We start from the raw sequence: 461,373 nt of genomic DNA on the forward strand, positions 1-461,373 counted from the left end.
CCGTGGCGCATCGCCGTCTTCTACGTCGGCGCCCTCATCATGATCCTCTCGGTCGTGCCCTGGACCGAGTTCTCGCCGGACGTCTCCCCGTTCGTCGAAGCCTTCAAGAAGATGGGCCTCGGCGTCGGCGCGGGCATCGTCAACTTCGTCGTCCTGACCGCCGCACTCTCCTCCTGCAACTCCGGCATGTACTCCACCGGCCGCATGCTGCGCGACCTCGCGCTCAACGGCCAGGGCCCGAAGTTCTTCACCAAGCTGACCAGGAGCGGCACCCCGCTGGTCGGCACCACGTTCTCCGCCGCCCTCATGCTCGTCGGCGTCTGGATCAACTACCAGTGGCCCGGTGACGCCTTCACCTACGTCGTCTCCTTCGCCACCATCTCCGGCATGTGGGCCTGGATCATGATCCTGATCAGCCAGCTCCGCTACCGCCGCCTCGCCGACCGCGGAGAGCTCCCGCAGTCCACCTTCCGGGCCCCCGGAGCCCCGTACACCAGCGTCTTCGCCCTCGCCTTCATCGGCGTCGTCATCGTCATGATGGGCATCGACAAGGACACCAGGATCTCGCTCTACTGCGCCCCGCTGTGGGCCCTGATCCTCGGCGTCTCCTACCTGGTCCTCAAGGCCCGCAACCCCGGGAACAAGGCCTTCGCCGGCCGCTGAACCCCGGGCCTCGCAGAGGTCGAGTCCACGATGCGGGCCCCCGCGTACCACTCCTCGGTACGCGGGGGCCCGTCGTCCTATCCTGGGCGCCATGCTGACCATCACCCAGGCGCTGTACGACCAGATCGTCGCGCACTCCCGCGCCGACCACCCCGACGAGGCGTGCGGCGTGGTCGCCGGGCCCGCCGGAACCGGCCGCCCCGAACGCTTCATCCCCATGCTCAACGCGGCCCGCTCACCCACGTTCTACGAATTCGACTCGGCCGACCTCCTCAAGCTCTACCGCGACATGGACGACCGCGACGAGGAACCCGTGATCGTCTACCACTCGCACACCGCGACCGAGGCCTACCCCTCCCGCACCGACGTCACGTACGCCAACGAACCCGGCGCCCACTACGTCCTCGTCTCCACCGCCGACACCGACGAGGCAGGGCCCTTCCAGTTCCGCTCGTACCGCATCGTGGACGGCGAGATCACCGAGGAGGACGTCGAGGTCGTCGAGGCGTACACCGCCCCCTGACCACGCCCCCGACCCCGCCCCGCAGCGCCCGGACAGGGCCGCCCACCCGGCCCTGTCCACCTGTCGAACACCAACCATCCATCAGGTGAGATCACATTCCGGATCCCGGACCGGGAATCGATACGATGAGCCCATGGTTCCCCATGACGTGAGCGACAAGACGCCGGGCACGCTGCTCGTGGCGCGCCTGCACGTCGACCTGTGCCGGCTCGCCAGCGCGATCTGTACGAACCACCGGACCGCCGGCCGCGAGGCCTGACCCGGGCCGAGGCCCGGCGCCGCCCCACCGGACGCCACCCTTCACGCACCACCCCCTGCGCGGGGGCAGAGCCGCGCGCCCCACGCCCACCGCCACCACTCCGCTTCGACAGGAGCCCACGCCATGGCCATCGAGGTCCGCATCCCGACCATCCTCCGCACCTACACCGACGGCGCCAAGGCCGTCGAAGGCAACGGGGACACCCTCGCCGACCTCTTCACGGACCTGGAAAGCCGCCACACCGGCATCCGTGAGCGCATCGTCGACGGCGAGCAGCTCCGCCGCTTCGTGAACGTCTACCTCAACGACGAGGACGTCCGCTTCCTCGACGGCATCTCCACCAAGCTCAGCGACGGCGACAACATCACCATCCTCCCGGCCGTCGCCGGCGGCATGAACTGATGCGCTATGACAGCCCGCTCGCCGCAGTGGGCAACACCCCGCTCGTCCGCCTGCCGCGGCTGTCACCGGCGGACGACGTTCGCATCTGGGCCAAACTGGAGGACCGCAACCCCACCGGCTCGATCAAGGACCGCCCCGCGCTCCACATGGTCGAGCAGGCCGAGAAGGACGGCCGGCTCACCCCCGGCTGCACCATTCTCGAACCCACCAGCGGCAACACCGGCATCTCCCTCGCCATGGCGGCCAAGCTCAAGGGCTACCGCATCGTCTGCGTGATGCCGGAGAACACCTCCCAGGAGCGGCGCGACCTGCTCGCCATGTGGGGCGCCGAGATCATCTCCTCCCCGGCGGCGGGCGGCTCCAACACCGCCGTACGCGTCGCCAAGGAGCTGTCGGCCGAGCACCCCGACTGGGTGATGCTCTACCAGTACGGCAACCCCGACAACGCGGGCGCCCACTACGCCACCACCGGCCCCGAGATCCTCGCCGACCTCCCCTCGATCACCCACTTCGTCGCGGGCCTCGGCACCACCGGCACCCTCATGGGCGTCGGCCGCTACCTGCGCGAACACGTCGAAGGCATCAAGATCGTCGCCGCCGAACCGCGCTACGACGACCTCGTCTACGGCCTGCGCAACCTCGACGAGGGCTTCGTCCCCGAGCTCTACGACGCCTCCGTCCTCACCACCCGCTTCTCCGTCGGCTCCGCCGACGCCGTCACCCGCACCCGCGAACTCCTCCAGCAGGAGGGCATCTTCGCGGGCGTCTCCACCGGCGCCGCACTCCACGCGGCGATCGGCGTCGGCAACAAGGCGGTCAAGGCCGGCGAGAGCGCCGACATCGTCTTCGTCGTCGCCGACGGCGGCTGGAAGTACCTGTCGACGGGCGTCTACACCGCGCCGACGACGGAAGCGGCGATCGAAACGCTGCAGGGCCAGCTCTGGGCGTAGCCGCCCACGCTTTGCCGCCCGCCCCGGACGCCGGGGGCCAGGACCACAACGGTCCGGGCCCCCGGCGTCCGCCGTTTCGGGGGCTCCGCCCCCGCACCCCCGCTCCTCAATCGCCGGAGGGGCTTGATTTTGCTTCCGCCGGCGGGAAACCCACCCCCACCGGCGTGAACCCAGCCCCTCCGGCATGAACTCAGCCCCTCCGGCGTTCGAGGAGCGGGGTCCGGGGCGGAGCCCCGGTTACGGGAAGGGGCGGGCAGGGGAACAGGCCCGCCGCGGGCGCACCCCAGGCGCACCCACCCCAAGCGCACCCCAGAGGCGCCCCGCTTCCATCGAACCGGTGACAGCACAGGTGAGTTCCCCCACAACGGCACACTCCGAAGGAGCGACCACCTCTTTCGCGCCTTACGCTCAACAAACGCTCAAAGAACCGCACGGACCCTCCCCGTTCCCACGTCTCGGAGGTTCACGCTCCATGAAGCTCACCGTCGTCGGCTGCTCCGGCTCGTTCCCGTCCGCGGGATCGGCATGCTCGAGCTACCTCGTAGAGGCCGACGGCTTCAGGCTGCTCCTCGACATGGGCAACGGCGCCCTCGGCGAGCTGCAGCGCTACATCGGTCTCTACGACCTCGACGCCATCTTCCTCAGCCACCTCCACGCCGATCACTGCATCGACATGTGCGCGTACTTCGTCGTCCGGTACTACCCGCACGACGGCGGACGCCCGGCCCGCATCCCGGTGTACGGCCCGGACGGCACGGAGCAGCGGCTCACCACCGCGCACGCCGACACCCCGTCCGACCACGCGATGAGCGAGGTCTTCGACTTCCACACCCTGAAGCCCGGCTCGTTCGAGATCGGCCCCTTCTCGGTCCGTACGGAGAAGCTCTGCCACCCCGTCGACACCTTCGGCATCCGCATCGAGCACGGTGGCAGCTCACTCACGTACTCCGGCGACACCGGCACCTGCGAGGCCCTGGACGAGCTGGCCGAGGGCGCCGACCTCTTCCTCTGCGAGGCGTCGTTCGTCCACGGCAAGGAGGACATCCCGGACCTCCACCTCAACGGCCGCGAGGCGGGCGAGCTCGCCGCCCGCGCGGAGGTGGGCCGCCTGGTCCTCACGCACATCCCGCCGTGGACCGACGCCGACCGCAACCTCGCCGACGCCCGCGAGGTCTTCGACGGCCCGACGGAACTGGCGGTCCCGGGCGCGGTCTACGAGATCTAGCGCGCAGGCGCCCCACGCACGACGAAGCCCTCACCTTCCGCCGGGAAGGTGAGGGCTTCGAGCTGTGGTGGTACGGACTACTTGGCTTCGGCCTTGAGGAGCTCCGCGAGCTCCTCGTCGGACTCACGGCCCGGCGTCGGCAGGTTGAACTTGGTGATCGCGAAGCGGAAGACCACGTAGTAGATCGCCGCGAAGCAGAGACCGACCAGCGCGAGCAGCCAGGGCTTCTCCGCGATACCGAGGTTCAGGAAGTAGTCGACCGCACCGGCGGAGAAGCCGAAGCCGTCCTTCATGCCGAGGGCCCAGGTGAGCGCCATCGAGACACCGGTCAGCACCGCGTGGATCGCGTAGAGCACCGGGGCGATGAACATGAACGTGAACTCGATCGGCTCGGTCACACCGGTGACGAACGCGGTGGCGGCGAGCGAGAACATCATGCCGCCGACGACCTTGCGGCGCTCGGGGCGGGCGCAGTGGGTGATCGCGAGGCAGGCCGCCGGGAGGGCGAACATCATGATCGGGAAGAAGCCGGTCATGAACTGGCCCGCGGTCGGGTCTCCGTGCAGGAAGCGGGCGATGTCGCCGTGGTAGTCCACGCCGCCGTCGTTGTACGTACCGGCCTGGAACCACGGGAACGAGTTCAGGAGGTGGTGCATGCCGATCGGGATCAGCGCACGGTTGGCGACACCGAAGATGCCCGCGCCGACGGCACCGGATCCGACGAGCCACTCACTGAGGTTGTGCAGACCGGCACCGAGGACCGGCCAGATCAGACCGAAGATGATGCCGACGACCAGGCCCGCGAAGGCGGAGAGGATCGGGACCAGACGGCGGCCACCGAAGAAGCCCGCCCAGTCAGGCAGCTTGGTCCGGTAGAACTTCTGGTACAGCAGGGCGACGATTATGCCCATGACGACGCCGCCGAGCACACCGGCGTTGACCGGCGCCTCGTTCATGACGATCTTGCCGTCGACCACCGCCGCGACCTTGGGCAGGTTGCTGTCGGTGAAGGTGGCGAGCACCTTCTGGAAGACCAGGTAACCGGTGACGGCCGCGAGGGCGGTCGAACCGTCCGACTTCTTGGCGAAGCCGATCGCGATACCGACGCAGAACAGCAGCGGCATGTTGTCGAGCAGCGCGCCGCCGCCCGCCGCCATGTAACCGGCGATCTTGTTGATGAAGTCCGGGAAGGACTCCTTGCCGAGCATGTCGCCCTGTCCGAAGCGGACGAGCAGGGCGGCTGCGGGCAGCACCGCGACCGGCAGCATGAGGCTGCGGCCGATGCGCTGCATGACAGCCATCGCGCCGGCGCCCTTCTTCTTGGTGACCGCGGGAGCGGTGCCAGCCGTGGACATCAACTTCCTCCATTGGACAAGGCGCCGCCAGGGACAGGGTGTTCTGGGGTGGGCGGCGACTCGAGAAACGTGCCGCTGCGCGGCACGTGGTCTGGACCACTGAGTGGTGTAGACCAGTTGTAGCACGGTGAGGGTTAGATAAGGAACCTGCAATTTCCGACTACTTCGCAGTAGCCACCACGTACGCACAGTGACATGCCGAAGGCCCCCGGACCGGAGGTCCGAGGGCCTTGGATGACCAGTGCATAAACCCTGGTCAGGGGTAAGAACTGCTACTTCGTGAGGTTCTCCTCGATCTCCTCCTCCACCTCGTCGGGCTCACGGCCCGGCGTCTGGAGGTTGAACTTGGTGATCGCGAACCGGAAGATCGCGTAATACAGCGCGGCGAACGCCAGGCCGATCGGGATGATCAGCCACGGTTTCGTCGCGAGACTCCAGTTGATGGCGTAGTCGATCAGACCCGCCGAGAAGCTGAAACCGTCCTTCACCCCGAGTGCCCACGTCACCGCCATCGACACGCCCGTGAGCACCGCGTGGATCGCGTACAGCAGAGGTGCGACGAAGAGGAACGAGTACTCGATCGGCTCCGTGATTCCCGTCACGAACGAGGTCAGACCGACCGAGGCCATCATGCCGCCCACCGCCTTGCGGCGATGCGGCTTCGCGCAGTGGTAGATCGCCAGCGCCGCCGCGGGCAGCGCGAACATCATGATCGGGAAGAAGCCCGTCGTGAACTGACCGGCCGTCGGGTCACCCGCCAGGAACCGGTTGATGTCACCGTGCACGACCGTCCCGTCCGGTTTGGTGTAGTCACCGAACTGGAACCAGACGAACGTGTTCAGGAACTGGTGCAGACCGATCACCAGCAACGCACGGTTGGCCACACCGAAGACGCCCGAACCCGCCCAGTCCAGGTCCACCAGCCACTTCGAGAAGCTCGTCAGCCCGTCACCGATCGGCTGCCACAGCCACGCACACAGCGCCGCGAAGAGCAGACCCACGAACGCCATGATGATCGGGACCAGCCGGCGACCGTTGAAGAAGCCCAGCCAGTCCACCAGCTTCACCCGGTGGTACCGCTGCCAGAACCAGGCCGACATCAGACCCATCACGATCCCGCCGAACACCCCCGGGTTCTGGTACTCGGCCGCCGTCACCTGCGCGTCATCCGTGACACACGTACCGAACCAGGTACCGCCCGTCACGAACGTCGAACCCTCGTCACAGTCCACCGGGAACGCGTGCAGCACCGCGTAATACACGAGGAAGCCCGTCACCGCGGCCAGCGCCGTCGACCCGTCCGACTTCTTCGCCATGCCGATCGCGACACCCACGCAGAACAGCAGCGGCAGACCCAGACCCGAGTCCAGCAGCGCACCACCGGCAGCCGCGAACACCTTGGCGAGATTGTCCCAGCCGAGACCCTCGTCACCGAACACGTCCGGCTGGCCGAGCCGGTTGAGAATTCCCGCCGCCGGAAGAACGGCGATCGGGAGCTGAAGGCTGCGCCCCATCTTCTGCAGGCCCTGGAAGAGGCCGTTCCACCACTTTTTCTGTGGGATCGCTGCGCTGCTTGAGCTCATCGGCGTCCTCCCGGAACAGGCCACGTTTGGCGGGTGTTGCAGACTGGTGTAGACCAGTTGCGGTACGGTGCGGAGCCCGCCCGGAAGACAGGGCGCCGGTGATCGTCATCTTTGGTGATGGATCGGCTACTCGCTCGCGAAGTTGGGCCAACCGTGCGTTACCGTGACGAAACGGACCCAGGGTGGGCCGTCGCATGTACGTGAAGAACCAGGGAGAAGGCCATGGCCAGCAAGGCTGAGAAGATCGTCGCCGGGCTCGGCGGAATCGAGAACATCGAAGAGGTCGAAGGCTGCATCACCCGCCTCCGCACCGAGGTCATCGACCCGAGCAAGGTCGACGAAGCCGCGCTCAAGGCCGCCGGCGCCCACGGCGTCGTCAAGATGGGCACCGCGATCCAGGTCGTCATCGGCACCGACGCGGACCCCATCGCCGCCGACATCGAAGACATGATGTGACCCACCGCTGAACCCGACCGGGCCAACCACCCGGCCACACCGCAGGCCCCGCCCACCCGGACGGGGCCTGCGGCCGTTCCCCCGGCAAACCCGCCCGGGACCCACCCTCAACGCACCCGCACCGCCAGGATCGCCACATCGTCCGACGCCTCGCCGTCCCCCAGACACGCCTCCACCAGATACGCGCACAGATCACCCACATCCGAAGGCGCCGCCAACGCCGCCGCACGCAGACGCTCCAACCCCACCCCCAACTCCTCCCCGCGCCGCTCCACCAAGCCGTCCGTGTACAGCACCAACAACGCCCCCGCCGGCAGCTCGAACTCGTCCGCCTCCGCATCCCACTCATCCACCACACCCAGCGGCACCCCCTGACCCGCACGCAGGAACCGCGCCCCCGAATGGTCCACCAGCAACGGCGGACAATGACCGGCCGACGCCACCACCGCCCGCCGCTCCTGCGGATCCACCGTCATGTACAACACCGTCGCCAGATCCGTCAGCGCCATGTCCTGACTCAGCGCGTTCAGATCCGACAGCACCGCCACCGGATCCTCACCCTCCACCAGCGCATAACTGCGCAACGCCGTCCGCAACTGCCCCATCGCCGTCGCCGCACGCAACCCCTTGCCCATCACGTCACCCAGCGCCAGCCCCGCCTTCCCGCCCGGCAACGCCATCACGTCGTACCAGTCACCCCCGGCCTGCATCCCCCGCGCCCCCGGCAGACTGCACGCCGCGACCTGCACCCCCGCGATCTCCGGCAGCTCCTGCGCCAACATCGACTGCTGAAGCGTCCCCGCGATCCGCCGCTCACGCTCGTACAACAGATTGTTCTCGACCATCTGCCCCGCGAACCGGCAGTACGTCCCCACCAACTGCCGCTGCCGCAGCGTCGGCCGCCCCGGCTCCCGCCACGCCCAGGCCACCACGCCCAGCCGACGGCCCGACGTGGTGCTCAGCGCCAGCGCGTACACCCGACGGAACCCCGCCGCACGCCCCAGCTCACGCATGCTCGCCGAACACGACGGATCGGTCTCCACGTCCTCCACGATCAGCGCCCCGCCCGCCGCCTCCGCCTCATCGACCAGGAACCGCCCCGGCGGCAAGGCCTCCACCGCCTCACGCACCGACCGCACATCAGCCGGCATCCCGTACAGCGCACGCGTCCGCATCGAGGAACCGTCCTCGTCCCGCAGCCGCGCCACCCCCATGTCCGCCCGCAACAGCCGCGCGCCCTCACCCAGGACCTGATGCAGCGTGCCGTCCACGCTGTCGTGATCCGTCAGCCGCTCCGCCAGACCATGCACCCAGGTCGCGTCCTCCAGCTGCTCGGCCAGCCTGCGGTTCACCTCGTCCAGATCATCGGCCGCCCGCCGCTGCTGAGAAACGTCATGGATGAACGCGACGGCCAGCGGCAGCTCACCGGGACCGGAGTCCAGCGGAACAGCACTGATGTCCAGCCACAGCGCCCGCGCACCCTCCGGCATGTACCGCACCTCCGCCCGCGCCGGACGACGCAGCCCCAGCGCCACCCCCAGCGGCGACTCCGCGAACCGCAACGGCTCCCCGTTGCGGTCACTGAACGACGTGGCCGCCCGAGCCAGCCCGCCCGGCTCCGACGGCACCTGCGCCCCGAACAACTCCGCCAGCCGACCGTTCGCGAACACCGTCGTCGCCCCCCGCTCGGCGGAAGCGATGACGATCCCATGCGGCGCACCCTCCAGAACCTGGACGGACGCGAGGTGGTCCGCCAGGGGCAGACGCGGTGCGGCAAGCTGCGGCCGGATTGTCTGACTCGAAGGGAGGGACATCAGGAACTTCCTGTGAGGAGACTTAGACACTAAAAGCTTAAGCAACATCACAGTAAAGAGGGAAAGGCTGAACGTCCCCGGACAGCAGGACAAAGGTCCCACCACCCGCCGGATAGGCTTCCGCCCATGTCTCGTATCGACGGCCGCACCCCCGACCAGCTCCGCCCCGTCACCATCGAACGCGGATGGAGCAAGCACGCCGAAGGATCCGTACTCATCTCCTTCGGCGACACCAAAGTCTTCTGCACCGCCTCCGTCACCGAAGGCGTCCCCCGCTGGCGCAAGGGCAGCGGCGAAGGCTGGGTCACCGCCGAATACTCCATGCTGCCCCGCTCCACCAACACCCGCGGCGACCGCGAATCCGTACGCGGCAAGATCGGCGGCCGCACCCACGAGATCAGCCGCCTCATCGGCCGCTCCCTGCGCGCAGTCATCGACTACAAGGCCCTCGGCGAAAACACCATCGTCCTCGACTGCGACGTCCTCCAGGCCGACGGCGGCACCCGCACCGCCGCCATCACCGGCGCCTACGTCGCCCTCGCCGACGCCATCACCTGGGCCCAGGGCAAGAAGATCATCAAGCACGGCCGCAAGCCGCTCACCGGCACCGTCTCCGCCATCAGCGTCGGCATCGTCGACGGCACCCCCCTCCTCGACCTCTGCTACGAGGAAGACGTCCGCGCCGAAACCGACATGAACGTCGTCTGCACCGGCGACGGCCGCTTCGTCGAGGTCCAGGGCACCGCCGAGGCCGAACCCTTCAACCGCGAGGAACTCAACGCCCTCCTCGACCTCGCCACCGCAGGCTGCGTCGACCTCACCGCCTTCCAGAACGACGCCCTCACCCGCACCCTCGGCGAGTAAAGAAGCAACCAAGTCCCCCCGCACAGCGTCGATACGAATACGGGCGCACGGGTCGAACCGTGCGCCCGTCCACGTATCCGCACCCGGGGAGGACCACACCATGGCCACGCGCCACCGACGTCACCGCCGCACCGCACTGGCCATCACCGCCGCACTGCTCACCGTCACCGCGGCAGCCGGCTGCGGAGCCCTCGACAAGACCCTCGACTGCGTCCGCACCGCCGACGCCATCGCCACCAGCGTCGACAACCTCCAGCAGGCCGTCGCCAACGCCTCCAGCGACCCCACCCAGGCCTCCGAATCACTCGACGAGATCCAGAAGGAACTCGGCAACCTCGGCGACAAGACCGACAACGCCGACCTCGGCAAGGCCGTCGACGACCTCCAGGCCGGCATCGGCAACGTCCGCGACTCCATCGACAAGGGTGACGCCACCCCCGACATCACCCCCGTCACCGACGCGGCAACGGAGATCGGCAAGGTCTGCACCCCGTAACGCCCTGACCCCGGCGCGGCGATAATCGACCCATGACCCGCCTCATCCTCGCCACCCGCAACGCCGGGAAGATCACCGAACTCCACGCGATCCTCGCCGACGCAGGCCTCACCCACGAACTCGTCGGCGCGGACGCGTACCCGGAGATCCCCGACGTCAAGGAAACCGGCGTCACCTTCGCCGAGAACGCCCTCCTCAAGGCCCACGCCCTCGCCCGGGCCACCGGCCACCCCGCCATCGCCGACGACTCCGGCCTCTGCGTCGACGTACTCGGCGGCGCCCCCGGCATCTTCTCGGCCCGCTGGTCCGGCACCCACGGCAACGACAAGGCCAACCTGGACCTGCTCCTGGCCCAGCTCTCCGACATCGACGACACCCACCGCGCGGCCCACTTCGCCTGCGCCGCCGCGCTCGCCCTCCCCGACGGCACGGAACGCGTGGTCGAAGGCCGCCTGCTCGGCACCCTGCGCCACACCCCGTCCGGCACGGGCGGCTTCGGCTACGACCCGATCCTCCAGCCGGAGGGCGAGACCCGGACGTGCGCGGAGCTGACCGCGGCGGAGAAGAACGCGATCAGCCATCGGGGGAAGGCGTTCCGGGGGCTGGTGCCGGTGGTGCGGGAGTTGGTGGGGTGACGCAGAGATGCCCGGCCCTGTGAAGGGGCCGGGCATCTTACTGTCGGGTGCGCCCGGTCGGATTCGAACCGACATACACAGCCACCTAAAGACTGCCGCTCAAACCAGTTGGCGTGCGGGCGCATGCCGCCAGCAAGCTTACCGCCTCGGCGTAGCTGGGCGGGTGCGATTGGAGAATGTAGCTGTTTGGCTGTGACATGAAGGGCAGAGGTACCGAAGGTTCTGGAGGCGGTTGTCCAATCTGTCGCCACTGATGTGATCGATCTCTAGGACGAGCCGGTTTCCCCGCCATGTCTCGTCAGTTCCGCATCCCGCGCACTCCCGAGAGACTCCGACATCGTCGAGCGCTCGTCTCAGGAGGGCTGTGCGCGTTCGGCGTGTCCCGCCTTCAAGGCGCACGAGGATATCGGCGGCGGGTTTGCGGTGCGAGGAGCGACTGCCAGCCGAATGACCTTGGCCGGTGAAATGGCTGGTCGACAGGCGATACGCCTCAATGTCCCGTTTCAGGCGGGCGCGAGCGCCGCCATTGTCGACCTGCCCCAGCGCATTCAGCACGCCGGCGAGACTTCGTGACTCGGCCACTGCGGCGGCCAGTTCGTGGCGCGGTGTGGAAGGAGACCCGTACCTGCGCCCACTGGTGAAGTGGGACGTATCTATCCCGAGTCGATCGAGCTTGCTGCGAACGTATCCGTACGGGCTGTCGCCTGGATGGAGGCCCATGTACTCGAACATCTCTCGGATGCTGCATGAATGGGCTGCCGCCTCGCCAAGTAGCTCCTGCGGGTAGGCGTAGTGCGCTCGAACCGGCAGGGCCTCGTCGGCGAAGTGGGACGTGTCGATGTCGTAGTGCTTGAGTCGTTCGCCCACATATCGGCAAGTTCTGCTGCCCAGCGGTGCGCCGAGTCGGCGCAGGACGTCGACCAGGCTGGTCGCAGTCGCTGCGGTTCGTTCGAGCAGGTCGCGAGGATACTTGCCGCTCATAGCGCCCTGCCGCGCTTACGCCCGCGATAAGTGTCGGTCGCTGCATGGCAGTTGGGGCACAGGATGCGGAGGTTCTCCGGGCGGTTGTCCCACCAGTTGCCATTGACGTGATCGACTTCGAGTCGAAGCGGCTGATCCTGCCACTCGCCCCTGTTGCCGCATTCGACACATGCATTCTCGACGCCGTTGCGAGTGAGCTCTCGGCGCAGCCGTTCGCCGGGGACCCTGCCGTCCGTCGGGCTGCCGAGAACCAGTCGGTTCCCCAGCGCTCCTTTGGGGCGGTGTGGTGGTGTGCGCACGAAGTGCGATGTGTCGATCCGGAGACTGCTGATGCGGCGGCTGATATGGGCGTGATTTCCGCCCACAGGATTGATACCCAGACGGCGGACGACCTCGGTCACGCTCGTGGAGTGGGCGACCAGATCGCGCAGCTTCTCTTCGGTGTGGCGCACCCTCGTGTCGACGAAGTGTGAGATGTCCACACCCCACTCCGTCATCTTCTTCCGCAGGTAGCTCCGGCTCCCCGGCGTAGGCGTCCCCCCACACCACCGCACAGCATCATTGGCGTTCGTCGTCTCGCGCGCCGCTTCTTCAAGCAACTCGCGCGTATACCGAGCAGGCACGTTCCCCTCCGCATCCGGCCGCCCGTTCGCGGCCTCGTACGGAGTAACGAACCGTTTATCGGAGAGTCACGTCCGATATCCGACAAGATGCGGAATGGCCCGCCCCGCTTCGGCGACAACCGAAGCGTGGCGGGCCATTCCGCATGCAGGACGGGACGGGTCAGAACTTCGGGTCCGGCGTCTGCGCCGCCACCAGTTCCTCCGCCTCCGCGGTCGTCTCCACCGACGGGGGCGAGCCGGCCAGCGGCTTGTTGGCGGTCTCCTTCATGCAGGCCACCGCGATCACGCCCACCAGCGCCGCCGCCATCGCGTAGTACGCCGGCATCAGGTTGCTGCCCGACCAGCTGATCAGGGCCGTGATGACCAGCGGAGTCGTACCGCCGAAGATCGACGCGCTCAGGTTGTAGCCCACCGACAGGGACCCGTAGCGGACGTTCGTCGGGAACAGGGCAGGGAGGGCCGCGGACATCGTGCCGAGCATGCAGACGAGGGAGAGGCCCAGCATCAGCATGCCGATCGTGATCGCCGGGATGCTGCCCTCGCGGATCAGGAGGAAGGCCGGGAGGGAGAGGACCAGGAAGCCGACCATGCCCGTCATGAGCAGCGGCTTGCGGCCGAAGCGGTCGGAGAGTTTGCCGACCTGGCTGATGATCACCATCAGGAACACCATGACCGCGAGCAGGATCAGCAGGCCGTGGGTCTCGCTGTAGCCGAGTTCGTCGGAGAGGTACGTCGGCATGTACGACAGCAGCATGTAGTCGGTGATGTTGTACGCGCCGACCAGGCAGATGCAGAGGATCAGCGTCGGCCAGTAGTTGCGGAAGATCTTGGCGAGGTCGCCCTTGGCGGTGGTCTCGACGCCGTCCGCGGCCTCGGTGGCGTGTGCGGTGCCGCCCTCCAGCTTCTGGAAGGCCGGGGTCTCGTCCAGGCGCAGTCGCAGGTAGAGGCCGACGAGGCCGAGGGGGCCGGCGACGAGGAAGGGGATGCGCCAGCCCCAGGCTTCCATCTGGGTGTCGTTGAGCAGGGCGTAGAGCGCGGTGACCAGGCCCGCGGCTCCGACGTATCCCGCGAGGGTGCCGAATTCGAGGAAGCTGCCGAAGTAGCCGCGTCGTTTGTCGGGGGCGTACTCGGCGATGAATGTGGAGGCGCCGCCGTATTCGCCGCCGGTGGAGAAGCCCTGGAGCATCCGGAAGAGGATGAGGAGGATGGGGGCGCCGACGCCGATGGTGTCGTGGGAGGGGATGACGCCGATGGCGAAGGTGCCGACCGCCATCAGGATCATGGTGAGGGCGAGGACCTTCTTGCGGCCGATCTTGTCGCCCATGGGGCCGAAGAACATGCCGCCGAGCGGTCGTACGAGGAAGGCGACGGCGAAGGTGGCGAAGGAGGAGAGGAGCTGGGTGGTGTCGTTCCCGGACGGGAAGAAGACATGGCCCAGGGTGGCGGCCAGGTAGGAGTAGATGCCGAAGTCGAACCACTCCATGGCGTTACCTAGCGACGCCGCCTTGACCGCGCGCTTGACCGCCTGGTCGTCCGTGACGGTGATGTCCGTCCGGCGCAGCTTGGGGTTCTGGCGTTTTCGGATGGCGCGGAAGAGGGCGGGGTGGCGTTTGACCGCTTCGGGGTCGGCCGCCTGATGGGGGTCGGAGGCCGCCATGGCCGGGTCCTTTCCTCGGTGGGTGTTCCAGGAAAGGCTTCTGCGCGGTCATGGCGGTTGCAAACCGATTCGCCCGTGGATTGGGATGTCCATCACATGTTTCGGCCGTTCGGCCTAATCCGTGGGGGGTTTTTGAGTGGTTTGGTCGGCTGGTCAGATGCCGAGGTCCTTGATGATCTTGGCGACGTGGCCGGTGGCGCGCACGTTGTAGAAGGCGTGTTCGACCTTGCCGTTCTCGTCGACGACGATCGTGGAGCGGATGACGCCCATCACCGTTTTGCCGTAGTTCTTCTTCTCTCCGAAGGCGCCGTAGGCCTCCAGGGTCTCCTTGGCGGGGTCGCCGACCAGGGTGACCTTGAGGTTTTCCTCGTCGCGGAACTTTGCGAGCTTCTCCGGCTTGTCGGGGGAGATGCCGATGACGTCGTAGCCGGCGGCGGTCAGGAGGTCGAGGTTGTCGGTGAAGTCGCAGGCCTGCTTGGTGCAGCCGGGGGTGAGGGCGCGCGGGTAGAAGTAGACGATGACCTTGCGGCCCTTGTGGTCCGCGAGCGAGACGTCGTTCCCGTCGGCGTCGGGGAGGGTGAAGGCGGGGGCGGTGTCGCCGGGCGTGAGTCGCTCGCTCATGGTTCTCCTCTTTGGTGCGTGGGGTGTACGGGACCGAGAGTAATAGGGGTGCCGTCGGGTGCGGGGGCGGTCGAGCTGACAGACTGTCGATGAAGGTTTACCGGACGAGGACCACGGAGGCGGCGCAGTGTCGGATGCCAGGAGCCCTGCGCAGATCGAGGCGGACATCATCAGCAGGCGCGAGCAGCTCGCGGTGGTGCTCGATGAGATCGGGGTGCGGGTGCACCCGAAGACGATCATCGGTGACGCGAAGGCCAAGGCGGCCGAGGCTGTGGACCGGACGGCGGGGCGGGCGTTCGTCGCGGTGAACCGGACGGTGTCGGATGTGAAGGCGCAGTTCGTGTCGGAGGAGGGTGCGCCGCGTCTGGAGCGGGTGATTCCGGCGGCGTTGCTCGTGGTGGGTGTGGTGGGTCTGCTGGCTGTGTCCAGGCGGCGGAAGTAGCACTGACCCCGAGGGCGCGCGCTCGCCTCGCGGCCAGGTAGGTTGCGGGGCGTGAGCGAGAACAGCGACGACAAGCTGCCCATCCGGATGCTGCACGATCGTGTGCTGGTCCGGTCCGATTCGCCTGAGGGCGAGCGGCGTTCCGGCGGCGGGATTCTGATTCCGGCGACGGCTGCGGTCGGGCGCCGGCTGGGCTGGGCTGTGGTGGTCGCGGTGGGGCAGAACGTGCGGACGGTGGAGCCGGGGGACCGGGTGCTGTACGACCCCGAGGACCGTGCCGAGGTCGAGGTGCGGGGCGTGGCGTATGTGCTGATGCGGGAGCGGGATCTGCATGCGGTGGCTGCGGACCGGTTCGAGGGTTCGGTGGATTCGACCGGCCTGTATCTGTAGTCCCCGATCTGTAGTCGTGATGGTGGTGTGCGAGGCCTGGTGACCGTTGTCACCAGGCCTTTTGCCTGTTCTTTGCTAGGGTGGTGGGACCCCGACGAGACGCGCCGTACCGGGTTTCCGTAAAGACGACGCACCCGTTTTGTTCGTGTGTTCTGTGTCGTCGGAGGTGCCGTCATGGCGTGGGTTCTGTTGGTGGTCGCGGGTCTGCTGGAAGTGGCCTGGTCGATCGGGATGAAGTACACCGAGGGGTTCACCCGTCTGTGGCCGAGTGTGTTCACGGGGCTGGGGATTGTCGCGAGCATGCTGTTGCTGTCGCATGCGGCGCGGACTCTGCCGATCGGTACGGCGTACGGGGTGTGGGTCGGTATCGGTGCGGCGGGTGCGGCGGTGCTGGGCATGGTGGTGCTGCATGAGCCGGTGACCGCGGCGCGGATCTTCTTTGTGTGTCTGTTGCTGGTGGCCGTGGTGGGGCTGAAGGCGACTTCGGGTCACTGACGGGCGGGGGCGGCGGCGGGAGCTCGGGTGCCGCGGGCGCCTTCGAAGAAGCCTCCGCCGCCGTTGTCTCCGCCTCCGTTGTCGCCTCCGCCGTTGTTCCCACCGCCGTTGTCGCCTCCGCCCGTGCCGCCGCCCGTGTCCGCGCCGCCGTTCGTGATGCCGCCGATGGGGGTGTCGGAGGTGCCGGGGGTGGTCTGCGGTGCGGACGGGGTGGTGGTGGGCGGGGTGCTGGACGGGGTGGTCGGGGGTGTGCTGGAGGGGGTCCGGGAGGGCTGTCCGGTGGTGCCGGGTGCGGTGTTCTCCTGGGTGGGGAGTGCGGTTTCGTCGGTGCCGCTCTCCAGGTCGAGGTGGAAGTTCTCGACGGGGGTGCCGCGCAGGGCGGTCCGGGTGTACTGGGCCCAGGTCAGGGCGGGGGCGCCGCCGCCGTTGATGCGGGCCAGGCCGAGTGCTCCGTAGAGGGGCTTCTGGGCGCCGGTGTCGGGGTTCTGGCCCATGACGGCGATGACGGTGGCGAGGTCGGGGGTGTAGCCGGCGAACCAGGCGGCCTTGTCCTCCTCGGCGGTGCCGGTCTTTCCGGCGGAGGGGCGGCCGGAGCCCTGGGCCGCGGTGCCGGTGCCGCCGTCGACGACGCTCTGGAGGATGGACGTCGTGGTGTCGGCGGCTTCGCGGGTGACGGCCTGCTGGGTGGTGCGGTCGGGGAGTTTGACGCTCTCGCCGTCCTTGGTGACGTTGTCGACGAGGACGTGGGCGCCGTGTTTGCCGTGGTTGGCGAGGGTGGCGTAGGCCTCGGTCATGTCGAGGACGCTGGCGGTGGCGGGGCCCAGCGCGATCGAGGGGGAGGCGGTGAGGTCGGGGGTGTCCTTGGGGATGCCGAGGTCGGTGGCGGTCTGGAGGACCTTGGAGGGGCCGACGTCCTCGGCCATCTGGGCGTAGACGGCGTTGACGGATTTGTCGGTGGCGGTGCGGACGGTGATGGGGCCGTAGCTGCGGTCGTCCTCGTTGGCCGGGTCGTATCCGGTGGGTCCGTCGGGTCCCTGGACCATGCGTTTGTTGGTGCCGTCGTAGATGGTGCTGGGGGTGATGCGGCGGCCGTCCTGGGTGGTGGAGCGGTTGGCGACGGCGGAGGTGAAGACGAAGGGCTTGAAGGTGGAGCCGACCTGGTAGTCGCGGCGGGTGGCGTTGTTGACGTACTGCTTGGTGTAGTCGATGCCGCCGTACATGGCGAGGACGCGGCCGGTGGCGGGGTCGATGGAGGCGCCGCCGACGCGGACGTTGCGGTCGGCCTTGTTCTTCTTGCTGGTCTTGGACATGACGTTGTCGTCGACGGCTTTGACGAGGGCGTCCTGTTTCTTCTTCTCCAGCGTGGTGGTGATGCGGTAGCCGCGGGTGGCGAGGGTCTTCTCGTCGAGGATGTCGTTCTGGATGAGGTAGTCCTCGACGGCCTGGACGATGTAGCCGCGTTGTCCGGAGAGGCTGTTGGTGGGCTTGACGGCGCCGGGTTTGGGGAAGGTGAGGGCGGCGCGTTCGTCGGCGCCGAGCCATTCCTCCTTGACCATGCCGTCGAGTACGTAGTTCCAGCGGGCGAGGGCGGCGGGTTTGTTCTCGGGGTGGGTGACGACGTCGTAGGCGCTGGGGGCGTTGAGCAGGGAGGCGAGGTAGGCGCCTTCGGCGGTGGTGATGTCGCCGATGTCCTTGCTGTAGTAGGCCTGGGCGGCGGCCTGGATGCCGTAGGCGTTGCGGCCGAAGTAGCTGGTGTTGAGGTAGCCCTCGAAGATCTGGTCCTTGGATTCTTCGCGGTTGAGTTTGATCGCGATGAAGAATTCCTTGACCTTGCGGACGACGGTCTGTTCCTGGCCGAGGTAGTAGTTCTTGACGTACTGCTGGGTGATGGTGGAGCCGCCCTGTTTGCCCTTGCCGGTGAGGGTGTTCCAGCCGGCCCGGATCATCGCCTTGATGTCGACGGCGCGTTCGGAGTAGAAGTCGCGGTCCTCGGCGGCGAGGACGGCGTGCTGGACGTTGAGCGGGACCTGGGCGAGTTTGACGTTCTCCCGGTTCACCTCGCCGTCGCGGGCGATGACGCTGCCGTCCTTGTAGAGGTAGACGTTGGACTGGGCGGTGGCGCTGGCGTTGGCGGGCGGGATGTCGACGAGTTGGTAGCCGGCGATGAAGCCGCCGATCAGGACCAGTGCGATGAGGAGGAGTCCGCCGAGGACCATGCGCCAGGTGGGGATGGCGCGGCGCCAGCCGGTGCGTTTGGGGCGTTTGGGCTTCCTCTGCTTCGTCCGGTTCTTGGCGCCGGTGGTGTCGGCGTCGGCCGGGGTGCCCTGTCCTGTGGGGGCGGCAGCGTCGGCAGGCAGGTCTCTGGGGGTCCAGCCCGGGTCGCCCGGGTCCCCGTTCTGCTGCTGTGGCTCGTCGCTCATGTCGGTGCAGACTCCTCGGCCGCGGTCAGTTCCCCCATAGTGCACTTTTCTGCGGAATAACTACCGGATCGACCTTCGTAAAGCGGTCGCGGCGGTTGCCCCGGCTGGGCTAGGCTCCTGCGCTTTGGTGTCCACGCGTGGTGGGGCACCCCGATTGCGGGGGGTGGTTGCTGTGCGGCTCTACGCGGTGGTGGCGGCGGGCGGGTTCCGGCGCTATGCCACGTACCGGATCGAGACGGCCGCGGGGGTGTTCACCAACACCGTCTTCGGCTTCATCCTGGCGTACACGTATGCGGCGCTGTGGGACGAGCGTCCGCAGCTCGGCGGATACGACATGTCGCAGGCGCTCACGTATGTGTGGCTGGGCCAGGCGCTTCTGATGACGTGCGTGATGATGGGCGGCGGTTTCGAGAACGAGCTGATCGAGCGGATCCGTACGGGTGATATCGCGGTCGATCTCTACCGGCCTGTTGACCTTCAACTGTGGTGGCTGGCGGGTGACTTGGGTCGGGCGGCGTTTCATCTGCTGGGGCGCGGCATCGTGCCGATGGTCCTCGGTTCGCTCGCGTTCGATCTGGTGATGCCCGCGTCGCCGGGGACCTGGGTGGCGTTCCTGGTCGCGGTGGCGCTGGGTGTCGTGGTGAGTTTCGCGCTCCGCTATCTGGTCGCGCTGTCGGCGTTCTGGCTGATGGACGGGGCGGGGGTGGCGCAGATGTCGTTCCTGGCGGGGATGTTCTTCTCGGGGATGCTGCTGCCGCTGAATCTGTTCCCGGGGCTGCTGGGTGAGGTGGCGCGGGCGCTGCCGTGGTCGGCGCTGCTCCAGGTGCCGGCCGATGTGTTCCTCGGCAAGCACACGGGCTGGGGTCTGGTGCGGGTGTACGCGTTCCAGGCGGGCTGGGCGCTGGTGCTGCTGCTGGCGGGGCGGTTGGTTCAGTCGGTGGCGACGCGGAGGGTGGTGGTCCAGGGTGGCTGAGGTGGTGGACGCGGTCGTGGGGGACGCGCCCGATGCGGTGTTCGTTCCCCGGTCGCGGGTGGTCGAGGGGGTCCGGGCGTACGGGCTGATCGTCGCGATGTGGCTGCGCTCGACGATGGCGTACCGGGCGTCGTTCGTGATGATGGCGCTCGGGAACTTCGCGGCGACGGCGTTCGACTTTGTCACGATCGTGCTGATGTTCTCGCACGTGGATGTGCTGGGCGGGTTCACGCTGCCGGAGATCGCCCTGTTGTATGGGTCGGCGGGTATGGCGTTCGGGCTGGCGGATCTGCTGATGGGGTCGATGGACCGGCTGGGCCAGCGGGTGCGGGACGGCACGCTGGACACGTTGCTGGTGCGGCCGGTCCCGGTGATCGCGCAGGTGGCGGCGGACCGGTTCGCGCTGCGCAGGCTGGGGCGGGTGTCCCAGGGGCTGCTGGTGTTCGGCTATGCGCTGGTGACGCTGGACATCGGGTGGACCGTGGCGAAGGTGGTGCTGGTGCCGCTGATGGTGCTGAGCGGGGCGGCGATCTTCTCGGCGGTGTTCGTGGCCGGCGGGGCGTTCCAGTTCGTCGCGCAGGATGCCTCGCAGGTGCAGAACTCCTTTACGTACGGAGGGGCGACGCTGCTCCAGTACCCGCCGTCGGTGTTCGCGACGGATCTGGTGCGCGGGGTGACGTTCGTCGTGCCGCTGGCTTTCGTGAACTGGCTGCCTTGTCTGTATGTGCTGGGCCGGGACTATCCGCTGGGGCTGCCGGACTGGGTGGCGTTCCTGCCACCGCTGGTGGCGGGCGTGTGCTGGGTGGGTGCGGGTCTGGCGTGGCGGGCGGGGCTGAGGGCGTACCGGAGCACGGGAAGTTGACGGAGTGACGGGCGAGAAGGGGCGTGAAGGGGTGTGAAGGGTATGGATACGGACTTCATCGAGCTCGACGGTGTCGAGAAGGTCTTCGACGTCCGCCGCAGGACGGGTTTCCTGCGCAGCGAACGTCGTGAGGTGCGGGCCGTGGACGGGATCAGTTTTCGCGTGGCGCGCGGTGAGATGGTCGGTTACATCGGCCCGAACGGGGCGGGGAAGTCGACGACGATCAAGATGCTGACCGGGATCCTCACCCCGAGTGGGGGTTCGCTGCGGGTGGCGGGCATCGATCCGTCCCGGGAGCGTACGAGGCTGGCGCAGCGGATCGGTGTGGTCTTCGGGCAGCGCACCACGCTGTGGTGGGACCTGCCGTTGCGTGACTCGTACCGGCTGATGCACCGGATGTACCGGATTCCCGATGACCGCTTCCGCGTCAACATGGACCGCTGCATCGAACTCCTCGACCTGGCCGAGCTGTTGGACGTGCCGGTGCGGCAGTTGTCGCTGGGGCAGCGGATGCGTGGCGACATCGCGGCGGCGCTGTTGCACGATCCGGAGGTGTTGTATCTGGACGAGCCGACGATCGGCCTCGATGTGGTGTCGAAGGCCAAGGTCCGTGGATTTCTGCGGGACTTGAACGTGGAGCGGGGTACGACGGTGCTGCTCACCACGCACGATCTGACCGATATCGAGCAGTTGTGCAAGCGGGTGATGGTGATCGATCACGGCCGTCTGATGTACGACGGTGCGCTCGCGGGGCTGCATGAGGTGGGCGAGAGCGAGCGGATGCTCGTGGTGGATCTGGAGCGTGAACTCCCGCCGATCAGGCTGGAGTCGGAGCCGTCGGTGCGTACGGTGAAGGTGGAGGGGGTGCGGCAGTGGCTGGCGTTCCCGGCGTCCGCTTCGGCGGCGCCGCTGGTGGCGCGGATCGCCGCCGAGTACCCGTTGATGGACCTGTCGGTGCGGGAGCCGGACATCGAGGCCGTGATCGCGAAGATGTACGCGTCGGCTACCTGTCTGTAGATCGGTGACGGGAGCGGGCGCGTTCAATAGGCTGCACGGTATGACAAGCGAACTTCCGGATATGCGCGCCTCCGATACCGAACGTGAACGGATCGCCGAGATTCTGCGTGAGGCGATGGCCGAGGGGCGGCTGGAGATGGAGGAGTTCGAGACCCGTCTCGACGCCGCCTACAAGGCCCGCACGCATGGTGAGCTGGAACCGCTCGTCCGCGATCTGCCGGGCCCCGGGGCCGCGGTGGCGCCGGTGGCCGGGGGGCAGCCGCGGACGGGTTCGATGGCCCGTTGGTCGGAGCGCGTCGGGAAGCCGGCGACGTCCGGCGGCGGCTTCGCGCTCTGGGGCGGGTTCCGGCGTCAGGGGAACTGGACCATCGGCCGGGTGTTCACAGCGTTCGCGATGTGGGGCGGTGGCCGCATCGATCTGCGTGAGGCGAATTTCGAGACCCCCGAGGTGGTCATCCGCTGCTTCACGATCATGGGTGGCATTCATGTGACGGTTCCCCCGGACCTGAACGTGGACGTCCGTGGCATCGGCATCATGGGCGGCTTCCGGGAACGCTCGAAGGACGCCGGGATCCCCGCGCCGGATGCTCCCCGGGTGCGGATCACCGGCTTCGCGCTGATGGGCGGGGTCGGTGTGGAGCACAAGCGGAGCAGGGCGGAGAAGCAGCGCCTGCGGGATGCGGAGACGCAGCGCCTGCGGGATGCGCAGACGCGGCGTCCGCGGCTGGAGAAGGGCGACGACGGCCGGTAGGGCGGGGCGATTTCGGCAGCCCTGCCGGTGAACCCCGCCGCCCCTCCCCGTTACAGCGCGTCCGACGAGGGCCGGGTCCGCAGCAGTTCGGCCACGTCGGGCAGGGAGCCCAGGCGCTGGTAGCCGGCGTTGTTCAGGTGGACGTGGTCGCCGGAGTCGTAGGCGGGCAGCAGCCGGTCCGGGTGCGAGGGGTCGCGTACCGCGCTCTCGAAGTCGAGGACCTCGTCGAAGATCCCGCCGGCCCGGATCGTCGCGTTGACCTGGCCGTGTACGACGTTCTGGGCGGGGGTCCAGTCGCGGTAGCCCTTGTACGGCATCAGGGTCGTGCCGATGACCCGCAGTCCGCGGGCGTGCGCACGCTCGGTCAGGGTGCGCAGGGCGTCCGTGATCCGTGCGGGGCTCGTCTCCCGGGGAAGGGCCTGGATGTCGTTGATGCCGAGGGCGATGACGACGGTCTTCGCCCCGGTGATGCTCAGGACGTCGCGATCGAAGCGGTCGAGGGCGCGCTGCCCGATCCCGTTGAGCAGGAGGCGGTTGCCGCCGATGCCCTGGTTGACCACCGCGTACCGGCCGTGCAGCCGGTCGGCGAGGACGTCGGGCCAGCGGTGGTTCGTGTCGGTGGTGGAGCCGCTGCCCGCGGTGAGCGAGTCGCCGAATGCCACGAGGGTCCCGGTGGCGTTCTCGGCCCGCACGTCGACGGCGGTGAGGTAGCGCCAGTCCGTGGTGCGCCGCACGCCCTGCGGTTCATCGGTGAAGGACGTCTGGTGGCTGTTGGGGTGGACGGTGACCGGGCCCCGGGCCTTGGGGGTGCGCAGGGTGACGACGAGATCGGAGTCGGCGGCGACCGGGACGACGACGGGGTCGCTGATGATCTGCCCGCCGGCGGCGACCGTCGCGGAGGCTGCCCCGCGGAACGTGACCGGGAGGGCGTTCACGGTGACGCGGTCGATGAGCAGCGGATGCGTACCGAAGAGGTTGGACAGGGTGACGCGGGCCGCGTCGCCGCCGATGCTGGTGTGCACGACGTTACGGATGGTGCGCAGGGCCGGGTCTGTGCCCCGGTCCTGGTCGATCGCCCCGTTCACGGGGGCCGCCGCCCAGGTGGCGAGCCAGTGGCCGGTGGAGTGGGCCCGTGCGGCGGGGGTCCTGGCCACGCCCTGCGGGCCGGAGGCGGCGACCGTCTTCGGCGGCCCGGAGAACAGCAGGGAGCCCGCGAACGCCACGACGGCGGCGAGCGCGGCGGTGCCCGCCATGAGGGCTATGAAGAGGGCGTACTCGCGGCGCCTGGGCATGGACGGTGTGTCTCCTTGTTCGTTTGTGGGTCTGAACCATGATGCGGCAGGGCTCGGGGAACTCGACATGCGGCCCGGGAGTAGGTCAGGCAGGACGCGTTGAGGACAATGCGTACGGGGCGCCGGGGACGACGGGTACGCGGACGGGTGGAGCGGATGGAACGGATCGAAGGCACGGCCGAGGACGCGGTGGCCGGAGCGGCGGACACCGGCACGGGCGCGGGCGGTCCGGGGGAGGGGCCGGGGCGGCGGGCGGGTCCCCGTCCGTCGGCGTCCCTCGCCTCGTTCGCGTACACCGCGGCGGACGAGGAGAAGCGTCGTGGCGTACGCCGTATGAAGACCACGGCCACCGGCCTCCTTCTGCTGGTCGCGCTGGTGTACGTCCTCGCCACCTGGGCGAAGAACGAGGGTGTGGGCGGCTGGCCGGGCTTCGTCGCAGCGGCCGCCGAGGCGGGCATGGTGGGTGCGCTGGCAGACTGGTTCGCCGTCACGGCCCTCTTCAAGCGTCCGCTCGGACTGCTGATTCCGCACACCGCCATCATTCCCACGAAGAAGGACCAGCTGGGGGCCTCACTCGGTTCCTTCGTCGGCGAGAACTTTCTGTCGGGCGGCGTCGTCCGCGACCGGATCCACTCGCTCTCCATCGGTGGCCGGCTGGGTGCCTGGCTCGCGGAGCCGGAGCACGCGGACCGGGTCACGGCCGAGCTGTCGACCGCGTTGCGGGGTGCGCTGACCGTGCTTCGGGATGCGGATGTGCAGGCAGTGGTCGGTGAGGCGATCACCCGGCGGGCGAACGCGGCGGAGGTCGGTCCCGGCCTCGGGAAGATGCTGGAGAAGGTCGTCGCGGACGGCGGCCACCGCAAGGTGGTGGACCTGATCTGTGTGCGGGCGCACGACTGGCTGGTGGAGCACAACGACTCGGTGATGGACGCGGTGCAGGGCGGTGCGCCGGGCTGGACCCCGCGGTTCGTCGACAAGCGGGTGGGCGAGCGTGTCTACAAGGAACTGCTGCGGTTCATCACGGAGATGCGCGACATGCCGGGGCATCCGGCGCGCGGCTCGATTGACACGTTCCTCACGGACTTCGCGGCGGATCTCCAGACGGATTCGGAGACCAGGGCCCGGGTGGAGCGGCTGAAGTCGGAGATCCTGGGCCGCGGCGAGGTCCAGGACGTCATCGCCTCGGCCTGGTCGTCCGTGCGCACGATGGTGATCGCGGCGGCGGAGGACGAGCGGAGCGAGCTGCGGCTGCGGGCCCGTGCCTCACTGATGGCGCTGGGCGCCAGGCTGGCGACGGACGGGCGGCTCCAGGCGAAGCTGGAGGGCTGGGTGGAGGACGCGGCGGTGTATGTCGTGACGACGTACCGGGCGGAGATCACCTCGCTGATCAGCGACACGGTGGCCGGCTGGGACGCGGACCAGACGTCGAAGAAGATCGAGGCCCACATCGGCCGTGACCTGCAGTTCATCCGGATCAACGGCACGGTGGTGGGTGCGCTGGCGGGGCTGGTGATCTATTCGGTGTCGCGGGCGTTCGGGGCCTGACGACGGCCGGATCAAGCCCGTCGAGGGGGTCGCCCCCCCATGCCCTTCAGGCCATGGGGGAGATTGAGGACAACGGCCCCCCGGCATGGACCCGGGCTCGCCTGTACCGCCCCGCCCCGCCCGGGCCCCGCCGCGCCCTCCTTGGAGGGCCCCGCTCAGGCGGCGCGACGCGTGACGGCCCACGACGTGGCGGCCACCGTGCCCGCCACGGTGAACACCGCGGGCCAGGCGCCGACCTTCTTCGCCAGCGGGTGCGATCCCGCGAAGGCGGCCACATAGGCGGTGGTCAGGGCGACGGCGGCGCGCGGCCCGGCCTGCCGGTTCCACTCGTACGCCGCGACGCCGCCCGCCGCCGCGAGGGCGACCCCGCCCAGCGGACGCTTCCTGGTCCACCGTGCGACGGCGTAGCCGCCGACCAGTCCGCCCGCCGCCACCGCCGCTGCCGGAACCTTCGCCATCGCAGCCACCTCAGCCTTCTCGTAGATCGTCGCCGTACGCGCGGCGCACCCGCCCGTACCGGCTCTCGGCTCCGAGGCTAACGCGGCGTTCCGGCATTGCGTCGGCGAGGGGGTGCACAAGCGTTTACCCTGGGGGTGAACAGATGTGCACCCCTATGCCTTCCGGCAGCCGAGCACCGTACGGAGACACATGCCCGCGGACATACCGGTCCCAGCCGCCCCCGTGACCCCCGACGTCCGGGCCCCGCACCCCCGCTTCGCCGTCGGCGTGCTGGCCTTCTGCGGGGTCGTCGTCGCCGTCATGCAGACGATCGTCGTACCGCTGCTCCCGCACATCCCCGAACTGACCGGCGCCACGCCGACCGCCGCGAGCTGGCTGGTGACCGTCACCTTGCTCACCGGCGCGGTCTTCACCCCGGTCCTCGGCCGGGTCGGCGACATGTACGGCAAACGCCGGGTGCTGGTGGCCTCGCTCGGGGTGCTGGTCGTGGGCTCGGTGCTGTGCGCGGTCAGCTCCCACATCGGGGTACTGATCACCGGCCGCGCCCTGCAGGGCGCCGCGATCGCCGTCGTACCGCTGGGCATCAGCATCCTGCGCGACGAACTGCCGCCCGAGCGGGTCCTGTCCGCCGTCGCGCTGATGAGCTCGACGCTCGGGATCGGCGCGGCCATCGGCCTGCCCGTCGCAGCCCTCGTCGTGGAGAACTTCGACTGGCACACCATGTTCTGGGTCTCCGGCGTGATCGGCCTCATCGACATCGCGCTGGTGCTGCGCTGCGTACCGGAATCCCCGCTGCGCAGCCGCGGCCGTTTCGACGCGGTCGGTGCGCTGGGCCTGACCGCCGCGCTCGTCTGCCTGCTGCTCGCCGTCACCCAGGGCGCCGACTGGGGCTGGGGCTCGGTCCGCACGGTCGGCCTGCTCGCGACGGCCGTGGTCGTGGCCCTGTTCTGGGGTGCGTACGAGCTGCGCGTGCAGACGCCCATGGTCGACCTGAGGGTCTCGGCGCGTCCGGCCGTCCTGCTCACGAACATCGCCGCGCTGCTGATCGGCTTCGCGTTCTACGCGAACTCGCTGGTCACCGCCCAGATGGTGCAGGAGCCGAAGGCCACGGGTTACGGGCTCGGCGCCTCGCTCGTCGTCAGCGGACTGTGCCTGCTGCCGGGCGGGGTGGCGATGGTGGCGCTGTCGCCCGTCTCGGCCCGGATATCCGCCAAGCACGGCCCGAAGGTCAGCCTCGCGCTCGCCGCCGGGATCATCGCAGTCGGCTACGGGGTGCGGTACTTCACCAGCCACAGCCTGTGGCTGATCATCGCGGGCGCCACGGTCGTCGCCTCGGGCACGGCCATCGCGTACTCGGCCCTGCCCGCCCTCGTGATGCGCGGAGTCCCGGTCAGTGAGACCGGCGCGGCCAACGGTCTGAACACCCTCATGCGGTCGATCGGACAGGCCTTCTGCAGCGCGACGGTCGCCGCCGTCCTGGCCGGAATCACCTTCCGGGCGGGCGGCAGGACCGCCCCGACGCTCCACGCGTACCAGCTGGTCTTCGTCATCGCGGCGGGCGCGGCACTCGCGGCCCTGGCCGTCACGCTGTTCCTGCCGGGCCGGAAGCCGGCCGGGGCGGGTACGGTCGAGGAGAGCCGCAAGGCACCGGACACCCGCAAGGAGGGTGTGCGGACGGCAGAACTCCAGGAGGGCGCATGACCGGCGGCCAGGCCATCGCGACGGCCCCCGTCCCCGCGGAGGCGGGCAGTGGCCGGGACGCGATCCTGCGCGCCGCACGACGGGCGTTCACCCAGCGCCCGTACGCCGAGGTGACGATCCGCAAGATCGCCGCGGACGCCGGCGTGAGCCCGTCCCTCGTGGTCAAGCACTTCGGCCGCAAGGAAGAACTCTTCAACACCGTCGCCGACTTCGGCCCGGCGGCCGCGGAACTCTTCGACGCCCCGCTCGACGCCCTGGGCCGCCACATGGTCATCACGGTGGTGACGCACCGCCGCGAGCTCAAGTCCGACCCGCTCCTGCGCGTCGTGTTCTCCCTCGGCAACCAGGACGAACGCTCCCTTCTCCGCGACCGCTTCCACGAACAGGTCACCGACGCCCTGACCGCCCGGCTCCCCGGCCGCGACCGCGCCCTGCGCGCCGAACTCCTGGCCGGCCTCCTCCTTGGCCTGGGCGCGACGCTCGGCCTCCACCGCGAGGGCGCGGGGGCGGCCGCGACGCCGGAGCGCATCGCGGATCTCTACGCGCCCGCGTTGCAGCGGCTGATCACGGGGTGAGGCTTCCGGGGGCGGTGCCCCCGGGGGTTCGGGGATCGTCGATGTCGACGGCGAGATCGAACTCGGCGGTCGAGCGGAACGTAGCGACGTATCCCCCTCCCACAGCCGTTCGATCGTGGTCATTTCTTTTTGCGCTTTCCGTTGCGCACGTGCTGCGGCCTTTCGTTCAGTCCGTTCGGGGGGACCGGGGCCACCACCCCGGTTCACCGTGTGGCCCGGCCGGCTCCCGGCCCCTGAGAGTTCACGGACCGGGAGCGGAACGTACGCGGAGCGGTCATTGTGTCCGTCATGAACGGCGGCGGGCCCGGCTGCCCGGAATCCGCCCCCGCCCCGCAGGCGCCGCGTCAGCCCTTGGCGTTGGGCCAGACGGTCACGTCCACCGTGATGTACGTGCTGGGTGAGTCGTCGGGAGAGTGGCCCTGGTAGGTCAGCAGTGCCATGTGCCCGGACCCCGTGGTGATGCAGACCTGACGGTCCTTGCCGAGCTGGTTCACGTAGATGCTGCCGGTGAACCGGGTCTCGGCGCGGCAGACGGCGAGCGACCCTTCCTGGCCCGGATCGAGCCGCACCAGGGTCCCGTCGGTCCCGGCGTCGAGGTGTCCGCCGGTGCTGTAGTAGATCAGCTCGGATTCCGCGTCCTCACCGTCCCTCGGCTTGAGCTCGTCGTCCTCGAGCGTCAGGTTGTAGCCGGAGGTCAGGTTGATGCCCGTGAACACCTTGGGCTCGGGGTCCGGCCTGGTGGAAGGCGCTGGATCCGCCGTGGTGCCCGCGCCCGGGTCCTCCCCTTCCCCCTCGGCATCGGCGCTCGGTGACGAATCGGCCTGCTGCGGGGTGCTGCCGCCCTTGGGGGAATCGCTGCTCTGCGACGACTTGCCGTCGTCCTTGAGCATGACGTACGCCGTCCCGCCGCCGGCGATGCCGACGATGAGCGCCACCGCGATGGCGATGGCGGCGACCCGGCCGCCGCGGCGCTTCGGGGGCTGGGGCGCAGCAGGCCCCTGGGGCGGCAGGTGTCCGGGTTGCGTCTGGGACTGCGCCGGGTACGCGTTCGGGAACGGGGCCGGGGTGTGCGCCTGCGACGGCGGATACGGCTCCGTGGCCTGCCCCTGGACCGGATACGCGGCCTGCGGGTACGGGGTCTGGGGAACGGGCGTCTGCGGGGCCGGGCTCTGCGGAGCCTGCGGCGACTGGCCGGGCGGCGGAGTGACCGGCGGTCCGAACCCCGGTGGCGGGGTGCTCGGGGCCGCCGGAGACGTGGGCGAATAGCCGACCGACGGAGCGACGGCCGGGGCGGCGGCCGGAGGCGGCGGGGTCTGGACCGGGGCCGGCGCGGCCGCCCGTACGGTGATGTCGGCGGCCACCGGGCTCGGCAGCCAGTCCTCGGGGCGACGCAGCACCGTCTCCGCGTTCGCGGTCTGGCACAGCGCGATGACCTCGGCGACCGAGGGCCTGGCCTCCGCGTCCTTGGCCAGACAGCGGCTGACGAGCTCCATCAGCCGTTCCGGTACGCCGGTCAGGTCCGGCTCCTCGTGGACGATCCGGTAGAGCACTCCGTGCGAGGTCCCCTCACCGAAGGCCGGCGACCCCGTGGCCGCGTACGCCGCGACCTGGCCGAGCGCGAAGATGTCGGTGGCCGGAGTGACCCGGCGCCCCGCGGCCTGCTCGGGGGCCATGAACGACGGCGTGCCGATGGTGACGCCGCTGCCGGTGAGCGAGGTCGCGTCGGCCGCGTACGCGATACCGAAGTCGATGACGCGCGGCCCGTCGGCCGCGAGCAGCACGTTCGACGGCTTGAGGTCGCGGTGCACGATGCCCGCCCCGTGGATGACGTGCAGCGCCTCCGCCATGCCGGCGATCAGCAGCAGCACGGCCTCGACCGGCAGCGCCCCGTGTGCGATGACCGCGTCGGCGAGGGAGGGCCCCGGCACGTACGCGGTGGCGAGCCACGGCTGCGCACCGTTGGTGTCGGCGTCGATGACAGGCGCGGTGAACAGCCCCTGCACGCGCTGTGCGGACTGCACCTCCTGCGTGAACCGCCGCCGGAATTCCGGATCCTCGCCGAACTCGGGCCGGATCACCTTGATGGCGACGGGCCGGCCGCCGGGCGTGTACGACAGATACACCTTGCCCATACCGCCCGCACCGAGCTTGGCGGCGAGACGGTATCCGGCGATGGTGACCGGGTCGTCGCCCGACAGTGGCTGGAAGACCTGGGAGGCGCTGCCCCGGTGTGGCTGCTGACCGCTCATGAACTCGTAACTCCCCCGAAGAACGCTGTTGTCGACAGGGCACCCTATCCAAATCCGGGCGTGCAGCCGCCGTTCGCGTTGCGCGAGCTTTCCTGATCTCAGGCAGCCTCGGACAACCTCAGGTCAGCCTCAGGGGACTTGAGGAGCTCTCGGAGATGTTCGACGTGCGCCTGAATGTCGCGGGTGAGGGGCGGCGGTTCGGCGGGGGGCGGAGCCGGAGGGGGGCCCGGCACGGACGGCAGAGGCCGTCGACGAGTGCTCCGGTGGGCCCGGGTGAGCGGCATTCGGTGCACTCCACCATTGGGCAGCGTCGAATCCCGGTTCTCGGTTCTCGGATCTTGGATCTCGGGGTTCGAGTTCCGGGCCCCGCGTATCAGGTATCGCGCGGAAGGTGCCGTTCCCGTTGCGCGGAGTGAACGCCTCAATGATCATGACCCGACGGCCGCAGACACAGACGCAGCGGCGGCCGGTCAACGGACGGAAGGCCCTTCGTGCGCAAGCTCGTGTACTACATCGCTTCCAGCCTCGACGGCTTCATTGCCGGGCCGGACGGCGCCGACCCCACCGGACCGGACGGATTCTGGCCGATCCCGGAGGACTACGTCGGGCACCTGATCGCCGAGTACCCGGAAACCCTCCCCGGCCCGGCGCGCGCCGCGCTTTCGATCACGGCGGAGGGCACGCACTTCGACACGGTCGTCGAGGGGCGCCGCTCGTACGAGATCGGCCTCAAGGCCGGCGTCACCGACGCCTACCCGCACCTGCGGCACCTCGTGTTCTCCCGCACGCTGGGCGAGAGCCCCGACTCCGCCGTGGAGGTCGTCGCCACCGATCCGGTCGCGCGGGTGCGGGCGTTGAAGGAGGAGGACGGCAAGGACATCTGGCTGGTCGGCGGCGGCGAGCTGGCCGGTTCCCTGTACTCCGAGATCGACACACTCATCGTCAAGCTCAGCCCGATGACCATCGGTGCGGGCATTCCGCTCTTCTCCCACAAGGCCACGTTCGACCCGACCGCCTGGACGCTGACGGATCACACCGTCCTCGGCAGCGGGGCGGCGTTCCTCACGTACGAGCGCGCCACGACCAGCGTGGGGCTCACGGTCACCGACGACTGACCGGCCGGCGGAGGCGATGGCCCCACCGGCCGGCATCGCATCGCCACGACGTCACGACGTCACGGCATTACGCAGCCGAGCTCCGATTCACGCGGCGGCGCAGGTGGCGCCGCTGAGGGTGAACGCGGCCGGGGCCGCGTTCGTACCGCTCTGGCTGCCGGTGAAGCCGACGGTGACCGAGCCGTTCGCGGCGATCGTGGAGGTGTACGACGCGGGGGCGACGCTCACCGAACCGCCGGTCTGCGTGGGGGTTCCGCCCCACATGTTGGTGACGGTCTGGCCGTTGGCGAAGGCGAAGCCCAGCGTCCAGCCGTCGATGGTGGTGGTGCCGGTGTTGCGGATGGTGATCTCACCCTGGAAGCCGCCCGACCACTGGCCGACGACGCGGTAGCCGACGGAGCAGCCGACGCCCGGCGTGGTGCCGCCCTCGTCGGTGGTGACGCTCGCCGTGGCCGACCGCGCCGAACGGTTTCCTGCCGCGTCGCGCGCGTACACGGCGAACGAGTACGCGGTGTCGGCGGTCAGACCGGTGACGGCGACGGTGTTGGTGGCGGAGGAGGCGACGGCCGTCTCCGTGGTGCCGCTGACGCGGACGACGTCGTAACCGGCTACGGCAACGTTGTCGGACGACGCGGTCCAGGTCAGGGTGGCGGAGGTGTCCGTCACCGCGGAGGCGGCCGGGGCGCCCGGTGCGGTCGGGGCCTCGGTGTCCTCGGAGGTGCCGCCGCCGTAGACGGTGGCCTCGCGGGAGGTCTGGGCGATGCCGTTGGCGCCGTGGAAGATGCGCTCACCCCAGGAGCTGAGCTGCGTGGGGTCGAAGCCGATGGTCAGGTCGAGGATCGGGTCGGTGTTGCCGCTCCAGGACCAGGCGATGTAACCGAGCTTCAGCTGCTCGGCGGTGGCCATCATGGTGTCCTCGTCCGGGTCCCCGTACTGGTCGGCCGGTCCTCCGAACTCACCGATGACCAAGGGCAGTCCGGCATCCACGAAGGCGTTCAGGTAGTCGGTGACCTTCTGCGCGGTGTTGTAGACGCTGTACATGTGGATCGAGAAGATCAGGTTGCCGGTGGTGTCGGCGTCGTAGACGGCCTGGGCGTTGTCCCGCATGACGCCCTGCCAGTCCTGGCCCCAGTTGGGTGCGTCCACCATGATCGTGTGCGCGAACCCGGCGGCGCGCAGCTTCTGGATCGCGGCGGTCGTGGGCGCGGTCCAGCCGGCGGGATCGGTGTTGCCCCAGGGCTCGTTGCCGATGTTGATGATGACGTAGTCCTCCTGGCCGGCGAGGACGTCCTTCAGGCTGATCCAGTAGTCGGCGGCGTGATCGAGCGTGCCGGCGGCGGCGTCCTCCCCGTAACCCGTGGTGTCGTGCACCTCGAGTACGCAGATGAGCCGGTTGGCCTTGCACTGGGCGATGACGGCGGCCACGTCTTCGGGGCTGTTCTTGCTCCAGCGGAAGCCGTCGGAGAGAACGACGCGGACGGTGTTGGCGCCCGTCGCCTTGATGTCGGCCAGCGACTGGGTCTCGCCGGGGTACCAGGTGTGGGCGTGGTTGACCCCGCGCATGACGAAGTCGTTGCCGTTGCCCTCGACCAGTCGGCCGTCGCTGATGTGCAGCCCGGTCGCGGCGGCGGTGGCGGCCTGCGCCGGGGCGAGGCCGCCGAGGGCGAGGAGCCCGAGGACGGTGGCCAGGACGGTCAGGAGGACGGTGACGGGACTCTTGTGCCTTGCGCTTCTCGCTGTGCTCCGTGCTGTTCTCACTGCGGCTCCAGGGGGTGGACGGATCAGGAACTGGGCATCGACAGAGGTTCCTTGGCGTCGTGGGAGCGCTCCCACATTTGTGCGCTCCCATGAAGCCATTCAGTCAGGAGCACGTCAAGAGATCGGACAGGTTCGGATGCGGGGGAGCCGGATCCGTGGTGCCAGCCGTGCAGCGCGACGGGAACCAGATGACCAACACGTACGGGGCCTCCGCCTGGGCCGACACCTGGCGCACGATGCTTGCCCGCTTGCCCGCTTGTCTGCCCGCCGGCCTCACGCCCGCCGGCCTCACGCCCGCCGGCCTGCGCTGCTGAGCGCGGAGGGGCTGAGGGAGTGGCGTGCGGCGCGGCCGGTCCGCACGCCGGCCCGGGTTCAGGGAACGAGGACCAACCGCCCCCGCAGTCCGCCCTCGGCCAGCCGACGATGGGCCCGGCCCGCCTCCTGGAGGGGCATCGTCCCGGCCACACGCAGGGTGAGCTGCCCGGTGCCGGCCAGCGAGGAGAGCCGGCCGAGGGCGGCACTGTCGGCCGCGACCCACTGCTCGTACACGCGGATCCCCCGGAGCGGGAGGGGCGCGGCACCGGCGACGACGGAGACGAAGGCGCCGCGGTTGCGTACGGCTCCGAGCGCGGGCAGTCCGACGACGGCGGCATCCAGGGCGGCGTCCACGCCACCGGGAACCAGGTCGCGTACGGCGTCGGCGAGGTCGGCCGACCGTGGAACGAACCACCGGGCGCCCACACTTCGGACGAACGCCTCGTCCTCCGCCGCGGCACTCGCCACCACCCGCACCCCGCGCAGGGCGGCCAGCTCCACCGCGTACCCGCCCACTGCCCCCGCCGCGCCCGTCACGAGGAGGGTCGCGCCCGGCTCCGGATCGAGTTGGTCCAGGGCCTGGAGGGCGGTGAGGCCGTTCAGGGGCAGGGTCGCCGCCTCGGCGGCGGACAGCCGGTCGGGGGCAGGTGCGACGGCGGCCGCGTCCAGCACGACGAACTCGGCATAGGTGCCCAGCGCGACGTCCAGCCTGTCCCGCACCCCGATCACGCGGTCCCCGGGTGCGAACGCCACCACCCCCGCGCCCACTTCATCGATCAGCCCGGCGGTGTCCCACCCCACGCCGATGACCTCACGCGGCGCCATCAGCCCGGCGGAGACGAGGGCCCCGGAGCGTGTCGCGGCATCAACCGGGTTCACGGCCGCGGCCTCGACACGTACACGCACCTGACCGGCACCGGGCACCGGTACCGGCACCTCCACCACCTCCAGGGCTTCCGGTCCGCCCACTGCTCGCACCACGACCGCGCGCATGCGCGTCTCCTTCCGTTCGGCTCCCTTGATGTCCACGACCTTATGGAGAGCTACTCTCCATAAGGAAGAAGGCACTTCAAGGTGCCCAACGCACGGGAAGGTGCGCCATGACGACGACGACCACCCGCTCCGAGGCCGCTGCGGCGTACGACGCCTACCTCGCTCAGTGCCCCGCCCGGAACCTGCTCGACCGGATCAGTAACAAGTGGGTCAGCCTGGTCATCAACGCGCTGGGGGAAGGGCCGCAGCGCTACTCGGACCTGGCGCGGACCCTCGTGAGCGTCAGCCAGAAGATGCTCACCCAGACCCTGCGCGCTCTCGAACGAGACGGCCTGGTCACCCGCACCGTCATCCCGTCGGTGCCGGTCCGTGTGGACTACGCCCTGACCCCGCTCGGCGAGAGCCTGGTCCCGGTGATGCGGACGATCAAGGCGTGGGCGGAGCAGAACATGGACGAGGTCCTGGCAGCCCGGGCGGGTTACGACGCGACGCCCTGACAGCTCGTTCGAACCGGCACCGGCCCCAACACCGGTCTCAACACCGGCACCGGCCCCAACACCGGCACCGACGCCGGTCTCCGCGTCGGAGGCCGGCGTCGGCGGAGACGCTGTGGTGACTAGAACGGAGGGTTGTAGCACATGACGAAGTCGATGTCCCCGTTGTCGGGGTCGCGATAGTAGTCCGGCCACAGCATGGCCTTACGGGTTTCCGGCCCGTAGACGCCGTCGGCGCTCACACCGAGCCGGTTGGCCTGGAGCCAGCGGATCGCATCCACCGTGCCGGTGCCGTAGACCCCGTCCGCCCCGCCGGTGGCGCGGATGCGGTTTGCGGCGTACGTGCCGCTGTAGCAGCGGATGACGGCCGTCTGCAGTGCCTTCACGGCGTTCGTGCTGCCTGTCTGCCATTTCATGTTGCAGCTCAGGCCGTTCCCGGTGCGTGCGGGAACCGTGTAGTAGTTGTTGATGGCCAACCCGTCGGTGCGCTTCAGCGTCGTGTTGCACGAGCCGTACGCGGCGTGGGCCGGCGCAGTCGTCATCGGGGCGGCTGTCAGGCCTGCGGCGAAGATGAGGGACAGGGCCCCCAGCACCCCGATCCGCTTGCGGAGTGTCGTGGATACTCGTTGCACGATGCGATCCTTCTGGTCGGTGATGTCCTCTCAGGGACTGCTGCGCTCATAGAACTTAGGGTCATCGAGGGCTACGGAATGCGTCATCCGTGCAGAAGGCATTGTCAGTAGTGCACAGCTTCATGGCTCCACAGCTCCACAACTTCAAGCCGGTGCCGTATCGGGCAAGGGGGACTTGTGAGGGGACGGATCGACGCGCGGCCCGGCCGGCGCGATGACGGACACGGGCGAAGGCATGTCTCATGAGTCCGGTCCTGGACACCACGTACATCGCCCCGCAGGACCGGGAGGAGGTGGTCCGGGGCGCGGTGTGGGATTCCGTCGTCGCGGTCGACATCGACCACGGTCCTCCGGCCGAGGACATCTCCGTTCGTATCGGGCTCGGTGCCGTAGGGCCTCTCAGGATCTGTTCGGCACGGGCGACCGCGGTCACGATCCACCGGACGGAGCGACTGGCCAGGAAGGACGAGGAGCCGGCCGTCTTCCTCGGCCTGCAGGTGACGGGCACCAGCCTGGTGGCGCAGAACGGGCGCGAATGCGTGCTGAGGGCGGGGGAGTTCGCCCTCTACGAATCGATCGCTCCCTACACGCTCCTCTTCGACGAGGGAGTCGACCACCACTTCCTGCGCTTCCCCCGCGAGGCACTCGCGCTCCCTGACCGGCTGCTACGGGACACCGGCACGGTCACCATGGGGTCCGACAACCCGGTCGCCCGCCTCGCCTTCTCCTACTTCTCCCAACTGGCCGACGACGACGAGCTGCACCAGGGCGTGCACGGCGACGCCGTCGTCGGGCCCAGTATCGAGCTCCTCCGTGCCGTCCTGACATCCCAGTACGACAACTCCGGCCTCGCGAAAGCGCCGTTGGAGGCGACACTCGGCCTGCGCGTCACTCAGTACATCCGGCAGCACCTGGCTGACCCCGATCTGTCGGCGACACGGATCGCTGCCGCACACGACATCTCCGTCCGCCACCTCTACGCCGTGCTCTCCCGGTCTGGCATCAGCCTCGGAGACTGGATCCGTACGCGCCGTCTGGCCGAATGCAGGCGCGAGCTCGCCGACCCGAACGGGCGGCTGCGGACCATCGCGGCGACAGGGCGGAGGTGGGGCTTCGTGAACGCGACCCACTTCAGCAAGGTGTTCAAGCAGGCGTACGGAATCTCGCCCCGGGCCTGGCGTGACGAGAACGGCCCCGGCGGTGGGGGCACGGGCGCGATCGGGAGCCCCTCTCGCGTGGGGCGCCCATTCCTACAGGCTGCGGGCGGTGATGTCGACGTGGGCGGTGGTGGCGTGGATGTTCAGGCCGGCCACGCCGTCGGTGTTCCTGAGCGCGTTGTGGATCCGGCCGTAGGTGGTGCCGGCGTCCAGTGAGGCGGAGACTCCGCGGGCGGCGCCGACCGAGATCTCGCCCTGCGTGGTGCGCAGTGTGACCGTGCCGTGCACGGCCTCGGTGATGCGGAGATCGTCCTTGAGGGTGTTGATCTCGGCGGGGCCGCCCAGGCGGCCGACCGAGGTGTCGCCGGACTGGAGGTGCGCGGGAGCGGGGCCGCCGCTGTGGGTGAAACCGCGGCGGCGGCCTCCTCCGAACCGCCCCGCCGTCCTGCCGCGACCGCCCTGTCCCGCCCCCTCAGATACGGAGGTCGGGCGGAAAGCAGGCCGAGCGAAGCTCTGTGGGCAGATGCCCGGTGTCGTTGTAGAGGAGTACGGCAGCGGGCCGGCCGGGCGTGTACTCGATGACGGTCAGGGCGGCGTTGGCGTGGTACAGACCCATCCATCGCCACTTCGGAGCGTCGAGGGCGGCCCGGAGGAGCCAGCCGGTGAGGAAGTTGTGCGTGACGACGAGTTCGTGGCGCGGCTGGTCACCGTCCACGGGGCCCGTGAAGCGGGCGAGGGCCTCGCGGGCCAGACCCGGCCCCTGCTCGCGCTCCTCCGCCGGGAACTCGGCCAGGCGAGCGAGCATGCGGTCGGCCGATTCCGGGGGCAGTTCGTGCCGTTGCGGCAGATAGGGGAGGTAGTCGCCGGCCGGCTCGGACACATGCAGGGGTACGTCGTCGAGCTGGTCGCGGATCAGCTGCGCTGTCTGAGCAGCGCGGCGGAGCGGACCGTGGTGGATGGCCGTGAGGGGACTGCGCCGGAGCCGCTCACCCAGAAGTACGGCCTGCCGGCGGCCGTTCTCCGACAGTTCGCTCTCGTCCGGTGACGCCTCACCGTGCCGGGTGAGATAGAGGTAGCGGGTGGCTGTTCCAGTCATGGGGGCGCGATCCTTCGGCAGCTTCGGTGATCTTACGAGTGCCTGAACGGACGCTGCCGGGCGTCCGAGTGGTTCCTGCCGCGGACCAGGGCATTGCGCAGGGGCAGCCGCCATGAGCGTGCCGGTATGCCCTCGTCCGGCAGGGGCTTGACGTTGCCCCCGGGGGACGGGTTTACGTTCGTCGCATCATGAGGATCAGTGAGGTCGCGCGGCGCGCGGGTGTGACGACGAAGACGGTTCGCTACTACGAGTCGTTGGGGCTGATCGCGCCTGCCCGGCTCGCCAACGGCTACCGGGACTACTCCGAGCACGATGCCCGCCTGGTGTGCGAAGCCCGGGAGCTGAACCGCCTGGGCATTCCGGTCGAGCGAACCCGTCCCTTCCTCGAATGCCTGACCAACGGTCGGGACCACGTGGACGACTGCCCGTCCTCCCTGGCCGGCTACCGCGACGCCATCGACGATCTGACCCTGCGCATCGAGGAACTCACCGCCCGCCGGTCCGTACTGGCCCGTCATCTGCATGAGGCCGCCCATCGCAACAGCCGCGTCGACACATCCGGCATCGAAGGGAACGCCGCCGGCGCTGCGAGGCACCTCACCGAACTTCCCGCGGACCTGCCCGTCCCCGAGGACGACGGAGCAGCCGCACACCTCCCCGGCCGGGCGGTGCCGGAGCTCGAACTGCCCGACACCGCAGGCGGCACCGTCTCGCTGCACGCGCTGGGGGAGGGCCGGTCGGTCCTCTACTGCTACCCGCTCACCGGACGCCCCGACACCGACCTTCCCGAAGGCTGGAACAGCATCCCCGGAGCCCGGGGGTGCACCAGCGAGGCCTGTGACTTCCGCGACCACCACGACGACCTCGAGGCCGCCGGCGCGACCCACGTGTTCGGCCTGTCCTGCCAGGACACGGCATACCAGCAGGAGGTCGTGGAGCGGCTGCGACTGCCGTTCCTGATGCTTTCGGACACGGGCTTCCGCCTGTCCGCCATGCTCGGTCTGCCCACGTTCGAGGCCGACGGGGTTTCCCTCTACAAGCGGATCACCCTCGTCATCCGTGACGGCGTGATCGAGCACGTCTTCTATCCGGTCTTCCCGCCGAACACGCACGCCCAACAGGTAGGCGCATGGCTCCGGGACAACCCGGAGACGTAACCAGGCACACGCCCGACCGTGCCCGGACCGACCGACAACACGGCCGCCACACAGCGGATGTGCCCCCGGATGAGTCCCCGGACACGCCCGGGACGTGGCCCGGCAGCCGGGCGCCGAGCGCCTTCTGAGGTGTCGTATCCCGACGTTAGGGTGTGGATCATGCCGGACGACTCCCCTCTCATACAGAGCCTGCGGACCGCGGTCGCCGCCGCGCCCGCCGACGTACCCCTGAGGCTGCACCTGGCCCAGCTCCTGCTGGATGCGGACCGGTCCGACGACGCCGTAGCCGAGGCGGCGGTGGCCCTCCAGCACGCGCCCGGCGACGCCCAGGCCCGAGACCTGATGGTGCGGGCGATGGGCGCCCCGGCCCCGGCCCCCACCCAGCTCCCACTCCCCTCGCCGGCCCAACCCCCGCGCCCGCGCGGCAGGTTCGACTGGAAGGCCGCCGAGGAGCAGGTCGGGGACGCCGTGCCGCCGCGGTTCGTCGAGCCGCCGGTCCGCGCGGACGGACAGGACGACTCCGCGGCCGCCGATGCCGACGCGTGGGACGTGGAGGAGCCGGGCACCGTACGCCTGGCCGACGTCGGCGGCATGCAGGACGTGAAGGACCGCATGGAGGCCGCATTTCTCGCGCCTCTGCGCAACCCCGAGCTGCGCAAGCTGTACGGAAAGAGTCTTCGCGGCGGGCTGTTGCTGTACGGGCCGCCCGGCTGCGGCAAGACGTTCATCGCGCGGGCGGTGGCCGGTGAACTCGGCGCCGCGTTCCTGTCCGTGTCCGTGAACGACGTGCTCGACATGTGGATCGGCAACTCCGAGCGCAACATGCACGAGGTCTTCGAGACCGCCCGCCGCCAGGCGCCCTGCGTCGTCTTCCTGGACGAGCTGGACGCCCTCGGCGCCAAGCGGAGCCGTACCGGACACAGCGGCATGCGCAACGTGGTCAACCAGCTGCTCAGCGAGTTGGACGGTATCGACTCGGCGGCGAACGAGGGCGTGTTCGTCCTGGCCGCCACCAACGTGCCCTGGGACGTGGACAACGCCCTGCGCCGCCCCGGCCGCCTCGACAGGACGATCCTCGTCCTCCCGCCCGACGGCCCCGCCCGGGAGGCCATTCTCCGCTACCACCTTCGCGACCGGCCCATCGAGAACGTCGACGTGGCCAAGCTGGTCAAGATCACCGAGGGGCTTTCCGGCGCGGACCTGGCCCATGTCTGCGAGTCGGGCGCCGAGCGGGCACTGCTGGACTCGGCCCGCTCCGGAAACGTACGGATGATCAACATGAAGGACCTGCTGGCCGCCGCGAAGGATGTCGTGCCGTCCGCCGAACCGTGGTTCGCTTCCGCGCGCAACGTGGCGATGTTCGCCAACGAGGGCGGGATGTACGACGACCTGGTGACGTACCTGAAGAAGAGGCGCAAGCTGTGACCACGACCCTGCACCCCGCCGTGGAACGGGCCGACCTGCTCATCGACATCAAGCGGTACGAGGAGGCCAGGGAGCTGCTGGCCCAGCGCCTCGCGGAGGACCCGGAGGACATCAGGGCCTGGGTCGAACTCGCCCGCAGCCATGTCGAGGACAAGGAGGACGGCGCCAAGGCGCTGGAGGCGACCGAGCAGGCGCTGGCCCTGAACTCTCAGGACATCGGGGCGCTCCTCATGCATGCGCGCGCCCTGCGCGTGGGGGGCCGCTTCCCGGAGACCGAGGGCGTGCTGCGCGAGGTGATCCGGCTGGTCCCCGACTACTGGTTCGGCTACGCCCGGCTCGCCGACTGGCTGTGGCGCATCAGGATGATCCGGTCCGGGCAGGACAACGGCGGCGAGATCCGGCGCGAGGACCTTCAGGCCGCCCTGCGGGAGGCCGACCTCATCGCCCAGGAGGCCATCCGGCTGGGCCCCGAGCAGGTGTACGCGTACGAGGTGGCGTGGCTCATCGCCGACATGTCGGCCGACCGGAGCGCCGCCGACCGGATGGACGAGGCCATCCTCCGGCTCGACCCGCAGCACGAGCTTGCCCTGGCCCGGCGGACGAAGAAGGCGGCGACCGCCCCCGGCGTCAAGGCGAAGGAGGCCGCCACCCTCTACGCCGACGCGCTGGCCTCCGCCCCCGGCTCCGCGCCGATGCGGCAGGGCCTGGACGTGGCCTCGTACCGCCTGCTGCGCGGCGTCCGCTGGCTGGCCCTGCTCTGTCTGGCCCTCGCCGCCGCCGGCATCGACCTGTTCGCGACGGACGGGGAGACCCAGCGGGAGCTGCCGCTGGTCCTCGGCCAGCGGCTGTGGGACCTCGTCCCCATGGCGGTCGTCTGGGTCCTGGGCGCCCTGCTGCGATACCGCCGCCTGCGCGCCGGGATCCGGGTCAACCTGCACTCGCTCATCCGGCGTTTCACCTGGTCCCGCGTCGTCCTGGGGCAAGCGGCGTGGGCCATGTTCTGTGCGCTGCTGATCACCCAGATCCCCTGGACGGAACGCACGGTCCCGCTGGTGCTCTTCTGGGCGGGGCTGGTGCCGGCGGTGGCGACGATGTGTTTCGACCGGCCGAAGACCCGCTGAGCCGGGATCCGCACAAGCGACGGGAGTCCGAGAAATGTCAGTGACCGCAGCAGCCTGCGTCATCTTCGATATCGGCGGCGTACTGGAGCTCACACCGGAGACGGGGTGGGTGCAACAGTGGGAAGCGCGCATGGAGTTGCCGCCGGGCACGGTGCACGAGCGCATGCGCGACGTATGGCAGGCGGGGAGCCTCGGGACCATCGGCGAACGAGACGTTCACGAGCAACTGGCAGCCCGCCTGAGCCTCGACGCACCCCAGGTCGACGCCTTCATGGCCGGCCTCTGGACGGAGTACCTGGGCACGCCGAACGAGGAGCTCATCGCGTATCTGCGCGGCCTCCGCGGGAAGTGCAGGCTGGGCATCCTGAGCAACAGCTTCGTCGGCGCCCGGGAGCGGGAGACGGAGCTGTACCACTTCGACGAACTGGTCGAGCAGATCGTCTACTCCCACGAACTCGGCATCGAGAAGCCGGACCCACGCGCCTTCGAGGCCGCCTGCACCGCCTTGGGGGTGGAGCCGGAGACCTGCCTCTTCATCGACGACTTCGCGGTCAACGTGGAGGCCGCCGAGGCGGCGGGCATGCGGGCGCACCTGTTCGAGGACAATGCCCGGACGATCGCGCGCATCGCGGCGCATGTGGGGGCGGGGCCGCGCTGACGCCCCGCGCGGGGCGGGATGATCGAGCTGTACGTCCCTGATGTTCGTGATGGATGCTCCTGCCGAGGGGGCGCGGCATGACTGACCACGGCTGGTACGACGACAGCAGCGAATACGACGAGGCAGTCCGCCGGGCCGAGCGCGCCACGCGGTCCGGCTGGGCGGCGATCGCGGGGACGGCGGGAGCGCTCGGCTGTGCGCTGATCGCCCTGGCCGTGGTCTGCGTGGGTACGTTCGCCGCATGCCTGTACGTCGTGATGGCGGCGGACTACTAGGGCGCGCCCGCCCCCCCCACAGCCGACGGCGCCCGCGCCGCGTACGCCGCGCACGGCCGACAGTGCCTGCGGCCGCCTGCGCCGGTGATCGACAGTGCCGACGACCGACAAGGAACGGGAAGGTGTCATGGGAGGCATTGACATGTGGACGGGCGAGAAGGTACGCCTGCGAGGCGTCGAGCCCGAAGACTGGGAGGGCTTTCGCGACCTGGCCCAGGACACCGTGGACACCCGCAACGCCGACCTGGTCACCCCTCCGAGATCCGCCGAGAGCTTCCGTTCGTGGACCGCGGAGCGGGCAGGGCGGCCGCCGGGGGGCGAGGCATTCCGCCTGGTGGTCGAGGGGCTGGCCGACCGGGCGTTCGCAGGGTCGGTGACGGTCGGAGAAACCGACACCCGCGCGGGACGATTCCGTACGGGCATCGACATCGCCCGCGATCACCGTCGCAGGGGATACGCGGCCGAGGCGATCGAACTCGTCCTCAGGTACATGTTCGCCGAGCAGCGCTACAACAAGTGCGAGGTGGAGATCTACGCCTTCAACGACGCCTCGCTCGCCCTCCACCGAAGGCTGGGCTTCGTCGAGGAGGGGCGGCTTCGCCAGCACGAGTTCTTCGCCGGCGGCTACCACGACGTGGTGCTCCTCGGCGTCACCGCAGACGAATACTGGGCGAGCCACCAGCGACCGCCGGTGCACTGACCCCCTCGCCCCTGTCGTGTGAACGGAGGTTGGGAGAGGAATGGGCGCGGAGCACGCGCCTGGGACGGCCCCGGGCACGCGTGCGGGCGCCCATATCTCTCCCAACTCCCCTTCACCCGACGGGGTGGGGGTGCGCGACGGTGTAGGGGCTGCGGGCGGGGGCCACTCGCCGTTCCGTGACCGAATCGGTCGTCGTTCGTGCTCCCCGCGAGGGGCGCGCTCGTACAAGGTGGTGCAGGGGGGTTCATGCGACGCAGACTGCTTGCTCTTCTGGCACTTCTTCTTCCGCTGCTCGCCGGCTGCTACTCCGAACCGTCGCCGCCGAGCGTGGTGGCGTACGAGGATCCCGAGGACGCGTTCCGTGTGCCGTTGCCCGTGCCGACGGATGCATCGGGCGGCTGGGCGCTGGTGAGCCGTCGCTCGGGGATCATCGGGCAGGGCGGAGTGGTGGCGAGGATCGATGAGGACGGGAAGGTTCTCTGGCGTACGACACTGCCGGCCGAGTTCGCGCTGACCGGACGGCCGGGTCAGACGCATGCCGCCGTGACGCCGTCCGACAGCATGGTGACACTCGTCGGCGAAGCCGCGTCCGGCCGGTTGCCGCGCATGGCGACACTCGATTCCGTCACAGGCCGCTTCACGATGCTTGCCGCGTCCCCGGCCCGTACCCCCGGGGAGTTGCGGATCGTCACGGTCTCGTCGACGACAGGAATTCCCCGTCAGGCGGTGGCCGCGACGTGCCTGCCCGGGTCCTCCTGCACGCTGACAGCCTGGGACACCGCCACCGGCAAGGTCCGGTGGACGCACCGAACCCGCGGCCCGGCCGTCTTCGCCGCCCCCTGCAACCAGGACGGGGAGCGGGACGGTGTGGCCTTCCACCAGGAGTGCGATCCGCTGGCCTTCGTCGCGGACGGCCACCTCGTGACCCTCCGGCCCGGTGAGGACCGGCTCCACTCAAGGCCCGTCGAGCTGCCCCGGGGTGACATCGCGCAGGTGATCCCCACTCTCTACCGCGTCCTCGTGATGACGGCCCCGCACGGACCCGGCTGCCGCGCACAGGCGGCGGCGTACGACCGCACGGCCGAGCCGCCCACCCCGCTCTGGCAGCGCACCTTCACATGGGACCAGCCCCAGGCGGCCGTCCACGAGGGCTGCCGCAGGGATCCGTCGATCCCGCTCCTCATGGCCTACCGAGTGACCCTGCCGGACGCGGCGGGCGCCTTGATCGGGAACGACTTCGACGGCAAGTTCCCGCTGCGCCTGAAGCCCGGCGAGTATCCCGTCGCCCACGGGAGCGACATACTCGCCTATCGCGCGGACGGCGGTTACCGCGATCCGTATCCCGCCCCGTCCGACGTGGCCCGTACCCGCCCCGCAGAGCTGAAGCCCACCGCACAGGAACTGGGGCAGGGCGCCTGGTACCTCCCGGGGAGGGGCCGGAAGGGCGAGATCATCGCCGTCGACGTCTACGGGAAGATCACCTGGCGGCGGAACACCAGCGGCCCACCGTTCTTCCTCACGTCCAACCGCCTGGTGTACGCGCACGGTTCGAGCCTGGCCGGGATCCGCGCAGTCGGCTGAGCAGCCCGCTCCCGGAACCCGGGGATGTCCGCGGCTGCTTACGGGAGCACGACGCGGTAGTGGGTGGTCAGCCGCCGTTCGTCGTCCAGGACGTGGAACGCGAGGCCGGGCGGCTGGTCCCGGTCCGCGGCCCGGTCGCCCTCCCAGGGCATGCGCAGCGTCCAGGTGATGGCCGGTCCGACGATCACCGGACGCCCGCCGAAGGTCGAGGCGGCCGCGGTGTGGGCGTGGCCCGTGAGGACGGCGGTGACCCGCGGGTGCGCGTCGAGCAGGTCGGCCAGGTGCCCGGGCTCCTGGAGCATGCCGGCGTCGGGCAGGGGGTGATGGAGTGCGACCGGCGGCTGGTGGAAGGCGATCAGGGCCGGGGTGTCCTGCGGCAGCGCGGTGAGGGTGGAGTCGATCCAGGCGAGCGTTTCGGCGTCGAGGCGCCCCTCGTCGCGGCCCGGGATGGTGGAGTCGCACATGAGGACCGCGGTGCCGGAGACGTGGTGGAGCCGGTTGATCGGGCCGCCCTCGGGCGCCACTCCGAGCAGGGCCTTGCGATACGCCGGTCGGGCGTCGTGGTTCCCGGGGCAGGTGAGTACGGGGAAGGGGGCGGCCAGGATCCGGGCCGCTTCCTCGTACTCGGCCTCCTCGCCGTGATCGGCGATGTCCCCGGTGACCAGGAGCGCGTCCACCGGGTGCGGCATGGCCCGCAGGTAGTCCATGACGAGGGTGGCGCGCCGGGTCGCCCTCTCGCTCCCGTCCAGGTGCAGGTCGCTGATCTGTGCAAGCAGCGTCATTCTGCAGTCTCCTTCAGTGGCGGTTCAGTCGACGTCCCGTGTCGGGGCAGGTGCCCCGTCCTGTGCCGGGGCAGGTACCTCCACCCACCCCACCTCTAACGGAAGTTATCAAGTTTTCCGTTAGAGACGCTAGGGTGTGTGCAGGGACGTGATCAAGTGGCCGACGACCGGCGCCGAGACGGAAGGGGATGTCCTGTGGAGCGCTGGCTGCCATTGGAACTGGCGAGCACGGTTCGCCACGACGGCGACGGCGGCGTCGCCGATGACCTCGCGACGGTTCAGGGAACGACGCACTGGATCCAGCAGCAGGCGGATCTGCCGACCACCCACGTCCCGGCCGCAGAGCTCACCGTGGACGAAGAACTCAGGCTCCGCCTCATCGAGCTTCGACAGGCGGTCCGCGCCCTGTTCGCCCAGGCGGTCAGCCCGGCCCCGCCCAGCCCCGCGGACGCCCATCGTCTGATGCCCGCCGACCGGGCCATGACCCACCTCAACACGGTCGCCGCGCGCGAACCGGTCGCCCCGCAACTGGACTGGCCGACCGGTGGAGTTCCCGGCACCCGACTGCTGTCCGCGGAGAGCGATCCGTACGTACGGCTCCTCGCGGCCCTGGCCCGCTCCGCCATCGACTTCCTCAGCGGCCCGCAGCGCGAGCAGCTGCGCTCCTGCACCGCGCCCCGCTGCGTGCGCTACTTCGTGAAGAGCCATGGGCGCCAGGAGTGGTGCAAGCCGTCCTGCGGGAACCGCGCCCGGGCGGCCCGTCACTACAGCCGCCGGCGCACGGCGCCGGAGGGCGGCTCCGTCCCGTCCTGATCGCCCTGAGGCGAGCCGGGATACGGCGGCCTCGGCCACCCGCATCCTGCCGCGGGGGAGGTCACTGGATCGCGCGGAGTGGGAGATCGAGTGCTACCACGCCCCCGCACGTCGCGTCTGACCTGCCGGCCGACGAACGCCAGGAGACCCGACAAGACAGGGGAGACCGGGGCCACTCGTGTTGCTGCGGCTCACAGCCCGGTGCCCGGGCGCTGTCCGGGAGGCACATCAGGTGTTGGGGCTCGATCATCACTGCCGGCATACGGATTGCTCGGATCGTCGGGCATGCCAGGCTCGTTCGAAGGTGCGCCCGCGTCTGCGAGCGGCAGGGTGATGCGGAACGTCGCCCCTGCCCCGGGCGAGCTGTGCACGCTTACGGTCCCTTGGTGGGCGGCGGCCAGCGAGGCCACGATGGCGAGGCCGAGTCCGGAGCCACCGGTGCGGCGGGTGCGTGAGGTGTCGGTGCGGTAGAAGCGTTCGAAGACGTGCTCTGCCTGTTCAAGTGTGAGACCGGGGCCGTGGTCGGCGACGTCCAGCACCAGGGCGGGTGCCCCGTCGAGGTGACCGGGTCCGAGCGTGAGCGCCACGGATGTGCCGGGTGGGGTGTGGGTGAGGGCGTTGCTGGTCAGATTCGACAGCATCTGGCGCAGTCGGAGTTCGTCCCCAGTGACGACGGGGGCCGCACGGGCGTCTGTCGTGAGCCGGATGTCACGCTCGGGGGCGAGCAGCCGGGCATCGCGTACGGCGTCGACGGCCAGCGCGAGCATATCGACGGGGTGCCGCTCCAAGGGACGCTGCTGGTCCAGCCGGGCGAGCAGCAGCAGGTCTTCCACCAGCGTGCTCATCCGGGCGGCTTCCGTACCCACGATGGTCAGGGTCCGTTCGAGGTCGGCGCGATCCCGGCGGGGCCCGTGGTGGGCGTAATCGGCCCAGGCGCGGATGACTGCCAGCGGCGTGCGCAGGTCGTGGCCGGCGTCGGAGACGAATCTGCGCATCCGCTCCTCCGATCTCCGGGCCGTCGACTCCGACTGGGCCCTCGCTTCGAACGCCTCCTCGATCTGAGTGAGCATGCCGTTGAGCGCGCGGCCGAGCCGGCCCAGCTCGGTCTGCGGTGGATGTTCCGGGACGCGCTGGGACAGGTCACCCGCGGCGATGGCGGCTGCTGTCTTCTCCACCTTGACAAGCGGTCGCAGGGTTGCCCGTACGAGTACGACGCTGACGACGGCCACGATGAACAGGCCGATTACGCCCACGGTCAGGTCGGCCGTCACCAGCTTGGAGATCGTGTTGTCCAGCTCGCCCAGAGGCATCGCGACCACGACCCATCCCGACGCGTCCGCCTGCGGCCGCACCAGGACACGCCAGTTGTCGCCCCCCGAGCTCGCCGACACGGTCAACGGGTGCCCCGCGTGCTCGTCGAGCCAGGCTGCGCCCTCGGGCACGACGGGGCCCCCCGGACCCGGTCGTGCATCTGGGGTCGGCCGGCCGTCATTCACCGGTTTCCCGTCGGCGTTGCGCTGCTGGATCCGGAAGAAGCTCGAAGCGCCGCCGGTGTCTCCACTCGCCGGCCGCTCCCGCGACCCGCCGGCCGGCAGCGCCGGATTGCTGTCGGCCACCATCCTGAGTTGGGAGTCCATGCGGTCGAGCAGCTGTCCGTGCAGGATCACCACACCAGCCGCGCTGAGGGCCGTGAGCGCCGCGGTGACAAGCAGGACGACGGCGGCGACCAGCCGGATGCGCAGCGGCATCCGGGCGAGCGGCTGCCGGGTCACGAGGGCAGCCGCAGTATGTAGCCGATCCCGCGCAGGTTGTGGATCAGCCGCGCCTGAGGCTCGCCGATCTTGCGGCGCAACGCATGGATGTAGGTCTCCACGATCCCGCTGTCACCACGGAAGTCGTAATCCCATACGTGATCGAGGATCTGCGCCTTCGACAGCACCCGGCCGGGGTTGGCCATGAAGTAGCGCAGCAGCTTGAACTCGGTGGGCGACAGGGCGACTCGCTCGCCGGCCCGCCGCACTTCGTACGTCTCCTGATCCAGCTCGAGATCGGCGAAGGACAGCCGGGCGGCCGGGGCAGCGCCGGAGCCATGCTGCCGGCGGAGTACGACGTGGATCCGGGCGATCACCTCATCGAGGCTGAACGGCTTGGTGATGTAGTCGTCACCGCCGATGGTCAGACCGCGGATCTTGTCCTCGGTGGCGTCCCTGGCGGTGAGGAACAGGACGGGCACCGGCGCTCCGGCGCGCAGCCGGCGCAGGACCTCGAAGCCATCCATGTCGGGCAGCATCACATCCAGTACGACAGCGTCGGGGCGGCTGCGCCGGGCCTCGGCCAGTGCCTCCTGCCCGGTCGCCGCGGTGATCACGTCGAACCCTGCATAGCGCAGGCTCCCGGCCAGCACCTCCAGGAGGTTCGGCTCGTCCTCGACCACCAACAGCCGTGCCGTGGGCCCGCACCCGCGTCCGTCTCTCGCCTCGCTCATATCCGCCCCCGCGTTCGCGCCGCCGATTCGATGCCGCGTCCACATGGTGACCCGCCAGTCTGAGCGCCGGCTGAGAGTTTGCTCAGGAGTTGCTGAGCGCGGTGATCGGGCCCAGCCGCTCAGGAAGCTCTGAGATTCGGCTGAAGGCCTGCTGATTCCGGTCCAGCACGATCGCTACTCGTACGACTGCACGGCGCAACCGCCGCCGGCGGCGTAGCGAGCAGAGGAGCGGCAGGAATGCGACAAACACTGGATCGGACGGTCGGTTCACGAGACGGCGCCCCGGGCGCAGCGGGGACGCACAGGCGTGGGTGGGTCAGGGCGCTGCATTGCGTCCCGCTGCTGCTCCTGGGCGTGCTGATGACGGCCTGCTCGGGCGGTTCATCGGGGGCGGCGGACTCGGGCGGAGCCAAGCCCACCGGTTCGGCGGACCGTGCCCTGGCATACGCCAAGTGCATGCGGGAGAACGGCGTGACGAAGTTCCCCGACCCGAAGGGCGACGGCAGCGGCGTGATCGGGAAGGACTCCGGCATCGACCCGGAGTCGCCGACGTTCAAGAAGGCCATGGAGGCCTGCAAGGACCTCACCCCGCAGGGCGCGGGGCCGGCCGGCGGCAAGCCGATCGACGCGGCAAAGGGCCGCGCGTGGGCGGAGTGTGTCCGCGACAACGGCGTGAAGGATTTCCCCGACCCCGACAGCGATACGGGGCGCGTGGACATGACGGGTGTGGGCACCGGCGGTGAGGATCCGACGCTGGACAAGGCCCTGGAGACCTGTGCGGACAAGAAGCCGGCCGGCACCTCGATGACGGGGAACGGTGGCGGCCGGTGACTCGCCCGGATCCCCCGGACGCCCCGCAGGCGCCGGACGGTGCCCTGTTCGATGGCAGCGAGGGCGAGGGCGTCCCGGCCGCGCCGCCGCGCCGCCGTCGGCATCCGGTACGCAGCTCGCTCATTGTCCTGGTCGCTCTCGCGGTGGCAGCCGCGGGCGGGATCGCCGCGACCGGCGCGCTGGGCGGTGGTGGTGGGAACACCCCGGCGGCCGCGCCCTCAGGTCCCGCTCGAACCGCGCAGGTGGAGCAGACCACCCTGACCCGCAGCGAAACCGTGGCCGGCACCCTCGGCTACGGCGCCGCGAGCTCCGTACAGGCGAGGAGCGGCGAAAGCGAGCAGTCCGCTCAGGACGACGGCAATGCCGCCGGCGACAGCGGCAAGGACGGCGCCGACAGCGGTAGCGGTGGCGGTGGGACACTCACCTGGCTGCCGGCCGAGGGCGACGTGATCACACGTGGCGAAGCCGTTTACAGCGCGGACGCAGGCAAGGTGCCGCTGCTGTACGGCTCCGAGCCGCTCTACCGCACCCTGGACATCGACGCCGAGGGCGCGGACGTACAACTGCTGGAGAAGAACCTCGCCGGCCTGGGCTACACCGGCTTCACCGTGGATCAGGAGTACACCTCCGGCACGGCCGCAGCCGTGAAGCGATGGCAGGAGTATCTCGGCCGTGCGGAGACCGGCAAGGTCGCGCGCGGCGATGCGGTCGTGGCCTCCGGCGCCAAACGCGTTGCCGAGGTCAAGGCCGCCCGGGGCGCCGACGCCTCCGGCGAGATCCTCACCTGGACCGGCACCCAGCGGCTGATCACCGTCGACCTGGAAACGCAGTACGAGGACCTGGTCAAGGAGGGCACCAACGCGGCCGTGAAGCTCCCCGACGGCACCGAGGCCGACGCCACCGTCACCGACATCGGCAACGCCGCCACCGCCAAGCCCGCAGGTGACGGCGGCAGCGGCACCGCCACGTTGCCGGTCACGCTGAAGGTGAAGGAGCAGAAGAAGCTCGGCCGCTACCAGGCCGCCCCGGTCGACGTGACCCTGGCCGCGGAGAGCCGCAAGGACATCCTGGCCGTTCCCGTCAACGCCCTGGTCGCCCGCAAGGGCGGCGGCTACGCGGTGCAGGCCGTCACCGCCGGCGGGGTGGAGAACCACCCGGTGAAACTCGGCCTGTTCGCGAACGGCCTCGTCGAGATATCCGGCGACGGCATCACCAAGGGCATGAAGGTGGGGATCCCGCAGTGAATTCCCTCAGATCGCCCGTCCTCGAGCTGTCCGGGGTGTCGAAAACCTACGGCGACGTGACCGCCCTCACCGACGCGGACCTGGTGGTCCGGCGCGGGGAGATGCTGGCGCTCGTGGGCCCGTCCGGGTCAGGCAAGTCCACCATGCTCAACATCATGGGCACCCTGGCCCGACCCACCGCCGGCACGATCCGCCTCGACGGGCACGCCGTCGACGACCTGTCCGACCGCGAGCTGTCCGCGCTACGCGCCCGAAGCATCGGCTTCGTCTTCCAGTCCTTCCACCTGGCGGGCGGCGTCCCGGCTCTGGACGCAGTGGCGGACGGAATGCTCTACGGCGGCCGGCCGCTGCGCGAGCGCCGCCGACTGGCGCTCCAGGCGCTGCACCGGGTGGGACTGGGGCACCGCCTGTACCACGAGCCGCACCAGCTCTCCGGCGGGGAGAAGCAGCGCGTGGCGATCGCGCGCGCGGTGCTGGGCGACCCGCCGCTGCTGCTCGCCGACGAGCCGACCGGCGCTCTGGACTCGCGCTCCGGAGCAGTGGTGATGGCACTGCTGCACGAGCTGCACCGGGCCGGCACCACGGTGGTCGTGATCACGCACGACCGGGACATCGCCGGCTCACTGCCGCGCGAAGTCCACATCAAGGACGGCCGCATCGAGAACGACTCGGGCACCCTGGAACAGGTGGACGCATGACGACGCTGACCCCGCCCCGGCCCAAGCCGGCCCGGCTCAGCCCGGCGGACGTGATCCGCACCGGAGGCTCCGGGCTGCGTTCACGCCCGATGCGCGTGTTTCTCTCCGCCCTCGGAATCGCGATCGGTATCGCCGCGATGATCGGCGTGGTCGGGATCTCCACCTCCAGCACGGAGGAGCTGAACCGCGAACTGGCCACGCTCGGCACCAACCTGCTCACCGCGACCCCCGGGCAGACCCTCGACGGCGGCAACGCCCATCTGCCGCGCGAGGCAGTGGACATGGTGCGCGGCATCGATGCCGTCGAGTCGGTCTCGGCCATCGGCAAGACCGAGGCGAAGGTCTACCGCAACGACCACATACCCGTGGCGGAGACCGGCGGCATCTCGGTCTGCGCGGCCCGCACCGACCTGCCCGGAACGGTCGGCATCGAGGTGGTCGACGGCAGCTGGCTCAACCCCGCCACCGACCGCTACCCGGCCGTCGTTCTCGGCGCGAAGGCGGCCCGGCAGCTGGGGGTGTACGAGGCGGGTCCCGACGTGCAGGTGTGGCTCGGCGGCCGTTGGTTCACCGTGCTCGGCCTGCTGGCCGCCAACGAGCTCGCCCCCGAACTGGACTCGGCCGCGCTGATCGGCTGGCCGGCCGCGGAGAAGGAGCTGGGCTTCGACGGCTATGCCACGATCATCTACACCCGCGCCGCGGAGGCCTCCGTCGCCGACGTTCAGGAGCTGCTCGGCGCCACCATCAGCCCGCAATACCCCAACGAGGTGAACGTCTCCCGGCCCTCGGATGCCCTGGCGGCCAAGCAGGCCACCGACGACGCGCTGTCCGGGCTGCTACTCGGCCTGGGCGCGGTGGCGCTGCTGGTCGGCGGAGTCGGGGTGGCCAACACCATGGTCATCTCCGTGCTGGAGCGCCGCGCCGAGATCGGCCTGCGCCGCTCGCTGGGCGCCACCCGGGGCCAGATCCGTACCCAGTTCCTGTGCGAGTCACTGCTGCTGTCGGCCCTCGGCGGCCTCGGTGGCGTCGCGCTCGGCATCGCGGTGACCGCCGGATACGCCGGCTACCAGGGCTGGCCGACCGTCGTCCCGCTCTGGGCGATGGCCGGCGGCGTCGGCGCCACACTCGCCATCGGCGGCCTGGCCGGCTTCTACCCGGCGGTCCGCGCCGCCCGCCTCCCCCCGACCGAGGCGCTGGCGGCCGCCTGACGCCCGCTCGGTACGCCCCCTCGAAACACGGCGCCCCCGCCCGCCTCGCCACCATGCGGCGGGGGCGCCCCCTCATTGCGCGCCCGGCTTCCTTGCTGACGGCCTCACGGGGCAATACACCTAGCTCTCCGCAGGCAGCCCGAGCCGCTCCCGCTCGGTGTAGTAGAGCCGCCTGTGCTCGTCTTCCGGGGCGGGATCGGCGGGCAGTTCGCCGAGGCCCTCACGGGACCCGGCGGAAACGGAGACATGCAGCTTCGCGAGCGCTGCGGCCACCTCCGCGAACAGCTCGTCATCGTCGAACGCGATGTCGTACAGACAGGCTTCGGCGAAGGTGCGCCCGCCCAGTTCCCAGTACGTCAACTCCGTGTCGACCTTGACGACCGGAGGCGGGTTCGGGTCCACGCGTTGCAGCGGGTGCAGCCAGTACCCGTAGAAGCTGCCGTCCTCGTCCTGGGCCACGGCCTGCAGGTACGTGGCCATCTGCGCGGAGGCCGCGCAGTTGGCCATGATGTCGGGATCGGCGCGCTGCTTCTCGCCGAGATAGCTGAAGTCGGTCAGCGGGTGCGGGGCGCTCGGCTCCAGGATGGCGATGCCGAACTGCTCGAAGGGGTGCCCGCGTCCCTCCCACTGCGCTGTCGCCAGGAGTCGTACGTCCTCCGGCACGGGACGTCCGCCGAGCCGCTGCCGGGAGAACTCCTTCAACCGCTCGTCATACACAGATGAATCCTCTCGCCGGCCGGGATGACACCTCAAAGGTTAGGAGGCGCCTCCGGGAGGGCGATCCGTGTGTGATGAAGGCTTTGCTGACGTTGTTGAAGCGGGCGTGGGTCGACTGGGCCGTCTGCGTCCTCATGGCCGTGACTGCTGTCAGCTGCAAGAGCCCGTTCTTGGTCGTCCCCTTCGCCGTGGTGCGGTCGCAACAACAGTTTTCGGTGCCCACAAAACGTGGCAGGCGGCGAAGGCGGGCCCGAAGCCGCAACGATCCGTAGCCACCACGGGGCAACCATAGAAGTTGTGCCAGAACCCGAGATGGGGCTCTGGCACAGCTCTTGTGGCCCGCTACCGTGAGCGGCAATCAGGGGTCGACCCGTCAGAGAGTGAGGAAGCCCGATGATGCCGCCGTCCTGCGATATATGCCGTGTTCCGCCCGGGCATTCAGTATTCGAGTATGGGGACTTCACCCTGGTGAGCTTCCGGCCTACAAGGACGTATCCGGATGACTGGGCTGGTCACCCGGCTCACTGCGTGTGGTTCTGCCCCTCCCATCTGCCCCTCTCGGAGGGCCTGACGCATCTGCCGGCCATGGAAGCCCTGGCACGCATCCAGGCGACCCTGCGCGAGACGGCAGACGAGGAAAACTAGGGGCGGCCCAGAGGCGGGACCGATCGAAGGCTCAGGGCATCACTCCAAGTGACCGCATCACAGAAGTGTTGAGTCAGAGCCCGAGATGGAACAGCGGCTGTTCAGCACGTCGGACAGCCCTCAGCCCTGTCGCGGTTCGATGACGTGGTCAGGGCAGCCGGTGCGCCAGTCGCGAATTCCCGCCGCGCGGAGTCTGTTGTGCACGTCGTCCCGATCCGGGGCGATCGCCCCGGATCGGCTGAGGCCGAGCCTGCGAGACCGACCGGGAGTCGGTGCGGTGTCACGACGCATCTGTTTCACCGCCTTGCCCAACCGCCTGAAGCGCGCTTGACCGCGTAGCCGCACAGACGGGTGCCGTAGAGGTCCAGGGCGTCGTCGGGATCCGTGGCGTAGTGCTCGGCGATCTCCGCCCATCGGTCCCAGCCGTAGAGGCGGGCGTGGCGACGGTCGTCGTCGGTGCGCTGCGGTTCGGGGAACTCCATTGCCGTGGCACGTTGCCGTAGCCATTCCTGCCATGCAGGATTACCGGTGGGCCCGGCGATGTGCGAGTGGGCATCGGCCGACAGGTCTTCGCGCGGAGTGTCGGCAGTCCGGTCCCGGAGCTGTGCGGTGATGTACGCGGCGGGCCGCACAGGGCGCCAGTTGATCCACCAGGAGGTCAGCTCGGCGGCGATGTCGTGGGCGTCGAGGCCCTGGTCGATCAACGGTCGCAGGGCGTAGGCGAGCCGACGTAACCCCTCGCTCTGGGTCCAAGGGACGTGCGGTCGGACCTGAGCGGCGATCCGGATGTCGGCGGCGACCTGGAGCGGGCCTCTCGGCGTCGAGTTTCCGGGCCGGGGAGGAATTTGGGGCCTTGCGCGCCTGCGCGGGGTGTCTTTAATCGTCCCGTCTACCTCGACTACAGGTTTGCGGGGGCGGGCAGCGAGAGATTGGGGCTCACGCACCCGACAGCCAGAACTGTCCGCCACTGAGGTGCGCACGGGCTGCACCGACACCCCGACCACCCGGGCCCCGAACCCCTGACCGGCGATGCGGTTGCCGTGCGCCCGGTCGTAGACGTACGGAATGGTGGACGCGTAGATCGTTGCCGTACCCGCGTACGGACGCCCGGGAAGCCGCAGGTTGCGTCGCGACCCGTGCCGCACCCAGGCCAGTGCGCCCAACTCCCGCAGATATCCCACGTGACGCTTGACCGTCGCTCTCGACAGAGCGCAGCGGGCTGCCGTCCCGTCGAGGTCGTACAGCACGGTGCCCGCGGTGTAGTCCATCCGCCCGGCCAGGTCCCGCGCGATGCGTAACGTCGCCTCCCCGGCCCTCGGATGGAGCCCGGCCTCCTCGACCAGCCACATCACAGCACGCAACCACGCCCGGGGCTGGGCATGCCGGGCGGCGGTCGTGGACATCTCCTGGAACGGGCCAGGGACGGGTTGCCAGTCGGGGTCCGGGCATGGCTGAGAGACGCGGCACGGGGCCGCGCCGAGAACAAGACGCATCACGGTCCAGGGAAGAGAGGTAGGGCAGGGCGGGGCGGAAGCGCCAGGCGCATCACGGGAGGTGCGGCAGAGACTCGGGGCGCGGGCAGCTTCCGGATAAAAATGATCCCATGGTGGGGTCAAACAGGGAGATGCGACAGAGGTGGCGCTTCTGCCGGCCGTCGACCCCTCGGTATCTTTTCCTCCACGACGCGGAGGCAAAGGAGAGGCATGGAAAGCCCACCCGAGCGACTGCTCGACACCGGGGGAGTCGCGGAGGTCGCAGGGATCACGGCAGCCACCGTCCGCCTGTATCTCAAGCGCACCCGCAGGCGCGTGAGCGACGAACTCCGCGTCAGGCCGGCAGACTTCCCTCTCCCCGACGATCAGTTCGGCCGCTCGCCCGCCTGGCGGGAGAGCACCATCAGGGCTTGGCTCGCCGTTCGGCCCGGGCGGGGGCGCGCTACTCCGGGCGTGTAGGCGATGCGCGGCGGACTACTGCTTGACCGGTTCGCTGGTCAGGCTGAACGTCCCGAACGCATGCTCGCTCGGAGGCTGTGATCCGAGAGATCGAGGACTCACGCCGCCCCTTCCGCATCGGACTCAACCTCGAAGAGGAATTGCGCACGGTCAAGGGCCTCGTCAGCGTCGCAGCCATGCGCCTTCAGCCAGAGCAGAAGGTCTGCGATCAAGCCGGTGGCCACTTCCGCAGCTTCCTTAATGCTCATCGGTCTGAGCTGCGAGGACTCTCGGCGCTCCCCCAACCCGCAGAGGCCCAGGAGTGCTTCTGCCTTGGCTACCTGTTCATCGGCGACGTGACCGTCGGCCGACTGCAAACCCGTGGCGAGTTCACACCATGTCGTCTTGGAGGCACCACGCACGATCACTCCCCACCGGGCAGACGCTCCTTCCACCAGCTGCATGCCCCGCCCCCGCTCATCCAGGCCGGCTGCTCGGATAAGCGTCGGAAGTCGCTGCCCGTCGTCGCTCACCTCAATACGCAGGCAACCCCCATGCATGCTCACCGCCAGGCAGGCCGAGGTTCCCGCGCCCACGTGCTTGATGACGTTGCTCGTGAGCTCAGTTACGCAGACCTGAGCCGCATCGACCATCGATGAGAGACCCCAAAGCTCAAGGTGGAGGCGCATCACTCGCCGCAGCCCGGCAAGCTCCTCCGCCTCAGCCAGGAATGGGAGTTCCCACCTCTTACGCTCGACGCCAAAGCGGCACCCACTCATGCCGGTCACCCTTCGCACTGGCTCGGCGGTCACCCAACGCTCCCGCCTCTCTCCATAAGGTGACAGTGGAACTCTCAAAATGGAACTCTCAGAGTCACCTGCCGGAAGCGCGCTCCAGTGGCGCACGCCCCCGGCGTGCGCCACCTTGCCTGCAAGACTCGCCCCATGCACCCTCTTCGATACCGACTTGAAGGGCCGATGACATGCCAGTTGGACCGACCACGCGCAGGCGTCAATTGGGAGCCGATCTGCGCCGACTCCGCGAGGCGAACGGCCTCACATTGGAGGAGGCAGGCGCCCGCGTGGGCATCTCGAAGGCCACTCTGAGTCGGTATGAGACGAAGGAGGGAACAGTTAAGTGGCCAGCCGTGGACGCCCTGTGCCGCGAGTACGGCGCCTCCGACCCTGAGCGAGAGTCACTGGTCGTCCTGGCTAAGGGTGCTCGCATTCAAGGATGGTGGCGCTCCCTCGCTGACCCCATCCCTGAGTCCATGAATCTCATGCTCACCCTCGAAGACGAGGTGGTGAGTGAGGGGCACTACGCCTGCATGTATGTTCCTGGGCTGCTTCAGACGCGCGCGTACGCAGAGGCAGTTCACCGCGCTTCAGAGATGAGATGCACTGACCAAGAGATCAATCACATGGTCGACATCCGGATGAAGCGGCAGGAGCTACTTACGCGCGACGAACCTCCGCACCTGTGGGCAGTGATCGATGAGGCCGTCATCCGGCGGATGGTCGGAGGGCTCTCCGTCATGCGCGATCAGTTGCAGCACCTACTCGCCGCCTCGGCCGACCCCAACGTCACGCTTCAAATCATGCCGTTCGCGGCAGGTGCGCACGCCGCGGCAGTTGGCAGCTTCGTCATCCTGGGGGGAGCAACTCCGGAACTTGACGTGGTCTACGTGGACATCATCGGCGGTGGGCTGTTCATGGAAAAGCCGCAGGAACTCGAACGCTATAAGTTGGCGTTCGAGTACTTGCGCGCGCAGGCGCTGGACCCCCAGTCTTCTGCCGCGCTCCTGACCCAGGTTTGCGAGGAGCTGTGATGGATCACGAAGGTGCCCGGTGGTTCAAGTCGTCCTACAGCGGTGGTAGCGGCACGGAGTGCGTCGAGGCTGCCTTCACTACCGTCGGCACCTTCGTGCGCGACAGCGAGCGTCCGAGTAGCGGGCACTTCCACGTCGGCCGAGGGGCGTGGGCGCACTTCGTCGGATCGGTGCGCGAAGGCGAGTTGCACTGATGTAGAGCCCCGTACGGCGGGTGGCCGGGCAGTCGCAGCCGCTACATCAGTGCCGCCCTACGCGATGTCCGACACCAAAGTCGAAGTCCGGGCCGGGGGAATCTTCCCAGTGATGCAAGGGGGATTTGGCTCGGAGGTTACCCAGCAGCAATTGCTGAGTACGTCCAAACGTCTGCTGTCATTTCGTGACGCAGCTTCCAAGTGATTGCCATGGGCTTGCTGCCCTTGTGCGTGACGTAATCAGCCGGTCCAAGCAGCATCCAAGGCTGTGGGCCACCGATATCTGTCTTCTTATAGCGTCGGACGAAGAGGAGTACCTGAGTGCCCTTCTCTTTGTGTGTCCGGTAGCGCAGGCCTGTCGGTGACGTCTCTGATGTTTGGTTCTGAGACTCCCAATGAAACTCGGACTCGTTCAGCGCATAGTCCTTGTATCGAGTTTCGGGCGAGAAGTCTTTCTCATCCTTTTCTAGGGTGATGAGAAGGGCGTCAGTCTGGATTCCCTCGCACCACTTCACACCCTCCCGGAAGTGCCCAGGCATGAAGCCGTCCACGGTGGACTGGCCGAGAGCAGGGAGGATCTCCTCGCGGCTGTACGAGGCGTGAACTGCCAAGGGGAGATCCGCGTGCGTGTCGAGCAGGGGAAGCGGCAGGTGGTCGGCTAGGTCGAGGACCTGGGCCAGGACCTGGCGGAGCTCGTCGCGGAATGCGTGCTGGGCGCGCAAGGTGTCGAAGCCCGCTTGGTAGCTCGTGAAATCGCCGCCCAAGGGCCAGAGAGAGAAGAAGAACATGCGGGCGTAAGCCTGTTCCTGAGCGGTGAGCTGGTCATACGTGGGGGCGTCGTCGATGAGGAGCTTCGTATACGCCGAGACGCGTGCCGGATCGTCGACATGGAGGAAGGCGGAAGCGCGCTTCAGGAGCGCTGCCTCGCCGTCGGGGGCAGTGGGATTGAGGAGCTTGGCACGGCGGAGAAGGCCGGTCCAGGAGTTTCCGTTGCCGCGGTAGAGCTCTTTGAGCTCTCGGCCGCTCTCCTTGAGGTAGCCCGCGAGCCGAGGCTCGGCGTAGGCGGCAACCTCGCGAGCGAGCTGAGTGACGTTGACGCCTATCTGATTGCGGATGTTATCGAGGATAAGGGTCTTGGCCTTCGTCTCAAGGATGATCTGGCAGCCAGACGGCAACTGAGGGAAGTCGTCCTCAACGTTGGTGAGGAGACGGTTTCGCGTCAGGTTGGTCAGGGCGCGGAACTGCTCTTCGAACCTGAACTCCTTGCGGTGCTGACCAATGAAGTCGAGAACGGTGAGAACGGCCTTGCTCTCGGTACGGCGCAGCCCACGTCCCAACTGCTGAAGGAATACGGTGGCGCTTGAGGTCGGACGGAGAAGAAGCAGAGTGTCGACATCGGGGATATCGAGTCCTTCGTTGAACAGGTCCACCGAGAAGATGACTTGCAGTGTTCCTGCACGGAGCTCTTCCAGCGCCGCCTTGCGTTCATGCTTGGGGGTATCGCCGGAGAGTGCGACGGCGTTGAGGCCAGCACGCCGGAAGAATTCGGCCATGAACTGCGCGTGTGCCACCGAGACACAGAAGCCCAGAGCGCGCATGGTCCCGGGGTCGGTGACCTTGCCCTTCACCGCCTTGACGACGAGCCTGGCCCGGGCGTCGTTACCTGTGAAGAGGTTGCTCAGCGCACTTGAGTCGTACGCTCCCCGCTTCCACGCGAGGGTGCTGAGGTCAGTGTTGTCGGTAACACCGAAGTAGTGGAACGGGCTCAGCAGATCGTTCTCAAGTGCTTCCCAGAGCCGCATCTCGGCCGCGATTCGGCCGTCAAAGTACTCATCCTGGACGTTCAGCCCGTCCATGCGCTCTGGGGTGGCGGTGAGGCCGAGCAACTCCTGGGGGGTGAAATGGTCCACGATCCTTCGGTAGGTCGGCGAAGTGCCGTGGTGGAACTCGTCGATCACGATGACGTCGAAGTGATCTGGAGCGAGGCGTTCCAGGGTGCGCGCGTTGAGTGACTGAACACTTGCGAATACGTGGTTCCAGTTCTCGGGCACCTCGCCACCGAGGAAGAGCTCACCGAAGTTCGCGTCGACCAGGACGTTCTGGTACACCCGCAGGGACTGCTCCAGGATCTCCTTCCGGTGTGCCACGAAGAGCAGTCGGAGATCCCTGCCGAGCTTGTGCCGCAGGTGCTTGTAGTCCAGGGCTGCCATCACCGTCTTCCCTGTGCCCGTGGCGGCGACGAGTAGATTGCGGTTCCGCTCGTGAACGGTGCGCTCGACTTCAAGGCGTTCCAGCATGTCGCGCTGGTGTGGGTAGGGGTGGACCTCCAGTCCGGAGAGCGTGATGACGTTGCGGCCCTGTTGGCCAGCTGGGCCGCCAGCGTGGGAGAGCGCCTCGTCCAATCGTTGTGCGTCGTTGTCGGGGTCGTACGACTCGAAGGAGCGCTCGCTCCAATAGGCGTCGAAGGTCGCCTCGAACTTGCGCAGGACTGAAGGCGTGGCAATCGACGAAAGCCGTACATTCCATTCGAGACCATCGAGGAGTGCAGCCTTCGAGAGGTTGGAGCTGCCGACGTACGCGGTGTCGAAGCCGCTGTCCCGGCGGAAGAGCCAAGCCTTGGCGTGCAGGCGCGTCGAGCGGAGCTCGTAATTCACCTTCACCTCGGCGCCGAACTCGCGAACAAGTCGGTCGAGGGCGCGACGCTCTGTGGCACCGATGTACGTGGTCGTGAGGACCCTGATGGGCACGCCACGATCCCGGGCAGACGTCAGCGACTGCTCAAGTACTCGTAGGCCGTGCCATTTTACGAACGCGCAGAGCAGGTCCACACGGTCAGCTGTTGCCAGTTCCTTCCGGATTTCAAAGCCCAGGCTTGGGTCCTCGGGCGAGTTGGTGATGAGCGCAGTTTCGGAGAGGGGAGTGGCAGGTCGGATGGCGTAGACGCCGGGCGCTTCCTGCTCTGCAACGGCGAGAAGCTGTCGCGGCCCGTCGATGACCGCATCGGCCCACTCGGCGGCGCCTTCAATAGTGTTGAGGGATTCAAGGATGTGGTTTGCGGCCACGACTTGTTCCGCCGGTTTGAGGCCTTGAAGCACCTGCCGCACGGTGCTGGCGATGTGGCGGGACAGAACATGAGGCGTGGACTCAATTCCCACGACGTCATCGATCGCGTGCCAACCCGCGGCGCTCAGCTGCTTCATCTGTTCTTCGAGCCGCCGGGTGATCAGCGTCTCGTGTAGCCCGGCAACAGGCGCCGCTGCCTTTGAAGCATGGCTGGTCATGGCCGAGTCCCCCTCATTGCGACACCTATGTACGCAGTTGTATCAAGGGAGACTGACACAACCTGGTCACACGGGGAGGGCCAGAGGCACTATCCCCCGAACCAGGCCCGGCACTCCGGCTGGTTCGGCCGGACCGTGAGCAGGATCGCCAGGATGAGCACGATCACGCCGAGGATCGGCGCCACCTGGAACGCGGCCAGGGCGAAGGGCAGGCCCGTCCAGCTGTAGACCATGGCCGAATTGCGCAGGCCGGGCTGGCGCGTCGGGAACTTGAGCGCTGTGAGGATGCCCCAGGCGGCCACCGCCATGATGAGCACGCCGACGAAGACCACCGTGCCCGAGTGCGCCTCACCGGGCGTCCGACAGCAGGGCGTCGACGCGTCGGCCTCGCCCCAGATCTCGGTGGCGACGGCGACGCTGTTGGTGACGAGGGCCAGTCCGAGGACGGCCTGGAGACCGCCGAGGATCATCATCATGACGCGCAGGCTGCTGACCGGGGCGGGCATCCGACCACCGGCGGGAGGCGGGTGGCCGGTGGGTCCGCCGGTGCCGGGCGGGGTGGGCGGATGGGGTGGCCGGGGCGGGTTGCCCGGGCCCGGGTTCCCGCGGTTCCAGGGGCGTGGGGGTGACCGGTCGCCGTCCGGCGTACCCGGGTCGTCCGTGCTCATGCGGTGGCCTTCCCCCGACGTGGTCCACGCTCCAGGAGGCCATGGTCGGGGGAGGGCGTGCGTGTGGACAGAGGTAAGTCGGCCACATCCGGCATGGAAGGGCGGGGTGTGGACCGTTACCGGATACGGGCCGGAGAGCGCTTCGACGTAGGTCCTCGACCCCGGCCCTCCGGGTGTCGGGCGCCTTGCGCCCCATGTCCTGGGAGGACTCGCACAGTTCGTCCGGCATCAGCTGCTCGGTCATGCCCATGCCGGAGCAACGAACTCCGCCCCAACACGGCACCGCATTGCCCAAGTGCGCGTGCCCTACCGGTCTTCTACCCTGTGCCGACGCGCTTGAGCTGGAGGAACCGCTGTGAGCATGTACTTCGATATCGGTGACGAGACGCTGTGGAACCCGTCGAACGGTGCCGGCCGCCTCTTCCTGCGGCAGGTCGAGGTCTTCGAGGCGGAACTCAAGTTGCCCTCGGGAATCGGCCAGGGCAAGTACGGGGGCGATCCCGACACACTTGAGGTCGATCCGGTCGCGTACGAGGAGTTCATACGGAGCCTGGTCGCCTGGCACTGCCGCACGGTCCACTCCGTGATCGTCGCCCTCTCCGAAGGCTTCGTGGCGACGGCGCTCGCGCTCGCGTGGCGCGCGGGAATTGAGCTGGAGATGCCCGAACCCGGAGCCGGACGTGTACCTGCTGGCGTCCAGTACGACCCGCGGGGGCCCGGCAATCCCGAGACCGGGTCAGCCGCCGTCGTCACCGCGCTGGACGCGCGAGCGCGGGAGATGGCCCGCTGTATGGCGCCCTGAGTGGCGCCTCCGCGACAGGCAGCTAGGCTCCGCCCATGTCTGAGTCCGCCCCCGATCCTCGCCTCCAGTCCCTGATCAACAGTCTTCGGCCCGGACCCGTCAGGAGGGTGAGAGTCGTGGAGTTCGATGGAGAGGACGTGCTGGTTCTCGTCGGGGAGCCGGACGGGGAGGGCGGTGAAGTCGGCCGCATCCCCCGGGGCGAAGTGTCGATCAGGCCGGTTGACGACCCGTCCCGGATCTTCACGGTCGGCCAGGAGATCGAAGCCGAGGAGATCGGGCGATGGCAGGGGCAGTTGAGGCTCTCGGCCCGGGCCTGCGAGAACCCGGCGCTACGTGCCTTCCTGGTGGCCGTTCAGCCTGGACAGATCGTCTCGGGAACCGTTTCATCGGTCCATGATTTCGGGGTCTTCGTCCATCTCGACGGTGAACCCGTCGGTCTCTGCACCGGGTTCGTCCGTGGTCCGGAATTGACATGGCTCCACATCGATCACCCCTCGGAAGCGGCCGAGGCCGGCCAACGGGTCACCGGTGAGGTGCTCATGTCCGAGACGCGCTACGGCCAGGTGTCGATCTCCTTGAAGGCTCTGCTGGACGACCCCTTCGTGCCGTTCGCCGAGCAAGAAGGGCACGTCCTCTCCGGGACTGTCACGAAGATCCTCCCGTTCGGTGCGTTCGTGCGCGTTGCCCCCGGCATCGAGGGGCTCCTCCACCTCTCCGAGATGTCCGACTCGGTGCCCGGAAGCCCGGACCGTCTGCTCGCTGTGGGTGATCGGATCGCGGTGCGGGTTGCGGAAGTGGACCTTCAGCGGCACCGGGTCAGGCTCTGCGCCCCCGCTTCCTGAGTCAGGGGACCGGCCGGCTTCGGCGGACGTCGGACCCGACGTGGGCCCTCATCGGCCGGACCGGTCCGCCGCCAACTCCCGTACGTACCAGACCCCGCGCTTTCCGCTCAGCATCACTTCCTCGCCCGTGAGGACGAATCCCGTCCTCGTGAGGACCGACCGTGAGGCGGCGTTGGTGAGCGTGGCCGCCGCGCGCAGCGTCGTCAGGGTGTACGTCGTTGTGCACAGCGTGAAGAGGTCGCGGACCGCCTCCGTCGCCAGGCCGCGGCCCGTGGCCTTCTCGGCCAGGCGGAAGCCCAGTTCGGCCGAGCCGTCCGCCACGTCCACCACGTTGAACCGGCCCATGATCTCGTCGCCGTCGTCCGCCACCAGCACGTGGAAGTGGCAGGCGCCGGTTGCCTGTTCGGCGAGGAGTGCCGCGTGGCGCGCGGCGAAGTGGGTGAAGTAGTCGTCGCCGCGGTCCGGCACCGAGGCCGCGAAGAAGGCGCGGTTCTCCCGCTCGAACGCGAGGATGGCGGGGGCGTGGTCGGGGCGCAGGCGTTGGAGTTCGGGCATGGCGGCAGGGTATGCGGGCGGGGCGTCCGAGGGCATCGGGGATATTCGGTGGAGGCGGAGGGCTTCTGACATCACGCATCACGTGGGATCCGCCCGGCGGTCGGTCCTGTCTGCGCCGATCGGTCCGTCGCCGCGCCGTCGTAGGGCGGCGTTCAGCAAGGTGTCGAGCGCCTGTTGGGACGACTGGAGCTGTGCGATCGCCTCGGTGGTTCGACGGCTCTCTCGTTGCAGCTGCGTGATCATGCCGGGGCAGGCCGACGGTATGAGTCGCTCGCCCTCGTCGTGGACGCAGTGCAGTAGCTGGGCGATGACCGTGGTGGGCAGCCCGGCGGCCAGCAAGGTGCGGATGTGGCGCACAGCGGCGACGTCCGAATCGGAGTACTCGCGATAGCCGTTGCTCAGTCGCACCGGCTGGAGCAGCCCCTGCTCCTCGTAGTAGCGCAGTAACCGTGGGCTGACCCCTGTGGTGTCAGCCAGGGCACCGATTCGCATGCGGATCCCCCCGCTTCGAGGTTGACCTTCACATCGATGTCACACCTTAGCGTTCCGGTTGCCAGCCACTGTTTCAGCGAAGGAGCCGGTCATGCCGGGAGTCGTAATCATCGGAGCGGGCCCGGGGATCGGCCGTTCGGTCGCCCGGCGATTCGCGCGGGAAGGTATGCCTGTCGCGCTCGTCGCACGGACCGCCGGAACACTCACCGCCGCAGCCGAAGCGGTTTCCCCCTTTGGTGTGCCCGTCATTTCCCTGACCGCCGACACCGTCGACGAGGCGGCGCTGCGTGCCGCCCTCGACGCTGCGGCCGATGAGTTCGGCCTTCCGGACGTCGTGGTCTACAACGCGGCGATCGTCCAGTCCGACACGCCCGGACAGCTGCCCGCCCGCGCACAACTGGACGCCTGGGCGGTCAACGTGGTCGGAGCGCTCACCGCCGCCGCCCACGTCGCGCCCGGGATGGCGCGGCGCGGGAGCGGTTCGTTCGTCATCACCGGCGGAATGCCCGAACCGAAGCCGCACTACGTGAGCCTTTCGCTCGGCAAGGCCGGGGTGCGGACCCTGGTGGCCCTGCTCGACCAGGAGTACGGGCCGTCGGGCGTCCACGTGGCCAGTGTCACCGTGGACGGTCCTGTGGCTCCGGGTACGGCTTTCGACCCGGACCACATCGCCGAACACTACTGGCGGCTGCACACCCAGCCGCGGCACGCGTGGCAGCAGGAAATCGTCCACAGCGGCCTCACCAACGGGACCTGAACCGTCGTGGCACCCGCCCCGCCCCGTACCCCCGCCCGTTCCGCACGACGCGGCTAAGCCCCCCCGTGGCAGTCCCGATACGACCGCCCCGAGCCGCACCAGCACGCCGCGCTCCTCGCCGGTGGCCACGGGACCGCCCGGCCGCGGGCCGCCAGGGTCGTCGCGTACTGGGGCAGCAGGTCCGGGTCGGACGGGGAGGCGGCCTCCGAGGCGGCGAACGCCTCGTACGACGGGACCGTGCCCGTCACGATGCCGAGGTTCGGGGTCCCCGCCGCATGGAGGTCGCGCAGGGCCGCCTCCAGGAGGGCCAAGTGGTCCGGGTGCGAGGCGTACTCGCTGCCGAGGCCGGGGTACGCGGTGAGGAGCTCGCGCAGTTCGGGCTCCGGCCAGTGGAGCACCGCCACCGGGAACGGGCGGGACAGGGCCGTGCGGTACGTGCCCAGTTCGGCGCGGAGGCGGGTGATCTCGGCCCGGAGCTCGCGCGGGTCCGAGGAGCCGAGCGCCCACAGCCGTTTCGGGTCGTGGAGCTCGTCCAGCGGGACGGCCGCGGTGTGGAGGGCGTCGGCCAGCTCGTCCCAGGCGTCGTGCGTGACGCCCATCAGCCGGCGGACCCGGTGGCGGCCGGTCAGCAGTGACTGGGTGGCGTACGGGACCTCCTCGCCCGGGGCGATGAGCAGGGTCAGGGCCGTGGAGAAGTAGTCGTGGGCCGACTCCAGCTCGTCGTGGGCCTCCAGGGTCTCGGCCGCGATCTCCCAGGGGGCCGCCTCCAGCGGGCCGGCCGCGCGGATCCCGTCGATGATCGCGCGGGCCTCGGCCTCGTGGCCGTACTCCCACAGGTTGGCGGCGTTGAGCGCCTTGACCAGGTGGGGGTGTTCGGTGTCGGGGTCGCTGAGCAGGGTGTCGTAGAGCGTGGTGGCGCGGGCGCGGTCGCCGGCGAGTTCCAGGTGGGCCGCCGCCTGGAGGAGTAGCGGTTCGTGGTCCTCGGGGTACTGCGCCGCGGTGCGCAGCAGGCGCTCGGCTTCGGTGGTGTGGTCGGCAGGCGTGTCGGGGCGCATGAACCACACGGTACTGCCGTACGGGCGCGGGCCGGAGGGATGTTCCGGCTCCGGAAGGCGGTGCCGGTGGGTGAGCCTTGTTACGGCTCTGGAGAGTTGCGGGTCTTGGCCCTATCGTGCGGGCCGTGCGTGAGCGGATGCGTGAGCGGATACCTGTGGTGGTGCAGCGCGATGTGCGCGGGAGGCGGCTGGCCGCGCGCGGGCTGTGGACGGGCGCGGAGCTGGTGGTGACGCTCGGTGTCGTCCTGCTGCTGCTCGTCGCCCATCAGCTGTGGTGGACCAACCGGCAGGCCCGCGCCGAGGCCGCCGACACCGTGCACGCCCTTCAGCGGGGCTGGGGGGAGCCCGAGGGGGCCGCCGATCCGCCGGTGGCGGAGGAGTCGCAGGAGCCGGCGGACGGTGACAGTCCCGTCGTCGGGGAGAAGGACGGGGGCGGAGGAGGGGGAGAGGGGGCCGGTGCCTCGTCCGCGCCCCGGCGGTCCCAGGCGTACGCCGTCATCCGCATCCCGCGCATCGGGCTGACCGCGCCCGTCGCCCAGGGCATCAGCAAGCGGGGCGTTCTGGACAAGGGGTACGTAGGCCACTACCCGCGCACCGCGCAGCCCGGCGGCTCCGGGAACTTCGCGCTCGCCGGGCACCGCAACACCCACGGTGAGCCCTTCCGCTACATCAACCGCCTGCGGTCCGGGGACCGGATCACCGTCGAGACCCGGGACGCCGTCTACACGTACACCGTCGACAAGACCCTCGCCCGGACCCAGCCGGGCGACGGCGGGGTCGTCGCGGCCGTGCCGCGCAGCAACATCAAGCCGTACGTGGGCTACCGGGCGGCCGGGTCCTATCTGACCCTGACGACGTGCACGCCCGAATTCACCTCCCGGTACCGGCTCGTGGTGTGGGGGAAGCTGACCGGCGTACGGGAACGCTGAGCACACGGCCGTGAGGTCGTAAGGTTCTCCGACGTGTTGAGACGACGTCCGCAGTTGTTGTGGTTGCTGGTTCCCTACGTGCTCTATCTGGGGGCGCTGCCGTTCGTGAACCGGGTCCGTCCCGTCGTGTTCGGGCTGCCGTTCCTCTTCGTCTGGCTGCTCGGGGCGACCCTGCTCACCCCCGTCGCCGTATGGCTGACCCGGCGGGGTGACCGCCGGTGAACGCCGCCGTCGCGACCTCCGTCTTCGGGGTCTTCATGGTTGCCACCGTCGCGCTCGGACTGTTCGCCGTGCGCGGCCGGCGCGGGGCGAAGGGCGGTGGTCTCGCCGAGTGGTCGGTGGGCGGGCGCAGCCTCGGGACCGTCTTCATCTGGGTACTCATGGCAGGTGAGGGCTACACCAGCTTCAGCTACCTCGGCGCCGCCGGCTGGGGCTACAACTACGGGGCGCCCGTCCTGTACGTGGTGGCGTACATGTCCTGCGGTTACGCCATCGGCTACGTCGTCGGGCCCATGCTCTGGGCGTACGCCCGCAAACACGGACTCGTCGGGATCACCGACATGGTGGCGCACCGCTTCGGCCGGCCCTGGCTCGGCGCGCTCGTCGCCGTCCTCGCGACCGTCTTCCTGCTCCCGTACATCCAGCTCCAGATCACCGGCATGGGCGTCGTCGTCTCGACGATCTCCTACGGCGCCATCAGCCTGAACTGGGCCTACTTCATCGCCTTCGCCGTCACCACCGGCTTCGTCGTGGTGAGCGGGCTGCGCGGCAGCGCGTGGGTGTCCGTGCTGAAGGACGTGATGGTGATCGCCACGCTCGGCTTCCTCGCCATCTACGTACCGCTGCACTACTTCGACGGTTACGGGCCCTTCCTCGACCGGCTCGTCACCGAGAAGAGCGAGTGGCTGACCTTCCCCGGGCACGGGGACAGCGGCCTCGGACAGGCCTGGTTCATCACCACCTCCTTCCTCAACTCCCTCACCGTCGTGATCTTCCCGACGACCGTCGCGGGCTACCTCGGCGCGAAGAACGCCGATGTACTCCGGCGCAACGCGATGTGGCTGCCCGCCTACAACGTGCTGTTGTTCGTGCCCATGCTGCTCGGCATGGCGGCGCTCTTCGTCGTGCCGGGGCTCGTCGGGGCCGAGTCCAATCTGGCGCTCTTCAAGCTGGTCGTGGACTCGCTGCCGGCCTGGTCGGTCGGGATCATCGGCGTCGCCGCCGCGCTCTCCTCGATCGTGCCGATGGCCGTCTTCATGCTGGTCATCGGCACGATGTGGGGGCGCAGCGTGCTCTCGCTCGTGCCGCGCTGGGAACAGCGGCAGAAGGGCGCGGCCCAGGTCGTCGTCGTGGTCGCGGGGAGCCTGGCGCTGCTGCTCACGTACACCGCGCCGAACACCCTCGTACGGCTCTCGCTGATCTCGTACGAGGGCATGGCGCAGCTGCTCCCCATGGTGCTGCTGGGGCTGATGTGGCGGCGGCTGACCCTGCTCGGGGCGATGAGCGGGCTGGTCGTCGGGGTGGGTGTGGTGTGCGGGTTCGTGTTCACGGAGAACGATCCGGTGTGGGGGGTGAACGCCGGCATCGTCGCACTGGGCGCCAATCTGGCCGTCGCGCTGGTGGTGACGTACGTCGGTCCGCGCGAGCGCGACGAGCGGCCGGACGAGGAGGTGCTCGCGCGGGACGAGATCGAGGACGAGATCGAGGCCGAGGGGTGTGCGGTGGCGGCGGGGTGAGGGCCGGTGCGGATGATCAGTGGCGTTCCCGCAGGAGCGCGACGCTGACCGCCGCCAGCAGGGCCAGCCCCACCGACAGCAGCAGTGCGCCGTTCGCACCCGCGCCCGTCGTGGCGATCGCGATCGTCACGGCCACACCTGCCGACGAGCCGATGTAGCGGGCCGTGTTGTTCGCGCCCGAACCCATCGCCGCCCGCTCCGGCGGCACCGACTCGACCGCCAGCCGGGGCAGCGCCGCGTTCAGCAGACCGCTGCCGATGCCCGAGACGATCAGTGCCGGGACCAGCCGCAGCCACACCGCCGGGCCCGGGTGCGCGGTGACTTCCAGGGTGCCGAGCAGGGACAGCACGGCCACCGCGTGCAGCGCGAAGCCCGCGGCCAGCTGGTGGCGGGCCGTGACCCGGCCCGTCAGCCGGCGCGCCTGCAGCGCCACCAGGAACGCCGTACCGGACCAGAGCAGGAACAGCCACGCCGAGCCGAGCGCCGACAGGCCCAGCGCCTGCTGGAGGAGCGTCGGCAGATAGCTGAACAGGCCGATCACCGCGAGGCCCGTGAACAGCCCGCCGGCCGCCGAGGCCAGGAACGAGCGGCTGCGCAGCAGGGACAGGTCGATCAGCGGGGCCGCCGCCCCGCGCTCCACCGCCAGGAACACGAGGGTCAGGGCGAGCGCGGCGAGCAGCAGCAGGACGACGGGGGCGCGCAGCCATCCGTCCCGGCCGAGCGTCAGCGCGGTCAGCAGCGCCGCCATGGCCGGCCCCAGCACCGCGGCGCCGGCCCAGTCCGGGCGGCCGCCGCGCGGGGCCCGGGACTCGTCGAGCGTACGGAACGCGAAGGCGGTCGTGACGAGTGCGGCGAGGCCCAGCACGGCGTAGGGCAGCCGCCAGTCGACGGACCCGAGCGAACCCGCCAGCAGCGGGCCGAGCGCGATCCCCGCGCTCACGAACGCGCCCCAGATCCCCGTTGCCCTGTTCCTTGCCGCACCGGCCGGGAACGCCCCGACCAGCAGCCCCAGGCCGGTGGCCAGGATCGCGGCGCTCGCCGCCCCCTGGGCGACCCGGGCCAGTGTGAACGTGAGGGTGTCGGTCGCGAGCGCGCCGAGTCCGGTGGTGAGGCCGAGGGCGAGCGTGCCGATCAGGAAGAGTCTGCGGCGGCCGTAGTCGTCGGCGAGGCTGCCCGCGACCAGCAGGACGGCGGCGAGTCCGAGCGGGGTGCCGTTGAGCAGCCAGGCCTGGCCGGACGGCGGGGTGCCCAGGGCGGCGGAGATGCCGGGGACCGTCGTCATCGGCGAGGTGTAGTTCATCAGCGCCACGGCGGTGGCGGCAGCGGTGACCGCGAGAGTCGGCCCGGGGCGCGGACGAGCGGGCGGTGGTGGCGGGGGGACGGTCGCTGGTGCGGCGTGGGGGCGTACGGACTGGGCCATGGCATCGCTCCGGGGCTCGCAGGGGTTCGCACGGTCGTCGCGCGACCGGTCCGCGAGGGATCGCGGCACTCTCGCAGTGAGTTCGGTGAATGAACTCGTGTCGACGGCGCCGACGCTAGCACGGTCGGTTCATTCATCGAACCCATAAGGAGTAAAGTGAGCCCATGGCTCTCGGCAAGGACTACGCGAACCAGCAGTGCTCCATGGCCCGCGCACTCGAAGTGATCGGCGAGCGCTGGACCCTCCTGGTGGTGCGCGACGCCTTCTACGGCGTACGCCGGTACAACGACTTCCTCGTCCACCTCGGGATCCCCCGCGCCGTCCTGGCCACCCGGCTCCACTCCCTCATCGAGGCGGGGGTGCTGGACAAGCGCCGGTACCAGGAGTCGCCGCCTCGCGAGGAGTACGTCCTGACCGACAGCGGCAAGGCGCTCTGGCAGGTCATCCGCACCCTCGGGGCGTGGGGGCGCGACCACCTCCCCGGCACCCTTCCCATGCGTGTCTTCGTCCACGCCGACTGCGGTACGGAACTGGGCGTGTACGGGGAATGTCCGGCCTGCTCCGTCCCCGTACCGCCCGAGGACGTCGAGATGAGGCCCGGCGACGGGCTCGACACGGACACCGACAATCCGGTCAGCCGCGCACTGCTCACGCCCCGTCGACTCCTGACGCCCCTGGAAGTCGATCGTGTATAACGGTTAACGGTTGAAGTGCCGCGCGACCACGCGGCCGCCGGAGACGCGGAAGGGGGAGGGATCATGGACGCACGCGCCATGAACCGCATGCGCGGCGCCCTCGCCCGGGTCCTGAGGCCCGCCGGGCTCCTGCTCTTCTTCCTCACCGAGGTCCTGCTCGCCGAGGGCGGCAGCCTCTCCGCCGCCGTCGCGCTCGCCGCCACCGCGGCCGCCGGCACGGCGCTCGTCGCCTGCTCGGTCATCAGCGCGCGCTGCGCCGCCCCGGTGCCCCGCACCCGGGTCCGTACCGCCATGCGCGACCGGGAGAAACGCACCGCGTTCCTGCCGCAACGCGACCCCGACGCCAAGGGGCGCCGACGCCCCCGAGCCCCCGGCCGCGCCCTCCTGACGGCCGCGTAGGGCTCTCTCCTTCCTCTTTCTGTCCGGTACGTACGCCAGGTGTGCGTGTGTACCGGCGCCCCGCGCGGATCGTCATGCCGAAGCTGATCCACTTCCCGGCACGACGAGACCCACGGAGGGTCATCCATGTCCGCCTTCATGTCCGCATTCGCCAGCCTGGTCGGCGCCCTCGCCGACGCGCTCCACCCCCTCTTCCAGGGCGCGTCCACCGCCGCCGCGATCGTCCTTTTCACCGCGCTCGTGCGGCTCGCCGTGCACCCTCTGTCCCGGGCCGCGGCGCGTGGGCAGAAGGCGCAGCGCCGGCTCCAGCCGCAGATCGCCGAACTGCGCAAGAAGCACAAGAAGAACCCCGAGCGGATGCAGAAGGCGCTCATGGAGCTGCACAAGGAGGAGAAGGTCTCCCCGCTCTCCGGCTGCCTGCCGAGCCTCCTGCAGATGCCGGCCTTCTTCCTGCTCTACCACCTCTTCTCCAGTACGAAGATCGGCGACGACGCCAACGAACTCCTCGGCCACCAGCTCCTCGGCGCCCCGCTCGGCGAGCGCTGGCGTGACGCGCTCGCGGACGGCGGGATGTTCGGGGCGCAGGGCCTCGTGTACGTGGGGCTGTTCGTGATCGTCGCCGCCGTCGCCACGTTCAACTACGGGCGGACCAAGCGCCAGATGGCCGCCAACCCCGTCACCCCGGCCACCGGTCCCGACGGACAGCCGGTCCCGGGCATGGGTGCCATGGCGAAGGTGATGCCGCTGATGTCCTTCTTCACCCTCTTCACCGTGGCCTTCGTGCCGCTGGCCGCCGCGCTGTACGTCGTCACGAGCACCACCTGGACCGCGATCGAGCGGGCCTACCTGTACCGCGACATGCCGGCCGCCGGGGCCGCCATGGCCACCGCGGCGTAATCGATATCGCGAGTGCGCCGGTCCAGTGTGTGAACAGGGTCTTGCGGAGTGATCGGATGTCTTGGAGGATCGGACAAGCCTGCGATGGCCGCAACCCATCCGACGGGCCCGATCTCGACCGAGGGAGACAGACCGTTGAAGTTGCTTCGTGTGGGTACGGCGGGTGCGGAACGTCCGGCGCTGCTGGACGAGGACGGAACCGTGCGTGACCTGTCGGGGATCGTCACCGACATCGACAGCGCGCTGCTCGCCGACGAGGACGCGCTCGCCCGGGTGCGGGCCGCCGCGGCCGCGCCCGGGGAGCTGCCCGCGCTCGACGCCGAGGGGCTGCGGGTGGGTCCGCCGCTCGGCCGGATCGGCAAGATCGTGTGCATCGGGCTGAACTACCACGACCACGCCACGGAGACCGGTGCCCAGATACCGGGTGAGCCGATCCTGTTCTTCAAGGCGCCGGACACGGTCGTCGGTCCTGAGGACACCGTGCTCGTGCCGCGCGGCAGCGAGAAGACCGACTGGGAGGTCGAGCTCGCCGTCGTCATCGGGCGCACCGCCCGGTACCTGGACTCCGCGGAGGACGGGCTCGCGCACGTCGCCGGGTACGCGGTCGCGCACGACGTCTCCGAGCGCGCGTTCCAGATCGAGCGCGGCGGCACGTGGGACAAGGGCAAGAACTGCGAGACGTTCAACCCGCTGGGGCCCTGGCTGGTGACCGCCGACGAGGTCGCCGACCCGCAGGCCCTGCCGCTGAAGCTCTGGGTCAACGGTGAGCTGAAGCAGAACGGCACGACGGCCGACCAGATCTTCCCGGTCGGCGAGGTCGTGCGCTACCTGAGTCACTTCATGACGCTCTACCCGGGCGACGTCATCAACACCGGCACGCCCGCCGGAGTGGCGATGGGGCAGCCCGATCCGAAGCCGTATCTGCGGGCCGGGGATGTCGTGGAGCTGGAGATCGCGGGCCTGGGGCGGCAGCGCCAGGAACTCAAGGACGCTTAAAGATCGGAGGGGTGGGTGCTGTCCGGCGGCGGCGCCCACCCCACGCGCACCTCAGTCGCTGATCTTCGTCGCGAACTGCTCCAGCGCCTCGACCACCAGCGCGTGGTCCTCCGCCTGCGGCAGCCCCGACACCGTGACCGAGCCGATGACGCCCGCGCCCTCGACCGCGATCGGGAACGAACCGCCGTGCGCGGCGTAGGTGTCCGGATCCAGGCGCGAGGCCTCGTCGAACGTCGTCCCCTTGGCCCTGAACCGTGTCCCGACCAGGTACGAGCTCTCGCCGTACCGCTCGACGACCTTGCGCTTGCGGTCGATCCACGCGTCGTTGTCCGCGCTCGAACCCGGCAGTGCGGCATGGAACAGCTGCTGGGCGCCGCGCCGGATGTCGATCGCGACGGGGGCGTGCCGCTCCCGGGCCAGGGCGACGAGCAGGCCGCCGAGCGCGTACGCGTCGTCGTAGCCGAAGTGCGGCAGCGTCAGCCGGCGCTCCTGGGCGATCAGCTCGGAGATGGTCGGAGCGGTGGGGTTCATGCGGACTGCTCCTCGGTGGCGTGAGAGGCGGGGGATGCGGAGGCGGATGCCGTGGGCAGACTGACCGTGACGCCGTCGCGGGCCGAGCGGCGGGCGGCCTCCAGGACGTCCAGCGCCGCGGCGGCCTGGAGCGCGGTCACCGGATTCTCGCCCTTCCCACGCAACGCGTCGGCGACCGCCGCGTAGTACGCGGGGTAGTCGCCCGGCAGCGTACGGACCGGGGTGCCGCCGCCCGTGAGCGGGGACTCGCCCGCACCGAGCCGGCCCCACAGCGCCTCGTCCTCCACACCCCACGGCTCGTCCGCCGTCGGGCGCGCACCCTCGCGCAGGGCGGCCTCCTGGGGGTCGAGGCCGTACTTCACATAGCCGGCGGTCGAGCCGAGCACCCGGAAACGCGGGCCGAGCTGGGCCGTCGTCGCGCTGACGTAGAGATGCGAGCGGACCCCGTTCGCATGGGTGATGGCCACGAACGTGTCGTCGTCGGCCGCCGCGCCCGGCCGGCGTACGTCCGACTCCGCGTACACCCGCACCGCCGGGCCGAACAGGGCCAGGGCCTGGTCGACGACATGGCTGCCCAGGTCGTACAGCAGCCCGCCGATCTCCTGCGGATCGCCCGACTCGCGCCAGCCGCCCTTCGGCTGCGGGCGCCACCGCTCGAAGCGGGACTCGAAGCGCTGCACCTCGCCCAGCTCGCCGTCCGCGATCAGCGAGCGCAGGGTGAGGAAGTCGTTGTCCCAGCGGCGGTTCTGGAAGACCGAGAGCAGCAGCCCGCGCTCCTCGGCCAGGGCCGCCAGCTCCCGGGCCTCGGCGGCCGTACCGGCGACCGGCTTGTCCACGACCACCGGCAGGCCGGCCTTCAGCGCCGCCGTCGCGATCGGGACATGGGTCTTGTTCGGCGACGCGATCACGATCAGGTCGAGCTCGTCCGCGCGCGGCCACAGCTCGTCCGGCGAGGCGGCGAACCGTACGGCGGGGAACTCGGCACGGGCCTGCTCCCGGCGCTCCTCGTTCGATGTGACGACCGTGTCCAGGACGAGGCCCTCGGTCGCGGAGATCAGCGGGGCGTGGAAGACGGAACCCGCCAGGCCGTAGCCGACGAGCCCGACGCGCAGGGGGGTCCCGGACGTGCCGGAGGTCTCGTGAGTCGCGTGTTCAGTCATGCGTTCCACTTTGGCAACGCTGTTGCCAAAGTGCAAGCGCGGGAGACAATGGGTCGGTGAACAGGAGTAACAGCGGCGCGAACCTGCCGACACTGCGCAGCCACAACGCGGCGCTCGTGCTGGACCTGCTGCGGGCGGCGGGCGAGCGCGGCATCAGCAGAATCGAACTCGCCGGGCGGACCGGGCTCACCCCGCAGGCCGTCAGCAAGATCACCGCCCGGCTGCGGGGCGAGGGACTGGCCGCCGAGGCGGGCCACCGCGCCTCGACGGGCGGCAAACCGAGGACCGTGCTGCGGCTGGTGCCGGACGCCGGTCACGCGGTGGGCCTGCACCTGGACCGCGACGAGCTGAGCGTGGTGCTCGTCGACCTCGCGGGCACGGTGGCCGCGAGCCGTACGGCCCCGCTGGACTTCGGCGCCCCGGCGGACGAGGTGCTCGGGGCGGCGGCCGGGGCGGTCGCCGCGGTGCGGGGCGACGGGGCGCTGCCGGTGCTCGGGGTGGGGGTCGCCGTGCCGGGGCCGCTCGACCACCGGGGCGGGGTGCTGCACCGCGTCACCGGGTTCCCGCAGTGGGACGGCTACCCGCTCCGGGACGCGCTCGCCGCGCGGACCGGGCTGCCCGTCGTCATCGACAAGGACACCAACGCCGCCGCGCTCGGCCTCGCTCTCCAGGCGCCCGGCCCCGCCGACTTCGCCTACCTCCATCTGGGCACCGGCCTCGGCTCCGGGCTGGTGCTCGGCGGGGCGCTGCACCGCGGGGCCCGTACCGGAGCGGGGGAGTTCGGCCACCAGACCGTTCAGCTGGACGGGGTCCTGTGCAGCTGCGGCGGACGCGGCTGCATCGAGGCGCTCTGCCTGGCCGCCGTCGGCCGGGGCGACATCGCCGAGGCCGCGCGGGTGCTCGGGACCGGCGCCGCCAACCTGGTCGGGCTGCTCGACATCGACCGGGTGGTGCTGGGCGGCCGTACCGTCGCCGCCGACCCCGACGCGTACGTCCGGGGGGTACGCGCGGTGCTCGACGAACGGGCCCGGCGCGACGGGGCGGACGGGGTCCCGGTACCGGTCGTCGCCGCAGGCGGAGGCGACCGGCCGGTCGCCGAAGGGGCGGCGCAGCTGATCCTCGCCCCGCTGTTCGGCCGCGCCCGCGGCGCGGAAGGAGAAGGGGAAGAGGGAGGAGAAAGGGAAGGGGCAGAGGCAGGGGACGGGGCAGGGGGCGGGTCGCGGGCAGATGTCCCTGCCGGATCGCTTGCCGGGCGCACGGAACTGGGCTGATCGAGGGGTTCCGGGCCACCGGTCGGGCGGCCCGACGGCGTGTCTGCGGCGAGCGGCCCCCGCCCCCGTGGCAGCGTCGCGCTCCAAACCGGTGAACTCCGGGGCCCGGGGCGAGCCGACCGTTTCCGCGAGAAGTCGAGAAGTGAAGGCTGCCCCACGATGCCCCCCACACCGCCCCCGGCGAACCCTTCCCCCGAACCCTCCGTCCCGCCGCGCCCGCCGTCGCCGCCCCCTGCGGGCAGCCGGCCCCGGCACGGGCTCGTGCTCGGGCTGGCCGCGGCGAGCGTCATGCCCGCCGTCGTGCTCGGCGGCCCCGCGACCGCGTCCGCCGCCCCGCAACGCAACACGGCCGCCACCCCGGCCTCCGGCCTGGCGCCCGCCTCCGCGCAGGGCTCCGCGCAGGGCTCCGCGCCCGCCTCCGCGCAGGGCTCCGCGCCCGCTTCCGCGCAGGGCTCCGCACAGGGCCCCGCACCCGCCCTCGTACCGGCCTCCGTCACCGCCGATCAGCGGCCCGCCTGTGGTGACCCGGGAGCCGCCGACTTCCCGATCGACACCCGTATCCACGGCGGTCCGGACACCTATGCCTCGGGCGGCGGCTACGGCACCTGGTTCCTGGACCTGACCAACACCACCGCCGAGCCCTGCCGCGCCATCCATCCGGTCCTGGTCCTTACCGACGAGGACCGCACCCTGACCTCCGACCAGATCCAGCTGGAGTTCTCCGAACGCGCCCACCCCGGCGTCGAACACCGCGTCAGCTGGGAGACGACCGACCGCGACGAGCACATCGGCGTCTTCGGCGGCGAGGGCGACGACTCCTTCCCCGGCTTCACCGTGCCGGCCGGCCGGACCGTCACCGTCCAGGTCAGGCTGGCGTTCACCTCCGACACCAGCCCCGGCCGGATCACCGCGAACGCCGCGATCGTCCAGCGGCAGCGCACCGACAACGACTCCACCGGCCAGAGCCTCGACGGGGAGTGGGTCGGCGAGTCCGAGGACTACCCGTTCACCGTGGTCGAGGACGACGGCAGCGGGACCGGGGCGGACGACGTGCCGGAGGAGACCGGCGAGGACGACAGCGGCGGCCTCACCGGCCGGCCCGATGCCAACCCCACCACCGGCACCACCGGCACCCCCCGCCCCTTCGCCCCCGGCCGTGACCCGGCCGGAGTCCCGGAACTCGCCAGGACCGGGATCTCCGTACCGGTCCCGCTCTCCGCCCTCACCGTCTCCGGCCTCCTGATCGGTGGCGGAGCCGTCGTCATCAGGGCCCGCCGGACGCGCCGCGCCCCACGCTGAGCCACCCCGGTGGCGGCTTCCGGCCGTCGATCACCGCCGCGACCACCGGTGTTCACATCCGTCTGCCACCATCGGTCCGTGGACTACCCGCACGACCAGGCACCTGGCGCACCGATCCGCTCCGGCATCCCGGAGCACGGCCGTATCCCCAAGTACTACGCGGTCAAGGCTCATGTCTCCGCCCTCATCGACGAGCTGGGCGAGGGCGGCACGCTGCCGCCGGAACGCGATCTCGCCCTGCGCTACGAGGTGTCGCGCGAGACCGTGCGCCAGGCGCTGCGCGAACTGCTCCTGGAGGGACGGCTGGCCCGGCAGGGGCGCGGCACGGTGGTCGCGGGACCCAAGCTGGAACAGCCGCTTTCCCTCGCGAGCTACACGGAGGGCGTCCGCCGTCAGGGCCGCACCCCGGGCCGCCGTCTCATCGGTCTGGAGCGGTTCCCCTGCCCCGAGGCGCTCGCCCCCGAGATCGGGACGGAGCGCGGCGAGCCGGTCTGGCACATGGAGCGGGTGCTGCTCGCCGATGACGACCGGGTCGGACTGGAGAGCACGTACATCAGCGTCGCCCGGGTGCCGGACCTGGAGGAGAAGTTCGACCCCGACTCCTCGTTCTACGCCTATCTGCACGACCGGCTCGGGATCTCCTTCGGTGACGCGGACGAGCGGATCGAGACCGTGCTCGCCACCCCGCGCGAGGCGCTGCTCATCGGTACGCCGCCCGCTCTGCCGATGCTGCTGATCCACCGGATCTCGCGGGACACGGGCGGACAGCCGCTGGAGCGCGTGCGGACCCTGTTCCGCGGTGACCGGTTCTCCTTCACGGCCCACCTCGGCGGACGGGGCTGAACCCGCACGGGCGCGGACCGACCGTACGGATGGACTGCACGGATCGACTCACGACGATAACGAGAACGTAACGGGTCTAGTCCAAGCTTGGGGCCCAGTTCACCCTCCCGTTGCCGTACCGATCCGTTCAGGCCACCCGTGCCGAGGAGCGTTGCCGTCGTGAGAGTCATCGTCGTAGGAGCCGGCGTGGTGGGAACCATGCACGCCTGGCACGCAGTGGAACGCGGCCACGAGGTCGTACAGATCGAGCGCGAAAGCGAGGCTCGCGGGGCATCGCTCCGCAATTTCGGACAGATTTGGGTCAGCGGCCGGGCCGGCGGCGAGGAGCTGGAGACCGCGCTCCGCGCCCGCGAGCTGTGGGAGTCCCTCGGTGAGCGGGTGCCGGGACTCGGCTTCCGGGCCTGCGGCTCGCTCACCCCGGTGCGCACCGCACGGGAGACCGCCGTCGCCGAAGCGGCCGTCGCCCGTCCCGACGCGGCGGCCCGCGGCTACAAGCTGCTCACCGCCGGTGAGGCCAGGGCGGTCAACCCCGCCCTGCGCGGCGACTTCACCGCCGCGCTGTGGTGCGAGCGGGACGCGGCCGTCGAACCGCGCACCGCCCAACGTGCCCTGAAGCAGGAGCTGCTGGCCTCCGGCCGCTACACCTACCTCGGCGGCCGCGAGGTGCGCGAGGTCGTCGGCACCGCATCCGTCCGTGACGACCACGGCGACGTCCACACCGGCGACGCCGTCGTCCTCGCCACCGGCGCCTGGCTCGGCGGCCTCGTCCGCGAACTGGCCGGACCGGATCTGCCCGTGCGCCGGGTCCGCCTCCAGATGATGCAGACCGACCCGCTCGGCGAACCGCTCACCACCTCCGTCGCCGACGCCGACAGCTTCCGCTACTACCCGGCCTACCGCGGCGAGGCGCTCGACGCGCTCAACACCGGCCAGGCCCAGACCCCCACCGCCGCCGAGCACCGGATGCAGCTCCTGATGGTGCAGCGCCGCGACGGCGGACTGACCATCGGCGACACCCACGAGTACGAACACCCCTTCTCCTTCGACACCGTCGAGGAGCCCTACGAGCACCTCACCGCGGTCGTCGAGTCCTTCCTCGGCCGCCCGCTGCCGAGGATCCGCCGCCGCTGGGCCGGGGTCTACGCCCAGTGCACCGACACCACCCGCGTCGTCCACCGCCAGCAGGTGCGGGACGGCGTCTGGCTCGTCACCGGGCCCGGCGGACGCGGCATGACCTGCTCGCCCGCCATCGCCGAAACAACCGCCAACGAACTGGGCTGGTGAAGACGTTGAACCACGACTCCAAGCTGAATCTGATCGTCCTCGACATGGCGGGCACCACCGTCGCCGACGGCGGCCTCGTCGAGCAGGCCTTCTCCGCCGCTGCCGCACGCCTCGGCGTGGAGCCCGGCTCCGCCGACCACGCCGGGAAGCTCGACTACGTACGCGCCACCATGGGCGAGTCCAAGATCACCGTCTTCCGCCACCTGTTCGGCGAGGAGGCCCTGGCCCAGCGGGCCAACGCCGCCTTCGAGGAGGCGTACGGAGAACTGGTCGACGGCGGCCGCATCGCCCCCGTCCCCGGTGCCCGCGAGGCCATCGAGGAGCTCACGTCCGAGGGCCGGACCGTGGCCCTGTCCACCGGCTTCGCCCGCGCCACCCAGGACGCGATCCTCGCCGCACTCGGCTGGCAGGACCTGGTCGCCCTGACCCTCTGCCCCGCCGACGCGGGCGGCCGCGGCCGCCCCTACCCGGACATGGTCCTCGCCGCGTTCCTGCGCACCGGGGCGGTGGATGACGTCCGCCGGACCGTCGTCGCGGGGGACACCTCGTACGACATGCTCAGCGGCGTACGCGCCGGCGCCGGCATCGTCGCGGGCGTCCTCACCGGCGCCCACGACAAGGACCAGCTGACCCGCAGCGGAGCCACCCACGTCCTCGGCTCCGTCGCCGAACTGCCCGGCCTGATCGCGCGGGCCGAGGCATGACGGGCGGGGCCGAAGCCGTCCGCAGCGGCATCAGGTTCGACGGGGTCAGCGTCGCCTACGGCGGCAACGTCGTCCTCGACCGGCTCGACCTGACCGTCGAACCCGGCGAGGTCATGGCCCTCCTCGGCCCCTCCGGATCCGGCAAGACGACCGCCCTGCGCGCCGTCGCCGGATTCGTCCGGCCCGCGGCCGGGCGGGTGTTCATCGGCGACCGCGATGTCACCGCCCTGCCGCCGCACAAGCGCGGCATCGGCATGGTCGTCCAGCAGTACGCCCTCTTCCCGCACCTGCGGGTCCAGGACAACGTCGCCTTCGGCCTGAAGGCGCAGAAGGCAGACAAGGCCGGGATCCCGGGACGGGTCGCCGAGGCACTCGAACTCGTCGGCATGGGGGACTACGCCAGGCGCTACCCGCGCGAGCTCTCCGGCGGCCAGCAGCAGCGCGTCGCCATCGCCCGCGCCCTCGCCATCCGCCCCGGCGTCCTGCTGCTCGACGAGCCGCTCTCCGCGCTCGACGCCCAGCTGCGCTCCGGGATGCTGACCGAACTGGCCCGGTTGCACCGTGAACTCCCGGACGTCTCCATCCTGTACGTCACCCACGACCAGGTCGAGGCGCTGACCCTCGCCGACCGGATCGCCGTCATGGACAAGGCCCGGCTCCAGGACTGCGGCACCCCGCAGGAGCTGTACCGGCGTCCCCGTACGGAGTTCACCGCCTCGTTCGTCGGCAACGCGAACCTGCTCCCGGTCACCGTCGCCGAGGCCGCCGACACCGTCGACTTCGCCGGGCACGCGCTTGCCGTGCCGACGGGTTCGGTGGCCGGCGGTGTCACCGCGACGCTCTGCGTCCGGCCGCATCTGGTCGGGCTCGGGGACGGGCCCAACGCGCTGACCGGGACGATCTCGGAGGTCCAGTGGCGGGGGTCCACGCACCGGCTGTACGTCGACGTCGACGGGCACCGCATCAAGGCGGACCTGCGCGAACTGCGGGAGACGCCCGCGCTGGGGGACAAGGCGACGCTGCACTTCGCGGCGGACGACGGGGTGCTGCTGCCCGCGGGGGCGGGGGTGTCCCATGGCTAGCGTGGTGACCGGGGACGTACGCCCGGCCGCGTCCGCCGGCAGGCCCGTCCTCAAACGCCGGACGGGCTGGAAAGGTCCGGCCTGGGCGCTGCCCCCCGTGGCCGTGCTCGCCGTCGTGTTCCTCTACCCCCTCCTCCTCGTCGTCCAACAGTCCTTCAGCCCCGACGAGGGCGGTACCTCGCTCGCGCCGTACGCCGACGTCTTCGCCTCCGCGTCCTTCCGGTCGGCCCTCACCACCACCGTGTGGCTCGCCGCCGGTTCGACCGTGGGATGTCTCGTCCTCGGATTCGTCCTCGCCCTGGTCATTGCCTTCGTGCCGTTCCCCGGCGCCAAGGCCGTCGCCCGGTTCGTCGACGTCTTCCTCTCCTTCCCCTCCTTCCTGATCACGCTCGCGCTGCTGTTCATCTACGGCAACGCGGGCATGGCCAACGGCGTCTGGACCGGCGTCACGGGAGCGGCCGACGGGCCCTTCCACTTCCTCACCACCCCGTGGGGCGTACTCCTCGCCGAGATCACCTACTTCACCCCGTTCGTGATGCGCCCCCTGCTCGCCGCCTTCTCCCAGCTCGACACCGCACAGCTGGAGGTGGCGTCCTCGCTCGGCGCCGGACCCGCCCGGATCGTGCGGCAGGTGATCCTCCCCGAGGCGCTCCCGGCGCTTCTCGCGGGCGGCAGCCTCGTCCTCGTGATGTGCCTCAACGAGTTCGGCATCGTGCTCTTCACCGGTGCGAAAGGGGTTACCACCCTGCCGATGCTCGTCTACAGCAAGGCGATCCTGGAGTCCGACTACCCGGCCGCCTGCGTCGTCGCCGTCGTCAACATCGCGATCTCCGTCGGTCTCTACAGCCTGTACCGGGCGGTGAGCCGCCGTGCTGGTGCATAGCCGTACCGGGAAGTGGGCCACCTGGGCCGTCTTCCTCCTGCTCTTCGTCCCGCTGTTCGCGGTGCCGCTGATGGTCGTCCTCGCGGCCTCGTTCGCCACGAACTGGTCCGGCGCCTTCCCCTCCGGACCCACCCTCGACCACTACGACGCGGCCACCGCGGGCGATTCCCTCCAGGCCCTCACCACGAGCCTGGTCACCGCCGTCACCGCGAGCCTGGCCGCCCTCACCCTCGGCACCTGGGCCGCGCTCGCCGCGGCCTCGCTGGGGCGCCGCGGCAAACGGCTCCTCGACGCACTGTTCATGCTGCCGGTCGCCGTGCCGTCCGTCGTCGTCGGACTCGCCGTACTCGTCGCGTTCAGCCGGCCGCCGGTGCTGCTCAACGGGACGCGCTGGATCGTGATCCTCGCGCACACCGTCCTTGTCACGGCGTTCGCCTACACGTCGGTCTCGGCCGCGGCAGTTCGTCTCGACCCGATGTACGCACAGGCGGCCGCCAGTCTCGGCGCCCGGCCCTCGTACGTGCTGCTGCGCGTCAGGCTGCCGCTCCTGCTGCCGTCTCTCACGGCGGCCGCAGGGCTCTGCTTCGCCCTGTCGATGGGTGAGTTGAGCGCCACGATGATGCTCTACCCGCCGGACTGGACACCCCTCCCCGTGCAGATCTTCGCGGCCACCGACCGCGGCTCGCTCTTCACCGGAGCGGCCGTCGCGGTGGTCCTGATGGCGGCGACGCTGCTCGTGCTGTTCGCGGTCTCCCGCATCCGCACCCGAGCCTCCTACCGCTGACCTCCCGCAACGCCACGCCCTTCCAGGAGATACGACTGCCATGCGCAAGAACCACCTCAGGCCCCTAGCCGCCGTCACCGGCGCGCTCGCCCTCGCCGCCACCCTCTCCGCCTGCGGCGGCTCCTCGGCCGCGTCCGACGAGAAGGTCGTCACCGTCTACAGCGCCGACGGCCTCAAGGGCGAGAACGGCGACGGCTGGTACGACAAGGTCTTCAAGGACTTCGAGAAGGAGACCGGCATCAAGGTCGAGTACGTGGAGGGCGGCTCCGGCGAGATGGTGCAGCGCGCCGTCCGCGAGACGTCCAACACCCAGGCCGATGTGCTCGTCACCCTCCCGCCGTTCATCCAGCAGGCCGACACCAAAGGACTCCTCCAGGCGTACGAGCCGGCCGGCTCCGACCAGGTGGAGAGCGCCGGCAAGGCGTCCGACGGGAAGTGGACCTCCGTCGTCAACAACTACTTCGGCTTCGTCTACAACAAGAAGGAGCTGACCACCCCGCCCGCCACCTGGGAGGAGCTCCTCGACGGGAAGTACGACGAGAAGGTCCAGTACTCCACCCCGGGCATCGCCGGTGACGGTACGGCCGTGCTCATCAAGGCCATGCACGACTTCGGCGGCAAGGAGCCGGCGATGGCCTACCTGAAGAAGCTCCAGTCCAACAACGTCGGCCCGTCCGCCTCCACCGGCAAGCTCGCCCCCAAGGTCGACAAGGGTGAACTCCTCGCCGCCAACGGCGATGTCCAGATGAACTACGCCCAGTCCAAGGACATGCCGAACCTCGGCATCTGGTTCCCCGCGAAGGCCGGCGGCAAGCCCACCACCTTCGCGCTGCCGTACGCCGCCGGGCTGGTCACCAAGGCCCCGCACAGCGCCAACGGCAAGAAGCTGCTCGACTTCATGCTCGCCGAGCAGGCCCAGAAGGACGTCAGCGAGATCGGCGGCGGGTTCGCCGCCCGCAAGGACATCGAGGCGACCGACGCCAACGCGGCAGCGCTCACCAAGCTGATGGACGGGGTCGAGGTCTTCGAGCCGGACTGGTCCGACATCGGGACCAACCTGGACACGTACGTGGACGCCTGGAAGTCGGCCACCGGAAGCTGACCGTTGCCGGACGATTCACCGCAGGGGTCTGGACCTCCGACGGATCATCGCGAAAGGATAACGGGTCTAGGCCCAAGCTCAACTCCCCTGTGGCCAACAGGGATGTGAGCACGTTCCCCGTGCGCCCCCACCACTCCGACGGAGAATCTCGTGACCTCAGGCATGTCCCGCCGCGCTCTTCTCATGAGCGCGGCCGCCCTCGCCGCCGCAGGACCCCTCGCCACCGCCACGGCCGCCCGCGCCGCCGCCCGTACGCCCAAGGTCCTGGTCATCGGTCTGGACGGCGCCCTGCTGAACAGGATCAAGGACGCGGACGCACCCCACCTCGACGCACTGATGTCGGCCGGACTCACCTCGGTCAGCCCGCTCTACGCCGATCCGATGGCACCCACCCTGTCCGGTCCGGGCTGGTCCACGATCATCACCGGCGTCTGGCCCGACAAGCATCACGTCAAGGACAACGCCTTCACCGGCAACGCCTTCGCGCAGTACCCCGACTTCCTCACCCGGATCGAGACGGCGAAGCCCTCGCTCTCGACGTACGCCGTCGCCTCCTGGAACCCGGTCACCGACACGATCTTCTCCGCGAAGGTCGACACCCGGGTCTCCACCCCGGACGCCGAGTACGACACCGGCACCACGAGCAGGGCCGCCGCCGAGCTGGCCGGCGGCAACCGCGACGCGGTCTTCGTCCACCTCGACAACGTCGACCACGCGGGGCACAGTTACGGCGCCGCGAGCAGCCAGTACCTGGACGCCATCCACGGCGTCGACACCCAGGTCGGCCAACTGGTCGCGGCGGTACGGGGCCGGTCCACGTACGGCTCCGAGGACTGGCTCATCATGGTCACCGCCGACCACGGGCACACCGACGCGGGCGGCCACGGCGGCTCCAGCGCGGCCGAGCGGCAGACCTTCCTGCTGGCGAGCGGCGGCTCCATCACCCCGGGCTCCACCCGGTACGACATCAAGATGCCGGACGTCGCGGCCTCCGCCCTCGCCCACCTGGGCATAGCCGTGAACCCGGCCTGGGGACTCGACGGCCGGCCGCTCCAGCAGCCCACCCCCGACGCCTTCGACGCCCTGCGCCCGCAGTTGCAGACCAGGGCCGACGAGACGGGCATCGGCAGCGCGGTCGTCGGCTTCACCCACACCCCGCCCGCCGGATGGGCCGTCGACAACAGCGCGATGGGCACCGGCGGCGTCACCGAATGGCGCGGCTGGACCTTCACCACCGATGAGTTCTGGACCTCCGCCGAACGCGGCCAGTGGCGCGAGACCAATGTCCGGGCCCGGAACGTCTTCGCGGTCGCCGACGGCGACGAGTGGGTCGACAAGGACTACACGGGCACCTTCGACTCCACCCTGATCAGCCCCGCCTGGCAGGTCCGGGGCGGTCGCACCGCCACCCTCGCCTACACCAGCCACTACCGTCAGGAGGACCCGCAGAAGGGCGAGGTCCTGGTCTCCTACGACGGAGGCACGCCCGTCACGGTGAGGACGTACACCGCGGACACCGTCTCGAAGGCCGAATCGATCAGCCTTCAGGTCCCGGCCGGAGTCACCACCGCCCAGGTCCGGTTCCGGTACACCGGGGGCAACAACTGGTTCTGGGTCGTCGACGGTGTGCGGATCACCTCCGGCTGATCAGGGGCCGGGGCTGACCCTCTAAAATCGGGGGCGTCGGCGCTGCACAACGCGGTGCCGCCGGCGTCCCCGCATTTGGCGTACGGCAACTGGAGTCCCACATGGCAGAGCGCAAGCCGATCTCGTCCTGGCTCACCGACATGGACGGAGTCCTCATCCACGAGGGGACGCCGATCCCGGGCGCGGATGCCTTCATCAAGCGGCTGCGGGAATCCGGGCTGCCCTTCCTGGTCCTCACCAACAACTCGATCTACACCGCGCGCGACCTGCACGCCCGGCTGAAGCGCATGGGCCTCGACGTGCCCGTCGAGAACATCTGGACCTCCGCGCTCGCCACCGCCCAGTTCCTGGACGACCAGCGGCCCGGCGGCACGGCGTATGTCATCGGCGAGGCCGGGCTCACCACCGCGCTGCACGACATCGGCTACGTCCTCACCGACCACGAGCCCGACTACGTGGTGCTCGGCGAGACGCGTACGTACTCCTTCGAGGCGCTCACCAAGGCGATCCGGCTGATCAACGGCGGCGCCCGCTTCATCTGCACCAATCCGGACGAGACCGGCCCCTCCGCCGAGGGCCCGCTGCCCGCGACCGGCTCCGTCGCCGCCCTCATCACCAAGGCGACCGGTAAGGCCCCGTACTTCGCGGGCAAGCCCAACCCGCTGATGATGCGCACCGGGCTCAACGCGATCGGCGCCCACTCCGAGTCCAGCGCCATGATCGGCGACCGGATGGACACCGATGTGCTCGCCGGTCTTGAGGCGGGCATGCAGACCTTCCTGGTGCTGACCGGGCTCACCACGGTGGCGGACATCGACAAGTACCCGTTCCGGCCGTCCACGGTCGTCGAATCCATCGCCGACCTGGTCGAGCTCATCGACGTGAGCTGACGCCGGACCCGGACCCGGGGGGCGGGGCAGCGGCCCGTACGGCCGCTGCCCCCACACTCCACCGGCCCAGTGCCCGGCCCCTGCGGATGCGGAAAGCCGGTGGCCGCGTGAACCTTCCATAAGGAGGTTCACGATGCGTTCAATACCCCTCACGTTCTGTGCCGCCGCGGTGGTCGCGGCGACCCTGATGCCCGCTTCCGTCGCCCTGGCCAATTCCGACTCCGACCACGAGGACTCACGGTCCCGGGCCACCCTCACCGTCTCCCCGTCCTCCGTCTCCCCGGGCGGTGAGGTCGACCTGGAGGTCGCCGGCTGCAAGGGCAAGGAGGCCAAGGGGAGCTCCGACGCCTTCGTCTCCGAGGCGCGCTTCTCGCCCGGTGACGACCGGACGCTCTTCGCCGAGGCCCGGGTCCGCTCGGACGCCGAGCCCGGCGACTACGACGTCCAGGCCGTCTGCAAGGACGACAAGCACACCAAGGTGTCCGCCGTCCTGACCGTCGTCCACCGCAACCGGCCCATGCCCGTCGCCCCGGTCCGCGCGGGTGGCGGAGGCACCGCCGTACTCGCCGACCAGGCCGCCCAGCAGGACGGACCCGGCACCGTTCACGCGGTGATCGGCCTCGCCCTGGCCGCCGTCGCGGCCGTCGCCGTCGCCTTCCGCAGCGTGCGACGCCGCCGCCCGGCCGCCGACTGACGTGTCCGCCTCGGACCGCCCGGCGGGGCACGGCAGGCTGCTCACCGGAGTGGCCTGGGCCGTGCTGCTGCTGGGCCTGTGGCTCTGGGGCCGCGGCATCACCGGCGGCTCCGGCGCCAGTTCCGCCCCGACCACCGGCGATGTCGCCGCGGTCGGGCGACCCCTCGGCGTGCCGCTGCCCCCGGCCCATGACCCGATCGAGGGCGTCGCGCCGCGGAGCGTCGAGATCCCGTCGATCGGGATCTCGGCCCCCGTGGTCCCGCGGGGCCTGGACGCGGAGGGGGCGATCACACCGCCGTCCTTCGACACACCCCAGACGGTGGGCTGGTACGGCAGCGGCACCGAGCCCGGCGCCAAGGGCCCGGCCCTCTTCGTCGGCCACGTCGACACCGAGACCAAGCCGGCCGTCTTCTACGGGCTCAGCGCGGCCCGCCCCGGCGCCAAGGTCGAGGTGACCCGGACCGACGGCACCGTCGCCGAGTTCACCATCGACGACGTCCAGGTCTTCACCCGCGAACGCTTCAACGCCCAGAAGGCGTACGGCCCCCGCCAGGACGGCCGGGCCGAGCTCCGGCTGATCACCTGCGGCGGCACGTACGACCGTGCGTCGAAGTCGTACACGGCGAACGTCGTCGTCTCGGCCTATCTGACGGGCGAGAAGTCGCGGGAGAAGGTTCAGGAGGCGGCGCAGAAGGAGGCGGGCGCGCCGGCCGGCGGCTGACCTCTTCGGTACCCGGCCCGGCCGGCTGCCCGGTTCTCCGGGCGCCGGCCGGGCCGGTCCTCGACCGCGGGGCGCGGGCCGCGGGAGTGGCCCGGCGCGGACACGGGAGGTCGGTGGCGTCCGGGTCCGCCGCACGTCCCACTGTAGGGGGCGCGAACTCCCGGCGCACAGAGCATTTCTGACGGTACGTCGATAACCGGTCACCCTCCGCACGCGGACAGGCCGGGCAGAGGGTGGTGAACCCGCCGTAACAGCTCTTCGACGATGTCGTGAGGGGCCGGGCCGGTCCCGGCCCCTGTGCCAGGATGGGCGGCGATGCGACAGGGCCCGCCGTCGCACCCGAGGGGGAGTGGATGTACGGCAGCCACAACGGCCGGTTCGGCATGCGGGGGATGTGCGCGGCCGTGGCCGGCGCCGCCCTCCTGCTCGCGGGATGCACCTCTTCCGGCGACGGCGACGGTGGCGGCGGCGGTGGCGGCGGCAGTGACGGTGGCTCCGGCGGCGGGAAGAACCCGGCGGCCATCGGGCAGCAGCCCAAGGGCTCCGATCCGTACTGGGTCAACCCCGACGGGAACGCCGCCCGGCAGGTCGCCCGCTACACCGAGGACGGCAACGAGAAGGACGCCGCCCTGATCCGAAGGATCGCCCGGCAGCCGGTCGGCGAGTGGATCGGCACGGACAATCCGGAGGCCGAGGCGAAGGGCTTCACGGAGGCGGCCGAGAAGGCCGACCGGGAGGCGCTGCTGGTCCTCTACAACATCCCGCACCGCGACTGCGGGCAGTTCTCCAAGGGCGGCGCCGCCGACGGCGACGCGTACCGGGCCTGGCTGGAGAGTGTCGCCAAGGGCATCGGCGACCGCGGCGCGACCGTGATCCTGGAGCCGGACGCGGTGCTGCACCTGGTCGACGGGTGCACCCCGCAGGAGTTCCACGAGGAGCGCTACGACCTGCTCAGGGGTGCGGTGGAGCGGCTCAAGCAGCTGCCGGACACCCGTGTCTACCTGGACGCGGGCAACGCGGGCTGGCACACCCCGGACGCGCTGTTCCAGCCCTTGCAGCAGGCGGGCATCGGCGCGGCCGACGGGTTCGCGGTCAACGTCTCCAACTTCCGGACCACCGCGGTCAGCAAGGACTTCGGCAAGCAGCTGTCGGCGAAGGTCGGCAACAAGCCGTTCGTGATCGACACCAGCCGCAACGGCAACGGCCCGTACACCGGCGGCGACCCCGCGCAGACCTGGTGCAACCCGCCGGGGCGGGCCCTCGGCGAGACGCCGACGACGTCCACGGGCGACGAGCTGGTCGACGCGTACCTCTGGATCAAGCGGCCGGGCGAGTCCGACGGCGACTGCCGGGGCGGCCCGAAGGCGGGCGCGTGGTGGCCCGCGTACGCGCTGGGCCTGGCCCGCGGCACCGCATAGGAGAGGTCCTGTCCGGTGCCACGGGACCTGCGCCTACGGCACCTCCACCCACGTCCCCTCGGACGGTGTGCCCCTGCCGTCGGTGACGAACAGCATGTACCAGCCCGACGGCACCAGCGCCCGGTTCTTCGGCACCGTCACCGAGATCCCGCCGTCGGTCTGCTTCAGGTCCAGCGCCACCGAGCGCTGGTCGGTGTCCGTGACATGGGTGACCGCGCTCGGCCGCATCAGCTTCGCCGACTTGATGGACGAGGCCTGGTTGGTGGTGAACACCGCCGTGTCGCCGCGCTCGATCCTCTCCGGTCCTGCGGTCAGCTCGGGCCGTGAGCCGCGGTACAGGTACGGCGGGGTGTAGATCTCGATGCGCTGCTCGAAGACCCCGGGCCGGGTGTTGGCCTTGTCGGAGTAGAGCGAGTCGGATCCGAAGATCATGACCCGGCCGTCGGGCAGGAGCACGGACCCCGAGTGGTAGTTGCGGCCCACGGCGGGGTCGGCGACCCGCTTGTACGTGTCCGACTTCGCGTCGTACAGCCGGGCCTGGAGCACATCGGAGCCGCCGCGGCCGCGGTAGTCGTTGGATCCGCCGGTGACCAGCAGGGAGTCGTCGGGCAGCAGGGACGCGCTCGGATAGCGGGTGCCCTCGTCCAGGGAGGCGCCGTCCTTGAACTTCGGGTCGGCGTCCTTCAGGTCCACCAGCCGGGACTTCTCGCTGGACCGGTCGGACTCGCCGACGCCGCCCCCGCCGATCACCATGAACTTCTCGTCCTGGGCCGGGGGCAGCCGTACGGTCGCCGAGGTCTCCATCTTGTCCGGGTCGCTCAGGCCGGGGATCTTGGTGAACCTGTTCGTCGCCAGGTCCCAGACGCCGGGGGTGCGGCCGACGGTGGCGGGGCCGTAGCCCGCGTTCGAGCCGGAGTAGAAGAGCTTGCCGTCGTTCAGCAGGAAGACCGCCGGGTAGGTGGGGAACTTCCGGACGATGCCGGTGTACTCCCACTTCCCGGTCTCCGGGTCGTAGATCTCGTCCTTGCCGGGGACGATCTGCCCGATCTCGTCCAGGCCGGACAGGGCGAGGACCTTGCCGTCCTTCAGCGTGGTGAGCGTCGGGTACCAGCGGGCCTCGTTCATCGGGTCGACGGTGATGTACTTCTCCGCCACCGGGTCGAACTCGAAGGCCTCACGGATGCCCTGGAAGTCCTTCTTGTCGAGGGCCAGCTTCTGGGCGATCCCGTAGACGTTGCGGGTGTCGGAGCCGGACAGACCCGCTATTCGGTAGTTGTCCTCGGTGCCCGTCTCGTACTTCGTGCCGGACTGCCGCGCCTCGACGTAGATCCGGCCGAGCCCGGGGTCGTTGCGCAGGAAGGCGCCGGTCTTCTTGTCGAAGACCTTGGTGGCCTTCTCCACCAGCACGGGGTCCTTGGTGACGAAGGTCCTGCCGTTGGCCTTGCCGGTGAACCGGGTGCCCGCAGGCAGCGTGATCGGCTTGTCCGGGTCCTCGTTGTGCACGATCATCAGGCCGCCGGCCTTGGTGACGTCACCTTCGAGCTTCTCGTACCGCTTGGTGCCGCCGGCTATGAGCAGTCTGCCGTCGGGCAGTTGGGTGTGACCGGCGCAGAACATGTCCTCGGGTGTGGGGATGTTCTTGAAGGCGTTGGTCTCCGGATCCCACAGCACCGACCGGAAGCTCTTCGCGTCGAAGTTCTTCTGGTTGTTGCCCGAGCCCGCGACGAGCAGCACCTTGCCGGTGTGCAGCAGCGCCGCGTGGATCGTGTTGATCCGGAAATCGGAGGGGACATCCAGAAAGTCCCAGTGGCCGTTGGCCGTCTTGTACTCCGGCTGGTTGATCTTGTACGCGTGGTAGCGCTCGGTGCTGAAGCGGTACAGCCACGGCCCGTTCGCCCCCGCGAGCGCGAGAACCACCGCCGTACTGATCGCCATGCGGCGGGTACGGCGGCTCGGACGGTACTTCATGGTTTACGTCCCCCAAGGGCGATCTGCATGGTCTGTTCGTTGCCGTCCCAGCGGGGCTCGGCCCGCTGGGCGTGGGCGGGTGGTCCGCTCGCGGGCGGCGGGCCCGCGCGGCGCTTCTTCTTCTCGGCCCGCACGGTGTACCGCCAGCCGAAGATCGGCGCCGCGGTGATCAGCAGCGCCAGGGCGGCCCAGGTGAGCATCGCCGGGTGGCTGTGGCCGAGGACGAAGGACGCCACGATGGAGCCGGCGAAGACCAGGATGAAGAAGAGGTGGATGCGGAAGGTCCCGAAGAGGGTGTCCGGACTGGAGGAGTCACCCTTGGGCGTCACGACGAACGAGCTCTTGCGGCGCAGTACGGCGTCCATCAGCGAGCGTGCGTAGATCGGCGCCGAGAGCGCGGACATCATCATGCCGGCGAGACCGCCGGAGCCCTCGGGCTCGTGCGGCGAGACGTTGTGCCGGCGGTTCCAGATGTACAGGCCGATCTGGAGCGCCGAGGCGTTGCCGTACAGCATCATCCAGACGGTCGGGTCGATCTGCACACCCGAGGCGCCCATCCCCAGGAACAGCGCGCAACTCAGCGCCGCGAGGATCCAGTTCATGGCGGACATCGGGTAGAAGATGATCATCATCGTGTAGTTGAAGAGCTTGCCCACGGGCAGGGAGGAGAAGCCCTTCCAGTACTGCTTGAGGATCGTCTCGTACGTCCCGCGCGACCAGCGCAGCTGCTGGGTGAAGAAGTCCGTCCACGCGGTCGGGCCCTCGCCCACGGCCAGCACGTCCGGGGTGTAGACCGAGCGCCACTTGCGGCCGGTGCGCGGATTGCGGGCGCGGTGCATCTCGAAGCCGGTCGCCATGTCCTCGGTGATCGAGTCGTACAGACCGCCGATCTGCTTGAGGGCGCTGATCCGCACCGCGTTGCTGGTGCCGACGAACATCGGGGCGCCGTAGCGGTTGCCCGCGCGCTGGATCAGCGCGTGGAAGAGGAACTGCTGGGACTCGGCGGCCTTGGTGACGAAGGAGTCGTAGTTGCCGTAGACCTGCGGTCCGATGACGAAGCCGACGTCCGGGTCGCGGAAGTAGCCGAGCATCCGCTCCAGATAGTTGGGCATCGGGACGTGGTCGGTGTCGACCGAGGCGAAGAAGTCGTACGTGTCACCGTGGGCGTCGAGCCAGGCGTTGTAGTTGCCGTGCTTGGTCTTCGCCCGGTGCGGGCCCTTGGCCTGGTTCCAGTGCGCCACGCCCTTGCGGGAGAAGTGGTGCACATTGAGCCGCCGGCAGACCTCCTTCACCGCCGGGTCGTCGCCCTCGTCGAGGAGCCAGACGTGCATCAGCCCGCGATGGCGGATGCGGACGGCGGCCTCCAGGGTCTTCGTCACCATCTCCAGGGGCTCCTTGCCCGGGACGAAGGAGGTGAGGAAGGCGACCCGGGTGCCGGTCTCCGGCACGACGGGGACGGGGTCGCGCGCCACCAGTGTGGCGTGCGCGTTGGAGAGGACGTTCAGGGTGCGGAAGAGCTCGATCAGGCCGATCGAGACCAGCATCACGATGTCGAGGACCAACAGCGTGTCGTTCTTGAGGTTCGGGTCGCGCTGGGTCCAGTGCTCGGGCTGCATCAGCCAGGCGAAGAGGCCGAGCGAGACGAGCGGGGCGGCGCCCAGCAGAAGGGCCGCCCGGATCCGGTGGGGCTCCTGGGAGAGGAGCGAGCGGTACTTCACGGTGTACGGCTTGGTGGGGTCGGGCTGGGTCAGAGGCCCGGCGAGCCGGCTGTAGTGCTCGTAGTCGTACCGCGGCAGCTCTTTCCTCTGCCGTCGCCGCTGGCCCCCGGTCCGCAGCTGCGGGGGTATCCGAAGCTGTGTGGTCCGGGAAGGGTCGTCGTCCTGCCGGGCGCCTGGCGGCGTCGACGTCATGGGTCATCCCCCTGCACGCAGGCGGGGCTGCGTGGTCGGTCGGTCGTTTCGTCCGTCGCGTGTCCCCCTGGAACGCGACCGACGGTTCAGTGACGGGTCGCCTTTCCCGGGACAGGGAACGGCGTCCTTCCGGTTGCATGATGCCTGCTCGGCGTTTGCTGGTGCACTACGCCTTCCCCTCGCATCGGACACAACCGGAATATTCCCATCCGTTTCTCTCAACTAGGGGTCCCACCGGCGTGGTTGGCGCCGAAGACCCCCAGACAGACTGGCCGACCCCGGGCGCGATCGCAAGGGTGAAAGGGGTTAGTACCCGCTCAAATGCACGATTTGTGGGGCTGTTGTGGAGAGGTGGTGTGGAGGCGTATGCGGGGGTGTGTGGGGGGCCGTCGCGCCGTCGGCCGGCCGACCGGTGGCTGTCCGTCAGGCGTGAGTGAACTGTGCGTGAGCAAATCGCTCACCCGGTGACACCCGTGCGGGGCGGTGGGGCGCACGGGAACGAACAAGGCCCCCTCACGCGTGGTGAGGGGGCCTTGACTCTGCGTGCGCCGCCAGGGACTCGAACCCCGGACCCGCTGATTAAGAGTCAGCTGCTCTAACCAACTGAGCTAGCGGCGCCTGCTGACCTGGAAAACTCTACCCGATCTCCGGCCGTGCTCCTGACCATTTCCTCTCCATCCCGGCCTGTCGGATGGTCGTTTTTTCTCTTCTGTCCGTCAAAATGCGATATGTCAGCAGAGTTGAGACACTGACGCCCGTACAGATGCGCCTAAAGATCTTGACGAGTGCGGAGGGGAATCGCATGACTGTGCCGGCCTTCAAGGAGTACGTACCTGCTATCGACTGCACCTGTGCGGGATGCGCCGCGCAACGGCGCACCGCAGCCGCGGGACTGCCGACGCGATACGGAGGACATCCGGCCGCGCACGGCGCACGGCGCGCGATGGTGCTGGTCACCGCGGCCGGAGTGGTGCTCAGCGCCGGTCTCGCCGAGGCGTCGGGCGCGGCGGCCGACCCGGCCCCGGTGACGGACCCGGGGCAGGCGGTCGACGCCGCGGCGGCGCCCGACCCGGCCGCGGTGACCGGCGTGGCGGCCGACGACGTGGAGGCCGGTCCGGTCGAGCCGGGGCCGGACAGTCCGCAGGGCGGACCGGGCCCGTTGCAGGGGGCGGGGGCCTCGGGACCACCGGCGTCCCAGGCGGGTGCGCCCGCGCTGCGCAAGACCACCCGGGCCGACATCATCAACCGCGCGAAGACGTGGGTCGCCGCGCAGGTCCCGTACAGCATGGAGAAGTACTGGTCGGACGGATACCGCCAGGACTGCTCGGGCTATGTGTCGATGGCCTGGAACCTGCCCGGCAACGAGTGGACCGGCAGCCTCGCCACGTACGGAACGCGCATCGCCCGGGAGGATCTCCAGCCCGGCGACATCCTGCTCTTCCACAACCCGGCCGACCCCGGGAAGGGCTCGCACGTCACGATCTTCGGCGGCTGGACCGACTACACGCACACCCATTACACGGCGTACGAGCAGACCAAGCCGCACACCCGCAAGCAGACGACGCCCATGGCGTACTGGACCAACTCGGGCAGCTACGTCGCCTACCGGTACAAGGGGCTGACGAGCGGTAGCGGTGGCAGCGGCTCGACGACGACGCCGTTCCCGGGTACCGCGAAGTTCGGCGCGGGCAAGAAGAACGACTCCGTCACCCGGCTCGGCAAGATGCTCGCCGACCGGGGCGGCAAGCGCTTCTACAAGGTCGGGCCCGGCCCCGCCTGGGGCAGCGCCGACCGGAAGGCGACCCAGGCGTTCCAGAAGGCCCAGGGCTGGACGGGCAGGGAGGCCGACGGCCTCCCCGGCCCCGACACCTGGCGCCTGCTGGCGAACGGAACCGGCCACGACATCCCTGCCGCGGGCGGCACCACCGGGCGGGACGGCGCCACATCGGTCCCGGCCTTCCCCGGGCGGGGCTATTTCCGGCCGGGTCAGTCCAACAGCCATGTCGACAAGCTCGGCAAACAGTTGGTGAAGAAGGGATACGGCAAGTACTACCTGTCGGGCCCCAGCTCTCGGTGGACCGAGGCGGACCGACGCAACGTCGAGGCCTTCCAGAAGGCCCAGGGCTGGCGAGGCACGGAGGCCGACGGCTATCCGGGTCCGGAGACCTGGCGGCGACTCTTCGCGTGACACGACGCACATGACGGAGGCGGGAATGCGATCCACGGTGTCGGACAGCTCCGGGAACCCGGAGAACCGGGAGGACCCGGAGTACGGGGAGGAGAGGTACGGGGCGGTCCCGGTACGGGAATGGGTGGGGCCGGACGGAGCGGGCCGGGTCACGGACGCCTGGGCCGCGGCGGGGGAGCGGGCTGCCGCCCGGGAGGCCCCGGGGGTGTCGACGCCTTCGGAGGTTTCGGAGCTGTCGGAGCTGTCGGCGGGGTTCGGCGGGGCTGCCGGGTCCGACGGGTCCGACGGCTTCGGCTGGTCGGCCAGGTCGCGGGTGACGGACGGGTCTGGTTTGTCTGCCTCGTCTGCCTCGTCTGCCTCGTCCGCCTCGTCCGCCTCGTCGGTCGGCGCGGTCGCGCCGGACGGTTCGGGCGCTTCGGACGGTGCGGACGTCCTGTACGCGGCCGGCCCGTCCGCCGTGCCCGCATCCGGGCCGGACTCCGTCGTCGACCTGGTGCTCGACCTGGTGCCGGGGGAGGACGAACGCGCGGGCTCCTCCTTCGGTGCGACCTCGGCCTCGGTGTCGGTTCCGGCGGCGGACCCGGCCCCTGTGCCGAAGGCCGTCCCGGCTGTGGACGCGGCGGAGAGCGCCCCGGTGCCGAAGGCCGCGGACCTGCTGCCCGCTCCCGCGCCGGAGGCCGGCGTGTCGGCCGGCGGCGATCCGGCGGACGGCGAAACGGCCTCAGCCGCCGAGACCGGTGTACTCGTCATGGCGGGGGCCGGATCCGCGACGTACGGGCCGGGAGCCGTTGCCCCCGACGCCGCCGCGCCCGCTCCCGGCCGGGGCGACGCACCGCACGCCGCGGCCGCGCCTGAGCTCGCCCCCGCCTCCCTCTCCCTGATGCTCACCGGCGAGGACACCGGCGAATTCCGCACCGACGCCCGGGTGGACACCGGCCGGCACCAGGCGGTCATCGCCAACGAGCGCACCGCCTCCATCCCCGTGCACCTGCTCTTCCGCGAGGAGGCCGAGGCAGGGGCCGATGCCACGGCGGTGCCCGCCACCGTCGTACGAAAGGCGCCCGGGGGCGAGCAGACGGCCGGTGTCCGGCGGCCGCCGGTGCCGAGGACCCCGCAGGTGCGGCCCTCGACCAGGCCCGCGCCGGTCGCCGACCCCCGGCTCCACGAGCGGCCCGGACCGGCGCTGCCCGGCTGGGTCGCGGTGCTCACCGCAGCCGGCGGGATCGCCGCCATCGGTGGAGTCCTGTGGTGGGCCGGGGCGTTGCCGGCCCGGGTGCTGTCGCGGATCGGGGTCGGCCCGCGACCGTACGAAGGACTCGCCATCAGCGCCTGGGCGGCGCTCGCGGTGCTGGTGACCGTGGTGCTCTTCGCGCTCGGTGGTCTGAGCCGGGGCCGGGTCGGGTACACGTGGGTGCTCACGCTCTTCGGCCGGTACCGGGGCACCGTGCGGCGGACCGGGCTGATGTGGGTCAGCCCGCTGCTGCTGCGGCGCCGGGTCGACGTACGGCTGCGGCACTGGCGCAGTGAGCCGCTGCCCGCGATGGACGCCAACGGCACCGCGCTGCGGGTCGTCGTCCTCGTCGTGTGGCGGGTCGAGGACACGGTGCGGGCGACGCTGGGGGTGGAGGACCACGAGGAGTATCTGCGTGAGCAGGTCGAGGCTGCCATGGCGCGGGTCCTGTCCCAGCTGCCCGCCGACGCCTTCCACGAGGACGCGCACACCCTGCGCAACGCCGAGGCGGTCGGCGACGCGCTGACCCGGATGCTGAAGGCGGACTGCGAACCGGTCGGCATCGAGGTGTACTCGGCACAGCCGACCGGAATCGAGTACGCGCCGGAGGTGGCGGCGGCCATGCAGCGACGTCGGATCGCCGCCATCGACGCCAAACACCGCGACAGCGTGCTGACTTCGGTGGTGGACGCAGTGGACGACACCGTCAACCGGCTGACCGCCCGGGGCCTCGTGGAGCTCGACGACTACGAACGTAAGTCCCTGGTCAAGGACTTGACGGTGGCGTTCTACACCGGCCGCAGTGGTGGGGACAGCGCCTGAACCCTTCTGCCCGGCGCCTCGGAGGCAACCGGAATCCAGCTCTCATTGGTCTGGACATGTTCATGCTGCGTCAATAATCTAGGTCTTGGTCTAGACCGCACGACACGCGCGTAGCAGTGCTCATGGAACCTCCCCCACGTCTCCGAGGAGCGGCAGCATGCGTAAGAAGACAGGCGCGGCCCTGGTCGGCCTTGCGGTAGCGAGCGTTTCGATGTTCGCGACCAGCAGTGCCAGCAGCCACGGCTACACGGACAACCCCATCAGCCGTCAGAAGCTGTGCGCCAACGGCACGGTGACGGGCTGCGGCAACATTCAGTGGGAACCGCAGAGCGTCGAGGGCCCCAAGGGCTTCCCGGCGGCCGGTCCCGCCGACGGTGCGATCTGTTCCGCCGGGCACGGCGAGTTCGCCCAGCTCGACGACCCGCGCGGCGGCAACTGGCCCGCCACGAAGGTCACCGCGGGCCAGGGCTTCAGCTTCCGCTGGCAGTTCACCGCCCGGCACGCCACGTCGGACTTCCGTTACTACATCACCAAGAACGGCTGGGACCCCACCAAGCCGCTCAAGCGCTCCGACCTGGAAGCGCAGCCGTTCATGACGGTGCCGTACAACAACCAGCAGCCCCCGGCGACCCTGACCCAGCAGGGCACCATCCCCACCCAGAAGACCGGCAAGCACATCATCCTCAGTGTGTGGAACGTCGCCGACACGGCCAACGCGTTCTACTCGTGCTCGGATGTTCAGTTCTGACGCCTGGTCGGTTACCGTGCGGCGCCATGGGGAGCGCAGGCACCGTCGCGGAGCTCGTACAGCGCCAATGGGGCGACCACCGGCCAGGGTTGAGACATGAGGACACCGTCCTCAGTCATCACCAGGTCGCCTCGGGCGCTGCCGCACGGGCCGCGCTCCTGGTGGATCTGCTGCCGGCGGGCAGCGAACCGCACCTCGGGGTGCTGCTGGACAACACCCCTGAATTCCCGCTGTGGTTGAGCGCGGCGGCCCTGGCCGGGGCCGCCGTCGCGGGCATCAACCCCACGCGTCGCGGCGCCGAACTGGCCCGCGACATCCTGCACACCGAATGCCGGGTGCTGATCACCGAGCGCGCCCATCTGCCGCTGCTCGACGGCCTCGCGCTGCCGGGCGTACGGGTACTGGTCACCGACACCGACGCGTACGCCGCACTCCTCGCCCCCTACGCCGGGGCCCGGCCGGGTGACACGGTCCTGAACCGGCCCGCTCCCGCGACCCGGATGCTGCTGTACTTCACCTCGGGGTCCACCGGTGCGCCCAAGGCCGCGATCTGCACCCAGGGGCGGCTGGCGGCGGCCGGGGGCTCGCTCGTCGACCACTTCGGGATCCGCGGCGAGGACGTCCACTACATCTGCATGCCGATGTTCCACGGCAACGCGGTGATCGCCGACTGGGCCCCCGCCCTCTCCGCCGGTGCCGCCGTCGCCCTGCGCCGCCGCTTCTCGGCCTCGGGCTTCCTGGACGACGTACGCGCGCACGGCGCCACGTACTTCACCTATGTCGGCCGGGCCGTGCAGTATCTGCTGGCCACCCCCGAACGCCCCGACGACCACGAGCACCCGCTGCGCCTCGGATTCGGCACCGAGGCCGGAGCGGTGGACGCGGCCCGCTTCCGGGAGCGGTTCGGGGTGCGGCTGGTCGAGGGGTACGGCTCCTCGGAGGGCGGCGCCGCGATCCAGCGGACCCCCGACACCCCGCCGGGTGCGATCGGCCGGGCGTCGGACCGCGACGACCTTGCGGTCGTCGACCCGTCCAGCGGCCGGGAGCGGGTGGCCGCGGTCTTCGACTCGGCCGGCACCCTCCTGAACGGGGGCTCCGCGATAGGCGAGTTGGTCAACCGCGGCCGGACCCCCTTCGAGGGGTACTGGCGCAACGAGGCGGCGGACGCCGCCCGGTTGCGCGACGGCTGGTACTGGACCGGGGACCTCTTCTTCCGCGACGCCGACGGCTTCCTGTACTTCGCGGGCCGTACGGAGGACCGGCTGCGCGTCGACAGCGAGAACCTGGCCGCCGCGATGATCGAGAACATCCTGGCCCGCTGGGCCGACGCGGCGGGCGTGGCGGTCTACGCGGTGCCCGACCCGGTCGCGGGGGACCAGGTCATGGCGGCGCTGGCCCTGCGCGACGGGGTGCGGTTCGATCCGGAGGCGTTCGCCGCCTTCCTCCGGGACCAGCCCGACCTGGGGACGAAGATGGCCCCCCGGTTCCTGCGCATCGTCGAGTCGATGCCGGTGACCGCGACGAACAAGGTGCACCGGGTCGGACTGCGACGCGAGGGCTTCTGGTCCGGGGGGCCGCTGTGGTGGAACGGGGGCGACGGAGCGTACGCGCCTTTCGGTGACGTACAACTCACGCCGCTGGTACGGGAGTACGAGGAGCACGGGCGCCATGGCCTGCTGTCCTCACACGGCGGAGGGTTCTGAGGCCGAGGCCCGTCGCAGATGCGTCACCGCCAGCACCGCCCCCACCAGCAGGAGCAGCCCGCCGGCCACCGAGGCGTACTGCATGCTGTGCACGAAGGCGTCCCGCCCGACCGCGATCAGTGAGCCGTCACCGGTGGACAGCGCCCCCGGCAGTGTCTTGCGGGCCACCTCCGGGGCCGAGGCCGGCATGTCCGCGGAGTAGACCGCGGTCGCCACCGCACCCAGCAGCGCCATCCCCATCGCGCCGCCGAACTCCTGTCCCGTCTCCAGCAGCGAGGCCGCCGATCCGGCCTTCTCCGGCGGGCTGGTGGACATGGCCAGGTCCGAGACGAGCGCCATCACGGTGACGATCCCGCTGCTCATCACGGCCGAGCCGATGAGCAGGACGGCGAGGGAGTCCGTACCCGACAGGGCGAGAACACCGAATCCGGCGGCGGCGATGACGAAGCCGGCACAGATCACCCGGGCGCGCTCGGTCCGCTGGGCGATCGCGGCGGCCGCCGGTGCGGCCGCGCCGACCGCCAGGGACGGGGCCAGGCTCCACAGCGCGGCCTCCATCGTGCTCATCCCGAGCACCGACTGCAGATACTGCGTGGTGAAGAAGGACGAGCCCATCATGGCGAAGGCGGCCAGTGCGTTCAGCCCGATCCCGGCGGCGAAGTTCCGGTCGCGGAAGAGGTCCCGGCTGATCAGGGCGTCGGTGCGGGTGCGCTGACGCCGGACGAAGAACAGGCCGACGACGAGCCCGGCGACGATGATCAGGCCGTTGCGCAGGTCCATCCCCTCGGCGGCCGTCTCCTTGATCCCGTAGACGACCGGGAGCACGGCGCCCATGGACAGGGGCACGCTCAGGAAGTCGAAGCGTCCCGGATTGGGGTCTTTGAACTCCGGCACCAGGACGGGCACCAGGATCAGCAGCAGCACCATCGCCGGCACGTTGATCAGGAAGACGGACCCCCACCAGAAGTGCTCCAGCATGATGCCGCTGAGCACCGAGCCGAGCGCGATCCCGCCCGCCATGGCACCGGACCAGATGCCGATGGCCCGGCCGCGCTGCTTCTCGTCACGGAACATGTTCCGCACCAGGCCCATGGTCGAGGGCATCAGGGTCGCGCCGCCGATCCCGAGCAGTGCGCGGGCCGCGATGAGCATCTCCGGGCTGGTGGCGTAGGCGGCGCCGACCGACGCGGTGCTGAAGGCGACCGCGCCGAACAGCAGGAGCTTGCGGCGCCCGATCCGGTCGCCGAGCGAGCCCATCGTGATGAGGAGACCGGCCAGCGCGAAGGCGTACACATCGAAGATCCAGAGCTGCTGGGTGGCGCTGGGTGCGAGGTCCCGGTCGATGGACGGGATCGCGAAGAAGAGGACGGACACGTCCATCGAGACCAGGAGGAGAGGGAGGAGCAGGACCACGAAGGCGGTCCACTCCCGACGGCCGGCGAGCTCGCCCGGGGCGGTGGTGGTGTGCGAAGAGGTTGGCATGCCAGGAAATATACGAGCGTGTAAAACAGTTGTCTAGTACGTCTGTGTAAAACATCCGTACATCATCGCGGGCAGCACAAAACACACGAGGCGGTCTCCGTTGAACGGAGACCGCCTCGTGTGTTGTCTGTGCGCCGCCAGGGACTCGAACCCCGGACCCGCTGATTAAGAGTCAGCTGCTCTAACCAACTGAGCTAGCGGCGCCTGCTGACTCGAAAATAATACCTGGTCCTCCGGGGTGCTGATGACACGTGCCTCCAGCACCCCTCCCGACACCCCCCCCGGGCGGGCCGGGACGGGCTAGAGGGCCAGTGACAGCAGCACCGGCGCGGCCCGCCGGTTCAGCGTGTCCGCCGCCGCGCGCAGCCGGTGGGCGTGCTCGACCGGCAGGGACAGGGCCAGGCATCCGGCCGACGACCCCGCCGTCAGCGGCACCGCGGCGCACACCGTGCCGACCGCGTACTCCTGGAGGTCGAGCACCGGGACCGTCGCCGGCTGGCTGTCCAGCTTGGAGAAGAGGATCTTCTCGCTCGTGATCGTCCGCGAGGTCAGCCGGGCTATCTTGTGCCGCGAGAGGTGGTCGCGCCGCCCGTTCTGGTCGAGCTGGGTCAGCAGGCACTTGCCGATCGCCGAGGCGTGCGCCGCCGAGCGGAAGTCCACCCACTCGTTGACCGCGGGTGTCCGCGGACCGTCGGCGTACTGCGTGACGCGGATCTCGCCGTCCACGTACCGGCTGATGTAGACCGCTGCGCCCACCGAGTCCCGCAGCTGGACCAGTGTCTGCTGGAGCTTGGCCTCCAGGGCCTGTCTGCGGGCCGCGCCGGAGCCGAGGAGCAGCAGAGAGGCGCCGGTGACATAGGCGCCGTCGGTGATCTGCTCGACGTACCCCTCGCGGCGCAGCGTCAGCAGCAGGGAGGTGAGATGCCCGACGGGCAGTCCCGTCTCCCGGGCGATCTGGGTGTCCGTCACGCCGTTGCCGTGCTTGGAGACCGTTTCGAGAACACGAAGGGCGTACTGCACCGAATGGAACGGTGCGGTCGGTTCGGGCTTCAACGCCACGGTTTCCCCCTACCAGGTTGTGACCGCAAGCTTTGCCACCACGATAGCCGCCAAGAGGCCGTTCAGGGGCGGGTGTTGACTACTCGCCGGTGCGCCCCGGCCTTGTCAGCTGGGGCGCACCCGTCTGGCATATGCCAAAGTCAATAGCTTTCGACGGATGCCGAGGTCACAGCACCGCGTTGAGGAATTCGCGAGTACGTTCGTGTTCGGGATCGGAGAAGATTTTTTCCGGCGAACCCGACTCCACGACCCTCCCGGCGTCGAACATCAGTACCTTCTCCGAGACGTCCCGGGCGAAATTCATCTCGTGGGTCACACACAGCATGGTGATGTCGGTGTTCCTGGCGATGTCGCCCAGCAGCTCCAGCACCCCCGCCACCAGCTCCGGGTCGAGCGCGGACGTCACCTCGTCCAGGAGAAGGATCTCCGGCTCCATCGCGAGCGCCCGGGCGATCGCGACCCGCTGCTGCTGGCCGCCGGAGAGCTGGGAGGGGTGCGCGTCGACCTTGCCGGAGAGACCGACGAGGTCGAGCAGCTCCCGGGCCCGGGTCTCCGCCTTGTCGCGGTCCATGCCGAGGACGTTGACCGGAGCCTCGGTGATGTTCTGCAGCACCTTCATGTTCGGGAAGAGGTTGAACTGCTGGAAGACCATCCCGATCTTCTTCCGCGCCTCGCGCAGGTGCTTCTCGGAGGCCGGCTTCAGCGAGCCGTCCGCCGCCTGCATGTGCGACAGCGGATCGCCGTTGATCCGGATCACGCCGTCGCTGACCTTCTCCAGCGTCATCAGCAGCCGCAGGATCGTGGTCTTGCCCGAGCCGCTGGGCCCGATCAGGGTGACGTGCTCGCCGCGCTCGACCGAGAAGTCCAGCTGGTCGAGGACGACATGGTCGCCGTACCGCTTGACGACCTTGTCGAAGCGGACCAGCGGGTGTCCGGTGCCCCGGGGGGCGGGGATCGCGACGACGTCCTCGGGGGCCGTGGCCGCGGTCTTCTGCAGGGGGAGAGGTTCAGTGGCCAAGGCGCTTCTCCAGTTTCCTCATCAGGAGTGATGTGGGGTAGCTCGCGACCAGGAAGACCAGTCCGGCGAGTGTGAACACCTCCGTGTACGCGAAGTGGTCACCCCCGTACTTACGGGCTTCGAAGACCATCTCCTGCACCGTGATCACGGCGAGGAACGGGGTCTCCTTGAACATCGAGATCGCGTAGTTCCCGAGTGCGGGCAGCACATTGCGCACCGCCTGCGGCAGGATCACGGCCTGCCAGGTCCGCCGGGGTGTCATCGACAGGGCCCGGCAGGCCTCCCACTGGCCCTTCGGCACACCGTCGATCCCGGCGCGGTACACCTCCGAGGTGTACGTGGCGTAGTGGATGCCCAGCACCACGATGCCGATGGTCAGCGGCTCCACCGAAGTGAACAGCGCGGCCGCTCCCACCAGCTGGACCAGCAGCGGGGTGGAGCGGATGAACTCCATCACCATCTTCACCGGCACGGTCACGAACCGGGTGGGAGCCCTTCCGGCGACCGCGATCGCCAGCCCGAGCACCGCGGCGACGAGCGTCCCGAGCACCGTGGCGAGCAGGGTGACCTTGAAGCCCTGAAGGAGCAGGGGCAGCGCGTCCCCCGCCGCGTTCCAGTCGAATCCCTCGTTCACCGGGCACCTCCGGCAGCCGGAGCGGTCACGGCGCTGCGGGACCGCAGCAGGCTCTTCCCGCCGCTCGCCAGGCCGAGCCGCCGTTTGGCGGACCGTTCCAGCATGTTCATCAGCAGGGTCAGCGCGTAGGCCAGTACGAAGTAGCAGGCCAGCAGGGTCACATACGCGGTGAGCGTCTCACCCGTACGGCTGCGCAGCTTCTCGATCGCGGTCATGAGGTCGGCCGCCGAGATCAACCACAGCAGCGGCGTGCACTTCAGCAGCTGGATCAGGAGGTTGGTGAGGGACGGGATCATCTGCACCCACGCCTGCGGGAGGATCACCTTGCGCATCCGGTGCAGGGGCGTCATGTTCAGCGCGACCGCGGCCTCGTACTGGGCCCGCGGTACGGAGTTGATCGCGCCGCGCACCACTTCGGCGCCGTACGCACCGTAGTTGAGACCGAAGGCGATGACTCCGCAGAGCAGTGGCGTCAGTTCGTAGCCCGTGAGCGGCGGCATCGCGTAGTAGAGCCAGAACAGCTGGACGTACAGCGAGGTGCCGCGGAAGAACTCCACGACCACGCGAGAGACACCGCGCGACACCAGCAGCCGGCTGATCGACATCAGGCCGAGGACGAACGACAGGAGCAGGGCCAGCAGCGCGCCCAGGACGGTGGCCTGCAGGGTCACCCACAGGCCCGAGCTCAGTCGTGGCAGGTCGCCGGCGAAGGCCGAGAAGAAATCACTCATGCGGCGGGCTCCGTCCCTGTCAGCCCTTGCACAGATCTGCCGTCTTCAGGGTGGCCGGCGGGAGCTCGGTGGCCCCGAAGCCGTAGTCCCGGAGCAGCTCCACATAGCGCGACTTGTCCGAGATGATCTTCTTCAGCTCGCGGTTGAAGGCGTCCCGCAGCTCCTCGTTGCCCTTGCGGAAGACGGCGCCGCCCGGGCTGTACTGCTTCACGCCGTCGAGCTCCGGCAGGAAGGCCTCGGTGACCTCGGTCTCCGGGTTGGTCTTCGCCAGCCAGCGCAGCGAGATGCCGGTCAGCAGGAACGCGTCGACCCGGCCGCCCTTGACCGCGTCCGCGCCGTCCTGCGGCTTCTGCAGCGACTTGATCTTGTCCTTGGCTATCCCGGCACCCTCGGCGTACGAACCCTCGACCGCACCCGCCATCACACCGACGGTGATCCCGGCGGCCTTCGCGGAGGCGAGGTCGGTGACCTTCTTCGGGTTGCCCTTCTTCACCATCAGCGCGGTCGGCGAGATGAACTCCGGCTCCGAGAAGAGGGCGTTGGCGCAACGCTCGGGTGTGATCGCCATACCGGCGCTCACCACGTCGTACTTACTGGCCTGCAGGCCGGGGATCAGCCCGTCCCACTCGGAGAGGGTGGGGCGCAGCTCGTCGACACCCAGCGCCTTGAAGATCTCCCGGTGCAGGGTGGGCGCTTCGCCCTTCAGTGCCTTGCCCTCCATGTAGCCGTACGGGGCCTCGTCCGCGTACGCGACCCGGACGAATCCCTGCTTGCGGAGCTTGTCGAGCGCCCCCTCGCCGTCCGCCGAGTCGGCGCCGGTCTTGCTGCACGCGGTGAGCAGGCCGGGGACGACGAGCAGACCGCCCACGGCCGCCGATCGGTTGAGAAAGCCCCGGCGGGACAGGTTCGGGAAGTCAGCCATGGTTCGCAATCTCCTGAAGGGGTCGAACAGTCCGGACAGGGTTGACGCCTGCCCGATCCCGTACGTCTATGCAGGATGCGGCCGCATGTAACCGAACGGTGGCCGGAGGGTGACCTTCCCGTGTCCGAATGCGGGCGGAGTGCAACGGCTCGTGTGCGGGGCGTATTTCGTTACGGGGTGCGGTGAATGACGGGGTGTCATCCGTAGATGTCCGTCATGGGGCGGTGAAGTGGGGCGCGGTCGAGCCGGGTTGGGGTCACGCGTCCTTGTCCGCGCCCGGGATGTAGCCGAGGCGCTTGTCGACCACGTTCGGCAACGGCTCCCCGACCGCCCACCGTTCGTACAGCGCGACGAACTGCTCGCCCAGCCGGTCCCGCCAGCCGGCCGCGTCCCCGCTCATGTGCGGCGACACGATCAGACCGGGCACGTCCCACAGCGGGCTGTCCGGGCCGAGCGGCTCCCGCTCGAACACGTCGAGCGCCGCGCCCGCGATCCACCGCTTGCGCAACGCGCCGGCGAGGTCGTCCTCGACCACCATCGGGCCGCGCCCCACGTTGATGAACACGGCCGACGGCTGCATCAGCCCGAAGAACCGGCTGTCGAACATTCCTTGCGTCTGCGGGGTCAGCGGCGCCGCGCAGATCACCCAGTCGGCGCGGGCGGCCAGCCGGTCCAGGTCCCCGACGCCATGGATCGTGCGTCGGGCCGTGCGTCCCACCAGGGCCACCTCGACGCCGAGCGCCATCAGCAGCCGGGTGATCTCGCGCCCGACCGGACCGGCGCCGACGACCACCGCACGGGACCCGGCGACCCGGGCGGTCTCGCGATGGCGCCACCGCCGGCGCCCCTGCAGCTCCAGGGTGCCGGGAAGGTCCTTGGCGAACGCCAGCACCAGGCCCGCCACGTACTCGGACATCGGCTGCTCGAAGATGCCCCGCGCATTGGTCACCACGGTGTCGCCGGCCACCAGCTCCGGACAGAGCAGCCGGTCCACGCCCGCACTCGCCGTGTGCACCCAGGAGGGGCGCGGCCCGCCGCCCGGCCAGGCGGCCCGTACCGCGTCCGATGTGAAGTCCCAGACCAGCAGGGCGTCGGCGTGGGGGAGCGCTTGCGCCAGACCGGCGCCGTCGGTGTGCCGCACCCGCACCCGCCCGGTCAGCGCGCCGAGGCGGGGCGGCGGATCGGCGTCCAGGACGAGCAGGACGGGTTCCGGCATGGGGGCGGTTCCTCTGCGTCGGCTGGGGTCGGCTGAGGCCGGTCGGCTGGGGTCGGCCGAGGCCGCGGACGCACCACGCTCGCAGCCCTGCCCCACCTCGTCAACAGGCCGGAGCGGTGACCGGGGCGGATGGGGGAATACTGGATGAGAAGCGGGGAAACGGGTCAGTGTCGCGGGTCGCCTGCCGCGACCGGTGCACCGCACTGGACAGGCAGTACAGGAAGGGTGGACATGACGACCGTCGGATTCCTCTACCCGGGCCACTTCGCGGAGGACGACTACCCGCGCATGGAGATCCTGCTCGACAGCACCATCAGACTCGTCGTCCGGCATACCGAGAACCCCGATGCCGCCTACCGCGAGGACGCCCTGCGTGAGCTGGGCGCCCCGGGCCGGCTCGCCGCCGGTGTCGAGGAGCTCCAGCGCTCCGGGGTCCAGTCCGTCGTCTGGGCGTGCGACGGCGGCAGCTTCCTGTACGGCCCGCAGGGCGCCCATGACCAGGTCATGGCCGTGGCGCGGGCGGCGGGCGTGCCGGCGTCCAGCACCTCCATCGGCTTCGTCCACGCCGTACGGAAGCTGGGCGCCAACCGGGTCGCGGTCGCCGCGACCTACCCCGAGGACATCGCCGCGCACTTCACCTCCTTCCTCCGGGCCACCGGCATGGAGGTGGTCGCCACCCATGCGGCGGGCGTGGCCGGTGCCGCCGAGGCCGCGGCCTGGGGGTTCGACCAGGTGAAGGAGCTGGCCCGGGCGGCGGACCGGCCGGAGGCGGACGCCGTCCTGCTGCCGGACACGGCCCTGCACACCGTCGGCCACCTCGCCGAGCTGGAGGAGTTCCTCGGCAAACCCGTCCTCACCGCGAACCAGGTGGCCGTCCGGGAGGCCCTGCGACTGGCCGACCGCCCTGCCTGGGCGCCCCGGCTCGGCGCACTCTTCGCGGCCCGCGAATCGCCGCCGGCCCCGGTGGAGTGGGGGAGCGGACGGGCGTACGCACACGGCAGGCCGGGGTAGCGGAGAGCGGCCGCCCGGAATAAACGGAGTCATCCTCCTGTTGCACCGCTCCGGACCGACGAAAGACAGACGAGCACCACCGGAGAGGTCAGGACGTGGACGAGATTCGAGGCGACGAGATCCGTGGCAAGGCGCAGGGGACGGCACCCGTGCCCCTCTCGGTCCTTGACCTCGTGACCGTGGGCCAGGGCCGCACCGCGACCCAGGCTCTGCGTACCGGTGTCGAGATCGCACAGCTCGCCGAGCGCCGCGGCTTCCACCGCTACTGGGTCGCCGAGCACCACTCCATGCCCGGCGTCGCCTCCTCCTCGCCGGCCGTGATCCTGGCCCACACCGCCGCCCACACCGAACGCATCCGGCTCGGCTCCGGCGGCGTGATGCTGCCCAATCACGCCCCGCTCGTCATCGCCGAACAGTTCGGCACCCTGGAGGCCATGGCCCCCGGCCGCGTCGACCTCGGTCTGGGCCGCGCCCCCGGCACCGACGGCGCCACCGCCGCGGCCCTGCGCCGCACGGAACGGCTCAACGAGGGTGCCGACGACTTCCCGCAGCAGCTCATGGAGCTGACGCGGTTCCTGGACGACGACTTCCCCGACGGCCACCCCTACGCCCGCATCCACGCGGTCCCCGGCCCCGTCCAGGCCACCTCCGAGGGCGGCGTCCAGTCCCCGGGCCGCCCGCCGCTCTGGCTCCTCGGCTCCTCCGGCTTCAGCGCCCGGCTGGCCGGCATGCTCGGTCTGCCCTTCGCGTTCGCCCACCACTTCTCGGCCCAGAACACCATTCCGGCCCTGGAGCTGTACCGCGAGTCCTTCAAGCCGTCCGCGGTGCTGGACGCCCCGTACGCCCTGATCGGCGTCGCCGCCCTGGCCGCCGACGACGAGCGGGAGGCCCGCCGCCAGGTGCTGACCGGCGCGCTGTCGATGCTCCGCCTGCGCTCGGGCCGCCCCGGCCTGGTGCCTACGCCCGAGGAGGCGGAGGCGTACGCCTTCACGCCGATGGAGCGGGAGTTCGTCGACAGCTGGCTCGTCAACATCGTGCACGGCACCGCGGACGAGGTCCGCACCGGCCTCGACGACCTGGCCAAGCGCACCGGCGCCGACGAACTGATGATCACCGCCAATGCCCATGGCGGCGAGGCCCGGCTGCACAGCTACGGCCTCATCGCGGACGCGTACGGCCTGCCGACGGCCTGACGGCCTCCGAGGGGTGCGGACGCGGGCTGAGCTCCGGGCCCGGGGTCAGGCCTTCAGGGCCCGGGCGCCGAGCAGTTCCCCGATGCGTTCCGGGGCGACCGCACGGGAGTAGAGCCAGCCCTGCCCGGTGTCGCAGCCGATCCGGCGCAGCCGCTCCGCCTGGCCGGCCGTCTCCACGCACTCCGCGGTGACGGTCAGGCCCAGGCGGTGGGCCAGCTGGACCATGGCCTCGACGATGGTCTCGTCGGCGGGGCTCGGATGCGTGCCGTCCTCGTACCGGAAACCGTGGACGAAGGCGCCGTCCAGCTTCAGTACGGAGACCGGAAGGCGGCTCAGATAGGCGAGGTTGGAGTAGCCGGTGCCGAAGTCGTCGATGGCGATGCGGACGCCCATGTCGCTGAGCGACTGCAGGGCCTGGAGCGGCCGGCCCGCCGACCCCATCACCGCGGACTCGGTCAGCTCCAGTTGCAACAGCGCCGGGTCCAGACCGGTCTCCGCGAGGATCTCCGCGACATCGGTGACCAGGTCGGAGTCCCAGACCTGCCGGACGGCGACATTGACGCTGATGAACAGCGGCGGCTCGGCCGGATGGTCGAGCTGCCAGCGCCTGGCCTGCCGGCAGGCCGACCGCAGCACCCACCGGCCGAGCTGCACGATCGAGCCGTCCTCCTCGGCGATGGCGACGAACCGATTCGGCGAGAGCAGGCCGAACTGCGGGTGGTTCCAGCGCACCAGCGCCTCCACACCCCGTACGACACCGTCGGCCATGCAGACCAGCGGCTGGTACTCGATGGTGAACTCACCGCGTTCGACCGCCGGGCGGAGATTGGACGACAGCGCCTGGCGGGTCATCCGGTGGGCGTTGCGTTCGGGGTCGAAGAGAGTCCAGCGGGCCTTGCCGTCCGCCTTCGCCCAGTACAGCGTCGTATCGGCCGCCTGCATCAGTCCGGTGGCCGAGGTGCCCGCGACGGGCCGTTCCACCACGCCGATCGACGCCGAGACCGAGAGCCGCTGACCTGCCAGGTCGAAGGGCTGCTGCAGCGCGGCGAGCACCGTGCGGGCGAGATCGGTCAACTGCTGCGTACCGGTGGACTCCTCGACCAGGATCGCGAACTCGTCCCCGCCCAGGCGCGCCACCAGATGGGCGCCGGTCGGGTGTGCGGCCTCCTGCTCGGCGCAGTCCGTGAGCCGGCCGGCCACGGCGGCCAGCAGCCGGTCGCCGATCCGGTGGCCCAGGGTGTCGTTGACGGCCTTGAAGCCGTCGAGGTCGAGGTAGACGAGCCCGATCCTGCCCCGTCCGGGCATGCTGTCGTCCTGGTACGGCACCGTCTCCAGGATCGCCGAGAGCCGTTCGAAGAACAGTGTCCGGTTGGGCAGCCGGGTCACCGGGTCGTGCATCTGGAGGTGGCGCAGCCGCTTCTGGAGTTCGCGCCGGTCGCTGACGTCGGCGACGGAGAGCAGTACCTGGCCGGGTACGGCCCCGGCCCCCTGTTCCGGTGCCGCGGCCATCGGCACGACGGTGATCTCCGCCCAAAGTGAACGCCCGTCGGGGTGCTTGAGCCGGCGGGTGCAGCGGAACCGGGAGCGCCGGCCGTGCAGCACCTCGCGGTACGCGCGCCAGGTGCGGCCGTCCGCGGCGAGGTCGACCAGATCGGATGCGGACTGCGCGGTCAGCGCCGCCGCACCGACACCGGCCAGTGCGGCCAGCGCCTCGTTGGCGGTGACGATCAGGCCCTCGTGGTCGACGACGGCCATCGGGAGCGTGGCCGCCCGGAACGCGGCCCGGTAGTCGTGCGGCTCGGAGGAGGCCCCGGCGGACGGCCACGCATCGTCACGTTCCGTGAGGGTCGGTGGTGGGGAAGTGGGTGCTGTGCCTGCCGCGGGCCTGGGCCCTTCGGAGGTTCCGCTCACCGTTCGCTCCCGCCGTGCAGTTCTGTCCCGGACACCTCTGGTCGGACTGGCCCGCCGCGTGGAGTGCCGTCGTCAGAGGCGGAAACCGCGCAGGAAAGCGAGGTGAAGCATAGAGGCTGGCACCTCGGCCGTTCCAGCGCCCCGACCGTTGTCACCCCGCGTCCGCTGCACTTGAGCCATTCGCGGGGTGATCCGGTTTGCCCGTGCCTGATCGATTTTGCGCGGCTCCGTTCCCTCTCGTTGCATCGATGATCGATTGTGACTGACTGTGAAGTGTGGGTGGGGTTCGGCCGCTGACCCGACTGGGGCAGCTCAACAGGACGTACTTCCCGAAACGCCAGATGGTGGTCAGGAGGGTCCCGGAGTCCGCACCCCGTACCGGAGGTAGATGTGCCGCGTCAGCAAGGGCCCGGAAGGATGGAGAGACCGAGTCCGCGCGCGGTGGCGGCCGGGCTGATCTCCCTCCTGGCGCTCGCCGCCACCTCCCTCGTCGCGGGCCCCGCCGCGGCCGCCACCGGAGAGGCGGCCCCCTGCGCGCTGCCCCGGACCGAGGCCCACCACTCGCTCGGCCTGGACGAATGGAACGGCGCCTATCCGCGCCCCGACCACCCCCTCGACGCGGTCATGGTCTTCCTCTCGTTCCCCGACGCCCGGCCCGTCACCACCCCCGCCGAACTCGCCGCCGACCACTTCCCGGCCACCACCGAGTTCTTCCAGCGCGCCTCGTACGGAAAGTTCACCCTGCGCCCGCACCCCCTGCAGCACTGGATCCGGATGCCCAAGCCGTCGGTCTGGTACGGGATACGGCGCGACTGGGACGACGACCGGCGCAGCGCCTACCTGCGCGACGCGATCGACGCGGCCGACCCCGAGGTCGACTTCTCGAAGTACGACCTCGTCTACCTCGTCGCCGACCCGGACGCCCCGGGCGTCGACTCCGACGCCACCAAGGTCGTCAACTTCGACCGGCCGCTGCACGCCGACGGTACGGACATCAGGCGCGTGGTCACCGTCTTCGAGCAGCACCCGCCCGACCACAACGTCCTCGCCCACGAGACCGGACACGTCTTCGACCTGCCCGACCTCTACCACCGGCCCTCGGACGGCAAGGGGGACTGGGACACCTATGTCGGCGACTGGGACGTCATGGGCAGCCAGTTCGGCCTCGCGCCGGACCTCTTCGGCTGGCACAAGTGGAAGCTGGGCTGGCTCGACGACCGGCAGGTGACCTGCATCCAGAGCGACCGGGTCGTCACCCTGGAGCCGATGGCGGCCGTGCCCGTGCCAGGTGCGTCCATCGGAACCCGGCTCGCCGTGATCAGGACGGGCGAGGACAGTGCCGTGGCCGTCGAGGCCCGCAGCGCCACCGGCAACGACAGTGCGACGTGCACCGAAGGTGTGCTGCTCTACCGGGTCCGCAACGGGACACCGTCGGGCGGCGGCCCGGTCGACGTCCTCGACACCCATCCCACCACCGACGCCTGCTGGGACCGCTCGGTCTACCCACCGCTCGCGGACGCCCCGCTGCGGGTCGGCGAGACGTACTCCATCCCCGGCGGACACACCACGGTCGAGGTCGCCGACCGGACGCCGTCGGGCGCGTGGACGGTCCGGATCACCACGGGGACGTAAAGGTGCGGGGGCGTAAGACGTGTGGGGACGACAACGAAGAAGCCCCCTCGCTCTCGCGAGGGGGCTTCTTCCGTCTGTGCGCCGCCAGGGACTCGAACCCCGGACCCGCTGATTAAGAGTCAGCTGCTCTAACCAACTGAGCTAGCGGCGCCTGCTGACGTCGTAGACCTTAGCACCCTGATCCGTGGGAGGAAAAATCGAAATCCGGGGCGCCGAAGCGGGCACCGACCGGGCCACCCGGACGCAGGCCCAGAGCAGCACGTCCGGCCCGGGGAGCCAGGGGTTGCGGGTGTCGGGGGCGACCAGCCAGCGCGGCCCGGAAGAGGCCGGATCGCAGGTCAGCGGCGGGACCGTCACCGCGTCCCCGGTGCCGTGGCAGAGCAGCGGCGGCACCTTCGGACCGCCGTCCTCCGGCCCCAGCGGGTCCCGGACGGACCGGGTTCCAGGGCCTGATCCCCACTCCTCCCAATCGAGCAGCGACGGCAGCCGCTGGGCGGTGCCGGGGGAGGCGAACAGCAGCATCCGGCCGCGGTGCGTGGCGACAGGGCCGGAGCCCGGACCGTCGGCCCACAGGTGCTCCAGCATCCGGCGCCCGAAGAGCGTCGGCACGTTCACCACGTCGAACGCGGAACCGCACGGCAGCACCCCGGGAGCGGAGGGGTGCGACTCCCACTGGGCCAGGGTGCTGCGCGGATACGCCGCGGCCCCGGCCAGCCAGGCGGCGCCGGCCGCGGTCACCTGGGCCGTCTGGTTTCCGGCCTGCTCACGCAGGACGGCGAAGATGTCGGCGTCCTCACCGGCGTGGTGGCGGGGCCCGTCGCCGTGATGCAGGGTCGTTTCGTCTGGTAGCCATGCGGTCATATGCACAGGTCTACCCGGAGTGATCACCCGGATTCCGAGAGTTGTCGGAAATCGGGACAGGTTGGGGTGGTGAGGAGTATCTTGCGCACCTGGCATATGCCAACGGTTGTACCCGGAGTGATCGCGGGGCCGACGCACAGGCTGCCGCGGTCCGCGGCGAGCGGCGGAAACGCGGCCCCGGCGTCAGGGCCTCGGCTCGTTCAGCAGGCTGCGGCCGAACTCGACCATCTTCACCGCGTAGTCCTCGGTCCACTCCGCCCGCCGTGCGATGTCCTCGGTCGTCAGCCGGTCGAACCGGCGCGGATCCGCCAGCTGCGCCGCCGCGATCGCCTGGAACTCGACCGCCCGGTCCGTCGCGGCGCGGAAGGCCAGAGTCAGCTCGGTGGCGCGGCTCAGCAGCTCCTTCGGATCGTCCATCGACTCCAGGTCGAAGAAGTGCTCAGGATCGGCGACCGCCGCCGACGGCTCGAAGAGCAGGGGTGCGGGGCGCAGCCGCTGCTGCTCGTTCCGCTCGGGTTGTGCCATGTGGTTCTTCCTCCTCCGGTGGGCCCCGACGGCCACCCTCTATTGTCCGACTCGCCGCAAGGGCGCCTGGGGCCGTCCGCGAACTCCCCGGGGGCGTGCGACGGCCCGCTTCCGATCCGTCGTGCCCCCACGCGCCCCCGGACTCAACGCCCCCACCGCACCCGGTGTTCCGCCAGATGCGCCAGCACCGCGTGATTCGCCTCCCAGCCGTCGGGGGCACCTCTTTCGCTGCCGCCCTCGCACTGCTTCGCAGGCTTCGGCCGGCTGGCCGGACTCCGTCCGGCGACTGCGCTCACGGCCCCCACCGCACCCGGTGTTCCGCCAGATGCGCCAGCACCGCGTGATTCGCCTCCCAGCCGTCGGGGAACTTCACGGTCACGCCCAGCTGGACCGGCTCCGTCGAGGGATGCTCGTCGAGCAGGTCGGTGACCCCCTCGCGGCACACCACGATGCAGGCGTGGCGGTGGCGGGAGGCCAGCACGCACAGCCGGCCCGTCTCCAGATGGAAGGCGGTGGCGTCCGGGCGGCCGGACAGCGGGTGCAGGACCACCGTCACATCGAACTCACGGCCCTGGAGCCGGTTCGCCGTGTCCACCGCCACCCCGGTCACCCCGAGCTCGGCGAGCGCCGCCCGGACCGCCGCCGCCTGGTCGCGGTGGGCCGTGCCGACCGCGACCCGGTCCGCCGTCACCGGCGCCGGATCCGGGGAGCGCTCGCTGGTCGCCGCCCCGCCCCGGTCCAGCAGCCGGCGCACCACCAGGGCCACCGCCCGGACCGCCTCCGGGTCGGTGCGCGGGGTGTGCCGGGCCGGGAGCTCCAGCAGGCCCCAGCCCGACTCCGCCGCCTCGTCCAGCACCCGGTCGGCCGCCGAGCCGTCGGACGCGACACCGAACGACAGCAGCCGGTCGTCGTGGTCCGTACCGCTGCGGAACGGGGTGTACGGGTAGAACGCGTCCGACACCAGCGGCGCCGCCGAGGCCGGCAGCCGCCAGGAGACCGGCAGCCGGTGCTGCGGCAGCTCCGGATTGTGCGCGAGCAGCGTGGTGACGGCGCTGGCCGACGGGTCGTAGCTCAGCCCGGCCCACTGGTCCGCGCCGACGATCGAGAACGGGTCCAGCTGACCCGGATCGCCGACGAACAACGCCCGCTCGAACAGCCCCGCCACGGCCAGCAGCGCGTCCGAGCGCATCTGGTACGCCTCGTCGACGATCGCATGGCCCCACGGCTCGACGTTCTTCACATGGGCCCACTTCGCCGCCGTCGAGATGACGACGTCGAGCCCGGCCAGATCCGCCGCCTTCGCCGACTTCCGTACGTTGGCCAGGCCGTCCAGCACCTTGTCGTACGGATCGGAGTCGTTGCTGTGCAGCCGGCCGACCGGCAGACCGGGGTCCTTCTCGGCGAGCCGCACCACCAGGTCGTCGACCTGGGCGTTCGTCTGCGCGACCACCATCAGCGGGCGTCCGGCCGCGGCGAGCTCCAGCGCGGCGCGCACCACCAGGGTCGACTTGCCCGCGCCCGGCGGGGAGTCCACCACGATGCCGCGGGCCGAGCCGTTCAGCGTGTCGTCCAGGATCCGGGCGGTGGCCAGGCCCGCCGCCGCGCCCGGGTCGAATACGGCCGTCACAGCAGGTCCTCCGTGGTCACGGGGTCAGGGCGCTCGGCGGCCGCCGCACCGCCCGGCGGGCCGCCGTGGGTCCACGGGGTCTCCTCCGCGTCCGGCAGCTGCGGGCCACCGCGCTGGTCGTGCTCGAAGAGCGTCCAGGCGATGACGTCACCGGGCTCCGGCACCGAACCCGGGGCGGGCTCCTTGCCGCGGCCCATCCGGTCGGTGATCCGCAGCACCAGCGAGGGTGCCGCGCCCTCCTCCTGCGGCCCGTAGCCCGCGAACTCGGCGGTCTGCGGCTTGCCGTCCAGCGAGCGGTAGACCTTCACGCGCTCGCCCAGATGCGGCTGCTCGGCCGTGAACATCGTGACCAGGGGGCGCGGGGAGGGGCGCTTGGACTCGCTGTACGCCATCTCCACCGAGGTCACCTCGCCGAGAAACGCCTCGCCCGCCAGCCGCCGGCCGGCCAGCACCAGCGGATCGTCCAGCGCCTCCTGGGCCTCCAGCTGGGCCTGCGCCGTCTCCCGGGCCGCCAGCTTGCGGGCCGCCGTCACCGCGTCGTCCCGGCGGGGCTGCGGCGGCTCACCGGCCCGCACCCGGTCGCGGTGGCCGGTGAACGACCAGCGGTCGCGGGTCCAGCGGTCCTCGGCCCTGGACCCCTCGGGCAGCTCCCGCAGCAGGTCCAGGCCGCGCCACACGGCGTCCCAGGTCGGCCGCAGCACACCGGCCAGCAGTCCTCGGATCTCCCGCTCGGCCGCGGTCAGCTCGGCGAGCCGGGCATCGGCCGCCAGACCGTCCTCGGCAGCGGCCAGCGAGGTGCGCGCCCGGTCGTACTTCTCGATCGCGGGGGCCAGCAGCCGGTTGTCGAAGTCGGGGTCGGTGGCCGGTCCGGCCGGCGGGCACAGCAACTGGCCCCCGGCGTCCCTGGCCAGCTCGGCGCGGAGCGCGGCCTCGGCCCCGGACTCACCGGCCGGCGGGTCGATCCAGGCGAGCAGGGCACCCAGGTGCTGGTCCTCCAGGGAGGACTGGCCGGTCGCCCAGTGCCGGTTCAGCAGATCGGTGCCGGCCAGCAGCAGCGAGGAGCCCGGCACCCGGGCCCGCTCGCCGTAGTGCGTCAGCCAGCGGCCCAGCAGCGGGACCCGGGCGGGCGCCGGATACGGGGTGTCGGGGTCGTCCTCGGCGGTACGCCGGAACCGCATGGAACGGCCCAGCAGCCGGACGAACTCGATGCCCGCCCGGCTCGGCACGATCAGCTGCGCCGCGTCCGTGCACAGCTCGGTCTCGACCTTGGCCTTCTTGCCGGTCGACGGGTCGGTCTCGCTCCGCTCGGCGGGCTCGATGACATCGGCGAACGACTCGATGTACGGCAGGACCGCCTCGGCCAGCTCCGCCAGGAACGCGAACCGCAGATCCCGGTCGCGCGGCTGCGCCACGACCAGCAGCCGGGGCGCGTCCCGGTCCGTGCCGACGAGCGCGCCGAGCGGGGCGCCGGCCTCGCCCGCGGTGGTGAGCGGCACCAGCACGAGCGGCCGGTCGCCGAGGTGGCGGTGGCGGACGGTGGCCATCGGCTGGGCGCGACCGCTCTCCACGGCCTCCAGCCGGGCCAGGGTGCCGATCAGCGACATGCGGTGCTCCCCTCCAGCGCCTCGGCGCGCAGCGAGGCCGCGCGCAGCAGTGCGGCGACCGTCGGGTCCGCCGGATCGCCCTCCTTGCCCGCGGCCGCGGCGAGCACCCCCGCGACCGTGGTCAGCCCGCCGAGCTCGCCCCGCACGCTGCGTCCGAGCGCCTCGACCGCACCGGCGGCGCGGGCCCTGGCCCGGCAGTGGAAGGCGAGCTCGCAGGCGGCCAGGCACTCCGGCGCGTACGCCGCGGTGACGGACTCGACCGCGGTGTCCAGCTCCTCGGGGGAGCACTCCGGATCGAAGGTGGTGCCCTCGGGCAGGGCAGCCGCGATGTCCTCGATCCGGGTCAGCCGGGTCAGCTGCCTACGGGTCACCGCGCGCTGCTTGCGTACGTCGACGACGGAGGCGGTCGGCAGGTTGGAGAAGTCCTTGGGGCAGACCAGCAGCACCCGGTGGCCGACCGCCGCGCCGTCGGTCGCCGCGGCGACCCGCTCCAGTGCCAGGACGTACACGGCGGACTGGCGGGCGGCCGCGCCCACCTTCGCAGCGTCGGCGGAGCCGTCGATCATGGGGAAGGACTTGATCTCGACGACGGTCCAGGTGCCGTCGGGGTGCACCACCACCGCGTCCGGCTCCAGATAGGCGGGCGAGCCCGCCACCTCCAGGGCCAGCATCGGGTGGTCGAGCAGCGCCCAGCCGCCGGACGCGGTCGCCTCGCGCAGGGCGAGCGCGGTGCGGGCGGCGCGGCCCTCGGGGCCCGCGGCCGTCAGATCGGGCACCGGGACGTCGCCGGGCGGCTCGCCGGGCTCGCCGAAGCCCTGGTGCAGCAGGCGCATCAGCTCCGCACCCCCGTCGGCCTTGACCCTGGCCTCGAAGGCGTTGCCCCGCATGAAGGCGAACTGGGACTGGCCGAAGGCGGCCGGTGAGCCGAGCGCGGTGGCGAGCGCGCCCTTGTCGACACCGGCGCCGTCGAGCAGGGCGCGTCGCTTGCAGCCGGGGTTGGCGGCCAGGGCGGCCAGCGCGCGGGCGTCCAGCGGACGGGGTGCGACGGCCGGGCCCCTCAGCTCAGCGAGCCGCCTTCGCAGCGTCACCGCCTGCGGCTCTTCCTGCGGCGGCCGGGACGTCGGCCGGGGCAGGTGGGCCGGCCGGTGCTGCTGCATCGGTGGGATCTGCGGAGGTGGTCCGCTGGCCGGGGATTCGCTCACCCGCGGAAGTCTTGCATCCGGCACTGACATCCGGGGACGTCATGGCGGGGGACACCTGTGCGAAACGGGCCTGGACCGCGTCCTTGACCCGGTCGGCGAGGCGCGTCACGGGCCTGGCCAGCAGCGCCCCGACGCCCATCACGGCGGCTCCGGCGACAGCGTCCAGGAAGTAGTGGTTGGCGGTTCCCATCACCACGATGACGGTGATCAGCGGGTAGGCGATACCCGCGGCCCGCAGGAGCGGGTGCCTGGCGTGGCGCCACAGGAGGATGCCGCACCAGAGCGCCCAGCCGACGTGCAGGCTCGGCATCGCCGCGTACTGGTTGGTCATGCCGCCCATGCCGCGCGGGGCGCTCGCTTCGGTGCCCCACCAGCCGTACGAGCTGTACTGGGCCATCGTGTCGACGAATCCGTGCCCGGCGGCCAGCAGCCGCGGCGGGCAGGTCGGCATCAGCGTGAAGCCGATGAGGCCGAGCATCGTGGAGGTCATCAGCCAGGTCCTGGCCCGGCGGTAGGCGGCCGAGTGGCGCCGGAACATCCAGATCAGGACGGCCGGGGTGACCAGGTAGTGCAGGGAGGCGTACGCGAAGTCGGCGGGTATGCCTATCGAGGGGTGCGCGGTGAACAGCCGGTTGAGCGGGTGTTCGGCATTGAGGAAGAGGGCCTTCTCCAGATCCAGGATGCGCAGACCGTGGTCGACGGCGGTGGACACGTCGCCCCGGACCAGAAGCCTGCCGCCCGAGTACGCCCCGTACACCAGGGCCAGGAGCGGGAGCTCGGTCCACCAACGGGGCCGTTGGCCCGGCACGGGCGCGGTGGTGGCATGCGGCATCCGGAAGTTCTCCATCATGTGTTCACGCGGCCGACGGCGGGCGTTCAACCGTACGGTGCAGGTCGGCCGCGATTCGCCCGGGGGTACCTTTTCGGTACCCCTCAGCTGCTCGGATTCGTCTGTGGTCAGTGGGACGCCGGTGCGGCCCCACAGGTTGCCTCTCGCGAAGGTACGCGATGATGGAAATCCGGACGATCCGTTTCCCCGCTCCACCTGTTGAACCCGTTCCATCCCGGGCGGATTCGTCCCCATCGATGTCCAAGATCTCAGATCCCGCATCTCAGGTCCCAGTTTTTCAGGGAGAGCTGTCACATGGCACCGCGCATCCTGCTGGCCCGGCACGGTCGGACGGAATGGTCCGTCAAGGGCAATCACACCGGCAGGACGGATATTCCGCTGCTCGACTCCGGGCGCGAGGGGGCCAAGCTCCTCGGTGAGCGGCTCCACCGCAGGCCGTGGGTGGACCTGCCCGGTCTGGAGGTCCGCACCAGCCCGCTCGTGCGGGCGTCCGAGACGTGCGAGATCGCGGGGTTCGGCGACCGGGCCGAGCCGTGGGACGCGCTGATGGAGTGGGACTACGGGGCGTACGAGGGGATGACGCCGGCCGCGATCAAGGCGGCCCGTCCGGACTGGTTCATCTGGCGCGACGGGGTGCCGGAGGGGGAGACCCTGGCCCAGGTGTCGGCCCGCGCCGACGAGATCGTCGAGTGGGCGCTCTCGGCCGACCGCGACGTCCTGGTCTTCGGCCACGGCCACATCCTGCGGGTGCTGGGGGCGCGGTGGCTGGGCGAGGACGCGTCGTACGCCGCACGTCTGCGGCTGGAGCCGACGGCACTGTCGGTCCTGGGGTGGGCGTACGGGGACCCGGCGCTGGAGCGCTGGAACGACACGGGCCACCTGGAGGGGTAGCGGCACGTTTCGGGCCGGGGCCCGAGGAACCAGCCCGTCCGGCGTTTGAGGACGGAACCCTCAGCCCGGGGCCAGGAGGCGAAATCCAGCCCGCCCGGCGTTTGAGGGCAAGGACCCGCGCCCGGGACCGGGGCGCGGTTCCGTCCTCAATCGCCGGACTGGCTTGAGCGGGCCAGCAGGTCTGAAGGGGCCGACGGGCTCGAGAAGGGCCCGGCGCCCCGTCCTCAAACGCCCGCCGCGGACATCGCGTGGCGGTCCAGGAAGTCCTTGACGTCCACCGAGCCCCGGCCCCGGGGACGCAGGACCGTGACCGCGTCGGCCAGCATCGACCGGATACGGGAGGACTGGACCTGGTCCAGCAGGTCGAGCACCCGGTGACCCGTCGCCGCGGCCTCCTCCGTGAGCCCGGCCAGGGCCAGGTCCGTGGTCAGCTCCGCGCGGTACAGCGCCAGATTCCGGGTGAAGTGCGGTTCCTGGAGCCGCGTCGCGCGCCGCGCGTGACGCGCGGCCCGCGACCAGTCGCCCAGCGCCGACCAGCACTGCGCCTCCAGCATCTCCAGCTCCGCCTCCCGGAAGAAGGTCATCCACTCCGGGTCCGCCGCGGACGGCCCCCGTCCGAACGCGGTGTGCGCCCGGCCGAGCGCCCGTTCGCAGCCGGTACGGTCCCCGAGCCCGGCCCGGCCCCCCGCCTCCCGCAGTGCGAGCAGCGCCAGCAGCCGCGGCGAGCCCAGGGACTGGGCGGCCCGCTGCCCCGCCTCCGCCGCGCGTACGGACTCGCGCGGCCGGCCCATGTCGCGGGCCAGGAACGACGCGTTGCAGAACGCGTGCGCCTCCAGCGCCGGGTCCCCGGCCAGCCGGGCGGTGGCCAGCGCCTCCGCGTAGTGCGAGCGTGCGTCGTCGAACCGGCCCGAGTCATGGGCCAGCCAGCCCACCGAGATGGCCAGCTCGCCGGCGCCCGTATGCAGCCGGTCCGCCGTGGAGCGGCGGGTCGCGGTGCCGGAGTCGAGCAGCGCGTACGCCGCCCGCAGCGGCTGCGAGGCCCGTCGGTACAGGCCGTCGCCGCCGTGCCGGTCGTCCAGCAGGCGGATCTGCCGCACCGCCTTCTCGACGGCGTTCACCTCCGCCTCGCCGACCCGGCGCTGCGCGGGCACGGAGGCGGCGGCGGGGCCGCCGAGGCTCAGGCCCAGGGAGGCGGCCGCCACCGCGGTGGTGCCGCTCGTCATGAATGCGCGACGCAGCACGTCGCTCTCCTCGTCGGTGTCGCCGCCGAACACGAGCAGCGGGGAAGTCGGGGGGCGCGGGGCGTCCGCCGCGGACCGGGCCCCTCGGCCGCGTACCGATTCGCGCGGTGAGAAGCCCAGGTCCGCCAGGGTCGCCCCGGGGAACATGTGCAGGAAGACCCGCTCGTACGCGTAGTTGGGGCAGCGGATCTCGCCGGACTCCACGCGTCCGATGTACCGGGCGTCGCACGCGACCTGCTCGCCGATCTCGCGAGCGGACCTGCGTACCGCGGCAGCGAACTCTCCGGCGGAGCGCTGTCCGCGCAGCCGCCGGAAGGCGGAGTTGGGAACTGCCCGTGTCGACACCATGACGGGGCCCTCTCTGGTGCGAGCCGGGCGCCTGTTTCCGGTGTCCCGGCGGAGCAAGAACGTACCTGCTGTGACGAGTCACACACACTGCGTTTCCCAACAAATCGGATATCTCGCCCACGATCCGCCATGAACTGCCACCCTTTGCGGCGGTGCTGCACCGTAGCCCTTGACGCGGTCGGCACGTTGGTCCATGCGGAGACGGAGTCCGGCTCCGCCCGGCGATGAGAGGAGAGGTCCCTTGTTGCACCTCGGCACGGCGACCGGATCGCGAACGACCGCGACGACTGCGGCCACCACGACGACGGCGGCCACCACGGCGACGGCAGGCACCACGGCATCCGCCGAGGGGCCCTGCGCCCCCGGCGCACCCCCCGAGCCCGAACCCTGCGATCTCGTGACCGTCCCCGCCCGCCAGGGCCTGGAGGCCGTCGACATCCTGCGGCGCGGCGCGGATGTGGAGGCCGTCGGTCCGGTCCTCCACGACGGCGCCTGCGCCACCCTCGGCTTCCTGGTGCCCCCCGGCACCGCCCAGGCCTGGGACGTACCGGGCAGTGCCTGTACGCAGACCGACGGCCGCGGGCTGCGCATCCCCGCCGAGCCGCCGGCCCCGGGCAGCGGCTGGCTGCTGCCGCCCGCCGACGACACCCCGGTCACCGACCCGGCCGTACTGCGGGCCGCGCTCGACCAGGCGGCCCGACTGATCGAGGCGGCCGACAACTGCCGCTGAGAAGGTGCCGGGTGGCCCCGGAGCTCATAATGGCCGGACGGCGGGTGCCTTGATCAGCCCGTCATGGCCGGTCCCCGACCGGCCCCGGACACGATGAGCAGTGAGCAGGGACGAGGAGCAGTGGCACGTCGAGGAGCGGCCGGTGGCGCGGGCGACCGCAAGCAGCGCGCGGACCGCAGGACCGACCGCAAGGCGGCACGCGGCTCCGAGCGCCCCACGGGCAACGTCACCGAGCCGGTGGACGGCGGCCTCGCCGAGCTCGTACCCGACCGGGAACGCCGGCGTGCCTGGACCCTGACGATCGACGGCGCCCCGCAGTCCCATGTGGACCTGGACGATCCGACGCACCTCTCGTTCGAGTACCAGCGCCGCATCGGGCACATCGCCGATCTGGTGGCGCCCCCCGGGCAGCCGCTGCACGTCGTGCATCTGGGCGGCGGGGCCTTCACCCTCGCCCGCTACATCGCCGCGACCCGCCCCCGCTCCACCCAGCAGATCGTCGAGGTGGACGCCGCCCTCGTCCAGCTGGTGCGCCGGGAGCTGCCGCTGGACCCGCAGGCGAGGATCCGGGTCCGCGCCACCGACGCCCGCGCCGGACTCGGGAAGATCCAGGACGGCTGGGCCGACCTCGTCATCGCCGACGTCTTCAGCGGGGCCCGTACCCCCGCCCATCTCACCAGCACCGAGTTCCTCGCCGAGGTGCGCCGCGTCCTGAAGCCCGGCGGGAGTTACGTGGCCAACCTCGCCGACGGGCCGCCGCTGGCCCATCTGCGCGGCCAGATCGCCACCGCCGCGGCCGTCTTCCCCGAACTGGCGCTCGCCGCCGACCCGACCGTGTTCCGCGGCCGCCGCTTCGGCAACGCCGTGCTGCTCGCCTCGGACGTGGCGCCGAGGACCGCGGAGCTGACCCGAAGGGTGGCGACCGATCCGCACCCGGGACGCGTCGAGCACGGGCGGGCGCTCGCCGACTTCACCGGCGGCGCGGCAGCGGTGCACGACGCGGACGCCAGGCCGTCACCCGCACCGCCGGCCACCGCCTTCGACTGAACTCCGCCGAGGGCTCAGGACTTCACGATCTCCACCTGCGGCGGATGGTCGTTCCAGGTGCAGAAGACCGAAACCGTCGTGCCGTCGTCCTTGGTGAAGTTCACCCGGATCCAGGTGGTGTTCGACCAGACCTGCACCGACCAGCCCTGCTCCGGAGTGGCCGACACCAGCTTCGCCGAGTCCTTGCCGAGCTCGAAGACGATCCGGCCGCCGTCGGTCCCGTAACTCCTCACCGTGCCCGACGCGGTGGGCGTCGCCGTCGCCGTCGCCGTCGGGCGCGGAGTACCGGAGGGGGTGTGCGACGGCGTCCGGGACGGGGTCGCGGACTGCTTCGCGGTGGCCCGGGGGGTGGCGCGGGGCGTCCTCGACGGGGACGGCGCCGGGCGATGCGTCGAGGACGACAGGATCCCGGCGCTGTCCCCGTCGCTCCGGGGCCCCGCCGCGATCGGCACCGCGCGCGGCGGGTCGTACGCCGTGCCCGCCATCACGGTGTGCACACCCCACCACGACAGCGTGACCGCGGCGCCGGTGGCGAGCGACCACGCGAGCGCGTGTACGAGACCTCGTTGCATCCGGCACATCCTGCCCCACGGTCCCCGCCCTGTCCCCACTACCGCCACCGGGCGGACCGCACCCGGTCCGATGGCGTACGGTGCCGCCCATGCCAAGTGTGCTCGTGGTCGAGGACGACCAGTTCGTACGATCCGCCCTCATCCGGCACCTGACCGAGGCCTCCCACACGGTACGGAGTGTCGGCACCGCGCTCGAAGCGCTGCGCGAGGTCGCCCACTTCCGGTTCGACGTGGTCATCCTCGACCTCGGACTGCCCGATCTCGACGGGGCCGAGGCGCTGAAGATGCTGCGCGGCATCACCGATGTGCCGGTCATCATCGCGACCGCGCGCGACGACGAGAGCGAGATCGTCCGGCTGCTCAACGACGGCGCCGACGACTACCTGACCAAGCCGTTCTCCGTGGAACACCTCTCGGCCCGCATGGCCGCCGTACTGCGCCGCTCACGGGCGGCCGGCGGCGAGGCCCCGCCGTCGCGCGTTCTCCAGGTCGGCGGGCTCTCCATCGACCCGCTGCGGCGCCAGGCCGAACTCGACGGAGCCGAACTCGACCTCACCCGGCGCGAGTTCGACCTTCTCACCTTCCTGGCCGGCCGGCCGGGCGTCGTCGTCCCGCGCAAGGAACTCCTCGCGGAGGTCTGGCAGCAGTCCTACGGGGACGACCAGACCATCGACGTCCATCTCTCCTGGCTGCGCCGGAAACTGGGCGAGACCGCCGCCCGGCCCCGCTATCTGCACACCCTGCGCGGCGTCGGCGTGAAGCTCCAGCCGCCCGCCGCACCCCCGGAGCAGCCCGCATGAGATGGGCCCTGGTCAAGGTCTGCCTGGCCGTCACCGCGATGGTCGTGATCGCCTTCGCCGTCCCCCTCGGTCTCGTCATCAAGGAGATGGCGCGCGACCGCGCCTTCTCCGACGCCGAACGGCAGGCCGCGACGATCGGCCCCACGCTCTCCATCACCACCGACCGCACCGAGCTGGAAACGGCCGTCCTCACCACCGAACCCGGAGTCGCCGGACGGATGGCCGTCCACGTCCCCGCGTCCGGCGAGGCCGACGGCGTGGCGGTGGAGATCGGCATCCGGCGCGCCACCCGCAAGGACCTGGAGACCGTACGGAAGTCGGGGCGCGCCTCCATCACGGAGGTGGCGGGCGGCTCCGCGCTGCTCCAGCCGACGTCGCTGGGTTCCCGGGGCACCGTCGTCGTCGAGGTGTTCGTGCCGGAGGACGAGGTCTCCAACGGCGTCGCCACCGCCTGGCTGATGCTGGCGGGCGTCGGTATCGCGCTGATCGTCGGATCGGTGGCGGTGGCCGACCGGCTGGGCGTACGCATGGTGCAGCCGGCCCGGCGGCTGGCGGGCGCCGCGCAGGACCTGGGGGAGGGGCGGCTGGGCACCCGGGTGCCGGAGGAGGGGCCGACCGAACTCCGTTCCGCCGCAGCCGCGTTCAACTCCATGGCCGACCAGGTCGTCCAGCTCCTCGCCAACGAGCGCGAACTGGCCGCCGACCTCTCGCACCGGCTGCGCACCCCGCTCACCGTGCTCCGGCTCAACGCCGCCTCGCTCGGCGAGGGGCCGGCGGCCGAACAGACCCGGGCGGCCGTCCAGCAGCTGGAGCGTGAGGTCGACACGATCATCAGGACCGCCCGCGAACAACGCCCCCAGCCCCAGGGGCAGAACGGCGGGCCCGGGGCCGGCTGCGATGTCTCCGAGGTGATCCGCGAGCGGATGGACTTCTGGTCCGCGCTGGCGGAGGACGAGGGCCGCGAGGTGCGCCTGGCGGGAGTGGACCGTACGGTACGTATCCCGGTGGCCCGCCCCGAACTGGTCGCCGCACTCGACGCGTTGCTCGGCAACGTCTTCCGGCACACCGCGGAGGGCACCGCCTTCTCCGTCGACGTCCACCACAGCGGGGACGCGGTGATCGTGCTCGTGTCGGACGCGGGCGGCGGCATAGCGGACCCGAAGGCCGCACTGGCACGCGGCAGCAGCGGGCGCGGCGGCGCGAAGGGTGCGGTGGGCTCGACCGGTCTCGGCCTCGACATCGTCCGCAGGGTCGCCGAGTCCACCGGGGGCGACGTGCGGATCGGGCGTTCGGTGCTCGGCGGCACCGAGGTGCGCATCTGGATCGGGCTCGACGGGCAGCAGCCGCAGCGGCGCGGGCGAGGCCACCGGGTGGGGCGGCAGCGACGCGGAGTCATCCGCCGGAGCGCGGCGCTCCGATTCCGTTCGGGCCCCCACCTTTAACCAGCGCCGATGCCCTCCTTAAGACAACCCTAAGAACATCAACCCCGGTCCGGATCGCGCCGTTTGCCGGGTTCGGTGCCGCTAGCGTGCTCCCGCATCCCCCACTTCCGTATGACGAGGCAGGAACGCGATGGGCACCAGCACGCACCGGCGCACGGCGAGCACCAGGACCAAGGCGATCGGCGCGGTCGTCGCCGCGGCCGTGATCGGCGGCACGGTCTTCGCCCTCACCGGCACGGCCCAGGCGGCGGCCGTCGGCGCCGCGTACACGAGGACCAGCGGCTGGACCGGCGGATACACCGGGCAGTACGTCGTCACCAATGACACCGACACGGCCAAGTCCGGCTGGACGCTCGAATTCGACCTGCCGGCGGGCACGAGGCTCAGCTCGCTGTGGAACGGCGAGCACACCGTCAGCGGCAGCCACGTCACGGTCAAGCCGGCGAGCTGGGACAAGGAGCTCGCCGCCGGGAAGTCCGTCACCATCGGCTTCGTCACCAGCTCCGACGGCACGGCCGCCGACCCCACCGGCTGCCTCATCGACGACGCCACGTGCTCCGTCGACACCGGCGCGACACCGGAACCGAGCGGCCGCCCCACCGAGACGGCGACCCCCACCCCGACCGCTTCGGCCACCCCCACCGCTTCGGCCACCCCCACCGAACAGCCCACCGCGACCGCGACGGCGACCCCCACCCCGACGCCCACCGAGACCGACAGCGGCGGCGGCACGGCGAGCGGCGCGGGCTTCGCCCCGTACGTCGACACCTCGCTCTACCCGGCCTTCGACCTGCTGGACACCGCCACCAAGACCGGCGTGAAGCAGTTCAACCTCGCCTTCATCACCTCCGGCGGCAGCTGCGCCCCGCTGTGGGGCGGGGTCACCGGCCTCGGCGACGACCACGTCGCATCCCAGATCGGCGCCCTGCGCGCGGCCGGCGGCGACGTCCGGGTCTCCTTCGGCGGCGCCTCCGGCTCCGAACTGGCACTGAACTGCACCTCGGCCGCCGACCTGGCCGCGGCCTACGGCAAGGTCGTCGACACCTACAAGCTGACCAAGGTCGACTTCGACATCGAGGGCGGGGCGCTGCCCGACACGGCGGCCAACTCCCGCCGCTCCCAGGCCATTGCCCAGCTCCAGAAGTCCCACCCCGGCCTCGACGTCTCCTTCACCCTGCCGGTGATGCCCGAGGGCCTGACCCAGCCCGGCGTGGACCTGATCGCCGACGCGAAGAAGAACGGCGTGGACGTCGGGGCGGTCAACGTCATGGCGATGGACTACGGCGCCTCGTACAGCGGCGACATGGGCACGTACGCCATCCAGGCAGCGACGGCCACCCAGGCCCAGATCAAGGGCGTGCTGGGGCTCTCCGACGCGGATGCGTGGAAGGCCGTCGCCGTCACCCCGATGATCGGTGTGAACGACGTCAGCACCGAGATCTTCAAGGTCGAGGACGCCACCCAGCTGGTGACCTTCGCCAAGGAGAAGGGCCTCGCCTGGCTCGCGATGTGGTCGGGCACCCGGGACAAGGAGTGCGCCGGCGGGGCCAAGCCGTCCGCGGACGCCTCGTGCAGCTCCCTCGCGCAGGAGCCGCTCGCCTTCACGAAGGCGTTCGGCGCGTACAAGTAGTCACCCCAGTAGCCACCTTCCCCCGCCCGCGCATCCCGGCCGGCCCCCACACTCCCCCCACCCGGCCGGGGTGCGCGCCCCTCTGTCCGTGCGGCCCGTCCGGGTGTCCTCCATCGCCGGACGGGCTCAAAGACGTCCTCAATCGCCGGACGGCGGGCTCAAAGACGTCCTCAATCGCCGGACGGGCTGGGTTTCCGCCCGGACGGGGCTCAGCGGTCCGCCCGGTTCACCGCCGACAGCACCGCCGCCACCGACGCGGCCACGCCCGACGCGTCCTGGCCCGCGCCCCAGCACACCCGCTCGCCCACCCGGCACTCCGCGAACGCCGTGACCGGCCCTCCGGCCGCCCCGTGCTCCGCGAAGTCGAGGACCGTGACCCTCACCCCGGCACCCTCCAGCGCGTCCGTGAACGCGGACACCGCACCGCCGCCCATGCCCTCGTGGTCGCCCTCCCGGCCGTCCACCCGCAGCGTGCAGACGAAGCGGTGCTCACCGGCCGGGCCGCGGTCCGTCGACCAGGAGGCCAGGGCGACCGAGCCGTCCCGTCCGGGCGCCAGGTACGTCGCCTCGAACAGGTTCCACAGGTCCTTCGGCGTGGCCTCCAGGCCGCTGTCGTCCGTCGCGTCCTGCACCGTGCGGGAGAAGTCCGCCCGCATCCTCGCCGGCAGGTCCACTCCGTGATTGCTCCGCAGCAGATGGGCGATACCGCCCTTGCCGGACTGGCTGTTGACCCGGATGACGGCCTCGTACGTACGCCCCACGTCCGCCGGGTCGATCGGCAGGTACGGCACCGACCACAGCGGCGAACCGCTGTCGCCCCGGTGCGCGAAACCTTTGCTGATCGCGTCCTGGTGCGTGCCCGAGAACGCGGTGTACACCAGGTCGCCGCCGTACGGATGGCGTGGCGGCACCGGCAGCCGGTTGCAGTGCTCGACCGTGCGGCGGATCTCGTCGATGTCCGAGAAGTCGATCATCGGGTCGACACCCTGGGCGTGCAGATTGAGGGCCAGGTTGACCAGGTCGACGTTGCCCGTGCGCTCCCCGTTGCCGAACAGGCAGCCCTCCACCCGCTGCGCCCCCGCCAGTACGGCGAGCTCCGCGCAGGCCACGCCCGTACCGCGGTCGTTGTGCGGGTGGACGGAGAGGATCACGGAGTCACGCCGGTCCAGATGGCGGTGCATGTACTCGATCTGGTCCGCGTACACGTTCGGTGTCGCGATCTCCACCGTGGCCGGCAGGTTGTGGATGACCGGCCGGTCCGGCGAGGCGTCCCACAGCTCGGTGAGGCTGTTGCAGATCTCCAGGACGAAGTCCGGCTCGGTGAGGATGAAGACCTCGGGGGAGAACTCGAACCGGATGTCCGCCCCGGGCCTCGCCCGCGCCAGCCGCTCCATCTGCCGCGCGGCATCCAGCAGCACGCCGTGCACCTCGGCCCGGCTGCGGCCGAGTACGACGTCCCGCCAGACGGGCGCGGTCGGGATGTAGAGGTGGACGACCACCCGGTCCATCCCCACGACGGACTCGAAGGTCCGCTCGATCAGCTCCGGCTTGGCCGGGGTGAAGACGACCACGGTCACGTCGTCGGGCACGGCCCCGCTCTCCGCCAGATGCCGTACGAAGCCGAAGTCGGTGCGGCTGGCGGACGGGTAGCCGATCTCGATCTCCTTGTAGCCCATCGCGACGAGCAGATCGAACATCCGGCGCTTGCGCGGGGTGTCCATCGGTTCGGCCAGGGCCTGGTTGCCGTCCCGCAGATCGACGGGGACCCAGAGCGGGGCGCGGTCGATACGGGCCTGCGGCCAGCTCCGGCCGGTCAGCGGGATGTCGACACGGTCGAACGCCGGACGGTAGCGGTGCGAGGGCATCGAGCTGGAGCGTTGCGGGTTCCAGTGCGGAGCGGCCTCGGGCACGGGCCCGAGGGGCGTGCAGATCGTGGGGAAGCTGTGCATCGGTGACAGACGGTGGGACATGGAACGGTCTCTTCTCGCATCGCCGGATGCGACCGGCACAGCACGGCACCCCGCGGCGGGGTGCCGATCGCTTCAGGCCCCGCCGCGGCAGCCGAGAAGAAGGAGACCGCGGTACGTCATGGTTCGGTACAGTAGCCAGAAACCAAGTCCTCAGACAACCTGACAGGTGAATCCCGTGTCCTCGCTCGGCCCGCTCCGCCCCAGCCCCCTGGTCGAACAGGCCACGAGTCATCTGCGCACGCAGATCACCGAGGGGCACTGGCCGGTCGGCACGAAGATCCCCGGTGAGACCACGCTCGCCAAGACGCTCGGTGTGGGCCGCTCCACCGTGCGCGAGGCGGTGCGTACGCTCGCCACGCTCGGCCTGCTCCAGTCCCGCCAGGGCGCCGGCGTCTTCGTCATCGCCGACCACGCGACGGAGGAGTGGCCGGTCCGGCTGCGCCGGGCCGCGGTCACCGACGTCTACGAGGTCCGCATGCTGATCGAGGTCCAGGCCGCCCGGCTCGCCGCGCGGCGCCGCACCGACGAGGACCTGATCGCCCTGGAGTCGGCGCTCGCGGCACGGCGGGCGGCGGGCGGCGGACCGGACGACGCGGAGTTCGTGGATGCCGACATCGCCCTGCACCGGGCGGTCGTGGCGGCCGCCCACAACCCCGTACTCACCGATCTCTTCGCCGAATTCGCCCCCGCGCTGCGGCAGGCGCTCATCGACCTGGTGGAGCTGCTCGGCCTGCGCCGCGGTGACCCCCAGCACGGCGACGCGCAGCACCTGGCGCTGGTCACGGCGGTGGTGGCGGGCGACGCGGAGGGCGCGGGCCGGGCCGCCCAGGCGGAGCTGGAACACACCCTGACCCGCCTGCGCGCCGCCTGATCCGGCCCGATCCGTACGAGAGATCCCACGGGCCTCTCGTACGGATCAGGCCGGGCTGATCCGGACGAAATTCCCTAAGCGGCCCCGGACTCCCGCCACTCCTGCGCGTACTCGTCGAAGATCGCCCGCAGTTGGTGGCCGATCTTCAGATAGTCCAGGTCGTCCAGATTGGCCAGGGAGACGCGGACCGACCACTCCGGCCCGTCGAAACCGCCGCCGTTGAGCAGCACCACGGACGTCTGCTCGGCCAGCCGGAACAGCGGGTCGACCGGCTCGTAGTTCTGCTCCAGGTAGTCGGCGAACTCCTTGCCCAGCGTGCGTTCCGCCTCGGCCAGCAGGTCCAGCTCGATGTAGTACGAGGCACGCTTGGGATCCTCGGAGATCTTCATGTGCGCGCCCTCCAGCAGGAGTTCGAGGCGCTGCCGCACGATGGCGCGGATCCGCACCTTGTACTCCTGGCCCTCGTCCAGCATGTCGAAGAGGGAGAAGAGCGTCATCATCACCTGCTGCGGCAGCGACAGGCCCGCCGTGTGGTTGAGCGCCACCTGACGGGAGTCCGCGACCAGGCGGTCGATGAACCGCATCCTCTCCGGGTGCAGGGACAGCGTCCCGTACCGCTTGCCCAGGCGCGCCTTCTCCTCGGCGCTCTGCGCGGCCAGCAGATCGTCGATGACGTTGTCGTCGTGCAGTCCGATGACACCGAGCCGCCAGCCGGTGGCGCCGTAGTGCTTGGAGTACGAGTACACGAGCAGGGAGTTGCGGGGCAGGTCGGCGGCGAGCGAGCGGAAGCCCTCGACGAACGTCCCGTAGACGTCGTCCGTCACCACGATCAGGTTCGGGTTCTGCTCGGCGACGACCCCCACGATCTGCTCGGCGACCTTCGGAGCGAGCGCGAGGGACGGCGGATTGCTCGGGTTGACGCAGCAGACCATCCGGACGGACGGGTCGGCCAGCTTGGCGATCTCCTCCGGCGGATAGCGCCACTGCCGCACCCCGGTCTCGGTGAACAGGTTCGCCTCGACGTGCACGACGTCGAAGCCGTACGTGTCCAGTTCGGGGATCTCCAGGTACGGGGTGAACACGGGCACCATCAGGGCGATGCGGTCGCCCTTGCTCAGGATCCCGTTCTTCAGCAGCGAGTCGAAGATGTAGCACATCGCGGCGGTGCCGCCCTCGGTCGCGAACAGGCTCAGGTTCTGCCCCTCCGGCGGCCGGCGGTCGAACATCTCGTCCGCCACGTACCCACGCACGACCTGCTCGACATGCGGCAGGATCCGCCCCGGCACCGGGTAGTTGTCCCCGATCGAGGAGTCCGTCAGCTCGTGGACGAACGCGTCGGGCACGAAACCGAAGCGCTCGACCGCCAGGTCGATGCTCGCCTGGAGCAGCTCGATCCCGGGCAGCTCCGGATGCGTACGCACGAAGTGCGCGAAGCGGTCCGCGCAGCCGGCCTCCTCCGGCATCCCGCCCAGGTTGTCCGCCGTCCAGACCCGGCGGGACTCGGCGAGCGCGAAGTACCCGAGCGCGTGGTACGCCTCCCGGGGGCCGGTGGCGACCCAGTTCGGGTTGCCGCGGCCCGCGTTCAGCATGGCCCGGATCGTCTTGCCCTTCTGGCCGGGCTTGTCGCTCTGTTCGGACTGGGCGATGGCGATGAATTTGTCCTTCAGCTCGAACGGGCTGAGCTGGGCGAACGAGCGGATCTCCGCACGGCTGAGGCTGGCCTTGGGCATGTCTGCGCTCCCGCGGTTCAGTGGTTGAGGATGACGATGACGGCGCCCCACACGGTCAGCAGCACATTGCCGACGGCGTACGGGATCGTGTAACCGAGCGTGGGGATCTGGGACTTGGAGGTCTCGTTGACGGCGCCGATCGCCGCCGTGGTGGTCTGGCCGCCGGCCAGCACCCCCATCAGGATCGGGAACCTGATCTTCTGGATGTAGTGCCCGACCAGGAATCCGACGATCAGCGGTACGACGGTGGCGACGGCTCCCAGGAGCAGCAGCCCCCAGCCCGCCGAGGAAAGACCGCTGGTGAAACCGGGGCCGGCGTTGATGCCGACCACCGCGACGAACATGCACAGGCCCAGGGTGTCCATGAACCACTGGGCGCCCGGCGGCACATTCCCGTACGTCGGGTACTTGCCCCGGATCCAGCCGAAGACCAGACCCATGATGAGCCCGCCGCCCGAGGTGGAGAGCGAGATCGGCACCCCGCCCGCGGTCAGCGCCGGAATACCGATGCAGCCGCCGAGGAAGATGCCGAGGCCCACCCACACCATGTCGGTCGCGAAGCTCGTCGGCACGGGCTTGCCGAGCTCCTTGCCCGCCGGGCCGACCAGCCGCTCCGGACCGGTCAGCACCACCGTGTCGCCGCGCTCCACCGGGGTGGAGAGCCGGAAGGGGAACTCGGCGCCGGCCCGGTAGATCTTCTCGATGTAGACACCGGCCATGAACGGCTCCCGGCGCAGCTCCTCGACCGTTCGCCCCAGCTGCGCCTTCTCGGACGCCACCACGTGCAGGGTCTCGGTCCGGTAGCCGAGCAGCGCCACGTCGTCCGCCTCCGGGCCCACATGCGTACGGGCGTCGAAGTCCACCAGGTCGTGCCGCAGCGCGCTGACCGCGATGGTGTCCCCGTCCCGCAGTACCAGGGACTGGGCCTGCGGCAGGATCGTTCCCTCGCGCCGGACCTGGGTGATGTAGACGCGACGGCCGAGCGCCTGCTGCTGGGCCTCGAAGTCGGCGATGCTGCGGCCGACGAGGTCGTGGCGCTCGACCGTGTAGGCGCGCAGCACGGTCTCGTAATAGCCCTCGCCCTCGTCCGGGTTCTCGTCGGGGGCGTCCAGCTCGGCCGCCAGCTCCGCGCTCTCCTTCGCCAGGTCCCGGCGGTAGAGCCGGGGCAGCACGTTGGCGAGGAGCATCGCGCAGAGGATGGTGCCGAGCGGATACGTGACCGCGTAGCCGACCGCGACCAGGTTCTGTTCGGACTTCACCTGGGCGTCGGAGAGGCCGGGCAGGGTGCCGATGGCGTCCTGGGCGACACCGATGGCCGCCGACTGGGTGAGCGCGCCGCTCATGAGTCCGGCGCCGAGGCCGGGTCCGTATCCGAGCACGACGGCGAAGAGCCAGGAGATCAGCAGCCCGGACACACAGACCACGACCGCGTTGACGACCTGGGGCAGCCCGTCCTTCTTCAGGCCCCGGAAGAACTGCGGGCCGACGCGGTAGCCGAGTGCGAACAGGAACATGATGAAGAAGAGGTTCTTCACCGTGCCGTCGATCTGGACGCCGAACTGAGCTCCCAGCACGAGTCCGGCGACCAGGCAGCCCGTGACCGCCCCGAGCGCGATCGCCTTGTAGCGGACCTTTCCGAGCAGGAACCCCAGTGCGACGACCAGGAAGACCAGCAGTTCGGGATGGGGTTCGAAGATGTTGCGGTTGAGGAAATCGATCATTCAGGCTCCCAGGACGCCGACGAGGATGGGACCGGTCAGAGGCAGCAGGAAGTTGGAGAGTGCGTACGTGATCGTGTAGCCGAGCAGCGGCACCGAGCTCTGCGCCACCTGGGTGATGGAGGTGATCGCCGGGGTCGAGCACTGCTGGCCCGCGATGGCGCCGATCAGCAGCGGCTTCTCGATCTTCAGGACCGTCAGTCCGACGATCAGGGAGATGGTCGCGGGGATCAGCACCATGGCGATCCCGGCGAACGGAAGCAGTGCGCCGTACTCCTTCAGCAGCGGCCAGGCCTGTGGCCCGGCGGTCAGCCCGGTGCAGGCGATGAAGACGGCAAGACCCAGGTCCTTCAGCGTGTTCGCGGCCTGCGGGGGGAAGGCCCCGAAGGTCTGTTTGCGGGAGCGGAACCAGCCGAAGAGCAGCCCGGAGACCAGGCAGCCGCCGCCGGTGCCGAGCGACAGCGGGATGTCGCCGATCCGGACGACGATCTGGCCGATCAGCGAACCCGCCACGATGCCGAGGCCCAGGTAGATGAAGTCCGTGGCGTCGTTCTTGACGACTGCACCGATCTTCGCGACGAGCCTGTTGAGGCCGGAACGGGCGCCGACCAGGGTCAGTACGTCACCGCGCTGCACCGTGGTCTCGGCCGATGCGGGCAGATGCTGGTCGTTGCGCAGCACATCGGTGATGTACACGCCGTCCCGGCGGAACTCGGGGTGGTCCTTCTCCAGCTGGGCGATCGTCGACCCGGCGGTGGCCTTCTCGGTCACCGCGACCTGACGGGTGGCCAGCGGGGTGTCGAGGCCGGGTACCGACGGGGTCTCCGGACCGATCTCCCGGCCGGCCTCGATGATCCCGCGCCGCCGGCCCACCAGCTGGACCAGATCGCTGAGCGTCAGCTCCAGATCGGGGGAGGGGTCCAGCAGTACGCTGCCGCGCTTGACGCCCTCTACGGTGACGGCGCCGCCGAGCGAGGCCTCCAGCTCGCCGATCCGCCGGCCGTCGGCCAGGGTCACCAGGAACGTACGGCCGACCGTGCGGGGCAGCGCCTCGCGCTCGTCGGACTCCAGCCCGCGGACGCCGCCGCGCATCTTCTCCCAGAGTTCGCGTGAGGCGTCCGCCAGGTTGATGCGCAGCAGCATCGGCATGATCTGGCTGGTGTACAGCACGATGGTGACCAGGCCGAAGAGGTAGCAGACGGTGTACGCGGTGGCGACGTGCCCCTGGTACTGGGTGATCTGGGCGGCGGTCAGGTCGTCGAGCTTGCCGATGGCCTCGGTGGCCGTACCGACCACGGCGGACTCGGTCGCCGCGCCCGCCAGGATGCCCGAGGCGGTACCCACGTCGAGGTCGAATGCCTTGGCCAGACCGAAGGCGATGCCGAGCACACAGACCAGTTCGATCAGGCACAGGGCGAAGAAGCGCAGGCTCTTGCGGTTGAGGTTGGCAAAGAACTGAGGCCCGGCCAGATAGCCCAGCGAGAAGATGAACAGCGCGAAGAAGACCGTCTTGACGTCCTCGTTCACGCTCACGTGCCGGGTGCCGATCAGCAGCGAGACGATCAGGGTGCCGCAGATACCGCCGAGAGTGATGGGGCCGACGCGGATCTTGCCCACGAGATAGCCGAGGGACAGGCAGAGGAAGAGAGCAAGTTCGGGATGGTCGCGGATTACGCCCATCCGGCGTCACCCACCCTGGGTGACAAGAGTGATCATTAGGCACATAAGGGCGAAATTAACAGAGTGTGAGATGGGTGGCATGTCCGGTTCGCCGTCGATGTGCGGAGGAGGGGCAACGGCTCTTCCCGGGGGCGTTGTTCCAGTCATCGGCCCGGCTGCTGTTCTCGGCCACCGTCCGGCGCTCGGCTTCGGGGAAAGAACGCGGAGGTGCCCCTGAGTGGCCCCTGGGTGCGACGTCCCGTTCACCTTCCGGCGGGCGCGGCCGACGGAAACGGGGGTAAGGGGAGGTGTTTCGGGGCTCTGCCGGAAATCTGGCGCCTTCGGGTCGGCTTCCCGGTGCCGGCTGCAAGATCCACTCCCAACAGGGCTTTCACCTGCGGGAATTCGGGAATCGATCGGTCCGCTTCTCATGGTTGCGCGCTTTGGCAAGCCTTCGGCCGGACACGGTCTCGTGACTTGCAGGACACGCTCGCGCAACGGAAGCGTCTTCAAGTCTTGACACCCACCCCTCCCAGGCAGCAACCTTCCGACATCGACGCATGGGAGCGCTCCCACATCGCAAGAGGAATTTTCGCGCGAACGGCACTGCCCGTGTCCTCCCCCCTGAACCATTCGGCACCCGCACCCACCAGTGCGTATGCCACGCAGTGAGCCAGTCCCACCTTGGAACAAGGAGTAGTGGAATGCGTATCACCCGCACCGTTGCCGGTCGCAGCCGCAGAGTCGCGGTTCTGGCCACCACGGGCCTGACAGCCACGGCCCTGTTGCTGACCGGCTGCAGCAGCGACTCGGACTCGTCGGACGACACGTCCTCCGATGCGAACGGGAAGATCACGCTGACCGTCGCCGACTTCGGGCAGTTCGGCTACAAGGAAGCCGGCCTCTTCGCGAAGTACCACGAGCTGCACCCGAACATCACGGTGAAGGAAGACACCACCGCCGATGAGAAGGTCTACTACCCCAAGCTGCTCCAGCAGCTGAACTCGGGCAGCGGTCTGGCCGACGTCCAGGGCCTCGAGGTCGGGCGCATCAAGGAGCTCGTCGACACGAAGGCGGACCAGTTCGCCGACCTGAGCAAGGTCATCGACGTCAACGAGTGGGTGTCCTGGAAGGAGAAGCAGGCCACCACCAAGGACGGCAAGGTGATCGGCGCGGGCACCGACATCGGCCCGATGTCGCTCTGCTACAACACCGAGCTCTTCAAGAAGGCCGGTCTGCCGACCGACCGCAAGGAAGTCGCCGCCAAGATCGCCGGGGGCTGGGAGGACTACCTCGCGCTCGGTGAGGAGTACAAGAAGAAGGCGCCCGCGGGCACGTACTTCATGGACTCCGCCAGCGCCATGTACAACGCCGTCGTCAGCTCGAACGCGAAGCAGTACTACGACGAGAGCGGCGAGGCGATCTACAAGGACAGCCCCAGCGTCAAGCAGGGCTGGGACCTGGCGGCCGAGGCCGCGGACAAGAAGCTGACCCAGGGCCTCGCCCAGTTCAGCGACCCGTGGAAGGCCGCTCTGCGCAAGAGCACCATGGCCACCGTCGCCTGCCCCGCCTGGATGGCCGGTCAGATCTCGGTGAACGCCGGTGACGCCAACAAGGGCAAGTGGGACATCACCACCGCCCCGGGTGCGACCGCCGCCAACTGGGGTGGCTCCTTCCTCGGAGTCCCGAAGGCCGGCAAGCACGTCAAGGAGGCCGGTGAGCTCGTCAAGTGGCTGACCGCCCCCGAGCAGCAGGCCGCCGTCTTCAAGGCGATCGGCAGCTTCCCGTCCAACAAGGGCGCGTACGACCTGCCCGACGTGAAGACCGCCAAGCTCGAGTACTTCAACAACGCACCGATCGGTGAGCTGTACGCCGACGAGGCCAAGTCCATCCCCGAGACCGTTCTCGGCCCGAAGGACGGCATCATCAAGGACACCATCTCCACCCAGATCAACAACATGGAGCAGCGCGGCACCAAGCCCGACGACGCGTGGAACGCAGCGACCAACGCGATCGACAAGGCGATCGGCTGACGGTCGTAGCAGCGGGCGGCCCCCGGGCCGCCCGCACCTGCGTGTCCCCACCCCATGGGGCACCGGGGGCCGAGGAGCGGTAAGCCTCGCGGAGGGCTTGCACGGGGCGACCGGGTACTTCCCGGCCGCCCCGTGGAAGCCCACCGCACGCGCGTGTCGCCGACGGCCCCGGCCCATCCCGCCCGGCCCCGTGCCCGGGTGACCAAGCAATCCAGGGAAGGACTCCCGCCCGTGGCCACCTCGACTCCCACCCGGGACGCATACGCCCCGCCACCCCCGAAGAAGCCGGCGAGCGCCCGCCGGCAGACCTGGCGCAGCCGCCTCTGGCGGTTCGACGACAAGGCGTCGCCGTACGCCTACATAGCCCCGTTCTTCCTCGTCTTCGGTGCCTTCGGGCTCTACCCGCTGATCTACACCGGCTGGATCGCCCTGCACCGGGTCGAGATGACCGGCCTGGACCAGATGGAGTGGGTCGGCTGGGACAACTTCGACAGGATCCTGCACGACTCGGAGTTCTGGACGGCCGTCAGCAACACCTTCCTGATCGGTGTCATGTCGACGGTCCCGCAGCTGCTCGTGGCCCTGGGCCTGGCGCACCTGCTGAACTACAAGCTCCGTGCCAGCACCTTCTGGCGGACGGTCATCCTCACCCCGTACGCCACCTCGGTGGCCTCCGCGGCCCTCGTCTTCGCCCTGGTCTTCCGGGCCGACGGCGGTCTGCTGAACTGGGCGCTGGAGTTCGTCGGCCTGGGTGACACCAACTGGGCCAACGGCCACTGGACGTCCAAGATCGCCATCTCCGTCATCGTGATCTGGCGCTGGACCGGCTACAACACCCTGATCTACCTCGCCGCGATGCAGGCCGTTCCGTCCGATCTGTACGAGGCCGCCTCGCTCGACGGAGCCTCGCGCTGGCAGCAGTTCCTCAAGGTGACGATTCCCTCGCTGCGGCCCACGATCCTGTTCACGATCGTCATCTCGACGATCGGTTCCATGCAGCTGTTCGGCGAGCCCCTGCTGCTGGAGGGCGGCACCCTCGGCGCGATCGGCGGCAACGAGAACCAGTACGAGACCCTCAGCATCTACCTCTACAACTACGGCTGGAACCTGGGGCATCTCGGTCCGGCCGCCGCAGTGGCCTGGGCGATGCTCGCCCTCCTGCTGATCATCGCCGCGGTCAACTGGCTCATCGGCCGCTTCGTACGCAAATCCGCGGTCTGACCGGGAGCGATATCCATGACCATCACCAGCCCCACCAAAGTCCCGGCTTCCGTCCTCCCGGCGCGCACCGCGCACCGTGCGCCGAAGCGCGCGAGCCGTTTCAAGCCCGGTGCCGGGCAGCAGCTGAAGGGCGGTCCCTTCGCCTACATCGCGCTGACCGTCGTCGGCATCGGCTCGCTGCTGCCGCTGTACTGGACCCTGGTGGCCGCGTCCCACACCCAGGACGAAGTACTGGCCTCCACCCCGCCGTTCCTGCCCGGCGACCGGTTGTTCCACAACCTCGACGCCGCCTGGAACCAGGCCCACCTGGGCAAGGCGATCCTCAACAGCTTCATCGTCTCCAGCTGCATCACGCTGGCGACGCTGTTCTTCTGCACCCTGGCCGGCTACGCCTTCGCCAAGATGCGATTCCGCGGCCGCGGCGCGCTGATGACCGGCGTCATCGCGACTCTGACCATCCCGCCGCAGCTCAGTGTCGTCCCGCTGTTCATGATGATGTCCGACCTCGGCTGGAGCGGAAGCCTGGAGTCGGTGATCTTCCCGACCCTGGTCAGCGCGTTCGGCGTGTTCTTCATGCGGCAGTACCTGACCGAGGCGCTGCCGTACGAGCTGATCGAGGCCGCCAAGATCGACGGCGCGAGCAACTTCCGCATCGTGCGCAGCGTCGTGCTCCCGGTGGCCCGTCCCGCGATGATGGTGCTGGGCATGCTCACCTTCGTCCAGGCGTGGAACGACTTCTTCTGGCCCTACCTCGCGCTGAACCAGGAGAACCCCACCCTTCAGGTCGCCCTCGGCCAGCTGAAGGCCTCCTACACCCCCGACGAGAGCATCGTGATGGCCGGCGGACTGATCAGCACGCTGCCGCTGCTCGTGGTGTTCGTCGTCTTCGGCAAGCAGATCGTCGGCGGGATCATGTCCGGCGCCGTCAAGGGCTGACATACCCCCGGTCACTTCCTCCCGGAACTCCCGTGCGACCCGTACCTGACCGCGGGTTGTACGGGCTCCGGAGTTCCACCCCCTGTCCGTCCACCCCTGGGAGCGCTCCCGCATGACTGCCGTACGACCCGACATCGCCCCGAAGCAGGCGCCCGAGGCAACGCAATTCCCGACGGGCTTCGTCTGGGGGGCGGCCACCGCCGCCTACCAGGTCGAGGGCGCCGCTGCCGAGGACGGCCGCACCCCCTCCATCTGGGACACCTTCAGCCGTACGCCGGGCAAGGTCCGCAACGGCGACACCGGAGACATCGCCGCCGACCACTACCACCGCTTCCGCGACGACGTGGCGCTGATGAAGCAGCTGGGGCTGAAGGCGTACCGCTTCTCCATCTCCTGGTCCCGCGTGCAGCCCACCGGCCGCGGACCCGCCGTCGAACGCGGCCTGGACTTCTACCGCAAGCTCGTCGACGAACTGCTCGAAGCCGGCATCGCGCCCGTCGCCACCCTCTACCACTGGGACCTGCCCCAGGAGCTGGAGGACGCCGGCGGCTGGCCGCAGCGGGTCACCACCGACCGCTTCGCCGACTACGCCGCGATCATGGCCGGCGCACTCGGCGACCGGGTCGCGACCTGGACCACCTTCAACGAGCCGTGGTGCTCGGCCTTCCTCGGATACGGCTCCGGTGTGCACGCTCCCGGCCGCACCGAGCCCGCCTCCGCCCTGCGGGCGGCCCATCACCTCAACCTCGCCCATGGCCGGGCGATCGAGGTTCTGCGCGATCAACTCCCCGCTGGTGCGCAGACCTCGGTCACCCTCAACCTCCACCAGGTCCGCCCGCTGACCGCGAGCGCGGCCGACGCGGACGCCGCCCGCCGGATCGACGCGGTCGGCAACCGGATCTTCACCGGCCCGATGCTGCGCGGTGAGTACCCCGAGGACCTGCTCGCCGACACCGCGCACCTGGTGGACTGGTCGAAGCTGGTCCAGGACGGCGACCTGGCCGCGATCTCCCGTCCGGTCGACGTCCTGGGCATCAACTACTACACGCCGACGCTGGTCTCCATGCCCGAGAAGGGCGAGAGCGGCTCTGGCAACGATGTCCACGGCGCCAGCGACCACTCCCCGTGGCCCGGCTCCGAGCACGTCGCCTTCCACCTCGCCGAGGGGAAGGAGCGCACCGCGATGGACTGGCCGATCGACCCCAACGGGCTCTACAACCTGCTCATGGACGTCACCCGCGACCACCCCGGCCTGCCGCTGATGGTCACCGAGAACGGCGCCGCCTTCGACGACTACGTCTCGCCCGAGGGCCGGGTGGAGGACCCCGAGCGGATCGCCTACCTGCACGGCCATCTCGACGCCGTGCAGCGTGCGGTGGCCGACGGAGCGGACGTGCGCGGTTACTTCCTCTGGTCGCTGATGGACAACTTCGAGTGGGCGTACGGCTATTCGAAGCGTTTCGGCACCGTGTACGTCGACTACGCCTCCCAGCGCCGCATTCCCAAGTCGAGCGCCTACTGGTACTCCGATGTGATCCGCCGTCACGCACTGCCGCAGGGCGGCCTTTCCTGACCGCACCCCGCCCGGCAGACGCTGCCGGCCGCATCACCCGCACCACCCCTGAGACCCGGCCCCGTGCCGGGTCTCAGTCGTGTCCCGGGTGCTTTCCCCCGCCCCGGCGCCGCGACCTGCGGGACCCGCTTGACCACGCGCGTAGAGTGGGAGCGCTCCCACTCTCCGGTCGGGGAGCGGCCGACCAGTCCCGTTGAGTGTCAAGGGATCCAACACCAGGACTTGGTTTGGTTATCCGACTGTGAGAAATTGACCGCGAACGGGAGGCAGCCATGGCGGCAGCGCGAGTACGGAGCGGGGGCCGGCCCACGCTCGAAGAGGTCGCGGCACGGGCGGGGGTGGGGCGCGGTACCGCCTCGCGGGTCATCAACGGCTCACCGCGGGTCAGCGCGCACACACGGGAGGCGGTGGAGGCGGCCGTCGCCGAGCTCGGGTACGTACCCAACCGCGCGGCCCGTGCCCTGGCCGGGAACCGGACGGACGCCATCGCGCTCGTCGTGCCCGAGTCCGAGAGCCGCTTCTTCACGGAGCCCTACTTCTCCGACATCGTCCGCGGAGTGGGCGCCGCCCTCGCCGACACCGAGATGCAGCTGCTGCTCACCCTCGTCGGCAGCGACCGCGAACGCCGAAGACTCGCTCAGTATCTGACCGCCCACCGGGTGGACGGCGTGCTGCTGGTCTCCGTGCACGCCGATGACCCGCTGCCCGATCTGCTGGAACAGCTCGGCATGCCCGCCGTCATGAACGGCCGCAGGTCCGCCACCGAGCCGCTGCCCTCGGTCGACTCGGACAACTTCGAGGGCGCCCGCGGCGCCGTCGAGCACCTGGTCTCCCGGGGCCGCCGCTCCATCGCCACCATCACCGGGCGGCTGGACGTCTACGCCGCCCAGCGACGCCTCGACGGCTACCGCAAGGCCGTGGCCGACGCCGGCCTCGAACCGGACGAGCGGCTGATCGCCCCCGCGGACTTCTCCGAGGAGGGCGGCGTCCGGGCCATGCGCGAACTGCTCGCCCGCCGCCCGGACGTGGACGCGGTCTTCGCCGCCTCCGACCTGATGGCCGCGGGCGCCCGCCAGGTGCTGCGCGAGGCCGGCCGGCGCATCCCGGACGACGTGGCCCTCGTCGGCTTCGACGACTCGTCCGTGGCCCGGCACATGGACCCCGCGCTGACGAGCGTGCGCCAGCCGATCGAGGAGATGGGCCGCGAGATGACCCGGGTTCTCCTGGCGGAGATCGCGGGCGAGAACACCGAGCGCCCGCAGATCGTGCTGCCGACCGAACTGGTGGTCCGGGACTCGTCTTGAGGGCGGGCCAGGGGGGAATCATGACTACACCCCGCCCTCTTTCGCGTAACCGGCGGTGAGAGCGATACGGGCGCCTTCCCGCGCTCGTCCTTCCGGGGCCCGGGGGAGGCCCGCGGCGAGCCTCCCCTGCGGGCCGGGGCCCGGGTGGCTGCGAGGGCACGGACACCCTGCCCCCCGGCTGCCCCCACCGCCGGCCCCCCTCCGGATCAGGCAGTGGGCACCGGCAACTCGTCACACGTCAGTACCGGCCTCATGGACAGGGGCAGGCTCGGCGGTGAGGAGTGCGGTGATCTCCTGGGCGAGTTCCGGGCCGAGCGCCCCCCAGCCGTCCTTGTAGCCGTAGACGCTCGCCAGGGTGCGGGCGTCGTAGTCGCCGTTCATGATCTCGATGTCGCCGGTGGTGATGAGTGCCGGGTGGGCGACGCCGACAGCGCCCGAGATCTTCAGCAGCTCCTTGCGCAGGGTGCGCAGGTAGACGGCGGCCCGAGTGGCCTTCGAGGGTGCGTCGACGCCGCGCACCAGCCACGGGTCCTGGGTGGCGATGCCGGTGGGGCACTTGTCGGTGTGGCATTTCTGCGCCTGGATGCAGCCTATGGACAGCATCGCCTCGCGGGCGACGTTGATCATGTCGACACCCAGGGCGAACGCGACGACGGCGTTCTCCGGCAGGCCGAGCTTGCCGGAACCGATGAAGGTGACGTCGTCCGTCAGACCCCGCTCCGCGAACGTGCCGTAGACGCGGGAGAAGCCCATCCGGAACGGCAGCGACACCGAGTCGGAGAAGATCAGGGGAGCCGCCCCGGTGCCGCCCTCGCCGCCGTCGACGGTCACGAAGTCGACCCCGCGGTCGCCCCGCGCCATCAGCGTGGCCAGCTCCTCCCAGAAGCTCATCTCTCCCACGGCGCTCTTGATCCCGACCGGCAGACCGGTCGCGTCGGCGATCAGCTCGACGAAGTCGAGCATCGAGTCGACGTCGTGGAACGCGGTGTGCCGAGAGGGCGAGGCGCAGTCCTCGCCGACCGGGATGCCGCGGATCTCGGCGATCTCGGGCGTCACCTTCGCGCCCGGCAGCAGCCCGCCGAGCCCCGGCTTCGCACCCTGCGAGAGCTTGATCTCGATCGCCTTGACCGGGGCGCCCGCGACCACGTCCTTGAGCCTGTCGAGGCTGAAGGTGCCGTCCTCGTTGCGGCAGCCGAAGTACGACGTCCCGATCTGGAGGATGAGGTCGCCGCCGTTGCGGTGGTACTGCGAGAGGCCGCCCTCGCCCGTGTTCTGCATCGCGCCGGCCATCGCCGCGCCCTTGTTGAGGGCCGTGACGGCCGGGCCGGACAACGATCCGAAGCTCATGGCCGAGATGTTCACGACGCTCGCCGGCCGGAACGCCCTGGCGCGCCCGCGCGGGCCGCCCAGCACCTTGGCCGAGGGCAGCGGGCTCTGCGGATCGTGCAGATCGGGCAGCGTGCCGGCGAACGTGCGCTGCTTCACGTACGCGTGCCCCTGCACGTGCTCGACGTCCACGTCGGTGCCGAACCCGAAGTAGTTGTTCTCCTCCTTCGCCGACGCGTAGATCCAGGTGCGCTGATCACGGCTGAACGGGCGCTCTTCCTCGTTGGACGTCACGACGTACTGCCGCAGCTCCGGCCCGATCTTCTCCAGCAGGTACCGGGCGTGTCCGACCACGGGGAAGTTTCTGAGCAGTGCGTGCTTCTTCTGGACGAGGTCGCGGGCAGCCACCAGCGCCACTGCTGCTGCGGCGGCCGCTCCGATACTCCGGGCGCGCATGAAACGTTCCTCTCGTCGACTGCTCGATCCGACTTCAGCGCTGCGCGGCGGACGCGGTGAGGCATGCACCGGCGTCCGGCGACGGAACGCCACATGATGCTAGAAGTCTCGTGGAGGGGCAGACGCGGCAGGGTGCGTGAGTGGAACGCGTGCGGCGTGACGTGGCCGGCCACGTCCCTGTTCACGGCGCAGGGGTACGTGGGCCCGCACATGAAGAAGGGCCGATCCGCTTTCGCGAATCGGCCCTTGATCATTCAGGGTGAGTAACGGGACTCGAACCCGCGACATCCTGGACCACAACCAGGTGCTCTACCGTCTGAGCTATACCCACCATGTCCGGGCGTTTCCGACCGGCCGAGAAAAAGTGTACAGGGTCTGAGAGGGTGCTCGCGCCCCCATTGATTCGGCGCCGGTCCCGGCCCCCGAAAGGGCCGTGACCAGCGGCTTTCCCGAGGGCCTAGGCCGAGGGCTGCGAAAGGCGCGCAGCGATCGACTTCGCGCGCTCCGAGTCCGGCCCCGGCTGCGGGACGAAGACGGCCTCGCGGTAGTACCGCAGCTCCGTGATGGAGTCACGGATGTCGGCGAGCGCGCGATGGTTGCCGTTCTTCTCCGGACTGTTGAAGTACGCCCTCGGGAACCAGCGGCGGGCCAGCTCCTTGATCGAGGACACATCGACGATCCGGTAGTGGAGGTAGCCCTCCAGCGACGGCATGTCCCGCGACAGGAAGCCGCGGTCGGTACCGACCGTGTTCCCGCAGAGCGGGGCCTTGCCGGGCTCCTTCACATGCTCGCGGACATACGCCAGGACCTTCTCCTCGGCTTCGGCCAGGGTGGTGCCCCCGGCCAGCTCGTCGAGGAGGCCCGAGGCGGTGTGCATCTGCCGCACCACCTCGGGCATGGTCTCCAGCGCCGCGTCCGGCGGGCGGATCACGATGTCCACCCCTTCGCCGAGCACGTTCAACTCCGAGTCGGTGACCAGTGCGGCCACCTCGATGAGTGCGTCTTCCGTCAACGAGAGCCCGGTCATCTCGCAGTCGATCCACACCATGCGGTCGTTCATGCGCCCCACCCTACGGGGCGCTCCGCTGTCCCGGCAGGGCCGGGCGACCCGCGGCGTACGCCTCGGAGCCCGGTTTCCCGTGCTCCCCGCGGCCCAGGTCCGGGGCAGCCGTGGACGGACCCGCCGGAGCGGGTACCGGCGCGCGACGGCCCGCGGAGGCCTGAACAGGCACCGCCGGCTCGGTCACCGTGACGACCTGCTCCGGACCACCGCTCTGCGGACGACGGGCCCGGTAGGCGGCCCGGTACGCGGCAGGCGACGAACCCAGCTGACGCCGGAAGTGTCCGCGCAGCGCGACCGGCGAGCGGAAGCCGCAGCGGCCCGCGACCTCGTCGACCGAGTAGTCGGACGTCTCCAGCAGCCGCTGCGCCTGCAGCACCCGCTGGGTGATCAGCCACTGGAGCGGCGCGCTGCCGGTGAGCGAGCGGAACCTCCGGTCGAAGGTCCGCCTGCTCATATAGGCGCGCGCGGCCAGCGTCTCCACGTCGAACTGCTCGTGCAGATGCTCCAGCGCCCAGGCCACGACCTCGGCGAGCGGGTCGGAGCCGATCTCTTCCGGTAAAGACCTGTCGAGATAGCGCTCCTGGCCGCCACTGCGCCGCGGCGGCACGACGAGCCGGCGGGCCAGCGCCCCGGCGGCCTCCGTGCCGTGGTCCGAGCGGACTATGTGCAGACAGAGGTCGATCCCGGCCGCAGTCCCGGCGGACGTGAGCACATCGCCGTCGTCGACGAAGAGTTCACGCGGGTCGACGTGCACCGACGGATAGCGCTTGGCCAGCGTCGGTGCGTACATCCAGTGCGTGGTCGCCGGGCGGCCGTCCAGCAGCCCGGCCGCGGCGAGCACGAAGGCACCCGTGCACAGCCCCACGATGCGCGCACCCTCTTCGTGGGCGCGACGCAGCGCGTCGAGCGCCTCCACGGGCGGTGGCGAGGTGATCGAGCGCCAGGCAGGCACCACGACGGTGCCGGCCCTGCTGATCGCCTCCAGCCCGTAGGGCGCGGTCAGTTCGAGTCCCCCCGTGGTGCGCAGCGGTCCCTCTTCGCCGCTGCACACGAGCAACCGATAACGCGGAACTCCCGCGTCCTGGCGGTCGATCCCGAACACCGAGAGCGGAATGGAGCTCTCGAAGATAGGGCCACCGCTGAACAACAGCACGGCGACCACCTCACGGCGTCGGCGCCCGCTCAGCTTCCGTACAGCCTCCGTTGCGGTGGCGGAGTCCTGGCTCATGACGCTAAGCCCCCCTCGGTGTTCGCGTCTCCCTGGTCCTTACGGGCCTGTCGCACCTGCACGTGTCCCCTCGGTAGTGCACGAGTCCCCAGCCTTCGACACCCAAGATCGAATCTACTGCGTCCCGTGGTGCCGCCGTGACAAGTTCACCAACCGGCTTTATGTCGACAAGGCAACCTGGCGGGAAGCATTCGATCACGAAGCGTTTCACTCGTGAGTCGTGCAGGGAAGTGCGCGTGGCGTTCATGGCCCGTCCCCATGGGGTGGAAGCGTACCGCTCGGTCTCCTTCTGCCTGCTGGCAAGGGGGCTGATCGGCCAATTCGACAAGGATTCGACTGCGCCGTGAAGTTGGCTGAAAATATACGGTCGCGTGTGCGGAAATCAGTCGTTCTACCGGCGCACTACCCGTGGGGTGCAGTCACTCCCGTGCGCCCCCTCGCCCGATCCGAGGGCCGGATCGGGCGCCGAACGGGGTGTGGACCGGGGTGCGGACAGGGAGTCCTCGCGGGCAGCCGCGCGGGCGGACCGGCGGAGCAGTACCCGGCAGGTCACGGTGATGGCGGTCAGGCCGAACGCGACGGTCGCGGCGCCGCCCGCGGAGTCGCCCTGGGCGAGCAGGACGACGGGTACCAGCAGGCAGCCGAATGCCGCCCAGCGGACCACGTCGGTCGCCGGCTGTGCGGCGGGTTCCGGATGGGTGGGGGGAACGGGTGCGGGCACGGAGTGCTCCCTGGGGCGGCTCGGGTGGCGCTCCGGTCGGTACGGAACGCGGAGGGCGCCGCAGCAGGTGTGCGGTCCATGGTCACGTGGCTAACGGACCGGGCCCCGGCCGGTCACCGATTGCGGCCGTCCGGGTCCCGTGACGTCGGTGTACCGCGCAACCGGCATTGCCATACGGGGCGGTCTCGGGCATGCTCCGTGAAACGTCGCACGCGCTTTGCGCGGGTCTGGCAGTGGAGGAGTGGCGCCGTACCCTTGGGGGTAAGGGGTTGGGAAGATGTTTCCCGGACACCACTACACCGCCCGCTGACGCACGTTCTCCACGTCGCTCTCCTCACGAGGACTCTCTTCGCCGAGACACCGATGGCCGGTCACGAAATCCCCGAACCCGCGGACCGCAAGCAGGTAGCCGACCCCAGGTCGGACCAGCAGGCGGCCGAAGAAGCATGTCATTCCTGCGATCCCGCCTTCCGGCACGGCGTCGTCGTCGGTTTCGACGGCTCGACCTCCAGTGAGCGGGCCCTCGCGTATGCCATCGGCATGGCCCGGCGGACCGGCTCCGGCCTGATCATCGTCCATGTCGCCAACCGGCTGCCGACCACCGTCTGGGCAGGCTGCGAGCCGCCCGTCTTCGTGGACGTCCCGGATCACCGCACCGAGGTCCTCGGCCTGGAGCTCGCCTGCGCGGACTACCTCTCAGAGGTGCCGTGGGTGCTCGTCGAGCGCGGCGGGGACATCTGCCACGAGCTGGAGGAGGTCGGCCGGGAGTACTCGGCCGACGCGATCGTGGTGGGCTCCACGCACGGGATCGTCGGCCGGATCTTCGGCTCGGTGGCGGGCCGGCTGGCACGCCGGGCGCAGCGCCCGGTCGTCGTCATCCCGTAGTTGCCCGCTGAACCGCTGGTTGCCCGTCGAACCGGCTGTTGCCCGTTGAACCGGTAGCTGCCCGCGGGGTCGGCAGTTTCCCGCTGAACCGGCAGCTGCCCGTCGGGTCGGCAGTTGCCTGCCAGGCCGGTAGTTGCCCGTTAAACCGGCAGTCTTCCGCCGAACCGGCGGTCTCCTGTGTCGACGGCCACCCTGTGCCTGTGTCCGCAGCCGCCCTGCGCACCCCCGCATCCTGCGCCGCCGTGCCCTGCGGCCTCCACGGGGCGTGTTCCTTCCGCCCGTTCGCCGTATCGACCGGGCGGCGGTCGGATGTGGGCCGGATGCGGGCGGTCTGTTTTTGGTCGGTTCTCAGCCCGGCAGTGATCGGCTTCGGCCAACGGCCGGTCTCTTTTCGTCACGACAGAGCGGACGTGGCGTCAACTCGCCTACGGAAACAGCACGAATGACGAAGCTACCGGTCCGTAGATGTGGATTGTGCGCTTGTGAAGGGTACATAAAAGCCACTGGAGACAGCACGATTGCATGTGAAGGGAGCCCGCCGTGGACAACGACGTCTCTGCGGGAAACACCAGCACCTCCACCCTCGGCCATCTCGCCCTGGGACTCACGCTGTTGGCATTCGGGATCGGTCACACAGGGGCCGTGGACGGGGTGACGGCGGCCGATGCCGTCTCGCTCGCGCTGTATGTCGGCGGTATCGCCCTGTTCGTCGCCGGACTCCTGGAGTTCCGCGGCGGCAACGGCTTCAACGGCACCGCCTTCGCCGGACTGGGCGCCTTCTGGTTCACCTGGGGCACCGGTGCCGACGCCCGGGTGTCGGACCATGCGGCAGGGCTGTTCCTGCTGCTCTGGGCCCTGTTCGCGCTCACGCTGACCCTCGGGGCATCAGGTCGCGGTCTGCTCGGCCAGGGGACGTACGGGCTGCTGTTCGCGGCCCTTCTGCTCCTGGGTGTCGGGCAGTTCGCGGACAGCGGCTTCCTGGGCAGGGCGGGCGGCTGGTTCGCCGCGGTGGCCGGTCTCGCCGCCTGGTACGGAGCGACCGCCGCGTCGGCCCACTGGCCGACGTCGGTGCCGAAGCGGGCTGCCGGCCGAGGAGTGACGGCCACCGGCTGAGGCAGCGGCCAGGGCCGGTCCGGGGGCGGCACCGGCCCGTACGGGAGAGCGGCCCCGTACCCACGGGCAGGATCGTGGGTACGGGGCCGCTCTTGGCGTCTGTGGCGGCGCGGCTACTCGACGGTGACGGACTTCGCCAGGTTGCGCGGCTTGTCGATGTCACGGCCCATGGCGAGGGCCGTGTGGTAGGCGAAGAGCTGGAGCGGGATCCCCATCAGGATCGGGTCCAGCTCGTTCTCGTTCTTCGGGACGAGGATCGTGTGGTCGGCCTTCTCCTGCTCGCGGTGGGCCACGGCGAGGATGCGGCCGCTGCGGGCCTTGATCTCCTCCAGGGCCGCGCGGTTCTTCTCCAGCAGGTCGTCGTCCGGCACGATCGCGACCGTGGGGAGCGCGGGCTCGATGAGCGCGAGCGGACCGTGCTTGAGCTCGGAGGCGGGATAGGCCTCGGCGTGGATGTACGAGATCTCCTTGAGCTTCAGGGAGGCCTCCAGTGCGACGGGGTAGCCCCGGACCCGGCCGATGAACATCATCGACTGCGCGCCCGCGTACTCCTCGGCCAGCTTCTTGATCTCGTCCTCCGACTCCAGGATCCGGTCGATCTGCTCGGGCAGCCTGCGCAGCCCCTCGATGATCCGCTTGCCGTCGGAGACCGACAGGTCGCGGATGCGGCCCAGGTGCAGGGCGAGCAGCGCGAAGGCGACCACGGTGTTGGTGAAGCACTTGGTGGAGACGACGCAGACCTCGGGGCCCGCGTGGACGTACATGCCGCCGTCCGCCTCGCGGGCGATCGCCGAACCGACGACGTTCACGACGCCGAGGACCCGGGCGCCCTTGCGCTTGAGCTCCTGGACGGCGGCCAGCACGTCGTACGTCTCACCGGACTGGGAGACCGCGACGTACAGGGTGTCGGGGTCCACGACCGGGTTGCGGTAGCGGAACTCGGACGCGGGCTCCGCGTCCGCGGGGATGCGGGCCAGCTCCTCGATGAGGCCGGCGCCGATCATGCCCGCGTGGTACGAGGTGCCGCAGCCCAGGATCTTGATCCGGCGGACCCCGCGGGCCTCGCGGGCGTCCAGGTTCAGGCCGCCCAGGTGCACGGTGGAGAAGCGGTCGTCGATGCGGCCGCGCAGCACGCGGTCCACGGCTTCGGCCTGCTCGGAGATCTCCTTGTGCATGTACGTGTCGTGGCCGCCCATGTCGTACGACTCGGCCTCCCACTCCACCGTGGTGGGCGTGGCCGTCGTGGTCGAGCCCTCGGTGGTGTACGTACGGAAGTCGTCGGCCTTGAGGGTGGCCATCTCGCCGTCGTCCAGCGTGACGATCTGGCGGGTGTGGGCGACCAGGGCGGCGACGTCGGAGGCGACGAACATCTCCTTCTCGCCGATGCCGAGCACGACCGGGGAGCCGTTGCGGGCGACGACGATGCGGTCGTTGAAGTCGGCGTGCATGACGGCGATGCCGTAGGTGCCCTCGACGGACTTCAGTGCCTCGCGGACCTTCTCCTCCAGGGAGTCCGCCTGCGAGCGGGCGATCAGATGGACCAGCACCTCGGTGTCGGTCTCGGAGAGGAAGACGACGCCGTCGGCGACGAGCTTCGCGCGGAGCTCGGAGGCGTTGTCGATGATGCCGTTGTGGACGACGGCGACCTGGTTGCCGGCGTCCAGGTGCGGGTGGGCGTTCTCGTCGCTCGGGGCGCCGTGGGTGGCCCAGCGGGTGTGGGCGATGCCGGTGGTGCCGGTGAAGCGCTTGGGGACCCGGGACTCCAGCTCGCGGACCCGGCCCTTGGCCTTGACCATCTTGAGCGCGGCGGGCTTGCCGGCCGCCGGCTTTCCGGTGATGACGATGCCCGCGGAGTCGTAACCCCGGTACTCCAGCCGCTGCAGACCCTCCAGCAGCAGCGGGGCCACGTCACGCTTTCCGATGTAACCGACGATTCCGCACATAGAGCCTCTGCCCTTCCATCGACGTACAGGTGCAAACAAGTAAGGAAACGCAGGGGTGAACGGCTCGGCTCAGCCGTAGACGATCCGGCGCAGCTGGCGGAGCGAGAGCTCCGGCGGCGCGACTGCCCGGTGCGGCAGCTCGGCCGAGATCCGTTCGAAGATCTCCGTGTTGACGAGGCCGCCGGACTGCAGTTCGCGGTGGCGTCGGCGGACGAAGGTGTCGGTCGTCTCGTCGAAATAGGCGAGCACGTCGAGAATCACCCGGGCCGCCTCGCCGCGCGGGAGCGCGGTGCTGCGTACCAGGTGGTCAATGAGGTCGTCGTACGACGAGCGGCGTTCGAGCACTCGTCGATATTGCGGTGGAAGAAGCTCCAGCGCAACATTCCTGCCCGATATCGGGCAGGAATCCGGTCAATGGGTGCTCGTTCTGCCGTTCTGGACGATTTCGGCACCCCTTCGCCGACGCGCGCGGCCGCCCTGGGCGTATCGAGCGCGGAGGGGGAGTGGGGGAGGCGGGGCGGATTCGGCCAGATGCCCGTGACGGCTCGGCCACGTTCAAGCGCGGCCCAAGTGGGGAAGTGGTCTACACCTTGACCATCCGTGAGGCGCGCGGTACGCATGGTGACGGTTCGAATGGTCAGGAGATCCAGGTGTGAACCAGTAGAAAGGGACCCGGCTTGTGAGACTGCACATGGCGCAGCGCAGTGCTCTTCCCCGTGCTCTACCCCGTCTTCTCGGCTCGCTGCTTCTCGTCACGGCGGCCGGAATCTCCACCGCTTGCATGGCCCCCACGGCGTCCGCGGCAAGCAGTGGCTCCGCCGCGTCGACGCCCCGGCCGCTGGGCCAGGTCGTGCCCGCCCCCGCCTCGGTGAGGCCGGGCGGATCCCCGTACTCCATCACCGGCGCCACCAGGATCCGGGTCGACGGCTCGTCCGGCGAGGTCCGGAAGATCGGCGAATACCTGGCGGGCGTGCTGCGCCCCTCCACCGGGTACGCCCTGCCGGTCACCGGACAGGCCGGCTCCGACGGCATCCGGCTCCGGCTCGGCTCCCACGACAGCGCGCTGGGCGCCGAGGGCTACACCCTGACCGCGGGGCGGGGCTCCGTCACCATCACGGCCCGCAAGCCCGCAGGGCTCTTCCACGGTGTCCAGACGCTGCGTCAGCTGCTGCCGGCCCAGGTCGAGCGCGACAGCCGCCAGAAGGGGCCGTGGAAGGTCGCGGGCGGCAGCATCACCGATACGCCGCGCTACGCCTACCGGGGCGCGATGCTCGACGTCTCGCGGCACTTCTTCTCGGTCACCGAGGTCAAGCGCTACATCGACCAGATCGCGCTGTACAAGATGAACACCTTCCACCTGCACCTCTCCGACGACCAGGGCTGGCGCATCGCCATCGACTCCTGGCCGAAGCTGGCCACGTACGGCGGCTCCACGGAGGTCGGCGGTGGGCCCGGCGGCCACTACACCAAGAGCCAGTACAAGGAGATCGTGCGGTACGCGGCCTCCCGCTATCTGGAGGTGGTGCCGGAGATCGACATGCCCGGCCACACCAACTCCGCCCTCGCCTCGTACGCGGAGCTGAACTGCGACGGCGTCGCGCCCCCGCTCTACACCGGGACCAAGGTCGGCTTCAGCTCGCTGTGCGCGGCCAAGGACGTCACGTACCGGTTCATCGACGACGTCATCGGTGAAGTGGCCGCGCTGACTCCCGGCAGGTACATCCACATCGGCGGTGACGAGGCGCACTCCACCAGCCACGAGGACTACGCCAGGATCATGGAGAGGGCGCAGGCCGCCGTCGGCCGGCACGGCAAGACCGTGATGGGCTGGCACCAGCTCACCGGGGCCACGCCGGTCGAGGGTGCGGTCGCCCAGTACTGGGGCTATGACAGGACGAGCGCCGCGGACCGTCAGCAGGTGGCGGACGCGGCGAAGAACGGCACCAGGCTGGTGCTGTCGCCGGCGGACCGGGTGTACCTCGACATGAAGTACAACGAGGACACCGTGCTGGGCCTGAAGTGGGCCGGTCTGGTCGAGGTGCAGCGCAGTTACGACTGGGACCCGGCGACGTATCTCGCCGACACCCCGGCGGACGCGGTGCTCGGGGTCGAGGCGCCGATCTGGGCCGAGACGCTGACCGACAGCGACGACATCGACGCGATGGCGTTCCCGCGGCTGCCCGGCGCGGCGGAGCTGGGCTGGTCCCCGGCCGAGACGCACGACTGGGACACGTACAAGCTGCGACTGGCGGCGCTCGGGCCGCGGTTCACCGCGCTGGGCATCGACTACTACCGGTCGCCCCAGGTGCCGTGGCCGGCGGAGCCGGCTGCGGCGGGGTGAGCCGTGGGTCCGTCCGGCGGTCGGGGACGTCCTCGACCGCCGGACGGGCTCGATGTGGCTTCGGCCGCCTCGCGGAGTCGTTTCTCGCTCGTGACCCGGGGCGTGGCGGCGGTCGTCAGGGTCAGGCGGTCTTCTTCGCGTCCTCGATGGCCTTCGCGAGGTCTTCGAGGATCGGCGCGCACTTGTCGTAGCTGTAGATCGGCTCGGTGGTGCGCGGGATGACCTGGCCGGCCTTGACGGCGGGCAGCTGCGCCCAGGTGGGCTTGGAGGTCAGCGCGTCGGGCTGCAGGGCCGAGGACCGGTTGTCCATCATGATGATGTCGGCCCCGTACTTGTCGACGTTCTCCCAGCTCAGCTCCTCGAAGAAGCCTGCCGCGTTCACCTTCGGCTCGACGAACTTCACGCCCAGCTCCTGGAAGTACAGGGTGTCGGCGGACGTCTTGGCGAGCGAGACGTAGAAGAGGTCCTGGCTGGCCGAGCCGATCATGACCTTGAGGTTCGGCTTGGACTTCGCGGCGGCGCGCAGCCGGGCCGCCGCCTTCTCGAACCGGGCCTTCGCGTCGGTGACCGTCTTGGCCTTGACGTCGGCGCCGAGGGAGGCGGCGAGGTCCTCGTGGCGCTGGATCGCCTTGGGGATCGTGGTCTGGGCGGCCCACAGGGCGACACTCGGGGCGAGCTTCAGGATCTTGTCCTTGGACGCGTCCGGCACGTACCAGAGGGCGTCCTTCTCCCACATCGCGGTGACCAGCAGGTCCGGGCCGAGCGCCGCGTACTTCTCGACGTTGAACTCGCCCCAGACGTTGCCGAGGATCTCGACCTTGCTGATGTCCAGGTCGCCGGCCTGGACGTCGGCCTTGCCGTCCTTGGTCTTCGTCGGGCCGAAGACGGCCTTGACCTCGACGCCGTAGTCGTGGAGCGCGGCGGCGACACCGGTGAAGGCGACGATGTTCTTCGGGACGGACGTGGCCTCGGCGCTCTGCCCGCGGTCGTCCTTGAAGCTCCAGGGCCCGGCGTCGGCGCCCTTGGAGCCGGTGGAACCGGAGTCCTTCGAGTCGCTGTCACCGCAGGCCGCCAGCACGGCGCCCAGGCCAACGGCGCCGCCCATGGCCAGCAGGCCGCGGCGGGTGGGACGGGACACTCGGGCAGTGCGCATGACGGAGTCCGCTTTCGTACGAGCCGGAGACCGGCCGGTGACAAGTTCGAGCGAAGGTTAGCCTAACCTCACGAACTGTCGAGCCTGCGGATGCCCCCGGCCCCGCTCGCCCTCGCTCACCAGACGACGACGCCGCCGTCCACGTCCCGGGCGAGCACGGCGGCCGCCGTGATGTTGGCCAGCCGCGCCGCCACGTAGTCGCCGGAGTAGCCACTGTGCGCGGCGAGCGCCGCGATGTGCCCGCGCAGCAGCTCGCACTCGGCGAGGAAGGCAGGGACGTCCTCCGGATCCACGCAGAGATTGTCGGTGGCCAGCTGCGGGAGGAACCGGGCCCCGAGGTCGCGCACCGGCTGCGATCCCCACAACGTGGTCCGGCTGCTCTCGAATCCGGCGAGCGTCCGCCCGTGGTCGGGATCGTCCAGGAAGTGGTCCTCGCCGCTCCGACCCCGTACGTAGGTGTGCACAAGGAGGGTCATCCGCCGAACATCTCCCGGCAGTCGTCGAGCCCCTCGACCGTGACCTCGACCGAGCGGTGTTCCTCCCACCGCGCGCGCTCCAGGCGCAGCTGCTGGAGCGTGACTCGTTCACCCCGCAGCGCGGCGACCGTCAGCCCGTCAGGGAGATAGCCGAGCCGCCGCGAGACGCCCAGCGAGCGCGGGTTGTCCGTCATCGCGGACGAGACCGCCGCGCCGGCGCCCAGGCCGTCGAAGGCGAGATGGAGCGCGGCGGCCCGCATCTCGGTGCCGATGCCCCGGCCCTGGTGCGCGCGCCCGAGCCACGAGCCGGTCCTGACCTCACGGGTCACCGCGAAGTCCTTCGCCATCAGGTCCTGCCGCCCGACCACCCGGCCCCCGTGCAGGACGGCGAGGCTCAACGACCATTCCGGTGCCGACCAGTTGGCGATGCTGCCCAGCACATGCTGGAACACTGCCCGGCCGCGCTCGGCGGGCGGGCAGTCGGTCCAGGGGACGGTGAACGGCATGGTGTCCGGGGCGTGCACCCCGTCGGCGGCGACGGAGGCCAGCTCGTCCAGCAACTCCAGGTCCGGGACGCGCAGTTCCAGACGGGTGGTGCGGATGCGGAGCCCGTACAGGGGCCAGTGCTGCGGCTTCATGGACGGACTCTGCCGGGGCCGGGCGGCAGCTGTCGAACGAATTGCGGCGGCCGGTACGAGGCGCGGTCGATCGCCTGCGCCTCCTGGAGTACGTGCGATGCCTGGTCCGCGTCACCCGGAGGTGTCCACGGAACCGGTGCCGACGCTCACCCGGTGACGGGCGGTCGTCCTGTGGGACAACGTCAGGGCGAGAGCGAAGGCCGTGGCGACCGCGGCCACGAGAACGCAGGTGATGAATCCGTCGCGTAGATCACCTGCGGAGCCCAGCAGTGGGCCGAAGGCGGCGACGCCGATGGCGGCGCCCACCTGCCGAGATGCGTTGAACGCAGCGGAAGCCGCACCATGCAGAGCCGTGGGAACGGCGGCGAGGGATTGGGACGTCATGGTCGGAACGAGGACCCCCGCACTGAATCCTGCCGGTAGCAGCGCGATGGCCAGCGGCCATAGTGAGGACAGTGTGCTCGTGAGCGCGACCGCTACCAGGGCGGCGGCCAGCACGAGTTGTCCGCCGACCAGGACCGCGCGGCGCCCGGCGCGTCCGGTGAGGGCTGCCGCGCAGATGCTCCCCAGGGAGATCAGGCCGGTCAGGGGCAGGAACAGCAGACCGCTCGCGATGGCACTGAGGTCGCGACCCTGCTGAAGCATCAGACTCAACGCGAACAGGAGCCCGTAGAAAGTGAAGTTGAACAAGGCGCCCTGCAGTGCGGAGGTGGTAAAGGGCCGGTCGGAGTACACAGCGGTCGGAAGGAGAGGGGCCTTCGCGGTGCGTTCCGCTCGTACGAACGCGAGGAGGCCCACGCCCGCGAGGGTGAACGCTGTGAGTACACCGGGTGTTCCCCACCCCTTGGCCGGGGCCTCGATCAGACCGAAGACGAGACCGCCGATCAGCACGGTCGCGGCGACCATGCCCGCGTAGTCCACGCTTCGGCCCCGACGCGGCACGGACGGCATCGAGCGGATGCTCCACACGATCGCCGGGATGCCGATCACGACGTTGACCCCGAACACCGCGCGCCAGTCCGCCACGGAAACCAGCACCCCGCCGAGGAGCGGCCCTGCGGCCATGCCCATCCCGCCGGCGGCGGCCCACCAGCCGACGAGCTTGTGGCGGGCGTGCTCGTCGGTGGCGGCGGAGGTGGCCAGCACGAGCGCGCTCGGAAGCAGCAGTGCGGCACCGACACCCTGGGTGAGCCGGGCGAGGTTCAGGATCAGCATGGTTCCCGCCGCTGCGCAGACCGCGGAGGAAGCCGTGAAGGCGATCAGCCCCGTGATGAACGTGCGTTTGGCGCCCAGGACGTCAGTGACGGCACCCGATCCGAGCAGCACGGCGGCGAAGCCGAGCGTGTAGGCGTTGACGGCCCACTCCAGCCCCGAACGTGAGGCGTGCAGGTGAGAACTTAACTGCGCCAGAGTCAAGTTCACGATGGTGCCATCGACGTACACCATGAATGAAGCGATCAGTGCGAGAGCGACAACGGCCCTCTTTAGTTCTATGGGCATGGAACTAATCTAGTCATAGTTCGACGCTGATGGAACAACGGTATAGCCTCTGAGGATGCCCACCACGAGCCGGAGCCGGCCACGCGACGACGTGAGCAAGCCGGCGGAACTTGACGTCATGGCGGTACTGAGGGCTCTGGCCGACCCCGTGCGGCTCGATCTCGTGCGCCAGTTGAGGGAGTCCGCAGAACCGATCGCCTGCGGTGCGTTCGACGTTGCGGTCGCCAAGAACACCCTGTCCCACCACTTCAAGACGCTCAGGGAAGCCGGAGTGATCATCACTCACCGCGAGGGCACCGCCGCCCTCAACGTGTTGCAGGAAGACGAGCTCGACGCGGCCTTCCCGGGCCTGCTCGACGCAATCCTGCCCAGGCGGCGTTGAGTACCGAAGAGTCACGCTCGGCCATCACTCAGTACGTCGCTCATAGCGCGAACGCGCGAGGTGACGGGCGCCGAGGAGCAGCTCGCAGGTGGCCGCATTCCGCCGGCCCGGGCGAGGGACGCCAGGATCGTCCACCAGCTGCGCAGCGCCGGCTACCGCATCGGCCCACTACGGACCCTGATGCCGGACCTGCGGCAGGGGCACCGGTCCCAGGACGTCCGAGCCGTGCTGGCGGCCCGGGACGCGAGCATCGCGGCCCGCTCGCGTGCCCTCTTCGATGCGACAGTCGCGCTCGGTGCCGTCCTCGCCACCGAGGCTCAGGGCGGATAGATCATCAGGCGCTGCTGAGCGCCGCGTCATGAGCCGAGCTCGCCCGGTACGCCGACAGGGCCCGGACCGCGCGTCGGCGGTCCGGGCCCTGCTCCGTGCGGTGCCGCCCTGCGGCGGCGGCGCGTCAGCTCTGTGCGGGGTCGTCGTCCGTCTGGTCGGCGCCCTCGGCCGCGCCCGTCTTCTCGCGCATCTTGCGCACCAGCTCCGCCTTCTGGTCGGCCGCACCCTGGCGGTCGAGGTTGCGGTGCGGGCCGTTGTTCTGCCGTTCGGCGCGGGACAGCCTCTTGCGCTGGCCGCCGCCCATGCCCACGGGGTTGTTGATGTTCTTGCTCACGGTCACGGGCTCTCCCGGTAATGATGTGGAGTGATCTACGGATTCGTCGGTGGGGGACGGGCGGCGACGTCGAAGGACGTCAGCGGGGGCCCATCACGCTCTCACTCGTAAATCGGCGTCTGGAAGAACATGACAAAGACGTTACCCGGTTCCGTCGGCCCCGCACACCAACCATGTTGCCGCCCCGGTGCCGGCCGGGCCTCGGCGAGTGCCCGTCGGTGGTCACCGCCCGCCCGGGGGACAGGCCCGGACGGACGATACGGGGCTGCCGCAGACGTTGTCAGTGGTCGCGAGCACACGGACGGTGGAAGCGGGGTGGGGCGGGCCCGGTGACCGGACCCGCCCCACCCGCACACCGTCCCCGGTGTCAGGCCTGCATCCCCAGCTCCCGGGCGATCAGCATCCGCTGCACCTCGCTCGTGCCCTCGCCGATCTCCAGGATCTTGGAGTCGCGCCACATCCGGGCCACCGGGTACTCGTTCATGAAGCCGTAGCCGCCGTGGATCTGGGTCGCCTCACGGGCGTTGTCCACCGCCACGGTCGAGGAGTACAGCTTCGCGATCGCCGCCTCCTTCTTGAACGGCTCGCCCGCCAGCAGCCGCGACGCCGCGTCCCGCCAGCCGATCCGGGCCATGTGGGCCCGCATCTCCATGTCCGCGATCTTGAACTGGATCGCCTGGTTGGCGCCGATCGGCTTCCCGAACGCGTGCCGCTCGGCGGCGTACTTCACCGACTCGTCCACACAGCCCTGCGCGAGTCCCGTCGAGAGCGCCGAGATGGCGATCCGGCCCTCGTCCAGGATCCGCAGGAACTGCGCGTAACCCCGGCCCTCCTCGCCCAGCAGGTTCTCCAGCGGGACGCGGACGTCGGAGAAGGAGAGCTCGCGGGTGTCCGAGGCGTTCCAGCCGACCTTGGAGTACGGGGCCGCGACCGTGAAGCCGGGGGTGCCGGACGGGACGATGATCGAGGAGATGCGCGGGGCGCCGTTCTCCTTGCGGCCGGTGACCGCCGTGACCGTGACCAGTTCGGTGATGTCCGTGCCCGAGTTGGTGATGAAGCACTTGGAGCCGTTGATCACCCACTCGCCCGTCGCCTCGTCGCGCACCGCCGTCGTCCGGGTGCCGCCCGCGTCCGAACCGCCGTCCGGCTCCGTCAGCCCGAACGCGCCCAGCGCCTCGCCCGCACAGAGCTTCGGCAGCCACTGCCGCTTCTGCTCCTCCGTGCCGAAGCGGAACACCGGCATCGCGCCGAGCGAGACCCCGGCCTCCAGGGTGATCGCCACCGACGAGTCGACCCGGGCCAGCTCCTCCAGGGCGATGCCGAGGGCGAGGTAGTCGCCGCCCATCCCGCCGTACTCCTCGGGGAACGGCAGCCCGAACAGGCCCATCCGTCCCATCTCGCGCACGATCTCGTACGGGAACTCATGGCGCTCGTAGAAGTCGCCGATCTTCGGTGCGACCACGTCGTGGGCGAACTCCTCGACGGTGCGGCGCAGTTCCTCGTGCTCGGCGGTCAGCCGGTGGTCCAGGGACATCGGGGGATCACTGCTCCTTGTGGGACTGTGTTTGTTGCACCGAGAGCGCGCGGACGGTACGGGACGGGCTGGGCCGGCCCAGCTGTTCGGCGAGCCACACGCTCGTGGCGGTGAGCTCGTCGAGGTCGACCCCGGTCTCGATGCCGAGGCCGTCGAGCATCCACACGAGATCCTCGGTGGCGAGATTTCCGGTCGCGCTCTTCGCGTACGGGCAGCCGCCGAGGCCGCCCGCCGAGGCGTCCACGGTGGAGACACCGTGCTGGAGCGCGGCGAGGGTGTTGGACAGGGCCTGTCCGTACGTGTCGTGGAAGTGCACCCCGATCGTGTCGGTGTGCACCCCCGACTCGTTCAGCGACGACAACAGGGTCTGTACGTGGCCGGGCGTCGCCACCCCGATCGTGTCGCCGAGCGACAGCTCGTCGCAGCCGAGGTCCATCAGCGCCTTGGCGACCCGGACGACCTGGTGGACGGGGACGGGGCCCTCCCACGGGTCGCCGAAGCACATCGACAGATAGCCGCGCACATGCACCTTGTCCGCCTTGGCGCGGGCCACGACGGGCTCGAACATGGCGAGCGACTCGTCGATCGTGCGGTTGAGATTGCGGGCCGCGAACGTCTCCGTCGCCGAGCCGAAGACGGCGATCCGGCGGGCCCCGAGCGACAGCGCCCGGTCCAGGCCCCGCTCGTTCGGCACGAGGACCGGGAGCGCGACGTCGCCCACGTCCGCGATGTCGCCGAGCATCGGGAACAGCTGCTCCGCGTCGGCCAGTTGGGGCACCCACTTGGGGTGGACGAAGCTCGTCGCCTCGATGGTGGTCAGGCCGGCGACCGCGAGCCGGCGGATGAACTCCGCCTTCACCTCGGTCGGCACGACCGCCTTCTCGTTCTGCAGCCCGTCGCGGGCGCCGACCTCGTGGATACGGACCCGGGCCGGCAGGTCCGGGGCTGCCACGGTCATGGGCAGGGTGCGGTCGGTGGTCGTCATGCTTCCTCCCCGGTGGCGGCCACGGGGACCACTACCGCCAGTACCTGGTCCATGGCCACCGTGGTCCCGGCGGTCACGTCGAGCTCGGTCACGGTGCCGGCGTGCGGGGCGGAGATGACGTGCTCCATCTTCATCGCCTCCACGACGAGGAGGCTCTGCCCGGCCGCGACCTCGTCCCCGACGGCCACCTTCACCACGGTGACCGTCCCGGGCATGGGCGCGGCGAGCGTGTCCGCCCCGGCGCGGGCGGCGCCGGTCAGCGACGCCTCCACCGGGTCGTGATCCCGGACGTGCCAGGTGTCGCCGTCCCGGCCGAGCCAGTGGCCCTCGGGGGAGGTGGCGTACGCGAACGAGTGGGTGACACCGGCGAGTTCGAGCGTGATCCGGCTTCCGTCCACCGTCAGCGTCCTGGCCGTCTCCGCGCTGCCGGGCAGCGGGCCCAGCGGGCCACAGGTGCCCGAGGCGGGGGCCGGTGGCCGGGCGCCCTCGCCGACATGGCCGAACGTCAGCTCCACGCCCGCGCCGCACGGCCGCAGGCCCACCTGGACCGGGTCGTGGCCGGGGATCCGGAAGTGCCGCACCGTCCGCGCCGGGGTGCCGCCGAGCCGCCAGCCGTCACCGGCCGAGAACGGGTCGGCCCACACATCCGTGCGGGCCGGACCGGGAGAGTGCTGCCGCAACAGCGCCGCGGCCGCGTACACCTCCTCCGGGACCCCGTCCGGGACCAGCCCGTCCACCTCGCGCTCCACCAGGCCGGTGTCCAGCTCGCCCGCCACCACGGCCGGGTGGCCGAGCAGCCGGCGCAGGAAGCCCGCGTTGGTCGGGACGCCGAGGACCACCGTGTCCGCGAGCGCCGCCCGCAGCCGGCGCAGCGCCGTCGCCCGGTCGGGGCCGTACGCGATCACCTTCGACAGCATCGGGTCGTACAGGCTGCCGACCTCGCCGCCCTCGGCGAGCCCCGAGTCCGTCCGCACCCCGCCGCCCTGCGGCTCGTGCAGCGCCAGTACCGCCCCGCCCGAGGGCAGGAAGCCGCGGGCCGGGTCCTCGGCACAGATCCGGGCCTCGACCGCGTGCCCGGTGAGGGTGATGTCCTGCTGGGCGTACGGGAGTTGCTCGCCGGATGCGACCCGCAGCTGCCACTCCACCAGGTCGAGGCCGGTGATCAGCTCGGTCACCGGGTGCTCGACCTGGAGGCGGGTGTTCATCTCCATGAAGTAGTACGAGGCCGGGTCGTTGCCCGGGACGATGAACTCCACCGTCCCCGCGCCCACATACCCGCAGGAGCGGGCGGCCTGCACGGCCGCCTCGCCCATGGCCGCGCGCGTCTTCTCGTCGAGCAGGACCGACGGCGCCTCCTCGATGATCTTCTGGTGGCGGCGCTGGAGCGAGCACTCGCGCTCGCCGAGGTGCACCACATGGCCGTGGCCGTCCGCCAGCACCTGGATCTCGATGTGGCGCGGCCGGTCGATCCACCGCTCCACGAGCAGGGTGTCGTCGCCGAACGAGGCGCGCGCCTCGCGCCGGGCGGCGGCGATCTCGTCGGACAGCAGCGCCGCGTCGCGCACCAGCCGCATGCCCTTGCCGCCGCCGCCCGCGGAGGGCTTCAGCAGGACCGGCATGCCGATCTCATGGGCGGCGTCCGCCAGTTGGCCGTCGGTCAGCTCGCTGCCCGTGGAGCCCGGCACCACCGGGACACCGGCCGTGGAGACCGTCTCCTTGGCCCGGATCTTGTCGCCCATCAGCGAGATGGCGGCGGCGGGCGGCCCGATGAAGGCCAGTCCCGCGTCCGCGCACGCCCGCGCGAAGCCCGCGTTCTCGGCGAGGAAGCCGTAACCGGGGTGGACGGCCTGAGCGCCCGTGCGGCGGGCCGCCTCCAGGAGCCGGTCCGCGCTCAGGTAGCTCTCGGCGGCCGGTGCCGGACCGATCCGTACCGCCGTGTCGGCCTCCCGTACGTGCCGGGCGTCCGCGTCCGCGTCGCTGAAGACGGCGACGGAACGCACGCCCAGCTCGCGCAGGGTCCGGATGACCCGGACCGCGATCTCGCCGCGGTTGGCGACGAGAACCGTGTCGAACATCGTCATCAGTTCCTCACATCCGGAAGACGCCGAAGCCGGCGTCGCCCAACGGGGCGTTGGCGCACGCGGTCAGGGCGAGCCCCAGCACCTGCCGGGTCTCCATCGGGTCGATCACGCCGTCGTCCCAGAGCCGGGCGGTGGCGTAGTACGCGTTGCCCTGGGTCTCGTACTGCTCGCGGATCGGGGCCTTGAACGACTCCTCGTCCTCGGCGCTCCAGTCGTCGCCCAGCTGGTCGCGCTTGACCGTGGCGAGGACGGACGCGGCCTGCTCGCCGCCCATGACGGAGATCTTCGCGTTGGGCCACATCCACAGGAAGCGGGGGGAGTAGGCCCGGCCGCACATCGAGTAGTTGCCCGCGCCGTAGGAACCGCCGACCACCACGGTCAGCTTCGGTACGCGCGTGCAGGCGACGGCGGTGACCATCTTGGCGCCGTGCTTGGCGATGCCGCCCGCCTCGTAGTCGCGGCCGACCATGAAGCCCGAGATGTTCTGCAGGAAGACCAGCGGGATGCCGCGCTGGTCGCACAGCTCGATGAAGTGCGCGCCCTTCTGGGCGGACTCGGAGAACAGGATGCCGTTGTTCGCGACGATGCCGACCGGGTGGCCGTGGATGTGCGCGAAACCGGTGATCAGCGTCGTGCCGTACTCGGCCTTGAACTCGGCGAAGCGCGATCCGTCGACGACCCGGGCGATCACCTCCCGTACGTCGTAGGGCGTGCGCGAGTCGACCGGCACCGCCCCGTACAGACCGGCGGGGTCCACCTTCGGCTCGTCGACCTGCTGTACGGACCACGGCAGCGCGCCCCGGTCCGGCAGCGTGGCCACGATGTTCCGCACGATGCGCAGCGCGTGCGCGTCGTCCTCCGCGAGATGGTCGGTGACCCCCGACGTACGGGAGTGGACCTCGCCGCCGCCCAGCTCCTCGGCGGTGACGACCTCGCCGGTCGCGGCCTTCACGAGCGGCGGTCCGCCCAGGAAGATCGTCCCCTGGTTGCGGACGATGACGGCCTCGTCGCTCATCGCGGGGACGTACGCGCCCCCGGCGGTGCAGGACCCCAGCACCGCCGCGATCTGCGGGATGCCGGCCCCGGACATCCGGGCCTGGTTGTAGAAGATCCGCCCGAAGTGCTCCCGGTCCGGGAACACCTCGTCCTGCATCGGCAGGAAGGCGCCGCCCGAGTCCACCAGGTACAGACACGGCAGCCGGTTCTCCAGCGCCACCTCCTGGGCCCGCAGGTGCTTCTTCACGGTCATCGGGTAGTACGTGCCGCCCTTGACGGTCGCGTCATTGGCGACGATCACGCACTCCCGGCCGCTGACCCGGCCGATCCCGGCGATCACCCCGGCGGCCGGTGCGGCGCCCCCGTACAGCCCCTCGGCCGCCAGTGGGGCCAGCTCCAGGAAGGGCGAGCCCGGATCGAGCAGGGTGTCCACCCGCTCCCGGGGCAGCAGCTTGCCGCGTGCCACATGCCGGGCGCGGGCCTTCTCACCCCCGCCGAGCCTGGCCGTGGCGAGCCGCTTGCGCAGCTCGTCGGTGAGCGCGTGATGCGCCGCCTCGTTGGCCTGCCAGGCCTCCGAGGCGGGATCGGCCGCGCTCGCCAGCACCGGTGCCTGCTGCATCCTGTCGAGCCCCCTTGCCCGTACCGCAGTGTGACCACCTCGTCCGCGATCGGTAGCGGGAGAGGCTGTTAGTGAGCGTTAACGTCCTCCACAGGTTAACGACCGCTAACGCGCCTGTCTAGAATGACTCGTCATGAGCACCCATGCCGCCGCCCGCGTCGCGGCACCCACCCGCCGCGAGCAGATCCTCAAGGAGGCCGCCCGCCTCTTCGCCGAGCGCGGCTTCCACGGCGTCGGCGTCGACGAGATAGGCGCCGCCGTCGGAATCAGCGGCCCCGGCCTCTACCGGCACTTCCCCGGCAAGGACGCGATGCTCGCCGAGCTGCTCGTCGGCATCAGCGAGCGGCTGCTGGCCGGCGGGCAGCAGCGGGTCTCCGAGGACGCCTCAGGCGACGGTTCCCCCGAGGCGCTCCTGGACGCGCTCATCGAGGGCCACATCGACTTCGCCCTCGACGACCGCCCCCTGATCACCCTGCACGACCGCGAGCTGGACCGCCTGCGGGACACCGACCGCAAGCGGGTGCGCCGGCTCCAGCGCGAGTACGTCGAGGTGTGGGTGACCGTCGTCCGCGACCTCTACCCGGACCTCCCCGAGCACGAGGCCCGCGCGGCGGTCCACGCCGTCTTCGGCCTGCTGAACTCCACGCCCCACCTCGGCCGCCCCGGCGCGCTGCCCGGCCGCACGGACACGGCGGCCCTGCTGCACCGCCTGGCGCGGGGCGCCTTCGCCGCGGCGGGGGCCCGGGAAGAGGGCTGAGCGCCTCCGGTCAGGAGCCGGCGGCCTCCCTTGCCGACACGGTGACCCGCGCCACCCGCATCGGGTGCCCGGCCTCGGTCGCGGGGCCCGCGGTGGCACCGTCCGCCGAAGGCAGCCCGCCGCCCATCGCCACGTTCAGGATCAGGAACTGGCCCCGCTTCAGCGCCCGGTCCCAGGTGGCCGCGTCCATGGCGGACGCCTTCACCCGGTGGTACACCCGGCCGTCCAGATACCAGCGCAGCTCCTCCGCGCCGGGCGCGGTGTCGAGCTCCACGGCGTACGAGTGGAACGCGCCGCGGCAGCCGGAGCACTTCTGCCGGGGCGAGGTGAGCCCCATCGGCTCCTTGCAGGGCCCGCCGTCCGCCGTGCCGCAGTGCAGGGTGCCGAAGACGGCGTCCCGGCCGTTGACCGACTCCATGACGTCGATCTCGCCGATGGCCGGCCAGCCCGTGTAGCCGTCGCGCAGCCCGGCCCCCAGGGTCCAGAAGGCCGGCCAGTAGCCGCCCGCCTTCGCGCCCGTGACCTCCGGCAGGGCGATCGACGCCTCGATCCGCAGGACGCCACCGGGCGGCGGTGCGAAGTCGGAGCGCCGGGACTCGATGCGGCCCGAGTACCACGTGCCCCCGCGGCGCGTGGGCACGATCTCCAGGGCCCCCTTGCCGTCCAGCCGGACGTTGTCCGTCGAGTCCGTCATCGTCTCGATCTCCCCGGTGCCCCACTGCGGGGCCGGGCAGCCCGGGTAGCAGGTGCCGCGGTCGTACAGCCAGCGGGAGGCGGCGGGCCGGCTGCCCGCCGGGCCGTCGAAGTCCTCGCGCAGCAGCTCGGTCCAGCCGTGCGCGGCCGGTGCGCCGGTGCTCATGAGCAGCCGTTCGAGCCGGGGGGCCAGCACCACGGCCGCCACATCGGTCAGATGGGCGTCGTCCCGGTAGAGCAGGATCCGGTCCAGGACCGCCGGGCAGGTCGGGCCCGTGGCCGGGCACAGCACCGCGTTCACCTGCACGTTCCGTACGCCCGGGAGCCCGCCGGCCGCGACCTTCTCCGCCAGCGGATCGGGCCACCGGGCCGTGTCCCGGTCGAAGGCGCAGGTCTCCGGGTCCGTGAGATGGCCCGAGACGCACGCGGGGATGTCCGTACCCGGCACCGGGGTGTCCTCGATGTGGACGATCGGCACCCCGAGCGCCCGCAGCGGCTTCAGCGTCCGCTCCCAGCCCCTGAGCAGCAGGCGCTGGTCGTCGGTGTAGCGGTTGAGCGAGGAGATCACGATCATGCGGGGCTTCGGGCCCTTCGCCAGCCGCGCCAGGCTGTCGGCCCGCCAGGTGTCGCACTCGTGGTACGTACGCCCCAACTGCGGGTTCACCACGGACAGTTCCGGCAGCGGGCAGCCCTGCTTCACCAGCTCCTGAAGGGCCCAGCCGCGCTTCGCCGCCAGGCTGAGCACCGGGGAGAACCACTGTCCGGCGTGCGAGTCGCCGAGCAGGACGATCCGGTCGGGACTGTCCACCGCCCCGAACAGGCAGGGCGGGCTGCTGGTCACCGCCGGCGCCACCTCGCAGGCCCCGTCCGGCGGGAAGCTCTTGCGGGCCTGGACCGGACTCGGTACCACGGGGCCGTCGTTCGCCGGAGTCCTGGTCCGGGTCAGCAGCGAGGGGCCGGTAGCCGCCCCCGGCGGGAGGCCCTTCACGTCCACCGGGGCGGACGGGCCCAGCAGTTGCAGCGTCGTCGTGCCCACCACGAGTGCCAGGACCACCGGAATGACGACGGCGGCGACGCCCAACGACAGTCCGCGCCGGGGGAGTTCGGAGAGCGTACGGCTGTGGCGCAGCGGGCGCTCGACCCAGTGCATGGTGGCCAGGGCGGGCAGCACCGAGGCCAGTGTCAGGGCTGTCCTGGCCGGCCAGTCCAGGGTGCCGAACCGGGCCTCGGCGAGGACGAGCACCGGCCAGTGCCAGAGGTACAGCGTGTAGGAGAGCCGCCCGACCGCCCGGGGGCCCCGAAGCCCCAGCAGCCGTCCCACTCCGTAGCGGGCCGGCCCGTCCGGGCGCCGGCCGGGGATTCCGGCCAGGATCACCGCGGCCGTCGCCAGGGTCGGGACGAGCGCCGCGTATCCGGGATACGGCGTGCCGGAGTCGTACCGCAGCACGCACCACACGAGGGCCGCCGCCCCCGCCCATCCGCACACCAGCCGCAGGGCGCGCGGCCCGCGCAGCAGATGCCACGGCAGCAGCGCCAGCAGGGCGCCGACGCCGAACTGCCAGACACGCGAGGGCGTTCCGAGGTACGCCAGCGAGACGGAGTCGCCCGTCCAGTACAGCGAGAGGGCGAGAGTGGTGAGCGTCAGTACGGCGGTGGCAGCGACCGCTGCCGGCCGCAGGGCGCGTCCCCGGCGGGCAGCGCGCGCGGTGAGGAGGGCGAGGGCGGCCAGCAGCGGGGCCCAGCAGAGATAGAACTGCTCCTCCACCGCCAGCGACCAGAAGTGCAGCAGCGGGCTCTCGCCCTGCCCGGCGGCCAGGTAGTCGGTGCGCTGCTGGACGAAACGCCAGTTGGCGACGGACAGCGCCGCCGCCACGACGTCGTTCTCCAGGTCGGTGCGGCGCAGCGGTACGGTCAGCCAGGCCCCGGCCACCGCGACCGCGACGAGCACCACGGCGGCCGAGGGCAGCAGCCGGCGGGCCCGGCGGGAGAAGAACTCACCGAGCCGGATCCGGCCGGTGGTGACGGCCTCCCGCACCAGCAGCCCGGTGATCAGATAGCCGGAGATGACGAAGAAGACGTCCACGCCGATGAATCCGCCGGCGAGCCCCGGCACGGAAGCGTGGAAGGCGAGGACCGAGAGGACCGCGAACGCGCGCAGCCCCTCGATGTCGGGACGGAAGGGGAGGCGGCGGGAACCCGTGGTGCCGGGACCGCCTGATGACGGGCGGGGGACGGCGCTGCCGCCGGTCCGCGGACCGGAGGGGGCGAGGGTGGGCATCGCTACGAGGACCTTTCAGCTCAGCCAGGGCAGCATGGGATCGACCCAGCCGGACGCGAGCAGGGCGGTGAGCAGGAGCGTGGCCGTCACGGCCAGGGTTTCGGGCCAGCGCCTGGGCAGCACCGAGGACCGCCGGCCGCGCCGGAGCCGTTCGGGCCGCGCGGCAGCCGAGGGACGTAGACCGGTCAACAGGTCCCTGATCAGCGGGACGTTGATCTGAAGCTGCACCAACAGGTAGAGACCGAGACCCCAGTTGGGCTCCCAGCCGTTACGTGCCACCGCCAGGGCGAGACCGCCGGCCGCCGCTCCCGTGGAGCAGCAGAGCCAGCCGAGCGAGACGAGCACCACCCGGTGCGCCATCGTGCCGGGCTTCCCGCCACCGGCCCCGGTGGGCACCCATGCCGCACTGCGGCCGCGCAGGGTGTGCAGGAAGGCGGCCCCGGCGGCCACGCTCGTCAGGACGTTGGCCCGGATCACCTCGATCCGCCAGCGGGTCCGGCTGATCCGCGGCAACAGCACATGCCAGAGCCACAGCGGCGCGAGCAGCGGCAGCACGTGCCAGGGCCGGATGTGGTCCGGGTACCAGAACATCATCACCAGCGGCGGCAGCGGGGCCGCGAAGGTGTTCACCACCGTCGTCAGATAGCCGACGATGCCCTCGTAGAAGCAGAGCCGCATCCGCCACGGGGCGCCCATCCGCCTGAGCACCGGGGTTCCCATCAGGTGCAGGTTGCCCATCGCCCAGCGGTACTGCTGGTTGAGATACGAGGCGAGGTTGTCCGGCGAGGTCCCCTTGGCCACCAGCACCGGCACGTAAAGGGTCCTGAAACCCTGCTCGTACAGGGCGAGTCCGGTGTACAGGTCCTCGCTGTGGTCGAGCCGGGCGAAGCCGCCGGCCAGGTCGATGGCGCTGCGCCGGTAGACGGCGTTGCTGCCGCAGCAGATGGCCGCGTCGCTCGCGTCCCGGGAGGGCTGGATCCAGCGGAAGAACCACTCCTGGGCCGATCCGGCGGCGCGCTGGATCCAGTCCATCGTCTCGTCGGTGTCGAAGCACTGCGGGCTCTGCACGATGCCTACGCCGGGGTCGGCGAGATACGGCACGAGGTGGCGCAGGAAGTCGGCCCGGGGCGCGAAGTCGGCGTCCAGGATGGCGATGTACTCCGCGCTGCTCAGGGTGAGCGCGTGGTTGAGGTTGCCCGCCTTCTTGAGGTGCCCCCGGTCGGGTCTGACGACGTAGCGGTATCCGTACGAGGCTGCCAGGGCGGCCACTTCGGGGCTGTCGGCGTCGTCCAGCACCCATACGGTCAGCGCACCTGGCCAGTCGAGAGCGGCGACGGCCCGGTAGGCGTTGTCCAGGACCGGAAGCGGTTCGCCGCAGGTCGGCAAGTAGAGATCCACGGAAGGGAGTTCGGGTGGATCCCAGGCGTGTACGAGCACCTCGTGCGAGCGCCTGGTCAGCCGGCGCTGGCGCAGGCTGTTCACCGACGAGAGCGCGAGCGCGACGACGTTCAGGGAGAGCACTGCGAGAAAGGCCCACAGGGCCGGGGTGCGCAGGGCGAAGGTGAACATCGTCGCCGCGGTGAGCACGAAGGCGAGAGAGGAGCTGATCAGTACCCAGCGGCGCTGAGGCCCGAAGTACCAGTAGAGCTCCTGGTCGGACGGAGGTTGTGGCAGGTGATGCACGGTCATAAAGCCCCCCACGGCTGTGCATGTCCCGGTATCGGGGGACCTACCCTAGCGCCAAAGGTATAGACCAATTGCCATCGATCGCGGACTGAGATGCCGAGTTGGCGCGATGTAAGTGGTCTGGACCTATTGGACGTTCGCTGCCGGGTGGAGCGGGAAGTTCCAGGTCACGCACGAGTGAACGGGCGCCCAACATCCGAGGGGGCCTCGCGGCGGGCCCCGATCGGGACCCCGGCGGGCCGTCCACCGCACTCATGGAACCACCGGTCCGGCGCCGGACGGTCCGGGCCGCCCACCGTTTAATACAACCGGCACACTGCGCACACTCCACGGCACAATGGGTTCATGCCGATACCCAGCCGCGCCGCCCTTGTCGACCATCTCGTCCGTACGCGCATAGCGGGAGACGTCGCGACCCCACGCGACAACAACCTCTCCCACTACCGCAAGCTCGCCAACGGCGACCGCCACTTCTGGCTGGGACTGGAGCTCGGCGACCGGTGGCGCGACGAGCAGGACGTCCTCGCGGTCATGGCCGAGAGATGCGGGGTCAGCGACGACCCGGAGCACCGGTTCGGCCAGGACACCATTGATCCCGAGCTCACCGTCGCCGCCCTGGACCGGGCCGCGGCCCGGCTGCGGAAGGCGGCCGACGGGACGGAGCGGGTGCTCTTCGCCACCGGCCACCCGGGCGGCCTGCTGGACGTCCACCGCCAGACCGCGGCCGCGCTGCGGACGGCCGGCTGCGAGATCGTGCGGATCCCGTCCGGGCTGACGGCGGACGAGGGCATGGTCTTCCAGTTCGCGGACGTCGCCGTGCAGGAGCGCGGCGCGACTCTCTGGCACACCCACTCCCCGGCCCCGATGGCGGCGATCCTGGACGGCCTGGAGCGGGAGGGGCGCCCCATGCCGGACCTCGTCGTCGCCGACCACGGCTGGGCCGGGTGCGCGGCGCAGCGCGGACTGGACGCCATCGGCTACGCGGACTGCAACGACCCGGCCCTGTTCCTGGGGGAGTCCGAGGGCACCCTCCAGGTGGCCGTCCCGCTGGACGACCATGTGCTGGACCCGCGGTTCTACGACCCGATGACGGAGTACCTGCTGGACGCGGCCGGACTGCTCTGAGCGGGCGGGCGGTAGGCGGGAGGCGGCGGAGGGCTCGGGCGGTAGGCGGCGGGCCGGTTCAGGCGCCGGCGTCCGGCGGGCCCCCGGCGGCGCGGGCCCGCCGCCGCTGTTCCAGGCCCGGCGTCGGGTCCAGATACACCCGCCGGATCGACGGATACCGCTCCCGCAGCTGCTGCTCCGCCTCCTCGCAGGCCCACTCGACCTGCTCGGCACTGGCCACGTCCCGGAAGTCGACCTTCGCGGCGATCAGGATCTCGGTCGGCCCCTGGATGAGCGTCGTCAGCTCCAGTACGTCGATGATGTGCGGCACCGAGAGCAGCTCCTCGCGCACCCCCGCCCGCATCGACTGCGGAACCGGCCGCCCGATCAGCAGCTGGGCGTTGGACCGGCCGAGCACCCAGGCCACGTACACGAGCAGCGCGCCGATGAGGATCGAGGCGACCCCGTCCCAGACCCCGGACCCCGACAACTGTCCGCCCAGCAGTCCGCCCGCGGCCAGCAGCAGACCCACCAGCGCAGCGGAGTCCTCCATCACGACGGCCTTGACCGCGGTGTCGGGGGTGAGCCGGAAATAGCGCTTGGCCGGAGTCCCCAGCCGCTCGGCCTCGCCGCGCACCTGCCGCAGCCCGGTCCGCAGCGAGTAGCCCTCCAGCAGGAAGGCCACGCCGAGCACGATGTACGAGATGAGAGGGTCGCCGAGCTCCTCGCCCTCGACCAGGGTGTGGACGCCGTCGTAGACGGAGAAGACCGCGCCGCCGACGAACGTGGCGACGGAGGCGAGCATCGCCCAGATGTAGCGCTCGGGGCCGTAACCCAGCGGATGTTCCTCGTCGGCGGGCTTCTCGCTGCGCTTGAGCGCGGTGAGCAGCAGCACCTCGGTGACCGTGTCGGCGACGGAGTGGGCCGCCTCGGAGAGCATCGCGCTCGATCCGCTGATCAGCCCCGCGACGGCCTTCGCCACGGCGATGCCGAGGTTGGCGACGGCCGCGACGATGACGGTGAAGGTGGACTCGCCACCGCTCGCCGCCCCGGATCCGGATGCCCCGGACCCGTCACCGGACTCCCCACCGTCAGCACCATCAGCCGCATCGGCTTTTGCGTCGCTCATGGTGGGGAGTATGTCGGAATTGGCGGGGTGCGGCCCGTTCAGTCCCCGCGCGGGACCCGGACGACGCCCTCCTGGATGACGGTGATCGCCAGCCGGCCGTCCTGGGTGTAGATACGGGCCTGGCCGAGCCCGCGCCCGCCGGACGCGGACGGCGACTCCTGGTCGTACAGCAGCCATTCGTCGGCCCGGAACGGCCGGTGGAACCACATCGCGTGGTCCAGGCTCGCCCCCACCACGTCACCGATCGCCCAGCCGCCGCGCCCGTGGGCGAGGAGCACCGAGTCGAGCAGCGTCATGTCGGAGACGTACGTCGCCATGCAGACGTGCAGCAGCGGATCGTCCGCCAGCTTCCCGTTGGTGCGGAACCACACCTGCGAGCGGGGCTCGCGCGGTTCGCCGACGGTGCCGAACGGCGGTGCGTCCACGTACCGCAGGTCGACCGCGGCCCGTGCCTCGATCAGCCGGTCCACGATGCCGGGGGCGCTGAACCGGTCCGCGTACCGCGGCAGCATCTCGGCGGCCGTGGGCAGCGTCTCGGGGTCGGGCGCGGCCGGCATGCCGGCCTGGTGCTCCAGCCCCTCCTCGTGCGTCTGGAAGGACGCCGAGAGGTGGAAGATCGGCTGCCCGTGCTGGACGGCGACGACCCGCCGGGTGGTGAAGGAACGGCCGTCCCGGATGCGGTCGACGCTGTAGACGATCGGCGCGCCCGGGTCCCCGGCCCGCAGGAAGTAGGAATGCAGGGAGTGGGCGGGCCGGTCAGCGGGGACGGTGCGGCCCGCGGCGACGAGCGCCTGGGCCGCGACCTGTCCGCCGAAGACACGGGGCACGATCGCCGAACGGCTGGTGCCCCGGAAGATGTCCTGCTCGATCTGCTCCAGGTCGAGCAGGTCGAGCAGATCGTGCAGTGGGTCAAGTGCTGCGCTCATGGGGAAGAACGTAGCCGCTCTACAGGCCCATGGACTTGGCGATGATCGACTTCATGACCTCGCTGGTGCCGCCGTAGATGCGGTTGACCCGGTTGTCCGCGTACAGGCGGGCGATCGGGTACTCGTTCATGAAGCCGTAGCCGCCGTGCAGCTGGAGGCAGCGGTCGATCACGCGGTGCGCGACCTCGGTGCAGAACAGCTTCGCGGACGCGGCCTCGGCGGCGGTCAGTTCACCGGCGTCCAGCGCCTCCAGGGCGCGGTCGGCGACGGCCTGGGCCGCGTCCACCTCGGCCTGGCAGCCGGCCAGCTCGAACTTGGTGTTCTGGAACGAGGCGACGGTCTTACCGAAGACGGTGCGGTCCTGCACGTACTCCTTGGCGAACCGGACGGCGGCCGCGGCCTGCGCGTACGCACCGAAGGCGATGCCCCAGCGCTCGGAGGCCAGGTTGGTGCCGAGGTAGCCGAAGCCCTTGTTCTCCTCGCCGAGCAGGTCCTCGACCGGGACCTTGACGTCGACGAAGGCGAGCTCGGCGGTGTCGGAGACCCGCAGGCCCAACTTGTCGAGCTTGCGGCCGATCGAGTAGCCCGCGGACTTGGTGTCGACGGCGAAGAGGGAGATGCCGAAGCGGCGGTCGTCCTCGCGCGGGGCGGAGGTGCGGGCGCAGACGATCACACGGTCGGCGTGCACGCCGCCGGTGATGAAGGTCTTGGAGCCGTTGAGGACGTAGTGCGTGCCGTCCTCGGAGAGCTTGGCGGTGGTCTTCATGCCCGCGACGTCGGAGCCGGTGCCCGGCTCGGTCATCGCGAGGGCCCACATCTCCTCGCCGGTGGTGAACTTCGGCAGCCAGCGCTTCTTCTGCTCGTCGGTGGCGAGCATCTTGATGTAGGGCAGGCCGAGCAGCGTGTGCACGCCGGAGCCGCCGAAGGAGACGCCCGCGCGGGCGGTCTCCTCGTAGATGACGGCTTCGTACTTGTGCGAGTCGATGCCCGCGCCGTCGTACTCCTCGTCCACCGTGATGCCGAAGACGCCCAGCTCGCCGAGCTTCAGGTAGAAGTCGCGCGGGGCCTGGCCGGCCGCGAACCACTCGTCGTACACCGGCACGACCTCGGCCGCGATGAAGGCGCGGATGGTCTCCCGGAACGCCTCGTGGTCCTCGTTGAATACCGTACGGCGCACGGGGTGCCTCCCTGGTCGGCTTCGCTCGGCTTGGCTAAGCGCTTGCTCAGCCTTGGGTAAAAGTTACCCGGCGGTCACCGGAGCTGTCCAGGGTGATGCTGAGCACGCCGATGGGGAGGTGTGATCGCCGCTCGCGGGGCCGCCCTCAGATGCCGAGCCGGGCGGCGATCCCGTCGAGCACGCAGTCCAGACCCGTCTCGAACGCCCAGGTCGCGTCGTCCTTGCGGGTCGCGCGCCGTCCGTAGCGCTGGTACGTGGGATAGCGGCCGGTCTCCATCAGGTACATCATCTGCGGCGCCAGGCCCAGCCTGGTCTCGTCGCCGGACGACCAGCCCGCCGACTCCGTCCACTCCCGCAGGGCCACCTCCGACTGCCCCGCGCCGTGCGCGAAGGCGCTGACGGTACGGAACGCGACCATCATCGCGTCCTCGTCGAGGCCGAGTCCGTCGAGCGCCGCCAGCTGCCGCTCGGCGATGGCCAGCCGGCCGGGCGTGAGGACGAAGAAGCGGGTGGGCAGCTGCCCCACCCACGGGTGCCGCAGCATCGTGTCCCGGGTCAGCAGGCCGAAGGCGCGCAGCACCTCGCGCCACTCGGTCACCTCGTCGGGGATCCGCATCTCCGTGGCCACCCGCTCGGCCATCAGCGCCCACAGGTCGTCCTTGCCGGAGACGTGCCGGTAGGCGGCCATGGGGGCGACGCCCAGTTCCGTGGCGAGCCTGCGCATGGTGACGGCGGCGAAGCCCTCCGCGTCGGCGATCTCCACGGCGGCGGCCCCGATCCGCTCCAGCGTCAGCGAGGTGCGGGGTGCGGCCGCCGGCTGCTCCAGGCGCTGCCAGAGCGAGAGCGATGTGTCGGGCCCCGCCCCGCCGCCCTCGCTGTCGCCCTTGCCGCTGTCCTTCTTCTGGCCGGCCACAGGCGGGCTCCTCTCGCTAGGCGGTCAGCGTACAACGTATCGGTCAGTGGACAACGTACACATCGATGGATACGTTGTACGCACAGGAATACGTTGTACACATTCATTGCTTCAGGGGGACCCCCATGCCCAGTACCCGCCCGCAGCTCCGCGTCGCCGTCGTCGTCGGCAGCACCCGCGAGGGCCGATTCGCGCCCGTCGTCACCCAGTGGCTGAAGGGGCACCTGTCCCAGCGAGACGACATGGCCGTGGATGTCGTCGACCTCGCCGAGACCCCGCTGCCCACCGTCTTCCCCGCGTTCGGCCGGCCGCCGGCACCGGGCACGGAGGAGGCGCTCGCCCTGGTGTCGCCGCGCCTCGCGGCGGCCGACGCGTTCGTCTTCGTCACGCCGGAGTACAACCACAGCTTTCCCGCGTCCCTGAAGAACGCCATCGACTGGCACAACGAGCAGTGGCACGCCAAGCCGGTCGCCTTCGTCTCCTACGGCGGCCTCTCCGGCGGCCTGCGCGCCGTGGAGCAGCTCCGCGTCGTGATGGCCGAGCTGAACGCCACGACCATCCGCAACACGGTCAGCTTCCACAACGCCTACGGCCTGTTCGGCGCGGACGGCACCGTCGACGACGCCCAGGTCGACGCGGCGGCCAAGGCGCTGCTGGACCAGCTCGCCTGGTGGGGGCACGCACTGCGCGACGCCAGGGCCACGGCCCCGTACGCAGCCTGACGACTCAACACGCATGCGGGAGCCACCATGAGCCAGTACACGAAGGACACACACGACCGCCCGGAGCCGGAGCCGGAGCCGGAGCCGGAGCCGGAACCCGAGGCGGCGCCACCACCCGCCGACGAGAGCGCAGGCCCGTCGAAACTCGTCCTGTTCGGCCTTCTCCTCGGTCTGATGCTCGGCCTGCTCGACGGCACGATCGTCGGCACCGCACTGCCCACGATCGTCGGCGACCTGGGCGGCCTCGACCACCTGTCCTGGGTGGTGACGGCCTACCTGCTCACCGCCTCCCTCTCCACGCCCCTCTGGGGCAAGCTCGGTGACCTGTACGGACGCAAGGGCAGCTTCATCTGGTCGATCACGGTCTTCCTCGCGGGCTCCGTACTCTCCGGGCTCGCCCAGGACATGGGCCAGCTCATCGCCTTCCGCGCCGTGCAGGGGCTGGGCGCGGGCGGCCTCATGGTCGGCGCCATCTCCATCATCGGCGTCATGCTGCCGCCCTCCCAGGCGGGCCGTTCACAGGCGATGATCGGGGCCATGATGCCCGTCGCCCTGGTCGGCGGGCCGCTGCTCGGCGGCTTCCTCACCGACCAGCTGAACTGGCGCTGGGTCTTCTACGTCAACATCCCCATCGGCGCGCTCGCCCTGCTCGTCGTCGGGCTGCGCCTGCGCCTGCACACCGAGCGGGTCAAGGCGCAGATCGACTACGCGGGCGCCGGCCTGCTCTGCGCCGCCATCGTGGCCCTCACCCTGCTGGGCAGCTGGGGCGGCACGACGTACGCCTGGTCCTCACCGCAGATCCTCGGCCTCGGCGCGACCGGCGTCGCCGCACTGGCCTGGTTCGCCCGCGTCGAGCGCCGCGCCGCCGAACCGATCATCCCGCCCCGGCTGTTCGCCGACCGCAACTTCACGATCGCCCAGGTGCTCACGTTCCTGGCCGGCGCCGCCATGCTCGCGGCGTCCAACTATCTCCCGCAGTACATGCAGTTCGTACGAGGCGCGTCCTCGACGGCCAGCGGCATGCTGCTGCTCCCGCTGATGGCGGGGATGTTCGGCGCGCAACTCCTGGTCGGCAAGCTCCTCGCCAACGGCGGCCGCTACCGTCCCTATCCCATTCTCGGCGGCGCACTGACAGTCGCTGGCGCGCTCGCGCTGCTGACGACGGGCACCACCACCCCCACGGCGGTGACCTCCGCGCTGACCCTCGTACTGGGCGTGGGCATGGGCCTGTTGATGCAGAGCACGCTGCTCGTCACCATCAACAGCGCGACGCCGCGCGACATGGGCGCCGCGACGGGAACCGCCACCCTCGTCCGTACGATCGGGAGCTCACTGGGCATCGCGGTGCTGGGCGCCGTGTACACGAGCCGGCTCCACTCGGCCGGCATGCCCGACGGCGGTACGGCCTGGACGCCCGAGGCGGTACGCCGGATGCCGGACGAGGTCCGGGACGCGGTACGGACAGCGGTCACCGAAGGCCTGCACGGGGTGCTGGCGGGCGCCGCGCTGCTGGGGGCCGTGATCTTCCTGGCGGCCTGGCTGATGCGGGAGGTGCGGTTGCGGGAGGAGTGACTGAGGTTCCTCCCGCAACCGGTCGTTCAGCTCGCGTCGCCCTCGACGTTGGCGACCATCCTGCGCAGCACCTTGAGTGCGGCCACGTACTCCTCGTCACTGATGCCGTCGTGGACCACGGCGCGCAGCCCGGTCACCAGCTCCCGCACCTGCACCCTGGCCGCCTCCCCGGCATCGGTGAGGCGGATGCGATGCCCGGCGTCGACCGACAGCCAGCCGCGGTGGAGCAGCTGGTCGACGACCCGTGCGATCTCGTGCGGCCCGTCCGCGAGGGGAGTCAGCTGAGTGACGACCTCCTCGCGACTCGGGGCCTCCGGACCGCCATTCACGCGGTTCAACACCCAGTACTGCGGCTGCGTGACGTCGATCCCGGCCATGGCGTCACGCAGGTGCCGGGTGACGGCGGAATGGGCGAGGCCACTCCAGTAACCGATGGGCTGGGTGGCCAGCGCGTCGTCGGTGGCGGTCGGATCGGCCGGGGCCTGGTCGGTGGTGGTGCCACTCGGCGGTCTCATGACGCCGACGCTACATGTCGTACACACCGGAGCCCGCGGATTGCCGGGCAGCCCTCACCGGGCCGCCGCGAAGGCATCGACGCCCGTGAGGTCGGCCGACAACGCCCAAAGCCGGGCCGCCTGTTCGGCATCGATCGCGTGGGCGTGCACGCCGCCCTCCGTGCCGTCGACGGCAGGCTCGGCGATGTCGCAGTCCTCGCAGTACACGCCGCCCATGCCCGTCAGCTGAGGGGAGGCCGCCGCCCAGACATGCGTTGCCGCGCCCTGAGCGGGCGTCTTGAAGGTGGGATCGGTCGGGGTGCCGTTCTCGTCGATCCAGCCCGCGTCGACCATGTCCGCTTTTGCGAGGTGGCGCTGGAGCGGAGTGAGGATGCTGCCCGGATGCAGGGCGAAGGCCCGGACTCCGGCGTCGCGGCCGAGTGCGTCGAGGTGCACGGCGAACAGCACGTTCGCCGCCTTCGCCTGCCCGTACGCCTCCCATCGGTCGTAGCCGTGCTCGAAGTGCACGTCGTCCCAGCGCATACCCATGCCGTGGGCGCCGGAGGACACGGCGACCACGCGCGCGCCACCCCGGGCGAGCGCCGGCCAGAGATGGTTGATCAGGGCGTAGTGGCCGAGGTGGTTGGTGGCGAACTGCGCCTCCCACCCCGGGCCGACCCGCGTCTCGGGGCAGGCCATGATCCCGGCGTTGTTGATCACGATGTCCACGTCGCGCCCCGAGGCCAGGAACCGCTCGGCGAACCCGCGGACGCTTTCGAGGTCGGACAGGTCGAGGTCGTCGGTCTCCACGCCGTCGATGCCCGCGACCGCCTCCTGAGCGACCGCCCGCCGCCGGGCCGGGACGATGACGCGGGCTCCGGCAGCGGCCAGGGCGCGGGTTGCCTCCAGGCCGAGCCCGGAGTAGCCGCCGGTGACGATCGCGGTGCTGCCGGACAGGTCGATCCCGTTCAGGACGTCGTCCGCGGTGCTGCGGGCGCCGAAGCCCGATCCGATCCTGTGCTGAGGTGTGGTCATGAGGGGGACGTTAGATGCTCGACCGCGCTCTAGGGCAAGGGGAGTTGGGGCGCAAACATCACTCTCAACTCTCGAGTGGGAGGCGCGAAGGGCTTGAGGCGCGTTACTGGGTGCCGGCTGTTCGGTGGAGAAGGCAGGCGCCTCCCGTTGCCCGAGCCGTGCCTCGGCTTCAGGAACGGAAGCCGATAACGCCGAAGCCCGGCAGGGCTTCCGCACGCCGCATCCAGGTGAGGCACTGCATGGCAGCCTCCAGGACTTCGGGCTCCAGCGGCGGCGCTTGGCCTGATTCGTCGACCGCGCGTTTGGTGGCCTCGAACTGCTGCAGCGCTTGGGCGATGTGTTCGGGAGCCCACTCGCCGCAGCCCGGTGTGTAGGTGTAGGGCAGCGGAGCCGGAGGACCGCTGTGGCTGAAGGCATCCACGGACACAGCGGTGATACCCAGGGCCTCCAGACCCTGGTCGACGACGGACAGCCAGTCGCCTTTGTGCGGTGTGAAGCAGTCGTTGGGCAGGAAAGCGCCGGTGAGTGAGCATATTCGCTGGTAGGCGTAGCTGTACTGGAAGGCGTGGTCCCGCTTCTCGCTGAAGGGGCCCCCGTGGATGACTGCGGAGAGTGCCTCGTCGGCCGTGGGGGAGCCCTGCTCGATCGCGTAACTGTGGTAGTCGTCGTCGCGGGTCAGATCGTCCCCGAATTCGGCGCGTATCACGTTCAGCAATTGGTCATCGCGGGATCCGACCAGGGCGCGCGTAGCGGCCACATCCAACAGGTAGACGCTCAAGGAAGAACTCATGGGACGAACCTTAGGCGGTGCCTCCGACACTCTCGCGAGATGCGCCGGACGGCGCGGGAGGGCCCTGGTCAAGGCTGCTCAACAGGGCATTGGTTCAAAGGGTTTGGCTTGTCGCCCGGGCTTGCGGAGAGAAGCGTGGCGGACTGTTGGACGCTGACGTTCGTCATCTGGTCCTTGGATCGATGGTGGTCGGGTCAGGTGGGGAATCCGCCGATCCAGGTGCGCTGGAGGAGGTGATGGGGGAGGTATTCGGATTCGATGCCGAGGGGGAATTCGGTGCAGGGAGAAACTGAACGTGAAATCGATCTGATCTGGCGACTCGTCCAGGTCTTCAATCTTCCCCACCAGGTCCTCGCTTGGTTGATGAGCAAGCCGCTCTGCTTCGGATCCCTGTAGGCGTGACCGGACCCGCGGGCCCTTGTCCACCACCTGTGTGAGCGGGGGACGTGAACCCACTTGCGTCAGGCAGAGGGTGCCCGGATCGGGACGTACGCCGAGCCGTGTGCGGGCTCACTCCTGGCGCAGAGCGAGCCACAACTCCGTACGCACGTCCATGTCGTCCAGGTCCACCCCCAGCAACACCCCGCACCGCGCGATGCGCTGGCGGACGGTATTGCGGTGGACGGACAGGGCCACCGCCGTACGGTCCCAGCTGCCGTGCAGGGAGAGCCAGCAGCGCAGGGTCTCGACGAGCGGGGCGGTGAGCGGGGCGAGGAGGGCGCGGGCGCGGTCGGCCGCCGGGCCGGGCGGGAGCAGGGCGGCGAGGCCGGTGAGCGGCGCGTCCACCGTCAGTGGGGTGCGGGTCGCCCGCGCCCGGCCGAGTGCGCGGGCGGCCTGGGTGTCGGCGGCGTCCAGGGCGTCGGCCGGGGCGGGGGCCGAGGCGCCGAGTGTCCAGCCCGGCTGCGGGGTGATCGGGTCGCCGCCGGGGACCAGGACCCGTACCGCCTCGGCGCCTCGGCCCGCGTCCACGAGGGCCGAGCCCAGGGCGGCGCCGAGTGCGCCCGCCGTGAGCGGGTCCACCGCTTCGCCGCCGGTGCGGCGCGCGTGCACCACCGTCCACCGCCCGTCGCCGCCCAGCAGTGGCGCGACGTCCGCCGGGGCCGCGCCCAGCAGCAGCCGGACCAGCGCCGCCGAGCGGCCCGCCGCGTCGGCGCCCTGGTGCGGGGCGGCCAGCAGGGAGAGCAGGACGACCGCGATCCCGGCGATGGTGTGGTCGCCCGGCTCGCGGTGGTCCGTCGCCACGGTCAGCGCCAGCCCCTGCCCGCCGCCCAGCGCGTACGCGGACAGGTGGGCGGGGCCCAGGGTGTCGGTGGCCGAGGTGGGGGCGGAGTGGACGGCGGGGGAGACCACCCGGGAGAGCCTGGCCAGCGCCGCCCGGACCTCCGGGGACGGCGGCCGGCCCGCCGCGTGCAGCTCCTCGCCGTCGGCCGTGAGCAGGGCCGCCCGCCCCGGCAGTCGGACCGCCAGCTGGTGCAGCACCGCCGGAATCGGGTCCGGGCGGGCCGCCGCAGTCGCCAGGGCCTGCTGAGCCCGGGTCACCCGGCGCAGCTCACGGTGGCGGGCCTCGGCCATCAGGCCCCACACCGCCCGCGCGATCGCGGTGAACGGGGTCCCGGGCCCCACCTCCACCAGCGGCAGCCCGTGGCGGTCGCACGCCGCGATCAGTGCCGGCGGCACGGTGTCATGCACCGGCCGCACCCCGAAACCGAGCGCCGCCGCCCCCGCCTCCACCAGCCGGGCCACATAGGTGTCCGGGTCCGTGAGCAGCACCCCGGCGGTCAGCAGCAGCTCGCCGCCGAGGAGGTACGGGTACGGGTCCGCCATCTCCGAGGTGTGCACCCACAGCAGCTCGGCGTCGGCCGGCCCCGCGATCCTGCGGAGCCCGAGTTCCTCCACGGCCAGCAGCCCGGCCAGCGGTACGGGAGGGGTCGGCGGTCCGGCGGGGGAGCCGGGCGGGGTGGGCGGTCCCTTGGAGACGTCGGGCATGGATGGTTCATCCGTTCAGCGAGGCAAGAATGGATGAAACATACACTTCAGGGTTGCCGTCGGGCCGCCTAGCGTCATCAGCGGACCCGTACGCCTGTTTCCGTGCCGTGGTGAGGGTTCCGGCACACTCGAACCAGCGCGTCATCGATGGAACCGAAGGCACCGAAGGAAAGGTCACCCACCCCATGAGCAGCAACGAGACGCCGCGCGGCCCCGTCGACTCCTCCCGCGTCCCGCGGTACGCCGGACCCGCGACGTTCGCCCGGCTGCCCCGCCTCGACGAGGTCGGGACGGCGGACGTCGCCGTCGTCGGTGTGCCCTTCGACTCGGGTGTCTCCTACCGGCCCGGCGCCCGCTTCGGCGGCAACGCGATCCGGGAGGCCTCGCGGCTGCTCCGCCCGTACAACCCGGCACAGGACGCCTCGCCGTTCGCCCTCGCTCAGGTCGCCGACGCCGGGGACATCGCGGCGAACCCGTTCAACATCAACGAGGCCGTCGAGACGATCGAGGCCGCGGCCGACGACCTCCTCGGAACCGGTGCCCGTCTGATGACGCTCGGCGGCGACCACACCATCGCGCTGCCGCTGCTGCGCTCCGTCGCCAAGAAGCACGGCCCCGTCGCGCTGCTCCACTTCGACGCGCACCTCGACACGTGGGACACCTACTTCGGCGCCGAGTACACCCACGGCACCCCGTTCCGCCGGGCCGTCGAGGAAGGCATCCTCGACACGTCCGCGCTCTCCCACGTCGGCACCCGCGGCCCGCTGTACGGCAAGCAGGACCTCACCGACGACGCCAAGATGGGCTTCGGCATCGTCACCTCCGCCGACGTGATGCGGCGCGGCGTCGACGAGATCGCCGACCAGCTGCGTCAGCGCATCGGGGACCGGCCGCTGTACATCTCCATCGACATCGACGTGCTGGACCCGGCACACGCCCCCGGCACCGGCACCCCCGAGGCCGGCGGCCTCACCTCCCGCGAGCTGCTGGAGATCGTGCGCGGGCTGTCCTCCTGCAACCTGGTCTCCGCCGACCTGGTCGAGGTGGCCCCCGCGTACGATCACGCCGAGATCACCTCCGTTGCCGCCTCGCACACCGCGTACGAACTGACGACGATCATGACCCGCCAGATCGCGGAGGCCCGGAACCCGGCCACGGAGGCCCAGGAACAGATCGCGGAGGCCCGCCAGCAGTGAGTCACGACCACCACGACGAGCGGCCCGAGCTCACCCCCGGGCAGATCGCCGCCGCCCTGAACCCCCCGCCCGGACGCAACGGCGGGGACCTCGTCGTCGAGACCCTCCAGGGCCTCGGCGCGACCACCGTCTTCGGCCTGCCCGGACAGCACGCGCTGGGCATGTTCGACGCGCTGCGCCGCTCGTCCCTCGGCTACGTCGGCCTGCGCGTCGAGAACAACGCGGGCTTCGCCGCCGACGCCTACGGGCGCATCACCGGCGAGGTCGCCCCGCTCCTCCTGTCCACCGGACCCGGCGCGCTCACCTCGCTCGCCGCCCTCCAGGAGGCGGCGGCCGCCTCCGCTCCCGTACTGGCGATCTCCAGCCAGATCCCGACCGCGGGCCTGGGCGGCGGCCGGCACGGCTATCTGCACGAGCTGCGCGACCAGAAGGCGTCGTTCCGCGACATCGTGAAGTCGGTCCACACCGTCCGTACCGCCTCGCAGATCCCGTCCGCGATCGCCGCCGCCTGGGAGTCCGCGCTCACGGCCCCGCACGGCCCGGTCTGGATCGAGATCCCCGAGGACGTGCTCACCGCCGAAACGACGCTGCCCGTCGTCACGGCGATGGACGCCACCCCGCGCGAGGTGCACGCCCGCCCCGAGCTCATCGCGGTCGCGGCGCACCTGCTGTCGAACGCGGAGCGCCCGGCGATCGTCGCGGGCGGCGGAGTCGTACGCTCCGACGCGTCCGGCAAGCTGCGCGCCCTCGCGGAGAAGGTCGGCGCCCCGGTCGTCACCACCTACGGCGGCAAGGGTGCCTTCCCGTGGGAGCACCCGCTCTCGCTCCGGTCCTGGATCGAGGACCGGCACACGACGGACTTCCTGGAGGACGCCGACGTCCTGCTCGTCGTCGGCTCCGGACTCGGTGAGCTCTCCTCGAACTACTACACGTTCGCCCCGCGCGGCCGCATCGTGCAGATCGAGGCCGACGCCGGGAAGCTGGAGGCCAACCACCCCGCCCTCGGCATCCACGCCGACGCCCGCGACGCGCTGTCCGACCTCCTCGAAGCGGTCACCCCGCGCGAGGACCCGGCCGCCGCCGAGCGCGTCACGGCGGTGCTCGGGCGGGTACGGGACCGGATCGCCGCCCAGGAACGCACCCTGGAACAGCACCTCATCGCCGGAATCCGGACCGCCCTGCCGGACACGTCCCCGAGCTTCTGGGACATGACGATCCTCGCCTACTGGGCCTGGGCCGCCTTCGACGCCCGCCACCCCAACACCATGCACTCGGCCCAGGGCTCGGGCGGCCTCGGCTACGCCTTCCCGGCGGCCATCGGTGCGGCCGCCGCCGACCGCACGAAGCCCGTCCTCGCGGTCTCCGGCGACGGCGGCGCGATGTACTCGATCGCGGAACTCGCCACCGCCCGCCAGTACGACCTCCCGGTCACCTGGCTGATCGTCGACGACGGCGGCTACGGCATCCTGCGTGAGTACATGACCGACGCGTTCGGAGAGACCAGCGCGACGGAACTGTCCCGCCCGGACTTCGTCGCCCTCGCCGAGTCCTTCGGCGTCCCCGCGGTCCGTACGAGCCCCGAGACGCTCACCGACGACCTGGCCAAGGCCCTCGCACAGCCCGGCCCCTCGGTCGTCGTGCTCCCGGCGCTGCTGCGGATGTTCGAGCCGACGCACCTGTAGAGCCGTGCCGTGCCCCGGGGCGGCGGCCGCGGGGCACGGGTGCGTATCACCGCGGGGCGGTATCGAGCGCCTGAACCTGCGCGTGCCACCCGTCGCAGAACTCCTCCTGCTGCGCCGACGTCAGTGACCCGGGCAACTCCCTGGTGCGGGGCAGCAGGTCGGGTATGGACCGGAAGATGGCCACCGACGCCTCCCCCCTGCGCTGGTTCTGCGCGCGCATGAGGTACGTCACCACCCGGTCCAGATGGTCCTTCAGCGCGCCCCGGGGGTTCTTCGACGCGGTGGCCCGGGCACCGGGCCGGTCCAGCGTGGCCTTCGCGTTCGGCGCACTGAGCCGCTCCAGCGCGGCCAACGCCGCGTACAACTGCCCACAACGATAGGCATCCGTGGGCTGAGCGTCCGACATGGTCCCTCCCCGATTCCACCGGCGGAGGTCATCCCTACCCGTCCCGGGCCGCCGGGGAACGCCGGACACCCGGCGCGTACGACCTTCCGTCAGTCCGCGGGGCAACCCAGTGGGCACGCCCCCCGAACCTCAGGGGCCGGAAGCCACACACATGAAGACACCTCCGGAGGAGACACACTCCGGCTGCGGGTGAAGCTCCTCCCACCGGTCCGGTCCCCGCTCCTCCGCTTTAACGCAGGGGACACCTTCCGTAGCTCTCCCGTAACACCTGGGCGCAAGACTCTCGGTATCGCGCAGCTCCCGGGATCGACAGGCTCATCCGCCCGCCGGGGCTGCAAGCTCACGACGCGTCCGGCAGCAAGGCCGGCGCGTGCGTGCCCGGTCCGCCCTGTGCGGGCCGGTGGAAGCGCCGGGGGCGGTGACCGCGCTTCGTTCCCCCGCGTACCGGCTCGACGGCCGCGTACGCCGCGAAGAGGGAGAACCACGTTGACCACAGAGCCGTACAGCATGCCCGCCGAGCGGGAGACCGGGGCCGAGCAGGAGCTCGACCGGGAGCGGCGGATGGGTGCCGCGACCGGGACCGCGACTGCTGCCCGGGACATCCGGGTCGTCGATCTGACCGACTTCGAGGCCCGCCGAGCCGAAATCACCGCGGAGTTGTGGCAGGCCGCCACCGAGATCGGCTTCTTCCAGCTCTCGGGGCACGGCCTCGACCCGGCCGAGATCGACGCGGCGTTCGGCGCAGCCGAGGCGTACTTCGACCTGCCCGTCGGCATCAAGAGCCGCAACGCGCTCAAGAAGGGTCTGAACACGGGCTGGGAGTACCGCAGTCAGGTACGCCCCTCCACCGGTACCCCGGACGAGAAGGAGTCCTACCAGCTCACCCGGCCGCACATGGACGGGCTGTGGCCGGACGAGGGCGAACTGCCGGGATTCCGCGAGACCCTGCTCGATTTCGAGCGCCGCTGTCACACCGTCGCCCACCAGGTGCTGTCCTGCTTCGCCGAACGCCTCGGCTTCGCACGTGACTTCTTCGCCCGACGGCATGATCCGGCGAGCCCCCTGCACCAGAGCACCCTGCGGCTCCTGCACTACTACGCCGTACCCGAGCAGGAGCGCGGTCAGGCGGACGGCGGATGGCGCGCCGGAGCTCACACCGACTTCGACTGCCTGACCCTGCTCTTCCAGCGCGACGGGCAGGACGGTCTCCAGGTGTGCCCCGGCAAGGAGGCCGACGGCCGCGCATGGACGCCCGTACCGGCTCGTGGCGACCTCATCACCTGCAACATCGGCGACATGCTCATGCGGTGGAGCGGCGATCTCCTGCCGTCCAATTTCCACCGGGTCGCCACGCCCGGTCCACAGGACGACCAGGGGCCGCGCTACTCCATCGCCTACTTCGCGCAGGCCGACCGGGACGCGGTGATCGCCGCGCCGGACGGGCGCCACGCGCCGATCACCGCCGAGGAGTACTTGCGGCAGCGCATCGCCGCCAACTTCGCCGGCTGACGGGCGGCCGCCCGCAGAGGCGGCCTCCGCCGCCGTGGCAGCTCGCGCGAGCGGCCACGGCGGCCCCTTCCGACACCCACGCACGAAAGCGGGGTCCCGCATGTCCGCACCACGTCCGTGCACGCTGCTGCTGTCCGGTGCCCAGGTGGTCACCGTCGATGACGCGCGCACCGTTCACCCCGACGGGGCGGTGGCCGTCGACGGCCACCGCATCGTCGACGTCGGCCCGACCGCCGACCTGGCCGCCCGCTGGCGGCCGCACCGCACCGTCGACTGCCGTGGCAGCGCCGTCCTGCCCGGTTTCACCGACGCCCACACCCACCTGTTCCAGAGCCTGGCCCGGGGCATCGGTGACGGCCTGGCCATCGGGCGGTGGCTGAACGAGTTCATGTGGCCGTACGCCATTCACCTCGACTCCGAGGACGCCCGGATCGCCGCCCGGCTGGGGGCCGTGGAGGCCGCCCGAGCCGGCATCACCACGGTCGTGGACCACCACTACGCGCCCAGCGACCCCGAGACCGTTCTGGCCGTCGCCGACGCGATCGAGGAGATCGGACTGCGCGGGGCGGTCGCCCGCGGCATGCTCGGCGACCGTACCGCCGTCGCGGAGGCGCGCGGCCTGCCGACCGCCCTCTACCGCTACAGCACCGACCAGGAACTCGACCTCACCCGCCAGTGCATGGCCGCCCGTGGCGCCGAGTCCAGGGTGCGTGTCTGGCCCGCTCCCCTGAACCTTTCCTACGGCGACCGGGACCTGGTGCGCGGATCCGCTGCCCTCGCCCGCGAGCACGGGGTTCGCTGGCACACCCACTGCAGTGAGGGGGCCAAGGACCCGCAGAGCTTCCTGGACCGGCACGGGAAACGGCCGGTCGCCTGGTTGGCGGCGGAGGACCTGCTGGACGAGCACACCACACTGGCCCATGCGGTGTGGCTCGACGAGGAGGAGACCGAGGCGGTCGGCGCGTACGGGGCGGGCGTGGCCCACTGCCCCTGCTCCAACGCCTATCTGGCCTCCGGCGCGATGCCCTGGCGCGGCCTGCGCGACGCGGGCGCGGTGGTGGCCCTCGGCACGGACGGCCCCAGCGCGGGCGGTCGCCAGGACATGTTCGAGGTGATGAAGCAGACCTTGTTCGGGCAGCGCCTGAGCAGGCTCGATCCATCGGCCGTGCGGTGCGAGGAGGCCATCGAGGCCGCGACACGCGACGGTGCCCGGTACGCGGGTATCGAAGGCGGCGGGGTGATCCGGCCGGGCTCGCCGGCCGACCTGGTGGTCGTGGACCTGACGGGAACAGCCGTGCAGCCCGTACACCGGGCGGTGTCCGCGCTCGTCTACTCCGCCCGTGCGGCGGACGTGGTGATGACGCTCGTGGACGGGCGCGTCGTGTACGAGAACGGCCGCTGCCCGGGCGTCGACGAGGAGGCGCTGGCCGCGCACGCCCGGGAGCGGGCGGAGCGCATGGTGCGGCGGGCGGATTTCGGGGCTCTGACCGAGCCGTGGCGTGACGGGAACCAGGACCGGCGGAGAAGGGTGGCGACATCGTGACCGACACACACACGCAACCGGCACAGGGGCAGGGGCAGGACAGGAAGGCTGCCGGAGGTACTGTCGCCGACCCGGTCGAGGCGGTGCCGCAGTGGTGGCGGCTCGGTGTGCTGGGCCTGCAGCACGTCCTCGCGTTCTACGCGGGTGCCGTGGTCATGCCGCTTCTGGTGGCCCAGGGCATGGGGCTGTCCGCTGCTGACACGGCGGCCCTGATCAACACCGCACTGGTGGCCTGCGGGGCCGCGACGCTGCTGCAGGCGGTCGGCCTGCCGGGCATCGGCATCCGGCTGCCCGTCGTCCAGGGCATGTCGACCGCGGCCGTGCCCTCCTTGGTATCGGTCGGTGTCGCCGCGGGCGGCGGGAAGGCGGGACTGCCCACGGTCTTCGGGGCGGTGATCACGGCGGGGGTGGTCCTCTTCCTTGTCGCACCCGTGTTCGGCCGGCTCATCCGCTTCTTCCCTCCGCTGGTCACCGGCACCATCGTGATCATCGTCGGCGTGACCCTGATGGGAGTCGCGGCGCGGCAGGTCGGCGGCGGCGACTCCTCCGCAGCCGACTTCGGCACCCCCGCGCATCTCGGCCTGGCCGGGGCCACTCTGGCGGTGATCGTGGTGCTGTCCCGGTTCGCCAAGGGCTTCCTCGCCTCCGTCGCCGTGCTCGTGGGCCTCGCCGCCGGAACGGCACTGGCCGCGACCGTGGGGCGTACGGACTTCTCCGGCATAGGCAAGGCCGACTGGGTCGGCATGCAGGCCCCCCTGCACTACGGCGCACCGCGCTTCGACGTCATGGCCGTCCTTGCGATCGTCCTCGTCCTCGTGATCATCGCGGTGGAGTCCATCGGCCAGTTCTTCGCTGTGGGAGAGATAGCCGGACGGGAGGTCGACGAACGGGACATCACCCGCGCCCTGCGCGCCGACGGACTGGCGACCGTCCTGGCCGGGCTGATCAACTCCTTCCCGACCACGGTCTACTCGCAGAACGTCGGACTGCTGCGGCTGACCCGTGTCACCTCCCGCTGGATCGTCGCAGCGGCCGGCGTGTTCATGCTGGTCCTCGGTCTGATGCCCAAGGTGGGTGCGGTGGTCGCGGCCATGCCCGCCGCCGTGCTGGGCGGCGCGACCATCGTCCTGTTCTCCACGATCGCCGTCGTCGGCGTGCAGATCCTCGTCAAGGCCGACCTCTCCGATGCCCGCAACACCGTGCTGGTCGCGGCGAGCCTCGGCATCGGGTTCCTGCCCACCGCCTATCCCCAGTTTGCGGAGCACATGCCCACGCGGCAGCTCCAGGTGCTCTTCGAGAGCGGCATCATGCTCGGCACGCTGTCGGCCGTCCTGCTCAATCTGTTCTTCCACCATCTGGGGCGGCTCACGGCCCGCCCTGCGCGGGTCGCCACTGAACCGGCCTAGACGTACAGACCCGCACAGGGGAAGCCGGCCCGGCCGGATCCGCACGAAAGGACCTACGCCCAAGGTCCCGTATTTGTTGCAGCGGGATGAAATCCGCAGCCCACCGCGTTGGTGCCTTCCGGCAGGGCAGGTCGATCGGGAGGCACCGGGTGTCGGACGCAGGGGAGCAAGGAAGCGGCGGGCAGCCCCGTGGCTGGGCGCGGAGGCTGAGCGGTTACGCCTGGCGCTACCGGCGCAACGTGCTGCTGGCGCTCGGTTCGTCGCTCGCCGGAATGGCCGTGATGGCCCTCGTCCCGCTGGTCACCAAGGTGATCATCGACGACGTGGTCGTCGGCCACACCCGCTCCCTGGCCGTCTGGACGGGACTGCTGATCGTCGCGGCCGCGCTTGTGTACGTCTCCACCTACATCCGCCGCTACTACGGCGGCCGGCTCGCCCTCGACGTCCAGCACGACCTGCGGACCGAGATGTACGGGACGATCACCCGCCTCGACGGCCGGCGCCAGGACGAGCTCTCCACCGGCCAGGTCGTCGGCCGCGCCACCAGCGACCTCCAGCTGATCCAGAGCCTGCTGTTCATGCTCCCGATGACCATCGGGAACGTCCTGCTCTTCCTCATCTCCCTGGTGATCATGGCGTGGCTCTCGCCGCTGCTCACCCTCGTCGCCATCGCCGTCGCCCCCGCCCTCTGGTTCATCGCCCGCCGCTCCCGCACCCGCCTCTTCCCCGCCACCTGGTACGCCCAGTCGCAGGCCGCGGCCGTCGCCGGAGTCGTCGACGGAGCCGTCTCCGGCGTCCGTGTCGTCAAGGGCTTCGGGCAGGAGGACCAGGAGACCGGCAAGCTGCGCGAGGTCGGGCGCCGGCTCTTCGCCGGCCGGCTGCGCACCGTACGGCTGAACTCCCGCTACACCCCCGCCCTCCAGGCCGTCCCCGCCCTCGGCCAGGTCGCGATGCTGGCCCTCGGCGGCTGGCTCGCCACCCGCGGCGAGATCACCCTCGGCACCTTCGTGGCGTTCTCCACCTACCTCGCCCAGCTCGTCGGCCCGGTCCGGATGCTCGCCATGGTCCTCACCGTCGGCCAGCAGGCCCGCGCCGGTGTGGAGCGCGTACTGGAACTGATCGACACCGAGCCGTCCCTCCAGGACGGCACCAAGGAGCTCCCGGCCGACATCCCGGTCGGCGTCGAGTTCGAGGACGTACGGTTCGGCTACGACAAGGACCGCCCCGTCCTCGACGGCTTCTCGCTGACCATCGAACCCGGCGAGACCGTCGCCGTCGTCGGCGCGTCCGGCAGCGGCAAGTCCACCGTCTCGCTGCTGCTGCCCCGGTTCTACGACGTGACGCACGGCGCCGTCCTCGTCGGCGGACACGACGTCCGCGAACTGACCCTCGACTCGCTGCGGGCCGCCATCGGACTCGTACCGGAGGACAGCTTCCTGTTCTCCGACACCATCCGCGCCAACATCGCCTACGGCCTCCCCGGCGCCACCGACGAACAGATCGAGCAGGCAGCCCGCGCCGCCCAGGCCGACCGGTTCATCGCCGAGCTGCCCGACGGCTACGACACCACGGTCGGCGAGCACGGGCTCACCCTCTCCGGCGGCCAGCGCCAGCGCGTCGCGCTCGCCCGCGCCATCCTCACCGACCCCAGGCTGCTCCTCCTCGACGACGCCACCTCCGCCGTCGACGCCCGCGTCGAGCACGAGATCCACGAGGCGCTGCGCCAGGTCATGGCAGGCCGCACGACCCTGCTGATCGCTCACCGCCGCTCCACCCTGAACCTCGCCGACCGGATCGCCGTCCTGGAGAACGGCCGGCTCGCCGACATCGGCACCCACGAGGAGCTGGAGCGCCGCTCCGCGCTCTACCGGCGCCTGCTCACCGACCCGGACGAGCTGGGCGCCACCTCGCCCGGCCACCAGCTGACCAAGGCCGCCCCGGACCCCGCCGACGACCGTGCGCTCCAGGAGGAGATCGACGCCGAGTTCGACGCCGAGCGCGGCATCACCCCCGAGCTGTGGGTCCGCAAGGAGGGGGCACGCGAGACCGACGCGGCCGGCACCCCCGCCACCCCCGAGCTCCTCGCCCAGGTCGAGGCCCTGCCCCCGGCGACCGACACCCCGGACATCGACGAGGCCCGCGCCGTGCATGCCGAGGAGTCCTACGGGCTCCGCAGGCTGCTGCGCGGCTTCGGGCTGCCGCTGCTGGTCAGCCTGGCGCTGGTGGCCGTGGATGCCGGAGCGGGCCTGCTCCTGCCGGTACTGATCAGGAACGGCATCGACGAGGGCGTCACCCAGCTCGCGCTCGGCGCGGTCTGGACCGCCTCCGCCTTCGGCCTCGTCGTCGTACTCGTGCAGTGGGCGGCCCAGGTCGGCGAGACCCGGATGACGGGCCGCACCGGCGAGCGGGTGCTCTACTCCCTGCGGCTGAAGATCTTCGCGCAGCTCCAGCGCCTCGGCCTGGACTACTACGAGCGCGAGCTGACCGGCCGGATCATGACCCGGATGACGACCGACGTGGACGCCCTGTCCACGTTCCTCCAGACCGGCCTGGTCACGGCCTTCGTCTCCGTCGTCACCTTCTTCGGCATCATGGTCGCGCTGCTGGTCCTCGACGTGGAGCTGGCCCTGGTCGTGTTCGCGACGCTGCCGCTGCTCGTCGTCGGTACGTTCTTCTTCCGCCGCAAGAGCGTCAAGGCGTACGAGCTGGCCCGTGAGCGCATCGGCGTCGTCAACGCCGACCTCCAGGAGTCCGTCTCCGGCCTCCGGATCGTGCAGGCCTTCCGCCGCGAGCGGGACGGCGCCGAGCGGTTCGCCGCGCGCAGCGACCACTACCGCGAGGCCCGGGTCCGCGGCCAGTGGCTGATCTCGGTGTACTTCCCGTTCGTCCAGCTGCTGTCGGCGGTGGCCGCCGCCGCCGTGCTGATCGTCGGCGCGGGCCGGGTCGACAACGGCACGCTCACCACGGGTGCGCTGGTCGCCTACCTGCTCTACATCGACCTGTTCTTCGCGCCGGTGCAGCAGCTCTCGCAGGTCTTCGACGGCTACCAGCAGGCCACCGTCTCCCTCGGCCGTATCCAGGAACTCCTCCAGGAACCGGCCTCCACCGCCGACCGCGACGAACCGCTGGACGTGAAGTCGCTGCGCGGCGAGATCGCGTTCGAGGACGTGTCCTTCGCGTACAGCGGCGAGGAGGCCGCGCTCACCGGCATCGACCTGCACATCCCGGCCGGTCAGACGGTCGCGTTCGTCGGCGAGACCGGCGCGGGCAAGTCCACCCTCGTCAAGCTCGTCGCCCGCTTCTACGATCCGACGGGCGGCCGGGTCACCGCGGACGGCACCGACCTGCGCGCGCTGAACATGACCGCGTACCGGCACCGGCTCGGGGTCGTACCGCAGGAGGCGTACCTCTTCGCCGGCACGGTCCGTGACGCCATCGCGTACGGGCGGCCGGAGGCCACCGACGCCGAGGTGGAGGCGGCGGCCCGGGCGGTCGGCGCGCACGACATGATCGCCACCCTGGAGGACGGCTACCTCCACACGGTCGCCGAACGGGGCCGCAACCTCTCGGCCGGCCAGCGCCAGCTGATCGCGCTCGCCCGCGCCGAGCTCGTCGACCCGGACATCCTGCTGCTCGACGAGGCCACCGCGTCCCTGGACCTCGCCAGCGAGGCCCTGGTCAACCAGGCGACCGACCGCATCGCGGGCCGGCGCACCACCCTCGTCGTCGCCCACCGTCTCACCACCGCCGCCCGCGCCGACCGGGTCGTGGTGATGGACCACGGCCGGGTCGTCGAGGACGGCACCCACGACGAACTCCTCGCCCTGGACGGGCGCTACGCGGTGCTGTGGCGCACCTTCATAGGGGAGGACGAGCCCGCGGGGGTGTGACGGGTCACCCCGGTGCGGTTGTCCGGGGCGGGGGTTCCGTCCTCAATCGCCGGACGGGCTTGGTGCGGGTGCCCCGCGGGCGTTGCGCCGTTGCCCGGTGGGTGGGGGTCCGGGGCCCCTCCGGGGCGTCTCCTCGGACGACGAACGTTCCGCGGGTACGCGATGGACCCGGGTCGATGTTCGTCGTCCTGCGGGGACTCCCCTGCACGGCCCCGGACCCGGCCGTCGTGCGTCTGCGGCAGTCATCAGGGCCGGTGTGCAGACGCAGGTGATGCAGGGTGGGGGCGTGCAGGGGAGTCCCCGCAGAAAATGGCGTACGACCCGGGTGTCTGTTCGTTGTCGGGTGCACACGCCATTTTTGAGGAGTCTCCCCGGAGGGCCCCCACCCCCACCCACCGGGCAGGGGCGCACCCCGCGGGGGACCCGCACCCAAGCCCGTCCGGCGTTTGAGGACGGAACCCTCGCCCCGGACAACCGCAACGGCAACCGCAACCGCCAAAGGGGGCCCCGCGTCGTACGCAGATACACGTGTGTGCGCTCATGTGTCGGGTAGGGGCGTGGACGTTCGATGAGGCGATGGGGCTGCTGGTGACCAGAGGAACCGAAAGACACGGCGGGCGCATACGGCGCGGGGTCCCGTGCCGCCTGCTCGCCCTCGTCCTGACGACGGCCCTCGGGCTCGTCGTCGGCGGTGTGGAGGCGAGCAGTGCCGATGCCGCCTCGGTGTGTGCCGGACGGCCCGCGAAGACGGTGAAGTTCTCGACGGGAGAGCTCCGCGTCTACCGGACCCGCGACTACGCCTGCGCCACCGCCGTCGCGGCCAAGCCGGGCAAGCGCCGGCGGATGTCCGTACAGATCCAGGCCCGCGGCGGCCGGCCCGTCGTCGACAGCGGCTCCTTCACACAGCAGGCCGGACCGGTGACCGTCCACGCGCTGAACCGCTGTGTCCGGGCCTCGGGCACGATCTCCGGGAAGACGGGCACCACGGCCTGGATCCTGTGCTGACCGGGCGACACGAGCGCATGCCCGGGCAACAGGGTCTGGCGGTACGGGTATCGCCCCGCTAGGTTCGCGACGTCTGTTGTGAATCATGGGGAGGGTGAATGCGTAAGGCGCTCAGAGGGTTCCTGCCGCTTGCGGTGCTCATCGGCACAGTGAGCGCGACGGGGGCCCCGGCCGGTGCGGCCACCGCCGCAGAACCGGTCGCGGTCCGTTCCGCCGTCAGTGACAGCGGTACGAGCACGGACATCAAGGACCGCATCCTGGCCATCCCGGGCATGAGTCTCATCGAGGAGAAGCCGGCCGCCGGATACCGCTACTTCGTTCTCAACTACACCCAGCCGGTCGACCACCGGCACCCGTCCAAGGGCACGTTCCAGCAGCGCATCACCCTGCTGCACAAGGACACCTCACGCCCGACGGTCTTCTACACCAGCGGCTACAACGTCTCCACCAACCCCAGCCGCTCGGAGCCGACCAGGATCGTCGACGGCAACCAGGTCTCGCTGGAGTACCGGTTCTTCACCCCGTCGCGTCCCTCGCCCGCCGACTGGTCCAAGCTCGACATCTGGCAGGCCGCCAGTGACCAGCACCGGGTCTTCACCGCGCTGAAGCAGATCTACTCCAAGAACTGGCTGACCACCGGCGGTTCCAAGGGCGGCATGACCGCCACGTACTTCGAGCGCTTCTACCCGAAGGACATGGACGGCGTCGTCGCCTACGTCGCGCCCAACGACGTGGTCAACAAGGAGGACTCGGCGTACGACCGGTTCTTCGCCGGCGTCGGCACCAAGGAGTGCCGCACCAGGCTGGAGGGCGTGCAGCGCGAGGCGCTGGTCCGCCGGGAGCCGCTGGAGGAGAAGTACGAGCAGTACGCCGCCGACAACGGCTACACCTTCACCACCGTCGGCACCCTCGACAAGGCCTACGAGGCCGTGGTCATGGACTACATCTGGGCGTACTGGCAGTACAGCCTGCTCGCCGACTGCGACACCATTCCGGCCGACGCCGCGAGCGCCACCGACCAGGCGATCTGGGACTCGATCGACTCGATCTCCGGCTTCTCCGCCTACGCGGACCAGGGCCTGGCGAACTACACGCCGTACTACTACCAGGCGGGTACCCAGCTCGGCTCGCCCGACATCAAGCAGCCCTGGCTCGGCAAGCTGAGCCGGTACGGCTACCAGCCGCCGCGCAACTTCGTGCCGAGCTCCATCCCGATGAAGTTCCAGCCCTCGGTGATGCGCGACGTCGACACCTGGGTGAAGAACCACGCCAGCCACATGCTGTACGTGTACGGGGAGAACGACCCGTGGGGTGCCGAGCGCTTCCGGCTCGGCAAGGGCGCCCGTGACAGCTATGTCTTCACGGTGCCCGGCGGCAACCACGGCTCGAACGTCGCCGGTCTGGCTCCGGCGGAGAACGCCACCGCCACCGCGGCGATCCTGCGCTGGGCGGGCGTCGCCCCGGCCGCCGTCCAGGCGGACCCGGAGAAGGCGAAGCCGCTCGCGAAGTTCGACGCGCGGCTCGACAAGAAGGACCTGACGACCGAGCACCGGCTCGGCGTCCGACGTCCGTAACGCGTGACGGGACCCGCGCCGGTGGCTGCCGGCGCGGGTCAGGCCGCGGTACGCAGCCTGGTGAGCGCGATCGCCTGGCTGCCGGCGAACAGCGCGATATCGACGGCGACGGTCAGGATCACCAGCACCGCGAGCACGGGGACGGCGGCCACCGCCAGCGCGCCGACGAGCACGGTCGCCGCGATGTTGGCGGTCAACACGATCCGCAGGGCGACCGGTTGCGGCAGCTTCGCCCGCATCCACTCCACCAGACCCGCCCACAGGACGACGGCGGCCCCGACGGCGACGATCAGCGGCAGGGGCAGCGGGACGGCGGACTCGGTCGCGGGTGCGGTGAGGGCCACGAGGGACCCCAGGACCAGGCAGTACAGAGCATCGAGCCGGAGGCTGAGCATCCCGAGCCGCTGTGACTTCATGCCGTCGAGTGTAGGGACGCCGGGCGGACGCGACAACGGTGGCGGTCGCGCACACCACGCACGACCGCCACCGGCCCCGCCCCGTTAGTACGTCAGCCCGTAACCCACCGGGTACAGCACCTGCGCGGGATCGTCCGCGCGCTGCACCGGCACCGGGAGCTTCCCCTCCGGCTCGGCCCGGCCCGCGATCACCCGGGCGGCCGCCCGCAGTTCGACGTCGGTCCAGGAGTACGAGGCCAGGCTCGCCGCGTATCCGGTCCCGGCCAGCTGGGCGATGTCGTACGGATTGCGGATGGCGACCGTGATCACCGGGACACCGGTCGCGGCCAGCTCCCTCACCAGGGTCCGCTGCGCACTGGTCGCCGTGACGTTGTACGTCCCCACGACCACCGCGTCCTTGCCCTGGGCGGCCGCCACCGCCGCGTCGATGCTCGCCCGGGTCGGAGCGGTACCGGTGGACAGGGCCGTGGCCGTGTACCCCAGCCCGTTGAACTCCTGGGCCAGGGTGGTGGTCGGCGGGCCCGTCGTGCCCGAGGGGGAGGCCGGGTCGGCGCCGACCACGAGCAGGTTCTTGTGCGAGCGGCGCGAGAGCGGCAGCAGCGCACCGGGGTTGTCCAGCAGCGTGGTGGTGTGCTCCGCGATGCGGTCGGCCGCGGCGAGGTGCGAGCGGGTGCCGACGGTACGGTCCACGCCCCGGTGGCTGACGAACGGGTCGTCGAACAGGCCCAGCTTCGTCTTCAGGCGCAGGATGCGCAGGATCGATTCGTCGAGCCGGGCCTCGCTGACCTCGCCGTTCTTGACGGCCGCCAGGAGGGCGTTCCAGGACACGTCCAGGCTCGGCGGGTTGAGCAGCTGATCGACGCCCGCCTGCAGGGCCAGCACCGGCACCCGCTCGTCGCCGTACTTGGTCCGCACGCCTTCCATGCCGAGAGAGTCGGTGACCACGACGCCGTCGTAGCCCAGCTCCTCGCGCAGGATGCCGGTGAGGATGGGCCTGGACAGCGTCGCCGGGTCCTCGGCCGGGTCGAGCGCGGGCACCACGATGTGCGCCGTCATGATCGAGTCGATGCCCGCGGCGATCGCGGCCCGGAACGGCGGCTCGTCCAGCTCGGCCCACTGCTCACGGGTGTGGGTGATCACCGGCAGACCGGTGTGGCTGTCGGTGCTGGTGTCACCGTGACCCGGGAAGTGCTTGGCCGTGGAGGCGATCCCGGCGCTCTGGTACCCCTTCACCTGGGCGGCGACCATCCCGGCCACGGACTGCGGGTCGGAGCCGAAGGAACGCACGCCGATCACCGGGTTGGCCGGATTGACGTTGACGTCCGCGTCCGGGGCGTAGTTCTGGCAGATGCCGATCGCCGCGAGCTCGGCGCCCGCGATCTGCCCGGCCTGCCGCGCGTCGGACCGCGAACCGCCCGCGCCCAGCGCCATCGCGCCCGGCATCAGTGTGGCGGGCTCGCCGACCCGGCAGACGATGCCGTGCTCCTGGTCGGTGGAGATGAGGAGCGGCAGGGAGTTCGGCCCCGCCAGACCGGCCCGCTGGATGCCGTTGGAGAGATCGGCGATCTGGTGCGGGTCACGGGTGTTGTGCGCCCACGCGAAGTAGATGATGCCGCCCACGTGGTACTTGGCGATCATCTCCGCGGCGGTGCGCACCCCGATCTCGGCGAGGTTGGCGTCGATGTCCGCCTGGTCGGGCTCGGTCGCGGAGTGCCCGTAGACCCGCATGACGAAGAGCTGGCCGACCTTCTCCTCCAGGCTCATCCGGGAGATGAGCCGCTTCAGCCGCCGGGTGGTGGCGGCGGAGGTGTGGCCGTGGCTGTTGCTGCTGCTTGCGGACTTCTGGGCGGCGACGGCGCCGGGGGCGACTGCCATACCCGCAGCCGCCGCGACAGCGGTTGCTGCGGTGGCGGTGAGGAGGGTGCGTCTGGAGGTGCGGTCGTGCACGTGAGCTCCTTCGGCCGTACTCGGTGACGAGGGGGTGGTGAAAGAAAACGCGGTGAAAGCGACTGCGGTGGAAGAATCCGTGGTGAAAGAAACTGCCAAGGATCACGGATATCCAGAAAATAACTTCCGGTCAAGGGTGCGGACCGTTTTGAGCGAGTCTCCGCGCACCCTGATCCACTCCCGGCGCCGTCCTGCGCCTACCGCAGCCCCACACCGGCCCCATGCGCCTGAAGTGCCGAGGCGGCAGCCGTGATCGCCGGACGGCGCGCCGCCTCCGTGCGCCACAGCGCGTACAGCCGCCGCACCGGCACGGGATCGATCCGCACCGCCACCACGCCCTCCGGCAGCGGCCCGCGGCCCAGGCGGGGGATCATCGCCACCCCGAGACCGGCGGCGAGCAGGGCGAGTTGGGTGTGGTTCTCCTCGGCCTGGTGACGGATGTCCGGCTCGTACCCGGCCGTGCGCAGCGTCCGTACGAGCCAGTCGTGGCAGACCGTCCCCGGCGGCTGGCAGATCCACCGCTCCTTCGCCAGCTCCTCGCGCCGCACCCCGTCCCGGCCCGCCAGCCGGTGGCCCGCCGGCACCAGCAGATCGCACCGGTCGTCCCCGATCACCGCCTGCGCCACCCCCTCCGGAGCGGGCAGCGGGGCGATGTCCCAGTCGTGCGCGACGGCCAGATCGATCACACCCTTCGCCACCAGGTCCACCGAGAGATGCGGGTCGACCTCGGTCAGCCGCACCTCCAGCGCCGGGTGCTCACGGTCCAGCTCCGCCAGCACCCCGGGCAGCAGCCCGCGCGCCGCAGAGGCGAACGCGCCGATCGAAAGCCGCCCCGTCGGCAGCCCCCGCCGCTCCTCCAGTGAGGTCTCGGCGCGCTCCACGATCGCCAGCAACTCCTGGGCCGCGGTGGCCAGATGGACGGCCTCCTCGGTCAGCGCGACCCCGCGCCCGCGACGCTCCAGCAGCGTCGTGCGGGTCTCCCGCTCCAGCTTGGTGATCTGCTGCGAGACCGCCGACGGGGTGTAGCCGAGCGCGGCGGCGGCGCCCGCTACCGAGCCGTGGACGGAGATGGCGTGCAGGGCGCGCAGCCGGGCCAGATCGAGCACCGGAGCCTCCGGGATTCTCGGGAATCATTAGCGATGCTCAATTCCACCATGAAGAAATCCGCGCTGGTGCTACATGGTCCGCGCGCGCGACCCTCGGTGCATGCGTCCCCTCCACATCGCCCTGGCCGTCCTGGTGGCCGCCCTCTGGGGTGTCAACTTCGTCGTCATCGAGCTCGGGCTCGACCACTTCCCGCCGCTGCTCTTCTCCGCCCTGCGCTTCCTGGTCGCGGCGCTGCCCGCGGTGTTCTTCGTCGGCCGCCCGAAGGTCGCGTGGAAGTGGATCGTGGGGGTGGGGCTGGCCCTGGGCGTGGCCAAGTTCGGCCTGCTCTTCATCGGCATGGACCGGGGGATGGGCGCCGGACTCTCCTCCCTGGTCCTTCAGGTGCAGGCGGTCTTCACCGCGCTCCTCGCGGCGCTCGTGCTGGGCGAACGGCCGGGGAAGGTACGGGTGTTGGGGATGGGGGTGGCTCTCGCCGGGATCGGGGTGGCCGCCGTCGACGAGGGGGCGAGCGGGCCCGTGCTCGCCTTCGTCCTGGTGATCGCGGCGGCCGCCTGCTGGGGCGTGTCGAACGTCCTGACCCGCAGGGCCGCCCCGCCCGACTCCCTCAACTTCATGGTCTGGGTCTCCACCGTGCCCGTCCTGCCGCTGCTCGGTCTCTCCCTGCTCTTCGAGGGCTGGGACCGCGACCGGGACGCGCTCGCCGCGCTGGACTGGAGCGCCGCCGGAATCATCGTCTACGTCGCGTGGGTCGTCACGATCTTCGGCTTCGGGGCATGGGGATTCCTGCTCAGCCGGTACCAGGCCTCGTCCGTCGCCCCGTTCACCCTGCTCGTGCCGGTCTTCGGCATGTCGTCGGCCGCGCTGCTGCTCGACGAGTCGGTGAGCCCGCTGCGGTGGTGCGCGGCGGCGCTGCTGGTCGGCGGGGTGGCCCTGACCTCGCTCGCGGGGGTGCGACGCCCCCGCGTCCCAGATCCGGGGGCGCCCGAGCCGGCCCCCGTACGCGGGTAGCCGGAACACGCCGTCGAGGCCGGACCGCGAACCGCCCGGCGGCGCGGCTTCGACGGCGCCGGACAGCCCACGTCTCCGAGCGGCCGGGGGTGACCGGCACGAGGACTTGGACAGCGTCTCAGGCGTTATCCGTTCGCACTGACTTCTTGACCGGTCTGCGGATTGTCTCAGCGCTCGCACCGTGACCTATGGTCATTCTGGGTTGCTGAAATATCGCACTGAAGGGCACTAATCGGGCCAGTAGGGGATCTATTATTTGAGCATCAGTCACAGCGAAGAGGTATCCGATGATCTATACCGTTGAGTGCAGCTTTGCCGAGCCGACGCGAGAAGAGGAGTGGAACGAGTTCTACTCCGAAATGAAGCTGCCTGCGCTCATCTCCGTCACGGGCTTTCACACCTCACAGCGGTTCAAGGCGATCACTTCCGGATGTCCCACCTATCTCGCAGCCCATACCGTCGAAGGGCTGGAGGTTCTCAGTGGAGATGAGTACGCAGAGAAGGGCGGCGGAAATTTCGCCCGCTGGCAGCCCGACATCATCGACTGGCACCGCAACCTGTACAGCGGACCGAGCCGGGTGCCTGATATCTCTGCGAACGAATACTTGGTTCTGGACTCGACCGGCCCCGATGCTCTGACGAGGCTAGGCCTCGTTCCGCACCCCATGCACGCCGTCGCGATGGAGAAGAACCCGGAACAGCGCTGGCTGGCCGCGACCACGAACTCTGGTTTCACGCTCCCCGCAAAGCTGCCGGATGGTGTCCACGTCTATGTGGCGATAACTCCTCAGCTCAGGGCCCCAGCATCTCCGGCAGCCTTCGAATAGAGGGCCGGCATGCCGAACGTGACGCTGTACGTGGAATCCGGGGCCATGCCGTCGGACGAGTCACTGGAAGCACTTACCGACCAGTGTGTTGAGCTGTGCACCAGCACGCTGCAGGCTGCGCTCGAGAACGTGCACATCATCTACGTTTCCGTGCGAAAGGGTAGGGGGCACCCGGTTTTCGCAGAAATCCTGTTCCGCGAGGAGCCGTTCCGTCCGCCGGCGGTCATGGGCCACTTTATGCAACAGGTCAGTGATGCGGTCATGGATACCATCGGCCTCACCGCCCGTATCCGTTGCTTCAGTTTCTCGAAGCAACACATTCACGCCCTCAACTAGCGAGAGACAGGAGCAAAATAATGGCACCCCCGCTCTTCCCCACCCGAAAGATCGGCCTGTACACGGTTACCGCCATCAGTGACGGTTATCTCACAGCGAGCCTGGACCTGCTGACGAACGTCGACCGTCAGGAGGCCTCGGCGTTGCAGCGGCGAGGCGGGCTGAACGATCAGTCGCCTATGCACATCAACAGCTACCTGGTACGTGGTGCCGACCGCACCATCCTTGTGGACGCCGGGGCCGGCGGCGTCAAGCAATGGGGCGGTCACTTGAAGGCCGGTCTGCCACTGGCGGGTGTGCAACCTTCGGATATTGACGCTGTTCTTCTTACGCACGCACACCCGGACCATGTCGGTGGCCTGCTCGACGGTTCCGGGCGTGCCGTTTTCCCCAACGCCGAACTCCTGATTCACCAGCGCGAGGTCGCCTTCTGGCAGAACGACGGCAACCTCGCACATGCGAACGAACGCGCTCGGGGGAACTTCCGGATAGCTCGCAACGCCCTCGGTGCCTATGGCGGCAGACTCCGCAGGTTCGCACAAGGTGAAGTCTTGCCCGGGATTTCAGCAATACCACTTCCTGGCCACACGGAGGGCCACACGGGCTATCTCGTCGGCTCCGAAGACCAGAGCGTGTTCTTCTGGGGCGACACCGTTCATTTCCCGACCGTCCAAGTGACGCGGCCCGACGCATCGGTCACGCTGGACAACGATCCATTCCGCGCCGCCGAAACGCGCGTCCGGGTGCTCGACATGGTCAGCGCTGAGCAGCTCATTGTCGCTGGTCCCCATCTCGACGACCGAGGATTTGCTCGGATCGAGCGGGTAAAGGGAGGCTATTCGATCACGGATGAGGGATGAGCAATCGCGGCTTCTGGTGCGGCGGGAGGAGAGTCGGGTTCCGCTACGGCCACCAGCCAATCAGAGAACTCGTCGAGAAGTTTCGAACGAGAGCTCCGCGAGTTGATGACGAGGATGAATTCCTTGGCTGTCTGCTGTCCGGGCGGACCGACTGCAACAAGTTTCCCCGTTCGCAATTCGTCGGCAATGTAGAGATACGGGACAAGTGCCACGCCCAAGCCGACGAGAGCCGCTTCGATCAACATGGAGAACTGCTCGAAGCGGCCACCGGCCGTCGCTTCCTGAAGGTCGAGCCCGAACTCGCGAGAGTAACCACGCCAACTTTCAGGCGTCGCCGTCTTGTGCAGCAACGGCAAGTGGGGCAATGCCCCAGAAGTCGCGCTGTGTCCCCGTGGCACGAGATCAGCCCTGCACACGGGGATCAAGGAAGTGCGGAACAGGTGCCTCGATTCAGCTTCCGGCCACGCGGGATGAGCGAAGGTGACCGCAGCATCAAACGCACTGCCGTTCAGCACAAAAGGATCGTTTCGAGTGCTCAGATTTACCATCACGTCCGGATGTTCGCGTGAGAACAACGGAAGCCGCGGTACCAGCCATCTGGATGCGAACGTTCCGATCACCGCGAGCTCCAGTACTTGCTGCTGCGGCGGGGACGCCATCACCTGAAGCGTTGACTGCTCCAACGACACGAGCGACCGCCCCACCTCTTCGGCATAGCGCGCCCCGTGCGCCGTCAGCTCGACACGATTGCCGCCCCGAAGGAACAAGGGAACCCCGAGAAACGCTTCCAGCCGTGCCACCTGCCGGCTGATCGCCCCTTCCGTGACGACCAGCTCCTGTGCGGCAAGCGAAAACCTGCCATGACGTGCCGCAGCCTCGAAGGCGAGCAACGTCGAGGTGCTGGGAATCTGCCTGGCCGCCATAGCTGCCGCCTTCCTTGAAGCCCGACCAATGGTAAACCCAGGGCATTTCGAGACACCCCTGGCTCCGCCGCGCCCGACGCCCTCACCCAGCTCTGTGCCGGCTGTCACTCGGCATCTCCGGCGCCAACATGCACGACAGCCAGGTCCTGGAACCGCTCATACCCGGCATCCCATCGATTCGTTCCCGCCGTGGCCCGCGCCGCAGGCGCCGGGCAAAGCTACCCGCGGACACAGGCTACGACTACGACCACCTGCGGCGATGGCTCCGTGGACGCGGCATACGCCACCGCATTGCCCGGAAAGGCGTCGAGTCCCCGCAACGACTCGGCCGCCACCGCTGGGTCGTCGAACGAACCGTCTCCTGGCCGGCCGGCTGCCGACGCCTGCACCGCCGCTACGAACGAGAACCCGAGCACTTCCTCGCCTTCGTCGGCATAGCAACAACCCTCATCTGCCACCGACGACTCACCAAGTGAGACAGCGTCTTCAGGCTGACCGGCAAGGGGGAGGCGGGCTTCGCCGGGCAGAGTGCGTGAGCCGTTCGGCGAGAGCCTCGACGAGACCGCGGAGCTCATCCGGACGGTCGATGACGAAGGGCCGGTCCAGCGAGGCGAGTACAGCGGGCAGCCAGTCGAGCCGGTCCACCCGCAGCTCGACACGTGACCAGCGCTCCGTCTCCGGATCCGCGCCGCCCGGGGACGGCAGCTCCTCCACGATCGCGACGCCGGCGGGCAGCCGGGCGTGGATCTGCTCGGCCGTCCCCTGGACCCGCAGGGTCACCTCGTGCCGGTACGGAGCCGTCGCGAGCCCGGTCAGAACGCGCTTCGCCGGGTCGAGTCCGGCAGGTGGCTCGAACGAGCCGGGCAGCGTCCTCACACCGGAGATGCGATCCAGCCGGAACGTCCGGTCCTCGCCCGTCGTGAGATCCGCGGCCGTGACGTACCACCTGCCCGAGTGGGCGACGATCCCGTAGGGGTGCAGTGTGCGTTCGCTGCGCCGGCCGTCGGCGGCGGTGTATCCGAACGAGACCGGCCGGTGATGGTTCACCGCGTCGGCGATCGGGAGCAGGACCGCGGATTCCGGGGTGGCTGCCGCGCCGGGCGGAGTCGTGAAGGCGAGCGAGCCGAGCACGGCGTCGAGCCTGAGGCGCAGCCGCTCGGGCAGCACCCGCCGGATCTTGGCCGCCGCCGTCTCGCTCGCCGTGCCCGTTGCCGTCGTCAGGCCGACTCGCCGCCCCGCGACCAGACCGAGCAGCACGGCGAGCGCTTCGTCGTCGCTCAGCATGAGCGGAGGCATGCGAAAGCCGGGGGCGAGCCGGTAGCCGCCGTAGCGGCCGCGTACCGACTCGACGGGCACGTCGAGGTCGATGAGGTGGCCGACGTAGCGCCGTACGGTGCGTTCGTCGACGTCGAGCCGATCGGCGAGCTCGGTCACGCTCCGGATGCCGCCCGACTGAAGCAGTTCCAGCAGGGCGAGCACGCGGGCAATGGGGCGGGGCATGCCCGGAAGTCTCCCGCATATACCGGGCGGATTCCGCCCGGTACCGGTCGTAGCGTGCTGGTCAGGAACACCGGCCAGTCAGGAGAAAACCATGGACTTCGTCTCCATCCGCATCATCACGGGCGACATCGCCCGCCTCGTCGACTTCTACGAGCGCGCCACCGGAGTACCCGCCGACTGGTCCAACGAGGACTTCGCCGAGCTCAGGACCACCTCCGCCACCCTCGCGATCGGCAGCACCCGCACCGTCCCTCTGTTCGCGCCCGGCTCCGCCCGCCCGGCCGACAACCACAGCGTCATCCTCGAATTCCTCGTCGACGACGTGGACAGCGTGCACAAGAACCTGACCGGCTTCGTGAAGGACTTCGTCAACGAGCCCACCACCATGCCCTGGGGCAACCGCGCGCTCCTGTTCCGCGACCCCGACGGCAACCTCGTCAACTTCTTCACCCCCGTCACCCCGTCCGCCATCGAGAAGTTCGCTCGCTGAGGGTCGACCTGCTGCTCGTGGACGGGGCTCGCCCCGTCCCTCTCTAGTCCTTCGGCGCCCCCAGCCGCAGCAGGTGCTCGCGCCCCGCGGCGAGCAGCCCCGGCAGCTCCGCCGCCTGCGGGTGCCAGCGCTTCTCGTACTCCCAGCAGACCCAGCTGTCCGCGTCCAGCGTGTCCAGGCACGCCCGCAGCGGCAGCACCCCCGCGCCCAGGGCCACCGGCGTGGTGTCCTCGGCCGATGCGATGTCCTTCACCTGTACGTATCCCAGGTGCGGGGCCAGCACCGCATGGCTCGCCACCGGCTCCTCACCCGCCAGCCACGTGTGCATGATGTCCCACAGCGCGCCGATGCTCCCGTGCCCCACCGTGCCGACCACCCGGGCGACATCGACCCCCGCGCGGTGCGAGTCGTGGGTCTCCAGCAGGACGCGTACGCCCAGGTCGGCGGCGTACGGAGCGGCGGCGGCCAGTCGGCGCGCGGCGGTCGCGTCGGCAGTCGCCGGGTCCTGGTCGCCGCCGCCCGGGAAGACCCGGACGTTTCGCGCACCCAGGTCGTGGGCCAGCTCGACCAGCCCGGCGAGCTCGTCCAGCACCGGCTGGTCGTCCCCCTCGGCGGCCGCCCGCACATAGCCCGCCACGGTCAGGATCTCGACCCCGCCCCGCTTGAACTCATCGGCCACGCCGGCCCGTTCGGCCTTCGAGAGCCCGGGGTGCACCGGCTCCTCGGGATGGGCGCGCAGCTCCACCCCCTGGTAGCCGTGCTCGGCGGCCAGCCGGACGACCTCGGCCATCGGCAGTCCCGGAACCCCGAGGGTGGAGAAAGCGAGCTTCACGTGCGTGTTCCTTCCGTCGGAATGTGCCCCTGCACCGTACGGACCGGGACACGTCCGACGCGTACCCCGGTCCCGGCGGCCCGACTCACCCCCGGGGCGCGGCCGTCGACCCGCGCACCATCAGCTCCGCGGCGATCGTCGCGATGCCGCCCGGCGGCGGGGCCTCCTTGCCGGTCGCCAGCCGGCCCGCCCGCGCCCCCGCCTCGACGAGCGGCAGCCGTACGGTCGTCAGGGCCGGGACGACGTCCACCGAGAACGGCAGGTCGTCGAAGCCCGCCACCGAGATGTCCTCGGGGATGCGCAGCCCGCGGTCGCGGATCGCCGCGGCCGCGCCCAGGGCGACGGTGTCGTTCGCCGCGACGACGGCGGTGATCTCCGGTTCCCGGCGCAGGAGTTCGAGCGTGGCGTCGTAGCCGGAGCGGCGGTCGTAGGAGCCGTGCACGGTGAGCCGCTCCTCGTCGCCGACGAGCCCCACGGCCTTCATCGCGTCGCGGTGGCCCTCCAGTCGGTGCCGGGTCGTGGTCCGCTCGACCGGGCCCGCGACATAGCCGATGTTGCGGTGGCCCAGCGAGAGGAGATGCTCGGTGAGGCGCCGGCCGCCGCCCCGGTTGTCGAAGGCCAGTGCGGCCACCACGGAGGCGTTGTCGGGCAGCGGCGGCCGCCCGCACAGGACCACCCGGGTGCCCGCGTCCGCGAGTTTCGCCAGCTTCGCGGACATCGCGGCCTGGTGGGCCGGGTCCTCGACCGCGCCGCCGGTGAGGACGACGGCTGCGGCGCGCTGGCGCTGGAGCAGGGTGAGGTAGGTGAGTTCGCGTTCCGGGGTGCCACCCGTGTTGCAGACGATCGCGAGCTTCTCGCCGCCCGCCCGGCCCGAGCCGTCGCCCGGACCGCCGATCTCCGTCTGGGCCGCCCCCGCCATGATCCCGAAGAACGGGTCGGCGATGTCGTTGACCAGGATCCCGATCAGGTCGGACGTGGCCGCGGCGAGCGAACTCGCGGGCCCGTTGAGCACGTAGTCCAGGTCGTCCACCGCACGCAGGACCCGCTCCCGGGTGGAGGTCGCCACCGGGTAGTTGCCGTTCAGCACACGGGAAACGGTGGCCGGGGACACCCGGGCGCGAGCCGCCACATCCGCCAGGGTGACTGTCATCGCATTCCTCCGAGGAGTGATCGAGGGGGAGTGGACCAAACCAATCAGCGCGCCCCCTCTTGTCCAGGCCGCTGTCGGCAGGCTAGCGTCATACCGCATAGAAAGCGCTTGCTACGGCTGTATGGAGGAACTTTCGTGACACGCAGGACAGTGCGCATCGCCATGAACGGCGTCACGGGTCGCATGGGATACCGGCAGCACCTGGTGCGCTCGGTCCTCGCGATCCGCGAGCAGGGCGGCCTCGACCTCGGCAACGGCGACGTGCTGTGGCCCGAGCCGGTCCTCGTCGGCCGCCGCGCCCACGCGCTGGAGGCGCTCGCCGAGCAGCACGGTCTGACCGAGTGGTCGACCGACCTCGACGCGGTCCTCGCCGACGACACCATCGACATCTACTTCGACGCCCAGGTCACCTCGGCCCGCGTCGAGGCGATCAAGAAGGCCATCGCGGCGGGCAAGCACATCTACACCGAGAAGCCCACCGCCACCGACGTCGAGGGCGCCCTCGACCTCGCCCGCCTCGCCCGGGACGCCGGCATCAAGCACGGCGTCGTCCAGGACAAGATCTTCCTGCCGGGCCTGCTGAAGCTGAAGCGCCTCATCGACGGCGGCTTCTTCGGCGAGATCCTCTCCGTGCGCGGCGAGTTCGGCTACTGGGTCTTCGAGGGCGACTGGCAGGAGGCCCAGCGCCCCTCGTGGAACTACCGCTCGGAGGACGGCGGCGGCATCGTCGTCGACATGTTCCCGCACTGGGAGTACGTACTCCACGAGCTGTTCGGCCGGGTCACCACCGTCCAGGCGCACGTCCAGACGCACATCCCCGAGCGCTGGGACGAGCACGGCAAGCCGTACGCCGCGACCGCGGACGACGCCGCGTACGGCATCTTCCAGCTGGAGGGCGGCGCCGTCGCCCAGATCAACTCCTCCTGGACGGTGCGCGTCAACCGGGACGAGCTCGTCGAGTTCCAGGTCGACGGCACCCACGGCTCCGCCGTCGCGGGCCTGCGCAACTGCCGCGTCCAGCACCGCTCGGCCACCCCCAAGCCGGTCTGGAACCCCGACCTCCCGGTCACCGAGTCCTTCCGTGACCAGTGGCAGGAAGTCCCCGACAACGCGGTCTTCGACAACGGCTTCAAGGCCCAGTGGGAGCTGTTCCTCCGCCACATCGTGCTGGACGAGCCCTACACCTGGGACCTGATGGCCGGCGCGCGCGGCGTCCAGCTCGCCGAGCTCGGCCTCAAGTCCTCCGCCGAGGGCCGCCGTTTCGACGTCCCGGAGCTGACCCTGTGACGCGGCGTCCCACCCCTGTAGCACCGGAGCGGACACCATGACGATGCACCTCCCGCAGGGCACACCGGAGTTGACCACGTGACCATCCACCTCCCGCAGGGCCCGTACGAGCCCCGCACCACCCCGCTCGACCTCGCCCCCGGTGGCGCACCCCTGGCCTCCCGTACGGTCTTCTCCGCGGCCCACGTCGTGGCGGACCCGTACGCCGACATCAGCCCGGACTCCCCGGCCGCCGTCGACTGGGACGCCACCCTCGCCTTCCGCCGCCACCTCTGGTCGCACGGTCTGGGCGTCGCCGAGGCCATGGACACCGCCCAGCGCGGCATGGGCCTGGACTGGGCCGGAGCCGCCGAACTGATCCGCCGCTCGGCCGCCGAGGCCAAGTCCGTCGGCGGTGCCATCGCCTGCGGCGTCGGCACCGACCAGCTGCCCGCGGGCCCGGCCACGCTCGCCGAGGTGCGCTCCGCGTACGAGGAGCAGCTCGCCCTCGTCGAGGAGAGCGGCGCCCAGGCGATCCTCATGGCCTCGCGCGCGCTCGCCGCCGCGGCGAAGAGCCCGCAGGACTACCTGGAGACGTACGCGCACCTGCTCCGCCAGGCCACGGAACCGGTCGTCCTGCACTGGCTGGGCCCGATGTTCGACCCCGCGCTGGACGGCTACTGGGGCTCCAGCGACCTGGACGCGGCCACCGACACCTTCCTCCAGGTCATCGCGGAACACCCCGACAAGGTCGACGGCATCAAGATCTCCCTCCTCGACGCTGAGCGCGAGATCGACGTCCGCCGCCGCCTCCCGAGCGGGGTGCGCTGCTACACCGGGGACGACTTCAACTATCCCGAACTGATCGCCGGCGACGACCGCGGCTTCAGTCACGCGCTGCTCGGGATCTTCGACCCGCTCGGCCCGCTGGCCGCGCACGCGGTACGGGTCCTGGACACCGGAGACACGAAGGGGTTCCGCGAACTCCTGGACCCCACGGTCGAGTTGTCCCGTCACCTCTTCCAGGCCCCGACCCGCTACTACAAGACGGGCGTGGTGTTCCTCGCCTGGCTGGCCGGCCACCAGGACCACTTCACGATGGTGGGCGGCCTCCAGTCGGCCCGCTCGCTGCCGCATCTGGCGAAGGCCTACGAACTGGCCGACCGCCTGGGCCTGTTCCCCGACCCGGAACTGGCCGAATCCCGGATGCGCGCGCTCCTTACGGTCAACGGAGGCACCCGATGAGTGACGGCCGGCTCTCCATCAACCAGGAGACCATCAAGCAGTGGTCGCTGCCCGAACTCGCCGAGGGCTGCGCGAAGGCGGGCATCGACAAGATCGGCCTGTGGCGGGCCCCCGTCCAGGAGTACGGCGTCGAGCGCACGGCTCAACTCCTCGCGGATTCCGGCCTGTCGGTCACCAGCCTCTGCCGGGGCGGCTTCTTCACCGCCCTCGACCCGGCCGAGCGGGCCCGCGCCCTGGACGACAACCGCGCGGCGCTCGACGAGGCGGCGGGCCTGTCCACGGACACGCTGGTCCTGGTGTCGGGCGGCCTCCCGGAGGGCAGCAAGGACCTGTACGGGGCCCGCGAACGCATCGCCGACGCGCTGGCCGAACTGGCCCCCTACGCGGCCGAACGGGGAGTACGCCTGGCCATCGAGCCACTGCACCCGATGTTCGCCTCGGACCGCTGCGTCGTCTCCACCCTGTCGCAGGCCCTGGACATCGCGGAACGCTTCCCGGCCGAGCAGGTCGGCGTGGTCGTCGACACGTACCACCTCTGGTGGGACGACCAGGCACCCGCCCAGATCGCCCGCGCGGGTGCGGCGGGCCGGATCCACTCCTTCCAGCTCGCCGACTGGATCACCCCGCTCCCGGCGGGCGTCCTGCTGGGGCGCGGCCAACTCGGCGACGGCAGCGTGGACTTCCGCGCCTTCCGCACGGCGGTGGAGGCCACCGGCTTCGACGGCCCGATCGAGGTGGAGATCTTCAACGAGGATCTGTGGGCGCGCGACGGCGCGGAGGTCCTGGCGGAGGTCGCGGCCCGTTACGCGGAGCACGCCTGCTGAGCCGACGACCGGGCCCTCCGAGCCTCTGAGGCAAAGAGATTGCCAAGACGTACAACCATCGGGCGTCCTCCCGGGTCATATCTGTCGTCGGACGCTTCCGGGGAGGGATCCGGGGGGATAGGGAAGCCCCGACGGAGGGGAAAGCGAGTGGGGCCCGGTCGAAAGACCGGGCCCCGTTTCGCCTTCCGGAGTGACGTGAATGGGCGAGTGCTCGGCCGCGGTGACCCATGGCAGGCTGGGCGCCGTGACTGAATCGACGGCACGCCCCGGAACGCCGGTAACCGTCCTGCGGGACGGGAGACTTCGGGCCGCGGGCCTCAGGCAGGGGGATGTTGTCGCCTATGACTGGGGCTTCGAGCGGCAAGGACAGCACTACATCCAGCGCAGCTTCGTATTGCTCGACGACGGGATCCAGATCAACCAGCCGGTTCTCTTTCCCTCTGAGCAGCAGGGCTGGTGGTACTGCGACCTGGTCGCTGTCGTCCAGGACGGTGAGCTGCTGCGGGTCGACGACCTGTGGATCGACGTCATCGTCGGGCCGCCCGACCACCCCTACCGCCTCCTGGACCTTGACGAGTACGCCGAGGCCACGGCCGACGGCCGGCTGAGCCCTGCTGCGGCCGCGGACGGCTTGATCCGCACGCAACGCTTCCTGGACCGGCGGTTGAACCGCCGGCACGAAGTGGAACGCAGTTGGCCGGACTTCCCGCCCGCTGAGGTCACGGCCCTGCTGTCGGCCGACCTTCCTCGTGATTGGACGCTCGTGCGGAGTCCGGGCGGACCTCCTCAGGCCTCCGGAACAACGCCCCCCACATGAACTTCTCACCGAACCAGGGCGATTCGGCCGGCTCGTCCCGCATCCGGCGCAGCTCGATCTCCTCCAGCCCTCCCGTCACCCCGTCCGGACCCGTGAAGATCCAGCGCAGCGATTCCGCGGTGTACGCCAGACCGCCATGGAGTCGGGCTGTCCGGTACAGCTCCACATCGGGCAGCTCCGAACCCATCTCCCCGGAGGCGAAAGCGCCGAGCGACAGATGGCCGCCGGGCGCCAGAACCCGGTCCACGTAAGCGAGATACGTGATCCGGCGGTGCGGCGGCAGATGGTGGAAGCACCCGGAGTCATGGATCAGGTCGTACGGTCCTTCCGGCGCTCCCTCGGCGAAGGCGTCCCCGCAGTGGAACCGGATGTCCGCACCCGCCTCCCCGGCCCGCTCCTCGGCCCAGGCGACGGCCCCGGGCGACAGATCGACCGCGTCCACCTCGAAGCCGAGCGAGGCGAGATACAGCGCGTTGCGCCCCGGCCCGCAGCCCAGGTCGAGTGCGCGTCCGGGGGCGACCATCCCGCGTTCCACATACGAGACGAGCGTCTCGTCGGGCTTCGCCACGAAGAACGGCACCGGCTTCGACCGGTCCTCGTAGAAGCCGTCCCACCAGTCCCCGGCCTTCTCCGTCCACCGGTCCGCCTCAGGGGCGAACAGGTCGTCCATGAGCCGCAGAACGTCCTCGACCGAGCGCACATTCCGGTCCATCCGGAACCCCCTTTCCGATGAGGGAAGTTTAGGAGGGGCGCGTGTGTAAGGCCAGGTCAGAGTGCATGTGTAGGGCGTCCAGTAAGCCTTCTGGCGCCGCGGGAGGAGCGGAGCGCCACCCTCACCCACGTCCGCCACGCGCCCCGCTCCACGGGCCCCCGGAGGGCCTCCACGGGGGTTTCACGGACACTGCCGGGGCATGTTTTCCCATGGGTTTCGAGCAGCGTCGGTGCGCGGCCGGGTGACGGCGCCCCGCTCAGCGCGTGGCGGCCCCCTTGGGCAGGGACTCGGGGGCAAGGTCCCCCTCGTACGCCTCCCGCGCACCCTCCAGCTCCGGCAGATGCGTCGCCGCCCACGCGCAGCAGGCGGCCATCGGTGCGAGCAACGTCCGTCCGAGCGGGCTCAGTTCGTAGTCCACCCGAGGCGGGATCCCGCCGCCGACCGTACGAGTGATCAGGCCGTCCCGTTCCATCGAGCGCAGGGTCTCCGTCAGCACCTTCGGTGTGATGCCGCGCAGCGGGACCTCCAGTTCGGAGAAGCGCCGGGGGCCGGACTCCAGGCACCGGATGATCTTCGGGGTCCATTTGCCGCCGATCCGGAACGGCGAGGTGGTGTGGGAGCAGCCGGTGAACATTTCGGGATCAAGTGGTTGGCTCACCCTGTTGAGCGTACGTAACTATCGTTGCGGAAACCATGGGGTGCGGAGCTAGCTTCCGAGGCATCGGCCGACGATCCGTCGGCTTTGTCGAGGGGATCCCCATGAGCAGCAGGATTGTCATCTTCGGGGCGGGCGGACGCGCCGGACGGCGTGCGGTGGCCGAGGCCGTGGCGCGCGGGCACCAGGTCACCGCGGTGGTCCGCGACCCGGCCGCGTACGGGGACTTGGCCGGGGGCGGCGTGGCCGTGGTCGCCGGTGACGTCACCCGGGCGGACAGCGTCGCGGAGGTCGCCGCCGGGCATGACGCGGCGATCAGCGCGGCCGGCCGGATGGACATGCCTTCGGACGAGTTCTACGTGAGCGCCGCCCACGCCCTGCTGGACGGCCTGGCCCGCGCCGGGGTCGGCCGGCTGGTGCTCATCGGCATCGGGTCCGTCCTGGAGACCGCGCCCGGTGTGGCCGTCCACGACGCTCCCGGATTCCCGGAGGAGGCACGGGCCTTCTCGCTCGGTCACACCGCCGAACTCGACGCTCTCCGCGCCGCCGAGACGGACATCGACTGGCTCGTCATCGCCCCGCCGCCCGTGATGCTGGACAACGAGGCCCCACGGACCGGCCGGTACCGGACGGGCGGCGGGCAGGTGATGGCCGACGGTGCCCCGTCCTTCTCCTACGCGGACCTGGCGGTCGCGCTGATCGACGAGATCGAGGCCCCGAAGCACCACCGCTCCCTCACCGCGGTGGCAGGCTGACCACTCCCGTGCCGGCCCAGGGCCGTCGCAGTCACGGGCACCGTCACGGCCAGGAGGAGTCGTCGCTCAGATGGCTACGGCCGACACGTCGGCCCCGGGCAGCGTGGCGGCGTACGCCTCGATGGCGTCGGTGTCGGAGGTCAGTACGACGCCTCCGCCGTGTGCGGCAGCGACGAAGACGGCCGGCGCATCCACCGGGTCCGGACGCTTCTTGGGAGGAAGTGCGGCAGCGCCGATCATGGCGCCGATCGTTTTCCAGTCCTCGATGGTCATTCCTCCCGCACAGGGAAGGCAGCGGGGCGCCTGCTCCTGGGGAAGGCGGGTCCTGGCTCCGGGGTGTACGACGACGTCGGCGAGAAGGCGCTTCCACGCATAGGCGGTCTTCGGGCTTGTTCGCCACGCCTGTGAGAGGGCGGGACCAGGGACGATCGGCTGGTGTCCACCTGCTCCTACGAAGCCCTTGTGCAGGATGTGGGCCCGGCGGTCCTGGCTCACCAACGCCATCAGCATGCCGGTGTCGTAGACGACGACAGTCACGCGGCGGCCTCGTTGGGGGAGGACCGGCCGAGGATTGCTTCGACCTCCGCCCGTTCTTCCCTGGTCGGTTCGATTTCGTCGCCCGCCCAAGTGCCGGTGCCTGCTTGCTCCTCGGCCTCCGCGCGGGCCTCCTCGAACGGCTTGAAGATCCTCCTGACGCGGTCCTGCTGGTCCATCTGCGCTTGGGCGGCGATCGTGAGGAACGTGGAGACATCGAGTCCCGCGGCCGCCGCATGTTCTCTGATGCGGTCGCGGACCTCGGCCGACATGCTGATGGAAAAGCGCTCGGTTGCCATATCGTCCCGGTAACACCGAGTGTTACGGGACGCCTCGGGTTCGGCGTACGCCGGCTTCCGGAGCGGACCCCGCGATGTCAGCCCCGCCCGGTACCGTCGCATCCATGTCCACCAGGTCCTCCGCGACGTCCTCGACGCCATCGTCCACGCCCAACATGGCCGTCCTGGAAGGCGTACTTGAGCGCATCACGTACGCCAACGAGGAGAACGGCTACACGGTCGCGCGCGTCGACACCGGCCGGGGGAGCAACGACCTGCTCACCGTCGTCGGGTCGCTGCTCGGGGCGCAGCCCGGTGAATCGCTGCGGATGGAGGGACGCTGGAGTTCCCACTCGCAGTACGGCAAGCAGTTCACCGTCGAGAACTACACGACGATCCTGCCCGCCACCATCCAGGGCATCCGCCGCTACCTCGGCTCCGGGCTGATCAAGGGCATCGGTCCGGTCATGGCCGACCGGATCACCACCCACTTCGGCGTGGACACCCTCGACATCATCGAGCAGCAGCCGAAGCGCCTGGTCGAGGTCCCCGGGCTCGGGCCGAAGCGGACGAAGATGATCGCCGCCGCGTGGGAGGAGCAGAAGGCGATCAAGGAGGTCATGGTCTTCCTCCAGAGCGTCGGCGTCTCGACCTCCATCGCCGTCCGTATCTACAAGAAGTACGAGGACGCCTCGATCTCCGTCGTGAAGAACCAGCCCTACCGGCTGGCCGCCGACGTCTGGGGCATCGGCTTCCTCACCGCGGACCGGATCGCCCAGGCCGTCGGCATTCCGCACGACAGCCCGGAGCGGGTCAAGGCCGGACTGCAGTACGCGCTGTCGCAGTCCAGCGATCAGGGGCACTGCTTCCTGCCGGAGGAGCGGCTCATCGCGGACGCGGTCAAGCTCCTCCAGGTCGACACCGGGCTCGTCATCGAGTGCCTGGCGGAGCTCGCCGCGGAGCCGGAGGGTGTCGTACGGGAGAAGGTGCCCTCGCCCGAGGGCGGTGAGCCGATCACGGCCGTCTATCTGGTGCCGTTCCACCGGGCCGAGATTTCCCTCGCCTCGCAGGTGCGGCGGCTGCTGCGGACGCCGGAGGAGAGGATGCCGGCCTTCGGGGACGTGGACTGGGACGCGGCGTTGAAGTGGCTCGCGGGGCGTACGGGGGCGACGCTGGCCCCCGAGCAGGAGGCCGCCGTGCGGCTCGCGCTCAGCCGGAAGGTGGCCGTCCTGACCGGGGGGCCCGGCTGCGGGAAGTCGTTCACCGTCCGGTCCATCGTGGAGCTGGCCCGCGCCAAGAAGGCGAAAGTGGTGCTGGCCGCGCCCACCGGCCGGGCGGCCAAGCGGCTCTCCGAGCTGACCGGCGCCGAGGCCTCCACCGTGCACCGGCTGCTGGAGCTCAAGCCGGGCGGCGACGCGGCGTACGACCGGGACCGTCCGCTGGACGCCGATCTGGTCGTCGTCGACGAGGCGTCGATGCTCGACCTGTTGCTCGCGAACAAGCTGGTCAAGGCCGTGGCACCCGGCGCCCATCTGTTGCTGGTCGGCGATGTGGACCAGCTGCCCTCGGTCGGCGCGGGGGAGGTGCTGCGGGATCTGCTCGCCGGTGGCAGCCCCGTCCCGGCGGTCCGGCTGACCACCATCTTCCGCCAGGCCCAGCAGTCCGGCGTCGTCACCAACGCCCACCGGATCAACTCCGGCGTACAGCCCCTCACCGAGGGGCTCAGCGACTTCTTCCTCTTCGTGGCGGACGAGACCGAGGACGCCGGGGTGCTTGCGGTGGACGTCGCGGCCCGGCGTATCCCGGCCAAGTTCGGGCTGAATCCGCGCCGGGACGTGCAGGTGCTCGCCCCGATGCACCGCGGCCCCGCCGGGGCCGGTCATCTCAACGGGCTGCTCCAGCAGGCCATCACCCCGGGCCGCCCCGATCTGCCCGAGAAGCGGTTCGGCGGCCGGGTGTTCCGGGTCGGCGACAAGGTCACCCAGATCCGCAACAACTACGACAAGGGCGAGAACGGTGTCTTCAACGGGACCGTCGGCGTCGTCACCGCCCTTGACCTGGACGAACAGAAGCTGAGCGTGCTCACGGACGAGGACGAGGAGATCAGCTACGACTTCGACGAGCTCGACGAGCTGTCCCACGCGTACGCCATGACGATCCATCGCTCCCAGGGCAGCGAGTACCCGGCCGTCGTCATCCCCGTGACGAAGAGCGCCTGGATGATGCTCCAGCGCAACCTGCTCTACACGGCCGTGACGAGGGCCAAGAAGCTCGTCGTGCTGGTCGGCTCCCGGCAGGCGATCGGCCAGGCGGTCCGCACGGTTTCCGCAGGCAGACGCTGTACGGCGCTGGATTACCGGCTGCGCGGAGGTGTGGAAGGAGGATCCTCCTGAGGAGCGTCCGGCAACCGGGGGGTGGCGTCGCGGGGCTGGGCACGCGTATCTGCGGCGTTGTCGTCAATCACCATGGCTCCGCCATGCCTCAATCCTCCGCCTTGCAGCTGCACGCACCCAGCCCCGCTCCTTCTTCCACCCCCCGATTGCCGGACGCTCCGAAAAATGATCGATCAAATCGGTGGCAAACATCACGGAGGTCTTCCGGAACCGCAGTCAAGGGGGCAGGATGAATAAGTTCGCGGCACTCAGTGCCGCGAGTAGGTCCAATGGACGACCCCGAGTGCACTCTCCTGAGCCAAATGGGGGAGGGTGGAGACAGTCAGGGAACCTCGAAGAAGAGGCACTACGTCGGTGAGGGATGACGTGAGCGAGCACACCAGCAACGCTGTAGTACTGCGGTACGGCGATGACGAGTACACCTACCCGGTGATCGACAGCACCGTCGGCGACAAGGGCTTCGACATCGGGAAGCTCCGGGCGAACACCGGTCTGGTGACGCTGGACAGCGGATACGGCAACACCGCTGCCTATAAATCGGCCATCACCTACCTCGATGGCGAGCAGGGCATCCTGCGCTACCGCGGCTACCCCATCGAGCAGCTCGCCGAGCAGTCGACGTTCCTTGAGGTCGCGTACACGCTCATCAACGGTGAGCTTCCGAAGGTCGACGAACTGTCGACCTTCAAGAACGAGATCACCCAGCACACGCTGCTGCACGAGGACGTCAAGCGGTTCTTCGACGGCTTCCCGCGCGACGCCCACCCGATGGCCATGCTGTCCTCGGTCGTCAGTGCGCTGTCCACGTTCTACCAGGACAGCCACAACCCGTTCGATGAGGAGCAGCGTCACCTCTCGACGATCCGGCTGCTGGCCAAGCTGCCGACCATCGCGGCGTACGCGTACAAGAAGTCGATCGGTCACCCGTTCGTCTACCCGCGCAACGACCTTGGCTACGTCGAGAACTTCCTGCGCATGACCTTCTCGGTCCCCGCCCAGGAGTACGTGCCGGACCCGGTCGTCGTCTCGGCGCTGGAGAAGCTGCTCATCCTGCACGCGGACCACGAGCAGAACTGTTCGACCTCCACCGTGCGTCTGGTCGGCTCCTCGCAGGCGAACATGTTCGCCTCGATCTCCGCCGGCATTTCGGCGCTGTGGGGCCCCCTGCACGGTGGCGCCAACCAGTCGGTGCTGGAGATGCTGGAAGGCATCCAGGCCAACGGCGGCGACGTCGACAGCTTCATCCAGAAGGTGAAGAACAAGGAGGACGGCGTCCGCCTGATGGGCTTCGGCCACCGGGTGTACAAGTCCTTCGACCCGCGCGCCAAGATCATCAAGGCCGCGGCCCACGATGTGCTGTCCTCGCTCGGCAAGTCCGACGAGCTGCTCGACATCGCGCTCAAGCTGGAGGAGCACGCGCTCAACGACGAGTACTTCGTCTCGCGCAACCTCTACCCCAACGTGGACTTCTACACCGGTCTGATCTACCGGGCCATGGGCTTCCCGAGCGAGATGTTCACCGTGCTCTTCGCGATCGGCCGGCTTCCGGGCTGGATCGCCCAGTGGCACGAGATGATCAAGGAGCCGGGTTCCCGCATCGGCCGCCCGCGCCAGATCTACACCGGCGAGGTCCTGCGCGACTTCGTCCCGGTCGAGGGTCGCTGACCTCCGCACCACCCCGGATCGCCCCTGCTCCACCCCGGCCCTCGGCCGGTTGCCTTCGCCCCGACTGCCGCGCTTTCGCACAGAGCGCGGTGTCCGGGGCGATTTGCTTGCCCGGAGCGTGCCGGGCGCTGCGCCCGGACGCGGGAGCGCTCCCGTAGGAAAGCGAGAAGCGCCCCGCCGTCGATCCCCCCACGGGCCGACAACGAGGCGCTTCCCATTCCCGGTGCGGATTCCCCCCACGGGATCCGGCCGGGCGTTCAGTGGGAGCCGAAGCTCCTGGGTTCCTCGGTACTGCTGGGTCCTGCTGGTCCTGCGCTTTTCCTCGTACCGCCTGCGCGTGCCGCCTGCGGTCTGCCGGGGTACGTACGGACGGGAGGGCCGCTCAAAGCTCCCCGGTGCACGTGCCCCGGCCCACGCTTGCCCGGAGCGTCCCCCAAGACCCTCCGTCGGACGTCCCCCAAGACATCCCTTGGCATCGCACTCTTAGACTCGCGAACCCACCGAATGGTTACCCCCCAAACGGTGTGATCTAAGTCTCCTTGTGGAAATTACGTGAAGGACCGCAGGCGCAGGCTGTTCGTTACGACGAAGACCGAGGAGAAGGCCATCGCCGCTCCCGCAATCATAGGGTTGAGCAGGCCAAATGCCGCAAGGGGTAGAGCGGCAACGTTATAGCCGAATGCCCAGAAAAGGTTGCCCCTGATGGTGGCCAGGGTGCGTCGGGAGAGCCTGATGGCATCGGCGGCCACCTTGAGATCTCCACGAACGAGGGTCAGATCGCTCGCCTCGATCGCGGCGTCCGTGCCGGTTCCCATCGCCAGACCGAGGTCCGCGGTGGCCAGTGCAGCCGCGTCGTTGACCCCGTCGCCGACCATGGCGACCGCCCGCCCCTGAGCCTGCAACCGCTCGATGACGTGCGCCTTCTCCTCGGGCAGCACCTCCGCGCGGACCTCCTCGATGCCGACCTCGGCCGCGACCGCCTCCGCCACGGCCCGGTTGTCGCCGGTCAGCAGGATCGGCGTCAGGCCGAGCGCGTGGAGGTCGGCGACGGCCGCCGCGCTGGTCTCCTTGACCGCGTCGGCGACCTCCAGGACACCGCGTGCCTCGCCGTCCCAGGCGACCGCGATCGAGGTACGGCCCCGGGCGGCGGCCTCCGCCATCGCGGCGGCCAGGGCGCCGGGGATGCCGATTCCGGCGTCGGTGAGGAGCCGTGGGCGCCCGACGAGGACCGCGTGGCCGTCGATGACGCCCTGGACGCCGAGTCCGGGGACGTTGGTGAAGTCCTCGGGGGTGGGGAGGGGTGCGTCGGTGCGTGTGGTGGCTCCGGTGGCGACGGCCTGGGCGATGGGGTGTTCGGAGGCGTGTTCCAGGGCGCCGGCGAGGCGCAGGACGTCGGTCTCGGTGGTGCCGTCGGCGGTGTGGACGTTCTGGAGGGTCATCTTGCCGGTGGTGACGGTGCCGGTCTTGTCGAGGACGATGGTGTCGACGCGGCGGGTGGTCTCCAGGACTTCGGGGCCCTTGATGAGGATGCCGAGCTGGGCGCCGCGTCCGGTGCCGACCATGAGGGCGGTCGGGGTGGCGAGGCCCAGGGCGCACGGGCAGGCGATGATCAGTACGGCGACGGCGGCCGTGAACGCGGCCGTCACGTCGTCCGTCACCAGCAGCCAGACGACCAGGGTGACCAGGGCGATCGCCAGGACCACGGGGACGAACACCACGGAGATCCGGTCGGCGAGCCGCTGCACCTCGGCCTTGCCGTTCTGCGCGTCCTCGACGAGCCGGGCCATCCTGGCGAGCTGGGTATCGGCGCCGACCCGGGTGGCCTCGACGACGAGCCGGCCGGAGACGTTCACGGTGGCGCCGGTGACGGAGTCCCCGGCCCGCACGTCGACGGGCACGGACTCGCCGGTGAGCATGGACGCGTCCACCGCCGACGCGCCCTCGACGACGGTGCCGTCGGTGGAGACCTTCTCGCCGGGGCGGACGACGAAGCGGTCGCCGACGGCCAGCCGGCCCACGGGGACGCGTACCTCCGTACCGCCCCGCAGCACCGCGACGTCCTTGGCACCCAGGTGCATCAGCGCCCGGAGCGCGGAACCGGCCTTCCGCTTGGACTTCGCCTCCAGATAGCGGCCCAGCAGGATGAAGGTGACGACCCCGGCCGCGACCTCCAGATAGATCGTGGAGGCCCCGTCGGCGCGCGAGACCGTGAAGTCGAAGCCGTGGCGCATGCCGGGCATGCCGGCGTCGCCCAGGAACAGCGCCCAGAGCGACCAGCCGAAGGCGGCGAGGGTCCCGACCGACACCAGGGTGTCCATCGTGGCCGCACCGTGCCGGAGATTGGTCCAGGTGGCGCGGTGGAAGGGCAGCCCGCCCCAGACGACGACGGGGGCGGCGAGCGTGAGGGAGAGCCACTGCCAGTTGTCGAACTGCAGGGCCGGGATCATCGCGAGCACCACGACGGGGGCGGCGAGGACGGCCGAGACGATGAGCCGTTGCCGCAGCGTGGCGAGAGCGGTGTCGCGGTCGGTGTCGCCGTCAGCCCCGGCTCCGGTGCCGGTGTCGGTCCCGGCACTGTCATCGGTCTCCGCAGCCGCTGCCGGGGCGGCCGGCGCCGGTGCGGGAGGAGCCGGGGCGGGCGGTGTCGGTGCCGGGCGGTGCACCGGCTGCGCCGTGTACCCGGTCTTCTCGACCGTGGCGATCAGATCCGCGAGACCGGTCCCGGGACCGAAGGCGACCCGGGCCTTCTCGGTCGCGTAATTGACGGTGGCGGTGACCCCGTCCATCCGGTTCAGCTTCTTCTCGACGCGGGCCGCGCACGACGCGCAGGTCATCCCGCCGATCGTGAGCTCGGCCTCCGAGCTCTCCGCTGCCGGGACCTCGACATCTGTTGCGCTGTGCATGTCCGAACTCCTGAAACGCCGACCGGGCCGTGCCCCACCAGTATCTGCTGGTCGGCCCGGCCCGGCGGCAAAGGGGTGATGCGGTTGCGGTGGATCCCGAAGCGGTCAGGCGGCCCGGCCGGCGAGCTCGTAACCCGCCTCGTCGACGGCCGCGCGCACGGCCTCCTCGTCCAGGGGGGACTCGGAGACGACCGTCACCTGCCCGGTGGACGACACGGCCTTCACCGAGGTGACACCCTTGATGCCGGAGATCTCCTCGGAGACCGCGCCCTCGCAGTGTCCGCAGGTCATGCCGGTCACCTGGTAGACGGTGGTCACGCCGCCCTGCGCCGCGGCGTCCGCGCCCGCACTGTCGTGGCAGGAACCGCTGGGCGAGCAGCAGGAGCCGGTCGCCTGGGGGAGCTGGGTCTCGGCGGTCATCGTGTTCTCCTCTTCGACGAGCACAAATGGATGTGGCGGCGGGGGCCCAGGGGGACCACGGGAAGGCCGGTGCGCCTCCACACTCACGACTATATACCCCTAGGGGGTATGAAGGCGAGTGGCCCCCGGGTCAGTGGGCCAAGCGGGTGACCGGGTTGGGGCGGTTACTCCCGTCGGCCCCGGTTGCCCGGACGGGCGGCGACCCAGGTGCGGATGGTGTCCGCGTACCAGTACGGCTTACCGCTCTCCACATGGTCCGGAGCCGGGAGAAGGCCGTGTTTGCGATAGGAGCGGACGGTGTCCGGCTGCACCCGGATGTGCGCGGCGATGTCCTTGTAGGACCAGAGCCTTCTGTCCGTCATGCGTGCCACCTCTCTGCGCCGCAGCGTTGGCCTGGGGGCCGTCGGGGGAGCTGCGGCACGGACGCTGTTGATCACTCAGCCTCTGGCCGGTGAACGACGGCGACGGGAGGTGGGGTGGGGCTGTCGACCGCCTGTGACGGAAAACCCGCGTAATGGAGACATGCGTGACGAAGGGATCACTTCCGAGACAGAAGAGGCACGCGGGGCGAAGGCGGCGGTGCCTGGCCGGCGGGTGCGCCCGGGACACCCGGGCGCACCCCGGTCGTCAGGCGTGCCAGAGCGCCGACCAGGTGCGCGGCCCGACGAGGCCGTCCGGGACGAGCGGCGGATGGTCGGCCTGGAAGCGCTGGACCGCGGCGAGCGTCCGCGCGCCGAACACGCCGTCGACCGCCTCCCACGGCAGGTAGCGCCGGTTGGCGAGCATGCACTGCACCTGGGAGACGCGCTCGCCCTGTTCGCCGAACGCGGTCAGCCCGTCCCCGTCGTAGAAGGCGCAGACGGGGCTGGAGCCGGCCGGGGGCACGTTGCTCTCGTCGGCGGTGGCGCCGGGGGCCACGGCCAGTGCGGCGGCCAGGACGAGCGCGGCCAGGGCCGGGCCCCGGGCGGCGCGGCGGAACGGCGGAGTCGTACGGATCACGGTGGGGTACTCCTCGAACGATGCGGTGACGGTGGCCGGTGCCGGGAGCGCCGTGCCCCGTCCTCTCGTCGAGGACAACACCGCGTACTGCCGTGACGTCACTCCCGGGGTGGCTGCCGGGACCTGGAACCGGGAGGAGTTCACACACTTGTCACCGAGGGGAGTGAGTGGACCGTACTGCCGTTGACCGGTGGCTGTACGGTGCACATCTCAGATGAGATCTTTGAACTGCTGGGCCGGAAGAGCGTGTTCAGCGGGGTATTCGACTTCCCGTGTGTACGCGTGACGCCCATGCACAGATCGCCTCCGGCGCAGGCGGCCGCTTCGCCCTGGCAGGAGCGAAGTGCGAGCGACGACTCCCCGCTCGCTACGGCCCCGCGCCGGAGGTACCCGTCGAACCGCGCGGGCTCTCGCAGTGGAGCAGTGGAGCAGCGGAGCGGCCGGCTTCCGCGACGCCCCGGGCCGTCCTCCTTGTGTCTACACCGGTACCGAAACGGCAGACACAGTGTCGGGGCCCCTTCCTGTGCGGGCATGGTGGGATGTTGACGTAGCCGAAAAGGCCACTCGCCCGTCGGAGGTCCCAGCACGGGAAGAGCACGACCGACGCCTCACGACCGACGCCCCCACCTCTGAAGGAGACACAGAATGAAGACCGTCAACCACTGGATCGGTGGCAAGACCGTCGAGGGCGCGTCGGGCAACTACGGCCCGGTCACCGACCCGGCCACCGGAGCCGTCACCACCCAGGTCGCGCTCGCCTCCCCGGAGGAGGTCGACGCCGCGGTGGCCGCCGCGAAGGACGCGTACGCGACGTGGGGCACGTCCTCGCTGTCCGCCCGCACCGCGATCCTCTTCCGCTACCGCGCGCTGCTGGACGCCCACCGCGACGAGATCGCCGCCCTGATCACCGCCGAGCACGGCAAGGTGCACTCCGACGCGCTCGGCGAGGTCGCCCGCGGTCTGGAGATCGTCGAGCTGGCGTGCGGCATCACCACGCAGCTCAAGGGCGAGCTGTCCACCCAGGTGTCCACCCGGGTCGACGTCTCCTCGATCCGCCAGTCGATCGGTGTCGTCGCCGGCATCACGCCGTTCAACTTCCCGGCCATGGTGCCGATGTGGATGTTCCCGCTCGCCGTCGCCTGCGGCAACACCTTCGTCCTCAAGCCGAGCGAGAAGGACCCGTCGGCCGCCAACCTCCTTGCCGAGCTGGCCTCCGAGGCCGGTCTGCCGGACGGCGTCCTGAACGTCCTGCACGGCGACAAGGTCGCCGTCGACGGCCTGCTGAACCACCCGGACGTCTCCGTCGTCTCCTTCGTCGGGTCGACCCCGATCGCCCGCTACATCCACGCCACCGCCTCCGCCAACGGCAAGCGCGTCCAGGCGCTCGGCGGTGCGAAGAACCACATGCTGGTCCTGCCGGACGCGGACCTCGACGCCGCCGCCGACGCCGCCGTCTCCGCCGCGTACGGCTCCGCCGGTGAGCGCTGCATGGCGATCTCCGCGGTCGTCGCGGTCGGCTCCGTCGCAGACGACCTGGTCGCCCGGATCAAGGACCGCGCCGAGAAGATCAAGATCGGCCCCGGCAACGACCCGACGTCCGAGATGGGTCCGCTGATCACCGCCGCCCACCGCGACAAGGTCGCCTCCTACGTCACCGGCGCGGCCGCCCAGGGCGCCGACGTCGTACTCGACGGCACCGGCCACACGGTCGAGGGCTTCGAGGACGGCCACTGGATCGGCCTCTCCCTCCTCGACAACGTCTCCACCGATTCGGACGCCTACAAGGACGAGATCTTCGGCCCGGTCCTGTGCGTGCTGCGCGTCGACACGTACGAGGAGGGCGTGGCGCTGATGAACGCCTCGCCGTACGGCAACGGCACCGCGATCTTCACCCGCGACGGCGGCGCCGCCCGCCGCTTCCAGCTGGAGATCGAGGCCGGCATGGTCGGCATCAACGTGCCGATCCCGGTGCCGGTGGGCTACCACTCCTTCGGCGGCTGGAAGGACTCGCTCTTCGGCGACCACCACATCTACGGCAACGACGGCGTGCACTTCTACACCCGCGGCAAGGTCACCACCACCCGCTGGCCGGACCCGTCCGACGCCCCCGCCGGCGTCGACCTGGGCTTCCCCAGCAACCACTGACCCGTCACGTCACGCCGTACAGCACTGAAGGGCCGCTCCCCCGGGGCGGCCCTTCAGCGGTTCGTGAGAGGTCAGCGACCGCTACCGGCCTCCTCCTCGATCATCCGCTCCATCGGTACGACGGCGACCCGCCCCGAGACGACGAACGCCAGCACCATCGCCGCCACCAGGACCACCGTCCCGGCCCACACCATCGTCTCGACCGGCACGGTGTACGCCCCCACGGCCCGCACCGCGCACTCGCCCAGCAGCGCTGCGCCCCACACCACGGAGAACCGCACCTCGGCCCGCCGGAACGCGTCCGAATCCGTCGAAAGCCGCTGGTACGCAGCGGACTTGGCCGCCTCGCCCCGTGTCAGCCACGGCCGCAGCCCCGCCGACAGCATCGGCCGCCCGCGCAGTGCGGACACCAGGAACACCAGGCCGATGGTGCTGCTGATGCCGCTGTCCTTCAGCAGCATCAGCCGCGGGTCCCCGGCCGCCAGGCTCAGCAGCAGCCCCACCGCGTTGACGGTCACCATCAGTGCCGCGAGCCCGTTGAGCCGCCGGTCGCGCACCACACCCCACACGGTCCGCACGCCCGGCACCACACTGCTCCAGGCCAGCGCACCGAAGGTGCCCATCCCCGCCGCCTTCAGCAGGTAGTACGAGGCGAGCGGCACGGCCACATCCACGAGCAGCGGCATCATGCTGTCCAGCAGGGCCTTGCGGGGCGAGAACGGAACGGCACCGGCCGGAGCGTCGGCGACAGGTGCGGTGACTGTGGCGACCGGGCTGCTCATGACGGGTTCCTCCCGTATCGGCGGCGCCCTTGCGGCTCCCGCTCTCGATACGTACAGACTGGCCGCCGGACCCCGGTCCCCGGCAGAGCCGGGTGTACCGACCTCGGTATGACGAATGTCAGGGCCCGCGAGTGACACGGTTCGGCCGACACCCAGTGGTGGGCCGTCAGATACGTTTCGTTCACGGCGGCTCAGGAAACCCGTTCGCCCACGAAGGCCCGCCGGTGCTGGGATGTCCCCATGACCGCACCGACCCCACCACAGCACGAGATCCGCGCGCTCCACACCGATACGACCGTCACCGTCTACCAGGCGTACTCCCCGGCCCTCGGCCTCCCCGCCGCCCGGGACGGCCGCTTCCCGCCGGCCTGGAAGCGTGACCGCATGACGTGGATCAAGCCGAGCTTCCTGTGGATGATGTACCGCTGCGGCTGGGCGGCGAAGGAGGGCCAGGAGACGGTGCTGGCCGTCGAGATCACCCGCGAGGGCTTCGACTGGGCGCTGGCCAACGCCGAACTCTCGCACTACGAACGCGGCGTGCACCCCGACCGGGCCACCTGGAAGCGCAACCTCCGCCACGCCCCGGCCCGCGTCCAGTGGGACCCCGAGCGCGACCTGCACCTGAACCGGCTCCCGTACCGCTCCCTCCAACTGGGCCTCGCGGGTGAGGCGTCGCGGCGGTACGCGGACGAGTGGACGGTGGCGATACGCGACGTCACCCCGCTCGCCCGGACGATCCACGAACTGGCGAGGGCGGGCCGGTCAGATGAGGCGACCCGGCTCCTGCCGGACGAACGGCCCTACCCGGCACCGGAGGCGAACCCGGGAACAGGATGAGCCGAGCGCCCTGTCCGCCCAGCGAACACTCGCAACATGACAGCTGGTCATTCGCGGAGTCCTGCCGGGCGCACGCTGAGCGAATGGCCCGGGCGCCGCCCTGCCGTTGGGTTCGGTATCGCGTGCATGAACATCCGGCCCAGGCGGAAACGCGCGCGAGCCCTTGGGCCGATGCGGTCCGGGTGGGGCGAAGTCGTGGGCGTAAGGCAGGCGCCCACCGTGTCGTGCCCCTAGAACGGTATGTCCTTGGCCCACCGCGTTCTTGTGACCATTCCCGGACACGCCGAAGGATCGCCGTCCGGAAGGCGGGTACTTTCGCCCGCTGTTCGGCGGACGGAACGGCGACGAGGCCATCTGCCGTTCGCGCAGGCGGATATCCATCGCGGCGCTGACCTGCTGCAGTTCCGGCCACAGGGCGAGGCTGATCTACCTGCCACGGCGGTCTCGGCGTCCACAGACCCGCCGGCCTGCGGGACTTCCGCGATCCCGGCCCGGACCGTCCCGCCCCCCTTCACAGCCGAAGGGACTGCGGATCACGATGACCCGGGCTGGGGCTCCTCGCCGTCGTAGGCAGCCAGCGCAGCCTGGCGGTATTCCAGCAGTTCGCCAAGGTCCTCGTAGGTCACGAGCTCCTGGGCCAGTGCCACCATGGCCCTGGCCTCGACCGAGGCCCATGCGTGCCGGGCGCGTTTGTTGGCGCGGCGCCTGGCGTCGCTGCGCAGGAAGCCCGCCCCCGCGGTGAACCCGGCAGAGGCCAGAGCGGCGAGGGCGGCGGCAACGCGCACGTCCGCCGACGCCAGTCCTGCCGCTCCTGCGGTGCCCGCGAGCAGGGCTGCGGGGAAACCGAGGGCGATGTCCGTCCTGGCCCAGAACTCGGCTCGCCGGTGGGCGATCTTTCTCTGGCGCGTCGCCTCGTTTCTGATTCGCTCGATCTCGGCACGGAGACGCTGCGCGGGATCGTGTGGGCTCAGGCGCGTGGTTACGTCGGTGGAAGTGACCATATTGGCATTCCAACACGCCATCCCCAGAAGGTGCTTGGGGAGCTCGAACAGCCTTTGGGCCTGGTGGACGTGAGCTTCCCACAAGGGTGTGCCGCCAAGTCGTTCAGCTCATCCTGCCGGTGCGATGGCAGGCGCGACCTGCACCTGAAAGTGCGGGTGTGGCGCGCCGAGTTGGGCCGATCGCCGTTCCTTGACGCAGTGCACAGCGAGGTCGGCGGCACCGGCGGGCAGCGCCTGGTCGATCTCCTTGGTGAACGTGCCCTTGCCCTCGACCGCGCGCAGGGAGCCCATGACAGCCCGTCAGGCAGGTCGCTCCGGCCCGGCACGTCGACTGCCCGGGAACGGCCCCGGCTGGGCGGGCTGTAGTGAATCATGGTGCTGAGGTACCGGGTGCGACGCGCGGCCGAGGGGGAGCGGGATGATTTCCGAGCCGGAGATGGCGGGGGAGTTCGACGCGTCCGCCGAGCGTGAAGTGCTGGACCATTCCGGCCCGCAGGCCGCGGGAGACCGCCCGCCCCGAGCCACCAGGCCGCGGGCCCGGTGGTTGTGGGCGCTCGGTGGAGCCGTGGTGGCGTCGGCGGTGTGGGGGGCGGTGCTGTTCGCGGGCGGACCGCGTGACGGGGCGCCTGACATGCACGGGTACCGGCTGGGTCAGGATCCCTGCGGGGCCGTGGCGCTGAAGTCCATCGGGGCGGCGATCTCGCCGAGGGCGCCCGGGACCCGCTTCGAAGCGGGGATGCTCCGTCATGACGCTCTCGACCGGGCCCAGTGCTACATCCCCTTGCGGACAGAGAGCGAACAGCAGCGGTCGGACAAGGGCTGGCACGTCAGCTACACCGTCACGATCAAGGTGGCGCTGCACAAGAAGACCGACCCGCGCGTCGAGTTCGAGGCGGGGCGGACCGCGACCGATCTCGGTGTGGACCCGGAGACGGAGGTGGAAGTGGTGCCGGAGCTCGGCGACAAGGCGTACCTGCTCTCCTTGGAAGGTGGGGAGCAGGAGTTGCGGGTGCTGGACGGCGGGGCGGTCCTCTCTCTGGGCATCACGTCCTCCCTCGCTTGGGAGGACGATGGCCAGTCGCCTGATGCCGCGGTGGAACTGCCGGATCTGGCCCCCCACAAAGCCGCCATGATCAGCGACATGCGCGACCTCATGACCGACCTCAAGAGCTGAAGCCCCGCTCACACTCCGCGCCGAACTCCCACGTCAGCATCTCGAACCGCCCCTCGTCCACCGCGCCCGCCGAGCGGTACGTCGCCTGCGCGGCCTCGTTGTCGAGGTCCACGCCGACCCACATGTCGTCACAGCCCCGTTCCTGGGCCACCGCCGCCAGTGCCCGCGTCAGTGCGCGGCCGATGCCCCGGCGGCGGTAGGGCGTGTCGACGGCGAGTTCGTACAGACACATCTCCGTGCCCTTGTCCGGGTGCAGCATCTCGATGCCGGACACGAAGCCCGCCGGGACGCCGGCCACGTACGCGATCACCATCAGGTGGCCCTCCGCGGCGAGGAAGCGGGCCGCCCATTCCGTGCGCGCCGGACCGTCGTAGAGGTGCTGGGCCGCTTCGAGCTCGGCGACGGTCGTGGCGCGCCGGATTTCCACCGGGTTGTCCATGGAACGCCTTTCGGAGGTCGGGCCGGGGCCGCGCGGCGGGCATACCGCGAGCGGAGTACGCCGGGGGAGTGCCGTACGCCTTGAGGATGCCCGGCACTTCCCCCTGACGGCAGCGTAGGCGGGGCAGCGGTCCGCTTAGGCTCGACATCATGGAGACCCCTATTGCGCGTACGTCCAGGTGGCGGCGTCTGCTGCCCCGCTCCCGAAGCCGGTGGGCGGCGGGTATCGCCGCGCTCGTCGTGCTGGCCGGTGCGGGCACCTGGACCGCCGTGGCCGACGACAGCGCGCCGGCCGTGCACCGGCAGGACCGGATGATGCGCGTCGACGGGGTGTCCGTCGACACCTCGTACTTCACCACCGGCGGCACACAGCGCCGGCCCGCCGTCCTCATCGGCCACGGCTTCGGGGGCAGCAAGGACGAGACACGGGCCCAGGCCGAGCAGTTGGCCGACGACGGGTACGCCGTCATGACCTGGTCCGCGCGAGGGTTCGGGAAGTCCGGGGGCAGGATCGGACTCAACGCACCCGACGGCGAGGTCAAGGACGTCTCCCGGCTGATCGACTGGCTCGCCGGCCGCCCCGAGGTGCAGCTCGACGGCAAGGGCGACCCCCGCGTCGGCATCACCGGCGCCTCCTACGGCGGAGCCGTCTCCCTCCTCGCCGCCGGGTACGACAAGCGCGTGGACGCCATCGCCCCGGAGATCACCTACTGGAACCTCGCTGACGCACTCTTCCCCGACGAGGTGTTCAAGAAGCTCTGGGCCGGCATCTTCGTCACCACCGGCGGCGGCTGCGCGAACTTCGAGAAGCAGCTCTGCGACATGTACGAGCGGGTCGCCGTCAGCGGCAAACCGGACGCTGCCGCGCGCGCCCTGCTCGCCGAACGGTCCCCGAGCGCCGTCGCCGACCGCATCAAGGTCCCCGCGCTCATCGTGCAGGGGCAGACCGACTCCCTCTTCCCGCTCGGCCAGGCCGACGCCATGGCCAAGGCCGTCAAGGCCAACGGCGCACCCGTCTCCGTCGACTGGATCGCCGGCGGACACGACGGCGGCGACAGGGAGACCGGCCGGGTGCAGAAGCGGGTCGGGGACTGGTTCGACCGGTATCTGAAGAAGGACGAGGGCGCCGACACCGGACCCGCCTTCCGTGTCACCCGGACCGGCGGCATCGACTCCACCGACGGGGCCGCCCTCACCCGCGGCGCGAGCAGCGACACCTACCCCGGGCTGCGCAGCGGCCCGCAGAGCGTCGAACTGCGCGGCGGTACGCAGAAGTTCAGCAACCCCGCCGGAGCCAACCCGCCCGCCATCTCCGCCGTTCCCGGCGTCGGCGGCGGCCTCGCCCAGCTCTCCACGCTCGGCGTCGGGCTCTCCGTCGACTTCCCCGGGCAGCACGCCACGTTCGACTCCGCCCCGCTGGCGGCCTCGCGGCGCATCACCGGCTCCCCGACCGTCCGGATGAACGTGAAGGCGGGGCAGGGCGACGCGGTGCTGTTCGGCAAGGTGTACGACGTCTCGCCGGACGGGAAGCAGCAGGTGCTCCCCTCCCAGCTCGTCGCCCCCTACCGGATCACCCCCGAACAACAGGGCAAGCCGATCGAGCTGGCGCTGCCCGCCGTCGACCACGAACTCGACTCCGGACACCGCCTGCGCCTCGTGCTGGCCGCCACCGACCTCGGCTACGCGTCCCCGGCCGCGCCGACCACGTACACCGTCTCCCTCGACGGACCGCTGACCATCCCCACAGCGCCCGGCCTGAAGACCGCGGCGGCCACGCTGCCCTGGTGGACCTGGGGGCTCCCGGCCGCGGCCGTGGTGATCGCGGCGGCCCTGCTGCTCACCGCCCGGCGGCGTACCGCCACACCCGCCCCGGACCCCGCACTCACCGACGTACCGCTGCAGATCACCGGCCTGTCGAAGAAGTACGCCAAGTCAGCCGACCGGTACGCGGTCAAGGAGCTGTCGTTCCGCGTCGAGAAGGGGCAGGTGCTCGGGCTCCTCGGTCCGAACGGCGCGGGCAAGACCACCACGCTGCGCATGCTCATGGGGCTCATCACGCCCGACGACGGCGAGATCCGCGTCTTCGGACGGGCCATCCGGCCCGGTGCGCCCGTGCTGTCCCGCGTCGGGGCCTTCGTCGAAGGAGCCGGCTTCCTGCCGCACCTGTCGGGCCGCGCCAACCTGGAGCTCTACTGGCAGGCCACCGGAAGGCCCGCCGAGGACTCACACATCGAGGAGGCCCTGGAGATCGCCGGGCTCGGCGACGCACTGGCCAGGGCTGTGCGTACGTACTCACAGGGCATGCGGCAACGCCTCGCCATCGCCCAGGCCATGCTCGGCATGCCGGACCTCCTCATCCTGGACGAGCCGACCAACGGGCTCGACCCGCCCCAGATCCGCGAGATGCGGGACGTGATGATCCGGTACGCGGCCGGCGGCCGCACCGTCATCGTCTCCAGCCACCTCCTGTCCGAGGTCGAGCAGTCCTGCACCCATCTGGTGGTCATGGACCGCGGCCGGCTGGTCCAGGCCGGGCCCGTCGCCGAGATCACCGGCTCCGGCGACATGGTGCTGGTCACCTCCGCCGAGGAGATCAGCGAACCGCTCGTCGAGAAGATCGCCGCGCTCGCGGGGATCGGCTCCGCCGTCCGTACCGACGACGCGCACGGGCTGCTGGTCCGGCTCGACGGAGCGACCTCGCCGCAGCTCGTCACCGAACTGGTGCGGCTGGACGTGCCGTTGACCGGTGTCGGACCGCACCGCCGCCTGGAGGACGCGTTCCTCACCCTGATCTCCGGAGGCTCCGCATGAGTACCGCAGCCGAAGTCGCCGAGGCCCCCGAGGCGCCCGGATACCGCGCCCGTCACACCCTTCCGCTGCGCGTGGAGGCCGTACGGCAGCTGCGCAGGCGGCGCACCCTGCTGATGGGCGGGGTGCTGGGCGCGCTGCCGTTCATCCTGATCATCGCGTTCGCGATCGGCGGCACCCCGGACGGCGGGCCCGGGGGCGGCGACCGGCTCACCCTGATGGACACCGCGACCGCGTCCGCCGCGAACTTCGCTGCGACCTGTCTGTTCGTCTCGGCGGGCTTCCTGCTGGTGGTCCCGGTGGCGTTGTTCTGCGGCGACACCGTGGCCTCCGAGGCCAGTTGGTCCTCGCTGCGCTATCTGCTGGCGGCGCCCGTGCCCCGGGCCAGGCTGCTGTGGAGCAAGCTCGTCGTGGCGCTCGGCTTCAGCCTCGCCGCGATGGTGCTGCTGCCGCTCGTCGCGCTGGCCGCGGGGGCTGCCGCGTACGGCTGGGGGCCGCTCGAACTGCCCACCGGCGGTGCGCTCGCGACCGGGGACACCGTGCCCAGGATCGCGCTCGTCGTCGCGTTCATCTTCGTGTCGCAACTCGTCACCGCAGGGCTGGCGTTCTGGCTGTCGACCAAGACGGACGCCCCGCTCGGCGCCGTCGGCGGCGCGGTCGGTCTGACCATCGTGGGCAATGTGCTGGACGCGGTCACCGCGCTCGGCTCCTGGCGCGACTTCCTGCCCGCCCACTGGCAGTTCGCGTGGGCCGACGCGCTCCAGCCCGATCTGGAGTGGGCCGGGATGGCGAAGGGCGCGGCGATCTCGGTGACGTACGCCCTGATCCTGTTCGCCCTGGCCTTCCGGGGGTTCAGTCGTAAGGACATCGTGTCCTGACCTTGACATTCCGCCGGATCGGCGTCCGCCGTTGCCGCATCGAGATGGTTCCGCAACCCCTTCGACGGCTCCGGCGCCCCCGCTCGCACGTCACATTCACACGTAGTGACACGACGACACTGGGGGCCGAACGATGGGACGCAGGACACGGATGTACCGGGGAGCAGCGGGGCTGCTCCTTGTAGGGGGCGTACTTCTCACCGGTTGCTCGGGTGGCGGCACGAACGACACGAGCTCTGCCGAGAGCGGTAAACGGGCGGCCGGTCCCGCACCGGCCGCCCCCGGTGGAGGCACGGCCGCGGACGTGCCGAGGCCGACGGACGGTGCGGAGAGGACGGACCGGCTGAAGGAGCCCGCCGCGCCCGACTATCTCTCCACCTTCGCGCTGGACGTGGACACCGCTTCGTACGGATACGCGCGCCGCACCCTCGCCGACGGCAGGCTGCCGGGCCCGGAGACCGTACGGCCCGAGGAGTTCGTCAACAGCTTCCGCCAGGGCTACCACCGCCCCGACGGCAACGGCTTCACCGTCTCCGTGGACGGCGCACGGGCCGGCGGGGAGGACGGCGACTGGTCGCTGGTACGGGTCGGGCTGGCCACCAAGGCCGCGCCCAGCAGCGCCGAACGGCCGCCCGCCGCCCTCACCTTCGTCGTCGACATCTCCGGCTCGATGGCCTCGCCGGACCGGCTCGGCCTGGTGAAGACCTCGCTCGGCATCCTCACCGACGAGCTGCGCGACGACGACTCGGTCTCCCTGGTCACCTTCAGCGACGAGGCGGAGACCGTCCTGCCGATGACCCGGCTGCGGGACCACCGAGGGAAGATCCACGACGCCGTCGACTCCATGGAGCCCGCCGACTCCACCAATGTGGCGGCGGGCGTCCGGCGCGGCTACGAGGTGGCCGTCGATGGCCACCGCAAGGGCGCCAACAACCGTGTCGTCCTGCTCTCCGACGCGCTCGCCAACACCGGCGAGACCGACGCCGACGCGATCCTCGAACGGATCGACTCGGCCCGCCGCGACTACGGCATCACCCTCTTCGGGGTCGGGGTCGGCAGCGACTACGGCGACGCCCTGATGGAACGGCTCACCAACAAGGGCGACGGCCACACCACCTACATCGCCGACGAGGAACAGGCCCGCAAGGTCTTCGTCGACCAGCTGCCCGCGCACATCGAACTGACGGCACGTGACGCGAAGGCGCAGGTCGCCTTCGACCCGAAGACCGTGGAGAAGTTCAAGCTGATCGGATACGAGGACCGCAAGGTCGCCGACGACGACTTCCGAAACGACAGCGTGGACGGCGGCGAGATCGGCCCCGGGCACACGGTGACGGCGCTCTACGCCGTACGCCTGCGGGACGGCGCATCCGGCCATGTGGCCACCGCGACCGTACGCTGGCTGGACCCCAAGTCCCGGGCGGCGCACGAGCGGACGGGATCGGTCGAGACCGGAGAGATTGACGGGAAGCTGTGGGGCGGCAGCAGTACGCGCCTCCAAGTGGCCGCTGTGGCTGCCTACTTCGCCGACAACTTGCGCGGCGGTGAACTCGCGGGCGCCCCCGCCCTCGGTGAACTCGCCACCAGGGCGGACGAACTGGCCCGGAAGACCGAGGACGACTCGGTGGCGAAGCTGGCCACCGCGATCGGCCGGGCGGACCGCCTCAAGGGTGGCCGCACCGACACCGGGACGGGTGTTGCCGAGGGCGAGATGGACTGACCGGCGCACCGCGCCGCGGGCGGGAGCCGGTCGTGCAGCCCTGCGAATTCAGGCTGTACGACCGGTCCCGCCGCGCCATGATGAGCGCATGGACTCCCCGTTCCTGACTCTCGCCGTGATCACGACCGGCCTCTACGCAGGCTTCATGCTGACGTTCCTCGTCGCGATCATGCCCGGCCTCGCCGCCCTGCCCGACGAAGGCTTCACCGCGGCGATGCGCCGCTTCAACGAGAAGGTTCCCGGGCCCGTCTTCCTCGTCCTCTTCCTCGGCGTGATCGCATTCCCGGCCGTCGTGACCTTCACCGAGAACGGTGAGCACGAGTGGCCGCTGGCGGCCGTGGCGCTGGCATGCGCCGTCGTCTCCCACCTGGTGACGATCATCGGCAACATTCCGCTGAACAAGGCGCTCGCGGAGTCCGAGGGAGGCGACGACAGTGCGGCACGGGCCGCGTTCGAGTCCCGCTGGAACGCCCTGCACCGCTTCCGTACCGCGCTCTCGCTCGTCGCCTTCATCCTTCTGGCCGCGGCGGGGTGACGCGCTCCCGGAGGCGTGTCACGCCAGGTGGAACACCTCGGTGAGCGGCACCATCGCCTCGTCCGCCGCCTCCGACTGCTCGAAGAAGTCCGCCATGTCACGCTGCCACCGCTCGTTCACCTCGGTCGCGGCCATCGCCTCGCGGGCCGCGTCGAAGTCCTCGGTCTCCAGATAGCCGACGAGCAGCCCGTCCTCGCGGAGGAAGAGCGAGTAGTTGTGCCAGCCCGCCGCCGAGAGCGCGTCGAGCATGTCCGGCCAGACGGCGGCATGACGCTCGCGGTACTCGGCGATGCGGTCCTTGCGTACGTTCAGCAGAAAGCAGACGCGCTGCATGAGCGGGACTCCCGGGCGGTGGGCGCGCCGGTGCGGGGCCGCAGGGCGCACGGACTGAAAAGGTCGACTGAAAGGTTTCAACGTGCTCGTCGCAAGCTAGACGGACAGCGGGTGTGCGGTCAATGGATCGTCTCGGCGGTGGGCTGGTGCATCCGAATGAATCTCACCTGAGGCGCGATTCTGATCTTTCGGAGTCCGGCTGTCCGGGGATGTCGAGAACGAGCCGCCGGCTCCGTCCCAGGGGTATCGGCGGCCACCAGGGCCGCATGAGGAAGAAGGAGAAGCCGGTATGGCGATTCAACGGATGGACAACGTCGGCATCGTCGTCGAGGACATGGACGCCGCCATCGCGTTCTTCGTGGAGCTCGGCATGGAGCTGGAGGGCAGGGCGGAGGTCCAGGGCCCCGTCGCCGACCAGTGCACCGGACTCGACGGCGTCCACTGCGACATCGCGATGGTCCGGACCCCGGACGGCCACAGCCGGCTCGAACTGGCGAGGTATCGCAGCCCCGAGGCGATCGCCGGGCCGCGCAACCCGCCGCACAACGTTCTGGGCACGCACCGCGTCATGTTCGCCGTCGACGACCTTGAGGACACCCTTGCCCGCCTGCGCCCTCACGGCGCCGAACTCGTCGGGGAGATCGCCCGGTTCGAGGACAGCTATCTGCTCTGCTATGTCCGCGGCCCGGAGGGCGTCATCGTCGGACTGGCCGAGCAGCTGGGCTGAGGAGGGCGTCCCGGGCCGTGCGGCCGAACGGACGCGGTGGGAGGGGTCTCGGTACGTAGGCGGCAGCGCGACGCGCAGAGACCGGTGGGAGCTGCACGACGCCGGACCTTCCCCACTGTGGCCTGGGGGCGGTCCGGCGCTTATGCGTTCTCTACGCCGTCCTCGCTACCTTGCTGTGACCTGCTCAAAAGGCCCTCCCGAGGGAGGGCCTGACGTCGTACGGGCTGTGCGCCCCCGGCAGGACTCGAACCTGCGGCCAAGCGCTTAGAAGGCGCCTGCTCTATCCACTGAGCTACGGGGGCCGGGTGTTGGCCTCGGTGGCCTGGAGCCCTGGGACCCGGGCGGTCCGTGACCTTGCCGGGACAAGGATAGGGCTCCGATTGTCTCGGCCCGGTTGCTTCACCTGCGTGGCACGATGTGGAGGTTCAGTGAAGCGAGACGATAATCGCAGGTAGGTGCGATTCATGCACCGCTTTTGGCGCCTCACGCCCCGGGTGTTGTGCACTCGTTATGCCTGCGCCCCACTCGTCCCCTCTGTCCGGACGGGGGAACCGGCGCGCAGAGGTGGCTATACGCTTCAAAAAGGCGCCAAAATTGGGCATTCTTCACATGTGGTGACCTTGGACGTACGGCCTCAGCTCATCGACGCACTTTCCGCCCTGCGCGACCGTGTCGCTGCCGTGCGTCTTCCACTCCCGCTCCCAGGAGCTCCACGCGCCCGGCAGACCAGGATCGAACTGCTCGCACAGCTCGACGACTACCTGCTGCCCCGGCTCAAGGACCCCGAGGCGCCCCTGCTCGCGGTCATCGGCGGATCCACCGGCGCGGGCAAGTCGACGCTCGTCAACTCCCTCGTCGGACGCCGGGTCAGCGAGGCCGGGGTGCTGCGGCCGACCACGCGCACACCGGTGCTCGTCTGCCATCCGGATGATCATCACTGGTTCGCCGGGATCCGGGTGCTGCCACAGCTCACCCGAGTCTGGCTGCCTCCCGAGGAGTCCGCCGACCCCGGCCAGTGCGACGACCTCGACGGACTCGACGGGAACGCGGCCGAGGAAGGGACCGCGCTGCGCGTGGAAACCGCCGCCGGGCTCCCGCGCGGCCTCGCCCTGCTGGACGCCCCCGACATCGACTCGCTCGTCGTACGCAACCGCGTCCTGGCCGCCGAACTGATCTGCGCGGCGGACATCTGGGTCATGGTGACCACCGCCTCCCGCTACGCCGACGCCGTGCCCTGGCATCTGCTGCGTACGGCCAAGGAGTACGACGCCTCCCTCGTCACCGTCCTCGACCGGGTACCGCACCAGGTGATCGCCGAGGTCTCACGGCAGTACGGCGCACTGCTCACCAAGGCCGGACTCGGCGAGGTGCCGCGCTTCACCATCCCCGAACTGCCCGAGTCCGCCGGCGGCGGCAGCGGGCTGCTCCCCACCACCGCCGTCGCCCCGCTGCGCGCCTGGCTCACCCACCGCGCACAGGACCCGGCGGCCCGTCAGCAGGCCGTCGGGCGGACGGCGGCCGGGGTCATCGACTCCCTCGACGTCCGGATGCCGGCCCTCGCCGGAGCCGTCGCGGCGCAGTACGCCGCCGCCGTACGGCTGACCGGTGTGGTGGAGGACGCGTACGGCAAGGAGGGCGCCCGTGTCCGCAAACGGCTCCAGAACGGCGGAGCGCTCGCCGGGGACGCCCGGACCCGTTGGCGCGGCTACCCGCTCTACAGCACCGCGGAGGAGGTACTCGACGCACTCGTGGACTCCCTCGCCGCGCTTCTGGAGTGCGCGGTGTCCGCCGCCGACGAACAGATCCGCACGACCTGGCGGCGCGAGCCCGCAGCCGCCGTCCTCGGCTTCGAGGCGGCAGGCCGGGAAGCCGGCGGCTGGGGGCCCGCCGAGGACATCAGCGGCCGGATCGCCATGACCGTACGGCGGTGGCGCCGGGTCCTGGAGGAACTGGCCGAGGAAGAGCTGCGGCTCATGGAACGCAACACCGCGCCCGACACCGAGACCGTCGCCGCCCTCCTCGCCGCAGCCCTCCTCGGCGGACGCCGCGCCCGTACCGCCGGAGAGCAACTGGCCGAACGCATCGGCGTCCAGGGCGCCCTGCGGCTGCGCGACAAGGGCGGCGCGCTGCTCACCAGCTATCTCGACCAGGTGCTCGGCGGCGAACGCGACCGCCGGCTCGCCCCGCTGGACGCGCTCGACGTGGCCCCCGAACCGCAGGCCGAACTGATTGCCGCCCTGTCCGTACTGCAGAAGGAGAGGTGGCAGCGATGACTGCCGTCACTGACGAAGGTCCGGGACAGAGCCAGGGACGGACCCGGGCCCCGGAGCCGGCCCCCGGGCGGAACCGGGACGGCGCAGCCGCCCCCGGCGACAACCCCGGTCACGACCGGGACAGGCCGACTGGCGGCTGGGACGACGGACTCATCGCCCGCCGGTCCGCCACCGCCACCGACAAGGCCGCGCCAGACGCGGCCCCGGTGTCGGACCCGGAGGACGACGTACGGCCCCAGGTCGAGGCATACGTCCCCTCCGGCAGCCCGCTCAGTCCGCGCCTGGACGCGCTGCGCGAGCTCGTCGGCCTCTCCAGGGCCCGGCTCGACCGGACGGCCCTCGTCGAGGCGGGCCGGGTGCTCGACGAGGCCGCGGCCCGGCAGCGGCTCTCCTCCCGCCACACCGTCGTCGCCATCGCCGGAGCGAGCGGCAGCGGAAAATCGACCCTCTTCAACTCCCTCGCGGGCGCCCAGATCTCCGAAACGGGACTCCGCAGGCCCACCACCGCCGCACCGCTCGCCTGCTCCTGGACGGACGGTGCCGCGGGGCTGCTGGACCGGCTCGCCATCCCCGGACGGCTCAGGCGCAGGCCGCAGGCCGGCGGCACGGCGGCCGACGAGGCACTTCAGGGCCTCGTCCTGGTCGACCTGCCCGACCACGACTCGGCGGCGCGAGGGCACCGCGACCAGGTGGACCGGGTACTGGCGCTCGTCGACGCGGTGATCTGGGTGGTGGACCCGGAGAAGTACGCCGACGCCGCCCTGCACGAGCGCTATCTGCGGCCGCTCGCCGGGCACGCGGAGGTCACCTTCGTGGTCCTCAACCAGATTGACCGGCTACCCGGTGAGGCCGCCGACCAGGTCCTGGACGACCTGCGCCGGCTCCTCGACGAGGACGGCATGGCGCTGGGCGAACACGGCGAACCGGGCGCCACCGTCCTGTCCCTGTCCGCGCTCACCGGCGACGGGGTCGGCGAGCTGCGTGAACTGCTCGGCCGGTTCGTCCAGGACCGCACGGCTGCGACCCGCCGGCTCTCGGCGGATGTGGACGCCGCAGCGGCCAGGCTCCGCCCGGTGTACGTCGCCGAGGGGCGGCCGGGACTGGGGGAGGGGGCCCGGGAGGAGTTCGCCGACCGGCTCGCGGAGGCCGTGGGCGCCTCCGCCGCCGGGCAGGCCGCCGAACGCGAATGGCGGCGCAACGCCGGACGGGCGTGCGGCACGCCGTGGCTGCGGCTGTGGCGCTGGTACGAGTCCACCCGGCAGCCCGGCGGCCTTGACCGCGGCGCACTCGCCGCGCCGCCCGAGGAACACCTCACCGCACGCCAACGGGTCGAACAGGCGGTGCGCACCGTGGCCGACGACGCCGCCGACGGGCTGCCCGCACCCTGGGCGCAGGCGGTGCGTGAGGCCGCGGTGCAGGGAGCACAGGGGCTGCCCGAGGCGCTCGACGAACTGGCCGGACGGGCTTCCGGGACGGAGGGCCGGGGCACGGATACCGGCAGCGGCACGGCCGGCGCGCGGCGCGCCGAGGGCCGGGAGCACGGCGGGCGAGGAGGCGCGAAGCCCCCGAGGCCGGCCTGGTGGCCCGCGGCCGTACTGGCTCAGGTGGCCATGACGTTGCTGCAGATCTTCGGCGGTCTGTGGCTGGCCGGCCAGATCATCGGCGTACTGCAGCCGGGGCTGCTGACGCCCGCTCTGGTGATGCTGGCGGGCATCATCGGCGGTCCACTGGTGGAGTGGTCGTGCGCGGCGGCCGCCCGGGGGCCGGCGCGGCGGTACGGCCAGGAGGCCGAGCGAAGGCTGCGCGAGGCGGCGGCGGCCTGTGGGCGGGCCCGGGTGCTCGATCCGGTGGCGGCGGAACTGGTGCGCTACCGGGAGGTGCGCGAGCGCTTCGTGGCGGTGACGGAGTTTTCCACAACGGGCCGTTAGTCCACAGGCCCCAGCAGGAATTCCGCCTCCCCTTCAGCATGGGATCAGTGACCGGACGCAGAAGTGCGGGCACCGATATCCGGACCGAAGGGGAGGCGAAGTCATGAACGAGACCCTGGTGACGCTGGTGGGGAACGCGGCGACCGGCGTGGAGTTCCGGGAGACCGCGAGCGGGGGAATGGCGCGATTTCGGTTCGCGGTGACGCCGCGGCGGTGGGACCGGGAGAAACAGCTCTGGACGGACGGGCACACCAGCTTCTACACCGTCTGGGCCTGGCGCACCCTGGCGTCGAACCTGACGGGTTCGGTGGCGGTGGGGGAACCCTTGGTGGTGCACGGCAGGCTGAAGGTGCGCGAGGAGGAACGGGAGGGGCAGCGCCGGACCTTCGTGGACATCGAGGCGGTGGCGGTGGGACACGATCTGACCCGGGGGACGTCGGCGTTCCGGCGCGTGGTCAGGGGCGAGCCGGGGCTGACGGCGCGGACCGGTGGCCGGGAGACGGGCGAGCCGGACCGGTGGGCCGTGCGGGACCGTCCGGCGGACCGGGAACAGCTCGCGGACCGGGCGGGACCACGAGATGCGGAGCGTGCACCGGCAGCGGATGACCGGACGGAAGTCCCTGTCGCGAGGCGTCGGACGGTACGTCAGAAGAGCAATCCGGAACTGGTGTCGGCGTCCTGACGGACTACCCGGTGGAGGAGGTGAGGGCCACATTCCGGCCCGAGTCCCATCCTCCACCGGGGCGTTACCCGGGATAACGATTCCGATTCGGAATGGTTGTCGGACGGTATGACGGGGGACTGTGCTTCGCTCGGTCCTTAGGATTCCTTAGTACTCACAGGGCACTTGAGTCGGCTGGCGGGACATTCCCCACACGCGTAACGGACGCGAGGGTCTCGCCCGGAGGGGAATTCTGTGTTTTCTGCTTCTTCAGCGACCGCATCGTCATCCACGACGACGGCCAACCCTCGACGAACCCGCGGCATAGCCCGGCTGGCTGCCGCGGTGGTGGCATCCGGCCTGGTCGTCGCCGGCGCCCTCACCGGCGCGGGCGGCGCGGTCGCTGACGAGGCGCCCCTGCACCAGGGGGGAGCGACCGCGACCCTGGACGGGCTGAAGACGTTCGACACCGCGATCCTCCGTGTGGACGGCAAGAACCAGAAGCTGCCCGCCGGTCTCTTCGAGATGACCGTCGACGGCGGCGGCACGTTCAAGACCTACTGCATCGACATCCACAACCCGACCCAGGACCAGGCGAAGTACCTGGAGACCCCCTGGAACCAGACCTCGCTCGGCACGAACAAGGACGCCGGCAAGATCCGCTGGATCCTGGAGCACTCCTACCCGAAGATCGACGACCTCCAGGCGCTCGCCGAGGAAGCCGGCACGGGCCCGCTCACCGAGGAGACGGCGGCTGCCGGCACCCAGGTGGCCATCTGGCGCTACTCGGACAACGCCGACGTGACCGCATCCGACGGCCAGGCCGAGAAGCTCGCCGACTGGCTGCAGAAGTCCGCCGCCGACACCGCCGAGCCCAAGGCGTCCCTCGCCCTGGACCCGGCCGCGGTGTCCGGCCGCTCCGGCCAACGCGTCGGCCCCGTCACGGTCCGCACCAACGCCGGACAGGTCTCCGTGACCCCGCCCGCGGACTCCGCCAGCGGCGTTCGCATCACCGACAAGAAGGGCAAGGCGGTCACCACGGCCGCCAACGGCTCCCAGCTCTACTTCGACATCCCGGCAGGCGCCGCCGACGGCTCCGCCTCCCTGACCGTCCAGGCCACCACCTCGGTCCCCGTCGGCCGGGCCTTCGCCGGTGCCACCAAGAGCCAGACCCAGATCCTGGCCGGCTCCAGCGAGTCCACGGTCTCCGCGAGCGCCACCGCGACCTGGGCCGGCAAGGGCGCGATCCCGGCGGTCACCGCGAAGAAGAACTGCGCCAAGGGCGGCGTGGACGTCACCGCGAGCAACAAGGGCGACGAGACGTTCACCTTCGACCTGGCCGGTGTGGAACACACCGTCGAGCCCGGCAAGTCCGAGACGGTCACCGTCCCGGTCGCCGAGGACCAGGCGTACGACGTCACGGTCACCGGCCCCGACGGCTTCACCCGCACCTTCAAGGGCGTGCTGGACTGCCTGACCACCGGCAGCGGCAACGAAGGCATCACCACCCAGACCGCCGAGCAGCCCACCACGACCACCGCCACGGCCGGCGGCAGCACGACCGGCACCGAGGGCAACCTCGCCGAGACCGGCAGCTCCAACGCCACCCCGATCATCGCGGGCATCGCGATCGCCCTGGTCGTCATCGGCGGCGGCGCGGTCTTCTTCCTCCGCCGGCGCAAGGGCCAGTCCGCGGGCGAGTAACGAGCACACACGTCAGGGCCCGGCCACTACGCCCTGATCACGGCCCCGGTACGGCTTCGGCCGGCCGGGGCCTTCGCGTAGCGCGGGCCCGGATCACGCCGTCCGCGAATGGGGGATCACGGGCGCTCGAAGTACTGGAGCACCCCGCCGACGGAGAAACACAGTGCCCCCATGAGAGTGCCCCAGTTGGCGATGTCGACGTTCACGACGCTTCCCGTGGCGGGGCGGGTGAAGTCGGCCAGCGCCGCGCCAAGGAAGAGCAAGGACCCGAGCTGATTGACGGCGACGATCCACCAGCCCAGATCGCGCGCTCGGATGCCCGGACGGCCATGACAGACCTCGACCAGAGCAAGGTGCCCCGAGACGAGGAACAGGGCGCACCCGACCATGTCGGGGGCCCAGATCAGCCTGTTCACCTGCTGCGCCGAAAGCCCCTGCAACAAGGAACTCAGCAGGTTGATGCCGAACACAAGCGTTCCCACGAACAGCAGGAAGGTACTCAGCCAGTCGATGCGGCCCGGCTCGTAGCTCCACCATCTCCAACGCCGAGCGGCAAGCGCCCCCCTTTCGTCGTCCTGGCGAGGAGCGTTGACGGCTTGGAGAAGCGACACATAGCCGCCCGTGTTGAAGAACAGGCCGCCGACGAAGTAGATCCAGGCACCCGTCACGTCACCTGCGCCGAACTGCGCCACCGCTGCCCCGGAGGCGAATAAGCCCCCACCCACCGCGAACGCACCCGCCGCCATGGCATTCAGCCTGCGGAGACGACTGACCGACGTGCTGTCCGCTCTTCGGGAGCGGGGCTCCGAATCGCCCGCTGCCCGCACGGTGAGCAGGCCGCGCTTGCGCGCCCGCCGTGACTCCCAGACCGCAGTGCCCCCGTCGCCGAGGCGCCAAGTCAGCCGTGTCGTGAAGGGCCCCGGGCCCTCGGCAGTCCTCTCGATGCGGCTCACTTTTCGACCCTAGCCCTTGAGCGGACATTTGCCTCATATGTGGATCGGCATCCGAGAGTGCTAAGTGGCCACCCCATCTTTTCGGTCAGTTCGGCGAGTCACCGCCTACGACAGCCGGTGACAGGTCGGCTACCAGTCCCGTCCCGATCGTGAAGGGCCAGGTCACGGCCACCAGCCGATACGGGTTTCCGTCAAGAGGTGGCCGTCAGGCAAGATGGGGTGTATCTGCCCACTCATCGATTGCCGGACGGTTTCTCTTGGCTGAGTACATCTACACGATGCGCAAGACACGCAAGGCGCACGGCGACAAGGTCATCCTTGACGACGTGACGCTGAGCTTCCTGCCCGGCGCGAAGATCGGTGTGGTGGGTCCCAACGGTGCCGGTAAGTCCACGGTGCTGAAGATCATGGCGGGCCTGGAGCAGCCGTCCAACGGTGATGCCTTCCTGTCGCCCGGGTTCAGCGTCGGCATCCTCATGCAGGAGCCCCACCTCGACGAGTCGAAGACCGTGCTGGAGAACGTCCAGGACGGCGCCGCCGAGATCATGGGCAAGCTCAAGCGCTTCAACGAGGTCGCCGAGCTCATGGCGACCGACTACTCCGACGCGCTCATGGACGAGATGGGCAAGCTCCAGGAGGACCTGGACCACGCCAACGCGTGGGACCTGGACGCTCAGCTGGAGCAGGCCATGGACGCCCTGGGCTGCCCGCCCGGCGACTGGGCCGTCACCAACCTCTCCGGTGGTGAGAAGCGCCGCGTCGCGCTCTGCAAGCTCCTCATCGAGGCGCCGGACCTGCTGCTGCTCGACGAGCCCACCAACCACCTCGACGCCGAGTCGGTGAACTGGCTGGAGCAGCACCTCTCGAAGTACGCGGGCGCCGTGGTCGCCGTCACCCACGACCGGTACTTCCTGAACAACGTCGCCGAGTGGATTCTCGAGCTCGACCGCGGCCGCGCCATCCCGTACGAGGGCAACTACTCCACGTACCTGGAGAAGAAGTCCACCCGCCTCAAGGTCGAGGGCCGCAAGGACGAGAAGCGGCAGAAGCGGCTCAAGGAAGAGCTGGAGTGGGTGCGGTCGAACGCCAAGGGGCGCCAGACCAAGTCCAAGGCGCGTCTCGCCCGGTACGAGGAGATGGCGGCCGAGGCGGACAAGATGCGGAAGCTGGACTTCGAGGAGATCCAGATTCCGCCGGGCCCGCGGCTCGGTTCCATCGTCGTCGAGGTCGAGAACCTCTCGAAGGCCTTCGGCGACAAGGTCCTCATCGACGACCTGTCGTTCACCCTGCCGCGCAACGGCATCGTCGGCATCATCGGTCCGAACGGCGCGGGCAAGACCACGCTGTTCAAGATGATCCAGGGCCTGGAGACGCCGGACAGCGGCTCCATCAAGGTCGGCGACACGGTCAAGATCTCGTACGTCGACCAGAGCCGCGCCAACATCGACCCGAAGAAGACCCTCTGGGCCGTTGTGTCGGACGAGCTGGACTACATCAACGTCGGCCAGGTCGAGATGCCGTCGCGGGCGTACGTCTCCGCGTTCGGCTTCAAGGGCCCGGACCAGCAGAAGCCGGCCGGTGTGCTCTCCGGTGGTGAGCGCAACCGCCTCAACCTGGCGCTGACGCTCAAGGAGGGCGGCAACCTGCTGCTCCTCGACGAGCCCACCAACGACCTCGACGTCGAGACCCTGTCCTCGCTCGAGAACGCGCTGCTGGAGTTCCCCGGTGCGGCCGTGGTCATCTCCCACGACCGTTGGTTCCTGGACCGCGTCGCCACGCACATCCTGGCGTACGAGGGCGAGTCCAAGTGGTACTGGTTCGAGGGCAACTTCGAGTCGTACGAGAAGAACAAGGTCGAGCGTCTCGGTGCGGACGCGGCCCGTCCGCACCGTGCCACGTACAAGAAGCTCACGCGAGGCTGATCGTCTTGGCTCGTCACATCTACAGCTGCCCGCTGCGCTGGTCGGACATGGATGCCTTCGGGCACGTCAACAACGTGGTCTTCCTCCGCTACCTGGAGGAGGCGCGCATCGACTTCATGTTCCGGCTGGCGCCGGGGGACGGCTCGCCGTCGTTCGCGGGCGGGTCCGTCGTGGCCCGGCACGAGATCGACTACGTGCGCCCGCTGGTCCACCGGCATGCTCCGGTGACCGTCGAGTCGTGGGTCACGAAGATAGGCGCCGCGTCGCTCACGATCGCGTACGAGATCAAGGACCCGGACCAGGTGTACGTACGGGCGTCGACCATCGTCGTCCCGTACAACCTGGCCGAGGAGCGGCCCCGGCGGATCTCCGCCGAGGAGAAGCTCTTCCTCCAGAAGTACCTGGCAGAGGAGCCCGCGGCGGCATGACCGCGCCCGTGCAGTCCCTGCGGTTCGCCGACGCGAGGGAGGCCGCCGATCTGGCGGCCTTCCTCGGCCGGCTGCTCCACTACGACCGTGCCGCGGCCGTACGGCTGCAGGCCGGCGGCGGTGCGCTGGCCGTGTTCGGCCGGCCGCCGTCGTTCGAGGTCCTGGCGATCCGGGCCGTGCGGCTGGCGGATCCGTACGACTTCGACGTGACCGTGTCCGCCGGTGAGCTCCTCGAATCACTGGAGGAGTCGACCGGCTCCGGTGCCGTCCCCTCGCCCGTGACCGGGCCTCCCTGGACCGGTGTGCTGCCTCCGCGCGGCGGCTGGCAGGAACGGCCGGGGCTGCCCGGTCCCCTCGCCCTGCGCGCGGCGGTGAGCGACGCCGTCGCCGAGTTCCGTACGCGGGACGCGGCACTGCCCGAGGACCGGCGTACGCGGGCGGAGCGGGATCTCATCGGGCGTGACATCTGGTCGCGGACCGTCGGCGACACGGAGCTTCCGCTGCGCGCCGTGCACGCGGCGCAGGCGCTCGGTTTTCTGCGTGCCGCCCCCGATTTCCCCGTCGCCCTGCTGGCCACCGGTGCGTGGCTGCGGCTGCGTACTCCTTACGGGGCCATCGCCCTGCGGCGGGCCGGCGCGGCGGGCGGGCTGGGGACGCTGGCCGTCTCCGTGGGTGGGTAGCACCCTCAGGAAGGCGCGTCACCAGCGCATGTGGACGTCCTCGGCCCAGCCCAGCAGGCGTTCCACGGCGATCTTCGTGCCGTCGTCGGTGCGGATGTGCCCGTCGTAGTACCCGAAGCACTGGTCGGTGCGGTTGTCGATCAGGCCGGTCTCCGTGCGTGTCGACCGGCTGTGGAACGGGGTGAACGTCAGGTCGACCTGGTCGGACGAGGGCGTGCGGATGGTCCAGGGCGCGAAGAAGTCGGCCGTCGACCACTGCCAGTCCAGTTCTTCGCCGATCTTGGTGAGCCGGCCGTCCACGCAGAGCCCGTTCTCCGTGGAGCCGGTGCCCGCCGTCCAGCGTCCGCCGAACTGGAGGCCCACCGTGTGGCCGTCGGTGCGTCCGGACGCGGCGCCCCAGTTCCAGTCGACCGTGCGCGGCCAGCGGCCGCGGCCGTGGTCCAGGACGGCCCAGGTGTCGTCCCCGTCGAACTCCAGGAACTCGCTGCCGATCCTGACCCGGCCGGACGCGGGGAGTGCGGTGTGCTTGGAGGTGTACTGGAAGCGCTGCTCGCTCCACGGCACGACGACGGAGAGCGACTCGTGCTCCGGCGGGCGGGCGACCAGGAGGTCGACCTCCAGCGGAATCCGGTCCGCGGTCAGGCAGCGGGCCCTCAGCCGGGTGCCGGCGTTCTCGTCGTGGATCTCGATGCGCACCTTGCCGCGGGCCGGCCGTTCGGGTCCGACCACCACGTCCCGGGAGCCGGGGGCGCCCGCGACGGTGTCGGGGAGCTCGACTCCGAAGCCGCCGGGGATGACCGCGGTACGTTCCAGTTCGAGGCCGCCCGGTGCGTATTCGAGCAGGTAGACGGTGTTCAGCGCGAGGAAGTCGAGGTCACTGACGGTCAGCGCCACCAGATGGGTGGGCGTCGTCACACACCAGTACTCCCAGCGCTTGGTGCGGCCCCAGCCGCGCAGATTGGCGCGGTGCAGAGGCGTCCGGGACCAGCCGACCGCGGCCGGATCGAGAGTGCCGTCGGGCAGGCAGAGGTCGACGGGCTCGGTGATCTCGCGTTCGGTCGTCGTCATGCGCGGATCCTAGGCCAAACCGCTGCTCAGAAATCGGGCCCAGCTGCTATTCGGGCCTCGGCTCCGGGCCGTCCGGCCACACCCCGATGTGGTCCTGCTCCAGTTCCAGCATCACTCGGTGCTCCATGCCCAGCGCCTGGGTGTAGTCCGCGGGCAGTTGGAGCCGGCCCGCCCGGTCGAGCATCGCGTACTCGCGCGCCACCTGGGACTCCTGGCCCGTCGCCGCGTCGACCTCCGTGCGGCGCAGCACCTCGAAGGAGGTGCGGCCGTCGCGGATGGCCACCGTGCGGCGGACCTCGTTCGCGACCGCCTGGTCGTGCGTGACGATCACGATCGTCGTGCCGAGCTCCTCGTTCGCGCGGCGGAAGGCGGCGAAGACCTGTTCGCCGGTGGCCGAGTCCAGTTCCCCGGTCGGCTCGTCGGCGAGCAGCACCGAGGGCGAGTTGGCCAGCGAGACCGCGATCGCCACCCGCTGCTGCTGACCGCCGGACATCTGCTGCGGGCGCCGGTCGCGGCAGTCGGCCACGTCCAGCATCTTCAGCAACGACTCGGCGCGCGCGGTGCGTTCGCGATTGCGGCCGCGGCCGCGCAGTTGCATCGGCAGGGTGACGTTCTGGATCGCGGTCAGATAGGGGAGCAGGTTGCGCGAGGTCTGCTGCCAGACGAAGCCGACGACGTCCCGGCGGTAGCGGAGCCGTTCCTTCTGGCCCATGGAGAGCAGGTCGCAGCCCGCGACCTTCGCCGCACCTGCCGTGGGTTCGTCCAGGCCCGCCAGGATGTTCATCAACGTCGACTTGCCGCTGCCGGACGCGCCGACCAGGGCCAGCAACTCGCCCTCTGTGACCAGGAGATCGAGGCCCTGAAGGGCCTGCACCTCCACTCCGTCCGTGGTGAAGATGCGGACCAGCCGGTCGCAGGCGATCAGCGCGTCATGTCCGTAGGAGGGCCGGTCGCGGCGGGCGGTGGCCCGCTGTTCGAGCTCCGCGAGTGTGGAATCGGTCGACGGCGTCGTCATCGGGAGTCTCCTGCCCTGAGTTCGGTGATCGATCCACGGCGGCCGGCCCACCAGGCCTGCACGCCGGCCACCACCGCGGCGAGGACGATCACGCCCACCGCCGGCAGGACCAGCGACCACGGATCGGTCCGCAGCGGTGCGGTGTCCAGCAGGCCGGAGCCGGGACTGGACGAGAGCGCGAGGCGTACCAGATCGATGCCCGGTGACAGCAGCGCGATGGTCGCCCAGCCGACGAGGAGTCCGCCCCCGGCGGCCAGCAGTGCCTGCGGCATGGCCTCGAAGCCGAGGAGACGGCCGCCCTGCCGGGAGGTGAGGCCCATGGTGCGCAGCCGTGCCAGCAGCGTGGTGCGTTCCGGGGCGGTCTGCAGCAGTGAGAGGAGGACGGCGAGCAGGGCGTATCCGGCCCCGGCCGCGATCGCCGCCAGGTAGATCCGCTCGGCCCCCGTCTGCATGGGGGTGTCGACGTACGTGGCACGCTCCTCGGCGCGCAGCTGCACGTGGACGTCCTCGCCCGTGTGCCGGGCCGCCGTGCGCAGCGCCCCGGCGTCGAGGCGGTCGCCGGTGAGCAGCAGCGCGGTGGTCTGCCGATGGGTGAGCGAGGCGGAGTTCACGATGATGAACGAGGAGTCGTCGACGGCGGGCGTGTCGGCGACCGTGCCCGCCACCCGCACCTTGAAGTCCCCGGCCAGCGACTGGAGATCGCGCGGCCGGTCGCCGAGCCGCTCGGCGACGGACGGTGAGACGAGGACCGGCAGCACCCGGTCCTTCGACGGCATCGTGCCCTTGGGCGTCGCGGGTCCGGTCGCCTTCAGCCGGTCGGCGGAGAAGGCGCCGATGCCGGTGGAGCGGGCCAGCCGGGCGTAGGCGGCCGGGTCGACGCCGATCAGGGTGGCCCCCTTGGCGTCCTCGAATCCGCTCTCGGGCGCCGGCAGGGCGACCCCGTACTCGATCTGGACCTGCGCCACGTCCCGTACGCCGTCCGTCTTCCGCACCGCACGGACCAGACGGTCCGACAGGGGTACGGAGTCGGCCTGGCCACTGACGCGGGCATCGGCGCCGACGGCGCGCACCGCCGCGCCGTCGCGGGCGTCCGCGACCCCGGCAAGCACCGAGCCGCCGAACGCCGCCGTCGTCAGCGCGACCAGCAGCGCGAGCAGCGGCAGCGTGCCGGCGGCGGAGGAGCGTCCGGCGCGGGCCAGCGAAAGGAAGCCGACCGCGCCGCGCAGCCGGGACACGGAGCGCAGGGCGAGCCGCAGCGGCAGCGGGTAGAGCCGGACGAGGACCACGGCGGCGATCAGTCCGACCAGTACGGGGGCCGAGCTGATCAGCAGGTCGGTGCCGCCGGCACCGTCCGTGCCGCGTCGGCGCAGCGCGGCGACGGCGCCGACGGCCAGGACCAGCAGGGTGAGTTCGGCGACGGTACGCCGTCGGGACGGGCGGGCGGACACCAGGTCGTCGCGGCCGCCGTGCAGTTGCGGGGTGCGGTGCAGCAGTGTCGTACGCAGCGGGAGTGCGGCGCAGACGAGGACGACGACCGCGGCGGCTCCGGCGACCGCGGGCCACAGCCGGGCCTCGCCGACGGCAAGGACCGCGAGCAGCAGTCCCAGCGCCCCGGCCGGCACCGCCGTCACCGCGGTCTCGGCCAGCAGCCGGCCCCCGATGCCGGTCAGGGACCCGCCGCGGGCCCGCAGCAGGGCCAGTTCGGCGTGGCGGCGGCCTGCCATCAGCCCGCCCGTCATCAGCAGGACGACGGCGGCGACGGCCCCGATGCCGACGGCGGCGACCGTGACGACGGGCTGGATCGCGGCCCGCATCCCGTCGTAGGCCGTCAGGACCTCGTCCAGGTCGGTCGAGGCCGTGACCGTTTTACCGGCGACCCCGCGCATCTTCAGCAGCTCGGGGCCGCCCTCCAGGGAGGCCACCGCGGACCGCAGCCGCGGCACATCGAGCGCGGTGAGCCGCGCACCGTCCGGCGCGATCCGCCAGTACAGCTCGGGCTGGCCGGTGGTGGCGAGCAGGGCCGGTGCGGCGTCCGGCGGGAGCAGCAGCGCCGCGATCCAGTAGTAGCGCGGCGTCTCCTTGGTGGGCTTGGCCACCAGGGACGGGGTACGGAGCAGGGGTTCGGCCGACCAGTAGGAGGCGCCGGGGTCCCGCGGGGTGACGATGCCGGTGATCCGTACCGTCAGCGGCTCACCGCCACGCGTGGGGACGGCGATGGTCGCGCCGGGCTTGATCCGCAGGGCCTTCGCGGTCTCCTCGGTGACGGCGGCCTCGACCTCCCGGGTGGTGAGGGACACCTCGCCGTGGACGGCGGGCCACTTCCCCGTGCGCAGGGTGGAATGGTCGGGCAGCGCGGACTGGGTGACGTACGTCAGCGCGGGGTCGAGACCGTAGGGGCGGGGGAACCACGGTTCGGCCGCCGGGATCGGCTCCGAGGTGCGCACCCCGTACGCGGACTGGGAGGCGTCGGCCCGCACCGGGTCGGGGAGTCCGGCCAGGATCCGGCGCTGCACGGAGGACAGCGTGGCCCCGCGCACCGCGGACTCGCGGGCGGCCACCGGAATTTCCAGGCCGGGCTGGGGTCCGCTCAGTTCCAGGACGCTGCGGGTGGGGTCGACGTCGACGAGGTCGTGGCGCAGCCCCCTGTTCTCGTAGTTGTCGACGGCCCGGGGGAAGGCCGCGGCGAGGAAGGCCGTCACCACCACCAGGAGCGCGAACGCGCAGGCGGCGCCGGGGGCGGTCCGCAGCCGGGTGCGTACCCAGGGGGCGCAGGCGGTCGCGGCACGGGGGGTTCTCGTTTCCGGGCTCATGTCAGTTGTCCCCCTGGGTGCGCAGCGATGTCGCCGGGTCGGCGCGGCGCAGCGTGAGGGCCGCGACGATGAGCAGCGGCAGCGCCGCCACCCCGGCCAGCAGCGCGGCCACCTGTCCGGCCGGCAGCTGTACCAGCACCGGGGGCACCGGCTGGGCCGCCTGTCCGGTCAGCACGATCAGCGGCACGACGGCCCGGGTGAGGAGGGCTCCGAGCGCGGCCCCGACGAGCAGCCCGATCGTGATCAGTACGCCCTGTTCGGCGGCGGTCATCCGGGCGAGCTGGCGGCGAGGGGTGCCCAGGGCCCGCAGTACGGCGAACTCGGCGGAACGCTCCCGCTGCGATCCGACCGCGGCCACGGCGAAGCCGACCGCGGCCAGCGCGGCGGCGATGACCGCCACCGCGAGCAGCGCGGACTGCGGACCGGCCCCCAGCGGGTCGCTGATCAGGTCCTCGGCGACCTCGTCGCGCACCTGGACCTGTGCGGGGTCGGTGTCGGGCTGCTTGCGCAGCGCGGCCGCGACCTCGGCGGCCCGGCCCGGTTCGGTGCTCAGCCACCACTCGGTGGCGGTGAGCCGGGCGTTGGGGCGCTCGGCGAAGACCTGGGCCAGGGAGCGGAGGTCGAGAAGCAGGGCCCCGCCGTCCCGCGCCCGCTGCGATTCCCCGGTGGAGGCGGAGGAGCCCGAGCCGGGTCCGGTGGTCGGCAGCCGGTGCACGGTCCGCGCGATCCGCACCCGGACCGTCTCGCCGGCCAGGGTCACGTCGATGTCCTGCCCCTGCTTCGCCCCGGTCGCCTTCAGATAGGCGTCCGTGGCCACGGCGTTCAGGGCGGCCGGGGCCTTGGCGCGGGTCGCGGTGATCCGCACGTTGAGGGCCGGGACCGCCCACACCGCGTCCTCGGCCGTGACGGATCCCGTGGCGTTGTCGAGGCCCAGCGGGGTCGTGGCCGAGGCGGTCGGGTGGGCGGGCGCACCGGGCTCCACCTCACCGAACGCGTCGGCGGTCACCGCCGCCTCCCAGCGGAAGCCGTCCGGGACCGGGACCCGCTGTTCGGCGCCGCCCGTCCCGACGGTCCGCAGGGCGCTCACGGCGAGCCGGTGCGATTCCCCGTGGCCGACGGGCTGCTTGCTGTCCAGCTCGATCCCGGTGAGGGCGAGCTCACCGGCGGCGGCCACGTCGACCGAGACCGGATGCGCCTTGCCGTCGACGGGCACGGAGCCCACGACCACCTGGTACGGGATGCCGTAGCGGTCCTCAAGACCCACGGTGACCAGCGGCCCCATGCCGGACGGCGAGACCTTGCCGGGCGCGGTCACGGCGGAGATCCGTACGTCGAAGCGGAGCTGCGTGCTGTTCTTCGGCAGCAGCAGTCCGGCGCGGGCCGGCTTCGGCGGGGAGAGCGTGTCGAACAGCCCGTCCACGGACCCGTCGCCGAGGTCGTCGCGCATCAGCATCCGCTCGTCGGCGCGCGCGGTGTCCAGCGCCAGTACCTCTGCGGTGCGCTCGTCGGAGAGGTCCACCGATGCGCGGAAGGCGGGCGCCGCGTTCCGTACGCCCGGCAGCTTCGCGTACGCACCCGATTTCGCCGGGTCCGCGCTGACCCCGCCCGTCATGCGCACCGACGCACCTGACCTGAAGTCGGCCTGGTCGCTCTGCGAACGGTTCCAGGAGGCGCTCTGCCCGATCGCCAGCATCCCCATCGCCACCGCGAGCACCAGCAGCAGCACCGGCCCGGCCCCGCGCAGGGGGCGGCGGCTGAACTGCCAGCCGGCCAGTGCCGTCGCCAGACCGCGGCCGCCCGCCGCCCGGCGTTCCGCGAGCCTCGCGGCGGGGGGCAGCAGACGCAGCGTCAGTACGGTGCCGGCGAGCAGGGCCAGCGCGGGCGCGGCCACCAGCAGCGGATCGATGCCGAGATCGCCCTGGCGGTCGCCGCTGAGCGCGCCGCCGCCCGAGCCCTTGGTCTGCCGGTCCAGCTGCCAGTACGCGACCGCCGCGATCACCAGCAGAGCGATGTCCGCGCCCGCCCGCACCGGCGCGGGCAGCGCGGCGGAACGGGTGGAGCGCCGCCCCCCGGCACTGGCGGCCAGCGCCGGGGCCACGACCGCGAGTGCGCAGGCCAGCGCGGTGACGGCCGCGATCAGCCACACCTGGCCGGTGACGCCTCCGTCGAGCCGCAGCCCGATCCGGGAGAGTTCGCTGCGGTCCGCCAGGAGCCGGGTGAGCGGTCCGGAGAGCAGCGGGGCGACGAGGGCGGCCGGCAGCGCCAGCAGCAGCGCCTCGACCGCGGCGAGCGAGGTGATCCGGGCGCGCGATCCGCCGCGCGCCCGCAGCAGCTCGGTCTCGCCGCCGCGCTCGCTGCTGAGCAGCCGTGCCACCAGCAGCAGGGCGTACCCGGCGAGCAGGACCAGCTGCACCGCCACGATCGTCAGCGTGGAGCGGGAGACCAGCAGGGCCCGGTCGATCTGGTCGAGAACGGTGGGCAGCGAGGTCTGCGCACTGGCCCCGTCCTTGAACTCCGCAACGGCGAGCAGGGCCTTCGGTCCCGTGGTCGCCGACTCGTGCAGCGCGGCCATCCGGTCCGTGGTGACGGTCCGGAAGTCGGCGGCGGCCAGCCAGGACATCTCGCCGGAACTGATCCGGCCGGAGCCGAGCACGGCCGGGTCGGTGAGCAGCGGACCGTACGTCGTGAAGACGACCTTGCGGATGCCGCGCCCCCCGAGCGCGTCCAGCTGCCAGTACGGATCGGACTGGTCCGCGGCCTTGTAGAGGCCGGTGACCAGGATCTGTACGGGCTTCCCGCCGAGCCGGTCGGTGAGCTTCAGCCGGGCTCCGGGCTTCAGCCCGAGGACGTCGGCGGCCGTGGTCGGGAGCGCGACCTGGACGGGGGCGCCGGCCCTGCCCGCGCCGGCGACCGGCGGGCGGCCCGCGGTGAGCCGGATCCGGCTGCGGTCCAGGGAGGCGAAGTGCGTGAGGTCGGGATCGCCGCGACGGGCGGCGGGGTCCTGAAGACTGCGCGGTAGCGCGTACGGCCCGGAGGACTCCAGCTTCCGTACGGTCACCGGGAGCCCGTCGAACGTGTCACGGGCGGCCTTGCGCGCGGACGCGTCGGCGGCGGCCCGCCGGTCCCGCTCCACCTGCGCGGATATGACGAGGGAGGCGGGCGCGGCGGAGCGGTGGGTCAGGGTGTGGCGCAGCGCGGCGTCACCGATGGATCCGGAGAAGGCGGTGAGGGCGGCCAGGACCGAGGTGGTCAGGAGGACGGCCAGGACGGCTGCGGCGAGAAGGAGCCGGTGGGCCCTTATCCGCAGAAAGACGAACCCCGTCACCTGGCCCCCTAGTCACCGCTCACATCGCCCCCCGGCGCGTCGTCTCGGATGCTTTCAGACGGCAGCTGCTGCTGGAAACCGCTTACGGGTACACCTTGATGGGATTGTGATCGATATCCGACGGTGGAGTACCGGATTCCGCACACCTGCGACCGGGGCTCAGCCCTCGGTGTTCACCATCGAGGCGGCCGCGTAGGTGAGGTAGTCCCACAGCTGCCGCTCGTGCTCCGGGGCCAGCCCCAGTTCGTCCAGCGCCACCCGCATATGGCTCAGCCAGGCGTCGTGCGCGGCACGGTCCACCCGGAACGGCGCGTGCCGCATCCGCAGCCGGGGATGTCCGCGCTCGTCGCTGTAGGTGCGGGGGCCGCCCCAGTACTGCATCAGGAACAGCGTGAACCGCTCCTCGGCCGGGCCCAGATCCTCCTCCGGGTACATCGGCCGCAGCAGCGGGTCCCCGGCCACGCCCTGGTAGAAACGGTGGACCAGGCGCCGGAAGGTCTCCTCGCCGCCGACCAGCTCGTAGAAGGTCTGCTCCTGCAGCGTGTCGCGCGGATTCTCAGTCACCCGTCCATGGTCGCAGACGCACCGGCCGGGCACGGCGGCCCGGGGCGCGGATCAGGCCATCCCTGCCCGCCGTGGGCCGGTGCGGCATGACGAACGGCCGGTGAGGGGGTGATCATCACCCCCTCACCGGCCGCGTATGCGTCCGTGCGGTCAGTCCCGGCGGATCGTGATCGTCGTCCACGCCCCGACGTGCACCTGGTCGCCGTCCTGGAGAGGTACGGGGACGTAGGGCTGGATCGGGTCCTCGGCGCCGTTGAGCGTGGTGCCGTTCGTCGAGTTCTGGTCGACGACGGCCCAGCTGCTGTCCGGCTGCTGCACCAGCACCGCGTGCTGGTGCGAGACGCCCGGGTCCTCCGGAGGCACGGACAGGTCGATGTCGGGGGACTCGCCCGTGCTGTGCCGGCGGCGGCCGATGGTGATCTGGTTGCCGATGAGCGGGAGTTGCTGCTCCGGGGAGTACGCCGGGAGGTTGAGCCCGGTGGCCTCGGGGCCGCTGCGCTGCATCATCGCCAGGAAGTACTCACGGTCGGGCGCGATGACCGCGGTCCAGTTCATGGACTGCGGAGGCTGACCCTGACCCTGACCGGGGCCCTGAGCCTGACCGGGGCCCTGACCCTGACCGGGGCCCTGAGCCTGGCCCGGTCCCTGGTCCTGGCCCGGATACGGCGGCTGCTGCATCGGCGCCTGCGGGCCCTGGGCCTGCGAGGGCGGGGACAGCAGCCAGTCGTCACCGCCGGTCAGGGGTCCCTGCGGCTGCGGCGGGGCCGGCGGTCCCGGCTGCTCGAAGACCGGGGGAGTCGTCTGCTGGAACGCGGGCGGTGCGCTCTGCTGCTGCTGGAACGGCGGGGGCGGGCCCTGCTGTCCCTGCTGCTGGAACGGAGGCGGCGGGCCCTGCTGCTGGAACGGGGGAGGCGGCGGACCCTGTTCCCCCTGCTGCTGGAAGGGCGGAGGCGGCGGACCCTGCTCCCCCTGCTGGAACGGCGGCGGGGGCGAGCCCTGAGGGGAGTTCTGCTGCTGGACGTGCTGCTGGCCCTGCGGGAAACCCTGCGGACCGCCCTGCTGTCCCTGCTGCTGGAACGGCGGCGGAGGCGGCGGGCCCTGGTGCTGGCCCTGCTGCTGTCCTTGCTGCTGGAACGGGTGAGGGGGCTGCTGACCCGGTCCCGGAGGGCCGGGCCGACCAGGCCCCGGACCGGACGAGAGCGGCTCGGCCGAGCGGTTCACCTGCGAGGGACGCGAGCTCTGGTACTCGAACGGATCGCGGGGCTCGCGCGGCTGCGGCGGGCCCGGCGGCTGCGCCTGGAAGCCCGGCGGCAGATTCAGACCAGGGACCGGACCGCCCGGACCACCCGGAACGCCGTGCTGCGGTGCCAGGGGTGTGTACGACGTCGCGGTGTTCGTGAGGAAGTTCCAGCGGCATTCCTCGCAGTACGGAGCCATGGACTCCCGCGGGGTGCGGCACTGGGGGCAGAGCTCGGCCTGCTGGGTCGCGTCGGGGCCGGAGCCCTGCGGATATCCGTAGCCGGGCGCGGGTGGCGGGGGAGGCGGCGGGGGAACGGCGCCCGCAGGGGCGCCCGTCCCGGCCATGCGGTGGCCGCAGACCTCGCACCAGTCCTCGGAACCCGACTGGTGTCCGTTCGGGCAAGTCGGCATGTCGGCGCTTCCCCCTCTCCTCGTCCGGCCCAGGGGGCCGTCATTTTCTCTTGCGTAGCCGCCCGGCGGACCTGGCCGGTCGGGCGGCTCATCAGCGCGGATATGTAGTTACTTCTTGACGCGAACCGTCTTCGTGGAGCGCGTTTCGAGTGTCATCTCGTCCGCATCCGCGACCTTCGCCTTCAGTCGCACAGTACCGGTCGCCGCGTCGACGACGTCTACCACCTTCGAAAGCAGTTTCGCAGTGTCCTCGTTCCCGGACGCCGATGCCAACTGCACCGCCCGGCCGAGTTTGGCCGTCGCGCCGTCGAAGTCTCCCGACTTGCGCGCATCGAGCCCCTGCTGGATGACTTGTGCCAGTTCGGCCTGACCCGTGTAGTGCGCGACCTGCGGATTGATCGAGGTCGACGCCACCATGTCGTCCGTCCACACCGCCCGTACCAGACCCTGCGAGAGCGTCTGGGGCGTCCCGCCCGCAGGGTCGGGAAGGATCAGTGAGACGCGGGCCGCCAGCATCTCCTGCCCGATGCCGGCCTCCGGCACCTGCACGCACACGTGGTAGTCGCGGGACTCGTCGCCCCAGGAACCGGTGGGATAGTCGCCCGCCCGGGGGCCGGCCTCGGTGCGCCGGTCGGTCAGTTCGGCCACCGTCGGCGCGACCTGCTTCACGAACTTGATCTCCACGCCGACCGGGGTCCAGAGCCGCAGTGCGACGTCCGCGACCTCCTTGCCCATCGCGTTCTCCATCATCTGTGTGAAGTCCGCGGCCAGCCCCGACGGGTCGGCGACGATGTCGGCCGTGCCGAGCAGCGCGGAGGCGATCGCTGTGACCTCTTTCACCTCCCAGTCGGTGCCCACCCCGCGGGCGTCACACGTGAACCGGCCCGCGCACGCGTCGAGCGCGGCCCGCAGATCCTCCGGGGCCTCGTGCTCGTTGCGCCCGTCCGTCAGCAGGATCCCGTGCCGGATCTCCACGTCGGCGGCGCCGAGCAGCCGGTCCGTCAGCCGCAGCCAGGTCCCGATCGCCGTACCGCCGCCCGCGCTGAGCCGGCGCAGGGCCTCCTTCGCCTGGGCCCTGGTCTGCGCATCGGCGACGGCGAGCCGGCCGTTGCCCGGGTAGACCTCCTTGGCCACGTGCGTGCCGCCCACCACGGCGAAGGACGTGCCGTCGCGCAAGGTGTCGATGGCCGCCGCCGTCGCGTCGCGGGCGTTGCGCATCTTCGTCGGCGGGTAGTCCATCGAACCCGAGCAGTCCACCATGATCACCACGGCTGCCTTCGCCGTGCCGCCCGTCAGGTGCGAGGGCGGCGCACCCGTCAGCGGAACGCCGCCGGTGGTGCCGCCCCCGGTCGAGGTGACCGTGATGATGCCGTTGACCTCACGGCCGCCCTCGGGCAGATATTCGTTCTGATACACCTCGACGGAGAACTGCGGCACGTTCGACTTGGAGAAGTTGGCCATCTGATCGGCTCCTTGAGGCTCCATGTGTCAGATGAAGACAGAGTTACGGACAAAGGCATCGGAGGTGCACGGGGCGGACGGAACGGGACTCACCCGCTGCTGTAGGCGGATCCTGCCCCTTGAGGTGCCACGGCGAACGGCACCAGTGCCACTGTTACGTTGTCGTGGCCCCCGCCGTCCAGGGCGTGACCCACCAGCACCTGGGCTCCGTGCAGCGGCCGTTCGTACGCGTCCTCGGGCACCGCGGCGGCCATGTCGGCCGCGGACTCCGCGTAGTTCCACAGGCCGTCCGTGCAGACCACCACGAGTCCCGGCCGGTCCGGCTTGAACGACGCGGTGTGCGGCTCCAGTTCGTAGGCGTCCGCGCCGAGCCAGCCCGTGATGGCGTGGGCGCGCTCGTCCGCGTACGCCTCCGCCTCGTTCATCAGACCGGCCGCGACCATCTGCGCGGCCCAGGAGTCGTCCTCGGTGAGCCGGGCCGGCGGACTGCTCCGGTCCTCGGGCACCCAGTACACGCGGCTGTCACCGACCCAGCCGACGACCAGCAGGCCGCTCGCCATGATCGCGCCGACCAGGGTGCACGCCGGGGCGTTCTGGTGGCGGTGCGGATCCTGCTCCTGGCCCTGACCGGGGTCCTGCGCCAGCAGGTTGACCGACTCGCCGGCGGCGACGATCGCCTCGTGCATCGCCTGCTGCGGATGCGTGCCACGCGGCAGCGACTCCAGCAGCGCCTCGTTGGCGGCGTACGCGGCAGCGGCCGAGGCCTCGTCGGGCCGGCTGGCCGACGACACCCCGTCGCAGACGATCGCGACGACGGCCGGGGAGCCGTCAGGCAACGCGGTCGTCGACACCGCGAAGGAGTCCTCGTTGCGGTGATGACGCAGCCCGCGGTCACTGACGGCGGCGACCGACTCCAGCTCCTGCTCCATGTGGTCGCGCTCGCGCGGCTGGGCGTGGCCGCAGTTCTCGCAGTAGCCGTCGTTGTCGACCCGGCCGGCCCGGCAGGCCACACACACCTTGGTGCCGGCCGACGGGGTCAGTGCGGGGTCGGGGGAGGTACGGGGATCGGGCGCCGCCCCCGCGGCCACGGGCGCGGCCAGCTCGAAGTCCCCCGACGCGGCGGGGCCGTCGAAACCGACCTCCGGCGCGGCGGCGGGCGGCGGCGGGGCCGAATGCTCCGCCCCCGGGGCGGAGCCGGGCACCCGCCCGGGGCCGGGCTCCGCCGCCCCGGGGGCCGGCCCGAAGCCGGCACCCGGCGCGGTCCGCCCGGCAGGGGTGGTGATGGCGATCGTCGGATGGTCCTGCGGCGGCTCGGGCACGGCCGACAGGTCGTATCCGCACGCGCCGCAGAACAGGTCCCCCGGCTCCAGCGGCTCCGCGCAGCCGGGACACCTCGACAAGGCAGTTTCCTGGTGGTTCTGCGACATGTTCACACCCACGTTCGGGGGCGGAAACGGTTGGCCCGCTCCACCAGTTCGATCCTCTCGTCACCGGGCTCCGCAAGCCGGGCGAGCATCCGGTACGACCGCTCCAGCCCGAAACGCAGGCCGCGCTCGTCCAACTCACTGCCGAGCAGCGTCCTCGGACCCTGCGCCCCGGCGTGCGGGGGCGACTTCGGGTCCGAGGGGCGAGCCGTGGGACTACCGGAGAGTACCCAGTCGAGGGCCGTCCCCAGCACCTCGGTCGACAACTGCTCCCGGCGCACCGCGTCCAGACCGAGCCCGGCCAGCCCCGAGACCTGGGCCGACGCCGCCATCAGATCGGTGATCAGCGGCTCGTCCGGGGCCCGTTCCCGCAGCCGGGCCCGCACCGCGGCGACCCGGGCCGCTGTGAAGTGGATCGACGCCTCCGGCACCGACTCCAGGGTCCTGACGGCACCGCCCCGGTCCCCGGCCGCGAGCTGCACCCGGGCCAGGCCGAACGCCGCGCTCACGAAGCTCGGGTCGGTCATCCACACCAGCCGGTAGTACTCGGCGGCGTTGTCCAGCTGGCCCAGGACCTCCGCGCAGATGCCCAGAGCCAGCTTCGGCGCGGGCTCCCCGGGAAACGCGTCGTAGACCGCGTCGAACGACAGCGCCGCGTTCTCCTTGTCGCCGGCCACCAGGGAGGTGAGCCCGCGATACCAGACCACCCGCCAGTCGTCCGCGTGCTGCGCCTCCAGCGAGGCCAGGGTTCTGGTCGCGCCGCCGAGGTCGTTCATCTCCAGGGCGGCGCGCAGCTCGCGCAGCCGCGTCTCCAGCGAGGCGGCCGGCACGGCCTGCAGTGCGGCAATCAGTTCGGCGGGCGCCGATGCCATCACCCCGGCGAGGAAACCCGCGTTGGGGTCACTCGCGTCGACCCGGGGGACCGGCAGCGCGAGCGAGGTCCCGCGCACATCGAGCCCGGCCAGCCGGGGGCCGTTCGCGCTGTACGGCCCCGGCACGGGTCCCGGACTCGCGACCGGGACCCGGGGAGCCGGAATGGCCGCCTGGGACTGCGCGTACGGAACGGGGGCGCCGTTCCCCTCGCCGCCCGGGGCGCCGCCTCGGACGTGGGTGGTCGTGGAGGGCAGCGGTCCGGCCCCCGCGGCGAACCCGGGAGGCGGGCCGGCCGGCAGGGCGCCCGGCATGCCGCCGGGCGGTGCCACCGCGGCCGGCGGGGAGACGGGCGGGGCCACCGGCGCCCCGCCGCGCCGCCGGCCGAAGAGCCCGGACCGGCCCGGCGCCGGCGACCTGGCCCCCAGGCGCGAGACCTCACCGGTCTGGAGGGTGAAGAGCTCCGTGTCGGTGACCCGCAGCTCCGCACCGAACAGCGTCGACAGAGCCGGGCGCGGGCGCCCCGTCTGCAACGACACCACCTCGCGCAGCACCCCCGTCAGCTGCTCCGCCATCTCCGAGGCGGAGGCGAACCGCCGCGCCGGATCGGGATCGGTCGCCCGCACCAGCAGCCGGTAGAACGACTCGTAGGTCCGGAACACCTCGATGTTGTCCGGGTCCGGCAGCGAGTCCACGAAGACGTTCGTATAGCCCTGGAAGTCGAAGGTGAGCACCGCGAGCGTCCGCGCGACCGTGTACAGGTCGGAAGCCACCGAAGGACCCACCTCCGCGACCTCCGGCGCCTGGTAACCCACCGTGCCGTAGATGGCCGACTCCTCGTCGTCCATCCTGCGGACCGCACCCATGTCGATCAGCTTCAGCTGGTCCTCGGTCTGGATCGCGTTGTCGACCTTGAAGTCGCAGTACAGCAGGTTGCGGCTGTGCAGATGCCCCAACGCCTCCAGCGCCTCGATGCCGAACGCGCACGCCTGCTCGACCGGCAGCGGATCCCGCTTCCCGGACGGGGTGCGGCGATCGTTGGCGATCTCCTTGAGCGCCTTGCCGCCGACGTACTCCATGACGATGTAGCCGTCGAGGGAGCCGGTCCGCTGGTCGAGGTGCTCGACGAAGTTGTAGATCCGGACGATGTTGGAGTGCTCGATCTCGGCGAGGAACCGGCGCTCCGAGATGGCCGCCGCCATGGCGTCCTGGTCACCGGTGTCGAGCAGACCCTTGAGCACCACCCACCGGTCGGAGACCGCCCGGTCCACCGCGAGGTAGACCCAGCCGAGCCCGCCGTGCGCCAGACAGCCCGCGACCTCGTACTGCCCGTGGACGATGTCGCCCCCCTGGAGCTTGGGCACGAAGGAGTACGGGTGGCCGCACTTGGTGCAGAACCCCTCCGTACGCCCCGTCCGCTCGCCCCTGGACCGGCCCACCGGCGCCCCGCAGTCCGAACGCGAACAGAACCGCTTGCGCTCCGGCACCTCCGGGTTCTCCATCACCGCGGTACGCGGATCGGGGCGCGGCACGTCCGGTACGAGCACCAGCCCGGCCCCCAGCCGGTTGCGGCCCGAGGAACCGGTCGACCTGGCCGAGGAACGCACCGAGACCGAAGGCGAGGTGGCATTGCCCGACAGCGCGCGCGAAAGCCGCCCCGACACCGAGCGCCGCGAGGTCGACGAGCGTGAGGACGACCGCGAGGACGCCCTCGACGACGCCTGCGAACTGCTGCGGGACGAGGAGTTGTTGCTGCCCCTGCTGCTCCGGCCACCGCCCGCGATACCCGTGGCCGGCGAACTCACCATGCCATCCCCGAGTTCTCGGCTTCGCTCGAACAGGGGAGACCCCATTGGTGACACGACCGGCGCCAGACCGCAGGTGTCGCAGTACAGCTCACCGCTGCCCATGTCCTCGTAACTGCCCTCGCACGCGGGGCGCTGGCACTGCGTACTCATGGTCATTCCCCCTGTTCGCCCCGCCGCCGCGGCGGCCACGATGCTCCGTCACTACTCGTCCCGCACACCCTGTGCCCCAAGAACCCCGGACGTTTCATGGGCGCCCCCGCCGGTCCTCGGGGCCGGACGGCCCGCGCCCGGCCAGCATGTCCAGCGCAGCGTCCTGATAGCGCTGCACCGTCAGCGCGGCGACCCGCAGATCGCACGGCGCGCTCCACAGCATCCGGCGGGCCGCGTCGTAACGCTCGATGAGGACCGGATCCTCCGCCAGGCCGTGCCGGGCCACCTTCGCCTTGTACGCGTCGAGCCGGCCGCGCAGCTCCGCCCGGACCGCCAGCGGAGCCGTGACCGCGGTCAACTGCTCCCGGGCCCGCAGCAACTCCTCGCCCGCCTGCTCCTCCAGGGACTCCAGGAGCGGTGAGAGCCGGTGCCACTGCGCATGCCTGCGGTACTCCGACGCCGTGGCCAGACGCTCCTGGAGCGCCGTCGGCGGACCGTTGACCACGGGCACCTCGGACGCGGCGATCTTCGCGAGCACCTCGCCGCGCGCCGACCTGGCCTCGGCCAGCGTGCGGTCGGCCCGGGACAGGACATCGCGCAGTTGGACGAGGCGCTGCTCGGCGTCCTGCCGGACCGCGAGGACGGCCTCGACCTCCCGCCGTACCTCGTCCAGCGCCCGCGCCGCACGGTCGTAGCGCGTCGTGTCCGGACGGCCGCCGCCCGGCGCCGAACTGCCGGGCCCCGGCAGCCAGAACGCCAGCGGGTCGGAGATCACCTGCACCCGCAGCGTGGTCAGCTCCTGGACGATCGCCTCCAGATCGTCACCCGCCGGGTGCTCCCCGGGCCGAACGCCGACCGAGTGCGCCAGCGAGTGGGTGCGGCGCAGTTCGGCGGCGAGCAGATCTATCCGGGCGGGCATCGCCGACCACACGGAGTCGGAGGCGACGACCATGTCGAGCGAGCGCGCGTACAGCTCGTTCATCCGCTGGACCAGTTCCTCCAGCGAGAAGTGCTGCGAGAGCCGGGCCGGGCCGGTGACCGACGGATCGTGGGCGGCGGCGTGCGCCACCGTGACCCCCTGGCCACGCAGCAGTTCGGTGAGGGCCACCAGGTCCTCGCGGTTGGGCTGACGACGCCGGGCCCGCACCTCGCGCGCCCGGTTCAGGGCTCCCGCGTACGCGTCGAAGTAGGTCCACAGCAGGGTGATCGACTGCTCGGTGGTGCTCCAGCGCTCCTTGGTGACACCGGTGAGGTCGGCGCCCTCCAGCAGCCGGCGCCCGGCGTGGTCCTGCAGGGCGAGGAGCGAGGTCTCGATCGCCTCGTGCTCCGCACCGAGCCGGGCCAGCGCTCGGTCGGCCTCGTCCCGGTCCATGACCGGGCCGGGGGGCCGGGCCGCGTAGCTGGGGAAGGGGCCCGCGACGCCCATCGATCACCTCTCCGCTCTTGCTGCCGGGCGGGGGCCCGGCAGGATCAGTGCTGTCGACCGCCGGCCGGTCGTCAGTTGCTCGCCGGCCGGGAACCAGGTCCTAGTTCCGGTACTTGGGCGCCGGCGGCGCCGATATCCCGGGCAGGCCGTCCTTCAGCCACTTTCGGTACGACTGCATCCAGGGGCTGCTGTCGCCACCGGCGCGGTAGCCGACCAGCACCTTGTTGACCCGGGACACCAGGTCGTCCGCGCCCTTCTTCGTGGCCACGCCGTAGTACTCGGTGGTGAAGGGGGCGCCCTTGAGCTCCACGGCCGGGTCCTGGGCGGCCTGGCCGGCCGCGAGGGCGTTGTCCGTGACGACCGCGTCGACCTCACCCATCTGGAGCCGCACCAGGCAGTCCAGCTGGTTGGGGACGGTGAGCTTGTCCTCGTCGGCCGCGGTGCCGTCGTGCTCGTCCTTGAACACGGAGCCGAACGACTCCTTCTCCAGCGCCTCGTACGCGGTGGAGCCCTCGGCGGTACAGACCCGCTTGCCGGCCAGTGAGGAGTTGAAGCCGGTGATCGCGTCATCCTCCGCGGGGTCGGCCTTCGGGTCCGCCTTCGGTGCGAGGACCTGCTGACCGGCCTGGAAGTAGGCCGTGGAGAACGACACCTGGTCCAGCCGGGCGCAGTTGATCGTCATCGTCCGGACGACGACGTCGACCTTGTCGTTCTCCAGCGCGGCGATGCGCTGGTTGGTGGGGATCGCCCGGAAGATCACCTTGTCCGGGCTGCCGAGGATGTCCTCGGCGACGGCCCGCACCAGGTCGATGTCGAAGCCTTCGAGATTGCCGGACTCCGGGTTGCGGAAGCCCCACTGGAAGCTGTTCTGGTCGACGCCGGCGATCAGCTTGCCGCGCTCCTTGATCCGCTTGATCGCGTCGCCCTCCGCCAGGCCGGGCAGCAGGCTGGCCTCCGGGTCCGTGCAGTCGTCGGCCCGCGTCTGAACGGCGTGAGTCGTCCCGGTCCCCGCGTCCTTCGCGTCGAAGGCGCCCCGGCCGCCGTGGGAGAGCGGCAGCAGGGTCAGCGATGCCGTCACCGCGCAGGCCGCGGCCATGGCGGTCACCCCGCCCCAGCCGCGCAGCCGGTTCAGCCGGCCCCCGCGGGCCGTCCCCGGGCCCGTCCTCGGGTCCTTCGCTGTCATCGCTCCCCCTGTCACCGGAACTCCGAGAGCCTGCGGTTGACCCCGACGATCGCCGCCACCGCGCCCAGCACCGCGAGGGCCGCGGCGCCGATCGGCAGTCCGCCCAGGGCCCCGCGCCCGTCCTCGGCGGCCCGGGTGAATTCACTCTGCTCGTGGGCGAGCGCCTTGCGCAGCGCTTCGTCCACCCGGCTGAAGGACTGACCCGTCGAGTTCTTCGACCCGATGATCTGCTCCAGCGCGGTGTCGTAGTCGCCGGCGTCGTCGGTCTTGCGGGCGGTCCGGTGGCGGCCCTGCCACTCGGTCACAGCCTTGACGGCATCCGCCACCGGCTTGCCGCCCTCGGCGTCGTCGGTGTCGGCGGCGAGCTTCGCGGCCGTGCTCAGCTCTTCGCCGAGTGCCTTCATGCTCGTGCCGTAGTCGGTCTCGTACTTGTCGTTCTTGCCGTCCGCCGTGAGCACCGCGCCGCGGGCGACCACGGTGAGGTTCTCGCTGGAGCGCGCCTTCAGCGAGTCGATGCGCGCCCGGTTGAGCACGTCCAGGGACTGCTGCCCGTGCGTGTTGGCCTCGGCCAGATCGGACCTGGCCACCGTGTGCCCCACCGCCAGCCACAGCAGCACCACGGTCGCCGCCGCGGTTGCCGCGAGCAGACCCTGGTTGAACACCCGGTTCGTCCTGCGGTAATTGCGCCGCTGTGCCCAGAACAGCACGGCCAGCGCGATGACACCGATGCCGAGGGAGAAGAACGGCCATGTCCGGGCGGAGTGGTAGTCCTGGTCGAGCCGGTCCGTCTCCGCCGTGTAGAGCCGCTCGGCGGCCGGCAGCAGCTCGTTGGACATCTTCTGGTTCGCGTACCGGAGGTAGGCGCCGCCCAGCGGCAGCCCCTGCCGGTTGCTGGCGCGGGCGCGCTCGATCAGCCCGGTGTAGCGCGGGAGTTCCTTGTTGAGCGTGGTGATCTCGTGGCCGGACGTCGTCGACGCGTCCGTGTTGGCCGCGGCCCTCACCAGCAGCCGGGAGGCGTCGTCGATGTCCTTCACATACTGGTCGTGGACCGCCTTCGGCTCCTGCGGTCCGGCCAGGAAGCCGCTCGCGGCCGCCGCGTCCGCATCGGCCAGCGAGCGGTAGATGCCCGCCGCGTCCGCGCTGAGCGGCTGACTGCGCTCCACCACGTCGTTCGCAGCCGCCGCGCGGTCGCTGATCTCGAACGCCGTCACCGCCCCGAACGCGACGACGAGCAGCGCCAGCACGGCTCCGATGATCTGGAGCCGGCCCGGCTCGGTGGTCGCCGCGGCGCGAAGCCGTTCGGTCACCAGGGCCCGGACGCTGTGCGGCGGCGGCGCGGGCACGGCCGCCGTCGGCGCAGGCTGCTGCTCCGGCGCGTGCTGCGGCGCCGGGCGTACATTCGGCGGGTATGTCACTTGACCTCCCCCTCGGTCACTGACGGTGGCCCGCCCCCCGGCCGATCGGGGAACTGGTACCCGGCCAGAAGTATGGCCGCAGGGACCGGTGTCCACATGGTGAACGCCCGGATCCTGCACCGGTCCATGAAGCAGCCAACAGTGATCAGCCGCGGTCACACAGCATTCGATCAAGGTCGACGCCGTCGATCAAGACGATCGGCGGAGCAATCCCCGAAGCGACCCGAAGCATTCTCTGCAGCGGATCGATCTCCCCACTCATGAACACGTTCCCGGCAACTGATCGGTTCCCGTACGCAGAAGGCGTCCCATGACCCGAAGGTTACGGGACGCCTCCGACACCCGCCGGTGCGGCCGTCCGTCAGACGTACTGCGCCCGCAGCCTGGCGTGCACCTCCGGCGCCGCGCCCGTGTGGTCCAGGCCCAGCAGCCCGGCACCCAGCACCGGGGACTCCTGCACCACCCGCACCACCGCCTTGGGGGCGCGCAGGGCGAGGAGTTCGGTGATCCGGTCGTCCAACTGCGGGTGGCGGGCCGCCAGCACGCTGCCGCCCAGCAGCACCGGTGCCACCTCGTCGAGCAGACCGAGCCGGGACAGCGCGACCGCGGACAGCGCCACGACCTCATCGGCCAGCCGGTCCACGAGCCCGCGCGCCACCGCGTCGCCGGACGCGGCGGTCGCGAACAGCACCGGCGACAGCTCGTGCCGCCGCCCGGACTCGATCCGGCCCAGATGCAGCGCCTCGATCAGTGCGTACATCGATGCGAGCCCGAAGTGCGCGGGCAGCGTACGGGCCAGCTCGGTCGGTTCACCGCGGCCGTCCTCGGCGCGCGCGGCGAACCACATCGCCTCCTCGGAGAGCCCCGAACCGCCGCCCCAGTCACCGGAGATCCGGCCGATGGCGGGAAAGCGCGCGGTCCGCCCGTCCGGCACCATGCCGACACAGTTGATCCCCGCACCGCACACGACGGCCACTCCGCGCGGCTCGTCGATCCCGGCGCGCAGGATCGCGAAGGTGTCGTTGCGCACCTCCACCGTGCGACCCCAGCCACGGGCGCGCAGGGCCTCGCCCAACTGCGCCTCCTCGACCGGAAGATCGGCGTTGGCGAGACACGCGGACACATGGGCGACGGAACCGGCGCCCGCACCGGCCGAGGCCAGCACCTGGTCCACCGCGGCGCCGAGCACATCCACGGCCGTGTCTGTACCGACCACCGGCGGCTGGAAGCCGCCGCCGCGGGACGTGGACAGCACGGTGCCGTCCTCACCGATGAGTGCCACATCGGTCTTGCTGTTCCCCGCGTCTATCGCGAGGACGGAACCGTTCACGCCCACGCGAGGTGCTCCCGGTTGTGCGCGATCAGCTTGTCGGTGAGCGCCTCGGCGTACTCGAACTGGCCGATCAGGGGGTGCGCGAGCAGCGCCTTGAACACCCGGTCACGTCCACCGCGCAGCGCGGCCTCCAGCGCCAGGTCCTCGTACGCCGTCACGTTGGCGATCAGGCCGGCGTACAGCGGGTCCAGCTCCGGCACGGCGAGCGGCGTCGCACCCGTCCCGTCGACCCTCGCCTGCACCTCGATCACCGCGTCGTCCGGCAGGAACGGCAGCGTCCCCCTGTTGTACGTGTTGACCACCTGGTGCGTGGAGCCGGCACCGCCCAGGAGTGAGGCCGCCAGGTCGACAGCCGCCTCCGAGTAGAAGGCGCCGCCGCGCTTGGCGAGCAGCGCGGGCTTCTCGTCCAGCGCCGGGTCGCCGTACATGGCGAGGAGTTCCTTCTCCATCGCGGCGACCTCGGCCGCCCGCGAGGGCTTGGTGCCGAGCTCGCGCACGACCTCGTCGTGCGCGTAGAAGTAGCGCAGGTAGTACGAGGGGACGACGCCGAGGCGGTCCACGATCGCCCGCGGCATGTGCAGGTCGTCCGCGATCGCGTCGCCGTGCTCGGCGATCAGCCGCGGCAGCACGTTCTCGCCCTCGGGACCGCCGAGGCGCACCCCGAGCTCCCAGCTCAGGTGGTTCAGCCCGACGTGGTCGAGGTGCACCTCACCGGGGGTCACGTCGAGCAGAGCTGCGAACTTGCGCTGGAAGCCGATGGCCACGTTGCACAGGCCGACGGCCTTGTGGCCGGCCTGGAGCAGCGCCCGGGTGACGATGCCGACCGGGTTGGTGAAGTCGATGATCCACGCGTTCGGGTTGGTGCGCCGGACACGCTCGGCGATGTCCAGGACGACGGGGACGGTGCGCAGGGCCTTGGCGAGGCCGCCGGCCCCGGTGGTCTCCTGGCCGATGCAGCCGCACTCCAGGGGCCACGTCTCGTCCTGGTTGCGGGCGGCCTGGCCGCCCACGCGCAGTTGGAGCAGGACCGCGTCGGCGTCGGCGACGCCCGCGTCGATGTCCGAGGTGGTGACGATCCGCCCCGGGTGGCCCTGCTTGGCGAAGATCCGCCGGGCGAGGCCGCCGACGAGTGCGAGCCGTTCGGCGTCCGGGTCGACGAGCACGAGCTCCTCGACCGGCAGGGTGTCCCGCAGCCGTGCGAATCCGTCGATCAGTTCAGGTGTGTAGGTGGACCCGCCACCCACTACTGCGAGCTTCATGAATCAGCCCTTTACTCCGGTCAGTGTGACGCCCTCGACAAATGCCTTCTGTGCGAAGAAGAAGACGACGATCACAGGGGCCATGACCAGAACGGTCGCGGCCATGGTCAGGTTCCAGTCGGTGTGGTGTGCGCCCTTGAAGGACTCCAGTCCGTAACTCAGCGTCCAGGCCGCCGGGTTCTCGGAGGCGTAGATCTGCGGGCCGAAGTAGTCGTTCCAGGCGTAGAAGAACTGGAAGAGGGCGACGGCGGCGATGCCCGGCTTGGCCATCGGGATCACGACGCGCAGCAGGGTGCGGAACTCGCCGCAGCCGTCGACCTTCGCCGCGTCCAGGTACTCGTTGGGGATGGTCAGCAGGAACTGCCGCAGCAGGAAGATGGAGAACGCGTCGCCGAACGCCATCGGGATGATCAGCGGCCAGAGCGTGCCGGACATGTCCAGCTGCTTGGCCCAGAACAGGTACATCGGGATGACGACGACCTGCGGCGGCAGCATCATCATCGAGATGACGAGCATCAGCGACAGATGCCGGCCGCGGAAGCGGAACTTGGCGAGCGCGTAGGCCACGGGCAGCGAGGACACGACCGTGAGGACGGTGCCGAGCCCCGCGTACAGCAGGGTGTTCTTCCACCAGGTCAGAAAGCCCGGGGTGTTGAACACCTCCTTGTAGTTGCTCCACTCGAAGGGGTGCGGCCACAGGTCACGGGTCAGTGCCTGCTGGTCGCCCATCAGCGAGGTGAGCAGGAGGAAGACGAACGGCAGCACGAAGAAGAGCGCGGCCGCGACGCCGAGCGAGTGCACACCGATCCAGTGCAGCAGCGCCTTGCGGCGTGCCACCCGCTCGGCCGGGGTGACGGGGTCACTCACCGGGCCGGCGGCCTTCGGGGTGTCGAGAACCTGCGCCACGTCACTCACCTGCCTGGATCAGTCCGCTGCGGCGCCGCATCAGGAGTGCGGTGAACGCCATGGCGAGGACGAAGAGAACGAGCGCGACCACACAGGCGGAGCCGTAGTCGAAGCGCTGGAAACCGAGGTTGTAGACCAGCTGCGGAAGCGTCAGTGTCGATTTGTCGGGATAGCCGGGCTCGAACTGCTGCCCGGAGCCGCCCATGACACCGGACGCGACTTTCCCGGCCACCAGGGGCTGGGTGTAGTACTGCATCGTCTGGATGATGCCGGTGACCACGGCGAACATGATGATCGGCGAGATGTTCGGCAGCGTGACGAAGCGGAACCGCTGGTACGAGGACGCCCCGTCCAGCTCCGCCGCCTCGTACTGCTCCTTCGGTACGTCGAGGAGTGCGGCCATGAAGATCACCATCAGGTCGCCCACCCCCCACACCGCGAGGGCGGTCAGCGCCGGCTTGGACCAGGTGGCGTCCGTGAACCAGCCCGGGGTCGGAAGCCCGAGGTCGCCGAGGATCGAATTGACCGGTCCCGTACCCGGGTTGAGCAGGAAGACGAAGCCCAGCGTGGCGGCGACCGGCGGGGCCAGGTACGGCAGGTAGAACAGCGTCCGGAAGACGCCGGTCCCCGTCTTGATCTTGGTGATCAGCATGCCGATGCCGAGACCGAAGATCACCCGGCAGGTCACCATGACCAGGACCAGCCACAGCGTGTTGCGCAGGGCGGGCCAGAACAGCGGGTAGTCGTTGAAGACGTACGACCAGTTCTTCAGCCCGCTGAACTCGGGGGCCGAGAAGCCGTCGTAGCTGGTGAAGGAGAAATAGAGCGTGGAGATCAGCGGGTAGGCGAAGAAGACGCAGAACCCGATCAGCCACGGCGACATGAAGGCCGCCGTCCGAAGCGCCGAGCGGCGGCGCTTCGAACGGAGTGTGTACGTGCTCATCGCGTCGGCTCTACTTCGCCTGTGCGATCGCCGCGTCGATTTCCTTCGCGGTCTTCTCCAGGCCCGCCCCGATGTCCTTCTGCGTGCCCTTCTCGACCTCGAAGCCGAGGTTCTGCAGGGACGTCAGGTACGCGCCGCCGTTCACCGAGGGCGGGGTGGTGGTGGACTTCGGGTTGGCCGCGATGTCCAGGAAGGTCTTGAAGCGCGGGTCGTACTTCAGCTTCGGCGACTTGAGCGCGGCGAGCGTGGAGGGCACGTTGTGGATGGCGTTGGCGAAGTTCACCACCGCGTCGGTGTCGGTCGTCATGAACTTCACCAGCTCCCAGGCGGCGTTCTGCTTGCCGGAGGTGGCGGCGATCCCGGCGATGGTGCCGGTCAGATAGCCCTTGCCGTAGGTGTCGGCCTCGTCGTCGGCGACGGGCATCGGGGCCACGCCGATCTCGAACTTCGGCTTGGTGTCCTCGGCCATGCCGAGCCGCCACTCGCCGTCCAGCTGCATGGCCACCTGGCCGGTGTGGAACGGGTGCTTGGCGCCCCACTCGTCACCGAAGCCGGTACGGAACTTCTCCAGCTTCCGGTAGCCGCCCAGCGAGTCGACCAGCTTCTTCTGGCTGGTGAGCATGGAGGCGAATGCCGGGTCCTTGGCGATGTTCGACTTGCCGTCGGCGTCGAAGTACGTCGGGTTCCAGCTGCCGAGGTAGTGCTCGGTCGTCGACTCGTAGCCGTGGTAGTTCGGCATGAAGCCGAGCTGCTCGTACGAGTCGCCCTTGGTCTTCGTCAGCTTCTTCGCGTCGGCGGCGAACTCGGTCCAGGTCTTCGGCGGGCTGGTGATGCCGGCCGCCTCGAACGCGTCCTTGTTGTAGTAGAGGCCGTACGCGTCGCCCAGCAGCGGCACCGTGCAGCGCACGCCCTCGAACTGGGTGTACTCGTTCATCGCCTTCGGGAAGGTCGCGTCCGCGTCGATCCCGTCCTTCTTCAGGAACGGGTTGAGGTCGACGAAGGCCTTCGACTTGCAGAACTTGCCCACGTTGTTCGTGGTGAACGACGAGACGACGTCCGGCGCCTTGGAACCGCCGGCGCGCAGCGCCTGGTTGATCTTGTCGTCGGTCATGTTGCCGACGACCTTCACGTGAATGTTGGGGTGGGCCTTCTCGAAGGCGTCGATGGTGGCCTGGATTCCCTTGACCTCGCCCGGGGCACTCCAGCCGTGCCAGAAGTTGATGGTCGTCTCCTTGGACGCGTCATCACTGGCACCGGAACTGCTCTGCCCGGTACAGGCGGAGGCGAACAGGGCTATCGCGGCGGTCGCGGCGAGCGCGACGGCCGGCTTCCGGCGGTTTCCGGACATGGTGGTGTCTCCCGATGAAGGGTTGGGACGGGGAAAGGGGTGTGGGGTGTGGGTGTACGGAAGGTGTGCGGGTCAGCGCGAGGTGTCGAACACTTCGTCGCGAGTGGTGGCGAGCGCGCTCTCCAGCGCGCCGCGCAGTACGGGCCGGTGGGTGACGTCACCGGCGATCAGCCGCGGCCGGGACGCGGCCAGCTCGGCGAGTTCGGCGGCCACCCGGCTGCGCAGCGGTTCCCCGCCGCGCGAGATCAGCTCACCGGACAGCACGACGACCTCGGGGTCGAGGACGGCGACCATGGAGGCGAGACCGGTGGCCAGACCGGTGGCGAACAGATCGAGGAGCCGGCCGTACGGCCCGCCCTCGCCCTGCTCCACGGCCGCGGCCGCCCGGCCCACCAGCTCGGCGGCGACCTCGTGATGGGTGCCCGGACCGCGCACGGCCTCGTCGTCGATGCCGAGTTCACGGGCCAGCCGGGCGAGCACCTGGGCGCCCGCCAGCTCCTGGAAGCCGCCCGCGTTCGCCTTGGTGACCTGGCGGACCAGGGGGGCGCCGGGCACCGGCAGGAAGCCGACCTCGCCGGCGCCGCCGGTGAAGCCGCGGTGCAGCCGGCCGTTGATGACGAGGGCGGCGCCGAGCCCCTCCTCGTTCCACAGCAGCATGAAGTCGTCGTACCCCCGCGCCGCGCCGAGCCGTTGTTCGGCCACCGCGACGAGGTTCACGTCGTTCTCGTACTCCACCGGCATCGGCAGGAAGGCCGCCAGCTCGTCCAGCAGGGTGGGGGAGTGCCAGCCGGGCAGGTGCGAGGCGTACCGCAGCCGGCCCGTGCCCGGGTCGAACGCGCCCGGCGTGCCGATGACGACCCGGTGCACGTCGGACCGGGTCAGTCCGGCCTCCTTGACCGCACCGTCCAGCGCCTCCGCCACCTGGCGCACCACGCTGTCGGCGCGCCGTCCGGGGGTCCGCAGTTCGAACTCCCCGACGGTCTCGCCCGTCACATCGGCGACGGCGGCGACGATCCGCTGGGCGTTCACGTCGAGGCCCGCGACATGGGCGGCCGAGGCGTTGACGGCGTACAGCTGAGCGTTGGGTCCGGGCCGTCCGGCCGCGGTCCCGGTGGCGACGACCAGTCCGGCCGCCTCCAGCCGGGCCAGCAGTTGGGAGGCGGTGGGCTTCGACAGGCCCGTCAGCTTCCCGATCCTGGTCCGCGACAGGGGCCCGTGCTCCAGCAGCAGGTCGAGGGCGGCGCGGTCGTTCATGGCGCGCAGAACGCGGGGGGTACCCGGCGTGGTTCCGGCCATGGTCACTGCACCTGCCCTCTGTTAGGAAAGTTTCCTATTCGGTGAGAGGACCGTAGGGCGCGTGTCACCAGGGCGTCAATGGTCTGCACCGCGGTGGCAACCAAAGCGTTACCTGGGCGGGAGCGGTGCCGCCCCGGCCGGGGCGGCGTCACGGATGCGTGGATACCCAACACCGCACTTGACGAACCAAGTTGGCCTGGAAACACGGCTGAGGGGCACCCCGCGGACCTCGCGGGTGCCCCTCAGCCGTGATGCGTACGGCCGTGCGCTACTTCGTGATGTTCGGCGGCGGGGTGATCGGCGTCGCCGCCAGGGACTGGGGTGAGGTGGCCGAGGCGTAGGCCGAAGGGGCGGCCATCGCGGCCGTGGGGTCCGCGGCGGAGGGCTCGTCCGGCTGGGCCGGGATGCCGCCGACCATGCGGATGCCCGCCGCGTCGAAGGCGCGCTTGATGCGCCAGCGCAGCTCGCGCTCCACGCCCAGGGCCTTGCCCGGCATCGTCTTCGCGGTCACCCGGACCGTCATCGAGTCGAGCAGCACCGAGTCCAGGCCCAGGATCTCCACCGGGCCCCACAGGCGCTCGGTCCACGGGTCGTCCTTGGCCATCAGCTGGGCGGCCTCGGTGATCACCGTACGTACCCGGTCGAGGTCCTCCGTGGGACGCACCTGTACGTCGACGCCGGCGGTGGACCAGCCCTGGCTGAGGTTGCCGATCCGCTTCACCTCGCCGTTGCGGACGTACCAGATCTCACCGTTGTCGCCGCGCAGCTTGGTGACCCGCAGGCCGACTTCGATGACCTCGCCGGAGGCGACGCCCGCGTCGATGGTGTCGCCGACGCCGTACTGGTCCTCAAGGATCATGAAGACGCCGGACAGGAAGTCGGTGACGAGGTTGCGCGCACCGAAGCCGAGCGCCACCCCGGCGACCCCCGCGGAGGCCAGCAGCGGGGCCAGATTGATCTCGAACGCGCCCAGGATCATCAGGGCTGCCGTGCCGAGGATCAGGAACGAGGCCACCGAACGGAGTACCGAACCGATCGCCTCCGAGCGCTGGCGGCGCCGTTCCGCGTTGACCAGCAGGCCGCCGAGCGCGGTGCCCTCCACCGCCTGGGCGCTGCGGTTCATGCGCTCGATGAGCTTGGTCAGGGTGCGGCGGACGGCGATGCGCAACGCGATCGCGATCGCGGCGATGAGCACGATCCGCAGACCGGTGTTCAGCCAGGTGGACCAGTTCTCCTCCACCCAGCTCGCGGCGTTGCCGGCCTGCTTCGCGGCTTCGTCCAGCGAGCCACCGGGCTCGGGTGACGGGGCTGCAGCCAACAGGGCGGACAGGGACACGGCGAAACCTCCAGTTGGGCGAGCGCTGAACAACCACACTAACGGGGCATCCGGAATGCTCCGTTGCCGTGATGGAGGGGAGAGACGCGTCTCACCCGGGGATATGGACGAGGTAAGGGACGTGTCCCGCGAGGGCGGATGCGCGAGCGGCCTGTGGCCGATCGCACACCGGGCGCGCTCGCGGCGGGCAGGCCCCCGAAGCGCCTGTTCCGGCGCGTCCCGGCGTACGGGCGGCAGGGCCCGGGAGGAAAATCCTTCCGGCCCGTTACCCGCACGTGGTGGCGCTCCGACCAGGCCGGAGGGGAGACTGAGACCGGATCGTCCCGGCGCGAGCCACGCGCCGCCGGCGTACAAGGAGGCGTCCACGTGCCGCATGTCCTGGTTCTCAACGCGTCGTACGAGCCGCTCGGCGTCGTACCGCTCCGCCGCGCGCTCGTCCTCGTCCTCGAGAACAAGGCCATTTGTCTCGAGGAGTCCGGCGCCTTCATGCACAGTGCCACCCGTGCCGTCCCGGCCCCCAGCGTCGTCCGCCTGAAGCGGTTCGTGCGCGTCCCCTACCGGGGGCCCGTCCCGCTGACCCGCCGGGCGCTCTTCGCCAGGGACGGAGGGCGCTGCATGTACTGCGGCGCCGCCGCGACCAGCGTCGACCACGTCATTCCACGAAGCCGCGGCGGGCAGCACGCCTGGGACAACGTGGTGGCCGCCTGCCGCCGCTGCAACCACGTCAAGGCCGACCGTCATCTGCCCGAGCTCGGCTGGCGGCTGCACCAGCAGCCCGCGCCGCCGACCGGACTGGCCTGGCGGATCATCGGTACGGGGCACCGCGACCCGCGCTGGCTGCCCTACCTGCAGCCGTTCGGCGCGGACGACGCGATGGCCAGGATCGACGGGATCTCGGCCTGAGCATCCGGGCCCCGGCAGTTCCGGGGCCCGGGACTGCCGGGGTGCGTCAGTCGTCCTGCCCGGCCACGGCGAAGGCCTGTACCGACCAGAGCGAGTAGCCGTACTCGGTGGCCCGCCCGTCGCCCTGGATCCTGATGAAACGGGTGTCCTTCGCGTCCATCCGGACCGATTCGTGCCCGCCGCCGCCGTTGCGGACGGTGGCCGCCGTGCGCCAGGTGCGGCCGTCCGCGGAGACCTGTACGCGATAGCGGGAGGCGTACGCGTCCTGCCAGTCCAGCACGACCTGGCCGACCCGGGCCGTGGCCGACAGCTCGGCCTGCCACCAGGCGCCGTCCTCGGCCGGTGAGGACCAGCGGGTCTTCGGATCGCCGTCCGACGCGGCAGCCGCCGGGAAGTCCGTGGTCTCGTCGCCGGACGAGGAGGGCGTGGCGGTACGCAGCAGATCGGGGCCGGCCGTACGGGGGAAGGCCCGGACGGTCAGGGTGGTCTCCTCGGTGCCGAACGAGAACGGCACCTCGTACTCACCCGCAGGCGTGCCCGCGGGGACCGTGATCTCCACGGGCACCCCGGTAAGGGAACCGCGCGGCACGGTCGTCTGCTTCGGCACCCGCACCTCGATGCCCTTGGGCGCCTTCGCCTTGAGCGCGCCGCGCACCTCGGCCGGGCGGCGCGCGGAGAGCCGTGCCTCGACCCGCAGCGGCTTGCCGCCGATCTCGGCGTCCGTCTCCCCGCGTGCGAGAGCGAGCCGGGCGGCGGGCTCGTCGCCGAACCACGGGACGAGCGAGCGCACCCGGGGGGCCGTTCCGGCGGACGGGGCGGCGCCCGCGAGCGGAGGGATGATCAGGGGCGGTGCGCCGGTGACCGCCGGAGTGGCGGTCGGCCAGCTGATCCGGACCGCGTCGGCCCGCACACCCTGGCCCGGCGACTGCGTCCAGCCCCGCGCCGACAGGGCGCCGAGGCTGCGCCAGCCCTCGCCGGGCACATGGGCCTGGACCGTGGCCCCCGACACCGTCGTGTCGTCGCCGGGCACCGTCATCGCGGTGACGGCCTCCAGCGGGCGCACCCGGGCGAACCGCACCGTATAGCTGCCCGGAGCCTCGGTCACCGTGCCGTTGTCGCGGTCCGATCCGGCCCAGGCGTCGGCCTCCTTGCGCACCCGGTCGAGGAACGGGCCGAGCACGCCCTTGCCGACCGTCGCACCGCCCGTCTTCACGGCCTTGAGGGCCGGTTCCAGGGCCAGCGAGGCCTCCCAGGCTGCCGCACCGTCGTCGCGCGCCTGTGCCTGGAGCAGATCGACGGCCAGCTCGCCCGCCCTGCCGTAGCGGGCCAACTGCTCGCTCCACGGCCGCACTTCGTCATCGAGGCGCCCGTCGGCCAGCCCGGCCAGCCGCTGCGGGGTCTCGCGCATCACCGTGAACGCGGCCCGCAGACGGCGCGCCGCCTCGTCGCGCGCCGGGGTGCCCTCGCCCGCACGGGACTTCCAGAACGCGGCGAACAGCGGCTGCAGATACGCCGACTCGTCGCCGCCCAGCACGGACCCCGCGCTGTTGCCCGCCAGCGCGCGCAGCGCGTCCCTGCTGCGGGCGTCGCCGCCCGCGAGATCGTCCAGGGCCGCCTGCCAGGACTCCTGCGCCTGGTACCCCTTCGGGTTCCAGGCGAAGTCGGCGGCGGTGAACAGCGGGATCCGGGACGCGGACGGCTGCTCCATCGCATTGGCCAGCAGCGCCGCCGAACCGATGGCGACCGCCGGGTCCCGGCCCGTGTAGGGGCCCAGGAAGATCCGGTCCTGCGCGTAGTCGTTGACCGGGTAGTTGTCCATCGTGACCAGCGGATGGCGGAACGTGGTGCGGGCACCCGCCAGTTCGCCGCCGGTGATGGTCCTCGGTACGACCCCGACGCCGGTCCAGGCGACCTGCACCCGGTCGTCGAGTTCCCCGGCGAGCGCGGTGCGGTAGTCCGTCGCCCCGTCCTGGTAGAACTCCGTCGGCATCATCGACAGCGGTTCCGAGCCCGGGTGGCGGTCCGCGAGGTGCTGCGCCACCCGGCTCACGACGCGGGCCTGCGCCCTGGCCGCCGCCTCCGGGCCGCTGCCGAAGGTGTCGGCGTCGGCCGAGCAGTGCCATTCGCTGTAGCTGACGTCCTGGAACTGCACCTGGAAGACCCGCACGCCCAGCGCCCACATCGCGTCGATCTTCTTCGTCAGCGCCTTCACGTCACGGTCCGACGACAGGCACATGGACTGGCCCGGAGCCACCGCCCAGCCGAGCGTCACATGCTCGGCGGCGGCCCGTTCGGCCAGCGCGCGGAATTCCGCACGCCGCTCGGCGGGATAGGGGTCGCGCCAGCGGTCCTGCCGGTACGGGTCGTCACCGGCCGCGTAGAGGTACCGGTTCTGCTTGGTGCGCCCCATGAAGCCGAGCTGGGAGAGCCGTTCCTCCTGGGACCAGGGCTGTCCGTAGAAACCCTCGGTCATCCCGCGTACGGCACCGGCCGGCCAGTCCCGGACGGTGACGCCGGCGATGCGGCCGCCCCCGGTCAGCTGACGCAGCGTCTGCACCGCGTGGAACAGGCCGTCGTCCCCGACGCCGTCCACCGCGACGGTGTCCCGGCCCGCGACCCGGCCGACCGCGATCCGGTAGCCGCCGGAGGGGAGATCGGCGCGGTCGGGCGTGCGCAGCGTGCGCAGGGCGTCCAGGGCGCCGTCCCCGCCGAACCGGATGACGGGCCCGCCGCCGGGCAGCGCCTCGTGGACGGTCCGTACGCCCGCGTCGCGCAGCACCGTGCGGAGCGCGTCGACCGCGTACGGGTCGGCCCCGTCGCCGACGACGAGGGTGGCCTCGGAGGAGAGCGGGACCGAGGATCCGGACGCCTTGATGCTCTGCGGCCGCGGCCACACGGCGGGCGGCGCGGCGTCGTCGGTGCGGTCCGGGGTGGCGACGGCGGGGGTGCCGGGCGTCGAGGGGGCGGCGACGGCGGCCGGGGCCCCCGCGGAGAGCAGCCCGCCGAGCACGGCCACGGCGACGGCCGTCGCGTGCTTCCTGCGCCTGAGCTGCATGCCTGGCTCCCCTCGCTTCCACCGGTGGGCCCCGAGCCCACCACCCGCGCGCGAGGGTGTCAATGCGCATGGTCGCTGTGGGGTGAATGCCCCGTATGTCGGGCGGCGTGAAGGGTGCGCCGTGATCGTCGGCGCACGCGAAAGACGGCGCCGAATGGCCGAAACAAGCGGACGTCTTACGGGCAACAGGCCTCCCGGGAACGGATTGTGACCCGGAGCACGTTGAACTCGTTGTCATAACGCCTACGTCTGCGGCCGCGTCCGCTGGGTAGGCCTGCTGTGTCCTGTTCCCCACGGCCAGGAGGCCACCATGCCCGCCGCTGCGCAGCTTCTGCTCTCCGCCCTGACCCCGCAGGTGCCGGGCGCCCTGACTGAACAGGTGCCGGTTCCCGCCCCACTGATCAGCGCATGCCCGGCGACCGTTCCCGGTTCCGGCCCGCTCACCAGCGAAGCGCCGCTGGCCGACGCCATACCCCTGACCAGCGAGCCTCCGCTCGCCGATGCCACACCCCTGACCAGCGAACCCCCGCTCGCCGTCCTCGCCCCGCTGACCAGCGAGCCGGCTTCTTCCGGCAGCGCTCGGGGCATGGAGTTCCCAGGAGTCTGAATGGGCTTGTCCCGGCTCGCCGCACTGCACGGCGTCGCCACCTCCTTCTCCCCGTCCGCCGACGTCACGGTGCCCGTCCCCGAGGGCACGGTCGTCGCGGTGCTCGCCGCGCTCGGTGTCGACGCCGCCACCCCGGAAGCGGTACGGGAGGCGCTCGCCGCCGCCGAGTCCGCGGCCGGCTCCCGGCTGCTCCCGGCCACGCTGGTGGTGTGGACCGGGGAGCCGCTGCCCCCGGCCCTGACCGCGCTGCCGCCCGGCACGGTGCTGACGGTCCGTCCGGAGGAGCCCGCTCCGGCGCCTCCGTCCCCGATGCGCGTCCCCGCCGGGGGTACGGTTCCGGCCGTTTCCGGCCCGGGTGCCGTCCGGGCCGCGAGGGACCCAGCGGCACCCGAGGTACCCGCGACGTATGAGACCCCGCCGCAGGCCGTCCCCGCGCCCGGCTGGTGGACCGAGCCGCCGCCCGGGGTGCACCGGCTGACCGTCCGGGCGCCGGGTGCGCAGGCCGAGACCTGCACGCTCGTGGTGGCCCCGGCCCGGGTCCCACAGCCGCCGGGGCGCAGCCACGGCTTCCTCGTCCAGCTCTACTCCCTGCTCTCCGCCCGCTCCTGGGGCATGGGTGACCTCGGCGACCTCGCCGATCTCGCCTCCTGGTCCGGGCGCTCGCTCGGTGCCGGCTTCGTCCAGGTCAACCCGCTGCACGCCGCGGTCCTTGGCACCCCCACCGACCCCTCGCCCTACCGCCCGTCCTCGCGGCGGTTCCCCGACCCCGTGCACCTGCACATCGAGTCCGTCCCGGAGTACGGCCACGCGCCCGACCCCGCCGCCCTCGACGACCTGCGCCGCCGGGCCGCCGAACTCAGCGAGGCCGTGCTGAACAAGGGCGCCCTGATCGACCGGGACGCCGTCTGGTCGCTCAAGCGGCAGGCCCTCGACATCCTCGTCGCCGTGCCCCTGACGCCCGGCCGCCGCGCCGCCTACTGCGACTTCCTCGCCGCGCAGGGGCAGGCCCTGGAGGACCACGCCCTGTGGTGCGCCCTCGCCGAGGTGCACGGCTCCGACTGGCACACCTGGCCGGCCGGCCTGCGCGACCCCCGCTCCAAGGAGACCGCCCGCGCCCGCGCCGAACTGCTGCACCGGGTTGACTTCCACTGCCGGCTCGCCTGGCTGACCGACGCTCAGCTCGCCGCCGCCCAGCGCGCCGCGAAGGACGCCGGGATGGCCGTAGGGATCGTCCACGACCTCGCCGTGGGCGTGCACCCCGGCGGCGCCGACACCTGGGCCCAGCAGGACGCCTTCGCGCACGGCATGTCCGTCGGCGCACCCCCGGACGCCTTCAACGCCCGCGGCCAGGACTGGGGGCTGCCGCCCTGGAGACCCGACGCGCTCGCCGCGTCCGGCTACGCCCCGTACCGAGGACTGCTGCGCGGGCTCCTCGCCCACGCGGGCGCCCTGCGCATCGACCACGTCATGGGCCTGTTCCGCCTCTGGTGGGTGCCCGAGGGGCGCCCGCCCACCGAGGGCACCTACGTCAGCCACGACGCCGAGGCGATGCTCGCCGTCCTCGTCCTGGAGGCCCACCGCGCCGGCACCGTCGTCATAGGGGAGGACCTCGGCACCGTGGAACCGGGCGTCCGCGAGGCACTCGCCCGGCGCGGCGTCCTCGGCACCTCCGTGCTCTGGTTCGAGCGCGACTGGTCCGGCACCGGCCGCCCCCTCGCCCCCGAGCAGTGGCGCGAGGACTGCCTGGCCACCGCCACCACCCACGACCTGCCGTCCACCGCCGCCCGGCTGACCGGCGACCATGTGGCGCTGCGCCACCGCCTGGGCCTGCTCACCCGCCCGCTGGACGAGGAACGGACCGAGGACGGCACCGACACCGCCGAGTGGCTCGGCCTGCTCTCCCGCCTCGGCATGCTCCCCGAGGGCGGCGACGACGAGGAGGCCGCCGTCCGCGCCGTCCACCGCTTCCTGCTGCGCACCCCCGCACGCATGGCCGGGGTCTGGCTGCCGGACACCATCGGCGACCGCCGCCCGCAGAACCTGCCGGGCACCTGGGACCAGTACCCCAACTGGCGGCTGCCCATCGCCGACGCGGAGGGCCACCCGGTCACCCTGGAGGAACTCGCCGCCTCACCCCGGCTGCACCGGCTGATGGACGTCCTCAGACCCCGTCAGGAGCCCCCGAGGACCCGTACGGCACCCCCGGGCGAGCGGCCCTCGTAGGCGTTCGCTACGTTTGCACCGTGGACAAGAAGAACGCTATGCGCGCCGGCGCCGTCGCTGCCGGAACGACGCTGATGATGCTGCTGATGTCGTCCCCCGCGCTCGCGCTCACCCGCGACGACGGCGACGACCCGGGTCCGGGCCTGAGCGTGATCGACACGATCGGTCTGTTCGTCGTGGCGCCCATCGCCCTGTTCGCGGTCATCGCGGGCCTGGTCATGGTCCTCGACAAGTCGAAGAAGCAGGCCTAGAGCCTCTCCGGACACCCCGGAACATCCCGGGTGCGCCGCCGGTACCGAGGTACCGAGCGGCGCATTCGCATGTCCGGAGCGGGGACGGGAGCCGGGGCGGAGCGCAGCGCGCCCGGTAGGTTGCGGCCATGACCGAGTGGGACGTCAAGAAGCTCCGCATCCTGCGCACCCTGCGCGACCGGGGCACCGTCACCGCTGCCGCGGAGGCGCTGCGGATGACCCCGTCGGCCGTCTCCCAGCAGCTCTCCAACCTCTCCCGACAGCTCGGCGTACCACTGCTGGAGGCGCAGGGCCGGCGCGTCCGCCTCACCGACGCCGCCCATCTGGTGCTGCGGCACGCCGAGGTGGTCTTCGCCCAACTGGAGCGCGCCGACGCCGAACTGACCGGCTATCTGCACGGCGAGGCGGGCGAGGTGCGGATCGCCGCGTTCGCCACCGCCGTCCCCGCCCTGGTGGTGCCGGCCGTGCAGGCGCTGCGCGGCGAGGACCGCCCGGGGCCGGACGTGCGGGTCCGGGAGGCCGAGGCGGCGCAGGCGTACGAACTTCTCGTCGCGGGCGAGGTGGACCTGGCCCTCTCGCTGGCCGCCCACGCCCCGACCGCCCGTGCCCCCCGGTTCGCCGTGCTGCCGCTGCTCGCGGACCCGCTGGACGTGGCACTGCCGGCCGGCCACCGGCTCGCTGCCGCGCCCGGACTGCGGCTGGCGGACCTGTCGGCCGAGCCGTGGATCTTCGGCGGATCGGGGCCCTGGTCCGAGATCACCACGGCCGCGTGCGAGGCCGCGGGCTTCGTCCCGGAGCAGGCGCACAGCGCGTCCGGCTGGACGGCGATCCTCGCCATGGTCGAGGCGGACATGGGGGTCGCGCTGATCCCGCGCATGGCGTCGGCGGAGTGACAGGGCCGGGACGGTGTGGTGATGCGGGTCCTGGACGAGGACCGGCCGCGCCGCCATGTGGTGGTCGCGGTCCGGCAGGGCGCCGAGCGGGGCCCTGCGGTGGCCCGGGTGCTCGCGGCGCTGCGCGAGGCCGCGAAACCATTCAGTAAGCCTTAATGATTCATACGAAAACTTTCGATGGACCTAATGGCTTCCGTCGTACGACAGTGAACGCATGACCTTCGAACAGAATGAGAACCACCACGAGGACCCCCACGCCAACGACGCGGCCCCGTACGGCGGCGGTGACCCGTACGCCGACTACCGCACCACCGACCTCCCCTTCACCGAACTGGTCGACCTCGCCGACCGCCGCCTCGGCGCGGGCGTGATCGCCGCCAACGACGAGTTCTTCGCCCAGCGCGAGAACCTCCTGGTCCGCGAGCGCGCCGTCTTCGACCCCGAGCACTTCGGCCACAAGGGCAAGATCATGGACGGCTGGGAGACCCGCCGCAGGCGCGGCGCGGACGCCGCCCACCCGTTCCCCGCCCCGGACGAGCACGACTGGGCCCTGATCCGTCTCGGCGCCCCCGGCATCATCCGCGGCATCGTCGTCGACACCGCGCACTTCCGCGGCAACTACCCGCAGCGCGTCTCGGTCCGGGCCACGTCGGTCGAGGGCTCGCCCGGCCCGGCCGAACTCCTCGCCGACGACGTGAAGTGGGAGGAGATCATCCCGCCCACCCCCGTACGCGGCCACGCCGCCAACGGCTTCGAGATCACCGGCGGCCGCCGCTACACCCACCTGCGCCTCTGCCAGCACCCCGACGGCGGCATCGCCCGTCTCCGCGTGCACGGCGAAGTGCTCCCCGATCCGTCCTGGCTCGCGACGCTCGGCACGTTCGACCTGATCTCGGTCCTGAACGGCGGCAGTTACGAGGACGCCTCGGACCGCTTCTACTCCTCGCCGACCCAGATCATCCTGCCCGGCACGTCCCGCAAGATGGACGACGGCTGGGAGAACCGCCGCCGCCGCGTCCGCGACACCAACGACTGGGTCCGCTTCCGGCTGCCCGCGCAGGGCGCGGTCCGCGCGGTCGAGATCGACACCGCCTACCTCAAGGGGAACGCGGCCGGCTGGATCGCCCTCCAGGGCCGCAACGGCGAGACGGGCGAATGGTTCGAGATCATCCCGCGCACCAGGCTCCAGCCCGACACCCTGCACCGCTTCCCGCTGCGCGCCCAGGCCGTCGTCACCCACGTCCGCCTCGACGCCTTCCCCGACGGCGGAGTGGCCAGGATGCGCCTGCACGGCTCGCTGACGGAGTCGGGCACGGCCGAACTGGCCCGCCGCTACGAGGAGTCGGGCGCGTAGCCGGCCGGCTTTTCAGACTCCCGCCCGACGGACGGCTGCGCTCCTCGCGCCTGCCCGCCGGGCGGGCTTCCACGCCCCGGGCGGTCGAGGGGGACGCCCGGGGGAGAGGCCCCGAAGGACGGACTGGTCTGCCCACGGTCGGTCCCGTTACTTCGCTCCCGTGGGGATGGCAGATGGCAGAGCTCGTGCTGTGCACCGGACTGGATCCGGACGAACCGGACTCCGTGACGCTCGTCGTGATCGTCGCCGAGGGAGTCGAGGGAGTCGAGGGAGACGCCGCGGACGAGGACGCTGTCGCGAGGCTCGGACTGTTCGGCTACGAAGGCGACGGCTGCCTCTACTTCGTGCAGACGGACGGCTGGGCCGAGCGGCGGCTGGACGGCGAGCTGCTCACCGTGGACATCGTCGCCTACCCCGCCGTGCTGAAGGGCCTTGAGGCCGCGGCGGACCTGTTCCTCGAACGGTCGGCGGCCGATCCGGAGGCGCTGCGGCTGCTGCGGGTGAGCGCACAGGTCAGCCCCGGTACGTACGCACAGGCTGCGGACATCACCGCCGTACTGACCGCACCCGCCGGGATGCCGGCCGAACAGGTCCTGGCGGAAGCCCGGTCGGGCGGGTACTGGCCGCTCATCCTGGCGCCGCAGCCGGAGTGATGCGATAACGGCCCGAACGCGAAGGGGCGCCCCCGAAGGAGGCGCCCCTCACGCATGCGGTGGTTGCGCCGCTTACGCGGTCGCCGCCTCCGCGTCCGCCGAACGGGCCTTCAGCGCACGCTCCACACCCGACCGCGACTCCGACATCAGCCGGCGCAGCGCGGCGCTCGGCTCGGCCGAGGCCAGCCAGGCGTCCGTGGCGTCCAGGGTCTCCTGCGAGACATGGAGCGCCGGGTAGAGACCGATGGCGACCTGCTGCGCCATCTCGTGGCTCCGCGAGTCCCAGACGTCCTTCACCGCGGCGAAGAACTTCTCCGCGTACGGCGCCAGCAGCTCGCGCTGGTCCGTCTGCACGAACCCGGCGATGACCGCCTCCTGGAGGGAGTTCGGCAGCTTGTCGGACTCGACGACCGAGGCCCACGCCTCCGCCTTCGCCTCCTGGGAGGGCCGTGCCGCACGGGCGGCCGCCGCGTGGCGCTCGCCCGCCGCGGTCCGGTCGCGCGCGTACTCGGCGTCGATCTCCTCGTCGTCGAGCAGACCGGTGGCGGCCAGCCGCTGGACGAAGGCCCAGCGCAGCTCGGTGTCGACGGCCAGGCCCTCGATCGCCTCCGTGCCGTCGAGCAGTGCCTGGAGCAGGTCGAGCTGCTGCGGGTTGCGGGCCGTGTCCGCGAACGCGCGGGCCCAGGCCAGCTGGTGGTCGCTGCCCGGCTCCGCCGCGCGCAGGTGCGCGAGCGTCGCCTCGGTCCACTGGGTCAGACCCGCCTCGCGCCACTCCGGCGCCGCGTACAGGTCGAGCGCCAGCTTCACCTGACGGTGCAGCGACTGGACGACGCCGATGTCCGACTCCTTGCCCACCCCGGACAGGACGAGCGAGAGGTAGTCACGCGTGGCCAGTTCGCCGTCGCGGGTCATGTCCCAGGCGGACGCCCAGCACAGGGCGCGCGGCAGCGACTCGGTGAAGTCTCCCAGGTGCTCCGTGACGACCCGCAGCGACTCCTCGTCGAGGCGGACCTTCGCGTACGAGAGGTCGTCGTCGTTGAGGAGGATGACGGCGGGGCGCGCGGTGCCGGCCGGGAACGGCACGGTGGTGCGCTCGCCGTCGACGTCCAGCTCGATCCGGTCCGTACGGACCAGCTTCCCGGCCGCGTCGAGGTCGTAGCAGCCGATGGCGATCCGGTGCGGCCGCAGCGTCGGCTCGCCCTTCGCGCCGGCGGGCAGCGCGGGAGCCTCTTGGAGGACGGTGAACGAGGTGACGTGACCGTCGCCGTCCGTCTCGATCTCCGGGCGCAGGATGTTGATCCCGGCCGTCTCCAGCCACGCCTTCGACCAGGTCTTCAGGTCGCGGCCCGAGGTCTTCTCCAGCGCGCCCAGCAGGTCGGACAGGCGCGTGTTGCCGAACGCGTGCGCCTTGAAGTACGCCTGGACGCCCTGGAAGAACGCGTCCATGCCGACGTACGCCACCAGCTGCTTCAGGACCGAGGCGCCCTTGGCGTACGTGATGCCGTCGAAGTTGACCAGGACGTCGTCCAGGTCACGGATGTCCGCCATGATCGGGTGCGTCGAGGGCAGCTGGTCCTGGCGGTACGCCCACGTCTTCATGGAGTTGGCGAACGTGGTCCAGGAGTGCGGCCACTGCGAGCCCTCGGCGTACGCGAGGCAGGCGATCGAGGTGTAGGTGGCGAACGACTCGTTCAGCCACAGGTCGTTCCACCACTCCATCGTCACGAGGTCGCCGAACCACATGTGGGCCAGCTCGTGCAGGATCGTCTCGGCCCGCGTCTCGTACGCCGCGTCCGTCACCTTGGAACGGAAGACGTACTGGTCGCGGATGGTGACCGCGCCCGCGTTCTCCATCGCACCGGCGTTGAACTCCGGGACGAAGAGCTGGTCGTACTTGGCGAAGGGGTACGCGTAGTCGAACTTCTCCTGGAACCAGTCGAAGCCCAGCCGGGTCACGTCGAAGATCGCGTCCGCGTCGAGGAACTCGGCGAGCGAGGGGCGGCAGTAGATGCCGAGCGGGACGGACTGGCCGTCCTTCTCGTAGCTGCTGTGCACCGAGTGGTACGGACCGACGATCAGGGCGGTGATGTACGAGGAGATGCGAGGCGTCGGCTCGAACGACCAGACGTCGTCCGTGGGCTCCGGCGTCGGCGAGTTGGAGATCACGGTCCAGCCGGACGGGGCCTTCACGGTGAACCGGAAGGTCGCCTTCAGGTCGGGCTGTTCGAAGCTCGCGAAGACACGGCGCGCGTCCGGAACCTCGAACTGGGTGTACAGATAGGCCTGCTCGTCGACCGGGTCGACGAAGCGGTGCAGGCCCTCACCGGTGTTGGTGTACGAGCAGTCGGCGACGACCTTCAGCTCGTTGGAACCCGCCACCAGGTGCGGCAGCGTGATGCGCGAGTCGCGGAACACGGCCGCGACGTCCAGGGCCTTGCCGTTCAGCTCGACCTCGTGCACCGCGGGGGCGACCAGGTCGATGAAGGTCTCCGCACCGGCTTCGGCGGAGTCGAAGCGCACGGTGGTGACGGACCGGTAGGTCCCGCCCTCCTGCGCTCCGGAGAGGTCGAGATCGATCTCGTACGCGTCCACGGTCAGCAGGCGCGCCCGCTCCTGTGCCTCTTCGCGGGTCAGATTCGTGCCAGGCACGCGGTCATCTCCTTGATATGCGATGTTTCCGGTCATCCTTCCACGTGACCCGCACCCAGGGCGATGTCCAATTTCCGCCGGACCGCGGCGGCGGGGCGGGCCATTCTCGTCATATGACCAGTTACGAGGCACGCGCGATCGACCCGGCCGCGCTGAAGGAACTCCGGCACACCGACGACGCGGGACGCCCCTGCGTCCCGTACACCGCCACGGACGCGGGCAGCCCGCTGCGGTGCTGTCTGCGGGGCAACGAGGTGGGGGAGACGATCGCCCTCGTCTCGTACGCGCCGCTGCGGCGCTGGGCGGCCGCGAACTGGGCCCGCCCCGGGGCGTACGACGAGCAGGGCCCGGTCTTCATCCACGCCGAGGAGTGCGAGGGGCCCGTGACCGGCCGGCCCGGCTATCCGTTCTCCCGGGCGGGTGCGCTGCGCACGGTCCGCCGCTACAACGCGGACGGGCATATCGTCGGCGGCCGTCTGATGGAGATCCCGGCGGACGAGGAGCAGGGCTACGACGAGGCCTTCGCGGAGGCCTTCGCCGACCCGGAGGTGGCGCTGGTGCACGTCAGGGCCGTGGAGTACGGCTGCTGGCACTTCGAGGTACGGCGAGGGGGCTTGCACGCCGGACGCGGCGGAAATTCAAGCCCGTCCGGCGATTGAGGACAACGGGGCCCGGGGGTCTGCCCCCGGTTTCGGGAAGGGGCGGGGAGGGGACGGCTCCGCGCAGCGGCACCGCACCCGCACCCGCCCCCCGGCGTCAGCCGGCAAGCTCCGCCGCGACCAGCTCCGCGATCTGCACCGCGTTCAGCGCAGCGCCCTTGCGCAGGTTGTCATTGGAGACGAAGAGCGCGAGCCCGTGCTCCACGGTCTCGTCGACCCGGATCCGCCCGACGAAGGACGCGTCCTGCCCGGCCGCCTGCAGCGGGGTGGGGATCTCCGAGAGCTCCACGCCCGGCGCGTCCTTCAGCAGCTCGTACGCGCGCTCCACGCTGATCGGACGGGCGAAACGGGCGTTGACCTGGAGCGAGTGGCCGGAGAAGACCGGGACGCGGACACAGGTGCCGGACACCTTCAGCTCCGGGATCTCCAGGATCTTGCGGGACTCGTTGCGGAGCTTCTGCTCCTCGTCCGTCTCGAAGGACCCGTCGTCGACGATGGCGCCGGCCAGCGGCAGCACGTTGAAGGCGATGGGGCGCTTGTAGACGGCCGGCTCGGGGAAGTCGACCGCGCCGCCGTCGTGGGTCAGCTTGTCGGCGTCGGCGACGACCTTGGACGCCTGGCCGTGCAGCTCGGCGACGCCGGCCACTCCGGAGCCGGACACCGCCTGGTACGTGGCGACGGTCAGCGTCTGGAGGCCGGCCTCGTCGTGCAGCGGGCGCAGCACGGGCATGGCGGCCATCGTGGTGCAGTTCGGGTTGGCGATGATGCCCTTGGGGCGGTTCGCGATCGCGTGCGGGTTGACCTCGGAGACGACCAGCGGGACCTCGGGGTCCTTGCGCCAGGCGGAGGAGTTGTCGATCACGACGGCGCCCTGGGCGGCGACCTTCTCGGCGAGCGCCTTCGACGTCGAGCCGCCGGCCGAGAAGAGCACGATGTCCAGGCCCGTGTAATCGGCCGTGGAGGCGTCCTCGACGGTGATGTCGGTGCCCTCGTAGGCGATCGTGGAGCCCGCGGAGCGCGCGGAGGCGAAGAGCCGCAGTTCGGCGACGGGGAACTTCCGCTCGGCCAGGATGCTGCGCATGACTGTGCCGACCTGACCGGTGGCGCCGACGATTCCGACCTTCACGGGGACTCCTTCAAACGTACGAACGGGCACGGTTGCCGCTCCATGATGCGTATGTCCACGGCTTCCTTGTCCAATCCATTGTCCGACCTGCGGACGGGGTGCGGACAGCGCAGTGGGGCGGGCGCCCGTTGAGCGCCCGCCCCACTGTCGTACGGATCACATGTTCAGCGCGATGACCGTTACGGCGTGACCTTCTCGATCACGACGCTGCCGGTGCCCGCGGCGGTGCCGCGGGAATTCACCAGCTGGACCTCGCCGAAGAACTGCCGGCCCTCGGGGGCAGCCCCGGCGACCGCGACCTCGGCACCGACCTGGGCCGATGCGCCGTTGGCCAGGTCCACGGCCTTCGACTCGTCGACGTTGATCGTGCCGAGCGACGGCGAGTAGTACACGTCGCGGTAGTCGTACTCGGTGGTGCCGGCGGGGACGTCGTACCCGTCGATGACGACCGTGTACGTACCGGCGGCCGGCTTCACCAGGCTGACGGACTCCTCGGAGCCCGCCGTGGTGGAGGTGCCCACCTCGGCCGCGCCCTTGTAGACGTACAGGTCCAGGTCGGCGTTGGCGTCCGAGGTGCCGCCGATGGCGAAGTCGAGCTTCTCGACGCCCTCACCGATGGTGACCTCCTTGACGTACTCGCCGCCCGTGGAGATCGACGGACGCTCGACGTCGGCCGAGCCCAGCGAGCCGCCCTTGAGCTTGCCCGCCAGGTCACCCGCGTTGTTGGTGACCGTCCAGTTCACCGCGGCCGGGGTGCCGATCTTCGCCTCGGCGATGGTCTGCACCGCCGGGTCGAAGGTGGCGCCGAGCAGCGAGACATCCAGCTTGTACGGGTTGTCCAGCAGCGGCGACGTACGCCGGGCCTCGACCTCGATCTCCCAGACACCGGCCTGCGGGTCGGCGTACGAGCGCACGTCGGGGCGGCAGGTGTTGGCCGGGTTCTCGTAGTTCGGGTAGCAGAACGGCGTCCCGCTGTCCTCCACCGCGACCCCGTAGGGGTGGATGGAGATGAAGCGGGTCTGGCTGCCCGAGCGCAGGGCGCTCATGGCGACCTCAAGGGTCTTGGAGCCCTCCGGCACGTTGACGAAGTACGACGTGGTGCCGTTGCGCTGCACCGAGCCGGACGCCGTGTACGCGTAACCCGGCTTCACCAGGTCCTTGGCGACGACGACCGTCGTCAGGATCTGCTGGTCCACACCGGAGGTCTTCGCGTCGTCGAGCTGCAGGATCGCGCTGTGCACGCCCGCGCTGCCCGGCTTCGCCTGGACCTTGACCGTCACCGGCTTGCCGAGCGGCAGCGAGACGGTGCTCGGGCCCGTCAGCTCGAAGGTGCCGTCGTTGTACTTCCAGGACAGCTTGTGCCTGACGTCCTTGTCCGCGCCCGTGGTGCGGGTGACCGTGACGTCGTACGACTTCTTCTGGCCGGCCTTGAGGCCGCCCTCGCGGTCGTACAGACCGGTGCCGAAGCCCGGGGTCTTCAGCGCGAAGTCGATCGCGGTGTCGACCGGGGCCTTGACCGTGTACTCGTGCGCCGGGGCGCCCTGCTTCTCGATCTGCTTCCAGGCGCTGATGATGTTGATCAGACCGGCACCCTGGGCGTGCGCGGGCACTCCCTTGATCTGGGTGGCGGTGCTGGTCAGCGCGGTGCGCAGATCGGCCGGGGGCAGCTCGATGTGCTTCTGCTTCGCGGCGGACAGCAGCAGCGCGGTCGCGCCGGCGGCCTGCGGGGAGGCCATCGACGTGCCCTGGAGCATGGAGTAGCCGGCGGGGAGGGAGTAACCCGCCTCCTTGACCGGACCGCCGGGCAGCCAGGTCTGCGTCGAGTTGATCGACGCGCCGGGGGCCGTCAGGGTCGGCGTGAAGCCGCCGTCCTCACGCGGACCGCGCGAGGAGAACGGCATCATGTCGTACTTCTTGGTGACGCCGGAGCCGTAGTTCGAGGCCCAGGTCTCCTTGGAGATGGACGCGCCGACCGAGATGACGTGGTCGGCGAGGCCGGGGTCACCGATGGTGTTGACACCCGGACCGTCGTTGCCGGCCGAGATGACCAGCTGGACGCCGTAGATGTCGATGAGGCGCTTGTAGAGCTCCGAGCGGGCGTTGTTGCCGTCGTTGAGCGGCGGCAGTCCGCCGATCGACATGTTGACGACGTCGACGCCGCGGTTCACGACGAGGTCGATCATGCCCTCGGTGAGCGCGATGTTGGTGCAGCCGCCGGACCAGGTGCAGGCGCGCGAGGAGACGATCTTCGCGCCGGGCGCGGCACCGTTCATCTTGCCGCCGAACAGGCCGTTCGCGGCGGTGATGCCCGCGACGTGGGTGCCGTGCTCGGACTCGATGACACCGATGGAGACGTAGTCGGAGGTGTTCCCGGCCGCGTCGTACACGACGTTCTTGCGGGTCTCCACGACGAACGGGATGCGCTCGACGACGTCGGTGCGCGGGTCGTCCGTACCGAAGTAGGAGACCTGGTGCTTCTCCTTGTACGGCCTCAGGACGGCGTCGTCGGAGAAGTCCGCGTTGTTGTTCAGGTCCACCCGGGTGGTGCCGGTGACCGGGTCGTACAGGACGCCCCACGTGTCGGTGGTGTCACCGTCGCGGTTGAGGTCGCCCGCCATGTCGCCGCCGCTGGTGGCGGCCTCCTTGAACACCTTGATCCGGTACGAGCCCTCGGGGGCCGAGTAGGTGCGGCCGCCGTAGGTGAACGTCGGGCCGGACACGGCGTCCGTCATCCGCAGCCAGGTGCCGTCGCCGTCACTGACCGGGTCGGTGGCCGTCACCCAGTCGGTGATCTTGCGCTCACCGGTGCTGGTCTTCTGGAGCGCGGGGTGTCCGAGGTCGACACCCGAGTCGAGGATGCCGATGGTCACGCCGCGGCCGTCGGCCTTCGGGTGCTGCTTGACGAAGTCGACCGCGCCCGTCTCGAAGGACGGGTTGTACGGGTTCTTCGCCGGGGTCTTCTTCCCGGGCGCGGGGTAGGTCCCGGTCGACTTCACCGCGGTCCGGCTGCCGGTCGCCCGGTCGGCCGCGGGAGTCGGGTCGTCCAGGACGATCTCCTGCTTGAGATCGATGCCGTGGACGGAGGTCAGCTTCGAGGCCGCCTTGATGGTGGCCTCGGCGGTCGCGGTGGGCACGGTGGCCCGCACGTAACCGAGTTTGTCGTACGCACGCCCCAGCACGGAGCCCTTGACGGCGTCCAGCTGCTCGGTGACCTGCTCGGTCGCACCGGGGGCGGTGGCGACCATCATCGTGACGTTCTTCTCGCCCTTGGCCTTGGCCTTGGCGAGAACATCGGCGTCCGCCGTGCCGAGCTTGTCCGCCGAGGCGTTGCCGGCGGCAGCCTTGACGGGGGCGGTGGCCGGGTCGTCGGCCGCGAAGACGGGAACGGCGCCGGTGGCGGCCAGCGCGGCCACCAGTCCGGCAGCGGCCGCGACGCGGGCCACGCGTCTCGCCCCGGGTATGGAGCTGGGGGATTCGGAGGTCATCAGCATCCCTGTATGTGAAAGAGAGAGTCCGGAAATCGGTACCGGATGACCGCTTACCCTTTCGTAAATGACAGGGGTTTGTGGAGACTTGTGGGGGGTGAGTTACGGACATGGCGGACTTCCGCCACTGGGGCTGAAGCGTCATGCGGGACGAAACGGTGGATACGTGGCGCCTGAGGCCCTCACCTGGGCAGGATCATCACGTACGCGGCCGGCTCGCGGTCGGCCGACGCCATCAGCGCCGTCCGGACGACGGCCGCCTGCTGCTCCCTCGTCTCACGCAACTTCTTCGGCGTGAGGTGGACGACGGTGACGCCGAGCCGTTCCAGGTGCTCGCGCCGGGCGGCGTACGCGGACCACTCGGCCTCGTGCTCCTCCTGGCGGCGGTCGTCGTCGAGCCGGCTGTGGCGCGGGGCCCTGGTGTCCAGCTCCACGGCGACCGACTCCTCGGGCCAGTAGGCGTCGACCGCGCCCAGGTGCGGGCCGCCGGGCAGCCGCAGGTCCACGTTCCACAGCGGTTCCGGGAGCTCGTAGGTCCGCACCATGTCGTACAGCCGCTCCTCCGCCAGTGCCCGGCCCTCGGCGAGCAGCGAGTCCACGGCGTTCACCACCTGAGGGCGGTCGAGCACCTTGGCGCGGTTCAACTCGCCGACCACGACAGCGGGTTCGCAGTGGCCACCGCGGACCGCCTCGGTGAGCAGCCGACGTACGGCATGGGCGTCCGCGAGACCGGCGACGGTGTCCGCGAGTGCTCGGGCCACCGGCGCCACCGGCATTCCGTCCAGCTGTTCGGGCCGGGGCAGCTCGGGTGTCCGCACCAGACGGACGTACCGGACCGACCGCAGCCGGCGGATTCGGGGCACCAGCACGTCGATGCGCCCGCGGTCCGTGGAGACCGCGGGCGGCGCGGCGGCGAAGCCGTACAGGGAGAGTGCGGCCAGCCCGGTGATCATCGCCTCGCCGTATCCGGCGTCCGTGCCACGGGTCTGCGCCGGCAGGGCCCGCCGCCCGGTGCCCGCGTACAGCAGAGCCGATCGCAGCCGCTCCCGGCCGCTGAGCGGTCCCGGGTGCAGCACGAAGACTCCGGGCAGCGGCTGCTGCCACGGCCCACCGGTCCGGCACTGCTCGCCGGCCTGTGCGGGGGAGACCCCGTACGCCTTCAACTGGGCGGCTGACAGCACGCGTTGCCGGATGTCGGAGGTGATGCGGAGGTGGCAGGGGGAGGGCGGGGTGTTCTGGGTCATGCTCCGGTGTATCCCGCTCGCGACCGGGACCTGAACCCCTGTTACACGCCCGTCGACAATCCCGGACAAGGCCGTCCTGAAGTACGGACGTTCGACGGTCGAAATGGCCCGACCCGCCGGGGAATATGAGCCGCTCCGAGGGGGCGCGCCGCCACGGCCGAGCGCCGCACGCGTACGCCCCCCGGCGCTTCGGGGCCGGCCCGTGCGACTGACCCGGTCCGACCGGCACATCCAGCCCGTCCGGCGTTTGAGGACGGAACCCTCGCCGGGTTGAGCGGCACCCCGGCGAGGGCTTCACACCGAACGCCTCAGACGGCTACGCCGTCACACGCCTGAGCGCGCAGCCCACGGGCGAGGTCGTCCCGGGCCTCAAGCACCAGCCGCCGCAGCGCCGGCGCCGCGTCCGCGTGCGCCGCCAGCCACGCGTCCGTCGCCTCCAGCGTGGCGGGATCGTCCTGAAGGGCCGGGAACAGGCCCCTCACCACGGCCATCCCGATCTGGATGGACCGCTCGGCCCAGACCCGCTCGATCACCTCGAAGTACCTGGCCGCGTACGGGGCCAGCAACTCCCGCTGCGACGACTGCGCGAACCCCGCGATCGTCGCCTCCACCAGCGCGTTGGACAGCGCGTCCGACTCCACGACGCCCGCCCAGGCCTGCGCCTTGACCGCGGCCGACGGCCGCGAGGCCAGGCACCGCACCTGGTGGCGCTTGCCGGACGCGGTGTCGTCCCGGGCCAGTTCGGCACCGATGGCCGCCTCGTCGGCCGCACCGTGCGAGGCCAGCGGCGACAGGAACGCCCAGCGCAGCTCCTGGTCGACGTCCAGCCCGTCGATCCTGGCCGTGCCGTCGAGCAGCCCGGACAGCAGCTGGAAGTCCGTGTCCGAGGCGGCGACCGCCGCGAAGAAGCGGGCCCAGGCCAGCTGGTGCTCACTGCCCGGCACGGCGAGCCGCAGCTCGCGCAGCGCGCCCTCGGCCAGCGCCCGGCCGCCCTCCTCACGCCATGCGGGAACCGCGTAGTGCACCAGCGCGGTCCGGGTCCAGGCGTGCAGCATCTGGAGCACGCCGATGTCCGTCTCCCGGCCGGAGAACGCCAGGACCAGCGAGACGAAGTCGCGGGCCGGCATCAGCCCGTCCCGGGTCAGGTTCCACAGCGCGGACCAGCACAGTGCCCGCGCGAGGGGGTCGGTGAGGTCACCGAGGTGCGAGCGCAGCGTCGTCAGCGACACCTCGTCGAAGCGGACCTTGCAGTACGTCAGGTCGTCGTCGTTGACCAGGATCAGCTCGGGCCGCTCGGCCCCTGCCAGCTCCGTGATCACGGTGCGCGGCCCCGCCACGTCCGCCTCGGCCCGCGCGTAACGCACCAGATCGCCGTCGGGTGTGCGCCGGTACAGGCCGACCGCGACCCGGTGGGGCCGCAGCTCCGGGTGGGACTCGGCCGCCTCCTGGAGGACCGCCAGTTCGGTGATCCGGTCCGCGGCGTCGTAGACCGCCACCGGGGTCAGCGAGTTGACCCCGGCGGTCTGCAGCCAGGAGCGCGACCACGAGGTCATGTCCCGGCCGGACGTCTCGGCCAGCACCGACAGCAGGTCGCCCAGCTGGGTGTTGCCGTACGCGTGCTTCTTGAAGTAGCGCCGTGCGCCCTCCAGGAACGCGTCCCGTCCCACGTACGCCACCAGCTGCTTGAGCACCGAGGCGCCCTTGGCGTAGGTGATGCCGTCGAAGTTCAGCTTGGCGTCCTCCAGGTCACGGATGTCGGCCGTGATCGGGTGCGTGGACGGCAGCTGGTCGGCCCGGTACGCCCAGGACTTGCGGTTGTTGGCGAAGGTGATCCAGCCGTCCTTGAACCGGGTGGACTCCACCATGGCGAAGACACCCATGAAGTCGGCGAAGGACTCCTTGAGCCACAGGTCGTCCCACCACTGCATGGTGACGAGGTCGCCGAACCACATGTGCGCCATCTCGTGCAGGATGACGTTGGCCCGGCTCTCGTACGCCGCCCGCGTCACCTTGCCGCGGAAGATGTACTCCTCGCGGAACGTGACACAGCCCGGGTTCTCCATCGCGCCGAGGTTGTACTCGGGCACGAAGGCCTGGTCGTACTTGCCGAACGGGTACGGGTAGTCGAAGTTGTCGTGGAAGAAGTCCAGGCCCTGCTTGGTGATCAGGAAGACGTCGTCGGCGTCGAAGTGCCGGGCGAGCCCCTTGCGGCACATCGCGCCGAGCGGGATGTCCAGCGTCGTGCCGTCGTTGAGCGTGCGGCTGTAGGAGTCGGTCACGTAGTGGTACGGACCGGCGACGACCGCCGTGATGTACGTCGAGATCGGCTCCGTCTCGGCGAACCGCCACACCCCGCCGTCGTGGGACTCCTCGGCGCCGTTGCTCCAGACCGTCCACTCCTCGGGGGCCGTCACCTGGAAGCGGTAGGGCGCCTTGAGGTCGGGCTGCTCGAAGTTGGCGAAGACGCGTCGCGCGTCCGCCGGCTCGTACTGCGTGTAGAGGTAGACCTCGCCGTCCTCGGGGTCGACGAAGCGGTGCATGCCCTCGCCGGTCCTGCTGTACGCGCACTGCGCGTCGACCACCAGGACGTGTTCGCCCTCCGGCAGATCCGCCAGGGTCACCCGCACGCCGTCGAAGACGGTGGCCGGGTCGAGTGCCGTGCCGTCCAGGGTCACCGCGTTCACGGACGGGGCGATCAGATCGGCGAACGTCGTCGCACCGGCACGCGCCGAGCGGAACCGGATCGTCGTCACCGAGCGGAAGGTCCGCGGACCGGAGGTCTGCTCGCCCTCCCCGTCGGGCCCACCGATCGCGGAACGGACGTCGAGGACGACGTCGTAACCGTCGACGGTCAGCAGCTCGGCCCGCTCACGGGCCTCGTCGCGGGACAGGTTCTCACCGGGCACGAGCACACTCCTTTGTGTCACCTTCGAATATTTTGATCCTCCCATGCCGCCTTCCGGCCACGCGTTCGGGAATGGCCGGGGCGTCCGGCGGTGTTCTCGGTCACAGCATGCGAACGGCCCTCATGAGGAGAGAGATGTCTGACAACAGCACGGTGACCGGCAAGACCCCCGCCGATTTCTGGTTCGACCCGCTCTGCCCCTGGGCCTGGATGACCTCCCGCTGGATGCTGGAGGTGGAGAAGGTCCGCGACGTCGAGGTCCGCTGGCACGTGATGAGCCTGGCCGTGCTCAACGAGAACCGGCTGGACGAGCTTCCCGACGAGTACCGCGACATGCTGGAGAACAAGGCCTGGGGCCCGGTCCGCGTGGTGATCGCCGCCCAGCAGAAGCACGGCGACGACATCGTCGGCCCGCTGTACACGGCGCTCGGCACCCGTTTCCACAACCAGGGCGAGGGCCCCACCCGCGAGGCGATCGAGGGCGCGCTGAAGGACGTCGGCCTGCCGGCCGAACTCGCGGAGTACGCCGACTCCGACGCGTACGACACCGAGCTGCGCGCCTCCCACCAGGAGGGCATCGACAAGGTCGGCCAGGACGTCGGTACACCGGTCATCGCGGTGCCCGGCGCGGACGGCGAGCAGATCGCCTTCTTCGGCCCGGTCGTCACCCCCGCCCCCAAGGGCGAGGACGCGGCGAAGCTGTGGGACGGCACGCTGCTGGTCGCGTCGATCCCGGGCTTCTACGAGATCAAGCGGACCCGGACGCAGGGCCCGGTCTTCGACTGAGCGTCCTGCGGTGCGGGGTCCCGCCGGACCCCGCACTCTCCGCTGTTGTGACGCCACCGTGACGCGATATGTGACCTGGAGCACAGCCGGGGCTGGCGGCCCCTGATCTTCTGGGCGCATGCGTACCGCCACTCCTCTCGCCCTGGGCGCCGCCCTCGCGGGCATTGCCCTGCTCGCCGGATGCGGGACGGAGGCGGCCGGTGGCCCGGGGGCCGCTGCCTCCTCCGCCGCGTGCGCATCCGCCTCACCCGTCGCCGATCCCGCCGGCCGGACGTGGGACAACGTGACCCTCGTCAACCGGGTCTGCGGCCCCTCCGGGGCCCCGGTCACCGAGTTCGAGGTCACCAACACCGAGAAGGAAGCGCTCACCTTCACCCTCACGTTCACCCTGATGAACGAGTCCGGTCAGGCCATGGACAACACCACGCGCACGGTCGAGTCGGTGCAGCCCGGTCAGACCGTGCGGCGCACCCTCGACACGGACGACGAACCGGTCATGGCCCGGGGGAGAGCGGCCCGGATCATCAAGGTGCGGACCGTCGCGGCGGACGAGGCGTCCTCCGGGTCCGGCGCCTGCCCGTCCTCGGGGATCCGCGTCACGGCCGACCGGGGCGACGCCGCCATGGGGCTGCGCGTGGTGGGCCTCCACCTGCTCAACTGCGGCACCGCCGCGTACGAGGTCGAGGGGTATCCCGGACTCCAGCTGCTGGACGAGGGCCGCGAGCCGGTGAGCGGCGTCAAGATCCTCCACGGCACCGACAAGATCTCCACCGGGATCGGCGGCGATGCCGCGCCCCGGCCCGTGACCCTGCAACCGGGCGAGTCCGCGTACGCCAACCTGGCGTGGCGCAACACCACCGGCGCGGGCGACGCGGTGAACGCCCCGTACGTCAGGGTCACGGCGAAGGCCGGTGCCGCGCCCGTCACGGTGACCCCGGAACTCGACCTCGGGACCACGGGCCGGCTCGGCGTCGGCCCGTGGACGAAGGACGAAACCTCGGCCCGGTGAGTTCCCCGGAGCCCCGCGGCACAGCAGAGAGCCCCCTGCGAGTCACGTCCTCGCAGGGGGCCCTCCTTCATCCGCCTGCCCGGTGAAGGCTGAGAAGACGATCACGAGGCAGGACGTCCGGGATGCCCCCGGTCAGGGGGCGAGCAGCAGGACGTCGGCGCGCTCCTTGGCGGCCGCGTAACGCTTCGCCACGTCCTGCCAGTTGACGACGCGCCACATCGCCTCGATGAAGTCGACCTTCTGGTTCTTGTACTGGAGGTAGAAGGCGTGCTCCCAGGCGTCGAAGACCAGGACCGGCACCGAGCCCTGGCCGACGTTGCCCTGGTGGTCGTAGACCTGCTCGACGATCAGCTTGCCGCTGACCGGCTCGTAAGCGAGGACGCCCCAGCCGGAGCCCTGCGTGGTGGCCGCGGCCTTCGTCAGCTGGGACTTGAAGCCCGCGAAGGAGCCGAAGGAGTCGGTGATCGCGTCCGCGAGGTCGCCGACACCGTCCGCCGCGAGGGGCTCGCCACCGCCGTCGCCGGTCATGTTGTGCCAGTAGATCGAGTGCAGGATGTGGCCGGAGAGGTGGAAGGCGAGGCTCTTCTGGAGCCCGTTGACCGCGCCCCAGGCCTCCTTGTCCCGCGCCTCCGCCAGCTGCTCCAGGGTGTCGTTCGCGCCCTTCACGTACGCGGCGTGGTGCTTGTCGTGGTGGAGCTCGATGATCTGCGGATTGATGACCGGTTCGAGCGCCGCGTAGTCGTACGGGAGTTCCGGAAGCGTGTACGTGGCCATGGTTCGAACCCTCCAGCTGCTGCTCTGTTGTTATTGCAACCTATATGCAAGAGCAGGCTAACAGCAGGAAGAGGTGAGAGGGGATCAGCCCTTCGGCGTAGGACCACGGCCCCCACGGGCAGTCCGGCGCACACGAAAACGCCGGGCGGGCCCGAGTGATCGGGCCCGCCCGGCGTTTCGCGTACGGGTTACTTGTCCGTGGCGGTGGCGGCGCGCCGCTGCCGTACGACACCGATCGCGATCAGGACCGCCGTCAGCGCACCCGTCGCCAGCAGCTGGTCACGGGTGTCGGGCTGGCGGAGCATCAGGAAGAAGATGCCGGCCATGGCCAGGAGCGCCACCACCGTCAGGCCGGGGAAGAGCCACATCCGTACCACCAGCTTCTCGGGCGCCTCGCGCTCCAGCCGGGCGCGCAGGATCAGCTGGGAGACGGCGATGAAGATCCAGACGACCAGGATCACCGCTCCGATCATGTTGAGCAGCCAGGGGAACACGTCGTCCGGCCGCCAGTAGCTCAGCAGCACGCACAGGAAGCCGAACACGGACGAGACCAGGACCGCCGTGCGCGGTACGCCGGAGGTGACCCGGCCGAGCCGCTTCGGGCCCTGGCCGCGGGCGACCAGGGAGCAGGCCATGCGGGAGGCGCCGTAGATGTTGGCGTTCATCGCCGAGAGCAGGGCGACCAGGATGACCACGTTCATGATCTCCGCCGCACCGCTGATGCCGAGGTGGTCCAGGGCCGCGTAGAACGGTCCCACCTCCACCACCTTCGGGTCGTCCCACGGGACCAGCGTGACGATGACCGCCATCGAGCCGACGTAGAACAGCGCGATCCGCCACATCGCCGTCCGCACGGCCTTCGCGACGCCCTGCACCGGGTTCTCGGACTCCGCCGCGGCGATGGTGACGGTCTCCAGACCGCCGTACGCGAAGACGGAGGCGAGCAGCCCGATGACCAGCCCCTCGGAGCCGTTCGGCATGAAGCCGCCCTCGCCGCTGAGGTTGGCGGTGCCCGGGGCGTCCGTACCCGGGAGCACGCCGAGGATCGCCAGCACGCCCAGCACCAGGAACAGCGTGATCGCGGCGACCTTGAGCGCCGCGAACCAGAACTCGAACTCACCGAACTTCGTCACCGAGGCCAGGTTCGCCCCCAGGAACACCACCATGAACAGTGCCACCCAGGCCCACTCCGGGGTTCCGGGCAGCCAGCCGGTGACGATCTTGGCGGCACCGATGCCCTCCAGGCCGACGGCCACACAGAGCAGCACCCAGAAGCCCCAGCCCGCCGTGAACCCCGCCCAGGGCCCGATCGCCCGTTCGGCGTGGACGGAGAACGAACCGGAGGCCGGGTTGGCCGCCGACATCTCGCCGAGCATGCGCATCACGAGCATGACCAGCAGCCCGGAGATCGCGTACGCGATGACGATCGACGGTCCCGCGGCGGCGATGCCCGCGCCGGAGCCGACGAACAGCCCGGCGCCGATGACACCGCCGAGGGCGATCATCGACAGGTGGCGCTGCTTGAGGCCGTGGGTGAGGGCCGAGTCGCTTCCGGTGTCGGAGGCGGCGGCCGGGGAGCCTGTGGGGGGAGGCGCGGAGGTCCGAGGCATGGACGAGCTCTGTTCGGTCGGTGAGACGGGGAAGGTGTGGGGGGTGTGCGGGGGAGGTGCTGGGGGGCGTGCGGGGGACGATGACACAGTCTGAACACGCACGCCGTTCACGGGGAACAGCCGTCCGCTATACGGGCACCAGGCTCACACAAGGCACACACCGGGCCTCGACGAGTCGCCCGTCGTCATCAACCGGCCCTTTAGAGGGAATTCACAGTCATCCCTCCGAAGGTGTCCCCCGAAGCCGGGGGTGGAATCGGCCCCCACCTCAGTGACGAGCATCACGCCTCGACGTGATTGCGTGCCGTCCTTTGTGTGAACCCAACCAATCCCTCAACCGCCGCTTTGTCGGCCGCTGATGGTGATCCGGCGATACTCCGTCGGCTAACGTCAGCCTCAGTCTGTCCCCACCTGCCCTCACCCCTGCGGAGTCCCGATGAGCACTGCTGCCGCCGCCCCCGTCCGTACCGGAGCGGTCCTCGCCGATCTGCTGCCCGCCGCCCGGCACCGCTACGCCGTGGACACCGCCCTGGTGCTCGGCGGCGCCGCGCTGACCGGTATAGCGGCCCAGATCGCCGTTCCGGTCCCCGGCTCCCCGGTTCCGGTCACCGGCCAGACCTTCGCCGCGCTCCTGGTCGGCACCGCGCTCGGCGCCCGCCGCGGCTTCCTGGCTCTCGCCGTGTACGCGCTGGTCGGCATGGCCGGCATGCCGTGGTTCTCCGCCGGCAGCTCCGGTGCGGGCGGCGCCTCCTTCGGCTACGTGCTCGGCATGCTCCTCGCCGCCACCGTCGTCGGCGGCCTCGCCCGCCGCGGCGGCGACCGCTCCGCGCTGCGCACCGCGGGCACGATGGTGCTCGGCTCGGCGATCATCTACGCGGTCGGCGTGCCCTACCTGGCGCTGTCCACCGGCATGTCGGCGAGCGCCGCGATCGCGGCCGGTCTGACGCCGTTCCTGCTCGGCGACGCGCTGAAGGCCGCGCTCGCCATGGGCGCGCTGCCCGCGTCCTGGAAGCTCATCGGCCGTCGCGGCTGACGGCTCGGCTCCTGATGCCGTAGCTCCCACCGAAGAGGCTCGCCCGGTCCGTACGAGACCGGGCGAGCCTCTTCCGCGTTTCCGGGGCGTGGAGGCCCCACCTGACAACACCCGTCAGGCAGGGACGATCAGCTGCCGGCGGACCCGGCCTGCGCACCGCTCCGGCGCCTGCGCGCCTCCCGTACCAGCGAGACGCCCACCACCAGCACCGCGACCAGCAGCGAGAGCAGCACCTGCTCGCGACCGGCGTCGTCGGTCAGCATGTAGACCAGTACGAACGAGATCATCGCGATGGTCGCCCAGGTCAGATACGGGAAGAGCCACATCCGTACGACCAGCTTCTCGGGCGACTCGCGCAGGATGATGCCGCGCATCCGCAGCTGGGTGAAGCAGATGACCAGCCAGACGAACAGCGCGACCGCGCCGGAGGAGTTCAGCAGGAACGCGAAGACGGTGTCGGGCCACTGGTAGTTGAAGAACACGGCGACGAAGCCGAAGACGACGGAGGAGAGGATCGCCGCCTGCGGCACGCCCCGCTTGTTGGTCCGGGCGAACGCCTTGGGGGCGTCGCCGCGGCCGCCGAGCGAGAACGCCATCCGGGAGGCCGTGTAGAGGCCCGAGTTGAGGCAGGACAGCACGGCCGTCAGCACGATGACGTCCATCACCTGGCCGGCGTGCGGGATGCCGATGACGTCGAGCGCCGCGACGTAGCTGCCCTTTTCGAGGATCGACGGGTCGTTCCACGGGAGCAGCGTCAGCACGACGAAGATCGAGCCCAGGTAGAAGACGGCGATGCGCCAGATGACGCTGTTGGTGGCCTTCTGGACGGCGCGCTGCGGGTTCTCCGACTCGCCGGCGGCCAGGGTCACGATCTCGCTGCCCATGAAGGAGAAGACGACCATCAGCACCCCGGTGAGGATGGCGCCGGGCCCTTCGGGGAAGAAGCCGCCGGTGTCGGTGAGGTGGGAAAAGCCCGATCCGGCGTGGTCCGAGCCGGGCAGCACGCCGAAGACGGCGAGCAGGCCGACGATGACGAACGCGCCGATCGCGACCACCTTGATCCCGGCGAACCAGAACTCGAACTCACCGTACGACCCGACCGAGACCAGGTTCGTCGCGGTCAGCACCAGCATCACGATCAGGGCCCAGCCCCACTGCGGTACGCCCGGCACCCAGCTCTCCAGGATCTTGGCACCCGCCGTGGCCTCGACGGCGAGCACCACGACCCAGAAGAACCAGTACAGCCAGCCGATCGAGAATCCGGCCCAGCGGCCCAGCGCCTGGTCGGCGTAGGTGGAGAAGGAGCCCGATGCGGGGCGGGCGGCCGCCATCTCGCCGAGCATCCGCATCACGAAGACGACCATCAGGCCGACCAGTGCGTACGACAGCAGAATGGCCGGTCCGGCGGCGGCGATCCCGGCCCCGGAGCCCACGAACAGGCCCGCGCCGATCACACCGCCGATCGCGATCATCGAGAGGTGACGGTTCTTGAGACCGGCCTGGAGCCCGCCCTGGGACTCCGTCCGGTCCGCACGGTCCGGCCCGTCGGGCTGTTGGCCCGGCCCTGCCAGAGTCGTCTGCGACGTCATGGATCGAATCCTTACGTTTTCGGATCACTCGGTTGCGTTGCCGGCCGCCCCGCGGTGGCGGAGCGGCAAGCGATGCATTGAAGCCCGGGGAACCCCGAAAGCGGAACCCATTCCTCCGATTCGTTGACCGGATCGTTGCCTCTGTGGCATCCCGCACACAGGGTCCGCACACGGGGGCCACACCGCACCCCGTCGTCGGCTACCCGGTGTCACTCGTGCCACACTCCTCCCATGCGCGTGTACCTCGGATCCGACCATGCCGGTTACGAACTCAAGAACCACCTCGTCGAGTGGCTCAAGGCACAGGGCCACGAAGTCGTCGACTGCGGTCCCCACATCTATGACGCCCAGGACGACTACCCGCCGTTCTGCCTCCGCGCCGCCGAGAAGACGGCCGCGGACCCGGACAGCCTCGGCATCGTGATCGGTGGCTCCGGCAACGGCGAGCAGATGGCCGCGAACAAGGTCAAGGGCGTCCGCGCCGCACTCGCCTGGAGCGAGCAGACCGCCGCACTGGGCCGCGAGCACAACAACGCCAACGTGATCTCCATCGGCGGCCGGATGCACACGGCCGAGGAGTCCACCAAGTTCGTCGAGATCTTCCTCTCCACCCCGTACTCGGGCGAGGAGCGGCACACCCGCCGCATCGAGATGCTCACGGCGTACGAGAACACCGGCGAGCTCCCCCCGATCCCGGCCCACCACCCGCAGCAGGGCTGACCACCCCATATCCTGAACCGTGCCGCCGGTACCCCCGGCGGCACAGCCATGTCGTCAAGGAGAGCCGCAGCCGTGCCCGAGGGACACACCATCCACCGTCTCGCGGCGGACCACCGGGACCGGTTCACCGGCCGGCCGGTGCGGGTGAGCAGCCCGCAGGGGAAGTTCGCCGGCAGCGCCGCCCTGCTCGACGGCCGGGTGCTGGCCGGAGCGGAAGCCCACGGCAAGCACCTCTTCCTCGGCTTCCGGGACACCGGCTGGGTCCACATCCACCTCGGCCTGTTCGGCAAGCTCGGATTCGGTACGGTCCCGGCCCCGCCGCCCACCGACACGGTCCGGCTGCGCCTCCTGAACGACGAGCACCACGCGGATCTGCGCGGCCCCACCACCTGCGCCCTGATCACCGACGCCGAGAAGCGCGCGATACACGACCGGCTCGGCCCCGACCCGCTGCGCCCCGCCGACGACGGCGAGCGGGCCTGGCAGCGGATCTCCCGCAGCCGGATCACCGTGGCCGCGCTGCTCATGGACCAGAAGGTCGTCGCGGGCGTCGGCAACGTCTACCGCGCGGAGGTGCTGTTCCGGCACGGCATCGACCCCTACCGGGCCGGCAAGGACCTCACCCGCCGCGAGTGGGACGCGATCTGGGCGGACCTGGGCGCGCTGATGCGCGAGGGCGTACGGAACAACCGCATCGACACCGTGCGCCCCGAGCACCTGCCCGAGGCGATGGGCCGCCCGCCGCGCGTGGACGACCACGGCGGCGAGGTGTACGTCTACCGGCGCGCACGCCAGTCCTGCCACATCTGCGGCACGGAGATCCGCACGGCGGACCTGGCAGCCCGGAACCTGTTCTGGTGCCCGGACTGCCAGTCCCGCTGAGTGAAAGTCGCGCTGGCCGCGCGGTCGGTGCGACCCGCACGGGCCGTGCGGTCGTCCTCAATCGCCGGACGGGCTTGATTCCGCCCCCGGCTTTCGCCCCTCCCGGCTTTCGCCCCGAGACCTTCGCCCCTCCCGGCTTTCGCCTCCTCCGGTTTTCGCCCTGAGGGCACGAGCAGCCATCTCAAGCCCGTCCGGCGATTGAGGACAGAGCGCCCGAAGGGCGCTGCGCGACAGCCCGCGGCGCTGAGCCGCAACACGCGCGCCCGGCGAAACCAAGCCCGTCCGGCGATTGAGGACAAGGCCGGCCGCCGGACGCACCCGGCACCCTAGAACCCCCGCGGCAACCACGGCGCCACGTCGGACAGGAACGCCGCCGACGCCTCCGCCACCGCCCCGGCCCGCAACTCCCGCACCCGCCCGGCCAGCGCCAGCGAACTCAGCGCCTCGCCGCCCAGATACGCGGAACCCAGCTCCCGTACCGAAAGCGCCAGATCCGCCGCGTCCTCGGTGCGCTTGCACGACGCGCCGCCCTTCGCGTCGGCCGTCAGCCGCCAACGTCCGGCGTTCCAGGGGCAGAACGCGTCCTCGACCTCGAACACCACGTCCAGTGGCCCCCGGTAGGTCCGCGCCTCCAGCGCCGCGCCCACGTCCACCAGCCGCACATGGAGCGAGTCCCGCAGCCGGATGTCGCACCGCCGCACGTCCGACACCAGGTGCAGCACCGCGTCGTCCGCCGGCCTGTTCCGTGCCTCGACCGTCGATGTCAGGTCGATCCCGAACACGAACTGCCACAGCGCCGCGTATGCCGCCGGATCCAGCGCCGCCAGATCGCTCACCACGACGCGCCCCTTGGGGCCCGCATCATCCCATTCCGGCTTGATGTGGTAGGTCGCGTAGCCGACGAGTTCGCCGTCGCGCTCCGCCAGCAGGCACTGCAACGCCGAGCCGCCCGCGCGTGAACTCTCCGGGTCGATCAGCGACTTGCGCTCCCAGCCGGGACCGTGGGCCGGGGTGCCCGGCCGGCCCGGTACCAGCCGCGCGTACACGCTCTCGCAGGCCGCGACCGCCTCGTCCTTCTTCGCGTACCGGAGCCGGACCTCGTCCGTGCCCTCGGGCACGGACAGCCGCACCCGGTCCGTGTCGATCGCCAGAGACATCTGCCGGGTCGCCGCCCCGTACCCGAAGCGGCCGTAGATCGCGGGTTCCGACGCGGTCAGCAGGGCGAGAGGCTCACCCAGCGCCCGTACGTCGTCGAGCTGGCGGCGCATCATCGAGGTCAGCAGACCGCGCCTGCGGTGCGTGGACGCGACGCTCACCATCGTGACGCCGGCCGCCGGCACCAGCGCCCCGCCGGGCACGGCCACCCGGAAGCTGAACGCCCCCGCCGTCGCGACCACGTCGTCGCCGTCCCAGATCCCGATCGACCGCTCGTACTCGGTCACGGACTGATACTGCTCCCGCTGCTCGGCGGGCTCCTCGGCCCCTCCGAACGCAAGCTCCAGGGACGAAAACCACTGGTTCCACTCGGACGGTTGCAATACGCGGAGCTCTGTTGTCATATGCCATCCCTACCAGGGCTTTCGCAGCCGGGCGAGTCGTTTTCGAACGCATTGTCACAGGGGTCCCCCTGCACCGGAGCCCGCGGGGTGGATAAGGTCCCCGCAATGGCCCGACGCGCAGGAGCAGAGACGTACCCGGCCCGATTGCGGAAATCGGCGCACCGGGTACGCACCACGCTGCGCAGGTCCGGGGTCGACTACTTCCGCGGGGACGGATCGGACTGGATCGCCCTGGCCGCCCTGCTGCTGACCATCCCGGCCATCACCTGCGGCACCCTGCTGAACCCGGTGTGGTGCTCGCCCACCGTGCTCGTCCTGCCGATCGTCGCCGGCGGCCTGCTGCTTCGGCCCGCCAGCCTGCTCGGGCTGTACGCGACCGCCGCCGCGGCCCTGATCGTGGAGTCGCTCTGGCTCGGTCCGTACGAGGACGGCCCGGCCCGGGTCACCCCGGGCACCGTGCTGACGGTCGCGGCCTGCGGATTTCTGGGCCTGATCCTCGCCCAGTTCCGTGCCAGGGTCGGCGTGCCGTGGCGGCGCGGCGGCACCATGCTCTTCGACCTGCGCGAACGCATCCGGGTCCAGAGCGCGCTGCCCCGCCTCCCGCAGGGCTGGCACCGTGAGATGGCGCTGCGCCCGGCGGGCGGGCAGTCCTTCTCGGGCGACTTCGTCGTCGCGGCCCGCACCAACGGCGGCCGCACGCTGGAGGCCGTGCTCACCGATGTCTCGGGCAAGGGCATGGACGCCGGCTCCCGGGCGCTGCTGCTCTCCGGTGCCTTCGGCGGACTCCTCGGATCGCTGCCGCCGCACGGCTTCCTCCCCGCAGCCAACGGATATCTGCTGCGCCAGGACTGGGACGAGGGTTTCGCCACGTCGATCCATCTGGTGCTGGACCTGGAGTCCGGTGACTACGAGCTCCTCTCGGCAGGCCATCCGCCCGCCCTCCAGCTCCACGCAGGCAGTGGCCAGTGGGAGGAGATGGCGGCGGAAGGCCCGCTGCTCGGGGTGTACGACGGGGCGGAGTTCGATGCCGTGAAGGGGCATCTGGCCCCCGGTGATGTCCTGATGCTGTTCACCGACGGCCTTGTGGAGGCCTCCGACCGTGACATCGCGGAAGGCATCGACCGGCTGACGGGCGAGGCCGACCGCTATGTCACCACGGGCTTCGAGGGCGCGGCCTGGCACCTCATCGAGGCCTGCGCCAAGGACGTCAACGACGACCGGGCGCTGCTGCTGCTGTCACGCAGATCCTGAACCGTGCGCAACCGGTTCGAACCGGGCGTACGTCAACACGCGCATGCCCGTCACCGGATCGGGAGCGGCATCGCCTCGCGCCCGCCGGGCAGCAGCCGTGCCAGCCAGTGGGAGCGCCCGGCGGCCAGAGGTGCCAGGACCGCGAGGACGAGCACATAGCCGGCGATGAACGGGGAGAGCCGTTCGTCCAGGCCCGCGCCCGCCGCCATCGTGGCGAGGATCAGGGCGAACTCGCCGCGCGCCACCAGGGTCGTGGAGATGTTCGCCGTGGCCTGCGGGCCGAATCCGTACACCTTGGCGGCGGCGAGCCCGGCCACGACGTTCATGGCGAGGGTCACCGCGACGGCGGCCAGTACCGGCCACAGCACGGTCGGCAGATCACCGGGGTTGATGGAGAGACCGAAGGCGAAGAAGAAGATCGCGCCGAAGGCGTCCCGCAGCGGGTGGACCAGTTTGAGGATGCGGGTCCCCGAGGTCGTACTGCCGAGCATCAGGCCCACCATGAAGGCGCCGATGGCGTCCGCGACCCCGAACCACTCGGAGATGCCGGCCACGAGGACGGCGGCGCCGAGGAAGGAGATGACGAGGAGTTCGTCGTCCCGGGTGTTGATGAGCTTGCCGATGACCTTGGTGCCGAACCGGGCGGCCAGCGCGAGGACCAGCAGGAATCCGAAGGCCTTGCCGCCGTCGACCGCGGCCGATGCGAGGCTGTCGGCGCCCGAGAGGATGGGCTGGAGGGCCGCCAGGTACAGGGCGAGGAACACGTCCTCGACGACGATGATGCCGAGGATCGGCTTGGTCTCCGGATTGCCGATGCGGCCGAGGTCCACCAGGACCTTGGTGACGATGGCCGACGAGGAGATGCCGAGCACCCCGGCGAGGACCAGCGCCTCCGAGGTGCCCCAGCCGAGGGCGAAGCCGAAGCCGAGCCCGGCGCCGACGTTCAGGGCGAGATAGGTGCCGCCCGCGACGGCCATCTTGCGGCCGCCCGCTTTGAGGTCGTCGAGGTGGAATTCCAGGCCCAGGTAGAAGAGGAGCAGTACCAGACCGAGTGCGGAGAGCATCTCCAGGTCGTGCGGGTCGGCGACGAGAACGATGCCGGGGGTGTGCGGGCCGAGCAGGATCCCGGCCAGGATGAACAGCGGGATGGTCGGCAGTCCGATGCGGCTGCCGACGCGGGCGAGGACGGCGGCGGCCAGGAAGGCGCCGCCCATGGCGATGAGCGTGTCTGCGTGTCCGATGAGCTTGGTCCTTCGTCGGGTCAAGAGAGCGTCAAGGAATCGTCAGTAATTAGTTTACCGAACGATTGACGCTGCAACTATGGCCGCCCGAGGAGCTCACGACGAAGGGGCGGGCGACGAGGGCTTCACTCATAGGGTCGGGTCATGACCGCATCACGCGCAGAGCTGACCCTGACCGAAGTCGAGGCCATCGCCCGCGAGGCCCATGCCGCACAGCGGGACAAGGCGGGCAGGCCGTACGGCGAACACCTCGCGGCCGTCGCCGAGGGGGTGCGGGCCCGGGGCGGCAGCGACGAACAGATCGCCGCGGCCTGGCTGCACGACGCGGTGGAGGACGACGCGCTGTCGGAGGGGTGGCTGGCCGGGGCCGCACTGCCGCAGCCGGTCAAGGACATGGTCCTCGCCGTCACCAAGCGGGACGGCGAGGACCTTCCGTCTTACGCCCGGCGCATCCTGGCCACGCCCGGAGCCCTGCTGATCAAGGAGGCCGACCTCGCGCACAACGCCGACCCGGCCCGCCTCGCGGCACTGGACCCGGCGACCCGTACCCGGCTGACCGAAAAGTATGCGCTGGTACGGGGGCTGCTCGGGCTCACCGCCCCGCAATCGCCCGCCGGGCGTCGGGATTGAGCCAACACGTCGGAGCCCGGCCCGCGAACGGGCCGGGCTCCGGCATGTCCCGGCGTCGACGCCGGTGTTGCGCTCTCAGAGCTTCGCGGAGTCCCGCCGGAACGCCCAGTTCATGTCCGGCTCGGTCACACACCGCAGGGCGCGCCGCACCGGCGGCGTACACAGCAGGGTCACCCCCGTCGAGGCGACGACGGTGACCAGTACCAGACCGGTCGGCGAGATCAGCCAGTCGTTCCGGTCGAAGACACCGGCGTATTCGGCGCCCTTCACCATGAACCCGTGCAGCAGATAGCCGCAGATCGTGCCGGCTCCGAGCACTGTGAACCACATGTGGCGCCGCGGGACCCAGGACAGGAACCCGGCGGTGAGCAGCGTCGCGCAGCCGAACAGGATGAGCGTCATCACCACGCCCGCCCACCAGGGTGCGTCCAGGTCCTGGGCGGAGAAGTCACGCAGGAACCAGTCCGTCGTCAGTCGGGGGGCCACCCAGTAGGCGAGGGCCAACGCACCGGCGAACAGCGGCAGGGACAGCAGTCGCACCTCGCGGCGCTGCACCAACTTGAAGTGCTCGGGCTTGAGTTGGAGGCCGAGCACGAAGAACGGCAGGAACTGCAGCACGCGCGGCAAGTCGAGGTGCTCGGTGATGCCGGGGGTGACCGAGGCGAGAACGGCGATGACGAGGGAGACCGTCAGCGGGTAGCGCATGCTGCGCCACAGCGGGGTGGTGAGGCGCCAGATGAACAGGGCGATCAGGAACCAGGCGAGGTACCACGGGTCGGTCAGGCTGATCGCGGCGTCGGGCTCGTGGCCCGCGTACCGCCGGAACAGCGTGTAGGCCGTCTCGAACACCACGTACGGCACGGCGACGCCGGTGATCAGGCGCTTCGCCTTGGCCGGGCTCATGTCGAACGAGCGTGAGAAATAGCCGGAGATGATGATGAAGGCCGGCATGTGGAAGGTGTACGTCACCATGTACAGCGCACGGGCGGCCCTGCTCCCCTCCATGACCGGCACCCACGAGTGAGCCACCGCGACCAGCACGATGGCCAGGTACTTGGCATTGTCGAAGTAGGCGTCCCGCCTCTTCGCGGCTGCCGCCGGGGCAGGCCGGCCGGGGGATGGTGCGGGACCGTCGACCGTGGTCACCGCTGCTTGGCGTCTGGGCTCCGACTCCCGGGTCGCCGGTGGGAGCGTGGCCCTCTGAAACACGTTCGGAGCTTGGAACATCTCAGGCACCCTAGACGCCTCGATTGCAATTCGTAAAACCGTCGTCGGATATTGCGTGTTCCCGTTCGATTGAATGTCAAACCATCGAAATCTGTCCGGTATGCACGTGTTAATCCCCCTTAAATGGCGCATATCGGCAGGTAGTTGGGGAAGGTGAATTCCGTCTCGCTCAAGCGTTGGAATTGCCTGTGAATGAACTGTGTGGAAACAGAAACGATCACCGTTGCAAATGCCTGGACGCGGAGAGTTCCCGCCGCGGGGCGCCCCGGCGTCCCGCCCTGCTGCCGTCCGGCCGATGCAGGGCGGCAGGGCCGTCAACTGACCGGCGCGCAGGGGGCGCAGGGGGCGCAAGATGGCGCGATATCGACAGGTCGATTCGTCAGCTGGCAGCGACCACAGGGGAGTTGGTGGCACGATGGACACCAACGGAGGAGTGCGCGGCCGCACGCCTCCGGGCCGGCAAGGCGGACCGACCGAGGGTGTGAGCAGTCGTGGCCATTTCACTGTCTGTGGTGCTTCTTTTGGCGATCATCCTGGTGGTCCTGATCCGAGGTGGCTCCATCAAGGCCGGACCCGCGATCGTCGCGGTGCTCTTCGGCTTCTTCCTGGCATCGACCGGCATGGCGCCGTCGATCCAGAAGTTCATGGACTCGATAGCGCAGAGCATCAACCAGATCAGCTTCTGACCGGCACCGCTCCGCGCGCCCGTGCGGCGGCGTGCGGCGAAGGCTGCCGGGAACGCGAAAGGCCCGGTCCGGCGGACATCCCCGAGGGGATCCGCCGGGCCGGGCCCGAAGCATGGAGCGGGCGACGGGAATCGAACCCGCGTAGCTAGTTTGGAAGACTAGGGCTCTACCATTGAGCTACGCCCGCATGCAGCGCACCGCAGGTCACGGCGACCGCGGCACGAGAAGCATCGTAGCGGTTCACGGGCGCTGTCCGCACACCTGATGACTGCAGACGGCTCCGAGTCCGGCGGCGCCCGCGTAAAGCGTCCGATGCACTGCCCGTCTGCATGTACCCTACGTGTCGCACCGACGGGGTGTGGCGCAGCTTGGTAGCGCGTCCGCTTTGGGAGCGGAAGGTCGTCGGTTCGAATCCGGCCACCCCGACCACCGGCAAGATCGCATTGTGGGAGTTCTCCCCCTTGCCGTTACTATGCAAAATGCGTGCCCGTGTGTCTGATGTACCGGGCTCGGTCCGCGAAGCCGCCACCGTGCGGTGGAGCAGAACCCCAAGAAGTCAGCCACCAAGGAGACCGAACCGTGAAGAGCGCCGTGGAGACCCTGAACCCGACCCGGGTTCGGCTCAGCATTGAGGTGCCCTTCGAGGAGCTCAAGGACAGCCTCGACGCGGCGTACAAGAAGATCAACCAGCAGGTCACGGTGAAGGGGTTCCGCAAGGGCAAGATCCCCAACCGGGTCATCGACCAGCGGTTCGGCCGTGGCGCAGTGCTGGAGGAGGCCGTCAACGACGCGCTCCCGAAGTTCTACACCGAGGCCGTCAACGAGGGTGAGCTCAACGTCCTCGGCCAGCCGGAGGTCGATATCACGGAGCTGAAGGACGGCGAGCTGCTGTCCTTCACCGCCGAGGTTGACGTACGCCCCGAGATCGAGATCCCGGACTACTCCGGCATCGAGGTCACCGTCGACGCGCTTGAGGTCAGCGACGAGGACGTCGAGAAGGCCGTGGAGCAGCTGCGCGAGCGCTTCGCCTCGACCAACCCGGTCGAGCGCGCCGCCGCCGAGGGCGACGTCGTCACGATCGACCTGCAGGCCAAGGTCGAGGGCGAGGTCCTTGAGGACGGCGTGGCCGAGGGTGTCTCGTACACCATCGGTTCCGGCGAGCTCCTCGACGGCATCGACGACGCTGTCACCGGCCTGGAGGCGGGTGGCGAGGCCACCTTCACCTCCTCGCTGAAGGGCGGCTCCGCCGAGGGCAAGGACGCCGAGGTCACCGTCAAGGTCACCGCCGTCGCCGCCCGTGAGCTCCCCGAGCTGGACGACGACTTCGCCCAGATGGCCAGCGAGTTCGACACGCTGGAGGAGCTGAAGGCGGACAGCCGCAAGCGCCTGGAGAACACCAAGCAGTACGACCAGGCCACCCAGGCCCAGGAGCGGGTCCTGGAGGAGCTGCTGAAGCTCGCCGAGGTCCCGATCCCGGAGAAGCTGCTCGCGGACGAGGTCCAGACCCGCAAGCACAACCTGGAGCACCACCAGCTCGGCCAGATGGGTCTCGACCTCGAGAAGTACCTGGAGATCCAGGGCAAGACCCTTGAGGAGTTCGAGGCGGAGACGTCCGAGCAGGCCATCAAGGGCATCAAGACCCAGTTCATCCTGGACGAGCTCGTCAACAAGGAGAAGCTGAACGTCAACCAGGAGGAGCTCACCGAGCACCTCATGCGGCGCGCTCAGTCCTCCGGCATGAGCCCCGACCAGTTCGCCCAGGCCGTCGTCGAAGGCGGCCAGGTGCCGATGCTCGTCGGCGAGGTCGCCCGCGGCAAGGCGCTGGCCGTGGTCGTCGAGGCCGCCAAGGTCATCGACACCAACGGTGAGGTCGTCGAGCTGGAGGACGACGAGGACGTGGCGGAGGAGGCCACCGAGGTGGTCGAGGCCGCCGAGGGCACCGCCGACGCCGCCGAGGAGAAGACCGAGGCCTGAGCCTCGCGCTGAACCCGCACGACGGGCTCCGGACGCCATCGCGTCCGGAGCCCGTCGTCGTATCGGCGGACGCCCCCCCCACAACCCTTGTGCGGACTGCGGAGCTTGCGCTCCCAGCGAACAGTTGCGGAAGCGGGATGGCGTTGTCCCACCTGCGCGTTAGGGTCCATGAAGAGGAAGGGTCGGGGAGTCCCGGCCCACCCGGTACGAAGACGCTGAGACGGCCGGAGCCGTCAGAGACGAGCAGGTGGATACGTGACGAATCTGATGCCCTACGCCGCCGGAGAGCCGTCCCTCGGTGGAGGCCTCGGTGACCAGGTCTACAGCCGACTGCTCGGCGAACGCATCATCTTCCTCGGTCAGCAGGTCGACGATGACATCGCCAACAAGATCACCGCACAGCTGCTTCTCCTTGCCGCCGAGCCGGACAAGGACATCTACCTCTACATCAACAGCCCCGGTGGTTCGGTGACGGCCGGCATGGCGGTCTACGACACCATGCAGTACATCCCGAACGACGTCGTCACCATCGGTATGGGCATGGCGGCCTCGATGGGCCAGTTCCTGCTCACCGGCGGCGCCGCCGGCAAGCGCTTCGCGCTCCCGAACACCGACATCCTCATGCACCAGGGTTCGGCCGGTATCGGCGGTACGGCCTCGGACATCAAGATCCAGGCCCAGTACCTGCTGCGCACCAAGCAGCGCATGGCGGAGATCACCGCCCGCCACTCCGGCCAGACCGTGGAGACGATCATCCGCGACGGCGACCGTGACCGCTGGTACACCGCGGAGGAGGCCAAGGAATACGGCCTCATCGACGAGATCATCACGGTCGCATCGGGCGTTCCGGGCGGCGGCGGCACCGGCGCCTGACCCGGTCAGCACCGGATCGCGCCGCACCGCACCGCTTTTCTCTCGTACGTCGAGACACCCAGCCACAGAACGCCACCAGGATGGTGAACACCCACATGAACAACTTCCCCGGCGCGTCCGCGAACGGCCTCTACACCGGCCCGCAGGTGGACAACCGCTACATCGTCCCGCGCTTCGTGGAGCGCACCTCGCAGGGCGTGCGCGAGTACGACCCGTACGCGAAGCTCTTCGAGGAGCGCGTGATCTTCCTCGGTGTGCAGATCGACGACGCGTCCGCCAACGACGTCATGGCGCAGCTGCTGTGCCTGGAGTCGATGGACCCGGACCGGGACATCTCGATCTACATCAACAGCCCCGGCGGCTCGTTCACCGCGCTCACCGCGATCTACGACACGATGCAGTTCGTGAAGCCGGACATCCAGACGGTCTGCATGGGCCAGGCGGCCTCCGCCGCGGCCGTGCTGCTCGCCGCCGGCACGCCGGGCAAGCGCCTGGCGCTGCCGAACGCGCGCGTACTGATCCACCAGCCGTCCTCGCAGACCGGCCGTGAGCAGCTCTCCGACCTGGAGATCGCGGCCAACGAGATCCTGCGCATGCGGGCCCAGCTGGAGGAGCTGCTGGCCAAGCACTCCACCACGCCGATCGAGAAGATCCGTGACGACATCGAGCGGGACAAGATCCTGACCGCCGATGACGCCCTGGCCTATGGTCTGGTCGACCAGATCGTCGCGACCCGTAAGAGCGCGGCCGGAGCGGCCGCCTGACGTCGGCCTTTACCCCTTGGTGCGGCAGGGTCACCCGGCCCCGGCCGTGTGAACCGTGCCAAGGGGGGCCCGAACGGGGGGCCAGGCAAGGTACCGTCGGATAGAGGCACCAGGAGCCGCTGAACCAGGCGTCTCCCAGGCGAAGGGGAAGCACCTCGTGGCACGCATCGGTGATGGCGGCGACCTGCTCAAGTGCTCGTTCTGCGGAAAGAGCCAGAAGCAGGTGAAGAAGCTCATCGCGGGACCCGGTGTGTACATCTGCGACGAGTGCATCGATCTCTGCAACGAGATCATCGAGGAGGAGCTCGCGGAGACGAGCGAGGTCCGCTGGGAGGAACTTCCCAAGCCCCGCGAGATCTACGAGTTCCTGGAGGGCTACGTCGTCGGGCAGGAGCCCGCGAAGAAGGCCCTCTCGGTCGCTGTGTACAACCACTACAAGCGGGTCCAGGCCGGTGAGAACGGCGGCGGTTCCAGCCGCGACGACGCGATCGAACTCGCCAAGTCCAACATCCTGCTGCTGGGCCCCACGGGCTCGGGCAAGACGCTCCTCGCGCAGACACTGGCCCGCATGCTCAACGTCCCGTTCGCCATCGCCGACGCGACGGCGCTGACGGAGGCCGGCTATGTCGGCGAGGACGTCGAGAACATCCTGCTGAAGCTGATCCAGGCCGCGGACTACGACGTCAAGAAGGCCGAGACCGGGATCATCTACATCGACGAGATCGACAAGGTCGCCCGCAAGAGCGAGAACCCGTCGATCACCCGTGATGTCTCGGGCGAGGGCGTCCAGCAGGCCCTCCTCAAGATCCTTGAGGGCACCACCGCCTCCGTACCGCCGCAGGGCGGCCGGAAGCACCCGCACCAGGAGTTCATCCAGATCGACACGACGAACGTGCTGTTCATCGTGGGTGGCGCGTTCTCCGGCCTGGAGAAGATCATCGAGTCCCGGGCCGGCGCCAAGGGCATCGGCTTCGGCGCCACGATCCGCTCCAAGCGGGAGATCCAGGCGAGCGACCAGTTCCAGGAGGTCATGCCGGAGGACCTGGTGAAGTTCGGGATGATCCCCGAGTTCATCGGCCGCCTCCCGGTCCTGACCTCGGTCCACAACCTGGACCGCGAGGCCCTGCTCCAGATCCTCATCGAGCCGCGCAACGCCCTGGTGAAGCAGTACCAGCGGCTGTTCGAACTCGACGGTGTGGAGCTGGAGTTCGAGCGCGAGGCGCTGGAGGCCATCGCCGACCAGGCGATCCTGCGCCAGACCGGCGCGCGCGGCCTGCGCGCCATCATGGAGGAGGTCCTCCAGTCGGTGATGTACGAGGTGCCGTCCCGCAAGGACGTCGCCCGGGTCGTCATCACCTCGGACGTGGTCCGCAACAACGTCAACCCGACCCTGGTCCCGCGCGAGCCGCGGACGATCGGCAAGGGCGACGACGGGCGGCACGAGAAGTCGGCGTAGCGGTTGGTTCTTCGTACGCGAAGGGGCGCCCGGCCAGGTGAACTGGCCGGGCGCCCCTTCGCGTTGCGTGGGACCTACTTGACCTCGACGCGGACGTCGTTGCGGAGCTTGGCCGCGGTGTTGGCGGCCTCCTCCAGCGAGACGCTCTTGCCGAGCATGAGATCCGCCGTATCGATGTTGATGACGATGGCGATGGTGCTGTGGTCACCCCAGATGCAGAATGGAATGGCCACGGACTTGCCACCGCTCTCCGAGGCAGGAGATTCGGACTCCTGGCACTTCATCACGCCGTTCTCGAAACCGTCCGGCGTGAAGGTCTTGGGGCTCCCGACGAGCTTGCCTTCCTTCTCGTCGCCCTTGTCCGTCTCCGTCTTCAGCTTGGCGAACATGGCGTCGACGACCGCTTCGGGGTCGTCGATCGTGCCGTACGCGCCTTGGTACGACAGCATCTTCTGGGCGGGGGATTCGCCGGAGGTGTAACTTCCCTGGCCCGACTTGGCGTTCTTGACCCCATAACTCTCGAAGTCCTTGAGATCCTCCGACGAGGAGCCGCCGTCGCTCTCGTCGGACTTCTTGTACGTCCCGCCCAGCACCGTCGCCGGAGCCGTCAGCTTGTACGTCTTGCCGTCGTCCGCGACCGAGCTGCCCCCGCCCGATGTCAGGAAGTACACCCCGCCGCCGATGACCGCCAGCGCCACGATGACGCCGCCGATGATCAGGCCCGTCTTCTTCTTCGGCGGAGCGGCCGGCGGGAACGGAGGCTGCTGGCCGTAGCCGGGCTGGCCGCCGTACGGGGGAGTGGGGGGCTGCTGGCCGTACGGGCCGGGCTGCTGGGCCTGCGGGTAGCCGTAGCCCGGCTGCGGGGGCTGCTGCTGGGGCGGAACGCCCTGGGGGGCCTGCTGCGGGTAGCCATAACCGGGCTGCCCCTGCGGCGGGCCCTGCGGCGGCGGGCCGCCGTAGGGACCCGGCTGCTGGCCGTACGGTCCGGGCTGGCCCTGCTGCGGCTGGCCGTCGTACGGGCCCGGCTGGTTGTAGCTCATCTGCGGTGTCCCCTGTTCGTGATACTTATGCGTTCCGAACATCCTGACGGACGGCCCGCGGCTGTGGGGCACCGGGAGCCACACCGTTACTGAACAAACCGGTTTCAGTGCATGACTGTGACGGCCCTAAACTGTGGGCGTGACCGAGAACGCAGCGCAGCAGCCAGCCAGCAACCCCGAACTGCCGACCCAGTACACGCCGGCCGAGGTAGAGGGGAAGCTGTACGAGCGCTGGGTAGAACGCGGTTACTTCGAGGCGGACGAGCACAGCGAGAAGCCGCCGTACTCCATCGTTATCCCGCCCCCCAACGTCACCGGATCCCTGCACCTGGGACACGCCTTCGAGCACACGCTGATCGACGCCCTCGTCCGCCGCAAGCGGATGCAGGGGTTCGAGGCGCTCTACCAGCCGGGCATGGACCACGCCGGCATCGCCACCCAGAACGTCGTCGAGCGCGAGCTCGCCAAGGAGGGCAAGTCCCGCCACGACCTGGGCCGCGAGGCCTTCGTCGAGCGCGTCTGGCAGTGGAAGAACGAGTCCGGCGGCCAGATCTCCGGCCAGATGCGCCGCCTCGGCGAGGGCGTCGCCTGGTCCCGTGAGCGCTTCACCATGGACGAGGGCCTGTCCAAGGCCGTCCAGACCATCTTCAAGCGGATGTACGACGACGGGCTGATCTACCGCGCCGAGCGCATCATCAACTGGTGCCCGCGCTGCCTCACCGCGATCTCGGACATCGAGGTCGAGTACCAGGAGGACGACGGCGAGCTCGTCTCCATGCAGTACGGCGAGGGCGACGAGACCATCGTCGTCGCCACCACCCGCGCCGAGACGATGCTCGGTGACACCGCCGTCGCCGTCCACCCCGACGACGAGCGCTACAAGCACCTGGTCGGCAAGCAGATCAAGCTGCCGCTGACCGACCGCACCATCCCGGTCGTCGCCGACCATCACGTCGACCCCGAGTTCGGCACAGGCGCCGTCAAGGTGACTCCGGCCCACGACCCGAACGACTTCGAGATCGGCAAGCGTCACGACCTGCCGTTCCTCACGGTCCTCGACGAGCGCGCCGTCATCACGGCCCCCGGCCCCTTCCAGGGCCTGGACCGCCTGGAGGCCCGCTCCGCCATCGTCGCCGCCCTGCGCGCCGAGGGCCGGATCGTCGCCGAGAAGCGGCCGTACGTCCACTCCGTCGGCCACTGCTCGCGCTGCAAGACCACCATCGAGCCGCGCCTCTCCCTCCAGTGGTGGGTCAAGGTCGCCCCGCTCGCCGAGGCGGCCGGTGACGCCGTCCGCGACGGCAAGGTCAAGATCCACCCGCAGGAGATGGAGAAGCGCTACTTCGACTGGGTCGACAACCTCCACGACTGGTGCATCTCGCGCCAGCTCTGGTGGGGCCACCGCATCCCCGTCTGGTACGGCCCGAACGGCGAGGTCGTCTGCGTGGGACCTGACGACGAGGCGCCGACCGGCGAGGGCTGGACCCAGGACAGCGATGTCCTGGACACCTGGTTCTCCTCCGGCCTGTGGCCGTTCTCCACGCTCGGCTGGCCCGAACAGACCGACAGCCTCGCGAAGTTCTACCCGAACTCCGTCCTGGTCACCGGCTACGACATCCTCTTCTTCTGGGTCGCCCGGATGATGATGTTCGGCCTGTACGTCAACGACGGCGTCCCGCCGTTCGGGACGATCGTCCTGCACGGCATGGTCCGCGACGAGCACGGCAAGAAGATGTCGAAGTCCTTCGGCAACGTGGTCAACCCGCTGGACTGGATGGACAAGTACGGCTCCGACGCGCTCCGCTTCACCCTGGCGCGCGGCGCCAACCCCGGCACCGATGTGCCGATCGGCGAGGAGTGGGTCCAGGGTTCCGCCAAGTTCTCCAACAAGATCTGGAACGCCACCCGCTTCGCGCTGATGAACGGCGCGACGATCGAGGGCGAACTGCCGTCCGCCGACGAGATGTCGGTGACCGACCGCTGGATCCTGTCCCGCCTCAACAAGACGGTCGCGGAAGTCGACGCGTTCTACGACGACTACCAGTTCTCCAAGCTCAGCGAATCGCTCCGGCACTTCGCCTGGGACGAGGTCTTCGACTGGTACGTCGAGCTGTCCAAGACCACGTTCTTCGGCGGCGGCCGCCCGGCCGAGGTCTCGGGCCGGGTCCTGGGCGAGGTCCTCGACGTGATGCTGCGACTGCTGCACCCGGTCGTCCCGTTCGTCACGGAAACCCTCTGGACCGCCCTCACCGGCCGAGAGTCCGTCGTCATCGCCGAATGGCCGGCGGACAGCGGCTTCCGTGACGACGCGGCCGAGAAGGAGATCGAGTTCGTCCAGCAGGTCGTCACCGAGGTTCGCCGCTTCCGCAACGACCAGGGCCTGCAGCCCGGCCAGAAGGTTCCGGCCGAGCTCACCCTGACCGGGACCGCGCTCGCCCCGCACGAGGCGGCCATCCGCCAGCTGCTGCGCCTGCAGCCGGCCGGGGACGGCTTCCACGCCACCGCGTCGCTGCCGGTCGCCGGAGCCACCGTCGCCCTCGACCTCTCCGGCACGATCGACGTCGGGGCCGAGCGCAAGCGCCTCACGAAGGACCTGGAGGCCGCCCAGAAGGAGAAGGCGCAGGCCACCGGGAAGCTCGGCAACGAGGCGTTCCTGGCCAAGGCCCCGGACAACGTGGTCGACAAGATCCGTGGCCGGCTCGCCAAGGCCGAGGCCGACATCGAGCGGATCACCAACCAGCTGGCGGCCCTGCCGCAGAGCTGAGACCGCTGAAGCCCCCGTCCCCCTCGAACGGAAGCGAACGAGGGGGACGGGGGCTTCGTCGTGCGCGGCGGGGCCTCAGTCCTCCAGCGCCACCGGCCCCGTAGCCACCGGCTCCGCGTTGCGACGGGTCTTCGCCCAGCCGTTGCGGCCGCGCAGGGGACGGACGAAGACCCGCGCCGAGACGATGAACAGGTGGTACGCGTAGAGCCGCAGCCCGATGCCCCCCCACAGCAGGGAGTTCCCGAACGAGGCCTCGGGGGCGTAGTCCCGGCGGTGGACCACCATGTGCAGCAGCTGGTCCGCGGCGAGCACCTGCCCGGGGTGACGGGCGAGCGCGGCCGGCAGGGCGAACTCGACCGGGGTGAGATCGAGCCAGTGACCGTCCAGCCCCGGCCAGGACCGGGTGCATGCCGTCGGGGGCGGCGATCAGGATCAGAGGTATGGGGCGCACATTTACCACCATGCGCCCGGTGCGGGCGTTATGCCGACAGCGGGCCGTTGCGGGTGTTTCGGGCCGGTCGCCGGGCGCTGCGCGCGATGTCCGTGCCGATCCGTAGACTGGCCCCGTGAGTGAGCCCCGCCCTTCCGACCGGCACGACGCGTCCGACTCCGACGAGACCTTCGCGGAGATCGTCGACGAAGCGACCCAGCGCGACCCCGACCTGGCGGTGATCGAGGCCGGGAGCCGTACGCTGCGCGCCGCCTCCGGACCGCCCCCGGGTGACGAGGTCCCCGCCCGCCCCGCCGACCCGGAGGTGGACAAAGCCCTGCGCGCGGTGGAGCAGGAGCTCGCCGGGCGCTGGGGCGAGACCAAGCTGGAGCCGTCCGTGGCGCGCATCGCCGCGCTGATGGACGTGCTCGGCGAGCCGCAGCGCGCCTATCCCTCCATCCACATCACGGGGACCAACGGCAAGACGAGCACGGCCCGCATGATCGAGGCCCTGCTCGGCGCCTTCGATCTGCGGACCGGCCGCTACACCTCGCCGCACGTCCAGTCGATCACCGAGCGGATCAGCCTGGACGGCTCCCCGATGGACCCCGAGCGGTTCGTCGAGACGTACCAGGACATCAAGCCGTACGTCGAGATGGTCGACGCGCAGCAGCCCTACCGGCTCTCCTTCTTCGAGGTGCTCACCGGCATGGCGTACGCGGCCTTCGCCGACGCGCCGGTCGACGTCGCCGTCGTCGAGGTCGGCATGGGCGGCAGCTGGGACGCGACCAATGTGATCGACTCCACGGTCGCCGTCGTCACCCCCATCTCCCTGGACCACACCGACCGGCTGGGCTCCACGCCGGGCGAGATCGCGGTGGAGAAGTCCGGGATCATCAAGCAGGGCGCGACGGTCATCCTCGCCCAGCAGCCCGTCGACGCCGCCCAGGTGATGCTGAAGAAGGCCGTCGAGGTCGACGCCACCGTGGCCCGTGAGGGCATGGAGTTCGGCGTCGTCTCCCGCGAGATCGCGGTCGGCGGCCAGCTGCTGACGCTCCGCGGCCTCGGCGGCGAGTACGAGAACATCTTCCTTCCGCTGTACGGCGCCCACCAGGCGCGCAACGCGGTGGTGGCGCTCTGCGCGGTCGAGGCGTTCTTCGGCATCGGCGCCGAGCAGACCGGATCGCTCGACGCCGACATCATCCGCAAGGCCTTCGCCTCGGTGATCTCGCCGGGCCGCCTCGAAGTGGTCCGCTCCAGCCCGACCGTCGTCCTGGACGCCGCGCACAACCCGGCAGGCGCCCAGGCGACCGCCGAGGGGCTCTCCGAGGCGTTCGGCTTCTCCCGGCTGATCGGTGTGGTCGGTGCCAGCGGCGACAAGGACGTCCGGGGGCTCCTCGAAGCCTTCGAGCCGATCTTCGCCGAGGTCGTCGTCACCCAGAACTCCAGCGGACGCGCGATGGACGCGGACGAGCTCGCCGCGGTCGCCGTCGAGGTCTTCGGCAACGACCGCGTCCAGGTCGAACCCCGGCTCGACGACGCGCTGGAGGCGGCGATCACCCTCGCCGAGGAAGAGGACGAGTACGCGGGCGCCGGGGTGCTGGTGACCGGATCCGTGATCACGGTCGGCGAGGCCCGGCTGCTTCTGGGAAGGCGCTGACCGAAGTGCGTACGCTCTGTGCATCGACGCTGATCGGCGAGTTCTTCGTGATCGGGTTCGCCGGACTCGTCGCGATGAAGTCCGACGACCTGACGTCCGCCACCGTCTGGACGGTCTGCGGCATCGGCATGCTGCTCTCCGTGCTGCTCTGCGGAATGATCACCCGCCCCGGCGGCATACAGCTCGGCTGGGCGCTCCAGATCGCGCTGCTCGCCAGTGGCTTCGTCGTCCCGATGATGTTCATTCTCGGCCTCGTCTTCGGCGGCCTGTGGTGGGCCTCCGTGCACTACGGCCGCAAGATCGACGAGGTGAAGGCCCGCTGGGCCGCGCAGGAGGCGGCGCAGGCGCCCGCCGGCACCTGAGGGGCAGGCAGGGCCGCCCGGGGTCCGGTGGCCAAACCCGGCCGCCGGCCCGTCACCGTACCCCTGTAACCTCGCCTCACCGCACCCGTATGCCTGCAAGGAGCCGCACATGACCCAGCGCACCCTCGTTCTTCTCAAGCCCGACGCCGTCCGTCGCGGTCTGGTCGGCGAAATCGTCGGCCGCATCGAGCGCAAGGCCGGCTGGAAGATCACGGCGCTGGAGCTCCGTACCCTCGACCGTGCCACGCTGGAGCAGCACTACGCCGAGCACGTCGGCCGCCCGTTCTACGAGCCGCTCGTCGAGTTCATGCAGTCCGGCCCGATCGTCGCCCTGGTGGCCGAGGGCGAGCGCGTCATCGAGGGCGTACGCGCCCTGGCGGGCCCCACCGACCCGATCGCCGCCGCGCCCGGATCGATCCGTGGCGACTTCGGCACCATCACCCGGGAGAACCTCATCCACGCCTCGGACTCCGAGGAGTCCGCAGAGCGAGAAATGAAGCTGTTCTTTCCGGGACTTTCCTGACCTTCGATCAGCCGAACAGCGCTCATGACCTGGGGCGACCGAAGTAATTCGGTCGCCCTTCGGCATACGGTCTCCGATCGCGGGAACGCATCCCTTCGACGTAACGTCACCATGAGTGGAACGGCCACCCGTTCTGCTCAGCATGGCGAAGGGCCCTCGCGCTGTGTCGGTGTATCCGGCACTACGATGGAAGCTTCCACGCCCGCAGCGCTCATCTCGCCTACCAAAACAAGCCATATCGCTTTCGCTTGGGAAGGCCCGACGCATCCTCATGGGGAACAAGGGGAACTCAATGTCGTTCATCGGCCGTGACATGGCTATCGACCTCGGGACTGCCAACACGCTGGTGTACGTCAGGGGGCGCGGCATCGTACTGAACGAGCCGTCCGTCGTGGCCATCAACACCAACACCGGCGGCATCCTCGCGGTCGGCTCCGAGGCCAAGAAGATGATCGGCCGTACACCGGGCAACATCGTTGCCGTACGGCCCCTGAAGGACGGCGTGATCGCCGACTTCGAGATCACGGAGCGGATGCTCCGCTACTTCATCCTGAAGATCCACAAGCGCCGCTACCTGGCCCGCCCTCGGGTCGTCGTCTGCGTGCCCTCCGGCATCACCGGGGTCGAGCGACGCGCCGTCATCGAGGCGTCGACGCAGGCCGGTGCCCGCCAGGTGCACATCATCGAGGAGCCCATGGCGGCGGCCATCGGCTCCGGCCTGCCGGTCCACGAGGCCACCGGCAACATGGTCGTCGACATCGGCGGCGGCACCACCGAGGTCGCGGTCATCTCGCTCGGCGGAATCGTCACGGCCCAGTCCATCCGGGTCGCCGGTGACGAACTGGACAACGCGATCATCCAGCACATCAAGAAGGAGTACTCGCTCCTGCTCGGTGAGCGCACCGCCGAACAGATCAAGATCACCATCGGATCGGCCTTCGAGCTGGAGAAGGACGAGCACACCGAGATCCGGGGCCGCGACCTCGTCTCGGGGCTGCCCAAGACCGTGGTCATCTCCGCCACCGAGGTCCGCAAGGCGATCGAGGAGCCGGTCAACGCGATCGTCGACGCGGTCAAGACGACGCTCGACAAGTGCCCGCCGGAGCTCTCCGGCGACGTCATGGACCGCGGCATCGTCCTCACCGGCGGCGGCGCGCTGCTGCGCGGCCTGGACGAGCGGCTGCGCCACGAGACGGGCATGCCGATCCACATCGCCGAGGACCCGCTGGACTCCGTCGCGCTCGGGTCCGGCAAGTGCGTCGAGGAGTTCGAGGCGCTCCAGCAGGTGCTGGACGCCCAGCCCCGGCGCTAGAAATTCCACGGACCTCCGCGCGGACGCTGCCGCTCCGCGCGGAGGATCGTTGATATACAGGCACGAACATTCCTACGAGGAAGGCACGGCCGCCGCACGTGAGGGACACACGAGAGAGCCGGCTGCTCCTGGTGCTGCTGATCGCCATCGCATTCGCCCTGATCACGGTGGACATCCGCGGCGGCGAGGAGTCACCGGTCGACGGCGCCCGGCAGGCCGCCGCCACCGTCTTCGGACCGGTGGAGAACGGCGTGGCGGCAGCGGTCGACCCGGTGGGCAACGCCATAGGGGCCGTACGCGCCTCCGGCGACCGCCACGACAAGATCGCCGCGCTGGAGAAGCAGAACGCCGAACTCAAGACGAGGCTCGGCAGCGACGACCGCAACCGCAGCCGGGTCCGCGAGCTCGACAAGATGCTCAAGAAGTCGGACGCCGGCCAGTACGGCATCAAGGCCGCCGAAGTCATCGCCATAGGAGCGGCCCAGGGCTTCTCCTGGACGGTCACCATCGACGCCGGATCCAAGGACGGTCTCAAGCGCGACATGACCGTCCTCAACGGCGACGGACTCGTCGGCCGCGTCACCACCGTCGGCCCGGACACCGCCACGGTGCTCCTGGCCAACGACCCCGACTTCACCGTCGGCACCCGCATGGAGTCCACCGACGAACTCGGCTTCGCCACCGGCCAGGGCTCGCGCCCGCTGTCCGTCCAGTTCCTGAACGGCAAGGCCAAGGTCAAGAAGGGCGACCGCCTCGTCACCTTCGGCTCCAGCAAGGACAAGCCGTTCGTGCCCGGCGTCCCGGTCGGCGAGGTCGTCCGCGTCGACCCGTCCGGCGGCGACCTCACCCGGACCGTCTACGTCCGCCCGTACGTCGGCTTCACCAAGCTCGACATCGTCGGCATCGTCGTCCAGGCACCCCGCGAGGACCCCCGCGACACGGTGCTGCCGAAGAAGGCCGTCAAGCCGGCCAAGCCGAAGCCCACCCCGACCGTCACCGTCACCATCTCGCCCAACGGCGACATCGTCGACACCAGCGGCAACGTGGTCGGGAACATCCACCAGAGCACGAGTCCCAGCGGCAGCCCGGACCCGAACCCCAGTGGGAACGCCACACCGAACGCCGACAACGCGGTAAACGAACAGAGGTAGAGCTGATCCCCATGCGTGTCAACCGGACTCTGCTCTCCATCGCTCTGGTCGTGATCGCCCTCGTCGTCCAGGTATCCGTACTCGCCCGGCTCCAGCTCCCCGGCGCCGTGCCCGACCTGCTGCTCATGGTCGTCGTCGGCCTGGCCCTGGTGTACGGGCACGTCAGCGGGGCCCTCATCGGTTTCGGCGCGGGCCTCCTCGCCGACCTGGCACCCCCGGCCGACCACGCCGCCGGACGCTACGCCCTGGTGCTCTGCGTCATCGGCTACCTCGCCGGACTGGCCAGGCCCGAGAACGGGCAGCTCAAGTCCGCCTTCGTCCCGATGGCCGTGGTCGTCGCGGCGGCGATCGGATCGACCCTGCTCTACGCGGGCGTCGGCGCGCTCGTCGGCGACACGGCCGCCCGCCATGTGGGCCTGGGCAGCCTGCTGTTCACCGCGGCCGTCTACGACCTGCTCCTCGCGCCGTTCACCGTTCCGCTGATCATGGCGATCGCCAGACGCACGGTGAACGACCCGCTCACCGAGTCCTCCTCCGGCCGAGGCGACGCCGCGGCCGGCTGGCTCGCCGCGGGCACCGGGCTCCGGATCGGCAGCCAGCGCGGCGGACTGCGCGTCAAGGCCGCCCGCAACCGCGCCGCACGCGCCGGACGGATCAAGGGAGTCAAGCGACTGTGACCCTGCATGACCCGGGGACCGCCCACCGCGCCCCCAGCCCGACCACCACCGGGGGCGCCCCGTGACCAACATCCCGGAGACGGGCCGGACCCAGCGGGTCCAGATCCGTCTCATCGTCATCCAGGTCCTCGTCTTCTCCCTGCTGCTCACCCTCGGCGGCCGCCTCTGGTACCTCCAGATCCGCAACGGCCAGGAGTACTCCGACGAGGCGAAGAACAACCACGTCCAGCAGGTCGTCCAGCCCGCCGCCCGCGGCTCCATCCTCGACGCCCGTGGCGTACCCCTCGCCGACAACGAGACCCGCCTCGTCGTCTCCGCCAGCCGCACCGAGCTGCTGAAGATGGACGACGACGGCAAGAGCGTCCTGACCCGGCTCGCCGGCGTCCTCGACATGAAGCCCAAGGACGTCCTCGACAAGGTCCGGCTCTGCGACGCGAAGACCCCGCAGCCCTGCTGGAACGGCTCGCCCTACCAGCCGATCCCGGTCACCGACGAGGCCACCACCCAGCAGGCCCTCCAGATCCGCGAACGCGCGGAGGACTTCCCCGGCATCACCGCCGAGCCCACCGCCGTCCGCCGCTACGCCGCCCCCGGCAAGGCCAACACCGCCCAGGTCCTCGGCTATCTCTCGCCCGTCACCGACGACGAGATCACCAAGGCCCAGGACAGCGACTCGCCCTACCTCCGCTCCGACCAGGTCGGCCGCTCCGGCCTGGAGCGCACGTACGACAAGGAACTGCGCGGCAAGGCGGGCGTCACCCGCTACGAGGTCGACAACCTCGGCCGGGTCATCGGCCAGGCCAAGAACGACGAGGCGGAGCCCGGCGCCAGCGTCGTCACCTCCATCGACGCCCGCGTCCAGGCCGTCGCCGAGTACGAGCTCAACCAGGCCATGAAGGTGGCCCGTACCGAGTTCGACACCAACACCGGCGAGAACTACAAGGCCGACTCCGGCGCCGTCGTCGTCATGGAGGCCAAGACCGGCCGGGTCGTCTCCATGGCCTCCCTGCCCAGCTACGACCCCAACGCCTGGGTCGGCGGCATCTCCGGCAAGGACTACGCCAAGCTCACCGGAAAGAACTCCAACTTCCCGCTGCTGAACCGGGCCATCCAGGGCCAGGCCGCACCCGGCTCCATCTTCAAGGTCATCTCCTCCACCGCCGCGGTCAACGCCGGGTACCCCTTCGACGGGAACTACCCCTGCCCCAGCTCGTACTCCATCGGCGGCCAGACCTTCAAGAACTTCGAGTCCCAGGGCTACGGCAGCATCACCATCGGCCGCGCCCTCGAAGTCTCCTGCGACACCGTGTACTACGGCCTCGCACACAAGGAGTGGCAGAAGGACGGCGGGAACAACCCCAAGAAGAACCCCAACGACTGGTTCTACAAGACCGCCCACCAGTTCGGCCTCGGCAAGGAGACCGGCATCGACCTCCCCAACGAGGTCAGCGGCCGCGTCCCGGACCGCGAGTGGAAGAAGAACTTCGCCAAGGCCAACCACGACGCCTGGTGCAAGCAGGGCAAGAAGGGCGGCACGTACGTCGAGCAGATCGCGTACGAGAACTGCCTCGAAGGCGACAGGATGCGCGCCGGTGACTCCGTCAACTACTCGATCGGCCAGGGCGACACCCTCGTCACCCCGATCCAGATGGCGACCATCTACGCGGCCATCTCCAACGGCGGCACCCTCTACGACCCCACCGTCGGCAAGGCGATCGTCAGCGGCGACGGCAGGACCGTCCAGGAGATCGAGCCCACGTCGCACGGCAAGCTCCCCTTCACCAAGAAGACGCGCAACGAAATAGACGAAGCCCTCGCGGGTGTCGCGACCCGCGGCTCCGCCGCCTGGCGATTCGGCGGCTGGCCGCAGGACAAGATCCCGATGCACGCCAAGACGGGTACGGCCGAGGTCTACGGCAAGCAGACGACCTCCTGGTTCGCCACGTACACCAAGGACTACTCGATCGTCATGACGATCTCCCAGGGTGGTACGGGTTCCGGCGCGTCCGGGCCCGCCGTCCGCAACATCTACAACGCCCTCTACGGCCTCGACGCCTCGGGCAAGCAGGACCTCAAGAAGGCCCTGCTGCCGACCCCGCAGAAGTCGCTGCCGAAGATCCAGACGGACGGCACCATCGACGCCCCGAAGATCAAGCCGTACGACCCGAACTCGCAGAAGCCGCCGACCGAGCAGACGCTCGCCGCGGTCCTGGGGAGGCGCGACTGATGGCCGGCTTCTCCGTCCAGCGGTACGCCCCCGAGCGCTCCACCTGGGGCAGGCTCACCGCCCGCGACTCCGTCGTGCGCCGCCTCGACTGGCCGCTGCTCGGCTCGGCGATCGCGCTCTCGTTCATCGGCTCGCTGCTCGTCTGGTCGGCGACCCGGGGACGTGACTCGCTCACCCACGGCGACCCGTACTACTTCCTCTTCCGCCACGCCCTCAACACGGGCATCGGCATCGCCCTGATGATCGGGACGATCTGGCTCGGCCACCGGACCCTGCGCGGCGCCGTACCGATCCTGTACGGCCTGTCCGTCGTCCTCGTGATGGCGGTCCTCACCCCGCTCGGCACCACCGTCAACGGCGCCCACGCCTGGATCCTGCTGCCCGGCGGCTTCTCCCTGCAGCCCTCCGAGTTCACCAAGATCACCATCATTCTCGGCATGGCGATGCTGCTCGCCGCCCGCGTCGACGCGGGCGACCAACTGCACCCCGACCACCGGACCGTCGCCAAGGCCCTCGGCCTGGCGGCGCTCCCGATGGCGGTCGTCATGGGAATGCCGGACCTCGGGTCCGTGATGGTGATGGTCATCATCGTGCTCGGCGTACTGCTGGCCTCCGGGGCGTCGAACCGCTGGGTCTTCGGAATCCTCGGCGCGGGCGTCGCCGGAGCCGTCGCCATCTGGCAGCTCGGACTGCTCGACGACTACCAGATCGCCCGGTTCGCCGCCTTCGCCAACCCGGCGCTCGACCCGGCCGGCGTCGGCTACAACACCAACCAGGCCCGCATCGCCATCGGCTCCGGCGGCCTCTCCGGCACCGGCCTCTTCCAGGGCACCCAGACCACCGGCCAGTTCGTCCCCGAGCAGCAGACCGACTTCGTCTTCACCGTCGCCGGTGAGGAACTCGGCTTCCTCGGCGCCGGACTCATCCTGGTCCTGCTCGGCGTCGTCCTGTGGCGTGCCTGCCGCATCGCCCGCGAGACCACCGAGCTCTACGGCACGATCGTCGCCGCCGGAATCATCGCCTGGTTCGCCTTCCAGGCCTTCGAGAACATCGGCATGACGCTCGGCATCATGCCGGTCGCCGGACTGCCACTGCCGTTCGTCTCCTACGGAGGCTCCTCGATGTTCGCCGTCTGGGTGGCCATCGGACTGCTCCAGTCGATCAGGGTGCAACGGCCGATAACGGCCTGAGCCGTCGCGGGCCCACTGCCCATCCGCGTACATCACGTCTAGATTCGATTCATGGCGGACTCGAAGCGCGAGATCGAGCGGAAGTACGAAGCCACCGACGCCACCCGGCTGCCCGACCTGAGCCGGGTGGCCGGGGTCGCGGCCGTCGAGCACCACGGTGTCAGCGAACTCGACGCCGTCTACTACGACACCGAGGACCTCCGGCTCGCCGCCGACAGCCTCACCCTGCGCCGCCGCACCGGGGGCGCCGATGCCGGCTGGCACCTCAAATTCCCGGTCGCCTCCGGCATCCGCGACGAGATCAGGGCCCCGCTCTCCGACACCCTGCCCCCGGACCTGGCCGGCCTCGTCCGCTCCCGGGTCCGCGACACCGCCCTCGTCCCCGTCGTCCGGCTCCGCTCCGCCCGTGACGTCCACCTGCTCAACGGCCCGGACGGCGAACCGCTCGCCGAACTCAGCGTCGACGCGGTCCGGGCCGAACGCCTCCACGGAGGCAGCCGCAGCACCGCCTGGACCGAGATCGAGGTCGAACTCGCCGACGACGGCGACCCCGCCCTCCTCGACGTCGTCGAACGGCGACTGCGCAAGGCCGGGATACGGCCCTCCGCAGCCCCCTCCAAACTGTCCCGCGCCCTGGCCGAGACCTCCCCGAAGAGGAAACGGCAACGGGAACACGCCGCGCCCCCGCACACCGCGGGCGACCACGTCCTCGCCTACGTACGCCACCAGATCACCGCGATCGTCGCCCTCGACCCGGCCGTGCGCCGGGGCCTGCCCGACTCCGTGCACCGGATGCGGGTCGCCACCCGCAGGCTCCGCAGCGCGCTCCGCACCTACCGCAAGGTCCTCGACCGGACGGTCACCGACCCCGTCGGCGAGGAGCTGAAATGGCTCGCGGCGGAACTCGGCGTCGACCGCGACCAGGAGGTCCTCGACGCCCGCCTGCGCACCCGGCTCGACGGCCTGCCCCGCACCCTGGTCCTCGGCCCGGTCCGCGCCCGGCTGCGGATCTGGTCCACGGCCCGCCGCAGCGGCTCCCGCCGCCGTACCGTCGCGGTACTCGACGGCGCCCGCTACCTCACGCTCCTGCACACCCTGGACGCGCTCCTCGCCGACCCGCCCCTGCTGCCCGCCTCCGCCGACCCGCCCGGCAAGGCGCTCGCCCGCGCCGCGCACAAGGACCACAAACGCCTCGCCACCCGGCTCGCCCACGCCCTGGAACACCCGCCGGGCCCGGACCGCGACGCCGCCCTGCACGACGCCCGCAAGGCGGCGAAACGCGCACGCTACGCGGCGGAGGCGGCCCGCCCCGCCCTCGGCAGACCGGCCCGCAGAGCCGTCAAGCGGCTCAAGGCCGTCCAGGGCGTCCTCGGCGACCACCAGGACAGCGTGGTCGCCCGTGAGGCCCTGCGCGCCCTCGCCGTCCAGGCCCATGCGGCGGGGGAGTCCTCGTTCACCTGGGGACTGCTGTACGGGCAGGAGGAGGCGACGGCCGCGGCACGCGAGCGGGAACTGCCCGGGGTGTGGGCGCGCGCTTCCCGTGCGGAAATCCGGGCGGCGTCCGGAGGCTGAGCAGCGCGGTACGCTGGATGGTCACCCCTGCCAGCTCTCGAAAGTTCGCGATGTCTGTCGATTCGGTCTTCCCACAGCTCGAAGCTCTGCTCCCGCATGTGCAGAAGCCCATCCAGTACGTCGGCGGTGAGCTGAACTCCACCGTCAAACCGTGGGACGAATGCGACGTCCGCTGGGCCCTCATGTACCCCGATGCGTACGAGGTCGGACTGCCCAACCAGGGCGTCATGATCCTTTACGAGGTACTCAACGAGCGTCAGGGCGTCCTCGCCGAGCGCACCTACAGCGTCTGGCCGGACCTCGAAGCGCTGATGCGCGAGCACAAGGTGCCGCAGTTCACCGTGGACGGTCACCGCCCGGTCAAGGCGTTCGACGTCTTCGGGCTGAGCTTCTCCACCGAGCTCGGCTACACCAACATGCTCACCGCCCTGGACCTGGCCGGCATCCCGCTCTCCGCCAAGGACCGCGGCCTCGACGACCCGATCGTGCTCGCCGGCGGCCATGCCGCGTTCAACCCCGAGCCGATCGCGGAGTTCATCGACTGCGCGGTCATCGGCGACGGCGAACAGGCGGTCCTGGAGATCACCGAGATCGTCCGCGCCTGGAAGGCCGAAGGCCGCCCCGGCGGCCGCGAGGAGGTGCTGTTCCGCCTCGCGAAGACGGGTGGCGTCTACGTCCCCGGCTTCTACGACGTCGAATACCTCCCGGACGGCCGCATCGGCCGCATGGTGCCGAACAAGTCGGGCGTGCCGTGGCGCGTGTCCAAGCACACCGTCATGGACCTCGACGAGTGGCCCTACCCCAAGCAGCCCCTGGTCCCGCTCGCCGAGACGGTGCACGAGCGGATGTCCGTGGAGATCTTCCGCGGCTGCACCCGCGGCTGCCGTTTCTGCCAGGCCGGCATGATCACGCGCCCCGTTCGGGAGCGAAGCATCACCGGCATCGGCGACATGGTGGAGAAGGGGCTCAAGGCGACAGGCTTCGAGGAGGTGGGTCTGCTCTCGCTCTCCTCCGCGGACCACACCGAGATCGGTGAGATCGCCAAGGGCCTCGCAGACCGCTACACCGAGGACAAGATCGGCCTCTCGCTGCCCTCCACCCGCGTCGACGCGTTCAACGTGGACCTGGCCAACGAGCTGACCCGCAACGGCCGCCGCTCCGGTCTCACCTTCGCCCCCGAGGGCGGCTCCGAGCGCATGCGCAAGGTCATCAACAAGATGGTCTCGGAGGAGGACCTGATCCGTACGGTCTCCACCGCGTACGGCAACGGCTGGCGTCAGGTGAAGCTGTACTTCATGTGCGGCCTGCCCACCGAGACCGACGAGGACGTCCTCCAGATCGGCGACATGGCGGTCAAGGTCATCGCCAAGGGCCGCGAGGTCTCCGGACAGAACGACATCCGCTGCACCGTCTCCATCGGCGGTTTCGTGCCCAAGCCGCACACCCCGTTCCAGTGGGCCCCGCAGCTCAGCGCCGAGGAGACCGACGCCCGGCTGACCAAGCTCCGCGACAAGATCCGCGGCGACAAGAAGTACGGCCGTTCGATCGGCTTCCGCTACCACGACGGCAAGCCCGGCATCGTCGAGGGCCTGCTCTCCCGCGGTGACCGCCGCGTCGGCTCCGTCATCCGGGCCGTCTACGAGGCCGGCGGCCGCTTCGACGGCTGGCGCGAGTACTTCAGCTACGACCTGTGGATGAAGAGCGCCGAGAAGACGCTGCCCGACTTCGGTGTGGACGTCGACTGGTACACGACTCGCGAGCGGACCTACGAGGAGGTCCTGCCCTGGGACCACCTGGACTCCGGTCTCGACAAGGACTGGCTCTGGGAGGACTGGCAGGACTCGCTCGACGAGACCGAGGTCGAGGACTGCCGCTGGACGCCGTGCTTCGACTGTGGAGTTTGTCCCCAAATGGACACCAGTATCCAGATCGGCCCGACAGGAAAGAAGCTCCTGCCGCTGACGGTCGTGAAGTAGATCCGCTGACATGACACCGCCCGGCTCCTGCCGGGTGACATCTCGGTGACGAAGGCCCGGTCGGGGGAAACCCCCGGCCGGGCCTTCGCGTCCTGAGGTGCATGGAATACGGAAAGCACCAGGCACCCGCGCGGTACGAGAGCGGCGACGGCTGCCTCACCACGCTCGTCAGGATTCCGGTGAGGATCGTCGTCCTCGTCCTCGTCCTGCCGGTGCGGATGGTCTGGGACGCCCTGGTCGCGGGCGCTCGCGCTGCCGACCGGATTCTGCTGCGTCCGCTGGGACGGGCGCTGGTGTGGCTCTTCGAGGTCCTGGTCGCGATCCCGGCCCGTTGGCTGTACGCCCGGGTACTGACCCCGCTGGGACACGGGCTGCGGTGGCTGGCCGTGGCGGTGTTCGTGTGGCCGTGGGTCGCGCTGTGGCGGTATGGGGTGGTGCCCGTGGTGCGGTACGGGATCGTGGTGCCGCTCGTCCGGCTGTACGAGCAGGTGCTCACCCCGGTCGGGCACGGGTTGCGGTGGATCTGGCAGGCGCTGCTGCTTCCGGCCGGACGCGGCATCGCCACCGCCGTGAAGTGGCTGCTCACCGCCGTGTTCGTCATGCCGGTGGTCCTCCTGTGGCGCTACGTCCTCAAGCCACTCGGGCCGGCCGTCGCCTGGCTGGCGGAACACCTGATCGTGCTGCCGCTGGTGTGGACGTACCGGGAACTGCTCACCCCGCTGGGCCACTGCATCGCCTGGCTCCTCGATCTGCTGGTCCGTGGTGTCGAGGCCGGCTGCCGGGGGCTGTGGGCCGCCGTCAGGTGGCTGGTCACGGTGCTTCTCGTCAGCCCGGTGGTCTGGGTGTACCGGCGGATCCTGGCCCCCGTCGGGCGGGAGATCGCCGCCGCGTTCGGCGTGGCCTGGCGGGTCGCCGGATTCATCTCGCGGGCCGTGGGCCGGGCGCTGGCCTGGCTGGCGTGGCATCTGGTCGGGGCGCCGGTGGCCTGGGCCTACCGCACGGTGTGCACCCCGGTCGGGCACTTCCTGCGCGACGCCGTGCTCGCCCCCGCCGGGCGCGCCGCCCTCGCGGTGGGCCGGACGGCCCGGCAGACACTGCGCACGGCCCGCGAGACCGTCCGGCAGACCGGGCGCGACGCGTGGCGGGCGCTGGTCGGCGGGGGGCGCGAACCCGAGCCCCGGGAACCGGGAAGCCTGTCTGCGCGTACTCTGGGTAGTACAACGACTGTGCCCAGTGCGGCGCCCGAACCAGAGATCTCCCTGCGGAAAGAGAAAACCGTTCAGCAGGGGTGAGCCGGACCGGACACCCCGGGGCCACCCGTATTTCGAGGGCGGCGTTCCACCGCGTCCGCTCCGCACCGAGGAGAAGAACCACTGGGCAAGCGACAGCCCGAAGGCCCGCCGCCCGCACCGGCAGTGCAGCGCATCCGACTGCGCTACACCAAGCGCGGCCGCCTCCGGTTCACCAGTCACCGAGACTTCCAGCGTGCCTTCGAGCGGGCGCTGCGCCGCTCCGAGGTGCCCATGGCCTACTCGGCGGGCTTCACCCCGCACCCCAAGGTGTCGTACGCCAACGCCGCACCCACCGGCACGGGCAGCGAGGCCGAGTTCCTGGAGATCGCCCTCACCGAGGCCCGTGATCCGGGCACGCTGCGCGAGCTCCTCAACGACTCGCTGCCGGACGGTCTCGACATCACCGACGCCGTCGAGGCCCGCACCTCGGGCCTCGCCGACCGGCTCACCGCCTCCATCTGGGAGATGCGGCTGAACGGGGTCGCCGTGGAGGACGCCGAGAAGGCCGTCGCCGCGTTCAACGCGGCGGAGAGCGTCGAGGTCGAGCGCCGTACGAAGAACGGCGTCCGGAGCTTCGACGCCCGCTCCGCGGTCGTCGACCTGCAGGCTCTTGATCATCAGCCTGATAGGCCCGGGGACAAGGCCTGTGCGATACTGCGGCTGGTTGTTCGGCACGTGACACCTGCCGTTCGGCCTGACGACGTCCTGTCCGGTCTCCGCGTTGTGGCCGACCTGGCGCCGCCGGTCCCCGCAGCGGTGACCAGGCTGGCGCAGGGGCTCTTCGACGAGGAGTCCGGCACGGTGACCGACCCGCTCGCGCCTGACCGCGAGGCAGCCCCGGCCGCTCCATCCACGGCCGCCGGGACCACCGCCGCGACAGCGCCCGAGGGTGCAGGTTCCGCGTAAGGCGGTCGTTGTAGCGCAGCCCTCGGACTCGGGAGCCACCTGGGCCGGGCCGCGCGCTGACCCATAAGACTTTCGCCAGGCCGTGCGCACAACGTGTACGGAACCGGCGAGCCAGACATTCAGTTCCCGTGCGGCGCCCGCGCCCCGGACGGCGGTACCGCGTACACCATGCGGACCGTGCCGGACCGGAATCAGGCGCGGCGCCCGGGAGCCCGACGGGAGAACCGCCCGCATGCCTCAGCCCACCGAACCCGGCACGACCGGGAACGCAGAAGACAACAACACCCCCGGGGACAAGCTGCCGCCGCGCCGTAGGCGCCGCGCGGCATCCCGCCCGGCGGGCCCGCCGACGGCGGGCGCACAGGCCGGAGCCGAGGCGTCGGCCATACCGGCCGTTGACGCCGGAGTGTCGGAAGCCAGCACCGAGAACACCACCGAGGCCGAGGCCGCGCCGCCCGTTCGTGCGCGCCGCCGGGCCGTCCGTAAGGCGACCGCCCCTGCCGGTGCGCCGCAGGCCGCCGAGGCCGTAGAGGTCGTGGAGCCGGTTGTCGCGGTCGCGGCTCCGGCCGAGGAGGAAGCCGTGGAGCCGGTCGAGGCGCCGCGTGCGCGCCGTCGCGCGTCCCGCAAGGCGACCGCCCCGGCGGGTGCGCCGCAGGCCGCCGAGGTCGTGGAGCCGGTTGTCGCCGCTGCCGCACCGGTCGAGGAAGAGGTCGTGGAACCGGTCGAGACGCCGGCGCCGCGTGCGCGTCGTCGCGCCGTCCGCAAGGCGACCGCCCCCGCCGGTGCGCCGCAGGCCGCCGAGGTGGCCGAGATCGTCGAGGAGGCCGTCGCGGCCGAGGCCGCCGTGGCCGAGCCCGTCGTCGCAGAGGCGCCGCGTGGCCGTACCCGGCGCCGGGCCTCCGCCCCCGCCGGTGCGCCGCAGGCCGCCCGGACCGAAGACGCCGCCGAGCCGGTTGTCGCCGCTGCCGCGCCGGTCGAGGAAGAGGCCGCAGAGCCGGTCGAGGCCCCGCGCGGCCGTCGTCGCGCGTCCCGCAAGGCGACCTCTCCCGCGGGTGCCCCGCAGGTCACGGAGGCCGCCGAGGAGCGCACCGAGATCCAGACGGGCGAGAGCCTGCCCGAGGCAGCCGTGGAGGAGCTGGCCGCCGAGACCGCCGAGGTCGAGGAGGCCGCCCCGCGCGGCCGTCAGCGCCGCCGGGCCACCGCCGCCGCCGGCCGGCCCGAGTTCACCGGCAAGGTCGAGGAGCCCGCGCGCAAGAGCCGCCGGGCGACGCGCCCCGCCGTCGCCGTGTTCCAGGCGCCGGTCTTCGCCGAGCCGATGTTCCAGACCCCGGAGACCGCGGCGGCCGCAGCCGCCGCCCAGCCCCCCGTCGCGCACGACGAGGAGCCCGAGGACGAGATCGTGACGGTGGAGGAGCAGGCCACCGCCCCCGCCGAGCCGGAGGCCCCCGCCGAGGCCGCGCCGCAGGGCGGCTCGCGCCGCCGTCGCCGCCGCCGCGGTGAGGCTGCCGAGGCCGAGCCCGCCGCCGCGCCCGCCCCGGCCGCCGCTCCGGCCCAGGAGCAGACCGAGGACGAGCACGAGCACGAGCCTTCGAACGAGAGCGACGCCGAGCAGGACGGGGAGGAGACCGACGAGTACGGCGACCGCCCGTCGCGCCGTCGCCGTCGTGGTGGCCGTCGCCGCCGTCGTGGTGAGTCCGCCGAGGACGACGCCGCCGAGCAGCACGCGGACGACGCCGCCGAGCGTTCCGACGACGAGCAGACGCGTGCCCAGGAGTCCGAGGACGAGGGCGACGACGAGCAGGACGACAACGACTCCGGTGCCTCCGGATCGAGCAGCAGCCGGCGCCGGCGCCGGCGCCGCCGTCGCAGCGGTGACTCCGCGTCCGACGCCGAGAACGGCACGGACGACCCGGAGCGCACGGTCGTCAAGGTCCGGGAGCCGCGCAAGAAGGAAGAGCGCGAGCCCGGCACCGGCTTCGACGAGGTCCAGTCCATCAAGGGCTCGACCCGTATGGAGGCGAAGAAGCAGCGCCGCCGCGAGGGTCGCGAGCAGGGCCGCCGGCGGGTTCCGATCATCACCGAGGCGGAGTTCCTCGCCCGTCGCGAGGCCGTCGAGCGGGTCATGGTCGTCCGCCAGAACGGCGAGCGCACCCAGATCGGCGTCCTTGAGGACAACGTGCTCGTCGAGCACTACGTCAACAAGGAGCAGGCCACCAGCTACGTCGGCAACGTCTACCTGGGCAAGGTCCAGAACGTCCTGCCGTCCATGGAGGCCGCCTTCGTCGACATCGGCAAGGGCCGCAACGCCGTCCTGTACGCCGGTGAGGTCAACTTCGAGGCGCTCGGCATGGCCCACGGGCCGCGCCGTATCGAGACCGCGCTCAAGTCCGGCCAGTCCGTTCTCGTCCAGGTGACGAAGGACCCGATCGGCCACAAGGGCGCCCGCCTGACCAGCCAGGTCTCGCTGCCCGGCCGCTACCTGGTCTACGTGCCCGAGGGCTCGATGACCGGGATCAGCCGCAAGCTGCCCGACACCGAGCGCGCCCGGCTCAAGACCATCCTCAAGAAGATCGTCCCCGAGGACGCGGGCGTCATCGTCCGTACCGCCGCGGAGGGCGCGAGCGAGGACGAGCTGCGCCGCGACGTCGAGCGGCTGCAGCAGCAGTGGGAGGACATCCAGAAGAAGTCGAAGAGCAGCGGCAGCTCCAACGCGCCGACGCTGCTCTACGGCGAGCCGGACATGACCGTCCGGGTCGTCCGCGACATCTTCAACGAGGACTTCTCCAAGGTCATCGTCAGCGGTGACGAGGCGTGGGACACCATCTACGGCTACGTCTCGCACGTGGCGCCCGACCTGACGGACCGGCTGTCGCGGTGGACCTCCGAGGTCGACATCTTCGCGACGTACCGGATCGACGAGCAGCTCATGAAGGCGCTGGACCGCAAGGTCTACCTGCCGAGCGGCGGCTCGCTGGTGATCGACAAGACCGAGGCGATGGTCGTCGTCGACGTCAACACCGGCAAGTTCACCGGGCAGGGCGGCAACCTCGAGGAGACCGTCACCAAGAACAACCTGGAGGCGGCCGAGGAGATCGTGCGTCAGCTGCGGCTGCGCGACCTCGGTGGCATCGTCGTCGTCGACTTCATCGACATGGTGCTGGAGTCCAACCGGGACCTGGTGCTGCGGCGTCTGCTGGAGTGCCTGGGACGCGACCGTACGAAGCACCAGGTCGCCGAGGTCACCTCGCTGGGCCTGGTCCAGATGACCCGCAAGCGGGTCGGCCAGGGTCTGCTGGAGTCCTTCTCCGAGACCTGTGTCCACTGCAACGGGCGCGGCGTGATCGTGCACATGGAGCAGCCCACCTCGGTGGGTGGCGGCGGCGGCAACGGCAAGCGTTCCAAGAAGCGCCGTGGCGGTTCGGGCCAGGAGCACGACCACGACCACGACCACGAGCACGTCTCCGAGACGGACACCGACGTCGAGACCGAGGCCGAGGTGGCTGCGGAGGTGGCCGCTCCGCTGGCGCTTCCCGAGCCGGAGTTCGTCCCGGACGAGGAGCTGTACAGCAGCCCGGCCGAGGCCGAGGCGGCAGCAGGGCGCGGCCGTGGCCGTCGCCGGGCGACCCGTAAGGCGACGGCCCCGGCCGGCGCCCCGCGGGCCGCGTCCGCCCCGGCCCCGGTGGCCGAGCCGGTCGTGGCACCGGAGCCCGTGGTGGAGCCGGAGCCGGTCGTGGCCCCGGAGCCGGTGGCCGAGACCCCGGTTGCCGAGGTTCCGGCCGAGGCGCCGCAGGGCCGTACGCGCCGTCGGGCGACCCGTAAGGCGACCGCCCCGGCGGGTTCGCCCGCTCCGGCCGCAGAGCCGGTCGTGGTCCCCGTCGCCGAGGAGCCGGTGTCCGACGCCGACCCGGTTGCCGCGGAGGACCCGGTCGTCGAGGCGCCGCCCGCCGAGGCCCCTGCCGAGGAGCCGGCCGCACCGCCGCGTGCCCGGCGCCGGGCGACCCGTAAGGCCACCGCGCCCGCGGGTTCCCCCGCAGGTGCCGAGGACGCCGCGGTCGTCGTGGTGACGGGCGCCGAGCCGGCCGCCGAGCCGGAGTCCGCCACCGAGGCGGAGGCCGAGCCGGCACCGGCCAAGAAGGCGGCCCGCAAGACCGCGAAGAAGGTCACGGCCAAGAAGGCGGCCGTGAAGAAGACGGCGGCCAAGAAGACCGTCGCGAAGAAGACGACGGCCAAGAAGGCGGCGGCGAAGAAGACGGTGGCGGCTGAGCAGTCGTCGTCCGCCGTCACGGCTTCGACCGACGAGGTCTGACCTCTTCGCACCGCGCGTTGACGCAGTCAGGCCGGTCCCTCCACGGGGCCGGCCTGCTGCGTTCCGGCACCGGTCGCGCCCGCCTCCGCGCGGCGCCCCGGGCCATCCGCACCATGGACCCAGGAGAACCCTCATGATCGGCATGATTCTGGCGGCCGGCGCAGGCCGACGCCTGCGCCCCTACACCGACACGCTGCCCAAGGCCCTGGTGCCGGTGGGCCCCGAGGGGGACGAGGAGAGCCTGACCGTCGTCGACCTGACCCTGGGCAACTTCGCCGAGGTCGGTCTGACCGATGTGGCGATCATCGTGGGCTACCGCAAGGAAGCCCTGTACGAGCGCAAGGCAGCCCTTGAGGCGAAGTACGGCGTCACGCTCACGCTGATCGACAACGACAAGGCCGAGGAGTGGAACAACGCCTACTCCCTCTGGTGCGGCCGTGACGCCCTCAAGGACGGCGTGATCCTCGCCAACGGCGACACCGTGCACCCCGTCTCCGTCGAGAAGACGCTGCTCGCCGCACGCGGCGAGGGCAAGAAGATCATCCTCGCCCTCGACACGGTGAAGCAGCTCGCCGACGAGGAGATGAAGGTCGTCGTCGACCCCGAGCGGGGTGTTCGGCGGATCACGAAGCTGATGGACCCGGCCGAGGCCACCGGCGAGTACATCGGCGTCACCCTCATCGAGGGCGATGCGGCCGAGGAGCTGGCCGACGCGCTGAGGACGACGTATCTGCGCGACCCGGACCTCTACTACGAGGACGGCTACCAGGAGCTCGTCAACCGCGGCTTCAAGGTCGACGTGGAGCCGATCGGCGACATCAAGTGGGTCGAGATCGACAACCACGAGGACCTGGCCAAGGGCAGGAAGATCGCGTGCCAGTACTGACCCGGCTGATCCCCGCACCGGTCGTCGTCGACATCCGGGCCGGCGCGCTGGCCGATCTGGCGGCCGTCCTCGCGGATCAGCGGATCTCCGGCTCGGGGAAGCTGGCGATCGCGATCAGCGGGGGTTCCGGCCGGGCGCTGCGGGAGCGGCTCTCGGACAGCCTGCCGGGTGCGTCCTGGTTCGAGGTGGGCGGCGGAACGCTGGACGACGCCGTCAAGCTCGCGGAGGCCATGAAGTCCGGCCGGTACGACGCCGTCGTCGGCCTCGGTGGCGGCAAGATCATCGACTGTGCGAAGTTCGCCGCGGCGCGCGTCGGGCTGCCGCTGGTCGCCGTGGCGACGAACCTGTCCCACGACGGTCTGTGCTCACCGGTGGCCACGCTGGACAACGACGCGGGGCGCGGCTCGTACGGTGTCCCGAACCCGATCGCCGTCGTCATCGACCTCGACATCATCCGTGAGGCACCGGTCCGTTTCGTGCGGTCCGGGATCGGTGACGCGCTCTCGAACATCTCCGCGGTGGCGGACTGGGAGCTCGCCCACCGGGTCAACGGCGAGGACATGGACGGACTGGCCGCCGCGATGGCCCGGCAGGCCGGTGAGGCCGTGCTGCGCCACCCCGGGGCTGTCGGGGACGACGGCTTCCTCCAGGTGCTGGCCGAGGGGCTGGTGCTGACCGGCATCTCGATGTCCGTGTCGGGGGACAGCCGTCCCGCCTCCGGCGCCTGCCACGAGATCAACCACGCCTTCGACCTGCTCTTTCCCAAGCGTGCGGCGAGCCACGGTGAGCAGTGCGGTCTGGGTGCGGCGTTCGCGATGCACCTGCGCGGAGCGCACCAGGAGTCCGTACGGATGGCCGAGACGCTGCGGCGCCACGGTCTGCCGGTCACCGCGGAGGAGATCGGGTTCAGCGCGGACGAGTTCGTCTCGGTGGTCGGTTTCGCACCCCGGACCCGGCCGGGCCGCTACACGATCCTGGAGCATCTGGACCTGTCCCCGGACGGGATCCGGGACGCCTACGCCGACTACGTCAGAGCCGCCGGTTCCTGAAGCCGGGGCCGGGAACGGGGCCCGGTTTGACCGGGCTGTACCGGTCCCCGTAATCTTGACCGTCGGCGTTTGTTTCGCCACACCTCTGAGCACTCACCTCCCGCTCGTTCGGGAGAGGCCGCTCGTCCAATCCGGATCATCACGGGTCCCCGGACCCGTGTGAGCAGCTGGCTTCAGAGGTTTTCGCTTCGAGTGAGAGTGAGATCCGCGTGTACGCCATCGTGCGCAGCGGTGGTCGCCAGCACAAGGTTGCTGTCGGCGACATCGTTGAGGTTGACAAGATTCCCACCGCCAATGTTGGCGACACGGTAGAGCTCTCTACCCTGCTCGTTGTCGACGGCGACGCTGTGACCAGCGACCCGTGGGTGCTGGACGGCATCAAGGTCCAGGCCGAGATTGTGGACCACCACAAGGGCGCGAAGATCGACATCCTTCGCTACAAGAACAAGACCGGCTACCGCCGTCGCCAGGGTCACCGCCAGCAGTACACGGCGATCAAGGTCACCGGTATCCCCGCGGCTGCGAAGTAAGGGACTGAGAACACATGGCACACAAGAAGGGCGCATCGTCCACCCGGAACGGGCGCGATTCCAATGCTCAGCGGCTCGGCGTGAAGCGCTTCGGCGGTCAGGCCGTCAACGCCGGTGAGATCCTGGTCCGCCAGCGCGGCACCCACTTCCACCCGGGCACGGGCGTCGGCCGTGGCGGCGACGACACGCTGTTCGCCCTCGCCGCCGGTGCGGTCGAGTTCGGCACGCACCGTGGCCGCAAGGTCGTGAACATCGTTCCGATCGCCGGCTGATTTTCGGCGCTCGTCGAGCGGTATGACGTGGAGGCGGACCTCACTTCCTGTTACGGGAAGTGGGTCCGCCTTTCGCGTGTTGCTCCTACAGGAGCGCGAGCTTTCGCGTGGTGCTCCGAGCGGGAGCACGAGCGAGATATTTCTGCACGTATGTAACTGGAGGTTCCAACCATGACCACCTTCGTGGACCGCGTCGAGCTGCATGCCGCCGCGGGTAACGGGGGCCACGGCTGCGCCTCCGTTCACCGTGAGAAGTTCAAGCCGCTCGGCGGCCCGGACGGCGGCAACGGCGGCCGTGGCGGTGATGTGACCCTGATCGTCGATCAGGCCGTCACCACGCTCCTCGACTATCACCACCACCCTCACCGCAAGGCCACCAACGGCCAGCCCGGTGCCGGTGACAACCGCACCGGCAAGGAGGGCCAGGACCTGATCCTGCCCGTGCCGGACGGCACCGTCGTGCTCGACACGGACGGCAATGTGCTCGCCGACCTGGTCGGCCAGGGCACCATGTTCGTCGCCGGCCAGGGCGGCCGCGGCGGCCTCGGCAACGGCGCACTGGCCTCCGCCCGGCGCAAGGCCCCCGGCTTCGCGCTCCTCGGCGAGCCCGGTGAGAGCCGGGACATCGTCCTGGAGCTCAAGACCGTCGCCGACGTGGCTCTGGTGGGTTACCCGAGCGCCGGCAAGTCCTCGCTGATCTCGGTCCTGTCGGCTGCCAAGCCGAAGATCGCCGACTACCCGTTCACGACCCTCGTCCCGAACCTGGGCGTGGTCACCGCGGGCAGCACCGTCTACACCATCGCCGACGTCCCGGGCCTGATCCCGGGCGCCAGCCAGGGCAAGGGCCTCGGCCTGGAGTTCCTGCGGCACGTCGAGCGCTGCTCGGTGCTCGTGCACGTGCTGGACACGGCGACGCTGGAGTCCGACCGTGACCCGCTCTCCGACCTCGACATGATCGAGGAGGAGCTGAAGCTTTACGGGGGTCTGGAGGACCGGCCCCGCATCGTCGTCCTCAACAAGATCGACATCCCGGACGGCCAGGACCTCGCGGAGATGATCCGCCCGGACCTGGAGGCCCGCGGCTACCGCGTCTTCGAGGTGTCGGCGGTCGCCCGTACCGGCCTCAAGGAGCTCTCCTTCGCGCTGGCCGGTGTCATCGCCGAGGCGCGTGCCGCCAAGCCGGTGGAGGAGGCGACCCGTATCGTCATCCGCCCCAAGGCGGTCGACGACGCCGGGTTCACCGTGGTGCTGGAGGACGACGGCATCTACCGGGTGCGCGGCGAGAAGCCGGAGCGCTGGGTGCGTCAGACCGACTTCAACAACGACGAGGCCGTGGGCTACCTGGCCGACCGGCTGAACCGGCTCGGTGTCGAGGACGCGCTGCGCAAGGCCGGTGCCCGGGCGGGCGACGGCGTGGCCATCGGTGCCGAGGACAACGCCGTGGTCTTCGACTGGGAGCCGACGGTGACCGCCGGTGCGGAGATGCTCGGCCGCCGTGGTGAGGACCACCGTCTGGAGGAGCCGCGTCCGGCCGCTCAGCGCCGTCGCGACCGCGAGGACGAGCGCGACGACGTCAGCAAGGAGTACCAGGAGTTCGACCCCTTCGCGTAGGGATCGGGGCTTGTCGAAAGCCGGGCACGGCCGGATCCTCCGGCCGTGCCCGGCTTTTTCGTGGACTCGTTACTCGCGTTCGTCGGTGAGTTCCTTCGCCTTCTCCAGCATGCGGTCCACCACCCGGCCCGAGGCGTGGCCGTCGTCCAGGTCGCAGAAGAGCCGGTGGAACCGCTCGTAGCGCTCCTCGTGGGCGGCCGCCACCTCGTCGATGTTGCGGATCGCGCCGATCAGCTCCTCGGACGTGCTGATCAGCGGGCCGGGCGCGTCGTTCTCGAAGTCGAAGTAGAAGCCGCGCAGTTGGTCCCGGTAGTGCTCCAGGTCGTAGGTGAAGAAGAGCATCGGCCGCCTGAGATGCGCGTAGTCGAACATCACGGACGAGTAGTCCGTGATCATGACGTCGGCGACGAGGTAGAGATCGGCGATGTCGGGGTACTCGGACACGTCGAAGACGAATCCGTTCCCTGCCCCGGGGATGCTGTCCACCACGTTGGAATGGCGGCGGATCAGCAGGATGTGATCGTCACCGAGATGCTCCCGCGCCTGTTCGATGTCCAGTCGCAGATCGAACTTGAACTGCCCCTGCCGATGCGCCAGGTCGTCGCGCCAGGTGGGGGCGTAGAGCACGATCTTCTTGCCGTCCGGCAGCCCGATGCGCGCCTTGATCTCCTTGGCCCGTGCCTGGAGGTCGGGTGCGTAGAGGTAGTCGTTGCGCGGATAGCCGGTCTCGACGATCTCGCCGGCGTACCCCATGGCCCGCTTGAGGATCGGGGTGCTGAACCGGTTGGAGGACACCAGCATGTTCCAGTTGAGGGACTCCTGCTGGAGCTGGGCGTGGTACTGCGGATTGAACTTCGGCGCGTCGATGTCCAGGCCGATCTTCTTCAGCATGGTGCCGTGCCAGGTCTGGACGATGACCTGGCCCGGGCGGCGCTCGATCCAGTGCGGGAGATGCGCGTTGGTCACGATGTACCGGCAGCGGGCCAGCGCGTCGTACCACTCGGTTCCCCAGAAGCGCACCTTCTCGGCTGTCGGCGGCAGGTCCACCTGTCCGTCCCTGACCAGCCACAGGTGCTGGACATCCGCGTTGCGCCGGAGCAGCTCCTCGTGGATGGCGCGAGGGCTGTCGGAGTACTGCTTGCCGTTGTAGCTGATGTACAGCACGGCGTCGCGCAGCGGCTTCTCGCGGCCGGCCTCGTACACCTCGCGGTGCAGCCTGTCCTGCCGGTAGCGGCCGCGTTCGAGGATGGTCAGATCGGAGGGGCACTGCAGCTGGGGGAAGTCGTGCCAGCGGGATTCGAAGTGGTACTCCCGGCCTGCGTGTTCGCCCGATACCGGAAAGTCCGGCACTGCGAGCCGGTCGATGACGAACGGGACGTCGGGGCTGCCGTCCCCCGGCCGAAGGTAGAAGTTCCACCGGCCGCTCTTCAGCGGCCGGGGGCCGTTGGGGCCTGCCATGGCCGAGGGCGTGAACCTGGCGACGAACGTACCGTCCGGGAGCACCTCGAGCGGCACGGTCTTCTCGTCGAAGAAGTCACGGGCCTTGATGAGGAAGGAAGGATCGCTCAGATCGGCCGGCGTGGAACCGCGGACGGTGTACTCGCCCTCGGTCATCCGCACCGCGGTCATCCTGGCCTGGACCGGGCGTCCGGAGAACTTCAGATAGCCGTTGTTTCCCGCGATCAGCGCGAGCTCGTTCCGCTCGGCGGCCTGGGCGAGGGTGGCGGGGAGCCGGATCTGGCGGTCGGCGAGTCCGTCGCGGACCACGGTGCCGAAGCGGCGCTCCGTTCCGTCGGGGGCGGTGGCGACGAGCTCGGTGCTCCAGTTGCGCCGGGAGGCCAGGGCCGGATTGGCGCCCTCCGTGGCCGTTGTCCCGTCGGCCATGTCCTGGTGCTCGGGCAGCAGCGCGACGTCCTTGAGCGGCACCAGGACCCGGAAGGAGGCGCGGCCGTCCGGACCGGGCTCCAGGACGGTGGGGTAGGAGATGACCTCCCCGCTCTTACGGTTGGAGACTTCCAGGCTCACCGACTCGCCCGCCGTCAGCGGGACGCGGATCTCGCCCTCGATCTCCACGCTCTCGTCCACGGCGCGGTGATCGGTGATCAGGGCGCGTACCCGCTCGACACGCAGCTTCAGGGCGCCCGTGGAGGTGTTGGGGAGCAGCCGGAAGTTCTCGTCCAGCCACTGGTACGGCGCGTGGTTGGCCGCACCCGCTCCGCTCGCGTGCACGGCACGCTTGCGGACCAGTCCCGCGGAGGCGATGCCCAGGCCGACGTGCCAGGTGCCCTCCACCCACTGGCCGCCCTTGCAGAGCTTTGCGGGGTCGAACAGCAGCTCCCAGCCCGCCCAGTCGTAGTTGTTCTCCTTCCGGGAGGACAGTGCGGTGCACTCCGGGCTGTAGACGTTGTGCAGGGGCAGCACCGTACGCCGTCGCGAGCCGTGCTTCTTGAGCGCCAGGACCTTGACGGCGCTGTGCTTCGTCGACTGGTCGATCCGGTCGATCCACGCGTGGCCGGACAGCCGCAGCTTGCCGTTCTCCCAGCTGACCTTCTGGAGCGGAGCACGGGGCGTGAGGTCGGGGTCGATCCGTCGAGCCCGTTTCGGTATCAGGCCGGCACTGTGGTCCAGGGCGGAGAAGCTTGCGTACTTCCGAACCCGCCCCTCGATCTCGATCGGGTCGCCGCGCCGCTCGGAGTTGATCAGCTCGACCAGCTCGGTCATGGCGTGCTTGCGTACCAGCAGCCATTTGACCCGCTGGGTGGCGGTCAGCTCCATGACCACCTGCGGATCCACCTGGTTCAGGAACTGGTTGATGACCCGCAGGAACTCGGCACGGAACTCTTCGTCCCCGTCGGGAAGCACATTGAGGAAGATCCGCAGATCGCCCTTGAGGACGGTGCGGTCGTACTCGCGCTTCAGCGTCGCGGCCTCTTCCCCGGGCTGCCTGCCGAAGAAGCGGCTCACCGACTCCACCGCGGCCGAACGGTCGCGTACGGCCTTCGGCTCGGTCCTGCGCTGGGTGATGGACGGGGTGCCCTCGCCCTCGCGCAGCCGCCAGTAGTACGTGGGAGTGCTGATGATGTCGACGGCCTCGGCCAGGAACTGGGCGGGCACGATGACCGGGACGTCCTCGTAGAGCACCCCTTCGGGGAAGGCCAGCCTGTGCTTCTCCCAGAACGAGCGCCGGAAGACCTTGTTACAGGCGATCTTGTCGTTGAGGAGCTTCCTGTTCACGGACACATGGGTCCGCTGGACGGCGCCGCCGGCGAGGATGCGGTGCATCGGTGACTGCCACACCTTGGTCCTGTTGATGTGCAGCACGTTGCCCGTGATGAAGTCCGAACCGCTCTCGTCCAGGCTTGCCAGCATGAGGCGGTAGGCGTCCGGCGGAATCATGTCGTCGCTGTCGACGAACGCGACGAACTCGCTCTCGGGCCCGAGCAGTCCGAGCCCCGTGTTCCGTGCGGCACCGAGGCCGGCGTTCTCCTTGTTGACCAGCCGGAACCGCGGGTCGCGGGCCTCGTACGCGGCAGCGATGGCGGCCGAATTGTCGGGGGACCCGTCGTTCACCATGATGACTTCGAGGTCCTTGAGGGTCTGCGCGGCCAGTGAGTCCAGACAGGCGGGCAGATACTGCTCCACGCTGTAGATCGGCACGATGACGCTGAGACGAGGGGCCATGGCTGCGGTTTCCTTTCGGGTCAGACCCGCTCGAACAGCTCGAGCGCCTGGGCCGGTGTGGGTGCCGGCACGCGGTCGGCGAGCGGTACGACGGGAAGGAGGTTCTCCTCGCCCAGGAAGACTCTGCGGACGACACGCTCCGAGGCCCGGCCGTCGTCGAAGTCGCAGAAGCGCTCCCGGAACGCGCTGCGCAGCGCGGCGGACGCCGGGCTCTGCCACTCGCCGGACCGAAGGATCTCGGTGAGCTGCGCCTGAGTGGTGGCGACGGCGCCGGGGGGCTCGGCCGGCAGGTCGAAGTAGCTGCCGCGGACGACCTTGTACGTGTCCCAGTCGTCGGCGAAGATCACGATCGGCCGGTCCAGGTTGGCGTAGTCGAACATCGCCGAGGAGTAGTCGGTGATCAGGGCGTCGGCCGCGAGGTAGAGCTGCTCCACGTTCTGGTGGGCGGAGACGTCGATCACCCGGCCGCTGGCCTGGAGCTCGGCGAGGCGGCCGGTGGCCCGGTAGAAGTAGTGGCCCCGGACCAGCAGTGTGACGTCGGGGCCGAGCTCTTCGGCCAGCGCTTCGAGGTCGATCCGCGGGGTGAATTCCTTCTGGTATTCACGGTGGGTCGGCATATAGAGAAAGATCTTGGAGCCGTTCGCCGCGCCGAGTTCGCGACGGGCGCGCGCGACCTCCTCGGCTCCGGCGTTGACCAGTACGTCGTTGCGCGGATAGCCGGTCTCCAGCGAGGTGTAGGAGCACGGATAGACCCGCTCCCACACCGAGGTGGAGAAGTTGTTGGACGAAAGGCTGTAGTCCCAGCGGTCGCACCGCCGCAACAGGTCCGCCATCTTCATGCTCGTGGAGGCCGGGTAGTCGGCCTGGTCGAGCCCCATCGTCTTCAGCGGGGTGCCGTGGTGGGTCTGCAGATGGATCTGGCCCTCGCGCTTGACCAGCGCGTCCGCGAAGTTCACGTTGTTGACGAAGTACTTCCCGCGGGCCAGCACCGTCCAGTACTCGCGGGAGCCGACGACGGCCACCTCGACGCCCTTGGGCACCCGGCTCACGTGCTCCGCGCGTACCAACCAGACCCGGCGGATGTGCGGGGCCAGCCGGGCCAGTTCGGCATCGATGGCCGCGGGGCTGCACGCGTAGCCCCGGCTCCAGTAGGCGGAGAAGACCGCGAGGTTCTCCTCGACCGGCAGCCGCAGCTGGGACCGGTAGAACATCTGCATCGCGGTCCGCTTGGCCCGGTTGACGCCCTCGCCGGTGCGCGCCCGTGCCCGGTTGCGCACCCGGTTCGCCCGGGTGACAGCCGTCAGGGCCAGATAGGCATCCTTTCCGAGCAGCGCGTACTTGCAACCGCGGCCACCGCCCGGACGCTCGAATCCTTCCGGCAGCCGTCGGTTGTAGTCGGCGGCCGCCCGGTGGAAGAAGTCGGACCGCGCATTCTTGGGGAGGCGGCCCGGCTTTTCCAGCACGGTGAGATAGTGGTCGACCATTTTTCCGAAAAGTGCGGGGCGCCAGGAATCGTGTTCCGGATGTTCGTCCAGATAGGCGAATACGCGGTCGTACTGGGCGAATACGTCGAAATGCTTGCGGCTGACCGTGCGAAGGATGTTTCCGCCCTCGCGTCGCTGGCGGTAGAGCACGCAGGTGCGGTCGAGCAACGCGATGCGTTCCGCCGCGACCAGGGTGGTGTAGGTCCAGGGGGCGTCCTCGTAGTACCCGGCCGGGAACCGGAACCCGTGTGTCTCGACGAAATCGCGGCGGTAGGCCTTGTTCCAGACGATCTGCAGCAGGTCGAGCAGCTCGGGCCGCTCCGAAAGGGGGAAGACGGCGGGCTCGCCGCGGCCGAGGAGGTCGGCTCGCCGGTTGGGCAGCAGTCGGCCGTCCCAGTAGCTGCGCATGTAGTCGTAGATCAGGATCTCGGGGTCGTCCGTCGCGTCGAGGCGCTCGGCGATGGCACCGAGCGAGCCGGGCGTCAGCGTGTCGTCGCTGTCGAGGAAGATCAGGTAGTCGCCGGCCGCCTGCTCGATTCCGGCATTACGGGCGTGTCCCAGCCCCACGTTCTCGCTGAGGTGGAGGACCCGGACCCGCGTGTCACGCGCCGCGTACTCGTCGAGGATGGCGCCGGAGCCGTCCGGCGAGCAGTCGTCCACAGCGATGACTTCGAAGTCGGTGAAGTCCTGTCGCAGTACCGAGTCGAGGCACTCCCGAACATACCCCTGCACGTTGTACGCAGGCACGATGAGTGTCAGTCGAGGCATCCTTCACCAGTCCAGAGATCCGTTTGCGGGGTCCGTGCGAAGGCGCGATTCGCATTGCGGAATCATGGGGGGAGCACCTGAACACCTGAACAGCGTAATTGATTGACATCCGACTGCCGTGGCCTCGTGTTCGCCTCGGCTTCATATCGAACGATAATACTGATCCTATTTTTTTGTCCGATTCGATTTACGTACACGTAGAGTGAACCTTTAGGTAGAGCCACGTGCAGAGGGAGAGACGCACAGAATGACTTGGATGGTTACGGGTGGGGCCGGATACATCGGTGCGCACGTCGTACGGGCGATGCTTGCCGGAGGTCTGCAGGTGGTCGTGTACGACGACCTGTCGACGGGAAACGCCGGGAACGTGCCCGACGGGGTGCCCCTGATCACCGGCAGCGTGCTGGACCGGCAGGCCCTGGACGCGGCGATCCGTGACCATGCCGTGGCGGGCGTGGTGCATGTCGCGGGGAAGAAGCAGGTCGGCGAGTCCGTCCAGCGCCCCCTCCACTACTACCGGGAGAACGTGACCGGCCTGGAGGTGCTGCTGGAGAGCATGGTCGCGGCCGGAGTCGACCGCCTGGTGTTCTCCTCGTCGGCCGCCGTCTACGGCATGCCCGACGTCGAGCTCGTCACCGAGGACACCCCCTGTGCGCCGATGAGCCCGTACGGGGAGACCAAGCTCATCGGCGAATGGCTGATCCACGCCACCGCCAGGGCCCACGGGCTGCGCTGCGCCTCGCTCCGCTACTTCAACGTCGCCGGCGCGGCCGCGCCCGAGCTTGCCGACGACGGGGTGTCCAACCTCATCCCGATGGTCTTCGAACGCCTCGACGCCGGTGAGGGGCCGCGGATCTTCGGCGACGACTATGCGACGCCCGACGGCACCTGCGTCCGCGACTACATCCATGTGGAGGACATCGCCTCCGCCCACCTCGCGGCCGCACGCAGGCTGAAAGGGGCCGAGCCCGGCACGGATCTCACGCTGAACATCGGGCGTGGCGAGGGCAGCTCGGTACGCGAGATGGTCGACCGCATCCTCAAGGCGACGGACAGCGGGGACATCGCCCCCGAGGTGACCGCCCGCCGCGCCGGTGACCCGGCTCGCGTGGTCGCGGGCGCGGAACGGATCCGTGCGGAGCTGGGCTGGTCGGCCCGGTACGGCATCGACGAGATGATCGAATCCGCCTGGCAGGGCTGGCGCCTCCGCCACCCGTGGGCCCGGCGGGAATGACGGGATCGGGCGGCTGGTCACCTGGCGGCCGGGGGCACGGAAAGGGGGTGCGTGAAAGGGTGCGTGAAATCCGCAGAATTCGATATCGAGTTCGACGTCACTCATGTGTGTGGCAGTTTTCGTGAACCGGTGCGTGCGAAACGAAGCCGAATGGTTACGGGGGCCTGTCGCTTTTCCTTCGGACGAGTCGGTAAGCGGGTTGACGGAGCTGTTTCGGCGTGGATGAGAGGCCGGATCTGACTATGGTCACCCGGTAGGTCGCAGCTGCTGCGACAGGACCGCCGACTCATCGTGGGGCAGAACTGTGAAGGCTCTCGTACTTTCCGGCGGGGCAGGCACCCGGCTTCGTCCCATTACTCATACCTCGGCCAAACAGCTGGTTCCGGTGGCGAACAAACCGGTGCTGTTCTACGGACTCGAAGCCATCGCGGAAGCCGGCATCACCGAGGTCGGCATCATCGTGGGCGACACCGAGGAGGAGATCCGCGCGGCGGTCGGCGACGGCTCCCGGTTCGGCATCGACGTCACCTACATCCCGCAGTCCGAGCCGCTCGGACTCGCGCACGCGGTCCTGATCGCCCAGCGCTTCCTGGGCGACGACGACTTCGTCATGTACCTCGGCGACAACTTCATCGTCGGCGGGATCGCCGGTCTGGTCGAAGGGTTCTGCGCGGACCGGCCCGACGCCCAGATCCTGCTGACCCAGGTGCCCGACCCGACCTCGTTCGGTGTCGCCGAACTCGACGGGGACGGCAGGGTCGTGGCCCTGGAGGAGAAGCCGAAGGAACCCAAGAGCGACCTGGCACTCGTCGGCGTCTACCTCTTCACCCGGGTCATCCACGAGGCCGTCCGCTCCATCCGCCCGTCCTGGCGCGGCGAGCTGGAGATCACCCACGCCATCCAGTGGCTGATCGACCAGGAGCGCGACGTCCGCTCCACCACGATCCGCGGCTACTGGAAGGACACCGGCAACGTCACCGACATGCTGGAGGTCAACCGCACCGTGCTGGAGACCGTCGAACCATGTACCCAGGGCGCTCACGTCGATGACGAGAGCGAGATCATCGGCCGGGTCCGGATCGAGCCGGGTGCCCGGGTCACCCGCAGCCGGATCGTCGGCCCCGCCATCATCGGCGCCCGCTCGGTCATCAGCGACGCCTACGTCGGGCCGTTCACCTCGGTCGCCCAGGACTGCCGGATCGAGGACAGCGAGATCGAGTACTCCATCGTGCTGCGGGGCGCCTCGATCGACGGTGTCCGCCGCGTGGAGGCCTCCCTCATCGGCCATGAGGTCGAGGTGACCCCCGCACCCCGCAGCCCGTCCGCCCACCGACTCGTCCTCGGCGACCACAGCAAGGTGCAGATCTCCTCATGACGAACCGTCTCCTGGTGACCGGCGGCGCCGGCTTTATCGGCTCCCACTACGTCCGTACGCTGCTCGGCCCGGACGGCCCCGGGGACGTCGCCGTCACCGTGCTCGACAAGCTCACCTACGCGGGAAATCCGGCCAACCTCGACGCCGTGCGCGGCCACCCCGGATTCTCGTTCGTGCAGGGCGACATCTGCGACGCGGAGCTGGTCGGCGGCCTCATGGCCGGACACGACCAGGTGGTGCACTTCGCCGCCGAATCACATGTGGACCGCTCCATCGACGGCGGCGCCGAGTTCGTCCGTACCAACGTCCTGGGCACCCACACCCTTGTCGACGCCGCGCACCGGGCCGGTGTCACGACCTTCGTGCACATCTCCACCGACGAGGTCTACGGATCGATCGACGAAGGCTCCTGGACCGAGAGCGAACCCCTCGCCCCCAACTCCCCGTACTCCGCCTCCAAGGCGTCGAGCGACCTGATCGCGCTCTCCTACCACCGCACCCACGGACTCGACGTACGGGTCACCCGCTGCTCCAACAACTACGGGCACCACCACTTCCCCGAGAAGGTCATCCCGCTCTTCGTCACCAACCTGCTGGACGGCCACCCGGTCCCGCTGTACGGCGACGGCGCCCACGTCCGCGACTGGCTGCACATCGACGACCACGTCCAGGGCATCGAACTCGTGCGCACCAAGGGCCGAGCGGGCGAGGTCTACAACATCGGCGGCGGCACCGAGCTCTCCAACAAGGAGCTCACCGGACTGCTGCTGGAGGCCTGCGGCGCGGACTGGGACACGGACGTCACCCACGTCGAGGACCGCAAGGGACACGACCGGCGCTACTCCGTCGACTGCACCAGGATCCGCGAGGAGCTCGGCTACGAGCCCCGCAAGGACTTCCGCACCGGACTCGCCGAGACCGTGCGGTGGTACCGCGACAACCGCTCCTGGTGGGAGCCGCTCAAGGAGAGGGCCGCCCTGTGAACCCGGTCTGGCTGGTCACCGGGGCCGCCGGAATGCTCGGGCAGGACCTCATGGCCGCCCTCGCCCACGAGGACGTCACCGCGGTCGCCGCCGACCGTACGGCCCTGGACATCGCCGACCCCGGCAGCGTCCGGGAGGCGTTCGCCGCCCACCGCCCCGCGGTCGTCGTCAACTGCGCGGCCTGGACCGCCGTCGACGACGCCGAGAGCCAGGAGGCCGCCGCCCTGCGGGTCAACGGCACCGGCCCGGCGGTCCTCGCCGCGGCCTGCCGCGAGCACGGCACCGTCCTGCTCCACGTCTCCACCGACTACGTGTTCGCCGGGGACAGCGCCCGGCCGTACGGCGAGGACGACCCCACCGCCCCGCGCACCGCCTACGGCCGCACCAAACTGGCGGGCGAACGCGCCGTGCTGGAGACCCTTCCCGGCACCGGCTACGTCGTGCGCACCGCCTGGCTCTACGGCGCGGGCGGCGCCAACTTCGTCCGCACGATGATCAGGCTGGAGGGCGTCAAGGACACCCTCGACGTGGTGGACGACCAGCGCGGCCAGCCCACCTGGACCGTCGATCTGGCCGGCCGGCTCGTCCGGCTCGGACAGGCCGCGCTCGACGGCACCGCCCCGGCGGGCGTCTACCACGGCACCAGCGGCGGCGAGACGACCTGGTTCGGTTTCACCCGGGAGATCTTCCGGCTGCTCGGCGCGGACCCGGCCCGGGTCCGCCCGACCACCAGCGGGGCCTTCGTGAGACCGGCCCCCCGGCCCGCGTACAGCGTGCTCGCGCACGAGCGGTTTGCCGCGGCCGGGATCGAACCCGTCCGGGACTGGCGCACGGCACTGGAGGAGGCGTTCCCGGCGCTGCTCGCCGCGGAACGCCCCCTGGCACCTGTCCGGCCCTGATCCGCTGGACAGGCCCCGATCAGTGTCCGGCCGGGGCGAGCGGCCGACGGGCTGCGGGCGGACCGGCCGCCCGCAGCCGCGCGTAGTACGCCTCGCACTCCCCGTACGAGGGAAGCAGCCCCTGCTGCTCCGCCTCGGCCAGCGAAGGCGCCCCGGCGTCCTTCCCGGACAGCAGCGGCGCGATCTCCGCCGGCCAGGCGATACCCAGCTCCGCATCCAGCGGGTCGATGCCGTGCTCGCGCCCGGGGGCGTAACCCTCGGAGCAGAGATACACGACGCACGCGTCGTCCGTCAGCGCCATGAAGGCGTGGCCGAGCCCCTCGGCGAGGTACACCGCCCGGTGATCGGTGTCGTCGAGCCGGACACCCTCCCACCGCTTGTACGTGGGCGAGCCGGCCCGGACGTCCACGATCACGTCGAGCACGGCGCCCCGCACGCACTTCACGTACTTCGCCTGGCCCGGCGGTACGTCGGCGAAGTGGATCCCGCGCAGCGTGCCCCGGCGCGAGACGGAGAAGTTGGCCTGCGCGAGCCCCAGCGGATGCCCCGCGGCCTCCCCGAGATCCGAGGCCCTGAACCACTCGTGGAAGCTGCCCCGGCTGTCGGGGATGACCTCGGGCTCGTGCACCCAGGCCCCGGGGATGGAGAGCTGGCGCATGCGATCACGTCCTGTTCCTGAAATTCGCCGGGTCGTTCGGCCGTGGAGCCGACGTCTCCTGCAACGAGTCGCGGCGCGAAACAGATACGGAACGGTACGGACCGGGGCGAAACAGGGTCCAGGGTGCGGAACGCGAAGGCGCCGATTTCCGCGCTCGCGTAGATTGCGGGGTCCAGCGAGGCGAACCATGGGGGATGCACGTGTCAGGGGCCAGGCAGGGCGTCACGGAGGCCCGCAGGATCGTGGTCAAGGTCGGTTCCTCCTCCCTCACTACGGCATCCGGCGGCCTTGACGCGGACCGGGTCGACGCACTCGTCGACGTACTCGCCAAGGTGCGCAGCGGCGGCGAGCGGGAGGTCGTCCTCGTCTCCAGCGGCGCCATCGCGGCCGGCCTCGCCCCGCTCGGCCTGCACCGCAGGCCCAAGGACCTGGCCAGACAGCAGGCCGCCGCCAGTGTCGGCCAGGGGCTGCTCGTCGCCCGTTACACCGCCTCCTTCGCCCGCTACGGCGTCCGCGTCGGCCAGGTCCTGCTCACCAGCAACGACACCAGCCGCCGCGCCCACTACCGCAACGCCTACCGCACCCTGGACCAGCTCCTGGACATGGGCGCGCTGCCGATCGTCAACGAGAACGACACCGTCGCCACCGACGAGATCCGCTTCGGCGACAACGACCGGCTCGCCGCACTCGTCGCCCACCTCGTCCGCGCCGACCTGCTGATCCTCCTCTCGGACGTGGACGGCCTCTACGACGGCGACCCGAGCATCCCGGGCACCACCCGCATCGCCGAGGTCACCGGCCCCGCCGATCTGGCCGGGGTCAGCATCGGCAGCGCCGGCAAGGCGGGCGTCGGTACCGGCGGCATGGTCACCAAGGTCGAGGCCGCCCGGATCGCCACCGCGGCCGGTGTGCCGGTCGTCCTGACCTCGGCGAGCCACGCGGCCGACGCGCTGGCGGGCCGCGACACCGGCACCTACTTCCACCGCACCGGACGCCGCTCCGCGGACCGGCTCCTGTGGCTCGCCCACGCCTCCACCCCACAGGGTTCGCTGACCCTGGACGACGGGGCCGTGCAGGCGGTCGTGGAGCGCCACAGCTCGCTGCTGCCGGCCGGGATCGCCGCGGTCGAGGGCGAGTTCACCGCGGGCGACCCGGTGGAACTGCGCGATCTGCGGGGCCGGCCGGTCGCCCGGGGGCTCGTCAACTTCGACGCCAAGGAGATCCCGCAGCTCCTCGGCCGCTCCACCCGGGACCTGGCCCGCGAGCTCGGCCCCGCCTACGAGCGCGAGGTCGTACACAGGGACGATCTCGTCGTTCTCCACACCTGACCGACCCCTGAAACGGCTGAAAGTCCAGCCTTCGGACAGAGACCTTCACGAAAACCGCCCCACGCCGGGCCGCGGACTGGTCCACTTTGTAGCAGGGACACTGCGGGACACACAGCACAGCGACACAGTCACAGGAGGCCGCCGGTGAGACGAGCGCGCCCGGGGGCGCCGCCCCGAGGAACGGGTGGCCGCGCCCTGACCAGCGTCGGAGCGGGGAGCGGCTTCGAGGCAAGCAGGTCCGCGGACCGGAGCGACGAGCGGACGGCCGGGCCGGAACCGACGGTGGCCGGCCAGGAACGCACACAGTCGAAGCTGTGGCACGTCACCCTCTGCGTCTCCGGCACCGAGATCCCGCTGAAGGAGGTCAGACGCGGTCTCGAACAGCTCGCGCACGACCACCCCTTCCTGCTGACCAGCCGCTATGCCAACGACCACGCAGAGGTCCGCTACTGGGAAGAGGCCCGCGACCTGCACGACGCGGCGGCGGTGGCCCTGCGGCTGTGGGGCGAGCACCGGTCCAGCGCGGGGCTGCCACCCTGGGAGATCGTGGGCCTGGAGGTCATCGACCGCGAGACGTACCACCAGCGCATCGCCGAGGGGTACGGGCCGCCCCCGGCCGCCCCGGTGGGTGTGCACCCGTACTGACCCGGGCGCCGTCCCCCGGACGGCCGTCTCGCATCACGGGATACGTGACGGATGCCCGCAGCGTGCGCATTACTCTGCGGGCATGACCACGCTTTCGCCGTACGACAACATGTCCCCGGTCGCCCAGGCCGCCTACCGGGCCCGCTCAGCGGCCGCCGACATTGCGCCACTTCCGCGCGCGGCGAAGGACGACGCGCTGCTGGCCATCGCGGACGCGCTCGAAGTGCGCACCAGCGACATCCTCGCCGCCAACGCCGAGGACGTGGCGCGCGCCCGCGAGGCCGGGACCAGCGAGTCGGTCGTCGACCGGCTCACCCTCACCCCCGAGCGGATCCGGGCCATCGCGGCCGACGTACGGGATGTCGCGGCGCTGCCCGACCCCGTCGGCGAGGTGGTGCGCGGCTCGACCCTGCCCAACGGCATCGATCTGCGTCAGGTCCGGGTGCCGCTCGGCGTGGTCGGGATCATCTACGAGGCCCGGCCCAATGTGACGGTGGACGCCGCGGCCCTCTGCCTGAAGTCGGGCAACGCCGTGCTGCTGCGCGGTTCGTCCTCCGCCCACGCCTCCAACAGCGCACTCGTCCGGGTGCTGCGCGACGCGGTCGGCGGCTCCGGACTGCCGGCCGACGCGGTGCAGCTGGTGCCGGGCGAGAACCGTGACTCCGTACGCGAGCTCATGCGGGCGCGCGGCCTGGTCGACGTGCTCATTCCGCGCGGCGGCGCCTCGCTGATCCGCACCGTCGTCGAGGAGTCCACCGTCCCGGTGATCGAGACCGGTACCGGCAACTGCCATGTGTACGTGGATGCGCAGACCGATCTCGACATGGCCGTCGCCATCCTGGTCAACTCCAAGGCGCAGCGCCCGAGCGTCTGCAACGCCGCGGAGACGCTCCTGGTCCACAAGGACATCGCCGGCGCGTTCCTGCCGCGGGCCCTGGACGCGCTCGCCGAGGCCGGGGTGACCGTGCACGGTGACGAGCGGGTCCTGGAGTACGCCGAGGGGTCCAAGGCCACCGTGGTGGCGGCGACGCCGGACGACTGGGAGACCGAGTACCTCTCGTACGACATCGCGGCGGCCGTCGTGGAGTCGCTGGACGCGGCCGTGGCGCACATCCGGCTCTGGTCCTCCGGCCACACCGAGGCGATCGTGACGACCTCGCAGGCAGCGGCCCGCCGGTTCACCCAGTTGGTGGATTCGACGACGGTGGCGGTGAACGCCTCGACACGTTTCACGGACGGCAGTCAGTTCGGCTTCGGTGCGGAGATCGGCATCTCCACACAGAAGCTGCACGCCAGGGGGCCCATGGGGCTGCCGGAGCTGACGTCCACGAAGTACATCGTGACCGGCGACGGCCATGTGAGGTGACCGCGGGATGTGGCGAATGCGCCGTCTCCCTGCCCAAAGCCACCCCGCGGGTCTAGGCTGAAGCTGTGCCGGACGACGTGGGGGGCAGGCCGTTCCCGAACGGCTGGGAGCCCGACGACGACCGCGGGGGCGCGGACGAGGACTTCGCCTCCGTGGTGTTCGACGAGGACTTCGTCCGGGCAGCCGAGTTCCATGAACCGACCGCCGTCGAGCGGCTGTTGGCGGCTGCCGAGGCGCGCGCCGAGGCCGATGCCTACCGGACCCGGTCCGGCGGCGGGCCGCTGGACGACGACCTCTACGACGGTTTCGGGCGCGCGGGCGCCTATGGCGACGCGGATGACGACGATTCCTACGACGGCGGTCCCTACGGCCGGCACGGCGGCTCCCTGCGCCCCTACCGGGGTGCCGCCCGCTGGCACCGGCCCGTGGCCTGGCTGCTGGCCGTGCTGATGGGAGTGGGCATGGTCGCGCTGGCCTTCAGCGCCGTCTACCGCAACACGTCGGGCGACCGTCAGGACCAGGTTCCACCGCCGGCCACGAGCGGCGTGGACAGCGCGCCGGGGCCCACCGCGGCCCCGTCCGCCGCAGACGGCTACTCCCGCCCGATGGTCTCCGCGGTCCCTCGCACGCCTTGACGCGCACGGTGTGGTCCGTGCAGCGTAGTCCGTGCGGCGTGGTCCGTACGGCGTGGTCCGTACGGCATGGTCCGTACGGTGTGATGCGCACGCCGTGACCCGTACGGCGTGATCCGCGCACCGCGACCCGCACGGTGTCGCGACCCGCACGGTGTGACCCGCGCGCCCTGACCCGCACGGCGTAGCCGTCCCGGGCCGCCGCGGCGTGCCGAGCCCGGCCGTGGGCGCCGTGGCTTGTGCGGCCACGACCCGCCCGACCGGGGGAACCCCGGGGCAGTTCCCGCCCGTCGCCGCGTTTACCTCCGCCGCAATCGACCTACTCTGAAGATATGACCCCTCACCCGCTCGAAGAGGGGGCTTCTCACTTGTCCGTGCATGCCCACGCATGACGGGCAGACCCTGTCCGGAGCCTTTCGGCCGGAAGGGGCGCACCGTTTCGGCCCCGGTCGGTGGCGTGGAGTCGGGAGAAGTCATGGCAGACCGCGGAGATCCACCCGAAGGCCCGTCGGAGAACAGCGCGAGCGGCAGCGAGGACGAGTACCGGTCACTGGTCTTCGACGAGTCCTTCGTCCGGGCCGCCAGGTTGCAGGAGTTCTCCGCCCAGGAGCGCATGGGAGAGCACGCCCGTGCCGTCCGGAGCCTGCCAGGCCGTGCTGTCCGCAACGGCTCACGGGCCGCGCTCGCCCTGGTCGTCCTGATCGCCCTGGCCTTCGGCACCGCCGTCTTCATGGGCTTCCGCCACCCCTACCAGAACCCCGTCACCAGGAGGGCCGAGCCGCTGCGGATGACCGTCGTCCCGCTGGCGCCGCGCGGAGTCGTGCCCGCCGGCACCACAGCCGCCCTCTTCGCGAGCAGCCCCGCCGCCCCGTTCCCGAAGGGGGTCGCAGGCATCAGCCTTCCGGTGACCCGGCGGACGGCGAACTTCTCCGACAGCCAGGTGTACGCAGCGCTGGCCACGGCCAGGGACTACCTGGTGGCCTCCTCGCTCGATCCCGACGTCCTGGGCGGGAACGCCGTGCGCCCCGTGGAGTCACTGCTCGACCCGGACCAGATGAATCAGTTCGAGCAGAGCATGAGCGCCCCGCACGACGACGGGCAGCACGCGGCGTCCGGCTGGCTGGTGCGGTTCGATCCGGACGAGGTCACCCCCGATCCGGAGATCCGGGTCCGAGGCACGCTGCGATACGGCGAGGTGGGGGCCGACGCCCTGGAGGTGGTGTCGGACCACACCTTCGCCTATGTACTCCGCCCAGCCGTCTCGGGCCCTCAACAGGCGGGCGGTGCCTCGCTGTTCACCGTACGGCGGGAGATGCGCTTCCGGTTCGACCGGGACGATCTGCGGCTGCACCGGCTGGAGGTGCAGACCAGCTATGTCCAGGCCGGACCACAGTCCTGCTCCGCCGACACCACCGGGGCCCTGCGGCCGCTGCTCGCGGGCAAACGGGCGGTCGACGGCGGCCCGGCGGGCACCGACCCGTATGCGACGAGCCGGCCCGCCGCGGCGCTGTGCGGGACGCTGGCGGTCAGCTCCCTGCCGTCCCGGGCTCAGGGTCCTCGGGCCTCGGGGACTGCTCCGAGCCGTCCGTAGCGTCGTTTCTGGCCGTCCCGGCCCCCTTGGCGCCTGCGCCGCCCGCGCCGGTGAACTTGTCGCGGAGCTTGCCGCCCAGGTCGCCGGCTCCGCCCGCTATGTCGCCGACCAGCTTCATCAGCGGGTCCTTGCTGCTGCGCACCGAGTCGGCGTAGTGCGAGGCGGACTCCTTGAAGGCGTCCGTCACCGAGGTGTCCTTGTCCTCGTCGCGCCGCGGGTAGTGGCCGTCCATGATCCGCTGGTAGTCGCGGGTCTCGGACCACTTCTTCAGCTCGGCCGCGCGCACTGTCGTGAACGGGTGCGAACGGGGGAGCACGTTCAGGATCTTGAGGACGGAATCGCGCAGGTCGCCCGCCTTCTCGTACTCGTCGGCCTGGGCGAGGAACGCGTCCACGTTCATCTCGTGGAGGTGGTTGCCGCCGGCGATCTTCATCAGCCCTCGCATCGAGGCCCGCACATCCTGGCCGACCAGCAGACCGGCCCGGTCGGCGGACAGCTCGGACTTGCGGAACCACTCGCGCAGTGCGGTGACGATCGCCATGATCGCGACATTGCCGAGGGGGATCCACGCCACCTTGAGGGCGAGATTGGTGAGGAAGAGCAGGATCGTGCGGTACACGGCATGGCCGGAGAGGGCGTGCCCCACCTCATGCCCGACGACCGCGCGCATCTCCTCCTCGTCGAGCAGTTCCACCAGGCCCGTCGTCACCACGATGATCGGCTCGTCCAGGCCGATGCACATGGCGTTGGGCTGCGGGTTCTGGCTGACGTACATCGGAGGGACCTTCTCCAGGTCCAGGATGTAGCAGGCATCCCGCAGCATGTCGTTGAGGTGGCTGAACTGCGCGTCGCTCACCCGGACGGAGTCCGACAGGAACAGCAGTCGCAGACTGCGCTCCGGCAGCAGTCCGCTCAGTGCCTTGAAGACGGTGTCGAAACCGCTCAGCTTGCGCAGCGCCACCAGGGCCGAACGGTCTGCCGGGTGTTCGTACGCCCGGGAGGAGATCCCCGGGAAACGCCTGCGCTGCCTGCTCGGCACGTTCTCATGGCTCTCGTGGCTGCCGTCGGTCATGAATGGGCCCCCTGTTCGTACGAGACGTCGCTCGCCCCCTGACAAATCCCAGCGTAGGTGCTGGGGCTACGGTGTGCGGGGGGCTGTGGATAACTGAGGAGACGCCCGACATGCCGCACACCGTTGCTCTGCTCGCTGCCGCATCCGAGGAACAGGGGCCGGGCAACACGATCCGTATCGTGCTGATCGCCTCGCTCGTCGGAGCGGCCCTGCTGGCCTGGTTCCTGCTCCGCGGATACCGCAACGACGACAACAACGACTGAGTCGGCGTGAGCGTGCCCGGGACGCCCGCATACGATGTCCGCGACGTCTTCCCTCCGACTCCCGATCGATAGGTCCTGCCGAAGATGAGCCTCACGAGCACCGCACACCAGCTGGTCACCGTCGCCGCCGAGGGCGAGCACGGTGGCAACCACGAAAGTCTCAGCCCGCTCCTCACCGGTGGCGGTGCGTTTGTCGCGCTTCTCCTCCTTCTGTGGATTACCACGCGCTTCAACCGCGACCGCTGAGGCCGAGGCGTACAGCTGTGCCAGTAGGCTCTGCACGCATGGGAGAGCAGGAAGTGCCTACCGGCCGCGGAAAGCGCCGACTCGGCGTGATGGGCGGGACGTTTGACCCGATTCATCATGGACACCTGGTGGCGGCCAGTGAAGTGGCCGCCCAGTTCCACCTCGACGAGGTGGTCTTCGTCCCGACCGGGCAGCCGTGGCAGAAGAGCCACAAGCAGGTCTCCCCGGCCGAGGACCGCTATCTGATGACCGTCATCGCGACGGCGTCCAACCCGCAGTTCTCGGTCAGCCGCAGCGATATCGACCGCAACGGCCCCACGTACACGATCGACACCCTGCGGGACCTGCGCGCGGTCCACGGTGACGCGGACCTCTTCTTCATCACGGGCGCCGACGCTCTCTCCCAGATCCTCACCTGGCGGGATGCCGACGAGCTCTTCTCGCTGTCCCACTTCATCGGGGTGACGCGGCCGGGGCACGTGCTGACGGACGACGGGCTGCCGGAGGGGGGCGTCTCCCTCGTGGAGGTCCCCGCACTGGCCATCTCCTCCACGGACTGCCGTGCGAGGGTCGCCCAGGGGGAGCCGGTCTGGTACCTGGTCCCGGACGGTGTGGTCCGCTACATCGACAAGCGCCAGCTGTACCGCGGCGAATGAGCCACGGAGAGGGGCACCGGTGAACGACCGACAGAATCCGTACGACCCGTACTACCAGCAGCCGCAGATCGTCGGCTACGACGAGTACGGGCAGCCGGTGTACCAGCAGCAGGCCGGGCAGCAGCAGTACGACCCGTACGCACAGCAGCAGCCCCAGCAGCCCCCGCAGCAGGCGCCGCAGGCCGGTCAGGGGTACGGCTACGACCCGTACGCCCAGCAGCAGCAGCCTGCCGCGCCTCCGCAGCAGTACGACCCGTACGCCGCTCAGCAGAACCAGCAGAACCAGCAGCCCCAGCCGCCCCAGCAACAGCCCTCGCAGCAGGGTTACGGCTACGACGGCGGTTACGGCTACGACACGGGCCAGCAGCCCGCCGCGGTCGACACCACGCAGCAGTGGAACATCCCGCAGCAGGCCCAGGCGCCCGCCGCCGCTCCGCCGCAGCGGGCCCCCGAACCGCAGCCGGCCGTGGAGCCGGACGCGGGTGTTCCGGGGCCGCGACGGGGCGACCGCGACTACGGCACGGAGCAGTTCTCCTTCATCGAGGAGCCCGACGAGGACTCCGAAGACGTCATCGACTGGCTGAAGTTCACCGAGAGCCGCAGCGAACGCCGCGAGGAGGCACGCCGCCGCGGTCACAACCGGATGGTCGCGCTGATCGTCGTCGTCGCACTGGTGGTGCTCGGCGGCGTCGGCTACCTGTGGTCCGCGGACAAGATCCCCGGTCTCTCCGCGTCGGAGAAGGAGACCACCACGGCGACCGGCCCGCAGCGGCGGGACGTCATCGTGGTGCACCTCCACAACACCAAGGCGGGCGGCACGTCCACGGCCCTGCTCGTCGACAACGTCACCACCAAGCAGGGCACCACGGTTCTGCTGCCCAACTCGCTGGCCGTCACCGACGAGGACGGTGCCACCACCACCCTCGGCAAATCGGTCGACGACGACGGGACCTCGGGAACCCGCGAGTCCATCGACTCGCTGCTCGGCACCGAGATCAGCGGCACGTGGCGGCTCGACACCCCGTATCTGGAGAACCTCGTCGACCTGGTCGGCAATATCGAGGTCGACACCGACACCGCTGTTCCCGACGCCAAGAAGGGCGCCGCGCCCCTGGTGAAGAAGGGCAAGGCGCAGACGCTCAGCGGGCCGATGGCCGTCGCGTACGCCACGTACCGCGGACCCGGCGAGGCCGAGGCCAAGCAGCTGATGCGGTTCGGGCAGGTCATGCGCGGAGTGCTGCGGAAGATCTCCGACGATCCGAAGGCCGCCACGGTCACGGTCGAGACCCTGGCCCAGATCCTCGACCCGTCCCTGCCCGAGCAGGACCTCGGCGCCTCCCTGGCCAAGCTCGCCGAGCACGCCAAGATCGGCGACTACAAGACCGCGCTGCTGCCGGTCCAGGACGACGGCACCCTCACCGAGGCTGCCACGGAGAGCGTCGTCAAGGACATCCTGGGCGGCACGTTCAAGGCCCCGGCCGCGGACGCGGCGGTACGGGTCGGCGTCAAGGACGCCACGGGCAGCGGCCGCGGTACGGAGTCCGCCCGGATCGAGCTGGTCAACGGTGGCTACACCTTCGTCAACAGCGGCAAGTCAGGCGCGGTGGCGGCCTCCGAGGTCATCTACAAGGACGCGGCGGACAAGAAGAAGGCAACCGAGGTGGCCTCGACCCTCGGGCTGCCGGCGAGTGCGGCGAAGAAGGGCAAGACGGCCGGTAACGCGGACGTGTCCGTCGTCATCGGTCAGGACTACCAGATCAAGTAGGGCGGTGGCGCGGACGGCCGGTTCGCCGGTTCGGTTCAGGGGCGGCTCCGGGGAGGGTTCCGGGGGCCGCCCCGCCGCCGTTCCCGGGCCGGCGCGGGCGGGTCCGGAGCCGCTCAGGGACGCTGCCGGAAGACTCCGGAACGGTCTTCGGAAGATGACTGCGTGGGCTGTCGGTGGTCCGTGAGACCCTAGAGGTTGATCTGACCGCCGACGAAAGCCTGCATGTGACCGCCACGGACCGCTCCATCGAGCTCATCAACGCCGCCGCTCAGGCGGCCGCCGACCGGCTCGCGCACGACATCATTGCGTACGACGTCAGCGACGTGCTGTCGATCACGGACGCCTTCCTGCTGGCTTCGGCCCCCAACGACCGCCAGGTCAAGTCGATCGTCGACGAGATCGAGGAGCAGCTTCAGAAGAAGCTCGGCGCCAAGCCGGTCCGCCGTGAAGGCGACCGCGACGCCCGCTGGATCCTCCTCGACTACGTCGACATCGTCATCCACGTCCAGCACAGCGAGGAGCGTGTCTTCTACGCGCTGGAGCGCCTGTGGAAGGACTGCCCCGAGATCCCCCTTCCCGAGGACGCCGTGAAGACCCGCGGCAAGGCCGAGGAGCACGCACAGCTCACCGGCGGCACGGAAGGTGAGCAGAGCTGAACGGCAGCGGAAGCGGCAGGGGCCGCAGGATCGTCCTCTGGCGACACGGCCAGACGGCGTGGAACCTGGAGCGCCGGTTCCAGGGCTCCACGGACATCGAGCTCACCGAGGAAGGCGTCGGGCAGGCCCGCCGGGCCGCCCGGCTGCTCGCCTCGCTGAAGCCGGACGCGATCGTCGCATCCGATCTGCGGCGGGCCGCGGCCACGGCGGCCGAGCTCGTCGCGATCACCGGCCTCGGTGTCGCGCACGACCCGGGACTGCGTGAGACCTATGCGGGCGCCTGGCAGGGCCTCACCCACGAGGAGATCGTGGGGCTGTACGGCGATCAGTACGCGGCCTGGAAGCGCGGCGAGCCCGTGCGGCGCGGCGGCGGTGAGCTGGAGACGGAGGTCGCCGACAGGGCGGCTCCCGTCGTGCTCGCGCACGCCGACAAGCTGCCCGACGACGGCACGCTCGTCGTCGTCAGTCACGGTGGCACCATCCGGACCACCATCGGCCGGCTGCTGGGTCTCGAAGCGCACCACTGGGAAGGGCTCGGCGGACTCTCCAACTGCTGCTGGTCGGTGCTGGGCGAGGGTGCCCGCGGCTGGCGCCTGCTGGAGCACAACGCCGGCACCCTGCCCGAACCGGTGCTCGGAGACGACGCCTGACCGGGTGCCCGGGCGGCGCCCGCAGGGCGTCATCGGGTGGCTTCGGCCGGATTTCACTTTCTGGCTGGTCACAGGCTAAAGTTCTTCTTGTTCGCAGCGCGGAAACGCAGGGAAACACAGCGAACAGCGGGGCTATAGCTCAGTTGGTAGAGCGCCTGCATGGCATGCAGGAGGTCAGGAGTTCAATTCTCCTTAGCTCCACAATCAGGATCCCGTCCCCACCAGGGGGCGGGATCCTTGCGTGTTCCTCACGCGCGGGAGGCTGCCGTCAGTCAGGTGTGCAAGGCCATCGACCGCCGCCCGTTTCCCCTGTGCCCGCCGCCTCGGAGGAGGGTGGGATCTCCGGCAGGCTGACCCCCCTTGCGGGGTCATGGCAGAATCGGACCGCCGGAGGGGAGACGGACCGAACGGGGAGGAGCGCGCGATGCCTGCGAGCCGCCACGGGGTCCCGGACCTGCCCCTCGTCCGCCAGGGCCGCGCATGTTCCGGCCGCCCCGCTGACAGCTCGTTCCCGGCCACTCTCCTCCCGCGGGTCACTCGTCTCCCACGAGCCGTTCTTTTCCCGCGGGCCGACGCCGGCCCCCTCCGACGCCGAACGCCCGGTTGTCTCACCGGGACCCTCCCCCTGTGCACGGCCCGCGGCCGCAGCCGGAGCTGATCCATGGGTGCACACAGGCGGAAATGCGACTGGTGCGGCAGCGGTACGCCCATCGTCAGGGACATGGACCCGCTCAACGCGGACTATCAGTACTGGTGCGAGGAATGCGCACGGGCGCTGGTCATAAAGGGCGACGCCATCGAGACCTACCGGGAGCTGGAGGGGGAGCCGATCTACGGACGGCTGCTGGAGGAGCACTGCACGCTCAAGCGTTTCTACTCCTTCGCGACCGCCTGACCCGCCCCGGTGATCGGCCGGAGCGGGGCCGGAGAGGGCTCGGAGAGGCCTCGGGGAAGGACCGGCCGGAATCGATTTGGTGGACGGCCGGGGTGACCGGTAATGTTCTCGATGTCGCCACGGGAGACCGGGCAGGACAACGCGGGGCTATAGCTCAGTTGGTAGAGCGCCTGCATGGCATGCAGGAGGTCAGGAGTTCAATTCTCCTTAGCTCCACAGTGAAGATCGACTGGCGGGCCATCCGAATCGGATGGCCCGCCAGTCGTTTTGCGCGTCAAGTCGGCCGTCAGGTCAACTCCGGCCGCTGCCCAGTGCCTTCCGGCCGGTGCCCGGAGGCAGCGCGGGCCGCTCGGGAGCCTGCTGCTCGATCCGGAGCGCCAGGGCGGGACAACGGCGTACGGCACGCTGCGCACGTCCGCGCAGATGCATCGGAACCATGGCGTCCGCGAGCGCCGGGTATCCGTCGGCGCCCAGCCTGATCAGCTCCGGGACGATGTCCGCGCAGAGGCCGTGGCCCCGGCAGAGCGTCCAGTCGACGGCCAGCTTCTCGCCGCTCGGAACGGACTCCTCCACATCCTGGTACCCAGGTGCGGGCAGAGGGAGAACCCCGCGCGTCTCGCGGCCGCAGCCGCCGTCCAGCACATGCGCGGCCAGGTCGTCGGTGAACGCGGAGAGCGTGGACGACAGAAAGCGTGCCGAACCGTCCGGATGCTTGCAGGCGCCCCGCCCCTTGACCGCCAGCGTCACTTCACGCAGCGCCTCCAGAGCGGCGGGACCGCCCCCGTTCAGCACATCGGAGAGCCCGCCCGCGGCAGCCGGCAGCCCGAGCCTGCACGGGCCGCACTGGCCGGCGGTCTCGGCGGCCAGCCAGTTCGCCACGCGCAGGGACTCGCCGAGCGGGCAGGTCTCCGGTCCGATCGGCAGGATGGCACCCGCTCCCAGCGCGCCACCCGCCGCGGCCAGCGACTCCCGGGAGATGACGGCGTCATGCACGGCGTGCGCGCTGATCCAGTTGCCGTGATAGCCGCCCGTCAGCACGCCCTGCGGCAACGGTGGCGCGCCGGCCAGCTGGAGGACGTACCGCAGCGGCACCCCCGTCGGCACCTCGATGACCATCGGGCGCGCGACCGCGCCGGAGAGTGTGAGGAGCACCGTGCCGGGCTCGTCGGGCAGGCCGGTGTCTCCGTAGCGGCGGGGGCCCATGCGGGCGGCGACGGCGAGTTGCGCGTACGTCTCCGCGTTCGACAGCAGGGTGGGGGCGCCGCCCACCCCCGACTCGGCGGCCCGTCCGCGGCGGCCCGGCGGCAGGGCGGGGCCGCCGGACGCCGCCCGGATGACGGCCGAGGCCTCACCCGAGACCATCCGCTCCGGGGTCCGCACCACCCGGGCCCGTAACGGCCGACCGCGCCGGTCGGACAGACCCCGCTCGGCCAGCGCCGAGCGCACCGAGATCTCCGTGGAGTTGCGGGTGACGGCGACGATCAGGGTGCGGGCTCCGAGCGCCTCGGCCGCCAGCAGCGCGCCGTCCAGGATGAGGTGCGGTGCACGGTTGAGCAGCACCGTGTCCTTGCGGCAGGCGGGTTCGCCCTCGCTGCCGTTGATCACGACGACCGGCCGTACCCCACGCCGGATGGACGCCTTGGCGACGGCGCGCAGCTTTCTGCCGAAGGGGAATCCGGCACCGCCGCGGCCGTTGAGGGAGATGGACTCGGCGAGTTCCGCCAGGCGTTCGCCGGTCATCGGCTCCAGCGGCCCGTGCACCTTCAGATGCATGCCGAGGTCGAGCCGCTCCACCAGGTCGAAGCCGCTGGTCAGTTGGGGGAGGCCGACGACGCGGACTTCGGGGACGTCGGGGAGGGGGAGGTTCACGGTCGGTCTCCTGCGGGTGCGGTCCAGGGCTCTCCGGCCGGGGGCGGGTAGAACGGCCCCGGAAACGGTGCGGTGTCGCCGACGGCGGGCAGCGGAGCGGTCGCTGCCCGGGCGGCGTACGGGGGTTCCGCCGCTGTGGCGGGCCCGGGCGGCGGGCGCAGCGCCTGGGCCGGCGGGGTGGGCGACGGAGCCGGCCGGCGTCCGGACGGCTCCTGTCGCGTGGCCCCTCCGGCGGTCGGTGAGACCGCGCGGTACCCGGCGGCGATCCCCGGCCCGGGCCCCGGAAGACCGCCGGGCCTGCTCGGGGGAGGGCCGGTGAGGCGGTCGGAGCTGCGGGGCGGGGCCTCGTACAGAGGCGGGGCGGGTGCCGGGAGCGTGGTCCGGGGGTGCTCGAAGGACGAGGGCAGCGGGGTGCCGCGCAGCTGACTGCCGAGGCGGTTGCGGCCGGTGCTGCGGGCGTCCGCCCCGTACGCCCCCGGCAGGGCCGCGGTGTCCGCGCCGGGCAGCGGAGCCTCGCGGGTCACCGGATCCGGTTCGCCGGGCAGGGCGTCCGGCTTGATCAGAGCGGTGATCAGTCCGGCGATCCGCCGTTTCACCGGCGGCGGCAGCATGCGCAGGCACAGCACCGCCGCCACGGCGACCAGGCACAGGCTGTACATCGCGACGACCCAGACCGCGGGTGGCCGGCCCGCGTACAGACCGTGCACCAGCGCGGCGCACCACGCCGGGTAGGACAGCGCGTGCAGCGCCCGCCAGCGTCCGGCGACCCTGTTGGGCGTGGCGAAGGCGCTGCGCAGCGCGCCCGTCGCGGCCGCCACGACCATCAGCAGACCGGCCAGCGCGCCGAAACCGATCAGCCCCGCCGTCCCGCCGACTCCGAGACCGAAGGGTACGAGGGCGCCGAGCAGCGCCACATGCCCCAGCGAGACCTTCACCGTGACATGGAGCAGCAGGAAGCCCAGCGAGGCGGCCGCGGCGGTGCGGTGGACGGCCTGGCCGACCAGGCGCTGGCGCGAGGAGAGGAACAGCCGGTCGGTGGCGAGCAGGCCCCAGCCCACCGCGGCGGTGAGCGAGACCAGCGAGAGGACACCGGTCGTGAAGTCGAACGTGGCGCGCAGACCGTCGCTGCCCGCCACGGCGAGCAGCGGCAGGAGAACCAGCACAGCGACGGTCAGCCCGCCCTGTACGTGACGGCTCGGCCCCTGGAGCGGGGCGGCCGATGAGCGGATTTTGCGATGAGGGTTCATGGGGGGCGACTCCGAATGGCTCGGCAAAGCGGTCCCGTTGCCGCATGCTAGGACGCTCCATACCGGCCAGTACGAGGTTTGAGTGGTTGCCCCGATAGGGGGCATTACGCGGAGTAACCCACGCTTCCCGGACGTTCCGCCGCAGGGCTCGCCCCCCGTCGTGTCCACGGATCGGCGGTGCCCGGATGAGGACCGGGCCTGTGCGGTACCCTGACGCCATGCGTGCCGTACGCCTTCTGCTTAGCGAGCCGCGCTGATCAGTCCCGACCGGTGAGAATGCCTGGTCGGCATCAGCGCGGCGTCCCCTCCTGTGCGAGGGGCTTTTTCGTTTCCGTAGACGCGTGTCCGTAGACGTGGGCGCCGGCAGATGACGATCGATGGAGCTTTGAGGATCATGAGCGAGACGAATTCCGCAGCCGACGTTGCTGCGCCGCACCGCTATACGGCAGCGATGGCCGCCGACATCGAGGCACGCTGGCAGGACTTCTGGGACGCCGAGGGCACGTACGAGGCGCCGAACCCCACCGGCGACCTGGCGGGCGACCCGGAGCTGGCCGCCAAGCCGAAGAAGTTCATCATGGACATGTTCCCGTACCCCTCGGGTGCGGGCCTGCACGTCGGCCACCCGCTGGGCTACATCGCCACCGATGTCTACGCCCGCCACCAGCGGATGAGCGGCCACAACGTCCTGCACACCCTGGGCTTCGACGCCTTCGGTCTGCCCGCGGAGCAGTACGCCGTACAGACCGGCACGCACCCGCGGATCTCGACCGAGGCCAACATCGAGAACATGACGGCGCAGCTGCGCCGGCTGGGCCTGGGCCACGACAAGCGCCGCTCGTTCGCCACGATCGAGTCGGAGTACTACAAGTGGACCCAGTGGATCTTCCTGCAGATCTTCAACTCCTGGTACGACACCGACGCGGACCGCGCCCGGCCGATCGCCGAGCTGGTCGCCCAGTTCGAGTCCGGTGAGCGCGCGACCCCCGACGGACGCGACTGGAGCGCGCTGAGCGCCGCCGAGCGCGCCGACGTCCTGAGCGACCACCGGCTGGCCTACGCCTCCGACGCGCCCGTCAACTGGTCGCCCGGCCTGGGCACCGTCCTGGCCAACGAGGAGGTCACGGCCGACGGTCGCTCCGAGCGCGGCAACTTCCCCGTCTTCAAGGCCAAGCTGCGCCAGTGGAACATGCGCATCACCGCCTACGCCGACCGCCTGCTGAACGACCTGGACGGGCTGGACTGGCCCGAGGCCATCAAGCTGCAGCAGCGCAACTGGATCGGCCGCTCCGAGGGCGCGCGCGTCGACTTCCCGGTCGACGGCGCCGGCAGCATCACCGTCTTCACCACCCGCCAGGACACCCTGTTCGGCGCCACGTACATGGTGCTGGCGCCGGAGCACGAGCTGGTCGAGCGGATCATCCCGGCCGCCTGGCCCGACGGCACCCACCCGGTCTGGACCGGCGGCCACGCCACTCCGGCCGAGGCCGTCACCGCGTACCGCAAGCAGGCCGCCGCCAAGTCCGATGTGGAGCGGCAGGCCGAGGCCAAGGACAAGACCGGCGTCTTCACCGGCGCGTACGCGACCAACCCGGTCAGCGGCGAGCAGGTTCCCGTCTTCATCGCCGACTACGTGCTGATGGGCTACGGCACCGGCGCGATCATGGCCGTACCGGCGCACGACGCGCGCGACTTCGCCTTCGCACGCGCCTTCGAGCTGCCGATGCGCTGCGTCGTCGAGCCGTCGGACGACCGCGGCACGGACGCCTCGACGTGGGAGGACGCCTTCGGCTCGTACGACGCGAAGCTGGTCAACTCCGCGAACGACGAGATCTCGCTGGACGGCCTGGGCGTCGTCGACGCGAAGGCCCGCATCACCGACTGGCTGAAGGAGCACGGCGTCGGCGAGGGCACCGTCAACTTCCGGCTGCGCGACTGGCTGTTCAGCCGTCAGCGCTACTGGGGCGAGCCCTTCCCGATCGTGTACGACGAGGAGGGCATCGCCCACCCGCTGCCCGAGTCGATGCTGCCGCTGGAGCTGCCGGAGGTCGACGACTACTCGCCGCGCACCTTCGACCCGGACGACGCCGACACCCAGCCCGAGACCCCGCTGTCGCGCAACGCCGACTGGGTCAACGTCACGCTGGACCTGGGCGACGGCGCCGGCCCGAAGAAGTACCGCCGCGAGACCAACACCATGCCCAACTGGGCCGGATCCTGCTGGTACGAGCTGCGCTACCTGGACCCGAACAACAGCGAGAAGCTGGTCGACCCGGCGATCGAGCAGTACTGGATGGGCCCGCGCGAGGGGCAGCCGACCGGTGGTGTCGACCTGTACGTGGGCGGAGCCGAGCACGCCGTACTGCACCTGCTGTACGCCCGCTTCTGGTCCAAGGTGCTGCACGACCTGGGCCACGTCTCGTCCGCGGAGCCCTTCCACAAGCTGTACAACCAGGGCATGATCCAGGCCTTCGTCTACCGGGACAGCCGCGGCATCGCGGTCCCGGCGGCCGAGGTCGAGGAGCGTGACGGGGCGTACTACTACGAGGGCGAGAAGGTCTCCCGCGTCCTGGGCAAGATGGGCAAGTCCCTGAAGAACGCCGTGACGCCCGACGAGATCTGCGGCGAGTACGGCGCGGACACGCTGCGTCTGTACGAGATGGCCATGGGCCCCCTGGACGTGTCGCGCCCCTGGGACACGCGTGCGGTCGTCGGCCAGTACCGGTTGCTGCAGCGGCTGTGGCGCAACATCGTCGACGAGGAGAGCGGCGAGGTCACCGTCGTCGACACCGAGCCCGGCGAGGACACGCTGCGCGCGCTGCACAAGGCGATCGACGGCGTCGGCGGGGACATGGCCGGGATGCGCTTCAACACGGCCATCGCCAAGGTCACCGAGCTGAACAACCACCTGACCAAGGCCGGTGGCCCGCTGCCGCGTCCCGTCGCCGAGGCACTGGTGCTGCTGGTGGCGCCGCTGGCGCCGCACATCGCCGAGGAGCTGTGGCGCCGACTGGGTCACACCGAGTCGGTCGTGCACCAGGACTTCCCGGTCGCCGACCCGGCGTACGTCGTGGACGAGACCGTGACCTGCGTCGTCCAGATCAAGGGCAAGGTCCGGGCACGCCTGGAGATCTCCCCGTCGATCACGGACGCCGAGCTGGAGGCCCTGGCCCTGGCCGACCCGGCCGTCGTCGCGGCACTGGACGGGGCGGGCATCCGCAAGGTGATCGTCCGGGCGCCGAAGCTGGTCAACATCGTTCCGGCCTAGTCGACTGCTCGACGGTCGTCGCCATGATGGTGTGAGGGCTTTGCGGAAGGAGAGCTCTTCAGCGTGAGAGCTTTTCGGTGTGAGGGCTTTCCCCTACGGGCAGGTTGGGGGTTCCAATGGAACCCTCCGCCTGCCCGTTCCGTTTACGGTGGAGGGGCGGGTGAAACCGTGCCGTCAGCCGTCACACCATCCGAGGGGCGCTCATGGAAGCCGTGATCCTGATTCTGGGGCTGCTCGTCGTCGCATTCATGGCGCTGGGCGTCTACGCGGTCGTCAAGGCCGTCGGGGCGGCCAAGCGCGGCGTGGACCGCACGATCACGCAGGCGCGCCGCACGGTGGAGGACACCACGCTGCGGGCCAAGAGCTACGGGCAGGTGGGCGTCGGCGGCGAGCTGGCGCAGCTCCGCCTCTCGCTGCGCACCTCGATGCGCGCCACTCAGGAGGCGCTGCAGTCGGGCGTGGTCGAGGATGCCTCGCTCTCGGAGTCGCTGGGGCTGTTCCAGCGCCTCGGGGTGCACGGCCGTGAGCTGGACGAGGACCTGAAGCGGCTGGAGCGCGAACCCGACAAGGTGACGGTCGCCTCGTTGCTGCCCGGCCTGAAGGAACGCACCGAGCGGATCACGCACGCCGCGGAGTCGCTGCGATGGGCGGCCCGGGACCGGGCCAGGCAGTTCGCCGAGGACGATCTGGCGTCGCTGAACATGCAGATCGACGTGGAGGCCGGGGCGCTGCGGCACTGGACGACGGAGGAGCCGGCACCGGGGCGTCCGGCGGACCGTGTTCAGGAGCAGCACGTAGGGGACCCGGCGGGCGCCGAGGGGGCCCCGCAGTCCATCACGGCCCCGGACCCCCGGCTGCGGACGGGATATCCGTGGCAGAAGACGGCCCGGCCGGAGACCACGAACTGACGGCATCGGGCGCATGGGATCTTCCTGGCCGTCGTCGGTGGGAGCGGTCGGGTACGCGCCAGGACGGCACGTGAACGGGGATGGCAGGATGCGCTTCGAAGCGACCGGAACTGATCATTCGCTCGGGGTCGGACTGCAGGGCCGCCTCCCCGGCAGGTAATCTCCCGCTCATGTCCCGCCATGTCGCGATCATCACCGATTCAACGGCCTACCTGCCGCCCCAGGCGATGGAACGGCATGGCATCACCGCAGTGCCGCTGACCGTCGTTCTCGGCGACCAGGCGCTGGAGGAGGGCACCGAGATCTCGGCCCGCTCCCTCGCACTGGCCCTGCAGAAGCGCCGTTCCGTGACGACTTCGCGGCCCAGCCCCGAGGTCTTCGCCGCCGCCTACCGCGCAGCCGCCGACGCGGGAGCGAGCGCCATCGTCTCGCTGCATCTGTCGGCGGAGTTCTCCGGCACGTACGACGCGGCCCTCCTCGCAGCGAAGGATGCGCCGGTTCCGGTGCGCGTGGTGGACACCGGGATGGTCGCCATGGCCCTCGGGTTCTGCGCCCTGGCCGCGGCGGAGACCGCGGAGGCGGGCGGCAGCCAGGACGAAGCGGTGGCCGCCGCCGAAAAGCGGGCTGCGGGCACATCGGCCTACTTCTACGTCGACACCCTGGACTATCTGCGCCGCGGCGGCCGGATCGGCGCCGCGCAGGCCCTGCTCGGTTCGGCCCTCGCCGTGAAACCGCTGCTTCAGCTGGACGGCGGCCGGATCGAACTGCTGGAGAAGGTGCGGACGGCCTCGAAGGCCATTGCCCGGCTGGAGGAGATCGTCGCCGAGCGGGCGGGCAGCGGGCAGGTGGACATCGCGGTGCATCACCTCGCGGCCCCGGAGCGGGCCGAACGGCTGGCCGAGCGGCTGCGCGAGCGGGTTCCGGGCCTGGTCGACCTGCATGTCAGCGAGGTGGGTGCGGTGATCGGCGCACACACCGGCCCCGGGCTGCTGGGAGCGGTGATTTCGCCTCGCTGACCTCACTCTTCGGAGTGGTGGAGTTATGCACAACGGTCCGGTTTTCCACCGGAATTGGGCGTCCTCAGCGGGTTCTGGAAGAAGTGCCTAGCGTCATGAGGCATGGCTTCCCGATCACATCGTGCAACCAATCGTGCCGGTGCCGGCCGCGTCAGTCGCGCCGACAGCGACGGACGTGTCAGCGGCATCGGCATCGGCATCGGCCGTTTCGGCGGGGTAGGCGGACCCGGTAGCGGACCGGGGCGCGTTCCGGTCTCGGACGGTCGTGCCCGGAGCGGTGCGGGCACCGGGCCGGGCCGACGGCGGCGGGCGAGGGGGCGTACCGCCGCGGCCGCAGCTTCGCGCAGCCGCGCGGACGCGCTGATGGCAGGCGGCTACGGGGGGCGGGTCGCGCGGCCGGTGGTGGGGGTGGGCGCGGGTTCGCCGGCGGCCGGGTCGGCCATGGCGGCGCATACGGCGATCGCGGCGCGGCCGCCGACGGACTCTCACCCTTCAACGTCTGCGTCCACATCTGCGTCCCCTTCCCCGCCTGCGCCTGCGCCTCCTTCCCCGTCTGCGTCTGCGTCTGCGTCTGCGTCTGCGTCTGCGTCTGCGCCTGCGTCTGCGTCCCCACCTCCGCCTGGGTTCGCATCCGCGTCGCCACCGTCCGTGTCCGCGATGGCGGACGCGCCGGCCCCATCGGTGGGCCCGGTTCCGGTCCCCGGCCCGGTGTCCGCGGATTGGCTGCGGCGGGCCCTTCCCGCCCTGCGGGAGCGACTCCCGGTGTGGCTCCAGCTCAGGTGCGGCCTGGAGCCGAAGGCCCTGGCCGCGCTCACCGTCGTCCTGGTCGCGGCAGCCGTGTTCGCCGCGATGCACTTCTGGTCCGCGCGCCCCGCATCCGTAGGTGCTCCGGAGCGTGTCGGTGAGGCCGCGCACGCGCCCGTGGCGGAGACGGAAGCGGTGGACGGTGAGGCGGACGGAGACACGGGCGGGGCCGGCACGCCGGAGCCGTCTCCCGGGACGCCACCCGCCACCGGGCCGGGCGGGCAGGTCGTGGTGGACGTGAGCGGGAAGGTGAGGCAGCCCGGGATCCACCGGTTGCCGGCCGGAGCCAGGGTTGCTGACGCGCTGCGAGTGGCGGGCGGGGCCCGGCCGGGCGTGGACCTCGACAGCCTCAACCGGGCCCGGGTCCTGATGGACGGGGAACAGATCATCGTGGGCGCCCCGCCCGGCCCGACTGCCGCAGGCGGTACGGGAGGTGGCGCCGGCCCGACCGCCGCCGTCGGGCCGGTGAGCCTCAACACCGCGACGGTGGAACAGCTCGACACCCTGCCGGGCGTCGGCCCGGTCCTCGCCCAGCACATCGTCGACTACCGCACCCGGCACGGAGGTTTCCGCTCCGTGGACGAGCTCCGCGACGTCAACGGCATCGGCGACCGCCGGTTCACCGATCTTCAGCCGCTGGTGCGACCGTGACTGCCCAGGACGTCCACACGGCATCGGGCCGTCGGCTGGGGAGCGCCCACCCGCGACAGGAAGGGCCGGTCGACCTGCGGCTGGTCCCGCCGGCCCTGGCGGCCTGGGCGGGTGCCGCACCGGCCCTGGACGCGCCCGGTCACTGGGTGGCGGCGGGTGTGGTGCTCTGCCTCGGCGCAGCCATGGTCCTCCTGGCCGTACCCGGCTTCCCGCCCTTCCGCATGGCATTCGCGGTGCGGACGGAACATGAGGAGATCGGCGGCGCCGGCCGATGGCGGCTGCACACCACGGCCGTTGCCGCGGTGCTGCTCTGCGCGGCGGCCGGAGCGGCCTCCGCCGGTCTGCACAGGGCCGATGCGCGGCAGGGGCCCGTGCCCGGGCTGGCCGGACAGTTCGCGCGCATCGACGCGGAGATCACCCTGACCTCCGATGCCCGCCGCACCTCACCCCGGGTGCGCGGCGACCACAGCACCCCCGTCTCCCTGCTCCTGGACGCGGAGATCGTCCGGCTGACGAGACCCGGTGGCACAGCCGTCCGGCTGCGTACGCCGGTGCTGGTCATCGTCACACCCGAAGGTGCTGCCGAGCAGTGGCAGCAACTGCTTCCCTCCACGCGGCTGCGCATCAGCGGCCGGCTGGCCCCGCCACTGCGCGGAGGGGAACGGGCCACCGCCGTGCTGCGCGCCGAGGGAAAGGGGCCGCCCCACGTCATCCGCCCGCCCTCCCGACTTCAGCGCACGGCGGGCGGATTGCGCGCAGGCCTGCGCACGGCGACGGAAGACCTCGGCCCCGATGCGCGAGCGCTCCTGCCCGGGCTGGTCGTCGGCGACACCACCCGCGTCACACCGGAACTGCACGAGGCGTTCCGGGCGACCGACCTCACCCACCTCATGGCGGTATCGGGCGCCAACCTGGCGATCCTGCTCGTCCTGCTCATCGGACCGCCCGGCAGCGCCCTGCGCGTCGAACGCCGCGGACTGGCACCCGCGTGGGGGATCTCCCTGCGGGGGACCGCTCTGCTCGGTGGCGGACTCACTCTCGCCTTCGTGCTCGTATGCCGGCCGGAACCGAGCGTGCTGCGGGCCGCGGCCTGCGGTCTGATCACGCTGCTGGCCATCGGCACCGGGCGGCGCAGATCGCTGATTCCCGCGCTGGCCGCCGCAGTTCTGGTGCTGGTGCTCTACGACCCGTGGCTGGCGCGCAGTTACGGCTTCGTTCTTTCGGTGCTTGCCACCGGCGCCCTCCTGACCCTGGCCCCGCGGTGGAGCGAGGCGCTGCAACGGCGGCGGGTGCCACCGCGGTTGGCGGAGGCGCTGGCCGCGGCGGCCTCGGCGCAGGCCGTGTGCTCGCCCGTCGTGGTGCTGCTCGCCTCCCGGGTGAGTCTGGTGGCGATCCCGTGCAATCTGCTGGCCGAGTTCGCGGTGGCGCCTGCCACGGTGCTCGGGTTCGCCGTGCTGGCCCTGGCTCCGGTGACCATGCCGGGGGCCGAACTGCTCGCCCGGGTGGCGGGGTGGCCGGCGGGGTGGATCGCCTCCGTCGCCCGGACCGGAGCCGCTCTCCCCGGCGCGGAGGCCGACTGGCCCGACGGCCGGCCGGGGGCGCTGCTGCTGGCCGCACTGACCGTGCTTCTGGTGCTGTTCGCGCGGCGCATCGGGCGCCATCCCTGGCTCTGTTCGGCCGCCGCGCTGCTGCTCGTTCTCGCGGTGCTCCGGCCGGTGCCGCTGACCTGGGTGCTGACCGGGTGGCCGCCGCCCGGCTGGGCGTTCGCGATGTGCGACGTCGGGCAGGGAGACGCCCTGGTGCTCGCGGCGGGGCCGGGCGCGGGTGTGGTCGTCGACGCCGGACCCGACCCCCGGCTCGCCGACCGGTGCCTGCGCGACCTGGCCGTCACCCGCATCCCGCTGCTGCTGCTCACCCACTTCCACGCCGACCACGTGCGAGGCCTGACCGGAGTACTGCGGGGCAGAACGGTGGGCGCGATCCAGACGACGAGCCTGGACGAACCCCCGGAACAGGCCGAGTTCGTCAGGAGAACGGCCGCGGCGGCCGGCATCCCCGTGGCAGGCGCCGCCTTCGGTGAGCGGCGCCGGATCGGAGCACTCACCTGGCAGGTGCTGTGGCCGCCGGGAGGCCCGGCCACCGCGGCGGGCCCGGCCGCCGGTCCCGTACCGGAGGAACCGAACGACGCCAGCGTCACCCTGCTCGTACGGGCCGGAGGGATCACGCTGCTGCTCCTCGGTGACCTCGAACCTCCTTCCCAGCAAGGCCTGTTGCGCAGTCTTCCCGCGTTGCCGAGGGTGGATGTGCTCAAGGTCGCCCACCATGGATCCGCGCACCAGGACGCGGCACTGCTCCGCAGCGCGCGTCCGAGGCTCGCACTGGTGAGTGTGGGCCGGGACAACCCGTACGGGCATCCTGCCGCGCGGACGGTGGAGGCGCTCAGATCCGGGGGAGCGGTGGTCCTCCGCACGGACCGGGACGGTGCGATCGCGGTGACGGGTGCCGGGGCGGGATTGCGGGCGGTGGGGCGGTCATGACCGGGCGTTCACTCCAGCCACCGTCCGTCGGCCATCAGTTCACGGCCGGCCAGCTCGTTCTCCTCCCGCCACGCCCTGACCGCGTACGGCGTGAAACGCAGGTACACCCAGGCGGAACGGCCCCGCAGGTCCCAGCCGAGCTTCGAGGCGAAGGCGTCGCCCGACTCCGCGGAAAGGTCCGCACCCTCGATGAGCTCCGCCGTCGCCTCGATGAGGACCACATCGCGGGTGGGGCCCAGCGCGATCCGGGCCTGCCCGTCCGGCGTCACGTTGACTGCTGTCGGGTTGGTGCGCCGGGTGGCCATCAGCAAGGTCTCCCGGTCCCACACGAACGAAAGAGGCACCAGAGTCGGTACTCCTTCGGCCGAGGCGGTCGACACCCAGGCGTCCGTGTCCTTCTCCAGGTGATCGAGCACATCCTGCTTGCGCTGTTCGCGGCTGCGCGCCGGCTCCCGATTCGTCATGTCCCGCACGCTAGTGAATACGCCCTGCGCCACGCCTCCGCCGCCGGTCCTAGGACCATCGGCTCAGGGCGCGGTGCCGTCCGCCGGGACAGACTGCCCTCATGGACCCACACCTGCCTCAGACCATCGACGCCTACCTGGAACGCATCGGCGCCACTCGGCCGGCCCGCCCCGATGCCGAGGCGTTGCGCGAGCTGCAGGTGCGCCACCTCGCCACCGTGCCCTTCGAGAACCTCTCGATCCACCTCGGCGAGGACATCGTGCTGGAGGAGAAGTCGCTCCTCGACAAGATCGTGGCGCGCCGCCGAGGGGGGTTCTGCTACGAACTCAACGGCGCCTTCGCCGTACTGCTGCGGTCGCTCGGTTTCCGCGTCACGCTGCTCCAGGGGCGGGTTCACGGTGAAGCGGGGCGGCTCGGGATCCCCTACGACCACATGGCGTTGCGGGTGGAGACGGACGACGGCACCGGTCCCTGGCTCGCCGATGTCGGCTTCGGCGACTATGCCCAGAATCCGCTCGTGCTCGACGACCGTGCGGACCAGGTGGACCCGCGCGGCATCTTCCGGATCGCGCAGGTCCCCGCCGAGGACGGTGAGGACTACGGGGAGGTCGATGTGTTGCAGGACGGCGCGCCCCAGTTCCGTCTGGACCCACGGCCCCGGGTGCTGGACGACTTCCGGGCCGGGGCCTGGTACCACCGGACCTCACCCGATTCGGGCTTCACCCGGTCGCCGGTCTGCTCGCGGTTCACGGCCACCGGGCGGATCACGCTCAAGGGCCGCCGGCTCCTCACGACGGTGGGTACGGAGCGCCACGAGACGCGGCTGGGAAGCGACGAGGAGGTGCTCGCCGCCTATCGCGAGCACTTCGGAGTGCATCTCGACCGGCTTCCCCCCGAAGGCGGGGTCGGCGTTTCTGCGTCGAATGGGTGACACACACAAACGGAACGAGCAATTCGGACCTTCGGTAACACCTCCACCCAAGCCCTTGCGAGCCGCTCTGTTTGCCTCGAACGCCACAAGGGTGATCGAATGCATGATCGTCGGCGGGCCGCTGTTCCGACAACGACGTCCAGTCCTTCGGCCCGAGGTGAAACCGCCCCCGGGAGTGCGTGGAGATGTTCGGCCGTTGGCTCGGAAACAAGGGTGAGACGGGTGCCGTACGCGGCAACGCCCTCGCCGGACTTGCCGTACCGGACTCCGCGGGTGTCCTCAGCTGCCGGGTACTCGACCCGGTCAACGAGGCAGTGCAGCACGCCGAGTTCGTCGTCACGGACGCTGCGGGACGCAAGGTCGTCGGCGGGGAGACGGACCCGTTCGGCAACGTCCTCGCCACGGTGCCGGCGGGGGAGTACCGGCTGGCTGTCACGGCCGAGGGGTTCACCCCGTTCCATGGTTCGACCGCGGTCTCCGAGGGCGTTCACGCAGGGCTGGGTGATGTGACCCTGCAGGTCTCCGCACCCCCCCAGCTGCCCGACCCGGGCGAGTGGGAGATCGAGCCGATGCACTCCCAGATCGGTTTCACGGCCCGGCACATAGGGATGGCCCGCATCCACGGCCGGTTCAACAACTTCGCCGGTGCGGTCCGGATCGCCGACCGCATGGAGAACTCGGCCATGCACGTGATCATCGATGCCGCGTCGATCGACACGAACGTCCAGATGCGCGACGACCACCTGCGCTCGGGCGACTTCCTCGACGTGGGCCGCTATCCCACGCTGGAGTTCTACAGCGAACGCTTCGTCCACCGGGGTGGCACCCGCTGGGGTGTGAGCGGCGCGCTCACCCTGCACGGTGTGAGCCGCACGGTGACGCTGGACACCCAGTACCTCGGCATCGGCAACGGCCTGGAGGGCGAGACCCGTGCCGCCTGCCGCGCCACCACCGAGCTGCACCGTGAGGACTTCACCCTCACCTGGCAGACGATGCTGGCCCGCGGCATCGCCGCGGTCGGCTCCAGCATCTCCATCGACATGGACATCCAGATCGTTCCGAAGGCCTGACTTCGGGCTTCGGGGCGGCGCCCGAGGCGGCCGCCCCGGGCCCGGGCCCTACGGAGCCTCCAGCCAGCCCTCGTACTCCGCGGCGAACGCATCGAGCGCCGCGGAGTCCAGGCGCCGGTCCGGATCCTCCACGACCACCAGCCACTGGGCGTCCTCGGCGTCGTCCTCGCCGGCCAGCGCGTCGCGTACGAGCTGCGGTTCCTCGGCGACCCCGAACCGGTCGGTCAGCTCTCCGGCCGCCTCCTCCGCGGCATCGCGGTCGGGCAGCACCAGTACATGTCTCACATCGCTCACCCGTCCATTCTCGGGTACGTGCCGAAGTGCCCCGGCCGCAGCCCGGCTGTCAGTGGCCCGTGGGATGCTGGACCGCGATGGCCACCAGAAGGAATTCCACCGACGATCCGCTCGCCCCCCTCACGCTCGCCGTGGGGCAGGAGGACCTGCTCCTGGACCGCGCCGTGCAACAGGTGGTGGCGGCGGCCCGGGCCTCCGACGCCGACACGGACGTCCGGGATCTCACCTCCGACCAGCTCCAGCCGGGCACTCTCGCCGAGCTGACGAGCCCTTCGCTCTTCGCCGAGCGCAAGGTGGTGATCGTGCGCAACGCGCAGGATCTCTCCGCCGACACGGTCAAGGACGTCAAGAAGTATCTCGACGACCCGGTCGAGGAGATCACCCTCATGCTGCTGCACGCGGGCGGTGCCAAGGGCAAGGCGCTGCTCGACGCGGCGCGCAAGGCCGGGGCGCGGGAGGTCGCGTGTCCGAAGACCACCAAGCCCGCCGAGCGCCTCTCCTTCGTACGGGGCGAGTTCCGGACGCTGGGACGCTCCGCGACCCCCGAGGCGTGCCAGGCGCTGGTCGACTCCATCGGCAGTGATCTGCGCGAGCTGGCGAGCGCGGCCTCACAGCTTGTCGCGGACGTCGAGGGCACGATCGACGAAGCCGTCGTCGGGCGCTACTACACGGGCCGCGCGGAGGCGTCGAGCTTCACGGTCGCCGACCGTGCGGTCGAGGGGCGGGCGGCGGAGGCCCTGGAGGCCCTGCGCTGGTCGCTGTCGACGGGCGTGGCCCCTGTCCTGATCACCAGCGCGCTCGCGCAGGGGGTGCGGGCGATCGGCAAGCTCTCGTCGGCACGCGGGGGGCGGCCGGCGGATCTCGCCCGTGAGCTGGGCATGCCCCCATGGAAGATCGACCGGGTGCGCCAGCAGATGCGCGGGTGGACGCCGGACGGGGTGGCGGTGGCGCTGCGGGCGGTCGCGGACGCGGACGCGGGCGTCAAGGGCGGCGGGGACGACCCGGAGTACGCGCTGGAGAAGGCCGTGGTCGCGGTGGCGCGGGCCGCGCGGACGGGGCGGTAGCGCCTCGGCGGGGTGGTGGGCGGCTGGTGCGGGGTCGCCCGGTGGGCCGTGGTGTCCTCAATCGCCGGACGGGCTGGATTTGTACGGGAGCACCGCTCTCGCCCGCGCATGCCGAAGGCCCCGGTCGTCCCCCTGGGGAGGGGGATGGCCGGGGCCTTCGCTTTGCGCTTGGTGCGCCGCACCCGCGTGGCGAACGCAGGTTCGGTGTGCGGCGCGGGGTGCCGGTCAGGAGCGGGAGAGAGGGCCCGCTTGGTCCGTTCCGGCGATCACATCAGAATGCTCAGCCCTGGAGGGTGGCAACCTTGGTGGCCAGCGCCGACTTCTTGTTGGCGGCGGCGTTCTTGTGGATGACACCCTTCGAGACAGCCTTGTCGAGAGCGCGGGAAGCGTCGCGAACGGCCACGGTGGCCTTCTCGACGTCGCCTGCAACGACGGCCTCGCGGGCCTTGCGGATCGAGGTCTTGAGCGAGGACTTGACGGCCTTGTTGCGCAGGCGCGCCTTCTCGTTCGTCTTGTTCCGCTTGATCTGGGACTTGATGTTCGCCACGACAGAGCCTTTTCAGGTTCGTTGGATCTTCGGTGTGTGTCCTGCGGCCCAAGGGCCACGAGGCACAGCTGCCCACGGTACCAGTCGCCCTCCGACCGGCCCAAACCGGTCTTCGGCCCGCAGGCGTGGGACGATGGAGGCTACGTACAGATCCGACCGACCCGACATCGACCCGAGACACGGCGTTCGGCGTCTCAAGAATCAGGACCCTGCGTGCCCGCGACTCCTCTCCACGTGCCCGAGCCGAGCCGTACCGACCCGGCGCTGATCCGCAATTTCTGCATCATCGCGCACATCGACCACGGCAAGTCGACCCTTGCCGACCGGATGCTCCAGCTGACCGGTGTGGTCGACCAGCGGCAGATGCGCGCTCAGTACCTCGACCGGATGGACATCGAGCGCGAGCGTGGCATCACCATCAAGTCCCAGGCGGTCCGACTGCCCTGGGCGCCCACGACCGGTGAGGGCCAGGGCAGCACCCACGTCCTCAACATGATCGACACCCCGGGACACGTCGACTTCACCTACGAGGTCTCCCGTTCGCTCGCCGCCTGTGAGGGCACGGTCCTGCTGGTCGACGCCGCGCAGGGTATCGAGGCCCAGACGCTGGCCAACCTCTACCTGGCGATGGAGAACGACCTCACCATCGTCCCGGTCCTCAACAAGATCGACCTGCCGGCCGCCCAGCCCGAGAAGTTCTCCGAGGAGCTGGCCAACCTCATCGGCTGCCAGCCCGAGGACGTCCTCAAGGTCTCCGCGAAGACCGGCGTCGGCGTGGACGCGCTGCTGGACCGGGTGGTCCGGGACGTCCCGGCGCCCGTCGGCAAGGCCGACGCCCCGGCCCGCGCGATGATCTTCGACTCGGTCTACGACGCGTACCGCGGAGTGGTCACCTACGTCCGAGTCGTCGACGGCCAGCTGAACAAGCGCGAGCGCATCCGGATGATGTCGACCGGAGCCACCCACGAGCTGCTGGAGATCGGTGTCTCCTCCCCGGAGATGACCCCGTCCGACGGCATCGGCGTCGGTGAGGTCGGCTACATCATCACCGGCGTGAAGGACGTCCGGCAGTCCAAGGTCGGTGACACGATCACCTCCCTGAACAAGGGGGCGACCGAGGCGCTGGGCGGCTACAAGGACCCCAAGCCGATGGTGTTCTCGGGTCTGTACCCGCTGGACGGATCGGACTACCCGGACCTGCGCGAGGCCCTGGACAAGCTCCAGCTCAACGACGCCGCCCTGGTGTACGAGCCGGAGACCTCCGCGGCGCTCGGCTTCGGTTTCCGCGTCGGCTTCCTCGGTCTGCTCCACCTCGACGTGGTCCGCGAGCGGCTGGAGCGCGAGTTCGGTCTCGAACTCATCGCGACCGCCCCCAACGTGGTCTACCGCGTCGAGATGGAGGACGGCAGCGAGCACGTCGTCACCAACCCGAGTGAATTCCCCGAGGGCAAGATCGACAAGGTGCACGAGCCGGTCGTCCGGGCCACGGTCCTGGCGCCCAGCGAGTTCATCGGCGCGATCATGGAGCTCTGCCAGCAGCGCCGCGGCACGCTCCTCGGCATGGACTACCTCTCCGAGGACCGCGTCGAGATCCGCTACACCCTGCCGCTCGCCGAGATCGTCTTCGACTTCTTCGACCAGCTGAAGTCCAAGACGCGGGGTTACGCCTCACTCGACTACGAGCCCACCGGCGAGCAGTCCGCCGAGCTCGTCAAGGTCGACATCCTGCTGCACGGCGACAAGGTCGACGCCTTCTCCGCGGTCACGCACAAGGACAAGGCGTACGCGTACGGCGTCCGGCTCGTCGCCAAGCTGCAGAAGCTCATCCCGCGGCAGAACTTCGAGGTGCCGATCCAGGCGGCCATCGGCTCCCGGGTCATCGCCCGTGAGACCGTCCGCGCCATCCGCAAGGACGTTCTCGCCAAGTGCTACGGCGGTGACATCTCCCGTAAGCGGAAGCTGCTGGAGAAGCAGAAGGAAGGCAAGAAGCGGATGAAGATGGTCGGCAACGTGGAGGTGCCGCAGGACGCGTTCATCTCCGTGCTGTCGACCGACGAGTCCGCCGGGGAGACCAAGGCCAAGAAGTAGTACGGAGGCGTGGGGCGAGAAGCGGCACGGAGCTTCGCCCCACCACGCCTACCGGCCGGTAGATGAACGGGTCCCCGCATCGCAGAACGCTGCGCCGCGGGGGCCCGTTCGTTATGAAGCGGGGTCCCGTTGCCTCTTACGCGGGGCGCGCGGGCGCTTTACTCTGATCACGGCTTCGTAGTTACTCGCCAGTTAAACAAGCAGGATCAAGCACGCAAACCCAAGCGGAGAGCGCACCGCAACCAGCAGCCCGTCGTGAAGCACTGCCGCAGGCCCGGAGGATGTCGTGAGCGACACACAGACCATGATCGAGAACCGTCCGCCCTCCGTGGCGACCCTCTTCATCGACCGGGTGGCAGCCACCCCGGACGGGGAGGCCTACCGCTACCCCGTCCCCGCGGCCGCCGGTCAGGGTCCCGACGAGTGGAAGTCGCTCAGCTGGGGGCAGGCCGCCGAACGGGTCTACGCCGTGGCGGCCGGGCTGATCGCACTGGGCGTGCAGCCGGAGGAGCGCGTCGCGCTCGCCGCGAGCACCCGGGTCGAATGGATCCTGGCCGACCTCGGGGTCATGTGCGCGGGCGCCGCGACCACCACGATCTACCCCTCGACGAACACCGAGGAGTCGGCGTTCATCCTCTCCGACTCCGAGAGCCGGGTGCTGATCGCCGAGGACGCCGCACAGCTGGCCAAGGCCCGCGAGCGCCGCGCCGAGCTGCCGAACCTCGCGCACGTCGTCGTCATCGACGCCGAGGGCGTTGGACCGGCCGAGGGCGACCCGGAGGGCTGGGTGCTCACGCTGGCCGACCTGGAGACCCTGGGCGCCGAGCACCTGGCCAAGAACCCGGCCGCGATCACCGAGCGGGTCGACGCGATCACCGCCGACCAGCTCGCGACCCTCATCTACACGTCGGGCACCACCGGCCGCCCCAAGGGTGTACGGCTGCCGCACGACAACTGGTCGTACATGGCCAAGGCCACCATCGCCACCGGGCTGATCACCAAGGACGACGTCCAGTACCTCTGGCTGCCGCTCGCGCACGTCTTCGGCAAGGTCCTCACCTCCGGCCAGATCGAGGTGGGGCACGTCACCGCCGTCGACGGCCGGGTCGACAAGATCATCGAGAACCTGCCCATCGTCCAGCCGACGTACATGGCGGCCGTCCCCCGGATCTTCGAGAAGGTCTACAACGGTGTCGCGGCCAAGGCCCGCGCCGGTGGCGGGGCCAAGTACAAGATCTTCCTCTGGGCGGCCGGGGTCGCCCGCGAGTACGCGAAGGTCTCCCAGGACAACTTCCGGCGCACCGGCACCGCCTCCGTGCCCTTCGCGCTCGGCGCCAAGCACAAGGTGGCCGACGCCCTCGTCTTCGCCAAGATCCGCGAGGCCTTCGGCGGCCGGCTCCGCGCCTGTATCTCCGGCTCCGCCGCTCTTGCCCCCGATATCGGCTTCTTCTTCGCCGGCGCCGGCATCCACATCCTGGAGGGCTACGGCCTCACCGAGACGAGCGCGGCCTCCTTCGTCAACCCGGGCGAGGCCTACCGCACCGGCACCGTCGGCAAGCCGCTCCCCGGCACCGAGGTCCGGATCGCCGACGACGGCGAGATCCTCCTGCGCAGCCCCGGCGTGATGCAGGGCTACCAGGGGCTGCCGGAGAAGACGTCCGAGGTGCTGGAGGACGACGGCTGGTTCCACACCGGCGACATCGGAGAGCTGTCCGTGGACGGCTACCTGCGGATCACCGACCGCAAGAAGGACCTGATCAAGACGTCCGGCGGCAAGTACATCGCGCCGGCCGAGGTCGAGGGCCAGTTCAAGGCGGTCTGCCCGTTCGTCTCCAACATCCTGGTGCACGGCGCGGACCGTAACTTCTGCACCGCGCTCATCGCCCTCGACGAGCCGACCATCCTCGACTGGGCCGCCGAGAACGGCATGGAGGGGAAGTCGTACGCGGACGTCGTGGCATCCCCGCGGACCGTCGAGCTCATCGACGGCTACGTGAAGCGCCTCAACGAGGGACTGCAGCGCTGGCAGACCATCAAGCAGTTCCGGCTGCTCCCGCGCGACCTCGACATCGAGCACGGCGAGGTCACCCCCAGCCTCAAACTGAAGCGGCCGGTCGTCGAGCGGGCGTACAAGGACCTGATCGACGACATGTACGCGGGCTCCCGCGAGGCGTAGCGTCCGGCCTTCCGGCCTGTTCCCGGCACCCGGCCCCCGCATCCCGTGCGGGGCCGGGTGCCGGCGTTCTCCAGGCACTTCGGTAACTCGACGCGTATGCGAAGGGCCGATCTGTCACTCTGTCCGTGTCGTCAGCGGCGCATAGAGGGTCCGTCTCAACGGAGAACAGGCGGAGACGGAGAACAGGCAGAGCGAGAACAGGTCAGGAGCCGCCCTGTGGGGTCCATTCCCTTGCAGCGGGACATCGTGCAGCGTCCCGGAACCACTGGCGCGTCCACGGGCGCACAGCCCGTCGCCCGGACGAGCCTGCCCGGGAACCTGCTCGCGCCCTCCGCGGCCCGGCGGTTCGTCGCGGCGGCGCTCGCCGAGTGGAGCGGGCTCGGGCTGCCCGCGGCCGTCGGCTTCAGCGAGCGGCTGTCCGACGACGCGGCGGTCATCGTCAGCGAACTCGTCACCAACGCCGTCGTGCACGCCGGGACCAACGTCGAACTGCTCTTCCGGCTGGAGGAGGCGACCGAGGACGAGTCCTCCGCGCTCGTCCTGGAGGTCTCCGACCACCACCCGACCCGCGCCGTGCGCAGCGACCGCCCCGAAACCGGCACCGACGGCTCCGACGCACCGGGGGAGCCCGCCGAGTACGGGCGCGGCCTGGAACTCGTCGCCACCCTCGCCGAACGCTGGGGCATCACCTACCGCACCGGCCTCAAGACCGTCTGGGCCCGGCTCCCCGTCGACGACTGGAACCCCTTCCCCGACGCCCGCCCCGAGGCCGGATTCCAGCGCGGACTGCGCGCCGCCGAACTCCTCGCCCCCACCGCCCGCCGTGCCCTGCGCGACGACGCGGACTGGGCGGGGCGCGGCGCGCTGTCCTTCCTCGCCGAGGCCTCGGACCTGCTGGCCGGCCAGCTCGACGAGGACATCGTGGCCGCGCTCGCCGGACAGTTACTCGTGCCCCGGCTCGCCGACTGGTGCGCGATCTGGCTGGAGCCCGAGACAGCGGGCCGCGCGGCCGTCCCGCGGCTCGCCAAGGTCTGGCACGTCGACGAGACCCGCATCCAGCCACTGCGCACCCTCCTGGAGGGCGACCCGCTCCGTCTCCCCGAGCGGGTCGGCACCGGACCCGTCTCTATGCCGTGGCCCGGCAGCGCCGAGGACGGCGGTCAGCCGGACGGGACCGAAGGCGTCGCCCTCGCCTACCGGATCACCTCGGGCGGCCGCACCCTCGGCGCCGTACTCCTCGGCCGCGAAGGCATCGCCCGCGTCCCCGACGAGGTCACCGCCCTGATCGAGGACTTCGTCCGCAGGGTCGGCCTCGCCGTGGGCGCGGCCCGCGCCTACACCCGGCAGGCCACCATCAGCCGCATCCTTCAACGCGGACTGCTGCCCAGCAAGGTCGCCGACATACCGGGCGTCGTCAGCTCCCTCGTCTACGAACCCAGCGACGACGGGGTCGTCGGGGGTGACTTCTACGACATCTTCCCGTGCCCCAACGATCGCTGGTGCTTCGTCCTCGGCGACGTCCAGGGCAGCGGCCCCGAAGCGGCCGTCGTGACCGGACTGGCCCGCCCCTGGCTGCGGCTGCTGGCCCGGGAGGGCTTCCAGGCCGACGAGGTCCTGGTCCGCCTCAACCGGCTGCTCCTCGACGACGCGATGGAGGCTGCCGAGGCGGCCGCGCTCATGGTCGCCGCCGCCGGAGGCCAGCACTCGGCGGACAGCGGACAGTCCCGGTTCCTCTCCCTGCTGTACGGGGAGCTCGTGCCGCTGCCCGGCGGCGGCGCCCGCTGCACCCTGGTCAGCGCGGGGCACCCGCTGCCGCTGCTGCTGCGCCCCGACGGCACGGTGCGCCCGGCCGCCGAGCCCCAGCTGCTTCTCGGCGTCATGGACGACGCGGTGTACGAGACCCAGAGCTTCGACCTGGCCCCCGGCGACAGCCTCCTGTGCGTCACCGACGGGGTCACGGAACGGCGCTCGGGGCCGCTGATGTTCGACGACGGCGACGGGCTGGCGCAGGCGCTCTCCGGCTGCGCCGGGCTGACCGCGGAGGGGATCGCGGACCGCATCAAGCACGCCGTGCACGCCTTCGCCGAGCGCCCGCCGGACGACGATCTGGCGCTGCTGGTCCTCCAGGCCCAGTAGCCCCGTCCCGGGCGTGGCGTCCGGTTGCCGGGCGGCGCGCGACAATGGACGGTATGCCTTCCGTACTGCCCGATGGTGAGCCCGTGCCCGACGACGGGGCGCTGCCCCGCCATGCCCTGGAAGGCGCCGCCGAACGCCCGCTCGGCTTCTATCTGCACGTGCCGTACTGCGCGACCCGCTGCGGCTACTGCGACTTCAACACCTACACCGCTACCGAGCTGCGCGGCTCCGGTGGTGCGCTGGCCTCCCGGGACAACTACGCCTCCCATCTCATCGGTGAGGTCCGCCAGGCCCGCAAGGTCCTCGGCGACGACCCCCGCCAGGTCCGTACGGTCTTCGTCGGAGGCGGCACGCCGACGCTGCTGGCCGCCGCCGATCTGGTCCGGATGCTGGCCGCGATCCGCGAGGAGTTCGGGCTCGCGGACGACGCCGAGATCACCACCGAGGCGAACCCGGAGTCCGTCGGACCCGCCTATCTCGCGGAGCTGCGCGAGGGCGGCTTCAACCGGATCTCCTTCGGGATGCAGAGCGCCCGGCAGCACGTCCTGAAGATCCTCGACCGCACCCACACGCCCGGCCGGCCCGAAGCGTGTGTCGCCGAGGCGAGGGCGGCCGGCTTCGATCACGTCAACCTCGACCTGATCTACGGCACCCCGGGCGAGTCCGACGACGACTGGCGCGCCTCCCTCGACGCGGCGATCGGCGCCGGGCCCGACCATGTGTCGGCGTACGCCCTGATCGTCGAGGAGGGCACCCAGCTGGCCCGCCGGATCAAGCGCGGCGAGATCCCGATGACGGACGACGACGCGCACGCCGACCGCTATCTCATCGCGGACGAGGCGATGGCCGCGGCCGGCTTCTCCTGGTACGAGGTGTCGAACTGGGCCCGGACCCCCGAGGGCCGCTGCCTGCACAACGAGCTGTACTGGCGCGGCGCCGACTGGTGGGGCGCCGGACCCGGCGCGCACAGCCACGTCGGCGGCGTGCGCTGGTGGAACGTGAAGCACCCGGGGGCGTACGCGCAGGCGCTGGCCGAGGGGCGCTCGCCCGGCGCGGGCCGCGAGATCCTCTCCGCGGAGGACCGGCGCGTCGAGCGCATCCTGCTGGAGCTGCGGCTCGTCGACGGCTGCCCGCTGTCGCTGCTCGCCCCGGCGGGGCTTGCGGCGGCGGGGCGGGCGGTGGACGACGGGCTGCTGGAGCCGGGGCCGTACGGGGAGGGGCGGGCGGTGCTGACCCTGCGGGGGCGGTTGCTGGCGGATGCGGTGGTGAGGGACCTGGTGGACTGAGGGGGCGCGTGGTGCGTGTCGCGTGGCGGGGGTGGCGCCTGCGGCGGGCCTGTTCCCCTACCCGCCCCTTCCCGTAGCCGGGGCTCCGCCCCGGACCCCGCTCCTCAAGCGCCGGCGGGGCTGGACGTGTGCCGGGCCCGGTCACTCATGGGCTGGAAGTGGACGGCGCCGTCACGAAATCGATCAGCTCCTCCACCCGGCCCAGCAGCTCCGGCTCCAGGTCCCGGTAGGAGCGGACCGTCGACAGGATCCGCTGCCACGCCGCACCCGTGTTCTCCGGCCACCCCAGCGACCGGCACACGCCCGTCTTCCAGTCCTGCCCGCGCGGCACCACCGGCCACCCGGGGATCCCGACGGACGACGGCTTCACGGCCTCCCACACGTCGATGTACGGGTGGCCGACCACCAGGACGTTCCCGTCCGAGATCTGCGCCGCGATCCGGGACTCCTTGGAGCCCGGTACGAGATGGTCGACCAGCACTCCCAGACGCGCGTCCGGGCCCGGCGAGAACTCGCGCACGATCGCGGGGAGGTCGTCGATGCCCTCCAGGTACTCCACGACCACGCCCTCGATCCGCAGGTCGTCGCCCCAGACCCGCTCCACCAGCTCGGCGTCGTGCCGGCCCTCCACGTAGATGCGTCCGGCCCGCGCCACCCGGGCCCGCGCGCCGGGAACGGCCACCGAGCCGGAGGCCGTACGGGCGGGGCGGGCCGGGCCGCCCGCCGACGGGCGCACCAGCGTGACGACCCGGCCCTCCAGCAGGAAGCCGCGCGGCGCCATCGGGAAGACCCGGTGCTTGCCGAACCGGTCCTCCAGGGTCACCGTCGGGCCCTCGGCCGTCTTCTCGCACCGGATCACGGCACCGCAGAAGCCGGTGGCGACGTCCTCCACGACCAGATCCGGGTCGGCGGGCACCTCGGGGGCGGGGGCGGACTTCTTCCACGGCGGGGTCAGGTCCGGCTGGTAGCTGCGCATCGGACGACGATAAGCGGGGAGCGGGCTACGACACGCCGAACCGGGCAGCGAGGTCGTCGCGCTGGGCCCGTACGAACGCGGCGTCCACCACGGCCCCGTGCCCCGGCACGTACAACGCGTCCTCGCCGCCCAGCTCCAGCAGCCGGTCCAGCGCCGCCGGCCAGCGCGCGGGGAATGCGTCCGGTCCGGCCTGGGGGTCGCCGGACTCCTCGACCAGGTCGCCGCAGAACACGATCGCCGGCGAGTCGGAGACGCCGGGCACCAGCACCGCCAGATCGTGGCCGCTGTGCGCCGGACCCGCGTTCACCAGCAGCACCTCGCGCCCGCCGCCCAGATCGAGCGTCCATTCGGCGATCACCTCGTGGTGGGGCGCCACAAGGACATCGGCGGACTCCGCCGCGTCCTGTTCGGGCAGGCCCTGCCGCACCGCGTCGGCGTGCAGTTCGTCCGCCCCGTGCCGCAGCACATCCCTCATGCCCCCGGCGCCGTACACCTGCGTCCCGGCGAAGGCGGCCGTGCCCAGCACATGATCGAAATGGGGGTGGCTGAGTGCGATATGTGTCACCCTTTGGCCCAGCAGCGACTGCGCCTGGCGGCGTACCTCCACCGCTTCACGCAGTGACGATCCGGTGTCGCAGAGCAGCACTCCGTCCGTCCCGGCCACCAGTGCGACCGTTGCATCCCACACGGGAAGGCGTCGCCGGCCCACTCCGTGTCCGAGTCGCTCCCAGCCGAACTCTTCCCAAGAGGCGTCCATGGGACGACGCTATCGGCAACGACCTGCGCAGTCTCGCGGTAGCGTGGCCGGTCGCCCTTGCTAGGGGGCTACCCCGTCGCCGTACACTGGCCGGGGGATTGCTGGCACTCGTACGCACAGAGTGCCAGGAGAAGACCCGGGAACGGCCCGAGAACCACCGAGGTACACAGCTGGAGGTGTGCGCGATGCTCAGCGAACGCAGACTCGAAGTGCTGCGCGCCATCGTCCAGGACTATGTCGGCACCGAGGAGCCCGTCGGCTCCAAGGCGCTCACGGAGCGGCACAAGCTGGGGGTCTCCCCGGCCACCGTCCGCAACGACATGGCGGTGCTGGAGGACGAGGGCTTCATCGCCCAGCCGCACACCAGCGCGGGACGCATCCCGACGGACAAGGGTTACCGGCTCTTCGTCGACAAGCTCGCGGGCGTCAAGCCCCTGTCGTCGCCGGAGCGCCGTGCCATTCAGAATTTCCTCGACGGCGCGGTCGACCTCGACGATGTCGTGGGACGTACCGTACGGCTGCTCGCGCAGCTGACCCGGCAGGTCGCCGTCGTGCAGTACCCCTCGCTGACCCGCTCGACGGTGCGGCACGTGGAACTGCTTTCGCTGGCCCCCGCCCGGCTGATGCTCGTGCTGATCACGGACACCGGCCGGGTCGAACAGCGGCTGGTGGACTGCCCCGCGCCGTTCGGTGAGACCTCTCTCGCCGATCTGCGGGCCCGGCTCAACAGCCGGGTCGTGGGACGCCGTTTCGCGGACGTCCCGCAGCTGGTGCAGGACCTGCCGGAATCATTCGAGAGCGAGGACCGGGGAACCGTGTCCACCGTGCTCTCGATCCTCCTCGAATGCCTCGTCGAGGAGACGGAGGAGCGGCTGATGATCGGCGGCACCTCCAACCTCACCCGCTTCGGGCACGACTTCCCTGTGATGATCCGGCCGGTGCTGGAGGCATTGGAGGAGCAGGTCGTGCTGCTGAAGCTGCTCGGCGAGGCCAAGGACTCGGGCATGACCGTACGTATCGGGCACGAGAACGCCCACGAGGGGCTCAACTCCACGTCCGTCGTCGCGGTCGGCTACGGTTCGGGCGACGAGGCAGTCGCCAAACTCGGCGTGGTCGGACCGACCCGCATGGACTACCCCGGAACGATGGGAGCGGTACGCGCAGTGGCACGTTACGTCGGACAGATCCTGGCGGAGTCGTAAGTGGCCACGGACTACTACGCCGTACTCGGCGTGCGCCGCGACGCTTCGCAGGACGAGATCAAGAAGGCCTTCCGGAGGCTCGCCCGCGAGCTGCACCCGGATGTGAACCCCGATCCGAAGACCCAGGAGCGGTTCAAGGAGATCAACGCCGCTTACGAGGTGTTGTCGGACGCTCAGAAGAAGCAGGTCTACGACCTCGGCGGCGACCCGCTGTCCGCCTCCGGAGGCGGTGGCGCGGGCGGATTCGGACAGGGCGGCTTCGGCAACTTCTCCGACATCATGGACGCGTTCTTCGGCACGGCGTCGCAGCGCGGACCCCGTTCGCGCACCCGCCGCGGCCAGGACGCCATGATCCGGCTGGAGATCGACCTCTCCGAGTCGGCCTTCGGTACGACCAAGGACATCCAGGTCGACACGGCCGTCGTCTGTACGACCTGTAGTGGCGAGGGTGCCGCACCCGGCACCTCCGCCCAGACCTGTGACATGTGCCGCGGCCGCGGCGAGGTCTCCCAGGTCACCCGGTCGTTCCTCGGCCAGGTCATGACCTCGCGGCCCTGCCCCCAGTGCCAGGGCTTCGGTACGGTCGTGCCGACGCCGTGCCCGGAGTGCGCCGGTGACGGCCGCATCCGCTCGCGGCGCACGCTCACCGTGAAGATCCCCGCAGGTGTCGACAACGGCACCCGCATCCAGCTCGCGGGCGAGGGTGAGGTCGGCCCCGGCGGCGGCCCCGCCGGCGATCTCTACGTCGAGATCCACGAGCTGCCGCACGCCGTGTTCCAGCGGCGCGGCGACGATCTGCACTGCACGGTCACCATCCCGATGACGGCGGCGGCCCTCGGCACCAAGGTGCCGCTGGAGACGCTCGACGGCCTTGAGGAGGTCGACATCCGGCCGGGCACCCAGTCCGGCCAGTCCGTCCCGCTGCACGGACGCGGCATCACGCACCTGCGAGGCGGCGGGCGCGGCGACCTCATCGTGCACGTCGAGGTGATGACCCCGACCAAGATGGACCCGGAGCAGGAGCGTCTGCTGCGCGAGCTGTCGAAACTGCGCGGCGAGGAGCGGCCCACCGGCCAGTTCCAGCCCGGGCAGCAGGGTCTGTTCTCGCGTCTGAAGGACGCGTTCAACGGCCGCTAGATCCACGTGAACGATGTCGTACGGGCCCGGATTCCGGGCCCGTACCGCATTGTGGACAAAATGTGGCACCGGGGTGCGTATCGCCGGACACGGGGGACATGACACGATGCGGTCATGTCATCCGCGTTGACCGATCTCTGCCGGTATCCGATCGTGCAGGCCCCGATGGCGGGTGGGACCTCGTGTCCGCAGCTCGTCGCGGCCGTCGCCGAGGCCGGCGGGCTCGGCTTCCTGGCCGCCGGGTACAAGACGACGGACGGCATGTACAACGAGATCAAACAGGTGCGCGGTCTCACCGGCCAGCCCTTCGGCGTCAACCTGTTCATGCCGCAGCCGAACCTCGCCGACCCGGCCGCCGTCGAGGTGTACCGGCATCAGCTCGCGGGCGAGACATCCTGGTACGAGACCCCGCTCGGCGACACCGACACCGGCGGTGACGACGGCTACGAGGCCAAGCTCGCCATCCTGCTGGAGGACCCGGTCCCGGTCGTCTCCTTCACCTTCGGCTGCCCCTCCCGCGACACCCTCGACGCGTTCGCCGCGGTGGGTACGTACACGGTCGTCACGGTCACCTCGCCGGAGGAGGCCCAGGCCGCCCAGTGGGCGGGCGCCGACGCCGTCTGCGCCCAGGGCATCGAGGCGGGCGGCCACCAGTCCACCTTCCGCGACGACCCCCAGATCGACGGCGCCGGGACCGGCCTGCTCTGCCTGGTGGCCCAGGTCCGCGAGACCGTGCAGATACCGATTGTCGCCGCGGGCGGACTGATGCGGGGATCCCAGATCGCCGCCGTGCTGGCGGCCGGCGCCGATGCCGCGCAGCTCGGCACCGCCTTCCTGGTCTGCCCCGAATCGGGCGCCCACCTGCTGCACAAGCAGGCCCTCACCAACCCGCTGTTCGTCCGCACCACCCTGACCCGGGCCTTCTCCGGACGCCCGGCCCGCGGCCTGGTCAACCGCTTCGTGCGCGAGCACGGACCGTACGCCCCCGCCGCCTACCCGCAGGTGCACCAGATGACGGCCGTGCTGCGCAAGGCGGCGGCCAAGGCCGGGGACGCGCAGGGCATGGCACTGTGGGCGGGGCAGGGCCACCGGATGGCGCGCGAGCTGCCCGCCGGCCGGCTGGTCAGACTGCTTGCCGAGGAACTGGACGCCGCACGGACGGCAGTGAGCACAAGGAGTACACAGTGACGGCACCCGTCTTCGTCGTCGACCGGATGCCGCAGGGGCCCGGCTTCGTCCTGGAAGGGCCCGAGGGGCGGCACGCCGTCTCGGTGAAGCGCCTGCGCGCCGGTGAGGACGTCGTCCTGACGGACGGGAGCGGGCGCTGGGCCGAAGGCGTCGTGATGGCCGCCGAGGGCAAGGACCGGTTGGTGATCACCGACCTGGAGTCCGTCCACGAGGAACCCCGTCCCGACGTCCGTATCACCGTCGTCCAGGCGTTGCCCAAGGGTGACCGCGGCGAGGTCGCCGTCGAGACGATGACGGAGACCGGCGTCGACGCGGTCGTGCCGTGGCAGGCCGCGCGCTGCATCACCCAGTGGAAGGGCGACCGGGGCCTCAAGTCCCTGGCGAAGTGGCGCAGTACGGCCCGCGAGGCCGGCAAGCAGTCGCGCCGGGTCCGCTTCCCGGAGGTGGCGGACGCGTTGACGACCAAGCAGGTTGCCGCACTTCTGGCCACGGCCGACTTCGCGGCCGTGCTGCACGAGGACCGGGGGTACGCCAGTGAGCCGCTGGCCACCGTCGCGCTGCCCGGCGAGGGTGAGATCGTGCTGGTCGTAGGGCCCGAAGGAGGCGTGTCCCCGGAGGAATTGGCCGTTTTCGCCGCCGCGGGCGCCCGGACCTGCCGGCTCGGACCGACCGTTCTGCGCACCTCGACGGCGGGTACCGCGGCGGTTGCGCTGCTGCTGGGACGCACGGGGCGCTGGGCGTAGCGACTTTCCGGCCGGGGCAGTTGTGGCCGCAAGCGGTCTACCGCTGCGCCGGGAGCGGTGGGAAGCTGCCCGTATGGGGACATCAAGGGCAGCGGGCCGCAGAAGGGCCCATCACTTCCCGGCCGCGGTCTGCCTCGCTGCCGCAGCCGTCGTGGGCCTCGCCGCCTGCGGACCCGTGGACGGACTGAACACCGCCACCATCGCCGTGACCACGGACCGCACCGCCACCAGCGCCCTGGAGCACGAAGGCGTCCAGGTGCAGTGGCTGACCTGCACGGCGAGCGTGGACGGGGGCGGGGCGAAGTCGTCGTCCACGCAGGCCGGTTCGGCCACCGCCACCACGCGCCGCGTCGCCGATGTCGACTGCAGCGGCCGGACGAAGGACGGCCGGGACATCAAGGTCACCGGTCAGGTCCGGCAGGCGGTCGACGGCCGCTGCGTGCGCGGTGACCTGACCGCGAAGGCCGGTAACCGGACCGTGTTCCGGGCCACCCTGCTCGGCAACTGCGCGGCGCCGCCCCCGACCTCCGCACCGGCCGGCGGTGGGAACAGCGGCGGGGGAGGGGCCCGGCCCACGGTCACCGTGACCGTCACGGTCACCGCGCACCCCCAGGGCAAGTGAGCCGGCCGGACGGCGGACTCCGGCCAACCCCGTTCCACCAGGCAGAGCAGCGGCCTAGGGTGATCGATGTGACACAGCCTTCCTACCTCCGGTATCCCCATGTCCAGGGCGACTCGATCGCCTTCACCGCCGAGGACGATGTCTGGCTCGCGCCGCTCGACGGCGGCCGAGCCTGGCGTGTCAGCGCCGACAACCGCCCCGTCACCCAGCCGCGGATATCTCCCGACGGCACCCTCGTCGCCTGGACGTCCACCCGGGACGGGGCACCCGAAGTGCACCTCGCCCCCGTCGACGGCGGCCCCTCCCGGCGGCTGACCCACTGGGGCGACGCGCGGACGACAGTCCGCGGCTGGACCCCCGACGGGGACGTGCTGGTCACCAGCACCCAGGGCCAGGTCTCGCTCCGGCGCAGCTGGGCCCGGGCCGTGCCGGTCGACGGAGGGCCCGCACGGACCCTCCCGTACGGACCGGTCGGCTCCCTCGCGTACGGTCCCGGCGGACGCGTCCTGCTGCTTTCGGCCACCATGGGGCGCGAGGCCGCCACCTGGAAGCGCTACCGCGGCGGCACGGCGGGCAAGCTCTGGATCGCGGCCGAGGGGGACCCGGCGGAGTTCGTACGTGTCCACGAGGAGCTCGACGGCAACATCGAGTGCCCCCTGTGGGTCGGCGACCGCATCGCCTTCCTCTCCGACCACGAAGGCGTCGGCGCGCTCCACTCCTCGCTGCCCGACGGCACGGACCTGCGCCGGCACACCGGAATCGAAGGCTTCTACGCCCGCCACGCCACCACCGACGGCACCCGCGTCGCCTACGCGTCCGCCGGTGAACTGTGGCTCCTGGACAGCCTGGAGAGCGACGCACCCCGCCGCCTCGACATCCGGCTCGGCGGCCAGCGCGCCGACCTCCAGCCGCACCCCGTGCACGCCGGCAGCCACCTGCACACCGCCTCGCCCGACCGCACCGGCCGCGGCAGCGCCGTCGGGTCCCGCGGCGCCGTCCACTGGGTCACCCACCGCGAGGGCCCGGCCCGCGCACTCGCCGTCGAACCCGGCGTACGGGCCAGGCTGCCCCACACCTTCCAGGCCGACGGCGACCAGCACGTCGTCTGGGTCACCGACGCCGAGGGCGACGACGCGCTGGAGTGCGCACCCGCCACCGGGACCGGCCCCGGCGCCGTACCGCGCCGCCTCGCCTCGGGCCGGATCGGCCGGGTCCTCGACCTGGTCCCCGCCCCCGACGGCAGCCGCTTCGCCGTCGCCGCCCACGACGGACGCGTCCTGATCGTGGAACGGGAGAGCGGCGAGGTCCACGAGGTGGACCGCAGCGAGCACGGCGACGCCTCCGGGCTCGTCTTCTCGCCCGACTCCGCCTGGCTCGCCTGGTCGCACCCCGGCCCCGAGCCGCTGAGCCAGCTCAAGCTCGCGCACCTGGCCGACCTGTCGGTCTCCGAGGCGACCCCGCTGCGGTTCCGGGACTTCGCACCCGCCTTCACCGCCGACGGAAAGCACCTGGCCTTCCTCTCGGAGCGGGCGTTCGACCCGATCTACGACTCCCACGTCTTCGACCTGGCGTTCATCGGGACCTGCCGGCCGCACCTGCTGACGCTCGCCGCGACCACCCCCTCCCCGTTCGGGCCCCAGCTCCACGGCCGCCCGACCGAGAAGGAGAAGGGCGGCGACGGCGAGGACAACCCCACGGCACTCCCCGTCACCCGCATCGACCTGGACGGCCTCGCCGACCGGATCGTGCCGCTGCCCGTCGAGGCCGCCAGCTACTCCTCGCTCAGGGCGGCGAAGGACGGACTGCTGTGGCTGCGCCACCCGGTGACCGGAGTCCTCGGCACCAGCGCGGCCACCCCCGACACCCACGGCCCCGAGACCGTCCTGGAGCGGTACGACCTGGAGAAGCTGCGCTGCGAGGAACTGGCCTCCGACATCGGCCGGTTCGCGGTCAGCGGCGACGGCAAGCGCCTCGCCCTGCTCAGCCACGGCAAGCTGCGCATCGTCCCGTCCGACAGCCGGGTGTCCGGGGGTTCCGACGACGACAGCGACGACAACAACATCACCGTCGACCTCTCCCGCGTCCGCCGCACCCTCGACCCGGCCGCCGAATGGCGCCAGATGTACGACGAGGCCGGCCGCATCATGCGGGACAACTTCTGGCGCCCCGACATGGCCGGCATCGACTGGAACGGCGTACTGGACCGCTACCGCCCCGTCCTGGAGCGCGTCGCCACCCACGACGACCTCATCGACCTCCTGTGGGAGGTCCAGGGCGAACTCGGCACTTCGCACGCCTATGTGACCCCCTCCGGCGGCTGGCGCGACGACTCCGCCCGGCAGGGCCTGCTCGGCGCAGACCTCTCCCGCGCGGACGACGGGAGCTGGCGCATCGACCGCATCCTGCCGTCCGAGACCTCCGACCCGGCCGCCCGGGCCCCGCTCGCCGCACCCGGCGTCGCCGTCCGTGCGGGTGACGCGATCGTGGCCGTCGACGGCCACCCCGTCGACCCGCTCACCGGCCCCGCACCGCTGCTCACCGGCTCGGCCGGCAAACCCGTCGAACTGACCGTCTCCCCGGTCGACGGCGGCGACCCGCGCCATGTCGTCGTCGTGCCGATCGCCGACGAGGAGGCACTGCGCTACCACGCGTGGGTCGCCGGCCGGCGTGCGCACGTGCACGAACAGTCCGGCGGGCGCCTCGGCTACCTCCACGTCCCGGACATGGTCGGCTCGGGCTGGGCCCAGATCCACCGCGACCTGCGCACCGAGGTCGCCCGCGAAGGCCTGGTGGTGGACGTACGGGAGAACCGCGGCGGCCACACCTCGCAGCTGGTGGTGGAGAAGCTCGCCCGCCGCATCGTCGGCTGGGACCTGCCCCGCGGCATGCGGCCCTCCAGCTACCCGGGCGACGCACCGCGCGGCCCCGTCGTGGCCGTCGCGAACGAGTTCTCCGGCTCGGACGGCGACATCGTGAACGCGGCGATCAAGGCGCTGGACATCGGCCCCGTGGTCGGCGTACGCACCTGGGGCGGCGTGGTGGGCATCGACAGCCGGTACCGCCTCGTCGACGGCACGCTGGTCACCCAGCCCAAGTACGCCTTCTGGCTGGAGGGGTACGGCTGGGGCGTCGAGAACCACGGCGTCGATCCCGATGTCGAGGTCGTCATGACACCGCAGGACCATGCCGCGGGCCGGGACCCGCAGCTGGACGAGGCGATCCGGATCGCCCTGGAGTCGCTGAGCCGCACGCCGGCGAAGACGGCGCCGGGGCTGCCGGAGTGAGTCGAGGGGCGGGGCCCGAACCCGGGGCTCCGCCCCGGACCCCGCGCCTCAAACGCCGGCGGGGCTGGGTGCCCCGCTAGGCTGCCCCCGTAACGGATCACCGAGACAGAGGAGCGCACCCCATGGCAGGAGAACCGCAGCCCGACTGCCTGTTCTGCAAGATCGTCTCGGGTGAGATCCCGGCCACCATCGTCCGGGAGACCGACACCACGGTCGCCTTCCGCGACATCAACCCCCAGGCCCCCACCCACGTCCTGGTCATCCCCCGTGTCCACCACCCCGACGCCGCGTCCCTCGCCGCCGCCGAGCCGCAGATCCTCGCCGACGTCCTGCGCGAGGCCGGACACGTCGCCGCCGACGAGAAGGTCGACGAGACCGGATACCGGGTCGTGTTCAACACCGGTGCCGGGGCCGGGCAGACCGTCTTCCACGCGCACGCCCATGTCCTGGGCGGCCGCGGTCTCCAGTGGCCCCCCGGCTAGAACGGACCGCCGCACACCGTGTCCGCACGTGAACTCGTCGTCCTCGGCACCGCCAGCCAGGTCCCGACCCGGCACCGCAACCACAACGGCTATCTGCTGCGCTGGGACGGCGAGGGCATCCTCTTCGACCCGGGCGAGGGCACCCAGCGACAGATGCTGCGGGCCGGCGTCGCCGCGCACGACATCGACCGGATCTGCGTCACGCACTTCCACGGCGACCACTCGCTCGGCCTGGCCGGGGTGATCCAGCGGATCAACCTCGACCAGGTCCCGCACCCCGTCACCGCGCACTACCCGGCGAGCGGACAGCACTTCTTCGAACGCCTGCGGTACGCCACCGCCTACCGCGAATCCGTCGAGCTGACCGAGGCCCCGGTCGCCGCCGACGGGCCGCTGGCCACCACGGACACGTACACCCTCAGCAGCCACAAGCTCTCGCACCCCGTCGAGTCGTACGGCTACCGGCTGGCCGAGCCCGACGGGCGGCGCATGCTGCCCGCGAAACTCGCCCAGCACGGCATCGCGGGACCGGACGTCGGCCGGCTCCAGCGCGAGGGCGCCCTCGGCGGCATCACCCTCGACGACGTCTCCGAGCACAGGCGCGGACAACGGTTCGCCTTCATCATGGACACGAGGCTCTGCGACGGCGTGTACGCGCTCGCCGAGGGCTGCGACATGCTGGTCATCGAGTCGACCTTCCTCGACGAGGACGAAAGACTGGCCACCGACCACGGCCACCTGACCGCCGGACAGGCTGCCCGGGTCGCGCGGGAAGCGGGCGTACGGCACCTCGTGCTCACCCACTTCTCCCAGCGCTACCCGGACCCGGAGGTCTTCGAGACCCAGGCCAGGGCGGCCGGGTTCGAGGGCGAACTGACCGTCGCCCAGGATCTGATCCGGGTCCCGGTACCGAGCCGTCACCCGTAGACAACGTCACAGCACCACCCTGCGTAAGCGAGAAACCCGTGCACCTCCCCAAAGCAGAACTCCACCTCCACATCGAAGGAACCCTCGAACCCGAACTGGCCTTCGCGCTCGCCGCACGCAACGACGTGCGGCTGCCCTACGCGGACACCGAGGAGCTGCGCACCGCCTACCTCTTCGACGACCTGCAGAGCTTCCTCGACCTGTACTACGCGCTGATGGCGGTGCTGCGCACCGAGGACGACTTCACCGAACTCGCCGACGCCTACCTCACCCGCGCCGCCGCCCAGGGCGTGCGCCACGCGGAGATCTTCTTCGACCCGCAGGCGCACACCGCCCGCGGTGTGCCCATCGGCACCGTCGTCGAGGGGCTCGGCCGGGCGCTGGAGCGCAGCGAGGAGAAGCACGGCATCTCCACCCAGCTCATCATGTGCTTCCTGCGCGACCAGTCCGCCGAATCGGCGCTGGAGACCCTGGAGGCCGCGAAGCCGTATCTGCACCGGATCAGCGCCGTCGGCCTGGACTCCGCCGAGGTGGGCCACCCGCCCGCCAAGTTCCGCGAGGTGTACGCCGCGGCCGAGGCGCTCGGGCTGCGCAAGGTCGCCCACGCGGGCGAGGAGGGCCCGCCCGCGTACATCACCGAGGCGCTCGACGTCCTCGGCGTGGAGCGCATCGACCACGGGCTGCGCTGCATGGAGGACCCGGAGCTCGTGAAGCGACTGGTCGCGGACCGGGTGCCGCTCACCCTCTGCCCGCTGTCCAACGTACGGCTGCGGGCCATCGACACCCTGGAGGAGCACCCGCTGCGGGCCATGATGGACGCCGGGCTGCTCTGCACGGTGAACTCCGACGACCCCGCCTACTTCGGCGGATACGTCGGAGACACTTTCCACGCCGTCCACGAGGCGCTCGGACTGGAGCGCGAGCAGCTGCGCACCCTGGCCCGCAACTCCTTCGAGGCGGCCTTCCTCGACCACGACGAGGAGCGCAGGGCGCGCTACCTGTCCGAGGTCGAGGCGTACGCGTTCGACTGACCGCCGCCCGACGGGCCGGCCGTCCGGAACGCACTCCTGACCAGGCGCCTGCGGCGCAGCGCGGGCAGGCTTATCTCCGTGACGGCCTGCTCGGGCGCGCCCAGCTTCGGCACCGCCCCGGGCACCGCACCGGTGGTGACCGCGAGCAGGGCCGCCGGAGCGCCACCCCTGCGGCGCACCGATCCCGGCACCAGCGGACGGCCACCGGTGTGCAGGGCCACCGCCGTCACCGGGACCGCGACCAGCAGGGTCACGGCGCCCAGGATCAGCCCCATCACCGGGAAGCCGGCCCCCTCGGACAGCACACTGCCGAGCACCGGACCGCAGGCCACGCCGACCGACGAGGCCGAGCCCGCCAGGACCGCCCAGCGCCCGCGCACGTCCAGGGACGCGGCCAGGCCGATCAGATACGACAGGACCACCGGGTACACGGTGTTCCACAGGATCTCGCCGCTCGCGAACGAGCCGAGGCTCCCGGCCGACGAGCTGAGCACGATGCTCCCCGCGATGACCACGGTGCCCAGGCCGATCGGCACCGCCCGCCCGAGCCGGGCCCCCAGTACGCCGGCGCCCATCACGCCGAGCAGACCGGCGCCGAGCGCGGCGGCGAACACCGCGCCGATGGTGACCTCGGAGAGCCCGACCTGGTCCACGCCGATGCGGCTGCTGACCCCCCACAGCGCGTTCTGCGCCATGGACCAGACGAGCATGCCGCCCGCCAGCACCAGGCCCGAGCGGCGGTGCGGCAGCCGTCCCGACGCGGGGACGGACGGTCCGGCCGGGACCGGGCTGCCGAGCCGGGAGGTGGCCGGCCAGACGAGCAGCGCGACCAGCGCGATCGAAGCGAACGGCAGCCGGTGGCCACCGCCCAGGTGCGGGATCGTCAGATACAGGGCGCCCGCCGTCGCCGAGACGCTCAGCAGCCCCAGGGACGACGTCCGGTGCGGATCGCGCTGGGCGGCGATGCCCGCCGCGGCCACCGCGGTCGCCGTCCCGGAACCGAAACCGCCCACCATGGCGCCCAGGACCACCAGCGGCACGGAACCCGCGAGCGCGGCGCAGCCGTACCCCAGCACGGCCAGCACCAGCCCGATCCGCGCCGGTCTCCGCGGCCCGTACGTCTCCACGCGGCCCGCCAGACAGAAGCCGGCCGAGGCCGAACTCAGCAGCAGGGCGCTGCCGACCAGACCGGCCTCGGCCGTGCTGAGACCCAGATAGACGGAGAGCCGTCCCACGATGGTGGGGAGCAGATAGGCGGCGAGGTAACCGGCGGTGAACACGGCAACCAGAGGCCACGCGGCGCGAGGGCGCGAGGACATGGGCGTTCCTGAAGACATGCCAGAGGAGGCGGAGAAAAAAGGCAGAGGGGGGTCATGCGGGAATGCGAGAAATGCGGGGAATCGGCACACTCGTCGGTCATGTCGCCAACGGTGGTCGCGGGCCAATTTGTATCAAGTGCTCAGGGTCGACCGAAAGTCGCCTCGCTGTGATCTGAGTCACTTATGTGTTTGCCGTGTTTCTATGCGGGTAACAGCGCATGTTTATGCAGGTCAGCCTCTGTGTACACAGACCCGGCGCGGACCCCGCACCTGCGGACGGGAATCGGGCACACTGACCGCAACCGCCACGACCGGGGAGTGCAAGGTGAGCGCTGACATTCCAGACATCGACCCGCTGGACGGGCTGCGCGCACCGCAGGACCCCGGCTGCGACGTCTTCCTCACCGGCACGGTCTTCCTCGACATCATCTTCACCGGCCTGGACAGCGCCCCGGTGCGCGGCACCGAGTCCTGGGCCCGCGGCATGGGATCCAGCCCCGGCGGCGTCGCCAACATGGCCACCGCGCTCGCCCGCCTCGGCCTTCGCACCTCACTCGCCGCCGCGTTCGGCGACGACCACTACGGCGAGTACTGCTGGGACGCCCTCGAACAGGGCGAGGGCATCGACCTGTCCCTGTCGCACACCGTCCGCGGCTGGCACTCCCCGGTGACCGTCTCGATGGCGTACGAGGGCGAGCGGACGATGGTCTCGCACGGCCACGAGGCCCCGCCCCCGCCCGCGTTCGACCCCACCGGAGCCCCCGCCTCCCCCCGGTGCCCGCCCCGTGCCAGGGCCGCCATCGCCTCGCTCGCCCCCGGCCGCAGCGAACCCTGGGTGGCCGAGGCGGCCGGCCAGGGGGCCGCGGTCTTCGCCGACGTCGGCTGGGACGAGACCGGCCGCTGGGACCTGGACGGCCTGACCGACCTGGAGCACTGCCAGGCCTTCCTCCCCAACGCCGAGGAGGCCATGCGCTACACCCGCACCGACTGCCCCCGCACTGCCGCACACGCCCTCGCCGAACGGGTCCCGCTCGCCGTCGTCACCCTCGGCGCCGAGGGCGCGTACGCGGTCGACGCCGCCACCGGGGCCACCGCCGAGGTCCCCGCGATCGCGGTCGAGGCCCTGGACCCGACCGGCGCGGGCGACGTCTTCGTGGCCGGCTTCGTCACCGGCACCCTCGCCAACTGGCCCCTCGCCGACCGCCTCGCCTTCGCCGGCCTCACCGCCGCCCTCTCGGTCCAGGAGTTCGGCGGCTCGCTCTCGGCCCCCGGCTGGGCGGAGATCGCCGCCTGGTGGCAGCGCATCCGCACCCTCACCGGTCAGGACCCGGCCGCGCTCCAGCGGTACGCCTTCCTCCAGGACCTGCTCCCCGCCGCCGCCCGCCCCTGGCCGCTGCGCCGGGCCGTCCCGACGATCGGCTTCCGTCCGTAACCCGGCAGCCGTGTTCCCGCCTGCGAAAACCTCTCGGTGATGTCAGTACGGAGTCGTAGGCTGGGTACTCCAGAGGTTTTCGAGCAGCGAGAACCCTGCAACGGGAGGTATGTGCAGGCCCGAGGGCCGGCCCATGACTCAGACACCCACACAGCCGCAGGCGCGTGCCCACATCAGCATCCCGGCCGCTCACCCCATGGTGATGCTCCTGGGAGCGGGCGACTCGCTGCTGCGCGTGATCGAAGCGGCGTTCCCGGCGGCCGACATCCACGTCCGGGGTAATGACATAAGCGCGACGGGCACCGCGGCGGACATCGCCCTGATCCAGCGCCTGTTCGACGAGATGGTGCTGGTGCTCCGCACCGGGCAGCCGATGACGGAGGACGCCGTGGAACGGTCGATCGCGATGCTCAAGGCCACCGAGAACGGCAAGGCGGACGGCACGGAGACCCCGGCCGAGGTGCTCACCCAGAACATCCTCTCCAGCCGCGGCCGCACGATCCGCCCCAAGACGCTCAACCAGAAGCGGTACGTCGACGCGATCGACAAGCACACGATCGTCTTCGGCATCGGCCCCGCCGGCACCGGCAAGACGTACCTCGCCATGGCCAAGGCGGTCCAGGCCCTGCAGTCCAAGCAGGTCAGCCGGATCATCCTGACCCGCCCCGCGGTCGAGGCCGGTGAGCGGCTCGGCTTCCTGCCCGGCACGCTCTTCGACAAGATCGACCCGTATCTGCGCCCGCTCTACGACGCCCTGCACGACATGCTCGACCCCGACTCGATCCCGCGGCTGATGGCGGCGGGCACGATCGAGGTGGCGCCGCTGGCATACATGAGGGGTCGCACCCTTAATGATGCTTTTATCATCCTGGACGAGGCGCAGAACACCAGCGCCGAGCAGATGAAGATGTTCCTTACCCGCCTCGGCTTCGACTCGAAGATCGTCGTCACGGGCGACGTCACCCAGGTCGACCTGCCGAACGGCACCAAGAGCGGTCTGCGTCAGGTCCAGGACATCCTTGAGGGCATCGACGACGTGCACTTCTCCCGGCTCACCTCCCAGGATGTCGTCCGGCACAAGCTGGTCGGCCGTATCGTCGACGCGTACGAGAAGTACGACAGCGACCAGGACGGCCAGGCCGGCAAGGGTCAGGGCCGACGCAACGGGAAGCAGTAGCAGCGCACCATGTCGATCGACGTCAACAACGAGTCCGGAACCGAGGTCGACGAGCAGGCGATCCTCGACATCGCCCGCTACGCGCTCGCGCGGATGAGGATCCACCCGCTCTCCGAGCTCTCGGTGATCGTGGTGGACACCGCCGCCATGGAACAGCTCCACATCCAGTGGATGGACCTGCCGGGCCCGACGGACGTCATGTCCTTCCCGATGGACGAGCTGCGTCCGCCGGCCAAGGACGACGAGGAGCCCCCGCAGGGGCTCCTCGGTGACATCGTGCTCTGCCCGGAGGTCGCCAAGAAGCAGGGCGAGGACGCCGACACGCAGCACTCCATGGACGAGGAGCTCCAGCTCCTCACCGTCCACGGGGTGCTGCACCTGCTCGGCTACGACCACGAGGAGCCCGACGAGAAGGCCGAGATGTTCGGCCTCCAGGCGGCGATCGTGGACGGCTGGCGCGGCGAGCACGGGCTCACCGGTCCGTCCCCCGCACCCACCGTCTCGTGAGCCTGCCGCTCGTCTTCGGGGTCGTCCTGCTGATCGTCGTCGGCTGGCTGGCGGCCTGCGCCGAGGCCGGCATCGCGCGTACGTCGAGCTTCCGGGCCGCCGAGGCGGTCCGCTCGGGGCGGCGCGGCAGCGACAAGCTGGAACAGGTCGCGGCCGATCCGACGCGCTATCTCAACGTCGCCCTGCTGGTGCGGGTCGCCTGCGAGATGGCGGCCGGGGTGCTGGTCACGTACGCCTGCCTCAAGGAGTTGCCGGAGACCTGGGAGGCGCTGGCCGTCGCCATGGGCGTGATGGTCCTCGTCTCCTACGTCGCCATCGGCGTCTCGCCGCGCACCATCGGCCGCCAGCACCCGCTGAACACGGCCACCGCGGCGGCGTACGTGCTGCTGCCGCTGGCCAGGATCATGGGGCCGATCCCGCAGCTGCTGATCCTCATCGGCAACGCGCTGACACCGGGCAAGGGGTTCCGCAAGGGCCCGTTCGCCAGTGAGGCCGAGCTGCGGGCGATGGTCGACCTCGCCGAGCAGGAGTCGCTGATCGAGGACGAGGAGCGCCGCATGGTGCACTCCGTCTTCGAGCTGGGTGACACGCTCGTGCGCGAGGTGATGGTGCCGCGCACCGACCTGGTCTGCATCGAGCGCTACAAGACGATCCGGCAGGCGCTGACCCTGGCGCTGCGTTCCGGTTTCTCGCGGATCCCCGTCACCGGGGAGAACGAGGACGACATCGTCGGGATCGTCTACCTCAAGGACCTGGTCCGCAAGACGCACATCAACCGGGAGTCCGAGGCCGATCTGGTCTCCACAGCGATGCGCCCGGCGGCCTTCGTGCCCGACACGAAGAACGCCGGTGACCTGCTGCGGGAGATGCAGCAGGAGCGCAGTCACGTCGCCGTCGTCATCGACGAGTACGGCGGTACGGCGGGCATCGTCACCATCGAGGACATCCTGGAGGAGATCGTCGGCGAGATCACCGACGAGTACGACCGCGAGCTGCCGCCGGTCCAGCCGCTGGAGAACGGCTGCTTCCGGGTGACCGCCCGGCTGGACATCGGCGACCTCGGTGAGCTGTTCGGCCTCGACGAGTACGACGACGAGGACGTGGAGACCGTCGGCGGGCTCCTCGCGAAGGCGCTGGGCCGGGTGCCGATCGCGGGTGCCTCGTCCGAGGTCGAGCTCCCCGACGGCCGCAGGCTGCGGCTGACCGCGGAGTCCCCGGCGGGCCGGCGGAACAAGATCGTCACGGTGCTGGTGGAGCCGGTGGCTCCCGAGGAGGAGGCGACGGCATGACACCGAAGCAGCTGAGGGCGTTCTGCCTGGGGTTCAACGCGAGCGTGGAGGAGTTCCCGTTCGGGCCGGAGATTTCCGTGTTCAAGGTGCTCGGCAAGATGTTCGCGCTGAGCACGCTGGACGCGCAGCCGTTGACGGTGAACCTCAAGTGCGACCCCGACGACGCGGTGCGGCTCCGGGAGGAGTACGAGGCCGTGGCGCCGGGGTGGCACATGAACAAGCGGCACTGGAACACCGTGACGGTGTCCGGTCTGCCGGACGCGAAGCTGCGTGAGCTGATCGAGGACAGTTACGACCTCGTGGTGGCGAAGCTGCCGCGGGCGGAGCGGCTGCGGCTCGACCGGGCGTAGGCCGGGTGCGGGGCCGGGCCGGTCACTTCCGCCAGAGCAGGTGGTGCACCACGTCGCTGCTCGGGCTCGGGACCTTCTCCAGGTGGAAACGGTCGGTCAGCGCCTCGGGGCTCTCCCACAGACGTTCGCCCGCACCGATGTCGAGCGGCGAGACGGCGACGTGCAGCGAGTCGATGAGATCGGCGTCGAGGAACTCCCGGACCGTGGCGACACCGCCACCGATGCGTACGTCCTTGCCCTCGGCGGCCTCGAAGGCCCGGGTGAGCGCGTCCTTCGGGGAGGCGTCGAGGAAGTGGAACGTGGTCTCCCCGAGAGTGATCGACGGGCGTTCGTGGTGGGTGAGGACGAACACCGGGGTGTGGAAGGGGGGCTCCTCGCCCCACCAGCCCTCCCAGTCGTGGTTCTCCCACGGGCCGCGCTGCGGGCCGAACTTGTTGCGGCCCATGATCTCGGCGCCGATGTTGTTGGAGAAGTCGCGGGTGAAGTAGTCGTCCAGGCCGAGAGTGCCCCCGGGGTCGGTCCGGTTGGGCCAGTGGGCGGTGGCACCGGCCCAGGAGATGAGCTTGCCGGGGTCGACGTTGCCGAACGGGCTGTCGAGCGTCTGACCCTCCCCGGCGCCGTAGCCGTCTCGGGAGACACAGAAGTTCTGGACGCGGACCAGCTGTTTCATCGGATCCCCTTCCGATTGCAATCTGCAACCGGTTCGTAAGCTATCTAGACTGCTCCCATGTTGCAACCAGTTCCCTCCGGAAAGCTGCCCGTGTCGCCGGGCCGGTCCGGCTGCCCGATCAACATGACGGTCGAGCTCCTCGGGGACCGCTGGAGCCTGATCGTGCTGCGCGACATCATGTTCGGCGGCCTCACCCACTTCCGGGAGCTGCTCAACGCCTCCATGGAAGGCATCGCGTCGAACATCCTGGCCAACCGGCTGGCGAAACTCGTCGAGGCGGGGCTGCTCACCCGCGACGACGACCCGAGCCACCGCCAGAAGGTCGCCTACCACCTCACCGAGGCGGCGGTTCAGCTCGTCCCGGTGATGGCCCAGCTCGGCGCCTGGGGCGCCCGCTGGCTGGACACGGCGCCGGAGCTCACGGTGCGGGCCGAACTGCTGGCTGCCGGCGGCCCCCCGATGTGGGAGCGGTTCATGGCCGAGCTCCGGGCCACCCACCTGACCGGGGCTCCGGCCCGCACGGACGGCGTGCTGGCGGAGCTGACCGCCGCCTATGAGGAAGCGGTCACCCGGGAGGCGCGTACCCCTTAGGCCCGCCGCAGCCCCATTCCCACCACGCCCGCTGCGACGACCAGCAGGCCGGCGGCCACCGCGATCACGGTCCGTACGCCGTCGAACAGCGAACTCTGGGTCGTCGCCAGCACGCCGAGCAGCGGGATCCCGATCGTGAGCCCGACCTGCTGGGTCGTGGTGACGAGACCCGTCGCCAGGCCCTGCTCCGCGTCAGGCACCCCCGAGGTGACGGTGAGGCCGTACGCGATGATCGCGCCCAGGTGGCACATGCTGGCGAGCGAGACCGCGACCGTGGCCAGCCAGACGCCCGAACCCGCACCGAGGCCCAGCAGTGCCGCGATGAACAGGCCCTGGCCCAGCAGGGAGACGGACAGGGTGCGCCGGGCGCCGATCCGGCCGATGACCTTCGGGGCGTACACACCCGCCACCACCGAGGCGACACCCTGTACGCCGAAGACCAGCCCGGTCCCGAAGGCCGACAGGTCCAGCACCTCCTGCAGATACAGGGTCAGGACGAAGACGATGGTGCTCATCATCGAGAAGGTGAGCAGCCCGCCCAGATTGCCGAAGGCCACCGTGCGCCGGCGGAGCATCGGCAGCGAGACCAGCGGGGCCGACGCACGGGACTCGACGATCACGAACGCGACGAGCAGGAGGACTCCGGCGGCCAGCGTGGCCTGCACGTCCACCCGGCCGAAGCCGTGCTCCGCCGCCGTGGAGAGGGCGTAGATCAGCGCGAGGAGCCCGCCGGTGACGGTCACGGCACCCGGCACGTCCAGCCGCGGCCGGTCGGGCGTACGGGACTCGGTGAGCAGCGCGGGCGCCGCCGCGAGGACGACCACCGCGGCCAGCGTCAGCAGCCCCATCGTGGAGCGCCAGCCGAGGGTGTCGGTGAGCGTGCCGCCGGCCACCATGCCGACCGTGAAGCCGAGGGAGAGCAGGGTGCCGCTGATGCCGAGCGCCCGGTCCCGCAGCGGTCCCTCCGGGAACGTGGTGGTGAGCAGGGACATCCCGGTGGGCACGATGACCGCGGCCCCGAGCCCTTGGAGCGCCCGCCCGGTGAGGAAGGCGGCCGGGTTCCAGGCGAACGTGGCCAGCAGCGAGGCCGCGCCGAAGACGGCGAGCCCGGTGAGGAACAGCCGGCGGCGGCCGTAGAGGTCCGCGATCCGGCCGAAGAGCAGCAGGAAGCCGCCGGACGGCAGGGCGAAGGCGGTGATCGCCCACTGGAGTCCCGACCGGCTCAGACCGAGGTCTTCGCCGAGGACGGGGAGCGCCACGTTCAGTACCGAGAAGTCGAGCGACACCATGAACTGGGCGGCGCACAGGACGAGAAGGACCAGCCGGGCCCGGCCGGAGAGCCGGTCCTGGCCGGATGGTGCGGGGACGGGGGCGGTAACGGCCGCTGGGGTGGATGAATCGATCGCCATGGGCATGAGCCTGCGGCCGTCGGAATATCCGTGGGGAGCCGGAACTTATCCTGTTGGCCGCACCACCAGGCAGGAGCGGGCCCGGACACCAGGGGGAGTTACGTGGGCACACCGGCCCGGACCGCGGCGGACGCCGGAAAGACGCATCGCCTCGGCGAGCTGCGGGAGTTCCTGATGAGCCGGCGGGCGCGGGTCAGTCCGGCCGAGGCGGGCCTCCCGGACGGCGGGGCCCGGCGGCGCACCCCGGGGCTGCGCCGCGAGGAGGTCGCGGTCCTCGCCGGCGTGGGGGCGTCCTGGTACCAGTGGCTGGAGCAGGGCCGCGACATCACCGTGTCGCCCCAGGTGCTGGACTCCGTGGCCCGGGTGCTGCGGCTCAGCAGCGCCGAACGCCGTCACCTCTATGTCCTCGCCGGGCTCAACCCGCCCGCGCTGGAGGTCGATCCGGCACATGTGGACATGTGCGACGGGCTGCAGCGGCTGATCGACGGCTGGATGCCGTTCCCTGCACACATCATGGACGCGTACTGGAACGTCATCCTCTACAACGACGCTGCCTCGATGGTGATGGGGCTGCGGCCGGACCGGCCGCAGAACTGTGTGATCGCCTTCTTCACCGATCCCGTCCACCGGGGCGCGGACCAGGAGTGGTGGGAGACCGCCGCCCGGGTCGTCGCCCAGTTCCGGGCCGCGTGCGCGGAGTGCCCCGACGACGACGGGTTCCGGGCGATCGTGGCCGAGGCGGCCGAGCGCAGCCCCGAGTTCGCCGAGCTGTGGGCGCGCCGGGACGTCGCGCCGGGCGGGCAGATGCGCAAGGAGCTGTCGCACCCGGCGGTCGGCACGCTGGTCGTGGAGGCCACCCAGTTGCGTATTCCGGCCCGCCCGGATCTGGCGGTCGTGCTGCACAACCCGTGGCCGGGCACTGACACGGAGGAGAAGCTGCGGTGGCTGGCCTCACCGGAGGGCCGGCGCGGTTCGATGCGGCAGGTCCGGGCGTGAGGGGTCCGGGCGCCCGCGTGCCGGGCCCGTCGCCGCACTTCGTATGCTCGGCACATGACCGATAGCACCGACCTCGGCGCCGAGGACCGCAAGATCGTCACGCTGGCGCGCAGCGCCCGCGCCCGCAACGGTGTGCCGGAGGGCGCGGCCGTGCGGGACGAGACCGGACGTACGTATGTGGCGGGCACCGTGGAGCTGGAGTCATTGCGGCTCAGCGCGCTCCGGACGGCCGTCGCGATGGCCGTGGCCAGCGGGGCCACGTCGCTGGAGGCGGCCGCGGTCGTCTCCGAGTCGCAGACCCCGTCCGACGAGGACCGGGCCGCGGTACGGGACCTGGGCGGGGCCGACACGCCCGTGCTGCTCGCCGGGCCCGACGGGGTGCTGCGGCTCACCGTGACGGCGGGCTGAACCTCCGCCGGACCACCATCGTGTGTACGAACGCCCCGCGCCCACCGGCGCGGGGCGTTCGTACAGGATGTGCGGGAAGCGTGGATCTTGACATCATCTGATGGCCCATCAGTCGGCGCATTTCGATCCCATTGACTTCTTCTCGACCGAAGCCATCAATGGCTCCCTGCCGACGCGGAAGAGCCGCCGCGCCGGATCCCGCAGGAGGGGGCTCCATGCGCCAAGCCATTCGAAGATCCGACAGCCGAAGATCCCGTCGCCCGGGCCGACCGGACCGCGGCCGCCGCTGGGCCGCCGCGCTGGGTGTCGGCGCGCTCGTCGTCACCGGGGGAGGGCTGCTGGCCGGACCCGCTCAGGCCAGTGCGACGGCCTCGGTCGCGGTGGACTTCCCGACCCACTGCATCCCGCCCGCCATCGCCGGCATCCCGCCGATCGACGGGACGACCTCGGCCGAGATCACCGTCGACAACGCCGCCCCGAAGGTCGGCGACACGGTCACGGTGACGTACACCGTTATCAAACCGGCCGCGAGCAACCCGGTCGACCTGGCGCTGCCCGCCGACATCATGACGCCGACCGGCAAGGTCACCGTCGCCGGTGCGCAGACCACCGACGTGACGGTCGCGGGCCCGAAGAAGAACGGTCCGGTGCCCGGCAAGGGCGAGTTCCCGTCGTTCTCCATGACCGGCACCTTCACCGTCACCGCGCCCGGTGAGATCACGCTCTCGCCCGGCGACTACAACATCCACACCAGCTACATCATGGAGCTGGACACGCCCTGCACGGTCACCGATCCGCCCGCCCCCGTCTCCCAGACGATCATCGCCACGGACGGCGGCGGTGAGGTCAACGAGCGCACCCTCACGCTCGGCACGTCCTCCGGGGCGCCTGGTGAGCGGGTGACCGTCACCGGTGCCGGGTTCACCCCGGGCGCCGATGTCACCGTGGCCGGCTGGAACGGCACCGCGATCACCGCCGACAGCATCACCTCCAAGGCTGCCGACTCGGGTGCCTTCACCTTCCGGCCCAAGATCACCGATCCGGCCACCACCGGCATCGTCGCGTTCGAAGGAGCGGGCTGGGATCCGGCCAAGGGCGCGGGCCCCCAGGCCTACACCGTCACCACAGGCGGCGGCGAGATCCCGGACGGCAGCCAGCAGCTGACGTCCACCGTCAATCCGGGCACGCTCACCATGACCCAGGCCGGGGATTCCGTCGCACTGTCGGCGGTCGACTTCGGGCAGGGCGGCGCCTCCACCGGAGCCCTGCAGACCGTGACGGTCCAGGACTTCCGCGGCGGCCCCGCGGGCTGGTCCCTGACCGGCAAGGTCACCGACTTCACGGGTCCGGGAGGGGCGACGATCGGCGCGTCCGCGCTCGGCTGGAGCCCGGCCTGCGCGACGAAGTCAGGCAGCCCGAGCACCTGCGCGGCCGGATCCGAGGGAACGGTCGGCAGCGCGGGCGCCACCCTGGCGTCCACGCCGGACGGTGCGTTCACCGGCGGTGAGTTCACCGTCGACGCCCGGCTGTCGCTGGACGTACCGGCGTTCACTCCCGCCGGCGCGTACACCGGAGTGCTCACGCTGACCCTGACGTGAGCGGGAGCTATTGATCAACCGGTGGGCCGGGCGCGCACCCGGCCGGCCCACCCCGCCCGAGCGTGCACCTGGGAGCCCGCACCGTGCGCAAACTGCCCGTACTCCTCCTGACCGGCGCCCTGCTCCTGCTCGGCGCGCCCACGGCCGCGGCCGCCGACAACGGCAGCTGGTCGGTCTTCCCCGCCACCGCCGACGCAGGCACGCGGCCGTACTTCTACCTCTCCGCCGACCCCGGCGCGACCCTCACCGACAAGGTGACCGTCACCAACAAGACCGGTGAGCCGCTGACCTTCCGGCTGTACGCCGCCGACGCGTACAACACCGCACGCGACGGCGGATTCGCGGTCCGCGCCCAGAACGAGAAACAGCGCTCCGTCGGAGCCTGGGCGAAGGCCGGGCGCGACCGGGTCACCGTGAAACCGCACGGCTCGGTCACCGTGCCCGTGACGATCAAGGTGCCGGAGGGTGCCGAACCGGGCGACCACCCCGGCGCGCTCGTCGCCCTCGACGAGCGCATCGACCCCACCGACGCGGGCGCCGTCGCCGTCGGCATCCAGAAGGCGGTCGGCGCCCGGATCTATCTGCGGGTGAACGGTCCGACGATGCCCGCGGTCTCCGTCGACGACGTCAAGGTCGAGCGCACCGCGCCGCTGGTCCCGGGCACGGGCAGGTCCCGGGCCGTCATCTCGTACACCCTCCGCAACCGCGGCAACGTCACCCTCAGCCCCAAGGTCGCCCTCAAGGCCGAGGGCCTCTTCGGCCGCACCCTGCTCGCCCGTGATCTCAAGCGCATCCCCTCCGAACTGCTGCCCCGCCAGGAGGTCCGGCTCACCGAGGAGTGGACGGGCGCGCCGCAGGTGGAGTGGGGTGAGATCAAGCTGACCGCGAGCGCCCGCGACACCCGCGAGTCCGCTTCCGTCTCGTACTTCGCCCTGCCCTGGCTGGTCGCCGGGGTGCTGCTGGCGGCCCTCGCCGGGGGTACGGCGCTGTGGATCCGGTCACGCCGCAACCGTCGCCGCACGGCCTGAGAACGGGGTCCGGTGGCTGCGGCGGGCGCCTTGGTGCCCCGCGGCCGCCGGGATCGGGGACAATGGGCGCCATGAGCGCTCGACCTAACCCAGAAGCTGCTGCGCAGCAGGCTGAGAACAACGCCCCCCACCGGGCCGGGTTCGCCTGCTTCGTGGGCCGTCCCAACGCGGGCAAGTCCACCCTTACGAACGCTCTGGTCGGCCAGAAGGTGGCGATCACGTCCAACCGGCCCCAGACGACCCGGCACACCGTGCGCGGCATCGTGCACCGGCCGGACGCACAGCTGATCCTGGTCGACACCCCCGGCCTCCACAAGCCGCGCACCCTGCTGGGCGAGCGTCTCAACGACGTCGTACGCACCACCTGGGCCGAGGTCGACGTCATCGGCTTCTGCCTGCCCGCCGACCAGAAGCTCGGCCCCGGCGACAAGTACATCGTCAAGGAACTCGCGGGCATCAAGAAGACGCCCAAGATCGCGATCATCACCAAGTCGGACCTGGTCGAGTCCAAGCAGCTTGCCGAACAGCTGCTGGCCGTCTCCCGCCTCGGCGAGGAGCTCGGCTTCGAGTGGGCGGAGATCATCCCGGTCTCGGCCGTCAAGGACGATCAGGTCGGCCTGCTGGCCGACCTGATCGCCCCGCTGCTCCCGGAGAGCCCGCCGCTCTACCCGGAGGGCGATCTCACCGACGAGCCCGAGATGGTCATGGTCGCGGAACTGATCCGCGAGGCCGCGCTCGAAGGAGTACGGGACGAGCTGCCGCACTCGATCGCGGTCGTCGTCGAGGAGATGCTGCCGCGCGAGGACCGTCCGGCGGACAAGCCGCTGCTGGACATCCACGCCAACGTCTACATCGAGCGGCCCAGCCAGAAGGGCATCATCATCGGCCCGAAGGGCAAGCGGCTGAAGGATGTCGGCACGAAGTCGCGCAAGCACATCGAGGCCCTGCTCGGCACGCCGGTCTACCTCGATCTGCATGTGAAGGTCGCCAAGGACTGGCAGCGCGACCCCAAGCAGCTGCGCAAGCTGGGGTTCTGAGCGGGGCCATGATCCGCCGGCCGGAGGCCGGCGCAGCCGTGCGAAGCCGCTGAGGTCCCCTGGGGCCGAGGGTTGCGAGGACGGCGGGAGGGAACGGTCCCCGAGCAGCTGCGCAAGCCGGGTTCTGATCCCCGTCAGACGTACGCCCGTGGCCTCACGCGCCCTCCTTCAGGACGCGTGAGACCAGGGCGCGCTGGGCGTCGGTCAGCCGCGGGTCCGTGCAGTGCACGGTCCGGCCGTCGACCGTGATCCGGTAGCTGAAGCCGTCCGGAACGCCCCTCGCGGGAGCCTCCCGGCCGGCGGTGAGCGCCGATTCGGCCAGGGTCTCCCACTCGTGGGCGTCGGCCCGTCCCGAGGTGTCGATCTCATGGTGGCGCGCGATGCCGGCGAAGCCGCCGGTCCTGCTCACCTGGATCCGCATGCGGTGTCCTTCCTCGACGGACGGGCCTGCCCGGCCCGGTTACGCGGTCGGTACGCCCACCTCCGACCAGGCCTTGAGGACCGCCTCCGCCTCGTCGCCCTCGCCGAAGCGGCTGCGGGCCGCCGCCACGGTCAGCCGGGCGAAGGACGCGAAGTCCGCGTCCACCGCCAGTTCACCACCCGTGAGCACATCGAACCAGAGCTGACCCGCCCGCTCCCAGGAGCTGCCGCCGAGCGCGGTGGCCAGCAGATAGAACGCGCGGTTCGGGATGCCGGAGTTGAGGTGCACGCCGCCGTTGTCGTCGCCCGTGTGGATGTAGTCGTCCATCGAGGCGGGCTGCGGGTCCTTGCCGAGCACGTCGTCGTCGTACGCCGTACCGGGCGCCTTCATCGAGCGCAGCGCCACCCCCTGGACGCGGGGCGCCAGCAGCCCGGCGCCGATCAGCCAGTCGGCCTGCTCGGCGGTCTGGCCCAGCGAGTACTGCTTGACCAGGGAGCCGAACACGTCCGACACCGACTCGTTGAGCGCGCCCGACTGGCCGTAGTAGTTCAGATTGGCCGTGTACTGGGTCAGGCCGTGCGCCAGCTCGTGGGCGATCACGTCGATGGCGACGGTGAAGTCCAGGAAGATCTCCCCGTCCCCGTCGCCGAAGACCATCTGCTCGCCGTCGAAGAAGGCGTTGTTGTACTTCTCGTCGTAGTGCACGGAACCGATCAGCGGCAGCCCGTTGCCGTCGATCGAACGCCGGCCGTAGGCGCTGAGCAGCAGTTCGAAGGTGGCGCCGAGGCCCGCGTACGCGCGGTTGACGCTGGCGTCGGACGTGGGCTCCTCGCCCTCGGCGCGGACCTTGGTGCCGGGGAGGTCCGTGCCGTGGCGGCAGTCGTAGAGCGTGCGGTCGGGTTTGCCGGTCCGGTCCCCCTCCGGTGCGGGGGTGACAGAGGGGGGCCGGACGACGGTGGTCACCTGGCGCCGGGTGCGCCGGGCGGCGTCGGCCTCCAGGGTGCGGCGGGCGGGGCCCGCCAGGACGGGGTCGTCGGACTGCGACAGCTTGTCGAGGACGTGGGGCGGCACGATGGTGCAGAAGACGGGGTGGAACCCGTGCTGAGATCGAGGCTGCATACACACGACTGTGGCAGTGCGTGTGCGCGATGTCACTGGTTGCTACCGGGATTGACGAAATAGAGTGATCCATCACTGTTCACCCGTTACCGGTGCCCGGTCCCGCATACTGATACGGCACCGACGTCTCGGGCACCACTGGGCTACTCTCGTCGCATCATGCGTTTCGGGCTGCTCCTTCTTAGCTGCCGCGGCGAGGGCCTGTAGTCGTAGGCCGACCCCCTCCCCGCGGAGTCTGGTGTTGCAGCAACACAGTCGGCCGTCCCCTTGCAGGACACCCGAGGAGCCCTACGCCATGACCGCAGTGAACCCCGCGCAGACCCCCGCCGAGAACGCCGTGGGCCGTCCCACGCCGATCACCAACGCCACGGGGCTCCAGAAGCCGTCCGGGATGCCGGTCCACAAGTACGGCCGGTACGAGGCCGTCGAGATCCCCGACCGCACCTGGCCCGAGAAGCGCGTCACCAAGGCGCCCCGCTGGCTCTCCACCGACCTGCGCGACGGCAACCAGGCCCTGATCGACCCGATGTCGCCGGCCCGCAAGCGCGAGATGTTCGACCTGCTGGTGCGCATGGGCTACAAGGAGATCGAGGTCGGCTTCCCGTCCTCCGGCGAGACCGACTTCGCGTTCGTCCGCTCCATCATCGAAGAGGGCGCGATCCCCGAGGACGTGACGATCTCCGTTCTGACGCAGGCCCGCGAGGAACTGATCGAGCGGACTGTCGAATCGCTGATCGGCGCCCACCGCGCCACCATCCACCTGTACAACGCGACCGCCCCCACCTTCCGCCGCGTGGTCTTCCGCGGCTCGAAGGAGCAGGTCAAGCAGATCGCGGTGGACGGCACCCGGCTGGTCATGGAGTACGCCGAGAAGATGCTGGGCGAGGAGACGATCTTCGGCTACCAGTACAGCCCCGAGATCTTCACCGACACCGAGCTGGACTTCGCCCTGGAGGTCTGCGAGGCGGTCTGTGACGTATGGCAGCCCGAGGAGGGCCGCGAGATCATCCTCAACCTGCCCGCCACCGTGGAGCGTTCGACGCCGTCCACGCACGCGGACCGGTTCGAGTGGATGTCGCGCAACCTGTCGCGCCGCGAGTTCGTCTGCCTGTCCGTCCACCCGCACAACGACCGCGGCACCGCGGTCGCCGCCGCCGAACTGGCCCTGATGGCCGGTGCGGACCGGATCGAGGGCTGCCTGTTCGGCCAGGGCGAGCGCACCGGCAACGTCGACCTGGTCACGCTGGGCATGAACCTGTTCTCGCAGGGCGTCGACCCGCAGATCGACTTCTCGCAGATCGACGAGATCCGCCGCACCAGCGAGTACTGCAACCAGATGGAGGTCCACCCGCGCCACCCCTACGCGGGCGACCTGGTCTACACCTCCTTCTCCGGCTCCCACCAGGACGCCATCAAGAAGGGCTTCGACGCCATGGAGGCCGACGCGGCCGCCCAGGGCAAGACCGTCGATGACATCGAGTGGGCGGTGCCGTATCTGCCGATCGACCCGAAGGACGTCGGCCGCTCCTACGAGGCCGTCATCCGGGTCAACTCGCAGTCCGGCAAGGGCGGAATCGCCTATGTCCTGAAGAACGACCACAAGCTGGACCTGCCGCGCCGGATGCAGATCGAGTTCTCCCGGATCATTCAGGCCAAGACCGACGCCGAGGGCGGCGAGATCACGCCGTCGCAGATCTGGACCGCGTTCCAGGACGAGTACCTGCCCAACCCGGACAACGCCGAGGCCCAGTGGGGTCGCGTACAGATCCGCTCCGGCCAGACCACGACCGGTTCGGACGGCCAGGACACGATCACCGTCGAGGCGACCGTGGACGGCGCGGACACCGTGCTCAACGGCACCGGCAACGGCCCGATCTCCGCGTTCTTCGAAGCGCTGCAGGCCATCGGCATCGACGCCCGGCTGCTGGACTACACCGAGCACACGATGAGCGAGGGCGCGAGCGCACAGGCCGCCTCCTACATCGAGTGCGCCATCGACGGAAAGGTCCTGTGGGGCATCGGCATCGACGCCAACACCACGCGGGCCTCCCTGAAGGCGGTCGTCTCCGCGGTCAACCGCGCCACCCGCTGACCCGGCGCCCGAAAGGGCATGAAGTCGTACGGTCCGTGAACCCCGCCCTCCCGCACCCGGGGGGCGGGGTTCGGCCATCTCCGGGCGGTTGTGACGGGCAAGGTGCTGACGCCGCTTCACGGATGTGGTTAACATCACGTCCAACACGGCAATGTTGCCGGAGCATTACGGAGGTGTGCGACGTGCGGTCAAGCCTGGGACAACGCGCCAAAAAGCTGCGTATCTGCGGCATCCGCACGATGTGGGACACCGTCGGTGACGGCGAGTTCTTCTGCCCCGGCTGCGGTGGTGACCGCAACTACCGCCGCCTCACCGGGCGCCGCCGCTTCGCCGTCCTCGGCGTACCGCTGCTGCGACGCGGCACCGTGGGCCCGGTCGTCGAATGCGCCGCCTGCCACACCCACTTCGACACCGATGCGCTCGACCACCCCACCACCACGCGGTTCTCCGCGATGCTCAGGGACGCCGTCCACACCGTGACCCTCGGGGTTCTCGCAGCGGGCGGCAGCACCTCCCGTACGGTCCTGGAGACGGCGGTCGAGACCGTGCGCGGCGCCGGCTTCGACGGCTGCACGCAGGAGCAGCTCGCCACCGTCGTCGAGATCCTCTCCGCCGACATCGGCCACGGCTCCGCGTTCGACCCCGCGGCCGAGGCGTGCGGCGCGGCCCTCGCCATCGAGCTCCACGAGGCCCTGGAACCGCTCGCCCCGCATCTCGCCCCCGCAGGGCGCGAATCGATCCTGCTGCAGGGCGCCCGGATCGCGCTCGCCGACGGCCCGTACAGCCCGGCCGAGCGCGAGGTGCTGACCACGGTCGGCGGGGCCCTGCGGCTGCGCGGCGAGGACACCGCCCGGCTGCTCGCGGCGGCGGCGCGTACGCCCTCCTGACCCGTTGCCGCACAGGGCCGGTAGATTGGGTCCCTTCGGGTGGCGCGAGCCCCTGGAGCCCTGATTGCGAGCTCCCCGATGAGCCCTGGACAGACCGGCGCCCGGCTGCGCCTCGATGCCGCGCTGGACCACTTGAGCGTCATCTTCGCGGGCATGACCGCCCGCCCCGACGAGTACAACTGCGAGTGCCACTGGGGCGGGCCCGAGGAGCTCGCGCAGCTCAGGACGCCGGACACGGAGCTGGAACCCGATCTGCTGCGGCGCACCTGGCAGGCCACGGACTGGACCGACCACGGCGCCGTCCTGCGCCGGATCCTGCCGCAGTTCGCCCGCGCCCTCGCCGGTGGCCTCGACCCTGCCTGGCCTTCGGACGCGGGGCGCTCGTTCGCCCTCGGCCGGTGGCAGGAGTGGCCCGACGCGCAGGCCGGGGCGGTCCGGGAGTTCCTGCACGCCTGGTGGGCCTGCACCCTGGCCGACCCGCGTCCGGTGGTGCCCGTCCACGACGTCCTGACGGTGGTCACCGAGGCGTCCGCCACCATCGGGCCGTGGCTCGCTGTCTGGGAGACGCTGACCGGGTTCCCGGCCGACGGGCACCTGGCCGGCCTGGTCGCCGAGTGGGAGTGGGAGCTGATCGGCGACCAGCTTCCCTGGCACGCCTGGGACCACGAGGAGGAGATCCGTGACGAGCTGACCGCCTGGCTGGTCCGGCACGCACCCGCCAGGCTCCGGGCCCATGGCGCACCGGAGGAACTGCTCAACCGGATACGGCTGCTCGGCCTCGCCGGTGCCGACCGCTGGGAGGACCCCGGCTGGGACGGCCGGCCATGTGATCCCCCGGACCGGGAGACCGGGCCCGGCCGGTGATCGTCGCACACGGATCCGGCCCGGCCGTGCCCGCGGGCGGCGCCCCGGACGGGAACGGAACGGACCGGGGCCAGGGGGCGGGCCCGCAGAGCCGCCCGCGTACCGGACAATGGAGCCATGAGCTTGTTCCGGGACGACGGCGTGGTGCTGCGCACACAGAAGCTGGGCGAGGCCGACCGGATCATCACGATACTGACCCGCGGCCACGGCCGGGTACGGGCCGTCGCGCGCGGGGTGCGGCGCACGAAGTCGAAGTTCGGGGCCCGGCTGGAGCCGTTCTCCCATGTGGACGTGCAGTTCTTCGCCCGCGGCAGCGAACTGGTCGGGCGCGGGCTGCCGCTCTGCACCCAGAGCGAGACCATCTCCCCGTACGGCGGCGGAATCGTCACCGACTACGGGCGCTACACCGCCGGCACCGCGATGCTGGAGACCGCCGAACGCTTCACCGACCACGAGGGCGAGCCCGCGGTCCAGCAGTACCTCCTGCTGGTGGGCGGCCTGCGCACCCTGTCCCGCGGCGAGCACGAACCCAACCTCATCCTCGACGCGTTCCTGCTGCGCTCCCTCGCGGTCAACGGCTACGCCCCCAGCTTCGTCGACTGCGCCCGGTGCGGAATGCCCGGTCCGAACCGGTTCTTCTCCGTCGCGGCGGGCGGCGTCATCTGCGGCGACTGCCGGGTACCCGGCAGCGTCGTACCCTCGGCGGAGGCCGTCACCCTGCTGAGCGCACTGCTCAGCGGCGACTGGGAGACGGCGGACGCGTGCGAGGCGCGTCATGTCAGGGAGGGGAGCGGGCTGGTGTCCGCCTATCTGCACTGGCATCTGGAGCGCGGGCTGCGCTCGCTGCGGTACGTGGAAAAGTAGACACAGGGAGACTGAGAAGTTCATGGCAGTATCTGGGATTTTCGGCGGCCGCAACCGGCGCGAGTTCAAGACCCCGGAGCCGCACCCGTCGGGTGCCGTGCCCCCGAAGATCCCCGGCGAACTGGTGCCCAAGCACGTCGCCGTCGTGATGGACGGCAACGGCCGCTGGGCCAAGGAGCGCGGCCTGCCCCGCACCGAGGGCCACAAGGTCGGCGAGGGCGTCGTCATGGACGTGCTCAAGGGCTGCATCGAGATGGGCGTCAAGAACCTCTCGCTGTACGCCTTCTCCACGGAGAACTGGAAGCGGTCCCCGGAGGAGGTGAAGTTCCTGATGAACTTCAACCGGGACGTCATCCGCCGCCGCCGCGACGAGATGGACGAACTCGGCATCCGGATCCGCTGGGTCGGCCGCATGCCGAAGCTGTGGAAGTCCGTGGTCCAGGAGCTCCAGGTCGCCCAGGAGCAGACCAAGGACAACGACAGGATGACGCTGTACTTCTGCGTCAACTACGGCGGCCGGGCCGAGATCGCGGACGCCGCGCAGCGGATCGCCCAGGACGTCGCGGCCGGCAAGCTCGACCCGTCGAAGGTCAACGAGAAGACGTTCGCGAAGTACATCTACTACCCGGACATGCCGGACGTGGACCTCTTCGTCCGCCCCAGCGGTGAGCAGCGCACGTCGAACTACCTGATCTGGCAGAGCGCGTACGCCGAGATGGTCTTCCAGGACGTGCTGTGGCCGGACTTCGACCGCCGCGACCTGTGGCGTGCCTGTCTGGAGTTCGCCCAGCGCGACCGGCGCTTCGGCGGTGCGGTGGAGGCGGCGGGCGCCTCGGAGTCCAGCTGAACCAGGGGGTCCCCGGGGGCACCGCCCCCGGGACTCACCCCTTGCTGCTCGCGCACTCCATGCACGTACCGAAGACCTCGACCGTGTGCGCCACGTTCACGAAGCCGTGCTGCGCCGCGATCGTCTCGGCCCATGTCTCCACCGCCGGGCCCTCGACCTCGACGGCCTTGCCGCACATCCGGCACACCAGATGGTGGTGGTGGTCGCCGGTCGAGCACCGGCGGTAGACGGACTCACCCTCGGTGGTGCGCAGCACGTCGACCTCGCCCGCGTCCGCGAGGGACTGCAGGGTGCGGTAGACCGTGGTCAGCCCGACCGAGTCACCGCGGTGCTTGAGCACGTCGTGCAGGTCCTGGGCGCTGCGGAACTCGTCCACCTCGTCGAGCGCAGCCGCCACCGCTGCCCGCTGCCGGGTCGACCGGCCGCGTACCGGTGCAGCGTTCGTTCCACTGATCGGCGCCGTCGCCACAGGAGCCTCCTCGTGTCGCCCGTACGTATGTCGGGCCATTGTGCCAGTCCGCACCGGCGGCACGGTCAGACGTGGACGTCGTCCGCGGCCTGGCGTATGGCCGGTACTTCCAGGGTGCACCGCTCGTCCGCCGTTTCGCGGCGGCGGGCGCGGATCCGGGCCAGCGGGGCGGCGAGCAGCGTCAGGGCGATGAACACCCCGATGGCCAGCAGCACGATCGTCGCGCCGGGCGGGACGTCCTGGTAGTACGACGTGATCGTGCCGGCCAGCGTCACCGCGACCCCGACGGCGACCGAGAGCACGAACGTCACCTTGAACGACCGGGTGATCTGCTGCGCGGCGGCGACCGGGACCACCATCAGGGCGCTGACCAGCAGCAGCCCGACGACCCGCATCGCGACGGTGACGGTCACCGCGGCGGTGACCGCGATCAGCAGGTTCAGTACGCGCACCGGCAGTCCGGTGACCCGGGCGAACTCCTCGTCCTGGCTGACGGCGAACAGCTGCCGCCGCAGCCCCACCGTCACCAGCAGCACGAACGCCGCCAGCAGGGCGATCGCGGTGATGTCCTCGGAGGAGACCGTGGAGAGCGAGCCGAAGAGGTACGAGGTGAGGTTGGCGTTGGAGCCGGTGTCGGAGAGGTTGATCAGCAGGACACCGCCCGCCATGCCGCCGTAGAAGAGCATCGCCAGGGCGATGTCGCCGCGGGTGCGTCCGTACCAGCGGATCAGCTCCATGGTGACCGCGCCCACGACGGCGACGGCCGTGGCCATCCAGACCGGGCTGGTGGAGAGCAGGAAGCCGAGGCCGACGCCGGTCATCGCGATGTGGCCGATGCCGTCGCCCATCAGGGCCTGCCGGCGCTGCACCAGGTAGATGCCGACGGCGGGGGCGATGACGCCGACCAGCACGGCGGCGATCAGCGCCCGCTGCATGAAGGGAGGGTTGAGGAATTCCAGCATCAGCTCAGCAGTCCCGTCCGGACGGGCTCGGAAGCCGCGTGGGGGTGTACGTGGTCGTGGCCGGGCAGCGCGTGCTGCCCGAGGGCCTTCGGGGGTGGCCCGTCGTGCATCACGCAGCCGTCGCGCAGCACGACGGCCCGGTCGATCAGGGGCTCCAGCGGGCCCAGCTCGTGCAGGACGAGCAGCACGGTGGTGCCGGCCGCGACCTGTTCGCGCAGGGTCTCGGCGAGGATCTCCTGGCTGGCCAGGTCGACGCCGGCCATCGGCTCGTCCATGATCAGCAGCTCGGGTTCGGAGGCGAGCGCACGGGCGATCAGCACGCGCTGGTGCTGGCCGCCGGAGAGGGCGTCCACCGAGTCCCTGGCGCGGTCGGCGAGGCCGACGAGGGCGATGGCGCGGTCGACGGCGGCCCGGTCGGCCTTGCGGGGCAGGCCGAGCTTGGTGCGGGACAGCCGCCCGGAGGCGACGACCTCGCGGATGGTGGCGGGCACTCCGCCGGCTGCCGTGGTGCGCTGCGGTACGTAACCCACCCGGGCCCAGTCGCGGAAGCGGCGCAGCGGGGTGCCGAAGAGCTCGACGGCGCCGCCGGTGAGCGGGACCTGGCCGATGACGGAGCGCACGGCGGTCGACTTGCCGGAACCGTTGGCACCGAGCAGGGCGACGACCTCGCCGCGGTGCACGGTCAGGTCGATGCCGCGCAGCACGGGGCGTGCGCCGAGGGTGGCCGTGGCGTCGCGCACGACGATCACGGGGTCGGGTGTGGTGCTCGGTGTGGGGCTCTGGGGCTCGGGCATGAGCGCCTCCGGTGCTGCCGTGCGGTTCGGGTCGGTCGGGTCGACCGGGTCGGTGGGTGCGGGTGGTGTGCTCACTTCGCGCCGAGCGCCTTCTGCAGGGCGGCGAGGTTGGACTCCATGACCTCGATGTAGTCATCGCCCTTGGACTTGCCGGTGATTCCCTCCAGCGGGTCCAGGACGTCCGTCCTCAGGCCGGTGTCCCGGGCGACGGTCTTCGCGGTCTTGTCACTGGCGAGCGTCTCGAAGAAGACGGTGGTGACCTTCTTCTCCTGTGCGATCGAGTGCAGGGCGCTGATCCGGGCGGGGCTGGGCTCGGCCTCGGGGTCGATGCCGGCGATGCCCTCCTGGGTGAGGCCGTAGCGCTCGGCCAGGTACCCGAAGGCGGAGTGGGTGGTGATGAACGTCTTCGTCGCCGTGTTCTTCAGCCCCTTCTCGTACGCGGTATTGAGCGCGTCGAGCTTCGTGACCAGGGCTTCGGTGTTCTTGCGGTAGTCCGCTGCGTGGTCCGGGTCGGTCTTCTCCAGGGACGCACCCACCCCCTTGGCGACCTCGGTGTACTTCACCGGGTCCAGCCAGATGTGCGGGTCGGCGCCCGCTTCGTTGCCCTCGTGCTCGTGGGCGTGCTCCTCGCCGCCGACCTCGGCGCCGTGGTCCTCCAGCGTGGTGAGCGTCGCGGCGTCGACGCTGTGCCGGGACTCGGAGAGCTTGATCGCGTCGTCGACGGCCGGCTGGAGGCCCTTGAGATAGAGGATGTAGTCCGCGTCGCTGAGGCCGCCGACCTCCCTGGGGCTGAGCTCCAGGTCGTGCGGCTCCACGCCCGGCTTGGTCAGCGTGGAGACGGAGACATGACTCCCGCCGATCTGCTCGGCGAGGAACTGCATCGGATAGAACGACGCCACCACGTTCAGCTTGTCGCCGTTCTTGCGGTCGGCCGCATCGGACGTCGAGCAGGCGGACAGCGCGGTGAGGCCGAGGACGACTGCTCCGGCGACGGCGGTCGTGGGTATGAGGCGGCGTACGTTCATGACAGTCATTTTCAACAAAAGTGGAAACGATTGTCAACAAGGCCGATGAGATGCCCTCGGGGCGGACTGCCCGACGGGCCGCTCGACGGACTGCTCCGATACCGATTTGATCGAAGGGGCGTGCCCGCCGGTAATCTGAGGTATTCGCGCACCCGTCTCCCGACCACCACCCCCCACCGAGGCGCTTCGCGTCACCCCTGTCCAATTTCGTCGTCGTAATGAAGAGAGCACCGTGGCCGCCGACAAGATCGACACCATCGTCAGCCTGAGCAAGCGCCGTGGCTTCGTCTACCCCTGCAGTGAGATCTACGGCGGCCAGAAGGCCGCCTGGGACTACGGGCCGCTGGGTGTCGAGCTCAAGGAGAACCTCAAGCGCCAGTGGTGGCGCTACATGGTCACCTCGCGCGAGGACGTGGTCGGACTCGACTCGTCGGTCATCCTGGCCCCCGAGGTGTGGGTTGCCTCCGGTCACGTCGCCACGTTCTCCGACCCGCTGACCGAGTGCACCTCCTGCCACAAGCGCTACCGCGCGGACCACCTGGAGGAGGCGTACGAGGAGAAGCACGGCAAGCCGCCGGTCAACGGCCTCGCCGACCTCAACTGCCCCAACTGCGGCAACAAGGGCACCTTCACGGAGCCCAAGGAGTTCTCCGGCCTGCTCTCCACGCACCTCGGCCCGACCCAGGACTCCGGCTCGGTCGCCTACCTGCGCCCCGAGACCGCCCAGGGCATCTTCACCAACTTCGGCCAGGTGCAGCAGACTTCCCGCAAGAAGCCGCCGTTCGGCATCGCACAGATGGGCAAGTCCTTCCGGAACGAGATCACTCCGGGCAACTTCATCTTCCGCACGCGCGAGTTCGAGCAGATGGAGATGGAGTTCTTCGTCAAGCCGGGCGAGGACGAGCAGTGGCAGGAGTACTGGATGGAGCAGCGCTGGAACTGGTACACCGGCCTCGGCATGCGTGAGGAGAACATGCGGTGGTTCGAGCACCCGAAGGAGAAGCTCTCCCACTACTCCAAGCGCACCGCTGACATCGAGTACCGCTTCCGCTTCGGCGGCAGCGAGTGGGGCGAGCTGGAGGGCGTCGCCAACCGCACGGACTACGACCTCAAGGCGCACTCCAAGGCCTCCGGCACCGACCTGCAGTTCTACGACCAGGAGGCCGGCGAGCGCTGGACCCCCTACGTCATCGAGCCCGCGGCCGGTGTCGGCCGTTCGATGCTGGCGTTCCTGCTGGACGCCTACATCGAGGACGAGGCGCCCAACGCCAAGGGCGTCATGGAGAAGCGCACCGTGATGCGCCTCGACCCGCGCCTGGCGCCGGTCAAGGTCGCGGTCCTGCCGCTGTCCCGCAACCCGCAGCTCTCGCCGAAGGCCAAGGGCCTCGCGGCCGACCTGCGGCAGAACTGGAACATCGAGTTCGACGACGCGGGCGCCATCGGCCGCCGCTACCGTCGCCAGGACGAGATCGGCACGCCGTTCTGCGTCACCGTTGACTTCGACACCCTCGACGACAACGCGGTGACCGTGCGCGAGCGCGACACCATGAAGCAGGAGCGCGTCTCGCTGGACCAGATCCAGGCGTACCTCGGCGCCCGACTGCTCGGCTGCTGACCCGTCCCACCCGTAGTACGAAGCCCCCGGTTCCCCTTACGGAACCGGGGGTTTCGTGCACACTGGGCACACTCGCCCTCAGGAGGCCCGGATGCCGTCCATGACCACGAGCAAGGTCAGCAGATGGGACCAGCACGGCCGTGAACACGTCGTTCACGTGCGGAAGTCGGGAGTCCAGCGGCGGCTGAGCTGCGACACCTGCGACTGGAGCAAGGCGGTGCAGTTCCTGCCCTGGCTCAAGGCCGAGGAGCACCTCGCCGAGGCCCATCAGGCGACGGTCGACCCGACGGCGACGTAGCGGCGGGCCGCCCGCCCGCCGGGACTGCGGCCGGTCCCCTCAGGCGCGCAGGCCGCGTAGCAGAAGGTCCGACACGGCGGTGAACTCGGTGACGATGGCGGGTTTCTGCCACTCGGCGGCGTACGCCGGGTCGTGGAAGCGTGCCGTCGCGTCGAAAACGGCCTGAGCGGCGGCTGCGGGGTCCTCCGCGGCGAACTGCCCCTCGTGCACCCCTTCCTCGATGATCTCCCGCAGTTGGCCGACCAGTTCGCGGATGTGGTCCTCGACGACGCCGCTTTCGCCGATCAGTACCTGGTATGTGGCGAACAGCTCGGGGTCGTCGCCCGCCTTGTGCCGCTTGGCCTCGAACAGTGTCTCCAGCCACTGCCGCAGCTTCGCCGGAGCGGGCTGGGCAGAGGCGTGCAGGATCTCGGTGAGCGCCAGCTCCGTACGTGTCAGCCAGCGACCGGTGACGGCCTCGCGCAGGGCGGCCTTGGTGCGAAAGTGGCGGTAGACGCTGCCGTGGCTGACGCCGAGCGCCCGTGCCACGTCGACCACAGTCGCCTTCGCGGGCCCGTAGCGACGCAGCACGTCCTCGGTGGCTTCGAGGATGCGCTCGGGGGTCAGCGGGTCGGACGGCGGCGTCATGGTGGGTGTGCTGCCTTTCGGGGGCATCGTGCGGGGGAGGGGGCGGAAGCGGGGGGCCGCACCCGCTGACCGTACCCGGAGGTCAGCGCTCGCTGTCCAGGTGGGCCATCTGGCTGTCCGGGTAGCGGGCGCCTGCGGCCGCGCCCGCCGGGACGGCCACCCCGATGGCGGCGAGGTCGGCCGCGTCCAGCCGCACGTCCAGCGAGCCGAGGGCCTCGGTGAGCCGGTCGCGGCGGCGGGCGCCCACCAGCGGCACGATGTCCGTGCCCCGGGCGAGGACCCAGGCGATGGCGATCTGCGCGACCGTGACGCCCTTCTGCTCGGCGACCTTGCGTAGCGCGTCGACCAGGTCGAGGTTGTGCTGGAGGTTCTCGTCCTGGAAGCGGGGGCTCATGGACCGGAAGTCGCCGGCGGCCAGCTCGCGGTCGCGGGTGAAGTGGCCGCTGATCAGGCCCCGGGAGAGCACCCCATAGGCCGTGACACCGATGCCCAGCTCGCGGCAGGCGGGCAGGATCTCCGCCTCGATGGAGCGGGAGATCAGCGAGTACTCAATCTGCAGGTCCGAAACCGGGGCCACGGCCGCTGCCCGCCGGATCGTGTCCGCGCCGACTTCGGAGAGCCCGATGTGGCGGACATGGCCTGCCTCGACGAGCTCCGCGATCGCGCCGACGGTCTCCTCGATCGGGACATCCGGGTCGACGCGGGCGATCCGGTAGATGTCGATGTGGTCCGTGCCCAGCCGCTGCAGTGAGTAGGCCGCGAAGTTCTTGACGGCTGCGGGACGGCCGTCGTATCCGGTGAAGCCGCCTTCCACGGTCCGCAGGGCGCCGAACTTCACGCTGGTCAGCGCCTGTTCGCGGGCGGCGGCGGGGGCGGTGCGCAGGGCCTCGTTGATCAGCAGCTCGTTGTGCCCCATGCCGTAGAAGTCGCCGGTGTCCAGCAGCGTGATACCGGCGTCGAGTGCGGCGTGGATCGTGGCGATCGACTCGGCGCGGTCGGTCTCGCCGTACAGCGCGGACATGCCCATGCAGCCGAGGCCGAGCGCGGAGACCCGCGGGCCGGTGGAGCCGAGGGTGCGGGTGGGGAGGGCGGTCATGAGGAACTCCTGGGCGGGCGGAGGAAGTGGATGGGTGTGGGGGAGCGCCGGGGTGGGGCGCTCTGCCTCAACTGTGACATGTGGACTGACAGATATCAATATCTGTCAGTCCAAGTTTCCTCCATCGGGTCATCCGCCACGCAGGGAGCCGGGTGAGCAGGCCGCTCACGCGCAGAAAACGGGGTGAGCGCGTCGCTCGGGGCGGGGTACCTTTGCCGCATGTCTCCGTTCTTCCAGATCTACGAGTGAGAGTGCGGCGGGTTCGACCACCCGCCGCCCACCGGACCGATCCAAGGTCTTCTCAGACCTCACTTTCACCATGAATGGGAGAACCCGTGGCCAAGAGCCGTAACAACCTTCTCGGCGTCGGCGGACAGCGCAAGAAGGTGTCCCGCGCCGAGCAGCAGGGCGCCGGCCCCGAGCGCAACGCCAACCGGAAGACGGCCGCCGAGCAGAAGGCGGAGCTGCTGCGCAAGATGCGCGAGCGCGCCGCCGGTACCGAAGCCGAGGCATCGGATGCCGCCGCCCCCGCCGAGCAGGACGCCCCGGAGCAGGACGCGCCCGCACAGAGCTGACGCCTCCGCACGGAGAACGCGCGGAGAGAAGTCCGCACCACCCGCACGACCGTGGGCCCGGAACACCTCAGGTGTTCCGGGCCCACGCCCGTGTCAACGCCCCGCTCTCACGCCACCGTGCGCGGCAGCCGCAGGCTCAGCAGCGCCGTCAGGGCGACCGCCGCCAGCTGGACCAGCAGCGTCACGATCAGCGCGTCCCGCATGCCCGCGCCCGGCGCCAGCGACAGGAACAGCGAACCGAGCGTCGCCACGCCAAGTGCCAGCGCCGCCTGCTGGGTCGTCGTCATGACACCGCCGCCCACGCCGGCCCGCTCCGGCGGCACGTCGGACAGGACGATGCGGAACAGGACGGGCAGTTGGAGTCCCTGGCCGAAGCCGGCGATCGCCAGCCCCGGCATCAGCCCGAGCAGCCCCAGGCCCGACCAGCCGAGCCACACCGTCAGGGCGAGCACGACGACGCCGGCCGCCTGGATCAGCCCGCCGGCCGTCACCACCCGGCTGCCGTGACGGCGCACCAGCCGCGGACCGGCCAGCGAGGCCGCGAAGAAGGCCACCGCCATCGGTGCCATCGACAGGCCCGACTCCGCCGGGCCCAGCTTCAGCCCCTGCTGGAGCGCCACGGCGATGACGAACATGAAGCCGCCGAAGCCGATCGAGAACGGCACCACGAGCGCCAGCCCGCGCCGCAGCGAGTCCAGCCGCAACAGGCTCGGCGGGACCAGCGGAACCAGCCCGAGCCGGTCCGCCCGCCGCTCCACCCGGTAGAAGGCGACCGCGGCGAACGGGAACAGGGCCAGCGACACCCAGGTCCACAGCGGCCAGCCCGCGGCCCGCCCCTCGGTGAGCGGTGCCAGCAGCGTCACCAGCGACACGGCGAGCAGCAGCGTGCCCGGTACGTCGATGGGCGCCGGCCGCTCCGAACGGGTCTCCGGCACCGCACGGGCCGCCAGGAACAGCCCGACGGCCGCCACCGGAACGTTGACCAGGAACACCGAGCGCCAGCCCGCGCTCTCGCCGAACACCGACGACAGCGGCGCGGCGGCGACCAGCACCCCGCCCAGGATCTGGCCCGCGACCATGGAGAGCCCGGCCGTGGCCCCGTACAGGCTCATCGCCCGGGCCCGCCGGTGGCCCGAGGTCGCCGCCTGGATGGTGGCGAGCACCTGCGGCAGCATCAGCGCGGCCGCGGCGCCCTGGGCGACCCGCGCCCCGACCAGCGTCCAGGCGTTCGGCGCGAGCCCGCAGGCCAGCGAGGTGAGCCCGAACGCGGCGATGCCCAGCAGGAAGAGCCGGCGCCGGCCGGCCATGTCGCCGAGCCGGCCGCCGAGGACGAGCAGGACGGCGTACGAGAGCCCGTACCCGGCGACGACCAGTTCCAGCAGCGCGGGACCCGCGGCGAGGTCGTGGTCGATGGTGGGCAGGGCGACGTTGACGATGAAGAAGTCGATCAGCGGAAGGGCCGCGCCCAGCAGCACGGTGAACAGCCCCAACGCGCCGAGCACCGGGGCGGGGTGGTCGTGCCGCACCACGGAGGCGGTGGCGGTGTCTGTCTTCGGCAGTACGGAGGATTCACTCACGACACCGACGATCGCTCTTCCCGGAGCCTGGTACCAGAGTGTCTTTATCCTGGTACAAGAAGCACCTGCCATGGCTTCGGCCGGTCCCGCATGCTGGAGGAATGACGACGATGGTGACGGCAGCCCGGAGGGACCCGGAAGCGCCTCGGAATCCGGCGGCGGCTGTCCCGGACGAGTCCGGGACCGAGATCCGGCGGCACGAGCTCGCGGACTTCCTGCGCAGCCGTCGGGAGCGGATCACCCCCGAGCAGGTGGGGCTGGTCCGGGGCGGCCGCAGGCGCACCCCGGGGCTGCGCCGCGAGGAGGTCGCCCAGCTCTCCGCCGTCGGCGTCACCTGGTACACCTGGCTCGAACAGGCGCGCGACATCCAGGTGTCGCCCCAGGTCCTCGACGCGCTCGCCCGCGCCCTGCTGCTGGACCGCAGCGAGCGCACCCATCTGTTCTCCCTCGCGGGGGCGGTGGACCCGGCGCCCGGCACCGAGTGCCCGAGCATCACCCCGGCGCTGCGCACCCTGCTGCGGCAGCTGGAGCCGATCCCCGCCTGCGTGCAGAACAGCCGGTACGACATCCTCGCCCACAACCGCACCTATGGCCGGATGCTCTGTGACATGGACGCCGTCCCGGTCGCGGACCGCAACGTCATGCTGCTGGCCTTCACGAACGAGGAGTGGCGAACCTCCGTCATGGACGTGGCCGCGGTGACCCGCCTCATGACCGCGAAGTTCCGTGCGTCGATGGCCGGACACCTCGCCGAGCCCGCCTGGAAGGCGCTGCTCAAGCGGCTGGAGGCGGCATCACCGGAATTCCGGGAGACCTGGGCGCGACACGAGGTCCTCGGCCCCGGCGCCCGGTCCAAGATCTTCCGCAACGCCCACGTGGGGCTGCTGCGCCTGGAGACCACCGACCTCTGGCTCGGCCCGTCGTCCGGACCGAGGCTGGTCACCTACGCACCACGTGACGAGGAGACCCGCGAGCGGCTGGAGCGGCTTCAGGCGTTCGTGGTCGACGCCGAGGACCGGCCCGCGGGCGCGTGAGTGAGGGGAAGCGGCTTCAGGCCCTGGTGCTCGACGCCGAGGACTGACCCGTGGGCGCACCGGACGGGGCCGCGACCGCAGGCTCCTCCAGCCGTTCCGCGGTCCGGCGGGCGGTGCCCCGGGCCCAGCGCCCGCTGCTCACCATGCCGACCAGCAGGACGCACACCCCGCAGCCGGTGATGATCCACCAGGCGGCCCTGCTCGCCGCGACGAAGTCGTCCGCCGACCCGCTGCCGTACGAGGAACCCGCGCCGGCCACGCCCGCCGCGAGGACCGCGCCGATCACGGCGACGCCCAGCGTCTGGCCGATCTGGCGGCTGGTCGAGGCGACCGCCGCGGCGACGCCCGCCTGGGAACGCGGCATCCCGGCGACGGCGGTGTTGGTGATGGGCGCGTTCACCGCGCCGAAGCCCAGGCCGAACAGCACATAGGCGGTGAACATCGACGCCGTGCCGGTCTCGGCGTCGAACGCCGCGAACATCAGCCCGCTCGCCGCGATCGCGACGCCCGCGACCAGCAGCGGGATGCGCGGCCCGCGACTGGCGACGAGCCGGCCCGAGAACGGCGACAGGACACAGACCACGGCCGCCATCGGCAGCATGTGGAGACCGGCGTCGAGTGCGCTCAGGCCCCGCACGTCCTGGAGATAGAGCGTGTTGACGAAGAGGAAGCCGCCGAGAGCGGCGAAGGCGCTGACGGCGATGACGGTGGCCCCGCTGAAGGGGACGCTGCGGAAGAACCGCAGATCGATCAGCGGGTCGGTGCGCCGGGCCTCGTACACCAGCAGGCCGGTCAGTGCGGCCGCCGCGAGCACGGCGAAGAACAGGATCTCCGCCGAGGCCCATCCCTTCTGCGGCGCCTCGATGATCGCGTAGGTCAGCGAGCCCAGCAGCGTGATCACCAGCAGCTGGCCCACCGGATCCGGCCGGCGCGCCTTCGGGGCGCGGGACTCGGAGACGTACCGCCAGGTCAGCAGGAGCGCGGCGATACCGACCGGGAGGTTGATCCAGAAGATCGACCGCCAGCCGACCGAATCGACCAGGAGACCGCCGACCACCGGTCCCGCGGCCAGGGAGATGCCGACGACAGCGCCCCAGACACCGATCGCGCGGGCGCGTTCGCGTGGGTCGGTGAAGGTGTTGGTGATGATCGACATCGCCACCGGGTTGAGCATGGAGCCACCGACGGCCTGCACCATCCGGAACGCGATGAGCGTCTCCAGGCTGGGCGCCAGCGAGCAGAGCGCCGAGCCCAGGGTGAACAGGACGAGCCCGGCCATGAAGACCTTGCGTCTGCCGATCCGGTCGGCGGTGGAACCCGCGAGCATCAGCAGGGAGGCAAGGACGAGCGTGTACGCGTCGATCGTCCACTGCATCCCTGCGACGCTCGCGTCCAGGTCATGGCGCATGGCGGGCAGGGCGACGTTGAGGACGGTGTTGTCGAGACTGACGATCAGGAGGCTCATGCAGCAGATCGCCAGTACGAGCATCCGCCGTCGGTGGCTGAGCTCAGGCATGCATGGATAGTACGGCTAACTAACGACTTCCGCTGCCAGTACCTCGGCGACTCCGGCCACCAGCGGATGGTCACCCACGGCGTCCGCATCAGGTTTGGTCGTCAGCACCGCCAGCACGACCGGGGCCCCGTCGGGTGTCCAGGCGATGCCCACATCGTTGCAACTGCCGTACGAGCCGCCACCGGTCTTGTCCGCGACGGTCCACTCCGGTGGCAGCCCGGCCCGGAAACGGGTCCCGCTGGTCCGGCAGTTCAGCAGCCAGCCGGTCAGCAGCTCGCGGTCGCCCGGGTCCAGCACGTCCCCGAGGACGAGCCGGGCGTAGTCGCGCGCGATGGCGGCCGGGGTGGTGGTGTCCGTGCGCCGCCCGGGTTCGGCCGAATTGAGGTCGGGCTCCCAGCGGTCGAGGCGGGTCACCGGATCGCCGATCGAGCGGCTGAAGCGGGTGACGGCGCGGGGGCCTCCGAGCTCGCGCAGCAACAGGTTGGCCGCGGTGTTGTCGCTGTCGCAGATCGCGGCGTCGCAGAGCTGTGCGATGGTCAGCCCGCTCGCGATGCATTCCGGGGTGTCGGTGACCCGGGAATCGGAGACGCAGTCCTCCTTCGTGTAGCGCACGAGCCGGCCGAGTACCTCGCCGTCGCGGTCCAGATCCCTCAGCACGGCCGCAGCGGCGAGTGTCTTGAACGTGGAGAGCATGGGAAAACGCTCGTCGGCCCGGTGGCGGACGCCGGCCCCGGTGGCCAGGTTGTACGCGAACGCGCCGACCCGGGCGCCATGGACGTGTTCCAGCTCGCGCAGCCGGGCGGTCGCTGACCCGGGCCCGGGGGTCCGTGCGGCGGCCCGGGAGGGGCCCGCGGCGGAGAGGAGCAGTGCACCGGCTGCCCCTGCCGTGCCGAGCGAGAGCAGGGCGCGGCGGGTGGGGGCCGTGTCAGTGCCGGTGCCGGTCGCCGAGGTCGTCGGCGCGGTACGGCCTAAGGGGCGGGTGGGGTTCATGGTCGCCATGTCCTTTGTTCGCCGATCGGATAGCGGTCCTCTCACGCTACGTGTGCGGACCGACAACGGGCCCACGCCACCCGGCCCACGCCACCCGGTCCGCCCCGACCCGCCCCCCGCCGTCACCGGAGCAGTTCCCGGCGTACGCGACAATGGGGGAATGACCACGCTCGCCCCCTCGCCCCAGCTGCTCCGCATCGGCCCGCACACCGTGCAGCCACCGGTGGTCCTGGCCCCCATGGCCGGCATCACCAACGCGCCCTTCCGCACCCTGTGCCGGGAGTTCTCGGGCGGCAAGGGGCTGTTCGTCAGTGAAATGATCACCACGCGGGCGCTGGTCGAGCGCAACGAGAAGACCATGCAGCTCATCCGCTTCGACGCGACCGAGACCCCGCGCTCGATCCAGCTGTACGGAGTGGACCCGGTCACGGTCGGCAAGGCCGTCCGCATGATCGTCGACGAGGACCTCGCCGACCACATCGACCTGAACTTCGGCTGCCCGGTCCCCAAGGTCACCCGCAAGGGCGGCGGCTCGGCACTCCCGTACAAGAGGCCGCTGCTGCGCGCGATCCTCAACCAGGCCGTCTCCAACGCGGGCGAGCTGCCCGTCACCATCAAGATGCGCAAGGGCATCGACGACGACCACATCACCTTCCTCGACGCCGGCCGGATCGCCGTGGAGGAGGGCGTCACTGCCGTAGCCCTGCACGGCAGGACGGCCGCCCAGCACTACGGCGGCACCGCCGACTGGGACGCCATCGCCCGGCTCAAGGAACACGTCCCGGAGATCCCCGTCCTCGGCAACGGCGACATCTGGTGCGCGGACGACGCCCTGCGGATGATGCGCGAGACCGGCTGCGACGGCGTGGTCGTGGGCCGCGGCTGCCTGGGCCGCCCCTGGCTCTTCGGTGACCTGGTGAGCGCGTTCGAGGGTACGGAGACGAGGCAGGCGCCCACCCTGCGCACCGTCGCGGACGTCATGCTGCGGCACGCGACGCTGCTGGGGGAGTGGATCGGTGACGAGACCCGAGGCGTGATCGACTTCCGCAAGCACGTGGCCTGGTATCTGAAGGGCTTCGCGGTCGGCTCCGAGATGCGCAAGAAGCTGGCGATCACCTCGTCGCTGGAGGAGCTCGGCTCCCAGCTGCACGAGCTGGAGCTGGACCAGCCGTGGCCGGACGGCGCCGACGGCCCGCGCGGGCGCACCTCGGGCAACAACCGGGTGGTGCTCCCGGACGGCTGGCTGAAGGACCCGTACGACTGCGCGGGCGTCAGTGCGGACGCGGAACTGGACACGTCGGGCGGCTGACGAGCCCCTCCGGGAGGGCACCGGGTGCCCTCCCGGAACCCATGCTCATCTGAGCGTCTTATCTCGCGAGAATCGGCCGATCGGGCCAGGAAGTGAGCTCCGGTGCACCCGTGAGACTCGATTAGGTGCCGCTGTGTGACCTGTGGACCACCCGGAGCCACCTGGGAGGCGTCCGGATGGTGACATCTGAGCGGCCGCCCCGGCGTGATTCTCGCCACCTTGAGAAGGGTGACGCTCATGTGAGCGCAACCTGACCGGTTGCACTTCTCAAATGATGGCACTGGGTGCCAGGCGCCTTCATTTTGATCGATCGACGCTTCCGTTACCGGACGTCACGAATCGCGCGTGAAACGTAGGCGCTTCGTAGTGATGTGTTTATTTCTTGAACGTGAAGGTTCGATCGGCTCACTCCTGGGGTCACTTTCGATCTGCTGGCGGACGGGTGGTTGAGGCCGCATGACGGGCAAGTGGACGTACCGAGACACCTTCGATCTGGGTATGTTCCTCGCCGTCAGGGCAGCCACCGCGTCGTCGAGGAGTCGAGACTCGTGTCGGAAAACGAAGACCTTCAGAAGTTCGTCTACGACTTCACCGAGGGCAACAAGGAACTGAAGGACCTTCTCGGCGGGAAGGGTGCCAACCTCGCCGAGATGACCAACCTCGGGCTTCCCGTCCCTCCGGGATTCACCATCACCACCGAGGCGTGCAAGGTCTACCTGGACAGCGGCGACGAGCCGGCCGCCCTTCGCGACGAGGTGAGTGCGCACCTCGACGCCCTTGAGGCGCGGATGGGCAAGAAGCTCGGCCAGGCCGATGACCCGCTGCTGGTCTCCGTCCGTTCCGGCGCCAAGTTCTCGATGCCCGGCATGATGGACACGGTTCTCAACATCGGCCTCTCCGACGCTTCCGTCGTCGGCCTCGTCGCCCAGTCCGGCGACGAGCGGTTCGCGTGGGACTCCTACCGCCGTCTGATCCAGATGTTCGGCAAGACCGTCCTCGGCGTCGACGGCGACCTCTTCGAGGAGGCGCTGGAGGCCGCGAAGGACGCCAAGGGCGTCACCGTCGACGTGGATCTCGACGCGGCCGACCTGAAGAAGCTGGTCAAGCAGTTCAAGAAGATCGTCACGCGGGACGCCGGGCGCGACTTCCCGCAGGACCCGCGCGAGCAGATGGACCTGGCCATAAAGGCCGTCTTCGACTCGTGGAACACCGACCGGGCCAAGCTCTACCGCCGTCAGGAGCGCATCCCGGGCGACCTCGGCACCGCGGTCAACGTCTGCTCCATGGTCTTCGGCAACCTCGGCCCCGACTCCGGTACGGGTGTCGCGTTCACCCGTGACCCCGCCAGCGGCCACCAGGGCGTGTACGGCGACTACCTGCAGAACGCGCAGGGCGAGGACGTCGTCGCGGGCATCCGCAACACCGTGCCGCTCGCCGAGCTGGAGTCCATCGACAAGAAGTCCTACGACCAGCTCATCCAGATCATGGAGACGCTGGAGACCCACTACAAGGACCTCTGCGACATCGAGTTCACCATCGAGCGCGGCCAGCTGTGGATGCTCCAGACCCGGGTCGGCAAGCGCACCGCCGGTGCCGCCTTCCGGATCGCCACCCAGCTCGTCGACCAGGGGCTCATCGACGAGGCCGAGGCGCTCCAGCGCGTCAACGGCGCGCAGCTCGCGCAGCTGATGTTCCCGCGCTTCGACGACGACGCGAAGACGGAGCGGCTGGGCCGCGGCATCGCCGCGTCGCCGGGCGCCGCGGTCGGCAAGGCCGTCTTCGACTCGTACACCGCGGTCAAGTGGTCCCGCTCCGGCGAGAAGGTCATCCTCATCCGCCGCGAGACCAACCCGGACGACCTCGACGGCATGATCGCCGCCGAGGGCATCCTGACCTCGCGCGGCGGCAAGACCTCGCACGCGGCCGTCGTCGCCCGCGGCATGGGCAAGACCTGTGTCTGCGGCGCCGAGGACCTGGAGGTCGACACCAAGCGCCGCCGTATGACGGTGGGCGGGCGGGTCATCGAGGAGGGCGACGTCGTCTCCATCGACGGCTCGACCGGCAAGGTGTACCTCGGTGAGGTACCCGTCGTACCGTCGCCGGTCGTCGAGTACTTCGAGGGCCGGATGCACGCGGGCGCCGACGACGCCGACGAACTGGTCGCCGCCGTGCACCGGATCATGGCGTACGCGGACCGGGTGCGCCGGCTGCGGGTGCGGGCCAACGCGGACAACGCCGAGGACGCCCTGCGGGCCCGCCGCTTCGGCGCCCAGGGCATCGGGCTGTGCCGCACCGAGCACATGTTCCTCGGTGAGCGCCGCGAGATGGTCGAGAAGCTGATCCTGGCCGACACCGACCAGGAGCGCGAGACGGCCCTGGAGCAGCTGCTGCCGCTCCAGAAGGCCGACTTCATCGAGCTCTTCGAGGCGATGGACGGACTGCCCGTCACCGTACGGCTGCTGGACCCGCCGCTCCACGAGTTCCTGCCCGACATCACCGAGCTCTCGGTCCGGGTGGCGCTCGCCGAGTCCCGCAAGGACGCCAACGAGAACGACCTGCGACTGCTGCAGGCCGTGCACAAGCTGCACGAGCAGAACCCGATGCTCGGTCTGCGCGGAGTCCGGCTCGGTCTGGTCATCCCCGGCCTGTTCGCCATGCAGGTGCGGGCGATCGCCGAGGCCGCGGCGGAGCGCAAGAACGCCAAGGGTGACCCGCGTGCGGAGATCATGATCCCGCTCGTCGGCACGGTCCAGGAGCTGGAGATCGTGCGTGAGGAGGCCGACCAGGTCATCGCCGAGGTCCAGGCCGCCACGGGCACGAACCTCAAGCTGAAGATCGGCACGATGATCGAGCTGCCGCGCGCCGCTCTGACCGCCGGCCAGATCGCCGAGGCCGCGGAGTTCTTCTCCTTCGGCACCAACGACCTGACGCAGACGGTGTGGGGCTTCTCCCGCGACGACGTGGAGGCCTCGTTCTTCACCGCGTACCTGGAGAAGGGCATCTTCGGGGTGTCGCCGTTCGAGACGATCGACCGGGACGGCGTGGGTTCGCTGGTACGCAGCGCGGTCGCGGCCGGCAAGGCCACCCGGCCCGACCTGAAGCTCGGTGTCTGCGGCGAGCACGGCGGCGACCCGGAGTCGGTGCACTTCTTCCACGAGGTGGGCCTGGACTACGTCTCCTGCTCACCGTTCCGTATCCCGGTGGCCCGCCTGGAGGCGGGCCGGGCGGCTGCCCAGTCGCGGGGCAGCGACAGCCGCTGAGGCGGGCAGGACCACTGATTCCGCGGGCTGTCGCGGGACCGGACGACCCTCATCGGTCCGGTGGCGGCCGCGGAATTCCCGGAGGCGGCGGCACCCTGTGCGGGGGTGCCGCCGCCTTGTCATGTCCACGGACTTAGGTGCGCGTGCGGTGCCCGCACCGGGCAGCGCGCCGGAATGTGAGCGCTTTCTGCGGGGCGGGTATTCCATTGCTTCGTTTAATGCGCAAAGAGATGAGTCCGGAACGGACCGGGGTGCGGTCCGGGGATCCCCATCCCCGGACCGCACCCGGCTTACTCCCGTCGAGCGCGGAGCCGCACCGTCACCAACCGCCGCCGAGCGAGCAAAACCCCCCACGGCCTTCACTCGCTCTTCCGGAGGCTCCGGAATCGCACCCGACGTCGTACAGCCTTTCGGGTGACGGTGGTTCGGGGCGAGACGTTTCACCTCTGGCCGAAACCCCGTGGTGACGTGTAGTTACCCTTCGCATACTCTTGCGCGGGGGCAATTGCAGGTGCAAGGGGTGGGGGTTCGGTGCTGCGTATCCATGTCTCCGGATGGGACCTTTCCAAGGTGCGGATGGCCACCGGGCCGGACGCATTATGGGAGACCATTCTCAGCTTTCACCGGCTGAGAGACCGGCGGGCTTCCACGGTGTTCGGGAAATGGCGCGCCGAAGCGCGGCCGCGGTTGAATGGTGAAGTACGTCTGCTGTCCGCCGTGGTTCCACCGCATGGCTATTTCCCGGACTTCCTGACGCCTTCTCAGGAAGGCATCGCCGAACCCATGGACTTCGCCGCCGGAATGGAGGCCCTGCGCGACACCCCGCCCGAGCGGCTGCAGGCCGAACTGGCGGTGCTGGGCGCCCAGGGAGCGGCCGGTGGCCGCGGCGCGGCCCGCAGGCCGGTGCGCCCCGTGGCGCTGGACACGCTGGGGGAGGGGCGCGCCGAGCCACTGGGCCGGCTCATCGGGGCCCTGCGCGCCTACCACCGGGCAGCCGTCGAGCCGTACTGGCCACATATCCAGGCCCGCATCGAGGCCGACCGCGCCGTCCGCGGCCGGGCGCTCCTGGACGGCGGCGCCGACGAGCTGCTGGCCTCGCTCCCGCCGGTGATCCGCTGGCGGGCGCCCGTGCTGGAGGCGGACTACCCGGTCGACCGCGAACTGCACCTGAACGGCCGCGGCCTGCTGCTCCAGCCGTCCTTCTTCTGCCGCGGCACCCCGGTCGTCTACCGCGACCCGCTGCTCCCGCCGGTGCTCGTCTACCCGGTGACCCACACCGCCGCCCCGGTCTTCGCCGAACCGGGCCCCTGGCTCGGCCGGCTGCTCGGAAACACCCGGTCGACGGTCCTGAAGGTCATCGGCGACGGCTGCACCACCAGCGAGCTCGCCCGCCGGGCCGGCGTCTCCCTCGCCTCGGCGAGCCAGCACGCCAGCGTGCTGCGTGAGGCGGGCCTGGTCCACACCCTGCGCCACGGCAGCTCGGTCCTGCACACCCTCACCCCGCTGGGCGGCTCGCTGCTGAGAGGCGGCGCGCCGCTCGCCGTGTCCTGAGCGGGACCCCGGCGCGGCCGATGAGGTTTTCCGTCCGGCGCCGCGCGGGAAGGATTTTTCGTCCGGCGCCGATGAGTTCCCGGCGGCCCGGTCGTCTACCTGTCGTCAAGCGTTCGAGAACAGCGCACGGGAACCACACCACCGAGAGAGTGAGACGGCCATGCCTCAGATGATCTTCGTGAACCTGCCGGTCAAGGACATCGAGACGACCAAGGGCTTCTTCGGCAAGCTGGGGTTCTCCTTCAACCCGCAGTTCAGCGACGAGCGCACCGCCTGTCTCGTCATCAGCGACACGATCTTCGCCATGCTCCTGGAGGAGCCGCGCTTCAAGGACTTCACCAAGAAGGAGATCACGGACGCCTCGACGCACACCGAGGTGATCCTGGCGCTGAGCGCCGAGAGCCGCGAGAAGGTGGACGAGCTGGCGGACGCTGCCCTCGCCGCCGGCGGATCGCCCGCCAACGAGACCCAGGACCTCGGCTTCATGTACGGCCGGTCCTTCCAGGACCCCGACCACCACATCTGGGAGGTCATCTGGATGGACCCGGCGGCTGTCGAGGCCGGCGGCCAGGCCTGACGAACCACGGCGCAGCCGTGCGGCGCCTGTGGCAGGCGCCGCACGGCCGTGGTGCCGCTCAGCCGCGGAACGGCCCCGTGACCTCGTAGGTGATGCCGCCGGTCGAGCTGCCGCTCGTCCCGCGCTGCGAGGAGAAGTAGAGCCGGGTGCCGTCCGGGGAGAACGCCGGACCGGTGATCTCCGATCCGGACTGGCCGCTGATCCGCAGGAACGGGGCGACGGGGTCGTCCGGGGTGATCAGGCAGATCTCCATGTTCCCGCCGTCCTCGGCGACGTACAGGTCACCCGACGTGGACCGGGTGACGTTGTCGACACCCGTCAGCGGGGCGCTGCCGCCGGTGACCAGCGAGTCGTCGTAGACGAGCGAGATGCTGGACGCGTTCGCGTCGTACGCCCACACCCGGTTGTCGCCCTTCGTGGTGAACCAGCAGGTGCCCGCCGCGTAGAAGCAGCCGTTGCTTTAATCATCAGTAGATCTCAGCAATTCCGGCGTTTCTGCCGGAATGGTCCGTAACGGTGTCACCAGAGTGCGAGTTGTGCTCTGGTGTCCTGTTGACGGTCTCCCGTTTCTGTCCCGGCTCTGGGGCTGGGGATTGTGCCACCTGCCCGCCCCGCCCGCGCCGTGTGGCGTGGGCGGGTGGTGCGGGTCTTGCGGTCGGCTCCACGGGGTTTCGACCCCACCACGGTGGGGTCCAGGTCTCCGGCCACTCCGGTACCTGTACTGCGAATGGTGCTGGTGTTGCGGGTCGCGAGGGCGAGCAGGTTGTGTCCGGCGTTCTCGTCCCGGTCCAGGACGAGCCCGCAGGTGTCGCACTCGAAGACGCGCACGCTCAGGGGCAGCTTGGCTTTCACCGCACCACAGCGTGAGCACGTCTTCGAGGAGGGATACCACCGGTCGGCCACGACAAGGCGTGTGCCGTGCCGGCGGGTCTTGTACGTGAGCTGGCGCCGGATCTCACCGAACGCCGCGTCCGCCACCCGGCGCGACAACCGCCGGTTGCGGCCCATCCCGGCCACGTTGAGGTCCTCTACCACGATCGTGCCGTACTCGGCGGTGAGGCGGGTGGTCAGCTTGTGGAGGGTGTCCTCACGCAGGTTCGCCACCCGGTGATGCACCTTGTTCCGGACCCGGTTCGCCTTTTCCCACCGCCGGGAAGGCTTCCGCCCGGTGCGCCGGTCGGGGCCCTGCCTCCGGGACACGACCCGGCTGGCCCGGCACAGTTGCTTCTGCGCGCGGTCGAGGTGGCGGGGGTTGGGTTCTGCAGTCACGGCGCCGTCGCTGTCGGCGAGGACGGCGAGGGTTTTGACGCCCAGGTCGATCCCGACCGCAGCATCGGGGCGGGCGACCTTCACCAGAGGTTGCTGTTCCTCGACCTGGAAGGAGACGAACCAGCGCCCCGGTGCAAACTTACCGTCGCGGACAGGATGCGCATGGTGCCCGCGTCGATACGGGCGCGCAGGTCGGAGCGGTGTTCGTGGAGGCGGATCGTTCCGATCCTGGGCAGGGTGACATGCCTGCCGTCCGCCTCGATACGAATCGTGCCCGTCGTGAACCGGCACGATCGACGGGCCTTCCGCTTCGACTTGAAACGCGGAACACCCACCCGCGCACCCTTGCGCTTCCCACTCTTCGATTTCGCGTAGTTGTCGAACGCAGCCGACGCATTGGCGAGGCCAGTGTTGTAGGCCTCCTTGGAGTTCTCCTCCCACCACCCCGCGAAACGCGGATCGGACCGCTTTGCCTCGTTGAACGCCTTCCGCAACGACGGCAGCGACCACGACCGCCACGGCGTCAGCCCGTCCTCCGGGATACCGTACGAGGCTTCGGCCTTGCGCTGCCGCCACACCGCCGTGACATACCCGACCGCCCAGTTGTACGCGGCCCGCGCAGCACCCGCATGCGAATGCAGACGGGCTCCGGCCGTGGCGTTCGGGTCCAGAGCCAGCTTGTGCGCGGACACGGTGAAGCCCGACTGCGGCGCGAACTTCTTCACGCACTCACCCCGTCGGGGCAGCGGCAACAACTCCACAGCTTCACCACATCAGCATATTCGCAGACAACACCGCACAACTACTGAAAGAAATAGGAACAGTTGTTTACCCCCGCCACAGGGTGCCGCCGAAGGCCGCCGCCGAGCCGCCGATCACCGCTGTGCGCAAGAAGGTCCGACGTTCCACGATCACTCCACGGGTGACGTGAGGGCCCGCCGGTCCGGTCGGCCCGGCGGGTCGAACGTCAGGACAGTAGAGGGACGCAGTTGACGGAGCGTCAACAGCCGGTGAACGGGCCGGGATCAGTCCGCACGGACCGGTCCCGGTCCCGTCAGTCCGCGCGGACCTCGAAGACCGGCACCGAGACCTCGTCGTCGTCCAGGCAGGCACCCGTCGCCAGGTCGAAGCGCTGCTTCAGGAGCGGGGAGGCGACGAACGGCTGCCCGCCGTCCGAGCCGACCAGCCCGCGCGAGAGGACGTACGCGCCGGTGAACGGATCGCGGTTGTCGATCGCGTACGTACGTCCCGCCCGGTCCACGAACAACGCGACCTGCCGGCCGTCCGGGAGGAGGGCTGCGACCCCGCGCCCCGGCGTCAGCAGCGAGCGGTCGCAGACCGTGAGCCAGTCGTCCCCGGCGGCGAGCCGGATGACCCGGGTGTCCTGCGTGGTCTCCATCGTCCCGTTCATCGTCTGGGTCGTCATCAGGAGGCGGTCCCTTCAAGAGTGCGGATGGCGAGAACCGGGCCGGCGAGGATGTCCAGGTCGGGCTTGACCTGGTCGCGTTCCGGGACGAACTTCACCGACGGGTCGGGTGCGTCGGGTGCGTTGACGAAGGTGACGAAGCGGCGCAGTCGCTCCGGGTCGTTGATGGTCTCGGCCCACTCGTCGCGGTAGCCGCGCACATGGTCGGCCATCAGCCGCTCCAGCTCGTCGCAGAGCCCCAGCGAGTCGTGGACGACGACGTCCCGTACGTGCTCCAGGCCGCCGTCGATGCGGTCGAGCCAGGTCGAGGTGCGCTCCAGCCGGTCCGCCGTGCGGATGTAGAACATCAGGAACCGGTCGATGAGGCGCACCAGTTCGGCATCCGACAGGTCCTGGGCGAGCAGGTCCGCGTGGCGCGGGGTGGCGCCGCCGTTGCCGCCCACGTACAGGTTCCAGCCCTGGGCGGTGGCGATGATCCCGAAGTCCTTGCCGCGGGCCTCCGCGCATTCCCGGGCGCAGCCCGAGACCGCCGACTTCAGCTTGTGCGGGGAGCGCAGGCCGCGGTAGCGCAGCTCCAGGTCGATCGCCATCTTCACCGAGTCCTGGACCCCGTAGCGGCACCAGGTCTGCCCCACGCAGGACTTGACCGTCCGCAGCGACTTCCCGTACGCGTGCCCCGACTCGAAGCCCGCGTCGACGAGGCGGGTCCAGATCAGCGGCAGCTGGTCGACGCGGGCGCCGAACAGGTCGATCCGCTGACCACCGGTGATCTTGGTGTAAAGGCCGAAGTCCCGGGCCACCTCGCCGATCACGATCAGCTTCTCCGGGGTGATCTCACCGCCGGGGATGCGCGGCACGATCGAGTACGAGCCGTTGCGCTGGAGGTTGGCCAGGAAGTGGTCGTTGGTGTCCTGGAGGGCCGCCTGCTCGCCGTCCAGGACATAGCCGCTCGCGCCGACCGTGGGCGCCAGCGAGGCGATGACCGAACCGACCGTCGGCTTGCAGACCTCGCAGCCGTCGCCACCGCGCGCCGCCTCACGGCCGTGCGAGTCGAGCAGCTCGGCGTACGAGGTGATTCCCAGGGTCCGGACGATCTCGTACAGCTCGCTGCGGGTGTACGAGAAGCAGCCGCACAGGCCCTTGTCCTGGCTCTGCGGGAGCAGCTGGCCGATGACCTTGACACAACTTCCGCAGCCGGTACCGGCCTTGGTGCACTTCTTCACCTCGGGCAGCGTGGTGTGCTCGCAGATCGCGCCCTTGGTGACGTTGTGGCAGGAGCAGATCACGGCCTCGTCGGGCAGCGAGGACGGGCCGAGTGTGACCGGGCCGCCCGCGCCGGCCGGCAGGACCAGCTGCTCGGGGGCGACCGGCAGGACCGTGCCCGTCATCGGGCGCAGCGTGCCGTACTGGTCGGCGTCCCCGATGAGCACCCCGCCGAGCAGTGTGCCGTCCCGGCCGATCACCAGCTTCTTGTAGACGCCGGAGCGGGAGTCCGCGTACACGACGTCCAGGCAGCCCTCGGAGGTGCCGTGGGCGTCACCGAAGGACGCCACGTCCACACCGAGGAGCTTCAGCTTCGTCGACAGGTCGGCGCCGGTGAACGCCGCCTCGTTGCCCGCGATCACCGCGGCGGCCGTCTGCGCCATCTCGTATCCGGGCGCCACCAGGCCGTACACCCGGCCGTCCGAGGCCAGCGCGCACTCGCCGATCGCGAAGACCGCCGGGTCGGAGGTGCGGCACTCGTCGTCGACGATGATGCCGCCGCGCTGGCCGACCGCCAGACCGCAGTCCCGGGCCAGCTGGTCGCGGGGCCTGACACCGGCCGAGAAGACCACCAGGTCCGTGGCGAGGGACGAGCCGTCGGAGAGCGACATCCCGTTCACCGAGCCGTCCTCGCCCGCGGTGACCTCCTGGGTGCCGACGCCCGTGTGGACGGTCAGGCCCATGTTCTCGATGGTGCGCAGCAGCGCCGCGCCGCCGCCCTCGTCGACCTGGACGGGCATCAGCCGGGGCGCGAACTCCACCACGTGCGTGTCGAGGCCGAGCCCCTTCAGCGCGCCGGCTGCCTCAAGACCGAGCAGTCCGCCGCCGACGACCGCGCCGGTCGTCGCCGTCTTCGCGTACTCCTCGATCGCGAGCAGGTCCTCGATCGTGCGGTAGACGAAACAGCCCTCGCTGTCCTTGCCGGGGACCGGCGGGACGAACGGGTAGGAGCCGGTGGCCAGCACCAGCGTGTCGTAACGGAAGGTCTCGCCGGAACGCGCGGTCACCGTGCGCGCCTCGCGGTCCAGGGACTCGGCCGGGTCACCGACCCGCAGCTCGAAGCCGTGCTGCTCCATGAAGCCCTGCTCGACCAGCGACAGGTCCTCCGGGGTCTTCCCGGAGAAGTACGAGGTCAGCTGCACCCGGTCGTAGGCGGCGCGGGGCTCCTCGCACAGGACGACGACCTGGGCGGTGCCGGCGGTGGCCGTCAGCCCGCGGTCGGCGAGGGCCTCCAGGAAGCGCTGGCCGACCATTCCGTGCCCGACGACCACGATGGTCGGCGTGGCTGCTGCGGTGGAGGTGTGGGCGGTCGGGAAAGTGGACACCGGCATCTCAGAAGCCTCCGTCGTTGGTGAGCAGGTGGAGCAGGGACGTTTCGGCGGGGAGTGCTTCGTCGTCCTGCCAGGTGCGGGCCAGGGTGCCGACCGCGGCGAGATCGCCGAGCAGCACACCGCCCGCCAGCCGGTCGCCGCGGACGACGACCGTGCGGTACGCGCCCCGGGTGGCGTCGGCCAGCCGGATCACGTCGTCGCCGGGCAGCGGCCGGGAGTCGCCGAACGCCGCGAGATCGAGCGATCCCGTACCGGGGTCGGCCGGGCCGTTCAGGGTCAGCCGGGTCAGGGCCCGGGTGCCGTCGTACCGGGCGGGCCGCCCGGCCAGCACCTCGGCGAGCACATCGGCCTGCTCCAGCGCCGGGCCCGCGAGCCCGTACACGGTGGAGCGGTGCTCGGCGCAGTCGCCCACGGCATGGATGTACGGATCGGAGGTGCGCAGCTCGTCGTCGACGACGACGCCCTTGCGGACCTCCAGACCGGCCGCCTGCGCGAGGCCCGTCCGGGGACGCACCCCGCAGGCCAGCACGGTGATCTCGGCCGCCAGTTCGTAGCCGTCGGCCAGCTCCACGGCCCGCACCGCGCCGTCGGCGCAGCGCAGCCCGCGGACCCGGCACTCGGTGTGCACCTCGACGCCGAGCGACTCCAGATGGCGGCGCAGCAGCCCCGCCGACTCCGCGTCCAGCTGCCGCTCCATGAGGTGCTCGCCCTGCTGGGCCAGCACCACCTGGGCGCCGCACTCAGCCAGCGCGCGGGCCGCCGACACACCCAGGAGGCCGCCGCCGATGACGACCGCGCTCACCCCCGGCCGCACCGAGGCGCGCAGCGCCAGGCAGTCGTCGAGGGTGCGGAAGGCGTGCACCCCGTCCGGCATCGTGTTCCCGAGCCCGCGCAGCGGCGGGAGCACCGGGTTGGAGCCGGTCGCGAGCACCAGCCGTCCGTAGCGCACGACGCTTCCGTCGTCGCAGTGCACCAGCCGGTCCTCCCGGTCGATCCGCACCACCCGCACCCCGCGCCGGACCTCGGCCGGGGGGAGGGCGATGACGTCCGCCGGATAGCGCCCGGCCAGCACCTCGGCCAGCAGTACGCGGTTGTAGGGGGCGTGGGACTCCTCGCCGATGACGGTGACATCGGGCACCTTGGCGGCGAGGCGTGCGCCCGCCATCCCGGCGCCGATCACCACCACCCGCGCCGTGTTCTCCGTCTGTGTCCTCATGACAGGAAGCCTGACCGGGGGGTGTTACCCGTCCGGATCCCCACTGTTTCCCGGGAGGAACCTTGCGCTCAGCGCCGCCGGGAGGCGCCTGTGAGGGGCGGACACGGCGCCGAGCTCAGAATTGGCTCAAGAATCCCGAGCCGGTTGGACGTGACACGTACCGTTTCCTTAGGGTCGCGATCATGCCTGACATATCCCTGACCACCCTCGTCGTGCTGTGCCTCGCCGCCGCAGCGGCCGGCTGGATCGACGCAGTGGTCGGGGGCGGCGGGCTGCTCCTGCTGCCCGCGCTGCTGCTCGGACTGCCGCACGTCCCGGCCGCCCAGATCCTCGGCACCAACAAGGCCGTCGCGATCGTCGGCACGTCGGGCGCCGCCGTCACCTATGCGCGCAAGGCCCCGGTGAAGGTCGGCACGGCGCTGCGGATCGGTCTCGCGGCGCTGGCCGGATCGATGACCGGCGCGTTCTTCGCCGCCGGGATCAGCAGCGAGGTGCTGCGCCCGGTGATCATGGTGGTGCTGCTGGCGGTCGCGGCCTTCGTGATGCTGCGGCCCCAGTTCGGCCGGGCGGCCGGGGACGGCACCGCCCCTCGTGTCACCCGGGCCCGCACCGTCACCGCGATCGTCCTGGTGGGCGGCGGCATCGGCCTGTACGACGGGCTGTTCGGACCGGGCACCGGCACCTTCCTCGTACTGGCGCTCACCGCGGTGCTCCACCTCGACCTGGTGACGGCATCGGCCACCGCCAAGATCGTCAACGTCTGCACCAACGGCGGGGCCCTGGCGATGTTCGCCTACCAGGGCAACGTGATGTGGCAGCTGGCCGCACTGATGGCGGTGTTCAACCTGGCGGGCGGCCTGTTCGGGGCGCGGATGGCGCTGCGCAAGGGCAGCGAGTTCGTCCGCGGGGTGCTGCTGGTGGTCGTCTTCTCACTGGTGGCGAAGCTGGCGTTCGACCAGTGGCAGGCCTGACCGGCGCGGGGTCGCTCAGCGCACACCGGTGAGGTGGGCGTACGCCACCACGTTGCCCTCGTAGCCCGTGGCGTCGGAGAACCCGCCTCCGCAGGTGATCAGGCGCAGCGAGGCGTGCTCCGAGGCCCCGTACACCCGCCGGTCGGGGAAGTCCTTGCTGTCGTAGACCTCGATCGCGTCGAGGGAGAAGACGGCGGTGCGGCCGTCCTGCCGGAGGACCTCGACCGTGCTGCCCTTCTTCATGGACCCCAGGTCGTAGAAGACGGACGGGCCCTGGGCGTTGTCCACATGACCGGCGACGATCGCGGTGCCCTTGGCGCCGGGCGGGGTGCCGTCCTTGTACCAGCCGACGATGTCGGTGTTCCCGGCCGGCGGTACGTCGAGGCTGCCGTCCGGTCCGAGCCCGAGCCGCATCATCGGGGCGTCCACCCGGATGCTGGGGATCCTGATGCGGACGGGCGCCGAGGGCCGGAGCGGCTCGGCGACCGGCGATCCGGGCAGCAGTCCGGGACCGGCGGCGAAGGAGTCGGCGGAGGCCGGGGCCGGCGGGGTCAGCCGGGTGTCGGCGCCGTTGCGGATCAGCCAGAGACCGGCCAGCGCCGCGACGACGAGCAGCCAGCCCTTGGCCTTCTGGGACACGGTCGTCCTCCGGGTGACGGGGGCCGGACGGGCCGGCCCCGAAACGGGAATGGCCCCGTCCCGGTGGCGCAGGGCCACCGGGACGGAAACCGGGCGGTACGGAGAGGTGGAAGCCTCCGTCAGCTGCCGTCCTGCGTGCCGCTCGCCCGGCGACGCAGGAGCCAGGCTCCGCCGACGGCGGTCGCGGCGAGAACGCCGGCTCCCGCCGCGATCTGGGTGGTGTCCGGTCCGACGCTGCCGCCGATACCGGTCTTCACATGCCCCGTGGGGGCGGTGGGTGCGGCCGAGGTGCGGTGGCCGGAGGGGGTCTCGTAACCGCCGGACGAGCTGTCGTGCCCGGCGGAGGTCTCGTGCCCGGAGGGGGTCGGGCGCGCGGTGGGCGTGGAGCGCCCGGGAAGTGCGGGGGCGTCCGGCACGAGGGCCGCACCGGAGGCCTCGGCCTCGTCGAGCCCGGTGGAGTCGTACTCCTCGGAGTCGTAGAGGTCCGAGGGCAGGCCGGCGCCGGCGGGGGAGTCCTCGTCGGAGGACCCCGCGGCGCTGTCCTTGCCCGTGGTGCTCGCGGCCCTCACCTCGATCTCACCGGTGGCCTGCTTGCCGTTCTCGCAGGCCACGTCGATGCTGTACGGCCCCGGCTCGATATTGCCCGGCACCTTGAACGAACCGGCCAGGACCTCCTTGAGCGTGGCCGGGGCCAGCGCGAACTGCGAGGCGTCCAGGGCGCTCGCATCACCGGTGGCGCCGGTGTCGCCGCCGCAGGCGGTGGTGTTCACGGTGACCGTCGTGCCCGGGGCGGCACTCGCGGGAGTGATGTCCAATGGCGCCGCTTCGTCCCCGTACGCGGACGGGGCGGCGGCACTGAGGCCGAGCGCGGCAGCGGCGAGGGCCGCGGCGGCGGTGCCGGTCACGAGGCGAACAGGACTGCGCATGGGGGGTTCCTCCGAGCGGGGGCGGCGCGGGCTGGTGTGTCCTGGTCCCGAGCTAACGGCCGCTTCGCCACCCATGCCTGCTGACACCGGGTCAGCTTTCACCTGATCGGACCGGCGCCGCCTCCTTGCCAGGGCTCATGTGCGCAGGTCACAGCGGTGATGGTGGAGTGGGGACCCCGGCCTGCGGTGTCCGGTGCCGATCGGGTGATGTCGGCCGAAGGGGAAGTGGCGCACGTCACATGCATGACCCGGGTGTCTCCGGGCACACGATGCTCACCCCCCACGGGACGGCGAGTACAGCCGACCCCGGCCGCCGCCCTCACCGGGCCCACCCCCCCTGGGCCCGGTGAGGGCGGTTCGTCCTGTGCCGGGAGGTGCCCGCTCAGGCGGGCGCGGCGGCGGACCAGGTGATGACGGGCGGCCGCACCCGGCCGCACAGCGGCTGTCCCCTGTCGTCGGAGAGCGGCAGCCGTGCGGTGAGGTGCCCGGAGCGCGCGGCCGCTTCGAGGGTGTCCGCGTCGATGTCGGCGAACATCAGCTTGGCCCGCCGGAACATGGAGAACAGCCCGTCCCCGTCGACCGTGCCCCACGACAGATAGACGAACCGGCCGCCCAGCCGGTTCTGCACATACGGCCCGCTCACCTCGACGCCGTCCGGCCCGCCGGCGGCGGTGCAGTCCAGGGTCCAGCGGGCGGCGGGGGCATCGCCCGGGAGCAGCCCGAGGAGTCCATCGGGCCGGTCCTTGCGCTGGACGCCCACATGGATGTTCTCGCGACCGGCGAAGTCGCCGCCGGGCCCGCAGTCGCGGCCGGGCAGGTGTGAGCCCTCGATGTGGATCTGCATGCGCGGCGGGGGTCCTTCGTCGGGAGTCTGCATGAGCTCCATGGTCCACCCCGCCCAGGGGGTGGGGTGATCAGACCCTGTCCCAGGGGGCGGTCTCGTACGCCGCCGTCAGCCGCTTCATCAGCTCCTCGTCCACCGCGAACGCCGTGTCGTCGATCCGGGCGACCGGCGCCATGCCCTGCGAGTTGGTGACGAACGCGGACCGGTAGGCCGCCAGCCCGTCCTTCGTCACCGGGCGGCGCACCGACCGCACGCCCGCGCCGGGCAACTCCTGTTCCAGCAGGGCCATGGTGATCCCCAGCAGTGCGGGCGCCTGTGGCCAGACGACAGAAGTTCCGTCCCAGAAGCCGATGTTGGTGATCGCGCCCTCGGTCACCTCGCCGTCCGGCAGGGTCAGCAGCGCGTCGTCGAACCCGGCCCGGCGGGCGAGATCCCCGTAGTACGTCTGGCCGAAGTCGCCGGGGCGCTTGAGGTGCGGCGCGGTGCGTGCGTACGGGACGGACTTCAGGCCGACCGGCGCGGGGTTCATCCGGGCCGGCCCGCGCACCGTGACCATGACGGTCGTCGCGGCAGCGCCCGGCGGGCGCAGTCCGTGCACCCGCACCGAGGCGTCGGCCGTCCCCGCACCCTTCAGCGCATGCCGGACGAGCTCACGCACCCGGCCGCCGTCCAGGGGGAGTTCGAAGAGCTCCCGGTTCCCGGAGTCGAGCCGTTCCAGATGCAGTTCCAGGCCGCGCACCCGGCCGTCCCTCACCTGCATGGCCGTGAAATGGCCGTAGGTGAAGAAGGCGGCCGCCCGCAGATCGTCCTCGGTGGCCGGATGCCCGTCGAACTCGGCGTAGGGGAGCGGTGCGGCTGCTGGAGTCGTCATGCCGTCCACCGTATGCCGACCCGTGTGGCGGGCGGGCTGTCACGCCGTCCGCCGTTGGCCGGCCCGCACTTCGGTGCGGGCCGCTTGACCTCAAGTGTGGTTGATGTACGAGCCTCTTGCCATGGACCTCACCACAGCCGGAAACACGGCCACCGCTCTGCCCGACACCGCCCCCCTGAAGGTCGCGGTCATCGTCGCCAGTAACCGCGAGGGCCGGTTCGCGCCCGTCGTCGCCGACTGGTTCCGCTCCCGGACCGACGGCCACCCCGGCATCGAGACCGACCTGCTCGACGTCGCCGGACTCGATCTCCCAACCGCACTGTCCCGCCGTCCCGGACCCGAGGACCAGGCCCTGCTGGCCGAGGTCTCGGGCCGGCTGGCGGCCGCCGACGCTTTCGTCGTCATCACCCCCGAGTACAACCACTCCTATCCGGCCCCGCTCAAGAACCTCATCGACTGGCACTTCACCGAATGGCAGGCCAAGCCCGTCGCCTTCGTCTCCTACGGAGGGGTGTCCGGCGGTCTGCGCGCGGTCGAGCACCTGCGGCAGGTCTTCGCCGAGCTGCACGCCGTCTCGATCCGCGACACCGTCTCGTTCCACAACGCCGGCGCCCTCTTCGACGACGAGGGCAGGCACCGCGACCCGGTCGGCCCCGACGCCGCGGCGAAGTCCCTCCTGGACCAACTGGTCTGGTGGGGGCGGGCACTGAGGGGCGCCAGGGCCGCGCACCCGTACGGAGCCTGACAGCGGGGCGCCACCGCCTGACCGACAATCGGGAGGAGGACCTGCCGCCGATCCGAGGAGACCGAAGGTGCAATCGCCCGCATGGCTGACCGTACTGACCACGACGGACAGCGAGGAGAAGGCCCAGCTCCTGGCGCAGGGCGCGGTGGAGGCGCGGCTGGCCGCCTGCGTACAGATCTCCGCGCCCGTCACCTCGGTGTACCGGTGGCAGAACGCCATCGAGACCACCGAGGAGTGGCAGCTGTTCTTCAAGACGACGGCCGAACGGTACGACGAGCTGGAGGCGTACCTCCAGGAGGCGCACGACTACGACACCCCGGAGATCATCGCCCTGCCGGTACTCCGGGGCAGCGCCCGCTACCTCGGCTGGGTGTCGGCGGAGACGGCCCCGGTGACCTCGCTCTGAGGGGCGCCCTGCGCCTCCACCCGCACCGCGCACACCTTGAACTCCGGCATCTTCGACACCGGGTCGAGGGCCGGATTCGTCAGCGTGTTGGCCCGGCCCTCACCCGCCCAGTGGAACGGCATGAACACGGTGTCCTGGCGGATCGCCACGGTGATCCGCGCGGGCGCCACCGCCTTCCCGCGCCGTGAGGTGACTGCCACCGGATCGCCCTCGGACACCCCGATCCGCTCGGCGAGCCGCGGATGCAGCTCGACGAAGGGCCCCGGGGCCGCGGCGTTCAGCTCCGCCACCCGGCGGGTCTGCGCCCCCGACTGGTACTGGGCGACGACCCGCCCCGTGGTCAGCACCACCGGATACTCCGCGTCGGTCTCCTCGGCGGACGGCCGGTGTGTGACGGGCACGAACCGGGCCCGCCCGTCGTCCGTCGCGAACCGGTCCAGGAACAGCCGCGGCGTACCGGGGTGCTCCGTGTCCGGGCACGGCCAGAAGACCCCGTCCTCGGCGGCGATCCGCTCGTACGTGATGCCCGCGTAGTCCGCCGGGCCGCCCGCCGAGGCCCGGCGCAGCTCGTCGAACACCTCGGCCGGATCGGCCGGGAACCCCTTCCCGTGCCCGAGAAGACCGGCCAGCCCGTGCAGCACGTCCAGATCACTGCGGACACCCCCGGGCGCGGTGACCGCACGCCGGCGCAGCAGCACCCTGCCTTCCAGGTTCGTGGTGGTCCCCGTCTCCTCGGCCCACTGCGTCACCGGCAGCACCACATCGGCCAGCGCGGCCGTCTCCGACAGCACCACATCGGCGACCGCGAGGAAGTCCAGCGACCGCAGCCGCTCCTCCACATGCCCCGCGTGCGGCGCGGACACCACCGGGTTCGAGCCCATCACCAGCAGCGCCCGCACCTCGGTGCCCAGCGCGTCCAGCAGCTCGTACGCACTGCGCCCCGGCCCCGGCAGAGAGTCGGGATCGACGCCCCACACCCCCGCGACATGGCGGCGCGCCGCCGGATCGGTGAGCTTGCGGTAGCCGGGCAACTGGTCGGCCTTCTGGCCGTGTTCACGGCCGCCCTGGCCGTTGCCCTGCCCGGTCAGACAGCCGTAGCCGGACAGTGGCCGGCCCGCGCGCCCGGTGGCCAGGGCGAAGTTGATCCAGGCGCCGACGGTGTCCGTGCCCTTCGCCTGCTGCTCGGGACCGCGCGCGGTCAGCACCATGCCGCTCTCCGCGTCGCAGAACATCTCGACGGCCGCCCGCAGCTGCGGCACCGGAACGCCGGTCAGCCGCTCCACCAGCTCCGGCCAGTGCGCCATCACCCCGGCCCGCGCCTCGTCCCAGCCGCTGGTGCGCTCCCGTACGAACTCCTCGTCCACCCGCCCCTGCGACACCACCAGGTGCAGCATGCCGAGCGCCAGCGCCAGATCGGTGCCGGGCCGGGGTGCCAGATGCAGGTCGGCCTGCTCGGCGGTCCTGGTGCGGCGCGGATCGATGACGATCAGCCGGCCGCCGTTCTCCCGCAGTTCGGTCAGATAGCGCAGCGCGGGCGGCATCGTCTCCGCGAGGTTCGAGCCCACGAGGATCACGCATCCGGTGCGCGGGATGTCCTCCAGCGGGAACGGCAGCCCGCGGTCGAGACCGAAGGCCCGCTGGTGCGCGGCGGCCGCCGACGACATGCAGAACCGCCCGTTGTAGTCGATCTGCGAGGTGCCGAGCACCACCCGGGCGAACTTCCCGAGGGAGTACGCCTTCTCGTTGGTCAGCCCGCCGCCGCCGAACACCCCCACCGCGTCGGCCCCGTGCGCCGCACGCGTCCCGCGCAGCCCCTCGGCGATCCGGGCCAGCGCCTCGTCCCAGCCGGCCGGCTCCAGCTCCCCGCTCGCCGCATCGCGTACGAGAGGACCGGTCAGCCGCACCGCCGAGGAGAGCACGGCGGGCGCGGAACGGCCCTTGCCGCACAGCGCGCCCCGGTTCACGGGGAAGGAGGTCCGCTCCTCCACCTCGACGACCGCGTCCCCGGCGACCGGGCGCAGGTTCATGCCGCACTGCAGCGCGCAGTACGGGCAGTGGGTCGCGGTGGCGGCAGGCACGGTACTGGTCATGCCCCCAGCCTGCGAGCCGGGTGTTACACGGGCGCCCGCTCCCGGTTACACCGCCGGTACGCACACCTCAGCCCGCCCGGCACCCGGCGGTGAGGTGAGCGGGCACGGTCACCGTCCGTCCGCCGCGAGGGCCTCGGTCACGCCCGGCTCCTTGGGCCCCAGGAAGTGCGGATCCGGCTCGAACAGGGCGTCCAGGGCCGCCTTCCCCGCCGCGAACACCTCCCGCGTGCCCCCGTAGTACCAGGTCGCATCGTGTACGGCATCGACCCCGACGCCGTACGCGTCGATTCCCGCCGCCCGGCACAGCGCGATCGCCCGCCGGATGTGGAAGCCCTGGCTCACCAGGACCGCCCGCTCGACCCCGAAGATCTTTCTGGCCCGCACGCACGAGTCCCAGGTGTCGAAGCCGGCGAAGTCGCTGACGATCCTGCTGTCCGGCACCCCGTGCGCGACCAGGAACGTGCGCATCGCGTCCGGCTCGTCGTACTCCACCCGGCTGTTGTCACCGGTCACCAGCACGACCTTCACCTTCTTGTCCCGGTACAGCTCGGCCGCGGTCCGCAGCCGGTTCGCGAGATACGGGGACGGCTTGCCGTCCCACAACCCCGCGCCGAACACCACTGCGACCTGCTGCGCGGGCACGTCCGCCGCCGTCCTGACCCGGGCGTCGGCGACCGTGTGCATCCAGGTGGCCGGGGCCAGCGCCAGCACACAGCCGACCATCAGGCCCTGCACGGCCAGGCGCCGCCCCCGTCGGGTCCGCGGCAGCCGTGGCCGCAACCGGCCGGCGGCCCCCTTCAGCGCCCGTACCGCACCCGCTCCCCATGGCTTCAGCCGCATCGAAGCCCCCCGCTTTCCCTTTTGTCCGGTGCCGTGTCGTGCTGTCCCCCTTCATGACTGGACGATCGAACAGCCGAAAGGGTTCTCCGGGAAGGCAGCGAATTGCTCCGCGTAGCATCGGCCGATGTTGCTTCCCCGGCTGATCGCGTCCGACCTGGACGGAACTCTGCTCCGTAACGACGGCACCCTCTCGCCCCGCACCCTGCGAGCCCTGCGCACGGCCGAGGACGCCGGCACGGAGATCGTCATCGTCACCGCCCGGCCGCCCCGGTTCGTCGACCGGCTCGCCGAGGCCACCGGCCTCGCGGGCA

At 70.7% G+C, this 461,373-nt stretch carries 393 protein-coding genes, 10 tRNA genes, 9 pseudogenes and 1 riboswitch (2 of these 413 running past the window's edge); of the genes and pseudogenes, 236 read left to right on the plus strand and 176 right to left on the minus strand.

The window, feature by feature from the left end; genetic code table 11:
* From OG912_RS22305 to OG912_RS22330, 6 genes are all read left to right on the plus strand, one after another.
* Window positions 1–663 carry the final stretch of an amino acid permease gene (locus OG912_RS22305; protein WP_327710947.1) on the plus strand. The gene continues 774 nt to the left of window position 1, outside the view, so only the last 663 of its 1,437 coding nucleotides appear in the window; its start codon lies off the left edge, out of view; its stop codon occupies window positions 661–663.
* Between the two features lie 91 nt (window positions 664–754).
* Window positions 755–1,186, plus strand: a complete 432-nt coding sequence (locus tag OG912_RS22310) for a M67 family metallopeptidase (protein ID WP_327710948.1) — start codon at window positions 755–757, stop codon at window positions 1,184–1,186.
* Between the two features lie 133 nt (window positions 1,187–1,319).
* Complete coding sequence (locus OG912_RS22315; protein ID WP_261991849.1) at window positions 1,320–1,445, plus strand: putative leader peptide; 126 nt, start codon at window positions 1,320–1,322, stop codon at window positions 1,443–1,445.
* 123 nt (window positions 1,446–1,568) lie between these two features.
* The gene (locus OG912_RS22320; RefSeq protein WP_326736416.1) at window positions 1,569–1,847 is read left to right on the plus strand and encodes a MoaD/ThiS family protein; all 279 of its coding nucleotides are present in this window, start codon (window positions 1,569–1,571) and stop codon (window positions 1,845–1,847) included.
* Window positions 1,847–2,797 (plus strand): PLP-dependent cysteine synthase family protein, encoded by a 951-nt coding sequence (locus OG912_RS22325; protein ID WP_327710949.1) that lies wholly within the window; start codon window positions 1,847–1,849, stop codon window positions 2,795–2,797. The genes OG912_RS22320 and OG912_RS22325 overlap by 1 nt, the downstream gene beginning before the upstream one ends.
* A gap of 472 nt (window positions 2,798–3,269) precedes the next feature.
* Window positions 3,270–4,022 (plus strand): MBL fold metallo-hydrolase, encoded by a 753-nt coding sequence (locus OG912_RS22330; RefSeq protein ID WP_327710950.1) that lies wholly within the window; start codon window positions 3,270–3,272, stop codon window positions 4,020–4,022.
* A gap of 77 nt (window positions 4,023–4,099) precedes the next feature.
* Here the strand turns inward: OG912_RS22330 and OG912_RS22335 are convergent, their stop codons facing one another.
* Window positions 4,100–5,377, minus strand: coding sequence for a PTS transporter subunit EIIC (locus OG912_RS22335; RefSeq protein WP_327710951.1), 1,278 nt, complete (start codon window positions 5,375–5,377; stop codon window positions 4,100–4,102).
* A gap of 272 nt (window positions 5,378–5,649) precedes the next feature.
* The gene (locus tag OG912_RS22340) at window positions 5,650–6,960 is read right to left on the minus strand and encodes a PTS transporter subunit EIIC (protein WP_327710952.1); all 1,311 of its coding nucleotides are present in this window, start codon (window positions 6,958–6,960) and stop codon (window positions 5,650–5,652) included.
* 222 nt (window positions 6,961–7,182) lie between these two features.
* On the opposite strand from OG912_RS22340, the gene OG912_RS22345 reads away from it, so the two are divergent.
* Complete coding sequence (locus OG912_RS22345; RefSeq protein ID WP_018517946.1) at window positions 7,183–7,416, plus strand: glucose PTS transporter subunit EIIB; 234 nt, start codon at window positions 7,183–7,185, stop codon at window positions 7,414–7,416.
* Between the two features lie 107 nt (window positions 7,417–7,523).
* Here the strand turns inward: OG912_RS22345 and OG912_RS22350 are convergent, their stop codons facing one another.
* Entirely contained in the window at window positions 7,524–9,230 is a 1,707-nt protein-coding gene (locus OG912_RS22350) for a PP2C family protein-serine/threonine phosphatase (protein ID WP_327710953.1), read from the minus strand.
* A 126-nt stretch (window positions 9,231–9,356) separates the two neighbouring features.
* Here OG912_RS22350 and rph point away from each other — a divergent pair, with 126 nt between their 5' ends.
* The 3 genes from rph to rdgB all read left to right on the plus strand — a co-directional run bounded on the left by rph (window position 9,357) and on the right by rdgB (window position 11,225).
* Window positions 9,357–10,094: a ribonuclease PH gene (gene rph, locus OG912_RS22355; protein ID WP_327710954.1), complete on the plus strand. Its 738-nt coding sequence runs from the start codon at window positions 9,357–9,359 to the stop codon at window positions 10,092–10,094.
* Between the two features lie 100 nt (window positions 10,095–10,194).
* Window positions 10,195–10,590 carry a hypothetical protein gene (locus OG912_RS22360; RefSeq protein ID WP_326736411.1) on the plus strand — a complete coding sequence of 132 codons (396 nt, stop codon included), beginning with the start codon at window positions 10,195–10,197 and terminating at the stop codon, window positions 10,588–10,590.
* A 32-nt stretch (window positions 10,591–10,622) separates the two neighbouring features.
* On the plus strand, window positions 10,623–11,225 hold the full coding sequence (rdgB, locus tag OG912_RS22365; RefSeq protein ID WP_327710955.1) for an RdgB/HAM1 family non-canonical purine NTP pyrophosphatase: 603 nt from the start codon (window positions 10,623–10,625) through the stop codon (window positions 11,223–11,225).
* Window positions 11,226–11,273: 48 nt separating this feature from the next.
* On the opposite strand, the gene OG912_RS22370 is transcribed toward rdgB, so the two are convergent.
* The 5 genes from OG912_RS22370 to bcp form a co-directional block, all read right to left on the minus strand.
* A tRNA-Leu gene (locus OG912_RS22370) sits at window positions 11,274–11,348 on the minus strand.
* 15 nt (window positions 11,349–11,363) lie between these two features.
* Window positions 11,364–12,206: an HNH endonuclease signature motif containing protein gene (locus OG912_RS22375; RefSeq protein WP_327710956.1), complete on the minus strand. Its 843-nt coding sequence runs from the start codon at window positions 12,204–12,206 to the stop codon at window positions 11,364–11,366.
* Complete coding sequence (locus OG912_RS22380; RefSeq protein ID WP_327710957.1) at window positions 12,203–12,829, minus strand: HNH endonuclease; 627 nt, start codon at window positions 12,827–12,829, stop codon at window positions 12,203–12,205. The genes OG912_RS22375 and OG912_RS22380 overlap by 4 nt, the downstream gene beginning before the upstream one ends.
* 160 nt (window positions 12,830–12,989) lie before the next feature.
* Window positions 12,990–14,486, minus strand: coding sequence for a glycine betaine/L-proline transporter ProP (gene proP / locus OG912_RS22385; RefSeq protein ID WP_327710958.1), 1,497 nt, complete (start codon window positions 14,484–14,486; stop codon window positions 12,990–12,992).
* A gap of 153 nt (window positions 14,487–14,639) precedes the next feature.
* Window positions 14,640–15,107 (minus strand): thioredoxin-dependent thiol peroxidase, encoded by a 468-nt coding sequence (gene bcp / locus OG912_RS22390; protein ID WP_327710959.1) that lies wholly within the window; start codon window positions 15,105–15,107, stop codon window positions 14,640–14,642.
* 127 nt (window positions 15,108–15,234) lie between these two features.
* On the opposite strand from bcp, the gene OG912_RS22395 reads away from it, so the two are divergent.
* The 3 genes from OG912_RS22395 (at window position 15,235) to OG912_RS22405 (ending at window position 16,434) form a co-directional block, all read left to right on the plus strand.
* On the plus strand, window positions 15,235–15,549 hold the full coding sequence (locus tag OG912_RS22395; protein ID WP_327710960.1) for a DUF3618 domain-containing protein: 315 nt from the start codon (window positions 15,235–15,237) through the stop codon (window positions 15,547–15,549).
* A 51-nt stretch (window positions 15,550–15,600) separates the two neighbouring features.
* The gene (locus tag OG912_RS22400) at window positions 15,601–15,939 is read left to right on the plus strand and encodes a GroES family chaperonin (protein ID WP_136325477.1); all 339 of its coding nucleotides are present in this window, start codon (window positions 15,601–15,603) and stop codon (window positions 15,937–15,939) included.
* A gap of 68 nt (window positions 15,940–16,007) precedes the next feature.
* Window positions 16,008–16,074: riboswitch (guanidine-III (ykkC-III) riboswitch) on the plus strand.
* Between the two features lie 39 nt (window positions 16,075–16,113).
* A complete protein-coding gene (locus tag OG912_RS22405; RefSeq protein WP_018555875.1) occupies window positions 16,114–16,434 on the plus strand; it encodes a DMT family transporter in 321 nt (106 codons plus the stop codon).
* Here the strand turns inward: OG912_RS22405 and OG912_RS22410 are convergent.
* Entirely contained in the window at window positions 16,428–18,854 is a 2,427-nt protein-coding gene (locus tag OG912_RS22410; RefSeq protein WP_327710961.1) for a transglycosylase domain-containing protein, read from the minus strand. The two genes, OG912_RS22405 and OG912_RS22410, sit on opposite strands and share 7 nt — an antisense overlap.
* Before the next feature lie 172 nt (window positions 18,855–19,026).
* Between OG912_RS22410 and OG912_RS22415 the strand changes: the two genes are divergently transcribed.
* The 4 genes from OG912_RS22415 (at window position 19,027) to OG912_RS22430 (ending at window position 22,457) form a co-directional block, all read left to right on the plus strand.
* Window positions 19,027–19,827, plus strand: coding sequence for an ABC transporter permease (locus OG912_RS22415; RefSeq protein ID WP_266779265.1), 801 nt, complete (start codon window positions 19,027–19,029; stop codon window positions 19,825–19,827).
* On the plus strand, window positions 19,820–20,689 hold the full coding sequence (locus tag OG912_RS22420; RefSeq protein ID WP_327710962.1) for an ABC transporter permease: 870 nt from the start codon (window positions 19,820–19,822) through the stop codon (window positions 20,687–20,689). Before OG912_RS22415 ends, OG912_RS22420 begins: the two co-directional genes overlap by 8 nt.
* Window positions 20,690–20,731: 42 nt before the next feature.
* On the plus strand, window positions 20,732–21,706 hold the full coding sequence (locus tag OG912_RS22425) for an ABC transporter ATP-binding protein (protein ID WP_327710963.1): 975 nt from the start codon (window positions 20,732–20,734) through the stop codon (window positions 21,704–21,706).
* A 61-nt stretch (window positions 21,707–21,767) separates the two neighbouring features.
* Window positions 21,768–22,457: a DUF1707 SHOCT-like domain-containing protein gene (locus tag OG912_RS22430; RefSeq protein WP_327713509.1), complete on the plus strand. Its 690-nt coding sequence runs from the start codon at window positions 21,768–21,770 to the stop codon at window positions 22,455–22,457.
* 50 nt (window positions 22,458–22,507) lie between these two features.
* Here the strand turns inward: OG912_RS22430 and OG912_RS22435 are convergent, their stop codons facing one another.
* Complete coding sequence (locus tag OG912_RS22435; RefSeq protein WP_327710964.1) at window positions 22,508–23,749, minus strand: SGNH/GDSL hydrolase family protein; 1,242 nt, start codon at window positions 23,747–23,749, stop codon at window positions 22,508–22,510.
* 156 nt (window positions 23,750–23,905) lie between these two features.
* Here OG912_RS22435 and OG912_RS22440 point away from each other — a divergent pair, with 156 nt between their 5' ends.
* The gene (locus OG912_RS22440) at window positions 23,906–25,294 is read left to right on the plus strand and encodes a DUF445 domain-containing protein (RefSeq protein ID WP_443061006.1); all 1,389 of its coding nucleotides are present in this window, start codon (window positions 23,906–23,908) and stop codon (window positions 25,292–25,294) included.
* A 155-nt stretch (window positions 25,295–25,449) separates the two neighbouring features.
* On the opposite strand, the gene OG912_RS22445 is transcribed toward OG912_RS22440, so the two are convergent.
* Complete coding sequence (locus OG912_RS22445) at window positions 25,450–25,752, minus strand: hypothetical protein (RefSeq protein ID WP_327710966.1); 303 nt, start codon at window positions 25,750–25,752, stop codon at window positions 25,450–25,452.
* 190 nt (window positions 25,753–25,942) lie between these two features.
* Between OG912_RS22445 and OG912_RS22450 the strand changes: the two genes are divergently transcribed.
* Window positions 25,943–27,454 carry an MFS transporter gene (locus tag OG912_RS22450; RefSeq protein ID WP_327710967.1) on the plus strand — a complete coding sequence of 504 codons (1,512 nt, stop codon included), beginning with the start codon at window positions 25,943–25,945 and terminating at the stop codon, window positions 27,452–27,454.
* Window positions 27,451–28,029: a TetR/AcrR family transcriptional regulator gene (locus OG912_RS22455; protein ID WP_327710968.1), complete on the plus strand. Its 579-nt coding sequence runs from the start codon at window positions 27,451–27,453 to the stop codon at window positions 28,027–28,029. The genes OG912_RS22450 and OG912_RS22455 overlap by 4 nt, the downstream gene beginning before the upstream one ends.
* A 344-nt stretch (window positions 28,030–28,373) precedes the next feature.
* On the opposite strand, the gene OG912_RS22460 is transcribed toward OG912_RS22455, so the two are convergent.
* Window positions 28,374–30,278, minus strand: coding sequence for a serine/threonine-protein kinase (locus OG912_RS22460; protein ID WP_327710969.1), 1,905 nt, complete (start codon window positions 30,276–30,278; stop codon window positions 28,374–28,376).
* A 491-nt stretch (window positions 30,279–30,769) separates the two neighbouring features.
* On the opposite strand from OG912_RS22460, the gene OG912_RS22465 reads away from it, so the two are divergent.
* Entirely contained in the window at window positions 30,770–31,393 is a 624-nt protein-coding gene (locus tag OG912_RS22465) for a dihydrofolate reductase family protein (RefSeq protein ID WP_327710970.1), read from the plus strand.
* A gap of 87 nt (window positions 31,394–31,480) precedes the next feature.
* Here OG912_RS22465 and OG912_RS22470 read toward each other — a convergent pair whose 3' ends face one another.
* Window positions 31,481–33,151, minus strand: a complete 1,671-nt coding sequence (locus OG912_RS22470) for a cellulase family glycosylhydrolase (protein WP_326736390.1) — start codon at window positions 33,149–33,151, stop codon at window positions 31,481–31,483.
* A gap of 155 nt (window positions 33,152–33,306) precedes the next feature.
* On the opposite strand from OG912_RS22470, the gene OG912_RS22475 reads away from it, so the two are divergent.
* Window positions 33,307–33,465, plus strand: coding sequence for a hypothetical protein (locus OG912_RS22475; protein ID WP_327710971.1), 159 nt, complete (start codon window positions 33,307–33,309; stop codon window positions 33,463–33,465).
* Between the two features lie 58 nt (window positions 33,466–33,523).
* Here OG912_RS22475 and OG912_RS22480 read toward each other — a convergent pair whose 3' ends face one another.
* Window positions 33,524–34,459: an NADP-dependent oxidoreductase gene (locus OG912_RS22480; RefSeq protein WP_327710972.1), complete on the minus strand. Its 936-nt coding sequence runs from the start codon at window positions 34,457–34,459 to the stop codon at window positions 33,524–33,526.
* Between the two features lie 107 nt (window positions 34,460–34,566).
* Between OG912_RS22480 and OG912_RS22485 the strand changes: the two genes are divergently transcribed.
* Window positions 34,567–34,956, plus strand: a complete 390-nt coding sequence (locus tag OG912_RS22485) for a winged helix-turn-helix transcriptional regulator (protein WP_327710973.1) — start codon at window positions 34,567–34,569, stop codon at window positions 34,954–34,956.
* Between the two features lie 119 nt (window positions 34,957–35,075).
* Here the strand turns inward: OG912_RS22485 and OG912_RS22490 are convergent, their stop codons facing one another.
* Entirely contained in the window at window positions 35,076–35,585 is a 510-nt protein-coding gene (locus OG912_RS22490; RefSeq protein ID WP_327710974.1) for a peptidoglycan-binding domain-containing protein, read from the minus strand.
* A gap of 242 nt (window positions 35,586–35,827) precedes the next feature.
* Between OG912_RS22490 and OG912_RS22495 the strand changes: the two are divergent.
* Window positions 35,828–36,781 (plus strand): annotated as a pseudogene (locus tag OG912_RS22495) (helix-turn-helix domain-containing protein); the annotation flags it as partial.
* A gap of 54 nt (window positions 36,782–36,835) precedes the next feature.
* Here the strand turns inward: OG912_RS22495 and OG912_RS22500 are convergent.
* Window positions 36,836–37,111, minus strand: a pseudogene (locus OG912_RS22500) (hypothetical protein); the annotation flags it as partial.
* Between the two features lie 103 nt (window positions 37,112–37,214).
* A complete protein-coding gene (locus OG912_RS22505) occupies window positions 37,215–37,838 on the minus strand; it encodes a histidine phosphatase family protein (protein WP_327710975.1) in 624 nt (207 codons plus the stop codon).
* A gap of 188 nt (window positions 37,839–38,026) precedes the next feature.
* Between OG912_RS22505 and OG912_RS22510 the strand changes: the two genes are divergently transcribed.
* The 7 genes from OG912_RS22510 to OG912_RS22540 all read left to right on the plus strand — a co-directional run bounded on the left by OG912_RS22510 (window position 38,027) and on the right by OG912_RS22540 (window position 44,755).
* A complete protein-coding gene (locus OG912_RS22510; RefSeq protein WP_327710976.1) occupies window positions 38,027–38,995 on the plus strand; it encodes a MerR family DNA-binding transcriptional regulator in 969 nt (322 codons plus the stop codon).
* Between the two features lie 159 nt (window positions 38,996–39,154).
* A complete protein-coding gene (locus OG912_RS22515; RefSeq protein ID WP_327710977.1) occupies window positions 39,155–40,420 on the plus strand; it encodes an ATP-binding protein in 1,266 nt (421 codons plus the stop codon).
* Entirely contained in the window at window positions 40,417–41,541 is a 1,125-nt protein-coding gene (locus OG912_RS22520; RefSeq protein ID WP_327710978.1) for a tetratricopeptide repeat protein, read from the plus strand. Before OG912_RS22515 ends, OG912_RS22520 begins: the two co-directional genes overlap by 4 nt.
* 34 nt (window positions 41,542–41,575) lie before the next feature.
* Window positions 41,576–42,199 carry an HAD-IA family hydrolase gene (locus OG912_RS22525; RefSeq protein WP_327710979.1) on the plus strand — a complete coding sequence of 208 codons (624 nt, stop codon included), beginning with the start codon at window positions 41,576–41,578 and terminating at the stop codon, window positions 42,197–42,199.
* Between the two features lie 77 nt (window positions 42,200–42,276).
* Entirely contained in the window at window positions 42,277–42,474 is a 198-nt protein-coding gene (locus OG912_RS22530) for a hypothetical protein (protein WP_327710980.1), read from the plus strand.
* A gap of 127 nt (window positions 42,475–42,601) precedes the next feature.
* The gene (locus OG912_RS22535; RefSeq protein WP_327710981.1) at window positions 42,602–43,174 is read left to right on the plus strand and encodes a GNAT family N-acetyltransferase; all 573 of its coding nucleotides are present in this window, start codon (window positions 42,602–42,604) and stop codon (window positions 43,172–43,174) included.
* A gap of 246 nt (window positions 43,175–43,420) precedes the next feature.
* The gene (locus OG912_RS22540; RefSeq protein ID WP_327710982.1) at window positions 43,421–44,755 is read left to right on the plus strand and encodes an outer membrane protein assembly factor BamB family protein; all 1,335 of its coding nucleotides are present in this window, start codon (window positions 43,421–43,423) and stop codon (window positions 44,753–44,755) included.
* A gap of 38 nt (window positions 44,756–44,793) precedes the next feature.
* Here OG912_RS22540 and OG912_RS22545 read toward each other — a convergent pair whose 3' ends face one another.
* A complete protein-coding gene (locus OG912_RS22545) occupies window positions 44,794–45,537 on the minus strand; it encodes a metallophosphoesterase (RefSeq protein ID WP_327710983.1) in 744 nt (247 codons plus the stop codon).
* A 195-nt stretch (window positions 45,538–45,732) separates the two neighbouring features.
* Here OG912_RS22545 and OG912_RS22550 point away from each other — a divergent pair, with 195 nt between their 5' ends.
* Window positions 45,733–46,350, plus strand: coding sequence for a CGNR zinc finger domain-containing protein (locus OG912_RS22550; RefSeq protein WP_327710984.1), 618 nt, complete (start codon window positions 45,733–45,735; stop codon window positions 46,348–46,350).
* A gap of 191 nt (window positions 46,351–46,541) precedes the next feature.
* Here the strand turns inward: OG912_RS22550 and OG912_RS22555 are convergent, their stop codons facing one another.
* Both OG912_RS22555 and OG912_RS22560 read right to left on the minus strand, forming a co-directional pair.
* A complete protein-coding gene (locus OG912_RS22555; protein ID WP_327710985.1) occupies window positions 46,542–48,122 on the minus strand; it encodes a sensor histidine kinase in 1,581 nt (526 codons plus the stop codon).
* On the minus strand, window positions 48,119–48,835 hold the full coding sequence (locus OG912_RS22560; RefSeq protein ID WP_327710986.1) for a response regulator transcription factor: 717 nt from the start codon (window positions 48,833–48,835) through the stop codon (window positions 48,119–48,121). The genes OG912_RS22555 and OG912_RS22560 overlap by 4 nt, the downstream gene beginning before the upstream one ends.
* A 237-nt stretch (window positions 48,836–49,072) precedes the next feature.
* On the opposite strand from OG912_RS22560, the gene OG912_RS22565 reads away from it, so the two are divergent.
* Genes OG912_RS22565 through OG912_RS22580 form a run of 4 tightly spaced genes read left to right on the plus strand, consistent with a single transcriptional unit; the run spans window position 49,073 to window position 52,816 of the window.
* A complete protein-coding gene (locus tag OG912_RS22565; protein ID WP_327710987.1) occupies window positions 49,073–49,666 on the plus strand; it encodes a hypothetical protein in 594 nt (197 codons plus the stop codon).
* Window positions 49,663–50,910: a peptidoglycan-binding protein gene (locus OG912_RS22570; protein WP_327710988.1), complete on the plus strand. Its 1,248-nt coding sequence runs from the start codon at window positions 49,663–49,665 to the stop codon at window positions 50,908–50,910. Before OG912_RS22565 ends, OG912_RS22570 begins: the two co-directional genes overlap by 4 nt.
* Window positions 50,907–51,608, plus strand: a complete 702-nt coding sequence (locus OG912_RS22575; protein ID WP_327710989.1) for an ABC transporter ATP-binding protein — start codon at window positions 50,907–50,909, stop codon at window positions 51,606–51,608. The genes OG912_RS22570 and OG912_RS22575 overlap by 4 nt, the downstream gene beginning before the upstream one ends.
* Window positions 51,605–52,816, plus strand: a complete 1,212-nt coding sequence (locus OG912_RS22580; RefSeq protein ID WP_327710990.1) for an ABC transporter permease — start codon at window positions 51,605–51,607, stop codon at window positions 52,814–52,816. The genes OG912_RS22575 and OG912_RS22580 overlap by 4 nt, the downstream gene beginning before the upstream one ends.
* A 120-nt stretch (window positions 52,817–52,936) precedes the next feature.
* On the opposite strand, the gene OG912_RS22585 is transcribed toward OG912_RS22580, so the two are convergent.
* Both OG912_RS22585 and OG912_RS22590 read right to left on the minus strand, forming a co-directional pair.
* Window positions 52,937–53,533, minus strand: a complete 597-nt coding sequence (locus OG912_RS22585) for a hypothetical protein (protein ID WP_327710991.1) — start codon at window positions 53,531–53,533, stop codon at window positions 52,937–52,939.
* 941 nt (window positions 53,534–54,474) lie between these two features.
* On the minus strand, window positions 54,475–55,581 hold the full coding sequence (locus OG912_RS22590) for a cell wall protein (RefSeq protein ID WP_327710992.1): 1,107 nt from the start codon (window positions 55,579–55,581) through the stop codon (window positions 54,475–54,477).
* Window positions 55,582–55,881: 300 nt separating this feature from the next.
* Here OG912_RS22590 and OG912_RS22595 point away from each other — a divergent pair, with 300 nt between their 5' ends.
* Entirely contained in the window at window positions 55,882–56,130 is a 249-nt protein-coding gene (locus OG912_RS22595) for a hypothetical protein (protein WP_327710993.1), read from the plus strand.
* Between the two features lie 98 nt (window positions 56,131–56,228).
* Here OG912_RS22595 and OG912_RS22600 read toward each other — a convergent pair whose 3' ends face one another.
* A complete protein-coding gene (locus OG912_RS22600; protein ID WP_327710994.1) occupies window positions 56,229–56,921 on the minus strand; it encodes an ATP-binding protein in 693 nt (230 codons plus the stop codon).
* A 170-nt stretch (window positions 56,922–57,091) separates the two neighbouring features.
* Here OG912_RS22600 and OG912_RS22605 point away from each other — a divergent pair, with 170 nt between their 5' ends.
* Together OG912_RS22605 and OG912_RS22610 are read left to right on the plus strand one after the other, a co-directional pair.
* Window positions 57,092–57,937, plus strand: a complete 846-nt coding sequence (locus OG912_RS22605; RefSeq protein ID WP_327710995.1) for a helix-turn-helix domain-containing protein — start codon at window positions 57,092–57,094, stop codon at window positions 57,935–57,937.
* Window positions 57,937–58,131 carry a DUF397 domain-containing protein gene (locus OG912_RS22610; protein WP_327710996.1) on the plus strand — a complete coding sequence of 65 codons (195 nt, stop codon included), beginning with the start codon at window positions 57,937–57,939 and terminating at the stop codon, window positions 58,129–58,131. The genes OG912_RS22605 and OG912_RS22610 overlap by 1 nt, the downstream gene beginning before the upstream one ends.
* 137 nt (window positions 58,132–58,268) lie before the next feature.
* On the opposite strand, the gene OG912_RS22615 is transcribed toward OG912_RS22610, so the two are convergent.
* Window positions 58,269–61,412 carry a DUF3427 domain-containing protein gene (locus OG912_RS22615; protein WP_327710997.1) on the minus strand — a complete coding sequence of 1,048 codons (3,144 nt, stop codon included), beginning with the start codon at window positions 61,410–61,412 and terminating at the stop codon, window positions 58,269–58,271.
* A gap of 89 nt (window positions 61,413–61,501) precedes the next feature.
* The gene (locus OG912_RS22620) at window positions 61,502–62,080 is read right to left on the minus strand and encodes a hypothetical protein (protein ID WP_327710998.1); all 579 of its coding nucleotides are present in this window, start codon (window positions 62,078–62,080) and stop codon (window positions 61,502–61,504) included.
* 355 nt (window positions 62,081–62,435) lie between these two features.
* On the opposite strand from OG912_RS22620, the gene OG912_RS22625 reads away from it, so the two are divergent.
* Together OG912_RS22625 and OG912_RS22630 are read left to right on the plus strand one after the other, a co-directional pair.
* Window positions 62,436–62,882 (plus strand): DUF6086 family protein, encoded by a 447-nt coding sequence (locus OG912_RS22625; RefSeq protein ID WP_443061007.1) that lies wholly within the window; start codon window positions 62,436–62,438, stop codon window positions 62,880–62,882.
* Between the two features lie 116 nt (window positions 62,883–62,998).
* Window positions 62,999–63,724, plus strand: coding sequence for a S1 RNA-binding domain-containing protein (locus tag OG912_RS22630; protein WP_327711000.1), 726 nt, complete (start codon window positions 62,999–63,001; stop codon window positions 63,722–63,724).
* 48 nt (window positions 63,725–63,772) lie between these two features.
* On the opposite strand, the gene OG912_RS22635 is transcribed toward OG912_RS22630, so the two are convergent.
* Together OG912_RS22635 and OG912_RS22640 are read right to left on the minus strand one after the other, a co-directional pair.
* On the minus strand, window positions 63,773–64,279 hold the full coding sequence (locus OG912_RS22635; RefSeq protein ID WP_327711001.1) for a GNAT family N-acetyltransferase: 507 nt from the start codon (window positions 64,277–64,279) through the stop codon (window positions 63,773–63,775).
* 78 nt (window positions 64,280–64,357) lie between these two features.
* Complete coding sequence (locus OG912_RS22640) at window positions 64,358–64,771, minus strand: MerR family transcriptional regulator (protein ID WP_327711002.1); 414 nt, start codon at window positions 64,769–64,771, stop codon at window positions 64,358–64,360.
* 91 nt (window positions 64,772–64,862) lie between these two features.
* On the opposite strand from OG912_RS22640, the gene OG912_RS22645 reads away from it, so the two are divergent.
* A complete protein-coding gene (locus tag OG912_RS22645) occupies window positions 64,863–65,528 on the plus strand; it encodes an SDR family NAD(P)-dependent oxidoreductase (RefSeq protein ID WP_327711003.1) in 666 nt (221 codons plus the stop codon).
* Between the two features lie 53 nt (window positions 65,529–65,581).
* Here OG912_RS22645 and OG912_RS22650 read toward each other — a convergent pair whose 3' ends face one another.
* Window positions 65,582–66,583 carry an SEC-C domain-containing protein gene (locus OG912_RS22650; protein WP_326736358.1) on the minus strand — a complete coding sequence of 334 codons (1,002 nt, stop codon included), beginning with the start codon at window positions 66,581–66,583 and terminating at the stop codon, window positions 65,582–65,584.
* Window positions 66,584–66,720: 137 nt separating this feature from the next.
* On the opposite strand from OG912_RS22650, the gene OG912_RS22655 reads away from it, so the two are divergent.
* The 3 genes from OG912_RS22655 to OG912_RS22665 all read left to right on the plus strand — a co-directional run bounded on the left by OG912_RS22655 (window position 66,721) and on the right by OG912_RS22665 (window position 69,248).
* Complete coding sequence (locus OG912_RS22655; protein ID WP_327713510.1) at window positions 66,721–67,512, plus strand: class E sortase; 792 nt, start codon at window positions 66,721–66,723, stop codon at window positions 67,510–67,512.
* A 63-nt stretch (window positions 67,513–67,575) separates the two neighbouring features.
* The gene (locus tag OG912_RS22660; protein WP_327713511.1) at window positions 67,576–67,734 is read left to right on the plus strand and encodes a DUF3311 domain-containing protein; all 159 of its coding nucleotides are present in this window, start codon (window positions 67,576–67,578) and stop codon (window positions 67,732–67,734) included.
* Complete coding sequence (locus OG912_RS22665) at window positions 67,731–69,248, plus strand: sodium:solute symporter family protein (RefSeq protein ID WP_327711004.1); 1,518 nt, start codon at window positions 67,731–67,733, stop codon at window positions 69,246–69,248. The genes OG912_RS22660 and OG912_RS22665 overlap by 4 nt, the downstream gene beginning before the upstream one ends.
* Before the next feature lie 16 nt (window positions 69,249–69,264).
* Here OG912_RS22665 and OG912_RS22670 read toward each other — a convergent pair whose 3' ends face one another.
* Entirely contained in the window at window positions 69,265–70,668 is a 1,404-nt protein-coding gene (locus OG912_RS22670) for an MFS transporter (protein ID WP_327711005.1), read from the minus strand.
* A 164-nt stretch (window positions 70,669–70,832) separates the two neighbouring features.
* Between OG912_RS22670 and OG912_RS22675 the strand changes: the two genes are divergently transcribed.
* The 4 genes from OG912_RS22675 to OG912_RS22690 all read left to right on the plus strand — a co-directional run bounded on the left by OG912_RS22675 (window position 70,833) and on the right by OG912_RS22690 (window position 73,655).
* Window positions 70,833–71,363 carry a winged helix-turn-helix transcriptional regulator gene (locus tag OG912_RS22675; RefSeq protein ID WP_327711006.1) on the plus strand — a complete coding sequence of 177 codons (531 nt, stop codon included), beginning with the start codon at window positions 70,833–70,835 and terminating at the stop codon, window positions 71,361–71,363.
* Between the two features lie 63 nt (window positions 71,364–71,426).
* Complete coding sequence (locus OG912_RS22680) at window positions 71,427–71,762, plus strand: DUF6412 domain-containing protein (RefSeq protein ID WP_327711007.1); 336 nt, start codon at window positions 71,427–71,429, stop codon at window positions 71,760–71,762.
* 126 nt (window positions 71,763–71,888) lie between these two features.
* Window positions 71,889–72,659 (plus strand): YidC/Oxa1 family membrane protein insertase, encoded by a 771-nt coding sequence (locus OG912_RS22685; protein WP_327711008.1) that lies wholly within the window; start codon window positions 71,889–71,891, stop codon window positions 72,657–72,659.
* Between the two features lie 135 nt (window positions 72,660–72,794).
* On the plus strand, window positions 72,795–73,655 hold the full coding sequence (locus tag OG912_RS22690) for a fumarylacetoacetate hydrolase family protein (protein WP_327711009.1): 861 nt from the start codon (window positions 72,795–72,797) through the stop codon (window positions 73,653–73,655).
* Window positions 73,656–73,706: 51 nt separating this feature from the next.
* Here the strand turns inward: OG912_RS22690 and OG912_RS22695 are convergent, their stop codons facing one another.
* A complete protein-coding gene (locus OG912_RS22695; protein ID WP_148018858.1) occupies window positions 73,707–74,186 on the minus strand; it encodes a heme-degrading domain-containing protein in 480 nt (159 codons plus the stop codon).
* Complete coding sequence (locus OG912_RS22700; protein ID WP_327711010.1) at window positions 74,183–75,346, minus strand: Gfo/Idh/MocA family oxidoreductase; 1,164 nt, start codon at window positions 75,344–75,346, stop codon at window positions 74,183–74,185. The genes OG912_RS22695 and OG912_RS22700 overlap by 4 nt, the downstream gene beginning before the upstream one ends.
* Window positions 75,347–75,402: 56 nt before the next feature.
* Here OG912_RS22700 and OG912_RS22705 point away from each other — a divergent pair, with 56 nt between their 5' ends.
* The 14 genes from OG912_RS22705 (at window position 75,403) to OG912_RS22770 (ending at window position 89,968) form a co-directional block, all read left to right on the plus strand.
* Entirely contained in the window at window positions 75,403–76,617 is a 1,215-nt protein-coding gene (locus OG912_RS22705; RefSeq protein ID WP_327711011.1) for an ROK family transcriptional regulator, read from the plus strand.
* A gap of 159 nt (window positions 76,618–76,776) precedes the next feature.
* A complete protein-coding gene (locus OG912_RS22710; protein ID WP_327711012.1) occupies window positions 76,777–77,916 on the plus strand; it encodes a hypothetical protein in 1,140 nt (379 codons plus the stop codon).
* Window positions 77,917–77,994: 78 nt separating this feature from the next.
* Complete coding sequence (locus tag OG912_RS22715; RefSeq protein ID WP_327711013.1) at window positions 77,995–78,759, plus strand: GntR family transcriptional regulator; 765 nt, start codon at window positions 77,995–77,997, stop codon at window positions 78,757–78,759.
* A 159-nt stretch (window positions 78,760–78,918) separates the two neighbouring features.
* On the plus strand, window positions 78,919–80,043 hold the full coding sequence (locus tag OG912_RS22720) for a TIGR03364 family FAD-dependent oxidoreductase (RefSeq protein WP_327711014.1): 1,125 nt from the start codon (window positions 78,919–78,921) through the stop codon (window positions 80,041–80,043).
* Window positions 80,040–80,747, plus strand: a complete 708-nt coding sequence (locus OG912_RS22725) for a phosphonatase-like hydrolase (RefSeq protein ID WP_327711015.1) — start codon at window positions 80,040–80,042, stop codon at window positions 80,745–80,747. Before OG912_RS22720 ends, OG912_RS22725 begins: the two co-directional genes overlap by 4 nt.
* Window positions 80,744–81,829, plus strand: a complete 1,086-nt coding sequence (locus OG912_RS22730; protein WP_327711016.1) for an ABC transporter ATP-binding protein — start codon at window positions 80,744–80,746, stop codon at window positions 81,827–81,829. The genes OG912_RS22725 and OG912_RS22730 overlap by 4 nt, the downstream gene beginning before the upstream one ends.
* The gene (locus OG912_RS22735) at window positions 81,822–82,712 is read left to right on the plus strand and encodes a 2-aminoethylphosphonate ABC transporter permease subunit (protein ID WP_327711017.1); all 891 of its coding nucleotides are present in this window, start codon (window positions 81,822–81,824) and stop codon (window positions 82,710–82,712) included. The genes OG912_RS22730 and OG912_RS22735 overlap by 8 nt, the downstream gene beginning before the upstream one ends.
* On the plus strand, window positions 82,699–83,496 hold the full coding sequence (locus OG912_RS22740) for an ABC transporter permease (RefSeq protein WP_327711018.1): 798 nt from the start codon (window positions 82,699–82,701) through the stop codon (window positions 83,494–83,496). Before OG912_RS22735 ends, OG912_RS22740 begins: the two co-directional genes overlap by 14 nt.
* A 40-nt stretch (window positions 83,497–83,536) precedes the next feature.
* Window positions 83,537–84,598, plus strand: coding sequence for a 2-aminoethylphosphonate ABC transporter substrate-binding protein (locus OG912_RS22745; RefSeq protein WP_327711019.1), 1,062 nt, complete (start codon window positions 83,537–83,539; stop codon window positions 84,596–84,598).
* 162 nt (window positions 84,599–84,760) lie between these two features.
* The gene (locus OG912_RS22750; RefSeq protein WP_327713512.1) at window positions 84,761–86,245 is read left to right on the plus strand and encodes an alkaline phosphatase family protein; all 1,485 of its coding nucleotides are present in this window, start codon (window positions 84,761–84,763) and stop codon (window positions 86,243–86,245) included.
* Between the two features lie 101 nt (window positions 86,246–86,346).
* A complete protein-coding gene (locus OG912_RS22755) occupies window positions 86,347–87,135 on the plus strand; it encodes an HAD-IIA family hydrolase (RefSeq protein ID WP_326736347.1) in 789 nt (262 codons plus the stop codon).
* 133 nt (window positions 87,136–87,268) lie between these two features.
* Window positions 87,269–87,829: a hypothetical protein gene (locus OG912_RS22760; RefSeq protein WP_327711020.1), complete on the plus strand. Its 561-nt coding sequence runs from the start codon at window positions 87,269–87,271 to the stop codon at window positions 87,827–87,829.
* A 1-nt stretch (window position 87,830) separates the two neighbouring features.
* A complete protein-coding gene (locus tag OG912_RS22765; RefSeq protein WP_327711021.1) occupies window positions 87,831–88,550 on the plus strand; it encodes a class F sortase in 720 nt (239 codons plus the stop codon).
* A gap of 353 nt (window positions 88,551–88,903) precedes the next feature.
* The gene (locus OG912_RS22770) at window positions 88,904–89,968 is read left to right on the plus strand and encodes a glycoside hydrolase family 6 protein (protein WP_327711022.1); all 1,065 of its coding nucleotides are present in this window, start codon (window positions 88,904–88,906) and stop codon (window positions 89,966–89,968) included.
* A gap of 33 nt (window positions 89,969–90,001) precedes the next feature.
* On the opposite strand, the gene OG912_RS22775 is transcribed toward OG912_RS22770, so the two are convergent.
* The 3 genes from OG912_RS22775 to OG912_RS22785 all read right to left on the minus strand — a co-directional run bounded on the left by OG912_RS22775 (window position 90,002) and on the right by OG912_RS22785 (window position 94,464).
* The gene (locus OG912_RS22775) at window positions 90,002–91,936 is read right to left on the minus strand and encodes a galactose oxidase-like domain-containing protein (protein ID WP_327711023.1); all 1,935 of its coding nucleotides are present in this window, start codon (window positions 91,934–91,936) and stop codon (window positions 90,002–90,004) included.
* The gene (locus tag OG912_RS22780; protein WP_327711024.1) at window positions 91,933–93,846 is read right to left on the minus strand and encodes a glycosyltransferase family 2 protein; all 1,914 of its coding nucleotides are present in this window, start codon (window positions 93,844–93,846) and stop codon (window positions 91,933–91,935) included. The genes OG912_RS22775 and OG912_RS22780 overlap by 4 nt, the downstream gene beginning before the upstream one ends.
* 544 nt (window positions 93,847–94,390) lie before the next feature.
* Window positions 94,391–94,464: transfer RNA gene (locus OG912_RS22785), tRNA-Lys, on the minus strand.
* Window positions 94,465–94,648: 184 nt separating this feature from the next.
* On the opposite strand from OG912_RS22785, the gene OG912_RS22790 reads away from it, so the two are divergent.
* The 4 genes from OG912_RS22790 (at window position 94,649) to OG912_RS22805 (ending at window position 100,538) form a co-directional block, all read left to right on the plus strand.
* Window positions 94,649–96,034, plus strand: a complete 1,386-nt coding sequence (locus OG912_RS22790) for a peptidoglycan-binding protein (RefSeq protein WP_327711025.1) — start codon at window positions 94,649–94,651, stop codon at window positions 96,032–96,034.
* Window positions 96,035–96,059: 25 nt separating this feature from the next.
* Entirely contained in the window at window positions 96,060–98,087 is a 2,028-nt protein-coding gene (locus OG912_RS22795; protein WP_327711026.1) for an SPFH domain-containing protein, read from the plus strand.
* A gap of 157 nt (window positions 98,088–98,244) precedes the next feature.
* Window positions 98,245–98,835 (plus strand): lytic polysaccharide monooxygenase auxiliary activity family 9 protein, encoded by a 591-nt coding sequence (locus OG912_RS22800; RefSeq protein WP_326661898.1) that lies wholly within the window; start codon window positions 98,245–98,247, stop codon window positions 98,833–98,835.
* A gap of 26 nt (window positions 98,836–98,861) precedes the next feature.
* The gene (locus tag OG912_RS22805) at window positions 98,862–100,538 is read left to right on the plus strand and encodes an AMP-binding protein (RefSeq protein ID WP_327711027.1); all 1,677 of its coding nucleotides are present in this window, start codon (window positions 98,862–98,864) and stop codon (window positions 100,536–100,538) included.
* Here the strand turns inward: OG912_RS22805 and OG912_RS22810 are convergent.
* The 8 genes from OG912_RS22810 to OG912_RS22845 form a co-directional block, all read right to left on the minus strand.
* Complete coding sequence (locus OG912_RS22810; protein WP_327711028.1) at window positions 100,518–102,020, minus strand: MFS transporter; 1,503 nt, start codon at window positions 102,018–102,020, stop codon at window positions 100,518–100,520. The two genes, OG912_RS22805 and OG912_RS22810, sit on opposite strands and share 21 nt — an antisense overlap.
* 130 nt (window positions 102,021–102,150) lie before the next feature.
* Window positions 102,151–102,224 (minus strand) — tRNA-Lys (locus tag OG912_RS22815).
* Window positions 102,225–102,320: 96 nt separating this feature from the next.
* Window positions 102,321–103,079: an IclR family transcriptional regulator gene (locus OG912_RS22820; protein WP_327711029.1), complete on the minus strand. Its 759-nt coding sequence runs from the start codon at window positions 103,077–103,079 to the stop codon at window positions 102,321–102,323.
* Between the two features lie 166 nt (window positions 103,080–103,245).
* Complete coding sequence (gene ehuA / locus OG912_RS22825; protein WP_327711030.1) at window positions 103,246–104,097, minus strand: ectoine/hydroxyectoine ABC transporter ATP-binding protein EhuA; 852 nt, start codon at window positions 104,095–104,097, stop codon at window positions 103,246–103,248.
* On the minus strand, window positions 104,087–104,731 hold the full coding sequence (gene ehuD / locus OG912_RS22830; protein WP_327711031.1) for an ectoine/hydroxyectoine ABC transporter permease subunit EhuD: 645 nt from the start codon (window positions 104,729–104,731) through the stop codon (window positions 104,087–104,089). The genes ehuA and ehuD overlap by 11 nt, the downstream gene beginning before the upstream one ends.
* On the minus strand, window positions 104,728–105,462 hold the full coding sequence (gene ehuC / locus OG912_RS22835; protein WP_327711032.1) for an ectoine/hydroxyectoine ABC transporter permease subunit EhuC: 735 nt from the start codon (window positions 105,460–105,462) through the stop codon (window positions 104,728–104,730). Before ehuC ends, ehuD begins: the two co-directional genes overlap by 4 nt.
* 19 nt (window positions 105,463–105,481) lie before the next feature.
* Window positions 105,482–106,384, minus strand: a complete 903-nt coding sequence (gene ehuB / locus OG912_RS22840) for an ectoine/hydroxyectoine ABC transporter substrate-binding protein EhuB (RefSeq protein WP_326736333.1) — start codon at window positions 106,382–106,384, stop codon at window positions 105,482–105,484.
* 256 nt (window positions 106,385–106,640) lie between these two features.
* Entirely contained in the window at window positions 106,641–107,600 is a 960-nt protein-coding gene (locus OG912_RS22845) for a D-2-hydroxyacid dehydrogenase (protein ID WP_327711033.1), read from the minus strand.
* Between the two features lie 231 nt (window positions 107,601–107,831).
* Between OG912_RS22845 and OG912_RS22850 the strand changes: the two genes are divergently transcribed.
* Window positions 107,832–108,611: a maleate cis-trans isomerase family protein gene (locus OG912_RS22850; RefSeq protein ID WP_327711034.1), complete on the plus strand. Its 780-nt coding sequence runs from the start codon at window positions 107,832–107,834 to the stop codon at window positions 108,609–108,611.
* Window positions 108,612–108,706: 95 nt separating this feature from the next.
* The gene (locus OG912_RS22855; protein WP_327711035.1) at window positions 108,707–109,804 is read left to right on the plus strand and encodes an LLM class flavin-dependent oxidoreductase; all 1,098 of its coding nucleotides are present in this window, start codon (window positions 108,707–108,709) and stop codon (window positions 109,802–109,804) included.
* A gap of 45 nt (window positions 109,805–109,849) precedes the next feature.
* Here the strand turns inward: OG912_RS22855 and OG912_RS22860 are convergent, their stop codons facing one another.
* Window positions 109,850–111,715, minus strand: a complete 1,866-nt coding sequence (locus OG912_RS22860; RefSeq protein WP_327711036.1) for a putative bifunctional diguanylate cyclase/phosphodiesterase — start codon at window positions 111,713–111,715, stop codon at window positions 109,850–109,852.
* A gap of 417 nt (window positions 111,716–112,132) precedes the next feature.
* Here OG912_RS22860 and OG912_RS22865 point away from each other — a divergent pair, with 417 nt between their 5' ends.
* Window positions 112,133–113,347, plus strand: coding sequence for a M6 family metalloprotease domain-containing protein (locus tag OG912_RS22865; RefSeq protein WP_327711037.1), 1,215 nt, complete (start codon window positions 112,133–112,135; stop codon window positions 113,345–113,347).
* A gap of 77 nt (window positions 113,348–113,424) precedes the next feature.
* Here the strand turns inward: OG912_RS22865 and OG912_RS22870 are convergent.
* From OG912_RS22870 to OG912_RS22900, 7 genes are all read right to left on the minus strand, one after another.
* Window positions 113,425–113,498, minus strand: a tRNA-Lys gene (locus OG912_RS22870).
* Window positions 113,489–114,208, minus strand: coding sequence for a bifunctional DNA primase/polymerase (locus OG912_RS22875; RefSeq protein WP_327711038.1), 720 nt, complete (start codon window positions 114,206–114,208; stop codon window positions 113,489–113,491). Before OG912_RS22875 ends, OG912_RS22870 begins: the two co-directional genes overlap by 10 nt.
* Before the next feature lie 183 nt (window positions 114,209–114,391).
* Complete coding sequence (locus tag OG912_RS22880; RefSeq protein ID WP_326736323.1) at window positions 114,392–114,733, minus strand: hypothetical protein; 342 nt, start codon at window positions 114,731–114,733, stop codon at window positions 114,392–114,394.
* Between the two features lie 292 nt (window positions 114,734–115,025).
* Window positions 115,026–116,360, minus strand: coding sequence for an AAA domain-containing protein (locus OG912_RS22885; protein WP_327711039.1), 1,335 nt, complete (start codon window positions 116,358–116,360; stop codon window positions 115,026–115,028).
* Window positions 116,357–117,964 (minus strand): hypothetical protein, encoded by a 1,608-nt coding sequence (locus OG912_RS22890; RefSeq protein ID WP_327711040.1) that lies wholly within the window; start codon window positions 117,962–117,964, stop codon window positions 116,357–116,359. The genes OG912_RS22885 and OG912_RS22890 overlap by 4 nt, the downstream gene beginning before the upstream one ends.
* A complete protein-coding gene (locus tag OG912_RS22895; RefSeq protein ID WP_327711041.1) occupies window positions 117,955–119,121 on the minus strand; it encodes a hypothetical protein in 1,167 nt (388 codons plus the stop codon). Before OG912_RS22895 ends, OG912_RS22890 begins: the two co-directional genes overlap by 10 nt.
* Complete coding sequence (locus OG912_RS22900) at window positions 119,027–119,998, minus strand: phosphatase PAP2 family protein (protein ID WP_327711042.1); 972 nt, start codon at window positions 119,996–119,998, stop codon at window positions 119,027–119,029. The genes OG912_RS22895 and OG912_RS22900 overlap by 95 nt, the downstream gene beginning before the upstream one ends.
* Window positions 119,999–120,310: 312 nt before the next feature.
* Here OG912_RS22900 and OG912_RS22905 point away from each other — a divergent pair, with 312 nt between their 5' ends.
* The gene (locus OG912_RS22905) at window positions 120,311–120,907 is read left to right on the plus strand and encodes a histidine phosphatase family protein (protein WP_327711043.1); all 597 of its coding nucleotides are present in this window, start codon (window positions 120,311–120,313) and stop codon (window positions 120,905–120,907) included.
* A 224-nt stretch (window positions 120,908–121,131) separates the two neighbouring features.
* On the opposite strand, the gene OG912_RS22910 is transcribed toward OG912_RS22905, so the two are convergent.
* Complete coding sequence (locus tag OG912_RS22910) at window positions 121,132–122,496, minus strand: tetratricopeptide repeat protein (RefSeq protein WP_327711044.1); 1,365 nt, start codon at window positions 122,494–122,496, stop codon at window positions 121,132–121,134.
* 241 nt (window positions 122,497–122,737) lie between these two features.
* On the opposite strand from OG912_RS22910, the gene OG912_RS22915 reads away from it, so the two are divergent.
* A complete protein-coding gene (locus OG912_RS22915; RefSeq protein ID WP_326736316.1) occupies window positions 122,738–123,226 on the plus strand; it encodes a hypothetical protein in 489 nt (162 codons plus the stop codon).
* 120 nt (window positions 123,227–123,346) lie between these two features.
* A complete protein-coding gene (locus OG912_RS22920; protein WP_327711045.1) occupies window positions 123,347–124,273 on the plus strand; it encodes a spermidine synthase in 927 nt (308 codons plus the stop codon).
* Window positions 124,274–124,287: 14 nt separating this feature from the next.
* Here OG912_RS22920 and OG912_RS22925 read toward each other — a convergent pair whose 3' ends face one another.
* Window positions 124,288–124,845, minus strand: coding sequence for a hypothetical protein (locus OG912_RS22925; RefSeq protein ID WP_327711046.1), 558 nt, complete (start codon window positions 124,843–124,845; stop codon window positions 124,288–124,290).
* Between the two features lie 89 nt (window positions 124,846–124,934).
* Between OG912_RS22925 and OG912_RS22930 the strand changes: the two genes are divergently transcribed.
* From OG912_RS22930 to OG912_RS22940, 3 genes are all read left to right on the plus strand, one after another.
* A complete protein-coding gene (locus OG912_RS22930) occupies window positions 124,935–125,645 on the plus strand; it encodes a response regulator transcription factor (protein ID WP_326736313.1) in 711 nt (236 codons plus the stop codon).
* A complete protein-coding gene (locus OG912_RS22935; protein ID WP_327711047.1) occupies window positions 125,642–127,087 on the plus strand; it encodes a HAMP domain-containing sensor histidine kinase in 1,446 nt (481 codons plus the stop codon). Before OG912_RS22930 ends, OG912_RS22935 begins: the two co-directional genes overlap by 4 nt.
* A 130-nt stretch (window positions 127,088–127,217) precedes the next feature.
* Complete coding sequence (locus tag OG912_RS22940; RefSeq protein ID WP_327711048.1) at window positions 127,218–128,717, plus strand: glycoside hydrolase family 18 protein; 1,500 nt, start codon at window positions 127,218–127,220, stop codon at window positions 128,715–128,717.
* A gap of 209 nt (window positions 128,718–128,926) precedes the next feature.
* On the opposite strand, the gene OG912_RS22945 is transcribed toward OG912_RS22940, so the two are convergent.
* Entirely contained in the window at window positions 128,927–130,687 is a 1,761-nt protein-coding gene (locus OG912_RS22945; RefSeq protein WP_327711049.1) for a 2-isopropylmalate synthase, read from the minus strand.
* 166 nt (window positions 130,688–130,853) lie between these two features.
* On the opposite strand from OG912_RS22945, the gene OG912_RS22950 reads away from it, so the two are divergent.
* Window positions 130,854–131,558 carry a FadR/GntR family transcriptional regulator gene (locus OG912_RS22950; protein ID WP_443061008.1) on the plus strand — a complete coding sequence of 235 codons (705 nt, stop codon included), beginning with the start codon at window positions 130,854–130,856 and terminating at the stop codon, window positions 131,556–131,558.
* Between the two features lie 74 nt (window positions 131,559–131,632).
* Here the strand turns inward: OG912_RS22950 and OG912_RS22955 are convergent, their stop codons facing one another.
* From OG912_RS22955 to aspT (OG912_RS22965), 3 genes are read right to left on the minus strand one after another with little or no spacing between them, the layout of a single operon-like run.
* Window positions 131,633–133,288 (minus strand): bifunctional aspartate transaminase/aspartate 4-decarboxylase, encoded by a 1,656-nt coding sequence (locus tag OG912_RS22955; protein WP_327711051.1) that lies wholly within the window; start codon window positions 133,286–133,288, stop codon window positions 131,633–131,635.
* Window positions 133,289–133,305: 17 nt separating this feature from the next.
* Entirely contained in the window at window positions 133,306–135,009 is a 1,704-nt protein-coding gene (gene aspT / locus OG912_RS22960; RefSeq protein ID WP_327711052.1) for an aspartate-alanine antiporter, read from the minus strand.
* Window positions 135,010–136,686, minus strand: a complete 1,677-nt coding sequence (gene aspT / locus OG912_RS22965; RefSeq protein WP_327711053.1) for an aspartate-alanine antiporter — start codon at window positions 136,684–136,686, stop codon at window positions 135,010–135,012.
* A 683-nt stretch (window positions 136,687–137,369) separates the two neighbouring features.
* Here aspT (OG912_RS22965) and OG912_RS22970 point away from each other — a divergent pair.
* The 5 genes from OG912_RS22970 (at window position 137,370) to OG912_RS22990 (ending at window position 143,732) form a co-directional block, all read left to right on the plus strand.
* Window positions 137,370–138,698 (plus strand): ABC transporter substrate-binding protein, encoded by a 1,329-nt coding sequence (locus tag OG912_RS22970; protein ID WP_327711054.1) that lies wholly within the window; start codon window positions 137,370–137,372, stop codon window positions 138,696–138,698.
* A gap of 231 nt (window positions 138,699–138,929) precedes the next feature.
* The gene (locus OG912_RS22975) at window positions 138,930–139,919 is read left to right on the plus strand and encodes a carbohydrate ABC transporter permease (protein WP_326736307.1); all 990 of its coding nucleotides are present in this window, start codon (window positions 138,930–138,932) and stop codon (window positions 139,917–139,919) included.
* A 15-nt stretch (window positions 139,920–139,934) separates the two neighbouring features.
* Window positions 139,935–140,855 carry a carbohydrate ABC transporter permease gene (locus tag OG912_RS22980; protein ID WP_327711055.1) on the plus strand — a complete coding sequence of 307 codons (921 nt, stop codon included), beginning with the start codon at window positions 139,935–139,937 and terminating at the stop codon, window positions 140,853–140,855.
* 112 nt (window positions 140,856–140,967) lie between these two features.
* Entirely contained in the window at window positions 140,968–142,428 is a 1,461-nt protein-coding gene (locus OG912_RS22985) for a GH1 family beta-glucosidase (protein WP_327711056.1), read from the plus strand.
* Window positions 142,429–142,700: 272 nt separating this feature from the next.
* The gene (locus tag OG912_RS22990) at window positions 142,701–143,732 is read left to right on the plus strand and encodes a LacI family DNA-binding transcriptional regulator (RefSeq protein ID WP_326736304.1); all 1,032 of its coding nucleotides are present in this window, start codon (window positions 142,701–142,703) and stop codon (window positions 143,730–143,732) included.
* A gap of 231 nt (window positions 143,733–143,963) precedes the next feature.
* Here the strand turns inward: OG912_RS22990 and OG912_RS22995 are convergent, their stop codons facing one another.
* From OG912_RS22995 to OG912_RS23015, 5 genes are all read right to left on the minus strand, one after another.
* Entirely contained in the window at window positions 143,964–145,514 is a 1,551-nt protein-coding gene (locus tag OG912_RS22995) for an FMN-binding glutamate synthase family protein (protein ID WP_327711057.1), read from the minus strand.
* Between the two features lie 258 nt (window positions 145,515–145,772).
* Window positions 145,773–145,845, minus strand: a tRNA-His gene (locus OG912_RS23000).
* Between the two features lie 126 nt (window positions 145,846–145,971).
* On the minus strand, window positions 145,972–146,574 hold the full coding sequence (gene orn, locus OG912_RS23005) for an oligoribonuclease (protein WP_327711058.1): 603 nt from the start codon (window positions 146,572–146,574) through the stop codon (window positions 145,972–145,974).
* A gap of 10 nt (window positions 146,575–146,584) precedes the next feature.
* The gene (locus tag OG912_RS23010) at window positions 146,585–147,805 is read right to left on the minus strand and encodes a helix-turn-helix domain-containing protein (protein ID WP_327711059.1); all 1,221 of its coding nucleotides are present in this window, start codon (window positions 147,803–147,805) and stop codon (window positions 146,585–146,587) included.
* Window positions 147,806–148,196: 391 nt separating this feature from the next.
* Window positions 148,197–148,526 (minus strand): hypothetical protein, encoded by a 330-nt coding sequence (locus OG912_RS23015; protein WP_327711060.1) that lies wholly within the window; start codon window positions 148,524–148,526, stop codon window positions 148,197–148,199.
* A gap of 363 nt (window positions 148,527–148,889) precedes the next feature.
* Between OG912_RS23015 and OG912_RS23020 the strand changes: the two genes are divergently transcribed.
* Window positions 148,890–149,411, plus strand: a complete 522-nt coding sequence (locus OG912_RS23020; protein ID WP_326736299.1) for a universal stress protein — start codon at window positions 148,890–148,892, stop codon at window positions 149,409–149,411.
* A 540-nt stretch (window positions 149,412–149,951) separates the two neighbouring features.
* Complete coding sequence (locus tag OG912_RS23025) at window positions 149,952–150,524, plus strand: acetate uptake transporter (protein ID WP_327711061.1); 573 nt, start codon at window positions 149,952–149,954, stop codon at window positions 150,522–150,524.
* Between the two features lie 113 nt (window positions 150,525–150,637).
* Here OG912_RS23025 and glmS read toward each other — a convergent pair whose 3' ends face one another.
* Window positions 150,638–152,467 carry a glutamine--fructose-6-phosphate transaminase (isomerizing) gene (gene glmS, locus OG912_RS23030; protein ID WP_327711062.1) on the minus strand — a complete coding sequence of 610 codons (1,830 nt, stop codon included), beginning with the start codon at window positions 152,465–152,467 and terminating at the stop codon, window positions 150,638–150,640.
* 69 nt (window positions 152,468–152,536) lie between these two features.
* Window positions 152,537–152,812 carry a hypothetical protein gene (locus OG912_RS23035; protein WP_327711063.1) on the minus strand — a complete coding sequence of 92 codons (276 nt, stop codon included), beginning with the start codon at window positions 152,810–152,812 and terminating at the stop codon, window positions 152,537–152,539.
* A 346-nt stretch (window positions 152,813–153,158) separates the two neighbouring features.
* Here OG912_RS23035 and OG912_RS23040 point away from each other — a divergent pair, with 346 nt between their 5' ends.
* Window positions 153,159–154,808 (plus strand): beta-N-acetylhexosaminidase, encoded by a 1,650-nt coding sequence (locus tag OG912_RS23040; RefSeq protein WP_327713513.1) that lies wholly within the window; start codon window positions 153,159–153,161, stop codon window positions 154,806–154,808.
* Between the two features lie 121 nt (window positions 154,809–154,929).
* Here OG912_RS23040 and OG912_RS23045 read toward each other — a convergent pair whose 3' ends face one another.
* The 4 genes from OG912_RS23045 to OG912_RS23060 all read right to left on the minus strand — a co-directional run bounded on the left by OG912_RS23045 (window position 154,930) and on the right by OG912_RS23060 (window position 158,575).
* Window positions 154,930–155,961, minus strand: a complete 1,032-nt coding sequence (locus OG912_RS23045; protein WP_443061009.1) for an ABC transporter substrate-binding protein — start codon at window positions 155,959–155,961, stop codon at window positions 154,930–154,932.
* A 116-nt stretch (window positions 155,962–156,077) separates the two neighbouring features.
* Window positions 156,078–156,437 (minus strand): hypothetical protein, encoded by a 360-nt coding sequence (locus tag OG912_RS23050; protein WP_327711064.1) that lies wholly within the window; start codon window positions 156,435–156,437, stop codon window positions 156,078–156,080.
* On the minus strand, window positions 156,434–157,075 hold the full coding sequence (locus OG912_RS23055; RefSeq protein ID WP_327711065.1) for a GNAT family N-acetyltransferase: 642 nt from the start codon (window positions 157,073–157,075) through the stop codon (window positions 156,434–156,436). Before OG912_RS23055 ends, OG912_RS23050 begins: the two co-directional genes overlap by 4 nt.
* 111 nt (window positions 157,076–157,186) lie before the next feature.
* Window positions 157,187–158,575: an MFS transporter gene (locus tag OG912_RS23060; RefSeq protein WP_327711066.1), complete on the minus strand. Its 1,389-nt coding sequence runs from the start codon at window positions 158,573–158,575 to the stop codon at window positions 157,187–157,189.
* A gap of 55 nt (window positions 158,576–158,630) precedes the next feature.
* On the opposite strand from OG912_RS23060, the gene OG912_RS23065 reads away from it, so the two are divergent.
* On the plus strand, window positions 158,631–158,957 hold the full coding sequence (locus OG912_RS23065) for an ArsR/SmtB family transcription factor (RefSeq protein WP_327711067.1): 327 nt from the start codon (window positions 158,631–158,633) through the stop codon (window positions 158,955–158,957).
* Window positions 158,958–159,017: 60 nt separating this feature from the next.
* Window positions 159,018–159,287: a hypothetical protein gene (locus tag OG912_RS23070; RefSeq protein WP_327711068.1), complete on the plus strand. Its 270-nt coding sequence runs from the start codon at window positions 159,018–159,020 to the stop codon at window positions 159,285–159,287.
* 124 nt (window positions 159,288–159,411) lie between these two features.
* Here OG912_RS23070 and OG912_RS23075 read toward each other — a convergent pair whose 3' ends face one another.
* The 5 genes from OG912_RS23075 to OG912_RS23095 form a co-directional block, all read right to left on the minus strand.
* Complete coding sequence (locus tag OG912_RS23075) at window positions 159,412–159,627, minus strand: DUF6243 family protein (protein ID WP_326736291.1); 216 nt, start codon at window positions 159,625–159,627, stop codon at window positions 159,412–159,414.
* 361 nt (window positions 159,628–159,988) lie between these two features.
* Window positions 159,989–161,155 carry an acyl-CoA dehydrogenase family protein gene (locus OG912_RS23080; RefSeq protein WP_326736290.1) on the minus strand — a complete coding sequence of 389 codons (1,167 nt, stop codon included), beginning with the start codon at window positions 161,153–161,155 and terminating at the stop codon, window positions 159,989–159,991.
* A 7-nt stretch (window positions 161,156–161,162) separates the two neighbouring features.
* Entirely contained in the window at window positions 161,163–162,140 is a 978-nt protein-coding gene (locus tag OG912_RS23085; protein WP_327711069.1) for a hydroxymethylglutaryl-CoA lyase, read from the minus strand.
* Complete coding sequence (locus OG912_RS23090) at window positions 162,137–164,221, minus strand: ATP-binding protein (RefSeq protein WP_327711070.1); 2,085 nt, start codon at window positions 164,219–164,221, stop codon at window positions 162,137–162,139. The genes OG912_RS23085 and OG912_RS23090 overlap by 4 nt, the downstream gene beginning before the upstream one ends.
* A gap of 7 nt (window positions 164,222–164,228) precedes the next feature.
* The gene (locus OG912_RS23095) at window positions 164,229–165,836 is read right to left on the minus strand and encodes a carboxyl transferase domain-containing protein (RefSeq protein WP_327711071.1); all 1,608 of its coding nucleotides are present in this window, start codon (window positions 165,834–165,836) and stop codon (window positions 164,229–164,231) included.
* Between the two features lie 133 nt (window positions 165,837–165,969).
* Here OG912_RS23095 and OG912_RS23100 point away from each other — a divergent pair, with 133 nt between their 5' ends.
* Window positions 165,970–166,593 (plus strand): SACE_7040 family transcriptional regulator, encoded by a 624-nt coding sequence (locus OG912_RS23100; RefSeq protein ID WP_326736287.1) that lies wholly within the window; start codon window positions 165,970–165,972, stop codon window positions 166,591–166,593.
* 10 nt (window positions 166,594–166,603) lie between these two features.
* Here OG912_RS23100 and OG912_RS23105 read toward each other — a convergent pair whose 3' ends face one another.
* Both OG912_RS23105 and OG912_RS23110 read right to left on the minus strand, forming a co-directional pair.
* Window positions 166,604–169,564 carry an acyltransferase family protein gene (locus tag OG912_RS23105; protein WP_327711072.1) on the minus strand — a complete coding sequence of 987 codons (2,961 nt, stop codon included), beginning with the start codon at window positions 169,562–169,564 and terminating at the stop codon, window positions 166,604–166,606.
* Between the two features lie 15 nt (window positions 169,565–169,579).
* Entirely contained in the window at window positions 169,580–171,253 is a 1,674-nt protein-coding gene (locus OG912_RS23110; RefSeq protein ID WP_327711073.1) for a glycosyltransferase family 2 protein, read from the minus strand.
* A gap of 342 nt (window positions 171,254–171,595) precedes the next feature.
* On the opposite strand from OG912_RS23110, the gene OG912_RS23115 reads away from it, so the two are divergent.
* Window positions 171,596–172,375 (plus strand): phosphatase, encoded by a 780-nt coding sequence (locus OG912_RS23115; protein WP_326736284.1) that lies wholly within the window; start codon window positions 171,596–171,598, stop codon window positions 172,373–172,375.
* 58 nt (window positions 172,376–172,433) lie between these two features.
* Here the strand turns inward: OG912_RS23115 and OG912_RS23120 are convergent, their stop codons facing one another.
* The 4 genes from OG912_RS23120 to OG912_RS23135 all read right to left on the minus strand — a co-directional run bounded on the left by OG912_RS23120 (window position 172,434) and on the right by OG912_RS23135 (window position 176,499).
* On the minus strand, window positions 172,434–173,483 hold the full coding sequence (locus OG912_RS23120; protein ID WP_327711074.1) for a cation diffusion facilitator family transporter: 1,050 nt from the start codon (window positions 173,481–173,483) through the stop codon (window positions 172,434–172,436).
* A gap of 38 nt (window positions 173,484–173,521) precedes the next feature.
* Window positions 173,522–174,409, minus strand: coding sequence for an acyl-CoA thioesterase (locus OG912_RS23125; protein ID WP_327711075.1), 888 nt, complete (start codon window positions 174,407–174,409; stop codon window positions 173,522–173,524).
* Window positions 174,410–174,428: 19 nt separating this feature from the next.
* Window positions 174,429–175,586, minus strand: coding sequence for an acyl-CoA dehydrogenase family protein (locus OG912_RS23130; RefSeq protein ID WP_327711076.1), 1,158 nt, complete (start codon window positions 175,584–175,586; stop codon window positions 174,429–174,431).
* A gap of 145 nt (window positions 175,587–175,731) precedes the next feature.
* Complete coding sequence (locus tag OG912_RS23135; protein WP_327711077.1) at window positions 175,732–176,499, minus strand: TetR/AcrR family transcriptional regulator; 768 nt, start codon at window positions 176,497–176,499, stop codon at window positions 175,732–175,734.
* A 125-nt stretch (window positions 176,500–176,624) separates the two neighbouring features.
* On the opposite strand from OG912_RS23135, the gene OG912_RS23140 reads away from it, so the two are divergent.
* A complete protein-coding gene (locus OG912_RS23140) occupies window positions 176,625–177,221 on the plus strand; it encodes an NADPH-dependent FMN reductase (protein ID WP_327711078.1) in 597 nt (198 codons plus the stop codon).
* 27 nt (window positions 177,222–177,248) lie between these two features.
* A complete protein-coding gene (locus tag OG912_RS23145; protein ID WP_327711079.1) occupies window positions 177,249–178,793 on the plus strand; it encodes an MDR family MFS transporter in 1,545 nt (514 codons plus the stop codon).
* Between the two features lie 26 nt (window positions 178,794–178,819).
* On the opposite strand, the gene OG912_RS23150 is transcribed toward OG912_RS23145, so the two are convergent.
* The 4 genes from OG912_RS23150 to OG912_RS23165 all read right to left on the minus strand — a co-directional run bounded on the left by OG912_RS23150 (window position 178,820) and on the right by OG912_RS23165 (window position 183,098).
* Entirely contained in the window at window positions 178,820–179,308 is a 489-nt protein-coding gene (locus OG912_RS23150; protein WP_327711080.1) for a MarR family winged helix-turn-helix transcriptional regulator, read from the minus strand.
* 54 nt (window positions 179,309–179,362) lie between these two features.
* Window positions 179,363–180,322: an SDR family NAD(P)-dependent oxidoreductase gene (locus OG912_RS23155; RefSeq protein ID WP_327711081.1), complete on the minus strand. Its 960-nt coding sequence runs from the start codon at window positions 180,320–180,322 to the stop codon at window positions 179,363–179,365.
* Between the two features lie 169 nt (window positions 180,323–180,491).
* Window positions 180,492–181,112, minus strand: coding sequence for a DUF7691 family protein (locus tag OG912_RS23160; RefSeq protein WP_327711082.1), 621 nt, complete (start codon window positions 181,110–181,112; stop codon window positions 180,492–180,494).
* Between the two features lie 510 nt (window positions 181,113–181,622).
* Window positions 181,623–183,098, minus strand: coding sequence for a PucR family transcriptional regulator (locus tag OG912_RS23165; RefSeq protein WP_327711083.1), 1,476 nt, complete (start codon window positions 183,096–183,098; stop codon window positions 181,623–181,625).
* Window positions 183,099–183,283: 185 nt separating this feature from the next.
* Between OG912_RS23165 and speB the strand changes: the two genes are divergently transcribed.
* Window positions 183,284–184,294, plus strand: a complete 1,011-nt coding sequence (gene speB, locus OG912_RS23170) for an agmatinase (protein WP_326736271.1) — start codon at window positions 183,284–183,286, stop codon at window positions 184,292–184,294.
* Window positions 184,291–185,976: a thiamine pyrophosphate-binding protein gene (locus tag OG912_RS23175; RefSeq protein WP_327711084.1), complete on the plus strand. Its 1,686-nt coding sequence runs from the start codon at window positions 184,291–184,293 to the stop codon at window positions 185,974–185,976. The genes speB and OG912_RS23175 overlap by 4 nt, the downstream gene beginning before the upstream one ends.
* Before the next feature lie 46 nt (window positions 185,977–186,022).
* On the opposite strand, the gene OG912_RS23180 is transcribed toward OG912_RS23175, so the two are convergent.
* Window positions 186,023–186,382, minus strand: a complete 360-nt coding sequence (locus OG912_RS23180) for a type I-C CRISPR-associated protein Cas8c/Csd1 (protein ID WP_327711085.1) — start codon at window positions 186,380–186,382, stop codon at window positions 186,023–186,025.
* Window positions 186,383–186,889: 507 nt separating this feature from the next.
* On the opposite strand from OG912_RS23180, the gene OG912_RS23185 reads away from it, so the two are divergent.
* From OG912_RS23185 to OG912_RS23210, 6 genes are all read left to right on the plus strand, one after another.
* Complete coding sequence (locus OG912_RS23185; protein ID WP_327713515.1) at window positions 186,890–187,891, plus strand: isopenicillin N synthase family dioxygenase; 1,002 nt, start codon at window positions 186,890–186,892, stop codon at window positions 187,889–187,891.
* Window positions 187,892–187,991: 100 nt separating this feature from the next.
* On the plus strand, window positions 187,992–189,434 hold the full coding sequence (locus OG912_RS23190) for an amidohydrolase family protein (RefSeq protein ID WP_327711086.1): 1,443 nt from the start codon (window positions 187,992–187,994) through the stop codon (window positions 189,432–189,434).
* The gene (locus OG912_RS23195; protein WP_443061010.1) at window positions 189,431–190,840 is read left to right on the plus strand and encodes a nucleobase:cation symporter-2 family protein; all 1,410 of its coding nucleotides are present in this window, start codon (window positions 189,431–189,433) and stop codon (window positions 190,838–190,840) included. The genes OG912_RS23190 and OG912_RS23195 overlap by 4 nt, the downstream gene beginning before the upstream one ends.
* 149 nt (window positions 190,841–190,989) lie before the next feature.
* Window positions 190,990–194,730 (plus strand): ABC transporter ATP-binding protein, encoded by a 3,741-nt coding sequence (locus tag OG912_RS23200; protein ID WP_327711087.1) that lies wholly within the window; start codon window positions 190,990–190,992, stop codon window positions 194,728–194,730.
* 588 nt (window positions 194,731–195,318) lie between these two features.
* A complete protein-coding gene (locus tag OG912_RS23205) occupies window positions 195,319–195,735 on the plus strand; it encodes a hypothetical protein (protein ID WP_327711088.1) in 417 nt (138 codons plus the stop codon).
* A 98-nt stretch (window positions 195,736–195,833) separates the two neighbouring features.
* The gene (locus tag OG912_RS23210; RefSeq protein WP_327711089.1) at window positions 195,834–197,309 is read left to right on the plus strand and encodes a S28 family serine protease; all 1,476 of its coding nucleotides are present in this window, start codon (window positions 195,834–195,836) and stop codon (window positions 197,307–197,309) included.
* Window positions 197,310–197,347: 38 nt separating this feature from the next.
* Here OG912_RS23210 and OG912_RS23215 read toward each other — a convergent pair whose 3' ends face one another.
* From OG912_RS23215 to OG912_RS23225, 3 genes are all read right to left on the minus strand, one after another.
* Window positions 197,348–197,725, minus strand: a complete 378-nt coding sequence (locus OG912_RS23215) for a hypothetical protein (RefSeq protein ID WP_327711090.1) — start codon at window positions 197,723–197,725, stop codon at window positions 197,348–197,350.
* A gap of 84 nt (window positions 197,726–197,809) precedes the next feature.
* Window positions 197,810–199,672, minus strand: coding sequence for a glycoside hydrolase family 3 protein (locus OG912_RS23220; RefSeq protein WP_327711091.1), 1,863 nt, complete (start codon window positions 199,670–199,672; stop codon window positions 197,810–197,812).
* Window positions 199,673–199,869: 197 nt separating this feature from the next.
* A complete protein-coding gene (locus OG912_RS23225) occupies window positions 199,870–200,778 on the minus strand; it encodes a LysR family transcriptional regulator (protein WP_327711092.1) in 909 nt (302 codons plus the stop codon).
* A gap of 100 nt (window positions 200,779–200,878) precedes the next feature.
* Here OG912_RS23225 and OG912_RS23230 point away from each other — a divergent pair, with 100 nt between their 5' ends.
* The 4 genes from OG912_RS23230 (at window position 200,879) to OG912_RS23245 (ending at window position 203,810) form a co-directional block, all read left to right on the plus strand.
* Window positions 200,879–201,787 (plus strand): EamA family transporter, encoded by a 909-nt coding sequence (locus OG912_RS23230; protein WP_327711093.1) that lies wholly within the window; start codon window positions 200,879–200,881, stop codon window positions 201,785–201,787.
* Window positions 201,788–202,074: 287 nt separating this feature from the next.
* On the plus strand, window positions 202,075–202,614 hold the full coding sequence (locus OG912_RS23235) for a hypothetical protein (RefSeq protein WP_327711094.1): 540 nt from the start codon (window positions 202,075–202,077) through the stop codon (window positions 202,612–202,614).
* 9 nt (window positions 202,615–202,623) lie between these two features.
* Entirely contained in the window at window positions 202,624–202,950 is a 327-nt protein-coding gene (locus OG912_RS23240) for a hypothetical protein (protein ID WP_327711095.1), read from the plus strand.
* A gap of 20 nt (window positions 202,951–202,970) precedes the next feature.
* Window positions 202,971–203,810 (plus strand): MBL fold metallo-hydrolase, encoded by an 840-nt coding sequence (locus tag OG912_RS23245; protein WP_327711096.1) that lies wholly within the window; start codon window positions 202,971–202,973, stop codon window positions 203,808–203,810.
* Here the strand turns inward: OG912_RS23245 and OG912_RS23250 are convergent.
* Window positions 203,786–204,733: a LysR substrate-binding domain-containing protein gene (locus tag OG912_RS23250; protein WP_327711097.1), complete on the minus strand. Its 948-nt coding sequence runs from the start codon at window positions 204,731–204,733 to the stop codon at window positions 203,786–203,788. The two genes, OG912_RS23245 and OG912_RS23250, sit on opposite strands and share 25 nt — an antisense overlap.
* 101 nt (window positions 204,734–204,834) lie before the next feature.
* On the opposite strand from OG912_RS23250, the pseudogene OG912_RS23255 reads away from it, so the two are divergent.
* Window positions 204,835–205,209, plus strand: a pseudogene (locus tag OG912_RS23255) (transposase); the annotation flags it as partial.
* A gap of 10 nt (window positions 205,210–205,219) precedes the next feature.
* Here OG912_RS23255 and OG912_RS23260 read toward each other — a convergent pair.
* Window positions 205,220–206,233 (minus strand): helix-turn-helix transcriptional regulator, encoded by a 1,014-nt coding sequence (locus OG912_RS23260; RefSeq protein ID WP_327711098.1) that lies wholly within the window; start codon window positions 206,231–206,233, stop codon window positions 205,220–205,222.
* Between the two features lie 91 nt (window positions 206,234–206,324).
* Between OG912_RS23260 and OG912_RS23265 the strand changes: the two genes are divergently transcribed.
* Window positions 206,325–206,723: a VOC family protein gene (locus OG912_RS23265; RefSeq protein ID WP_327711099.1), complete on the plus strand. Its 399-nt coding sequence runs from the start codon at window positions 206,325–206,327 to the stop codon at window positions 206,721–206,723.
* A gap of 43 nt (window positions 206,724–206,766) precedes the next feature.
* On the opposite strand, the gene OG912_RS23270 is transcribed toward OG912_RS23265, so the two are convergent.
* Together OG912_RS23270 and OG912_RS23275 are read right to left on the minus strand one after the other, a co-directional pair.
* The gene (locus OG912_RS23270) at window positions 206,767–207,555 is read right to left on the minus strand and encodes a sugar phosphate isomerase/epimerase family protein (RefSeq protein WP_327711100.1); all 789 of its coding nucleotides are present in this window, start codon (window positions 207,553–207,555) and stop codon (window positions 206,767–206,769) included.
* Between the two features lie 85 nt (window positions 207,556–207,640).
* The gene (locus OG912_RS23275) at window positions 207,641–208,705 is read right to left on the minus strand and encodes a LacI family DNA-binding transcriptional regulator (RefSeq protein WP_327711101.1); all 1,065 of its coding nucleotides are present in this window, start codon (window positions 208,703–208,705) and stop codon (window positions 207,641–207,643) included.
* Between the two features lie 135 nt (window positions 208,706–208,840).
* On the opposite strand from OG912_RS23275, the gene OG912_RS23280 reads away from it, so the two are divergent.
* The 4 genes from OG912_RS23280 to OG912_RS23295 all read left to right on the plus strand — a co-directional run bounded on the left by OG912_RS23280 (window position 208,841) and on the right by OG912_RS23295 (window position 212,857).
* Window positions 208,841–209,992, plus strand: a complete 1,152-nt coding sequence (locus OG912_RS23280) for a Gfo/Idh/MocA family protein (protein WP_327711102.1) — start codon at window positions 208,841–208,843, stop codon at window positions 209,990–209,992.
* A 78-nt stretch (window positions 209,993–210,070) separates the two neighbouring features.
* Window positions 210,071–211,216: a dihydrodipicolinate synthase family protein gene (locus OG912_RS23285; RefSeq protein ID WP_327711103.1), complete on the plus strand. Its 1,146-nt coding sequence runs from the start codon at window positions 210,071–210,073 to the stop codon at window positions 211,214–211,216.
* Entirely contained in the window at window positions 211,213–212,040 is an 828-nt protein-coding gene (locus OG912_RS23290) for a sugar phosphate isomerase/epimerase family protein (RefSeq protein WP_327711104.1), read from the plus strand. Before OG912_RS23285 ends, OG912_RS23290 begins: the two co-directional genes overlap by 4 nt.
* A 244-nt stretch (window positions 212,041–212,284) precedes the next feature.
* Window positions 212,285–212,857 carry a DUF402 domain-containing protein gene (locus OG912_RS23295; protein ID WP_327711105.1) on the plus strand — a complete coding sequence of 191 codons (573 nt, stop codon included), beginning with the start codon at window positions 212,285–212,287 and terminating at the stop codon, window positions 212,855–212,857.
* Here OG912_RS23295 and OG912_RS23300 read toward each other — a convergent pair.
* Together OG912_RS23300 and OG912_RS23305 are read right to left on the minus strand one after the other, a co-directional pair.
* Window positions 212,760–213,569, minus strand: coding sequence for a class I SAM-dependent methyltransferase (locus OG912_RS23300; RefSeq protein WP_327711106.1), 810 nt, complete (start codon window positions 213,567–213,569; stop codon window positions 212,760–212,762). The genes OG912_RS23295 and OG912_RS23300 overlap by 98 nt on opposite strands.
* Window positions 213,570–213,825: 256 nt before the next feature.
* Entirely contained in the window at window positions 213,826–214,203 is a 378-nt protein-coding gene (locus OG912_RS23305) for a winged helix-turn-helix transcriptional regulator (protein ID WP_327713517.1), read from the minus strand.
* A 125-nt stretch (window positions 214,204–214,328) separates the two neighbouring features.
* Here OG912_RS23305 and OG912_RS23310 point away from each other — a divergent pair, with 125 nt between their 5' ends.
* A complete protein-coding gene (locus OG912_RS23310) occupies window positions 214,329–214,979 on the plus strand; it encodes an NAD(P)-dependent oxidoreductase (protein WP_327711107.1) in 651 nt (216 codons plus the stop codon).
* 66 nt (window positions 214,980–215,045) lie between these two features.
* On the opposite strand, the gene OG912_RS23315 is transcribed toward OG912_RS23310, so the two are convergent.
* On the minus strand, window positions 215,046–215,516 hold the full coding sequence (locus OG912_RS23315) for a hypothetical protein (protein ID WP_327711108.1): 471 nt from the start codon (window positions 215,514–215,516) through the stop codon (window positions 215,046–215,048).
* Window positions 215,513–215,812 carry a hypothetical protein gene (locus OG912_RS23320; RefSeq protein WP_327711109.1) on the minus strand — a complete coding sequence of 100 codons (300 nt, stop codon included), beginning with the start codon at window positions 215,810–215,812 and terminating at the stop codon, window positions 215,513–215,515. Before OG912_RS23320 ends, OG912_RS23315 begins: the two co-directional genes overlap by 4 nt.
* 104 nt (window positions 215,813–215,916) lie before the next feature.
* Between OG912_RS23320 and recD2 the strand changes: the two genes are divergently transcribed.
* Window positions 215,917–218,184: an SF1B family DNA helicase RecD2 gene (gene recD2, locus OG912_RS23325; RefSeq protein WP_327711110.1), complete on the plus strand. Its 2,268-nt coding sequence runs from the start codon at window positions 215,917–215,919 to the stop codon at window positions 218,182–218,184.
* Window positions 218,185–218,550: 366 nt separating this feature from the next.
* Window positions 218,551–219,849: a citrate synthase gene (locus OG912_RS23330; protein WP_327711111.1), complete on the plus strand. Its 1,299-nt coding sequence runs from the start codon at window positions 218,551–218,553 to the stop codon at window positions 219,847–219,849.
* 548 nt (window positions 219,850–220,397) lie between these two features.
* Here the strand turns inward: OG912_RS23330 and OG912_RS23335 are convergent.
* The 4 genes from OG912_RS23335 to OG912_RS23350 all read right to left on the minus strand — a co-directional run bounded on the left by OG912_RS23335 (window position 220,398) and on the right by OG912_RS23350 (window position 224,378).
* Window positions 220,398–222,752, minus strand: coding sequence for a heavy metal translocating P-type ATPase (locus OG912_RS23335; protein ID WP_327711112.1), 2,355 nt, complete (start codon window positions 222,750–222,752; stop codon window positions 220,398–220,400).
* Between the two features lie 105 nt (window positions 222,753–222,857).
* Window positions 222,858–223,172 carry a heavy-metal-associated domain-containing protein gene (locus OG912_RS23340; RefSeq protein ID WP_327711113.1) on the minus strand — a complete coding sequence of 105 codons (315 nt, stop codon included), beginning with the start codon at window positions 223,170–223,172 and terminating at the stop codon, window positions 222,858–222,860.
* Between the two features lie 164 nt (window positions 223,173–223,336).
* On the minus strand, window positions 223,337–223,534 hold the full coding sequence (locus OG912_RS23345) for a helix-turn-helix transcriptional regulator (RefSeq protein WP_326736246.1): 198 nt from the start codon (window positions 223,532–223,534) through the stop codon (window positions 223,337–223,339).
* Between the two features lie 265 nt (window positions 223,535–223,799).
* Window positions 223,800–224,378 carry a peptidoglycan-binding domain-containing protein gene (locus OG912_RS23350; RefSeq protein WP_327711114.1) on the minus strand — a complete coding sequence of 193 codons (579 nt, stop codon included), beginning with the start codon at window positions 224,376–224,378 and terminating at the stop codon, window positions 223,800–223,802.
* On the opposite strand from OG912_RS23350, the pseudogene OG912_RS23355 reads away from it, so the two are divergent.
* Window positions 224,292–224,578: pseudogene (locus OG912_RS23355) on the plus strand (5-deoxy-glucuronate isomerase); the annotation flags it as partial. The gene OG912_RS23350 and the pseudogene OG912_RS23355 overlap by 87 nt on opposite strands.
* Before the next feature lie 238 nt (window positions 224,579–224,816).
* A complete protein-coding gene (locus OG912_RS23365) occupies window positions 224,817–226,316 on the plus strand; it encodes a CoA-acylating methylmalonate-semialdehyde dehydrogenase (protein ID WP_327711115.1) in 1,500 nt (499 codons plus the stop codon).
* A 71-nt stretch (window positions 226,317–226,387) separates the two neighbouring features.
* On the opposite strand, the gene OG912_RS23370 is transcribed toward OG912_RS23365, so the two are convergent.
* Complete coding sequence (locus OG912_RS23370; protein ID WP_327711116.1) at window positions 226,388–227,098, minus strand: VC0807 family protein; 711 nt, start codon at window positions 227,096–227,098, stop codon at window positions 226,388–226,390.
* Between the two features lie 240 nt (window positions 227,099–227,338).
* Here OG912_RS23370 and OG912_RS23375 point away from each other — a divergent pair, with 240 nt between their 5' ends.
* Complete coding sequence (locus tag OG912_RS23375; protein ID WP_327711117.1) at window positions 227,339–227,935, plus strand: DUF4291 domain-containing protein; 597 nt, start codon at window positions 227,339–227,341, stop codon at window positions 227,933–227,935.
* A 358-nt stretch (window positions 227,936–228,293) separates the two neighbouring features.
* Window positions 228,294–228,377 (plus strand): annotated as a pseudogene (locus OG912_RS40080) (transposase); the annotation flags it as partial.
* Window positions 228,378–228,468: 91 nt separating this feature from the next.
* Here the strand turns inward: OG912_RS40080 and OG912_RS23380 are convergent.
* The gene (locus tag OG912_RS23380) at window positions 228,469–228,936 is read right to left on the minus strand and encodes a hypothetical protein (RefSeq protein WP_327711118.1); all 468 of its coding nucleotides are present in this window, start codon (window positions 228,934–228,936) and stop codon (window positions 228,469–228,471) included.
* Between the two features lie 186 nt (window positions 228,937–229,122).
* A pseudogene (locus tag OG912_RS23385) lies at window positions 229,123–229,227 on the minus strand (hydroxymethylbilane synthase); the annotation flags it as partial.
* A 127-nt stretch (window positions 229,228–229,354) separates the two neighbouring features.
* Here OG912_RS23385 and OG912_RS23390 point away from each other — a divergent pair.
* Window positions 229,355–230,110, plus strand: coding sequence for a hypothetical protein (locus tag OG912_RS23390; RefSeq protein WP_327711119.1), 756 nt, complete (start codon window positions 229,355–229,357; stop codon window positions 230,108–230,110).
* Here the strand turns inward: OG912_RS23390 and OG912_RS23395 are convergent.
* Entirely contained in the window at window positions 230,100–230,537 is a 438-nt protein-coding gene (locus tag OG912_RS23395; protein WP_327713518.1) for a GNAT family N-acetyltransferase, read from the minus strand. The two genes, OG912_RS23390 and OG912_RS23395, sit on opposite strands and share 11 nt — an antisense overlap.
* Window positions 230,538–230,698: 161 nt before the next feature.
* Between OG912_RS23395 and OG912_RS23400 the strand changes: the two genes are divergently transcribed.
* The 4 genes from OG912_RS23400 (at window position 230,699) to OG912_RS23415 (ending at window position 236,489) form a co-directional block, all read left to right on the plus strand.
* The gene (locus tag OG912_RS23400) at window positions 230,699–233,359 is read left to right on the plus strand and encodes an alpha/beta fold hydrolase (RefSeq protein WP_327711120.1); all 2,661 of its coding nucleotides are present in this window, start codon (window positions 230,699–230,701) and stop codon (window positions 233,357–233,359) included.
* Window positions 233,356–234,234, plus strand: a complete 879-nt coding sequence (locus OG912_RS23405) for an ABC transporter permease (RefSeq protein ID WP_327711121.1) — start codon at window positions 233,356–233,358, stop codon at window positions 234,232–234,234. The genes OG912_RS23400 and OG912_RS23405 overlap by 4 nt, the downstream gene beginning before the upstream one ends.
* A 133-nt stretch (window positions 234,235–234,367) precedes the next feature.
* On the plus strand, window positions 234,368–235,954 hold the full coding sequence (locus tag OG912_RS23410; protein WP_327711122.1) for a vWA domain-containing protein: 1,587 nt from the start codon (window positions 234,368–234,370) through the stop codon (window positions 235,952–235,954).
* 88 nt (window positions 235,955–236,042) lie between these two features.
* A complete protein-coding gene (locus tag OG912_RS23415) occupies window positions 236,043–236,489 on the plus strand; it encodes an anthrone oxygenase family protein (protein ID WP_327711123.1) in 447 nt (148 codons plus the stop codon).
* 18 nt (window positions 236,490–236,507) lie between these two features.
* Here OG912_RS23415 and OG912_RS23420 read toward each other — a convergent pair whose 3' ends face one another.
* Complete coding sequence (locus OG912_RS23420) at window positions 236,508–236,822, minus strand: L-rhamnose mutarotase (protein WP_327711124.1); 315 nt, start codon at window positions 236,820–236,822, stop codon at window positions 236,508–236,510.
* Window positions 236,823–237,111: 289 nt separating this feature from the next.
* On the opposite strand from OG912_RS23420, the gene OG912_RS23425 reads away from it, so the two are divergent.
* Window positions 237,112–237,549 (plus strand): VOC family protein, encoded by a 438-nt coding sequence (locus OG912_RS23425; RefSeq protein WP_327711125.1) that lies wholly within the window; start codon window positions 237,112–237,114, stop codon window positions 237,547–237,549.
* 229 nt (window positions 237,550–237,778) lie between these two features.
* On the opposite strand, the gene OG912_RS23430 is transcribed toward OG912_RS23425, so the two are convergent.
* A tRNA-Arg gene (locus tag OG912_RS23430) sits at window positions 237,779–237,851 on the minus strand.
* 318 nt (window positions 237,852–238,169) lie between these two features.
* On the opposite strand from OG912_RS23430, the gene OG912_RS23435 reads away from it, so the two are divergent.
* From OG912_RS23435 to OG912_RS23450, 4 genes and pseudogenes are all read left to right on the plus strand, one after another.
* Entirely contained in the window at window positions 238,170–239,822 is a 1,653-nt protein-coding gene (locus OG912_RS23435) for a dynamin family protein (protein WP_327713519.1), read from the plus strand.
* Entirely contained in the window at window positions 239,819–241,750 is a 1,932-nt protein-coding gene (locus OG912_RS23440; protein ID WP_327711126.1) for a GTP-binding protein, read from the plus strand. The genes OG912_RS23435 and OG912_RS23440 overlap by 4 nt, the downstream gene beginning before the upstream one ends.
* Window positions 241,751–241,853: 103 nt before the next feature.
* Window positions 241,854–242,234 (plus strand): annotated as a pseudogene (locus tag OG912_RS23445) (single-stranded DNA-binding protein); the annotation flags it as partial.
* A 432-nt stretch (window positions 242,235–242,666) separates the two neighbouring features.
* Window positions 242,667–244,115 (plus strand): LAETG motif-containing sortase-dependent surface protein, encoded by a 1,449-nt coding sequence (locus OG912_RS23450; RefSeq protein ID WP_327711128.1) that lies wholly within the window; start codon window positions 242,667–242,669, stop codon window positions 244,113–244,115.
* 116 nt (window positions 244,116–244,231) lie between these two features.
* Here OG912_RS23450 and OG912_RS23455 read toward each other — a convergent pair whose 3' ends face one another.
* On the minus strand, window positions 244,232–245,068 hold the full coding sequence (locus OG912_RS23455) for a hypothetical protein (RefSeq protein WP_327711129.1): 837 nt from the start codon (window positions 245,066–245,068) through the stop codon (window positions 244,232–244,234).
* A 257-nt stretch (window positions 245,069–245,325) separates the two neighbouring features.
* Between OG912_RS23455 and ettA the strand changes: the two genes are divergently transcribed.
* From ettA to OG912_RS23470, 3 genes are read left to right on the plus strand one after another with little or no spacing between them, the layout of a single operon-like run.
* Window positions 245,326–246,990, plus strand: a complete 1,665-nt coding sequence (gene ettA / locus OG912_RS23460) for an energy-dependent translational throttle protein EttA (RefSeq protein WP_326736224.1) — start codon at window positions 245,326–245,328, stop codon at window positions 246,988–246,990.
* A 5-nt stretch (window positions 246,991–246,995) separates the two neighbouring features.
* The gene (locus tag OG912_RS23465; RefSeq protein WP_326736223.1) at window positions 246,996–247,418 is read left to right on the plus strand and encodes an acyl-CoA thioesterase; all 423 of its coding nucleotides are present in this window, start codon (window positions 246,996–246,998) and stop codon (window positions 247,416–247,418) included.
* Window positions 247,415–248,098, plus strand: a complete 684-nt coding sequence (locus OG912_RS23470; protein ID WP_326736222.1) for a hypothetical protein — start codon at window positions 247,415–247,417, stop codon at window positions 248,096–248,098. The genes OG912_RS23465 and OG912_RS23470 overlap by 4 nt, the downstream gene beginning before the upstream one ends.
* 18 nt (window positions 248,099–248,116) lie before the next feature.
* Here the strand turns inward: OG912_RS23470 and OG912_RS23475 are convergent, their stop codons facing one another.
* The 19 genes from OG912_RS23475 to OG912_RS23565 all read right to left on the minus strand — a co-directional run bounded on the left by OG912_RS23475 (window position 248,117) and on the right by OG912_RS23565 (window position 276,688).
* A complete protein-coding gene (locus OG912_RS23475; RefSeq protein ID WP_327711130.1) occupies window positions 248,117–249,166 on the minus strand; it encodes a DUF2804 domain-containing protein in 1,050 nt (349 codons plus the stop codon).
* 46 nt (window positions 249,167–249,212) lie between these two features.
* Window positions 249,213–250,181, minus strand: coding sequence for an ABC transporter ATP-binding protein (locus tag OG912_RS23480; protein ID WP_326736220.1), 969 nt, complete (start codon window positions 250,179–250,181; stop codon window positions 249,213–249,215).
* Complete coding sequence (locus OG912_RS23485; RefSeq protein ID WP_327711131.1) at window positions 250,178–252,991, minus strand: FtsX-like permease family protein; 2,814 nt, start codon at window positions 252,989–252,991, stop codon at window positions 250,178–250,180. The genes OG912_RS23480 and OG912_RS23485 overlap by 4 nt, the downstream gene beginning before the upstream one ends.
* A 1-nt stretch (window position 252,992) precedes the next feature.
* Window positions 252,993–256,316, minus strand: coding sequence for an ABC transporter permease (locus tag OG912_RS23490; RefSeq protein ID WP_327711132.1), 3,324 nt, complete (start codon window positions 256,314–256,316; stop codon window positions 252,993–252,995).
* Between the two features lie 159 nt (window positions 256,317–256,475).
* Window positions 256,476–256,880 (minus strand): globin, encoded by a 405-nt coding sequence (locus OG912_RS23495; protein ID WP_266778838.1) that lies wholly within the window; start codon window positions 256,878–256,880, stop codon window positions 256,476–256,478.
* A gap of 150 nt (window positions 256,881–257,030) precedes the next feature.
* On the minus strand, window positions 257,031–258,530 hold the full coding sequence (locus tag OG912_RS23500) for an FHA domain-containing protein (protein WP_327711133.1): 1,500 nt from the start codon (window positions 258,528–258,530) through the stop codon (window positions 257,031–257,033).
* A 108-nt stretch (window positions 258,531–258,638) separates the two neighbouring features.
* Window positions 258,639–259,991 (minus strand): vWA domain-containing protein, encoded by a 1,353-nt coding sequence (locus OG912_RS23505; RefSeq protein ID WP_327711134.1) that lies wholly within the window; start codon window positions 259,989–259,991, stop codon window positions 258,639–258,641.
* A gap of 89 nt (window positions 259,992–260,080) precedes the next feature.
* On the minus strand, window positions 260,081–261,424 hold the full coding sequence (locus OG912_RS23510) for a PP2C family serine/threonine-protein phosphatase (RefSeq protein ID WP_327711135.1): 1,344 nt from the start codon (window positions 261,422–261,424) through the stop codon (window positions 260,081–260,083).
* Window positions 261,421–264,243: a serine/threonine-protein kinase gene (locus OG912_RS23515; protein WP_327711136.1), complete on the minus strand. Its 2,823-nt coding sequence runs from the start codon at window positions 264,241–264,243 to the stop codon at window positions 261,421–261,423. Before OG912_RS23515 ends, OG912_RS23510 begins: the two co-directional genes overlap by 4 nt.
* 94 nt (window positions 264,244–264,337) lie before the next feature.
* Window positions 264,338–265,669 (minus strand): hypothetical protein, encoded by a 1,332-nt coding sequence (locus OG912_RS23520; protein ID WP_327711137.1) that lies wholly within the window; start codon window positions 265,667–265,669, stop codon window positions 264,338–264,340.
* A gap of 100 nt (window positions 265,670–265,769) precedes the next feature.
* Window positions 265,770–266,852 carry a glutamate ABC transporter substrate-binding protein gene (locus OG912_RS23525; RefSeq protein WP_443061011.1) on the minus strand — a complete coding sequence of 361 codons (1,083 nt, stop codon included), beginning with the start codon at window positions 266,850–266,852 and terminating at the stop codon, window positions 265,770–265,772.
* Window positions 266,853–266,863: 11 nt separating this feature from the next.
* On the minus strand, window positions 266,864–268,267 hold the full coding sequence (locus OG912_RS23530) for a hypothetical protein (protein ID WP_443061012.1): 1,404 nt from the start codon (window positions 268,265–268,267) through the stop codon (window positions 266,864–266,866).
* A 361-nt stretch (window positions 268,268–268,628) separates the two neighbouring features.
* Complete coding sequence (locus OG912_RS23535; RefSeq protein WP_327711138.1) at window positions 268,629–269,603, minus strand: N-acetylglucosamine kinase; 975 nt, start codon at window positions 269,601–269,603, stop codon at window positions 268,629–268,631.
* Window positions 269,594–270,859, minus strand: a complete 1,266-nt coding sequence (locus OG912_RS23540) for a 6-phospho-beta-glucosidase (protein ID WP_327711139.1) — start codon at window positions 270,857–270,859, stop codon at window positions 269,594–269,596. Before OG912_RS23540 ends, OG912_RS23535 begins: the two co-directional genes overlap by 10 nt.
* A gap of 3 nt (window positions 270,860–270,862) precedes the next feature.
* Window positions 270,863–271,765 carry a carbohydrate ABC transporter permease gene (locus OG912_RS23545; protein WP_326736210.1) on the minus strand — a complete coding sequence of 301 codons (903 nt, stop codon included), beginning with the start codon at window positions 271,763–271,765 and terminating at the stop codon, window positions 270,863–270,865.
* A gap of 1 nt (window position 271,766) precedes the next feature.
* Complete coding sequence (locus OG912_RS23550; RefSeq protein WP_326736209.1) at window positions 271,767–272,708, minus strand: carbohydrate ABC transporter permease; 942 nt, start codon at window positions 272,706–272,708, stop codon at window positions 271,767–271,769.
* A gap of 10 nt (window positions 272,709–272,718) precedes the next feature.
* The gene (locus OG912_RS23555; protein WP_327711140.1) at window positions 272,719–274,056 is read right to left on the minus strand and encodes an ABC transporter substrate-binding protein; all 1,338 of its coding nucleotides are present in this window, start codon (window positions 274,054–274,056) and stop codon (window positions 272,719–272,721) included.
* A 72-nt stretch (window positions 274,057–274,128) separates the two neighbouring features.
* The gene (locus OG912_RS23560; protein WP_327711141.1) at window positions 274,129–275,352 is read right to left on the minus strand and encodes an ROK family transcriptional regulator; all 1,224 of its coding nucleotides are present in this window, start codon (window positions 275,350–275,352) and stop codon (window positions 274,129–274,131) included.
* Window positions 275,353–275,620: 268 nt separating this feature from the next.
* Window positions 275,621–276,688: a mechanosensitive ion channel family protein gene (locus OG912_RS23565; protein ID WP_327711142.1), complete on the minus strand. Its 1,068-nt coding sequence runs from the start codon at window positions 276,686–276,688 to the stop codon at window positions 275,621–275,623.
* A gap of 366 nt (window positions 276,689–277,054) precedes the next feature.
* Here OG912_RS23565 and OG912_RS23570 point away from each other — a divergent pair, with 366 nt between their 5' ends.
* Window positions 277,055–277,591 carry an HNH endonuclease gene (locus OG912_RS23570; protein ID WP_018552807.1) on the plus strand — a complete coding sequence of 179 codons (537 nt, stop codon included), beginning with the start codon at window positions 277,055–277,057 and terminating at the stop codon, window positions 277,589–277,591.
* Between the two features lie 46 nt (window positions 277,592–277,637).
* Here OG912_RS23570 and OG912_RS23575 read toward each other — a convergent pair whose 3' ends face one another.
* A complete protein-coding gene (locus OG912_RS23575) occupies window positions 277,638–280,646 on the minus strand; it encodes a beta-N-acetylglucosaminidase domain-containing protein (protein ID WP_327711143.1) in 3,009 nt (1,002 codons plus the stop codon).
* 310 nt (window positions 280,647–280,956) lie between these two features.
* Between OG912_RS23575 and OG912_RS23580 the strand changes: the two genes are divergently transcribed.
* The 6 genes and pseudogenes from OG912_RS23580 to OG912_RS23605 all read left to right on the plus strand — a co-directional run bounded on the left by OG912_RS23580 (window position 280,957) and on the right by OG912_RS23605 (window position 286,627).
* Window positions 280,957–281,253, plus strand: a complete 297-nt coding sequence (locus tag OG912_RS23580; protein ID WP_326736204.1) for a hypothetical protein — start codon at window positions 280,957–280,959, stop codon at window positions 281,251–281,253.
* Window positions 281,254–283,476, plus strand: coding sequence for a 4-alpha-glucanotransferase (gene malQ, locus OG912_RS23585; protein ID WP_327711144.1), 2,223 nt, complete (start codon window positions 281,254–281,256; stop codon window positions 283,474–283,476).
* A 20-nt stretch (window positions 283,477–283,496) separates the two neighbouring features.
* Window positions 283,497–283,727, plus strand: coding sequence for a hypothetical protein (locus OG912_RS23590; RefSeq protein ID WP_326736202.1), 231 nt, complete (start codon window positions 283,497–283,499; stop codon window positions 283,725–283,727).
* 128 nt (window positions 283,728–283,855) lie between these two features.
* Window positions 283,856–284,776: pseudogene (locus OG912_RS23595) on the plus strand (LysR family transcriptional regulator).
* Window positions 284,777–284,834: 58 nt separating this feature from the next.
* Window positions 284,835–285,974, plus strand: coding sequence for an allantoicase (gene alc, locus OG912_RS23600; protein WP_327711145.1), 1,140 nt, complete (start codon window positions 284,835–284,837; stop codon window positions 285,972–285,974).
* 173 nt (window positions 285,975–286,147) lie between these two features.
* Window positions 286,148–286,627 carry a hypothetical protein gene (locus OG912_RS23605; protein WP_327711146.1) on the plus strand — a complete coding sequence of 160 codons (480 nt, stop codon included), beginning with the start codon at window positions 286,148–286,150 and terminating at the stop codon, window positions 286,625–286,627.
* Window positions 286,628–286,699: 72 nt separating this feature from the next.
* Here the strand turns inward: OG912_RS23605 and pepN (OG912_RS23610) are convergent, their stop codons facing one another.
* Window positions 286,700–289,276: an aminopeptidase N gene (gene pepN, locus OG912_RS23610; protein ID WP_327711147.1), complete on the minus strand. Its 2,577-nt coding sequence runs from the start codon at window positions 289,274–289,276 to the stop codon at window positions 286,700–286,702.
* Between the two features lie 113 nt (window positions 289,277–289,389).
* Between pepN (OG912_RS23610) and OG912_RS23615 the strand changes: the two genes are divergently transcribed.
* Complete coding sequence (locus tag OG912_RS23615; protein ID WP_327711148.1) at window positions 289,390–289,935, plus strand: DUF1203 domain-containing protein; 546 nt, start codon at window positions 289,390–289,392, stop codon at window positions 289,933–289,935.
* Window positions 289,936–290,032: 97 nt separating this feature from the next.
* Here OG912_RS23615 and OG912_RS23620 read toward each other — a convergent pair whose 3' ends face one another.
* From OG912_RS23620 to pepN (OG912_RS23635), 4 genes are all read right to left on the minus strand, one after another.
* Complete coding sequence (locus OG912_RS23620; RefSeq protein ID WP_326736196.1) at window positions 290,033–291,061, minus strand: aspartate-semialdehyde dehydrogenase; 1,029 nt, start codon at window positions 291,059–291,061, stop codon at window positions 290,033–290,035.
* Between the two features lie 179 nt (window positions 291,062–291,240).
* Window positions 291,241–294,552 carry a S8 family serine peptidase gene (locus OG912_RS23625; protein WP_327711149.1) on the minus strand — a complete coding sequence of 1,104 codons (3,312 nt, stop codon included), beginning with the start codon at window positions 294,550–294,552 and terminating at the stop codon, window positions 291,241–291,243.
* A 176-nt stretch (window positions 294,553–294,728) separates the two neighbouring features.
* Window positions 294,729–295,790, minus strand: a complete 1,062-nt coding sequence (locus tag OG912_RS23630) for a hypothetical protein (RefSeq protein ID WP_327711150.1) — start codon at window positions 295,788–295,790, stop codon at window positions 294,729–294,731.
* Between the two features lie 308 nt (window positions 295,791–296,098).
* On the minus strand, window positions 296,099–298,696 hold the full coding sequence (gene pepN, locus OG912_RS23635) for an aminopeptidase N (RefSeq protein ID WP_327711151.1): 2,598 nt from the start codon (window positions 298,694–298,696) through the stop codon (window positions 296,099–296,101).
* Between the two features lie 134 nt (window positions 298,697–298,830).
* On the opposite strand from pepN (OG912_RS23635), the gene OG912_RS23640 reads away from it, so the two are divergent.
* Together OG912_RS23640 and OG912_RS23645 are read left to right on the plus strand one after the other, a co-directional pair.
* Entirely contained in the window at window positions 298,831–299,481 is a 651-nt protein-coding gene (locus OG912_RS23640; protein ID WP_136325252.1) for a mycothiol-dependent nitroreductase Rv2466c family protein, read from the plus strand.
* Window positions 299,482–299,599: 118 nt separating this feature from the next.
* Window positions 299,600–300,490, plus strand: coding sequence for a DUF4232 domain-containing protein (locus OG912_RS23645; protein WP_327711152.1), 891 nt, complete (start codon window positions 299,600–299,602; stop codon window positions 300,488–300,490).
* A 132-nt stretch (window positions 300,491–300,622) separates the two neighbouring features.
* Here OG912_RS23645 and OG912_RS23650 read toward each other — a convergent pair whose 3' ends face one another.
* Complete coding sequence (locus OG912_RS23650) at window positions 300,623–301,264, minus strand: superoxide dismutase (RefSeq protein WP_326736190.1); 642 nt, start codon at window positions 301,262–301,264, stop codon at window positions 300,623–300,625.
* 188 nt (window positions 301,265–301,452) lie between these two features.
* On the minus strand, window positions 301,453–302,874 hold the full coding sequence (locus OG912_RS23655) for an amino acid permease (RefSeq protein WP_327711153.1): 1,422 nt from the start codon (window positions 302,872–302,874) through the stop codon (window positions 301,453–301,455).
* Window positions 302,875–303,310: 436 nt separating this feature from the next.
* Here OG912_RS23655 and OG912_RS23660 point away from each other — a divergent pair, with 436 nt between their 5' ends.
* Complete coding sequence (locus OG912_RS23660; RefSeq protein WP_326736188.1) at window positions 303,311–303,907, plus strand: biotin transporter BioY; 597 nt, start codon at window positions 303,311–303,313, stop codon at window positions 303,905–303,907.
* A 128-nt stretch (window positions 303,908–304,035) separates the two neighbouring features.
* On the opposite strand, the gene OG912_RS23665 is transcribed toward OG912_RS23660, so the two are convergent.
* On the minus strand, window positions 304,036–305,496 hold the full coding sequence (locus tag OG912_RS23665; protein ID WP_327711154.1) for an amino acid permease: 1,461 nt from the start codon (window positions 305,494–305,496) through the stop codon (window positions 304,036–304,038).
* A gap of 231 nt (window positions 305,497–305,727) precedes the next feature.
* On the opposite strand from OG912_RS23665, the gene OG912_RS23670 reads away from it, so the two are divergent.
* Together OG912_RS23670 and OG912_RS23675 are read left to right on the plus strand one after the other, a co-directional pair.
* Window positions 305,728–306,216 carry a ribose-5-phosphate isomerase gene (locus OG912_RS23670; RefSeq protein ID WP_148018694.1) on the plus strand — a complete coding sequence of 163 codons (489 nt, stop codon included), beginning with the start codon at window positions 305,728–305,730 and terminating at the stop codon, window positions 306,214–306,216.
* Between the two features lie 72 nt (window positions 306,217–306,288).
* On the plus strand, window positions 306,289–307,098 hold the full coding sequence (locus OG912_RS23675) for an Fpg/Nei family DNA glycosylase (protein ID WP_326736185.1): 810 nt from the start codon (window positions 306,289–306,291) through the stop codon (window positions 307,096–307,098).
* A 326-nt stretch (window positions 307,099–307,424) separates the two neighbouring features.
* On the opposite strand, the gene OG912_RS23680 is transcribed toward OG912_RS23675, so the two are convergent.
* Window positions 307,425–308,657: a GNAT family N-acetyltransferase gene (locus tag OG912_RS23680; protein WP_327711155.1), complete on the minus strand. Its 1,233-nt coding sequence runs from the start codon at window positions 308,655–308,657 to the stop codon at window positions 307,425–307,427.
* Between the two features lie 105 nt (window positions 308,658–308,762).
* Here OG912_RS23680 and OG912_RS23685 point away from each other — a divergent pair, with 105 nt between their 5' ends.
* On the plus strand, window positions 308,763–309,908 hold the full coding sequence (locus OG912_RS23685) for a PP2C family protein-serine/threonine phosphatase (protein ID WP_327711156.1): 1,146 nt from the start codon (window positions 308,763–308,765) through the stop codon (window positions 309,906–309,908).
* 50 nt (window positions 309,909–309,958) lie between these two features.
* Here OG912_RS23685 and OG912_RS23690 read toward each other — a convergent pair whose 3' ends face one another.
* Entirely contained in the window at window positions 309,959–311,122 is a 1,164-nt protein-coding gene (locus OG912_RS23690) for a cation:proton antiporter (RefSeq protein ID WP_326740608.1), read from the minus strand.
* 171 nt (window positions 311,123–311,293) lie between these two features.
* On the opposite strand from OG912_RS23690, the gene OG912_RS23695 reads away from it, so the two are divergent.
* On the plus strand, window positions 311,294–311,779 hold the full coding sequence (locus OG912_RS23695; protein ID WP_327711157.1) for an HD domain-containing protein: 486 nt from the start codon (window positions 311,294–311,296) through the stop codon (window positions 311,777–311,779).
* Window positions 311,780–311,854: 75 nt separating this feature from the next.
* Here the strand turns inward: OG912_RS23695 and OG912_RS23700 are convergent, their stop codons facing one another.
* Window positions 311,855–313,006 (minus strand): acyltransferase family protein, encoded by a 1,152-nt coding sequence (locus OG912_RS23700; RefSeq protein ID WP_326736181.1) that lies wholly within the window; start codon window positions 313,004–313,006, stop codon window positions 311,855–311,857.
* 491 nt (window positions 313,007–313,497) lie between these two features.
* Here OG912_RS23700 and OG912_RS23705 point away from each other — a divergent pair, with 491 nt between their 5' ends.
* The gene (locus OG912_RS23705) at window positions 313,498–313,692 is read left to right on the plus strand and encodes a hypothetical protein (protein ID WP_123471025.1); all 195 of its coding nucleotides are present in this window, start codon (window positions 313,498–313,500) and stop codon (window positions 313,690–313,692) included.
* Between the two features lie 113 nt (window positions 313,693–313,805).
* Here OG912_RS23705 and OG912_RS23710 read toward each other — a convergent pair.
* Window positions 313,806–313,879: transfer RNA gene (locus OG912_RS23710), tRNA-Gly, on the minus strand.
* A gap of 165 nt (window positions 313,880–314,044) precedes the next feature.
* Here OG912_RS23710 and OG912_RS23715 point away from each other — a divergent pair.
* The 5 genes from OG912_RS23715 (at window position 314,045) to clpX (ending at window position 318,759) form a co-directional block, all read left to right on the plus strand.
* Window positions 314,045–314,121: transfer RNA gene (locus OG912_RS23715), tRNA-Pro, on the plus strand.
* A 150-nt stretch (window positions 314,122–314,271) separates the two neighbouring features.
* The gene (gene tig, locus OG912_RS23720) at window positions 314,272–315,666 is read left to right on the plus strand and encodes a trigger factor (protein WP_327711158.1); all 1,395 of its coding nucleotides are present in this window, start codon (window positions 314,272–314,274) and stop codon (window positions 315,664–315,666) included.
* A 267-nt stretch (window positions 315,667–315,933) separates the two neighbouring features.
* Window positions 315,934–316,539, plus strand: coding sequence for an ATP-dependent Clp protease proteolytic subunit (locus OG912_RS23725; protein ID WP_168713553.1), 606 nt, complete (start codon window positions 315,934–315,936; stop codon window positions 316,537–316,539).
* An 80-nt stretch (window positions 316,540–316,619) separates the two neighbouring features.
* On the plus strand, window positions 316,620–317,303 hold the full coding sequence (locus tag OG912_RS23730; protein ID WP_306070064.1) for an ATP-dependent Clp protease proteolytic subunit: 684 nt from the start codon (window positions 316,620–316,622) through the stop codon (window positions 317,301–317,303).
* Between the two features lie 157 nt (window positions 317,304–317,460).
* A complete protein-coding gene (gene clpX, locus OG912_RS23735; RefSeq protein WP_326736179.1) occupies window positions 317,461–318,759 on the plus strand; it encodes an ATP-dependent Clp protease ATP-binding subunit ClpX in 1,299 nt (432 codons plus the stop codon).
* Window positions 318,760–318,833: 74 nt separating this feature from the next.
* Here the strand turns inward: clpX and OG912_RS23740 are convergent, their stop codons facing one another.
* The gene (locus OG912_RS23740; RefSeq protein ID WP_327711159.1) at window positions 318,834–319,799 is read right to left on the minus strand and encodes a hypothetical protein; all 966 of its coding nucleotides are present in this window, start codon (window positions 319,797–319,799) and stop codon (window positions 318,834–318,836) included.
* Between the two features lie 139 nt (window positions 319,800–319,938).
* Between OG912_RS23740 and OG912_RS23745 the strand changes: the two genes are divergently transcribed.
* A complete protein-coding gene (locus OG912_RS23745) occupies window positions 319,939–322,560 on the plus strand; it encodes a valine--tRNA ligase (protein WP_327711160.1) in 2,622 nt (873 codons plus the stop codon).
* A 75-nt stretch (window positions 322,561–322,635) separates the two neighbouring features.
* On the opposite strand, the gene OG912_RS23750 is transcribed toward OG912_RS23745, so the two are convergent.
* Entirely contained in the window at window positions 322,636–322,872 is a 237-nt protein-coding gene (locus OG912_RS23750) for a hypothetical protein (RefSeq protein ID WP_327711161.1), read from the minus strand.
* A gap of 254 nt (window positions 322,873–323,126) precedes the next feature.
* Here OG912_RS23750 and folC point away from each other — a divergent pair, with 254 nt between their 5' ends.
* From folC to obgE, 18 genes are all read left to right on the plus strand, one after another.
* Window positions 323,127–324,650 carry a bifunctional tetrahydrofolate synthase/dihydrofolate synthase gene (folC, locus tag OG912_RS23755; protein WP_327711162.1) on the plus strand — a complete coding sequence of 508 codons (1,524 nt, stop codon included), beginning with the start codon at window positions 323,127–323,129 and terminating at the stop codon, window positions 324,648–324,650.
* Window positions 324,651–324,655: 5 nt separating this feature from the next.
* Window positions 324,656–325,012 carry a DUF4233 domain-containing protein gene (locus tag OG912_RS23760; protein WP_327711163.1) on the plus strand — a complete coding sequence of 119 codons (357 nt, stop codon included), beginning with the start codon at window positions 324,656–324,658 and terminating at the stop codon, window positions 325,010–325,012.
* A 109-nt stretch (window positions 325,013–325,121) separates the two neighbouring features.
* Window positions 325,122–325,535 (plus strand): nucleoside-diphosphate kinase, encoded by a 414-nt coding sequence (gene ndk, locus OG912_RS23765; RefSeq protein WP_018103190.1) that lies wholly within the window; start codon window positions 325,122–325,124, stop codon window positions 325,533–325,535.
* 292 nt (window positions 325,536–325,827) lie between these two features.
* On the plus strand, window positions 325,828–326,847 hold the full coding sequence (locus OG912_RS23770; RefSeq protein ID WP_073723157.1) for a rod shape-determining protein: 1,020 nt from the start codon (window positions 325,828–325,830) through the stop codon (window positions 326,845–326,847).
* Between the two features lie 98 nt (window positions 326,848–326,945).
* Window positions 326,946–327,998, plus strand: coding sequence for a rod shape-determining protein MreC (gene mreC, locus OG912_RS23775; protein WP_327711164.1), 1,053 nt, complete (start codon window positions 326,946–326,948; stop codon window positions 327,996–327,998).
* An 11-nt stretch (window positions 327,999–328,009) separates the two neighbouring features.
* Window positions 328,010–328,675 (plus strand): rod shape-determining protein MreD, encoded by a 666-nt coding sequence (gene mreD / locus OG912_RS23780; protein ID WP_327711165.1) that lies wholly within the window; start codon window positions 328,010–328,012, stop codon window positions 328,673–328,675.
* Between the two features lie 61 nt (window positions 328,676–328,736).
* A complete protein-coding gene (gene mrdA / locus OG912_RS23785) occupies window positions 328,737–330,902 on the plus strand; it encodes a penicillin-binding protein 2 (RefSeq protein WP_327711166.1) in 2,166 nt (721 codons plus the stop codon).
* A complete protein-coding gene (gene rodA, locus OG912_RS23790) occupies window positions 330,902–332,092 on the plus strand; it encodes a rod shape-determining protein RodA (protein ID WP_327711167.1) in 1,191 nt (396 codons plus the stop codon). Before mrdA ends, rodA begins: the two co-directional genes overlap by 1 nt.
* A gap of 51 nt (window positions 332,093–332,143) precedes the next feature.
* A complete protein-coding gene (locus OG912_RS23795; protein WP_327711168.1) occupies window positions 332,144–333,664 on the plus strand; it encodes a CYTH and CHAD domain-containing protein in 1,521 nt (506 codons plus the stop codon).
* Between the two features lie 50 nt (window positions 333,665–333,714).
* Entirely contained in the window at window positions 333,715–335,640 is a 1,926-nt protein-coding gene (locus tag OG912_RS23800; RefSeq protein ID WP_326736169.1) for a TIGR03960 family B12-binding radical SAM protein, read from the plus strand.
* A 101-nt stretch (window positions 335,641–335,741) separates the two neighbouring features.
* On the plus strand, window positions 335,742–336,932 hold the full coding sequence (locus OG912_RS23805; protein ID WP_327711169.1) for a hypothetical protein: 1,191 nt from the start codon (window positions 335,742–335,744) through the stop codon (window positions 336,930–336,932).
* A 123-nt stretch (window positions 336,933–337,055) separates the two neighbouring features.
* Entirely contained in the window at window positions 337,056–337,838 is a 783-nt protein-coding gene (locus OG912_RS23810) for a TIGR03936 family radical SAM-associated protein (RefSeq protein ID WP_327711170.1), read from the plus strand.
* Between the two features lie 232 nt (window positions 337,839–338,070).
* Window positions 338,071–342,144, plus strand: a complete 4,074-nt coding sequence (locus tag OG912_RS23815) for an Rne/Rng family ribonuclease (protein WP_327711171.1) — start codon at window positions 338,071–338,073, stop codon at window positions 342,142–342,144.
* A 133-nt stretch (window positions 342,145–342,277) separates the two neighbouring features.
* Complete coding sequence (locus OG912_RS23820) at window positions 342,278–343,030, plus strand: phosphocholine cytidylyltransferase family protein (RefSeq protein WP_327711172.1); 753 nt, start codon at window positions 342,278–342,280, stop codon at window positions 343,028–343,030.
* Window positions 343,018–344,079 (plus strand): iron-containing alcohol dehydrogenase family protein, encoded by a 1,062-nt coding sequence (locus tag OG912_RS23825; protein ID WP_327711173.1) that lies wholly within the window; start codon window positions 343,018–343,020, stop codon window positions 344,077–344,079. The genes OG912_RS23820 and OG912_RS23825 overlap by 13 nt, the downstream gene beginning before the upstream one ends.
* Before the next feature lie 209 nt (window positions 344,080–344,288).
* Complete coding sequence (gene rplU / locus OG912_RS23830) at window positions 344,289–344,609, plus strand: 50S ribosomal protein L21 (RefSeq protein ID WP_145763481.1); 321 nt, start codon at window positions 344,289–344,291, stop codon at window positions 344,607–344,609.
* Between the two features lie 14 nt (window positions 344,610–344,623).
* Complete coding sequence (gene rpmA / locus OG912_RS23835) at window positions 344,624–344,881, plus strand: 50S ribosomal protein L27 (protein ID WP_018103204.1); 258 nt, start codon at window positions 344,624–344,626, stop codon at window positions 344,879–344,881.
* Between the two features lie 171 nt (window positions 344,882–345,052).
* Entirely contained in the window at window positions 345,053–346,492 is a 1,440-nt protein-coding gene (gene obgE, locus OG912_RS23840) for a GTPase ObgE (RefSeq protein WP_327711174.1), read from the plus strand.
* A 69-nt stretch (window positions 346,493–346,561) separates the two neighbouring features.
* Here obgE and OG912_RS23845 read toward each other — a convergent pair whose 3' ends face one another.
* A complete protein-coding gene (locus OG912_RS23845) occupies window positions 346,562–350,173 on the minus strand; it encodes a bifunctional glycosyltransferase/CDP-glycerol:glycerophosphate glycerophosphotransferase (protein WP_327711175.1) in 3,612 nt (1,203 codons plus the stop codon).
* A 20-nt stretch (window positions 350,174–350,193) separates the two neighbouring features.
* Window positions 350,194–352,425 (minus strand): bifunctional glycosyltransferase/CDP-glycerol:glycerophosphate glycerophosphotransferase, encoded by a 2,232-nt coding sequence (locus tag OG912_RS23850; protein WP_327711176.1) that lies wholly within the window; start codon window positions 352,423–352,425, stop codon window positions 350,194–350,196.
* 247 nt (window positions 352,426–352,672) lie between these two features.
* On the opposite strand from OG912_RS23850, the gene galE reads away from it, so the two are divergent.
* The 4 genes from galE to rfbD all read left to right on the plus strand — a co-directional run bounded on the left by galE (window position 352,673) and on the right by rfbD (window position 356,916).
* The gene (galE, locus tag OG912_RS23855) at window positions 352,673–353,659 is read left to right on the plus strand and encodes a UDP-glucose 4-epimerase GalE (RefSeq protein WP_327711177.1); all 987 of its coding nucleotides are present in this window, start codon (window positions 352,673–352,675) and stop codon (window positions 353,657–353,659) included.
* 304 nt (window positions 353,660–353,963) lie between these two features.
* A complete protein-coding gene (locus OG912_RS23860) occupies window positions 353,964–355,034 on the plus strand; it encodes a glucose-1-phosphate thymidylyltransferase (RefSeq protein ID WP_327711178.1) in 1,071 nt (356 codons plus the stop codon).
* Complete coding sequence (gene rfbB, locus OG912_RS23865) at window positions 355,031–356,017, plus strand: dTDP-glucose 4,6-dehydratase (RefSeq protein ID WP_327711179.1); 987 nt, start codon at window positions 355,031–355,033, stop codon at window positions 356,015–356,017. The genes OG912_RS23860 and rfbB overlap by 4 nt, the downstream gene beginning before the upstream one ends.
* Window positions 356,014–356,916: a dTDP-4-dehydrorhamnose reductase gene (gene rfbD / locus OG912_RS23870; protein WP_327711180.1), complete on the plus strand. Its 903-nt coding sequence runs from the start codon at window positions 356,014–356,016 to the stop codon at window positions 356,914–356,916. Before rfbB ends, rfbD begins: the two co-directional genes overlap by 4 nt.
* Before the next feature lie 19 nt (window positions 356,917–356,935).
* On the opposite strand, the gene OG912_RS23875 is transcribed toward rfbD, so the two are convergent.
* On the minus strand, window positions 356,936–357,574 hold the full coding sequence (locus OG912_RS23875) for a dTDP-4-dehydrorhamnose 3,5-epimerase family protein (protein ID WP_327711181.1): 639 nt from the start codon (window positions 357,572–357,574) through the stop codon (window positions 356,936–356,938).
* 242 nt (window positions 357,575–357,816) lie between these two features.
* Between OG912_RS23875 and proB the strand changes: the two genes are divergently transcribed.
* The 5 genes from proB (at window position 357,817) to OG912_RS23900 (ending at window position 363,136) form a co-directional block, all read left to right on the plus strand.
* Window positions 357,817–358,902 (plus strand): glutamate 5-kinase, encoded by a 1,086-nt coding sequence (gene proB, locus OG912_RS23880; RefSeq protein WP_327713522.1) that lies wholly within the window; start codon window positions 357,817–357,819, stop codon window positions 358,900–358,902.
* A gap of 144 nt (window positions 358,903–359,046) precedes the next feature.
* The gene (locus OG912_RS23885; protein ID WP_327711182.1) at window positions 359,047–359,547 is read left to right on the plus strand and encodes a hypothetical protein; all 501 of its coding nucleotides are present in this window, start codon (window positions 359,047–359,049) and stop codon (window positions 359,545–359,547) included.
* An 82-nt stretch (window positions 359,548–359,629) separates the two neighbouring features.
* Entirely contained in the window at window positions 359,630–360,913 is a 1,284-nt protein-coding gene (locus OG912_RS23890; RefSeq protein WP_327711183.1) for a glutamate-5-semialdehyde dehydrogenase, read from the plus strand.
* A gap of 65 nt (window positions 360,914–360,978) precedes the next feature.
* Window positions 360,979–361,548, plus strand: a complete 570-nt coding sequence (locus tag OG912_RS23895; RefSeq protein ID WP_326736153.1) for an SCO2584 family spore wall biosynthesis protein — start codon at window positions 360,979–360,981, stop codon at window positions 361,546–361,548.
* Window positions 361,549–362,020: 472 nt separating this feature from the next.
* Window positions 362,021–363,136 (plus strand): SCO2583 family membrane protein, encoded by a 1,116-nt coding sequence (locus OG912_RS23900; protein ID WP_327711184.1) that lies wholly within the window; start codon window positions 362,021–362,023, stop codon window positions 363,134–363,136.
* On the opposite strand, the gene OG912_RS23905 is transcribed toward OG912_RS23900, so the two are convergent.
* On the minus strand, window positions 363,072–364,208 hold the full coding sequence (locus tag OG912_RS23905) for a M48 family metallopeptidase (protein WP_327711185.1): 1,137 nt from the start codon (window positions 364,206–364,208) through the stop codon (window positions 363,072–363,074). The two genes, OG912_RS23900 and OG912_RS23905, sit on opposite strands and share 65 nt — an antisense overlap.
* 110 nt (window positions 364,209–364,318) lie before the next feature.
* Between OG912_RS23905 and OG912_RS23910 the strand changes: the two genes are divergently transcribed.
* The 9 genes from OG912_RS23910 (at window position 364,319) to OG912_RS23950 (ending at window position 369,555) form a co-directional block, all read left to right on the plus strand.
* Complete coding sequence (locus OG912_RS23910) at window positions 364,319–364,471, plus strand: hypothetical protein (protein WP_326736150.1); 153 nt, start codon at window positions 364,319–364,321, stop codon at window positions 364,469–364,471.
* 84 nt (window positions 364,472–364,555) lie between these two features.
* Window positions 364,556–364,717, plus strand: a complete 162-nt coding sequence (locus OG912_RS23915) for a hypothetical protein (protein WP_187285139.1) — start codon at window positions 364,556–364,558, stop codon at window positions 364,715–364,717.
* Between the two features lie 38 nt (window positions 364,718–364,755).
* Window positions 364,756–365,373, plus strand: a complete 618-nt coding sequence (gene nadD / locus OG912_RS23920; protein ID WP_326736149.1) for a nicotinate-nucleotide adenylyltransferase — start codon at window positions 364,756–364,758, stop codon at window positions 365,371–365,373.
* 19 nt (window positions 365,374–365,392) lie between these two features.
* Window positions 365,393–367,138: an LCP family protein gene (locus OG912_RS23925; RefSeq protein ID WP_327711186.1), complete on the plus strand. Its 1,746-nt coding sequence runs from the start codon at window positions 365,393–365,395 to the stop codon at window positions 367,136–367,138.
* Window positions 367,139–367,362: 224 nt separating this feature from the next.
* Window positions 367,363–367,794 (plus strand): ribosome silencing factor, encoded by a 432-nt coding sequence (gene rsfS / locus OG912_RS23930; RefSeq protein WP_219571509.1) that lies wholly within the window; start codon window positions 367,363–367,365, stop codon window positions 367,792–367,794.
* Window positions 367,791–368,444: a histidine phosphatase family protein gene (locus OG912_RS23935; RefSeq protein ID WP_327713523.1), complete on the plus strand. Its 654-nt coding sequence runs from the start codon at window positions 367,791–367,793 to the stop codon at window positions 368,442–368,444. The genes rsfS and OG912_RS23935 overlap by 4 nt, the downstream gene beginning before the upstream one ends.
* Before the next feature lie 128 nt (window positions 368,445–368,572).
* Window positions 368,573–368,645 (plus strand) — tRNA-Ala (locus OG912_RS23940).
* A 460-nt stretch (window positions 368,646–369,105) separates the two neighbouring features.
* The gene (locus OG912_RS23945; RefSeq protein ID WP_327711187.1) at window positions 369,106–369,339 is read left to right on the plus strand and encodes a hypothetical protein; all 234 of its coding nucleotides are present in this window, start codon (window positions 369,106–369,108) and stop codon (window positions 369,337–369,339) included.
* A gap of 143 nt (window positions 369,340–369,482) precedes the next feature.
* Window positions 369,483–369,555, plus strand: a tRNA-Ala gene (locus OG912_RS23950).
* Window positions 369,556–369,630: 75 nt separating this feature from the next.
* On the opposite strand, the gene OG912_RS23955 is transcribed toward OG912_RS23950, so the two are convergent.
* Complete coding sequence (locus tag OG912_RS23955; RefSeq protein WP_327711188.1) at window positions 369,631–371,208, minus strand: NADH-ubiquinone oxidoreductase-F iron-sulfur binding region domain-containing protein; 1,578 nt, start codon at window positions 371,206–371,208, stop codon at window positions 369,631–369,633.
* Window positions 371,205–372,455, minus strand: a complete 1,251-nt coding sequence (locus OG912_RS23960; RefSeq protein ID WP_327711189.1) for a hypothetical protein — start codon at window positions 372,453–372,455, stop codon at window positions 371,205–371,207. Before OG912_RS23960 ends, OG912_RS23955 begins: the two co-directional genes overlap by 4 nt.
* Window positions 372,456–372,849: 394 nt before the next feature.
* Between OG912_RS23960 and leuS the strand changes: the two genes are divergently transcribed.
* From leuS to OG912_RS23985, 5 genes are all read left to right on the plus strand, one after another.
* On the plus strand, window positions 372,850–375,723 hold the full coding sequence (gene leuS / locus OG912_RS23965; protein ID WP_327711190.1) for a leucine--tRNA ligase: 2,874 nt from the start codon (window positions 372,850–372,852) through the stop codon (window positions 375,721–375,723).
* 203 nt (window positions 375,724–375,926) lie between these two features.
* Window positions 375,927–376,631: a hypothetical protein gene (locus OG912_RS23970; protein WP_326736142.1), complete on the plus strand. Its 705-nt coding sequence runs from the start codon at window positions 375,927–375,929 to the stop codon at window positions 376,629–376,631.
* Window positions 376,632–376,801: 170 nt separating this feature from the next.
* Entirely contained in the window at window positions 376,802–377,647 is an 846-nt protein-coding gene (locus OG912_RS23975) for a DegV family protein (protein WP_326736141.1), read from the plus strand.
* Between the two features lie 708 nt (window positions 377,648–378,355).
* The gene (locus OG912_RS23980; protein ID WP_443061013.1) at window positions 378,356–379,102 is read left to right on the plus strand and encodes a helix-hairpin-helix domain-containing protein; all 747 of its coding nucleotides are present in this window, start codon (window positions 378,356–378,358) and stop codon (window positions 379,100–379,102) included.
* Window positions 379,099–381,639 (plus strand): ComEC/Rec2 family competence protein, encoded by a 2,541-nt coding sequence (locus OG912_RS23985; protein ID WP_327711191.1) that lies wholly within the window; start codon window positions 379,099–379,101, stop codon window positions 381,637–381,639. The genes OG912_RS23980 and OG912_RS23985 overlap by 4 nt, the downstream gene beginning before the upstream one ends.
* Window positions 381,640–381,647: 8 nt before the next feature.
* Here the strand turns inward: OG912_RS23985 and OG912_RS23990 are convergent, their stop codons facing one another.
* Complete coding sequence (locus OG912_RS23990) at window positions 381,648–382,103, minus strand: pyridoxamine 5'-phosphate oxidase family protein (RefSeq protein WP_327711192.1); 456 nt, start codon at window positions 382,101–382,103, stop codon at window positions 381,648–381,650.
* Window positions 382,104–382,204: 101 nt separating this feature from the next.
* On the opposite strand from OG912_RS23990, the gene OG912_RS23995 reads away from it, so the two are divergent.
* Together OG912_RS23995 and OG912_RS24000 are read left to right on the plus strand one after the other, a co-directional pair.
* On the plus strand, window positions 382,205–383,035 hold the full coding sequence (locus tag OG912_RS23995) for an arylamine N-acetyltransferase family protein (protein WP_327711193.1): 831 nt from the start codon (window positions 382,205–382,207) through the stop codon (window positions 383,033–383,035).
* Between the two features lie 185 nt (window positions 383,036–383,220).
* Window positions 383,221–384,105: a YceI family protein gene (locus OG912_RS24000; RefSeq protein WP_327711194.1), complete on the plus strand. Its 885-nt coding sequence runs from the start codon at window positions 383,221–383,223 to the stop codon at window positions 384,103–384,105.
* 48 nt (window positions 384,106–384,153) lie between these two features.
* Here OG912_RS24000 and OG912_RS24005 read toward each other — a convergent pair whose 3' ends face one another.
* A complete protein-coding gene (locus OG912_RS24005) occupies window positions 384,154–384,399 on the minus strand; it encodes a hypothetical protein (RefSeq protein ID WP_326736136.1) in 246 nt (81 codons plus the stop codon).
* A 77-nt stretch (window positions 384,400–384,476) separates the two neighbouring features.
* On the opposite strand from OG912_RS24005, the gene holA reads away from it, so the two are divergent.
* A complete protein-coding gene (holA, locus tag OG912_RS24010) occupies window positions 384,477–385,463 on the plus strand; it encodes a DNA polymerase III subunit delta (RefSeq protein WP_327711195.1) in 987 nt (328 codons plus the stop codon).
* A gap of 280 nt (window positions 385,464–385,743) precedes the next feature.
* On the opposite strand, the gene rpsT is transcribed toward holA, so the two are convergent.
* Window positions 385,744–386,010: a 30S ribosomal protein S20 gene (gene rpsT, locus OG912_RS24015; RefSeq protein ID WP_136325190.1), complete on the minus strand. Its 267-nt coding sequence runs from the start codon at window positions 386,008–386,010 to the stop codon at window positions 385,744–385,746.
* Window positions 386,011–386,223: 213 nt separating this feature from the next.
* Here rpsT and lepA point away from each other — a divergent pair, with 213 nt between their 5' ends.
* From lepA to hemW, 4 genes are all read left to right on the plus strand, one after another.
* Window positions 386,224–388,098, plus strand: a complete 1,875-nt coding sequence (lepA, locus tag OG912_RS24020; protein ID WP_326736134.1) for a translation elongation factor 4 — start codon at window positions 386,224–386,226, stop codon at window positions 388,096–388,098.
* 286 nt (window positions 388,099–388,384) lie between these two features.
* Window positions 388,385–390,274: an AMP-dependent synthetase/ligase gene (locus tag OG912_RS24025; protein WP_327711196.1), complete on the plus strand. Its 1,890-nt coding sequence runs from the start codon at window positions 388,385–388,387 to the stop codon at window positions 390,272–390,274.
* Window positions 390,275–390,505: 231 nt separating this feature from the next.
* Entirely contained in the window at window positions 390,506–392,410 is a 1,905-nt protein-coding gene (locus OG912_RS24030; RefSeq protein ID WP_327713525.1) for an ATP-binding SpoIIE family protein phosphatase, read from the plus strand.
* 53 nt (window positions 392,411–392,463) lie between these two features.
* Window positions 392,464–393,696 carry a radical SAM family heme chaperone HemW gene (gene hemW / locus OG912_RS24035; RefSeq protein WP_327711197.1) on the plus strand — a complete coding sequence of 411 codons (1,233 nt, stop codon included), beginning with the start codon at window positions 392,464–392,466 and terminating at the stop codon, window positions 393,694–393,696.
* A 145-nt stretch (window positions 393,697–393,841) separates the two neighbouring features.
* On the opposite strand, the gene OG912_RS24040 is transcribed toward hemW, so the two are convergent.
* Both OG912_RS24040 and OG912_RS24045 read right to left on the minus strand, forming a co-directional pair.
* Window positions 393,842–394,672 (minus strand): DUF3097 domain-containing protein, encoded by an 831-nt coding sequence (locus OG912_RS24040; protein ID WP_327711198.1) that lies wholly within the window; start codon window positions 394,670–394,672, stop codon window positions 393,842–393,844.
* A gap of 25 nt (window positions 394,673–394,697) precedes the next feature.
* Window positions 394,698–395,429 carry an MBL fold metallo-hydrolase gene (locus OG912_RS24045; RefSeq protein WP_327711199.1) on the minus strand — a complete coding sequence of 244 codons (732 nt, stop codon included), beginning with the start codon at window positions 395,427–395,429 and terminating at the stop codon, window positions 394,698–394,700.
* 185 nt (window positions 395,430–395,614) lie between these two features.
* Here OG912_RS24045 and hrcA point away from each other — a divergent pair, with 185 nt between their 5' ends.
* The 9 genes from hrcA (at window position 395,615) to OG912_RS24090 (ending at window position 406,045) form a co-directional block, all read left to right on the plus strand.
* Complete coding sequence (hrcA, locus tag OG912_RS24050; RefSeq protein ID WP_219573125.1) at window positions 395,615–396,631, plus strand: heat-inducible transcriptional repressor HrcA; 1,017 nt, start codon at window positions 395,615–395,617, stop codon at window positions 396,629–396,631.
* Entirely contained in the window at window positions 396,632–397,768 is a 1,137-nt protein-coding gene (gene dnaJ, locus OG912_RS24055) for a molecular chaperone DnaJ (protein ID WP_219573124.1), read from the plus strand.
* A gap of 114 nt (window positions 397,769–397,882) precedes the next feature.
* Complete coding sequence (locus OG912_RS24060) at window positions 397,883–398,956, plus strand: nitronate monooxygenase (protein WP_326736129.1); 1,074 nt, start codon at window positions 397,883–397,885, stop codon at window positions 398,954–398,956.
* A complete protein-coding gene (locus OG912_RS24065) occupies window positions 398,953–399,699 on the plus strand; it encodes a 16S rRNA (uracil(1498)-N(3))-methyltransferase (RefSeq protein WP_327711200.1) in 747 nt (248 codons plus the stop codon). The genes OG912_RS24060 and OG912_RS24065 overlap by 4 nt, the downstream gene beginning before the upstream one ends.
* Window positions 399,700–399,772: 73 nt before the next feature.
* Entirely contained in the window at window positions 399,773–400,321 is a 549-nt protein-coding gene (locus OG912_RS24070; RefSeq protein ID WP_327711201.1) for a hypothetical protein, read from the plus strand.
* A 68-nt stretch (window positions 400,322–400,389) separates the two neighbouring features.
* Window positions 400,390–403,605 carry a S41 family peptidase gene (locus OG912_RS24075; RefSeq protein ID WP_327711202.1) on the plus strand — a complete coding sequence of 1,072 codons (3,216 nt, stop codon included), beginning with the start codon at window positions 400,390–400,392 and terminating at the stop codon, window positions 403,603–403,605.
* A gap of 122 nt (window positions 403,606–403,727) precedes the next feature.
* A complete protein-coding gene (locus OG912_RS24080; protein WP_327711203.1) occupies window positions 403,728–404,087 on the plus strand; it encodes a histidine triad nucleotide-binding protein in 360 nt (119 codons plus the stop codon).
* 18 nt (window positions 404,088–404,105) lie between these two features.
* The gene (locus OG912_RS24085; RefSeq protein WP_327711204.1) at window positions 404,106–405,014 is read left to right on the plus strand and encodes a ribonuclease Z; all 909 of its coding nucleotides are present in this window, start codon (window positions 404,106–404,108) and stop codon (window positions 405,012–405,014) included.
* Between the two features lie 38 nt (window positions 405,015–405,052).
* Window positions 405,053–406,045: an adenosine deaminase gene (locus tag OG912_RS24090; protein ID WP_327711205.1), complete on the plus strand. Its 993-nt coding sequence runs from the start codon at window positions 405,053–405,055 to the stop codon at window positions 406,043–406,045.
* Here OG912_RS24090 and OG912_RS24095 read toward each other — a convergent pair.
* Window positions 406,009–407,364: an MFS transporter gene (locus OG912_RS24095; RefSeq protein WP_327711206.1), complete on the minus strand. Its 1,356-nt coding sequence runs from the start codon at window positions 407,362–407,364 to the stop codon at window positions 406,009–406,011. The genes OG912_RS24090 and OG912_RS24095 overlap by 37 nt on opposite strands.
* A 325-nt stretch (window positions 407,365–407,689) precedes the next feature.
* On the opposite strand from OG912_RS24095, the gene OG912_RS24100 reads away from it, so the two are divergent.
* The 5 genes from OG912_RS24100 to OG912_RS24120 all read left to right on the plus strand — a co-directional run bounded on the left by OG912_RS24100 (window position 407,690) and on the right by OG912_RS24120 (window position 412,119).
* A complete protein-coding gene (locus OG912_RS24100) occupies window positions 407,690–408,796 on the plus strand; it encodes a PfkB family carbohydrate kinase (RefSeq protein ID WP_327711207.1) in 1,107 nt (368 codons plus the stop codon).
* 133 nt (window positions 408,797–408,929) lie between these two features.
* Window positions 408,930–409,973: a PhoH family protein gene (locus tag OG912_RS24105; protein ID WP_219573189.1), complete on the plus strand. Its 1,044-nt coding sequence runs from the start codon at window positions 408,930–408,932 to the stop codon at window positions 409,971–409,973.
* 9 nt (window positions 409,974–409,982) lie between these two features.
* Window positions 409,983–410,480 (plus strand): rRNA maturation RNase YbeY, encoded by a 498-nt coding sequence (ybeY, locus tag OG912_RS24110; RefSeq protein WP_327711208.1) that lies wholly within the window; start codon window positions 409,983–409,985, stop codon window positions 410,478–410,480.
* Complete coding sequence (locus OG912_RS24115; RefSeq protein ID WP_327711209.1) at window positions 410,477–411,769, plus strand: hemolysin family protein; 1,293 nt, start codon at window positions 410,477–410,479, stop codon at window positions 411,767–411,769. The genes ybeY and OG912_RS24115 overlap by 4 nt, the downstream gene beginning before the upstream one ends.
* Window positions 411,766–412,119 carry an MmcQ/YjbR family DNA-binding protein gene (locus OG912_RS24120; RefSeq protein ID WP_326736118.1) on the plus strand — a complete coding sequence of 118 codons (354 nt, stop codon included), beginning with the start codon at window positions 411,766–411,768 and terminating at the stop codon, window positions 412,117–412,119. The genes OG912_RS24115 and OG912_RS24120 overlap by 4 nt, the downstream gene beginning before the upstream one ends.
* Before the next feature lie 22 nt (window positions 412,120–412,141).
* Here OG912_RS24120 and OG912_RS24125 read toward each other — a convergent pair whose 3' ends face one another.
* A complete protein-coding gene (locus OG912_RS24125) occupies window positions 412,142–412,789 on the minus strand; it encodes a dihydrofolate reductase family protein (protein WP_327711210.1) in 648 nt (215 codons plus the stop codon).
* Window positions 412,790–412,846: 57 nt separating this feature from the next.
* Between OG912_RS24125 and OG912_RS24130 the strand changes: the two genes are divergently transcribed.
* On the plus strand, window positions 412,847–413,380 hold the full coding sequence (locus tag OG912_RS24130) for a winged helix-turn-helix transcriptional regulator (protein ID WP_327711211.1): 534 nt from the start codon (window positions 412,847–412,849) through the stop codon (window positions 413,378–413,380).
* On the opposite strand, the gene OG912_RS24135 is transcribed toward OG912_RS24130, so the two are convergent.
* A complete protein-coding gene (locus tag OG912_RS24135; protein ID WP_327711212.1) occupies window positions 413,377–414,789 on the minus strand; it encodes an MFS transporter in 1,413 nt (470 codons plus the stop codon). The genes OG912_RS24130 and OG912_RS24135 overlap by 4 nt on opposite strands.
* 102 nt (window positions 414,790–414,891) lie before the next feature.
* Here OG912_RS24135 and OG912_RS24140 point away from each other — a divergent pair, with 102 nt between their 5' ends.
* From OG912_RS24140 to era, 5 genes are all read left to right on the plus strand, one after another.
* On the plus strand, window positions 414,892–415,785 hold the full coding sequence (locus OG912_RS24140; protein ID WP_327711213.1) for a helix-turn-helix transcriptional regulator: 894 nt from the start codon (window positions 414,892–414,894) through the stop codon (window positions 415,783–415,785).
* Between the two features lie 54 nt (window positions 415,786–415,839).
* A complete protein-coding gene (locus OG912_RS24145) occupies window positions 415,840–416,193 on the plus strand; it encodes a cytidine deaminase (protein WP_326662374.1) in 354 nt (117 codons plus the stop codon).
* Between the two features lie 215 nt (window positions 416,194–416,408).
* Window positions 416,409–417,791 carry a beta-xylosidase gene (locus OG912_RS24150; protein ID WP_327711214.1) on the plus strand — a complete coding sequence of 461 codons (1,383 nt, stop codon included), beginning with the start codon at window positions 416,409–416,411 and terminating at the stop codon, window positions 417,789–417,791.
* An 83-nt stretch (window positions 417,792–417,874) separates the two neighbouring features.
* On the plus strand, window positions 417,875–418,819 hold the full coding sequence (locus OG912_RS24155) for a WxL protein peptidoglycan domain-containing protein (protein WP_327711215.1): 945 nt from the start codon (window positions 417,875–417,877) through the stop codon (window positions 418,817–418,819).
* 62 nt (window positions 418,820–418,881) lie between these two features.
* Window positions 418,882–419,856, plus strand: coding sequence for a GTPase Era (gene era / locus OG912_RS24160; RefSeq protein WP_326736111.1), 975 nt, complete (start codon window positions 418,882–418,884; stop codon window positions 419,854–419,856).
* Window positions 419,857–420,010: 154 nt separating this feature from the next.
* Here the strand turns inward: era and OG912_RS24165 are convergent, their stop codons facing one another.
* Both OG912_RS24165 and OG912_RS24170 read right to left on the minus strand, forming a co-directional pair.
* Entirely contained in the window at window positions 420,011–420,277 is a 267-nt protein-coding gene (locus tag OG912_RS24165) for a protealysin inhibitor emfourin (protein WP_327711216.1), read from the minus strand.
* A 39-nt stretch (window positions 420,278–420,316) separates the two neighbouring features.
* On the minus strand, window positions 420,317–421,396 hold the full coding sequence (locus OG912_RS24170; protein ID WP_326736109.1) for a M4 family metallopeptidase: 1,080 nt from the start codon (window positions 421,394–421,396) through the stop codon (window positions 420,317–420,319).
* Between the two features lie 295 nt (window positions 421,397–421,691).
* Between OG912_RS24170 and leuA the strand changes: the two genes are divergently transcribed.
* From leuA to OG912_RS24195, 5 genes are all read left to right on the plus strand, one after another.
* Window positions 421,692–423,488, plus strand: a complete 1,797-nt coding sequence (gene leuA, locus OG912_RS24175; RefSeq protein ID WP_327711217.1) for a 2-isopropylmalate synthase — start codon at window positions 421,692–421,694, stop codon at window positions 423,486–423,488.
* Window positions 423,489–423,670: 182 nt separating this feature from the next.
* Window positions 423,671–424,375 (plus strand): TerB family tellurite resistance protein, encoded by a 705-nt coding sequence (locus tag OG912_RS24180; protein WP_326736107.1) that lies wholly within the window; start codon window positions 423,671–423,673, stop codon window positions 424,373–424,375.
* A gap of 78 nt (window positions 424,376–424,453) precedes the next feature.
* Window positions 424,454–425,239, plus strand: a complete 786-nt coding sequence (locus OG912_RS24185) for a hypothetical protein (protein ID WP_327711218.1) — start codon at window positions 424,454–424,456, stop codon at window positions 425,237–425,239.
* Between the two features lie 117 nt (window positions 425,240–425,356).
* Window positions 425,357–426,103 carry a DNA repair protein RecO gene (gene recO / locus OG912_RS24190; protein ID WP_326736105.1) on the plus strand — a complete coding sequence of 249 codons (747 nt, stop codon included), beginning with the start codon at window positions 425,357–425,359 and terminating at the stop codon, window positions 426,101–426,103.
* Between the two features lie 22 nt (window positions 426,104–426,125).
* Window positions 426,126–426,950 (plus strand): isoprenyl transferase, encoded by an 825-nt coding sequence (locus OG912_RS24195; RefSeq protein WP_326736104.1) that lies wholly within the window; start codon window positions 426,126–426,128, stop codon window positions 426,948–426,950.
* A 34-nt stretch (window positions 426,951–426,984) separates the two neighbouring features.
* Here OG912_RS24195 and OG912_RS24200 read toward each other — a convergent pair whose 3' ends face one another.
* The 4 genes from OG912_RS24200 to OG912_RS24215 form a co-directional block, all read right to left on the minus strand.
* The gene (locus OG912_RS24200) at window positions 426,985–427,419 is read right to left on the minus strand and encodes a Fur family transcriptional regulator (protein ID WP_326736103.1); all 435 of its coding nucleotides are present in this window, start codon (window positions 427,417–427,419) and stop codon (window positions 426,985–426,987) included.
* A 65-nt stretch (window positions 427,420–427,484) separates the two neighbouring features.
* Complete coding sequence (locus tag OG912_RS24205) at window positions 427,485–428,384, minus strand: metal ABC transporter permease (protein WP_326740602.1); 900 nt, start codon at window positions 428,382–428,384, stop codon at window positions 427,485–427,487.
* Window positions 428,381–429,175, minus strand: a complete 795-nt coding sequence (locus OG912_RS24210; protein ID WP_327713526.1) for a metal ABC transporter ATP-binding protein — start codon at window positions 429,173–429,175, stop codon at window positions 428,381–428,383. Before OG912_RS24210 ends, OG912_RS24205 begins: the two co-directional genes overlap by 4 nt.
* A 71-nt stretch (window positions 429,176–429,246) precedes the next feature.
* Window positions 429,247–430,200 (minus strand): metal ABC transporter substrate-binding protein, encoded by a 954-nt coding sequence (locus tag OG912_RS24215; RefSeq protein ID WP_327711219.1) that lies wholly within the window; start codon window positions 430,198–430,200, stop codon window positions 429,247–429,249.
* A gap of 232 nt (window positions 430,201–430,432) precedes the next feature.
* Between OG912_RS24215 and OG912_RS24220 the strand changes: the two genes are divergently transcribed.
* Window positions 430,433–431,815 (plus strand): glycine--tRNA ligase, encoded by a 1,383-nt coding sequence (locus OG912_RS24220; protein WP_327711220.1) that lies wholly within the window; start codon window positions 430,433–430,435, stop codon window positions 431,813–431,815.
* Window positions 431,816–431,906: 91 nt separating this feature from the next.
* Window positions 431,907–432,113, plus strand: coding sequence for a hypothetical protein (locus OG912_RS24225; RefSeq protein ID WP_326736100.1), 207 nt, complete (start codon window positions 431,907–431,909; stop codon window positions 432,111–432,113).
* A gap of 39 nt (window positions 432,114–432,152) precedes the next feature.
* Here OG912_RS24225 and OG912_RS24230 read toward each other — a convergent pair whose 3' ends face one another.
* On the minus strand, window positions 432,153–432,740 hold the full coding sequence (locus OG912_RS24230) for a TetR/AcrR family transcriptional regulator (protein ID WP_326736099.1): 588 nt from the start codon (window positions 432,738–432,740) through the stop codon (window positions 432,153–432,155).
* An 82-nt stretch (window positions 432,741–432,822) separates the two neighbouring features.
* Window positions 432,823–433,836 carry an aldo/keto reductase gene (locus OG912_RS24235; protein WP_327711221.1) on the minus strand — a complete coding sequence of 338 codons (1,014 nt, stop codon included), beginning with the start codon at window positions 433,834–433,836 and terminating at the stop codon, window positions 432,823–432,825.
* A 335-nt stretch (window positions 433,837–434,171) separates the two neighbouring features.
* Here OG912_RS24235 and OG912_RS24240 point away from each other — a divergent pair, with 335 nt between their 5' ends.
* Window positions 434,172–434,411: a DUF6243 family protein gene (locus OG912_RS24240; protein WP_326736097.1), complete on the plus strand. Its 240-nt coding sequence runs from the start codon at window positions 434,172–434,174 to the stop codon at window positions 434,409–434,411.
* A 107-nt stretch (window positions 434,412–434,518) separates the two neighbouring features.
* Here OG912_RS24240 and OG912_RS24245 read toward each other — a convergent pair whose 3' ends face one another.
* Window positions 434,519–435,988 (minus strand): MFS transporter, encoded by a 1,470-nt coding sequence (locus OG912_RS24245; RefSeq protein ID WP_443061014.1) that lies wholly within the window; start codon window positions 435,986–435,988, stop codon window positions 434,519–434,521.
* Window positions 435,989–436,098: 110 nt separating this feature from the next.
* Between OG912_RS24245 and OG912_RS24250 the strand changes: the two genes are divergently transcribed.
* On the plus strand, window positions 436,099–437,022 hold the full coding sequence (locus OG912_RS24250) for a helix-turn-helix transcriptional regulator (protein ID WP_443061100.1): 924 nt from the start codon (window positions 436,099–436,101) through the stop codon (window positions 437,020–437,022).
* A 16-nt stretch (window positions 437,023–437,038) separates the two neighbouring features.
* On the opposite strand, the gene OG912_RS24255 is transcribed toward OG912_RS24250, so the two are convergent.
* Together OG912_RS24255 and bla are read right to left on the minus strand one after the other, a co-directional pair.
* Window positions 437,039–438,538: an MFS transporter gene (locus tag OG912_RS24255; protein WP_327711223.1), complete on the minus strand. Its 1,500-nt coding sequence runs from the start codon at window positions 438,536–438,538 to the stop codon at window positions 437,039–437,041.
* Window positions 438,539–438,553: 15 nt separating this feature from the next.
* Window positions 438,554–439,528, minus strand: a complete 975-nt coding sequence (gene bla, locus OG912_RS24260; RefSeq protein WP_327711224.1) for a class A beta-lactamase — start codon at window positions 439,526–439,528, stop codon at window positions 438,554–438,556.
* A gap of 160 nt (window positions 439,529–439,688) precedes the next feature.
* On the opposite strand from bla, the gene dusB reads away from it, so the two are divergent.
* From dusB to OG912_RS24280, 4 genes are all read left to right on the plus strand, one after another.
* Window positions 439,689–440,837 carry a tRNA dihydrouridine synthase DusB gene (dusB, locus tag OG912_RS24265; protein ID WP_327711225.1) on the plus strand — a complete coding sequence of 383 codons (1,149 nt, stop codon included), beginning with the start codon at window positions 439,689–439,691 and terminating at the stop codon, window positions 440,835–440,837.
* A 548-nt stretch (window positions 440,838–441,385) separates the two neighbouring features.
* Entirely contained in the window at window positions 441,386–444,097 is a 2,712-nt protein-coding gene (ppdK, locus tag OG912_RS24270) for a pyruvate, phosphate dikinase (RefSeq protein WP_327711226.1), read from the plus strand.
* Between the two features lie 531 nt (window positions 444,098–444,628).
* Window positions 444,629–445,648, plus strand: a complete 1,020-nt coding sequence (locus OG912_RS24275) for an ArsR/SmtB family transcription factor (protein ID WP_327711227.1) — start codon at window positions 444,629–444,631, stop codon at window positions 445,646–445,648.
* A 160-nt stretch (window positions 445,649–445,808) separates the two neighbouring features.
* Window positions 445,809–446,225 carry a VOC family protein gene (locus OG912_RS24280; protein WP_327711228.1) on the plus strand — a complete coding sequence of 139 codons (417 nt, stop codon included), beginning with the start codon at window positions 445,809–445,811 and terminating at the stop codon, window positions 446,223–446,225.
* 58 nt (window positions 446,226–446,283) lie between these two features.
* Here OG912_RS24280 and OG912_RS24285 read toward each other — a convergent pair.
* The 6 genes and pseudogenes from OG912_RS24285 to OG912_RS24310 all read right to left on the minus strand — a co-directional run.
* Window positions 446,284–446,679: pseudogene (locus OG912_RS24285) on the minus strand (translocation protein TolB); the annotation flags it as partial.
* A 65-nt stretch (window positions 446,680–446,744) separates the two neighbouring features.
* Entirely contained in the window at window positions 446,745–447,578 is an 834-nt protein-coding gene (locus OG912_RS24290) for an RNA-guided endonuclease TnpB family protein (RefSeq protein ID WP_327711229.1), read from the minus strand.
* Entirely contained in the window at window positions 447,575–448,219 is a 645-nt protein-coding gene (locus OG912_RS24295; protein WP_327711230.1) for a helix-turn-helix domain-containing protein, read from the minus strand. Before OG912_RS24295 ends, OG912_RS24290 begins: the two co-directional genes overlap by 4 nt.
* Window positions 448,220–448,548: 329 nt before the next feature.
* Window positions 448,549–448,920 carry a nitrite reductase small subunit NirD gene (nirD, locus tag OG912_RS24300; RefSeq protein WP_326736088.1) on the minus strand — a complete coding sequence of 124 codons (372 nt, stop codon included), beginning with the start codon at window positions 448,918–448,920 and terminating at the stop codon, window positions 448,549–448,551.
* Window positions 448,920–451,514 (minus strand): nitrite reductase large subunit NirB, encoded by a 2,595-nt coding sequence (gene nirB, locus OG912_RS24305; protein WP_327711231.1) that lies wholly within the window; start codon window positions 451,512–451,514, stop codon window positions 448,920–448,922. The genes nirD and nirB overlap by 1 nt, the downstream gene beginning before the upstream one ends.
* 1 nt (window position 451,515) lies before the next feature.
* Entirely contained in the window at window positions 451,516–452,730 is a 1,215-nt protein-coding gene (locus OG912_RS24310; protein ID WP_327711232.1) for an NAD(P)/FAD-dependent oxidoreductase, read from the minus strand.
* A 182-nt stretch (window positions 452,731–452,912) separates the two neighbouring features.
* On the opposite strand from OG912_RS24310, the gene OG912_RS24315 reads away from it, so the two are divergent.
* A complete protein-coding gene (locus OG912_RS24315) occupies window positions 452,913–453,701 on the plus strand; it encodes a sulfite exporter TauE/SafE family protein (protein WP_326736085.1) in 789 nt (262 codons plus the stop codon).
* A gap of 15 nt (window positions 453,702–453,716) precedes the next feature.
* Here OG912_RS24315 and OG912_RS24320 read toward each other — a convergent pair whose 3' ends face one another.
* From OG912_RS24320 to OG912_RS24335, 4 genes are all read right to left on the minus strand, one after another.
* Window positions 453,717–454,340 carry a class F sortase gene (locus OG912_RS24320; protein WP_326736084.1) on the minus strand — a complete coding sequence of 208 codons (624 nt, stop codon included), beginning with the start codon at window positions 454,338–454,340 and terminating at the stop codon, window positions 453,717–453,719.
* Window positions 454,341–454,459: 119 nt separating this feature from the next.
* Entirely contained in the window at window positions 454,460–455,266 is an 807-nt protein-coding gene (locus OG912_RS24325; protein WP_327713659.1) for a hypothetical protein, read from the minus strand.
* 382 nt (window positions 455,267–455,648) lie between these two features.
* Window positions 455,649–456,110 carry a DUF5990 family protein gene (locus OG912_RS24330; protein WP_327713528.1) on the minus strand — a complete coding sequence of 154 codons (462 nt, stop codon included), beginning with the start codon at window positions 456,108–456,110 and terminating at the stop codon, window positions 455,649–455,651.
* Between the two features lie 70 nt (window positions 456,111–456,180).
* A complete protein-coding gene (locus tag OG912_RS24335) occupies window positions 456,181–456,981 on the minus strand; it encodes an aminotransferase class IV family protein (protein ID WP_327711233.1) in 801 nt (266 codons plus the stop codon).
* A 121-nt stretch (window positions 456,982–457,102) separates the two neighbouring features.
* Here OG912_RS24335 and OG912_RS24340 point away from each other — a divergent pair, with 121 nt between their 5' ends.
* Together OG912_RS24340 and cutA are read left to right on the plus strand one after the other, a co-directional pair.
* Window positions 457,103–457,726, plus strand: a complete 624-nt coding sequence (locus tag OG912_RS24340; RefSeq protein WP_327711234.1) for an NADPH-dependent FMN reductase — start codon at window positions 457,103–457,105, stop codon at window positions 457,724–457,726.
* A 67-nt stretch (window positions 457,727–457,793) separates the two neighbouring features.
* Window positions 457,794–458,132: a divalent-cation tolerance protein CutA gene (gene cutA, locus OG912_RS24345; RefSeq protein ID WP_327711235.1), complete on the plus strand. Its 339-nt coding sequence runs from the start codon at window positions 457,794–457,796 to the stop codon at window positions 458,130–458,132.
* Here cutA and OG912_RS24350 read toward each other — a convergent pair.
* A complete protein-coding gene (locus OG912_RS24350; RefSeq protein ID WP_327711236.1) occupies window positions 458,084–460,222 on the minus strand; it encodes a molybdopterin oxidoreductase family protein in 2,139 nt (712 codons plus the stop codon). The genes cutA and OG912_RS24350 overlap by 49 nt on opposite strands.
* A 108-nt stretch (window positions 460,223–460,330) precedes the next feature.
* The gene (locus OG912_RS24355; protein ID WP_327711237.1) at window positions 460,331–461,062 is read right to left on the minus strand and encodes a SanA/YdcF family protein; all 732 of its coding nucleotides are present in this window, start codon (window positions 461,060–461,062) and stop codon (window positions 460,331–460,333) included.
* 139 nt (window positions 461,063–461,201) lie between these two features.
* On the opposite strand from OG912_RS24355, the gene OG912_RS24360 reads away from it, so the two are divergent.
* Window positions 461,202–461,373, plus strand: partial view of a Cof-type HAD-IIB family hydrolase gene (locus tag OG912_RS24360; protein ID WP_327713529.1) — the 5' portion only. 644 nt of this gene lie beyond the right edge of the window; 172 of the gene's 816 nt are visible here — the first part of the coding sequence; the start codon lies at window positions 461,202–461,204; its stop codon lies off the right edge, out of view.

The sequence above is a fragment of the Streptomyces sp. NBC_00464 genome (genome assembly GCF_036013915.1).
Classification (GTDB): domain Bacteria; phylum Actinomycetota; class Actinomycetes; order Streptomycetales; family Streptomycetaceae; genus Streptomyces.

What these genes read in the sequence shown, in the direction of transcription:
- OG912_RS23165 (WP_327711083.1), bottom strand. Translation starts at nt 183,098, where the DNA reads ATGCCCGACGTCTCCAAGGGACCGCCCACCCCGCCCGGCTCCCCCGCC.
- OG912_RS22800 (WP_326661898.1), top strand. Translation starts at nt 98,245, where the DNA reads ATGCGTAAGAAGACAGGCGCGGCCCTGGTCGGCCTTGCGGTAGCGAGC.
- OG912_RS24280 (WP_327711228.1), top strand. Translation starts at nt 445,809, where the DNA reads ATGCCTCAGATGATCTTCGTGAACCTGCCGGTCAAGGACATCGAGACG.
- OG912_RS23300 (WP_327711106.1), bottom strand. Translation starts at nt 213,569, where the DNA reads ATGGACCGGAATGTGCGCTCGGTCGAGGACGTTCTGCGGCTCATGGAC.
- bla (WP_327711224.1), bottom strand. Translation starts at nt 439,528, where the DNA reads ATGAACCCCACCCGCCCCTTAGGCCGTACCGCGCCGACGACCTCGGCG.
- rodA (WP_327711167.1), top strand. Translation starts at nt 330,902, where the DNA reads ATGGCCGGCTTCTCCGTCCAGCGGTACGCCCCCGAGCGCTCCACCTGG.
- OG912_RS23095 (WP_327711071.1), bottom strand. Translation starts at nt 165,836, where the DNA reads ATGCAGCAGGCACCGGTGCTGGCGAGCGCGGCCGATCCCGCCTCGGAG.
- OG912_RS22970 (WP_327711054.1), top strand. Translation starts at nt 137,370, where the DNA reads ATGCGTATCACCCGCACCGTTGCCGGTCGCAGCCGCAGAGTCGCGGTT.
- alc (WP_327711145.1), top strand. Translation starts at nt 284,835, where the DNA reads ATGACCTTCGAACAGAATGAGAACCACCACGAGGACCCCCACGCCAAC.
- OG912_RS23480 (WP_326736220.1), bottom strand. Translation starts at nt 250,181, where the DNA reads ATGACGACGCCGTCGACCGATTCCACACTCGCGGAGCTCGAACAGCGG.
- rdgB (WP_327710955.1), top strand. Translation starts at nt 10,623, where the DNA reads ATGACCCGCCTCATCCTCGCCACCCGCAACGCCGGGAAGATCACCGAA.
- OG912_RS23340 (WP_327711113.1), bottom strand. Translation starts at nt 223,172, where the DNA reads ATGACCGCCGAGACCCAGCTCCCCCAGGCGACCGGCTCCTGCTGCTCG.
- OG912_RS22310 (WP_327710948.1), top strand. Translation starts at nt 755, where the DNA reads ATGCTGACCATCACCCAGGCGCTGTACGACCAGATCGTCGCGCACTCC.
- OG912_RS23890 (WP_327711183.1), top strand. Translation starts at nt 359,630, where the DNA reads ATGACCACGCTTTCGCCGTACGACAACATGTCCCCGGTCGCCCAGGCC.
- OG912_RS23400 (WP_327711120.1), top strand. Translation starts at nt 230,699, where the DNA reads ATGGAGACCCCTATTGCGCGTACGTCCAGGTGGCGGCGTCTGCTGCCC.
- OG912_RS22850 (WP_327711034.1), top strand. Translation starts at nt 107,832, where the DNA reads ATGACGACCGTCGGATTCCTCTACCCGGGCCACTTCGCGGAGGACGAC.
- OG912_RS23390 (WP_327711119.1), top strand. Translation starts at nt 229,355, where the DNA reads ATGATTTCCGAGCCGGAGATGGCGGGGGAGTTCGACGCGTCCGCCGAG.
- OG912_RS24225 (WP_326736100.1), top strand. Translation starts at nt 431,907, where the DNA reads ATGCCGTCCATGACCACGAGCAAGGTCAGCAGATGGGACCAGCACGGC.
- OG912_RS22540 (WP_327710982.1), top strand. Translation starts at nt 43,421, where the DNA reads ATGCGACGCAGACTGCTTGCTCTTCTGGCACTTCTTCTTCCGCTGCTC.
- OG912_RS23260 (WP_327711098.1), bottom strand. Translation starts at nt 206,233, where the DNA reads ATGCCCCGCCCCATTGCCCGCGTGCTCGCCCTGCTGGAACTGCTTCAG.
- OG912_RS23190 (WP_327711086.1), top strand. Translation starts at nt 187,992, where the DNA reads ATGTCCGCACCACGTCCGTGCACGCTGCTGCTGTCCGGTGCCCAGGTG.
- OG912_RS22430 (WP_327713509.1), top strand. Translation starts at nt 21,768, where the DNA reads ATGCGCGCCTCCGATACCGAACGTGAACGGATCGCCGAGATTCTGCGT.
- OG912_RS23215 (WP_327711090.1), bottom strand. Translation starts at nt 197,725, where the DNA reads ATGAAGTCACAGCGGCTCGGGATGCTCAGCCTCCGGCTCGATGCTCTG.
- OG912_RS23080 (WP_326736290.1), bottom strand. Translation starts at nt 161,155, where the DNA reads ATGTCCCTGGACCACCGGCTGACCGCCGAGCACGAGGAACTGCGCCGC.
- OG912_RS23515 (WP_327711136.1), bottom strand. Translation starts at nt 264,243, where the DNA reads ATGAGTACGCAGTGCCAGCGCCCCGCGTGCGAGGGCAGTTACGAGGAC.
- hrcA (WP_219573125.1), top strand. Translation starts at nt 395,615, where the DNA reads ATGCTCAGCGAACGCAGACTCGAAGTGCTGCGCGCCATCGTCCAGGAC.
- OG912_RS24315 (WP_326736085.1), top strand. Translation starts at nt 452,913, where the DNA reads ATGCCTGACATATCCCTGACCACCCTCGTCGTGCTGTGCCTCGCCGCC.
- OG912_RS22770 (WP_327711022.1), top strand. Translation starts at nt 88,904, where the DNA reads ATGTACGGCAGCCACAACGGCCGGTTCGGCATGCGGGGGATGTGCGCG.
- OG912_RS23125 (WP_327711075.1), bottom strand. Translation starts at nt 174,409, where the DNA reads ATGAGCGCAGCACTTGACCCACTGCACGATCTGCTCGACCTGCTCGAC.
- OG912_RS22590 (WP_327710992.1), bottom strand. Translation starts at nt 55,581, where the DNA reads ATGTCCACGACCGCCGCCCGGCATGCCCAGCCCCGGGCGTGGTTGCGT.
- OG912_RS23230 (WP_327711093.1), top strand. Translation starts at nt 200,879, where the DNA reads ATGCGTCCCCTCCACATCGCCCTGGCCGTCCTGGTGGCCGCCCTCTGG.
- OG912_RS22980 (WP_327711055.1), top strand. Translation starts at nt 139,935, where the DNA reads ATGACCATCACCAGCCCCACCAAAGTCCCGGCTTCCGTCCTCCCGGCG.
- OG912_RS23700 (WP_326736181.1), bottom strand. Translation starts at nt 313,006, where the DNA reads ATGTTCCAAGCTCCGAACGTGTTTCAGAGGGCCACGCTCCCACCGGCG.
- OG912_RS24095 (WP_327711206.1), bottom strand. Translation starts at nt 407,364, where the DNA reads ATGTCCTCGCGCCCTCGCGCCGCGTGGCCTCTGGTTGCCGTGTTCACC.
- OG912_RS23110 (WP_327711073.1), bottom strand. Translation starts at nt 171,253, where the DNA reads ATGACCGTGCATCACCTGCCACAACCTCCGTCCGACCAGGAGCTCTAC.
- OG912_RS22450 (WP_327710967.1), top strand. Translation starts at nt 25,943, where the DNA reads ATGCCCGCGGACATACCGGTCCCAGCCGCCCCCGTGACCCCCGACGTC.
- OG912_RS23605 (WP_327711146.1), top strand. Translation starts at nt 286,148, where the DNA reads ATGGCAGAGCTCGTGCTGTGCACCGGACTGGATCCGGACGAACCGGAC.
- OG912_RS22425 (WP_327710963.1), top strand. Translation starts at nt 20,732, where the DNA reads ATGGATACGGACTTCATCGAGCTCGACGGTGTCGAGAAGGTCTTCGAC.
- OG912_RS22545 (WP_327710983.1), bottom strand. Translation starts at nt 45,537, where the DNA reads ATGACGCTGCTTGCACAGATCAGCGACCTGCACCTGGACGGGAGCGAG.
- OG912_RS22670 (WP_327711005.1), bottom strand. Translation starts at nt 70,668, where the DNA reads ATGGCCCAGTCCGTACGCCCCCACGCCGCACCAGCGACCGTCCCCCCG.
- obgE (WP_327711174.1), top strand. Translation starts at nt 345,053, where the DNA reads ATGACCACCTTCGTGGACCGCGTCGAGCTGCATGCCGCCGCGGGTAAC.
- OG912_RS23550 (WP_326736209.1), bottom strand. Translation starts at nt 272,708, where the DNA reads ATGAGCACGTACACACTCCGTTCGAAGCGCCGCCGCTCGGCGCTTCGG.
- OG912_RS23420 (WP_327711124.1), bottom strand. Translation starts at nt 236,822, where the DNA reads ATGCAGCGCGTCTGCTTTCTGCTGAACGTACGCAAGGACCGCATCGCC.
- OG912_RS23740 (WP_327711159.1), bottom strand. Translation starts at nt 319,799, where the DNA reads ATGAGCTACAACCAGCCGGGCCCGTACGACGGCCAGCCGCAGCAGGGC.
- OG912_RS22605 (WP_327710995.1), top strand. Translation starts at nt 57,092, where the DNA reads ATGCCAGTTGGACCGACCACGCGCAGGCGTCAATTGGGAGCCGATCTG.
- OG912_RS23265 (WP_327711099.1), top strand. Translation starts at nt 206,325, where the DNA reads ATGGACTTCGTCTCCATCCGCATCATCACGGGCGACATCGCCCGCCTC.
- OG912_RS22485 (WP_327710973.1), top strand. Translation starts at nt 34,567, where the DNA reads ATGACGACGACGACCACCCGCTCCGAGGCCGCTGCGGCGTACGACGCC.
- OG912_RS23405 (WP_327711121.1), top strand. Translation starts at nt 233,356, where the DNA reads ATGAGTACCGCAGCCGAAGTCGCCGAGGCCCCCGAGGCGCCCGGATAC.
- OG912_RS24045 (WP_327711199.1), bottom strand. Translation starts at nt 395,429, where the DNA reads ATGGACGCCTCTTGGGAAGAGTTCGGCTGGGAGCGACTCGGACACGGA.
- OG912_RS23900 (WP_327711184.1), top strand. Translation starts at nt 362,021, where the DNA reads ATGGCAGACCGCGGAGATCCACCCGAAGGCCCGTCGGAGAACAGCGCG.
- OG912_RS24000 (WP_327711194.1), top strand. Translation starts at nt 383,221, where the DNA reads ATGTTCGGCCGTTGGCTCGGAAACAAGGGTGAGACGGGTGCCGTACGC.
- OG912_RS22745 (WP_327711019.1), top strand. Translation starts at nt 83,537, where the DNA reads ATGCGCAAGAACCACCTCAGGCCCCTAGCCGCCGTCACCGGCGCGCTC.
- OG912_RS23875 (WP_327711181.1), bottom strand. Translation starts at nt 357,574, where the DNA reads ATGCGCCAGCTCTCCATCCCCGGGGCCTGGGTGCACGAGCCCGAGGTC.
- OG912_RS22940 (WP_327711048.1), top strand. Translation starts at nt 127,218, where the DNA reads ATGGGCACCAGCACGCACCGGCGCACGGCGAGCACCAGGACCAAGGCG.
- OG912_RS22805 (WP_327711027.1), top strand. Translation starts at nt 98,862, where the DNA reads ATGGGGAGCGCAGGCACCGTCGCGGAGCTCGTACAGCGCCAATGGGGC.
- speB (WP_326736271.1), top strand. Translation starts at nt 183,284, where the DNA reads ATGAGCAGCAACGAGACGCCGCGCGGCCCCGTCGACTCCTCCCGCGTC.
- OG912_RS22335 (WP_327710951.1), bottom strand. Translation starts at nt 5,377, where the DNA reads ATGTCCACGGCTGGCACCGCTCCCGCGGTCACCAAGAAGAAGGGCGCC.
- OG912_RS22635 (WP_327711001.1), bottom strand. Translation starts at nt 64,279, where the DNA reads ATGCCCGAACTCCAACGCCTGCGCCCCGACCACGCCCCCGCCATCCTC.
- OG912_RS22325 (WP_327710949.1), top strand. Translation starts at nt 1,847, where the DNA reads ATGCGCTATGACAGCCCGCTCGCCGCAGTGGGCAACACCCCGCTCGTC.
- OG912_RS23470 (WP_326736222.1), top strand. Translation starts at nt 247,415, where the DNA reads ATGACCGCGCCCGTGCAGTCCCTGCGGTTCGCCGACGCGAGGGAGGCC.
- OG912_RS22890 (WP_327711040.1), bottom strand. Translation starts at nt 117,964, where the DNA reads ATGTCGCTGATCGGCACCCTGGCCCGGCTGGAGGCCGTGGAGAGCGGT.
- OG912_RS22360 (WP_326736411.1), top strand. Translation starts at nt 10,195, where the DNA reads ATGGCCACGCGCCACCGACGTCACCGCCGCACCGCACTGGCCATCACC.
- OG912_RS23695 (WP_327711157.1), top strand. Translation starts at nt 311,294, where the DNA reads ATGACCGCATCACGCGCAGAGCTGACCCTGACCGAAGTCGAGGCCATC.
- OG912_RS23335 (WP_327711112.1), bottom strand. Translation starts at nt 222,752, where the DNA reads ATGCACAGCGCAACAGATGTCGAGGTCCCGGCAGCGGAGAGCTCGGAG.
- OG912_RS24185 (WP_327711218.1), top strand. Translation starts at nt 424,454, where the DNA reads ATGAGCCCTGGACAGACCGGCGCCCGGCTGCGCCTCGATGCCGCGCTG.
- OG912_RS23345 (WP_326736246.1), bottom strand. Translation starts at nt 223,534, where the DNA reads ATGACGGACAGAAGGCTCTGGTCCTACAAGGACATCGCCGCGCACATC.
- OG912_RS23845 (WP_327711175.1), bottom strand. Translation starts at nt 350,173, where the DNA reads ATGGCCCCTCGTCTCAGCGTCATCGTGCCGATCTACAGCGTGGAGCAG.
- OG912_RS23055 (WP_327711065.1), bottom strand. Translation starts at nt 157,075, where the DNA reads ATGAAGCCGCAGCACTGGCCCCTGTACGGGCTCCGCATCCGCACCACC.
- OG912_RS22650 (WP_326736358.1), bottom strand. Translation starts at nt 66,583, where the DNA reads ATGCGCCCCGACACGCCTGCCGACCACACCACCGAAGCCGAGCGCCTG.
- OG912_RS22330 (WP_327710950.1), top strand. Translation starts at nt 3,270, where the DNA reads ATGAAGCTCACCGTCGTCGGCTGCTCCGGCTCGTTCCCGTCCGCGGGA.
- OG912_RS22865 (WP_327711037.1), top strand. Translation starts at nt 112,133, where the DNA reads ATGGAGAGACCGAGTCCGCGCGCGGTGGCGGCCGGGCTGATCTCCCTC.
- OG912_RS22775 (WP_327711023.1), bottom strand. Translation starts at nt 91,936, where the DNA reads ATGAAGTACCGTCCGAGCCGCCGTACCCGCCGCATGGCGATCAGTACG.
- OG912_RS22405 (WP_018555875.1), top strand. Translation starts at nt 16,114, where the DNA reads ATGGCGTGGGTTCTGTTGGTGGTCGCGGGTCTGCTGGAAGTGGCCTGG.
- OG912_RS23425 (WP_327711125.1), top strand. Translation starts at nt 237,112, where the DNA reads ATGGCGATTCAACGGATGGACAACGTCGGCATCGTCGTCGAGGACATG.
- OG912_RS23050 (WP_327711064.1), bottom strand. Translation starts at nt 156,437, where the DNA reads ATGACCCTCCTTGTGCACACCTACGTACGGGGTCGGAGCGGCGAGGAC.
- OG912_RS23795 (WP_327711168.1), top strand. Translation starts at nt 332,144, where the DNA reads ATGGCGGACTCGAAGCGCGAGATCGAGCGGAAGTACGAAGCCACCGAC.
- OG912_RS23145 (WP_327711079.1), top strand. Translation starts at nt 177,249, where the DNA reads ATGAGCCAGTACACGAAGGACACACACGACCGCCCGGAGCCGGAGCCG.
- aspT (WP_327711053.1), bottom strand. Translation starts at nt 136,686, where the DNA reads ATGGGCGTAATCCGCGACCATCCCGAACTTGCTCTCTTCCTCTGCCTG.
- OG912_RS23690 (WP_326740608.1), bottom strand. Translation starts at nt 311,122, where the DNA reads ATGGGCGGCGCCTTCCTGGCCGCCGCCGTCCTCGCCCGCGTCGGCAGC.
- OG912_RS24060 (WP_326736129.1), top strand. Translation starts at nt 397,883, where the DNA reads ATGTCATCCGCGTTGACCGATCTCTGCCGGTATCCGATCGTGCAGGCC.
- OG912_RS22710 (WP_327711012.1), top strand. Translation starts at nt 76,777, where the DNA reads ATGCCCCCCACACCGCCCCCGGCGAACCCTTCCCCCGAACCCTCCGTC.
- OG912_RS22375 (WP_327710956.1), bottom strand. Translation starts at nt 12,206, where the DNA reads ATGAGCGGCAAGTATCCTCGCGACCTGCTCGAACGAACCGCAGCGACT.
- OG912_RS22810 (WP_327711028.1), bottom strand. Translation starts at nt 102,020, where the DNA reads ATGCCAACCTCTTCGCACACCACCACCGCCCCGGGCGAGCTCGCCGGC.
- OG912_RS23060 (WP_327711066.1), bottom strand. Translation starts at nt 158,575, where the DNA reads ATGCCCATAGAACTAAAGAGGGCCGTTGTCGCTCTCGCACTGATCGCT.
- OG912_RS23960 (WP_327711189.1), bottom strand. Translation starts at nt 372,455, where the DNA reads ATGAACCCTCATCGCAAAATCCGCTCATCGGCCGCCCCGCTCCAGGGG.
- OG912_RS24150 (WP_327711214.1), top strand. Translation starts at nt 416,409, where the DNA reads ATGCGCCAAGCCATTCGAAGATCCGACAGCCGAAGATCCCGTCGCCCG.
- OG912_RS23235 (WP_327711094.1), top strand. Translation starts at nt 202,075, where the DNA reads ATGATCTATACCGTTGAGTGCAGCTTTGCCGAGCCGACGCGAGAAGAG.
- OG912_RS23180 (WP_327711085.1), bottom strand. Translation starts at nt 186,382, where the DNA reads ATGTCGGACGCTCAGCCCACGGATGCCTATCGTTGTGGGCAGTTGTAC.
- OG912_RS23120 (WP_327711074.1), bottom strand. Translation starts at nt 173,483, where the DNA reads ATGAGCGACGCAAAAGCCGATGCGGCTGATGGTGCTGACGGTGGGGAG.
- OG912_RS24105 (WP_219573189.1), top strand. Translation starts at nt 408,930, where the DNA reads ATGACTCAGACACCCACACAGCCGCAGGCGCGTGCCCACATCAGCATC.
- proP (WP_327710958.1), bottom strand. Translation starts at nt 14,486, where the DNA reads ATGGCGGCCTCCGACCCCCATCAGGCGGCCGACCCCGAAGCGGTCAAA.
- OG912_RS23665 (WP_327711154.1), bottom strand. Translation starts at nt 305,496, where the DNA reads ATGACGTCGCAGACGACTCTGGCAGGGCCGGGCCAACAGCCCGACGGG.
- orn (WP_327711058.1), bottom strand. Translation starts at nt 146,574, where the DNA reads ATGAACGACCGCATGGTGTGGATCGACTGCGAGATGACCGGGCTCTCG.
- OG912_RS23115 (WP_326736284.1), top strand. Translation starts at nt 171,596, where the DNA reads ATGCCGATACCCAGCCGCGCCGCCCTTGTCGACCATCTCGTCCGTACG.
- OG912_RS23375 (WP_327711117.1), top strand. Translation starts at nt 227,339, where the DNA reads ATGACCGCACCGACCCCACCACAGCACGAGATCCGCGCGCTCCACACC.
- nirB (WP_327711231.1), bottom strand. Translation starts at nt 451,514, where the DNA reads ATGCCGGTGTCCACTTTCCCGACCGCCCACACCTCCACCGCAGCAGCC.
- OG912_RS24340 (WP_327711234.1), top strand. Translation starts at nt 457,103, where the DNA reads ATGGACCTCACCACAGCCGGAAACACGGCCACCGCTCTGCCCGACACC.
- OG912_RS24135 (WP_327711212.1), bottom strand. Translation starts at nt 414,789, where the DNA reads ATGGCGATCGATTCATCCACCCCAGCGGCCGTTACCGCCCCCGTCCCC.
- dusB (WP_327711225.1), top strand. Translation starts at nt 439,689, where the DNA reads ATGACCACGCTCGCCCCCTCGCCCCAGCTGCTCCGCATCGGCCCGCAC.
- nadD (WP_326736149.1), top strand. Translation starts at nt 364,756, where the DNA reads ATGGGAGAGCAGGAAGTGCCTACCGGCCGCGGAAAGCGCCGACTCGGC.
- OG912_RS23975 (WP_326736141.1), top strand. Translation starts at nt 376,802, where the DNA reads ATGTCCCGCCATGTCGCGATCATCACCGATTCAACGGCCTACCTGCCG.
- OG912_RS23090 (WP_327711070.1), bottom strand. Translation starts at nt 164,221, where the DNA reads ATGACGATGTTCGACACGGTTCTCGTCGCCAACCGCGGCGAGATCGCG.
- OG912_RS22900 (WP_327711042.1), bottom strand. Translation starts at nt 119,998, where the DNA reads ATGCCGCATGCCACCACCGCGCCCGTGCCGGGCCAACGGCCCCGTTGG.
- OG912_RS22985 (WP_327711056.1), top strand. Translation starts at nt 140,968, where the DNA reads ATGACTGCCGTACGACCCGACATCGCCCCGAAGCAGGCGCCCGAGGCA.
- OG912_RS22445 (WP_327710966.1), bottom strand. Translation starts at nt 25,752, where the DNA reads ATGGCGAAGGTTCCGGCAGCGGCGGTGGCGGCGGGCGGACTGGTCGGC.
- OG912_RS22685 (WP_327711008.1), top strand. Translation starts at nt 71,889, where the DNA reads ATGTCCGCCTTCATGTCCGCATTCGCCAGCCTGGTCGGCGCCCTCGCC.
- OG912_RS23440 (WP_327711126.1), top strand. Translation starts at nt 239,819, where the DNA reads ATGACTGCCGTCACTGACGAAGGTCCGGGACAGAGCCAGGGACGGACC.
- OG912_RS22955 (WP_327711051.1), bottom strand. Translation starts at nt 133,288, where the DNA reads ATGCCCAAGGCCAGCCTCAGCCGTGCGGAGATCCGCTCGTTCGCCCAG.
- OG912_RS23185 (WP_327713515.1), top strand. Translation starts at nt 186,890, where the DNA reads ATGCCCGCCGAGCGGGAGACCGGGGCCGAGCAGGAGCTCGACCGGGAG.
- OG912_RS24210 (WP_327713526.1), bottom strand. Translation starts at nt 429,175, where the DNA reads ATGCCCGAGCCCCAGAGCCCCACACCGAGCACCACACCCGACCCCGTG.
- OG912_RS23580 (WP_326736204.1), top strand. Translation starts at nt 280,957, where the DNA reads ATGCCCGCCGCTGCGCAGCTTCTGCTCTCCGCCCTGACCCCGCAGGTG.
- OG912_RS22795 (WP_327711026.1), top strand. Translation starts at nt 96,060, where the DNA reads ATGCGATCCACGGTGTCGGACAGCTCCGGGAACCCGGAGAACCGGGAG.
- OG912_RS22525 (WP_327710979.1), top strand. Translation starts at nt 41,576, where the DNA reads ATGTCAGTGACCGCAGCAGCCTGCGTCATCTTCGATATCGGCGGCGTA.
- OG912_RS22990 (WP_326736304.1), top strand. Translation starts at nt 142,701, where the DNA reads ATGGCGGCAGCGCGAGTACGGAGCGGGGGCCGGCCCACGCTCGAAGAG.
- OG912_RS23305 (WP_327713517.1), bottom strand. Translation starts at nt 214,203, where the DNA reads ATGTTCACCGGCTGCTCCCACACCACCTCGCCGTTCCGGATCGGCGGC.
- OG912_RS22680 (WP_327711007.1), top strand. Translation starts at nt 71,427, where the DNA reads ATGGACGCACGCGCCATGAACCGCATGCGCGGCGCCCTCGCCCGGGTC.
- OG912_RS22905 (WP_327711043.1), top strand. Translation starts at nt 120,311, where the DNA reads ATGGCACCGCGCATCCTGCTGGCCCGGCACGGTCGGACGGAATGGTCC.
- OG912_RS22410 (WP_327710961.1), bottom strand. Translation starts at nt 18,854, where the DNA reads ATGAGCGACGAGCCACAGCAGCAGAACGGGGACCCGGGCGACCCGGGC.
- OG912_RS23040 (WP_327713513.1), top strand. Translation starts at nt 153,159, where the DNA reads ATGGCGCAGCGCAGTGCTCTTCCCCGTGCTCTACCCCGTCTTCTCGGC.
- recD2 (WP_327711110.1), top strand. Translation starts at nt 215,917, where the DNA reads ATGTCCACCAGGTCCTCCGCGACGTCCTCGACGCCATCGTCCACGCCC.
- OG912_RS23815 (WP_327711171.1), top strand. Translation starts at nt 338,071, where the DNA reads ATGCCTCAGCCCACCGAACCCGGCACGACCGGGAACGCAGAAGACAAC.
- OG912_RS22895 (WP_327711041.1), bottom strand. Translation starts at nt 119,121, where the DNA reads ATGCAGCAGCACCGGCCGGCCCACCTGCCCCGGCCGACGTCCCGGCCG.
- OG912_RS22610 (WP_327710996.1), top strand. Translation starts at nt 57,937, where the DNA reads ATGGATCACGAAGGTGCCCGGTGGTTCAAGTCGTCCTACAGCGGTGGT.
- OG912_RS22440 (WP_443061006.1), top strand. Translation starts at nt 23,906, where the DNA reads ATGGAACGGATCGAAGGCACGGCCGAGGACGCGGTGGCCGGAGCGGCG.
- OG912_RS24195 (WP_326736104.1), top strand. Translation starts at nt 426,126, where the DNA reads ATGGCAGTATCTGGGATTTTCGGCGGCCGCAACCGGCGCGAGTTCAAG.
- OG912_RS22730 (WP_327711016.1), top strand. Translation starts at nt 80,744, where the DNA reads ATGACGGGCGGGGCCGAAGCCGTCCGCAGCGGCATCAGGTTCGACGGG.
- OG912_RS23540 (WP_327711139.1), bottom strand. Translation starts at nt 270,859, where the DNA reads ATGAAGCTCGCAGTAGTGGGTGGCGGGTCCACCTACACACCTGAACTG.
- OG912_RS22595 (WP_327710993.1), top strand. Translation starts at nt 55,882, where the DNA reads ATGGAAAGCCCACCCGAGCGACTGCTCGACACCGGGGGAGTCGCGGAG.
- OG912_RS24235 (WP_327711221.1), bottom strand. Translation starts at nt 433,836, where the DNA reads ATGACCGCCCTCCCCACCCGCACCCTCGGCTCCACCGGCCCGCGGGTC.
- OG912_RS22880 (WP_326736323.1), bottom strand. Translation starts at nt 114,733, where the DNA reads ATGGCACAACCCGAGCGGAACGAGCAGCAGCGGCTGCGCCCCGCACCC.
- OG912_RS23850 (WP_327711176.1), bottom strand. Translation starts at nt 352,425, where the DNA reads ATGCCTCGACTGACACTCATCGTGCCTGCGTACAACGTGCAGGGGTAT.
- OG912_RS23625 (WP_327711149.1), bottom strand. Translation starts at nt 294,552, where the DNA reads ATGCTGATGACCTCCGAATCCCCCAGCTCCATACCCGGGGCGAGACGC.
- era (WP_326736111.1), top strand. Translation starts at nt 418,882, where the DNA reads ATGGGCGCCATGAGCGCTCGACCTAACCCAGAAGCTGCTGCGCAGCAG.
- leuS (WP_327711190.1), top strand. Translation starts at nt 372,850, where the DNA reads ATGAGCGAGACGAATTCCGCAGCCGACGTTGCTGCGCCGCACCGCTAT.
- OG912_RS24070 (WP_327711201.1), top strand. Translation starts at nt 399,773, where the DNA reads ATGGGGACATCAAGGGCAGCGGGCCGCAGAAGGGCCCATCACTTCCCG.
- OG912_RS23915 (WP_187285139.1), top strand. Translation starts at nt 364,556, where the DNA reads ATGAGCCTCACGAGCACCGCACACCAGCTGGTCACCGTCGCCGCCGAG.
- OG912_RS23100 (WP_326736287.1), top strand. Translation starts at nt 165,970, where the DNA reads ATGAGCACCCATGCCGCCGCCCGCGTCGCGGCACCCACCCGCCGCGAG.
- holA (WP_327711195.1), top strand. Translation starts at nt 384,477, where the DNA reads ATGGCCACCAGAAGGAATTCCACCGACGATCCGCTCGCCCCCCTCACG.
- OG912_RS22945 (WP_327711049.1), bottom strand. Translation starts at nt 130,687, where the DNA reads ATGTCCCACCGTCTGTCACCGATGCACAGCTTCCCCACGATCTGCACG.
- OG912_RS23275 (WP_327711101.1), bottom strand. Translation starts at nt 208,705, where the DNA reads ATGACAGTCACCCTGGCGGATGTGGCGGCTCGCGCCCGGGTGTCCCCG.
- ybeY (WP_327711208.1), top strand. Translation starts at nt 409,983, where the DNA reads ATGTCGATCGACGTCAACAACGAGTCCGGAACCGAGGTCGACGAGCAG.
- OG912_RS23250 (WP_327711097.1), bottom strand. Translation starts at nt 204,733, where the DNA reads ATGGCGGCCAGGCAGATTCCCAGCACCTCGACGTTGCTCGCCTTCGAG.
- OG912_RS22455 (WP_327710968.1), top strand. Translation starts at nt 27,451, where the DNA reads ATGACCGGCGGCCAGGCCATCGCGACGGCCCCCGTCCCCGCGGAGGCG.
- hemW (WP_327711197.1), top strand. Translation starts at nt 392,464, where the DNA reads ATGCCTTCCGTACTGCCCGATGGTGAGCCCGTGCCCGACGACGGGGCG.
- OG912_RS22655 (WP_327713510.1), top strand. Translation starts at nt 66,721, where the DNA reads ATGCGTGAGCGGATACCTGTGGTGGTGCAGCGCGATGTGCGCGGGAGG.
- OG912_RS23685 (WP_327711156.1), top strand. Translation starts at nt 308,763, where the DNA reads ATGGCCCGACGCGCAGGAGCAGAGACGTACCCGGCCCGATTGCGGAAA.
- rph (WP_327710954.1), top strand. Translation starts at nt 9,357, where the DNA reads ATGTCTCGTATCGACGGCCGCACCCCCGACCAGCTCCGCCCCGTCACC.
- leuA (WP_327711217.1), top strand. Translation starts at nt 421,692, where the DNA reads ATGACCGCAGTGAACCCCGCGCAGACCCCCGCCGAGAACGCCGTGGGC.
- bcp (WP_327710959.1), bottom strand. Translation starts at nt 15,107, where the DNA reads ATGAGCGAGCGACTCACGCCCGGCGACACCGCCCCCGCCTTCACCCTC.
- OG912_RS24145 (WP_326662374.1), top strand. Translation starts at nt 415,840, where the DNA reads ATGACCGATAGCACCGACCTCGGCGCCGAGGACCGCAAGATCGTCACG.
- OG912_RS22760 (WP_327711020.1), top strand. Translation starts at nt 87,269, where the DNA reads ATGCGTTCAATACCCCTCACGTTCTGTGCCGCCGCGGTGGTCGCGGCG.
- aspT (WP_327711052.1), bottom strand. Translation starts at nt 135,009, where the DNA reads ATGATCGATTTCCTCAACCGCAACATCTTCGAACCCCATCCCGAACTG.
- OG912_RS22750 (WP_327713512.1), top strand. Translation starts at nt 84,761, where the DNA reads ATGTCCCGCCGCGCTCTTCTCATGAGCGCGGCCGCCCTCGCCGCCGCA.
- OG912_RS23240 (WP_327711095.1), top strand. Translation starts at nt 202,624, where the DNA reads ATGCCGAACGTGACGCTGTACGTGGAATCCGGGGCCATGCCGTCGGAC.
- OG912_RS24310 (WP_327711232.1), bottom strand. Translation starts at nt 452,730, where the DNA reads ATGAGGACACAGACGGAGAACACGGCGCGGGTGGTGGTGATCGGCGCC.
- OG912_RS23970 (WP_326736142.1), top strand. Translation starts at nt 375,927, where the DNA reads ATGGAAGCCGTGATCCTGATTCTGGGGCTGCTCGTCGTCGCATTCATG.
- OG912_RS23820 (WP_327711172.1), top strand. Translation starts at nt 342,278, where the DNA reads ATGATCGGCATGATTCTGGCGGCCGGCGCAGGCCGACGCCTGCGCCCC.
- OG912_RS23660 (WP_326736188.1), top strand. Translation starts at nt 303,311, where the DNA reads ATGAGCACTGCTGCCGCCGCCCCCGTCCGTACCGGAGCGGTCCTCGCC.
- OG912_RS22350 (WP_327710953.1), bottom strand. Translation starts at nt 9,230, where the DNA reads ATGTCCCTCCCTTCGAGTCAGACAATCCGGCCGCAGCTTGCCGCACCG.
- OG912_RS23555 (WP_327711140.1), bottom strand. Translation starts at nt 274,056, where the DNA reads ATGTCCGGAAACCGCCGGAAGCCGGCCGTCGCGCTCGCCGCGACCGCC.
- OG912_RS24250 (WP_443061100.1), top strand. Translation starts at nt 436,099, where the DNA reads ATGGTGACGGCAGCCCGGAGGGACCCGGAAGCGCCTCGGAATCCGGCG.
- OG912_RS24325 (WP_327713659.1), bottom strand. Translation starts at nt 455,266, where the DNA reads ATGCGCAGTCCTGTTCGCCTCGTGACCGGCACCGCCGCCGCGGCCCTC.
- OG912_RS23990 (WP_327711192.1), bottom strand. Translation starts at nt 382,103, where the DNA reads ATGACGAATCGGGAGCCGGCGCGCAGCCGCGAACAGCGCAAGCAGGAT.
- OG912_RS22640 (WP_327711002.1), bottom strand. Translation starts at nt 64,771, where the DNA reads ATGCGAATCGGTGCCCTGGCTGACACCACAGGGGTCAGCCCACGGTTA.
- OG912_RS23505 (WP_327711134.1), bottom strand. Translation starts at nt 259,991, where the DNA reads ATGGCCAACTTCTCCAAGTCGAACGTGCCGCAGTTCTCCGTCGAGGTG.
- OG912_RS22435 (WP_327710964.1), bottom strand. Translation starts at nt 23,749, where the DNA reads ATGCCCAGGCGCCGCGAGTACGCCCTCTTCATAGCCCTCATGGCGGGC.
- ndk (WP_018103190.1), top strand. Translation starts at nt 325,122, where the DNA reads ATGACCCAGCGCACCCTCGTTCTTCTCAAGCCCGACGCCGTCCGTCGC.
- OG912_RS22615 (WP_327710997.1), bottom strand. Translation starts at nt 61,412, where the DNA reads ATGACCAGCCATGCTTCAAAGGCAGCGGCGCCTGTTGCCGGGCTACAC.
- OG912_RS23475 (WP_327711130.1), bottom strand. Translation starts at nt 249,166, where the DNA reads ATGACGACGACCGAACGCGAGATCACCGAGCCCGTCGACCTCTGCCTG.
- OG912_RS23370 (WP_327711116.1), bottom strand. Translation starts at nt 227,098, where the DNA reads ATGAGCAGCCCGGTCGCCACAGTCACCGCACCTGTCGCCGACGCTCCG.
- OG912_RS24125 (WP_327711210.1), bottom strand. Translation starts at nt 412,789, where the DNA reads ATGAAACAGCTGGTCCGCGTCCAGAACTTCTGTGTCTCCCGAGACGGC.
- OG912_RS23320 (WP_327711109.1), bottom strand. Translation starts at nt 215,812, where the DNA reads ATGGCAACCGAGCGCTTTTCCATCAGCATGTCGGCCGAGGTCCGCGAC.
- OG912_RS23575 (WP_327711143.1), bottom strand. Translation starts at nt 280,646, where the DNA reads ATGCAGCTCAGGCGCAGGAAGCACGCGACGGCCGTCGCCGTGGCCGTG.
- OG912_RS23365 (WP_327711115.1), top strand. Translation starts at nt 224,817, where the DNA reads ATGAAGACCGTCAACCACTGGATCGGTGGCAAGACCGTCGAGGGCGCG.
- OG912_RS23380 (WP_327711118.1), bottom strand. Translation starts at nt 228,936, where the DNA reads ATGGTCACTTCCACCGACGTAACCACGCGCCTGAGCCCACACGATCCC.
- OG912_RS23805 (WP_327711169.1), top strand. Translation starts at nt 335,742, where the DNA reads ATGGAATACGGAAAGCACCAGGCACCCGCGCGGTACGAGAGCGGCGAC.
- OG912_RS23520 (WP_327711137.1), bottom strand. Translation starts at nt 265,669, where the DNA reads ATGGGCGTCGCGGGCCCCTTCCCCAGCTACGCGGCCCGGCCCCCCGGC.
- OG912_RS23770 (WP_073723157.1), top strand. Translation starts at nt 325,828, where the DNA reads ATGTCGTTCATCGGCCGTGACATGGCTATCGACCTCGGGACTGCCAAC.
- ehuB (WP_326736333.1), bottom strand. Translation starts at nt 106,384, where the DNA reads ATGGCTGACTTCCCGAACCTGTCCCGCCGGGGCTTTCTCAACCGATCG.
- OG912_RS22925 (WP_327711046.1), bottom strand. Translation starts at nt 124,845, where the DNA reads ATGCAACGAGGTCTCGTACACGCGCTCGCGTGGTCGCTCGCCACCGGC.
- OG912_RS22530 (WP_327710980.1), top strand. Translation starts at nt 42,277, where the DNA reads ATGACTGACCACGGCTGGTACGACGACAGCAGCGAATACGACGAGGCA.
- OG912_RS23500 (WP_327711133.1), bottom strand. Translation starts at nt 258,530, where the DNA reads ATGCCGACTTGCCCGAACGGACACCAGTCGGGTTCCGAGGACTGGTGC.
- OG912_RS23485 (WP_327711131.1), bottom strand. Translation starts at nt 252,991, where the DNA reads ATGAGCCCGGAAACGAGAACCCCCCGTGCCGCGACCGCCTGCGCCCCC.
- OG912_RS22910 (WP_327711044.1), bottom strand. Translation starts at nt 122,496, where the DNA reads ATGGTGTCGACACGGGCAGTTCCCAACTCCGCCTTCCGGCGGCTGCGC.
- OG912_RS24120 (WP_326736118.1), top strand. Translation starts at nt 411,766, where the DNA reads ATGACACCGAAGCAGCTGAGGGCGTTCTGCCTGGGGTTCAACGCGAGC.
- OG912_RS22645 (WP_327711003.1), top strand. Translation starts at nt 64,863, where the DNA reads ATGCCGGGAGTCGTAATCATCGGAGCGGGCCCGGGGATCGGCCGTTCG.
- OG912_RS22565 (WP_327710987.1), top strand. Translation starts at nt 49,073, where the DNA reads ATGCGACAAACACTGGATCGGACGGTCGGTTCACGAGACGGCGCCCCG.
- rpmA (WP_018103204.1), top strand. Translation starts at nt 344,624, where the DNA reads ATGGCACACAAGAAGGGCGCATCGTCCACCCGGAACGGGCGCGATTCC.
- OG912_RS23655 (WP_327711153.1), bottom strand. Translation starts at nt 302,874, where the DNA reads ATGCCTCGGACCTCCGCGCCTCCCCCCACAGGCTCCCCGGCCGCCGCC.
- OG912_RS23680 (WP_327711155.1), bottom strand. Translation starts at nt 308,657, where the DNA reads ATGACAACAGAGCTCCGCGTATTGCAACCGTCCGAGTGGAACCAGTGG.
- OG912_RS23140 (WP_327711078.1), top strand. Translation starts at nt 176,625, where the DNA reads ATGCCCAGTACCCGCCCGCAGCTCCGCGTCGCCGTCGTCGTCGGCAGC.
- OG912_RS23105 (WP_327711072.1), bottom strand. Translation starts at nt 169,564, where the DNA reads ATGCCCACCCTCGCCCCCTCCGGTCCGCGGACCGGCGGCAGCGCCGTC.
- OG912_RS23615 (WP_327711148.1), top strand. Translation starts at nt 289,390, where the DNA reads ATGACCAGTTACGAGGCACGCGCGATCGACCCGGCCGCGCTGAAGGAA.
- OG912_RS23415 (WP_327711123.1), top strand. Translation starts at nt 236,043, where the DNA reads ATGGACTCCCCGTTCCTGACTCTCGCCGTGATCACGACCGGCCTCTAC.
- OG912_RS24350 (WP_327711236.1), bottom strand. Translation starts at nt 460,222, where the DNA reads ATGACCAGTACCGTGCCTGCCGCCACCGCGACCCACTGCCCGTACTGC.
- OG912_RS23020 (WP_326736299.1), top strand. Translation starts at nt 148,890, where the DNA reads ATGGCCGGTCACGAAATCCCCGAACCCGCGGACCGCAAGCAGGTAGCC.
- OG912_RS23650 (WP_326736190.1), bottom strand. Translation starts at nt 301,264, where the DNA reads ATGGCCACGTACACGCTTCCGGAACTCCCGTACGACTACGCGGCGCTC.
- OG912_RS23085 (WP_327711069.1), bottom strand. Translation starts at nt 162,140, where the DNA reads ATGACGACCACCGACCGCACCCTGCCCATGACCGTGGCAGCCCCGGAC.
- OG912_RS24165 (WP_327711216.1), bottom strand. Translation starts at nt 420,277, where the DNA reads ATGCGGATCCAGGTGAGCAGGACCGGCGGCTTCGCCGGCATCGCGCGC.
- OG912_RS23210 (WP_327711089.1), top strand. Translation starts at nt 195,834, where the DNA reads ATGCGTAAGGCGCTCAGAGGGTTCCTGCCGCTTGCGGTGCTCATCGGC.
- OG912_RS22505 (WP_327710975.1), bottom strand. Translation starts at nt 37,838, where the DNA reads ATGACTGGAACAGCCACCCGCTACCTCTATCTCACCCGGCACGGTGAG.
- OG912_RS23010 (WP_327711059.1), bottom strand. Translation starts at nt 147,805, where the DNA reads ATGAGCCAGGACTCCGCCACCGCAACGGAGGCTGTACGGAAGCTGAGC.
- OG912_RS22580 (WP_327710990.1), top strand. Translation starts at nt 51,605, where the DNA reads ATGACGACGCTGACCCCGCCCCGGCCCAAGCCGGCCCGGCTCAGCCCG.
- OG912_RS23670 (WP_148018694.1), top strand. Translation starts at nt 305,728, where the DNA reads ATGCGCGTGTACCTCGGATCCGACCATGCCGGTTACGAACTCAAGAAC.
- OG912_RS22535 (WP_327710981.1), top strand. Translation starts at nt 42,602, where the DNA reads ATGGGAGGCATTGACATGTGGACGGGCGAGAAGGTACGCCTGCGAGGC.
- OG912_RS22320 (WP_326736416.1), top strand. Translation starts at nt 1,569, where the DNA reads ATGGCCATCGAGGTCCGCATCCCGACCATCCTCCGCACCTACACCGAC.
- OG912_RS24255 (WP_327711223.1), bottom strand. Translation starts at nt 438,538, where the DNA reads ATGCCTGAGCTCAGCCACCGACGGCGGATGCTCGTACTGGCGATCTGC.
- OG912_RS23245 (WP_327711096.1), top strand. Translation starts at nt 202,971, where the DNA reads ATGGCACCCCCGCTCTTCCCCACCCGAAAGATCGGCCTGTACACGGTT.
- recO (WP_326736105.1), top strand. Translation starts at nt 425,357, where the DNA reads ATGAGCTTGTTCCGGGACGACGGCGTGGTGCTGCGCACACAGAAGCTG.
- OG912_RS23150 (WP_327711080.1), bottom strand. Translation starts at nt 179,308, where the DNA reads ATGAGACCGCCGAGTGGCACCACCACCGACCAGGCCCCGGCCGATCCG.
- OG912_RS23065 (WP_327711067.1), top strand. Translation starts at nt 158,631, where the DNA reads ATGCCCACCACGAGCCGGAGCCGGCCACGCGACGACGTGAGCAAGCCG.
- OG912_RS23525 (WP_443061011.1), bottom strand. Translation starts at nt 266,852, where the DNA reads ATGACAGCGAAGGACCCGAGGACGGGCCCGGGGACGGCCCGCGGGGGC.
- OG912_RS23725 (WP_168713553.1), top strand. Translation starts at nt 315,934, where the DNA reads ATGCCCTACGCCGCCGGAGAGCCGTCCCTCGGTGGAGGCCTCGGTGAC.
- OG912_RS23160 (WP_327711082.1), bottom strand. Translation starts at nt 181,112, where the DNA reads ATGAGTTCTTCCTTGAGCGTCTACCTGTTGGATGTGGCCGCTACGCGC.
- OG912_RS22515 (WP_327710977.1), top strand. Translation starts at nt 39,155, where the DNA reads ATGCCGGACGACTCCCCTCTCATACAGAGCCTGCGGACCGCGGTCGCC.
- OG912_RS23645 (WP_327711152.1), top strand. Translation starts at nt 299,600, where the DNA reads ATGCGTACCGCCACTCCTCTCGCCCTGGGCGCCGCCCTCGCGGGCATT.
- OG912_RS22620 (WP_327710998.1), bottom strand. Translation starts at nt 62,080, where the DNA reads ATGAGCACGGACGACCCGGGTACGCCGGACGGCGACCGGTCACCCCCA.
- OG912_RS24170 (WP_326736109.1), bottom strand. Translation starts at nt 421,396, where the DNA reads ATGCAGCCTCGATCTCAGCACGGGTTCCACCCCGTCTTCTGCACCATC.
- malQ (WP_327711144.1), top strand. Translation starts at nt 281,254, where the DNA reads ATGGGCTTGTCCCGGCTCGCCGCACTGCACGGCGTCGCCACCTCCTTC.
- OG912_RS22480 (WP_327710972.1), bottom strand. Translation starts at nt 34,459, where the DNA reads ATGCGCGCGGTCGTGGTGCGAGCAGTGGGCGGACCGGAAGCCCTGGAG.
- OG912_RS22675 (WP_327711006.1), top strand. Translation starts at nt 70,833, where the DNA reads ATGGCTCTCGGCAAGGACTACGCGAACCAGCAGTGCTCCATGGCCCGC.
- OG912_RS22995 (WP_327711057.1), bottom strand. Translation starts at nt 145,514, where the DNA reads ATGCGCGCCCGGAGTATCGGAGCGGCCGCCGCAGCAGCAGTGGCGCTG.
- OG912_RS22935 (WP_327711047.1), top strand. Translation starts at nt 125,642, where the DNA reads ATGAGATGGGCCCTGGTCAAGGTCTGCCTGGCCGTCACCGCGATGGTC.
- OG912_RS22735 (WP_327711017.1), top strand. Translation starts at nt 81,822, where the DNA reads ATGGCTAGCGTGGTGACCGGGGACGTACGCCCGGCCGCGTCCGCCGGC.
- OG912_RS22315 (WP_261991849.1), top strand. Translation starts at nt 1,320, where the DNA reads ATGGTTCCCCATGACGTGAGCGACAAGACGCCGGGCACGCTGCTCGTG.
- galE (WP_327711177.1), top strand. Translation starts at nt 352,673, where the DNA reads ATGACTTGGATGGTTACGGGTGGGGCCGGATACATCGGTGCGCACGTC.
- OG912_RS23905 (WP_327711185.1), bottom strand. Translation starts at nt 364,208, where the DNA reads ATGACCGACGGCAGCCACGAGAGCCATGAGAACGTGCCGAGCAGGCAG.
- OG912_RS23730 (WP_306070064.1), top strand. Translation starts at nt 316,620, where the DNA reads ATGGTGAACACCCACATGAACAACTTCCCCGGCGCGTCCGCGAACGGC.
- OG912_RS22755 (WP_326736347.1), top strand. Translation starts at nt 86,347, where the DNA reads ATGGCAGAGCGCAAGCCGATCTCGTCCTGGCTCACCGACATGGACGGA.
- OG912_RS22780 (WP_327711024.1), bottom strand. Translation starts at nt 93,846, where the DNA reads ATGACGTCGACGCCGCCAGGCGCCCGGCAGGACGACGACCCTTCCCGG.
- OG912_RS22460 (WP_327710969.1), bottom strand. Translation starts at nt 30,278, where the DNA reads ATGAGCGGTCAGCAGCCACACCGGGGCAGCGCCTCCCAGGTCTTCCAG.
- OG912_RS22845 (WP_327711033.1), bottom strand. Translation starts at nt 107,600, where the DNA reads ATGCCGGAACCCGTCCTGCTCGTCCTGGACGCCGATCCGCCGCCCCGC.
- OG912_RS22930 (WP_326736313.1), top strand. Translation starts at nt 124,935, where the DNA reads ATGCCAAGTGTGCTCGTGGTCGAGGACGACCAGTTCGTACGATCCGCC.
- OG912_RS24230 (WP_326736099.1), bottom strand. Translation starts at nt 432,740, where the DNA reads ATGACGCCGCCGTCCGACCCGCTGACCCCCGAGCGCATCCTCGAAGCC.
- ehuC (WP_327711032.1), bottom strand. Translation starts at nt 105,462, where the DNA reads ATGAGTGATTTCTTCTCGGCCTTCGCCGGCGACCTGCCACGACTGAGC.
- rfbB (WP_327711179.1), top strand. Translation starts at nt 355,031, where the DNA reads ATGACGAACCGTCTCCTGGTGACCGGCGGCGCCGGCTTTATCGGCTCC.
- OG912_RS23995 (WP_327711193.1), top strand. Translation starts at nt 382,205, where the DNA reads ATGGACCCACACCTGCCTCAGACCATCGACGCCTACCTGGAACGCATC.
- OG912_RS23910 (WP_326736150.1), top strand. Translation starts at nt 364,319, where the DNA reads ATGCCGCACACCGTTGCTCTGCTCGCTGCCGCATCCGAGGAACAGGGG.
- OG912_RS23410 (WP_327711122.1), top strand. Translation starts at nt 234,368, where the DNA reads ATGGGACGCAGGACACGGATGTACCGGGGAGCAGCGGGGCTGCTCCTT.
- OG912_RS23155 (WP_327711081.1), bottom strand. Translation starts at nt 180,322, where the DNA reads ATGACCACACCTCAGCACAGGATCGGATCGGGCTTCGGCGCCCGCAGC.
- OG912_RS23945 (WP_327711187.1), top strand. Translation starts at nt 369,106, where the DNA reads ATGGGTGCACACAGGCGGAAATGCGACTGGTGCGGCAGCGGTACGCCC.
- OG912_RS22695 (WP_148018858.1), bottom strand. Translation starts at nt 74,186, where the DNA reads ATGAACCCCACCGCTCCGACCATCTCCGAGCTGATCGCCCAGGAGCGC.
- OG912_RS22700 (WP_327711010.1), bottom strand. Translation starts at nt 75,346, where the DNA reads ATGACTGAACACGCGACTCACGAGACCTCCGGCACGTCCGGGACCCCC.
- glmS (WP_327711062.1), bottom strand. Translation starts at nt 152,467, where the DNA reads ATGTGCGGAATCGTCGGTTACATCGGAAAGCGTGACGTGGCCCCGCTG.
- OG912_RS24330 (WP_327713528.1), bottom strand. Translation starts at nt 456,110, where the DNA reads ATGCAGATCCACATCGAGGGCTCACACCTGCCCGGCCGCGACTGCGGG.
- OG912_RS24080 (WP_327711203.1), top strand. Translation starts at nt 403,728, where the DNA reads ATGGCAGGAGAACCGCAGCCCGACTGCCTGTTCTGCAAGATCGTCTCG.
- mreD (WP_327711165.1), top strand. Translation starts at nt 328,010, where the DNA reads ATGCGTGTCAACCGGACTCTGCTCTCCATCGCTCTGGTCGTGATCGCC.
- OG912_RS22510 (WP_327710976.1), top strand. Translation starts at nt 38,027, where the DNA reads ATGAGGATCAGTGAGGTCGCGCGGCGCGCGGGTGTGACGACGAAGACG.
- OG912_RS24130 (WP_327711211.1), top strand. Translation starts at nt 412,847, where the DNA reads ATGTTGCAACCAGTTCCCTCCGGAAAGCTGCCCGTGTCGCCGGGCCGG.
- nirD (WP_326736088.1), bottom strand. Translation starts at nt 448,920, where the DNA reads ATGACGACCCAGACGATGAACGGGACGATGGAGACCACGCAGGACACC.
- OG912_RS23630 (WP_327711150.1), bottom strand. Translation starts at nt 295,790, where the DNA reads ATGACCCAGAACACCCCGCCCTCCCCCTGCCACCTCCGCATCACCTCC.
- OG912_RS23640 (WP_136325252.1), top strand. Translation starts at nt 298,831, where the DNA reads ATGTCTGACAACAGCACGGTGACCGGCAAGACCCCCGCCGATTTCTGG.
- OG912_RS23310 (WP_327711107.1), top strand. Translation starts at nt 214,329, where the DNA reads ATGAGCAGCAGGATTGTCATCTTCGGGGCGGGCGGACGCGCCGGACGG.
- OG912_RS23290 (WP_327711104.1), top strand. Translation starts at nt 211,213, where the DNA reads ATGAGTGACGGCCGGCTCTCCATCAACCAGGAGACCATCAAGCAGTGG.
- OG912_RS24215 (WP_327711219.1), bottom strand. Translation starts at nt 430,200, where the DNA reads ATGAACGTACGCCGCCTCATACCCACGACCGCCGTCGCCGGAGCAGTC.
- OG912_RS23045 (WP_443061009.1), bottom strand. Translation starts at nt 155,961, where the DNA reads ATGCGCACTGCCCGAGTGTCCCGTCCCACCCGCCGCGGCCTGCTGGCC.
- OG912_RS22340 (WP_327710952.1), bottom strand. Translation starts at nt 6,960, where the DNA reads ATGAGCTCAAGCAGCGCAGCGATCCCACAGAAAAAGTGGTGGAACGGC.
- OG912_RS24040 (WP_327711198.1), bottom strand. Translation starts at nt 394,672, where the DNA reads ATGCGCAGCTACCAGCCGGACCTGACCCCGCCGTGGAAGAAGTCCGCC.
- OG912_RS24355 (WP_327711237.1), bottom strand. Translation starts at nt 461,062, where the DNA reads ATGCGGCTGAAGCCATGGGGAGCGGGTGCGGTACGGGCGCTGAAGGGG.
- OG912_RS23800 (WP_326736169.1), top strand. Translation starts at nt 333,715, where the DNA reads ATGTCTGTCGATTCGGTCTTCCCACAGCTCGAAGCTCTGCTCCCGCAT.
- OG912_RS22790 (WP_327711025.1), top strand. Translation starts at nt 94,649, where the DNA reads ATGACTGTGCCGGCCTTCAAGGAGTACGTACCTGCTATCGACTGCACC.
- OG912_RS24335 (WP_327711233.1), bottom strand. Translation starts at nt 456,981, where the DNA reads ATGACGACTCCAGCAGCCGCACCGCTCCCCTACGCCGAGTTCGACGGG.
- OG912_RS22875 (WP_327711038.1), bottom strand. Translation starts at nt 114,208, where the DNA reads ATGACCGCATGGCTACCAGACGAAACGACCCTGCATCACGGCGACGGG.
- OG912_RS22560 (WP_327710986.1), bottom strand. Translation starts at nt 48,835, where the DNA reads ATGAGCGAGGCGAGAGACGGACGCGGGTGCGGGCCCACGGCACGGCTG.
- OG912_RS23560 (WP_327711141.1), bottom strand. Translation starts at nt 275,352, where the DNA reads ATGGCCGGAACCACGCCGGGTACCCCCCGCGTTCTGCGCGCCATGAAC.
- OG912_RS22345 (WP_018517946.1), top strand. Translation starts at nt 7,183, where the DNA reads ATGGCCAGCAAGGCTGAGAAGATCGTCGCCGGGCTCGGCGGAATCGAG.